The following is a 460093-nucleotide window of genomic DNA, read 5'->3' as shown; positions in this document are numbered from 1 at the left end:
TTCAGAGGCTGTGCGCAAACCTGATCGATCACAGCCGCAAACGCGCCCATCTCCGGCAAATATGCGGTAAACCCATCGCCCTTGAGCGCTGTGGTGCGAATCCCCAGGGCGGCGCAGATCGCATCCTTGATCCGGATGTCATCGCGGTCGGCCTGACGCGAACGCTGGATCAGCTCCAGCAGTGCCTGATCGACCAACTCCCCGCCGACAATCAGCAGCGGCCCCTGTTGCCATGACTCTGGCGGGCAATCCTTGGCGGCAGGGTTGAGTGCGATGTGCGGATTGATTTCTGCCGGATAAATCCTGCACACCAACGGCCGGCGTTCGTAAATCCGGCACAGGTTGTCTTCGTCAAGATTCCGGCAGCGACCGACGTTGTAGGCGGCGAAGGTGATTGCCACGTGGGCCTCGGTGGTACCGCTGCGCACTACCGCGGAACGCCGTTCGGCGTGTTCACGCTGCTGCGCCGGCAGGCCCAGGCCGTTGCCGAGAAAGGCCTCCACCAGCACGATCACCTGACCGCCATCCGCCGCCCACATGCGGGCTTCGGCGAGGGTCAGGGGCACATGGTGGTCGGTGCAGCATTTGCCGCAACCGACGCAGGAAAACGTCGTATTCATTGCACGATCAATCTTCAATCAGAGTGTGAAACGGCGACGTAAAGTCGCCAGGCTGAGGCTGATCGAAGCAAGTTGTGCGCCAGCCCTCAAGGCTTCGCGGTCGGACGGATCGAGTCCCACTCGGTGACGAAGGCGGTTTTCGACGTTTTGCTGTACAGGCACAGCTCGGTGCCTTGCTGGCCTTTCATGTGTTTTTGCGGGTATTGGCCTTGCAGCAGCACGGCGGTGTAGCCGACGCGGTCATCGAATTGCGCGGGGGTGCCGACCGGTTTGGCGTCTTTCAGGCCACTGGCCTTGGTGCAACTGGCGAGCACGGTTTTGTCGTACGCGGCCCAGGCGTCGGGACTGGAGGCGTGAGCCTGGGAGGCGAGGGCGGTGAGGCAGAGCAGGCTTAGGGTGAGGGCTTTCATGGTTGGGCATCCTTGGGTTTGGCCAAGGTTTGAGTGTGCCTGAGGGTGAGAAGTTGCCTGGGCCGGCCTCTTCGCGAGCAAGCCCGCTCCCACAATTTGGAATGCGCTCCCCCTGTGGGAGCGGGCTTGCTCGCGAAGACGGTCGATCAGTCCGGTACAAGTTCCCGGCGAACCACATACATCCCGGCACTCTCATACAAACGCTGCGCCCGCAGGTTGTCTTCCAGCACCTTCAGATCGACAAATCCTTCGCGCTTTTGCTGAAACACCTTGAATGCATTCAGCAGCAATGCCCGACCCAATCCTCGGCCCTGAGCGCGTGGGTGCACCACCAGATTCTTGATGTACGAGCTGGTCCAGCACTGCGCCACGCCGATCACGCCTTCGGCATCGCTGGCAATGAAACACAGCGCCGGGTCGTATTCGGGATCGCTCTCGAAGCGCAGCTGCCATTCCTCCAGTGCCGGCACACGACCGCCGCCCTCACGGTAGCCGAGTTGCATCAGCTGATGCACCGCCGCCGCGAGTTCCGGGCGATAAGTGCTCAGTTCAATGCCTTCCGGCCAGTAGATCGTCGGCACGTCTTGGCGAAGGTCGCGCCGCATCAAAAAGCAGTACGTCTGGCCCAAGACTCAGTGACCGTTGGCGGCGACGTGTTTGGCCGCTTCGATCAGCCGCTGCGTCAGTTCCGGCGAGGAGAACTTGGTCAGCACCGCGTTGGCCCCGGCCAGGCGCGCTTTCTCGCTGTTCATCGCGCTGTCGAGCGAGGTGTGCAGCAGCACGTAGAGGTGGGCGAAGTCCGGCGTCTCGCGCAGGGTGCGGGTGAAGGCGTAGCCGTCCATCTCGGACATTTCGATGTCGGAGACGATCAGGTTGATCTGTTGCGCGGTGCCTTGCAGATCCAGCAGGCAGTCGATGGCTTCCTTGGCACTGCGCGCAGTGTGGCATTGCAGGCCGAGGTTGCGCAGGGTGTGCACCGATTGCTGCAACGCCACCTGACTGTCGTCGACCACCAGAATCCGTGCGTTGCCCAGGACTTCGGCGTCTTCCATGCTCAGGTCGGTCGGGGCCATCTCGATCTGCGCCGGGGCGATGCTGTGGATGACTTTCTCGATGTCGAGCACTTGTACCAGTGTGCCGTCGACCGACGTCACGCCGGTGATATAGGCGCGCGAGCCGCCGGAGCCGAATGGCGGTGGCTTGATGTCGGTGGTCAGGCAATGGACGATTTTGCTCACCGCCTGAACGTGCAGGCCCTGCTTGGAGCGGCTGACGTCGGTGACGATCAGGCAGCCGCCGTTCGGGTCTTCCAGCGGTCGCTCGCCGATCGCGCGGCTGAGGTCGATCACCGACAGCGAAGCGCCGCGCAGGGTGGCGATGCCTTTGACGTGCGGATGCGACTCCGGCATTTTGGTCAGCGGCGGGCAGGGGATGATTTCACTGACTTTCAGCAGGTTGATCGCCATCAGCTTGCCGCTGCGCAAGGTAAACAGCAGAAGCGAAAGTGAATCTGCGCGGGCTTTGTTGGAAGACATAAAAACCTTCTGTGGAAAAAGGTGATGGGCGAGGGTGCAAATCGCCAGAAACTATTGATGCCGGGTTATCGGCGTTAACGGGGTGGGCTTTAGGTCGGTTATCGGCTGGCGGCAGATCCAAAGCCCCTCACCCCAGCCCTCTCCCGAAGGGAGAGGGGGCCGAACGAGGTGTCTGGCGCTGTACATCGACCTGAATGACCGAGTCGATTATGGATTCAGTACAGATCTCTCACGTCGGCGGAATTCTTGAATATCCCCCAATCAGTCCCCTCTCCCTCCGGGAGAGGGCTAGGGTGAGGGTGTGCTTTTAGCTCTTCATCCCCAACCGCTTGGCCATCCGCCCAAGATTCGCCCTATCCAGCCCCAACTCCCGCGCCGCACTCGCCCAATTATTCTGATTGCGTTCCAGCGCCGCACTGATCAAGCGGCGCTGATACTCCTCCGTGGCGCTGCGCAAGTCGCCATTGATCAACGGTGCCACGGCTAAAATATTGGCAGTAGGCGCGGGCGAGTTATCCACAACCTCACGCGGCAGATCCAGATCCACCGCGCTCAAACTGAGAATCTTCGGCCTTACCTTGCAATTGCCCAGCGCCTTCAGTGCGCTGCGCCCGATCAAGTGTTCCAGCTCGCGCACGTTGCCCGGCCAAGTGTAGGCGAGCAACGCGTCCTGGGCGTCGCTGCTCAGGCGCAGGCTGTTGAGGCCCATGCGCGAGCGGTTCTGTTCCAGAAAGAAGCCGCTGAGCAGCAACACATCGCGGCCGCGATCGCGCAGCGCCGGGACCCGCAGCGGGTACACGCTCAGGCGGTGATAGAAGTCGGCGCGGTAGCGGCCGCTGCGCACTTCTTCAGCCAGATCGCGGTTGGTCGCGGCGATCAGGCGCACATCGACCTGGTGTTCCTTGTCCGAGCCAAGCCGCTGCAACTGGCCGCTTTGCAGCACGCGCAGCAATTTGGCCTGCACGGTCAGCGACAGTTCGCCGACTTCATCGAGAAACAGCGTGCCGCCATTGGCCAGTTCGAACTTGCCGCGGCGGTCGCTGGTGGCGCCGGTAAAGGCACCGCGCACATGGCCGAACAGTTCGCTTTCGACCAGGGTGTCGGGCAGGGCGGCGCAGTTGAGGCTGATGATCGGTTTGTCGGCGCGCGGGGAGGCGGCGTGAATCGCTTGCGCCACCAGTTCCTTGCCGACCCCGGTTTCGCCGGTGATCAGCACGGTCAGGTCGCTGCCGCCGACCAGATTGATCTCCTCCACCAGGCGTTTGTGCGCCTTGCTCTGGCCGATCATTTCGCGCGGCTGCTGGCCGCTGGCCTGGCGGTAGACCTCGGCGCGCTGGTGCTCGTCCTCGGCACGCAGCGCCAGGCGTTCGATGCGTTCGGCGGCGTTGACCGTGGCCGAAGCGAGGCTGGCGAAGGCTTGCAAAGCGTCGAGTTCGATCGGCTCGAAACGCTCCGGGTCGAGCGCATCAAGGGTAATCAGGCCCCAGAGTTTTTCCTCGACGAACAGCGGGCAACCGAGACAGTCATGGACTTCGAGGTGATCGCCCAGACCATCGACCAGGCCATCGTACGGATCGGGCAAGTCGCTGTCGGCGGCGAACCGGGTCGGCCCGGCACCGTCCAGCAGGATCTCGAAACGTGGGTGTTCGCTGACCTTGAAGCGTCGGCCGAGGGTGTCGGTGCTCAATCCATCCACCGCCAATGGCACCAGCCATTCGCCGTCGAGGCGCAGCAACGCGGCGGCGTCGCACGGCAGCAGGGCGCGCAGGGCTTCGAGCAGGCGCCGGTAGCGCTCGCCTTCGGGCAGTTCGCGGGACAAGTCGGAGACCAGCGGCAGTAGAGCGGTGAGCAAGGATTTGGCGGTCATGGTCTTGTAGTCAAAGAGACTCTATGTAGTCGCTATGACTATAAGGCGCTTTGAGTCTAAATGACTACTCAAAAAATAAGCCATTGATTTATAACGATAAATAATCTGGCACGAAAACTGATAAGCCTAAGGTAATTCTCAAAAAGCTCAGGAGTCACTCTTATGCTTAGCGTCCAGGATCGTGCCATCGTCAAATCCACCGTGCCTCTGCTGGAAAGTGGCGGTGAAGCGCTGATCACCCACTTCTACCGCATGATGCTCGCCGAATACCCTGAGGTACGTCCACTGTTCAACCAGGCGCACCAGGCCAGTGGCGACCAGCCGCGTGCTCTGGCCAACGGCGTGTTGATGTATGCGCGGCACATCGATCAGCTCGACCAGTTGGGCGATCTGGTGGCGAAGATCATCAACAAGCACGTCGCCCTGCAAATCCTCCCGGAGCACTACCCGATTGTTGGCACCTGCCTGCTGCGCGCCATCTCCGAAGTGCTCGGCGACGAGATCGCCACGCCTGAGGTCATGAGCGCATGGGGCGCGGCGTACGGGCAACTGGCCGAGATTCTGATCGGCGCGGAGACGGCGATCTACGACCAGAAAGAACAAGCGGTCGGCGGCTGGCGCGGGGCGCGGGAGTTCATCGTGGTGGACAAGGTCGAGGAGAGCGCGGAGATCATCTCGTTCTACTTCGAACCGGCGGACAAAGGTCCGATCCTTGCTGCGCAGCCGGGCCAGTACATCGGCATGAAGTTGATCCTCGATGGCGAGGAAATCCGCCGCAACTACTCGCTGTCGGCGCTGGCGAACAAGGGCCAGTACCGCATCAGCGTGAAACGCGAGCCGGGTGGTCGTGCGTCCAACTACTTGCACGATCAACTGCACGTCGGCGCAAGCATTGCGCTGTTCCCGCCATCGGGCGAGTTCACCCTGACGGCCAGTGACAAGCCGTTGGTGCTGATCAGTGGCGGTGTCGGCATCACTCCGACTTTGGCGATGCTTGAAGCAGCGCTGCAAACCGAACGCCCGGTGCATTTTATCCACTGCGCGCGCAATGGCAGCGTGCATGCGTTCCGCGACTGGGTCGACGGTCTGGCGGCGCGTCATCCACAGCTCAAACGCTTCTATTGCTACGCCGAAGATGACGGCGTAAGTCCGGCAGCGGACAAGCTCGGGATGCTGAGCGCCGAGCAGTTGAGTGAATGGTTGCCGCAGCAGCGCGATGTCGATGCTTACTTTCTTGGGCCGAAAGGCTTCATGGGGGCGATCAAACGGCATTTGAAAGCCTTGGGTGTACCGGAGCAGCAGAGCCGTTATGAGTTCTTCGGGCCGGCGGCGGCTCTGGAATGATCTGAAACGCGGTTGCCTTCATTCGCGAGCAGGCTCGCTCCCTCAGGATTTGTGTTCGACGCAGATCCAATGTGGGAGCGAGCCTGCTCGCGAAGGCCGTTACGCGTTCTCTATTATCAAATTCTGTTTAAAGGTTAATCATTCCTTAACCGCCTTATCGTTTATTCCCCCGCTACTGCGCGGCGTAATGTCCCGCGTGTAGACTTGCGGGCAACCATCAGCCGTTCAACGGCTGAACCATGGATTTGAAAGGGAAACGCGATGAGCGAGGAAACGATTCGACTGGGACGTGAGCGGCGCTTTCTGGTGCTGTTGGGGGTCATCTGTCTGGCGCTGATCGGTGGCGCTCTTTATATGCAGATTGTGCTGGGCGAGGCGCCATGCCCGCTGTGCATCCTGCAGCGCTATGCCTTGCTGCTGATTGCGCTGTTCGCCTTTATCGGCGCGGCCATGCGCACCCGACGCAGCATCACGGTGTTCGAAGTGCTGGTAGTGATCTGCGCGATCGCCGGGGCCGGTGTCGCCGGGCATCATGTGTACACCCAGTTCTATCCGGCGGTGAGCTGCGGCATCGATGTATTGCAGCCGATTGTCGACGACCTGCCGTTGGCGAAGATCTTCCCGCTGGGCTTCCAGGTCGACGGTTTCTGCTCGACGCCGTACCCGCCGATCCTCGGCCTGTCGCTGGCGCAATGGGCGCTGGTGGCGTTCGTGCTGGTGGTGATCCTGGTGCCGCTGCTGACCTCGCGCAACCGAAAAGCACTGCGCTGAGTCAACTCTTCGGCTGATTGGCCGATACAGAAAACGCCTCGATTTGCGGATCAGCCGATCGAGGCGTTTTGCATTTCAGAGTGTTTGTGAAATCACCGTGACGAACGGCAACAGAGAGTGCGGCAGGTGTGCGACATGTTGTCACACGCGCCATGTCGCAGGGCGTTTCGGCAACCCGGATTGGCGTAATGTTACAAAAAAGGATTGGTCTGTTTCGGCATTTTTCTGGTTTTGCACGGATGTGCCAGATCAGGCAGTTTTAACAAGCTCTGGCAGATGGCCAGAGGCCTTTGAATATCGGGCTTTGCGCCGATTCGCTGCCGGGAAAAAGCCTTCGGAGCTGTCTGAACTGAGGTGTATAGGCCTACATTTTTTGGTGTTTTTGTTGAGAATTGATTTCGATAACATGCGGAACTTTTGCAAAAACGGTGATGGATTGTTGCTCTGAGCGATAAAAATTATTTCGGGATAAGACATGGTGTATAGGGCGCTACCTATCTACAATCGCCCGCATTGAATTCCCGGCACTGCTCGGCCTTTATAAGGAACCGAGCAGGAAGTCGGGTGTCGAGCAGGCCGAAAGGCTTTTGAGACACCCAGGTGTCGGTGCCTTCCAACTTTCCGCACCAAATGGAATTGGTCTGTAACAAGGCCTTTGACCACGAATTCGAATAAGAACTGACCGCTGTCCCAAGGTTTTGTCGAGCGTCTGACGCGCGACGGGCGGCCCTTATTCAATCCAAAGAAAATGCCAACCCTTGGCAGGGTGAAGTGTTGGCGATCAAAACCCAACTGCATTGCGCAAGCTGCTTTAGAGGTCGTGAGATGAGTAAAAACAGGTACCCCAGATTACTAGGCCTAGTGCCGCTGCTCGGCACGTTGTTGCTGGGAGGCTGCAACATGACCCTGCTCAATCCAACGGGCCAGGTCGGCCTGGAACAGCGCAACCTGATCATCACCGCCACGCTGCTGATGCTGTTGGTCGTTGTGCCGGTTATCGTCATGACCTTCCTGTTTGCCTGGAAGTATCGCGCTTCCAACAAGGACGCCGTCTACACCCCGAAATGGTCGCACTCGACCAAAATCGAGGTGGCCGTCTGGACCATCCCGGTTCTGATCATCATCGCCCTGGGTTACATCACCTACATTTCGACCCACAAACTGGACCCGTACCGTCCGATTGAATCCGACGTCAAGCCGGTGACCATCGAAGTCGTTGCGCTGGACTGGAAGTGGCTGTTCATCTACCCGGAACAAGGCATTGCCACGGTCAACAAGATCGTGTTCCCGGCGCACACGCCAATCAACTTCAAGATCACCTCCGACGCCGTGATGAACTCGTTCTTCATCCCGGGTCTGGGCGGCCAGATCTACGCGATGGCGGGCATGCAGACCAAGCTGCACCTGATCGCTGACCGCAACGCTGAAATGGACGGTATCTCCGCCAACTACAGCGGTGCTGGTTTCACCGGTATGAAATTCAAAGCGATCGCAACTTCTCAGGAAGATTTCGACGCCTGGGTAAGTGAAGTCAAAAAGGCACCTAAACAGCTTGAACAAGCTGAATACGCAGCCCTTGCCAAGCCAAGCCAGAACAATCCAGTCGAGCTCTACTCCTCGGTCACGCCGAACCTGTTTCAGATCATCGTCGACAAGTACGAAGGCATGAAACCGGGCAAGCCGCTGAAGCACGAGAAGAAAGAGAAAGAAGTGGCGGCAACGGATATGGACTCGAATTCGCATTCAGCTGCCGGGGCAGAGGAGTAAACGATGTTTGGTAAATTAAGTTGGGAAGCGATCCCTTTCCACGAGCCGATCGTGATGGTCACCATCTCGATGATCGCGCTCGGTGGTCTGGCGTTGTTCGCTGCAATCACCTACTTCAAGAAGTGGACCTACTTGTGGACCGAGTGGCTGACGTCGGTCGACCACAAGAAAATCGGTGTGATGTACATCATCGTTGCCATGGTCATGCTGCTGCGTGGCTTTGCCGACGCCATCATGATGCGTACCCAGTTGGCCATGGCCACCGAGGGTTCGCCTGGCTACCTGCCACCTGAACACTATGACCAGATCTTCACCGCTCACGGTGTGATCATGATCATCTTCATGGCGATGCCATTCTTCACCGGCCTGATGAACCTTGCTGTGCCGCTGCAGATCGGCGCGCGTGACGTTGCCTTCCCGTTCCTGAACTCCCTGAGCTTCTGGCTGCTGGTGTCCGGCGTTGTGCTGATCAACCTGTCCCTGGGCGTCGGCGAATTCGCCAAGACCGGCTGGGTTGCCTATCCGCCGCTGTCGGGTCTGCAGTACAGCCCTGGCGTGGGTATGGACTACTACATCTGGGCGCTACAGCTATCCGGGTTAGGTACGACGCTGACGGGGGTCAACTTCCTCGCGACCGTGCTGAAAATGCGTACCCCTGGCATGAAACTGATGGACATGCCGATCTTCACCTGGACCTGCACCTGGGCTAACGTCCTGATCGTGGCTTCGTTCCCGATCCTGACCGCTACCCTGGCACTGCTGACCCTCGACCGTTACATGGATTTCCACATTTTCACCAATGAACTTGGTGGCAATCCAATGATGTACGTCAACCTGTTCTGGGCCTGGGGCCACCCTGAGGTTTACATCCTGATCCTGCCGGCATTCGGCATCTTCTCGGAAGTGATCTCGGCGTTCACCGGCAAGAAACTGTTCGGCCACCACTCGATGATCTACGCTTCGGGCGCGATCTCGGTACTGGGCTTCATGGTTTGGCTGCACCACTTCTTCACCATGGGTTCGGGTGCCAGCGTCAACGCCTTCTTCGGTCTGGCGACGATGCTGATTTCCATCCCGACGGGTGTGAAACTGTTCAACTGGCTGTTCACCATCTACCAGGGCCGTCTGCGCTTCACCAGCCAGGTGATGTGGACTCTGGGCTTCATGGTGACCTTCGCCATCGGCGGCATGACCGGCGTACTGCTGGCCATCCCGGGTGCTGACTTCGTTCTGCACAACAGCCTCTTCGTGATCGCGCACTTCCACAACGTGATCATCGGCGGCGCAGTCTTCGGCTACATCGCAGGTTTCGGCTTCTACTTCCCGAAAGCGTTCGGCTTCAAGCTGCACGAAGGCTGGGGTAAAGCAGCATTCTGGTTCTGGATCTCGGGCTTCTTCGTCGCGTTCATGCCGCTCTATGCACTGGGCTTCATGGGCATGACCCGTCGTCTGAACGCCACCACCAACCCTGAGTGGGTACCGTACCTGTACGTTGCCATGTTCGGTGCGGTGATGATCGCTGTCGGTATCGCCTGCCAACTGATCCAGCTGTACGTCAGTGTGCGTGACCGCAACAAGCCAGAGAACATGTGCGAACACGGTGACCCGTGGAATGCCCACACTCTGGAATGGTCGACCTCGTCGCCACCTCCGTTCTACAACTTCGCTGTGCTGCCTAAGGCTGACTGCATCGACCCGTTCACCGAAGCCAAGGAAAACGGTACTGCGTACCAGGCTCCGGCCAAGTACGAGCCGATCCACATGCCGAACAATACCGCCACTGGCGTGGTGATGGGCGCACTGCTGACCGTCTTCGGTTTCGCGATGATCTGGCACATCTGGTGGTTGGCGATCGCCAGCCTGGCCGGCACTGTCATCTACTTCGTGATCCACGCCGCACGTGACGACCAGGGCTACATGGTTCCGGTTGAAACGATCGAGCGCATCGAAGCCGAGCAGCACAAGCGTCTGGTCGCGGCAGGGAAAATCCCGGCCAATGCCACCCGTGTAACCTCGTTGGAACAGGCTTAAACCATGTCGAACTTAGTGACCAATGTTGGACACGCCCATGGTGACCATGGGCACGATGACCATCACCACGACTCGGGCGAGATGACCGTATACGGTTTCTGGCTCTACCTGATGACCGACTGCATTCTGTTTGCGTCGATCTTCGCGGTGTACGCAGTACTGGTAAACAACGTCGCCGGTGGCCCGTCGGGCCACGACATCTTCGAACTGCCATACGTGCTGGGCGAAACCGCTCTGCTGTTGTTCAGTTCGATCACCTACGGCTTCGCCATGCTGGCGTTGTACAAAGGTAAAAAGCAGCAGGTTCTGGGCTGGTTGTTCATGACCTTCCTGCTCGGCGCAGGCTTCATCGCCATGGAGATCAACGAGTTCCACCTGCTGATCTCCGAGGGCTTCGGTCCTAGCCGTTCGGGCTTCCTGTCGGCGTTCTTCACCCTGGTCGGTACCCACGGTCTGCACGTATCCGCGGGTCTGATCTGGATGGGCATCATGATGTACCAGGTCAACAAGCACGGCCTGACGGCGACCAACAAGACCCGTCTGAGCTGCCTGAGCCTGTTCTGGCACTTCCTGGACGTGGTGTGGATCTGCGTATTCACCGTTGTTTACCTGATGGGGACTCTGTAATGGCTAATGCACACTCCCATGACAGCCATGATGCTGGCCACGGCAGCGTAAAGTCGTACGCCATCGGCTTCATCCTGTCGGTGATCCTGACTGCCATCCCGTTCGGCCTGGTGATGTTCCCGACCTTGCCGAAGTCGACCACGCTGGCAATCGTCCTGCTGTTCGCGGTAATCCAGGTGATCGTTCACCTGTATTACTTCCTGCACCTGGACCGTTCGATTGCACAACGTAACAACGTGATCGCGTTTGTCTTTACGGCCATCGTGATCCTGCTGCTGGTTGGCCTGTCGCTGTGGATCATGTTCAGCATCCACACGTACATGATGGCGAAGTGAGGTAGACCCGATGTCGCTCAAGCACTTTATCCAAATCACCAAACCGGGGATCATTTTCGGTAACGTGCTTTCTGTGGCAGGCGGGTTCTTCCTGGCCTCGAAAGGGCATGTAGATCTGGCGGTGTTCCTGGCCGCCATGATCGGCACATCCCTGGTTGTGGCCTCCGGTTGCGTGTTCAACAACTGCATCGACCGCGACATCGACCTGAAGATGGAACGCACCAAGAACCGGGTGCTGGTGCAGGGCTTGATCTCCCTGAAACTGGCCCTGGTCTACGCGACCATCCTGGGTGTTCTCGGCGTTGCCTTGTTGTACAAGGTGGCCAACCCGTTGGCCGCCCTGTTCGCGGTAATCGGCTTCATCATCTACGTCGGCTTCTACAGCCTGTACCTCAAGCGCAAGTCGGTTCACGGCACGCTGGTGGGCAGTCTGTCGGGCGCCATGCCGCCAGTGATCGGTTACGTTGCCGTAACCAACAGCTTCGACATGGCCGCACTGACCCTGCTGGTGATGTTCAGCCTGTGGCAGATGCCGCATTCCTACGCCATCGCGATTTTCCGTTTCAACGACTACCTGGCCGCATCGATTCCGGTGCTGCCCGTCAAGCGCGGAATCGAAGTGGCCAAGAAGCACATCCTGCTCTACATTCTGGCGTTCCTCGTGGCGACCTTGATGCTGACCTTCAGCGGTTACGCCGGCATGAGCTACCTCGCCGTCGCCGCGGCCATGGGCATGTACTGGTTGTACATGGCCTGGACCGGCTACAAGGCGGTGGATGACACGGTCTGGGCACGCAAGCTGTTCGTGTTCTCGATCTTCACCATCACCGCCCTGAGCGTCATGATGTCCCTGGACTTCAAGGTGCCGGCCGAGCTGCTGCTGACGTACGCGCCGTAAGGCTGGATGGCTTCAAGAAAAACCCCGCACATTGAGAGATGTGCGGGGTTTTTTGTTGGTTTAGGTAACTATCAAAGAATACTTCCAGCACTCAATAATTTCTGCCAGTTGGGAAGGAGCCTTCTCCAAAGAGGGATATCTCCTACCGCCAGAAGATTTTTCTTTCGTTACGATCACTCGACAACTTGGTTTTATCGAGGCGCTGATGGATGGCAAAACGCGTTCTATTTGACGAATTGATGCAAGGAATTCAGGAGATGGCTGCTGCGCGCAGAAAGGCAGGCGCTGCTATTGTGGCGGCAGGTTGCTATCAGTCAGTAAAAGACCTAGATTTGGATCCAACTATGCCGATGATCTACATCGAGTCAAATCCGCGATTTTCATCGGTCTTAACCTGCGATTTTTCATGCATCGATCAAAAGGCTGGGCGAAATGACTGAGAGGATGACCTGCGACGAACGCTTCATTGCCCTGGCACACGAGCTGAACTACGACATCTATGGCGAGAACACCGCCGGCGGCAATTACGCGCCGCTGATCCGCCATCGCGATGAGTTGTACATCAGCGGCATGGTGCCGCGGGTCAATGGCAGGATTCTGTATCCCGGTCGCGTGGGGTTGGAGTTGACACTCAAGGACGCCCAGGCTGCCGCGAGCATCAGTGCCATGCGTTGCCTGGCGCTGATCGTCGATGCGGTCGGTTCGCTGGACAAGATCCGGGCGTTATTGCGGGTCACGGTGTACGTGAAGTCCACTCCGGACTTCGTTGACCTGAGCGAAGTGGCCAACGGTGCATCGGACGTTTTCAGCCATGTGCTCGGTGATGCCGGGCGACATACGCGCACTACGGTCGGTGTCTACCAGTTGCCGAAGAACGCTGCGGTTGAAGTCGACATGATCGCAGCGGTGCAGCCGGAAGTCTGACCGTCACGCCGCCCAACAAAAAGCCCCGCCTGAATCTCAGAGCGGGGCTTTTTTGTCGGCGACGGGTTTACTGTGCAGCGATGCTGTAGCCATCGAACGCGGTCTGCTGTTGCAGGGCGGTGATGATGTTCTTGCGGTTGATCGCGTGTTCGGTGCCGGCGTTGTCGACGAAGGTCTCGCCCTCCAACTCGGCTTCTTCGCCTTCACCGACGAAGGTGAAACCGAGGAACTCCAGCGCTTCACGGTCAACGTTCATACGCGAGCGCGGCGTGCGCAGCGGCAGGGTCACGCTGCTGCCGTCCTTGCTGATGGTGAAGATTTCGACTTCTTTCTTGGCGCGGGCGGCTTTGCTCTTGCTGCCGCTCGGGTTGCTGATCGCCTGATGGGTCTGGTTCAGCACTTTGAGCGCGAGGCCGTAGACGATTTCCTGGAATGCCGGATCGTCCTTGAAGCAGGACAGGATGCGGCCGATCGAGAACTTGCTGCTCAGGTCTTCGAGGGCGGCGATGTCGGCGGCCTCGGCGTCCTTGAGGCGCTTGAGTTCGCCCATCAGCTCGTAGGCCTTGTCGTCATCGAAGCTGTCGTGCGCCTGACGGATCGCGGCGCGCAGCTCGCGGATCTGGTCGCTTTCGCGGGTCGACTGGAAAGCATCCAGCACCATCTCGCTGATGATCTTGGCTTGTGGAAGGTGTTGTGAAAGATTGATGGAGTTTTCGTATTCCGCTTTGGACGATTCGGTGACTACGGATTCAGCGGTGTTGAAATCGGACATTGAAATTTCACTACTTTTTTAACTTGAGTTGAGACGAGAAAGCACGGGGTCTTTTTCAGGCCGGTTAATTTAGGGGAGCGGGGCGGCGTTGTCACGGAACAACAGTCCGGTGGTGCGGATTATTTGTCCGGCGTGTTCAGGTTCATCGAGCGCACCATCCACTGTTCCGCGGTTTGCCGGTCGGTCGGCAGCGTGAAGCGGAAAGTTGCGCCACGCCCAGCGACATCGACCAACTGAATGTCTCGCCCTTGCAGTTGCAGGATGCGGTGGACGATGCGCAGCCCCAGTCCTCCGTCGCGTCGCGCACCACCAATATTGAACGGACGCAGGAACAGACCTTCGCGCAACTCGGGGGCGATGCCGGGGCCGGTGTCGCTAACCGTGACTTCGACCAATACGCCCTGAGGTTTCAGATCCAGCTCGATTTCGCCGCCCGGCGGCGTATGGCGCAAGGCGTTGTCCACCAGGTTGGTGAGCACTCGTTCGATCAAGCCAAGGTCGGCGCAGACCGTCGGCAGGTTTGGCCCGAAGCTGGCCTTGAGTTCGACGTGGCGGGCTTCGGCGGCCAGTTCGAATTTCTGGAAGATGTCCTGCAGCAGATCGATCAGGGAGAAGCGTTCCAGCACCGGTTGCACAAAGCCGTGTTCCAGACGCACCAGCTCCAGCAGCGATTGCGCCAACCCGCCGACCTTGCGGCTTTGATCAAGGGCGATGCCCAGATAGCGGCGCCGCTCCTCGGCAGAGAGCGTGGCGTCCTTGAGTGACAGGGTTTCCAGATAGCCGTGCAGCGAGGCCAGCGGTGTGCGCAGGTCGTGGGAGATATTCGCCACCAGTTCACGGCGCTCCTGATCCTGGCGGGTCAACGAGCGCCACTGTTCCCCTAGGCGGTTTTGCATTTGCCGGAAGGCAGCGTCGAGCACAGCGATTTCATCCGGGTCAGCGGTTTTATCCACAGCGGCTGGCATGACGGGCGCAGATTGCGGCGTACCGTCGATGTCGAAGCGGCTGACAGTTTCAGTCAACCGGCGCAATGGCCGGGTAATCAGGTTGAATGCCGTGAGGCCGGCAATCAGGCACAACAGCGCCACCAGCCCGATTGATAGCAACGCGGTATTGAGCGCAGCACTGGTCGCGCCGCGTTCGGCGAAACGATCATGTTCTTCACTGAGCAACACCACGTACAGATAGCCCGCAGGCTTGCCATTGACCTTCAGTGGCGCGGCACTGAACACCTTGCGGCCGTCGACGCTGCGCGGGTCATCGCCGAGGATCGGCAGCGGTTGATCGTCGAGCAGGCGCTTGATCGGTACGAGGTCGACTTTTTCCCGTCGCATCCGACCCTCGGGTGCGGCATTGCCGACGATCCGCCCATCCGTGTCGAGCAGGTACACCTCGACACTCGGGTTGACCAGCATCAACTGGCTGAACAGTTCGCGCACGGCGCCGGGCATCAAGCCATTGCTGTCCATCAGCACCGTGTCATGGGCGATGTGCTGGGCCAGGTCCCGCGACAGGCCTTGCACCACTTCCAGCTCGTGCATCTTGCTGGAGCGCACCTGCAGCCATGCCGAGGTGCCGCAGCACACCAGCAGCAACACGGCGAATACGACGGACAGGCGCTGCGACAGGGTCAGTTTCATGGTTGTTCCGTGCCGAATTTATAGCCACGGCCCCACACGGTGAGGATGCGTGTCGGTTGCGCCGGATCGCTTTCGATTTTCGCCCGCAAGCGATTGATGTGCGTATTGACCGTGTGCTCGTAGCCTTCGTGGCTGTAACCCCACACCGCATTGAGCAGGTCCATGCGCGAGAACACCTTGCCCGGTTGGCGGGCGAAGAAATACAGCAAGTCGAACTCGCGCGGGGTGAGGTCCAGGCGCGCGCCATAGAGGGCGACATCGCGGGTGATCGGGTCGATGCTCAGACCATCGAGATTGAGGCTGCCGGCGTCCATTTTCAGGTTGCGCGCCATGGCGTCGACCCGGCGCAGCAAGGCTTTGACCCGGGCCACCAGTTCCAGCATTGAAAACGGTTTGGCGAGGTAGTCGTCGGCACCCAGTTCCAGACCGAGGATGCGGTGCAATTCGCTGGAGCGTGCGCTGGTGATGATGATCGGCGTATAGCGTGCCATCGCCCGGGCGCGGCGGCAGATTTCCAGGCCGTCGACCCCCGGCAACATCAGGTCGAGGATCAGCGCATCCCATTGCCCCTGTTGCAACAGGCGCATGCCTTCGTCGCCGTCGGCGCAGTGCACGACGTCGTAATGTTCATCGCGCAAATGCAGGCAAATCAAATCGGCGATGTGTTGGTCATCCTCGACCACGAGGATGCGTCTGGTCGGTTCCATCAAGCTCAATCCTTCGGCGCAGTGAGCGCATTGTGCGGGTTTTCCTCGGGGCGAGTTATCACGAATTCGTTAACTTCCCGTGAGGATTTGGCGATCAACTCAAGCCTAGGCTGTGTTCCATGACAGGCACCTGGAATTTTTGGAGACGGCCATGTTTTCACGGCGACAGATTCTCGTAGCGAGCGGCGGGCTGGGGGTTGCAGCCCTGGTGGCGGGTGTATTGCCAAAATTTTCCTCGGGCAGCGCACTGATCGAGCAAGCCCGTGCCGATGAGGTTTTCGAGGTGAGCCACAGCGACAGTGAATGGCACTCGCTGCTCTCGGATGAGCAGTACGCCATCCTGCGCGAAGAAGGCACCGAGCGGGCCTACACCAGCCCCCTCAACAACGAACATCGCAACGGCACATTCGACTGCGCGGGCTGTGACCAGGCGCTGTTTTCATCGGCGACCAAGTTCGACAGCCGCACCGGCTGGCCGAGTTTCTGGGCACCGCTGGAGCACGCGGTGGCCACGCGTCAGGACCGCTCCTTCGGCATGTCGCGCAATGAAGTGCACTGTCGGCGCTGCGGCGGACACTTGGGGCATGTCTTCGATGACGGCCCGAAACCCACCGGCCTGCGCTATTGCATGAACGGCCTGGCGATGACGTTCAAACCCGTGGCGGCATGAGCCATGGCCCTTTTTCGATCTTCACTTTCTACAGGACGACACCATGTGGCTCTTGGTTCTCGCTTATCTGGGCGGTGTGCTGACGATCGTCAGTCCGTGCATCCTGCCTGTTCTGCCTTTTGTCTTCGCTCGCACCGGGCAGCCGTTTATCAAGAGTGGCTTGCCGCTATTGGCCGGGATGGCGCTGACCTTCGCCCTCGTCGCCACGCTGGCGGCGGTGGGCGGCGGTTGGGTGGTGCAAGTCAATCAGTACGGGCGCTGGCTCGCGTTGCTGTTCGTAGCACTGTTCGGGCTGACGCTGCTGCTGCCGCGTCTCGCCGAGCGCCTGACGCGACCGCTGGTCTCGGCCGGCAGTCGGCTGTCCGAAGCCGCGGGCCAGGACAATCGTCCGCGTCCCGGCGCCTCGTTTCTGATCGGCGTTGCCACGGGGTTGCTCTGGGCGCCGTGCGCCGGGCCTATTCTCGGCTTGATTCTGACCGGCGCCGCGCTGCAAGGGGCAAGCATCGCCACCACGCTGTTGTTGCTCGCCTACGCGGCGGGCGCCGCGACTTCACTGGCGGCGGCGCTGCTGCTGGGCGGTAAGGTCTTTGCGTTGATGAAGCGCTCGATCGGTACGGGGGAGTGGATCCGTCGTGGGTTGGGAGCGGCGATGCTGGCGGGTGTCGCGGCGATTGCGCTGGGCCTCGATACCGGGCTGTTGGCGCGGTTGTCGACCGCATCCACGGGCGGAATCGAACAAGCGCTGGTGGGCAAACTCTCCGGCAAATCACCTGCGGGCAGCGGCACGATGATGGCGCAGATTCCCGTTGTGGATGACGCGGCGAACGGCAGCATGAAAGCCACAGGCGCGATGATGAAAATCGCTGACAACGCGCCCGGAACATTGCCTGTCGAAGGCCAGTTGCCACCGCTCACTGGCGCCGTGCAATGGCTCAATTCGCCACCGCTGGACGCACAGGCACTGAAGGGCAAAGTGGTGCTGGTGGATTTCTGGACCTACTCCTGCATCAACTGCCTGCGCACCCTGCCATACGTCAAAGCCTGGGCCGAGAAGTATCGCGATCAGGGGCTGGTGGTAATCGGTGTGCATGCGCCGGAGTTCGCCTTCGAGCGCGATGTCGGCAACGTCACCAAAGCCATGAAGGAGCTGGGTATCAACTACCCGGTGGCGATCGATAACGACTACAAGATCTGGCGCGCCTTCAACAACGAATACTGGCCGGCGCATTATTTTGCCGATGCTCAGGGACGGATTCGATACCACCATTTTGGCGAAGGCGACTACGCCGAATCGGAGCGGGTCATCCAGCAGTTGCTGCGTGAGGCCGGGGCGAAAACCGTGGCTGATGGCCTGATCAACGCTGACGCCCAAGGCGTGCAGATGGCCCCGGACATGAATCAGGTGCTGTCGCCGGAAACCTACGTCGGCTACCAGCGTGCGGAACATTTCGTACCGCAAACCAGCCTGGTGCCTGACAAGGTCGCGACCTATAACCCACCGGCCGACCTGACTTTGAATGACTGGAGCCTTGGCGGCCAGTGGGCTGTCGGCGCCGAGCGCGCCACCGCCAGTGCGCCGGCCAGTCGCATCGTTTATCGCTTCCACGCCCGCGACCTGCATCTGGTCCTGGGGCCGAACGCCGATGGCAAACCGGTGCGCTTCAAAGTGTCGATTGACGGTCAGGCGCCGGGCGATGCCCACGGTGTGGATGTCGCCGCGGATGGCAGCGGTCGCGTGACCGAACAGCGCTTGTACCAATTGGTGCGGCAAACCGACGAGGTGAAGGATCGCACCTTCACCATCGAATTTCTTGACCCGGGCGTATCGGCTTACGCCTTCACCTTCGGCTGATCGGGAGTGCGCAACATGAAAGCTCAAAACAACTGGCGACGGGTGTTGCTCGGCGTCGCCATGGCCGGCGTGATCGGCCAATGCTCGGCGTTCTCTTTCGGCGCCGAAGACGCGGTGGTCATACCGCCACCAGCCCTCGACGAAACCAATCAGGCGCACAGTGAAACCGCGGTGTTCGCCGGTGGTTGTTTCTGGGGCGTGCAAGGGGTTTTCCAGCACGTCAAAGGTGTGCAGAAAGCCGTCTCCGGTTATGCCGGCGGCGCAGCGAACACGGCGCAATACGAGCGGGTCAGCGAAGGCGACACCGGTCACGCCGAGTCCGTGCAAGTTACCTTCGACCCGACGCAAGTCAGCTACGGCAGCCTGCTGCAGATCTACTTCTCGGTGGCCCACAACCCGACCGAACTCAACCGCCAAGGCCCCGACAGCGGCACGCAATATCGCTCGGCGCTATTCCCGGTCAATGCCGATCAACAACGGGTGGCCCAGGCCTACATCGCCCAACTCGACGCGGCGCATGCCTACAGCAAACCGATCGTCACGAAATTGGAAACCTACAACGGCTTCTACCCGGCGGAGGACTATCACCAGGATTTCCTGACCGAACACCCGAGCTATCCGTACATCGTGATCAACGACATGCCGAAGGTGGCGCAGTTGAAGCAGTTGTTTGCGCAGCGTTATCAGGATAAGCCGGTGTTGGTGAAAAGCGGAAGTTGATTCAGGTGTGTTTCTTGAGCCTTGGTCGTTCCATCGCAATCGTCGATGTTTCAAAACCCAGGTTGGCAAAAAACGCCTCAGCCCCGTCACGCCCGGCGCGCAGGACCCAAGTGATCTCGGGGTTGTCACCCATGACATGCTCGACCAGTGCGCGCCCGACGCCGGCGCGCCGATGCTGAACATCAACCACCACCATCGACAGATAGCCGTTGGACAAACCATCGGTGAGGCCTCGGGCGAAACCGATGATCTGCTCGCCGCTCAGCGCGACCGCAGTGCATTGCGAGTTTTCGATGAGTTGGGCGAAGTAGTCGTTGGAACCCGTTCGGTGTCCCCAGCCATGTTGCCCTAGAAACAGGCGAACTGGCTCCACTTCGGCAGGCAACAGATCGCGTACGGTGAGGTTGGTTTTCATCGAATGGCAGCATCCTTGTCGGCAATCACCGGAGCATAGTCAATCGCAGCCCAAATCAGGATCTGCCCCAGGTTTTCATCGCGAATTCGACGAAGCGCCGCAGCTTCGGCAAACGATAACGATCCGGCGCGTACAGCAGGTGCAATGGGCGGCTCGGTGGCTGGTAATCCGGGATCACCGTCACCAGTTTGCCGTCGCGCAGATCCTGTTCCACCAGCGCATCCGGCAGCATCACAATGCCCATGCCGGTGCGCGCCGCCTGATGCAGGCCGGCAGAGGTGTTCATCAGCATCGGGCCGCTGACGTCGACCAGAATCTCGCCGTCCGGGCCGCTGAGGCGCCAGCGTTTTTCCACCGATTGCCAGTCATCGCCGGCAGGGTAGGCGAACGACAGGCAGTCGTGTTGCTGCAGGTCTTCCGGGGTGATCGGCATGCCGCGTCGCGCGACGTACGCCGGGGAGGCGCATACGGTCAGGGTGTAGTCGATCAGCGGCCGGGCGATCAGGTTCGACTGCTCGAAATGCCCCAGCCGAAACGCTACGTCGAGGCCACTTTCCAGCAGGTCCGGACGGCGGTTGGTCAGCACCACATCCATTTTCAATTGCGGGTATTGCAGGGAAAACTCGCTGAGCGCCGGGGCCAGACGTTCGACGCCAAAAGTCAGTGGCGCGGTGATACGCAGCAAGCCGCGCGGCTCGTCGAGGGCCTGTTCGGCGAGGCGTTCGGAGTCGGCCACCAGGCCCAATACATCCAGACAACGCTGGTAGTAAACGCTACCGAATTCGGTCAGTCGCTGACGGCGGGTGGTGCGCTGCAGCAACTGCACGCCGAGCCTTTGCTCCAGTGCGCGCAGGTGATTTCCGACCATGGTCGTGGACATTTCGCACTGCAACGCGGCCGCCGTCATGCTCCCGGCTTCCACGACCTTCACGTACACGCTCATTGCCTGCAACAGGTCCATTATCAAGTCCTGCTTTTAAATGATTGAAGTTTTGCCGAGTTTATCCAGTTCTGGTGGCTAACCATACTGCAAACACACCGACCTTCACTGGAGTTTGAAGTCATGACCGCCGCCCTGATGAACACCTACCAACCGCTGGCCCTGAGCTTTATCAGAGGCCTGGGCACGCGCCTGTGGGATCAGGCCGGTCGAGAATATCTGGATGCTGTCGCCGGAGTCGCGGTGACCAATGTCGGGCACTCGCACCCACGGATTGTCGCTGCTATCAGCGAGCAGGCCGGACTGTTGCTGCACACCTCCAACCTGTACAGCATCGACTGGCAGCAACAGCTGGCGCAGAAACTCACGCAGTTGTCAGGAATGGAGCGGGCGTTTTTCAACAACTCCGGCGCCGAAGCCAACGAGACTGCACTGAAGCTGGCGCGTTTGTACGGCTGGAGCAAAGGCATCGAACAGCCACTGGTGGTGGTCATGGCCAATGCTTTTCATGGGCGCACGTTGGGCACCTTGTCGGCCAGCGATGGGCCGGCGGTGCGTCTGGGTTTCAATGATTTGCCGGGGGATTTCGTCAAAGTGCCCTTTGGTGATCTTGCCGCGCTGGATCAAGTGCAGCAAAAGCACGGCGAGCGCATCGTGGCGATCCTGGTCGAGCCGATCCAGGGCGAAAGCGGTGTGCAACTGGCGCCGCCCGGCTACCTCAAAGCCCTGCGCGAACTGTGCAATCGTCACGCCTGGCTGCTGATGCTCGACGAAATCCAGACCGGCATCGGTCGCACCGGCCAATGGTTTGCGTTCCAGCATGAAGGCATCGTGCCGGACGTCATGACCCTGGCCAAAGGCCTTGGCAACGGCGTGCCGATCGGCGCCTGCCTGGCGCGGGGCAGGGCGGCGGATCTGTTCACCCCCGGCAGCCATGGCAGCACGTTCGGCGGTAATCCGCTGGCCTGCCGGGTCGGCTGCACGGTGCTGGATATCATCGAAGAACAAGGCTTGCTGGAAAATGTTCGGGTACAGGGGGAGCGCTTGCTGGCTCGTCTACGTGCCGAACTGGCAGACAACCCCAACGTGCTGGCGATTCGTGGGCAGGGCTTGATGATCGGCATCGAACTGAAACAGCCGATCCGCGATCTGACGCTGATTGCTGCGCGGGATCATGGATTGCTGATCAACGTTACACGCGGCAAGACGATACGGCTGCTGCCGCCACTGACGATTGATGAGCGGGAGGTGGAGATGATTGTCAGAGGTGTGGGGCTGGCGGTCTCAACTGACTGAGAGGCACGAAATTGAACGAAGAGGCGTCCGTATTTGCACGAATTCCATTGTGCATTTCTGCGATAGATCTCAGCAGCCTTCTAGCATTGGCCGGGGAGCTTAAAAGGTAAGTCGTTGTATCGATTTCTAAAGGGTCTGGCTTTCTTTTTCGCATGGCTCTGCTTCCTGTGTAAGGGAAGCAGAGTATGAATCAGCGATTCCAGAGATGTTTCCTTAAAAACTGTAGTCCCCTTCCGACTACTTTGACGTCTTAAATCCGCTGTATTTGTCAGGAAGTTCGGCGCCTGTTAGCAGACAGTCGAAAACAAGCTCCGGATCTACCTGGCACCAATATACAAACCTCAACTCTTCCAAATTGACCAGTGTCGACTGGGCATTGACCAGAAAACGAGGCTCCTGCCATTGCTGGGCAATTACAGCAAGGGCCTGAGGCCCGCGTACGATCCATGTCGCACATCCACCAGCAATGCTTGGCAGATAACCATTGTGGAGTAGTAGGCGCAGGGCAGCCTCCAGGGTTTCAATCTCTTGCAGGTTGATCCAGCGCGCATGGGGAGCCTCGCAATCATCGCCGGCATGTACGCTGTCGCGGGTGATAAGTAATCGCGAAGGTATCGTCATTGCAATCTCACTGTGGGCAATGGAGGCCATATCAATCAGGATAATCCCCCAACTCCGGCGCCAGCATCCGCGTCTTCATCGCCCCGTTCGAATTGTGCTGAATGATCTCGCTCGGCTGCCCCTGCGCATTGAAAAACACCTGCCCGATCCCCGCTGAATTCCACAGCCGCTCACCCGCTTCGGCATGTTCCGGGATATAGGGCACGATGCGCATGCGTCGGCGTTTGGTAAACCAGTTCAACGGCGAGCGCGGCGAGTAGAGCCAGCGGTTGAGGCGGTCGAACCATTCCAGAAGGGTTTTCGGGAACTCGTTCTTGATCCCGCTGCTGGTGATCTGCCAGATCCGTGGCCCGGCCTTGCGATGTCGGATAAGCACTTCGTAGACGAAGGAATAATGCACGTCGCCGGACAGCACCACGTAGTTTCCGGGGGTGCGGGTGTGTCGGAAAATGTTCAGGATCACCTGCGCCGCACCGCGATGAGCCATCCAGTTTTCCGCGTCGACCAGCAGCGGATAGCCGCACCAGCTGAAAACCTTCTGCACGGTTTCGATCAGCTTCACGCCGAAGATCGGGGCGGGGGAGACAATGATTGCTGACGGATGATCGAGCAGCTCCTGTTGCAGTTCGCTCAGCGCTTCCCAGTCCAGTAAACCGGAGGGTTGCTTGAGTGCCATCTCGCTGCGCCAGCGCCGGGTGCGGGTGTCGAGCACCACCAGTGCCGGACTGGTCGGCAGCACGAAATGCCAGTGCTGAAAGCGCAGCAAATCATCGATCAGCGCGTCCTGCACCGGGCTGTCGAGATATTGATCGTCACCACTGGCGCTCAGGCGGCGAGTGTTCTCCAGCACATCCTTGAACGCGTCCGGATTATTGCCCCAGCCTTGGCACAACATGTACGCGATCAAGGCGTTGCCGATGATGCGTTTGGAGAACGGGTGGCCGTAGGCGGTTTCCTCCCACTGCGCGGAAAGATTCCAGTCATCGGTGATGTCGTGGTCGTCGAAAATCATCAGGCTCGGCAGGTGCGCCAAGGCTCGGGCGACGTTGTTCAGGCCGGCCTTAAATCCATCGATGCGAGTCTGTTCGAGGGTGTAGCGCTTGAGCCGTTCCGGGGTCATTACCGGCGCTTGCGGGGTGATCAGGGTCCAGGCAACCGGCGACCACACCAGCAAGTACATAGCCACCACTTCGGCGAACGTCACCAAGTGATTGTCGGCGCTACTGCTGGTGAAAATCGGCTTACGCGCGCCGCCGAAAAATCGCTCGCGCAAGGTCTCGTTGCTCTCCAGCGCCGGTAACAAATCCGCGCGGTGGTAGTAACTGGCCGGGTGCTTGTAAAGCTTGGCGCTGTCGCTGACCACCGCGCCTTCGAGGTGTTCGTCGAACAGGCCGAGGCGTTCGATCAAGGCGTGAATTGCCCGCAGCATCGGCCCGGCCACATCGTCGGCGTAGATCTGGTCGCCGCTCATCATCAGCAGGGCTGGACGTTGTTGCGGATCGGTTTCGGCAGCCAACAGTTGATCGATGCACAGCAAACCGTCTGCCGCCGGGTGATGGGGCTTGCGGCAGGAACCGTGCAGCAACTGATCGATCCGCGAGCGCACGACAAGGTTCGGGCAGTGGGCATTGCCGTACAGCAGATGCGGCGCCCATGCGGCGATGGGCGTCTGGCCGTCGATCAGCAGGTCGTAGTCGATACGCGTGTCGCAGGGCAGTGTGCTGTCGAGCACAACGTCGATCAAATGGACGAACGCGTGACGGCCTACGGGGATGACTGTGCATTTCCCGGCATTGAGAGGAATGTCTCCTACACCCTGTAGGCGTAAGGTCAGCGACAGTTGACTCGTACCGACCAGCCACAGCACCACTCGCGTTGGTTCCAGCCGGCGCAGCAGCGGGCCGGCCAAAACGGGAGGCAGCGGATTCAGGTCAGCAGGTATCGGGGACATTCGGGGGCAAAGCTCAAGGCGCACAGGCTGGCGATGATAGCGCAGCCGGCGCCTTGAACCCTTAAACGAGGCTTAAGAACCGACCTTCTGCAACTTCAGATTCAGCAGTCGCCATTCGGCGGACGCGGGTTGCTCCTGCACCGAGCAGTCGAAGCTATAAGTGACGTCATCGCCGTTCATGTTGCGCGCGGTGACCTTGTTGCTGAGGGTGTAGACCTGATCCTTGAAGCGCTTGGTGACAATGGCAGAGCTGTCGGCGAAGCGCGCCGACGCCGGGAAGCGCAGCGTGCTGGTGACCAGCGTGCCGCACATGACATACGCGAGCATCGATTCATCGCTGTCGGCATTTTGCCCAAGCTTGTCGCGCAGCGCGGTGAGCGCTTTACGGCCCTGCGCGTCGCTCTGATCCAGGACGGTTTTTTCCGATATCGATTTCGGTGCCCGGCTGGCGTAATTCGGCAGCAGTGCGGAATCCGGCGGAGAAGGTTGGTTATCCGGCTCGATCGCGGCAAAGCCCGGCGCGTTTTCCAGCACCGCGGACGTCGAATCCGACTCGGCTTCGGGCAACAGACTGGTGGTCACATCGCTCTGTGTGATCACGTCTTCGATTGGCGCTTTTGCGGATTTATGCGCCGACGGGAATATCGACAGCAAGATCGACAGCACCACCATGCCGACGATAAAACCGCCCGCCGCGCCAACGATGTTGCCGTAAAACAGATTCCAGCTGCCGCGGTTTTTCACCACCCAGCGCCACATGAAACCCCAGGCGGCGACAAATGCCAGAAAACTCAGAAACTCCATTCGATCCTTTCCTTAAACCTTCAATAGCCTGCAAAACAGCACTCACTGGCGGTGAGTGCTGAAGATGGACGGCAAGATATCAAAATAGAGGTCTGACGCCACGAAGACATTTACATGCCGAGATTGGGCGGATTGATCTGGGCAAAAAACATGATCGCCGTTATGCCGGCCACTACGCCGCAAAGGCCGGCCAGTAGCTGACGCGCGACAGGGTGTTCGACTTGCGAGCGGCGGGCCACCAGCATCCATACACCGCTCAGCGCCGCAGCGGTTGCGAGCATTTCCAGAATCGATCCCATGACCCCCGGGACCGGTGGCCGGCTAGAGCCGAACAGACCGATACAAAGCTGCGAAACCACCAGCCCAACAATCATGCCGCTGGCAGCGCCCAACACATTGGCGAGTAGCAGGTTCCAAGCCCCACGCTGCCTGACGACCCAGACCCACATGCCTATACAGGCGATAAAGAAAAACACAACATCCATCGTATCCACCCTTCGCAACCAGTCGCGGTACAAACGCTCGGCACCTTGCCGACAGTGGACGGCACGATAGCAAAATAGTAGCGTCGCGCCACTTTCTCGATTCCTGTAATGGACTACGCATGTCAAAAGTCGCTTCTGTTCTGCGCACGCTCTGTGCAATCACGCTCACCAGCGCCATTACTCCGGCAATCGCCGCCTGGAAAGAGCCTCCGGAGAGCAGTTGGCAGTATTACCTCGCCAACTGCCAGCGAATGCAGGAAAAAATGGCCGACGTCCAGAGCGGTCGCGTACCTGGCGCCTTTGAGGTGGCAGGTGATCTGGAAGGCAGCCTGCGGATCATCAATGAGCGCCGCTTGAACCTGACGCCCCAATACCTCGGCTCCCGCGAATTCGCTCAATGCGAAAACGTCGCCGCCCAGGCCGAGGCAACGATTGCCCAAGGCAAAGCCGAATTCGCCGCCAGAATGAATCAGGCCGCCCAGCAAGGCCGCATCGCCCACCAGAACTCCCCCGAATACCAACGCGCGCGTTCACTCGGCTACAGCGACGTCGGCGACATCTCCTTCCTGAAACTGCACGAAGACATGGACGGCGAAGCCCGCCTGAAAACCATGCTGATCACCGTCGACGAAGTCTGCGGCCAATACTTCCGCGCCACGCAATATGTGAAGCCGTATGTGATTTATACCGTTCGCCCATCGGATGGCGGTTGTGGCGAGGAAAAACGCGTGGCGATCGTCGGTGGCCGGTCGGTGGAGAAGGGCGATTACATCGATGAGCGGGGCGAGTTTCAGTATGTGGGCTGGAAGAAGATTGTGGGGGCGGATGGGTTTCCCACGGATATTCGGGTGCTCAAGGCTCGGCGCTGAAAGGCTGTAGGGGCGGCGCGATGGATCAAAGAATGTCTTTCAGATAACCCTTGAGCGCGAGGAGCGGCTGATCAAGCTGCTCCAGCGACTGCGCCTGACTGAAATCGGCTGACAGCTTGTGCAGCTCCCGCCCCAGCGGTTTCTCGACCCCGCCCAACGCATCCATCGCCAAGCCCAGGCACTCGTTCATCTTGAACTGGATGGTTTGGATATCCCCGCGGCGCACCAGCAATTCGAACACGTCTTTCTGGTAGTCGCCCATGACCATGTCATCCCGCAGAATCGGGCTCAGGCCTTCCTCCTCGTAAGCGAGCTTAAGGGAGAACAGGGCGACGGTTTCCAGTGACGTTTCCATGGTTGGCCTTGGATGTCCTTGAGCATGAGTCTTGAAATTCGGTACGACCAACGAAAGCCGCAACTGGCGGCAGACCGCCTGTAGACGGGGGGGATTATACTGAGTGGACGCATCAGATGCAGTCCCGAGGCAATACAGGTTGCACGTACCGCGCTGGAATATTCAATGACCTAAGCAACAGAGCGAGTTTCTCAGGATGGCCAGTGAGAATGAGGTGCCACAAAAACTCGACGTTAATTCAGACATATGAGCGGAGCGACGATCATGGAATACGACGAAAAGTTGATTGATGAGGCTGTGCTTGGCCTTTTGGCCGCGTTCAGTTCCGACGACGGCAATGCATGGAAAGGGTTCGATTTTGAAGTCATGAACCGATTGCATGAGCAGGGCTTCATCAGTGATCCGGTAAACAGGAACAAATCGATCTGGTTGACGGAGGAGGGCCAGGAACGAGGTCGTCAGATAGCTGAGCGTTTGTTTGGGGGAGGGTCTCAAGCCGAGCGTACGCCTGATCCAGATATCTGAGTTCCTGTCTCGGTTCGTCGTTTGAACTGCGTCGCGCCAGTGGAACGCATCTGGAGGAGTTTTCTCGTTGGAGCATTTTCTGAATGAACCACAACTGACAGAAGTGAGAGCTGCACTCTCTGAGCCATTCAATGATTTTCCCGTCGAATATGACTACGTGGCGGATAAGGTAAGAGGCGTCGCCCCTGAAATACTTTACGAAATTCTTTATTCAGAGGTTGCGCCGGTGTGCTTCACCAATCTCGTTGCAGCTGTGCCTCCGGTGTGGACTGGGTTCGATCCCGACAAACTCAGACAGTCGATAGAAGAAAGGCTGGCAGCTAGAGAGCGCAGCTGGTTTCTTAGGCAGTTCGATAAAGTGCTGATTCGTTGGCTGAAATACAACTACGCCTACATCTGGAAGGAAGTCGCCAGTAGGCTTTGAACCCAAGCGTTCAATGGACTAGGCGACCATGGCAAGGACTCAGTTGTGGCACAACCTGCAGCACGTTTAACCGATGCGGCCAGTCGCCCATCGTTTAGCCCACACTTTTCGTACCACGGTTACGCAAAAATGATTGCCCAACTTTTCAGCAGACGAAAAAAAAGGCCTTGCTAAGCAAGACCTTTCTTAATTTTGGTGCCCCGAGGGAGACTCGAACTCCCACTCCTTTCGAAAACGGATTTTGAATCCGCCGCGTCTACCAATTCCGCCATCAGGGCTCAATGGCGGCGAAGTATAGAGAGGTGATTACCGTTGGTCAATCACGTTTCATGGTCAATTTTTGATAATTCCGCTAGACTTTCCGGCCCTGCTAGACGAACCCCATCATGCGCGTTGCTGACTTTACCTTCGAGCTTCCTGATTCGCTGATCGCTCGCCACCCTTTGGCCGAGCGTCGCGGTAGTCGCCTGCTGACCCTTGATGGGCCGAGCGGCGCCCTTGCACACCGTCAATTCACTGATTTGCTTGAGCATTTGCGCCCGGGCGATTTGATGGTATTCAACAATACCCGGGTGATTCCGGCGCGGTTGTTCGGGCAGAAAGCCTCGGGCGGCAAGCTGGAAATCCTCATCGAACGCGTGCTCGATACGCACCGCGTGCTGGCCCATGTGCGTTCCAGCAAGTCGCCGAAGCCGGGTTCGAAGATCCTCATCGACGGCGGTGGCGAAGCCACGATGCTCGCGCGCCACGATGCGCTGTTCGAGCTGGGCTTTGCTGAAGAAGTGTTGCCGCTGCTCGATCGCGTCGGGCACATGCCGTTGCCTCCTTATATAGACCGCCCGGACGAAGGCTCGGATCGCGAGCGCTATCAGACCGTGTACGCCCAGCGTCTCGGTGCGGTGGCGGCGCCGACGGCGGGGTTGCATTTCGATCAGCCGCTGATGGAGGCGATTGCCGCCAAGGGCGTCGAGACCGCGTTCGTCACGCTGCACGTCGGTGCGGGGACGTTCCAGCCGGTGCGCGTCGACAAGATCGAAGATCACCACATGCACAGCGAGTGGCTGGAAGTCGGCCAGGATGTGGTCGACGCCGTTGCGGCGTGCCGCGCGCGTGGTGGACGGGTGATTGCCGTGGGCACCACTAGTGTGCGTTCGCTGGAAAGTGCCGCGCGCGATGGCGTGCTCAAGCCGTTCAGTGGCGACACCGACATCTTTATCTACCCGGGCCGGCCGTTCCATGTGGTCGACGCCCTGGTCACCAACTTCCATTTGCCCGAATCCACGCTGTTGATGCTGGTTTCGGCGTTCGCCGGTTATCCCGAAACCATGGCCGCTTATAAAGCCGCCGTCGACAACGGCTACCGCTTTTTCAGCTACGGTGATGCGATGTTCATCACCCGTAATCCCGCCCCGACTGCCCCTAAACAAACAGGCCCAGAGGAAACAGAATGAGTCGCGAATGTCGCATGTCCTTTGAACTGCTTGCCACCGATGGCAAGGCTCGTCGTGGTCGTCTGACCTTCCCGCGTGGCACCGTCGAGACCCCGGCCTTCATGCCGGTGGGCACCTACGGCACGGTCAAGGGCATGTTGCCGCGTGACATCGTCGCCACTGGCGCGGAAATCATTCTGGGCAACACCTTCCACCTGTGGCTGCGCCCGGGCACCGAGGTGATCAAGGAACACGGCGACCTGCACGATTTCATGCAGTGGAAAGGCCCGATCCTCACCGACTCCGGTGGTTTCCAGGTTTTCAGCCTGGGTGCGATGCGCAAGATCAAGGAGGAGGGCGTGACCTTCGCCTCTCCGGTCGATGGCTCGAAAGTTTTCATGGGCCCGGAAGAATCGATGCAGGTGCAGCGCGATCTCGGTTCCGACATCGTGATGATCTTCGACGAATGCACGCCGTACCCGGCTGACGAAGATGTCGCTCGCGTTTCGATGGAGCTGTCGCTGCGTTGGGCCCAGCGCTCGAAAAACGCGCATGGCGACAACACCGCAGCGCTGTTCGGCATCGTTCAGGGCGGCATGCACCAGGATCTGCGCATGCGCTCGCTGGAAGGCCTGGACAAGATCGGCTTCGATGGCCTGGCCATTGGCGGTCTGTCGGTGGGCGAGCCGAAGCACGAGATGATCAAGGTGCTGGATTATCTGCCGGGCATGATGCCGGCTGACAAACCTCGTTACCTTATGGGCGTTGGCAAACCGGAAGATCTGGTTGAGGGTGTGCGCCGCGGTGTGGACATGTTCGATTGCGTGATGCCAACCCGTAATGCCCGCAATGGGCATCTGTTCATTGATACAGGCGTGCTGAAGATCCGTAACGCGTTCCATCGCCATGATGATTCGCCGCTGGATCCGACCTGCGATTGCTATACCTGCCAGAACTTCTCCCGCGCTTATCTGCATCACCTGGACAAGTGCGGCGAAATGCTCGGCAGCATGCTCAATACCATCCATAACTTGCGCCATTATCAGGTGCTGATGGCTGGTTTGCGCGAGGCTATTCAACAGGGTACATTGGCCGCCTTTGTCGATGCCTTCTACGCCAAACGCGGGCTCCCCGTTCCGCCTTTGGACTGAGTTTTCTGACCCCAAGATTCAACATTTGCAACTGGAGTGCTAAATGAGCTTTTTTATCTCTAACGCCATGGCTGACGCAGCTGCACCGGCTGCTGCAGGCCCAATGGGCGGCGGCTTCGAGTGGATTTTCCTGGTCGGCTTCCTGGTCATCTTCTACCTGATGATCTGGCGTCCACAGGCCAAGCGCGCCAAGGAGCAGAAGAACCTGCTGAGCAGCCTTGCGAAGGGTGACGAAGTGGTTACCACCGGCGGCATCGCCGGCAAGATCACCAAAGTGGCCGATGACTTCGTGGTTCTGGAAGTTTCCGACACCGTGGAAATGAAGTTCCAGAAGGGCGCCATCGCCGCCACGCTGCCAAAAGGCACGCTGAAAGCGATCTAAGGTTCCAACTTCTACTCAATCGACGGGGCGCGCAAGGCGCCCCGCGTTCATAACGGGCGGCGTGATGCTGAACAAATATCCTCTGTGGAAATACATTCTGATCCTGGCGGTGCTGGCGGTCGGTCTGATTTATTCCGCTCCCAATCTATACCCTGATGACCCGGCCATTCAGATCAGCGGCGCCAGCACGGCACTGCAGGTCAATCAGGCCGATCTGGATCGCGTCAGCACCGCGCTGCGTGAGTCCGGGATCAACGTCAAGGCAGCTTCGCTGGCCGCCAACGGCAAGGGCGGTCTGATCCGTCTGACCAAGGCTGAAGACCAGTTGCCGGCCAAGGACGTTGTGCGCAAGGCATTGGGTGATGACTACGTCGTCGCACTGAACCTGGCACAGACAACCCCGCAATGGCTGCGCAACCTCGGCGCGCACCCGATGAAGCTGGGTCTGGACTTGTCCGGTGGTGTGCACTTCCTGCTGGAAGTGGACATGGACAAAGCCCTCGACGCCCGCCTGAAAGTCTACGAAGGTGACGTCAAGAGCCTGCTGCGCAAAGAGAAGCTGCGCTATCGCAGCCTGCCGCAACTGGGCGGCGCCATTCAGTTGGGCTTCAGCGATGCTGACTCCCGCGAACAGGCCCGTGCGCTGATCCGCAAGAACTTCAACGATTTCGACATTGTTCCGGCCGACCTCAACGGTCAACCGGTGCTGCGTCTGGCGATGACCCCGGCCAAGCTGGCGGAAATCCGTGAATACTCCATCAAGCAGAACTTGACCACGGTACGTAACCGCGTCAACGAGCTGGGTGTTGCCGAACCGATCGTTCAACGTCAGGGCGCCAACCGCATCGTGGTTGAGCTGCCGGGCGTGCAGGACACTGCCGAAGCCAAGCGTATTCTCGGCAAGACCGCCAACCTTGAGTTCCGTCTGGCTGCAGAGCCGGGTGCTTCGAAAGCCACTTCCGAAACTTTCGAGTTCCGTGAAGGCAAGCGTCCTCCTGCGCAGATCGAGCGTGGCCTGATCATCACCGGTGACCAGGTGACCGATGCCAAGGCCGGTTTCGGCGAGCACGGCACACCTGAAGTGAACATCCGTCTGGATGGCCACGGTGGCGAGCTGATGAGCCGCGCGACCCGTTCGAACGTAGGTCGCAGCATGGCGGTGATCTTCATCGAACAGCGTCCGGTGACCACCTACGTCAAGCAGGTTGTAGACGGCGTCGAGAAAGACGTGCCGGTTCAGACCTTCAAGGAAGAGAAGAAGATCATCAGCCTGGCGACCATTCAGTCGCCGCTGGGCGCGCAGTTCCGCATCACCGGCCTGAACGGCCAGGGTGAATCGTCCGAGCTGGCGCTGCTGCTGCGTGCCGGTGGTCTGGCCGCGCCGATGTACTTCGCTGAAGAGCGCACAATCGGTCCGAGCCTGGGTGCTGACAACATCACCAAAGGTATCGATGCATCGCTGTGGGGCATGCTGTTCGTCTCGCTGTTCATCATCGCCATCTACCGCTTCTTCGGTTTGATCGCCACGGTCGCGCTGGCAGTGAACATGGTGCTGCTGCTGGCGCTGATGTCGCTGCTGGGTGCAACGCTGACCCTGCCGGGTATCGCCGGTATCGTCTTGACCATGGGGATGGCGGTCGACGCCAACGTGCTGATCTTCTCGCGGATCCGTGAAGAGATCGCCGCCGGCATGACCGTGCAGCGTGCAATCAACGAAGGCTTCGGCCGGGCATTCACCGCGATTCTCGACGCCAACCTGACCACTCTGCTGGTCGGCGGCATCCTCTTCGCCATGGGCACCGGCCCGGTGAAGGGCTTCGCAGTGACCATGTCCCTCGGGATCTTTACCTCGATGTTCACGGCCATCATGGTGACCCGCGCAATGGTCAACCTGATCTTCGGCGGACGTGACTTCAAGAAGTTGTGGATTTAAGGGGCTGCCATGTTACGTACAATCAACTTCATGGGCGTTCGCAACTTCGCGTTCGGCGTCACAGTGTTTCTCACGTTGCTGGCTATTTTCAGCGTCGTCCACAAGGGCATGAACTGGGGCCTGGACTTCACCGGCGGTACGCTCATCGAGCTGACCTACGAGCGTCCGGCCGACGTCACCAAAGTGCGTGAAGAGCTGGTGACTTCCGGTTATCACGAAGCCATCGTGCAGAGCTTTGGTGCAACCACCGACTTGCTCGTACGTATGCCAGGCGAAGACCCGCAGTTGGGTCATCAGGTCGCCGAGGCCTTGCAGAAAGTCGGCGGCGACAACCCGGCGACGGTCAAGCGTGTCGAGTTCGTCGGCCCGCAGGTCGGTGAAGAGCTGCGCGACCAGGGCGGCCTCGGCATGCTGCTGGCGCTCGGCGGCATCCTGATCTACCTGGCTTTCCGCTTTCAGTGGAAATTCGCGGTCGGCGCGATCGTTTCGCTGATTCACGACGTGATCGTGACTGTCGGTATCCTGTCGTTCTTCCAGATCACCTTCGACCTGACGGTACTGGCGGCGGTACTGGCGATCATCGGTTACTCGCTGAACGACACCATCGTCGTGTTCGACCGGGTTCGTGAGAACTTCCGTGTGCTGCGCAAGGCTTCGCTGATCGAGAACATCAACATCTCGACCACTCAGACCCTGCTGCGGACCATGGCGACGTCGATCTCCACCTTGCTGGCGATCGCTGCGCTGCTGTTCTTCGGTGGCGACAACCTGTTCGGCTTCTCCATTGCCCTGTTCATCGGTGTTCTGGCGGGTACCTACTCGTCGATCTACATCGCGAACGTGGTACTGATCTGGCTGAACCTGAGCACCGAGGATCTGATTCCTCCGGCCAACACCGAGAAGGAAGTCGACGACCGTCCATAACGGCCATCGCTTCTCCGGCTGTCAGCCCAGAAAAGGCGCGAGTTGAACTCGCGCCTTTTTTTATGCTCCAAGGCTGGGAGAAGCGCGGGACGCGTCCCGTATGTGATGGTCAGGAGGTTCATGTGAACAAGTCGTTGCTGGTTGGTGCGGTATTGGGTGCTGTCGGTGTGACTGCCGGGGGTGCTGTTGCCACCTACAGCCTGGTTAAAAGCGGCCCTGAGTATGCGCAAGTGCTGGCCGTAGAACCGGTCAAGACACAGATCAAGACTCCACGTGAAGTGTGCAAGGATGTGGCGGTAACCCGGCAGAAACCGGTTCAGGATCAGCACCAGATCGTGGGTACGGTGCTCGGTGCGGTCGGTGGTGGCCTGTTGGGTAACATGGTCGGCGGCGGTAACGGTAAGAAGCTTGCCACCGTTGCTGGTGCGGTCGGTGGCGGTTATGCCGGTAACAAGGTGCAGGAAGGCATGCAGAACCGCGACACCTACACGACCACCCAGACTCGCTGTAACACAGTGAATGACATCAGTGACAAGGTAGTCGGTTACGACGTGCGTTATTCGCTGGATGGCAAGGAAGGCAAAGTGCGGATGGATCGCGATCCGGGCAACCAGATTCCGGTCGACAAGGAAGGCAAGCTGATTCTGTCGCAGAATCAGCCAGGTCAATAACGGTCTGATCGTTTTGAAAAGAAGCACCCTTCGGGGTGCTTTTTTGTGCGCGCGATTCAAGCCCCATCACAAATTCCCTGTAGGAGTGGTGGTATTTCTCCAAGCATAAAAAAAGCACCCCGAAGGGTGCTTTTTGCGTTTCGCAGGAAGCTTAGCGCTTCAGCGAAGCCGGCAGGTGCGGCTGGATCGCCGTCAGGACTGCCTTGAAGCATTTGGTGTTGCCGGCAACGATGTGGCCTTTCTCAAGGAAATCGTGACCGCCGGTGAAGTCGCTCACCAGGCCGCCAGCTTCTTGAATCAGCAGGGCGCCTGCAGCCATGTCCCACTCGGACAGGCCCGACTCCCAGAACGCGTCGAAACGACCGGCAGCCACGTAGGCCAGGTCCAGGCTGGCGGAGCCGGCGCGGCGGATGCCGGCAGTCTGGCCAACCAGGGCGCGGAACATGCCCAGGTAGTTGTCGAGGTTGTCCATCTGGTCGTCACGGAACGGGAAGCCAGTGCCCAGCAGAGCGCCGTCGAGGCTGGTGCGACCGCTGACGCGCAGACGACGACCGTTCAGTTGAGCGCCGCGACCACGGCTGGCGGTGAATTCTTCCTGGCGAACCGGGTCCAGAACCACTGCGTGCTCCAGGCGACCACGGTATTTGCAGGCAATGCTGACAGCGAAGTGAGGAATGCCACGCAGGAAGTTGGTGGTGCCATCCAGCGGATCGATGATCCACAGGTACTCTTCGCCTTCGATGCCGTTACCGACGTGCATGCCGGTTTCTTCACCCTGGATCGAGTGATTCGGGTAAGCCTTGCGCATAGCATCGATGATTTTCTGTTCGGCGGCGCGATCGACCTCGGATACATAATCCTTGGCGTCTTTTTCGTCGACCTTGATGGTATCCAGGCGCTCGATGGAGCGGAAGATCAGTTCACTGGCGCTGCGGGCGGCGCGCAGCGCGATATTCAGCATGGGCTGCATGGATGTGTCACCTAAGGTTGTTAAAGAAAGCCGCGCATTCTATCAGAACTTTTCTTCAGGTGAAGGTCGCTGTTCGCTTTCATAGCTTAACGGTAGGCTGTTCTGTAAGATTTGCACCCCTTTCCTGTGTCCGAGAGCGCCTCCCTTGCTGCAGAACATTCGTGTCGTCCTGGTCAATACCAGCCACCCCGGCAACATCGGCGGGGCCGCGCGCGCCATGAAAAACATGGGTCTGTCGCGGCTGGTGCTGGTCGAACCGCGGTTGTTTCCGCACCACGAAGCCGATGCTCGAGCTTCCGGTGCCGGGGATATCCTTGAAAATGCTCAAGTCGTCGCCACTCTGGAAGACGCTCTGGTCGGCTGCAATCTGGTGCTCGGCACCAGCGCCCGTGACCGTCGCATTCCCTGGCCGTTGCTCGATCCGCGCGAATGCGGGAGCAAAGTGGTCGAAGAGGCGGGGCAGGGCGCGGAAATCGCGTTGGTATTCGGTCGTGAAGACTCCGGCCTGACCAACGAGGAGTTGCAGCGATGTCACTTTCACGTGCACATCCCCTCCGATCCTGGGTTCAGCTCGCTGAACCTCGGGGCGGCGGTGCAGGTGTTGAGCTATGAAGTGCGCATGGCCTGGCTGGCTGCTCAAGGCCAGCCGACCAAGATCGAGAAAGAAGAAGTGGCCTCGGTAAAAAGTGCCGAGCTCGCGACCATGGATGAGCTGGAGCGCTTTTATGAGCATCTGGAGCAGACGCTGGTCGCCATCGAATTTCTCGATCCGGAAAAACCGCGGCACTTGATGGCGCGCCTGCGCCGGTTGTACGGACGCAGCTCGGTCAGCCGGGCGGAAATGAATATTTTGCGTGGCATCCTCACGGAAACCCAAAAAGCGGCCCGTGGTGAGCTTCTTAAGCGGAAGGACTGAATGATGTTTGAGCGTTTGCGTGAAGATATCCAGAGCGTATTCCATCGAGACCCGGCGGCGCGTAACGCTTTTGAAGTCCTGACCTGCTACCCCGGCATGCATGCGATCTGGATTCACCGGTTGGCCGGCATGCTGTGGCGCAACGAGCTGAAATGGCTGGCGCGACTGGTGTCGAACTTCGGTCGCTGGCTGACCGGGATCGAGATTCATCCGGGGGCCAAGGTCGGTCGGCGTTTCTTTATCGATCACGGCATGGGCATCGTTATTGGTGAAACCGCCGAGATCGGCGATGACGTGACCATTTATCAGGGCGTAACCCTCGGTGGTACCAGCTGGAACAAAGGCAAGCGCCACCCGACGCTGGGTGATGGCGTGGTGGTTGGTGCTGGCGCCAAAGTGCTCGGCCCGTTCACGGTAGGTGCTGGCGCCAAAGTCGGCTCCAACGCAGTGGTCACCAAGGAAGTGCCGCCGGGCGCCACGGTGGTGGGGATTCCGGGGCGGATCATCGTCAAAACCGATGAAGAGCAGGACGCCAAGCGCAAGGCGATGGCAGAGAAGATCGGCTTCGATGCTTATGGTGTCAGCGAAGACATGCCCGATCCGGTGGCCCGTGCCATCGGTCAGTTGCTCGATCACCTGCAAGCGGTGGATGGGCGGCTGGAAGGGATGTGCGGCGCGCTGAAGGATCTGGGCAGTAATTACTGTGCGAAAGATCTGCCTGAACTGCGCGAAGAAGACTTTGCCTGTGTGAAGGGCAAAGACGAATCCAAAGCCGGCTGAACCGCAGCGCTGCGTTTCGCGAGCATGCTCGCTCCCACATTGGAATGCATCCCCCTGTGGGAGCGGGCTTGCTCGCGAAGAACGATAACGCGGTACCGCTGGCTGTACGCCGCCAGCCTTTGCTATGATGCGCGCGCTCTTTTGCGGGTAAACCCGACTAAAGCACTAGGTCTTATAGTTGACTTAAATGCTCGGGAATTGCATACTCTCGCCCATTCCGAACTCCGTGGTAATTGTCCATGCGACTGACTACAAAAGGCCGATACGCCGTGACCGCCATGCTTGACCTGGCGTTGCACGCGCAGCACGGGCCGGTGTCCCTGGCCGATATCTCCGAGCGCCAAGGCATCTCCCTGTCCTATCTCGAACAGCTTTTTGCCAAGCTGCGCCGCAGTAACCTGGTTTCCAGTGTCCGCGGCCCAGGCGGTGGTTATCAGCTTTCGCGCGACATGCAGGGCATCCAGGTGGCTCAGGTGATCGATGCGGTCAACGAATCGGTCGACGCTACAAAGTGCCAGGGCCAGGGCGATTGCCATTCCGGCGACACCTGCCTGACTCATCACCTGTGGTGCGACCTGAGCCTGCAGATTCACGAATTTCTAAGTGGTATCAGCTTGGCTGATCTTGTGACTCGCCGTGAGGTGCAAGAAGTAGCCCAGCGTCAGGACCAGCGTCGTTGCAACAGCAAGGCGCCACGCCTGGACAAGATTGAAGCGTCCGCCGTCGAATGACAGCCGAAGAGCTAGCGGAACGCCAGCCCTGATTTAGGAGATAGTCCATGAAATTGCCGATTTACCTTGATTACTCTGCGACCACCCCGGTCGATCCGCGCGTTGCGCAAAAGATGAGTGAATGCCTGCTGGTCGACGGAAACTTCGGTAACCCGGCGTCCCGTTCCCACGTGTTCGGCTGGAAAGCTGAAGAGTCCGTCGAAAATGCCCGTCGTCAGGTGGCCGATCTGGTCAACGCCGACCCGCGCGAAATCGTCTGGACGTCCGGCGCCACCGAATCCGACAACCTGGCAATCAAGGGTGCGGCGCATTTCTATGGCTCCAAAGGCAAGCACCTGATCACCAGCAAGATCGAACACAAGGCTGTTCTCGACACCATGCGCCAACTGGAGCGTGAAGGTTTCGAAGTGACCTACCTCGAGCCGACCGAAGACGGTCTGATCACCCCGGCGATGATCGAAGCGGCACTGCGCGAAGACACCATTCTGGTGTCGGTGATGCACGTGAACAACGAAATCGGCACCATCAACGACATCGCTGCCATCGGCGAACTGACCCGCTCCAAGGGCGTTCTGCTGCATGTTGACGCGGCTCAGTCCACCGGCAAGGTCGAGATCGATCTGCAGAAGCTGAAAGTCGACATGATGTCGTTCTCCGCCCACAAAACCTACGGCCCTAAAGGCATCGGCGCCCTGTACGTCAGCCGCAAGCCGCGTGTGCGCATTGAAGCGACCATGCACGGCGGCGGTCACGAACGTGGCATGCGTTCCGGCACTCTGGCGACCCACCAGATCGTCGGCATGGGCGAAGCCTTCCGCGTAGCCAAGGAAGACATGGCTGCCGAAAACGTACGCATCAAGGCCCTGAGCGATCGTTTCTTCAAGCAGGTCGAGCACCTGGAAGAGCTGTACGTCAACGGCAGCCTGACCGCCCGCGTTCCGCACAACCTGAACCTGAGCTTCAACTACGTTGAAGGCGAGTCGCTGATCATGGCGCTCAAGGATCTGGCGGTATCGTCCGGTTCGGCCTGCACCTCGGCGTCCCTGGAGCCTTCGTACGTACTGCGCGCCTTGGGCCGCAACGACGAACTGGCACACAGCTCGATCCGTTTCACCTTCGGCCGTTTCACCACCGAAGAAGAAATCGACTACGCCGCGCAGAAAGTCTGCGAGGCCGTTACCAAGCTGCGCGCTCTGTCGCCGCTGTGGGACATGTACAAAGACGGTGTCGACATTTCGAAAATCGAGTGGGCGGCACACTGATTTCAAGTCGCCGCGAACCGGCCCTGCGACCCCAGGTTGCGGGGCTTAAAGAGCGACTCTCTGATGAGTGAGGATTAAGCATCATGGCTTACAGCGAAAAGGTCATCGACCACTACGAAAACCCGCGCAACGTCGGCAAGATGAACGCGGAAGACCCGGATGTCGGCACCGGCATGGTCGGCGCTCCGGCGTGCGGCGACGTGATGCGTCTGCAGATCAAGGTCAACGATCAGGGCGTTATCGAAGACGCCAAGTTCAAGACTTACGGCTGCGGTTCGGCAATCGCTTCCAGCTCCCTGGCCACCGAGTGGATGAAGGGCAAGACGCTGGACGAGGCCGAGACCATCAAGAACACTCAGCTGGCCGAAGAACTGGCCCTGCCGCCAGTGAAAATCCACTGCTCGGTACTCGCTGAAGACGCTATCAAAGCGGCTGTTCGCGACTACAAGCAGAAGAAAGGCTTGATCTAAGCATTGCGCGACGAGTAAGGAGTCAACGATGGCTATCAGCATGACAGAAGCGGCTGCTCGACACGTGCGACGCTCCCTCGACGGGCGCGGCAAAGGTGAAGGGATTCGTCTGGGTGTTCGCACCACAGGCTGTTCCGGCCTTGCCTACGTGCTGGAGTTTGTCGACGAGGTGGTTGCCGAGGATCAGGTGTTCGAAAGTCACGGCGAGAAAGTGATCATCGACCCGAAAAGCCTGGCCTACCTGGACGGCACCGAGCTCGATTTCGTCAAGGAAGGGTTGAACGAAGGCTTCAAGTTCAACAACCCCAACGTACGCGGTGAATGTGGCTGCGGCGAAAGCTTCAACATCTGAGGCTTGTCGTGGGTATTCCTTGTCATTTCGCTTTATTCGAGCTGCAACCGAGCTTTCGCCTGGATCTCGAGCAGTTGGCCACGCGCTACCGTGAGTTGGCGCGCGGTGTTCATCCTGACCGCTTTGCCGACGCCTCCGAGCTCGAACAGCGGTCGGCGCTCGAGCAGTCTGCGCGGCTCAACGACGCGTACCAGACGCTCAAGAGTCCTGCCCAGCGTGCACGCTACCTGCTGACCATCAGCGGGCATGAAGTGCCGATGGAAGTCACGGTCCATGATCCCGAGTTTCTTTTGCAGCAGATGCAGTGGCGCGAAGAGCTCGAAGACCTCCAGGACAGCGCCGACCTCGACGGTGTCGCGGTATTCAAGCGTCGCCTGAAAGTGGCTCAGGAACAGTTGAACGAAAGCTTCGCAGCCTGTTGGGATGATGCAGCGCAACGCGAACAGGCCGAACGCCTGATGCGGCGCATGCAGTTCCTCGACAAGCTCACCTACGAAGTGCGCCAGTTAGAAGAGCGCCTCGACGATTAACCCAGTGCCGCTCCGGTCGCACGCCTGATATACAGATAAGTCCTGATCACGATGGCCCTACTGCAGATCGCCGAACCCGGCCAAAGTCCTCAACCGCACCAGCGTCGTCTGGCTGTGGGGATCGACTTGGGCACTACCAATTCGCTGGTCGCTGCGTTGCGCAGTGGTCTTTCCGAACCACTGGCCGACGCTGACGGGCAGGTCATCCTGCCGTCCGCCGTGCGTTATCACGCCGACCGCGTCGAGGTTGGCGAGTCGGCCAAACTGGCCGCGTCCTCCGATCCCTTGAACACTGTGCTGTCGGTCAAGCGCTTGATGGGTCGTGGCCTGTCCGACGTCAAGCAATTGGGCGAGCAACTGCCATACCGCTTCGTCGGTGGCGAATCGCACATGCCGTTCATCGACACCGTGCAAGGCCCGAAAAGCCCGGTCGAAGTCTCCGCCGATATCCTCAAGGTCCTGCGTCAGCGTGCTGAAGCGACCCTGGGTGGCGAGCTGGTCGGTGCGGTGATCACCGTTCCGGCGTATTTCGACGATGCTCAGCGTCAGGCCACCAAAGATGCGGCGAAACTCGCCGGTCTGAACGTGCTGCGCCTGCTCAACGAGCCGACGGCGGCTGCCGTGGCTTACGGTCTGGATCAGCATGCCGAAGGTCTGGTGGCGATTTATGACCTGGGCGGCGGTACGTTCGATATTTCGATTCTTCGTCTGACTGGCGGTGTTTTTGAAGTGCTGGCCACCGGCGGCGACAGCGCCCTGGGCGGTGACGACTTCGATCACGCGATTGCCGGCTGGATCATCGAGAGCGCCGGCCTGTCCGCCGATCTCGATCCGGGTGCGCAACGCAATCTGCTGCAAACTGCCTGCGCGGCGAAAGAAGCCCTGACCGATGCGGCCAGCGTTGAAGTCGCCTACGGTGACTGGAAGGCGCAGTTGACCCGCGAAGCCTTCGATGCGCTGATCGAGCCAATGGTTGCGCGCAGCCTGAAAGCCTGCCGCCGCGCCGTGCGTGATTCCGGTGTCGAGCTGGAAGACGTGCATGCCGTGGTCATGGTCGGTGGTTCGACCCGAGTTCCACGTGTACGCGAGGCCGTTGCCGAAGCCTTCGGTCGTCAGCCATTGACGGAAATCGACCCGGATCAAGTGGTGGCCATCGGGGCTGCGATCCAGGCGGATACGCTGGCTGGCAACAAGCGCGATGGCGGCGAACTGCTGCTGCTCGACGTGATTCCACTGTCCCTTGGGCTGGAAACCATGGGCGGGCTGATGGAGAAGGTGATTCCGCGCAACACCACCATCCCGGTCGCTCGTGCTCAAGACTTCACCACTTATAAAGACGGCCAGTCGGCCATGGCGATCCATGTGCTGCAGGGTGAGCGCGAGCTGATCAGCGACTGCCGCTCCTTGGCGCGCTTCGAACTGCGCGGCATTCCGGCGATGGTGGCCGGTGCGGCGAAGATTCGCGTGACCTTCCAGGTCGATGCCGACGGTCTGCTCAGTGTTTCGGCGCGTGAACTGGGTTCGGGTGTTGAGGCGAGCATTCAGGTCAAGCCGTCCTACGGCCTGACCGACGGCGAAATCGCCAAGATGCTCAAGGATTCGTTCCAGCACGCCAATGACGACAAGGTCGCCCGCGTCCTGCGCGAGCAGCAAGTCGATGCCCAGCGCCTGATCGAAGCGGTACAGGGTGCTCTGGATGCCGATGGCGAGCGTTTGCTCGACGCCGAAGAGCGCATGGTCATCGAGCTGCAGATGCAGGAACTGGCCGAACTGATGAAAGGCACCGATGGTTACGCCATCGAGCAGCAGACCAAGCGTCTGTCGCAAGTGACCGATGCTTTTGCTGCCCGCCGCATGGATCTGACGGTGAAAGCCGCTCTGTCGGGGCGCAATCTGAATGAAATCGAGGATATCTGATGCCGCAGGTCATTTTTCTGCCCCACGAGAAGTTCTGCCCTGAAGGCATGGTGGTCGAGGCCGAACCCGGCACTTCGATTCTCGATCTGGCTCACGAACACCACATCGAGATGGAAAGTGCCTGCGGCGGTGTCTGCGCCTGCACCACTTGCCATTGCATCATCCGCGAGGGTTTCGACTCGCTGGAAGAGGCGGACGAGCTGGAAGAAGACTTCCTCGATCGTGCCTGGGGCCTGGAAGCGCAATCGCGCCTGGCCTGTCAGGCTATCGTCGGCGAAGAAGACATCACCGTCGAGATTCCGAAATATTCGCTTAACCATGCGGCCGAAGCGCCGCACTGACTGGTAAGACTGTCATGAGCTACGGTTGGAATGATGTTCAACGTATTGCAGAAGAGCTGGCCGAGACCCATGAGGGGCTCGATCCGTACTCTGTAGGTTTCGTCCGTCTGCAGCATATGATCGAGGAACTGCCTGACTTCGATAAGACTTCTGGCCGCGTTGGCGAGAAGGTCTTGGAAAGGGTTCAGGAGCTTTGGGCTGCAGAATTGGACTGATCGTCTCGCAGGTTAGGCAATACCCAAGAACCCGCGTATAATTCGCGGGTTTAATTTTTCGCAAATTACTGTTTCTGGAGTTACACCATGGCTGTTCAACGTACTTTCTCCATCATCAAGCCTGACGCAGTTGCTAAAGGCGCTGCCGGCGAAATCGTTACCCGTTTCGAAAAGGCTGGTCTGAAAGTTGTTGCTTCGAAAATGAAGCAGCTGTCCAAAGCCGAAGCTGAAGGCTTCTACGCTGAGCACAAAGAGCGTGGTTTCTTCGGTGACCTGGTTGCTTTCATGATCTCCGGTCCAGTGGTTGTTCAGGTTCTGGAAGGCGAAAACGCTATCGCCCGCAACCGTGAGCTGATGGGCGCTACCAACCCTAAAGAAGCTGCTGCCGGCACCATCCGTGCTGACTTCGCTGAGTCGATCGACGCCAACGCCGTTCACGGTTCGGACTCCGAAGCCGCTGCTGCTCGCGAAATCTCGTACTTCTTCGCAGCTACTGAAGTAACCACTCGCTAAGCATTGGCTTAAGAGTGAAGGTGAATCCATGACTACATCGACTGTTAAAACCAACCTGCTGGGGCTGACCCAGCCGGAAATGGAAAAATTCTTCGACTCAATCGGGGAGAAGCGTTTCCGTGCCGGTCAGGTAATGAAATGGATTCACCACTTTGGCGTCGATGATTTCGACGCCATGACGAACGTCAGCAAGGCCTTGCGCGACAAGCTCAAGGCTATTGCTGAAGTCCGTGGTCCCGAAGTGGTCAGCGAGGACATTTCCAGCGACGGCACCCGCAAGTGGGTGGTGCGCGTGGCATCCGGCAGCTGTGTCGAGACCGTCTACATTCCCCAGGGCAAACGCGGCACTCTGTGCGTTTCGTCCCAGGCAGGCTGTGCCCTGGACTGCAGTTTTTGCTCCACCGGCAAGCAAGGCTTCAACAGCAACCTCACCGCCGCCGAAGTCATCGGTCAGGTGTGGATTGCCAACAAATCCTTCGGCAGTGTTCCCGCCACCATCGACCGCGCCATCACCAACGTGGTGATGATGGGCATGGGCGAACCGCTGCTGAACTTCGACAACGTCGTGGCCGCCATGCATCTGATGATGGATGACCTGGGCTACGGGATCTCCAAGCGCCGCGTGACCTTGTCCACTTCGGGCGTGGTGCCGATGATCGATGAACTGGCCAAGCACATCGACGTCTCCCTGGCGTTGTCCCTGCATGCACCGAATGACGCATTACGTAACCAATTGGTGCCGATCAACAAGAAATATCCGCTTAAGATGCTGCTCGAGTCGTGCCAGCGCTACATGTCCGCCCTTGGCGAGAAGCGTGTGCTGACCATCGAGTACACCTTGCTCAAGGACGTCAACGACAAGCTTGAGCACGCCGTGGAAATGATCGAGCTGCTGAAAGACATTCCGTGCAAGATCAACCTGATTCCGTTTAACCCGTTCCCGCATTCCGGTTACGAGCGGCCGAGCAACAACGCCATTCGTCGGTTCCAGGATCAGTTGCATCAGGCCGGCTTTAACGTCACTGTCCGCACCACCCGTGGTGAAGACATCGACGCCGCATGTGGTCAATTGGTAGGGCAGGTGCTGGATCGCACCCGTCGCAGCGAACGTTACATCGCCGTGCGCGAGTTGAGCGCCGACAGCGATCTGGCACAGAACGCCGCGAACACTAACTAAGAGAGGATCTCTATGTCCCTGCGCTTTGCGCTGCTGTTGCTGATGGCCAGCCTGTGTGCTGGTTGTGTCCTGTCGGGTGACTACAACCCGATGAAGACCAGCAAGGGCCGCGACGAAGCGCGGGCTGCCTACGTGCAGCTGGGATTGGGATACTTGCAGCAAGGGATGACCGAGCGGGCCAAGGTGCCGCTGAAGAAGGCGCTGGAACTGGACGATTCCGATCCTGATGCCAACGCCGCCCTCGGGCTGGTGTTCCAGGCCGAAATGGAGCCGAAACTGGCCGACGAACATTTCCGCAAAGCCCTGTCCTCGCGTCCCACCGATGCACGAATCCTCAATAACTACGGCAGTTTTCTCTACGAAGAACAGCGTTACAAGGAAGCCTACGAGCGTTTTGAGCAGGCAGCCGCCGATACCCTGTATCCTGAGCGTTCGCGGGTCTTCGAGAACCTCGGCATGACCGCTTCGAAGCTCGGGCAGCGGGATCTGGCGCAGCAGCAACTGGAAAAAGCCCTGCGGCTGAACCGTCAACAACCGCGTGCTTTGCTGGAAATGGCTGAGTTGTCCTTCGAAGACAGGCATTATGTGCCCGCGCGTGACTATTACGACCGTTTCAGCCTGCTAACCGAGCAAAATGCACGTAGTCTATTGCTCGGCGTTCGGCTGGCAAAAGTGTTTGAAGATCGCGACAAGGCCGCCAGTTATGGCCTGCAATTAAAACGACTCTATCCCGGTACGCCGGAATATCAGCAATACCTGTCGGAGCAATGATGAAAGCGGCGCATCCCGAAGTTGTAGCAGCGACTCGCGTTAATCCCGGTGAGACTTTGCGCCAGGCCCGCGAAAGCAATGGCTGGTCGCTGGCCGAAGTGGCCCTCAAGCTCAACCTCACCGTGACTTCCCTGAGCAATCTTGAAGCTGGCGCTTTCGACAAGCTGCCGGGGCATACCTTCGCTCGCGGTTACATTCGCGCTTACGCCAAGTTGCTCGGCATGGATCAGACCGTTCTGGTCCAGCAATTCGACCAGTCCACCGGTACCGACTCCCAAGGCAGCAATGTGCATGCGTTGGGGCGTATCGAAGAGCCGGTGCGGGTTTCCCATACCATTTTGCGTATCGTCAGCCTGTTGTTGCTGATCGCGGTCATCGGCGGCGGTTTCGTCTGGTGGCAGGATCAGACCTCGCTGCGCACCAAAGACTTGACCAGCCTGGTTCCGGAGCACGTCGAAGTCGAAGGCGCCGACGGCACCACGCAGATTCACCCGATCGATGAGCCGGAAGACCAGGCCGTTGCTGAAGGTCAGGCCGAGGGCGCAACCGCTCTCGCACTGCCGCAATCGGAAACCACCGCTGAAGCGACGGGTGCCGAGCCTGCCGCTCCGGCAACTGCTCCAGCCGCCCCGGCTGCGACCACGCCAGCCGCACCGGTTCATACACCGGCTCCGGTGGTGGCCACCCCGGCGACTCCAGCACCTAACGTTCCGGCCACACCAGCACCGACCGTCACCGCTCCAGTGACCGCGGCCACAGCTGCGCCAAGCGTAGAAGCGGCTGCCCCAGCTGCCGGCGACGGCCAGGTGCAACTGCAGTTCACCGCCGATTGCTGGGCACAGGTCACCGACGGTCGCGGCAAGGTGCTGTTCAGCGGTCTGAAACATAAAGGCGACAGCGTTTCGGTTTCCGGCAAGCCGCCACTGGCGGTGCGTCTGGGTGTGGCTCGCGCCGCACAGGTCAGCTACAACGGCCAACCGGTCGATATCGCTCCGTTCACCAGTGGCGAGACTGCTCGCCTGAAGTTGGGTCAATAAGTCATGCACGGCGAATCTCCAATCAAACGTCGCGTTTCGCGCAAGATCTGGGTCGGTAACGTGCCTGTTGGCGGCGATGCGCCTATCGCTGTGCAGAGCATGACCAACAGCGACACCAATGATGTGGCTGCCACCGTCGCGCAGATCAATCGTCTGGAAGCCGCCGGCGTCGACATCGTCCGCGTTTCGGTACCGGACATGGACGCCGCCGAGGCGTTCGGCAAGATCAAACAACTGGTCAAGGTGCCGCTGGTTGCCGACATCCACTTCGACTACAAGATCGCCTTGCGCGTGGCCGAACTGGGTGTGGACTGCCTGCGCATCAACCCGGGCAACATCGGTCGTGAAGACCGTGTGCGTGCCGTGGTCGATGCCGCCCGTGATCGCGGGATTCCGATCCGTATCGGCGTCAACGCCGGTTCCCTGGAAAAAGACCTGCAGAAGAAATACGGCGAGCCGACCCCGGCTGCGCTGGTCGAGTCCGCGCTGCGGCACGTCGAGCACCTCGAACGCCTGAATTTCCAGGACTTCAAGGTCAGCGTGAAAGCTTCCGACGTGTTCATGGCCGTTGAAGCCTACCGTCTGCTGGCGAAGGAAATCGTCCAGCCGCTGCATCTGGGCATCACCGAAGCCGGTGGTTTGCGTTCGGGCACAGTGAAATCCGCCGTGGGCCTAGGTATGCTGCTCGCCGAGGGGATTGGCGATACTATCCGCATCTCGCTGGCGGCCGATCCGGTCGAGGAAGTGAAGGTCGGGTACGACATTCTCAAGTCTTTGCATCTGCGTTCCCGTGGCATCAACTTCATCGCCTGCCCGAGCTGCTCGCGGCAGAACTTCGATGTGGTCAAGACCATGAATGAGCTGGAAGGGCGCCTTGAAGACCTGCTGGTGCCGCTGGATGTCGCGGTGATCGGTTGCGTGGTCAACGGCCCCGGCGAAGCCAAGGAAGCCCATATCGGCTTGACCGGCGGCACGCCAAACCTGATTTACATCGACGGCAAGCCGTCGCAGAAACTGACGAATGACAATCTGGTGGACGAGCTGGAAAAGCTGATCCGCCAGAAAGCGGCCGAAAAGGTCGAAGCTGACGCAGCGGTCATCGCGCGCGGCTGAGCCTGACTGAAAGCCGAACGAATTTAAGGATTTATAGTGAGCAAGTCTCTGCAAGCCATTCGTGGCATGAACGACATCCTGCCCGAACAGACCCCGCTGTGGCGTTATTTCGAGGGTACTGTCGCGCGTCTGCTGGATAACTACGGTTACAAGCAGATCCGCATGCCGATCGTCGAATTCACCGAGCTGTTCAAGCGCTCGATCGGTGAAGTGACCGACATCGTCGAAAAAGAGATGTACACCTTCGAAGATCGCAACGGCGACTCCCTGACCCTGCGTCCGGAAGGCACCGCGGCGTGCGTGCGTGCAGTGCTCGAGCACGGCATCACCGGCGGTGGCCAGGTGCAGAAACTCTGGTACATCGGCCCGATGTTTCGCCACGAGCGTCCGCAGAAAGGTCGTTATCGCCAGTTCCACCAGATCGGTCTGGAGGTGTTCAACCTCGACGGTCCGGACATCGACGCCGAACTGATCATCATGACCTGGCGCCTGTGGGGTGAGCTGGGTATCCGTGATGCGGTCAAGCTCGAACTCAACAGCCTGGGCACCAGCGAGTCCCGTGGTCGCTATCGTGAAGCGCTGGTCGAGTACCTCTCGGCGCACCACGACAAGCTCGACGAAGACAGCCAGCGTCGCCTGAAAACCAACCCGCTGCGCGTGCTCGACACCAAAAATGCCGACACTCAAGCCGTACTGGTCGATGCGCCGAAGATGGCCGACTACCTGGACGACGAATCCCGTGCGCACTTCGAAGGTCTGAAGGCGCGTCTGGACGCGGTTGGCATCCCGTACGTGCTCAACCCGAAACTGGTGCGCGGCCTCGATTACTACAGCAAAACCGTATTCGAATGGGTCACCGACAAGCTCGGCGCCCAGGGCACTGTCTGCGCGGGCGGTCGTTACGACGGTCTGGTCGAGCAGATGGGCGGCAAGCCGACCGCAGGCGTCGGTTTCGCCATGGGCATCGAGCGTCTGGTGTTGATGCTCGAAACCCTGGAGCAGATCCCGGAAGAAATCTCCCGTCAGGTCGACGTCTACCTCTGCGCCTTTGGTGAGCAGGCCGAACTGGCCGGTCTGGCCCTGGCCGAGCGTGTACGTGACCAGCTTCCAAACCTGCGTCTGCAAGTCAATGCCGGCGCCGGCAGCTTCAAAAGCCAGTTCAAGAAAGCCGACAAGAGCGGTGCACTGTATGCACTGATCCTCGGTGACGACGAAATGGCCCAGCAAGTGGTAGGTTTCAAACCCCTGCGTGGCCAGGGCGAACAACAAAGCATTGCCTGGGATGCGCTCGCCGCTCACCTGGCCACCTGCGTCGTGCAGGGTTGAAGCTGTCTAAACAGCCGATTTAGCGATTAAGGAGTATTGGGGTGTCGAGTACCGAAGACGAACAGTTGGCGGATTTGAAGGACTGGTGGACACGCAACGGCAAACCTCTGGTCACCGGTGGCCTGTTGGCGCTGGTCATCGTGTTCGGCTGGCAGGCTTATCACAAGTATCAGAGCAACCAGTCGCAAGGCGCCTCGGTGCTCTATCAGCAATTGCTGGAAACCACGCTGACCCCGGATGGCAAGCCTGACGCTGCCCGCGTTGCGGATCTGGCCGGCAAGCTCAACAGCGAATTCGGCGGCACCGCGTACGCGCAGTACGGCAGCCTGTTCGTGGCGAAAGTAGCGGTCGACAGCGGCAAGCTGGACGACGCCGCGACCGAACTCAAAGCCATCGTTGCCAAACCGGCCAACCCGGCGCTGGGCGAAATCGCCCGTCAGCGTCTGGCGCAGGTGCTGGGTGCGCAGAACAAGGCCGATGAAGCCCTGAAGCTGCTCGACGGTGATGCTGACAAGGCGTTCCTGGCCACTCGCGAAGAACTCAAGGGCGACTTGCTGGTTCAGTTGGGTCGTACTGACGAAGCGAACACCGCGTATCAAAAAGCCAAGGCGGCACTGTCGGATGAAGCGGCAGTCGGTGGCCTTCAAATCAAGCTCGACGACCTGGCCAAAGGGGATGCGTGACGTGATCCGTTGGAAGCATGCAGCATTGCTGGCTCTGGCCATTCTGGCCGCGGGTTGCAGCAGCAACAGCAAAAAAGAACTGCCACCGGCCGAACTGACCTCCTTCAAAGAAGAAGTCGTTCTGCAGAAGCAGTGGAGTCGTTCGATCGGTGACGGTCAGGGCGAAACCTACAACATGTTGGTACCGGCGATCGACGGTGACACCATCTACGCGGCCGACGTGAACGGCATCGTGATGGCCATGGATCGCAACAACGGCGACGTGAAGTGGAAAAAAGAGCTTGAACTGCCTGTTTCCGGCGCCGTGGGCGTGGGTTACGGTCTGGTCACGATCGGTACCCTCAAGGGTGAAATCGTTGCGCTCGACGCCATCAATGGCGAAGAGAAGTGGCGCGCCCGGGTTTCCAGCGAAGTCCTCGCGCCGCCGGCCAACAACGGTGACGTCGTGGTGGTACAGACTCAGGACGATCGTCTGATCGGCCTGGATGCCGCCACCGGCAACCGTCGCTGGATTTACGACAGCACCCCAGCGGTACTGACCCTGCGCGGCACCAGCGCACCGGTCGTGACCAACCGCCTCGCGGTGGCTGGCCTGTCGACCGGTAAAGTGGTCGCCCTGGACATTTCCAACGGTGTGCCGGTCTGGGAACAACGGGTCGCGATTCCAACCGGTCGTTCGGAACTGGAGCGCGTGGTCGACATCGACGGCGGCCTGCTGCTGTCCGGCGAAACGCTGTACGTTGCCAGCTACCAGGGTCGCGTTGCAGCACTTGATCTGCAGAGCGGTCGCCAACTCTGGCAGCGCGATGCATCGAGCTATGCCGGTGTCGCTCAAGGTTTCGGCAACGTCTACGTGAGTCTGTCTTCGGGCACCGTTGAAGGCGTTGACGAGCGTTCGACCACTGCACTGTGGAGCAACGACTCGCTGGCTCGCCGTCAGTTGTCGGCGCCGGAAGTATTCTCCAGCTACGTAGCCGTCGGTGACCTGGAAGGTTACCTGCACCTGTTGAGCCAGGTGGACGGTCGTTTTGTGGGTCGTGAGCGTATCGACAGTGACGGCCTGCGTGCCCGTCCGCTGGTGGTGGGCAACACGATCTATGTGTATGGCAACAGCGGCAAACTGGAAGCCCTGACCATCAAGTAACAACTATGCTTGGGGTTAACGCCCCAGGCAGCTTCATTTGTGGGAGCGGGCTTGCTCGCGAAGGGCGTCAACGAAGACGCGTACAGCCTGATTAAACGCGGTGCTGCTACGGTCTTTCGCGAGCAAGCCCGCTCCCACAGTGTTGCCCCGAGCACCAGCCGCTGCCTCGCAGCGGCTTTTGTATTTTCTGAAATAACGAAGTGGAGAGCCGCATGGTTCCCGTAATCGCCCTGGTGGGCCGACCGAACGTCGGCAAATCCACCTTGTTCAACCGCCTGACCAGGACTCGTGACGCCATCGTCGGCGACTTGTCCGGTCTGACCCGTGATCGCCAGTACGGTGAGGCCAAGTGGCAAGGGCGTTCCTACATTCTGATCGACACCGGCGGTATCTCCGGTGACGAACACGGTATGGACGAAAAAATGGCCGAGCAGTCGCTGCTGGCCATTGAAGAAGCGGATGTTGTGCTGTTCCTGGTAGATGCCAAGGCCGGTTTCACCGCCGCCGACCAGATGATCGCCGAACACTTGCGCAAGCGTAACAAGCGTTCCCACGTGGTCGCCAACAAGGTCGACAACATCGACCCGGAAATGGCCCGCGCCGAATTCGCCCCGTTGGGCATGGGCCACGCGATCCCGATCGCCGGTGCTCACGGTCGTGGTATCACTCAACTGCTGGAAGCGGCACTGAGCGATTTCCCGCGTGACGAAGACGAGCCGCAGGAAGGCGAAGAGGAAGAGATCGTCGCCGAAGGCGAGGAAGCCAAGCGCATTCCTGGCCCGAGCGAAAAAGACGGGATCAAGATCGCCATCATCGGCCGTCCGAACGTCGGCAAGTCGACCCTGGTCAACCGCATGCTCGGTGAAGACCGGGTGATCGTTTATGACCAGCCCGGCACCACCCGCGACAGTATCTACATCCCGTTCGAGCGTAACGACGAGAAGTACACGCTGATCGACACCGCCGGTGTGCGCAAGCGCGGCAAGATCCACGAAGAAGTCGAAAAATTCTCCGTGGTCAAAACCCTGCAGGCGATCAAAGACGCCAACGTGGTGATCTTCGTTATGGACGCCCGCGAAGGTGTGGTCGATCACGACCTCAACCTGCTGGGCTTTGCCCTCGAAGCCGGCCGTGCGCTGGTGATCGCGATCAACAAATGGGACGGCATGACCCCGAGCGAGCGCGACTATGTGAAGGTCGAGCTGCAACGTCGTCTGTTCTTCGTCGACTTCGCCGATATCCACTTCATCTCGGCGCTGCACGGCACGGGCGTGGGCAACCTCTACGCCTCGGTGCAGAACTCGTTCAAGTCGGCGGTGACCCGCTGGCCGACCAGCCGCCTGACGCAGATTCTCGAAGACGCGGTCAGCGAGCACCAGCCGCCGATGGTCAACAGCCGCCGGATCAAGCTGCGTTACGCTCACCTGGGTGGCGCGAACCCGCCGATCATCGTGATTCACGGTAACCAGATCGAGAAAGTGCCGAAGTCGTATGTGCGCTATCTGGAGAACACTTACCGCCGTGTGCTGAAGCTGGTCGGTACGCCGATCCGCATCGAGTTCAAGGGCGGCGAGAACCCGTACGAAGGCAACAAGAACACGCTGACCGACCGCCAGGTCAACAAGAAGCGTCGCTTGATGTCGCACAACAAGAAAGCCAGCAAGAAGCGCCGCGACAAGAAGTGATCAAGGTTGATTGTTCCCACAATTGCGTGGGAATGCTCAACCGCTTCTGTAGGAGCTGGCGAAGCCTGCGATCTTTTGACTTTGCTTTGAAGGCAGGATCAAAAGATCGCAGCCTGCGGCAGCTCCTGCAGGGTTCGGCGATAAAGAAGGGTGCCCGGTTGGGCGCCCTTTTTTTATGGGCGCCGGATGGGCTATTCTCGGGCTCTCCCGCGCCGCCGTCAGAGCCGGGTGTAGAGCAGGGAACCCCTCGATGATCACCAGTAAGCTGCCGAATGTCGGCATCACTATTTTCACGCAGATGTCTCAGCTCGCGGCGCAGACCGGAGCGATCAACCTGTCCCAGGGTTTTCCTGATTTCGACGGCCCACAATCCCTGCGTGACGCGGTCGGTCGGCATATCGCCAGCGGCCATAACCAGTATTCACCGATGACCGGTCTGCCGGCGCTGCGCGAGCAGATCGCGGCGAAGATCGCGCGCAGCTATGGCGTGAAAGTCGATGCCGATAGCGAAGTGACCGTGACACCAGGTGCGACCCAGGCGATCTTCTGTGCGATTCAGGCGGTTATCCACAGCGGCGACGAAGTCATCGTGTTCGACCCGTGCTACGACAGCTATGAGCCGGCGACGCAGTTGGCGGGCGGCCGTTGCGTGCATGTGCAACTGAACCCGAACGATTTCTCCATCGATTTCGACCAGCTCGCCGCGGCACTCAGCCCGCGCACGAAAATGATCGTCATCAACACCCCGCACAACCCGAGCGGTGCACTGATCAGCCGTGCCGAACTGGATCAACTGGCGGAGTTGATCCGGGGTCGGGACATCTACCTCATCAGCGACGAAGTCTATGAGCACCTGGTGTTCGACGGCGTGCCGCATGTCAGCGTTCTGGCCCACGAAGAGCTGTATCAGCGCGCCTTCGTGGTCAGCTCATTCGGCAAGACCTATCACGTCACCGGCTGGAAAACCGGCTACGTGGTGGCGCCACCGGCGCTGACCGCCGAGCTGCGCAAGGTGCACCAGTACGTCAGTTTCTGCGGGGTCACGCCGCTGCAGTACGCCCTGGCCGATTACATGGCCGAACACCCGGAGCACGTTGAAGAGCTGCCGGGTTTCTATCAGGCCAAGCGCGACCTGTTCTGCGATTTGCTGGCGCCGTCGCGCTTTACCTTCACCCGCGTCACCGGCACGTATTTCCAGTTGGTCGACTACTCGCAGATTCGCCCTGACCTGAATGACGTCGACATGGCGATCTGGATGACCCGCGAACATGGCGTGGCGAGCATTCCGGTGTCGGTGTTCTACCAGAATCCACCCGAAGGCCAGCGCCTGGTGCGCCTGTGCTTCGCCAAACGCGAGGAGACGCTGCGCGAGGCAGCGGCAAAACTATGCGTGATCTGAGTGCATTGCCCGATCTTCACCTGGCGCTGATCCAGACCAGCCTGGCCTGGCACGACCGTCAGGCCAACCTCGAGCACTTCGACGTGCTGCTGGAGCAGGCCCGCGGCGCCGACCTGATCATCCTGCCGGAGATGTTCACCACCGGCTTCTCCATGGAATCGGAAACCCTCGCCGAAGCCGAGCATGGCCCGACCAGCAAATGGATGAAGGCGCAGGCCGCGAAGCTCAATGCGGTGATCACCGGCAGCGTGATCATTCAGGCGGCGGACGGTAGCCATCGCAACCGCCTGCTGTGGGCGCGCCCGGACGGCGAAGTCTGGCATTACGACAAGCGCCACCTGTTTCGCATGGCTGGCGAACACCATCACTACACGCCAGGCGAGCGCCAGGTGCAGTTCGAACTCAAGGGTTGGCGCATCCGGCCGCTGATTTGCTACGACCTTCGGTTCCCGGTGTGGAGTCGCGACGCGCACGACACCGATCTGCTGCTGTACACCGCCAACTGGCCGGGCGCACGGCGTTTGCACTGGAACCGCTTGTTGCCGGCGCGGGCGATTGAAAACCTGTGCTATGTGGCGGCAGTGAATCGCATTGGCACCGACGGCAAGGGCTTCGCCTATACCGGCGACAGTCAGGTGCTGGATTTTCAGGGTGAAACGTTGCTGGCGGCGGGGGAGGCGGACGGCGTGTTCAAGGTTGTACTGGAAGCCGCGCCACTGGCGGCGTATCGCGAGCGCTTTCCGGCCAATCTGGACGCGGATACCTTCGAACTCACTTGATATTCGCGACCGCTTTCGCGAGCAAGCCCGCTCCCACAGGTAGAACGCAATACCCTGTGGGAGCGGGCTTGCTCGCGAAGAGGCCCGATCAGACAACACAAAACCAGCAGGCATAAAAAAGGCCCCGGAGTTCACACTCCGGGGCCTTTTGGCATGTCAGCGAAGGCTTAAGCCGCTTTCGCTTCCGGCTGGCTCAGGGAGCGGTTCAGCGCACTGAACAGCGCCTTGAAGCTGGCGGTGGTGATGTTTTCATCGATACCCACGCCGTGCACTGCACGTTCGCCATTCACACGCAGCTCGATGTAAGCCGCTGCCTTGGCGTTGGTGCCCGCGCCGATCGCGTGTTCGTTGTAGTCCATGATTTCCACCGGAATCGGCAGACCGGCCACCAGGGCTTCCAGCGCGCCGTTGCCCTTGCCGCGCCAGTGCAGGTTGGTTTCGCCCTGACCCTGGCTCGCCACTTCCACTTCGACGGCACTGTTGCCGTTTTCTTCCTGCAGACGATGGCTGACCAGCGCGTACGGGGTATTGGCTTGCAGGTATTCGCTGATTAACAGCGAGTGAATCTGCTTGGCAGTCATTTCCAGGCCGAGGCGATCGGTCTCACGCTGCACGACCTGGCTGAACTCGATCTGCATGCGACGCGGCAGGCTGATGCCGTATTCCTGCTCCAGCAAGTAGGCGATACCGCCCTTGCCCGACTGGCTGTTCACACGAATCACCGCCTCGTAGCTGCGGCCGATGTCGGCCGGGTCGATCGGCAGGTACGGCACTTCCCACAGGGTGTCCGGTTTCTGCTGGGCGAAGCCCTTGCGGATCGCGTCCTGGTGCGAGCCGGAGAATGCGGTGTGTACCAGATCGCCGACGTACGGGTGGCGCGGGTGCACCTGGATCTGGTTGCACTCTTCGACGACTTTGCGCACGCCGTCGATGTCGGAGAAGTCCAGTTCAGGGTCGACGCCCTGGGTGTACATGTTCAGGGCCACAGTGACGAGGTCAACGTTACCGGTACGCTCGCCGTTGCCGAACAGGCAGCCTTCGACGCGATCCGCGCCAGCCATCAGGCCCAGCTCGGTGGCGGCGACGCCGGTGCCACGGTCGTTGTGGGTGTGCAGGCTGATGATCACGCTGTCACGACGATTGATGTTGCGGCCGAACCACTCGATCTGGTCGGCGTAGACGTTCGGCGTCGCGCATTCAACGGTGGCCGGCAGGTTGAGGATCATCTTGTGCTCAGGCGTCGGGTTCCAGACCTCGATCACTGCGTCACAGACTTCCTTGGCGAATTCCAGCTCGGTGGCGCTGAAAGTTTCCGGGGAGTATTCGAAGGTCCACTCGGTGTCCGGCTGCATCGCCGCGTACTTGACGAACAGCTTGGCGGCGTTGACCGCGATGGCCTTGATGCCGTCCTTGTCCTGGTTGAAGACAATGCGACGGAAGGAAGGCGAGGTGGCGTTGTACAGGTGAACGATGGCTTTCTTCGCCCCGCGCAGGGATTCGAAAGTGCGCTCGATCAAGTCTTCACGGCCCTGGGTCAGCACCTGAATGGTGGTGTCGTCCGGGATGTGGCCTTCTTCGATCAGGGTACGCACGAAGTCGAAGTCGGTTTGCGAAGCGGCCGGGAACGAGGCTTCGATTTCTTTCACGCCGACTTGCACGAGGGTTTTCCAGAAGCGCAGCTTCTTCACCGCGTCCATCGGCTCGATCAGCGACTGGTTACCGTCACGCAGGTCGGAGCTGCACCAGATCGGCGCGGCGTCGATGGTTTTCGACGGCCAGGTGCGATCCGGCAGATTGATGACGGGGAACGCGCGGTATTTCGAAGACGGGTCTTTGAGCATGCTCATCGGGAAAATCCTTATTGTCTGGGCCGAAAAGAGGCGGCCTGCCGGTGGAACGAATGTTCGGAAACAGCTTGGGACGAGGCGCAGCGATTCAGCCCGGCAGTCGTGCGCTGACGAGGCACAGACTGCGGTGCTGGCGAAGCTGAATAAGGGTGTGAGAGGTTTTCATGTCCTCAACCCTAACCGCGAGGGGAGAGGATGGCAAGCAGTCGAAAAAAATTGAGAGGAATACTCGAAAAGCGGGGATTAGCGCGATTTTATTGTGCTTCAGGCGAATGATCGTGTTGATGTTTGCGCGGGGTTTGATTGGGGCGCAATTGAAACTGGTGGGGTTTCAGCAGGATTTACGGTAGTTGATGGGCCGCCTTCGCGAGCAAGCCCGCTCCCACAGTGTCCGTGTCGTACACGAATATTATGTACACCCGAGAAACCTGTGGGAGCGGGCTTGCCCGCGAAGAGGCCAGTGGCCTCAACACAAAGTCAGGGCTGGAATGCACCAATGAAAATCGCCGGATCCACCCGCGCATCGTTCAGGCTGATGTTCCAGTGCATGTGCGGCCCGGTGGCCCGGCCGGTCGAACCGACCTTGCCCACCACCGCGCCACGGGCCAGTTGATCACCGACCTTAACGTCGATTTTCGACATGTGGCAGAACATGCTGATAAAGCCCTGGCCGTGATCGACAAACACTGTGTTGCCGTTGAAGAAGTAATTGCCGGTGAGAATCACCTTGCCCGCCGCCGGGGTCTTGATCGGCGTACCGGCCGGCACCGCAAAGTCGAGGCCGGCGTGTGGGTTGCGTTCTTCGCCATTGAAGAAGCGGCGCACACCGAACTTGCTCGACAGCGGCCCCTTGACCGGTTTGTCCAGCAGCAGGTTGCTCGGGGTGTTCGGGCTGAAGCTGCGATAAGCCTTGATCTGCTCGGCCAGTTCGCCCTCGATGCGCTTGAGGTTGGCCGGGTTCGGATTGACCTGCTGAGTGTTCTTCAGGGTGATGTGCTGTTCCGGGTATTTCTTGTTGCCGACGGTGAACGGCAGATTACGTCCGCCGCTGCTGATCTGCTGACTGCCGGGTTTGACCGTCAGCGGCACACCGACAATCGCCAGCCAGTTGTTCTGTTCTTTCACCACCAGCACCGGTTTGCCCTGATAGGTGGCTTTAGGCGCCTGAGTGGCGCTGCCCAGATCAACCACGGCCACGCCGCCCGGCACCGGTTTGTTCAGCAGACGGGTGATGTAGCTGTCGGCGTGGGCATTGAAGGTGGTCAGGCACAGCAACAATAACGGAGCGAAAAAACGCGGCATGGATCAGTCCAGTAAAGAGAGGGTGACAGGCGTCAGGTGGTTGTCCTCGACGCGCACTTGCAGTTCGCCTTCGCCGAGTTTGGCCTTCAGGCGCTGCCCGTTGTGGGTCTGCGCGGCGTTACGGATGGCCTGACCGCGTTCATCCAGCAGAATGCTGTAACCGCGGCCAAGCGTCGCCAGCGGACTGACCACATGCAGCGTCTGCATCTGGCTGTGCAGTTGCAGGCGACGGCTTTTCAGGCCTTCGCGCATGGCACGCGGCAGACGTTCGGCGAGGCTGTCGAGGCGCTGGCGCAGCATCGCCAGTTGGCGTCCCGGGTGTTGCCCGGCGAGGCGGGTTTCCAGACGGATCAGGCGTTCGCGGCGGGTATTGAGCTGGCGTTCGAACGCCCGGCGCAGGCGCATGTCCAGGTCATCCAGGCGTTGCGCTTGCTGACGCAGGCGTTCGCCGGGGTGACGCAGACGGCGGGCCATGCCTTCGAGGCGCAGGCGATCGCGCATCAAACGGTCGCGCATGCGCATCACTAGACGTCGGTGCAGGCTTTCGACCTGACGGATCAGGTGACTCGAATCCGGGGCCAGCAATTCGGCGGCAGCGGAGGGCGTTGGTGCGCGCACGTCAGCCACGAAGTCACTGATCGACACATCGGTTTCATGCCCGACCGCGCTGACGATCGGCGTCACGCAGGCATCGACCGCGCGGGCCACGGCTTCTTCGTTGAAGCACCAGAGGTCTTCCAGCGAACCACCGCCACGGGCGAGGATCAGCGCGTCGAAACCACGGGCGTCGGCCAGTTTCAGCGCGCGGACGATTTGCGCAGTGGCTTCGCGCCCCTGCACAGCGGTCGGAATCAGCGTCAGTTGCACCTGCGGCGCCCGGCGGCGGAACACGCTGATGATGTCGCGAATCACCGCGCCGGTTGGCGAACTGATGATGCCGATGCGTTGCGGATGCGCCGGCAGCGGCACTTTGCGTTCGGCACTGAACAGGCCTTCGGCGCTGAGTTTTTCTTTCAGCGCATCGAAGGCCAGGCGCAGCGCGCCGTCACCGGCCGGCTCCACGGTGTCGAGAATCAGCTGATAGTCGCCGCGCCCTTCGAACAGTGAGACCTTGCCGCGCACTTTCACGGCCAAGCCGTCCTTCAGCGCCTGACGCACCCGTGCCGCATTATTGCGAAACAGCGCGCAACGCACCTGCGCACCGCTGTCCTTGAGGGTGAAATACACGTGGCCGGACGCCGGACGGGCGAGGTTGGAGATTTCGCCTTCGACCCAGATGTTGCTGAACACGTCTTCGAGCAACACCCGCGCGCGGCCGTTGAGCTGGCTGACGGTCAGGACTTCACGGTCCAGGCCAAGTCTTGCAAAGGGATCTTTAATCATGGGGCGCAGTTTAAAGGCATTGTCGCCGTCATTGCACGATCCCTGTAGGAGCTGTCGAGTGAAACGAGGCTGCGATCTTTTGATCTGGTTTTTTTGAGATCAAGATCAAAAGATCGCAGCCTTCGGCAGCTCCTACAGGGGGTGGGTGAAGGTCTGGATGAAGTGTTGCACCAGTGGCGTGGGGTTTTGCCGGTAGGCGAGGGCGACGGTGCTTTGGCAATCGGCATCACTCAGCGGTAGAAATCGTACGCCGCTGGGCGCGATGTCCTGCATCGACTCGGGCAGCAGGGCAATTCCGAAACCAGCCTGGATCAGCTGCAACTGTGTGGTCTTGCGCGACATCACCCGCGCGGCTTTGGGGAAAAAGCCCTGACGCATGCACAGGTCAGCGCACAAATAACTGAGTCCGCCGCGCTGCGGATGCGGGATCGAGATGAACGCTTCGTCCTTCAGTTGCGCCAGTTCGACAGCGGATGAATCGGCCAGCGGATGATCGCTCGGCACCGCCAGCAGCAGGCGCTCGGTGAACAGATGCACAACCTGAATGCCCTCACGCTGACGCAACACCGGCAGGCGCAACAGACCAATGTCGAGACGTCCTTCGGCGAGTTCCTCAAGCTGCGCCTCGGAGGACAGTTTGCCGATGTCCAGCGACACGCCGTGCTGCTGATCGAGATAAGTGCTGATCCGACGTAATAAGTGCCCGCTGATCGACACGGTGCTGGAATGACTCAGACGCACAGTACCCGATTGCCCGCTACCGACTTCGGTCGCCATCGCGCTGGCTTTGCTCAGTTCATTGAGCAGGTTTCTGGCTCGCGGCAAAAACGCCTCACCTGCCGCCGTGAGCCGGGGCTGGCGTGCAGTGCGTTCGAACAACGGGGTTTGCAGGCGCGCTTCCATGTCCTTGATCTGCCGGCTCAGCGCCGACTGCGCGATGAACAAGCGTTCAGCCGCGGCGCTGAAGCTGCCGCATTCGGCGATTTCCACGAAATAGCGCAGTTGACGGGTTGAAAGCACCAGGTATGCCTTTTTGAGATGGGTGGGCGACTTTGATCATATTAGTCGCAAGGCTTGGCGCTGGCTAAAGTCATCACAGGCTTATAAAGGAAGCGGACCGATGAGCGTGGCGGGGTTGTTGAGCGAGTGGACGTGGGGCGCGGGCGGCTGGGCGGTGATCGGGCTGGGCATCGCACTGGCCTATATCGTCTTCGGGATTGCCGGGTTCGGTACCGCACTGGTCGCGGGGCCGATTCTGATTCTGTTCATGCCGTTGTCGAAAATCGTGCCGCTGCTGGTGCTGCTGGATTTCGTCGCGGCGTTCGGCAATCTGCTGCCTTCGCGCCGGGACGTGGCGAAACCCGAGTTGTTGCGGCTGTTGCCGTGCATGGCGGTGGGATGCACGTTGGGGGTGATTTTCCTGCTTAACCTCAAATCCGATCTGTTGCTGCTGTTGATGGGGCTGTTCATCAGTGCTTACGCGATTTACAGCCTGTGGGTCAAAGCCCGGCCGACGCAGCTGTCCGCCGCATGGGCGCTGCCGATGGGCACGGTGGGCGGGCTGTTTGGCGCGCTGTTTGGCAGTGGCGGCTTCTTATATGCGATCTATCTCAACAGCCGTTTGCCGAAAGATGCGGCGCGGGCCACGCAAAGTGCGCTGATCAGTTGCAGCACGGTGGTGCGTTTGAGCCTGTTCGCCATCGCCGGGGTGTATGCCGAGCTACCCTTGTTGATGCTGGCGCTGTGTCTGTTGCCGGCCATGGCGCTGGGGTTGTGGATCGGGCGGCGGTTGACCATGCGTCTGTCGCGCGAGGCGTTCGTGCGGCTGGTGACCTGGCTGGTGCTGGCCAGCGGGATTGCGTTGATCGGGCGCTACATTATTAGTGTGGCGTGAGCACTTGACCGGATTTCGTCAGGGATTAAGCTGCCGGCCTTCAGGGCCCCTTCGCGAGCAAGCCCGCTCCCACAGGGAATTGTATTTCAATGTGGGAGCGGGCTTGCTCGCGAAGGCGTCAGAAGCCATACCGCAGGACTTTCCATGAATTCGCAAAGCATCATCGTCCCGAAAATCTCCACCCTGCCGGTCCACGAACCCCGGGCCCGGGCGATCGTGCGCTGGCTGGTGCGCAAGAACATCATCGAAGAACAGCTGACTACCTGCGGCCGCACCGGCAACCGCATGGCCCATGCGATTGCCGACGGCGCGCGTGCGGTGGTACTGCATCCCGAGGCACTGCCTTTCGGTGAACCGATCAATGGCCTGGAGATCATCGTCAAGCGCTGCATCTACACCCCGGCCAAGGGTTTTCTCGAAGAAGCCGGGTGCGCCGAATGCCGCCGCGAAGTCGGCGAAGCGCTGTTCGAGAGTCTGGAAGACTGGATGCCCGGGCGCACCGATAACTTCACCTGCCCGGAATGCGGGCATGAAGACGATATCAACGGCTTTCTGTTCTTGCAGGAATGTGCGTTTTCCAACCTGGGTTTCATCTTCAACAACTGGCTGGAAGCCGGTTTCAAGCAGAGCTTTATCGATGAGTTCGCCGATTGGCTGGATCAACCTGTCTCTTGGGTCAAGGTGGAGCTGTAGCGGCCGCGGTTCCCGTACATCAGTAACATCGATAATAGACAGAGTTTTACGTTGAACAGCAGGGGGTGTGTGACTATAATGGCGCGCTTCCATTTTCCCGCTCGGGAGCCCCCGCGATGCTGCGTATCAGCCAAGAAGCTCTGACATTCGACGACATTCTCCTAGTGCCCGGTTATTCCGAGGTGCTTCCTAACGAAGTCAGTCTCAAGACCCGCCTTACCCGTGGCATCGAGCTGAATATTCCTCTGGTTTCTGCCGCCATGGACACCGTCACTGAAGCCCGTCTGGCAATCGCCATGGCTCAGGAAGGTGGTATCGGTATCATCCACAAGAACATGACCATCGAGCAGCAAGCTGCCGAAGTGCGTAAGGTCAAGAAGTTCGAAGCCGGCGTCGTCAAGGATCCGATCACCATCGAGGCTGATGCCACGGTACGTGATCTGTTCGAACTGACCCGCATGCACAACATCTCCGGCGTTCCGGTGCTGCACGATGGCGACCTGGTCGGCATCGTCACTTCCCGTGACGTACGCTTCGAAACTCGTCTGGAAGCCACCGTACGTGAAGTGATGACGCCTAAAGAGCGTCTGGTCACCGTCCGTGAAGGCGCCAACAAGAACGAAGTCCGCGAGCTGCTGCACAAGCACCGTCTGGAAAAAGTTCTGATCGTCGATGACAAGTTTGCCCTCAAAGGCATGATGACCGTCAAAGACATCGAAAAAGCCAAAGCCTACCCGCTGGCCAGCAAGGACGATCAAGGTCGTCTGCGCGTTGGCGCAGCTGTCGGCACCGGTAAAGACACCGGTGACCGCGTTGCTGCGCTGGTCAACGCCGGTGTGGACGTGGTGGTGGTCGACACCGCACACGGTCACTCCAAAGGCGTGATCGACCGCGTTCGCTGGGTCAAAGAGAATTTCCCTGAAGTGCAGGTGATCGGCGGCAACATCGCCACCGGCGCTGCCGCCAAGGCTCTGGCCGAAGCTGGCGCCGACGCAGTCAAGGTCGGTATCGGCCCTGGCTCGATCTGCACCACCCGTATCGTCGCTGGTGTCGGCGTGCCGCAAATCAGTGCCATCGCCAACGTCGCCGCTGCCCTTGAAGGCACTGGTGTGCCGTTGATCGCCGACGGCGGCATCCGGTTCTCCGGTGACCTGTCCAAGGCCATCGTGGCCGGTGCATCCTGCGTGATGATGGGCTCGATGTTCGCCGGTACTGAAGAAGCGCCGGGCGAGATCGAACTGTTCCAGGGCCGTTCGTACAAGGCGTATCGCGGCATGGGTTCGCTGGGCGCCATGTCCCAGGCTCAAGGTTCCTCCGACCGTTACTTCCAGGACTCCTCGGCAGGCGCCGAGAAACTGGTTCCGGAAGGGATCGAAGGCCGTGTGCCGTACAAAGGCACCCTGACCGCGATCATCCACCAGTTGATGGGCGGTCTGCGTTCCTCGATGGGTTACACCGGCAGCGCCGACATCGAAGAAATGCGTACCAAGCCTGAGTTCGTGCGGATCACCGGTGCCGGTATGGCCGAATCCCACGTTCACGACGTGCAGATCACCAAGGAAGCGCCAAACTACCGCGTAGGTTGATGCTTCAAGCAAATCGTTAAGCAACCGGGGCTGTTTTATTCAGCCCCGAGTTGTTTCTGAATCACGACTGTTTCTGAATTACTTAGACGAGACTGAATCATGGCCCTCGACATTCACGCTCACCGCATCCTGATCCTCGACTTCGGTTCGCAATACACCCAACTGATTGCCCGCCGCGTGCGCGAGATCGGTGTGTACTGCGAGCTGCACCCGTTCGACATGGACGAAGAGGCGATCCGCGAATTCGCGCCTAAAGGCGTCATTCTCGCCGGCGGCCCCGAGTCCGTACACGAAGCCAACAGCCCGCGCTGCCCGCAAGCGGTGTTTGACCTGGGCGTGCCGGTTTTCGGTATCTGCTACGGCATGCAGACCATGGCCGAGCAACTGGGCGGCAAGGTTGAAGGTTCCGAGCTGCGTGAGTTCGGTTACGCCCGCGTTGACGTGGTCGGCAAGAGCCGCCTGCTCGACGGCATCGAAGACCACATCGACGCCGACGGCCTGTTCGGTCTCGACGTGTGGATGAGCCACGGTGACAAGGTCACCAAGATGCCGGAAGACTTCCACATCCTCGCCAGCACCCCAAGCTGCCCGATCGCCGGCATGTTCAACGACGAACGCGCTTACTACGGCGTGCAGTTCCACCCGGAAGTGACCCACACCAAGCAGGGCGGTCGCATCCTGTCGCGCTTCGTGCTGGACATCTGCGGCTGTGAAGCCCTGTGGACCCCGTCGAAGATCGCTGAAGACGCCATCGCCAACATCCGCGCACAAGTCGGCACCGACAACGTGCTGCTGGGTCTGTCCGGCGGCGTTGACTCATCGGTGGTTGCGGCGCTGCTGCACAAGGCTATCGGCGACCAGCTGACCTGCGTCTTCGTCGACAACGGTCTGCTGCGTCTGCACGAAGGCGAGCAAGTGATGGCCATGTTCGCCGAGAACATGGGCGTCAAGGTGATCCGCGCCAATGCTGAAGAGCAGTTCCTCAACAACCTGGCCGGCGAAGCCGACCCGGAGAAGAAGCGCAAGATCATCGGCCGTACCTTCATTGACGTGTTCGATGCCGAATCCTGCAAGCTGGACAACATCAAGTACCTGGCGCAGGGCACCATCTACCCGGACGTGATCGAGTCGGCTGGCGCGAAAAGCGGCAAGGCCCACGTGATCAAGTCGCACCACAACGTGGGCGGCCTGCCGGAAGAGATGAACCTGAAACTGGTCGAGCCACTGCGCGAACTGTTCAAGGACGAAGTCCGTCGTCTGGGTCTGGAACTGGGCCTGCCGTACGACATGGTCTACCGTCACCCGTTCCCGGGTCCGGGTCTGGGCGTCCGCATCCTCGGCGAAGTGAAGAAGGAATACGCCGACCTGCTGCGTCGTGCCGACCACATCTTCATCGAAGAACTGCGCAAAGCCGACTGGTACCACAAGGTCAGCCAGGCCTTCGTGGTGTTCCAGCCGGTGAAATCGGTTGGCGTGGTCGGCGATGGCCGTCGTTACGCCTGGGTCGTGGCCCTGCGTGCCGTAGAAACCATCGACTTCATGACCGCACGTTGGGCTCACCTGCCTTACGAACTGCTGGAAACCGTTTCCGGCCGCATCATCAATGAAATCGAAGGCATCTCCCGCGTCACTTACGACGTGTCGAGCAAGCCGCCGGCGACGATTGAGTGGGAATAATGCCCTCGGCCTCAGGGCGGATCGGTTGAAACAAAAAACGCCTGGTGCTTATACATCAGGCGTTTTTTTTGGGGTTCTATTAGTGCTTCGGAGCAAACGGCTACTCAGTGAGACTTGCTGGCATTTTTGGTGGGAGCACTGGAGCAAGGGGCGTAGTTCTCAATCGATCGCTAAGGCTGGCGTACGTATCAGAGAAACTGTGATCGAATCAAATCTGTATCGAACGGTGTTATCCCTTGCTCAGGCGCAAACACTGCATTTGCTTGCTCCGGCGAAGCAACTCGTTCCCCTCGTGCTCGTACATGCAAGTCGAACAGCGTTGCCAAATCCGGCCGTGGCGTATGAACCAAGGCCCGCAGCATCAACGATACCCCACTGAGATTGTTCCCGACGTTGTTCCACCGCGGCGATGAAGTGAGTCCCAGATCGGCCCAAATCGTGCGTCGTTCCTGTAAATCCATCACGAAGGGCAGACAGATAATTGTGTCGGATGCGATATCGACACGGTCGAACACGGTTCGCGGCTCGAATATTTCACCCGATGCCGTATCGGTGCGGGCCATCCAGCCAGCGAAACATTCTGGAAGATCGCAGTACGGTTGTGTGGTGTATGAGTTGATGGACGTGACGACGTAGCGAATACCTCTGTCGACGAGGGCATCTACATCGAGGTCGATGAACTCCGAAGCGCCGTCGGGCGCGTCGGTGATGTCGCCGCTGTGGCAACCGCCGAAATCCTTCAGGTTGTAGTACGCGACCGTTTGCTTGAATACGAAGTCGGCGTCGAAAAAAGCGGCGGACAAGTCAATATCCGTGCGCCCGGTGCCATTCTTCCACCACAAGAACAGGCGAATGAAGCGTGCATCAGGCATAGGCAACCGACTGCCTCGCACCAGCGTACGTAGCGATTTCGACGATGCACGCTGCGCCAGCGGCACCTTGTATTCGCGTAATGCGGGATCGATGAAACAGCGACCGAGTGGCGGCAGCGATGCAAAACGCGATACAAGCGCGTTTTCGCAGATTCGGGCTGCGCGAGCCAACACTTCGGCGGTGAGAGGCTCGCGGCGATCCTTGATGCCATAGACCTTGGCGAATGCGCCTTTTGGGGTGAAGGCGCGCAGGGACAGGGGGCGTGGAGCGCGTACCTGGGCGAGCAACTGCAGCAGGACAGGTGAGGACACTTGTGTTGCAACAGCCTCGAATGCGTCGAGAACCGACTCGGGGTTCGTCGCGCGCCGCAGGCTCACGTCCAGCCGTCGTGCGAATTCACCGGGACGGCTCTGTAGTAAGGGCGTGAGCGTGGCGATGTCGCGCTGGGCCAGCAGTGTTTCGACACGTGAACCAAAGGTGGCTGGCGCTTCGTCGCGGCGCGCTGCCGTGATCGCGTCGAGTGCTCGTGGGTACTTATCGGCGTAGTCGCCCGGATGCAGCACTTCAGCCAGACGCTTCCAGCGCTCGGCGTGGCGCATCACATCTTCTGTAGCATTGGGTATTGAGTCGAGCAGGCGTAATAACAGACGGCGCATCGAGCGCTTCATCGCTTTGAAACGTGTCGTAGCTGTCGCAAGTGACACGTCACCTCCACTCAGGGCAACCGCGAGTCGCAGCACATCCGTCGCCGTTTCGACGTTGCGCTCCAGGAATGCGCCCACCCGTGCGTCACCGGCTACATGCAGGATAAGTGCGCCGCCAACCTGTGCACGTATCTCCCGGAAAGGGATGGCCTCGGGCAGCAGACGGAACACATCACTTTTGTACTCCCTGACGAACCAGACAACATCAGCCGTTTCCTCTTCGGAAAGTGAAGTGCGTGATGAAACCAGCGGCTCGAGCAGTGACTCGAACTCATGGACGCTTCCCGGTTCAATAACCCAGTGTATGAAGTTGCCTTCAAGCAGTGGAGGTCGAGATTCTTCAGTCGGTGGTAGGCGCCTAAGCGTGAGGTAATGTATGACCGCGTTAAGATACAACTCCGCCTCTGTGGCCCTCAGAACCTGTTCTGGAAAGTCAGGATAGAACGGCCGGTGATGCACATGCGCGCCACTCCTCCGCCGAAGGATTTCAACAATGCCATGCAACCAGTGCTTGAGCTCTGTCGGTGACAACATGCCGATCTGCTCTATCAGCGTTTCTGATAGTACACACCGGAACGCCGCGACCTCCCGGATAGCCGACGCGACCTGAGCGCGGGTTGCACCGCCAGTACCCATCGGTACGTGAACTTTGCTACGGCGACGCAGGAATAGCTCCTGATTCATGCTTGATTTTCTCCTTGGGTCGTCGTCGTGAGCGAGCCGCAGCATCATGCCTGCAACTGATATGAAAACGCCTGCTAGAAGCAGGCGCGGTGTGGAGAGCGGAACCCCTAGTTCATAGGGGGTTAGAAGGAAGGTGTTCCATAGCCACGGAGGCATTCTACGTAAGGTTTTCGATTTTTGTCAGGTCGTTGCTTCTCTCAACGGTAACAAGCTGATTCACGATATTAATGGGGGAGGAACGACAAGTCGCTTGTCTATCATCCAGGCGGATATTGGCGTTATTGACCAACTGTGGCTTCAAGGGCGGCGACTTTCCAAGCCGGCATTGACCAGCACCCACTAGCAACAAACACCTTGAAGCCCGCGTAATTGCGGGCTTTCTGGTTTTTGGCTTTGGCGTTTTTGGCAATCACGGCCATCCGGCAATAGCACACTTGCCCTATAGCTAAGTCGATCTTCGCTCCCTAAGCTGGAAGCGTCTTCTATTGACTGAAGTACAGCCACTGTCTTGACGGATAACAAAGTCATGCGTGTTGATCAACAACATCGCGTCGAGCTCCGTTGCTCGTCATCTCCATAATTCCTGAAATACATGCAGGTAAGCGTATGTCGCCAACACATGGAAAAGCGTTTAGAAACGGAATTGCGCTGTGTCTGATGACGGGACTTTTAATCGGCTGCGCAAACTCAAACGATTTAATGGGATCGTTGAATCCCAATGGTGTAGGTGCGAAGAAATATGACGAAGCTTATCTAAAGACCACCATCATTCGTGGCAAGACCACCAAGAGCCAGATATCCCAGTTATTTGGCCCTCCCATGCAGGAGGCGGCAGACTCGGACACTATAACTAACTGGACTTATGTGAAGAGCGAGGAAGGGGTCGAGAAGTATATGAATCTCGCCCACAGATTCGTATCGCCCGAGACAGGTGGCCAAATTGCACAGGTTTCGTCCCATGTCTCCAATGCGCAGGGAACATTGAATGAGGTGGGCAGCGTGACCAGTGGCAAAACCACGCGCCAAGGCATTGTTTTGACCATCTATTTTGAAAACGATGTTGTCCAGAACTACAGCGTTGCACGTTGATTGATTCTGCACGGTTCAACGACTGGTAACTGCGACGAGTCGAGCCAACCGAATTGATCCCGCGCAAGCCTTAGAGGCTTGATCGCTACAACCGAAAAGCCGTGTGAAATCCGTTTCACACGGCTTTTTGCGTTTTTGCGCTACAGCGGTTTTGACCAGCCGCCCAGTTGCATGCCCATGTCATCCAGTGCCTGCAGCAGCGCTTTCATGCTCGGGTAGCGTTTACCGCTCACCGAAGGCCAGCCGGGGCGTTCGATGTAGAAACGCTTGCCGTCGGTCTCGATGATGGTCCGCACCAGCTGTTGCGTGCGGCTGCGATGCACGATGAAGGTCATGTTGGGTTGCTGTTTCAGGGAGTACATGCCGTAGCGCGGCAGCAGGGTTTCGAATTCCGTCATGGTGTGAGCGGTCCAGGGCGTTTCCATCTGCAGGCGCAGGTCGCCCCTGACCAGTGCCGAGCGATCATGCTCGGTACCGCCCAACGGCAGGATTTTCCCCGGGTCGACTTCGATGCCCCGCGCAGCCCCTTCGGGGACATCCTCGACGCGAATGCCGATCGCCTCTTCCAGTTCGCTGACGCCGGCCACGCCTTCGAAACTGTTGGAGTGGGAATTGCCCATCAGCGCCACCCATTTGTGTGCGCCCCGTGCAGCCTGGTCGGCGCGGATCACCAGGCGGGCAAAGTAATTCATCATTTTCTGCCGCGCTGCCTCATCGCCGGACGGAATGTCCATGCCGTTGAGGCGATAACTAGCCATGCAGTCGATAGCTTGCACGTGGATCCCCTGTTTTCTGGCCTCCCTGACCAGCTCCAGAAACGTGTAGCGCTGCAGCGGATCGGTCATGTTGCCGACGTCGAGCGCCTTGAGATACGCCTCGAGTTTTTTCGGCAGGTTGCCGGTCTGGAAGAACTCGTCCAGTGCGGCTTGATGGAAGTCCGTCAGCAAATGCTCCATGTACAGGCTCTTCACCTGTTTGCTCGCCAGCAACGCCATGTTCTCGATCAGCCATTGCTTGCTGCCTACGGCGGTGTGGCTTTCACCGATCACCAGGCCCCGGGCATGTTCGAGGATTTTCTCGATGATCTCCTCGGCGGTCGCGTCGGCTGCCAGGGTGGGGACGGGAGGGCGTTCGGGCAGGCGCAAGGTGCTGAAAAAATCCCGGGCGTCGCGGTACAGGCGTTTACGGATGCCCTTGAAGTCGCGGTAGGCATCGAACTCGTTCAGGCTGTCGTAGAAATCACGCAATGCTTCGTCATTCAGGCCGTCCGCGCCTTCCTCCAACTCCGTTTTAAGCGGCGCCGGCATGTCGTACTGCGAGGCGGGCAGGGCGAGCACCGGTCTACGGCTGCTCGATCCGGCCGTCACCGCAGGCTTGCCACCGCCACTGAGGCCGGCGCGGGGTATGGTTTCCCATTCGCCCTGAGGGTTCAGGCGTACCGGGATCGAGCGAGTAAAGCCGTGGGGATGCTCGGGATCAATCACAGCCCAGTGTCCGCTGCCGTTGATGTCGGTTTCGTAGCGTACGTAATAGGCCGTGTCGTCAATCGAGATCGCGGTCGAAGGATTCGAATCGAGCAGATAAATGCCCTGGAATTTTCCTGGCTCGTTCACCGGAGTAATCCCGTCCAGCAACTCATTGGCCTGCCAGTTCGACGGGATGACTGGTCGCGGAGTGTCTTCAAGCAGCGTTGTGGCGCTCGCCTGAGGCCAACCCATCGGCTTCAGGCCTTTTTCGATCAGCGCCTGTTTCAACTCGTCCAGTGTGTCCACGGTCAGCGATTCAGGGGGCGGGGCCAGCGGTGTATCGAGGTTGAGCCTGCCGGCGGGGGTGATTCTGATCGCGCTGTCAGCCATGTGGCGTTCGGCATTGCGGTAGACCACCAGCAGGCTGCTGCGGTAGCGCTGAAACGTGAACATTCCCGGTTCTGGCAACAGTGCGCGCAGATTTTGCGGCGTGCGGTATGCCCACGGCGTTTCCATTTGCACCCGCCAGTCGCCCTTGATCAGATTTTGAATGCTGTCGGGATCGCTCAGGCCTCCGGCAATTTCCTCGACCGGGGAGTCGGGGTAATCGGCATATTCCACCGCCAGCCCAGGGTCGCTACCGATGGCTTCGGCTTGTCCCGGCGTTACATCGTCGATGCGTACACTCAAGGCCTCGGTCTGCTCGCTGATGCCTTGATAGCCGCGAAAGGCGCTCATGTTTTCCTGATTGACCAATGCCACCCATTTGCCCGGGCCATTGAGTTCCTGATGAAAGCGAATGACTTCGCCGGCAAAGAAGCTGCGCGCCATCTGGTTGTTGGGGAAGGGCTGCAGCGAATCTTTGTTGATGTTGTAAGTGGTCGACAGGTCGATCGCCTGAAGTCGGATGCGCTGGGCGTTGGCGGCCTTCACCAGCGCCATCAGGTTGAATTTGCCGTCCGGGTCGTTGCCGGCCCGGAAGTCGATTCTGTTCAGGTAGTCTCGCAGTTCCTCGGACATTTCCCCGGTGCGGGCGAACGCATCCAGATCCAGTTGATTGACGTTGGCCAGCAACTCTTGCAGGTACAGGGTCTTCACACCGCTGCGGGCGAGATGCGGCATGTGTTCGATCAGCAGTTTCTTGCTGCCGATGCTGCCACGGCTTTCACCGATCACCAGCCCGGGTTTCTCCGCCAGCGCGACGTCGAACAATTCGCTCGGGGAGGCGACGGGCTCCGGCGGCAGTACATGCAGGCGTGGAGCCGGCGGGTGCAGTTCATACCAAGCGTTGGCATCGCTGATCAGCGTCGCACGTGCTTGTTCCTGCGCCAGGTCGAACTCGCTTAACGAGATCACCTCATGCGCATGCGGCATGAGTGCATTGCCTGCTTCGGTTTCGGGCCTGATCACGCTGTGCATGTCGATGCCGCCCAGGGTCCAGGCGCGGCGGAACTGGGCTTGCAGATCCGGACCGCCGAGCGCCCAGGCGCGCATGTCGGGATCATCGAGTCCGGGAACATGGATGCCCGGCGTTTGCGCCCATGGTTCGACGGCGGGACCGCTCGCTTCACTGCCACCGGCGATCATGGGGATATCGAGACCGCCGCGAAGCCCCAACCTGGGCGCCACCTCCCAGGCACCGTCAGCGTTCAGCCGGACGGGGATCGAGCCGGAAAAGGCGTCGGGCCGGGCGGGATCAATGATTGCCCAGTTGCCACGTCCATTCAGGTTTTCTTCAAAACGCACGTAGTAGGCGCTGTCACCAAGGCTGATTGCGGACGAGGGATTGGATGCCAGTCGATGGATACCACGGAATTTGCCCGGCTCGCTGATCAGCGTGTCCTCGCCCAAGACCCGGTTGATCTTGAACGATTGCGGGATGTCCGTGGCAGGTGTCTGCGCTACGGGAAGATCAGTCGGGATCGGGGGCGCCTGCACCGCCGGTGGTGCAGGTTCAGATTGATTGCTCTCGATCAGGTCGGCCATTTCCGCCGCTTCGGCGGCATCCACCTCGGGGCCGACTTCGACCAGCGATCCCGGACCCTTGAGGACCAGCAGGTTGAACAGCATGTCGATGCCGCTGAGGACTGCACCGAGGATTCCGGCCTTGCGCTCGGTGGCGGTTTTGCCATTGACCGCCTGATCAATATTCAAGCCCATGTTGGCAATGCTGGCGCCAATCACCGGCAATGCGATTGGCCAGCCGACCACGGCCATCGGCCCGAACACCTTGACCCCGGCGCTGAGGTAGCCGATCCACAGCTTCTTGCGCTGGTCGCCATTGGAGGTCAGGGACAGGCTGGCCTCGGCAAACATCGCCGCGCGGGTCGAGTCGCTCAGCCAGGTGAAGGCGTCGCCGCTGACCGCGAGGTTGTCCTGATTGATCAGCGAGTGGTCGTAGCGGCCCCACGTTGCTACCAGGCGATTCATCAGCTCGCCAAGGTTGGCGTTGATCTGCTGCCGGTCGGCCAGCGAGAAATGCGCAAGGAATGTTTCGCGGGCAGCGCGTTTGTTCATCCGCTGCAGGATCCAGAAGTGCAGGTCGGTGGCAGTTTCCAGTACCTGAAAAGCGTCGCTGTCACCGGGCAGATAGAGGATCTGCCGACCCTGGGACGCGACGAATCGCAGAACATTGATCGCGGCATAACCGGCCAGATCCAGCCTGCGCACGCTGTTCGGACAACGCTGTTGTGCCTGCAGCATGGCCAGGTTCACCGGCCAGGTCAGCGGGCCGATCACCGCTCGCGTGACGAACAGAAAATCCGCGTCGCTCAGCTGACGTTGGTCCCGCGCCTGCAGGGCTTTGATCAGGAAATTGCACTTGGCCAGGGTACGAAAGTCGCTGCCGCTGGTGTTCCAGAAAGCGTTCAGTTGTTCGTCGTACAGCGCGCTGAAGTCGATGCTCCAGAAGTCCTTGAGCACGTCGTTGCCGTGCAGGCGCACTTCATTGCGCTCATCGAAGGTGCGGGCCTCGGGGCCGGCAGTGTAGAAGCCGCCATAGACGTCGAGCAGGTCGGCGTTGTCCTGATCAGCGACGCGGAAGCGGTGAATCACCAATTGGGTCAGGGTCATGCTTGAAGTGGGCGTGGCGTGCACATGCTCCCAGCCGGTGAAGGCTTTCGAACTGCTTTGCGAGGCGTCGAAGCGGTGGAAATACACTTGATCCGGGTCGAGGCCGTGAACCTGGTATTTGCTCAGCAAGTCGTTGGCGACCTGTCGAGCGGCATCCTGCAGGCTCGGGCAGGTCTGGATGACGGTGGCGGCAATCGCCTTGAGCGCGGCCTTGTCGGCGGCGTTGGGCATCGGGCTTGGCATGTGGTTGAACTCTCTATCCATGAGAAACGGGTGGCACAGGATGGCCCGGCTGTTTGAGGCATGTGCACTACATAGTTATGTCACTTGAGCGCTCGAAATCGTGTACGCGCGAGGCGCAACTGCGTCCATCCGCCGCGCTGCCCTTACTGTTTCGCAATTGCAGGTGTATCGTATTTGCCTTTTGCGGGCCCGGCGCCCGAAGCAGATACGTGAGGTAGTTGAGTTCATGTCCTTTACCCGTCGCCAAATCCTCGGTGGCCTGGCCGGTCTTGTTGTCGTTGGTGTCGGAGCAGGAGGCGCGTCGCGCTACTGGCTGGGCAAGATGGCCGATGCTGACGCGGGCCACGACTACGAGCTGATTGCGGCGCCACTGGACGTTGAATTGGTGCCAGGGCACAAGACCGAGGCGTGGGCGTTCGGCCCGTCGGCGCCGGGCACTGAACTGCGCGTGCGTCAGGGCGAGTGGCTGCGGGTGCGTTTCATCAACCACCTGCCGGTGGCGACCACCATTCACTGGCACGGCATTCGTCTGCCGCTGGAGATGGACGGTGTGCCGTACGTCTCGCAACTGCCGGTGCTGCCCGGTGAATACTTCGATTACAAATTCCGCGTGCCGGACGCCGGCAGCTACTGGTATCACCCGCACGTCAGCAGCAGCGAAGAGCTGGGACGCGGGCTGGTCGGGCCGTTGATTGTCGAAGAGCGCGAGCCGACCGGTTTCAAGTACGAAAAGACCCTGAGTCTGAAGAATTGGCACATCGACGATGAGGGTCATTTCGTCGAGTTCAGTGTTCCGCGCGAAGCGGCGCGTGGCGGTACGGCGGGGCGGCTGTCGACCATCAACGGCGTGCCCTCGCCGGTGATCGAATTGCCGGCCGGGCAGATCACCCGGGTGCGTTTGCTCAACCTCGATAACACGCTGACCTATCGCATCAACATCCCCGGCGTCGAAGCGCAGATTTATGCGCTGGACGGAAACCCGGTCGAGCCGCGGCCGCTGGGCAAGGAATACTGGCTCGGCCCGGGCATGCGTATTTGTCTGGCGATCAAGGCGCCGCCGGCCGGTGAAGAGTTGTCGCTGCGCAATGGCCCGGTGCGTCTGGGGACTTTGCGTTCGGTGGCCAATAACGATGCGCCGACCGAGTGGCCGAAAGCCTTGCCCGCCAACCCGGTGGCCGAGCCGGATCTGGCGAATGCCGAGAAACTCAACTTCAATTTCGAATGGGTCGGTTCGGTGTCGGTGAATGTCGACAACGGCAAACCGCCGAGCCTGTGGCAGATCAACGGCAAGGCCTGGGACATCACTGACAAGACCTGCGCCGATCGGCCGATTGCCAGCCTGAAGCTGGGCCAGAGCTACATCTTCGAACTGAAGAACATGACTCAGTATCAGCACCCGATCCACCTGCACGGCATGAGCTTCAAGGTGATTGCGTCGAACCGGCACAAGATCACCCCGTACTTCACCGACACCTACCTGCTGGGCAAGAACGAGCGTGCGCAAGTGGCGCTGGTGGCGGATAACCCGGGGGTGTGGATGTTTCACTGCCACGTGATCGACCACATGGAAACCGGCCTGATGGCCGCCATCGAGGTGAAGTGATGCGCCAGATTCGCCCCGCCACGATCATCGACCGCAGCCGTGACCGCGATTTCATGCGAGAAGCACTGGCCCTCGCCGCGCAAGGCGCAGCCCTGGGCGAAGTGCCGGTGGGCGCGGTGCTGGTGCAGGACGGCGAAATCATCGGGCGTGGCTACAACTGTCCGATTACCACCAGCGACCCCAGTGCCCACGCGGAAATGGTCGCGATCCGCGCCGCTGCGCAAGCCGTCAGCAACTATCGCCTGCCCGGCAGCACGCTGTACGTGACGCTGGAACCGTGCAGCATGTGCGCCGGGCTGATCGTGCATTCGCGCATTGCGCGGGTGGTGTATGGCGCATTGGAGCCGAAGGCCGGGATTGTGCAGAGTCAGGGGCAGTTTTTTACCCAGGGCTTTTTGAATCACCGGGTGTTGTATGAGGGTGGGGTACTGGCCGAAGAATGTGGTGCAGTGCTGACCGAATTCTTCCGCGCCCGGCGCGCAAAGCCATCTGAATAAACACCACCCCCAACTGTAGGAGTGAGCCTGCTCGCGATAGCGGTCTGACATGCAACATTGCTTTGACTGTCAGACCGCTATCGCGAGCAGGCTCACTCCTACAAGGTTATGCGGTGTTTGAGAGGGTTACTTACGGGCGACAATCACCGCCCGCATCGGCGCCGGCAGCCCTTCGATGGTCTTGCTGTGATCTTCCGGATCAAGGAAGTCACTCAGCGACTGATACTTCATCCATTCGGTGCCTCGTTGTTCATCGACCGTCGTCATGCTGACGTCGACACAACGAATATCGGTGAAGCCTGCTCGGCGCAGCCACAATTCCAGCGCCGGCACCGATGGCAGGAACCACACGTTGCGCATCTGCGCGTAACGGTCTTCCGGCACCAGCACCTGATGCTTGTCGCCTTCGACCACCAGGGTTTCCAGCACCAGTTCGCCGCCCTTGACCAGGCAATCCTTGAGCGCCAGCAAATGCTCGATCGGTGAACGACGGTGGTAGAACACGCCCATCGAGAACACCGTATCGAAGCCTTCCAGGTTCGGCGGCAGGTCTTCGAACGGGAACGGCAAGTGCCACGCGTTCGGCTCGGAGAGATAGCGCTGCACGGCCTGGAACTGGCAGAAGAATAGCCAGTTCGGATCGACGCCGATCACGCTGTCGGCACCGGCGCCGAGCATGCGCCACATGTAGTAACCGTTGCCGCAACCGACATCGAGGATGCGTTTGCCCTTCAGATCCAGATGCGGAGCGACCCGCGACCACTTCCAGTCCGAGCGCCATTCGGTGTCGACGTGCACGCCGAACAGGTCGAACGGCCCCTTGCGCCACGGCGACAGGCCCATCAGTGCGGTGCGCATTTGTGCACGGGTTTCATCGTCGCAATCGGTGTCGAGTTTCAGGCCGTTGAGCAGATCGACTTCGCTCGGCTGGATCTTCGGCAACGCGTCCAGCGCACTCTGCCAGCGCTCCAGATCGCCGTGGCCTTTCTCCATTTTCTTGTCGAGTTGCCCTTGCAGGGTGTTGGCCCAGTCGGCCAGCGGCGTGCCGGCCAGACGGCGGGCGAGGGGGGACAGATCAATCATGGCAAGGCAATCAACGAGGCAAAGTTAAGACACTGGAACCACGGCACGACTTTCGAGAACCCGGCGGCCAGCAGGCGTTCGCGGTGTTCTTCGAGGCTGTCGGGCTTCATGACGTTTTCGATGGCGCTGCGCTTCTGGGCAATTTCCAGTTCGCTGTAGCCGTTGGCGCGTTTGAACGCGACGTGCAGATCGGTGAGCAGCGCGTGCTCTTGCGCATCGTTGAAGCGCAGCTTCTCCGACAGAATCAGCGCGCCGCCGGGCAGCAGCGATTGGCGGATACGCGAGAGCAACGCGGTGCGCTGTTCCGGGGCGATGAATTGCAGGGTGAAGTTCAGCGCCACCACCGAGGCCGGTTTGAATTCGAGCGCGAGAATGTCGCCTTCGATCACTTCGACCGGCAGCAGCTCCTGGAACATCGAATCCTGACCGTTGAGGTATTCGCGGCAGCGTTCGACCATCGCCGCCGAGTTATCCACCGCGATCACCCGGCAACCGTCGGTGCGCACGTGACGGCGCAGGGCCTGAGTCACCGCGCCGAGCGATGAGCCGAGATCGTAAAGGACACTGTTTGGCTGGGCGAACTGCGCAGCCAGCACGCCGAGGTTTTCGACGATGGTCGGGTAACCCGGCACCGAGCGCTTGATCATGTCCGGGAACACCCGCACCACGTCCTCGTTGAAGGCGAAGTCAGGCACCTGGGCCATCGGCTGGGCGAAAATGCGATCGGGTTCTTTGCTCACGGCGGTTCCGGCGGTGTCGGTGGAAAAGGCCGGCATTTTAGCCAAAGTGGCGTCGGGATGCTTGGGTTGTCTGATAAACCGCCGCACGCACGCCTGAAACACATACCTGTGGCGAGGGAGCTTGCTCCCGCTGGGTTGCGAAGCGACCCCAATTCCGGGGCACGCGATACTGCAGGTATACCTCGTACTCAGGTTTTACGACTGCTGCGCAGCCGAGCGGGAGCAAGCTCCCTCGCCACAACGGTTTCATCGTTTGGCGGGGGAAAACGCCGAAGCGGCAATCCCCCACTGGCCCAGCCAGTAGCTGAGGATGATCACGTATGGGGCCGCATGAAATGGCGATACGAAGCGATCAATGCCGATCACGCTGTCGGAGAACACGAACGCCACCGCGCCCGCCGCCGCCAGCAGCGCCGAACGCTTGGGCACGTCGGTGCCGAGGCGGGCGAGGGCGCGCCAGAGCATGGCGCTGATCGCGGTGCCGTAGACGACCACCGGCACCAGCAATGGCCCAAGACCGCTGGAAATCAGCAGCCCCAGCAGCACCGCGCCCACGCCGAGCGCGAGCACCAGCGGCAAGAGTGCCAGACGTTTGCAATCGCTGAGGTAAGCCTTGAGATAGGCCAGGTGCGCAACCAGAAACGCACCCAGGCCAAACACGAACAAATCCCCCGGCCACGCCAGCAACACGTCACCGAGCAAAGAGAAAATCAGCCCCAGACTGATCCAGCGCCGATAGTCGCTGGGTGGCGCATCGTGCAGCCAGCCGAGCAGCGCCAGCACCGGCAGCGGTTTGACCAACAGGCACAATAGCGCCGCATGGGTGCTTACGCCGTAGAGAAAGGTCACCGCGCCCATCAGCGCCAGAATCAGCCAGCCCACGGTCAGTTCACCGAGATGGCGCAGTCGAAGGTTTCCACTGGTGTTACTTCGGGCTCCCAAGGTTGCTGCGAGGTCAGGCGCAGGCGGCCGGTGCCAGTGGCAAAGGCTTGGAAACGCCAGGTGGAAAAACCGCCCGCGCCGACCATGCCGGAATCTTTCGGGCTGCTGTAAACCTCGGGGCTGAGGGCATGGAGCACACCGCCCGCCGAATCCTGAATCGCCCAGCGGTAACCCGTGGTCGGATTGCTTGGCAGCATCACGATCAGGTTTTGTCCGTTGGTCAGCCGCACGGGGCATTCGCTCTGTTTTTCCACGGTCACGTTGTGTTTCGGCTGCGTGGCGCAGGCGGCCAGCAGGGAAAGGGCGAGGGGGACGAACAGGCGAGTGGGGGACATAGGCTCAGTGGCTCCGGTGTTGGCGACGAACGGCGAGCATAACTGAAGATGAGACAAAGTGTGACCGTCAGGCAGGTCCAGTGCTGTCAGCACTGACGCCATCGCGAGCAGGCTCACTCCTACAGTGGCAGTCGGTGTTCACAATATTTGTGTTCACTACAAAACCCTGTAGGAGTGAGCCTGCTCGCGAAAGCGGTGTATCAGACACTACATGATGATCAGAACAGCACCTTCGCCACATCCGCAAAGCGCTTGGCAAAGTGCACGGTAATCCCCTCTTTCAGATAGTCCGGCAGTTCTTCGAAGTTACCGCGGTTCGGTTCGGGCAGGATCAGCTCGAAAATCTTCTGCCGCCGCGCCGCGATGACTTTCTCGCGCACCCCGCCAATCGGCAGCACATGCCCGGTCAGGGTCAGTTCGCCGGTCATCGCCACGCCTTTTTTCGGCGCCTGGTTGCGTGCGAGCGAAAGCAGGGCACTGGCCATGGTCACGCCGGCGCTTGGGCCGTCTTTCGGTGTCGCGCCTTCCGGCACATGCAGGTGGACGAAGGCTTCGTCGAAGAACTTCGGATCGCCGCCGAACGATTTGAGGTGCGAGCTGACGTAGCTGTAGGCGATCTCCGCCGACTCTTTCATCACATCACCCAGTTGCCCGGTGAGTTTGAACCCACGATTGAGCGTGTGAATCCGCGTCGCTTCGATCGGCAGGGTCGCGCCGCCCATGCTGGTCCAGGCCAGGCCAGTGATCACGCCTGTGCCGGACAGCACCTGTTCGTTGCGGAACACCGGATGGCCCAGCGAGGCTTCGAGATCTTTCGGGCCGAGCTTGATCACCGCTTTCGGGTCGTCGATCAGCTTCATCACCGCTTTGCGCACCAGTTTGCCCATCTGTTTTTCCAGTTGGCGCACCCCGGCTTCACGGGCGTAACCGTCGATCAAGGCTTTGAGCGCGCTGTCGCTGATGCTCAGGCTGGCCTTGGACACGCCGGCCTTTTCCAGCAGCTTCGGCCACAGGTGGCGCTTGGCGATGGCGACTTTTTCTTCGGTGATGTAGCCCGACAGGCGAATCACTTCCATCCGGTCCAGCAACGGGCCGGGAATCGAATCCAGGGTGTTGGCGGTGCACACGAACAGGACTTTCGACAGATCCATGCGCAAGTCGAGGTAATGGTCGAGGAATTCGACGTTCTGCTCCGGATCGAGTGTTTCCAGCAGCGCCGAGGCCGGGTCGCCCTGGTAGCTCTGGCCCATCTTGTCGATCTCGTCGAGCATGATCACCGGGTTCATCACTTCGACGTCTTTCAACGCCTGCACCAGTTTGCCCGGCTGCGCGCCGATGTAGGTGCGGCGGTGGCCCTTGATCTCGGCTTCGTCACGCATGCCGCCGAGGCTGAAGCGGTAGAACGGTCGGCCGAGGGATTCGGCGATGGATTTGCCGACGCTGGTTTTACCCACGCCCGGCGGGCCGACCAGCAGCACGATCGAGCCGCTGATCTCGCCTTTGTAGGCACCGACGGCGAGGAATTCGAGGATGCGATCCTTGATGTCATCGAGGCCGGCGTGGTGTTTGTCGAGCACCTTGCGCGCGTGCTTGAGGTCGAGTTTGTCCTCGCCGTACACGCCCCACGGCACCGAAGTCGCCCAGTCGAGGTAGTTGCGGGTGACCGCGTACTCCGGTGATCCGGTTTCGAGGATCGACAGCTTGTTCATTTCCTCTTCGAGGCGTTTCTGTACCTGCGCCGGCAGGACTTTGCCTTCCAGGCGTTGCTCGAATTGTTCAAGGTCGGCGCTGCGGTCGTCCTTGGTCAGGCCGAGTTCCTGCTGGATGACCTTGAGTTGTTCCTTGAGGAAGAACTCGCGCTGATGCTCGCCAATCTTGCGATTGACCTCGGCGGAGATCTCTTTCTGCAGGCGCGCGACTTCAACTTCCTTGCGCAGCATCGGCAGGACTTTTTCCATGCGCTTGAGCATCGGCACGCAGTCGAGCACTTCTTGCAGCTCGGAACCGGTGGCGGAGGTCAGGGCGGCGGCGAAGTCGGTCAGCGGCGACGGATCGTTGGGGCTGAAGCGGTTGAGGTAGTTCTTCAGCTCTTCGCTGTACAACGGGTTCAGCGGCAGCAGTTCCTTGATCGCGTTGATCAGCGCCATGCCGTAGGCCTTGACCTCATCGGTCGGCTCGGTCGGCTGGTGCGGGTATTCGACTTCCACCAGGTACGGTGGACGATGGTGCTTGAGCCAGGTCTTGATGCGTACGCGGCTCAGGCCCTGGGCGACGAACTGCAGTTTGCCGTTTTCACGGCTGGCGTGGTGCACCTTCACCAACGTGCCGTATTGCGGCAGGGCTTTGGTGTTGAAGTGGCGCGGGTCTTCCTGGGGTGTGTCCATGAAGAACAGGGCCAGGGAGTGGTGTTCGGATTTGCTCACCAGATCGAGCGTTTCGGCCCAGGGTTCTTCGTTGACGATGACTGGCAGCACTTGGGCCGGGAAGAACGGGCGATTGTGGATCGGGATGACGTAGACCTTGTCCGGCAGGTTCTGGCCGGGCAGGGCGAGGCCTTTGCCGGTGGAGTGGTGTTCGATGTGGTCAGCTTCGGTGTAGTCGTCGGGGTTGTCCGGGAATTCTTGCTGGTCGCTCATTGGGGCACCTGCGCAATGGGGTATGGGTCTTAGATGGGGCAGGCTTTGGGTGGTTTCAATGGGGGTGGGTGTTTCTGCTTGTGTGTTCAGGGTTTTGACAGGGGGCTCGCTTTGGACTTGGCGGCCTTTGGGCCGACCAGGTTCTTGGTTTTTTTTGTACATATCCGTTTTTTTGGTAACGGCTACTTAGGGTTTCGCCCTTACGGCGACTCACTTTTTTACAAGCGCCTAAAAAAGTAAGCAAAAAACGCTTGCTCCTGCGTTCGGCCCGCTCGCTGGGGCTCGGGGTTCCTTCGTTCCGGGATTGATCCGTGGGGCAGCGCCTCCGGTTTGCTTCGCTGCACCTCCTCTCGCTGTGTTTGGCTGCGCCAAACGGTCGCTGCGCTCCCACCCCCCGGATCAATCCCTCCACTCAGCCTTCCGACGTCGCCCGTGGATCAAGATCAAAAGCGGTACTCGAGCTTGCGCTCATTGTGTTGAGTGGGGCGGCTGCGCCGCATGGGGCATACACAAATCAAAACTGTGGGAGCTGGCTTGCCAGCGATGGCGGCCTGACAGCCGACCAATCTCTAACTGACCACACCCATTCCAACTGTAGGAGTGAGCCTGCTCGCGATGGCGGCCTGACAGCCGACCGATCTCCAACTGACCACACCCATTCCAACTGTAGGAGTGAGCCTGCTCGCGATGGCGGCCTGCGAGCCGACCAGTCTCCACCTGACTCACCCAATTCTACTGTGGGAGCGGGCTTGCTCGCGAAAGCGGTGTGTCAGTCACCGCAAGTGTTGGGTGTGCTGACGCTTTCGCGAGCAAGCCCGCTCCCACTATGGCTCAGCTGTGTGCTGCAGATTGGGTGATTTCCACATTATCCAGCACCCGATTCACCGCCAGTTCAGCCAGCATGATGATCTGCTGGATCGCCAGTATCGTCTGTCGCTGCGGGCTGTCTACATAGGCCGCAATGTCGCTGGTCATGATGCTCGCCGAGGCCAGTGATTCGCAGGCGTGGGCCAGCAGGCTTTCGTTGTCCATGTCCGGGGCGACCTGGAACATGCTGCTGGGTTTGTGGAATCTCACAGCGGCGGCGGAGGGTTTCAGGTAGTGATCCAGCGCACGTTCGGCGGCGTCGTGGAGTTTTCTGGAATCGAGGGATTCGTAGGGGGAGGTTTCGGGGGGATTCGGTGTGGGTTTGATCATGATGAATTCTCAGTTGGTGAAGTGGAGCTACCTTCGATTGCCGCGACGCAATCTGAGGTGGCAGCTGTACGCGGGTTCGCGGACCGATAACTGAGAAATCGGCATACCTCCCTAGAAAGGTATCCCGCGCACAGCCGCCATGAAACAACTAACAGACACCGGCAGGTGCTGTCAGGTTGGCGATTATGCATCAGTTATCAGGCCGCGACGCCCGTTCGCTGAATTTCCAGCGATCTTCAAAGCCTATCCAGCCGACTTCCGAAGCACAACCGACGCGACTTGTCAGAAAACTCCCGCATGTGACGCGCTTCTGTAGGACGGACACCGTCCATTGTGGGAGCGGGCTTGCTCGCGAAGGCGGTGTGTCAGTCGGCAAATTAATTGGCTGACACACCGCTTTCGCGAGCAAGCCCGCTCCCACAGGTTTTTCAGTGAGTTCAGAAAAGCTGTGTGCAACAAAAAAGGCGATGCCCCTCACGGAACATCGCCTTTCTATTACCGCCGCTAAAACTTATTCCGGCAGTTTGTACGCAATCACGTAGTCACCCATCTTGGTGCCCAGCGAACCGTGACCACCCACCACCAGCAGGACGTATTGCTTGCCGTCCTTGCCGGTGTAGGTCATCGGGGTCGCTTGGCCGCCGGCAGGCAGACGCGATTTCCACAGCTCTTTACCAGTGTTCACGTCGTAGGCGCGCAGGTACTGGTCGAGGGTGCCGCTGAGGAAGCCGACGCCGCCCGCAGTCACCATCGAGCCGCCCATGCTTGGCACGCCAAGGGTGAAGCCGATCGGGATTGGCGAGCTGTCGCGGCTGGTGCCGTTCTTGCGTTTCCACACGACTTTGCCGGTGGTCAGGTCGATACCGGCGACGTAGCCCCAGGCCGGGGCCTGGCACGGTACGCCGAAGGGCGACATGAACGGGTGCATGGTCACCGCGTATGGCGCGCCAGTGTTTGGCTGGATACCGGCGGTTTCGCTTTCGCGTTTGCTGTCGGCGGCCACTTCGGCGCGCGGGATCATCTTCGAGACGAAGGCCATGTAGTTCGGGCTGGTGAACAGCATCTGGCGAACCGGGTCGACCGAGACGCCGCCCCAGTTGAACACGCCGACGTTACCCGGGTAGATCAGGCTGCCCTGTTCCGACGGAGGCGTGTATTGGCCTTCGTAGCGCAGTTCCTTGAACTGGATGCGGCACAGCATCTGGTCGAACGGGCTCGCGCCCCACATGGCTTTTTCGGTCAGTTCCGGGGCCAGCAGGTTGAGGTCCGAACGGGCCTGGGTCGGTGCGGTGTGGTCGCCTTTCACGGCGCCTTGCGGAACCGGGATTTCGCGGATCGGGATGATTGGCGTGCCGTCACGACGGTCGAGGACGTACAGGCTGCCCTGCTTGGTCGGGGCGATCAGCGCCGGTTTCACGCCGTCGGCGGTTTTCATGTCGAGCAGGGTTGGCTGGCTGCCAACGTCCATGTCCCACAGGTCGTGGTGGGTGAACTGGTAGTTCCAGCGCACTTTACCGGTGGCCAGGTCCAGCGCGACGATGCCGGCGCTGAATTTCTCGGCGCCTGGGGTGCGGTCGGCGCCCCACTGGTCCGGAGTCTGGTTGCCCAGTGGCAGATAAACCATGCCGAGTTTTTCATCGACGCTGGCCAGCGACCACATGTTCGCCGAGTTGCGGCTGTAGATTTCGCCCGGCGCCAAAGGCTCGGTGGCGTCTGGCTTGTCGCTGTCCCAGTTCCACACGAGGTGGCCGTCGTGCACGTCGAAGGCGCGGATCACGCCCGATGGCTCGTTGGTCGATTCGTTGTCGGTGACGTGACCGCCCATGATCACCAGATCACGGGTAATCGCCGCTGGCGAGGTGGAGTAGTAGCCACCGGCGGTGAACGGGCCGATGCCCTGGGTCAGGTCGACCACGCCGTTTTTGCCGAAGCCTTCGCAGATCTTGCCGGTGTCGGCGTTCAGTGCGATCAGGCGTGCATCGGCGGTTGGCAGGTACAGACGACGCGGGCAGGCCTGGGCAACGGCTTTGCCGGCTTCGGAGATAACGGCCGAAGCGGCGTTATCAGCTTTCGCGTAGGCGGCTTCGTCGTAGTACGACACGCCACGGCAGGTCATGTGGGCGAAGCCCTTGAAGCCCACCGGGCTCTTGATCTGCGGGTCGAAGCGCCAGATTTCCTTGCCGGTGTCCGGGTCCAGTGCCAGCACTTTGCTGTGCGCGGTGCAGGCATAGATCATGCCGTTGACTTTGAGCGGGGTGTTTTCGTTGGTCAGCTCGACCGGGTCATCAGACGTCGGCAGGTCGCCGGTCTGGATGCGCCAGGCCTCTTTCAGCTTGCCGACGTTGGCCGGGGTGATCTGCTTCAGCGGCGAGTAGCGGTCACCGAACTCGGTGCGGCCATAAGCCTGCCATTCGCCATCCGGCATGGCTGGCGCGGTGCTGGTCATGTCTGCGGTGTCGCGGCCCAGTTCGCCAAAGGTTTCCCCGGGGTGGGTGAACAGGCTGGCCAGGGCAGTGACGCCGGCCAGCACCACAGCCACGCTCAGACCACCCGTGCCCATCGGCGCCGGGCCGGCAAGCAGCAGCGGACGACGGAACCACGGCAGCAACATCACGATGCCGAGGACAAACCACAGTGCCAGACGCGGCACCAGTTGCCACCAGTCCAGACCGACTTCCCACAAGGCCCAGACCGTGCTGGCGAACAACACGATGGCGTACAGGCCCAGCGCTGCGCGACGACGCAGCAACAACAGAATGCCGCTCAGCGCAATGCCGATACCGGCCAGCAGGTAGTACAGCGAGCCGCCGAGCATGCTCAGCTTGACTCCCCCGGCCAGCATGGCCAGGCCCATCAGTAGAAGCAGAATGCCGAGCAGGCTCGGTAACAGACGGCCCCGACTCGAAGCACTTTCAGTGCTCATAGTGTGATTCTCCGTGACGTTTATTTAGTCCCGCGCTTTAGTCACTTTAGATGACGATTGGGCGCAGGTATGGTTCAGATAAAAACTTGTCTAGCTAACGAATTTCATAAATCCCCTGTGGGGGCGGGCTTGCTCGCGAAAGCGGTGTGTCAGAAGGCTGATGCATCGACTGACACGCCGCCTTCGCGGGCAAGCCCGCTCCCAACTTGGGATTTGCGTAAATCTTTAGAACGAAGACTGGATCTTGATCCCCGCGATCAGTGCGTCATCGACCTCGTTCACGCCGCCCGGATGGCGGATGTATTGCAGGTTCGGGCGCACGGTCAGCCAGTTGGCGAGGTGCACGCCGTAATACAGTTCGGCGCTGTATTCGGTGTCCTGCGGCGGCAGGAAGGACGGGTCGTCATAGTCGTAGACGGCGTGCGCCTGATTGCTCGCTTCGGCGTTCTTGCGGAAGGCCGGGTTGACGTGGACGCGGGCCAGGGCGAAACCGATGTCGTCCTTCGCGCGGGCATCGAACGGGCCTTTGTAGACCACGCCGGCCTGCACGTAGTTGTCGATCGCGTTGGTTTTCTTGTCGTGCATCGTCGCGTTGGCGAACACGCTCAAGCCGCGCGAGTGATCGCTGGCGATGCTGGTGATTTGCTGCTGGGCGCCGAACCACACGCCGTGCTTGCTCGACGCGCTGCGGTAGGCTTCGCCGCTCAGTGCGGCGGGCTGGCCGTTCTGGTCTTTATAGACGTCAGAGGCCTTGGCGCTGCTGTAGTAGTAACCGGCACGGTATTCGCCCGGCAGGTCGTTGAGCTTCGGCGTCCACACCAGTTCCACCGGCAACACGGCGCCCTGGGTGCCGCTGCCGCTGAGTTTGAAGCCGTTGCCGCGGTCAAGGTTCGACGGGTTCTGCTCGTAGGCGCCGACCTGCGCGTACAGCTCCGGGGTCAGGTGATATTTGACCCGCAGTGCCCACTGGCTGACCGGCCAGTTGTACCAGATGCCGCCGACCCAGTTGCCGACCTGCGAGCCGCAGAACGCCAGGTTCTGGAAGTCGCACGGGAAGCTGTTGAAGTCTTCGCCTTCGCCGAAGCGGCCGACCTTGATGTCGAGCTTCTGGTCGAAGAATTTCTGCTGATACCACATCTGCGTCAGGCGCGTGGTCTGGCCACGGCCCCAGACTTCCTGGGCCGAGGTGAAGCCGCCAACGCGTGGATCATTGATCCGGTCATTGCTGATGTTGTTGCCGCTGCGCTTGGTGATGGTCAGCTGAAATTCGGCATCGTCCCAGCCGAGGATTTTTTGCAGGTCCAGGTGCGTGCCCAGACCGAACTGATCGCTGTAGCGCGCGGTGCGTTCGTGGTCGTAGCCGCCGTGCAGGTTGCTGCCCATTTCGCCGGTGTAATCGAGTTTGAAGTCGTAGCCTTTTTCCGCCAGCTCGGTACGCGTGCCGTTCCAGTCACCGAGCATCCACGGTGAGTCACTGTCGAAGGCGGGAGCCGCCTGGGCGTACGTGGCGAAGCCGAGCGCGGTGCAGCCGCCGAGCAGGCGCAGGGTTGAGATAGCGCTGTCTCGGGAGAAGGAAAAATCAGGCATGGGTCAGTCTTTTTTTGGTGTTTTACGGGGGTAAACCGAGCGCTTCAATTTGACGCAGGCAGTGAAGCGATTCAGCTGAAGGGCGGCAGGATAATGATCTGTAACAAAAAGACAAAGGGCTTTTGCAGACATGCAGCGTTTCGGATTCGGTAACAGTGCGGCAAACGGGCGCATTGTGACGATGGCCGCAGGCTGCGATCTTCTCGGGTTGGCCTACATTTGATGCAAGGCCTTCCACCTGACCGGCCCCTCGGCTAAGGTGCGCGGCTTGTGCATTTTCACTCCGTCCAAAGGCCTGGCATGAACGACCACACTCCCGATCCGCTGCATGGCGTAACCCTTGAACAGATCCTCAATGCGCTGGTGGCGCATTACGAGTGGTCGGGGTTGGCCGAGCGCATCGATATCCGCTGCTTCAAGAGCGACCCGAGCATCAAGTCGAGCCTGACGTTCCTGCGCAAAACCCCGTGGGCGCGGGAGAAGGTCGAGCGCCTGTACGTGAAACTGATGCGCACCAAGCGTCCGCTCTGAGATGAACGCCGTTTCGCGGCGACGCCTGATCACGCTCCTCGCCAGCCTCGGCTGGAGCGGATTGAGCATTCAGCTGTACCTGATTTTCCTTGCGCGACTGAGTGTCGATGCCAGCCTGCTGGGCGGGCTGGTGAGCTTCTTCAGTTACTTCACGGTCTTGACCAACACGCTGGTGGCGACGGTGCTGACCTGCGCGATCACCCGGCGTGAATCCGCTGCGCAACGCTGGTTTCTGCAGCCATGGGTCAGCAGCGGGGTGGCGGTGAGCATTGCCGTGGTGGGGCTGGCCTACAGCATTTTGCTGCGGCATTTATGGCACCCCGAAGGCTGGCAGTTTATTGCCGATGAATTGCTGCACGACGTGATGCCGTTGCTGTTTCTTGGCTATTGGTGGTTTTGCGTACCGAAGGGTTCGTTGCGCCTGAAGCACCTGGCGCTGTGGCTGATCTATCCGCTGCTGTACTTCGTTTACGCGCTGCTGCGCGGGCATCTGCTCGGCGCGTATGCGTATCCGTTCATCGATGTGGCGCTGCTGGGTTATGCACAGGTGTTCATCAATGCCGGAGGGATATTGGTGGGGTTTGTGCTGATTGGGTTGTTGGTGATCGGGATCGACCGCTGGCGTGGGGCTGAAAAATAAGGTGTAAACCTGTGGCGAGGGAGCTTGCTCCCGCTGGGGTGCGAAGCAACCCTGAACTCGGACTACAAGTTGCGTCAGGCAAATCGCGTTCACAGGTTTTGCGACTGCTTCGCAGCCGAGCGGGAGCAAGCTCCCTCGCCACAAAGGTGTTCATCTTCCCAATGGAGTGAACATCACTCTTCTTCGGGAGTACCCTCGGCGCGCCAGTAGCCGACGGCTTTGACGAACTGTTCATTGAGCCCATGCTCATCCAGCAGCACCCGACGGATCTGCCGCGAGACCTTGGTCTCGGTCGCCACCCACGCATACAGATCGCCCTTGGGCACCTGCAGCTCTTTGACCGTGGTCAGCAGGTTGTCCTTGCCGCCCTCGCGCAACACCCAGATCACATTGACCTGCGCCGCACTCTCCAGCACTTGTTGCTCGGCACCGTTCTCCACTTCGATCACCACCAGCGCCTTGCGATTGGCCGCCAGACCTTCGAGACGGCGGGCGATGGCGGGCAGGGCGGTTTCGTCGCCGATCAGCAGGTAGCTGTCGAAGATGTCCGGCACGATCATCGAACCGCGTGGCCCGCCGATGTGCAGGAATTGCCCGGGTCTGGCCTGTTCAGCCCAGGTCGAGGCAGGGCCGTCGCCGTGCAGGACGAAGTCGATGTCCAGCTCGAGTTTTTCCAGATCGTAGCGGCGCGGGGTGTAGTCGCGCATCTCGGGCAGCGGGCCGTTGTCCTTGCCGGCGCCGAGCACCATGGTTTCCAGCGCAGCGGTTTGTTCGGCGTTCTGCGGGAACAGCAGTTTGACGTGATCGTCGGTGCCCAGGCTGATGAACCCGGCCAGTTCCGGCCCGCCAAGGGTGATGCGGCGCATGCGCGGGGTCAGGTCGACCACGCGCAGCACTTGCAGTTTGCGGCGTTTGATTTCGTGCATCACACGGTGAATGGTTTGCGTATCGACTGCAGTCATTCGGCTTTCTCCGGGGCAAATTGAACGGCAGGGCCGTCGACGATGGCTTTGGCGGTGTCGTTGAGCAGCGCGGCAACCCGTTGGATTTCTTCCGCGCTCCAGCGTCCGTGGTGCAGCTGCAAGGCGTGGCGCAGGTTGTGCACCGCCTCGTGGATTTCCGGCGGCCGGTCATGGCCGCGCAGTGAACGCTTGCTGACGTCGATGCGCATGCGCACGCCATCCAGCGCTACCGCTTGCTCGCTTAAAGACAAACGACCGGCGTCGGTCACGCTGTAGCGTTTTTTGCCGGCCTCGGCGTCGCCGCTGATCAGGTCGCTTTCTTCGAGGAACGTCAGGGTCGGGTAGATCACGCCGGGGCTGGGGCTGTAAGCGCCGTCGAACATGCCTTCGATCTGGCGGATCAGGTCATAGCCATGGCAGGGCTGCTCGGCGATCAGCGCCAGCAGCAGCAATTTCAGATCACCGGGGGCGAAGACCCGTGGGCCGCGCCCGCCGCGTTCACGGCCGGGGCGTTTTTCGAAGCCGTCACGGCCGTCGCCGTGTTCGCGGTGATGGTGGGGGGAATGATGGTCTCTCATTTTTGCCTTCTCTCTCGTCGTGTTTAGATACAACTTAAGATATATCTTTACGCCGGCGCAAGAGGTCCTGACCAACGGTGCAGATCAGATTCATCGAATCCGCAGGCGCAAAAACCGGAAAACGATCAAAAAAAACCGGTATTAAATCCCGCGGCAAAGGCGCAGTTTAGTGCTAACTCTCTAATGTCCTGTTTCGCCCTTTAATCTCGGGAAAGTGTGGTATCGGTCTTACGGAAGTTGCCGCAAAGTTCTGGCGCGTAGAGTCACATGGGTGGCGCGTTGTAGCCTGTCTCTTACAGTTGAACAGGAACTTCCCTGATTTTCGCGGTTTTTTCTCTCTCATCTAATGGCGCTCAGGCTACAAGGTCGCAGGACATTGCCTGCTTACTTTAAATATAAATTGGTTGACCATGCCTCGGCGTTGAAAGTTAACGGTGAGTCACTAACTGCTCGTGACTGTTGTGCTCATCTTGATCTTTCGATGAATCAACTAATTTATATAAGACAGGTATTCAATGATGCTCAAGAAACTCGCCTTTGCCGCCCCTCTGACCGTATTGGCCATGAGCGCCTCGATGGCGTTTGCCGCCACCGAAGCCAAGCACTCGATCAGCATCGTGGCGCACGTGCCGCCTGATGACTTCTACGCGGTGCCGGTGGATGCCGACCTGGTCAACAAGGATCAGGACATGAGCTACAACCCGTCCACCGATTCGATGCGCGAGGTCAACGGTCACTTCGACGTGCTGCACACCGCCGGCAAGGTTCACGCCCGTCTGGAAGGCGTGCCGAAGCTGATTGCCGGCAACAAAACCGTCGATCTGAAGGTCGAACTCAACGGCAAGACGCTGACCACCCTCTCTCAGGAAGTGGTCGGTGACACCGAGTCCAATACGCGCTATCGCGCACCCTTCAAGATCAGCGCTACCGGTGCCAAACCCGCCCCTGGCGACTACACCGGCGTGGTCATGCTGGTCGTGGAACCTTCGGTCTGAGGCATAACGGCAATACCTGACGTTACTTGTTCAAGTGGCGTAACCGGTCGGCAACTTGCAACTTTGAAGTTGTCCGGCCGGACTTTTACTTTCCGGTAATCAGAGTATTCGTTCATGTTTCCGATGACGCCCATCGCGGCTGCGCTTGCGTTGCTGACTTGCAGCGGCGTACTCGCGGCGCCCGCATCCGTTGATAATACGCCGCGAAGTTTGTTGGCCCAGGCCAAAGGGTTGCCGGCAGACTTTGAAGAGCACTTCTTTGATGTTCCATTGGCTGTTCGCGTAGAACTTGATCAGCAACCTCTTGGCGAGGCAATGATCGTCTTGTCGCGTGACGACCGCATTACCCTGCTCGACTTCACCGACACCAGTGACAGTCGCATCAGCGCCGCCGAGCGTGAAACCTGGGCGAGCATCCTCAAACCCGGGATCGCCCTGGGAAGTTGCAGCGGCCAATGCCCGGAGCAACTGCTGGCGGTGCACTACAACCTCGAAAGCTCGCTGCTGTCGATCGTCACGGAAAACGCCGAGCGTGATTTGCAGGCGCAACGTTTCCATGAGCAGCCGGAGGGCGGCAGCAGCGGTCTGATGCTGCGCAATCAGCTCAACCTCAACGGTGGCCAGGATCAGGATATGGGTGGCCGTTTCGGTCTGGAAGCCAGTGCCAGCCTCGGCAACTGGAGCCAGTCCTTCAACATGCAGCTGGCGCGCCTCGGCGGGCCGGACACCCAGACCTATCACGCGGTACACGAGCTCTACACCCAGCGCGAACTGCAGGGCAGTTTTTTCCGACTGGGCTATTTCACCCCCAATTCCGAAGGCCTGACCCGCCAGCCACGGTCGTTCGGCACCAGCCCCGACACGGCGGTGGGCGTGATGTACGGCAGCTCCGACAGCCTCGCTGTCGACAGCCCGCGCCCCAGCGTGTACCCGATTTTCGTCACGGCCAATCGTCAGGCGTCGGTGGAGATCTATCGCGATGGCCTGCTGATCAACACCCAGTCAGTCACTGCCGGCCTGCAGACCCTCGACACCCGGCCATTGCCCGGCGGCATCTACGAGGTCGAAGTGCGTCTGATCGAAGACGGCCAGACCACCTCGACCACCCAGGAACTGGTGTACAAACCGGTGAACTGGCGCAACCTCGACGAGCGCTGGCGCTACAACCTGTTCGCCGGGCAGGAAAGCAAATTGCTCAGCAACTGGGACGAACAGGACAGCGGTGAATTCACCGCCGGCGCCGCGCTCAACTACCTGCTGCACCCGCGAGTGATCCTCGGGTTGTCGGCACGTCAGGTGCGCGACACCTTGCAGTACGGCACCTCGATCGACTGGAGCCTGGCCGACAGCGTCAGTTTTTTCGCCAACCTCTATCAGACCGAGGATCACGGCACCGGCGCCGATGTGCAGGGCCTGTACAACTACGGCGCCGGCAGCCTGGTGATCAGCCACAACCGCAGTTGGCTCGACACCCGCAACAGTTACGACACGCTGCCCGACGGCACCCGCGTGCGTCAGCGCAATGTGTTCATCGGCGAAACCAGCAATTCGTCGCTGGCGATCAACCATCGCCTCAGCCGTAAGAATTCCTTGAGCGCACGGGTTTCGCACAGCGAAGGCAACGTCGAAGGCGTGGGCATGGACCTTGGCTGGAGCCAACGCACCGAGCTGTTCGGCAGTGATGCCAACTGGCGGTTGTCGCTGTTCGATCGGCCGGGCAGCTACAGCAGTGGCGATGCACGCAATCGCGGGGTCGACCTGAGCATCAGCATGGCGCTGGGCGGTCCCGGCCAGCAGGTCTCGGGCAGCATCGGCAGCCGCACGGCACGCGACGGCGGGCGCGACAACAATGCCTCGCTCGGCTATCGCAAGGACTGGCAGGACCACGTGCTGCAAAGCGTTTCGCTCACGGCGCTGAGCGATACCTACGGCGTCGGTCTGGCCAGCCTGGCCAACTTCCGAACCGACTGGATCAATGGCGACGGCTTCCTGCAGCGCTCGTCCTATAACGGCAACTTCACCGGTGGCGTGAACCTCGACAGCAGCGTGATCGTCGGCGCTCAGCGGCTGGTGCTGACCAGTCAGCATCAGGGCCGCGGCGCCGGGATGATCGTCGATGTCGAGTCGGATATCACCGACGTCGCCCTGCGCGCCGACGACCTCAGTGGCGGCAGCGCGGCGCTGCGCCCGGGGCGCAATTTCATCCCGCTCACGGCGTATCGCAACAGCTCGGTGAGCTTCGATTTCGAAGGCAATCACGTCCCGGCGGCCAGCATCGAGCCGGCCCGTACCCGCTATCACCTGAACAAGGGCGGCGTGGAGTACCGCAAGGTCCGCGTGATGCAAACCGTCACCGTGCTCGGGCGCTTGCTCGATCCGCAGGGCCGGCCGCTCAAGGGCCACCACGTGATCAATCACGCCAGCCGTGGGGTCAGCGAAGTCGACGGGTTTTTCTCGATGGAAATGCACGCCGGCGCACCGACGCTCGAAGTGCGCTACGCCGATCAATTGCTTTGCCGGTTCCGGCTCGATATCGACAGCCACCGCCGTGAAAACAACGTGCTGATGATCGGTGATTTGCGCTGTTCGCCGGACACGTTGCCGAGGCCGGTTTCAGCGCAGAGCAATCAGGATGAAAAACTCACCACACAAGATCTCGAGGACTGGATCAGTGATGCATATGACAGGAGCCTGGAGCTCGGTAAAACGTGTCTTAGTCATGTCGGGGGTGTTGATGATGACGTTGTCTTCATCCGCCGAAGCGGTTACTCAAGAAATCCGCGCAGTGTTCAAGCCCAACCCCGCTAACCCTCAATTCAACCGGTTCGAGAACAGAACCCCGGTCACTGGCTTTTGTCTTGATAACCCGCCGCAATGCCGGGCGGAGAGTCTGTTCAGTCTGCGTTTGCCCATTCAGTCCCATGCGAATGCGACCATTCAGGGCGGCCACAGCCTCGAGAGACAGGGCGCGATGTTCAACATTCCGTCGCAATGGCAAACCATCACCGTCACTCACCCGACAGCCCCGCCTCAGGTGGTCAGGTTTCGTGTCGCGGGAATGGGCGTCGCATACAAGCTGCCACTGCCTGCGCCAGAACTCACCAACGGCTTGGGGCACAGTTTTCTTTTTGAAAACGGAACCTGGAGCTTCGCCGGCCCGCCCTGTACTGGCTTGATGGGAGCGGGCAACAACATCGGCTTCAACAGTTTCTGGCGGCATCCGATCGACGCAGGCACCTGCTCGAAGAAAGCGATGTTCAATATTCCCCAACCCTTCAAATATGAAACCTTCGATATCACCTACGAGCTGGTAACGCCCGATCCGTTGGCGATGGTTGAGGGGCAATACACCGGACAGCACGTGTTTCGGATCGGACCCAATCAGGACTTTGACCTGGGGGATGTCATGGTTCCGACTGACGACATCATCGTTCTGGACTTTCGCCTCGACGTTGAACATGAGCTCAAGGTCGATATCCCGCCTGGCGGTGAAAAAGTCCGCCTGGTGCCCGCCGGTGGCTGGCAGGGCTGGCTGCAGGCCGGGCGGCGGCCGGTGAGCCTGTTCCGTGACCAGACGTTCACTATCTCGGCCTCGTCGCGGTTCAAGATGCAAATGATGTGCGGGCCCGGATTGAATGGTGAGTGCGCCATCGAGGATGCCGAGACCAATCGCCGGGCCGAGATGTTCGTCAGTGTCAGTCTGCCCAATGGCCTCACCGACCTGTCCGGCCAACCGGTAAAACGCTTGCGCCTGAAATCGGGGGAGGAGAACGCGCTGTATTTCAAACCCGGGTTCTATGTGGATCGGGCTCCCGGCGTCCTGCATTTCGAAGTGCCGCCCCATTCGATGGCCAACATGCTGCGCCCCGGCGAGAGCGGCAGCTACAGGGGCACGGTGATTGTGATCTGGGATTCGGATATCTGATGGGCCGCCTATCGAAGCGCCACGTCGGCAGTGTGTTCAATGACCAAGGAATCAAAGTGATGAAACGTTTGTTGTTATCAATCGGTTTGAGCGGGTTGTCCTTCGCTCTGCAGGCCGCTCCACAGATCAATGTCGGGACGGTGTACGACTATCTCGAGGGTGACAAGAGCACCTACCTCAAGCGCGTATTCAACAGCGGTGACAGCACCGCGTTCGTCAAGGTCAACATCCTCGAAATCATCTACGACGCCGACGGCAAATCGCGGGAGATCGAAGTCAGGAATCAGGCGGACATGAGCAGCCGTGACGGCCTGATGGCCAGCCCGGCGCGGTTGATCGTCCCGGCCAATGGCATGCAGGGCACGCGCCTGGTGTTGCTGGGCGAGCGCGACCGGGAGCGCTATTTCCGCGTGCGCTTCATCCCCGTGGTCCCGGAAAAAGAAGACGAGTTCGCGGTGTCCGCCGAGGAGCGCGAACAGTACAAAAACACCTTGTCAGCCGGGGTCAACGTCATGACCGGTTTCGGTACGGTGTTCTTCGTACGCCCGAAAGACAGCCGTTTCGACAGCGTGATCGAAGACACCCCGACCACCTATCGCGTGCGCAATAACGGCAACACCGTGGTCGTGGTCGACGAGTTTCGCAACTGCGCACTGACGGATGAAACCGCCTGCGAACCGACCACCAAGCACCACGTGCGCGCGGGCAACAGTTTCGAGTTCGAGAAAAAGCCCGGGCGCGAATACCGCTTCATTCTGGTGGAAGGCGCCAGCAAGAAAACCTTGCGCGTTGCCGGCCGCTAATCACGGGATGACCTGAGATGATCAAACAATCGTTCATGGCCGTGAGCGCGGGCCTGCTGACGCTGTTCAGCAGCACGTTGTTCGCGGCGCGCGAAGAGCACCGCTTCGAGGTGTCGGTGGACATCCCGACGCTGGGTTTTTACGTCATACCGGCCGAGACGGACTGGATTCATCGGGCGCAGATTCTGCCGTGGAATGTCAGCAGCAAAAGCCTCGGTGGATTGCGCAAACACTTCGACGTGCGGCACGACACCAGTGCCATCGAGGCCCGGCTGGACAGCCAGGCGTACCTGTCCAATGGCCGCGCCGAACAGAACATTTATCTGCGCGTCAGCTTCGCCGATACCGAACTCAGTCACGAGTCGCCGCGCCAGGTGGTCTCGGCGGAGCAGGCCCGGGCCGGCGGGCGCTATGTGCTGGAGATCCAGCCGATCGTGCCCGCCGGTGGCTACAAACCGGGGAGTTATTACGGCAACGTACAGCTGATTTTCAATGCCGCTGCGCCCTGAATCCACGGGCCTGTCCGCTCTCCAGTGGGCAGGCCGTGGAAGTTTACGCCGGCATCAAAGCCCGGCGCGTCGCAGTGCCTCACGGGTCAGACGGCGTGCCAGTTCTTTTTCGTCATCGGCCAGATCAACCAGCAAACGATCGAACACCGCGTCGCTGATCGGCGCTTCGTCGAACACCACCGTCGGGGGGACGGGGAGGTCCTGCATCAGGTCCAGGAGCTGTTCGCGCAAGGCCTTACGTTGCTCGGTCTGGGTCGACTCGCTCCACTGCCGCTGCACTTCGCGCAGCGATTCGAGCTTGTCATAGTTGGCCTGGAAGCGACGCTTGTTGCTTTCCAGACGTGTCGGATACTTTTCTTCCAGGTACTGCGTCCAGAAGTCGAGTTCGAGCATCGCGTTCACCAGACCGTCGCCTTCGCCCAGCGCCAGCACGGTGCCATAGGCCTGATCGATCATCGCGTCACTGACGCCGGACACCTGTCGATACAGCATGCCTTCGGACTGCCACGGCAAGCCGAGGCGTTTCGCCAGGCCGGTCTGATAGGCCAGATAGATTTCCACATCGTCCGGGTTGCCGCCGCGGCTGGCGACGTCGGCCCGGGCGATCTCGTTGACATGCTCAAGACGTGCCGCGCCCTTGGCCAGCGTCACCAGTTTCAGCTCCAGCTCCTTCGGGTCGACCGAATAGGCATGGGCCTCGTAGGCGAGCACGTTGATGCCCATGTGATTGAACAACTGCGCACCGGCATCGGCGCAGTCCACCGGTGCGACCACCATGGTGAACAGTTTTTCCCGCAGGCGGCTGTCGACGTGTACCGCGTCGAGCATGCGCCAGACGCGCTGCATCAGTTGCGCGCGCGCGGCGCCATCGGCCCGGTAGTCGGCGAAGTCACGCACGCTGAGCAGCGTCGCCATGAATGGCTGTGCGGCGGGCTCCTCCACCAGTTCCGCCCATGGGGTTTCGCGGTCGACGCCCCAGCCGGGGACATCGCTCCAATAGTCGGCGCCATAGTTGGAGACGATCGCCGTGTTCTGCCCCGGGGCCGGGGACAGCAACGGCTCCTCAGGCAAAGTCATTGCCCGGCGATGGGCCTGATAGCGCAGGCGGTTGATGTCGGACAGGGCCACCACGTCCAGACGCGTGCGGGCCACCAGCCACTGCGCATCGGAGCCCGTCGGAGCTTCGGGGATCTGCGTCAGCGGGTTGCCGCGCAAATCGAGCAGCAACGCCCGGGGGCGCGGCCTGGCCAGAATGCCTTCGGGCCAGGTCGTCAGCCCGGTGTTTTTCAGCACGACCACCTTCAGACGCGGCATGCGTGAGAGATCGGGTGACAGGCCCAACGGGTTGTCGTCCATTTTCAGCACTTCGAGGTAGCTCAGGCTGCGCAACCGTTCGACCGCGACCGGATCGAGCACGATGTGGTTGTTGCTCAGACGCAGCCGTTCGAGACGCCGCAGTGTGGTGCCGATGCGCTCCGGCAAACGGGTCAGCTCGCAGTATTTGGCGCTGAGTTCGACCAGGTTCGGAAAGTCCTTGAGCAAGCCGTCGGGGTTGGTGGAAAACCGCGTGTTGTCGAGTTTCAGCACCGTGACCTTATCGAGGAATTTTTTCAGCCCCGGACGCTTCGCCCACCAGACTTCCAGATCCACGGAGAGCAGTTCCCGGGACAGATCGAGGGCAAAGGACGAGGGATCGGCACGATTGCCCAGGTCCGGGTTCTTGCGTTCGAAGCAGTCCAGCAGACTGTCGTAGATATGCAGCCCGCCACCGTCGCGAAAGCCCTGGCTGCCCGGTCCCCAGCTGTCCGGTTGCTGATAGCGCCAGCGATGGACGATGGCCCGCAGCTCATCGAGATCGTTTTCATGGGTTGCGATGGCCTTGAGCGGCTCGCCCTGTGCGGTGAGCGCGTCGGCAAACGCATTGACCTCGCCCGGGCTGAAGTGCGGATGCAGGTCCTGAATGCGTTCCTGCAGAGTCGCCGCGTTCCTGCTCAGGGCCGGGCCGCGCAGCAGAAACAGCGTGGCGTGTTCAGCGACCGGGCGGATCGGCGGGGTGGCCAGCAGCGTGCGGCGTTCCTCGGGAGGCAGGGTCTTGTCGATGACCCATTGCCGGAACTGCTCGACGTCGTGGGTGCGCATGCCCAGGGCATTGCCACCCTCATGGTCGATGGCCTGCGCCATCGCTTCATACAGACCGCTCGGGGCGTGGATCGGCTGGTCGGCGCCATCGCGCACCTGATAACGATCAGCAGCGATCCGCACCAGTACGCGCACCCGTTCGACGGACGCGGCACCGGCCTCGCACCGCAACGGGCCATCGAAGCTGCCCTCGCGGATTTCCACGCGCAATGCGCCGAAGGTATCGCTGTAGTGCCGCAGTGCACCGAGGATCAGCCGTTCGCTGTCGATGTTGCTCAGGGCTTCGCTCTGCAAGCCCTGAGCGGCACGGACCGATTGCAACTCGAATTGCACCTCGCGCGCCAGCGTGCGCAGGCGCAATGGCAGGCGCCGCTGGGCCACGATCGCCTGCGACTCCATCGGCGTGGCCTGGGCCACCACGCGTTCGGCGAGGGTCGAGGTCAACTGCGGGCAGTCCACCAGCAACTGACGGGCTGCCGGCGAAAGCGCAGTGGCTGAAGCCTGCGGCGGTGTGGCAGCGAGGCGATCGAGGGTGTCGCTGAGCAGGGGCGGCGGCTCAGTGTTGTCCACGTGCATACGCCGCAGCAGATTATCGTCGGTGCCAGTGAGCAGGCGCATGTGCTCCAGTTGGGCGCTGCTGAAACCCTCGGTGCGATGGCCGATGCGGCGCATCAGCAGGGTTCCCTCCCACTGGCGCGGGTTCTCCGTTTCACAGACCCAGGCGCCGTCGCTGTTGTGTGTCAGGCTCGGTGCATAAGCTTCGGGCCGTTGCGGATGACGGATGCGATGCGCGCCGGTGACCGGGTCCTTCGCCACTTCGAACAGTTGCCCATCCAACTTCAGTAACTGTTTGTCCCCCACTGCATGCAGGCCCTGCGCATCCGCTTGGCTGTGCGCGGGCAGTGTCTGCTCCGGCAAGTGATAGGGCGTCAGGTCCGGGCTCCACAGGCGCGTGCGGCCATCCGCCGATTGCACCGGTTTCATCTCCTGGACAAACGCCGACAACTTGACCCGGAAGGTCTGACCAATGGCCGTGCCCGCGGCAAAGGCGCCGAACTGGACGATGTTTTCCAGCACGCCAATCGCCTGTTCACCGGCCTCGGCCTTACGTCCTTCGGCCAGATCCACCAGGCATTCGAATGTGCTGTCGAGCAGTTGGTACATCGTGTAGCCGAGCATCAACTGGCCGAGGAACGGCATAAACGGCGTCACCACCAGCAACGCGACGTTGAGGATGTCCGAGAGCATTTTTTCCAGGTTGTCCCACCAGGCCCAACGGGCCATGCGGTCTGCATACGCCGTGGAAATCGCGATCTCGGCAGCATCATTGAGGATCTTGTTGAGCTTCTGGCGATAGAGATACCCCCACAGATCACCGTTGAAGCGGGTCTCGCGGTCGTCGCGGATGTTGCTCAGGCGAAACCGCAGATTGGGGTTGTCCACCGGCGTTTCGCGCCAGGTTGGCATATTGGCTTCGGCCTGTACCGGCTGCCATCTGACCTGCGCCAGACGGTCATTGAGCTGCGCGAAAAAATGCCCGCGCTGCTGCTGACCGACAAACTGGCTGAAGAATTTCTGGTAGCTCTCAGAGGATGTGCTGTCGCGCAATTGCCGGGTCAGTTCGGTCATCAGCGCGAGTGACGAGGGGTATTGCTTGAGCGGGTGTTCCGGGTCGTGGGGGACATAGGCGATGAGTGGCACCGGCGCGCGGGCACCGAGTAGATCCGGGGCGATCAGGACGATGCCGGTCAGCGTGGTGTCCATCATCGTCAGGTTGTAGTAACTGACGGTCCGGCCTTTCCATCGCAAATTACGGCGGTCGTCGAGCATGCCTTGCACGACGTCATAGGCGTCCGCGTCGATGTGTTTTTTCGCCAGAGCCATGCGTGCGGCGAGGTGCAGTGCGCTCTTCTGGCTGAGCCCGACCTTGTGCCGCAGAACCTGGCGTGCGACGCCATCGCCGGGCAACAGGAAAGCGTTCAGGTGTTGCTGGTAGCGCGCGCCGAGGTCGAGTTCACGGCACAGCGTTTTGAACTGTTCGATGCGCATTTTGTGCTTGAGCGGTTTGACCGTGAAGTGGCCATTGGCATCCGGGCGGCTGATGAATTCCGAGTCCTCGCTGAACACCTCGCCGCTGGGAAAGTTATGCAGCGCGGCATCCAGCAGCGAGACCGTGCGGCTGTTGGTGGCGCCGGCGAAATCATGCACCCACCAGGAGGTGTTCACCGGGGCGTAGAGGCGCAGCCAGGTCTGTTCGACATCGTCCTCGACACCGAAGCGCGCCGTCAGTGCCTGTTGCAGCAGCGGTTTGGCAAAGGCGTAGACGTCTTGCAGATTGTTCAGGGCCTGGTCGACTTTGTTCTGAGCCTTCCAGGCCCTCTGCAGTGCCTGTTGCAAGTGCTGATGATCGGCGGGCGCGATGTCGCGATGCCAAGGCTCGATGCCCGGTTTGAGGGTTTTAAGCTGGTTGACGCGCGCGACACTGGTCTCGCGCAGCCACGCCGGCAGGGCCTTGGCGATCACCTCATGGTGAACGCCGGGAGCGGCGGGCGTGCGGGGCAATTCGGACTGAGGTCCTTGCAGGGGCTGGATGGGCATGGCGCTGATCGTCCTTGATCGAAATGGAACGATCAGACTAGGCAACGACCGCTGTCGAAAAAAGCGCAAATACCCGCTCTGAATGGCGTAGGTCTGGCGCGGACACTTCGAAAAATGAACGCTGAAAAATACACTGTTACCGCACCGGCTCTGTGCCGATATGCCTTAGCGCGCCGCAGTGACCTGCGGTGCCTGGCACATCGTGTGCGTGCCCGGTTGCAGGTACGGCGAGAGGATCGGCGCCATGCCCTTGAGCACCTGTACCGGAAGCGCCGAGGTGAACTTGAAGTTCTCCGCCGAGCGACCGGGGACGAACGCAGTCAGCGTGCCGAAATGGTTGTTGCCGATGTAGAACACGAAGGTCGCGGTGCGGTTGATCGACTTCGAACTGAGAATCCGCCCGCCAGAGCCGATGGCTTCGATGCGGTTGTCGCCGGTGCCGGTCTTGCCACCCATGACCAGTGGCGTGCCGTCGGCGGTTTTGAAACTGCCGGACACCCGTTTCGCCGTGCCCGAGTCCACCACTTGCGACAACGCCTCGCGCATCGCCGTGGCGACCTCCGATGGCATCACCCGTTTGCCCACGTGTGGGTCGTTGGTCAGGCGCGTTTCATACGGTGTGCCGGCGGCAAAGTGCAGGCTGTCGATGCGCAGGCTCGGCATGCGTACGCCGTCGTTGAGGATGGTGCCGATCAGCTCGGCCAGCGCGGCAGGGCGGTCGCCAGAGCTGCCGATGGCGGTGGCCAGCGACGGCACCAGATGGTCGAACGGATAGCCGACTTTCTGCCAGCGCTGGTGAATCTCCAGGAACGCTTCGATCTCGAGCATGGTGCGAATGCGACTGTCGCGGGCGCCCTTGTGCTTGCTCTTGAACAACCAGCTGTAGACTTCCTGACGCTCGAACTGACTGGCCTTGACGATCTCGCTGAAGGTGGCGTCCGGGTGGTTCAGCAGGTAGCCCATCAGCCACAGATCGAGCGGGTGAACCTTGGCGATGAAGCCCTGATCCGGCAGGTCATAGCTGCCCGGGCCATAGGCGTCATACAGTCGGATGAGGCGGTCATCGGTGAGTTTTTCGGTGAGCTTGGCGCCCTTGAGGTGCGAACGCACGAAGCTGTTGAAATCTTCCTGACTGGCGTTGGGCAGCAGATAGCGGTGCACGGCGGCCATGCGGATCGGCGTCGGGCGCATACTGTCGAGGAAGGTATCGAGGCGCGCCGGGGTGTCCTTGTTCTTGTACTTCTTCCAGAACTTGAGCAGGAACGAAGTGCCTTCGCGGTCGGCGAAACTGGCCAGGTATTCCTGACGGCGCGGATCGCGGTCATCCTTGAGCAACTCCGCACTGCTGTTGGGGCCGGAGTAGGTGACATAGCGCACCACGTCACGCATCAGGCGAATGAACGGCAGGTTGATCGACTCGCGCAGGGCATCGCGCAAGCTCGGCATACGGCCGTTGTCTTCGTTGCGGAAGTTGTGGAACACATGCAGGCCGCCACCGGTGAAGAACGCCTCGCCGGGGCTGGCCGAATATTTGCGGTCGAGCGCGGCGCCGAGCATTTTCGACAGGTCGTGGTCCTTGTTCTGGATCAGGTAGTCGATCACCCACTGGCTGAGGCGGTCCTGATCCGGCACCTCGACTTTCTTCAGCTCCGGCACCGTCATGGCGCCGTACTTGTCGTGCAGCTCGGAGATGATCTGCAGGTACGTGGTGAGCACGCGCATCTTCGCCGTCGAGCCGAGCTCCAGTTTGCTGCCTTCGTTGATGTCGAACGGCTGGTCGGTGCTGTCGGTCTGCACGCGCACTCGCGAGCCGTCCGGGGTCAGTTCGAACAGGGTGAAGCTGTAGCGCACCTGGGTGGTACTGGTGGGGGTGAGCAGGCGTTCGCCGATCAAACCGATCTGCCCGGCAAACGCGGGTTCGGCGAGTTTTTTCAGGTACTCGGTGGCTTGGGTCTGCAGATCGCCCTGCAAAGTGCTGGTGGCCGACAGGTCGAGGCGATCGAGGTCGTACAGTGGGCGATTGAGCATCGTTGCCAGACGGCTGCGAGCGACGCTGATGCCCTTGTTGGTTTCGATCGGCTGAATGGTCGGCTGGGTCTGCCAGTCGCGGTAAGTGACCTTGCTCGCCAGCGCGGCATCGGCCAGCGCGCTGTCGATCACGCCGTTCTGTTTGAGCAGGCGCAAGTGGCTGTCGGTGAGGTCGGCGAGTTCTTCACGGCCCTTGGTCAGGTAATGCGAAGGGCGGCGCTGGGCGATCATCAGCGAGAGCATTTCGCGCAGGGCCAGACCTTTGTCGGCCATGGTTTTCGGATCGGTGGCCGGGCTGTTCAATTGTTCATTGGCCTTGTTGAAATCGCTGCCGTACCAGACCCGCAAACCTTCGGCCATGCCGTGTACCTCGCCATGCCCCGGCACGGCGGAGAGCGGCACGCTGTTGAGGTAGTCGCGGATGATGTTCTGCCGTGCGCCGAGGGTTTCGGGGCCGGGTTGATAGGCGCGCACGCTGGCGGAGATCATCTGGCGGATCTTCTCGGCGCCAGACACCGTCAGGCCATCGGGCGAGTGCCGGTACTTTTCCAGCTGTGTCGCCAGGGTACTGCCACCCGCCGATTGCCCCGGCAGGTGCAGCAACTTCGCTACCTGAGACCACGCGGCCATGCCGAAACGCGGCCAGTCCACTGCCGGGTTGGCCAGCGGTTGTTTGGGGTCGAGCAGAAAGCGGTTTTCGATGAACAGCAAACTGCTGACCACCACCGGCGGAATCGCCGCAAAACTCGAGTACAGCTGCTGCGGGTACTTGTACTGATACAACGGCGCAGCGCGGCAATCGGTGATCGACAGCCCGGCCTGGATCTTTTCCGAATAGGGCACGAACAGGCCCTTGTCGGTGTAGCTGAGCAGCGCCGGAGAAAACCGTGTCTGCTCGGTGATCACATAGTCGCGCTTGAGCAGGCGCGGCAGGAATTCATCGAGGGAGCTGTAGCCCAGACGCAGATCGAACGGCCCGTTGCCCGGATAGCGGATCGCTTCGCTGGGGCCGGGTTCGAGCTGATATTTGAGCGAGGCGGCGTATTGGCTCAGCTCCCTGGACTGAAAGCGCGAGGTGCGCATTTCCTTGTTCGCGGCCAGACCCACCACAACCGCGATAATCAGCAGCAATAACCAGAACGCCTTCCAGCCATGCCGGTTGCGGCGTTTTTTTGGGGGGATAGGCGCTTCATCCACACGTTCAGTCGGAACCACGGCTTTACTCGAATCGGTTTGCCACAAAGCGCCCATAGTCGATTGATCCATTCACGCAGATTGATCGGACTTGACTGAAGCTTAGACGGTGGTTGGTGATGGGGAAAAAAAAGTGCGGGGTTTGAGTGGGGTGGTTTCTGAAGAAAACTGTACCTGTGGCGAGGGAGCTTTAGAGCCAGCAGGCGTCCCAGAGCGGGTAGTCGCCTATCCGCTCCACCAATCCGGCCCGCAGGGGATTGGCGATGATGTAACGGGCAAAGGGTTTCAAGTCTTCTCCATCACGGATGGCTCGGTCGTGATAGCCGGTTTGCCAAAACGCGCCTTTTCGGTTCAGGGCGCGATTGATCGACAATGTGCTGCGGGATTTCACTGCCTGCATCAGGCCTTCCATATGCATTTCCTCCAGTTGGACCAGCCAGTGGAAGTGATCAGGCATCACCACCCAGGCAATCGAGTCCACCCATCGTTGGTCATGAGCTCGCCTGAGTTCCGCTACCAGTAAACGACCCACCTGCCAATCGCTGAATATCCTGCGGCGCTGATACACCACGGCGGTAATCAGATAAGCACGTCCGTATTCCGAACAGCGCCCACGGCGAAGCCGATGTGAATGTAGGTGTTTACGCATTCCGTGCGTCCTTTGCGAATTCAATCCTGATTCACGCTAGTCGCCTCGTTCAAGGCTTGGGTCTGCGATGGCTGTACGAAGTTTCCGAAAACATCCAGATGTTGCGCCTTCTGTGGCGAGGGAGCTTGCTCCCGCTGGGTTGCGTAGCAGCCCCCAATCCCTGTAATCGCGATCTTTCTGAAAAACCGCGTACGCAGGTTTTACGACTGCTTCGCAGCCGAGCGGGAGCAAGCTCCCTCGCCACAGGGGGCTAGACCGTCAAGTTCATCGAAACAGCCTGAATAGAGCCATCCCCCTGTGCAATACCACCAAAGCAGGTACATGACGATGCACCAACGCTGTGCAATACTCGCCGGCCTTTTTGGTGGCGACTATTCCTACGTGAAGCAGTTAATGCCTCTCCGTAAACCGGCTTTGCGCCGAGAGTTCCCGCTGAATGTTGTTGCTTATAGAGTGAAAAGCCCTGTCACAAGCTTTTTATACTGCACGCCCCGCTGATCTTGCAGGTCGGGACCTGCGAGACGTGTCTGCCCACGAGGTGGATGCGGTTTCGGGAAGATGAGGCCTATCGGCCGACGCTTCGCCACTCGGTGGTCATATCCAATAACAAGACGAGGTTGTATCCCTATGCCAGTCGGCAATCACCTGCCCCATGGCGAGACCGCTCACGGCGGCCCGCTCAAACGCGAACTCGGTGAACGGCATATCCGCCTGATGGCGCTCGGCGCCTGTATCGGCGTCGGCCTGTTCCTGGGTTCGGCCAAGGCCATTGAAATGGCCGGTCCGGCGATCATGCTGTCGTACATTCTCGGCGGCCTGGCGATCCTGGTGATCATGCGCGCCCTCGGCGAAATGGCCGTGCACAACCCGGTGGCCGGTTCGTTCAGCCGCTACGCCCAGGACTACCTCGGCCCGCTGGCGGGCTTTCTCACCGGCTGGAACTACTGGTTCCTGTGGCTGGTGACCTGCGTCGCGGAAATCACCGCCGTCGCCGTGTACATGGGCATCTGGTTCCCCGATGTACCGCGCTGGATCTGGGCCCTCGCGGCGCTGGTCAGCATGGGTTCGATCAACCTGATCGCGGTAAAAGCCTTCGGTGAATTCGAGTTCTGGTTCGCCCTGATCAAGATCGTCACCATCATCGCCATGGTGATTGGCGGTATCGGCGTGATCGCCTTCGGTTTCGGCAACGAGGGCGTGGCGCTGGGGATTTCCAATCTGTGGGCCCACGGCGGCTTCATGCCCAACGGCGTGACCGGTGTGCTGATGTCCCTGCAAATGGTCATGTTCGCCTACCTCGGTGTCGAGATGATCGGCCTCACCGCCGGTGAAGCGAAGAACCCGCAGAAAACCATTCCCGATGCGATCGGCTCGGTGTTCTGGCGCATTCTGCTGTTCTACGTCGGCGCACTGTTCGTGATCCTGTCGATCTACCCGTGGAACGAAATCGGCACCCAGGGCAGCCCGTTCGTGATGACCTTCGAACGTCTGGGGATCAAGACCGCCGCCGGCATCATCAACTTCGTGGTGATCACCGCGGCACTGTCGTCGTGCAACGGCGGCATCTTCAGCACCGGGCGCATGCTCTACAGTCTGGCGCAGAACGGCCAGGCCCCGGCCGGTTTCGCCAAGACCTCCAACGGCGTGCCACGTCGGGCGTTGCTGCTGTCGATTTTCGCGCTGCTGATCGGCGTGCTGCTCAACTACCTGGTGCCGGAGAAAGTCTTCGTCTGGGTGACCTCGATTGCGACCTTCGGCGCGATCTGGACCTGGGTGATGATCCTGCTGGCCCAACTGAAATTCCGCAAAGGCCTGAGTGCCAGCGAACGGGCCGGCCTGAAATACAAGATGTGGCTGTACCCGGTCAGCTCGTACTTTGCGCTGGCGTTCCTGGTGCTGGTGGTCGGTCTGATGGCGTACTTCCCGGACACTCGCGTGGCGCTGTATGTGGGGCCGGCGTTCCTGGTGCTGCTGACGGTGTTGTTCTACGTGTTCAAGTTGCAGCCGACCGGTGAAGCGCAAGGCGCGGTGCGTTCGGCCAGTTGATGTAGCGCGATAGCAAAAGCAAAAGATCGCAGCCTGCGGCAGCTCCTACACGGGATATGTATTCACCCTGTAGGAGCTGCCGCAGGCTGAGATCTTTTGCCGTTTTACCGCCGGTCTGAAAGAGCGATACAAACCCCGCATCCAAGGCTCAAACCTGTATCACTTTGCAATTCCGCGCGGCAGTGAACCGAGGCGCAGACATGAGGGCGAGCGCATTTCTCGAACGAGAGCTCAGTCACCGGCAAGCCCTGCTGTTCTTCCTGCTCGCCACCGCGTTGTACGTCCTGCCACTGATCCTCGCCGACTTCTCCTATATCGACGACAACTGGCGCACGCTGGCCGCCGGCAATGCCTGGGCCGGGCAGGGGCGGTTGTTTGCCGACTGGTTTTATCAGGCGCTGACATTCACGGGTTCCGCGCCGAACATCTATCCGTTACCCCTGTTGCTCGCCACCCTTGCCATGTCGCTGGCGCTGACCCGCCTGACCTTTCACTACTTCGCCGAACCGACGCTGGCCTGTTGTCTGGTGCCGTTACCGCTCTGGTACAACCCGTTCCTGTTGCAGAACCTGTCTTATCAATACGACGGCCCGATCATGGCCCTGAGCATGGTTGCGGTGATCTACGCCATCACGTTCGAAGGTTCATCGCGGGTGCAGCGCTGGCTGGTGCCGGCGGCGTTGCTAGCGCTGGCGATCGGTCTTTATCAGATCAGCTTCAATGTGTTTCTCGGTCTGTGTTGCGTGGAACTGCTCAGGGCCGTCCACCAGCAGACCCGCTGGCCGGACACCTTGCGCATGCTGGGCTGGAAACTCGCACAAGCGGTTTTGGGCATCCTGATCTACAGCGTCACCGCTTACCCGTTCATGGATACATTACGAAAAACGGATCTGCTGAACGGAGGCGCCCAACCGCTGCTGCAGATTGGCGTCAACTTCGCGCGGGTCCTGGAGAAAGTCGCGCTGTTGTTTCACGGCGGCTACCTGTGGGTTTTCGCTGCGCTGGTGTTGTGTGCGCTCGCCGGCTGCGTGCGGCTGGTTCAGCGTCGTCAGCCTCGTTGGCAAAGCTTGCTGCCGGGCTTGCTGACGCTGCCCGTTCTGGCCTTGCTGGTGCCGGGGATCACCCTGCTGTTCCGGGATTTCAATGAAGGCGCGCGGACCCTGATGGGGTTCGGCGTGTTGCTGTCGGGATTGTTCTATCTGGCGCACGTTGCGCTGGCATCCGGGCACCGTCGCTTGCCGTTGCTGCTGATCATCCCGCTGCTGGCGACACTCTCGCTGTCCTTCGCGTACGGCCGGGTGCTGAGCCTGCAGAAAACCTTCTCCAACAGTGCGCTGTACAGCCTGAGCCACGACATCGCCGAACATCGCGAGCTGCGTGAAGCCAAGCGCATCTACCTCTCGGTGAGCTACTCCGATCGCTGGCTGGCCAGTGCGGCCGGTTCATTCAAACGGCTACCGGTGCTGCCCTATCTGCTCAACGTCGATTACTTCGTGCTTGCGGAAAATCTGCCGGCAGCGGGCATCACCAACGTGGTCGCCGAACGCGAACGGCGCAACGCCACCCGCGTCGGCTACCAGGGTTTTCCAGCGCTGGTGGACAGCCTGTATTACCGGATTTACCTGATCGGTGATTACGGCTTCATCGTCATGAAGGAACCGCCCCACGGCAGATTGTTGCTGTGGTGAATGAGCGACCGTTCATCTGATTATGGCCACTACCTGTAATTTCTGACAGTAGACCGTTCAAGCGCCTTGCCCTAGCTTCGAAAGTCCCCCGGACGAAGCCATGGCAAGGAACCGTAATGAAAGGATTTCCTGCGCTGACAGTGATTGGAATTGCCGATGCCCTGATCCACTGGCAGATTTTTTTCGTCCTGTGCAGCGCCGCCGGGCTGACCCAGGCAGCCAGCAACTTCGCTGCGTTCTGCGTGGCGGCGGCGTTCTCGTTTTACGTGAACATGCTCTACACCTTCGACAGCAAAACCCCGGTATTCGGCTACTTGCTGTTTATGGGGCTGATGGGGGGCGCAAGCTTTGGTATCGGCAGGATTGCCGATACGCGTGGCTGGGGTGGTCTGCTGACGGTAACGGTGTTTACCGCGTTGAACCTGATGTTGGGTTACGGCTTTTTCCGCTTTGTGCTGTTTCGTGGACAACGGACATGAAATCCTTGGTGGCCGTACCTTTTTTAAAAGATGCGAATGTTTCAGTACGGGTCGATCTGCTGGCTCTGGCGGCAGTTCTGATTATTGCGCTGTGCGTGCGGTTCTACTCCATTACAGTCCCCGCGATCTGGAATGACGAGGCCTACAGTCTGCTGCTGGCTCGAGAAACGCCGGCGCGCATCTGGGCGTTGACCGCTCTGGATGTGCATCCGCCGCTTTATTATGTGCTGCTGCATTATTGGGTGGCAGTGTGGGGAGAGTCTCCTTTGGCGGCTCGTGCATTCAGTGTGTTGGCCGATATCGGCACGTTGCTGCTTTGCATCAAGCTGATGAGTCTGATCTCGACACGCAGGGCCACCTGGATTGCTGCGGTACTGCTGGCGCTACTACCGATTTCAGTGCGTTACAGTCAAGAAGTACGGATGTACACATTGCTTGGATTCTGGCTGATGGCTGCAACCGTGGCATTGCTATGTTGGGCAAGACAGCCTGAGCAAAAACGCTTTGCGTTGATCTACGTTTTGCTGATGACTGCCGCGTTTTATACCCACTACTTCGCAGGATTGTGTGTGCTGGTGCATTGGCTGTTCTGGTGGCAGAGCCGGGCCACTCGCGACGGCGCGGCGATTTCAGCGCATTCATGGTTAGTTGCCAATATTGCGATCGTGTTTCTGTATTTGCCCTGGATTCCCCATTTCATCCAGCAGCTGGGTGGCACGGGCAGCTTCGACTGGATAAAACCTGTGACGTTGCAGGGAGCCTTGACGATTGTCTGGCAGTTCACCGTTCTCGGGGAGGCTGCTTCAATACCTCTGACGTGGCAACTGTTGCCGTGTGGGCTGATGTTGGTGTTTGCCGGAACAATCATCATCAGCAACCCCGGCAAACGTCACTTCAGTGTTTTGCTGGTCAGTTACTTCTTTGTTCCGCTGCTCGCACTGTATCTGGTTGCCTTGGCGCTTCCTTTTTTTGTACCCCGATACCTGGTGTTCTGCGCGCCGGCCCTCGCGCTGATTTCTGCGGCGGCGCTGGATATCTGGGGACGGCGTCGAATCATTCTGGCGAGCGCTACGTTGCTGTTATTGGTCATTATGCAAGTTCACGGTCTGACGATGGTGTACCGACAAACCGATGGATTAAACGGGACAGGCGCACGCAAGGACACAAGCTTCAGCTCATTGGTGACTCAGTTGAATCGGCTGGCGCATCCAGGAGACAAGATCGTGATCGCCAGTGCTTTCTGGTATCCGAGCTTCGCTTATTACAACACCACAGGTATTGATCCAAAGTTCGAGATCCGCACATCAATTGATGGATTCTTGCAGCTCACCCGTCAAGGCGTGTTTGGCCTGCTCAATGATCCAGTATTGAATGCCTATATCGATGGTGTGACGGTGCTTGATTGTGCAGGCCGAACAATCTGGTGGATTACCGATACGGTTTTGCCGAATGAACCACCGCGCTTTGCAAAAGGGAGGAGACCTTTGCAATCGTTGCAGGAGGGGAACGTTTCGTTGTATTCGTTTGCCTGCGACCGGAGTGCCGACCTCAACTGAAGCCAGCACTCCAGTTGCGCTTATGCAGCCACCACCTCGCTCGGCTCAAAACTGTCCGCCCGCGCCATCTGCCACATCCGCGAATAGAACTCGCCATTCACCTCGCCGGTGAGCAATTCCCCCGGTTTCAGAAACACATGCAACTGCGAAAACAGTTTGATCTCGGTCGCGGACATGCGTCGCACCAGGTGTTTGGCCGACAGTTGCGACGGATGCTCGAGGCCGGCGGCAGCGAGCATTTCTGCCAGCGCCTTGAGCGTGTTGCGGTGGAAGTTGTAGACGCGCTGGGCCTTGTCCGGGACGACCAGGGCGCGTTGGCGCAGAGCATCCTGGGTGGCGACGCCGGTCGGGCATTTGTTGGTGTGGCAGCTTTGCGACTGGATGCAGCCGATGGCGAACATGAAACCGCGCGCCGAGTTGGCCCAGTCGGCGCCGATGGCCAGGACGCTGGCGATGTCGAAGGCGCTGACGATCTTGCCGCTGGCGCCGAGTTTGATCTTGTCGCGCAGGTTCAGGCCGACCAGGGTGTTGTGCACGAACAGCAGGCCTTCGCGCATCGGCACGCCGATGTGGTCGGTGAATTCGACCGGTGCGGCACCGGTCCCGCCTTCCTTGCCGTCGACCACGATGAAGTCCGGAAGAATGCCGGTTTCCAGCATGGCCTTGGCGATGCCCATGAACTCCCACGGATGGCCGAGACAGAACTTGAAGCCCACCGGTTTGCCGCCGGACAGTTCACGCAATTGCTGGATGAAATGCATCATTTCGATCGGCGTGGAAAACGCGCTGTGGCGTGACGGCGAGATGCAGTCTTCGCCCATCTGGATACCACGGGTGTCGGCGATTTCCTGGGTGACCTTGTGTTTGGGCAGAATCCCGCCGTGGCCGGGTTTGGCGCCTTGGCTCATCTTGATTTCGATCATCCGCACCTGCGGATTCTGCGCCTGGGTGGCAAAGCGCTCCGGGTCGAATCGGCCATCGCTGGTGCGGCAGCCGAAGTAGCCGCTGCCCAGTTCCCAAGTCAGGTCGCCGCCGTGTTCGCGGTGATACGGGCTGATGCTGCCTTCGCCGGTGTCGTGGGCGAAGTTGCCGAGTTTGGCGCCCTGGTTCAACGCGCGGATGGCGTTGGCGCTGAGCGAGCCGAAGCTCATCGCCGAGATGTTGAACACCGACGCCGAGTAGGGCTGGGTGCACTGCGGGCCGCCGACGGTGACGCGGAAACTGTTGGGGTCGCTCAACGGTGCCGGGCGCATCGAGTGGCCAATGAATTCGAAGCCTGATTGATAGACGTCGATCAGCGTGCCGAAGGGTTTGTCGGCGCTTTCATTTTTCGCCCGCGAATACACCAGCGAGCGCTGGGCGCGGGAGAAGGGCAGGGCGTCGCTGTCGGATTCCAGCAGGTACTGACGAATTTCCGGGCGGATGCCTTCGACCAGATAGCGGATGTTGCCCAGGATCGGGTAGTTGCGGCGCACCGCGTGCGGGCTCTGCAGCAGGTCGAACACACCGAGCAGGCTCAACACACCGGTGACGGCGGTGATCGGCCACAGCCAGTCGTGTTCGAGAAAGGGCAGGCTGGCGAGGGTGAAAATCACGCAGACGGCAAAGAAGGCGTAGCGGCTCAGGAGTGACAGGCTCATACGGTTTCCTTGGTTCGGACTCAATGGTTACCCATGGCGCGCAGACTGGCTTGCTCTTGTGGCGAGGGAGCTTGCTCCCGCCGGGTTGCGCAGCAGCCCCAAACCTGGCCATCACGGTCTGTCTGATGCATCGCGTGACCAGGCTTTGCGACTGCTGCGCAGTCGAGCGGGAGCAAGCTCCCTCGCCACAGGGGATTCCAAGCTTCAGAGATCTCCTGCGTGCCAAGGCTTTTCAGGCGTTCTGCGCCTGGAGAAAAATCGAAAACAGCTCCGACTGGGATTTGATCCCCAGCTTGCTGTACATATGTTTCTTATGGACTTTCACGGTTTCTACGGAGATTTCCAGCTTACGGGCGATTTCTTTACTGGAGCAACCGCTGAGCATCAAACGCCCGACATCCAGTTCCCGGGCGGTCAGGTGTGCGCCCTTGAGTCGTTGCACCGATGCTTCCAGTTGCACCCGCCAGTCGACCTGCGCCGGCGCGGCAGCGAGGGCCACGGTTTCATTGATTTCGTACGGCAGGCGCTGGCGCAAAAGGCCCAGTACCCAAGGCTGGATCAAAGACAGCAAAGCAATCTGTTCGCCAGTGAAACGTTTTTCACTGCCCAGCGACAGGCACAACGTGCGTTCGCCTTCGAGCTGGCAATTGAACTGGATTTCGTCGGCGACCACATTCAGACGAAAGTATCGCTGGTAATACTCGGTCAGCTCGAAATGCTCTGGCGCCACCTCCGACAAGCGGTACATGCCAGTGCGCGACTGCTCGCGGCAGGCAATGTAGAACGGGTCGAGCCGGTACAACCCGCGCAGATAGTCCTGAAACAACGGGTCGGGACTGCCGTCCTCGCCGGGGCATTCAGCGAAGACCTGTGGATGCTGATCGGCGCTGAACAGCAGCACCACCCAGCTATCGAACGCCACGTACTGGTCGAGCAGACGCACCAGTTGCGCCCAGAAATTCGGCTTGTCCAGCGCCTCGATCAGTTGCCCGACGGCGCGGTGCCAGGTGATGTCATCAAGTGAAACGGTCATGGATCTACCCCTGTCGGGTTACCCCGGCCGCGTAATTCCCCGGCCGGTCGCAGCTGCGCATACTGGCCCACAGACAGCCACCGGGCAATCTTTCGGCGCCCGCTGCCCACAACAAGGAATCTTCATGAAAGTCGAACTCGCCCAACTGGCGGGCCGTGACACTGGCACCGCGTACAACCTCGAACGCGCCCTCGCGGCGATTGCGGCGTGCGCGGCCGATACGCAATTGATCGTGTTCCCGGAAACTCACCTGATGGGCTTCCCGACGGCCGAGACCGTGGCGCAGATCGCCGAGCCGGTGGACGGCCCGACCGTCAGCGCCGTGCTGGCCGCCGCCCGTGAGCGCAACATCGCCGTGGTGATCGGCCTGGCCGAGAATGACAACGGGCGCTTCTACAACACCACGCTGCTGATCACCCCGGAAGGCATTGCCCTGAAATACCGCAAGACCCATTTGTGGGCCTCGGATCGCGGCGTGTTCGAGGCGGGCGACCGCTATTCCACCTGCGAGTGGAACGGCGTGCGCGTCGGACTGCTGATCTGCTACGACATCGAATTCCCCGAATCCGCCCGTGCACTGGCACAGCTGGGCGCCGATTTGCTGATCGTGACCAACGGCAACATGGACCCGTACGGCCCGACCCATCGCACCGCGATCATGGCCCGCGCTCAGGAGAACCAGGCGTTTGCGCTGATGGTCAACCGCGTCGAGGCCGGGGACGACGGCTTGATGTTTGCCGGTGGTAGTGCGCTGGTCGATCCGCTGGGGACGCTGCTGTTCGAGGCCGGTCGTGAAGAAGGGCAGTTCAGCGTCGAGCTGGATTTCAGTCAATTGGAGGTTGCGCGCAAGGATTATCGCTATCTGCAGGATCAGCGGCTGAAGCTGCCGGGGGAGGTGCTGGAGCACGCTTCGGGACTGCGCGAGTTGCTGATTCCTTTGCGCTGATCCGGATTCCGTGTCGAGCGAGCTGACGCCTTCGCGAGCAAGCCCGCTCCCACAGAGACTGCGTTCCCCTGTGGAAATACACTCTCACAATGATCGCGCACGTCCTGTGGGAGCGGGCTTGCTCGCGAAGGCGGTCTCATGGACAACACACCTGCCTGATCCCCCAAAAAATCAGTGCAACCGCGCCAGCTCCCACAGAGGCTTTGCGTCCGGCGCCGGGCATGTGATGCTTGCGGCTTTTGCGCTAGGGGCCTGCTCTTCATGTCGACGTTTCTCAACGAAAAAATCATTCGCATCGCTGCCGCCCTGTTGCTCAATCCCGAGGGTCAGACCCTGCTGGTGCGCAAGCGCGGCACCAAGGCATTCATGCAGCCGGGCGGGAAGATCGAAGCGCATGAGTTGCCGGTGCACGCGCTGGCCCGCGAGCTGGAAGAAGAGCTGGGGCTGGCGATTGATCCGGCGCAGGCGACATTTCTCGGGCAGTTCTCGGCGCCTGCTGCCAACGAGCCGGGGTTTGTTGTTCACGCGGAGATTTTTCAGCTGACGATCGATGCCGACGTGACGCCCGCTGCCGAAATCGAGGAAATGATCTGGGTCGATCCGGCCACTGATCCTGCTGTCGTTCTGGCGCCATTGACACGGGATCTGATCCTGCCGTTTTATCGCCACTCGCTCACCGCGATTGCCTGATCATTCACGCACAGGACGCCTACCATGATCCCGCTTCCAGACCTGCTGATCTTCGCTGCCGCCGCGCTGTTGATGGTTCTGACGCCGGGGCCGAACATGATTTACCTGATCTCGCGTTCGATCTGTCAGGGGCGCAAGGCCGGGGTCACTTCGTTGCTTGGCGTGGTGGCGGGGTTTTTCGTGCACCTGTTCGCGGCTGCCGCCGGTTTGACGGCGGTGTTTCTCGCGGTGCCGATGGCCTATGAAGTGCTGAAATGGGCCGGCGCGTTGTACCTGTTGTGGCTGGCCTGGCAAGCGGTGAAACCCGGTGCGCGCTCGCCGTTCGAAGCGCAGCCATTGCCGCCGGACTCGTCGCGCAAACTGATCACCATGGGCTTTCTCACTAGCGCGCTGAACCCGAAAATCGCGGTGTTCTATCTTTCAGTGTTTCCGCAGTTCATCAGCCCTGAACACGGCTCGGTGTTCACTCAAAGCATCCTCCTCGGCCTGACCCAGATCAGCGTCAGTTTCTGCGTCAATTTGCTGATCGCGCTGTTCGCGGCGGGTATCGCCTCGTGGTTTGTGCGCAACCCGACATGGCTGGCGCTGCAGCGTTATTTCATGGGTTTTGTACTCGCCGGTCTGGCGGTGCGCCTGATGCTTGAACAACGCAGGACGGCGTGAGCATGTGGATCGAACGGCTGGACGCCAGTCATGCCCTGGCTTACCGCGAGCTGATGCTTGAGGCCTACGACCGCCACCCGCAGGCGTTCACCTCCAGCGTGCGCGAGCGTGCGGCGATGCCGTTGAGCTGGTGGGAAGGGCGTCTGACCAGCAAGCTCGATGTGGTGCTCGGTGCGTTCGAAGCGGGCACATTGGCCGGCATCGTCGGCCTGGCTTTCGAACCCAGGGAAAAGGCCCGGCACAAATCCACTTTGTTCGGCATGTACGTGTCAGCTGACTTTCGCCAGCACGGTCTGGGGCAAAAACTGGTCGAGGCCGCCATCGCCGAAGCACACACCCATCCGGAACTGAAACTGATTCAGCTGACCGTCACCGCCGGCAACGACGCCGCGTTCAAGCTGTACCAGCGCTGCGGCTTCATCCAGTTCGGACTGGAGCCGCTGGCGGTGCGCGTGGGTGAAGACTACTTCGACAAGATCCACATGTGGCGCCAGCTCTGACACCACACTGTCCCCCTGTGGCAGCGGGCTTGCTCGCGAATGCGGTGGGTCAGCGCAGCACCCGTCAACTGACAGATTGCTTTCGCGAGCAAGCCCGCTCCCACAGGGGGATGTGTGTTTCAGGCAGGGGGATCAATGTTGTCGAGCATGCGCTTCACCGACCGTCACCACCTCTTGAAATCACACGATTCCCTGTGGGAGCAGGCTTGCTCGCGAATGCGGTGGGTCAGTGCAGCACCCGTCAACTGACAGATTGCCTTCGCGAGCAAGCCCGCTCCCACAGTGGGATGCGTGTTTCAGGCAGGGGGATCAATGTTGTCGAGCATGCGCTTCACCGACCGTCACCACCTCTTGAAATCACACGATTCCCTGTGGGAGCGGGCTTGCTCGCGAATGCGGTGGGTCAGTGCAGCACCCGTCAACTGACAGATTGCTTTCGCGAGCAAGCCCGCTCCCACAAGGGGATGTGTGTTTCAGGCAAGGGGATCAATGTTGTCGAGCATGCGCTTCACCGCCCATCACCACCTCTTGAAATCACACTGTTCCCCTGTGGGAGCGGGCTTGCTCGCGAATGCGGTGGGTCAGTGCAGAACCCGTCAACTGACAGATTGCTTTCGCGAGCAAGCCCGCTCCCACAGTGGGATGTGTGTCAGCGCACCGCGCTGACGCCATCCAGTGTCGAGAACGAAGTGTCCTTGGCGGTCAGCAGGAAATCGCGCATGTACGGTGCATCGAGCATGTCCGCACGAATCGCCGCGTACAGCGTGGCAAACAGGCCTTTTTCGCCCAGGCGCTTGGCCTTCACGTAGCCGCGTGAGCTGTATTCGTGCAGCGCCCAGTGCGGCATGCCGCAGACGCCACGGCCGCTGGCGACCAGTTGCATCATCATCACCGACAGTTCCGAGGTGCGCACTTGCGCTGGTTCGATGTCGGCCGGTTCGAGGAAGCGGGTGAAGATGTCCAGCCGATCGCGTTCCACCGGGTAGGTGATCAGGGTTTCGCTCAGCAGGTCTTCGGGAACGATGTACGGTTTGCTTGCCAGCGGATGCTGGTTGGCGACCGCGAGCATCGCTTCGTAGGTGAACAACGGCACGTAGGTGATGCCGATGATGTCCAGCGGATCGGAGGTCACCACCAGGTCCAGATCACCCCGGGCCAGCGCCGGCAGCGGGGCGAAGGCGAAGCCCGAGGCGAGGTCGAGTTCGACTTCCGGCCAGGCGTCGCGGAACTGGTCGATGGTCGGCATCAGCCACTGAAAACAGCTGTGGCATTCGATCGCCATGTGCAGGCGCCCGGCGGTGCCACCGGCCAGTCGGCTGATGTCGCGTTCGGCGGCACGCAGCAGCGGCAGGGTCGCGTCAGCCAGTTGCAGCAGACGCAGGCCGGCACTGGTGAAGCGCACCGGTTTGGTCTTGCGTACGAACAGCGGCATGCCCATGCGCTCCTCCAGCTCCTTGAACTGGTGCGAAAGCGCCGACTGCGTCAGGTGCAGGCGGTCGGCGGCATCCACCAGACTGTCGGCCTCGCGCAGGGCATGCAGGGTTTTCAGATGACGGATTTCAAGCACCGCAGGCTCCATGAACAAAATTTGTGATTGAGGCGAATGCGGTGAGTTTGTCTCATGTTGGCGGGGCTGTCGACTGCTTGAAGTACAGCGGAGCACACCCGTGCCCCGCTGTTTTTTGCTTTAGAGGTGAGCGAAGTGCTGGTTGCCCAGCGGTTTACCGATATCCCCACGCCAGATCGCCTCGACCTGTGCGCCGCCAGCACCCTGGGCCTGTTGCCATTGCAGGCCGAGATTGCGTTGTTCAGGCAATTTCAGATGAGCTTTGGCGAAATCCCCGAACGGCGCCCTGTCCGAGGTGTAGTGAAAGTGCGCATACCATAGCGTGCGCGGCGGATGGCTGGTCAGGTCGCGGACTTCGTACTCCTGGAGGAAATCCTTGCTCCTGTCGGCGCGCCTGCCCAGGGCCCGCAGTTCACCTTCCTTGCGGATATCCACCACTTGCTGTTGCAGCAGATAGTCCAGATAGCCTTCAGTGGGGGTCTTGCTGCGCAGTGACTGGTCGATGCGCAACCTGCGCCCGGCCCGTTGCAACGCCTGCGCGGTGGCGTGCAATTGCGCGACCAGTGGGTCGGTCGGCGACAGCCGCTCGATCGCCTGCGCCCGAGAGCTCAGTTCCGTCGCTTCGCTGACGAGCATGTGTTCCAGGTCCACCGGCAACATGTCCTGACGGGCGTAGCCATTCACCTTGTCCTGGTAGGCGGTGACAGCGGCGAGCCGCTGCCGGGCTTCGGCCAGCAAGGGTCTGACATCGCTAGGCAGGGACGGCGTGGTCGCGGTGTGGCGCGTCTGCAAGTGATACTTGCCGCTCGGGCGCCGCAGCCAGGTTTCATGGAAGCCGTCGCCGGCCACGATGAAGCGTACCTGGCGGGTACTTTCATCAAGGGCCTCGGTGCCGATCAGCAACTGGTTGTCCTCGGTTTCGAACAGTTGCCTGGCCCCAGGCTCTCGGCGTCTGATCGGCGGCGGCTGTTTGAGCGCATGCCGCGCGTGCTCTTCGACCTTGCTCAGACTGTCGAGAAACGGTGCGATCTGCTCCAGCTCCAGATGCTGCGGATAGCCCAGTGTCCAGGCCTTCAACTGACGGCGGAAACCGGCATAAATTTCCAGGGAATCCTCGATGATCCGGTTGCGCTGGGCCACGCTGGCATTGGTCTCGGGCAGATGATGCTGGGTCAGCAGTGCGCGTCCGACTTTTATCCGGGCGTCCTTCATCTGTGTGTGAAAGTACATCCAGTACAGATCGTCGACCGCTTCGTAGCGGGTGATGATCTCCAGCAGGTGGGCGGTTCTGAGGTAGTGGTGATTGCGATCGCCGAAATTGCGGTTGAGGGCCGTGATGTCGGCGGCCATCTTCGCCCTCTGGGTATTGTTGGTGATGCGCCTGTTCCACAGGTTGGCCTGTTCGATGATCGCGTGCAGTTGATCGAACTCCTCGAGAAAAGCCTTGCGCACCCATTTGCGTCGGGCCAGCAGCTGCACGTGCGCTGCCGTCTGGTTGTAAGGCGTGGCGTCGGATTCGGCGACCAGCGCATCGACCCGGTTCAGGTATTCGAGCAAGCGATCGCGGGCCACGGTCGCGCGTTGTACTGCGCGGTCCACCACCACCAGGGCACTGCGGCTCTTCAATTCCTTGAGCTGTTGGACTTTGTTGCCGCGGCTCAGGTGCAGCAGTTCGTCCGAGCTCTGGAACAGCTCGATGGCTTTGTCGATGTCATTGACGCAGGCCGTGTCGACCTCTGCCAGCAGCGGCTTGCGCTGGACAAAGTCGAGTCTCTGGTAGTTTTCCAGCAACTGATTGGTGGTGCGTGTCTGGTTCTGCAGGCGGCGGGCGTAGGCGTCGATGGTGTTGTTCAGGGTCAATTGCCGGCGCAATTGGCGATTGGTCCACCACTCTGGCAGCCAGCGGCGGATGGCCTCGGGCCAGAGCGGTTGGAGGCCATCGGCCAGATGCCCGAGCACCGCGCCACCGCCTGCGCCGCCACCGTCCATCACTGTGCCGTATACCGCGTAGTGGGTGTTCCACTGGCCGAATTCGTCGAGGGCGATCGGCTGTTTGTAGCCGCGCATCCACGTCCCGTACAAACGCCAGCCGCGTGGCTGTTCGCTGAGCTGGACGCGATAGACGCGGCCCAGCCGCAGGATGAAATCGCCCTCGGCATGGCGGTAGACATTGCGGTAAACGCCTTCGGTCGCCGGGCTCAGGCCGGCCAGGGAAATGTCGTGTTCGTATTCGTAGCCCTTGAAACGGTCGAGCGAATGTCGGGACCATTGCCAGGACGTGCGCAGTGCGGCGGACCTGCCCAGTGTCGCCTGTTGCCGCTGCCGGGTTGCCAGGCGTGCGGCGGCGGGCGCGCTGACTGTGCCCGGCAGCACGTCCATAGCGGCGTCGATCAATGACAACAGAACCGCTTCCACTTCTGCCAGACCGTGGCCGAGTTCACCGCGCAAGAACGCCGCCACGGCGAGGTTGGCGCTTTGCCAGGCGTCATACAGCGCCACCGCTGTGCCCACGAACGGCAGCATGCCGATGGCCATTTTCAGATAGTTGAACAGGGCGCCGGACTTCAGTGCGCAATGTTCCAGATACAACGCATCGTTGGAGCGCGAACTGTCGCGATGAGCTTCCAGCAAGCGGCCCATGTGTACGTTCAGCAGATGACTGGCCAGCGAAGTGGTCGCCGGCCAGGCCATGCCGACGCCGATCAGGGCATCGAAGTTGCGCAGTTGTGCTTGATTGATCCGGCTGACATGGCTGGCGAAATCGCCGCTCAGGGCACGCCCGGCGAGGTAGTTGACCATGTTGCGGTCAACGCAGCGCCGGAACAGATCCAGACGCGCCTGCTCGAGTGTTGCGTACTGCCGCAGGAAGATCGCGTCGCTGCTGTCGGGCAGGTACAGCAGGGTCAGGCCACTGACCTGCTCGACGATGAAGGTGACCCCGGCGAGTGTGCTCGGTCCCTGATGCGCGGTGTCGGTGCCGCCGACCGTCAGGTGCACCGGCAGCAACGCGATGCGCTTGCCGTCGACGGCATAGGCTTGAGCCGTTGTCGCGTCGATGGCGATTTTCAGCACGGCATGGCCGGCGCTGTCGATGTGCTGCTGCAGCAAGGCGAACTCACCCTGCAGTTCGAGCATCAGGCGCCACGGTTCGCTCAGGCATTCGCGGCGCCAGGCCTGGGTGAACGCGGATTCTGTCGGCGTGCCGAAAAACGCCTGGCGAATCAGGATTTCGTAGCGTCCGGCCAGATCCAGTTGCGTCACCAGCTGGCGCAGATAGACCGGGTTGATGCCCGCCTCGACACGCTGCCGATCACCTTCGTCCTCGGCACTGACCTTGACTTGCATGAACGACAGTCGCCACCACATGTCCTGGTCGATGTTGTTCTGGGCCAGTTGTTCCAGGCTGAGATCACTGCGCCCGGCGCTGGCGGTGAGGACACTGCGTTGCGGAGTGCCGGGCGCGGCGCCCGCGATCAGGGTCTTTTGCCAGGAGGTGGAGTCGGGCAGATCAAGGCTCACACGCACGCTTTTTACCAGTGCAAAGTCGTGGCGCAAGCGCGCGTCGATGCGTTTATCGGCGAAGGTCTGACGCGGTGGCAGTTCTCGTTCGAGCAGCGCATGAGCGTGTCGCATTGCTGCGAGATAGCGATTGATCAGCGCCTTGAGCCGTGTACGCCTGTCGTCGTCGAGTGTGTTGAACCACGCGGGCAGGTTGCCGGCCAGCGCAGCGCTCTGGTCTTGCTCCTGACGCTCGGCAAACGCCCGTGCGCGGGCTTGCGCCAGCGCTACGGTCAAGCGTGACAGATGCTGTTCACTCAGCTGTTCCATCGCGGCTTTGCGCGCCTCGGCATGCGTGGGCAGCGGGTGATCGCGGATGATGGTCGCGGCCTGTTGTTCGCACTGATAGAGCTGCTGATCCAGGGACCAGGTCAGGGCATCGCCGGACAGTGGCGTCAGGTGCAGGGCCAGTTCGCGGTCGTACGGCGAGCGCTTGAACAGGTTTTGCTCCAGCGCCTGACGCGAGGTGAAGCGTTGCAGTCCACCGCACTGCCCGGGCCAGTAAAGCAGCAGACTGTCTGTGGAGTCCGGCGCCAGCGCCGAAGGCGCCGCGATGATCAGTACGCCGGGCAGGTCTTCGACCCGGGTGAGGCCCTGGTCTGTCGCCGACAACGACACGCGCGCGATCACCCCTTCGGATGCCGGCAGGTTGTGCCCCGGGGCGTCCAGCAGTGTGATGAGCCGCCGATGCTCCTGCGCCGTCAGTTGTTCCAGTGCCCGTTGCCATTCGACTTCGGCGCGCAGCCCCGCGATCCGGGCCTGCAACAGGGCGGTGTAATGGACGTTCGAGTGGCGGCGCAGTTCGAGCATTGTCAGCGGATCCCGGCTGTCGAGCAGCGCCGACGCCGCATCGTGGCTGGCTTGCCGGGCCTGGCCAAAGGCATCGAAAGCACCGGCCAGTTGCTGACGCTGCGGGGCGTGCAGATCGGATTCGCCAAACAGACGATCGAGCGCCAGGTGTTCAACAGCCAGTGCCTGCCGCCGCAGGTCCAGAGGAATGTCGGCGACCAGCAAGCCGAAGGGTGCAACCTCGTCGGCATTCTGCCCGGAGCTATCGGGCAGGGCTGGCGCGGCGGGGAAAAGCTTGCCCACCTCGATCCAGCTACCGACGCTGCTTGCTAGGCCGGCCATCAGCGGCTCAAGCCCGCGGGTGAACGGTTCGTGGCCGAATTCGATGAAGTCCAGCGAAGTGCCGAGCACCGGATGCGGGTACTGCTCAATCAGCCAGTGCTCAAGCCCGGCCTGATCTTCGAAGCGGAGCAGCGGTTGTGCCTGGGCAGGTATATAAAGCAGATACACCGCGTCCTCGAGACGGATCATCAGGGCACCGTGCAGGCGCACACGGTTGCCACCGACACGGTTGAGCACCGGTTGCGCGACCCGCAGATCCGCCGCGATTTTGTTCGATGGCGTCAGCAACTGCGCCAGCCGGGGTTGTTGTGAACGGCTGAGCCGGCCTTCGGCAATCGCCAGCTCACAGGCCGCTTCGAAATGCCGGCGGTACAGGCTCGCGGCATGATCGCGCCGTGACAGCGCAGTACCGCGCGCACGAGCGCTCCACCAGCCGCTGTCGGGCAACCCGATACGCTGCGCCATGAGGTCGAGCCATTGCTGGTGACAGGCGTTCAAGCGCGTCGTCGCCAGAAGACAGAGGTTTTGGTCAGGGGTTGGCCGCAGTGGCGGATCAAGGCCGAAGTCGACCGTTACAGGGGAAAGGGCATCGAACATGCGCCGGGGCTCCAAAAGGCATGACCACCGGGTGATTCCGCTGGTCATGCCCATTAGAGGCGAGCCGTGACAGGGCCTTGCGGTACATATTTATCGCTGGCGCGGGCATTCGTTTCAGAGGGTGTCCCGGTCAGGCGTTCAGCCACGCCCTCATGCGGTCAAGGTGAACAGGTCTGACCGACGTCCTGCTGCGTACAACTGACGGAAATGACAGGCGCGACGATCGTCAGGACTCGTGGCGCATGACCACTCGGCAAACTTCATCAAACTGTCACGCAACTGTGGCAGCGCGCTTGAACAAACTTCATCAGACTCGCGCTCTACTGGGGTTCTGCGTTTCGGTGTTTCTTCATGCGTTTATTTCTTTTGTTGGCCGCGCTGTTGTTCGGCCTGCCGTCGATGGCGGCTTCGCGTTGCGACGTCAATGTACCGACCCAACGGGTCGATCTGGCACAGGTGAGCCTGGCGTACCAGAGCATCGGACGTGCCTCGGATCCGGCGCTGTTGCTGGTCATGGGCCTGGGTGGTCAGTTGATCCACTGGCCCGACGAAGTGGTGGTTGCGCTGTGTCAGCAGGGTTTTCGGGTGATCCGCTATGACAATCGCGATGTCGGTCTGTCGACCTGGCGTCAAGCGCCCGCCGAGGCCAACCTGACCTTTGAAGTGCTGCGCTACAAGCTCGGATTGCCGGTGTCGGCGCCTTACTCGCTGACCGACATGGCCGACGATGCGCTGGGCTTGATGGACGCGCTGCACGTCGACCAGTTTCACGTACTGGGCGCGAGCATGGGCGGGATGATCGCCCAGCACCTGGCGGCGATGGCGCCGCAGCGGGTGGAGAGTCTGACGCTGATCATGACCAGTTCCGGCGCCGAAGGATTGCCGGCGCCGAGTGCGGCGCTGGTGCAACTGCTGGCCCGACGCGGCGCGCCGAATCGCGAGGTGGCGCTTGAGCAGCAGGCCGATCTGCTGGCGGCGCTCGGCAGCCCCTCAGTCACTGATGATCGGCAGGCGTTGCTGCATCAGGCGGCGATTGCTTACGACCGGGCGTTCAATCCTGAAGGTGTGAAGCGCCAGATCATGGCGATCCTTGCCGAGCCGAGCCGGGTGACGTTGCTCAATCAATTGCGGGTGCCGACCCTGGTGGTACACGGCACGGCCGATCCGTTGTTGCCGGTGATGCACGGCGTGCATCTGGCGGCGCACATTCGTGGCAGTCAGTTGAAGCTGATTCCGGGGTTGGCCCATCGTTTTCAAGAGGCGTTCAAGGCGCCATTGCTGGCGGCGGTGTTGCCGTATCTGCAACAGCACCGTGAGGACACGTCGCACTGGGCGCAGATCGAGCCGGTGGCAAGCGGCAACCTGCTGTAGGCGAGGTTTTGGCGGTGTTGATTAGGGCCTCTTCGCGAGCAAGCCCGCTCCCACAAGGGCAACCGTATTCCAAATGTGGGGTCGGGCTTGCTCGCGAAGGGGCCCGCTCCCACAAGGGCAACCGTATTCCGAATGTGGGGCCGGGCTTGCTCGAAGGGGCCCGCTCCTACAAGGGCAACCGTATTCCGAATGTGGGAGCGGGCTTGCTCGCGAAGGGGCCATCACTGTCATCGCAAGAGCAGGCAGGTGTATCGTGCAAACTTTCCCGCACGATTTCCGTCCGCGAGGTGTGTGATGAGTTCCGCTTTGAAAATCGATTTTGTCAGCGACGTTTCCTGCCCGTGGTGCGTCGTCGGTCTGTATGGCCTGCTTCAGGCGCTGGAAATCCTGCGCGATGAAGTGCAGGCCGAGATTCATTTCCAGCCGTTCGAACTGAACCCGAAGATGGGCCCGGACGGGCAGAACATCACCGAGCACATCGGCGAGAAATACGGCTCGACCCCGGAACAGTCACAGAAGAACCGCGAGGCGATTCGTGCCCGTGGCGCCGAGGTCGGATTTGCCTTTCGCACCGATGGCAACAGCCGCATCTACAACACCTTCGATGCTCATCGTCTGCTGCATTGGGCGGGTCTTGAGGGTTTGCAGTTGAAGTTGAAAGAGGCGCTGTTCAAGGCGTATTTCACTGACGGCGGTAATCCGTCCGATCACGCGCAACTGGCGCAGATTGCCGAAAGCGTGGGCCTGGATCGGCAGCGTGCGCAGGCGATTCTGGCCTCCGCCGAGTTTGCCGATGAGGTGCGTGCAGAAGAGCAGTTGTGGCTGCAACGCGGCGTGAGTTCGGTGCCGACCGTGGTGTTCAACGGTCAGTACGCGGTGACGGGCGGGCAACCGGTGGACACGTTTGTCGGGGCGATTCGGCAGATCATGAGTGAAACCAAAGGCGGCACGGTCAATTGAGCCAGCGCTCTTAACGCACGATCTTGTCGACGTGGATCCCGAGTTTCTTCAGGCGATACCAGAAGCTGCGTTCGGAGATGCCGATCAACTGCGCGGCGGCGGCCTGCACGCCGTTGCTCTGTTGCAGGGCCGCAAGAATGTAGGCCTTCTCGACTTCGGCGAGTGCTGCGTCCAGATCCGCCGGGACACCGTTGATTTCGCTTAGCGGGCCGCTGCTGTCCGAGGCTTGCGCGGCGAACAGGTAGGCCGGCAGATCCTGTTCCTCGATGATGTTGGCGGAGGCGACGATGGTCGCGCGCTCCACGCAGTTCTGCAGCTCGCGGATGTTGCCCGGCCATGAATAGCGGGTCATCGCCTGCAAGGCTTGCGCGCTGAAACCGCTGATGCGTTTGCCGGCCGCGGCGCCCAGGGTGTGGGCAAAATGCCGGGCCAGCGGGGCGATGTCCTCGACCCGATCGCGCAGCGCTGGCAGCGGGATCGGAAACACGTTGAGGCGGTAGTAGAGATCTTCGCGAAACTCCTTGTTGGCCACCGCTTGCAACAGGTCTTTGTTGGTGGCGGCGATCACCCGCACATCGACCTTGCGTTCCTTGGTATCGCCCACCGGCTCGATCACCCGCTCCTGCAGGGCGCGGAGGATCTTGGCCTGCAGTGCCAGCGGCATTTCACCAATTTCATCAAGAAACAATGTGCCTTTGTCGGCCTGCTGAAAGCGCCCGATGCGATCGGCCACGGCGCCGGTGAACGCGCCTTTGCGGTGGCCGAACATTTCGCTTTCCAGCAGCCCTTCAGGGATGGCCGCGCAGTTCACCGCCACAAACGGCTTGTCGGCGCGGTTGCCATGCTTGTGGATGGCCCGGGCGACCATCTCCTTGCCGGTGCCGCTTTCGCCGCTGAGCAGCACCGTCGCGGCGCTTTCGCGTACCGAGTCCACCGCTTGCAGCACGTTGCGAAAACTCGGGCTGTCACCGATCAGGCTGTCGATCTGCTGATGCTCGTCGAGCTCGGCGCGCATGCGCTGGTTGTCTTTGAGGATGTCGCGAAATTGCAGGGCCTTGCTGACGGTGATGTCCAGTTCGTCGATGTCGAAGGGTTTGGCGATGTAATCAAATGCGCCATTGCGCATTGATTCCACCGCATTTTTCACCGTGCTGTAGGCGGTCATGACGATGACCGGCAACTGTGGATAACGGTTCTTCACCTCTGCCAGCAAATGCGGACCGTCCATGCCGGGCATGCGCCAGTCGCTGATCAGCAGATCGATGTCTTCGCTTTCCAGCACCTTGAGTGCGTGCAGGCCATTGCCGGCGGTGAACACGCTGATGCCGTTCTGCCCGAGGGCCGAGGCCAGCAGATCGCAGAGTTTCGGTTCGTCGTCCACCACCAGAATGTTATGCGTCATCGTCGCTCTCGTCGAAGTCCTCGCCATTGGCCGGAATGTACAGGCTGAAGGTCGCGCCGGCATCTTTTTCGCTGACACATTCTACGCGCCCGTTATGGTTTTCCATGACCGAAAACACTTTGGCCAGGCCCAGTCCGGTGCCCGAGGCCTTGGTGGTGACGAACGGGGTGAAGATGCGCTCCAGCATGTCGGCTTCGATCCCCTGACCGGTGTCCGCCACGCTGACGATGGTGTATTTGGCGTCGCTGGCGATGCTCAGGGTCAGTCGGCCGCCATCAGGCATCGCGTCGATGGCGTTGACGATCAGGTTCAGGCCGGCCTGTTTGAGTTGCTTGGCATCGGCGTAGATCGTCGCCCCCGGCGCCTGATCGTCGATGTGCAGATCAATGTTGTGGCTGGCCAGCTCCGGCTCGCAAAAACCGGCCAGTTCGTCGACCAGGGCGCGGGCTGACTGGGTGGCGCGGATCGGCGCGCTGGGTTTGGCGAAGTCGAGAAACTCGGTGATCAGATCATTGATCCGGCTGACTTCCTTGACCACGTATTCCAGATGTCGCCTGTCGGTTTCCGGCAGGTCGGCACGGCGGTGCAGCAGTTGCGTGGCGGTTTTGATGATGCCCAGCGGATTGCGGATTTCATGGGCCAGACCCATGGCGACTTCGCCTAGCGCGTGCAGGCGATCACGGCGGCGCAGTTGCGACTCCAGATGCTGCAACTCCTCCAGACGTTCGCTCATGTGGTTGAACGTGCTGCTCAGTTCTGCCAGTTCGTCGCCGCCATTCACGCTCAGGCGCTGATGATAGTCGCCGGCAATCACCGCTTGTACGCCTCTGGCCAGACCGCGCAACGGCTTGGTCAGACGCTGCGAGACCAGCCAGCCAACCGCCAGCGACGCCGCCGAACTGAGCAGGAAAATCAGGATGAACAGGTTGCTCTGATTGACCAGGCCGACCAGGCTGGTGTGGCGCAGCAGTCCGCTGAAAATCACCCCTTGCAACTGGCCGTTTTCGTTGAAGATCGGCCGGTAGATGCCGCTGTAGCGGTTGGTGAATTGCTCGAACGGCCGCTTGCTTTCGCGCAGGTTCTGTTCAATGCCTTTCGGCACTTGCAAGGGGTGATCCTCAAAGCGCTGGGTCGAGAAGATCTCCGAGAAGTCATCGCCCTTGGCCAGGTAAAGGCGCAGATCAAGCGAATGCACGTCGGCAACACTGGTGAGGAAGCTGTCGTCCAGATAAGTGCCGATGATCAATTTGTATTCGATGCCGCTCTGTTCGGTCTCGAACGTCGAAATCACCGTGCCGGTGGCCACACCGCCCACCTGCAGGGTTTGCAGTACCGCTTTCGGGGCGGTGCTGATCTGGCTGACGATGTCGTCGGCGGCGGTGCTGTACACCACTTTGTGATCGCTGTTGCGTACCAGCGCCACGACGTCGATGCCCATGGAGTCGGCGACGTCGGCGGTCAGCTTGTTGTGCTTGGCCGATTGACGATCGGTGGGAGGGCGCGTGTAACGCAGAAACAGCTGAGCGGCGCGGGCGTTGTCGCGCAGGATTTCGCTGATTTCGTCCTCGACGATCTTCGACGATTCCTGCAGCCAGATGCGCACGTTGCTGTCGAAGATCTGCGACAGCGTGGTGGCCGCCAGTTCCGCAGCAATCATGGTCGGAATCACGCTGACCAGCCAGAAGGCCAACACCAGTTTGCGTTGCAGGCTCCAGCCGGAAAGGGCGAAAGGTCGGGGCGTGGCGCGTCGGTCATTGATCATTGGATTTCGCTTATTGCAGCTGCCAGGGCCGGATCGGAGCGATCCGGGCGGACGAATATTTTCACCAGACGCAACATTTGGTCGAACAGTGGATTGCGATGGCGGAAGAACACGGTGTTACCGACAAACGAGCAACCCAGGCGCAGCTTACTGGCATAGCCGGCCTGCCCGCACACATAGATCGCCAGTTTGTGCTCAATACAGTAGTCGACATTTTCCAGCCAGCTACGGGTGTAAAGATTGTACTGCCGCGTGCGGGCCAGATCGTGGGCAAAAAACTTGTCGACCAACCGCTGCTCGTCGAGCAATACCAGATTGAACGCCACCAGTTCGTCGCCGACCCAATAGAGCACGCACGCCGATCGATTATCGAGGTGATTGAGGACTTCGCGAAAGTACGCCGCAGGCAGGCACTCGAAGGCCAGATCGCTGCGGGCGAGGGTGGCTTCGTAGAGTTCCATCATGCGCGGCAGCAAGTCGTGCACCGAGCGTCGCCATTCCGTACGCGGCCCCTGGTTGCGCAAGATTCGGCGCAGATCCTTGCGCGTGGATTTCCCCAGGCTACCCAGATAAGCGTCCACCGAGGCGAAGCTGATCGGCAGTTCGGCACCGGGCAACCCGGGCATGCTTTGCAGGCCGGCCTGCTGACAGACCTCCAGCCACTGTGGATCGCGATGCGAGGCATCCTTCACCGCGAACAGGCCGATCCCGGCGTGTTCGGCATCCTGTCTTGCCAGCTCCAGCAACTGACGGAGCAGTGACGGGCGGTGCGTCGCCGCAATGTGCGAAGCCGTGCCGACATGGCATTGCTCCGCCACCGGCGAGCCGAGGGCGTACAGACGGATATCGAACAGTCGGGGCAGATGTCGGCGCAGCCACTGACTGACACGTTTGCCCGCGCCCTGCAGCGTGGTATCGAGTGAGTAGGCCGTGATGAACGCCACGGTGGCCGCGATCAGACGGCCGTCCTCGTGCAGCGTCAGGTAGCGCCAGTGAAAGCCGTCAATGCCGGCGCGTTCAACGGCGCGGTAGTAATCCCAGTCCTCCAGCTCATCGACGAAGCAGTCATTCCAGGCGCAGCGGTCGATCGCTTCGATCGTTGAGAAGGCTTGAGCGGTGATCACGTCGTTTCCTTATGTCGGCGAGTCGTGGTGTTCGGCCTGTGTCGCAGGATGTCTGCCGGCAACTGCTCAAGCCAGTTGCCGGTACTCCAGCGGCGCAACGGGGCTGCTGATCTGCTGCATGAAGCGTCGCTGTATGAAGTCGATGCTCAACTCCACGACACGGCGGTACTGCAGGTCGACCGTGATCATGTGATAGCAGTCGTCGAGCAACACTTTGGTCACCGGTCCGCCAAGCTTGCGTTCGACGTAATCGGCATTCCAGCGGCTGGTGATGTCGTCCTCGATGGAGTGCAGCACCAGCGCCGGCGTGGTGATCGACGGCATGCGTTTTTTCACCACGGCGTTGAGCCGGTGCAGTTCGCGCACCGTGACGCCTTCCATGGTCAGCAACCCGGCCTGACTGCTCTGACCTTCTTTCATCTGGCGTTCGACGATGGCCCGCAGGCGCTCGTTCTTGATGCCGTAAGGCGGCTTTTCTTCGAAACTGCACAGGTGCACGCCGAACGGGATTTTCATCAGCAACGGGGTGAGGAACGCCAGTTTGTTGATGCTCCAGCCGTCGTAGCGCAGGGTGGTCGAATACAGCAGCAAACCCTCGATCTGTCCCGGGTGTTCGGCGGCCAGGTACATCGACAGCACGGCGCCCATGGACAAACCACCGACATACACCTTGTGGTGTTTGCGGCGTACACCGACGAAGGTGTTGCGTGCGCTTTCGTACCAGTCGCGCCAGCCGGTGGCTTGCAGGTCGGCATTGCCGCCGCAGTGCCCGGCCAGGGTCGGCACATAGACCGTGTGCCCGGCTTTCGCCAGGCCCACGGCCACCCGACGCAACTCCGTCGGGGTGCCGGTGAGGCCGTGGATCAACAGCACCGCGACCTCCCCGTCGCCGAGAACGAAACCGGCGTTGCCTTCGCCCATATCGATCTCTGCGTCGATCATCGTTTCATCGCCCGATGCAGCAGGCGGTCGAGCAGGGCCAGGCCCAGGTCGATTTCCGGATAGCTGATTTCCAGCGACGGTGCCAGGGTGATGACGTTCTTGTAGTAGCCGCCCACGTCGAGGATCAGACCGAGGCGACGACCGTCGATTTCGATGTCGCCCTTCATGCCTTCTTCGACCATGTAATCCAGAGTGGCCTTGTCCGGGGTGAAGCCGTCCTCGGTGCAGATCTCGCAACGCAGCGCCAGGCCCAGACCGTCGACATCGCCAATGATCGGGTAGCGTTTTTTCAGATCCTGCAGGCCTTCGAGGAAGTATTTGCCCTTGGCCATGACCATCGCGCCGTAATCGACTTCGCTGGTCATCTTGAACATTTCCAGACCCACGGCAGTGCCCAGCGGGTTGGAGGCGAAGGTGGAGTGGGTCGAGCCTGGCGGGAAGACTTTCGGGTTGATCAGCTCTTCGCGGGCCCAGATGCCGCCCAGCGGGTTGAGGCCGTTGGTCAGCGCCTTGCCGAAGACGATCACGTCGGGTTTGACGTCAAAGTGTTCGATCGACCACAGCTTGCCGGTGCGATAGAAACCCATCTGGATTTCGTCGACCACCATCAGGATGCCGTGTTGATCCAGGACGTGCTTGAGTTCGCTGTAGAAGTTCATCGGCGGGATCACGTAGCCACCGGTGCCCTGGATCGGCTCGACGTAGAACGCGGCGTATTCGCTCTGCCCGACTTTCGGGTCCCAGACGCCGTTGTATTCGGTCTCGAACAACCGCGCGAATTGCTGCACGCAGTGGCTGCCGTACTCTTCCTTGGTCATGCCTTTCGGACCGCGGAAGTGATACGGGAACGGGATGAACTGCGCACGCTCACCGAAGTGGCCGTAGCGGCGACGATAGCGGTAGCTGGAGGTGATCGACGACGCGCCGAGGGTGCGCCCGTGGTAACCGCCCTCGAAGGCGAACATCAGGCTCTTGCCGTTGGTGGCGTTGCGCACGACTTTCAGCGAGTCCTCGATCGACTGCGAACCGCCGACGTTGAAGTGCACCCGACCGTCGAGGCCGAACTTGTTCTTGGCATCGACCGCGATCATTTCCGAGAGCTCGATCTTGCCTTTGTGCAGGTATTGACTGGCAATCTGCGGCAGGGTGTCGATCTGTTGCTTGAGCGCATTGTTCAGCCGCGGGTTGGCGTAACCGAAGTTGACCGCCGAGTACCACATTTGCAGGTCGAGGTAGGCCTGATCTTCGGTGTCCCAGACGTAAGAGCCTTCGCAGCGGCTGAAGATGCGCGGCGGTTCGATGTAGTGAACGGTGTCGCCGTAGGAGCAGTATTTGGCTTCTTTTTCCAGAAGGACTTTGTCTTCGGCTGTCGCAATGCGGATATCAGACATGGTGCAGGGTTTCCTGTGCTTCAGAAGTGGATTCGGTGCTGAAATTGACGGCGTTGGCGGCCGGGGCCAGAGGCAGGCGGGCCAGCAGTTGCGGCAGTTCGGCGAAGCTGTCGAAGCGCGCGTAGGCGATGCCGTTGCGCTCGCAATGCTCGGCCAGGCGGTCCTTGGCGAAGACGAAATCGGCGGTGGACGCCACGCACATGTCGGACTGGCCGTCACCGATCACCAGCACGCGTTTGCTGCTGGGGGTGGATTTGCATTTGCAGTTGCCGGAGGCCGCGCGGCAGGCGTCACTGGCGTAAGGGAAATCGATGCGCCACTTGTCGTGGTCGATCTGGCGCAGGCGGTTGGCGAGGATCGGCAGCAGCGTCACGTAGTTGCGCGCCAGAATCCGCGCGATGCCTTGTTCGATGCCGTCGCTGACCACTTCCAGCGAAGCGCCTAGGCCAATCACGTGGTCGACGAAGTCGGGGAAGTCAGGGTCGATGTCGATGCTGTCGAAGAATTCGAGCAGTTGCGCAGGCGTGGCCTTGATCAGCGCCAGCTGACGGCTGAGGCATTCACGGGAACCGATCTTGCCCTCCAGCCATTCGTTTTCGATGGCTTCCCAGCTCGGGTCGGCGAAGCGTTCAAGGATGCTGTCGATTACGTCGGTACGGGTGATCGTCCCGTCGAAATCACACACGATATGCCAGTCAATCATCTGCAGTACCTGTTGGGTCGAGGCAGTTGTCAGGGTGCGCGGTCTGCGCCTGGCAAGGGTGGGAGCAGGGACTGTGCCAAATCGGCAAAACCCCGTAATGGCGGGGCCTATGCACGGTTTTCGTGAAGTGGAGCTACAATTTTTGTAGCTTGCTACAAACAACATGAGTGCTTGCGCCGAGGGCTCTATCCGGGGATTGATGCGCGCAAGTTCAGAAAAGGAATGGCCTCATGCAGAGGAATACACTGGCGTTAATGACCGCACTGGCCTGCTTTTCCGGGGCTGCGCTGGCGGATGGCATCACCGGCGAAGCCGGCCTGGGACTGAGTTACCAACCTCATGATCCCACCGGCAGCCGTTACGAAGCCCGGCCGATACCGTATCTCGATCTGGACTGGGGCGATGTCAGCCTCGGCACCGACGACGGCCTGACCTGGAGCGCCTTGAAAAGCAACGGCTTCAGCGCCGGGCCGTACATCAATTACCTCTCCGGGCGCACCGCCAACGGCGAGTTGCGCGGCTTGCGTGATGTGCCCGACATGGCCGAGGCTGGCGGCTTCGTGCAATACGCCCCGGCCGATTTCTGGCGCGTGTTCGCCTTCGTCGGCCAGGCCGTCGGCGGTGGCAGCGGGCAGGGCGGCGTGTTTGGAAAGGTGGGCGGTGAAATCGGTTATCCACTGGGCGGCGGGGTGATCGGCAGCAGCAACCTGACCGCACATTTTGCCGATGCGCAGGGCACGCAGACCTTCTTCGGTGTCAGCGACAGCGAGGCGCAGGCCTCGGGTATCCGCGCGTACAACGCCGGCGGCGGTTTGCAGAACGTGGCGCTGACCCAAAGCTTCGAGTTTCCCCTGGCGCAGCATTGGTCGCTGGTCACCAGCGCGAGCTGGATACACCTGACCCGCTCGGCGGCGGACAGCAGCATCGTCAAAGCGGTGGGTGATACCAATCAGGGCGAAGTGCAGGCGGCCATCGCCTACAAGTTCGACTGATTTCAGCCACGGGCGAATTGGTCTGCGGTTTGCAGACAGCCATGTCGAATCCATTCCTTCAGGATGTTCTTCATGGCTCGCCCTGCTTATCGTCTGCTGGCTCATTCGTTGTGGGATCTGATCCCCATCGCTCTGGGCCTGGCCCATTTCGCTTTCGTCCTGTGGCTGGTTGCGGCCTTTCACGATCTGTCCTGGTGGGCCTTTGTGCCGCTGGCGCTGGGCTATGCGATCAGCCTGTCGTGGAGCATCAACAGCATTTCCCACAACCAGATTCACAACGCCTACTTCACCCCGGCGTGGCTGAACCGGGCATTCGATCTGCTGTTGTCGGTGACCATCGGTTTTTCGCAAACCCTCTATCGCGATATCCACAACCGCCATCACCGGGGCAATTCGGACCTGCCGGGGCCTGACGGCAAGACCATTGATCCGCTGTCGATCTATCTGCGCGGCAAGAACGGTCAGCCGGAGAATCCCTGGGCCTACACCTTCCTGAGTTTTTTCCGCGACGACCCCAAGCCGATCTACAACGAAATGCGCCGCAAACGCCCGAAGGATGCGCGTTGGGTCCAGGTCGAGATCTATGTGACGGTGGCGTTTTATCTGCTGCTGGCGGTGTATGACTGGCAGGCGGTGCTGGTGTTGTTGCCGTTCTGGTATCTGGGCCAGGCGCTGTCATCGCTCAACGGTTACTACGAGCATTTTGGCGGCAACCCGGACTTGCCGATTGCCTGGGGCGTGAGTGCCTACAGCCCGCTGTACAACCTGTTGTGGATGAACAACGGCTATCACGCCGAGCACCACTACCGGCCGAAAATGCACTGGACTCAGGTCAAGGCCTATCACCGGCAGATCGCCCGGCAACAGCAGGAGGCGGGGGTGAAGGATATTCCGCTGGCGCACGGTTTGGGCTTCCTGCTGAACCACCAAAAGCCTGACGCCTGACTGCTTTGTGCAGGAGCTGCCGAAGGCTGCGATCTTTTGATCTTGAAAAGCAAAGATCGTCCGATCGCGGCCCGAGCCTGCGGCAGCTCCTACCGGGGGATTTCAGTGCTCTTCGCCCTCGGCGAGCAAGGCTATCCCGCCCATGATCACCGCCACGCCGAGCCAGTGCAGCAGACTGATCTGCTCGCCCAGCCCCAGCCACGACCCCAGCAGCACGCCGACAAATACCAGCGAACTCAGGGGAAACGCCAGCGACAGACTGCTGCGTCGCAGAATCAGCATCCAGACAAAAAACGCGCCGATGTAGCAGGCAACCGCGACCCACACCCCGGGCGTCATGACGATGCCTTGCAGCCATTGCAGGCTGAAGTCCATCTGGCCCAACTGATCGCCACCGACCTTGCTCGCGATCTGCCCGCCACTTTCCAGAATGATCAACAGCGCCCAGAGCACGATGGTGCCCACGCGCCCGTGTAGCCAATGCATTGCGTCGTTCCTTTGCAGTTCCAGGTGAGCGTCAGACATGGCCGGCACACACGAGCATCACGCCCGCCGTAATCACCAGCGTGCCTAGCCAGCGCCGCCGACTGACGGTTTCACCGAGCACCAGTTTGCCCGCCAGCACCACGCCGCAATAGGCCAGCGCGGCTGCCGGAAACAACAGGCTCAGCGGCGCCCGCGACAGGGCGCCGAGCCAGACGAAAAACTCGATCGCGTAAGCGCCGATCCCGGCCCACAGCAGCGGCGCGTTGAACACCTGGCCCCAGAACATCTGAAGCCGAAAACCACCCTCAAGCTCAGGTAATCGATCAAGGCCCAGTTTGAAACACAGCTGGCCGATCACATCCAGAACAATGGACAGGGCCACCAGCACGATCACGGTGAAAGTCATGGAAACAGTTCCTCGAACAGGTCGATCAAGGCTTGATTGGTGGTGGAGTTGCGCAGGATATCGGCCTCGCTCCAGCGCTCGGCCGGCGGCTGATCGGTCTTCGCCTCCCAGCGTTTGAATACGTTGCTGAAGGCCGGACGGGCGTATTCGCCGCAGATGTCGATGCCGATGATCCGCTTGCTCGCCGCCAGCGTGCGCAGGGCCTGGAGCATATGGCTCAGGCGCATGCCGCCCTGATCCCAGTTGGTGGCGGCGTCTTCGCTGGCGAGCACGTCCTTGTCGATGGTGATCCACACCGCATCGGTCGGCAGGCTGGCGATCATTTTGTCGAGGAACAGGGTCCAGTCCACTTGCGACAGGTTGTGCCAGTGCAGCATGTTTTCCTGTTGCTCATGCCCGGCGCCGTCACCGATCCGCCCCCAGACTTTGGAAGGCGCGTGCTGCCACGGAAACAGCTGCAGAACCCCGCGTTTTAAGGCCGCGAGGTTGCCGCCCTTCAGTTGCGGGTTTTGCAGATCATCGCTGCACGGGCCGAGGGTCACGATGCGGCGAATGTTCGGCAGTTTCAGCGCCTGATTGACCCAGGAACCGCAATGCCGACGCGGCGCAAACCGCACCCAGTCGGGGTGATTGTCGAAGTGGATCAGGCTGACGGGGCTTGGCAGATCGGTAAGAAACGCCGGGGTCAGGTGGTGATAGTCACCGGAGCCGACGAAGAAGATTTCCGGCGCCGGGCCGGTGTGCCGCGGCCGCTGCTGCAAGCGTTCGGCGAAGCGTCGCCAGGTGCGTTCGCTGGACCACAGCCGGAGTTTCGGGCCGAGGTCGAGCAGGTCCAGGCGTCTGGCGCGGCCACTGTCGAGCAGTCGCGCAATCGGCGCCTGAGCGGTCAGGCTGTGGTCGAGATCTAAAATATTCAAGGTCGCTATTTACCCTTGGCAGACCCTGCCAGACACCGGCCTCATCGAGCATGAGCACCAGCCGGGCAGGGCTTTTGCGGGTAAATGCAAGGGGCGGGCCAGCCATTGCCTCAGGCGTGCAGGCGCACCCACACCGAGACCAGCACGGTGGCGGCGATCAACCATGCGACCACGGCCACGGCGAGCGACGCCTCCAGGCGCATGCGGTCAACCATCACGTACAACGTCGCCAGATAGATGAAGTACGGAATGATCGACCACATGCCGAACACGATGGTCGCCTTCAGGTCATCGATCGAACGGCTGTTGCCGACGATGTAGTGGGCGATCAGCGCGAAGGTCGGAAACAGCGGCACCAGTCCGGCGATGTAATAGTTTCGGGTCTTCGACAGCGCGGCGAGAATCACCACCACTGCCGCGCCAAGTGCCGCTTTGAGTATCAGATCCATCAGTGGCTCAACCCGTACTTTTTCACTTTATCGAACAGCGTGGTCTTGGCCATGCCCAGCTCGAGACTGGCCTGGGTCAGGTTACCGCCGCTGCGTTGCAAGGCATCGTTGAGCAGGTTGCGCTCGAAGGCTTCGACTGCTTCGGCGAACGCCAGACCTTGACCGCCGCTGCTGGCGCCGGACTTCTTGAACGCCGGCAGGCCGAGGGCAAAGCGCTCGGCGACGTTGCGCAGTTCGCGCACGTTGCCTGGCCAGTCGTGGCTCATCAGGTTCGACAGGGTCTGGTTGTCCAGCTCCGGCAAGGCGCGGTCAAAACGCAGCGCCGACTGCTGGGTGAAGTGTTCGAACAGTTGCAGGATGTCTTCACGGCGTTCGCGCAGCGGCGGCAGTTCCAGCGTCACCACGTTGAGGCGGTAGTACAAGTCGCTGCGAAACTCGCCGGCCTTGCTCGCTTCGTCGAGGTCGGATTTGGTCGCGGCAATCACCCGGCAATCCACCGCCACGCTCTGGTTCGAACCGAGGCGTTCGAGGGTGCGTTCCTGCAACACGCGCAGCAATTTGATCTGCAACGGCAGGGGCATGCTTTCCACTTCATCGAGGAACAGCGTGCCGCCGTCGGCGTGTTCGATCTTGCCGATGCGCCGTTTGCCGGCACCGGTAAAGGCGTTGGCCTCGTGGCCGAAGATCTCGCTTTCGAAGAGGTTTTCCGGCAGGCCGCCGCAGTTCAGCGCGACGAACTGCTTGGCATGCCGACGACTGAAGTCGTGCAGGCAACGGGCGACCAGTTCCTTGCCGGTGCCGGTCTCGCCTTCGATCAATACGTTGGCCGAAGTGTCGGCGACGTTGGCGATCAGCTCGCGCAGGTTCTGCATGGCTGGCGAACGCCCGATGATCCGGCCTTCGAGGGAGTCGCGTTCGGCCAGTTGCCGACGCAGCGAGGAGACTTCGCGGGCGAGGCTGCGTTGCTCCAGTGCGCGGCGGGCGACATCCACCAGACGTTCCGGCGAGAACGGTTTCTCCATGAAATCGTAGGCGCCTTTCTGCATCGCGCCGACCGCCATGGAGATATCGCCATGACCAGTGATGAGCACCACCGGCAGACTGCGGTCGCGTGCCTTGAGGCGGGTCAGCAGTTCCAGGCCATCGATGCCGGGCAGGCGAATGTCGCTGATGACGATCCCGGCAAAGTTGTCGCCGACCCGCTCCAGCGCTTCTTCGGCACTGCCGACGCCGATGCAGGGAATGTCTTCCAGGGTCAGCGCCTGCTGGCAACCGAGCAGCACATGGGGGTCGTCTTCGACGATCAGCACACTAAGGTCGTGGTTCATATTGGCTCGGCAGGAGTAGGGCTTACCAACGGTAAACTGAGGACGAAGGTGGTGCCACCGCTGGCCGGGTGTTCGACACCCAGATGCCCGCCGGTGGCGGCAGCGAGGCTGGCGGAAAGGGTCAGGCCGAGGCCCAGCCCCTGTTCGCCGGGTTTGGTGGTGAAGAACGGCTCGAACAGATGCTTGCGCGCTTCGGCGTCGACCCCGTGGCCGTTGTCGCGCACCCGCAGGCGATATTTGCCGTTGAACTCTTCGCCTTCCAGCCACAGCTGCGGCGCGGGTTGTGCCTGCATGGCGTCGAGGGCGTTGCCGATCAGGTTGACCAGAATCTGTTCGAGGCGGGTCTGGTCGATCTGCACCTGCACGTCGCTGAACTGGCGGTGCAGTTGCAGCGTCATGCCCTCGACCCGCGCGCCGAGCAGTTGCAGGGCGGCGTCCACGGCTTTGCCGAGACTGGCCTGGCCTTCGTTGTCGCCGCGCCGGGCGAACGAGCGCAGGCTGGCGGTGATCCGGCCCATGCGGTCGATCAGGTCGTTGATGGTCTTGAGGTTGGTGCTGGCGACGTCGAGCTGGCCGCGTTCCAGAAAGCGAATGGTGTTGCCGGAGAGGGTGCGCATCGCCGCCAGCGGCTGGTTCAGTTCGTGGGCGATGCTGGTCGACATCTGGCCGATGGCCGCGAGTTTGCCGGCCTGCACCAGTTCGTCCTGGGCGCGGCGCAGGGTTTCCTCGGCCTGGCGCCGTTCGCGGATCTGGCTCTTCAGCCGTTCGTTGCTGGCGCGCAGATCGCCGGTGCGTTCGGTAATCCGACGCTCCAGTTGATTGTTGGCTTCCTGCAAGGCTTCGCGAGCGGCGAGGCGGGTGGCGATGACCTTGCGCCGTTCGTTCCAGGCGATCAGCAGGAACGCTACCAGGGCGAAGGCCACGGCCACCAGAATGCCTTGGTTGATCGCTTCACGGCGCAAGTCCTGCAACGGCGTGAGCAGGGTGAAATTCCACGGTGTGTCGCTCAGCGGCCGGGTCTGCGCCAGATAGCTGATGCTGTCGTCATCGGTGCTCAGTTCGCTGTTGGCCGGGAAGGTTAGTTTCTCTACACCTTCGGCGAGGGTTTCGCGGGCCAGCGGTTGCAGTTCGTTGAGCGGGAACCAGTAGTACTGCAGGCTGCGAGCGAGTTTTTCTTTGGTTTCATCACTCAGCGGTACTACGGACTTGAGGCGTCGCGCCGGATCACTGGAAAGAATGATGATGCCGTTCTCGTCGCTGACGAAGGCTTCCAGGCGGGCGCGCTGCCAGCGTTCTTCCAGCGCTTCGAGGCGCACCTTGACCACGGCGACGCCGATGATCTTGCCGTGTTCTTCCAGGCCATGGGCGAGGTAGTAACCGGGCTCGCCGCTGGTGCTGCCGATCCCGTAGAAACGTCCGGGTTCGCCGCGCACGGCTTTCTGGAAATAGGCGCGAAAGGACAGGTCTTCACCGAGGTAACTGTCGACGTCGCGCCAGTTGCTGGTGGCCATCACGCGGCCGGTGGTGTCCATGACGTAGATGGCCCGACTGCGGCTGCGCCGGTTCAGGCCTTCAAGGTAAGCATTGACCGTCTGCCGGTGTTCCGGGGTCGGGTCGGCCAGCAGTTGCGGGACACTGGTTTCCAGTTCCAGCAGGCTGGGCAGGTAGGTGTATTTGCTGATCTCGCTTTCGACGGTACGCGCGTGCAGTTCGAGCTGACGCTGGCCGTTTTCGCTGAGGCTGCGGATGCCGAAATGTTCACTGGTCCAGAAGCCGATGTAACCCAGTCCGATCATCAGGATGATGATCAGCGGCGGCAGGAACAGATGGCGAATCAGACGGGGCTTCACGGCAAGTGATGGCGGCGCTGCGCGATAGAGATTGGGGTCGCATTTCATCACAGTTGCCTTGGGTCAACCAGCGCTGCCGCGGACGACGCACTGGTTTGGTCGAGCCTGGAACCTGTGGCGAGGGAGCTTGCTCCCGCTCGGCTGCGTAGCAGTCGTAAATCCATTCAATGCGGTGTTTCAGACAGATCGCATTGGCAGGTTTTGGGGCCGCTGCGCGACCCAGCGGGAGCAAGCTCCCTCGCCACAAGGGCAAATCGGTATTGCTTTTAGTGCTGCAGGATCTTCTCGAGGAAATGCTGCGCGCGTTCGGAGCGGGCGCTGATGTCGCCGAAGAACTCCTCTTTCGGGCAGTCTTCGATGATCTTGCCGGCGTCCATGAAGATCACGCGGTCAGCCACTTTGCGCGCGAAGCCCATCTCGTGGGTCACGCACATCATGGTCATGCCTTCCTGGGCCAGTTGCACCATCACGTCGAGCACTTCGTTGACCATTTCCGGGTCGAGCGCCGAGGTCGGTTCGTCGAACAGCATGACGATCGGGTCCATCGCCAGCGCGCGGGCAATCGCCACACGCTGTTGCTGGCCGCCGGACAGTTGCCCCGGGTGCTTGTGGGCATGCGCCGACAGACCGACGCGATCAAGCAGTTGCAGACCTTTCTTGGTCGCCTCTTCCTTGCTGCGGCCCAGCACCTTGATCTGCGCGATGGTCAGGTTCTCGGTGATGGTCAGGTGCGGGAACAGCTCGAAGTGCTGGAACACCATACCGACGCGCGAACGCAGTTTCGGCAGGTTGGTCTTGGAGTCGGCAATCGAGGTGCCGTCGACAACGATGTCGCCTTTCTGGAACGGCTCCAGCGCGTTGACGCACTTGATCAGGGTCGACTTGCCCGAGCCCGACGGGCCGCAGACCACGATCACTTCGCCTTTCTTGACCTCGGTGCTGCAATCAGTCAGCACCTGGAAGTCGCCATACCACTTGTTGATGTTCTTGATGGAGATCATACGGCAAACCTTTTTTGCAGACGCTTGACCAGCAGCGAGGCGGAAAAGCTGATGATGAAGTAGACGACACCGGCAAAGATCAGGAACTCGTTGGAACGACCGATGATATCGCCGCTGGAGCGGGCGGAGTTGAGGAAGTCCACCAGGCCCACGGTGTAGACCAGCGAGGTGTCCTGGAACAGGATGATCGACTGTTGCAGCAGCAACGGGGTCATCTTGCGGAACGCCTGGGGCAGGATGATCAGACGCATGGTCTGGCCATAGGTCATGCCCATCGCCTGGGCCGCGGCCATCTGGCCTTTGGGGATCGACTGCACGCCGGCCCGGACGATCTCACAGAAGTACGCGGCTTCGAACATCATGAAGGCCACGACGCAGGAGGTGAACGCGCCGATCGGGGTGTCTTCGCCGGTGATCCAGCGCAGCACGAACGGCACCGCCAGGTAGAACCAGGTGATCACCAGCAGCAGCGGGATCGAGCGGAAGTAGTTCACGTAGGCGCCGGCGACGCGCGACAGCAGTTTGCTGGACGACAGGCGCATCAGCGCGAGGATGGTCCCCAGCACGATGCCGCCGACCACGCCCATGACCATCAACTGCAAGGTCATGACCATGCCGTTCCACAGGCCCGGGATCGCGGGGATGATGCCGCTGAAATCGAAGTCCATTATTTACCCCCCACGGAGATCAGGCCGGGCACTGCGACTCTCTTCTCGACCAGGCGCATCAGCAACATCAGGCTCATGTTCAGGGTGAAGTAGATCAGCGTGGCCAGGGTGAAGGCTTCAAACAGGTTGGCCGAGAATTCGGCGGTCTGCTTGGTTTGCGCCAGCAGTTCCATCAGGCCGATCAAGGACGCCACGGAGGAGTTCTTGAAGACGTTGAGGAATTCCGAGGTCAGCGGCGGAATGATGATGCGGTAGGCCTGGGGCAGCAGCACGTTCCAGTAGATCTGCGGCAGCTTGAAACCCATGGCGCGGGCGGCGGATTCCTGGCCGCGTGGCAGCGCCTGGATGCCGGTGCGCACTTGCTCGCAGACCCGGGCGGCGGTGAACAGGCCCAGGCACACGACGACGCTCAGGTAGGCCGAGGTGGTCGGGTTCAGATCCTGTTTGTACCAGTCCTGCAGGTTCTGCGGCAGCAGGTCGGGTACCAGGAAGTACCAGATGAACAGCTGAACCAGCAGCGGCACGTTGCGAAACAGTTCGACGTAGCAGGTCGCGATACCCGATACGAGGCGGCTCGGTACGGTGCGCAAGACCCCAAGAACGGAGCCCAGCAGCAAGGCGATAATCCATGCCACGACGGCGATGGCGATGGTCCAGCCCAGTCCGGAGATGAACCAGTCGAGATAAGTCTCGCTGCCCACGCCGGTGGACTTGAAGAACACGCCCCAGTCCCAGTTGTAATTCATTAGGGTCTCCCCTCGAAATCGATCGATGTACAAGCACCCGCTTGGGGAAGATCCTTTCCCGTCCGACGTTGAACGCCGGGCACACGCGATCGGCTCGAAAACCGCCAGGTCGAGTGTTCCACTGTAAAGCCAGCAGGTAGTAACAGACGTCTGAGGGAGGTTGCTCCCTCAGACGACAGGTTAGTCAGGAATCAGATTTTTACGTCAGGCGCAGGCTTATCGCTTGGATTGGCGATCAGCTCTTTCACCTTGTCGCTCATCGGGAAGTTCAGGTTCAGGCCTTTCGGTGGGATCGGGCTCTCGAACCACTTGCTGTAGATCTTGTTGATCTCGCCGGACTTGTACAGGGCGACGATGGCGTCATCGACAGCCTTCTTGAAGGCCGGGTCGTCCTTGCGAACCATGCACGCGTAGGCTTCGAAGGACTGTGGAGTACCGGTGATGACCCAGTCAGTCGGCTTCTTGGCTTTGGCTTCTTCACCGGCCAGCAGCGCGTCGTCCATCATGAAGGCAACGGCGCGGCCGCTTTCCAGCATGTTGAAGGATTCGCCGTGGTCTTTGGCGGAGATGATGTTCATGCCCATCTGCTTGTCGGCGTTCATCGCTTTGATGATGCGCTCGGACGTGGTGCCGGCGGTGGTCACGACGTTTTTGCCTTTCAGGTCGGCAAAGTCAGCGTAGGACGGCTTGCCATCCTTGTCTTTCTTGACCAGCAGACGGGTGCCGATTTCGAAGATGTTGACGGTGAAGTCGACTTGCTGGGCGCGTTCGGCGTTGTTGGTGGTGGAGCCGCACTCGATATCCGCGGTGCCGTTCTGGATCAGCGGGATACGGGTTTGCGAGGTCACCAGGTTGTACTTGACCTGCAGGTCTGGCTTGTTCAGGTCTTTTTTCAGGGCTTCAACGATGGCCACTTGAATGTCGTGGGAGTAGCCCACGGGTTTGCCGGAAGCATCCGCGATGTAGGAAAACGGGATGGAGCTGTCGCGGTGAGCGAGCGTGATGGTGCCGGAATCGTTGATTTTCTTCAGGGTGCCGGTGAGTTCGGCGGCGAAAACTGGTGTGCTGATCAGAGCGGCAGCAATGGCTGCACCCAGGATATGGGGAACGATGCGCATCAAATTTTCCTCGAATTGTTTTTTTTATGGAGCCAGTTCGTCGGCCCTTTTGTGCTTCGAATGCCTGACGGCTCCTGAAGTGTTGGCACGGCAGGCATTCGTCGAGAGAGTGTAGAGCATGAGTCGTGCCAGAGCAGTCTATGACAGCTAATTGGTTGATTTTTAAGGTGATTAAAGTTTTGTGTCGGTGTTTTTGGCTGAAACTGATCCGGTTATCCGAATCGACCGGGAGGTCGCGTTCGGAAAACCGAATGCTTTGTTGCCAGTTGTTTTCGGCAACACGCCCTTTGTGGCGAGGGAGCTTGCTCCCGTTGGACTGCGCAGCAGGCCGGCTTTTAGAGCGGGGCCGCTAGGCGACCCAGCGGGAGCAAGCTCCCTCGCCACAGGTACAGCGTCCGGCGCGGATAAATAAAAAAGCCCCCGAACCGTCAGATTCAGGGGCTTCGTTTTAAGCGATGTTCAAATCACGCCGCTTCAATCTTGCGGTTCTGCTCGACCTTGCCCAGGTACGCCGCCAGTTTCTCTTGCTCGGCCGGGGTGGTGAACAGGCCCAGCTTGCTGCGGCGCCACAGGATGTCGTGCGCGGTGGTGGCCCATTCTTCGCTGCACAGGTAATCGACCTCGCGGGTGTAGAGACCGCCGCCGAGGTGTTCGCCCATGTCATTCAGCGACTCGACGCCTTCGAGCATGCGCCAGGTGCGGCTGCCGTAGGTGGTGGCCCAGCGGCGGGCGATCTCGGTCGGGACGAAGTCGAACTTGTCGCGGATCTGCGCGCTCAACGCTTGCGGGGTAGTCATGTCTTCGCCGCCGGGCAGGGTCGCGGTCGCGGTCCAGCTCGGGCGCATCTGGGTGAAGTACGGCATCAGCTGGGCCATCGCCGACTCGGCGAGTTTGCGGTAGGTGGTCAGCTTGCCGCCAAACACCGACAACAGCGGGGCTTCCTCGCCGCCGCCAGACAGCGCCAGGGTGTAATCGCGGGTCACGGCGGACGGGTTGTCGGATTCGTCGTTGCAAAGCGGACGCACGCCCGAGTAGCTGTGCTGAATGTCGTCGCGGCTGATCTGCTTCTTGAAGTGAGCGTTGACCACTTTCAGCAGGTAATCGGTTTCGCCGTCGGTGATTGCCACTTTCGCCGGATCGCCGGTGTATTCGCGGTCGGTGGTGCCGATCAGGGTGAAGTGGTTCAGGTACGGAATGGTGAAGACGATGCGCTGATCTTCGTTTTGCAGGATGTGCGCGTGATCGCCTTCGTACAGTTTCGGCACGATGATGTGGCTGCCCTGAATCAGGCGGATGCCGTACGGCGATTCCATTTTCAGGTCGTCACGAATGAACTTGGCGACCCACGGGCCGGCGGCGTTCACCAAGGCTTTGGCAGTGATCGAAAACAGGCTGCCGTCGGCGCGTTCCAGATTCAGGTGCCACAGGCCCTTGGCGCGGCGGGCGCTGACGCAACGGGTCTGGGTGTGTACGTGGGCACCTTTTTCCCGGGCGGCCATGGCGTTCAGAACGACGAGGCGGGCGTCATCGACCCAGCAATCGGAATATTCGAAACCCTTGGTGATTTCGCTTTTCAGCGCGCTGTCGGCGCCGAATTTCAGGCTTTTCGAACCCGGGAGCTTTTCGCGCTTGCCGAGGTTGTCATAGAGGAAGAGACCGGCGCGAATCATCCACGCCGGACGCAGGTGCGGACGGTGCGGCAGCACGAAGCGCATCGGCTTGACGATGTGCGGCGCCTTGGCCAGCAGCACTTCGCGCTCGGCCAGCGCTTCACGCACCAGACGGAATTCGTAATGTTCGAGGTAGCGCAGGCCACCGTGGATCAGCTTGCTGCTGGCCGACGAGGTGTGGCTGGCCAGGTCATCCTTTTCGCAAAGGAACACCGAGAGACCGCGACCGGCGGCATCCGCTGCGATCCCCACGCCATTGATCCCGCCGCCAATAACGGCAACATCGTAGATCTCGGCGATAGGGGGCGTACGCAAGGTAGAGGTGGACATCGGCTGGCCTCGGGCTCTTTTGATTTTCTGTCTTGGAAATCGAACATAAATGTTCATTTGCGAAAATGGTAGCCCATAAAGACGCGCACAGCCAGTCGCGTTCGATTGAAAAAACTCATCGAAGGGCGGTTAAAAGAAAATTTTCGAACATTTAGACTTGCTGAAGCACTGTTGTGGCGAGGGAGCTTGCTCCCGCTCGGCGGCGCAGCCGTCGTAAATCCGGTGCGCAAGGCGTGGCTGGATGAATTGGGCTGGATGGTTTTGGGGCCGCTTCGCAGCCCAGCGGGAGCAAGCTCCCTCGCCACAGGGGAGCTGCGCCAAGTAGGGTTTAAACGACTTCCAGACGAATCTTGTGCTGGCTCAGCAGTTGCGCCAGTGCCGGTACTGGTTGCTGATCGGTCACCAGGCAGTCGATCAGGCTGATCGGACCCAATCGAATCATCGCATTGCGCCCGAACTTGCTGGAGTCCGCCGCCAGAATCACCTGCCGCGCATTGGCGATGATCGCCTGCGATACGCGCACTTCCTGATAGTCGAAGTCGAGCAGGCTGCCGTCTTCGTCGATACCGCTGATGCCCACCAGCGCGAAATCAACCTTGAACTGGTTGATGAAATCCACACTCGCCTGACCCACCACACCGCCGTCACGGCGCACGTTGCCGCCGGTCAGCAGCACATCGAAATCATCCTTGGCACTGAGCATCGAGGCGACGTGCAGGTTGTTGGTGATGATCTTCAGATGGTTGTGATTGAGCAGGGCGCGGGCAATCGATTCGGTGGTGGTGCCGATGTTGATGAACAGCGAGGCGTGATCGGGGATCTGCGCGGCGATGGCTTCGCCGATGCGTTGTTTTTCATCGCGCATCTGGTCGGCGCGCATCGCATAGGCGGTGTTTTCGACGCTGGAATCATAGGCCGCGCCGCCATGGTAGCGACGCAACAGATTGGCTTCCGCGAGCTGATTGATATCGCGGCGGATGGTTTGCGGGGTAACAACGAACAGCGTAGCCATTTCCTCGATGCTCACATAGCCGCGTTCGCGGACCAGCTCGAGGATTTGCTGCTGACGGGGAGGCAGATTCATGGGGCTTCCTTTGGGCTGCCGTGCAAAATTTGCCCATGATGCCGCAGGAATCTCCTCCCGACCAGTTAGTTGCCTATCAGTCTCTGAAGGTTGGCTTATTCAGCGTCTTCACGCGCCCAGTCACGGGTGCGGCTGACGGCTTTTTTCCAGCCTTTGTACAGTTTCTCTTTCTCGACTTCATCCAGGCTCGGCTCGAACTCACGCTCGATGACAGCCTTGCCGCGCAGTTCGTCCAGGCTGCCCCAGAAACCGCACGCCAGACCGGCCAGATACGCTGCGCCCAGCGCGGTGGTTTCGCGCATTTGCGGGCGCTCGACCTGGGTGCCGAGGATGTCGGCCTGGAACTGCATGAGGAAGTTGTTCGCGACCGCACCGCCGTCCACACGCAGGGCCTTGAGGCGTTCGCCGGAGTCCTGTTGCATGGCGTCGAGCACGTCACGGGTCTGGTAGGCGATCGATTCCAGCGCTGCGCGGATGATGTGATCCACGCGCACGCCGCGCGTCAGGCCGAACAGTGCGCCACGGGCATACGGGTCCCAGTACGGAGCGCCCAGACCGGTGAAGGCCGGTACCAGGTACACGCCGTTGCTGTCCTTCACTTTATTGGCGAAGTATTCGGTGTCGTGAGCGTCGTTGACGATCTTCAGTTCATCGCGCAGCCACTGCACGGTCGAGCCACCGTTGAACACCGCGCCTTCCAGGGCGTAAGCCACTTCGCCACGCGGGCCGCAAGCGATGGTGGTGAGCATGCCGTGCTGCGATTTCACCGCTTTGTCGCCGGTGTTCATCAGCAGGAAGCAGCCGGTGCCGTAGGTGTTTTTTGCCTGGCCCGGCTCGACGCACATCTGGCCGAACAGTGCGGCTTGCTGGTCACCCGCGATACCGCCGATGGCGATGCCGCTCTTGGTGCGACCGTAGATTTCCGAAGAAGCCTTCACTTCCGGGAGCATCTCGCGCGGGATGTCGAGGATTTCCAGCATCTTCGAATCCCACTCCAGCGAATGGATGTTGAAGAGCATGGTGCGCGAGGCGTTGGTGTAGTCGGTGACGTGCACCTTGCCACCAGTGAATTTCCAGATCAGCCAGCTATCGATGGTGCCGAACAGCAATTCGCCGTTGCGCGCACGCTCGCGGCTGCCTTCGACGTTGTCGAGGATCCACTTCAGCTTGGTGCCGGAGAAGTACGGGTCGGTGACCAGGCCGGTGTTGTCGCGAATGTATTCTTCGTGGCCATCGCGCTTGAGCTGCTGGCAGATCTCGGTGCTGCGGCGGCACTGCCAGACGATCGCGTTGTACACCGGACGGCCAGTGGTCTTGTCCCAGACTACGGTGGTTTCACGCTGGTTGGTGATACCGATGGCGGCCACCTGATCGTGATGCAGACCGGCCTGGGCCAGCGCTTCAACCATCACTGCGCTCTGGGTGGCGAAGATTTCCATCGGGTCGTGTTCAACCCATCCGGCTTGCGGGTAATGCTGGGCGAATTCGCGTTGGGCGGTGCAGACCACGTTCGCATCGCGGTCGAAAATGATCGCGCGGGAGCTGGTTGTACCCTGATCAAGGGCAATGATGTAGTTCTTATTCTGAATGTCGGTCATGTCGATTGCCTTGGACGAAATAAGGGAGAGTGGGCCGGGGCGCGGGCTCTAAAAGGGCAGGAACCCGCGCCGACTGTTTCAAGAAGTTCTTGGTTTGCCGTCAATGGCCGGTTCTGCATCCTTTGTAGCAGGTGTGGCGCCGGTCAGGTGACGGGCGATGAGCCCGCGATACCCGGCAGCGCCGAGGCAGGCACCGACAATCGGTGCAAAAATCGGAATCAGGAAGTACGGAATATCGCGGCCGCCAGTGAAGGAAATTTCACCCCAGCCGGCGAAGAAAGTCATCAGTTTCGGACCGAAGTCACGGGCCGGGTTCATCGCGAAACCAGTCAGTGGGCCCATCGAACTGCCGATCACAGCGATCAGCAAACCGATCAGCAGCGGTGCCATCGGGCCTTTCGGCAGACCGTTATTGTCATCGGTCAGGGCCATGATCACGCCCATCAGGATCGCGGTGATGATCATCTCGACCAGGAATGCCTGGGCAGTCGACAACACAGGATTGGGGAAGGTGGAGAACACCGACGCCAACTCAAGGCTGGCAGCCGAACCACGAACCATTTGGTGAGTTTGTTCGTAATCGAAGAACAGGTTGCTGTACAGCGTGTAAACCAGCAGCGCGCCGCAGAACGCGCCGGCAATCTGCGACAGGATGTAAAACGGCAGTTTGCGCTTTTCGAAGTCAGCAAAAATGCTCAGGGCGATACTCACGGCGGGGTTCAGGTGCGCGCCGGAAACTCCGGCGGTCAAGTAGATCGCCATGCTCACACCGACGCCCCAGATGATGCTGATTTCCCACAGGCCGAAGCTGGCGCCCGCGACTTTGAGCGCAGCGACACAGCCGGTGCCGAAAAAGATCAGAAGTGCAGTCCCCAGAAACTCGGCCAGGCATTGGCCGGAAAGCGATGGTTGCTGAATAGCAGTTGTCATTGAAAACCTCGATTTTTGTTGTTGTCTGGCGCATTTGCCGTCAGGGCAAGGCGCGATTTTCGCCGAGGCAGGATCCCCATCCTGTTCCCGGTTTACTGCTGGGTGCTGCGGTGATGATAATTCTTACATTATTCAGATTCGAAAAAATATAGACAAGAAACAAACCTGTCAAAGGTCGAAAGTGAACCATCGGTCACAATTAAACTATCAACCTGTTGAATGATCCTGCGGGTGACTGCGGCGATAGCCCGGTGATTCGCCTGTAAAGCCCGAAAAACGGGGCTTGCGCTAGAGCCTTTTGCGAGGTGATGGCCTAGAATCCGGCGCAGGATTTTCTGTTGATGCCGAGCCTGGAGCTGCCATGACCCCTGCGTTGGACTTGTTGAAAAAAGTTCGTGCCGAACATCGCGTGCACAGTTACGAACATGATCCCAAGGCTGCGTCCTATGGGCTGGAGGCCGCAGAGAAGCTGGCGCTCGAGCCGGCTCAGGTGTTCAAGACGCTGCTCGCCGCCAGTGAAAAAGGTGAATTGTTGGTGGCGGTGGTGCCGGTCGTCGGAAGCCTTGACCTCAAGGGCCTGGCGCATGCTGCAGGGGTGAAAAAAGTCGAAATGGCTGATCCCGCCGCCGCACAGCGTTCCACCGGTTACCTGTTGGGCGGCATCAGTCCGCTGGGGCAGAAAAAACGCCTGCGCACCTTCATTGATAACTCGGCTCAGGGCTTTGCGACTATTTATGTCAGCGCCGGCCGACGCGGCCTCGAAGTCGAACTGGCGCCGGCGGTGCTGGCTGAGCACACACAGGCCAAATTTGCCGATATCGGCCGTGCGTAACCCTCATCGCTGTATGCAGAAAATTGGCCGGTTCTGTCACTGGCGCTGATCCGGCCCGCGTTGCATGCTCTGCCCACGGACTTAGGGAGAAGGTTATGCAGCTTGAGTTTTATCAAGTCGACGCGTTCAGCGATCGGCCGTTCAGTGGCAATCCGGCGATGGTTTATCGGCTCGATGCATGGCTTGCGGATGAGCTGATGCAGAAGATCGCCGCCGAGCACAATCTGGCGGAAACCGCGTTTGTGGTGCGCGAAGGCGCGGCGTGGCATATCCGCTGGTTCACCCCGACCACCGAGGTGCCATTGTGCGGGCATGCGACGCTGGCCAGCGCCTATGTGTTGTTCGAGATCTACAAGGAAACCACCGAGCGGCTGGACTTCATCTGCAAGTCCGGGCCGTTGAGTGTCAGTCGTGAGGGCGATCGCCTGTGGCTGGACTTCCCTTCAATTGTGCCGTCAGAGATTGGCGTGACGCTGGATGTCGAGCGTGCGCTGGGCGTCGAGGCGGTGGATGTGCTCGGTTCCAACGAGTTGTTCGTGGTGCTTGAGTCGGAGCAGGCGGTGCTCGACTGCAAGCCGGACATGGTCGCGCTGGCGAAACTGCCGTGGCTCGGTGCGATCGTGACGGCGCGCGGCAATCAGCACGATTTCGTCTCGCGTTATTTCGCTCCGGCGATTGGTATCAACGAAGATCCGGTCACTGGTTCGACGCATTGCAGCTTGATTCCGTACTGGTCGAAACGTCTGGGCAAATCCAGTTTGACCGCGTGCCAGCGCTCGGCGCGGGGCGGGGAGTTGTTCTGTCGGCTGGAAGGTGAACGGGTGAAAATTGGCGGGAATGCGACGCTGGTGGCCAGCGGTACGCTGATTTTGGGCTGACCCAAAACCAATTGTGGGAGCGGGCTTGCTCGCGAATGCGGTTTGTCAGTCAACGATGATGGTGGCTGATATACCGCATTCGCGAGCAAGCCCGCTCCCACAGTTTTGATCCATAACGGGTCAGAGGGCGGTGCTGTAGCGGCGGACGCCGTTTTCCACTGCCGGGATTTGCGCGGCGGTGCTGCCCGATGCCTGGAACAACACCAGATGTTCAGCTGCTACGCGAATCCCCACATCCGCACCGACCTGATGATCCGCATGGCTCGGAAAAATCGACTCCAGTTGCGCACCGGTCGGCAGTTGCAGGCGATACAGGGTCGAGGCGCCAAGGAACGTCTTGCCGACGATCCGCGCTTTCAACCCACTGTCCGGCGCATAAACAATGTCATCCGGACGCAGCAACACATCCACCGCACCGCCCACCGGCCAGGTGTAGGCCCGGTTGCCGCGCAGTTCGCCGAGTTCGGTCTGCACCGATTCCGGGCTGCCGAGCTGGCCGCGAATGAAATAACCCTGACCGATGAAGCTGGCGACAAACGGCGTCGCTGGCTCGTGGTAGAGGTTGTAGGGCGTGTCCCACTGCTCCAGCCGACCTTCCTTGAACACGCCAACGTGATCGCTGACGGCGAAGGCTTCTTCCTGGTCGTGGGTCACCAGAATCGCACTGGTGCCACGGGCCTTGAGGATGTCGCGCACTTCGTGGCTGAGCTTGCGCCGCAGTTCGCCATCGAGGTTGGAGAATGGCTCGTCGAGCAGCAGCAATTGCGGCTCCGGCGCCAGTGCCCGGGCGAGGGCGACACGCTGTTGCTGGCCGCCCGATAACTCGTGGGGGAAGCGCTTGCCGAGGTTCTTCAGGTTGACCAGTTCCAGCAGCTCTTCGGTTACGCGCTCCTTGTTCGGGTGCTTGCGGATACCGAAGGCGATGTTGTCCGCGACGCTCAGGTGCGGGAACAGCGCGTAATCCTGAAACACCATGCCGATCCGGCGTTTTTCTGGTGCCAGAGTGAAACCGGCGCTGGAGATGGTTTCACCTCCCAGGGTGATTTCACCTTCGTGCACCGGTTCAAAACCGGCAATCGCGCGCAGGGTGGTGGTCTTGCCGCAGCCGGACGAGCCGAGCAGGCAACCGATGTCACCGGCGTTGAGGTGCAGATTGAGGTTCTGCACCACGCGTTGATCTTGATAGCCGCAAGCGAGGTTGCGCAGGTTCAGCAGTAATTCATGGCTCATGCGTGGTGATATGCCGGTTCGACGAGGAACTCGAGCAGGGCCTTCTGTGCGTGGAGACGGTTTTCTGCCTGATCCCAGGCGACGGAGCGCGGGTCATCAAGCAGGTCGAGGCTGATTTCTTCACCGCGGTGCGCTGGCAGGCAGTGCATGAACAGCACATCTTCGGCCGCCAGATCGAGCAGGGCGCGGGTCACCTGGAACGGTGCGAACAGCTTCAGGCGCTTGGCAGTTTCCTCTTCCTGACCCATCGAAGTCCAGACGTCGGTGCTCACCAGGTGTGCACCGCGCACGGCGTCCTGCGGATCGCGGACGATGGTCACACGATCGCCGGCGCGGGCGACGAACTCAGGATTTGGCTCGTAGCCTTCCGGGCAGGCGATGCGCAACTGGAAGTCGAACTGGATCGCCGCTTCTATATAGCTGTTGCACATGTTGTTGCCGTCGCCGATCCAGGCCACGGTCTTGCCCTGGATCGAGCCACGGTGCTCAAGGAAGGTCTGCATGTCGGCCAGCAACTGGCACGGGTGCAGGTCATCGGACAGGCCGTTGATCACCGGCACGCGCGAGTTGGCAGCGAATTCGGTCAGGGTGCTGTGGGCAAAGGTACGGATCATCACCGCATCGAGCATGCTCGACATGACGATGGCGCAGTCGCCGATCGGCTCGCCACGGCCCAACTGGGTGTCGCGCGGCGACAGGAAGATTGCCTGGCCACCGAGCTGGATCATGCCGGCCTCGAAGGAGATCCGGGTACGGGTCGAGGACTTCTCGAAGATCATCCCCAGGACGCGGTTTTTCAGAGGCTCGAACAGTACGCCGCGGTTACGCAGGTCCTTGAGCTCAACGCCTCGACGGATCACGCTGACCAGCTCTTCGGGCGTGCAATCCATCAGGGAGAGAAAGTGCCTTGCGCTCATCATTGACTACCTTTTTGCTACAAACCGCAGATGCTCAAAGCCTTGTTTAACGGAACAACGGGCGAGACCTGCGGCGTAAGCCGCACGGGGCGACGAAATAGGGGAAGGCGCGATATTGACACTAAATGTCGCGTTACGCCAATAGGCTACGGTTTTTGCGGAATTTGCAGCGGCGACAGAGTGTTGCAGTTGCGCAGTAGAAGCCGGGTTGAGGCGTGTAACGGACTCATTTGTACACTGGCGCCGCGGGGCTTGGCAATCCGGTGTGGCGGGGATGGGGCAGGTCGGGTCGGTTTGCGACTGCCCGGCCACGGCTTCGCTTGGTCGGATGGCCGGTTGAAACATTTGCTAATGCAAAGTGCTGGGTTATAACTACCTTTCGAGCGACGCAGGAAGCCTCCGCATGGAATCGAAAGAACAATTGTTAATGGAATTGCTGGGCCACACGGCTCGCTCACTGACCCATCTCACCGCCTCGGTGACGTCAATGTCCTTCGAACTGCTGCGCAGCGAAGATGATGTGGTCAAGGCTGCCAGTCGCCAGATGATCGATCGCATGGCGACTATCAGTGCAGGGCTCGACGAGCACTGGCGACTGATCGGCGAACTCACCGGCGTGCACGTCGCCCACGAGCAGATCGAAACCATTCAGGAAATCCAGTTGCAGGCGCCGCCGCAGTTGCCGTCCAACTGAGCCTGACGAGCTATCGGCTCGCCTGATAGCCGTCGATTCACAAGACGAACGTCGCTGGCGTCGCTCCCGCACACGGGCCATAGTTTTGTTCCCGCAGGCACGCCCGTTGCCTGCCCAGAACAAGACAGAGACTGGCCATGACCAAGACTCTCCATCACCGTGCCTGCCACCTGTGCGAAGCCATTTGCGGACTGACCATCGAGACCACCGAAACCGATGGCAACGTCGCGATCACCTCGATCAAGGGCGATGCCCTCGACACCTTCAGTCGCGGGCACATCTGTCCCAAGGCTGTGGCCCTGCAAGACATCCAGAACGATCCGGATCGCCTGCGTCAGCCGATGCGCCGGGTCGGCAGCGAATGGCTGCCGATCGAGTGGGACGAGGCCTTTGCGCTGGTGGCCGAGCGTCTGGCGGCAATTCAGGAGCGTCACGGCCAGAACGCGGTGGCGGTCTATCAGGGCAATCCGAGCGTGCACAACTACGGGCTGATGACCCACAGCAACTACTTTCTCGGCCTGCTGAAAACGCGCAATCGCTTCTCCGCGACCTCGGTCGACCAGTTGCCGCATCACCTGAGCAGTTACCTGATGTACGGCCACGGCTTGCTGCTGCCGATCCCGGACATCGATCACACCGATTTCATGCTGATCCTCGGCGGTAATCCGCTGGCATCCAACGGCAGCATCATGACCGTGCCGGATGTCGAGAAACGCCTGAAGGCGATTCAGGCGCGCGGTGGCAAAGTGGTGGTGGTCGATCCCCGGCGCAGCGAAACGGCGGCCATCGCCGATCAGCACTTGTTCGTGCGTCCCGGTGGCGACGCGGCGTTGCTGTTCGGGGTGCTCAATACCTTGTTCGAAGAAGGCCTGACCCGCGACAGTCACTTGCCCGTCGATGGCCTCGATGAAGTGCGTGCAGCCATCGCAACGTTCACTGCCGAAGCCATGAGCCCGCTGTGTGCGGTGCCGGCCGAGCAGATCCGCCAACTGGCGCGGGATTTCGCCGCGGCGCCGAGCGCGGTGTGCTACGGGCGCATGGGTGTTTCGACTCAGGCGTTCGGCACTTTGTGCCACTGGGTGGTGCAGTTGATCAATCTGGTCACCGGCAACCTCGACCGGGTCGGCGGCGCGCTGTGCACCGAGCCGGCGGTGGATCTGGTGGCGTCGACCTCGGGTGGGCATTTCAACAAGTGGCAGAGCCGGGTGTCCGGGCGGCCTGAGTACGGCGGCGAGTTGCCGGTGTCGGCGCTGGCCGAAGAGATGCTCACCGAAGGCGAAGGGCAGATTCGCGCACTGATCACCGTGGCCGGCAATCCGGTGTTGTCAACGCCGAACGGCCGGCAACTGGAGCAGGCGCTCGATGGTCTGGAGTTCATGCTCAGCATCGACCTGTACATCAACGAAACCACGCGTTATGCCGACCTGATCCTGCCGTCGACTTCGGCGCTGGAGAACGATCACTACGACACCACGTTCAACCTGTTCGCGGTGCGCAACGTCACTCGCTTCAATCGGGCGATTCTCGCCAAGCCCGAGGGCGCGTTACACGACTGGGAGATCTTCGTTGGCCTGGCCAAGGCGTTTGCCGAGAAGACCGGCAAGGAGCTGAAACCGACGATGCCGCCGGCGAAGATGATCGATATGGGGCTGCGCATGGGGCTGTATGGCGATGCTTCGGCGCACAAACTGTCGCTGGCGACGCTGTTCGATCATCCGCACGGCGTCGATCTGGGCGCGCTCAAACCTAATCTGGCGGCCCGCCTGAAAACCCCGAATCAACGGGTGCAGGCTGCGCCACCGGAGATCCTCGCGGATCTCGCACGCTTTGCCACCTTGCAGGCGCCGGCGGCGGATGAGCTGCTGATGATCGGCCGGCGCCATGTGCGCAGCAACAATTCATGGATGCACAATTACCATCGTCTGGTGAAGGGTAAGCCGCGTCATCAACTGCTGATGCACCCTGATGATCTGGCCAGTCGCGGGCTCGACGACGGGCAGTTGGTGCGCGTCAGTTCGCGGGTCGGGCAGATCGAAGTGGAAGTGCTCGGCAGCCTGGACATGATGAAAGGCGTGGTCAGCCTGCCGCATGGCTGGGGTCACGCGCGTCCGGGGGTGCAGATGGCGATTGCCAGCGGTCAGCCGGGGTCGAGCGCCAACGACCTGACCGATGAATGCCAGCTCGACGAGCTGTCGGGCAACGCGGCGCTCAACGGCGTGCCGGTGACGGTGGTGGCGGCTTGAGCATGTCTGTCGGGGAGACCGAGCAGGGCGCTCGGGATTCCGTTACAATGCGCCACCGTGCCGACCCATGAGTCGGAAAGTTCAGCCGAGGTGCTCCATGGATATCATCGAAACGATTAAAGAGCAGATTGCCAACAACACCATTCTGCTTTACATGAAAGGCTCGCCGAATGCCCCGCAGTGTGGCTTCTCCGCGAAAGCTGCGCAGGCCGTGATGGGCTGTGGCGAGAAGTTCGCCTACGTCGACATCCTGCAGAACCCGGAAATCCGCGCCAACCTGCCAAAGTACGCCAACTGGCCGACTTTCCCGCAACTGTGGGTTGGCGGTGAACTGGTCGGCGGCAGCGACATCATGGCTGAAATGTTCGCCAACGGTGAGCTGCAGACTCTGGTCAAGGAAGCATCGGCCAAGGCTGCTGCGGCCAAGTCCGAAGCCTGATCCGGCTTTGTGGGAGCGGGCTTGCTCGCGAATGCGGTGTATCAGAAAAATAGTAACTGACTGATACACCGCATTCGCGAGCAAGCCCGCTCCCGCAGGGATCTGCATCTGATCCGGGATTTGCCAATAAAAAGCCCCGCACCTCGAAAGAGGGCGGGGCTTTTTGGTGTCGCGAGTTCAGCGGGTGCTAACTTACTCTTCGCCCATCTGCGATTGCAGATAGTTCTCAAGACCGACTTTATCGATCAGGCCCAGTTGGGTTTCCAGCCAGTCGATATGTTCTTCTTCGGACTCGAGAATGTCTTCGAGCAGTTCACGGCTGCCGAAGTCGCCAACCGATTCGCAATGGGCGATGGCGGCTTTCAGATCGGCGTGGCCGGTCTTCTCGATGCGCAGGTCGCACTCGAGCATTTCCTGGGTGTGCTCGCCGATGTGCAGCTTGCCCAGATCCTGCACGTTCGGCAGGCCTTCAAGGAACAGGATGCGCTTGATCAGCTTGTCCGCGTGTTTCATCTCATCGATGGATTCGTGGTACTCGTGCTTGCCCAGCTTGTTCAGGCCCCAATCTTCATACATGCGCGCATGCAGGAAGTACTGATTGATCGCGACCAGCTCATTGGCAAGGATCTTGTTGAGATGCTGGATGACTGTAATGTCGCCTTTCATGATGGGAGTCCTGCCCTGTAATAGCTGTATATAAGGCGGAGTTTGAGCTTGGTACTTATAAGTGTCAAACCTAAGTTATTGAATAATAAATGAAATTAAATCTGAATAAGAATGTTTGTGTTCCGCGTCTAGCGCCTAACCAGTTGATTTACGGGCATAAAAAAACCGGACATAAGTCCGGTTCTTCGAAATTGGGGTAATTACGCCGCTGTAAATTCTACCGGATACGGGATCGCGGCCTGGGCGGTTTGCAGTTTGGTCAGGGTTTCGCGGACCACTTCCTTGGCCAGGCAGGCACATTTGCCGCATTGGCTGGCGACGCCGGTGGCCTGGCGGACTTCTTTATAGCTGCAGCAACCTTCATAGATCGCTTCGCGGATCTGTCCGTCGGTGACGCCAGTGCAGAGACAAACATACATAAGTGAGAACCGTCGCTGGTTGTGACTCAATTGCGATGGATCTTAATGTTAACGAGAATGATTGTCAAAGTGCTTTCTGAACGCTTTATGAACGAATCAGCGATGACTGACGAACGGTGCTTAATGGCGATTTGCGTGGCCCCGAAAATGCGGCACGGTTATCCGCTTTGGGCAAAAAACCGTTAAGGACAGGCGAAAAACGCAGTGTATGATGGTCGGCCCTTGCGAAGAGGGTTCGTGTCACAGGGCTGTCGCCTGAGGGTGGCAGGCTGGCCCGGACCCTGAACTTCAAGTTATTCACCAGGAGATATCCATGAGCGTACTCGTAGGCAAACAAGCCCCTGATTTCACCGTACCGGCCGTACTCGGCAATGGCGAGATCGTTGACAGCTTCACCCTGTCCTCGGCCATCAAAGGCAAATACGGCCTGGTGTTCTTCTACCCACTGGACTTCACCTTCGTCTGCCCGTCCGAGCTGATCGCTCTGGACAACCGCATGGCTGACTTCAAGGCACGCAACGTAGAAGTGATCGCTGTGTCGATCGACTCGCACTTCACCCACAACGCCTGGCGCAACACCCCGGTCAACAATGGCGGCATCGGCCAGGTGAAATACACCATGGCTGCCGACATGAAGCACGACATCGCCAAGGCCTACGACGTTGAGTCCGAAGGCGGCGTGGCTTTCCGTGGCGCGTTCCTGATCGACGACAAGGGCGTTGTCCGCTCGCAGATCATCAACGACCTGCCGCTGGGCCGTAACATGGAAGAGCTGATCCGTCTGGTCGACGCTCTGCAATTCCACGAAGAGCACGGCGAAGTCTGCCCTGCCAACTGGAAAAAAGGCGACAAAGGCATGAACGCTTCGCCAGAAGGCGTTGCGGCTTACCTGACCGAGAACGCTGCTGCCCTGTAAGGCACAACGTCGAGGTACAAAAAAACCGGCCCACGTGGCCGGTTTTTTCATGCACGGGATTTGTCCGACGACGATCAGTCGTCGAAGTCTTCCCAGCCGCCCATCTGTTTCCAGCGGTTGACGATGCCGCAGAACAGCTCGGCGGTCTTCTCGGTGTCGTAACGCGCCGAATGCGCTTCACGGCCGTCGAAGTCGATGTCGGCTGCCTGGCAGGCCTTGGCCAGTACGGTTTGACCGTAAGCCAGACCGGCCAGCGTCGCGGTATCGAAGCTGGAGAACGGGTGAAACGGGTTGCGCTTCATGTCCAGACGCGCAACCGCAGCATTCAGGAAGCCAAGGTCGAAGCTGCTGTTATGGCCGACCAGAATCGCGCGCTTGCAGCCATTGGCCTTCAGGGCCTTGCGCACGCCACGGAAGATGTCGGTCAGCGCGGTTTCTTCGCTGACTGCCATGCGCAGCGGATGATCGAGCTTGATCCCGGTGAATTCCAGGGCCGCCGCTTCGATGTTGGCGCCTTCGAACGGCTCAACGCGGAAGAAGTAGGTGTGATCCGGGTAGACGAAACCCTTTTCATCCATGGCGATGGTGGTCGCGGCAATCTCCAGCAGAGCGTCGGTGGCCGAATTGAAGCCACCGGTCTCTACGTCGACGACAACCGGCAGGTAACCGCGAAAACGTGCTGCCATTGGGTGACGGGAACCGCCGCCGCCACCTTGACCGTCCAGTTCGTCGTCGAAATGGTCTTCACTCACGCGTGTTCCTCCAGCAGGCGCCAGCGCAGTTTTTCACCGGCGCGCAGCGGGATAACGGTCAGCTCGCCAAATGGCAGGCTGGTCGGGGCGGTCCATTCTTCGCGAACCAGGGTGATGCGATCGGTGTTGGCCGGCAGACCGTAGAAGCGTGGGCCGTTGAGGCTGGCGAACGCTTCAAGCTTGTCCAGCGCGTTGCGCTGTTCGAAGGCTTCGGCATACAGCTCGATGGCGGCGTACGCGGTGTAGCAGCCGGCGCAGCCACAGGCGGCTTCCTTGGCGTGCTGGGCGTGCGGCGCCGAGTCGGTACCGAGGAAGAACTTCGCGCTGCCGCTGGTGGCGGCATCGAGCAGGGCTTCCTGGTGGGTATTACGCTTGAGGATCGGCAGGCAATAGAAGTGCGGCCGAATCCCGCCCACCAACATGTGGTTGCGGTTGTACAGCAGGTGATGCGCGGTGATGGTCGCGCCGACGTTGGCCGAAGCCTCGTTGACGAACTGCACGGCGTCGCCGGTGGTGATGTGTTCGAACACCACTTTGAGCGTCGGGAAACGCTCGACGACACGGCGCATGTGCTCATCGATGAAAATCTTTTCGCGGTCGAAGACGTCGACATCGCCACGGGTGACTTCGCCGTGGATCAGCAGCGGCATGCCGACTTCGGCCATGGCTTCCAGCGCCGGGAAGATCTTGTCGATGCTGGTCACCCCGGAATCGGAGTTGGTAGTGGCGCCGGCCGGGTACAATTTGGCGGCGTGCACGAAACCGCTGGCCTTGGCCTGACGAATTTCTTCGGGCTGGGTGCGGTCGGTGAGGTACAGCACCATCAGCGGTTCGAAACGACTGCCGGCCGGGCGGGCAGCGAGAATCCGCTGGCGATAGCCATCGGCTTCAGCGGCGTTGCGCACCGGTGGTACCAGGTTGGGCATGATGATGGCGCGGCCAAAGGTGCGCGCTACATCGGCAACGGTATTGGTCAACACGGCACCATCGCGAAGATGAATGTGCCAGTCGTCGGGACGCAGCAGGGTCAGGCGGTCGGACATGAGGGGATTCCAGGCGGGTCAAACTGAGGGGAATGCTACCGGAAAAGACTCTTGCAGGCACTCGCTATCAAGTTTTGCCGGAACCTTCCGATATCCCGTAGGTATGCCGTAAACATAGTGTGAATCGGTCTTTGTGTTACAGAAGCCAATGGAGCCTCCCGTGCGCCAGCGATATTTAGCCTTGCTCAGTGTGTTTGCCAGCCTCCCCGCGATGGCGCTCACCTACCAGACTCGTCTGGAGAACATTGAGTGGACGGTCGAGGGCGACAAGTTCGAGTGCCGCCTGACCCAGCCGATCACCGATTTCGGCTCGGGCCAGTTCGTGCGCAAGGCCGGCGAACAGGCGATATTCCGCCTCAATGCCTATAACGCCATGCTCGGCGGCGGTTCAGCGACGTTGCTTGCGGCGGCCGCGCCATGGCAACCGGGGCGCAACGACATCTACCTGGGCAGCGTCAGGATCGGCACTGGCAACGTGCTGTTCAACAGTTCGCAATCCCAGGCCGGCGGGCTGATCAGCGGTTTGCTGGACGGTCGCAGCCCGGTGGTGCGACGTGCGTCCGGCGATGGCCGGGTTTCGGAAGTGCGCCTGCTGCCGGTCAAGTTCAGCAAGGCCTTCAACGATTACCAGACGTGTGTGGCGAAATTGCTGCCGCAGAATTTCGACCAGATCAAACAATCGCAGATCGGTTTCCCGGGGGAAGGTACCGACCTCGACGCCGCCGCTCGGGCCAAGCTGCAAGTGATGCTCGAGTACATGAAGGCCGATCCGTCGGTCAATCACATCGAACTCGACGGCCACTCGGACAACAGCGGCAACCGTCTTACCAACCGAGAGCTGTCGCGCCGTCGCGCGCTGGCGGTGGTCGATTTCTTCAAGGCCAACGGCATCGCCGAATCGCAGATCACCGTGCGTTTCCATGGCGAGCAATACCCGCTGGTGCCGAACAACAATGCGGCCAACCGGGCGAAGAATCGCCGGGTCAGCGTGAAGCTGGCACGGGTGGCACCGACCACCGCACCAGCGCCACAAGCCAGCGCGCCTGCCAACGCCGCGGCGACTTCCTGACCCGCCGGTCATCGTCGCGCTCTCGACAGATTCTGTCGCTTTGTCGTCTTAAGCTGTCGCGCCTCTGTAAATTATCGTATTTGAGCGGTAGACTCCTCGGCTTTCCGTAGAACCCCGTGGAGTGATGGCATGGCGGACGTAAACAAGGTCGTTCTGGCGTATTCCGGCGGCCTGGACACTTCGGTGATCCTCAAGTGGCTGCAGGATACTTATAACTGTGAAGTGGTGACCTTCACCGCTGACCTGGGTCAGGGCGAAGAGGTCGAGCCGGCTCGCGCCAAGGCTCAGGCCATGGGCGTCAAAGAAATCTACATCGACGACCTGCGCGAAGAATTCGTGCGTGACTTCGTGTTCCCGATGTTCCGCGCCAACACCGTTTACGAAGGCGAGTACCTGCTGGGTACCTCCATCGCACGTCCGCTGATCGCCAAACGTCTGATCGAAATCGCCAACGAAACCGGCGCCGACGCCATTTCCCATGGCGCTACCGGCAAGGGCAATGACCAGGTGCGTTTCGAACTGGGTGCCTACGCGCTCAAGCCAGGCGTGAAAGTCATTGCTCCATGGCGTGAGTGGGACCTGCTGTCCCGCGAGAAGCTGATGGACTACGCCGAGAAGCACGCGATCCCGATCGAGCGTCACGGCAAGAAGAAATCTCCGTACTCGATGGACGCCAACCTGCTGCACATCTCCTATGAAGGCGGCGTGCTGGAAGACACCTGGACCGAGCACGAAGAAGACATGTGGCGCTGGACCGTCTCCCCGGAGAACGCTCCTGACACCCCGCAATACCTGGAACTGACCTACCGCAACGGCGACATCGTTGCCCTGGACGGCGTCGAAATGACTCCGGCCACCGTATTGGCAACGCTGAACAAGATCGGTGGTCAACACGGTATCGGTCGTTTGGACATCGTTGAAAACCGTTACGTGGGCATGAAGTCCCGTGGCTGCTACGAAACCCCGGGCGGCACCATCATGCTGCGCGCTCACCGCGCCATCGAATCGATCACCCTGGACCGCGAAGTCGCTCACCTCAAAGACGAGCTGATGCCGAAATACGCCAGCCTGATCTACACCGGCTACTGGTGGAGCCCGGAGCGTCTGATGCTGCAACAGATGATCGACGCTTCCCAGGTCAACGTGAACGGCGTGGTTCGCCTGAAGCTGTACAAAGGCAACGTGATCGTGACCGGTCGCAAGTCCGACGATTCGCTGTTCGACGCCAATATCGCGACCTTCGAAGAAGACGGCGGCGCTTACAACCAGGCCGACGCGGCGGGCTTCATCAAGCTCAACGCGCTGCGCATGCGCATTGCTGCCAACAAGGGCCGCAAGCTGTTCTAAGCATCGCGGGCCTGTAAAGAAGTGGCGGCTTGTCCCAGTGACAAAGCCGCCATTTTTTTGTGGTTGTCTGATGTTAACCCGCAACATATGTTGTTACGGTCAATTCCAGCATTTTCTTGAATGTCCACTTCAGGCATCTACTCTGCGTCTCATTCCCCCCTCAGCACCGTAGTACTTTGCGTGCTCACGTTATAAGCAACGAAAAGTTTGGCGCCTCCGTTTTTTTTCGCTTGTTTGACAAGGCTGAGGGTAATTTGCTTGAGCAGAGCGTCAGACGCTGAGTCGGTCAAAAATACCACTGCCTTGGCCGATTGCTTGCCAAGCTGAGGAAAGTGTTCGGCCAGCGCATTGAACGCCTGTGTGCTGTTCAGCGGACGTACATCGATGGCGCGCAACGTGCCCATGGATTTGGGCAGTTGGATGGTGTGCTCAATCCACGCTCGCTCCGGGCAGGATACGTCAATGCCGCGTTCAGGTATCGTCCACTCCTGACCGCCTGGTGCTCCGCGTGCCGGGGACGAACAGGGGATATTCTCCGTCTGCTTCAACTCATCAAAGACTTTTAGAAAACTGTCGTCCTTGTCGAAGTCCGAGGGCGCATACAATGAACGGTAGTTGAAGTTCAGCGTTAAAAAAAACAGCAACAGCAAGTAAAACGGGAAGCTGATCAGGAACCAGATATAGACTTCTCTTTCATCGTTATCAAGAAAAGGCAGGGAGATGGCCGCCGACGATTCGGAAATAAATGCAAATATTGCAATTACCGTCATGGGGTTGGTGATTTTTTTTCTGATTTTTATCATGGTGTTTGCTCATTAAGTGTGTTTTTCCAATGTGTTTATTGAATGGTTTCATGTGGGTGAAGTTTTGCGTCTGATGCTCTTTTTTATATTAAATAAAATTCGTTGGGTAGAAGTATCTTGTTTCAGACGTTGATTGTTTAAAGTGTGTAGTGGCGTTCTTGCTGTTGTTTTTGCAATTGATCTTCAGCCTGAGGCTGTCCGGCCTCAGCAGTGCGCTGTCATGCAACAACAGCAATTTTTGCAGTCTCTTCTTGCGCGAGAGGCTCTGGATCAGTGAGCCGGCTTGGGTTGCAGTGCGTAGTATTTTCACGTCCAAGGCGTGGTCAGAGAAACGGCCGGGGCTTGCCAATATCACCAGCGGCGGTTTTTTGTAGGAATAGTCTTTTTTTGATGTAGGGAATGTCTTTGGCTGTGAGTGTGACGGAACTCTCTTGTGCCATGTCGGAAGTGACTAGGCTATTGTGCGGGTTCTAAAAATTCGAACAGCGAAACTGGACTTGCCCATGAATAAAGTGCTGATCGTGGATGATCACCCCGTCATTCGTCTTGCTGTGCGTATGCTGATGGAACGTCATGGCTACGAAGTTATTGCCGAAACAGATAATGGTGTGGATGCATTACAACTTGCGCGTGAACAAATGCCGGATATCGTTATTCTGGATATTGGAATACCGAAGCTCGATGGTCTGGAAGTTATTGCCCGTCTGAACTCGACACCGATGCCATTGAAAGTTCTAGTGTTGACCTCTCAGGCACCCGGGCATTTTTCGATGCGCTGCATGCAGTCGGGGGCGGCGGGGTATGTCTGTAAACAGCAGGATCTGACAGAGTTGCTCAGTGCGATCAAGGCCGTACTGTCCGGATACAGCTATTTTCCAAACCAGGCCCTGCATACCGTGCGAACCAGCCTCGGTAATGCCAGTGAGGCCGATATGGTAGACCGCCTTTCCGGGCGGGAAATGATGGTGTTGCAGCAATTGGCGCGGGGCAAGACCAACAAGGAAATCGCCGACGGCATGTTTCTCAGCAACAAGACGGTCAGTACTTACAAGACCCGTTTGTTATTGAAGCTCAATGCTCGGTCGCTGGTGGACCTGATTGAGCTGGCGCAACGCAACGGGCTGGTCTGATGGTCCTGCCTGCTGACGGATCATGGGCCGCTCGGTGTCGGACTCCCGGAAAGTAAAAAGCCTCCGGTTCGGGAGGCTTTCAAGTATCAGAGATCAAAATCGTAATCGGCCAATTGCTTTTGCAGTCGGCGCTCCTCAAGCAGGTTATCGATGGTGCGACGTTTGCTCAGATTGGTCTTGGCGACCTCGACGACAGGTTCGGCGTCGTCGGTTTCCACAACTGTGAAATCGTCATCTACGTCCAGTTGTTCTTTGGTGTCAGTCATAAGGTGAACTCCAGGCTAAGACTGCCTTTGGCGCTCCTTATATCGATATTCCTGCTGCGGGTAAAAAAGATTTTTTCAATCGACGAATCAATTATTCCAATAGCCAGTCAATCGTCCGAGGTTTTGTGTTTGTACTCGCACAAATCTTCGATCCGGCAGCTGCCACAGCGTGGCTTGCGCGCCAGACACACATACCGACCATGCAGAATCAGCCAGTGGTGAGAGTCGAGCAGGTAATCTTTCGGCACAAACTTCATCAACTTCTTTTCTACCTCGACCACATTTTTGCCCGGGGCAATGCCGGTGCGGTTGCTCACGCGAAAAATGTGCGTGTCGACCGCCATGGTCAACTGACGAAAAGCGGTATTGAGCACTACGTTGGCCGTTTTGCGGCCAACGCCGGGCAGCGCTTCCAGTTCTTCGCGCGTCTGCGGGACTTCGCCATTGTGCAGTTCGACCAGCATGCGGCAGGTCTCGATCACGTTTTTCGCTTTGCTGTTATAGAGGCCGATGGTCTTGATGTATTCGGACAGCCCTTCGACGCCCAGCGCGTGGATCGCCGCAGGGGTATTGGCCACCGGAAACAGTTTGGCCGTGGCCTTGTTGACGCCAACGTCGGTAGATTGCGCCGAGAGGATTACCGCGATCAACAACTCGAACGGCGAGGAATAGGCCAGCTCGGTCTTCGGCTCGGGGTTGTCTTCATGAAGTCTGCGGAAGATTTCCAGACGTTTTGCGGCATTCATGGATGATGTGTTTCCTTGGAGAGAGCGTTCGAGCGGGTCCAGGCCTGGCGGGCAGCGATCAGTAGTCCGAGCAGGATGAAGGCGCCGGGAACCAGGGTGAGCAGGTGCAGCCCGTCGCTGAACAGAACCAGTCCTTGCCAGTGCTCGGACTGAACGCGGCCGATGTGCCCCTGACCGAACAGTTCACGCAGTACGGCCAGCGCCAGTAGCAGCGCGCTCGACAGGCCAAAAAACTTCAGGCGCTGGGCAAGCGCCTGACGAAAGAATCCATTGTATTCCAGCACCACGCATTGCAAGGCGATCAACCCGCCATAGATCCCGAGTGACTGTTGCCACTGCAACGCCCAGCGCTGCGCGAGGATATTGGTACAACTGGTCAGAGTGGCGGCCAGCAGCAGACTGGCCAGCAATAGGCTGTTGCCAGATAACCGCAAGCGCAGTGGGGCGATGCACACGCTGTAAATCCCCACAACGGCACTCGACATCAACAGCATGCCCAGCGCGCCAGCCAGTGTCGCGCTGGTGCCAAGCAGCAGCATCAGCGTCAAAGTGTTCGTCAGATTCGTCGGCCGGTTCATGATTCGGTCCCCAGCAAGATTGCCCGGTGCTCGTCAAAGTAGCGCAGAGCGTCATGGATGGCATTGAGAGTGGCGCGGGATGTGATGGTGGCGCCCGCCAGTTGATCGAACTGTCCCTGATCCTTTTTCAGTGCCCAGCCAGCGTCGTCAGGTGCGTTGCGCGACTTGCCGGTAAACGTCGCCAGCCACTGGTTCGGCCAGTCGCCGATGAGTCCGCCGAGCGCCGGTGTTTCGTTTTGCCGCAGGGTTTTTACTCCCAGCAGTCTGCCGTTGGCATCGATGGCGATCAGCAGTTCGATAACTCCGGCGTAGCCCTCGGTCTGGGTGCGCAACAACACTGCCACTGGCTGACCGGATTTGCTTGCGCGGTAACCTGCCAGCAGCGTGCTGTGGCTCAACGTTGTATCAGTCAGCGCCAGCGGCTGCTCCAGCGGCTGATTGTCGTAGGCATCGGCCGCGAGCACATCCAGCAATTTGCGGCTGTCGAGCAGGCGTTGCTCGCTGGCAATCTGCGGCGCACTGGCGCGCTGCACGACATAGGTCAAACCGAGACCGGCGCCGGCCAGCAGCACAAGCGTCACGACCGTAGCCGCGCGGTTCATGATTGCACCTGCGTCTGGCGGGCAGCGGCAAAACGCTCCAGGGCCGGTACACCGAGATTCATCAGCAACACGGCAAACGCGACACCGTCCGGGTAGCCGCCCCAGGTGCGGATCAGGTAGGTCAGCAAGCCGACACCCACGCCGAACAGCAGCCGGGCCAGCGGACTTTTGGCGCCGGACACCGGTTCGGTAATGATGAAAAACGCACCGAGCATGGTCGCGCCGCTCAGCAGATGAAACAGCGGTGAGCCGTGGGAATCGGAACCCGAGCCGTTCCAGCAGAGCAGGCTGACGACAAACAGGCTGGCCAGCATGCCGACCGGCGCTTGCCAGGCAATCACCCGGCGCTGCAACAGCCACAGCCCGCCAGCGAGAAACGCCAGATTGATCCACTCCGCACCGCGTCCACCGAAGCGGCCGAACGCCGGCTTGGCCGCGAACAGCTCATCCAGGGTCAGGCTTTTGTTGATGCGCAGACTGTCCAGCGCGGTGGCCTGCACCCAGGCGTCCGGCGCCTGGCCCAGATTCAAGACTTGCGCAAAAGCGGCCTGCAGATTCATGGCATGCGCCGGCCAGTGGGTCATCGGTTGCGGGAACAGCAGCATTGTCAGGGCGAAACCGAGCATGGCCGGGTTGAACGGATTCTTGCCGATGCCACCGTATAAATGCTTGCCGAACAGCAGGCCCGAAGCTACGGCCGTAACGGTCAGCCACCACGGGCAATAAGGTGGCAGGGCGGCGGCCAGCAATGTTGCGCTGACCAGTGCGCTGCCATCGCTGAGCGTCGGTTGCAAAGGTTGTCGGCGCAGGCGGGTGACACCGGCCTCGACCAGCAGTGCGCTGCTCGCCGCCAGGGTCAGATTGATCAACACCCCCCAGCCGTAAAACCAGAACAGTGCCAGCAGCCCCGGCAGCGTGGCCAGCAGCACCCGCTTCATCGCCTGTTGCAGGCGATCATCCGGTGCCTCACGGGGCGACATGATCTTGCACCTGACGCTCGGCGGCCTGCAGGCGGGCGCGGGCCTTGTCGAGGGCTTCGCTCGGCGTGTCGGCGCGGCGTTCGAGTTTGTTCAGGTCGGCGCGGGCGTAGGCCAGTTCAGTTTTCAACTGGCGAAGCTGGCTGTCGATCGGGCGCTTTTCTACGCGCACCAGATCAGGCGCAGGCTGTTCACTTGCCGCTTCGGCAGCGTGAAGGGCCTGCTCGGCGTCATGCAGTGCCTGTTCCAGCGTGGCGATCTGCTCCGCTGGCGCTTCGGCGGTCTGCGCCTTTTTCAATTCGGCGCGACGCATGGCCAACTGGATTTTCGCCCGCTTCAGATCCGCGTCCTTCGCCGGAGCCGGGGCCGCAGCGGCTGGAGCAGCGGTGGCGCTGCTTTCGAGTTTCGCCAGCGCCTGTTCGGCGGCTTCGAACTGCTGTTGCAACACGATCAGTTGCGATTGCTGTTCGAAGGTCGGTGGATGGCCGAAGGCTTTCAGCGATTTGTGCAATTGCGCGCGGCTCATGGCGACGTCGATCTTGGCTTTTTTCAGCGCCGCGTCGGCGGTCGCGGCTTTCTGCGCGCGCACCCGCTCCAGAGCGGCTTGCACCGGGTCGAGGGTGGCCACCGCCGGTTGCGCTGCGCGCCGTGCCCGGGCTTCGCGCTCAGCCTGTTTCTGCTGTTCTTCGCGCTGCAGGCGGGCGTTGCGGCGTTCAAAACGCTGGCGCGCATGATCGCGTTTGGCCGTGCGCGCGCGCTGTTCTTCAACGCTGGTCGCCAGGCCACCGACCACCGGCAAGGTGCCGAGCGGCAGCGGATGCATCTCGATGCAATCCACCGGGCACGGCGCCACGCACAGGTCGCAACCGGTGCATTCGTCGATCAGCACGGTGTGCATCAGTTTCGCCGCGCCGACGATGGCGTCGATCGGGCAGGCCTGAATGCACTTGGTGCAGCCGATGCACTCGGCTTCGCGGATGTAGGCCACTTGCGGCGGTGCCGTGCCACGGCTGATGTCCAGTTCCAGCACCGGCACCTTCAACAGTTCAGCCAGGGCGGTAATGGTTTCGTCGCCCCCCGGCGGGCACTTGTTGATCGGTTCGCCATCGACGATGCCTTGCGCATAGGGTTTGCACCCGGGGTGGCCGCATTTGCCGCACTGGGTCTGCGGCAGGAGGGCATCGATGAGTTGAATCAGACTCATGTTTTGATCAGTCCACTGAATCCGAGAAAAATCACTGCAATCAGTCCGGCGCCGATCAGGTCGATCGGCAAGCCGCGAAAGGGCAGGGGAATGTCGTTGTCCGCGGTGCGTTCACGCAAGTCGCTGAACAGGCTCAGCACCAGCCAGAAACCCAGCCCGGCACCCAGGCTCAGCGCCGTTGCCTGCAGCAGGCCGCGATCATTTTGCGCATTGATCAAGGCCAGCCCCAGCACGCCGGCATTGCCCAGCAACAGCGGCCATAGCCCGGCGAACGGCCAGTCAGGCAGCCCGCGAGCCAGCAGCTTCAGCAACGGCGCGATCAGCAGCACGCTGAGCGGCAAGAACCCAAACAGCTGCAGTGCCTGCAGTTGCAGCGGCACCAGCAGCCAGTGCCAGATCAGGTAACCGATGATGCCAACGCTCAGCATCAGGCACGCCGTCGCCAACCCCAGTGCATGTACCTGGCGCCGACTGCCGGCCAGCAGCGGATCGACGCCCAGCGGCCAGTGCAACACGAAGTTGTTGAGCAGGGCGGCACTGATCAGCGTAAGCGCAAGTTCGGTCATGGTTCTGCCGGCAGAAACGGGCGGGTGTCACTCAAGGTTAGGCATTATCCGGCACCCGCGAAGGGTGGGCCAGATATGAAAAATCCCACAGGCCTGCAGAACATGCCTGTGGGATCGTTTTACCGCTGGGTCTTACTTGATGCGTTGACCCGGCTTGGCACCGCTGTCCGGGCTCAGCAGGTAGATTTCTTCACCGCCAGGGCCGGCTGCCATCACCATGCCTTCGGAGATGCCGAACTTCATTTTCCGTGGCTTGAGGTTGGCGATCATCATGGTCAGGCGACCGTCGAGTTTCGACGGATCCGGGTAAGCGCTCTTGATCCCGGAGAACACGTTGCGTTGCTCGTCACCGATGTCCAGAGTCAGGCGCAGCAGCTTGTCCGCACCCTCCACATGCTCGGCCTTGACGATCAGCGCGACGCGCAGGTCGACGGCGGCGAAGGTGTCGAAGTCGATTTCCGGCGACAGCGGATCCTTGGCCAGTTCGCCATTGCCCGCAGGCGCGGCGGCGCCGGTATCGGTCTGGCTGGCGGTCAGGTCTTCTTTCGAGGCGTCGGTCATGGCTTGCACTTTTACCGGGTCGATGCGGGTCATCAACGGTTTGAATTCGTTCAACTGGTGGTTGGCCAGCAGCGTGGTGTGGTCGTTCCAGGTGAGTGGGGCGACGTTGAGGAATGCCTCGGCGTCGGCGGCCAACAGCGGCAGCACCGGTTTGAGGAAGATCACCAGTTGGCGGAACAGGTTGATGCCGGTGGCGCAGATCGCCTGGACTTCATCCTGCTTGCCTTCCTGCTTGTTCAACGACCAAGGCGCCTTGTCGGCGATCCAGGCGTTGGCGCGGTCGGCCAGGGCCATGGTTTCACGCATGGCGCGGGCGAAATCGCGGGCTTCATAGGCGTCGGCAATGCTTGGCGCGGCAGCGAGGAACGCTTCGGTCAGCTCTGGCGCAGCGTTGTTGTCGACCAGCAGGCCGCCGTTGCCCTTCTGGATGAAACCGGCGCAGCGGCTGGCGATGTTGACCACTTTGCCGACCAGGTCGGAGTTGACCTTCTGCACGAAGTCTTCGAGGTTCAGGTCGAGGTCATCGACGCCACGGCCCAGCTTGGCCGCGTAGTAGTAGCGCAGGTATTCCGGCGACAGGTGATCCAGGTAAGTACGGGCCTTGATGAAGGTGCCGCGGGACTTGGACATCTTCTGGCCGTTGACGGTCAGGTAGCCGTGCACGTTGATCCCGGTCGGCTTGCGGAAACCGGCGCCTTCGAGCATGGCGGGCCAGAACAGCGCGTGGAAGTTGACGATGTCCTTGCCGATGAAGTGGTACAGCTCGGCGGTGGAGTCCTTGCCCCAGAACGCGTCGAAGTCCAGCTCCGGCGTGCGGTTGCAGAGGTTCTTGAAACTGGCCATGTAGCCGATCGGCGCGTCCAGCCACACGTAGAAATACTTGCCCGGCTCGTCGGGGATCTCGAAACCGAAGTACGGCGCATCGCGGGAGATGTCCCACTGCTGCAGGCCGGCGTCCAGCCACTCGGCGATCTTGTTGGCCACGGCGTCCTGCAGGGTGCCGCTGCGAGTCCAGGTCTGCAGCATCTGCTGGAAGTCCGGGAGCTTGAAGAAGAAGTGCTGGGAATCCTTGAGTACCGGCGTGGCACCGGAGATCGCCGACTTCGGATCCTTCAGATCGGTCGGGGCGTAGGTCGCACCGCATTTTTCGCAGTTGTCGCCGTACTGGTCTTCAGTGCCGCATTTCGGGCAGGTGCCCTTGATGAAGCGGTCGGCCAGGAACATTTTCTTTTCCGGGTCGAAATACTGGGTGATCGAGCGTTGGGCGATGTGCCCGGCGTCACGCAGCTTCAGGTAGATCTGGCTCGACAGCTCACGGTTTTCTTCGGCGTGAGTGGAGTGGAAGTTGTCGAAGTCGACCAGGAACTCGGCAAAGTCGGCGCTGTGTTCAGCCTGCACGTTGGCGATCAGTTGTTCCGGGGTGATGCCTTCCTTTTCCGCGCGCAGCATGATCGCCGAACCGTGGGCGTCGTCGGCGCAGACATAGATGCATTGATTGCCGCGATGCTTCTGGAAGCGCACCCACATATCGGTCTGGATGTATTCCAGCATGTGGCCAAGGTGAATCGAACCGTTGGCGTAGGGCAGGGCGCTGGTGACGAGGATCTTGCGTGGTTCGGACATGTGGGGCTTCGCTACTTGATGAAACGGAGGTCGGCCACTATAAAGCGCTGGCGCATATTTTTCACCCTGTGCACCTGTTTCCGGATGACTTGAACACAATAATTGTGGCGAGGAAGCTTGCTCCCGCTGGGTGGCGCAGCCGCCCCATCCCGGCAATGTCAGATAGACCGGATAAGCCTGATTGCGCCTGCTGCGCAGTCGAGCGGGAGCAAGCTCCCTCGCCACAAAGTCGAGTCGAAGCATAAATCGCCTGACCACAAATCAATCTGCGGGGTACGATACCCGCCATCTTTTCCCAGTCTTGTTATCGGAGTTGCCCATGAGTGCCGTCACTCGCGCAGCGGTGGAAGCCGTCCTCAGCCAATACACCGACCCTTACCTGAATCAGGACCCGGTCAGCGCCGGTTGCGTGAAGCACATCGAGATCGATGGCGACCGCGTCAAGGTTCAGCTGGAAATCGGCTACGCCGCCGGTCTGTTCAAGAGCGGCTGGGCGCAGTTGTTGCAGCTGGCCATCGAAAACCTCGATGGCGTGACGATCGCCAAGGTCGAGGTCAACAGCGTGATCGCCGCGCACAAGGCTCAGGCGCAGATCCCGGGCCTGGCCAACGTCAAGAACGTGGTCGCCGTGGCTTCGGGCAAGGGTGGTGTGGGCAAGTCGACCACCGCGGCCAACCTCGCGCTGGCGCTGGCCCGCGAAGGCGCCAAAGTGGGGATTCTCGACGCTGATATCTATGGCCCGAGCCAAGGGATCATGTTCGGCATCCCCGAGCGCACCCGCCCCGAGGTCAAGGATCAGAAGTGGTTTGTGCCGCTCAAGGCCCACGGTGTCGAAGTCATGTCGATGGCGTTCCTGACCGACGACAACACGCCGATGGTCTGGCGCGGGCCGATGGTCTCCGGCGCACTGCTGCAACTGGTTACGCAAACCGCGTGGGGCGACCTGGATTATCTGGTCATCGACATGCCGCCAGGCACCGGTGACATCCAACTGACCCTGGCGCAGAAAGTCCCGGTGGCCGGCGCCGTGATCGTCACCACCCCGCAGGATCTGGCGTTGCTCGACGCGCGCAAAGGCGTGGAAATGTTCCGCAAGGTCAACATTCCGGTGCTGGGCGTGGTGGAAAACATGGCGGTGCACATCTGCTCGAACTGCGGACATGCAGAGCACCTGTTCGGTGAGGGCGGTGGCGAGAAGCTGGCGACCCAATATGGCGTCGAACTGCTGGCCTCGCTGCCGCTGTCGATGCTGATCCGCGAACAGTCCGATGGCGGCAAGCCAACGGTGATCGCCGAGCCGGACAGCCAGATTGCCATGGTCTACCAGGAACTGGCTCGCCACGTCGGCGCGCGCATTGTGTTGCAGGAAGCGGCGACGCCGGCGATGCCTAATATCAGCATCAGCGACGATTGATCACCGGTAACGCTGAAAACCTGTAGGAGTGAGCCTGCTCGCGATAGCGGATTAACATTCAACGAACATGTTGAATGAATGACCGCAATCGCGAGCAGGCTCACTCCTACAGTTGGTTTTGTGGTGGGGACTTAGATCCGCAACCCGCCATCCATCTCCAGAATCCGCCCGGTGTAGTAGTCGTTCTCGAAGATGTACGCCGCCGAATGGGCGATCTCTTCCGGCTTGCCCATGCGCTTGAGCGGAATACCCGAGGTCATTTTCTCCAGCGCTTCCGGCTTCATGCCCAGGGTCATCTCGGTTTCGATGAAGCCCGGTGCAATGCCCGCCACACGAATACCGTAACGCGCCAGTTCCTTGGCCCAGGTCACGGTGGCGGCGGCCACGCCAGCTTTGGCGGCGGAATAGTTGGTCTGGCCGACGTTACCGGCGCGGGAGATCGACGAAATGTTGATGATCGCGCCGCTATTTTTAAGCTCGACCATTTTCGCTGCGACTTCCCGGGTACAGAGGAACACGCCGGTCAGGTTGACGTCGATGACCGCCTGCCACTGGGCCAGGCTCATCTTGGTCATTTCGCCGTCCTTGACCTTGAGCAGCAGGCCGTCACGCAGGATCCCGGCGTTGTTGATCAGGCCATGGATCGCGCCGAAATCTTCGGCGACCTGGGCGACCATGTGCTCAACCTGTTCTTCATTGGCCACGTTGCACAGATAGCTGCGCGCCTCGACGCCCTTGGCCTTGCAGGCTGCCACCGCGTCGTCGAGTTTTTCCTGATTGAGATCCACCAGTGCCAGCTTCGCGCCTTTGCCGGCGAAATACTCGGCCATGGAACGGCCCAAACCCTGGCAACCGCCGGTGATAATGATTACTTTGTCGTTGAGTTGCATTCGCATGCCCCGATAGCCGGTCTGAGTGGTTTTTGTTATTGGCGACGCTCGATCCGTACCGATTATGGCCAGATTGCACATGAGCATTGCCCGATGGCGTGACCGGGACTTATCCCCAGGCGCCTGTCCGTTTTTTCGACGGATTCTATATAAGGAGTCATAAATTGAGCGTTGAAGCGGCCAAGAATGCCCGAGAATTGCTTCTCAAGGAATACCGTGGCGTATTGTCGACCCACTCCAAATCGATGCCCGGTTTCCCGTTTGGCTCAGTGGTGCCGTATTGCCTGGACGAGCAGGGCCGCCCGCTGATCCTGATCAGCCGCATTGCCCAGCACACCCACAACCTGCAGAAGGACCCGAAATGTTCGCTGCTGGTGGGTGAGCGCGATGCCGACGACGTGCAGGCCGTTGGTCGCCTGACCTATCTGGCCGAAGCGCAGAAGCTCGAAGACCCGACTGCCATCGAAGCCGCCGCCGAGCGTTACTACCGTTATTTCCCCGACTCGCAGAACTACCACAAGGCCCACGACTTTGATTTCTGGGTGCTCAACCCGGTGCGTCACCGCTACATCGGCGGTTTCGGCGCGATTCACTGGGTCGATCAACTGACCCTGGCCAACCCGTTCGCCGGCAAGGCTGAAATCAGCATGGTCGAGCACATGAACAGCGATCACGCCAAAGCCATCGCCCACTATGTTGAACTCAGCGGGCTGCCGAAAACCGAACCGGCGCAACTGGCCGGGATCGACAGCGAAGGCATGCACCTGCGCATCGGTCAGGCGCTGTACTGGCTGCCGTTTCAAGCGCCTTGTCATACGCCGATACAAGTGCGCGAAGCCTTGGTTTCTCTGGCTCACGCCGAGGTCTGGCCAAAAAATGCGGTGGCCGACGCTTGAATTCACGAAAGGGCGACGTCATCTAAGGCTTACTGCAAGGCATTTCTTGCGTTGAGGAATCTTTGATGCGCCCTTTTTTGTTGCTCTTTCTGCTGTTTCCGGTGCTGGAGCTGTTCGTATTCGTCAAAGTGGCAGGGGCTATCGGGTTTTTCCCGGCCCTGCTGCTGATCATTCTCGGCTCGATGTTCGGTGTGTTCGTACTGCGCGTCGCCGGTCTGGCAACTGCGCTGCGTGCCCGTGAAAGCCTGAATCGTGGTGAGTTGCCCGCGCAAACCATGCTTGAAGGCCTGATGCTGGCACTGGCCGGTGGCCTGTTGATCCTGCCGGGCTTCGTCAGTGACGTGGTCGGTCTGGTGATGCTGCTGCCGTTCACCCGTCGCCTGCTGGCGAACAAGATGCGCCAGCGCGCCGAAGAACAGGCCATGCGTCAGCGTGCCTTCGCCGACGACCTGCAACCCCGAGGCGGTCCTGCACCGCGTCAGCCTCTGGGCCGCGAGGGTGATGTGATCGAAGGCGAGTTCGAACATCGCGACAGCAAGTAACCCCTGCATCGACACGGCACCTTCGGGTGCCGTTTCTTTATGCGCGGCATTCAAGGGGCAAATCGATGAAAAATTTTTGCCCCCCCACCCTTGTAATAAGCATATGCGCCCTTATGTATCGGTCACCGAAAGGTTTCCGGCATTTGAGTCGGACAGACTTCCGCGGTTCGCTCGACGAATCGCAACCGGCGCAGGCCGGATTTGTTAAACCCGCCGGGACTACACCGGCCGATGAAAACCACAATTAGGAGAGATCGACAATGAAGCTTCGTCCTCTGCATGACCGCGTCGTCATCCGTCGCAGCGAAGAAGAAAAGAAAACCGCTGGCGGTATCGTCCTGCCAGGTTCGGCTGCTGAAAAAGCCAACCACGGTGTGATCGTCGCTGCAGGCCCAGGCAAGACTCTGGAAAACGGTGAAGTGCGTGCGCTGGCCGTTAAAGTCGGCGACAAGGTTGTGTTCGGTCCTTACTCCGGCAGCAACACTGTGAAAGTCGACGGCGAAGACCTGCTGGTAATGGCTGAGAACGAGATTCTCGCTGTACTGGAAGGCTGATTTCCCCGCTCATTTTCCCGTTACTACAAAGTATTTAAGGAATATCGATCATGGCTGCTAAAGAAGTTAAGTTCGGCGATGCCGCCCGCTCCAAGATGCTCAAAGGCGTCAACGTTCTGGCTGACGCGGTAAAAGCGACCCTGGGCCCGAAAGGCCGTAACGTGATCCTCGAGAAGAGCTTCGGCGCTCCGACCATCACCAAGGACGGCGTTTCCGTCGCCAAAGAAATCGAACTCGAAGATCGCTTCGAAAACATGGGCGCGCAGCTGGTCAAAGACGTTGCCTCCCGTGCCAACGATGACGCTGGTGACGGTACTACCACTGCGACCGTTCTGGCTCAGTCGATCGTCAACGAAGGCCTGAAAGCCGTCGCTGCCGGCATGAACCCAATGGACCTGAAGCGCGGTATCGACAAAGCGACCATCGCCATCGTCAAAGAGCTGAAAGCCCTGTCCAAGCCATGCGCTGACACCAAGGCTATCGCTCAGGTAGGCACCATCTCCGCCAACTCCGACAACTCCATCGGCGACATCATTGCCGAAGCCATGGAAAAAGTCGGTAAAGAAGGCGTGATCACCGTTGAAGAAGGCTCGGGCCTGGAAAACGAACTGTCGGTTGTAGAAGGCATGCAGTTCGACCGTGGCTACCTGTCCCCGTACTTCGTCAACAAGCCAGACACCATGGTTGCCGAGCTCGACGGCCCGCTGATCCTGCTGGTCGACAAGAAGATCTCGAACATCCGCGAAATGCTGCCAGTGCTGGAAGCCGTTGCCAAAGCCGGCCGTCCACTGCTGATCGTTGCCGAAGACGTTGAAGGCGAAGCCCTGGCGACTCTGGTAGTGAACAACATGCGTGGCATCGTCAAGGTTGCAGCCGTCAAGGCTCCAGGCTTCGGCGACCGTCGCAAGGCCATGCTGCAGGACATCGCCGTTCTGACCGGCGGTACCGTGATCTCCGAAGAGATCGGCCTGAGCCTGGAAAGCACCACCCTGGAGCACCTGGGTAACGCCAAGCGCGTGACCCTGTCCAAGGAAAACACCATCATCGTTGACGGTGCTGGCGTACAAGGCGACATCGAAGCCCGTATCACTCAGATCCGCGCCCAGGTTGCTGAAACTTCCTCGGACTACGACCGTGAAAAACTGCAAGAGCGTCTGGCCAAGCTGTCCGGCGGCGTTGCAGTGATCAAGGTTGGCGCTGGTTCCGAAGTTGAAATGAAAGAGAAGAAGGCCCGCGTTGAAGACGCCCTGCACGCGACCCGTGCAGCCGTTGAAGAAGGCGTGGTACCTGGCGGTGGCGTTGCGCTGATCCGTGCTCTGGAAGCCCTGACCGAACTGACCGGCGACAACGCTGACCAGAACGTTGGTATCGCTGTACTGCGTCGCGCTGTTGAAGCGCCGCTGCGCCAGATCGCTGCCAACTCCGGTGACGAGCCAAGCGTAGTCGTCAACGAAGTGAAGAACGGCAAAGGTAACTTCGGTTACAACGCTGCGACTGGCGAATACGGCGACATGATCGAAATGGGCATCCTGGACCCAACCAAGGTAACCCGTTCCGCTCTGCAAGCAGCCTCTTCGATTGGCGGTCTGATCCTGACCACCGAAGCTGCTGTCGCTAACGCTCCAGAGAAAGCGGCTCCTGCTGGCGGCGGTATGCCAGACATGGGCGGTATGGGTGGCATGGGCGGCATGATGTAAGCCAGCCTTACCCCTGCAACGAAAAACCCCGCCTGCGATGAGCAGGCGGGGTTTTTTATTGCCCGGATTCCAGGCTTCACACCATCCCCTGTGGGAGCGAGCCTGCTCGCGAAAGCCATCCAGCGTTCACTACAGCTGTGACGCATACACAGCATTCGCGAGCAGGCTCGCTCCCACATTGGGATCTGTGTTCCTGCGATAACCGGTCGTGCAAAAAAAAACGCCCCGGTGCATCAGCCCGGGGCGTTTCTATTGACGGTTACTGTTCGCTGACCTGAACAGTGCTGTCCTTCGCAGGCTTCCAGCTCAACAACTGCTGTTTGAAGCCATAACTGGCCGCCTGGTAATACGCAATTGCCCGGCTGACCAGCGGATCGTCGCTGGTAACTCGCGATTCACGGCTCTCGGTCAACGCATCATCATGCCGGCGCAGGCCCTGGCGCGGACTGAGGATCGCCAGATCCTTGCCATCGAACAGACCCAGATGCTGATAGTTGCCGACCACCACGCGCGGTGGCAGCGGGTTGTCCTGCAGCAGGTTGCGGCCAAAGAACGTCGAGGTGTAATCCATGTTCAGCAGGCCCAGCAGCGTCGGGGCCAGATCGATCTGGCTGGCCAGTTGTGCGCTCTCGCGAGCTTCGATCATTTTCGGCGCATAGATGAACAGCGGGATCTGATAGTTGCTGATCGGCAGGTCTTCTTTACCGGCGCTGCCCGCGGTGTGGTCGGCGACGAAAATGAAGATGGTGTTGTCGAACCACGGCTTCTGCCGCGCCTGCTCGAGGAATTGGCCGATGGCATAGTCGGTGTACTTCACCGCGCCATCGCGGCCGTTACCGGACTTGATGTCGATCCGGTTGTCCGGGTAGGTGTAAGGACGATGGTTGGACGTGGTCATCAGTTGCAGCAAAAACGGCTGTTGCTTGGCGTAGTCGGCGTCCGCCAGTTTCAATGTCTGACGATACAGATCCTCGTCGGCCATGCCCCAGGCATTCTTGAAGTGAATCTCGGCTTCATCGACGCTGCTCTGGTCGACGACGCGATAGCCGTTGCCGCTGAAGAACGCGTTCATGTTGTCGAAGTAGCCGCGTCCGCCATAGACGAACACGCTGTCGTAACCCACCGCGCTCAGTTGCTGGCCAAGGCTGGCGAAACCGCTTTCGCGGCCGATGCGCTTGACGATCGAGCGGCCCGGCGTCGGCGGGATGGCCAGGGTGATCGCTTCCAGACCACGGTCGGTGCGGGTACCGGTGGCGTAGAAGTTATTGAAGTACAGGCTCTGCTTGCGCAAGGCGTCGAGGTTGGGCGTCAGGTTGCGACCGTCGCCATTGCTGCCCAGGTACTTGGCGCTCAGGCTTTCGATGGTCACCAGCACAATGTTCGGCTTGCGCGGGGTGCCCGGGTTGTCGATCACCCGGCGGATGTCCTGCGGGTCCTTGCCGATGAAGCGCGCGTCGCTTTCACTCAGCTCGGCGCGGATCTGGCTGGCGACTTTTTCCGCCTGCAGGCTCTTGTAGAACTGGGTGTAGTCCAGTTCATTGTTACGGAACGCGGCGAAGAACTGATACGGGCCGTTGCTGGCCAGTTCGTTCTGATAGGCGTTGCCGCCCTGGGCACGCGGGGCGTCCTGGCTGAGCAGTTGCAGGCTCAGGCCCGCGACGATCAACAGGCCCAATGCGCTGAGCAGACGCCCGCGCAGCGCTGGCAACGGGGCATTCATGGCGGCATTGAACGGCTTGCGCAGGGCAAAACTGATCACCACGGCCAGCACCGCGAGGAGGCTCAGCAGTTTGCCGATCGGGTATGACTCGAGGACGTTGTTCAACACTTCGTCGGAATACACCAGGTAATCGACGGCGATGAAGTTGAAACGCACGCCGAACTCGTCCCAGAACAGCCATTCGGCCACCGCCACGAACAGCATGGCGAACAGGCTGATGGTCAGCAGGGCGCGCAGGAACCCGCGATGCCCACGACGACGCCACAGGCCCGGCGGGCAGAGCAGCAGGTACAAGCCCATCGGCAGGGCGGCGTAGGCGAGAAACCCCAGGTCATAAAGCGCGCCTATGCCGAATGCGGAAAGGGCAAAACCGCCAGCCTCATCCAGGTGAGTCAGCAGCAGTACCGCTCGAGTCAGGAGAAAAATGACCAGCCAGGCGCCGGTGATCAACAGCAGAAAGCGCATGGGCGCCGTCTTGAAAGGGTCCATTGTCTAGTTTTCCTTATATCAATGGCGCGGGAGTTTCACGGCGCTACTGTAATCAGGTTGTGAACCGATAGTGAAAACTTTGTTAAGTAATTAATTTGGCTTGAAAAACCGATATCCATAAGGACCGGCCCTAGCCCTGAGCCGGCGTTGGCCTTAAGCTGCCGGGCCGAGACGGCCGTTACTGTGTGCGGAGGAGCTGCCCATGCGAATTTTATTGGTTGAAGACAACCGCGATATCCTGGCCAACCTGGCCGATTACCTGGGGCTCAAAGGCTATACCGTCGATTGCGCCCAGGACGGCTTGTCGGGCCTGCACCTGGCGGCCACCGAGCATTACGATCTGATCGTGCTCGACATCATGTTGCCCGGGATCGACGGCTATACCCTGTGCAAGCGCCTGCGTGAAGATGCCCGACGCGACACGCCGGTGATCATGCTCACCGCCCGCGATCAACTGGACGACCGCCTGCAGGGCTTCAAGTCCGGGGCCGACGATTATCTGGTCAAACCGTTTGCGCTGTCGGAACTGGCGGCACGCATCGAAGCGGTGATGCGTCGCACCCAGGGCGGCGGACGCCGTGCGCTGCAGGTCGGGGACCTGAGCTACGACCTCGACACGCTGGAAGTCACCCGCGATGGCAAGCTGCTCAAGCTCAACCCGGTCGGCCTGAAACTGCTGGCGGTATTGATGCAGAAGAGTCCGCACGTCCTGCGCCGGGAAATTCTTGAGGAAGCGCTGTGGGGCGATGACTGCCCGGACAGCGACAGCCTGCGCAGCCACGTCCACCAATTGCGTCAGGTGATCGACAAGCCATTCGCCAAACCGTTGCTGCAAACCGTGCACGGCGTGGGTTACCGCTTGGCCGAGGGGCGTGATGGAGTTTAAGCAAAGCCTTTCCCAGCGGATCATCATCGCCTTTGCGCTGATGAGTGCGCTGGTGGCCGGGGCCTTCGCCATGGGCATTGTGGCGACGGTGCACCTGGTGGAGGAGAAACTGATTTCGGCAGGGCTGGGCGGCGACCTGCAACGTCTGCTGCTGATGGACAACGTCTCGGACTGGAGCCATCGCCCCGAGCCCGATCAGTTGTTCTATTTCAGCGGCGGACCGGGTGATTTCGAACTGCCCAAGGATCTGCGCCACCTCGATGCGGGCTTCCACGAAGTGTTCCGCGAGCAGCTGTCGTATCACGCGATGGTCGAGATCGTCGACGGTCGTCGTTATGTCCTGCTGCAGGATCAGAGCGATTTCGAAGAGCGTGAACGCGTGCTGTTTGCCGTGGTGCTGGTGGGCTTTGTGCTCAGTCTGGCGCTGGCGGTGTTTCTCGGCTGGGTGTTGGCGCGCAAGGTCATGGCGCCGGTCGTGCGCCTGGCACGGCAAGTGCGCCACCGCGATCAACTGCTCGGTCTGGCGCCGCCGCTGGCACCGGACTATGCGGCTGACGAAGTCGGCGAGCTGGCCGTGGCGTTCGATGCCACGCTCGGGCGTCTGCGTCAGGCGCTGACGCGCGAGCGGCTGTTTACCAGCGACGTCAGTCACGAACTGCGCACCCCGTTGATGGTGCTGGCCAGTTCCTGCGAACTGCTGCTGGAAAACCCGGGACTGGATCAGCGCGGCCGCGCCCAGGTCGAGCGTATCGCCCGCGCCAGCGAAGAAATGCGCGAGCTGGTGCAGACCTTCCTGATGCTCGCCCGTGCCCAGCGCGAAGACGCCGGTTCCGCGCCGCAGCAGAATCTCAGCCAGGTGGCCGACGGCTTGTTGGGGATCTGGCGCGAACCGATCGAGTCGAAAGGGCTGCAGCTGATATTTGAACCGGGCAATCCGCCGGACACCCGTTTCAACGCGACCCTGCTCAGCGCCGTCATGGGTAACTTGCTGCGCAATGCCTGTCATTACACCGAGCACGGATTCATCCGCCTGACGCTCAACGACAACGGCTTCGTCGTCGAAGACTCGGGCGTCGGCATTCCCGAGGAAAAACGTGAAGCCATGTTCCAGCCATTCGTGCGCGGCAATGAGAAGCGTGGCGAAGGCCTGGGCCTGGGCTTGTCGCTGGTGCAGCGGATCTGTGAAAACCAGGGCTGGGAGGTGACGCTGAGCACCATGCAGCCCAATGGCTGTCGTTTCGAAGTCACGCTGGGACAGCGTTGACGGTCGCTGATGGCCCCGCGCTATTGCTTTCCCCGTGTAAAACCCTGTAATAGATTGCCGGTTTACCTGACGTAATTTTCACAAAGGGACGACCTGACGCTGACACGCCACTACCTATGGTAGGGGCATCAGTCATTCAGGAGTCCCGATGATGAGCAGTCCGATCAAGCTCGATTTTTCCGAAAAGTATGATGACCAGCATGCTCAAAAATATTTGCGCAAGCACCAGGACGGTCTCGGTCGTCGGTTGTCTCACTGGCGGGACGAGCAGTTGGCCCGCAAGGCGCTGACACTGGCCGGCGAACCGGGGTTGGTGCTTGATCTGCCCTGCGGTGCAGGACGCTTCTGGCCGTTGCTGGCGGAAAAACCCAATCGAGTGATCATTGGCGCGGACAATTCCGAGTCTATGATCAAGACTGCGATGCAGGCGCAACCGGCTGATGTGGTCAAACGGGTACAACCTTTGCACACGTCAGCGTTCGACATTGCCTTGCCTGATAACGCCGTCGACAGCATTTTCTGCATGCGTTTGTTGCATCACATCGGTGAAGCCGAACATCGGCGGACGATTTTGCGCGAATTCGAGCGCGTCACCCGTGACAGCGTGATCATTTCGTTGTGGGTGGACGGCAATTTCAAGTCCTGGAAACGCAAACGCGCCGAACAGCGGCGTGGGCAGGAAGGTTACCAGAATCGATTTGTGTTACCGGCTGTGACAGTGGAAAAGGAATTCGAAGCCGCAGGTTTTCGCATTCAGGAACAACTGGACTTTATTCCGCTCTATGCCATGTGGCGGGTTTACGTATTACGCAAGAGGTAACAGGATGGCGGTGCAAATAGCAGCAGAAACGGAAGTCGCTCCCCAGGATCGCTTCGACTACTACTGGAACCAGCGCGGTGAATGGGTGGAAGAACCCAATGTGCGCCGTGGCGGGGAAAGTGGTGTGCAACGAGTCGTGGGCCGTGACGGCCAGTTGTTATATGCCAAGCGCCAGACCGGACATATCTATCGCAGTTGGCTGCATCCTTTCGGCCGCCCGACAGTCTTGCGAGAGCTGGATGCCCTGACCGGCGTCAGCCGCCTCGGTGTACGCGTCCCGCAAATCGTGTTCTGCGGCGCGCAGCCCGATCCGCAACACAAGTGGCGTGCGCTGCTGGTGACCAAGTCGCTGGACGGTTTTGACGAACTCCAGAAATGGGAAGCCGGCGGCGGCCGTGCCCATTATGGGGAAGCCGTTTATGAGCGCGTCCTCAAAGACCTGGCCGAAAACCTTGCGCGCATGCACAAGGGGCGTTGGCAGCACAGCTGCATCTACATCAAACACGTTTTTGTACGAGTGACCGGTGAGCGCGATTCGGCTCAGGTCGAGGTGGCATTGATCGATCTGGAGAAATGCCGTCAGCGTCTGACCGCTTATCGCGCCGCCTCCCATGACATGAAGCAATTGCGTCGCCATTCGTCGTTCAGCGATACGGACTGGAAAAAACTCGTCTACTTTTATGAGACGGCGTTTGGCAGCGCTATCAAAGGTTTATAGCGATGAAACTCGAAATTGCACGAGGTTTGTTTCTGGTTGGGGCCTTGGCAGTTGCGTCATTGGCGGTGGCTGCCTGGGAGCAGCCCCGCATGCAGGTGATAAGTGCCACTACGAGTGATGCTCACTGCGCAGTACCACGGGTGGCGAAAGCCTCCGTGGCGACAAAACCTGACCATGATCTGTTGTTGTTCATGTTCGGACTTTCGCAAGGGATGAGGCCACAGAGTTGAACCGATTGAAGCCCAAATGAAAGGCCTCGCCGATGCGAGGCCTTTTTTATTGCGCGTGTTCCAGGGATCACACCATTTCCCTGTGGGATCGGCGATGGATGGCAGGTTTGTGGCTGGCCGCGATCAAGGGTGGGAGTGGGCTTGCTCACGAAGGGGCCGGCACATTCAGCATTGCTGTTGACTGACCTGACGCTTTCGCGAGCAAGCCCGCTCCCACAAGGGTAAATCGCTGTTATTTCGGATCGGGTTTCGCCAATAGGGTGTAGATGCATGGCAGCACAAACAGCGTAAACAGGGTGCCGATCGACATCCCTGTGGCAATCACCATCCCGATATCGAACCGGCTCACTGCGCCCGCACCGGTCGCCAGAATCAATGGCACCATGCCGAACACCATCGCCGCCGTGGTCATCAATACCGGGCGCAAACGAATCGCCGCGGCTTCCTCGACCGCTTCGCGCGCAGTCAGGCCTTTGTCCTTGCGCAACTGGTTGGCGAACTCAACGATCAGGATTCCGTGTTTGCTGATCAACCCGATCAGCGTCACCAGCCCGACCTGGGTGTAGATGTTCATGCTCGACCAGCCAAGGAACAGCGGAATCAGCGCACCGCAGATCGACAGCGGCACCGTCACCAGAATCACCAACGGATCACGGAAGCTCTCGAACTGCGCCGCCAGCACCAGGAAAATGATCGCCAGCGCCAGGGCGAAAGTTACCCACAGGGCGCTGCCTTCCTGCACGTACTGGCGTGAAGCGCCGCCATAGTCGAAGGAAAAACCGGCCGGTGCTTCTTCCCGTGCGATCTGCAGCACGGTGTCAATGGCCTCGCCCATGCTGACCAGCGGGAATCCGGAGATTTTCGCGGCGTTGAGTTGCTGGAACTGGTTGAGCTGGCGCGGTCGCGCCCGGTCGCTGACCTTGATCAGGGTCGACAGCGGCAGCAGCTCGCCCTGGGTATTCTTCACGTAGTAATTGTTCAGCCAGCCGGGGTTTTCACGGTACGGTCGCTCGACCTGGGCAATCACCTTGTAACTGCGGCCTTCGATGGTGAAACGGTTGATTTCCGCCTCGCCCAGCAGCGTCGCCAGGGTTCCGCCCAGATCCTGCATCGACACGCCCATCTGCGCGGCTTTGGCACGGTCGATATCGACCACCACTTCCGGTTTGTCGAACGCCAGATCGAGGTCGACGAAGGCGAATTTGCCCGACTCCATCGCGCGTTTCTTGATCCGGTCAGCCACTTGCAGCAGTACCTCGTAGTCATTGGCGGTATTGACCACGAATACGAACGGCAAGCCTTCACCGGTGCCGGGCAGGGACGGCAGGTTGAAGCCGAAAATCTGCAGGCCGGGGATACTCGCCAGTTTGCCTTGCACCTCGGGCAGGATCTGCATCTGGGTGCGGCTGCGCTCGTTCCAGGGCTTGAGCAGGAAGCCGCCGATGCCCGCTTGTACGCCGTTGTAGCCGTTGATCTGGAACGAGGAGTAGTACTCCGGAAACTCCTTGAAGATCTTGATGAACTCGTCGGTGTAAGTGCTCAGGTAATCGAGGTTGGTCGGCTGCGGGGCGTTGGCCATCATGAAAATGATGCCCTGATCCTCATCCGGCGCCAGTTCCGACTTGGTGAACTTGAGAAACACCGGGATCAGGCACAGCACGATCACGGCGAATACCAACACCACCGGCCGCGTATTCAGTGTGCCGTGGAGCATGCTTTGGTAGCGGCGCTTGAGTCTGTCGAAGATGCGGTCGAGACGGTGTGCCAGGCCACTGGGGTTTTCTTCGTGGCGCAACAGCAGGGCGCACATCATCGGCGACAGGGTCAGGGCAACGACCCCGGAAATCACCACGGCGCCGGCCAGGGTCAGGGCGAACTCCTTGAACAGCGCCCCGGTCAGTCCGGTGAGGAAGCCGATCGGTGCATACACCGCCGCCAGGGTGATGGTCATCGACACCACCGGCATGGCGATTTCCCGTGCGCCTTCCAGTGCAGCCTCCAGCGGCGTCTTGCCTTCCTCGATATGCCGGTGGATGTTCTCCACCACGACAATCGCGTCATCCACCACCAGACCGATCGCCAGCACCATCGCCAGCAGGGTCAGGAGGTTGATCGAGTAACCCATCATCTGCATGAAGAACATCACGCCGATCATCGACAGCGGGATGGTCACCACCGGGATCACCACCGAGCGCAACGCGCCGAGGAACAGGAACACCACCACGATCACGATCAGCACCGCTTCGAACAGGGTTTTCACCACTTCGTCGATCGAGGCCTGAATGAACTGGGTGGCGTCGTAGGCAATCTCGCTCTTGAGGTTGGGCGGCAACTGCGCTTCCAGCTCCGGCATCAGCTTGCGTACTTCCTTGATCACGTCCAGCGGGTTGGCCCCGGGCGTGGCCTTAATGCCGATGTACACCGAGGGCGTGCCGCCGAACGAACTGATCGAATCGTAGTTTTCCGCGCCCATCTCAACCCGCGCCACATCGCTGAGCAGCACGCGGCTGTCGCCATTGACCTTGAGTGGAATCGCCGCGAAGGCCTCGGCGGATTTCAGTTCGGTGTTGGCGTTGATGCTGGTGACCACGTACTCGCCCTTCACCTCGCCGGCGGCGGAGAGGAAGTTGTACTGGTGCACCGCGTTGGTCACGTCGCTGGCGCTGAGGCCGAAACCGGCGAGCTTCACCGGGTCGAGCCACAGGCGCATGGCGAAGACCTGATTGCCGAGAATCTCCGCTTCGGCCATGCCCGGCAGGGTCGCCAGTTTGGGCTGGATCACCCGCGACAGGTAGTCGGTGATCTGCGGGTTACTCAGTTCCTTGCTGAAGAAGCTGATGTACATCAGCGCCGAGGCGTCGGCCGATTCCTTGCTCAGCACCGGGTCTTCGGCGTCCTGTGGCAGCTTGTTCTTTACCTCGTTGGCCTTGGCCAGCAGTTCGGTGAACAAACGGTCGGTGTTGGAACCGATGCGCGCGTAGATCGAGATCACCGAGAAGTTCTGGCGACTGACCGAGGTCATGTAGTCGATGCCCTCGGCGCTGGCGAGGCTCTGCTGCATCGGTTGGGTGATGTAGCCCTGAATGGTCTCGGCGTTGGCCCCGGGGTAGGCGGTGGTCACCGTGATCAGGGCGTTTTCCATTTGCGGGTATTGGCGCAGCGGCAGCTTGCTCCAGGCCTGGAAACCCAGCAGCACAATCAGCAGGCTGACCACGGTGGCGAGCACCGGGCGGCGGATGAACGGATCGGTAAAAGCCATGGGGATTCCTTGATCAGTCGACGCGAGGCGGACTGTTCTGCTCGCCGAGGGTCTTGTCGTCGCTGATGGCAATGTGTGCGCCGTTGTCCAGTTTGATCTGGCCGGCGGTCACCACTTGTTCGCCGCTCTGCACGCCCTTGTTGATCATCACCAGGCCATCGCGGCGTTCACCGGTCTCGATGAAACGGCGCTCGGCGATCAGTACCGGCTGGCCCTTGTCGTCTTTGACCACGCTGCCGTCCTCGGCTTTCTGTTGCCCGACCACGTACAGCGAGTTGCCGTAGAGGGTGTAGGTGATCGCGCTTTCCGGCACGACGATGTGTTTCTGCGGGTCGGGCAGCAACACGTTGAGGCTGGCGAACATGCCCGGCAGCAACTTGCCGTCGGGGTTGGCCAGGGTCGCTCGCACCAGAATATTGCGCGTGCTGCTCTCGACGATCGGGTTGATCGCGCTGATGGCGCCGGGGAAGTTCTGCCCGGGATAGGCCGCGACGCCGATCTGCACCGGTTGACCGATGGCCAGTTTCGGCACCGATTGCTCCGGTACATAGAAGTCGGCGTAGAGGCTGCTCAGGTCCTGCAGGGTGGCGATTTTGGTGCCGCTGGCGAGGTAGTCGCCGACATCGACCTGACGGATGCCGATGGTGCCGCTGAATGGCGCGAGGATGCGTTTTTTCGCCAGCGAGGCGTTGAGCTGATTGACCGTGGCCTTGTTCTTTTGCAACACGGCGGAGAGCCGGTCGTATTCGCCCTTGGAGATCGCGCGACTGTCGACCAGTTGGCTGCCGCGGCCGAAATCCAGTTGCGCCAGACCGAGGTCGGCCTTGGCGGTTTCCAGCAGGGCGGTTTCGACCGCGCTGTCGAGTTGCAGCAACGGTTGCCCGGCCTTGACCTTCTGCCCGGATTCGAACTTGATCTCGGTGACCGTGCCGGCGACTTCCAGGCTCAGCTCGACGCCTTGCAGCGCCTTGAGCGTGCCGACGGTCGGCAGACGCATCTGCCACGGCTGTTCGGTGGCGCGGCCCACGGCAACGCTGATCGGCGGTTTCGGTTTGGCAAAGCCCTGGATCATGGTGTAGATCGAAAAGGCTTTGTACCCGCCCAATACCAGGACGACCAGCAAGACAACACCCAACATGATCAGCATGCGGCGACGCAGCATATTTCCAGTTCCTTGGATAAATCAGGTGAGACAGGCGGGAACATTACTCCGAGTGAGGTGGGTATTCCAACTGGCAGTTTTACAGGGGAGGGCGAACAAAAAAACTGTGGCGAGGGAGCTTGCTCCCGCTGGGGCGCGAAGCGGCCCCGCTGTTTTATCAAAAGCAGGGACTGCTACGCAGTCCAGCGGGAGCAAGCTCCCTCGCCACAGTTACCGCGTTGATTCAGGCCATCAAGTGCAGATGGTTATCCCAGAGCCCTGCCGGCAATTCCAGCGGCTTGGCCTGCAGTTGATCCTGGCGGCAATCGTAGTAACGGCAACGGCCCTGACCCGAGGTCACGACGAAACCGTCCTTCACCGCACCGACGCCGGCACAATCGGGCAGCGGCGCGTCGAGACGCACTTCGCCGCTGTCCAGGTCCCAGATAAAGAAGCGATTGCCACGCGGTGCAGTCAATGCCACCAGACGCAGTTCGCTGTGTACCGCAACGCTGGCGGTGTAGTGACCCATCGACTGCAACTGATGCTCCGGCACCGGGAACGCTACGAAGGGCTGGCCCGGACGCTTGATCGCCAACAGCTCGGAACGCTCATGCGAGGCGCCCATGAACTGCTGGCCGGCGACGATGGTGCCGTCGCTGGCGATGCCCAGGTGACGCACGCTGTTCATTTGCTGGGAAAGGGTTTCCTTGCTCAGCAGGGTGCCGTCGCGCTGCATCAGTACCAGGCTCGGTTCCATGGCATTGAGGTTCATGTCGACGCGGCTTTCGGCCTCGGTCCGAATCCCGCCGTTGGCCACCACCAGGGTTTCGCCATCGGGCATCCACGACACTTGATGCGGGCCGAGGCCATGGGTGGAAATCTCGCCGCTGTGCACCAGTCGCTCGCCTTCGAATTTGTACACCCCGAGCAGACCACGCCCCGGATCAGTGGTGTCGTTCTCGGTGGCGTACAGGTATTCGCCGTCCTTGTGCACCACGGCGTGACCGTAGAAATGCCGGTTCGGCTGCGAGGTCACGGTTTGCAGCAACGTCCCGTCGCGCAGATCGATCAGGTAGCTCTCGGTGCCGGGGCGGCGGGCGACGAACAGCGCGATCGGCAGCGTCGGGTGGTTGATGATGTCGTGGCAGCGCTGGCCGACTTCGGTGGCGAACACCCGAGTACCGTCCAGCCGATAACCGACGGCGTAATGCTTGCCGTCGGTGTCATCGCGCGCCGAGAGCAACAGCGGGCTCTGATCCTTGCGCTTGAACAGCGTCCAGCCGCCCAGTGTCACTGCTCCCAGCAGCAAACTACCTAAAGTCAGAGCCTGGCGTCGCAGCATGGCACTTGCCCTCATCAGTCACCGTCGTTGGCGTTGAAGCCCAGTTGGATGCCCAGCGCCTTGGCCAGTTCGCCTTCGTGCAGGCGATGGACGACGTTGAGGCTGTCGTAGAGATCGTTGAGTTGCTGACGACCGGCGTCGTCCTGCAGCATTTCGGTCAGCGAGCGCTGGGTGCTGTCAAACAGTTTCAGCGACGCGGCGTAGGCGGCGTCGATCTTGTCCGCCAACGGCTTCTGCTCGGCCGGCAACAGACCGCGCAGGCCTTTGTTGTCGACGCCTTCCCAGACGGTTTTGGCCGCGGCCAGACTGGCCTCCAGCGCGGTCAGCGACGACTGGCTGCGCCACGCATCAGCCTGGAACGGCTGCGGCACGCCCTTGCTCTGACGGCCCATCGGCGTACCGAGTTTTTTCTTCAGGGTGTCGAGTGCGGTGACCTGCACACGCAGCAGATCGGCGATCGCTTCGTGAGAGTCGGCGTAGCGCTGGTTAGGGAATTTGCTCATCTGCGCGAGCATGCCGTCGGTGTTGTTCCAGCTCTGCAGAATCTCTTCGGCCAGTTGCTTCTGACGCTCGCCGATGGCGATCAGCAGCGGGCAGTATTTGGCCTTCTGATCAGCGTTGGCGACGTCTGGCTTTTCGTCGAACAGGATGTATTCGTAAGCCGACAGACCTTGCACCACGACGCTGGATTTGGCCAGGGCGGCGGCGTCGATTTGCGGCTGGGCGACGACCAGTTGCTCGACCTGACGGCCGACGAGGTTCTTCTTGTCCGGCCAGAACTGTACCTGCCACGAACGGTTGCCCTCGGCCAATGGGCCGATCAGCAGCGGTTGCAGCTCGGCCCAGGCTTTCTGCGCGTGCAGGAAGTCGGCGCGGGCGGTTTCCAGGGTTTCCTTGCCCTGGCAGTAGGCGAGGGCGCTGACCGCCAGTTGCTTGTCGGCTTCGACCCAACGGGTGTAGGTCGGCAGGATCACCGATTTGGCGATGGCCGCCGACGTGACCGCTTGCGGATCCTGCGGCGAGCAGGCGCCGAGGGCGAGTGCGGCAAGGCTGGTGAACAACAACTTGGGACGGAACATGTCGGGCTCCCGATTCTTTTAAGTGTTTAAAGTGAGTTCAAGAACGCCAGCAGCGCGGCACGCTGCTCGGCGTTGAAAGACAAAACCTGTTGCTGCGCCTTCTGTGCTTCGCCGCCATGCCAGAGCACGGCTTCGAGCAGATTGCGGGCGCGGCCGTCATGCAAGAACTGGGTGTGGCCACTGACCGCCTGCGTCAGGCCGATGCCCCACAACGGCGGGGTGCGCCAGTCGCGGCCGGAGGCCTGGAATTCAGTGCGGTTGTCGGCCAGACCGTCGCCCATGTCGTGCAGCAGCAGATCGCTGTACGGGCGAATCACTTGATTGGCCAGTTCAGGTTCGGCCGCGTTGGCGGCGGTGGTGTATTTCGGCGTGTGGCAGGACTGGCAACCGGCCTGGAAAAACAGGTTCTTGCCGGCCAGCACTTGTTCGTCGCTGACGCCACGACGTGCCGGCACTGCGAGGTTGCGCGTGTAGAACAGCACCAGACGGAGGATGTTGTCACTGACTTCCGGCTCGCCGTCCGGACCATTGCCGTTGGGTGCCTGTTTGCACGCGGTTTGCGCGTCGGTGCAGTCATCGAAGGGCCTCAGGCTGGTCGTGAGGCCCATGTCTCCGGAGAACGCGTGGACATTCTGCTGATTGAGATTCGGTTGCCCGGCTTTCCAGCCGAAGCGACCCATGACGGTCTTTTGCTGCGCGTCATCCCAGACCCGATTCGCCCGACCATTAATGCCGTTGTTCTCTTTGGCTTGCGCGGCGGCGTTGGCGAGGATCGCTTCTTCAGGGATCGCCTCGAGCAGGCCGAGGCCGATCATCGGCGGCGCGACCCGGGCCGAGAAACGCGTGTCCGGGTGCATCGGGCCGTAGCCCAACTGACTGAATTGCAGAACCGGTTTGCGCAGCTCCACTTCGGTGCCGTCCTTGAAACGGATCGGCACCGGGGTGTACTCGATACGCACCTTGCCTTCGGGCGTGACCCCGGGCACGGCCATGTCCTGGAACTGGCCGCCGTAGACCGGCTCCGGCACCACGCCGACTTGCTCGATGACTTTGGCATAGGCCGGCGAATCGGGAATCGACAGACGCACCAGCATCGATACCGCGTTCGCCGCATCGGGGGCTGGCGGGTGTCCACGACCATCCTTGATGTGGCAGTTCTGGCAGGCGTTGGTGTTGAACAACGGGCCGAGGCCATCGCGGGCGGTGGTGGTCGACGGGGCGATTACCCACGGGCTGCGGAAGAAGCTGTTGCCGACGCTGAAGTCGACCCGGCGCGACGGCGGCAGGTTGGCCGAGGGCAGGGAGAAAGCGTTCTGATCGGTCTTGCGCACGGTCGCCGCCCCACCCGAACGCGCTTCACCGGGCTCAGCCTTGGTAAAACGCGGGGCGTCATCGCAGGCACTCAGGCCCAGGGCCAGAAACAGTGCGGACAAGCGAAGAAGCAGCGAGGGCATCAGACATCCTGCGGACGGGCGAAAACAAAGGCGCAAAGTCTAACAGGGCGAGTGAGTTTGAATAAGAGGAATTATCGTTTGCTTGATTTGCGGCAGTGATTTGGAAAAACGCAGTCCCCCTTGTGGGAGCGGGCTTGCTCGCGAAAGCGGTGGGTCAGACACAGATGAATTGACTGATACACCGCTTTCGCGAGCAAGCCCGCTCCCACAGGGTTTTGTGTATGGCAGGCATGAAAAAGGCGACCCGGAGGTCGCCTTTTTCAGTCGAGCGCGCGTGATCAGAACTCGTGATCAGCGTTGTCCGGGTTCAGGTCGCTGATGCCCAGCTTGCCGGCAGCGGCTTCGATCGAACCGGTCTGCTTGACCAGCGCAGCGATGGCATCACGCACAATCTGATTGCCAGCGGTGTTGCCGGCAGCGATCAACTGGTCGTAGTGCTCACCCTTGTTGGCGTGATCGACCATGACCTGGATCTTGGCTTCGGTAGCGGCCAGATCGGCTTTCAGCGCGTTGTCGGCAGCCGGGTCGGCCTTGGCCACCAGCGACGACAGGCTGGCACCGGTCATTTTGGTGCCGTCGGTGCGGGTGTATTCGCCCAGGTACACGTTACGAATGCCTTTGGCATCGTAGAAGTGCGAGTTGTGGGTGTTGTCGCTGAAGCAATCCTGTTCGTCTTCCGGGGAGTTGGCTTCCAGGGATACCTTCATGCGCTCGCCCGCCAGTTCACCCAGCGACAGACTGCCCATGCCGAACAGCATTTTGCGCAGGCCGGTTTCGGCAGGCTCGGCTTCCAGGGTGGCGCGGTAGTTGTCAGCCACGTTCGGCTTCCAGTTACCGACCATTTCTTCCAGATCGCTGACCAGCAGTTGGGTCACCGCTTTGAGGTACGCACGACGACGATCGTTGTGACCGCCGGTGGCGCCCGCGCCTTCCAGGTAGTCGGAAGCAGGACGGTTGCCGGCGCCCGGGCCGGTGCCGTTCAGATCCTGGCCCCAGAGCAGGAATTCGATCGCGTGGTAGCCGGTGGCGACGTTGGCTTCGGAACCGCCCAGCTCGTTCAGGCTGGCGAGTTTTTCCGGGGTGATGTCTTTGACATCGACCTTGTCTTCGCCGACCTGGATTTCAGTGTTGGCGATGATATTGGCGTTGGCACCCGGGTTACCCAGTGCGTGCTCGTAGGATTTGTCGACGTAGTCGATCAGGCCTTCGTCCAGAGGCCAGGCGTTCACCTGACCTTCCCAGTCGTCGATGATGGTGTTGCCGAAGCGGAATACTTCGCTCTGCAGGTACGGAACGCGTGCGGCGATCCACGCTTCACGGGCGGCTTTCAGCGTCTCGGCATTCGGCTTGGCGAGGAAGGCGTCTACGGCGGTCTGCAGGGTTTTCGCGGTGGATTCGGCATCGCTGTAGACGGCGAAGACCATGTCGGCGTAGTGCGCGACCACAGCCTTGGCGGCGGCTTCGTCGACTTTCCCGGCTGCGGCAGGAGCAGCGGCAGCGGTGCTGGCGGCTGGAGTCGGCGTGGCCGCAGCGGCAGCCTTGTCTTTGCCTTCGCCGCAACCGGCGAGGGAAATAGCGATGGCCAGCAGACTGGCGGTAGCCAGAGGCATACGAATCATGGCGAACATCCTGCTTCGGTAATTGAATGGACAGGGCGCGGGGGTGCGCAAAGCTGCGACATAATGCAAATCTTTCGCATTATGTGTAAAGGGCTGTGGCTGGAAATATTTCTTGTTTACGCCGGTGTGATGGCGCAGATCAAAAGATCGCAGCCTCGTTTCACTCGACAGCTCCTACAGGGGAATGCGATCCCTGTAGGAGCTGCCGCAGGCTGCGATCTTTTGACTTTATAAAATAGCCGCGTTGCTGCGCTGGGCTTGCTTGAGGTAGGCAGTCAGTTCCCGGGCAGGCAGCGGTTTGCTGTAGTGGTAACCCTGACCTTCGTGACAGCCTTCGGAGATGATGTAGGACTCTTGCTCGGCGGTTTCCACGCCTTCGGCAATCACCTGCATGCCCAGGCTTTTGCCCAGTTGGATGATCGCGCGAACGATGGTCGCATCGTCGTCGTCATCCAGCAGATCCTGAACGAAGCTCTTGTCGATCTTGATCTTGTCCAGCGGCAGGCTTTTCAGATAACTCAGCGATGAGTAGCCGGTGCCGAAGTCGTCGATGGCGATCAGCGCCCCGGAACGACGCAGGCTCAGCAGATGCTGAGCGGCAGTGCTGATGTCTTCCATCAGGCCGGTTTCGGTGACTTCCAGCTCCAGGCTGCGCGGCGGCAGGCGGTAGATCTGCAGCAGGTTGTTGACCACTCGCGGCAACTCGGCGTGGTGCAGTTGCACGGTGGACAGGTTGACCGCCATGCGCAGATCGACGAAGCCCTGATCGTGCCATTCGCGCAATTGTTTGCAGGCCTGATCCAGCACCCATTCGCCGATGGCGATGATCGTGCCGTTCTGCTCGGCCAGCGGGATGAACAGGTCCGGCGGCACCAGACCGTGCTCCGGGTGCTGCCAGCGAATCAGCGCTTCAACCCCGACCACGCGGTGATCGCGGTAGCTGATCTGCGGTTGATAGACGAGGTAGAACTGATCGCGAATCAGCGCGTCACGCAGGTCTTTTTCCAGTTCGCGGCGCCGACGCATCTCGCTGTCGACACTGGCGATGTAGAACTGATAACGGTTGCGCGAACGGGTCTTGGCCAGCGTCATGGTCTGCTCGGCCTTCTGCAACAGCTTCTCGGTGCTGTCGCCGTCCTCGGGGAACAGGGTGATGCCGATGGTTGCGCGCAGGCGGATTTCCTGATGGTCGAGGGCAAACGCCGCTTCCAGATCATCGAGGATGCTTTGCGCCAGCTCTGCCGCTTCGTAAGGTTGTTCGATATCGGCCTGCACCAGCGCAAACTGGTCGCCACCCAGACGGGCGAGGGCACCCAGGCGACCGCTATGGCCGCGCAGGCGGTCGGCCAGCGCCAGCAGCAACTGGTCGCCGGTCTGGTAGCTGAACTGCTCGTTGATCCCTTTGAAATCGTCCAGGCCCACGCACAACACCGCGACCCGGCGTTGCAGCTTGCCGGCGTCGACGAGAATCTTGTCCAGTTGCTGCTGCAATTGCTGGCGGTTCGGCAGACCGGTGAGGAAGTCGTACTGGGCCATGCGCAGCAGGCTGTTTTCCGCTTCGTGGCGCAGGTGCGTGTTGCGTTCGATGGATTCAAGCAACTGGTTGGCGGTGTTGATCCAGATGCCGAGTTCGTTCTTCTCGTTGCCCTTGATCTGCGGAATCTTGTGCTCGCTGGGGCGATCGGGATTGATTTCGGTCAGGTGCTCGATGATCCGCGACAGCGGCTTGGTCAGCAGCCAGTGATAGACCAGATACAGCACCAGGCCCATGGCCAGGGCGCGCAACACGCCGGAAATGAAAATGATCACCGAACTGACGATGAAACTCTCACCATAGGTGGCGGTGTCGAGGGTGATGCTCAGGTCGCCGTAATATTCGCTGTACGGGCCGCGGCCGACCAGTTGGGTGGTGAAGGTGCGTTCCTGACCGAGGATCAGATCGGTCAGCCAACGGCTGTTGGAGTGCTGCAACTCGCGGGATTTTTGCGCCAGCATGGCTTCGTTGGGATGGCCGATGGAGGCCTGGCGCACGGCGTCGTCCTGGAACAGGCCTTCGATCACCTGCATGCCCATTTCCCGGTCCAGGCTGTACACGGCCTGAGTGGAGGGATCACGGAACATGTCGAGGATGCGCTGCGCATCGCCGGCCACCGCCTGGCGGGTTTTATAGGCATCGAAAACGATCTGGGCGCAGCTCAAGACTACGCCGACGATCAATGCCGAAAGGAGCACGACCCGGAGCAACTTCACCGACAAGCTGTTCTTGAGTTCCAGCTTCAAAGGGTTATTCCTTGTTCCGTGCGGGTAGCGTCAAGTTGCCATGAGTATTGGCAATCCCGTGTTGGCAGTCAAAGGGACAATCAAGCCCCGGAACATTTGCCCGTGGCCTTGGCCGAAATGCTGCTGTCTGGAGTCTCAGCTCTATTTGTACTGTGTCGGTAGTTTCGGCCCTCAACTTGAGCGGTACGGAACAAATTTTCACTGATTTGATGGTAGCCCGCTACGGCGCGGCGGCAAGAGGTCGAAGGCTGCTTTCGTTGTGGGAAAACGGCCTGAGTGGGATTCGATGCGGTGCGGCTTTTTTCGGGCATAAAAAAACCCGGCCATAGCCGGGTTTTTTATCTGGCGCGCAGCTTAAGCGGTGAAGGTTTTGCCTTCGAACTGCTCAGCAACGAACTTCCAGTTGACCAGGTTCCAGAACGCTTCAACGTACTTCGGACGCAGGTTGCGGTAGTCGATGTAGTAAGCGTGTTCCCAGACGTCGCAGGTCAGCAGCGGGGTGTCGCCGCTGGTCAGCGGGTTGCCGGCGCCGATGGTGCTGGCCAGAGCCAGGGAACCGTCAGCCTTCTTCACCAGCCAGCCCCAGCCGGAACCGAAGGTGCCGATCGAGGTTTTGCTGAACTCTTCCTTGAACTTGTCGAACGAACCGAAAGCCGCGTTGATGGCTTCAGCCAGTGCGCCGGTTGGTTGACCGCCGGCGTTTGGCGCCAGGCAGTTCCAGTAGAAAGTGTGGTTCCAGACCTGAGCGGCGTTGTTGAAGATGCCGCCCGAGGAAGTCTTGACGATCTCTTCCAGGGTCTTGCCTTCGAACTCGGTGCCTGGCACCAGGTTGTTCAGGTTCACGACATAGGTGTTGTGGTGCTTGTCGTGGTGAAATTCCAGGGTTTCCTTGGAAATGTGCGGCTGCAGGGCATCGTGTGCGTAAGGCAGCGGCGGCAATTCGAAAGCCATGATGATTCTCCTAATCAGGTCTGTTGCGGTGAGCGCAAGGCCGATCACGGGCGGCCAGAAATGCACCGACGAGTTTTTACTCTTTGCGGCGCAGGGTTCGGATCATAGCACCGGGGTCAAGGCTTAACCACGCAACAACTGTGTGGGATAGAGGTTCCAGAGCTGTTTGGAATAAATCACTGCGCCAATATCAATTGCCCTGCGACTGTAAACATCATCAACGCCACCACCAGATCGAGAATCCGCCAGGTACTCGGCCTTGCCAGCCATGGTGCCAGCCATGCGGCACCGAGGGCGAGGGTGAAAAACCACAGCAGCGACGCACTCGCCGCGCCCACGACATAAGCCCCCGGCACCGACTGCTGCGCACCGAGCGAGCCGATCAGCAACACCGTGTCCAGATAAACGTGCGGATTGAGCAACGTCACTGCCAGCGCGCTGAGCATCACCGCGCGCAACGAGCGTACGGTGTGGTTTTCGCCCTGATCCAGACTCTGTTTCGAGAACGCCCGGCGCAGCGCCTGGCTGCCGTACCAGATCAGAAAGACGGCGCCGCCCCAGCGCGCCACTGCGAGCAATGTCGGGTTCTGCGCCAACACCGTGGCCAGGCCGAAAACCCCGGCCGCCACCAGCAGCGCATCGCACGCCACACACAACGCCGCCACCGGCAGGTGATGTTCGCGCCGCAGACTTTGAGCCAATACAAAAGCGTTCTGCGTGCCGATCGCCATGATCAACCCGAACGCCACCAGCAGGCCGTTCACATAGCTTTGCCACATAACGATTACTCCGCGTTGGCTGCGAGATCGCGCAGCACTTGCATGGCGCGTTCGGCGTCGGCCTGTCCGACAAACAAGTGGTCGTGGTAGTAACCGGCGATCACGTTGCAACTGATCCCGGCCTTGCCCAGTGCGCTGGCGAACGCAGCGGTGAGGCCGACCGCTTCCAGTGCCGAATGCACGTTGAGGGTGATCCACGCTGCGACATAATCGAAACTGAACCCGGCGTGTTCCGCCTGAGAGCGTTCGAGGATCACAGTCAGGCCTTCCTGTTCACGAAAGCTGCCGACAATCTCCAGACCGTTGGGCAACTGAGCGTCACGCAGGGTGCAGAACACGTATTCGCCGGCATTGAGCTGCGGGCTCATGCTGCGCAGCAACGTCGTGAGTGAGGTTTCGCCAGCCATTGCAGTGTTCCTTGATAAAGAGTGCTTGCTGGCTATTCTCCGGTCGAAAGCTGTATAAGAAAAACCAATAGTGCTGATCGCTCATTAGGAAAACTGATGTTCGACTATAAATTGCTTTCCGCGCTGGCCGCTGTGGTCGAGCAGGCCGGATTCGAACGCGCCGCGCAGGTGCTGGGCTTGTCGCAATCGGCGATTTCCCAGCGGATCAAACTGCTGGAAGCGCGGGTCGGCCAACCGGTGCTGGTACGCGGCACGCCGCCATCGCCGACCGAGATTGGCCGGCGGCTGCTCAACCATGTCCAGCAGGTGCGCCTGCTCGAGCGTGACTTGCAGACCCTGGTGCCGGCGCTCGACGAAGAAGGCCTGCCGGAGCGTTTGCGCATCGCCCTCAACGCCGACAGCCTCGCCACCTGGTGGGCCGAAGCCGTGGGCGATTTCTGCGCCGAGCAGCATTTATTGCTGGATCTGGTGGTGGAAGATCAGACCGTCGGCCTCAAGCGCATGCGTGCCGGAGAAGTCGCGGCGTGTGTCTGTGCCAGCGAACGCCCGGTGGCCGGTGCGCGCAGTGTGTTGCTCGGGGCGATGCGCTATCGGGCGCTGGCCAGTCCGGCGTTCATCGAACGGCATTTTCCCGATGGCGTGCGTGCCGAACAGTTGCCGCGTACCCCGGCGCTGGTGTTCGGGCCGGACGATTTCCTCCAGCATCGCTACCTTGCATCGCTCGGTGTCGACGGTGGTTTCGAGCACCACTTGTGCCCGTCATCCGAAGGTTTTGTGCGTCTGACCGAAGCCGGGTTCGGTTGGGGACTGGTGCCGGAACTGCAAGTGCGCGAGCAGTTGCAACGCGGGACTTTGCGCGAACTGTTGCCAGATAAACCGATCGATGTGCCGTTGTACTGGCATCATTGGCGCAATGGCGGTCAGTTGCTGGGCTTGCTGACCGAACAATTGCTACGTTCTTCACCACGATGGCTGGTGCCCTTGGGCTGACGGTCAGCGTCAAGACAGACGTATCAGGTAAACGAAAGACATCGGAGCGTTACATGAAAATTCTGGTCACCGGCGCAAGCGGCTTCATTGGCGGACGCTTTGCGCGTTTCGCCCTGGAGCAGGGCCTGGACGTGCGGGTCAACGGTCGCCGGGCCGAGAGCGTCGAGCATCTGGTGCGCCGTGGCGCCGAGTTTGTCCCGGGCGATCTCACCGATGCGGATCTGGTGCGCGAACTCTGCGCCGACGTCGAAGCCGTGGTGCACTGTGCCGGTGCCGTCGGCTTGTGGGGGCGTTATCAGGACTTTCATCAGGGCAACGTGCAGGTTACCGAAAACGTCGTCGAAGCCTGCCTCAAGCAGCGCGTGCGGCGGCTGGTGCATCTGTCGTCGCCGTCGATCTACTTCGATGGCCGCGATCACCTCGGCCTGACCGAAGAGCAAGTGCCCAAGCGCTTCAAGCATCACTACGCGGCGACCAAATACCTGGCCGAGCAAAAGGTCTTCGGCGCCCAGGAGTTCGGCCTCGAAACCATCGCCCTGCGCCCGCGTTTCGTCACCGGTGCCGGCGATATGAGCATCTTCCCGCGCCTGCTGAACATGCAGCGCAAGGGGCGTCTGGCGATCATCGGCGATGGCCTGAACAAGGTCGACTTCACCAGCGTGCAGAACCTCAACGAAGCGCTGCTCAGCAGTCTGCTGGCGGCCGGTTCCGCGTTGGGTAAGGCCTACAACATCAGCAATGGCGCGCCGGTGCCGTTGTGGGATGTGGTCAATTATGTGATGCGCAAAATGGAAGTGCCGCAGGTCACCAAATACCGCTCGTACGGTCTGGCCTACAGTGTCGCGGCGCTCAACGAAGGCGTGTGCAAACTCTGGCCGGGACGCCCGGAGCCGACCCTGTCGCGGCTGGGCATGCAGGTCATGAAGAAAAATTTCACCCTCGACATCAGTCGCGCCCGGCATTATCTGGACTACGATCCGAAAGTCAGCCTGTGGTCGGCCCTCGACGAGTTCTGTGGCTGGTGGAAAGCTCAGGATATCCGTTGATACAAGTCGCCCGGCCGGCAATGAACCGCACTGCCGCTTGAGGGTCAATCCCTGCGGCTGCGGCGGTTATACTTCGCAGCATTCAGCCATCACCGCGTTCCACAAAGGTTGCCTCAATGTCCATGCGTAACGATGCCAACGACGATTTCGACGATGTACCGAGCCTGCGGGCCGACACCTTTGACGACGATGACATTCCGCCGACCGCCCGCACTTCCGTGCATTCGCGCACGCCGCCGGTAGTCAAGGTCAAGGCCGCGAGCACCGGGCCGTTGTGGGCGCTGGTTGGCGCGCTGTTCTTTGCTTTCATCGGTCTGGCCTGGTGGAGCTTCCAGCAGATTTCGCTGATGGAGCAGCAACTGGTGGCCACCCAGGAAAGCTTTGCGCGCATCAGCGAGGAAGCGGCGGGGCGCCTGCAGGATATTTCCGGCAAGGTCGTCGCCAGCCAGAGCAACGTCAACAGCGACAGCGAAGCCTTGAAGCAGCAGATCAAACAGCTGGAAACCCAGTTGCTGGATCAAAGTAAACAGCAGCAAGGCGTGGTCGGTCAGACCAGCGATCTGGACAAGCGTCTGGCGCAGATGACCGCGCAGACCACCGAACAACAGAACGCCAATACCCAGTTGCAGGCTCAGGTCAAAGCCCTGAGTGCGGAACTGGCAACCCTGAAAAGCGCCCCGGTCGACACCGGCAAGTTCGATGCGCAGCTCAAGAGCCTGAGTGCCGACATTGCCGCGCTGAAGAAGCAAGGCAACCCGAGCGCGGCGATCGAGCGTCTGGAGCAGGAAATCATCGTCCTCAAGAGTGAACAGGACAACCGCCCGGCCGCTGCGCAGGGTGGCGGCAATACCGCCGAGTTCGACGCATTCCGCGGCCAGATGACCCGCAACATCAACACCCTGCAGGCGCAGATCCAGAACCTGCAGCAGCAGATCAATGCCCGGCCATAGGGCCGGAGTCAGGAACCTTTGTGGCGAGGGAGCTTGCTCCCGCTGGAGTGCGAAGCGCTCCCCTGCTTTCGTTCAGGTAGAGCGCATTTGCAGGTTTTGCGACTGCTTCGCAGCCGAGCGGGAGCAAGCTCCCTCGCCACAGGGGATACCGCAACTTCTGGATTCATCTTCGACCGCCTTCCTACCCCAAGCCGTCTACGCTCTTGAAACACCAACAAGAACGAGGGATGCGTTATGGGTTTTTTGCATAAAGTGGCGTGGCTCGGTGTGATGCTTTTGGTGGGGGTAGCGCAGGTCAACGCTGCCACCGCGCAAAAGGATGACAGCAAGGCCGCCATTGCGCTGCTGGAAAAGGCCCTGGCCTATTACCACGACAATGGCGACAAGGCCTTCGCCGCGTTCAGCCGTCAGGGCGAGTTCGTCGACAAGGATCGCTACGTGTTCGTGGTCGATACCAAAGGCGTGATGCTCGCCAGTGGTGGCCCATCCTCAGCCTTGATCGGCCGTGACGTCAGCGAGGTGCTTGCGCCGGATTTGCAGAAAGCCTTCAAGGACGCCTTGCTGGTGCCGGAAGGCAACGGCATTCAACAGGCCGAATACCGCTGGCAGAACTGGGCGGACGGCAAGGTCGAGCGCAAACATGTGTATTACCAGCGCATCGGTCAGCGCATTCTGGCGGTCGGTTATTACCTGCCGCGTGCTTCAGCCGAGCAGGCCAAGGCACTCCTCGACAAGGCTGCAACCGATCTGGGGAAAAACGAGAAGGGCACCCTGACGGCCATCAACTCGCTCAAGGGCGGTTATCTGCAGGATGACTTGTATGTGTTCGTCGTTGATTTGAACACTCAACGCTACGTTGCCCACGGCACTAACCTGCGCCTGATCAATACCGATTTCAGCAAGATCAACGACCCGGAAGGCAAACCGGTGGGCGAGCCGATTCTGGCGCTGATCGCCAAGCAGGATGACGGCGAATACGAATACCGCTGGAAAAACCCGGTGACCGGCAAGGTCGAGGACAAGCATGCCTACCTGAAGAAGGTCGGGCATTTTCTGGTGGCGGTGGGTTACTACAGCCCCTGAAAATACCTTTGCCCCCCTGTGGGAGCGAGCCTGCTCGCGAAGGCATAGTGTCAGCTGACATCACAGTTGAATGACACACCGCTTTCGCGAGCAGGCTCGCTCCCACAGGTTTCATGGCATCTGTGCCTATTTGGCGCCGTGCTCCCGCCCGCGCAGCAACTTGTTCGGCATCGCAATTGCCGCCGCCAGACCCAGCAGCGATACCGCCGTACTCACCCACAGCAAATGCCGGAACGTCACCGAAAGCTCGGCGCGCAGGGCGTTCTGTGCATCACCCGGGGCGGCGTTCAAACCGTCGAGCAGCACATTACCCGAATGCCCCTCGCTGATCAGCGCGTTGCTCGCCAGATGGGCAAAACTCGAGTCCTGCAAAAAGGCCAGCAACAGCGCCGACATCAACGCCACACCCACCGCGCCGCCCAGCGAGCGGAACAGGTTGGTGGTGCTGGTGGCGACGCCGATGTCGCGCTGATCCACCGAGTTCTGCGTGCCGACCAGTGAGGTCGGGAACTGCATGCCGCCGGCAATCCCGCTGAGCAGCATGAACAGGCTGCTGACCAGCGTCGCGTCCGGTGGGCTGAACGCCATGCCGAGAATCGAGATCGGCATCAGCAGCGCGCCAGTCAGAATCTGTGGTTTGTAACGACCGGTGACCGAGGTGCGGCGTCCGGCGAAATAAGCGCCAATCGGCAGCCCCATCGCCAGCGGCAGCAAGTGCAACGCCGCCGCATCGGCCCCGGCGCCGGTGACGCTCTGGAAGCGCAGCGGCATCAGCACGATCAGCGAGATCGCCTGGAAACTGGTGAAGAAAATCGTGCACCAGCACAGCAACGCATTGCGGTTGGTGAACAGGTGCATCGGCAGCAGCGGCTCCCGCGCCCGGCGTTCATGCCAGACGAACACCGCCAGTACCAGCACTGCACAGGCAAACAAGCCGAGCACTTCGCTGCTGCGCCACGAATGGCCCTGACCGACCTGAGTGATGCCCAGCAGCAGGGCGGTCAAACCGATGATCATCAGCAGCGTGCCGAGGTAGTCGATGATCGGCTTGCGTTGCGGAATCGGCAGCCCGCGCAGGTTGCGATTGGCAACCCACCAGGCGCCAAGCCCCAGCGGCAGGTTGATCAGGAACACCCAGCGCCACGACAGGTATTCGGTCATGTAGCCGCCGAGCACCGGCCCGGCGACGCTGGCGACCGCGTACATGCTGCTGAAGTAACCCTGATAACGCCCGCGTTCGCGGGGCGGGACGATGTCGCCGATGATCGCCTGACTCACCGAAATCATCCCGCCGGCGCCGATGCCCTGAAGAATCCGCGCCAGTACCAGTTGTTCCATGCTTTGCGCCATGCCGCAGAACAGCGAGGCGAGGGTGAACAGGCCCATGCCGAACAGCATCAGTTTGCGCCGCCCGTACAGGTCGCCGAGCTTGCCGTAGATCGGCACAGCCACAGTCATCGCCACCATGTACCCGGAAATTACCCAGGCCAGCAGGCTGACATCCTTGAATTGTGCGGAGATGGCGGGCATCGAGACGGCGACGATGGTCTGATCCAGCGCGCCGAGAAAGATCGCCAGCATCAGCGCGACCAGCACGCTGCGAATGGCCGGTTTGGGTGTTTCAGGCTGGTGAAGATTGGTCACGGGCGAAACCTGCGGGCAGTGAGAGTCCCGCGGATCGTCAGGCGAGCGGGAATGCTCGCCAGTGTAAGTCGGTAGGAAGCTATTCGATAGCCTCATAAGGAAGTCCGACGTAATTTTCTGCAATGGTTTTTCGACCCGCCTCTGAACTGACAAAGTAGTCCAGTTCCGAGGCGCTGATGCGCTGACTGAAATCATCGTGTTCGTCGAAGCGATGCAGCATCGAGGTCATCCACCAGGAAAACCGTTCGGCTTTCCATACCCGGCGCAGGCAGATTTCCGAGTATTTCTCCAACAAGTCCGTGCGTCCTTCGCGGTAAACCTTCAGCAGGATATTGAACAAAGTGCTGACGTCACTGGCCGCCAGATTCAGGCCCTTGGCGCCAGTGGGCGGGACGATATGCGCGGCATCGCCAAGCAGAAACATCCGCCCGTACTGCATCGGCTCGACGACAAAACTGCGCAGCGGGGCGATGCTTTTTTCAATCGACGGGCCGGTCACCAGTTTTTCGGCAAGCGCCGTGGGCAAGCGGCTTTTGAGTTCATCCCAAAAGCGCTGATCGGACCAGGCGGCGACATTTTCCTCGGCCGGCACTTGCAGGTAGTAACGGGTGCGGGTGGCCGAGCGCATGCTGCACAGGGCGAAGCCGCGTTCGTGACGGGCGTACACCAGCTCATCGTGCACCGGCGGCGTGTCGGCGAGAATCCCCAGCCAGCCGAACGGATAGACCCGCTCGAAAACCTTCAGGCAGTCTTCGGGAATCGACTGCCGGGCCACGCCGTGAAAACCATCGCAACCGGCGATGTAATCGCAGTCGACGCGCCAGGTTTCACCGTCCTTTTCGAAAGTGACAAAGGCCTCGTCGCTTTTCATGCCGTGAGGAACGACATCGCTCACTTCATAAAACGACAGCGCCCCGGCCTCCCGACGAGCGGCCATCAGGTCGCGAGTGACTTCGGTCTGGCCGTAAACCATCACGGTTTTTCCGCCGGTCAAACCCTGCAGATCGATGTGTGCCAGACGTCCATCCAATGCCAGATCGAAGCCGGTGTGCACCAACCCTTCGGCATCCATGCGCGCACCCACGCCGGCCTGACGCAACAGCTCTACCATGCCTTGTTCAAGCACCCCGGCGCGAATTCGTCCGAGCACATAATCGGGTGTCTGGCGTTCGACAATCAGGGTGTCGATTCCAGCGTTGTGCAACAACTGACCGAGGAGCAATCCGGACGGACCGGCGCCGATGATGGCGACTTGGGTTTTCAGCGTTTTCATTGTTTTTATGACTCGCAAGCTTCACGCGACGGGAGCCGGTGAATGATTTTTATGGATCGAGTGCTTGCATTTTTCCCTTGCGGGTCTGTCAATTGAAGGTGAAAACTGAGCCGATACCTGTACATTCTGCCAATCGGTGCGATTATCGCCCGCAACCTCGAGGCCTGGATTGAAGTGATGAACAAGCCTGACCTGCCTTCGATTCCGGTGTTCAAGCTCTACGGTGAAAGCCTGGACTGGCCGACCCCTGACTTGCTGCACTGTGAAACCATTTCCAAACGCAGCCGCGAACATCAATGGGAAATCAAACCCCACCGCCACGCCGATTTGTGCCAGTTGCTCTTCGTCTTCAAAGGTCAGGCAGAGCTTGAAATCGAAGGTCAACGCACGCAGCTCAACGAACCCGCCATTCAAGTCCTGCCACCGTTGTCGGTGCATGGCTTCCGCTTTTCCGAGGACGTCGAAGGATTCGTCGTCACCCTCGCCAATCCGTTGATCAATCACTTGCAGGCGCAACTGGGCAATTCGGTGCACGCACTGGCCCAGGCCGAGCACTATCCGGCGGGCAAGGATGCGGAGTACCTGAACAGTCTGTTTTCAGCGTTGCAGGCCGAGTACAACGGCCATCAGCCAGCGCGGGAAATGCTCATGCATTCGCTGGTGAGCGTGATCATGGTCTGGGTCAGCCGACAGGCGATCGTGCGCCATAACGCCAGCCAGCGACCGCAACGCCAGCGCGAATACCTCAACGGGTTTATTCAATTGGTGGAGGAGACTTACCGCCAGCATGTGAAGGTCGAAGACCTCGCCCATCGCCTGGGGATATCGGTGTCGCACCTCAACGGCACCTGCCGGGAACTGGCAGGGCAGCCGGCGCTGCAGATCATGCACGAACGCCAGTTGCTGGAAGCCAAACGTTTGCTGACCTACACCAGCATGACCATTTACGAGATGTCGGAGTTGTTGGGGTTTTCCGATCCGACCAACTTCACGCGCCTGTTCCGGCGCCGGGTGGGGATATCACCAAAGGCCTTCCGCGACCGGCTGAAGGCCGAGCAGTGATCTTGTAGACGCTGCGGTCTCCTGTGGGAGGGGGCTTGCTCCCGAAAGCGGTCTATCAGTTTGCATCAATGCTGAATGACACACCGCATTCGGGAGCAAGCCCCCTCCCACAGGATCGCACTGCAACTCAGGTCAATCAGCGCAACGCATTAAGCGTCGCGTTATGCGGAATGCAGCGCTCGAAATTGCAACTCGCGAACTCGCGGGGCAGTTGTCGCAGTTGCTCGACCCGCCAGGCCGCGGTGCCGTACAGCGCCAGCGTGGCGGCGCAGGTGATGAAAATCGCGAAGTACCTTCTTGTTCTGATGTTCATGGCGTTGACCTCTGAACGCATACCCTGCGGTATTACTTTCAGCATAGGTCAGCGGTACAGAGTTGCCAGCCACGGCTCCCGCGTAGGTGACATACCTTCAGCACACGGATGACACCTGTGGGAGCGGGCTTGCTCGCGAAGGCGGTGTGTCAGTCTGGATTGCCCTCGACTGACACGACGCATTCGCGAGCAAGCCCGCTCCCACAGGAATACCGGATTTACAGGCCAATATCCCATTTTGGATTTTCCGGGAATCGTTCGACGAGAAAATCCAGCATGCTGCGCAGCGCCGCCGGCATGTGTTTGCGTGACGCATACACCGCGTAGATGTTCATCTGCCGTGGCTCGGCATCGGGCAGCAAACGCACCAGTTCACCGGCATGCACGTGAACCCCGGCCTGATAGGTCGGCAGCATCGCCACCCCCGCGCCGGCCAGCGTCGCGCGCAACAGGGTGCTGGCCTCATTGGCGCTGATGTTGCCCTGTACCGGCACCGACACCGGTTCGCCGTCCTCCTCGAAATGCCACAGGCTTTTGCCGAAATACGAGTGCGTGAGGCAATTGTGTCGGCTCAGGTCCTCGACCCGCTGCGGCGGCGGATTGTCGCGCAAATAAGCCGGTGCGGCGCAGACCACCGAGCGGCACACGGTCAGGCGTCGGGCGATCAGGTTCGGGTCCAGGTCATTGCTGGTGCGGATCGCCAGGTCGATGCGCTCATCCACCAGATTCACCGTGCGGTCGAGCATCTGCAGATCGATGCTGACCCCGGGGTAACGCTTGACGTACGCCGCCATCGCATCGGCCAGTTGCGCCTGGCCGAACGAGGTGCTGACGCTGATACGCAGCAATCCTCGCGGTGCATCGTGCGGTTCACTGACTGCTGCCTGCATATCCGTCGAAAGTTCGAGCATCTGCCGACAGCGCGGCAGGATTTCACTGCCGGCGGCGGTCAGGCTCAACTTGCGCGTGGTGCGGTGCATCAGACGCGCGCCGACCCAGTCTTCCAGCTCCGCCAGATAACGCGACACCACCGGCCGTGACAGGTCCAGATGATCGGCGGCCGCCGACTGACTGCCCAGATCCACCACCGTGACAAACACCCGCATTGCTTGAAGACGATCCATGATTTGCCCGCTTTCAGAAACAAACTATGTCCAAGCATCGCATTTTTTGTACCGAGTCAGGCAACTAAGCTCTGTCCCATCGCCAACCACGGCATTCGGACCACGGAGCAACAGATGATCGGCTTCACTACCCTCAAGCGCGTTTTGCTGGCCACCGCCACCCTCGGTTTCGCGGCCCACGCCGCTGCCGCCAACCTGACCCTGGATGTCTACAACCCGGGCACCAACGCGATTTTTCCGGTGACTTCGGTGCTGGTCAGCGGCGAGAAAGACGCGATCCTGGTCGACGCGCAATTCGGCAAGGCCCAGGCCGAGCAGGTGGTGGAAAAGATTCGCGCCAGCGGCAAGCACTTGACCACCATCTACATCAGCCACGGTGACCCGGATTACTACTTCGGCCTCTACACCCTGACTCAGGCTTTCCCCGACGCCACCGTGCTGGCCTCGCAGCCGACCGTCGATCACATCAAAGAGACCGTCGACGGCAAACTCGCCTTCTGGGGCCCGAAAATGGGCGCTGATGTGCCGGCCAAAACCATCGTGCCGGGCGTGCTCAAGGGCGACAGCCTGATGCTCGAAGGGCAGAAGTTGCAGGTGGTGGGACTTGAAGGCAAACAACCGGATCGCAGCTTCGTGTGGATTCCGTCGCTCAAGGCTGTGGTCGGTGGCGTCGTGGTCGCCGAGAACATTCATGTGTGGATGGCCGACACCCAGACCGCGCAATCCCACGCCGACTGGCTGCAAACCCTGCACTCGATCGAAACCCTGAAGCCGAAAACCGTGGTGCCGGGTCACTATCTGGGCGAGAGCAGCCGCTCGCTGTCCAGCGTGAAATTCACCGCCGACTACATTAAGGCTTTCGACGAAGAAACCGCCAAGGCCAAGGATTCCGCCGCACTGATCAAGGCCATGCAAAAACGCTACCCGAAACTCGGCGAAGAAAGCTCGCTGGAGCTGAGCGCCAAAGTCGCCAAGGGCGAGATGAAGTGGTAACCCGATTGATCTGAAACAGAGGTCGAGAGGACTTTTGTGGCGAGGGAGCTTGCTCCCGCCCGCCTGCGCAGCAGGCGTAAAACCTGCCAATGCGTTGTATCTGAAACGGGCGGGGAGTGCTTCGCCCTCCAGCGGGAGCAAGCTCCCTCACCACAGGGAATACCGCTTCAAGATTAGATTTATGCCGTCGTTGAAACTCTCAAGCCAACTGGAGAATGTCATGAGCAAGATCGCAATCATTGGTGCCACCGGCCGTGCCGGTAGCCAACTGCTGGAAGAAGCCCTGCGTCGCGGCCATAGCGTCACCGCCATCGCCCGCGATACCTCGAAGATCGGTAACCGTGCCGGTGTGGTCAGCAAGAATGTCGATGTGCTGGATTCGGCGGCGCTGCAAGCCGCCGTCGCCGGTCACGACGTGGTGATCAGCGCCGCGCATTTCGCCACCGTACCGGCCAGTGCCGTGGTCGGCCCGGTGAAGCAGGCGGGCGTGAAGCGTCTGCTGGTGGTCGGGGGGGCCGGTTCGCTGTTGCTGCCGGACGACACCCGAGTGATCGACAGCGCGGGTTTCCCCGCCGAATACAAAACCGAGGCCAGTGCGGGCGCAGCGTTTCTCGATGCCTTGCGTCAGGAGCAGGATCTGGACTGGACCTTCCTCTCGCCATCGGCAGAGTTTGTCGAAGGTGAGCGCACCGGCACCTTCCGCGTCGGCAAGGATCACTTGCTGGTGAGTGCCGAAGGTCGTAGCTGGATCACCTTCGCCGATTACGCGATCGCGCTGATCGACGAAGTGGAAACGCCGAAGCATTCGCGTCAGCGGTTTACGGTCGGCTACTAAGCAACGACGCGGAACAAATGTGGGAGCGGGCTTGCTCGCGAAGGCGGTGTGTCAGCGACATTTGAAGTGACTGACACTCCGCCTTCGCGAGCAAGCCCGCTCCCACAGGGGTATTAGTTTGTTTCAGCGGGTATGCGCCTGTTCCACCAGCCAGATCATCAACTCCTCCAACTGCGGCGATGCTTCCCCACCCTGCGGCATCACCACGTAGTACCCCAACCCCGTCTTCACCTTCAACTCAAACGGCATCACCAGCCGCCCGGCGCGCAGGTCATCGCCGATCAGCGACCAGTCGCCAATCGCCACACCCGTCCCGTGGGAGGCCATCGACATCGCCTGATCCAGCGTCTCGAAATGCTGCCCCGTGTCGACATTGCTCAATTGCAACCCGGCGGCTGTCAGCCATACGGTCCAGTCCTGGATATCGTGGGTGGGATGCAGCAGCAGATGCTGTTGCAGATCGGCCGGTTCGCTCAGCGCCGGTGGGCCCTTCAATAGCGCTGGCGAACAGACTGGCGTCAGTTGTTCATCGAACAGATGCAGGGCGGTCGACGAATTGTCCGGTGGCGTGCCGTAGATCACCGCGGCATCGAATGGCTCACGCTGAAAGTCCACGCCGTGGGCCAGTGTGGTGGTCAGTTTGACCGGCACATCCGGGCGTTCCTTTTGCCACTGCAGCAGGCGCGGCACCAGCCAGCGCATCACGCAGCTCGGCGCCTTGAGTTGCAGGGTTTGCCGCTTGAGACCGATCTGCTCGGTCGCTTCGCTGATCAGGCCAAAGATCTTCTCCACCCGTGGCAGCCACTCACGTCCTTCAGCGGTCAGCTCAAGGCCTCGGGCCAGGCGAATGAACAACTCATAACCGAGATGATCCTCCAGCCCGGCGATCTGCCGGCTCACCGCGCCCTGGGTGATGTGCAACTGCTCGGCCGCCCGGGTGAAGTTGCAGCACTGCGCGGTGATCAGAAACGTGTGCAGGGCGGGCAGGGGAGGCAGTCGTTTCATGGGGATCCGAGGTATGACGTGAGGACATGGCTAGTATGACTTTTAATCGATTGTTGCCGCTACTCGCCGCCCGTTCAATGAGCCCATTCCACCCGGATCGATGTGGGAGCGAGCTTGCTCGCGAATACGGTTTTCTATTCAGCATCAATGTGGCTGATACACCGCTTTCGCGAGCAAGCTCGCTCCCACACTGGCACGGCGTATTGAACAACAAGAAGGGCAATCGGCATGGCGACGTGTGGCGAAGTACTGGTCAAGTTACTCGAAGGTTACGGGGTCGAGCAGGTGTTCGGCATTCCCGGGGTGCACACCGTTGAGCTGTATCGCGGGCTGGCCCGTTCGCGCATCAACCACGTCACTCCACGGCATGAACAGGGTGCCGGTTTCATGGCCGACGGCTACGCGCGCACCAGCGGCAAACCGGGTGTGTGCTTCATCATCACCGGCCCGGGCATGACCAACATCACCACCGCGATGGGCCAGGCCTACGCCGACTCGATCCCGATGCTGGTGATCTCCAGCGTGCAGACCCGCAGCCAGTTGGGCGGCGGTCGTGGCAAGCTTCACGAGTTGCCGAACCAGAGCGCGCTGGTCGGCGGTGTCGCTGCGTTCTCTCACACCCTGATGTCGGCGGCGGAATTGCCCGGCGTGCTGGCCCGTGCTTTCGCACTGTTTCAGGCCGGGCGTCCGCGTCCGGTGCACATCGAGATTCCGCTGGACGTGCTGGTCGAAGAGGCCGATGAATTGCTCGGCAGTGTTCCGGTGAACATCGATCGTGCCGGTGCAGCACCGAGTGCCGTCAGCCGCATGACTGAACTGCTGGCCAACGCCAGGCGTCCGCTGATTCTCGCTGGCGGCGGTGCCATCGACGCCGCACCCGAGCTGACCCGACTGGCCGAGCGCCTCGATGCCCCCGTAGCACTGACCATCAACGCCAAAGGCATGTTGCCGTCGAACCACCCGCTGCTGATCGGCTCGACGCAAACGCTGGTCGCGACCCGTGCACTGGTGGCCGATGCCGACGTGGTGCTGGCGATCGGCACCGAGCTGGCGGAGACCGATTACGACGTCACCTTCGCCGGTGGTTTCGAGATCCCCGGCAAGTTGCTGCGCATCGACATCGACGCCGATCAGACCGTGCGCAACTATCCGCCGCACGTGGCGTTGGTCGCCGATTCGCGCAACGCCGCGCAAGCGCTGCTCAGTGCGCTGGCACAGCAAAAACTCGCCGAACGCAGCAGCGATTGGGGTCAGGTTCGCGCCGCACAACTGCGCACTGAACTGGCCGCAAGCTGGGATGCGCCGACCCTGGCCCAGACCCTCTTTCTCGACACTGTGCTTGATGAACTGCCGGATGCGGTGTTCGTCGGCGATTCCACGCAACCGGTGTACACCGGCAACCTCACGTTCAACCCGGATCACCCGCGCCGCTGGTTCAATTCGTCGACCGGTTACGGCACCCTCGGTTACGCCTTGCCGGCGGCGATCGGCGCATGGCTCGGCGGCCGCATCAAGGGCGGCGCGCGCCCGCCAGTGGTGTGCCTGATCGGCGATGGCGGCTTGCAGTTCACCCTGCCGGAACTGGCCAGTGCGGTTGAAGCGCGCACGCCGGTGATCGTCCTGTTGTGGAATAACCAGGGCTACGAAGAGATCAAGAAGTACATGGTCAACCGTGCCATCGAGCCAGTTGGCGTCGATATCTACACCCCGGATTTCATCGGCGTCGCCAAGGCCCTGGGCTGCGCCGCCGAAGCGATCAGCTCGGTTGAACAGCTGCGTGGTGCGCTGCGTGCCGCCACTGATCGTCAGGGCCCGACCCTGATTGAAATCGACCAGACTCAATGGATGCAGGCGGTGGCCAAATGATCAATTTCCCAACCACACTCGATGGCCTGTACATCAACGGCCAATGGTCCGCCGGTCGCGAGCATCTGCGGGTGATCAACCCGGCCACCGAAGCGCTGCTGACCACGGTCAATGGCGGCGATGAACGCGCGGTTGATCTGGCCGTCAGCGCAGCCACTGAAGCGTTCAAGAGCTGGTCGAAAACCAGCGGTGCCGAGCGCGGCGCGATCCTGCGCAACATCGCTAATGGCGTGCGCAACGGTCGCGATCACCTGATGCAGCTGCAGTCGAGCAATAACGGCAAACCGCAGTTCGAAGCGTCCATCGACGTCGATGATGTGATCGCCACGTTCGAGTATTACGCCGAACTCGCCGAAGGTCTCGATGCGCACCAGGACAACAACGTGGCGCTGCCCAGCGACGACTTCAGTGCGCGTCTGCGGCGTGAGCCGTGTGGTGTGGTCGGGCTGATCGTGCCGTGGAATTTCCCGATGGTCACCACCGCGTGGAAACTCGCGCCGGCGCTGGCCGCCGGTTGCTGCGTAGTGCTGAAACCGTCGGAAGTCACGCCGCTGCCGGAGCTGGAACTGGCGGCGATCATCGCCGAATCCGGTCTGCCCCAAGGCGTGTTCAACCTGGTGTGCGGCACCGGTCTGGCGGTCGGTGCGCCGCTGTCGGCGGATCCGCGCATCGCCAAGATCTCCTTCACCGGCAGCAACGCGGTCGGCGTGCAAGTGATGCAACGCGCCGCCGAAACCGTGAAGGGCGTGAGCCTGGAACTGGGGGGCAAATCTTCGCTGCTGGTGCTGGCCGATGCCGATCTGGAACTGGCGGTGGAGCTGGCCTGTGGCGGCGGATTCTTCAACGCCGGGCAGATGTGCTCGGCCACCAGTCGGGTGTTGGTCGCCGATGAGCTGGCCGACGAATTCCTAATCCGTTTGCAGGCCCGCGCGGAAAAAGTCCGCGTGGCCGATCCGTTCGATCCTGAAGTGGAGATGGGCGCGCTGGTCAACCAAGCGCAGTACCAGCGCGTGCTCGGCCACATCGATCGCGGCTTGAGCGCCGGGGCGAAATTGATCTGCGGCGGCAATCGTCCGGCGGATCTGCCACGCGGGTATTTCCTGCAGCCGACGGTGTTCACCGAAGTGCCCCTCGACAGTGCGTTGTGGTGTGAAGAGATCTTTGGCCCGGTGCTCTGCGTGCGCAGTTTCAGCTGCGAAGCCGAGGCGATTGCCTTGGCCAACGACAGCCAGTTCGGGCTGGTCGCCAGTGTGGTGACTCGCGATGCGGCTGCGGCAGATCGGGTGGCGAACGCGTTGCAGGCCGGGCTGGTGTGGATCAATGCGCCGCAGGTGATCTTCCCGCAGACGGCGTGGGGCGGCTACAAGCAGAGCAGCATCGGCCGTGAATTGGGGCCGTGGGGCCTGGCCGCTTTTCAGGAAATCAAGCACGTGATCCGGGCGCTCTGAACGGCGTGTCGGGTCTTGGCGATCTGATCCGGATTTTTTGCTGAGCATTCCGGCCTCTTCGCGAGCAAGCTCGCTCCCACATTGGATGTGTGATCAACACTAGTCCACTGTGGGAGCGGGCTTGCTCGCGAAAGCGTCAGCCGCAGCAGAGCAGATTCCGGATCAGACCGACTGCCGCAACCGCGCCAGATCCCGCAACGGCGGCGCGCCAAACAAGCGGCTGTACTCGCGGCTGAACTGCGACGGACTTTCATACCCCACCCGATACCCCGCCGCCGACGCTTCCAGCCCTTCGGCCAGCATCAGGCGTCGCGCCTCTTGCAGGCGCAGTTGCTTCTGGTACTGCAACGGACTCATCGCCGTCATTGCCTTGAAACGGTGATGCAGGGTCGAGACGCTGAGGTTCACTTCCTTCGCCAGATCATCGATGCGCAGCGGCTGCTCGAAGTTGCCGTTGAGCCATTTGATCGCCTGGCTGATGCGGTGGCTCTGGCTATTGGCAATCGCGATTTCATACAAGCGATGACCCTGCGGACTGCGCAGCAGGCGATAGAGAATTTCCCGGCGAATCAGTGGCGCGAGCATGGCGATGTCTTTCGGCGCGTCGAGCAGGCGCGCCAGCCGCAGCACCGCGTCGAGCATCGCGCTGTCGATCTGCTCGACATACAGACCGCGTCCCGTGGGCCGGGTCGGCACACCCATCGGGCCGGCGTCGGCGATCAGTGCGGTGATTTCCGCCGGGTCGATGTCCAGGCGCACAGCGAGGATCGGCTCCTCCGGCGAGACATTCACCACCCGTCCGCTGAGCGGCATCGAGACCGAGACCACCAGGTAATTCAGCGGATCGTAATTGAAGTACTCATCCGCCAGCCGCACCTCTTTACGACCCTGAGCCATGATGCACAGCGCCGGTTGCGCGAGTACCGGGGCGAAGTCGTGGGATTGGGTGTGGCGCGACATGAACAGCGAGCCGATGGCGGTCGCGTAACTGCCATCGTCGGTGGTGTTGCGACGGATGATCGCCGCGAGTTCTGCGCGCTGTTTTTCCATGTCGGCATCGGGCGGGGCTTGGAAACGATCGAATGACGTCATGCACGGCATCCTCGGCAAGGGATCTGGAATGGGGCAGAGCATAAGTTTGTGCAAGCGCGAGCGGTAGACACATCCTGTCAAATGCTTGCCTGATTCTGCATGGGCTGGTTTTGCGCGTCGGCCATCAGCCCGCGACCGCCACCTTACCCCTTGCGGCGAATACCCCTGTAGGAGCTGCCGCAGGCTGCGATCTTTTGATTTTAAAAGCGAAAGTCAAAAGATCGCAGCCTGCGGCAGCTCCTACACAAAACGCGTATGACAGGGGTGTGACAGGGTTTTAGTGGTGGTTGCCGGACATTTGTGCAGTCTCGCAGGATTGTGCAACGCAGCGGCAGGAATCGACTAACGGCACCCTGCGACCGGCCCTTAATCTTGGATCCTGTCGCAGCCCGTCCCCCGGCTGCCACGCGACTCCCTGGGAGGGTTGAACATGTCCAAGCAGATTCCCGTCAGTCATATGGCCTTCGTTCGAGCGCGCGCCGGACGCTCCGCTGAACTGGGTGTGCGCCTCAGTGCCTTGATCGAACCGTCGCGCGCCGCCCCCGGTTGCCTGAGCTTTGCCCTGCAGCATTCGCAATGCGATCCGGAGCTGTGGCTGGTCTCCGGTTTCTGGAGCCATCAACAGGCGATGACCGCGTATTTCAACAGCCCGTCGATGCAGATCTTTGCCGAGTTGGTCCAGGACCTGGTGGTCAACAGCCTGGATTTCCACACCTTCAAAGAGGTGTCGGCGGCGCAGGCGCTCGGACAATGTCCGGCACCGATACACAAACTCGCCGGTTGAGGGTTTAATGTCCGGCTTATTCGTCTGAGCCAGGATGTGTGCCATGGCACGTAAAGAGTTTGAACACTTCGAAGCAGTCTCCGCAGTCGTCCCCGTCGAGTTGGGCGGCAACAAGGGTTATCACGCGGCAATCGCGGTCAAGGCCCTGGTCGATGGCGGTGCACCACGCTTCCACAAACTGCTGGGTGATCAGGTGTTTCCCGGCGCCATCGCTGCCGATGACGCGGCGACCCAGGAGCTGGACCGCCTCAAGGGTGTCACCGATGACGCCGAGCTGATCTGGTAACTGCGCTTACTTGCCCGCACCCGGGCGCCACATCTTGAACAGGGCTTCAGGCCCCAACTGGAAATAGTCCGCCGGCCCGCCGCCGCGCAGAATCGGTTCTGCCGCGGCGGTGTCGTAGATCCCGTCCTTCAACAGCCATTTGGCGATATGCACGGCGACCACTTCGCCGAGAATCAGCCAGCTCGGCACGGTTTCGCCATCGGCACGCTGCAACTGAATGATCTGTGTGACCTTGCATTCGAAGGACACCGGGCTTTCGGCTACCCGTGGCACCGCAATCACCTTCGACGCCACCGGCGTCAGCCCGGCCAATTCAAACTCGTTGACCTCAGGCGCGACCATCGCGCAGCTCTGGTTCATCTGCTCGGCCAGCGGCCGGGTGGCGAGGTTCCAGGCGAATTCACCGGTCTGCTCGATGTTGTTCAGGCTGTCTTTGCGCCCGACGCTGGAAAAACCAATGATCGGCGGAATGTAGTTGAAGGCGTTGAAGAAGCTGTAGGGCGCCAGATTCAGCTGGCCGTGGGCATCCTGCGAAGAAATCCAGCCGATGGGGCGCGGGCCGACGATGGCGTTGAACGGATCGTGGGGCAGGCCGTGGCCATTGGCGGGTTCGTAGTAGTGGATGTCATCGGACATGGTGAATGAATTCCTGAGGCTGCGTTTCGGATGCGGCCATAGTGCAAGGACGCTCCGCGTATTTCCAGTCAAACGCTGATCCCCCTGTAGGAGCTGCCGAAGGCTGCGATCTTTGATTTTGTTTTTTAAGATCAAGATCAAAAGATCGCAGCCTTCGGCAGCTCCTACAGGGGATTTGGGTGATTTGAGAATATGTGATGTTTCAGAAATGACTAAGCCCGGCCGAAGCCGGGCTGTGGAAGAACTGCTCATACTTAGCTGATGGCTGCAGCAGTACCGGTCTTGTCGAAACCATCGGCGGCCACGGTTTTGCCGATGTTGGTTTTATCAAAACCATCTGCGGCGTAAGTGCCCGAGTGGCTGGTTTCGATGACTGCGGAACCGCCGGTAATAAAGTCGGAGGATTTGGTTTTGTCCGAGCCATCGGCAGCGAAGGTGTTGGCGGCCAGTACGGACAGGGTCAGGGCGAGGATCAGTTTGGTTTTCATGTTCTTTACTCCAGATTCGTTGGCGGATGTGTCTTGCATGGGTTTAATGCTACGCCAACTAAGTTGATTGAAAAGCGCAAATTAATGCTAAAAACAATCGATTAACTTGATATTAAGGGCGGCGCGTTGAAATCGCTTTCGTCGTCGGAGCGAGCGTCGCGCAGGTCATCGATCAGGTGATTGCAGAATGAGGGGGCAGCATTAATCAGCGATTAATCGTTGTTAACCGAAGGTGAGGGATTTTTCATACTTGCGATTGGCAAGCGGGTGCTGCCGAGTTGTCCTGATTGATCTGGAACCAGGGTGCGCCCCTCGCGAGCAAGCCCGCTCCCACAGAGGAGTGCATTCCAGTGTGGGAGCGGGCTTGCTCGCGAAGGGGCCCCTACAGCCACCGTTGCAGTGGCTGTGAAACCCCGATCAGTCAGTCACGATCCGCGAGTGTTTCTGCGTGTCTTTCATGGTGATGTACACCAGCAGCGACACCGCGATACAAGCGGTCACGTACCAGTAGTAACCGGTCTCCATGCCGATGCTCTTGAACCACAGCGCGATGTATTCAGCGGTACCGCCGAAGATCGACACGGTCAGTGCATACGGCAGGCCGACGCCCAGCGCGCGGATTTCGGTCGGGAACAGTTCGGCTTTCACCACGGCGTTGATCGAGGTATAGCCGCTGACGATGATCAGTGCCGCCATGATCAGGAAGAACGCGCCCCACCAGGTCTGGATGGTGTGCAGGGTCATCAGGATCGGCACGGTGAAGATCGTCCCCAGCACGCCGAAGGCGATCAGGATCGGACGACGACCGATCTTGTCCGACAGGCCACCAATGATCGGTTGCAGGCACATGAACAGGAACAGCGTGGCGGCGGAAATGGTGGTCGAGTCGGAGATGCTCATGCCGACGGTGTTCACCAGGTATTTCTGCATGTAGGTGGTGTAGGTGTAGAACGCCAGCGTACCGCCCATGGTCAGGCCGACCACGGTCAGCAGTTCTTTCGGGTGACGCATCAAGGTGCGCATCGCGCTTTCCTTGGACTTCTCTTTCTTGGTGAACGACTCGGTTTCTTCCATGCCGCGACGCAGGTACAGCGCAACGATCGCGCACAGTGCGCCGATGGCGAACGGAATACGCCAGCCCCACGCGTACAGCTGTTCGGTGGTCAGCATGTTCTGCAGCACGATCAGCACGCCCAGCGCGATGAGCTGGCCGGAGATCAGGGTCACGTACTGGAAGCTGGAGAAGAAACCGCGACGTTCCTTGGTCGCCATCTCCGACAGGTAGGTGGCCGAGGTGCCGTATTCGCCGCCGACCGACAGGCCTTGCAGCAGTCGGGCGAAGACCAGCAGGATCGGCGCGCCGATGCCGATGGTTTCGTAGTTCGGGCTGAGGGCGATCAGCAAGGAGCCGAAGCACATCAGGTAGACCGAAGCCATCAAGGCTTTCTTGCGACCGACCTTGTCGGCGTACAGGCCCATCAGCCAGCCACCGATCGGACGCATCAGGAAGCCCACGGCGAAAATCGCGGCGGTGTTCATCAGTTGCGCGGTGGTGGAACCGGCGGGGAAGAAGGTCTTGGCGAAGTACAGCGAGAAGGCGGCGTAGACGTACCAGTCGTACCACTCGACCATGTTGCCGACCGAGCCGCTGAAGATCGATTTGATCCGGCTGGCGGTGGTTCTTTGTTTGACGGGCGCGGCAGCCGACCCAAGGGGCAGGGCGTTGGAGTTATCCATTGAAGGATCCTTCGTTTAATTGTTTTTGTGGAGCGCGTAGAAACGCAGCCTGCCGGGGCTATAGCAGGAGCTGTGCCAACGGGGAGAGGGGCGGTTTAGAGGGGGTGGCGGGATTTAATGAGCGGAAATCCGCTTATGTCTGGATTGTGGTGAGCGGAAAATTGCTCATTCAGGCGGATGGATAAATGTTGCCTTTGCGGGCCTCTTCGCGGGCAAGCCCGCTCCCACAGTGGTCGGTGGTGTTCACACATTCTGTGTTCAGCACAAAACCCTGTGGGAGCGGGCTTGCCCGCGAAGAGGCCCGATCAAACACTGCAAAATTCAGCTGCCCGGAACAAACATCTCCCGGCTCAACCCATGCCGCTGCAGCTTTTCATTGAAGGTCCGGCGCGGCAGTTGCAACTCTTCCAGCACCGCTTTCACATCGCCCTTGTGCCGGGTCAGCGCCGCGCGCAGGCATTGCGCTTCAAACGCTTCCTGCTGCGCGGCGAGAGACTGGCCCGGATCGATGCCCTGCACCGGTTCATCGAGGCCCAGTACCTGCCGCTCGGCAACATTCGCCAGTTCCCGCACGTTGCCTGGCCAGTCGTGGCTGAGCAGGTGACTCAATTGCGCCCCGCTCAACGGCGGGAAAGTGCGGCCCAGACGCTGGGCGGCGCTGAAGGCGAACGATTCGAACAGCAACGGAATGTCTTCGCGCCGATCGCGCAGCGGCGGCAGACGCAGTTCGGCGACGTTCAGGCGATACGCCAGGTCTTCGCGAAAACGTCCGGCGCGGGCCTCATCCAGCAGATCAGGCTTGGTCGCGGCGACGATCCGCAGGTCCACGCGAATGCTCTGGTTCGACCCCAGCCGCTCCAGCTTCTGCTCCTGCAACACCCGCAGCAGTTTCACTTGCTGGGCCAGCGGCATGCTTTCGATCTCATCGAGAAACAGCGTGCCGCCGTCGGCGTATTCCAGCTTGCCGATGCGCTTGCCGGAGGCCCCGGTGAACGCGCCGCTTTCATGGCCGAACAGCTCGGCTTCGAACAACTGCTCGGGGATCGCCGCGCAGTTCAGCGCCACGAAGGGCTTGTCGGCGCGCGGGCCGAAATCATGCAGGCAACGCGCGATCAGTTCCTTGCCGCTGCCGGTTTCGCCACGGATCAATACGTTGACCGGCAACGCTGCCAGATCCAGCACTTGCCGGCGCAAGGTCTGCATGCCACGGGACACGCCGAGCAGCGTTGCATCGAGTCTGGCGCGGTGGTCGGCCTGCTCGTGCAGGGCACGGTTTTCCAGGACCAGCCGACGCTTGTCGAGTGCCCGGCGCAGGCTGCCGAGCAGAGTTTCCGGGCTGAACGGCTTTTCGAGGAAGTCGTAGGCGCCGTCACGCATGGCTTCGACCGCCATCGGCACATCGCCGTGACCGGTCAGCAGAATCACCGGCAGATCGGCATCACGTTTCTGCACTTCGGCCAGCAACTGCAGACCACTGAGCCCGGGCATGCGCACGTCGCTGAGGATCACCCCGGGAAAGTGCGCCGGTAGCGCGGCGAGGCAATCTTCGGCGCGGCTGAACAGCTGCACCGCGAACCCCGACAGGCTCAGCCATTGCTCGACGGCGCTGCGAATGCTGCTCTCGTCATCGACCACCATCACTGAGTTGAGCATCAGATGTGTGCCTCCAGATCGATCGGCAGGGTCAAGGTGAAGATGGCGCCGGACTCGCCATTTTCGGCACTCAGGCGGCCGCCGGATTCATGCACGATGGCAAAGGATACCGCCAGCCCCAGGCCCAGGCCGTCACCCACCGGTTTGGTGGTGAAGAACGGGTCGAACACCTGGTTCAAGTGCTGTTCGGCAATCCCGCCGCCATTGTCGATCACGCTCAGGCGCCACAGTTGCTCGTCGGCCTCCAGGCGGATTTCCAGACGCTTGCACGGTTTGCCCTGCATCACATCGAGGGCATTGCGCAGCAGGTTGATCAGCACCTGCTCGAGGCGGATCGCGTCACCCCGCACCCAGGCCGGACGCGTCAGGTGCAGCACCAGACTGACCTGTTCGTCGCGCAGGCGGGCGTCGAGCAGTTGCAGCGATTGATCAACCACGGTCGCCAGATCCAGCCGTTCGCGCAGGCCGCTGGGGCTCTTGCGGGCGAAGGTTTTCAGGTGGCCGGTGAGCGACGCCATGCGCGTGAGCATGTCGTCCACCGGTTTGAGCGCCTTGTACGCATCATCGACGCGGCCGTGCTCGAGCAGCAAGCGTAGCGTCGCCAGTTGCATGCGTTGCGCGGTCAGCGGTTGATTGATTTCGTGGGCGAGAGCGGCGGACATCTGCCCCAGCGCGGCAAGCTTGGCCGATTGCACCAGCCCATCCTGTGCGGTGCGCAGATCGCGGGTGCGTTCTTCGACCAGCTGTTCGAGTTCTTCGCGATTGCGCTGACGGACTTTCGACAGGCGCCAGCGCTGGTTGAGGAACAGCAGCAGAAACACCAGCGCCAGCCACACACCCGCAGCGGCCAGCCCGGCATTGCGCAAATCTTCGAAGGCCACTTGCGGGCGTCGCAGCAAGTGCAGGGTCCAGCCTTCGGTGGTCAGCGGCAGCGATTCCCACAGGTAGTCCGCCGTTCCGTCCGGGCCTTCGACCCGCCGCAGGTCGCTGTTGTCGTCGAAGTGGCGCAGGGACAGATGCGTCAACGGCAGCAGCGATTGTTTGTCGTACTGCCGGGTGCGCTTGATCTCAGCCATGTCGCGGCTGTCCAGCGGCCGCAGCGAGCGATAGCGCCAGCCGGGCTGGTTGGCGATGAAGATGATCCCGCGCGCATCGCTGACCAGCAGCGTGTCGCTGCCCTGGCTCCACTCGCGCTCCAGTTCCGGGAACTCCAGCTTGACCACCATCGCGCCGAGGAACTCATTGTTGTCGCCCAGCACCGCGCTGGACAGGAAGTACCCGGGGATGCCGCTGGTCACGCCCACCGCGTAAAACCGCCCGCTGCCCTGAGTGCGGGTCTGGCTGAAGTACGGGCGAAAACCGTAGTTGTGGCCGACGTAGCTGCTGGGCAGGCGCCAGTTGCTGGCGGCCACCGCGAGGCCGGTGTGATCGAGCAGTTCGAGGGTCGATGACTGCGCCGCGCCGTTGATCTTCTCCAGTTTCAGATTCAGCGCGTCCTGTTGCTCGGCACTCACCGGCCCGCCGAGCGCCCCACGCAATTGCGGGTCCAGCGCGAGCACGGCGGGCAGGGCGCGATAGCGGTCAATCAGGGTGTGCAGCGCATTGGCGTAGAGCGTTAACTGCTGGCTGGCGCGGGCGGCGTCCTCTTCCAGCGCCTGACGTTCGGCGTGGCGGATGGCAAGGGTCGCGGCAATGGCCGCACCGGCAATGATCAGCAGGGTGTACAACGACAGACGCAGGATACGGGAAGTCGGCAGCATGCTGGGCTAATGGATAAGGGGACGGGCGGGCACGATAGCATGGGGCTGCGGATCCTTCTCGCTTCACACGTCAGTGGATCAGACCGTGCTGAATTGATGCGATTTTGAACGCAGCATCGTTCGCGTGTAATCCAGTTCGTTGATCACGGCCGCCGTGGCTTGCCACAGACTTTGCGGTGTGTCGCCTGCGTTTGTGCCAATCAGTCCGACAGTGTTTATGGCGCTGACGCCAGTGGCCTCAAAGGCGTTTTCGATGGCGAGCATGTTGGCGGATAAATAGTCGATCAGCCCGCTCACGTGGGCGATGCCCCTGGCAACCTTTTCAGCCGTGAGGTCATGGCTGGCACCGATGATTTCGTTGGCTATTTCAATGGCCCCCAACGCTGCACTCGCCGTGGCGCTGATTTCGGAGGCGGCTTCCGGCACCATTTTCTTGGCCCCGGCGCCGATCAGGGTGGAAGCGACTTCCTTGGAACCCTTGAGCACGCCCTTCTGCGTATCGGGGATCATTTTTGCGTATTTTTGCTGCATGTAATCGATCGGGGCCATGGTTTTGTATTCGGCTTTCTCGACAATCTTCGCCCTGGAGATGCGGCTGGCCTTGAATTTGATCGAGGCGCCGACGCCCGTGCGCTCTGCGGCGTAATCCCATAGTCCACTGATGACTTTTTTCGCGCCAATGCCCATCGCGACCCCCACCACATTCCCCGCGCCCGGAGCGATTGCACCCAGCGCCTGACTGCCAATGCCGACCAGAATGCCGCCGCCGTAGGCGACAAGGTGTCCTGCTACATACACACCGGTACGGCGCGCGACGGAACCGGCAAATTGCCCGGTCGAGCGCTGATTGAGCACTTGTTGCTGGGCATCCCGAGCACGGCGCGATGACAGGGCAAGAATGTTCTGGTGGCGAATGACCAGGCGTGACAGGTTCTCCATGCCCCGGGTGCGCTGCCTTCTCTCGGCGCTCTGCGCTTTCCTCTGATCGCGCTGATCGGGGGTTTCGATGGCCAGGAAGTCATCCAGCCCCTGGCCATCGGTGTCGATGTAACCGACCGGGTTGTTGGCGACAAAGGCATAGAGATTCAGCCCGTCGATATCTCCCGCCGGATCGGCACTGATCCAGCGTTGCAACCAGGGTGCATAGTAGCGGGCGCCATAGTAGTAGAGGCCACTACCGTCCATTTCCCGGCCCGAATAGCGCAGGGTTTTATAGCTCGCTTCCAGCGCCGAACGGGCAGCCCACCAGGCTGTGCCGCCAAACGCGTAATAGTGCTCCAGGCTGATGACGCCCGCATGGCGATCCAGTTCCAGCGCGCAGGAGCCGAGGTGGTCGTCGAGGCTGTAACGCATCTGATCGTCCTCGATGGCTGCCGGTCGACCGCTGAGCCAGTGCAGGCAACGCGCCCCCGGCAGGGAGATGACATGCAGCTGCTGACCATCGCTGCGGGTGTGGATTTCCAGGCCCGGCAGGTAACGTACCTCGCGGCGATGGGTGATCGACGGCGTGTGGCTCAGCGCGCATTTGTAGACGCGCTCACCCTGGCTGTAGCGGTAGATTTCTTCGTCGTCGGGCAAGCCATTGGCGTGTTGCAGCAGGGTGGCACGGGCCAGTTGATCGTAACTGTTCCACTCCAGAGGCAGGGCGCCGGGCTGCAGTTTCAACTGGTTGCCATGGTGGTCGAAGTGATCGCTGAACACCGGGTCGGGGTCAGCGGTTTTCCAGCGCAGCCCCCGATTGCTGTTCGGGTCGATCTTCATCTCTTGGCAGAAGTTGTGGCCTTCGCGCACGTGGACAAGCTCGACGAGGTTGTTGCCCGCATCGTAATGATAATGCTCGGTGTAGTTGAAGCGCCGTCCGGGGTCGATGGGCTCGATCAGTTGCGGCAAGCCTGGCGTCTGTTGCGGGATCTGGCCTTCGAAGCCGCGACTTTCGATCAGCCGATACAACGAGTCGTAGACGAAGTGGCGATTGCCATCGACGCGCTGATTGGCGAAATACACCGTGCCCAGAGTGTGGTCTTCGATGCGTAAGATATTGCCGACCGGGTCGTAGGTGTAATGCAGATCCTGCAGCGGTTTTTCCTGATCTTTGCCTGCCAGCAGGTGCAGCAGGCGGCCGTCGACGGGATCGTAGACGCGGCGGCTGCGAACGCCATTGCCGGCCAGTTGTTCGAGTGGTTGACCGGAAGCGTTGTACGTGGCTGCGTCGAGCACCGATCGCGCGGCGTTCGCTCCGGCAATCCATAGCGATGCCTGATGCAACTGTCCGGCGACGTCGTAGCGTGAGCATTGTCGATGACCGCCGGCATCGGTGAGCTGCAAGACGTTGCCGTGCGCGTCGAACGCCATTCGGGTGATGAACGCGCTGGGCTCGCCGGCCAGGGTGCAGGTTTCGCTGAGTGCCTGGCCGCCCAGACTGTAGCTGTCGATGAGCACCGTGGCGCCGGGGTCCGAGCGCTCGCTCAGTTCACCCCGCAAGTTATGTTCGGGGGCCGCGTGGTGGTCGGCATAGGTGTAGCGCTCGACATCGGCTTGCGCATTTTCGGCAACGGCAATCAACCGCAGCATCGGGTCGTAATCGTAACGCCACCGGTTGCCGCGTTGATCGTGGCGTTGCCGCAGCTCATTCGCCAGACCGGGCAGGCTGATGCGCCAGCCGGCATCCACGCTGTCGACTTTCAGCGCCATACCACTCAAGCCGTACACGGTGCTCAGACCAGCGCTGGCGGCTGTGTCGAACAGGCGTGGGTCCCACTGTTCGATCAGCCGTCCGGCCGCGTCATGCCGTTGCCGACTGATGAGGGTTTGCTGCGGCTGGCTGTCATCCGCCCGCAGATAATCGACCTGACGCACCGTCAGGCCACGTCCATCAGTGACTGTCAGCTGTGGGGTGCGCCAGTGAATGTTGCGGTTCATGATCAAGGGTCGCCCGCTGGTGTCAGGGTCATGGCCGACTCCCGGAACCGGCACGGTAGCGTTCACGGATGGCGGGGACTTTTTCCCGATACATGCTCAGGAACTCGCGGGCGATTGCGATACTTTCTCGGGCGCGGCCTGTCTGGCGTGTGAGGTCTGCCTGACGTACGGTTCTGGCTTTTGTCGTACCGACACGGTTGAGGGCCAGATCGAACAGGTAGTCACGCGTGTGGTGGCGCTCATCGTAAAATTCGCTGATACCCAGTTCGGCGAAGGCTGCGTTGTTCGCAGCCGACAGTTGCGAAACCAGCGTATCGAGCTCATCCAGGGTGTCTTGGATTTTCCCCAGTTTCATCGATGACAGACCTTCCTCCGCTTCCTGGGCCTGCTGGGCGATGCTGCCCATGGCCATGGCTTCGCCAACCCCGGGCACGTAGGCGCCGGCAATTTTGCTGATGCTGTCTACCGCCAGTTGCTGCAGGCCTTCGCGGCTGCGTACGTCATATTTGTCACGGGGCGGAAGCAATGGCGCAGGCTGCCCGACAGCCTGAACGGCATCCCGGTTGAAGGTGGAGGTTTGCGGGACAATCGGGGTATTCAACGCCATTTTGTCTACCAGCGTATCGAACGTCGCGACGCCTTTGTCGGCCACCTGGTTGCCCAGCGTCAGCCCGATCAGATCACCGGATAGCTGCGGCAGTGCTTCGGCGGCAAACGTGGCGGCGTTGAACGAAGTGAACCAGCCAGTGGCGGCGCTGCCGATTTGATAGAGCGTGTTTTTTGCCAGCGTCCGGCGCCATTGCCCGGGGTGTTGCAGGTCGATGAGTTGACCCTGTAGCGTCTGCATCCCGCTGTCGATGGCGGACAGTTGCTTCGCGTTCCCGCTGATCAGGCGCTTGAGTTGCTGGGGCGAGCGGTTGTAGCCGCCGTCATCGAAATAGCCGATCGGGTTGTTGCCGACGAACGCGTACAGATTCAGGCCGTCAATGTCGCCCCCCGGATCAGCGCTGATCCAACGCTGCAGCCACGGCACGTAATAGCGTGCGCCGTAGTGGTACAGGCCGCTGACATCCATTTCCTTGCCCGAATAACGCAAGGTCTTGTACTCGACCTCCACGGCCGAGCTCGCGCTCATCCACGCGGTGGCGCCAAACGGGTAATAACCTTCGTGACTGATCAGGCGTGCCTGCCGGTCCAGTTCCATCACGCATGAACCCAAGTGATCGTCGAGGGTGTAGCGCAACTGGTCGTCGGCAATGCCGGGCGGTTTGCCGCTCAGCCAATGCAGGCAACTGACGTGGCCCGAGCCCGTGGCGAGGTCGATCACGTGCAGCTCCTCGCCGTTGTCCTTGCTGCGGATTTCCAGCCCGGGCAGATAACACACCTCGTGAAAGTGCTGACTGGAACCGGCGTAGGTTTCATGGCGTTTGTAGACGCGCACGCCCTGGCTGTAGTGATAAAACTCGGCGTCATCAAGAGCGTTTTCGCGTTTGATCAGGGTCACTGCCGCCAGTTGATCGCGGGCATTCCACTGCAGCGCCTGTCCCGGTTGCAGAGTCGTGAGGTTGCCATGGCGATCGAACAACCGGTCGAAATCCGGTTCGGGATCACCTTCGTTCCAGCGCACGCCACGGTTGCTGGCCGCGTCGATACGCATTTGCCGGGTGTAGCAGGCGCCGTCACGCACGTGGCACAGTTCCGTCAGGTTGCCGCCCTGATCGTAGCGGTAGGTCTGCAGGTAATTGCGCCGATCATTGGGATCGCTCGGCTGTGGCCGGCCGGGAAGGTCGCTGGGGGCGGCGTCGTCGTAGCCGCTGGCGCTGATCAGTCGATACAGCGAGTCGTAGCTGAATGCACGTTCGCCGTCGACCCGCTGATTGGCGAAATGACTGGGGCTGAAAACGTGATCGAGGATGCGTGTCGGGTTGCCGACCGGATCGTACTCATAGGTGAAGTCTTGCAGCGGTGATTCCGCACCTTTCTGCGCCCATTGCCGCAGCAGGCGGTCGGTGCCGGGTTCATAACACCAATAGCTGTCGACGCCGTTGCCGGCCTGCTGCGCGATGATTTGTCCGGCGGCATTGAAGCGGGCGTCGAGCAACACCGCTTGCCAGTCGCTGTGCCCGGCCAGCAGCAGTTGCAGATGGCGGAGTTGGCCGGCAAGGTCGTAGCGCGATTGCTGGCGGTGGCCGCCGGCGTCGGTCTGTTCCAGCACCGCGCCCAGCGGACTTAAACGGCGTTGCGTGACAAACACCCGGGCGTCAGCAAAGCGGCGGCTTTCGCGCAGCGCCTCACCGGCCAGGCTGTAGCTGTCCAGGCTCAGGCTGCCGGATGCATCGAGTTGCTCCAGCAACCGACCGCGCTGGTTGTGATCGGCCGAGGCGCGGGCGTCGGCATAGGTGAAGGTCTCGCTGTGCGGTTCGGCGCTGTTGCTGATCTCGACGTTGCGCAGTTGCTCGTCGTAGCGGTAGCGCCAGTGCACGCCGCGCGCATCCCAGCGCTGCAAGGCTTGTCCGGCCAGCCCGGGCAGGCTCAGGCGCCATCCGCCATCGACGCTGCTGATCTTCAATGGCTGGCCGCTGAGGTCGTACAGGCTGGCGACACCGGGTTCACTCAGGCGCGGGTCGAACCGCGCCATCAAGCGGCCGGCGGCGTCGTACTGCTGGCGTGTGAACTGGGCCTCGGCGCGCTCATCGGCATGGGCGCGCAGGTAGGCAATCTGGCGTACGGGCAAGCTGCGACCGTCGATCGCGATCAGCGACGGTGTGCGTCGATGCAGATTGGCGTTCATCACTGCAACGTCTGTGCTGATGTCGGCGGTTGCAGCAGGACAGACTCGTCAGTGTCGTTGAAGTCCTCTTTGGCCAGGTACCACGGATGGTAATGCTCGCGGGAAACATAGCCCTTGGCGTTGATCAGCTTGATCGCACGGCCGAGCGGGTCATAGAACAGCTGGTCGAAGTAGCCGTGCTGACGCAGGGATTGATCATTGACATAGCCATGGCTGTCGGCAAAAAACGGCCGGAACTGCCGCACCGCCAGCCCTTTGTTGTTGTACTCGACCCGTGCGCTGACCCGCCAGCGCGAATCGGTGTGTTCCTCGCGCAGCTGTCCGCGATCGACGATCAGCGACCCATCTTCGGCCACTGCATAGGCGATTCCGGGCTCTACCCGTTGCAGGGTTTGCAGCGGCCGGCCAAAGCCGTCCACGTAGTTGATGATGATCTGCACCAATGCCGGCACCGGATCATCGGGGTAGCGGTCGGCGTTGAATACCGCGCTGTGCACCGGTTGGCGTGCAACCCTGGTCATGAGTTTGCGCAGCGCCAGTTCTGCCGGCGTCGGCGCCTTCAGTTGCGCCAGCCGGCGACGCGCGCTGGCGCGAATGTGCAGGCTCGGCAACACATCGCCGCTGGCCTGCCACTGCGCCAGCAGATCCGGCGTGGCGTTGACCACGGACGGCAGCCGTCCCATCCAGCTGAACAAATCCTTGCGCAAGGTACTCGCGGCTTGTTGTACCGCCGCCGCCGGGTCGGCGATGGCTGAATCTGGCGTCAGGTCCAGGGGGCGAACGTATTCGCTGAGCGGGCGGAAGCCGGCGGCGACCGCGTTTTCGGTGCCGTGGAAACTGCTGGCCAACGGTTGGCCGGAAGGCTCGTAGAGCGCTTCCTGAATATTCTCGTTGGCGTCGATGATGCGCACTGGCGCCAGGGCGTGGTAGTCGTATTCGCAGCGGGTGACGCAGCCATCGGGCAGTTCGACGCTTTTGATCAGCAGGTGGTATTCGTCGTACTGCGCCTTGGTCCAGCCGTGGCTCAGGGTTTCGCGGTATTCAAAGACCCGGAAGAAATCGTCGGCGCTGGCGTACTTCGCGTAGTTGTAGCTCGCGGACCAGAGGTCCTGTGAGGCCTTGGTTGCAGCCGGTTTTTCGAACAAACGCGGCATTTCGGTGTAACCGATGTTCTGCAACTCGACCCGGATATCGAACGGCGGCGGCAGACTGGCGTAAGCGTCGAGGGCCGTCTGGTCAAGCTGTGCCAGATCCATCGGCCCGGCCAGCGCTTCGAAGTCGGCTGCACCGTCGGGCAGCAGGCTGCCGCCCTCGGTCTTGAGATAGCGTTGCACGGTTTGCCCGGTCAGCACCCTGAGCGCGTTCCATTGCGGCGAGTCTTGATGCGCCTTGAGTAATTCCCATGACACCTCCTGCGGGGTGAGGCCCTCGGGGTGCTTGCCTTTGGGCAGTATCAGCGCATTGCTGCGTTGCTCAAAGGGCAGGCCCAGACGCCACTCTTGCAACTTCTCGTGCAGATCGATCGCACGCGCGCGCGTTTCGTTGAGATAAAAAAACTGCTGCGCCGGGTCATGCGCGTCCCGCCACCACTGTTGTTCATCGAGGTCGTCGAAGGGCGGGGCATCGGCGGCGGTGCGACGTCGCGCGTAGCTGATGGTCAGGCTGTGCGTGGCGTGGCCGAACTGGCTGCTATTGAGCAACACTTCATGACGGCACAACGGGTCATCAATGTAACCGTCGTACTGATAGCTGATGGTTTCCAGCGGCAGGGGCAGCAGCACGCTGGCCGGTTCGTGTCGGCCCGCGGGCTGCACGTCACGCACCAGATAACGGCGCTCCTCAGCCGCGAGCAGCCGTGTGCTGGCCGGGTCGTCGCTGGCGGCCCAGGTTTCGCTGCGGGCCACGGCGCCGGCCAGCGCCCGAGCGATTCTATAGCGTGTCGCTTCGTCCGCCGGTGTCACCGGTTCATCGCATTCATCGTTGGGGTGATAGCGGCTGAAGACCGTTGGCTGCAACGCGTGCGCCTCGGCATCGGCATCGAAGTAGCCGTGTCTTGGCCGGTCCATGGCTTGCCCGGTGAGGAACCAGGTCAAGACCCGCACCGGTGCCGTGAAGCCGACGTCGTCATCGCCGCTGGCGCTTTCGCTGTCCGTCTGTTGCAGATGGCCGAAGCCACTGAATTCGCGCTCGATGCTGTCGTAGAACCCTTCGCGATAGAGGCACGCCTGCGTCAGGCAATTGCCGGTGATTTCATCCAGCTGCTGTTGCCGGCTGACCACTTGCACCGCGAACGGCAAATGGCAGACCGGTGTCTCGGCGGGATGTTCGATCAGCCACTGCTGTTTTTCGTCCAGCCATTCCTGAGCGGAGCTGCGATACACCACCTGCGTGGCGCAGCCCATATTGTTGTTGGTTGCCGTCATCAGATAGGGCTTGGCTGCGATGAAATCGTAACGCCAGTGCTGCGGGGTCATGTGTCGCACGGTCAGGATCAGGCTGGCACAACCCAGGCCTCGCAGATCGGCAAAACTGACATGGCACAGGCGGTCGTAGCTCACGCCCTCCGGCCACGGTACGAAGACGGGTGTCTGTTCCAGACCATTGCCGCCGCGATTGAGGTAGATCTCGAAGCCGGAGGTTTTCAGGTAAAACAGGGCCGGTGCACCGGAGCCGTCGATGTCGGCGATCCTGATTTGCTCGACGTTGAACTCGGCATACTGGAAGGGCAGTGCACTGATCACCTGACCTGTGCCGAATTTGCCATGTCCCAGATTGGGCCAGCATTTGATTTCGTTGTGGCGGATCCGGCACAGCTCGCTCATGTCGCTGCCGAGCATGTTGCCCAGAAACACCAGCTCGGTGGGTGAGTTGCTGAACAGCGGCAAACTGTCCTCATGGTCTTCACGAGGCACTTCTTCGGCGCTGGAAAAACCGTTTTCCCGGCGGTTGGCATACAGGCGCACGGCGCGTGGGCCGATCATCGCCAATGAGTTGAGGCCATCGCCCACCAGGTCGCCCAGTTGCGAAAGGGTGTTGAAAAACTCCAGTGGCATCCCGGTAAACGGCAGGAACGGCGCCCAACTGCGGTCGGCGTTCAACGTGCGATAACCGCTGATGCCCGGTTGGGCGACGATCCAGTCCAGCCGCCCGTCGCCGGTCAGATCGAGCAATACCTGCCGGGCGGCGCTGTTGCGATTCGCCACCGGGATCTGCTCCAGCGCCGACCAGGCGCCATAGGTAATGGCGTCCGGCCCTGATGGGGCGCGCAACGGTTCGCGGTAATACCAGCACTGATCGTAGCGGCAGAGGAACCCCGGCACGCCTTCACCGTACAGATCCACGCACTGGTAAAACTGTCCATCCTCAATGCCCGGCATGTTTTCTTCGGCGAACAGCCGTGCGGCGGTTTTGTTGATCGCGAAGGGCGAGTAATCGAACTCCACCGGCGGGGTCGTTTCCACTGCGCCGCTGGCATCGAAGGCTTGATAGTGAGCGGCGGTGATCCGGTTGTAAGTCCAGGGGCCGGCGTCCGGTGGATACTCCAGCAACAGCCGTCGCACCAGCAGCGGATAGTCTCCGGCGGGCCGCGAGAAGTGGTGGAACATCAGGATTTGCCGGCACAGACGCCGCGTGCCCAGCTCGAAACCCTGGCCATAGCTGGAAAAGGGATCCTGGCGTTTCCCCCACGGTTGCAGGCTGTCGCCACCGTACACGGGGGCCTGCGTCAGATCACGGGTGCGCTCGCCGTAGTCAAACAGCAGATGAAAGTGCCAATCCAGCTCGGCCGGATCTTCCACGGTCCAGCTGTACAAGTGCTGGCTGGCGCTGACGTTGCCGTAGAACACCGCGCGCAGGTAGCGCTGGGCTCGGTAGTCGTGAGTCGGGTCGGGGTCCTGATCATCGGCCAGGTAGTCGAAGCAGATGTGCTCGCCGCGCGGGTTCATCCTTTCACACAGCAGCCAATGGCTGACCCGCAGCGCATCGTCCGGATCGGCCCGGCGCGAGGCGCTGGTCTTGCCGTATACCTGCAATGAGCCGTCAGCCCCGTGGATCAGCCAGAAGGGGGGCTCGGCTGCCGTTTCCGTTACCCGTTGCCAGCGCTCGCGGAGGGCAAAGTCACCCTCGACCCTCGGCCAGTAACGGACCACGTTGTGATAGCCGACCTCAATCCCGTTATAGGATTTTTCCAGGCGCGACTTCGGTGTGCCATCGTCGTTGAGTTCAGGCAACCACTCTTCACCGTCGTCACCGATGATTTCATCGAGATCGGTATACCGCGGTACGCCTTTTTGGGTACGACGGCTGATCTGACCAATCCCCAGGCTCCAGCCGACGCCGAACGGCCCGTTGCCGGCCTGGCTGTTGTAAGTCAGGGAGAGTTGCGGGTCCCAGCCACGTCCGACGGACAGGGGCAGCGGCAGTTCAAATGAAGCGGCGCCGGTCGCGCCGACCGCGCCCCAGCTTTTGCCGATCGTGGTGATCGATGCGCTGCTGGCGATGGACGGGGTGATGATGCTCAGCTCTTGATCGGCCATGGTCGGATCCATTGCACACGCGAGGCGCGTGGGTGGATAGACGCTAACAGCAAGCGGGGATGTCGTAACCTGTCAGATCTGACAGGTGCCAAATAGCCATTAATGTGCAGGGCGGCCGCACGGGCATGCGCGCACAAAAAAAGGCCGGCCCGTCATACGACGGGCCGGCCTTTTTCACGGCTGCGAAGCGCTTACTGCACTTCTACCGCCAGGCTTTCGGCGATCTTCTGTTGCCAGATCGCCGGGCCGGTGATGTGCACCGACTCACCGTTGCTGTCCACCGCGACGGTGACCGGCATGTCCTTGACCTCGAACTCGTAGATCGCTTCCATACCCAGCTCGGCGAAGGCCAGCACCTTGGACTTCTTGATCGCCTGGGCCACCAGGTAAGCGGCGCCGCCCACGGCCATCAGGTACACGGCCTTGTTGTCCTTGATCGCTTCGATCGCGGTCGGGCCACGCTCGGACTTGCCGATCATGCCCAGCAGACCGGTCTGCTCGAGGATCTGCCGGGTGAACTTGTCCATCCGCGTCGCGGTAGTCGGACCTGCCGGGCCAACCACTTCGTCACCGACCGGATCAACCGGGCCGACGTAGTAGATGAAGCGACCTTTCAGATCCACCGGCAGGGTTTCACCCTTGTTCAGCATCTCGACCATGCGCTTGTGCGCCGCGTCGCGACCGGTGAGCATCTTGCCGTTGAGCAGGACGGTTTCGCCCGGCTTCCAGCTCTGCACTTCTTCCGGGGTCAGGGTGTCGAGGTTGACGCGACGGGCCGACGGGCCGGCTTCCCAGACGATTTCCGGGTAGGCGTCCAGCGATGGCGCTTCCAGCGAGGCCGGGCCGGTGCCGTCGAGCACGAAGTGCGCGTGACGGGTGGCGGCGCAGTTCGGGATCATGCACACCGGCAGGGAGGCGGCGTGGGTCGGGTAGTCCATGATCTTCACGTCGAGCACGGTGGTCAGGCCACCGAGGCCCTGGGCGCCGATGCCCAACTGGTTGACCTTCTCGAACAGCTCCAGACGGATCTCTTCGATGCGGTTCTGCGGGCCACGGGCTTTCAGTTCGTGAATGTCGATGGACTCCATCAACACTTCCTTGGCCATGACCGCGGCTTTCTCGGCGGTGCCGCCGATACCGATGCCCAGCATGCCCGGTGGGCACCAGCCGGCGCCCATGGTCGGAACGGTTTTCAGCACCCAGTCAACGATCGAGTCGGACGGGTTGAGCATGGCCATTTTCGACTTGTTCTCGGAACCGCCGCCCTTGGCCGCCACGTCCACTTCCACGGTGTTGCCCGGGACGATGGAGTAGTGGATGACCGCCGGGGTGTTGTCCTTGGTGTTTTTGCGAGCGCCCGCCGGGTCGGCGAGGATCGAGGCACGCAGGACGTTTTCCGGCAGGTTGTAGGCGCGGCGCACGCCTTCGTTGATCATGTCGTCCAGGCTCATGGTCGCGCCATCCCAACGTACGTCCATGCCCACACGCACGAACACGGTGACGATGCCGGTGTCCTGGCAGATCGGCCGGTGGCCGGTGGCGCACATGCGCGAGTTGATCAGGATCTGCGCGATCGAATCACGGGCCGCTGGCGATTCTTCGCGCAGGTAGGCTTCGTGCATCGCCTGGATGAAGTCCACGGGGTGGTAGTAGGAAATGAATTGCAGGGCGTCGGCAACGCTCTGAATCAGGTCATCTTGCTTGATCACGGTCATGAGTCGCGCTCCTCTAAAAGACGGGAACATTCAATAAGGTGCTTGCAGCTTGGGTGCATCGGTCGGTTGCAAGCACCTTTCAAGGCACGCCGGGGCTGCTGGCGCGACGCTAAAAAGGCGCGGCAGTATACCGCGCCTCTTCGGGGCATACACGCGTCGGTAGTCATTCGTTGGTCGCATGGTTGGGCGAATATCGAACATCGGGTTTGCACTTCAATACCCACCCCCTCACCCCAGCCCTCTCCCCCAAGGGGGAGAGGGGGGAAGGGAGCCGATTTGTGGCGAATTCAAAACCTGAGTTCGGCATGATGTATCAGGTCGGCGTATCTCAAATAAACAATGCGGTCAGTTCCCTCTCCCTCGGGGAGAGGGCTAGGGTGAGGGGCTTTTGAGGCCACACTTTTGACGTCAATTTTCGAGCCCGAAAATCGGTGGTCATTTATCGACCGCCCCTCTAAAGTGGCATCCGGTCTGTAGAGTAGGACACTCGGTCAGCCTCCTATCGCACGGTGAGTCAACGATTGACCCATAACGCCATTCAACGCCTTTTGCTCAAGCGCTTTGCCCTTGCGGCCGCCACTTACGGATTGGCTTTGCTGCTGCTGTGGCTGGCGTTTTTTACCGGGCATTACCCGCAATCGTTGAACAGCGTGGCCATCGGCAGCGCGTTGGTGGTCATCTGCCAGGCCACGCTGTTTGCGCTGTTCTGGTCCGGGCGCAACCTGCGTTTTTCCGACCCGAGCATGACCGAAGCGCAAGTGTTGCTCGGGCTCGGCTGGCAGACCTGGCTGATCGCTCATCTGGATGAAGCACGCGGCGCGTTTCTGGTGTTTTACGTGCTGATCCTGCTGTTCGGTCTGTTCCATTTATCCCGGCGCGCGTTCATTCGCTGTGCGCTGCTGGTGTTCTTCAGTTTTTGTGCAATCACCCTTTGGGATGGCTATCACTTCCGTCTGCCGGATCCGGCGCTGGCGGCGTTGCAGGTGTGCATTCTGGCGATGGTGCTGGCGTGGCTGGTGATTTACGCACGCTTCGTTCAGGTTTCACGGCAACGCATGCGCCAGCGCCGGTTTGCCTTGCAGGCGCATCAGGACACCCTGCGCGGGATGATGCGCCAGCTCGAAGACCTGGTGGCCACCGACGAGCTGACCGGGCTGTTCAATCGCCGGCATTTTCTGCGCCTGGCGTCACGTGAACTGGATGAGATGGAACCGGGCGTGGTGCATGGTCTGGCGCTGATCGACCTCGATCACTTCAAGCGCATCAACGATCTGCATGGCCATGCTGCCGGCGACCAGGTATTGCAGGCGTTCGCCGGCGTGGCGGGTGCCTGTCTGCGTGACGGCGACGTGCTGGCGCGTTACGGTGGTGAAGAATTCGTGGTGTTGCTGCCCGACTGCGATGCCGAACGCCTGACGGCCTGTTGTGAACGCCTGCGCATTGCTTTTACCGACGTTGAACTGGTGGGCCTGAACGTGCGCAACCTCAGCCTGTCGGCGGGTATGACTCTGCTGGAACTGGGCGATGATCTGGACGACGCCTTGCAGCGCGCCGATCAGGCGCTGTACCGGGCCAAGCGCGACGGGCGCAATCGCTGTGCGGCGGCGTGGGAGAACGTGGATGCCTGAACTTCGGGTCGGTGACCGGCAATGGTCGGTGGCGGCGGGCAGCAATCTGCTCGACGCCCTTAACCAGAACGGCGTCGCGGTGCCTTACAGCTGCCGCGCCGGCAGTTGCCACGCCTGCCTGGTGCAGTGCGTGAACGGCTTGCCCGCCGACAGCCGCCCGGATGCCCTGAGCGCCGAACAGCGTCAGGAGGGCTGGCGGCTGGCCTGTCAGTGTCAGGTCACAGAAGACCTGCAGGTGCACACCTTCGACCCGATCAGCGACGGGCGCCCGGCGGTGGTCGAGGCGCTGGACTGGCTCAGCGACAACGTTCTGCGTTTGCGCCTGACCCCGCAACGTCCGCTGCGCTATGCCGCCGGGCAGCATCTGGTGCTGTGGATCAACCACATCGCCAGGCCCTATTCGCTGGCAAGTCTGCCGCAGGAAGAGCGCTTTCTCGAATTTCACCTCGACTGTCGCCAGCCCGGCGAATTCAGCGATGCGGCGCGGCGCCTGCAGATCGGCGATCCGATCCGCCTCGGCGAATTGCGCGGCGGCGCGCTGCATTACGACCCGGACTGGCACACCCGACCGCTGTGGTTGCTGGCGGCCGGCACCGGGCTGGGGCCATTGTTCGGCGTGCTGCGCGAAGCCTTGCGTCAGGATCACCAAGGCGCCATCCGTGTCATTCACCTGGCCCATGACGAGCGCGAGCACTATCTGGCCAAACCACTGGCGGCGCTTGCCGCACAGCGCGAAAACCTTAGCGTCGAGCTGTGGACGGCGGCCGACTCAGCCGCCGCTTTGGCGCAACTGCGCCTTGTTTCCCGGCAGACCCTGGCCTTAGTCTGCGGCTCAAGCGCCAGTGTCGACGCCTTTGCCAAACGTCTGTACCTGGCCGGACTGCCGCGCAATCAACTGCTGGCGGATGTGTTTTTGTCCCGCGGTTGAGCGCTGACTTTCATAGGTTCGAAGATTTCTGGGGCAAGGCCTCACCACAGAAGTTTTGCCTCACCACAAAAGAACTCTGTCAGCCTTTTTAATGTTGAGTAACGCTGATGACCGAAGCCATCCTGCTGGAACGCGAACGCGGTTTGCTCACCCTGCGCCTCAACCGCCCGGACAAGAAAAACGCCCTGACCCGCGCGATGTACAGTCGCCTCGCCGAGGCCTTGAGGCAGGCCGACAGCGATCCTGAAATCAACGCCGTGCTGATCACCGGCAGCGCCGAGTGCTTCACCGCCGGCAACGACATCGCCGACTTCATCCAGCAACCGCCGAGCGACCTCGACAGCCCGGTGTTCCACTTCATGCTCAACCTTCTCGAATGCCGCAAACCGGTGATCGCCGCGGTGGCTGGGGCAGCGGTGGGCATTGGCACCACGTTGTTGCTGCATTGCGATCTGGTTTATGTCAGCCGCGATGCACGGCTGCGTATGCCGTTCGTCAATCTGGGGCTGTGCCCGGAATTCGGCTCCAGCCTGATCCTGCCGCGGTTGCTCGGGCATGCCAAAGCGGCAGAGCTGTTGCTGCTCGGCGAGGGTTTCAGCGGTGAACAGGCGGCGCAGTGGGGCATTGCCACCGAGGCATTGGGCAGCGGCGAAGCGGCATTGAGCAAGGCGCGGGAAATGGCCTTGCGCTTCGATGAGCTGCCCGCAGAGGCGGTGCGCATCAGCAAGCAATTGCTCAAAGCGCCGGAGCGCGAGTTGATCCGTAAAGTGATCGAAGAGGAGGGCGTGTTGTTCACCCAACGCTTGCGCTCGCCGGAGGCATTGGCGGCGTTGACCGGGTTTATCAAACGCCATTGAGTCTTCGGGTGGCTGTACCGTCCTCATCGCGAGCAGGCTCACTCCTAAAGGGGAACGCATTTCAAATGTAGGAGTGAGCCTGCTCGCGATAGCATTGGATCAGCCAACACATCTTCAGGATCAGAATGCAAAAAGCCCCGGCATTCACATGCCGGGCTTTGATGAGTCAAGACATTAATCCGCGTGCAATAGGACGTCTGCCCAAATCATCATCATCGGGGAATGACGACATTATGATTTTTTCATGAGAAATAACTGTACTGTCGTAGGCAGGAACTATTGTTTCTCTGTATTCAAACCAGCCCCCATTGCCATATTCTTTATCGTGAGCGCCGTTGGCTAAAAAGCGAGTAACCGCATAATGGTTCAGGGTGCCTTTTTTTGTAATTCCTGTAACCAGAAACTTTCCGCTAGAAAGAAAGTCCGCTTTGGAGAAGTAAGTGTCTTTTGAGTTGATCCGGAAAAAAACGGGTTCTCCGCCGTTGAATTGAATATTGGTGTGGCCATTTTCTTCGAGGCTGATTAATAAACCCTCATGGCTGGTCGAGCCTCTTTCAACTTTCGCACCCAGACAGAGGATGCGATTGTTGGTTTGATTTGTCGTGCTTGAAGAGTGAAGTAGCTGGTTGTATTACTGGATTTTATTAACTTGAATCCGTCCGTTTGAAAGTCAGTGATCAGTTGCCCCTCTTTATCGTGTTTTACCAGAATAATGGCTTCAGGGATGCCCCCGTACTCGTGCCTGACGATGCCGGCACTAATGTAGTCGCCTGTGCTGGTGATCGTGAGGCTTCTAAGCACAGTAAAATCAAACTTGTCATGAGCGACTTTGATAAAGCCGGTTTTATTAAATGTCGTGTCGAGGTTTCCATCTTGGGTAACTCGGATTATAAAGCTGCAGCTTTTAAAGAAAGAGCCAGACTCATGGAGTAACAAAAGACGTCCATCGGCAAGCATTATTGAATTGGAAGTGGAAGGTGTAGTTGTATTCGATTGGGTATGTTTGAGTAGTCTCGAGTCGGCGATTACGTTTTTCATTGTAAGCGTCTTTGTTTGATGAATCCTCACTGACGTCAGGGGTATAGAAAATGAACGCTCCATTTTCGCCAAATGTCTCATCAATGGTGCCGTTCAAATTAAAACGGATGATGGTTTTGTCGTATCTCGGACCTTCGTTGTAGTAACCCATTTCTCCGCTCACCAGGATTTTTCCTTCTGAGAAAGCAATTTGCTCAGCGAGAAGGTCGGCTCGATGAGTGCCAATAGTTTGGCTATAGAAAAACCCGTTGTTGCCGAAGCTCTCGTCGATAGCGCCACGCTGATCAAGACGGGTGACCGTGTAGAACGCGCCATGGTCGCCGTACGCCTCGCCAGCGACGTAAATCATGTCATCAGGCCCAACCGCGACCACGGTTGAATGGTATTTCGGATAGTCAGGAAGCGGTGAAGTCAGATACTTGAATCCGTCTTCACCAAATTCAGGATCAAGCTTGCCGGACATGAGTGAGGAACTCGACTGTTGGGAAGTCATGGCCATTTCCTTGAGATGAGGAGCAACAATGTTTACCGGAATTACTCAGGGCATCGCCCTTCAGTCAGGCAAGTACCGCAAGATCACTGGATTTCCAGGATTCTCGTTGTTGGGGACTAAGGGAATGGCACTCACGAGGATTTTTCCATCAACGGGTTGCAAGGCAATTCTCGCGATATACCTTCCTTTTCCATCGGTTGGTAGAGTTTGTTTGACGTAACCCTCTCCATTAGCAAAGTCGGCATCCAGTGTCCCGTTGCCGTTAAAGCGGGCTACGACAAGCTGGTGAGTCATGGGCATGAAAGTGCCTGTCGACCCCACGACGACAGACCGGCCGTCCTCTTGAAATGCGCCGGCCTCCCACTGTGTTTCCTTGGCCAGGGCCGTCAGCAACGGTCGACCCTGATGGAATTGAATGTTCGGTTCACCATTGGGCTCGGAGCTGATCAGCAACGCTTTAATATCTGGAAATGCGCCCGCTTTACCAACGCCGAGAATCCGTCCATTGTTCTGTCGGACAAGTTGTTCGAAAGTTGAATCCCGCACATCGAACACCACAAAACCGTTTTGCAACTTGCCAAACGAATTATCGGGCTCGCCATTCTTGTGCAAACAGGCAAGCATGGCATGGTGAGTTGATGCAGCGAGCGTCAAGCCTCCAACCACATATTTCTCTTGCTTATCGTCAACCAGCAAGCTCTGCAACAGACTCGTTGGATTATGAGGGTTTTTGATATGGATAAAGCCTGTAGGGGAGAATGTTTTGTCCGGAGCTCCCTCTGGCGTCAGGCGTATGATCCATCCATAGTAATGAATAGTGAGAATCTTGCCGTCACGCAAGATCACCATACCCGTCTGGTCAGCGGCAGAGCTTTCCAGAACTTCAATTGGTTGCGAGGAAAGCGAACCGAGTTCCAGACAGACTTGGCCATCTTCGCCAAACGTTTTATCCAGTGATCCATTTTCTTCCAATCGGTAAAAATAAGAAAAATTGGTAGAAATAGACGATGTAGATGTGGCGTGAACGATAATCCTGCCATCTTGCAAAGCAAACGAGGAAAGGCCGGCAAACTCGGGAAGCGGGTGTTGGAATAAACCGTTCTCGCCATAATCAAGATCAGGATCGCCATTTAGATCCAGACGGCCCAGGGTGAAGTAGCTGGAATTTCCTTTGGAGGAATGCCCGCCGAAATAGATCCAGGAATCCTTTGCCAGCAGTTGTTTGATATGGATAGTTCCGTAGTCCGGATTTCCGTTGACTATCGTCACAATCCCGTTGTCGCCGAAATCGGTATCGAGCATCCCGCCGTAAGTTTTTTGACTAGTCATTTTTTCGACCTCGTGCAATTGCAGAAAAAGCAGGGCGTCAGCTCATCGCACGATAGAAAAGCGTAAAAACTCTGAAGATTAATGATCGGACGAGGTTCGATTAAAAGCTTCCAGCGTCACCGGCACAACTGTCAGGTCTGACAGTTGCAGGTCCGCCCAGCAGGTGTTAGCGAGTAATAAAAAAGCCCCGACATTCACATGCCGGGGCTTTGTTTTTTCAGCGAATCACTCAGACCTGTGGGTCGCCCACGTGCAGGATTTTCATGCCGTTGGTGCCGCCGGTGGTGTGGTAGCTGTCGCCCTTGGTCAGGATGACCCAGTCGCCTTTTTCCACAACGCCGCGCTTGACCAGCTCGTCGATTGCCTTCTGGCTGACTTCGTTCGGGGCCAGCGAGGCCGGGTCGAATGGCACGGTGTACACGCCACGGAACATCGCTGCGCGAGCCTGGGCTTCGCGGTGCGGGGTGAACGCGTAGATCGGCACCGAAGAGCGGATACGCGACATGATCAGCGGGGTGTAGCCGCTTTCAGTCAACGCGATGATCGCTTTCACGCCCGGGAAGTGGTTGGCGGTGTACATGGTCGCCAGGGCGATGCTTTCGTCGCAGCGCTCGAATTCCTTGCCGATACGGTGGCTGGAAGTCTTGCTGGTCGGGTGCTTTTCAGCGCCGACGCAGATACGCGCCATCGCCTGAACGGCTTCCAGCGGGTACAGACCGGCAGCGGATTCGGCCGAGAGCATCACGGCGTCGGTGTAGTCGAGCACGGCGTTGGCCACGTCGGACACTTCGGCGCGGGTCGGCATCGGGTTCTGGATCATCGACTCCATCATCTGGGTCGCGACGATCACCGCTTTGTTGTGGCGGCGTGCGTGCAGAATGATCTTCTTCTGAATGCCCACCAGCTCGGCGTCGCCGATTTCCACACCGAGGTCACCACGGGCAACCATCACTGCGTCGGAAGCCTTGATCAGACCGTCGAGGGTTTCGTCATCGGCCACGGCTTCGGCGCGTTCGATCTTCGCCACCAGCCAGGCAGTGCCGCCGGCTTCGTCGCGCAGTTGACGGGCGTAGTTCATGTCGGCCGCGTCACGCGGGAAGGACACCGCGAGGTAGTCGACTTCCATTTCGGCGGCGAGCTTGATGTCGGCCTTGTCTTTTTCAGTCAGGGCCGGCGCGGTCAGGCCGCCGCCGCGACGATTGATGCCTTTGTGGTCGGACAGCGGGCCGCCGATGGTCACGACGCAGTGCAGTTCGGTAGCGGTGGCGGTTTCGACGCGCATCACTACGCGGCCGTCGTCGAGCAGCAACTCGTCGCCCACGCCGCAGTCTTTCACCAGATCCGGGTAGTCGATGCCGACCACTTGCTGGTTGCCTTCGGTCAGCGGATGGCTGGTGGAGAAGGTGAACTTGTCACCGATCTTCAGCTCGATGCGCTTGTTGGCGAATTTGGCGATACGGATTTTCGGGCCTTGCAGGTCACCCAGCAGGGCGACGAAGCGGCCGTGCTTGGCGGCGAGGTCACGCACCAGCTTCGCGCGAGCCTTGTGCTCGTCGGGGGTGCCGTGGGAGAAGTTCAGACGGGCGACGTCCAGACCAGCCAGAATCAGCTGTTCGAGAACTTCCGGCGAGTTACTGGCCGGGCCAAGGGTAGCGACGATTTTGGTACGACGGACGGACATGCAAAGACTCCTGAGTTCAAGCGCCAGCGAAGGCTACTATGCTCCGAGGGTGTAGTCATTGTTCGAATGCACTACTTATCGTTTTCTTTATTGAACGTGGCAACTTTGGGACAAACGCGCCTGAAGATTTCCGACCAGGGGTCGATACAGAACTCAAGACAGGAGAACTCCCATGCGATTGTTGCCCATTGCCGCCCTTGCCCTCAGCGCCCTTGCCGCCACGGGATGTACCCGTTGGGCGATGAACCACCATCTGAACAACGCCTACAGCGCCTATGACCGGGGCAATTGCGAGCAGGTGATGCTCGAACTGTCCAAGGTCGAACGCGACAGCCGGGCGCGTCCTTATGTGTGGCCGGAAGTGTCGATGATGCGCGGCCAATGCCTGGAACGGCAAAAAATGTACATCGACGCGGCGCAGACCTACCAGTTCATCATCGCCTCGTACCCTACCAGCGAATACGCCTTCCGCGCCCGTGCGCGCCTGGAAACCCTGCAGAGCCTGGGCCATTATCCGACCCGCAGTTCGGCAGCGGTGGTACCGGCACAGCGTTTCTAATGGTGGTTGTCATACAAAATCTGGCCTGTTGTACAAGCTGAGCTATAGTCCAGTGATCCGGTTCAGAGCCTGACTTTGAGCCGGGGCAACACCTGCGACTGGTCGTTGTTGAGGCGATGGCGTATTGGCGACCATCCCACCGGAAGCGGGGAGAGCGCGGCTGCCATACAGGCGCGTTCCGAAGCAAAGGTGCGGCTCTGTGATGGAGCCTTGCATGGCGAACTGCGCATGTTTACCGACCGCCGAATCGAACGGCATCAGTTGCCGTACTTCCTCAGAGTGTTCAACAGCGTCACCGACAAACCCATCGGCTTTCTGGGCAACGTGTCTGAAGACGGGCTGATGCTCATCAGCCAGTTGCCGATGATGATCGGTGCCGAATTCCATCTGCGTCTGAAAATCCCCGCCAGCGATGGTTGCCAACAGGTGATCGACCTCAACGCGTGCTGCCTGTGGTGCCACGAAGACGCGACCCCCCTGCATTACGACGCCGGTTTCAGCCTGCAGCGCCCGCCCCCGGAATATGCGCAGCTGGTGCGGGCATTGAAGCAGTACTTCAGTTTTCAGCCTCTGCCGGCGTCTGCCTGACGTCTGCGGCGCTCTGTCTATTGCCTTCGCGGGCAAGCCCGCTCCCACAGTGTCCGGTGTTGATCACAGGATGTGTACACACCGCCCATCCCTGTGGGAGCGGGCTTGCCCGCGAAGGCGTCAGCACAGACAACATCTGTCTATAGGCTAACCCAGAGCAATCGCCCGCTCACTGTCCAGCGTCTTTTCCGCCAGCAACAACCCCATCTCGCTCAACTGATAAATCGCCATTGCCAGATGACGTGGTTTGTCTTCCAGGCTGTCCGCCAGATCCAGCAGCAGAATGCTCACCGACGAAAAGGTTTCGTAGGTCTGGATGGCGATGGCTTCCGGATTGAGGTCGGGGGCAACGCGGAACATCTGCATGCCGCGATCCACGGAATTGCGCGAGGGCGGTTCAGGTTTGAGGTAGTGATCGAGGGCACGCTCGGCGGCTTCGTGGAGCTTTCGTGAATCGGGGGATTCGTAGGGCGAGGTATCGGCAGGATTTGTTTCGGGTGGATTTGGAGTTGGTTTGAACATGATTTCGTACTCGTCGTTAAGGCCATGACCTTGCTCGCGACTAAACGAGAGGGTGGCGGCTGTAAGCAGGTTAGTCGACCGGGAGTACGTAAACCGGCGCGCCCGAGGGCGCCCTGCGAACAGCCACCATCGAGTGCGGGGATAGGGAATACCCGACTTGATGACGCTTATACGCAACGTACTGAATCCCCGGACGACTAAACCCGACCACTGATTGGCAGCGGCACGGACCACGTTACGGGGCATCAGCAAAGCGCACAAGCCGGCGGATTCTGGCGGATCTGTAGGCAAAGGCGCAAGGCGTTGTAGTTTGCTGCGCGTGTCGAAGTAGGGCGTGGCAAACGTTAGCTGTTTTGGTGAGCAACCAACGTTTTTTTAGACGTATTTGATCTTTTCAACTGTCAGTTCTGACAGTGGTGACGCGCAATCAGCGCACGTATGTTGATCCCACAACGTGAGCGACTGATTGCCCGGAGCACTGCTGACATGAACGACACGCTTGACGACGAAAAAGGCAGTACCTGGCTGGATGCCGAAAAAGTTCAGATCAGTGCTGCTCAGGTCACGAAAATGGAAGACGGATCGCTCCGGGAGCAGGGCGACGGTGAGCAGTTTTCCGAAGTGTTCTGGGCGCAAGCGGTCGAAACGACGCTTTACCAGACCCACCCGCGGGTGCCGATACTGCAAACTCAGATGGTTTGCCAGTACAAGTTCGAGAACAACCGGATCTATGTGAGGACCTTGCGTTACAGGATGACCACGCGATATGGCCCCGCAGATAGGGCAAACATAGATCTTGGCCTGCAGGCCGGCACATGGGTGCGCTTGAATTCCCCTGACGAAATGCTTCAAGACGAGAAATGGCATAACTATGTTGTGTATATCGACTCCCCGCTCGGGCCTCCTGATTTTGGCGTGACGCTGGCAATCCGGGTCAACTATGACGGGAAGAATAATGACGTAGGCCCGACTGAAGGCTGGGGGCATGATATTTACCCGGCGCAGAAACCGATCATCGAGGTACCCGCCAATAACGCAGAAGTGACGATGCCGTTCTCTGTGGCCGGAAAAAACGGCTTCTTTGGCGGCAGAATTCGTCTGAAGTACCTGTACGACAATACTGAAACCATATTCCGCGAGCTGAACGTGGAGCAGGATGGAACCTGGGGGGGCACCACCAGCCTGCCGGACAATATCCTGTCTTTCCACGCCGAGCAGGTCATTCGCGGAGAGTCTTCGGGGAACTCCAATGCCGTCACCATCCGGGTGGCCCCACCGTACGTGGCTCCCCGCATCGAGTCCCCGGCAAACGGCGCAGTGCTCAACCTGGCCAACGGCTTACTGATCAAAGGGCGCGGTACTCGGGGCAAAGTCATCGATGTGATGACACCCGGGGGCGCCGTTTTACACGCCACGGCAGTCGTCCAAGCTGATGGTTCATGGGAAGGCCGATTCAACGAGGCCAACTATCCTGTCGGCGGACGCGTCGAAATGACCGCTGGCCACCGTGACATGAATGACTGGACCGCCGTGCAATCCTTCACGTTGCTGCTGCGGCCGACAATCACGACGCCGGCCGAAGGTGCGGTGACCGATCCGAGAGGCCCGATAGCAGGGGGCAGGGCTGTTTCAGGCGCGATGGTCGAAGTCGTCAAGGATGCCGAGCATTCATTCAGGATTGGCCAGGGCACGGCAGGTGCCAATGGGGTCTGGAACGTCACAACGTTCATTCAGGACATGCCGCCCGGAGCGTTCACCATTGTCGCGCGGCAAACGGTGTCCGGCGTTGCCTCCGAGTTCAGTTTGCCCCATTCATTCAAAGTCCGCCCTCCAGCACTGACGGCTGTCAGCGTCACCTACCCATCCCTCACCACCGTCGAGTTCTCAGGTACCGGTTTCACCGGCGCCACGGTCGAGATCACGATCGTGAGCGGCCCGCAAGGTGCAACAGCGCCACCTGACGTGGTCGTGAGCGCAGGCACCTGGAAAACCACTTCACAGAACTGGCCCATCGGTACCTACGAGCTGACGGCTGTGCAAAAAGTCTGGGACAACGTTGGAGGCTATATCCTGTCGCAGGCGTATCGGTTCACCGCTTCCTCGAAGCTGCTGCCGCCCACTGACATTACCCATACCGTGAACGAATACAGACCGACCTTCTACGGAAAGGGCATAGCGGGGGCATCGGTCCTGGTGAAGGATAAAGCTGACGGCACGGCGCTGGCTCCGGCAGCGTTGGTCACCGCTCAGGGCTGGTCGACCACGGCCAATGCGCCCTGGACACCAGGTTCGACGCGCACGGTGCTGTTTGTGCAGACACTGGGTAACGCCGAGTCGGAGCCAGTGGAATACACGGTCAAGATCGATCGTTACCCGGCACCGTTCGACCTGGGCTTCAGCGTTGTCGACTACATCCCGATCCTCACCGGCAAGGGCATCAACGGGGCGACGGTGGTGGTGACGGACAAGGTGACCGGTGCGCAAGTGGCGCCGCCGGCAACGGTAACATCGCAGAACTGGACGACGCGGCCTGCAAGCCCCTGGGAGCCGAACACGACCAAGGTCGTGCTCGTGGTTCAGAAGAACGGCAGCCTGGAATCCGATCCGGTGGAGATGACCATCAGCGTGCCGTTAGTGGCGCCGCAGATCAGCGTCATCGAGGACGACGGGCTGTCGCCGAAAATCTCCGGCAGATGCTGGCCCGGCGCAGTACTGAGGCTGACCTACAGCGATGACACCACCGTGCATGACCCCGATGGCGCCAGTGGCAACTGGACCTTCAAACGCCCGGCCGGGTTTGCGCCGGACAAGGAGCATACCGTCACGGTGATCCAGACCGTCGCCGGCAATGCTTCGCCGGCGGCCTCGCAAACCTTCCGGGTCAGTCCGGAAAAACTGCTCATCACCGAACCTGCGGAAAACACCGAGGCCGGTCGCACCCTGCTCGTGCGTGGCGAACAGGGGTTCAATGGCGCCACCTTGCAATTGCGTGATGCCCAGTTCGGTTGGGCATTGGGCGCGCCGAAACAACTGACCAGTCAGGGTGCATGGTTCGTTGAACTGAGCGGGCTGGAATTTCGCACCTATCAGATCGATGCCACGCAAACCATCGGCGACCGGCCTTCAGCGCGCAGCGATGTGCGCACTTTCGACGTGGTGCTGCTGCCGCCCGTCATCGAGGTGCCGGCACCGGGTCAGGCCCTGCCGCGCACCGCCATGCTCTCGGGAACCGGCGATCCCTATGGCCAGGTGTCGGTCTGGCGTGAAGGGGTGCCGGAACCGCTGCTCGATAAAATACCGGTCAGTGCCGAGGGCCAATGGCAGGCCGAGGTGGTGCTGCCGGTCGGCACCTACACCCTCAAGGCCAGGCAATTCCTTGATAACAGGGAGTCGAAGGACAGCCCTTCGCTCACCTACCGCGTGGTGCCGGCCGCACCGTTTATCGAAAGCCCGGGTCGGGACACGTCTGTCGGTCGCAGCGTGGTGGTGTCCGGGTTCGGCGATCCGGAGGACACGGTGACGGTGTCGCTGACGAACAGCAAAGGCTCGGTACTGGGCAGCGCCCCGGTGCTCGAGGATCGCACCTGGACGCTGACGCTTGCGCTGAGTCAGGCGGCTGGACGCTACAACCTGCAAGCGGTCTCTTCGCGCGACGGCTACGAGTCGGACGCTTCCGCTGCGCACCCGGTATTGCTTGGCACTTATCTGCCCGGGATTGATGAGCCGGCGGCAGGCGCCTGGGTTGCAGGACAGTTCGAATTGGCCGGCACCGGCCGCGCGGGAGTGGGGCAGGTGGTCAGTTGGTACGACCCCGAACAGATTCTCAGCGCCAACATCGCCGTCACCGCGCAAGGCTGGCGCAGCCAGGGTGGACAAGGCCTGCGCGCCGGTGGCCACTGGTGCCGCTTCCAGCAGACCGTCACCGACGGCGCGGATGGCTCGACCCTGTCCGACTGGGTCGAGAGCGGACGTTTTGACAAGATCGCAACCCCACCGGGAGCCGGCCATGAATGAGCCTGTGATTCGCCCTGTCGAACAATTGCTGTCGCAGGTGTTCGATGCCGAACAACGCAAGACCTACGCCGATCTTTCCACTTACCTTGAGAGCGGCGGTTCGATTTTTCCGCTGGTGGAGCGCGGCGTGCGCGGGCTGGTCCGGGACTATCAGCTGCAGCCCGAGGACGCCCAGGCGTTTCTGCGCAGAGCCAACGCCCTGGCGGTGTTCGTGCGGCGCCAGTTCATTGAACACACGTTGCGCGGTTCGGCCACCCAGCTCACGCGTCCTGACAGCGGGCTGTTGTCGATGGTGAACGGGCCGAGTTTCGAGCAACTGTTCAGCCCCGGATTCGGCGATTTGTGCCCGCCGCAGGCACTGGAATCGATCGCATCGCCGGTGGCCTATCTGATCGAGTTGCTGCGCTGGATCCGGGACTGGATCTTTGCCGAGGGTAAAGCGGGCAAGCTGGATTTGCATGATCGTCGCCAGGACCTGAAGCGTCTGCAGGTCGACTTCAGTGCGGTGCATCAGTCGATCTCGGCGCTGGACATCATCGTGCCGGTGCTGGAAACGTTCATCGAGGCAAACAAGGACAAGGACACGGATCTCGAAGACGCACTGATCGCCGCCCGCTACCCCAACGGCCTGCCTTATTACCAGCATTGGGTCACGCTGGATTTCGCCGCCCGTCAGCAGGGGATGTCGGTGGGCAACTTTGCGCACATGGTGGATCTGGCCTATCCGTATTTTCTTCAGCCCGAGGCCTGGGACAACGATGCTGGACGGGCCCTGAGCCATGCCTCGCGGCTGGGGCCGTACCAGCGTGAGTTACTGACGGAAGCCCCCACCCAGAACGTGGAGAAGGATAGAGAGGCGTATTACCTGCACAATTTTGGCGCGGGGGATTTGGAATGGCAGAACCTCAATCAAGTACCGTTTTTCGGTGAACGCACCCGCCTGAACGCGCAAGAGCTCGAGGCCTTGCTGTCGATTCGCGAGTTCGCCCCGACACGCTCGGCCCATGTCACCTACGCCGCAAGCGCGCCACTGGCGGGTGACGAGAGCCAGCTGAGCGGTTCGGTGTATCTCAATGCTGCCGAATCTCCAGCGCTGAGCATCAACTACAACGACGCAACGTTTGCGCATCGTCTGACCGAGGACCCGGTCCGCATCAATCGCTACGAACGCATGAACCGCAAACTGCGTCTGGATCAATGGCTGGGCTTGCCGCCCGAACAGGTCGATGCCCTGCTGGTGGCGGCGATCAACGCAGAAAAACGCGGTAAGCCGCCACAATTCTCCTGGTGGATTTCCACCCACACGGTGCATGCCGTGGGCCTGTTCCAGTCACTGCGCGAGCGTTATGACTGCCCGGCCGAGGACTTTGCGGCGTTTATCGATGACCTGTCGCTCTATGGCCGTGGCCCGGTGCTCTCGCTGTTCGACCGTACTTTCAACAGTCAGGGCAGCTACCGTCAGCCGTTGTTGCTGGACAAGGGATTGTTTAGCGTGCTGCCGGGGCAAGGCGTGACCGACCTGACCGTCAGCCAGTTGTGCAGTGGCTTGAACATCGACCTGCAGACCTACGCTTATCTGGCGGTGGTCATTGCCCGGGCACATGGGCTGGGTGACCAGCTCACACGTACCCCGGAGGTGATTTCGAGTTTCTACCGTCTGGTGAAATTGCCACGGCTGCTCGGTATTACGCCGGTCGAAGGGGGGCTGATGCTGACCCTGCTGGGCGGTGAGAACTGGCTCAATGGGCTGGCAGGCAAACCGCGCATCATCGAGCGCAGTGACAACGATAGTGTTCCGGACGCGCTCAACCTGATTTATGCGTTGCACTCTTGCGTGTCCTGGTGCCGGGAGCGCGACCTGCCGGTGCAATGGGTATTGCAACAGGTATCGCCGCTTCAGGCATTGGCGGTTGCCTCCGAGGCGGAGCGGAGCCTGTTCGAGCAGCTGCGCAATCTGCTGCCTTCGGCACTGTTCAGCAATGCCGGGTTGCAGGCGGCGGGGGTGCCCTTGCAGCCAGGCCTGGACTGGCTGCATTTTCTCGGTGACCTGGTCGACGCTTCCGGACTGATCGTCAATTCGTTGTTGCCCGAAGCGGACTACCTGAATTTTGCCCGGGAAAAACTCGATCAGGCCATCAAGGACGGGCTCGGTGAGGTCGACGCCGACACGCTTGCGAGTATTGGCGAGCGCATGCTGAACGTGTTGTTGCAGGCGCGGGAAGCACAAGTCTCGGTCGCCCGGGAATGCCTGACGGTGTACACCGGACTTGATGCCGAGCGGGCACTGCGGGTGCTGAGCTGGGCGCAGTCCTCGGTGTATCAGTTGTTGTCGCAGGTGCTCGAACGCGCCGAGCGCGAAGCACTGGAGGCACGTGCCTCGGAGCAGCCGGATCCGTTGCTGAGCCTGTTGGCCGATCTGCGACGGCGCAGTGCGGTGGTGAGCAAGCTGGACCTGAGCGCGCGCCTGCTCGAAGACTTTCTGCAATACGGGCACAAGGCCTGGATCGATCAGGACGACCGTCACCTGCTGTCGATGCGCACTCTGTATTACCTGAGCGTGCTGACCCGGGCGTTCGAGCTGAGCCAGCAGCCGGCGGACAAACTCCTCGACTATCTGCGCCAGGTTCATGCCTTGCCCGGCTCCATCAGCGTAGATGCGCTGCGACTGGCCCAGCAGGCGGCCGTGCAGCGCCTCGCGGCGTTCTTTGACTGGAGCGTGCAGGAAGTGCGTGAGTGCGTCAGCCGCGTGGGGGCGGACGACGCGATCCTGAAGAACCTCAGCCAACTCGACTTGCTGATGCGTATTCGCGTCCTGGCCGAACACAGCGGCATGGACGCCCTGACGATTTTCCTGCTGGGAACCCTGCCGGAAACGGTCGACAAGAGTGCTTATGCAATTGCCGCCGAGCGCGCCTTGCTGAGCATTTCGGAGACGCGCACCCCGCTGGTGTCTTTCGCTGACGAAGTGCCTGAACCCCTCGTCAGCATGACCTGCACCGTCGACAAGACCGAGGTGGTGGCCAACAAGCCGGCAGACAAAATCGTCCTGACCGTGACGCTCAAGGACGCTGCCGACGAGGCGTTGAAAGGGGTCTACGTGTATTGGCAGACCACTTTGGGCACGGTTGCGACTTCCGCTACCGATGCCGACGGCGTGCTGAAGGTCGATTACGTGCCGGGCAAGGTCATGGGGCGAGAGGTGCCGTTGTTCTGGCTGGATCTGATCGACGCCCAACAGGCGCCGCCGCTGCAGGTTCTCGACGATAGCGCGACCCTGGATTTCCCGCCTTCGATGATGGCTCAGGTGCCCGTGGACCCGGTGCCGGCAGGGCTGGAGGTCGAGCTGTATGCGAGCCTGCGCGACAACTACCAAAACCCCGGCCGCCATCGCCCGGTGCGCTGGAACGGCGAGAGCCAGGATCCTTCAGCGGTTCTGGTGTTCCGGCCAGTGCAGAGTCAGACCGATGCGCAGGGCGTTACGCGGGTCTTTGTCTCCAGCCCGACCGGCGGAAAATTCACGATTACAGCCCTGAGCGATGCCAGCAACAGGATGGTCGAGTTCGACGCCATCACGTTCCTCGCGCCAACCACCCGATGAAGCCGTTCGTTGAGGGCGCGTGGATGCCCGTCCTCAGGAGAAACCGACCATGACTCAGCGCAACCTGGCTGAACTGCTGGAAAAACGTCGTACCGCGTTGGTGGAGTACTGCATCGGTCACGTCGCCAAGAGCAAATACGCCTTCGTGAAAACGCCGCAAGACCTGTTCGAGTTGTTGCGCCTGGACCCACTCGACAACTATCCGGTGCAAAGCTCATGGGTGGCCGAGGCGACCAGTTGCGCCCAGCAATTCATCCATGCCGCCTACCGCAAGCTCGAGCCAGGCTACGCCGAGGTCGACTTCGAAAAGGAGCATCTGAAACTCTGGGAGCTGTACAGCAATTTCCCCGACTGGGCGGCGTTGTCGATGATTGCGGTGTACCCGGAAAACTACATCAATCCGTTTGTCCGGCAACGCAAGAGCGGGCTGTTCAAAACCCTCGAGAATGACCTGAACCAGACGCGCCTCAACGGCGACTCGGTGCAACGTGCCCTGCAGAATTATCTCAAGACGTTCGAGCAAACCTGCAACCTCGACGTGATCAGTGCGTGTCTGGACACCGACTCGGCCACGCGCGCGACCTACTATTTTATTGGCCGTCAGCGGGTGCAGCCGTTCCAGTATTTCTGGCGCAAGGCTGACATCGAACTGACGTCCAGTGGCACTGCGATCAATCCGGCCGCCTGGGGTGAATGGCAACCAGTGGATATTCCGGTGGCCGGCAAGGTGCTGGATCTGCGGCCGGTGTTCTGGGGCGGGCGGTTGTGCGTGGTGTGGGCGCAGTGGCGTGAGCGGGAAGAAGCGCAGGACGTGCCGTACAAGCTGGATATCAATCTGGCGTTCATGAATCAGAGCGGCGAATGGTCGGCGCCTCTGAGTCTGAAAAGCACCATTGAGGCCAATGACCTCGGCGAGGACACACGACTGATTGCGACCACGCTGGCGGATGCGCAGCACCCCAAGGGGCGTCTGGGGGTGTTGTTGATCAACGGCACCGGGGTGCTCAAGGCCCATGCGACACGCGATGTGCTGTTTCGCCCGCTGCCCGAGGACGACGGCAGCTGGCTCGATCACCTGGCGGAACACCGTTTCACCGATCAGTTGATCGTCCAGCATCCGCTGACCTCGAAGAGTCAGCCGACGGTGACGGTACAGAGTCAGGACGACAAAGCACTGACGGCTTACTACGCCTTGCAGGTGGTGTTCAACGAGGTGGGAAACCAGGATTTTCTGTGGATCAGGGGCCTGTGCCGAGAGAAGACGCGAGCCGCTGGCAGCGACGTAGAGTTCAAGCTGACGTTCCACAATGGCGCGAGTGGGGATCCCGAAGAGATTACAGTCAAAAAGTCCACCTCTGGCGGCTGGGCCACTGACTGGATGACGCTAAAGCGTTCGACCGGAGGCTTTGTCTCGTCATTCGCTTTCACCCTGAGTAACGCTGACGAAGGCACCAAGAAATTCACCGTGGACTTCACCAACCTGCGCCGTTTCACCGCGCCGACACTGGTAAAAAATTCGCTGGATGCGGCGCAGTTCATCGCCTTCAGACAAGAAGGCATGCTGCAACTCGCGCGTCTGAATTCGCTGTTCGGCCCGGCACTGGTCGAGCGCAGCCAGATATCCGTGGATGCCGTGCTCGAGTGGGACAGCCAGTTTCTCGTGGAGCCGCCACCGGCCGACGGTACGATCAGCGAGCCCAACGGGGCATTCGACGGCGCCAACGGTCTGTTCTTCTGGGAGCTGTTCTTCCATCTGCCGCATCTGGTGGCGACGCGCTTGCGGGCCGAGGATCGTTTTCTCGAAGCACAGAACTGGCTGCATCACCTGTTCGATCCCCAGGCAAGGGCCAACACGAGCGAGCCGCAGAGACCCGACTACTGGCGCTGCCGCCCGTTGGTCGCGGCGGGGAATGCCGGCTGCGAGGCCGTGAGGTTGACCGATCCGGATGCCATCGCCTACGCCAGCCCGCGGCACTATCAGATTCTGGTGTTCAGCGAGTACGTGAAAAACCTCGTCGCCTGGGGTGACTGGTATTACCGTCAACTCACCCGTGATGCGCTGGTGGCAGCCAAGCTGTGTTACGTGCAGGCCGAATTCCTCATGGGCAAGGCACCGTCTGCAACGGTCGTCACCCGTTGGGAGACGCAAAGCGTGGAAGCGTTGCTGGCAAAGAGCGCAACGCGTCCGGCACTGGAAAAGTTCGAGCAGGAGCTGGTGTTTTCTCTGGCCGATGTGCCACCGGCCGCCGACGCCCCGCCGCTGATGGGGCTGCTGGCGAACGAACCGTTCAAGTGTCCAATCAACGAGCAGTTGCTGGAGCTGTTCGACTTGCCAGTCCAGCGCCTGAACAACTTGCGTAACAACCTGACCCTGGACGGCAAACCGCTGGATGTGCCGCTGTTCAGTCCGCCGACCGATCCCGATCAATTGCTCCGTGACCTGGCCAGCGGCGGCGGTGCCCCACGCCCGATGGGCGGCCGTCTGGTGGTCGGCGCGTTTCGCTGGCGCGTCACCTATGAAGCGGCGTTGCGCGCGGTGCAGACCTTGCAGGAATACGGCAATCAGGTCTTGCGCCTGATCGAACAACGCGACCGCGCCGAACTGGAAGAGATTCAGCAGGAATATCTGGGCGAACTGGAGGCGTACGCCCGCACGGTTCAGGAGCAGTCGCTCGAGCAGCAGCAGGCCCAGGTGACGGCGCTGAGCCAGAGTCGCAGCATGGCGCAGGAGCGCGCCGACCGGTTCCAGGCCTGGTTCGATGAGCACATTACCGACACCGAATATGAGGTCATGGAAAAACTGCAATCGGCCAAATGGCTGAATTTCGGCACGATGGCGATCAATAGTGGTGGTGCGGCGCTGGCCGTCGGGCCGTGCATATTCGGCGTCGCCTCCGGCGGCATGCGCTTCGACGCGATCGCCAATGCGCTGGTCTTCGGCCTGCAGATCAACGCCACGGCCATGCAGATAGACGCCGAAAAACAGGCACTGATCGAGAGCTATCGCCTGCGACGCCGGGAATGGGAACTGCAGCGCGATCAGGCACGAGCGGAAGTGCGAGCCATCGATGAACAGCTCAACGCGCAGACGTTCGCGCTGGGCGCCGCCAGGGCCAGTCTCGAACAGACCCTGCGCCGCAACAGCCAAGCCCAGTCTCTGTACAACTTCCTGAAAAAACGCGCCAGCAACGCCGAGCTGTTCGGCTGGCTGCTGGGCCAGCTCAAGGCGTTGCACTATCAGGCCTACGATGCGGTGGTCAGCCTGTGCCTGAGTGCTCGCGCGGCGCTGAGCGCCGAAACCGGTGAATATGAGGTCGGCGATCCGTTGCCGCGGGTCTGGCAGGACAATCGCCATGGGCTGACGGCCGGCGAGCATCTGCGCGAGTACCTGTTGCGCATGGATCGCCAGTACCTGCAAAGCCATGAGCGGCGTCTGGAACGGGTCAAGACGGTGTCGCTGCGTCGCCTGTTCGATGATGCCAGCGATCCGCAGGCCGGGTTTGCTGACTGGGCTCAGGCGCTGGCCGACTTGATCGACAAGGGCACGCTGGAGTTCCAGCTGACGCAGTTGCTGTTCGACCGCGACCATCCGGGGGAATACTGCCGGCTGCTCAATCTGCTCGAAGTCGATATGGCGGTGCTGGTCGGGCCGTATGAGGATATCCAGGCCACCTTGTTGCAGATCGGCAGCATGACCGCGACCAAGGCTTCGGCAGCGTCGGTGGCGTATCTGCATCAGCCCACGGGCAAGGTCGCTCCGGCCGATGTGCAGTTCAATCTGCGCAGCGGCCAGCAGATCGGCCTGTCGGTGGGCCTGGCCGACAACGGCATGACAGCGATCAGACCGGACGAAGGTCTGCTCAACCCCTTCGAGAACACCGGAGCGGTGTCGCGCTGGCAGTTGAACTTTCCGTGGCCGAAAAACCAGCCGCAGGCGTCGATGCTCAACTCGGTCACTGACATCATCGTGCGCGTGCGTTATACGGCGAAAGCCGGCGAGCCGACTTTCACCCTGGCGGTCAAGGATCTGGTCACCCGGACCATGGCTTCGCGTCAGCCACGTAACGGCAAAGGAGCAGGCAATCATGGTTGATCGGGACATCGAGGCCAATCAAAGCCTGATACTCAACGGTGACTTCAACGAAGGTTTCAGTAGCTGGACAAAGGGCGGCAACACGGCGGAGGTGGTGATCGCGGGGGAGCTTTACGACGGCACGATGATCAAGTTCCTTGCCGCCGCCAATCGGGGCACGGCTGCGCAGGAGGTCACCTTGCCTGTCGAGCAAGGCTCCGGCGCCCGTTATGTGTTGAGTTTCCTGTGTGAAACGCGCCACGCCAATCCGGGCACGCTGAGCATCACTACGCTGGAGGGCACGCCACTGGCTGAAATTCCCCTGCCGCCGGGCAACCCGGAGCGACTGGCTCGTATCGACAGCGGACAGCCTCTGGACTTCGTGCCAGTCAGTTACAACATTCCGCTCGATCTGCCGCTGCCGCGCCAGCAGAAGATTCGCGTCACCGTGATCTCGCCGGTGAACGAAAACCCTGAGGAGTATTACCGCAAGGTCTGCATCACCCGCATTCATCTGGGGATACACCTGGCACCGTTGGTGCCGCACAGATTTGTGCTGGATCGTGAGCACCTGTCAGCGAACGCGCCGCTGTATCTGTGTCTGGGCGCCGACGGCAGCTTCCAGCATCAGCTCGAATGCGTGACCGCGCCCGACAGCCCGTGGCAGTACACCCCGGTCGCCCTGACCAGCGACGACAATCCGCAAGGCGCCGTGCGCGCAACACCGGACTGGGGCGTCGCGCAGCCACTCGAATCGTTTTGGACGCTGTATTGCCCGCTGCTCGAAGGTCAGGAGCCCTTTGTGTTCACGGCCAGTCTGGTCAACCAGTACAGCGCCGAACCGTACCCGATCGAGGTTTCGCTGGGGCATCACCGCCTGGTGTTCAGCGATGTGCTGGAGGCCGCGTATTACCCGGTGCTGGAACTCGCGCAATCGGTGCGCCTCGGGGTTCGGGTGGCCTCGTTTTACACCGGCCAGTATCTGGCCGGGCGCACCGTGACCTGGACGAGCGAAGGGCAGGGGATTGTCGGGACGGCATCCACCGATGCCGAGGGCTGGGCGTACCTCGATTATCGGCCCAAAGCCGCAGGCACGTTCGCCATCGAGGCGTCGGTGGCCAGTCCCTACTATGCCGCCGGGGTTGAAACCACGAACCTGGAGGTCCAGGTCCTGGCGACCGATCCATGGGCAGACCTGCTGGCAGTGGTCGAGGACAATGCCTTGCCCTGGGCGCAGAAGACCGGTTATCCCAACCGGGGTTCGACGTATCCATTGAGGGTGCGGGTGCCGCCGGTTTTGCGCGCGACGACGCTGGCGCTGCATTGGCAAGGCACTTCTGCCGGACAGTTGGGCGTGCAGGTGCAGCCGCAGCTGGAGCAACCGGTGGCGGTCGGCGCAACGGACTTGAACTGGGTCCTGACCTGCGACGATCAGCTCGATGGTCGCTTCGAGTTGCAACTGCGCTGTTCGAAACTGCTGTTGCCCTCGGACTGGAAGCCGATGTCGCTGGCGCGCAATGTGGTGCGCATCGGCGCCGTGCAGGAGGCGAATAAATTTCCGGTGGTGGATGAGGACGAAAGCGTCCTGCTGCGGGTGCAGGTGGTGCATGTGCTCACCAGCGGCGATGGTGATCCGGTCAACCATGCGCTGGTGGACTGGGACACGCCCGAGGGCACGATCTCGACGGTGAGTGGCAGTGGCGGCTGGGCCAGCGTGCTCTATCAGCCGAGCCGTGCCGGTGAGCACGTGGTGACCGCCCGTGTGCGTGCGCATGCCGAGGCTGTCGTGACGCAGCGAGCGTTCGCAGTGAGGGCACTGGCGAGCAATCCGTGGAAGCGCGAGGTGCGGATTCTGTTCGACGACGTCGAGGTGGATCTGGTCGAGTTGGGGCTGCTGTGCTGGAAGGGCACAGCGCATACCTTGAAACTTGTGCCGAACCCCGGCAGTCCGCTCATCAATTATTCCATCACCCTGGACTGGCGGGGCGAGGATCCGCACATCGGGCTGTCGGTCAGCGACCTCGGCGTTCCCAGAATACTTGGCGAAGGCCTTGAGTGGACGTTCAGTTCACAGCAGGGCAGCAGTCTCAGCAGCCTGTTCGCGTTGCAGTTGTCGGTGAATTACATTTCGGTACCACGGGAATTGTTCGGACGCCTGATTGCCACTGATCTGGCACAAGAACTGTCGGTGATGCTCGATCAGGTACCCGGCACGCCGGGCGAGTCGATGTTCTATCCGTGTCTTGGCGCGCGGCACACTCTCAGGTTCCTGCCCAATCCGTTGAGTCCGTTGGTGGGACTTGAGGCCTTTCTGGAGTGGCAGGGCACGCCACCCGCAGACCTGAACGCCGTTGTCGAGCCGGCGCTTGAGCTGGCGCAGACCCTCGCCGATGGCGGCACCGGGTGGACGCTGGATTTCGCCGCCAGTGCCGCTGCGGGGCAATTTTCACTGCTGCTGCGCCTGCCTGGATTGGCCCGGGCAACGCCAGTGAATGCAATGCAGCTGGATCACAATAAAGTGAGGATTGAAGGCTGGCGCGAAACCCCGGTCGATCCGGTGATCAATCAGGATGCCGCCTGGCAATGGGTGCAAGTGGTGTCAGCGTTTACCGGCGAGCCAGTGACAGGCGTCGCGGTGCGCTGGCACGCCGCCAATGCAGATCAGGTCGTCGATACCGATGCGTTCGGCTGGTCGGGTTTTGCCCTGGCACCCACCTCCGCAGGTCAGCACCAGGTCGTGGCACAGCTGCTCAGCCGTTTCGATAATTACCAGGAGCAGCGCGAACTCAGGGTCACGGCGCTGGCAAGTGATCCCTGGCAAGGTGTCAGCGTGCGCTTCGATGGCCATCTCGAGCAGACCTGGGGCGCGCGCACCTACTTCCCGCGGCGTTCGGGCAATCACGTGCTCGAGTTGTTGATCAAGGAGGACAGTCCGCTGTTGCAGCAGGAGCTGACGCTGGGGCTGACCGGCACCGGGCCTGCGCAACTGGGGCTGACATTCGAGCCCGCACTGGGTGTCCCCCGTCAGCCATCGGCACTTGGTTTTCGCTACACGCTGCGATGCGCCGACCTCATGGATGGAGGGTTCGCCCTGCGCCTGAGCGCCGCGCGTCTGGCCAGCCTGTCACCGGCCAATGCGATGTCGCTGGGCACCGGCGAGCAAGTGCTCAAACTGCTCGCCGGCAGCACCGTTCAGCAAGTGCTGGAGTGGGGGCAGACACTCGTCGAAGAGGTCCGGGTCGTCTCATCCATCACCGGTCAAGGCATCGCCGGCGTCGTGGTGACGTGGCGCAATACAGAGCTGGGAACGTTGACCAGTCTGACTGACTTTTACGGCATGGCGAGGGTGCAGTTCAAACCGCAGATTCCAGGTGCCTCCATGCTGACGGCAACGGTGGGGGATGCGTTGCATTCAGAGTCGATTGCCTTGGCGTATACGCTCGAGGAACCGCGGAAAATCAGTGAGCTCATCATGCTGGAATCTGCGGTTTATCCCGGTGCGCAAGTGCTCGCCCAAGCGACGATTGTCTCGGCGATTGGAGGGCAGCCGCTCAGCGGCGTTGAGGTCATGTGGACGTTTGCGGAGGTTGCCCTTCCTTCGACAGTCACCGATGCCGCAGGCCGGGCGATCGTACGGTTCAATCTTGATACCTCCGGCATCCGGGCCTTGGCCGCGACAGTGCGGGGCGGCGAGGGCGGGTGGGACTACGCGCTGCTGGCGCTGGCTGTTGAAAACGGCCCGATCATCCAAAGGTTTTCGGCTGATCGCACAGTGGTCTATCCCCGGCAACAGTTTTCAGCGCAGGTCACGGTGGTCAGATCTGACGATGGGCGCGGTTGGGGCGGGCTCGGCGTCGTTTGGGATTTTGCCGGTGGCCGGAAGTCTTCCGTCACAGGGCCTGATGGCGGATCCACCGCCAGTAACTTCCTGGCGAATGAGCCAGGCGTCTTCCCGCTGACAAGTTCCGTTGTCGATTACCCCTACTCGAGATCAATCGATATCGAGGTGGTCGGGCCGGATTCGGCGCGCATCAGCGACATGAAAAAATTAAGCGCGGGCGTTTTCCAGGTGCTCATTACCGATGGACGCCAAGTGCCATTGGCACGCAAAACAGTGTTCTGGCGTCTGGACAACTCGCAACTCGAGTCGACGATCACGGGCGAGGATGGCAGAACCTCCATCGACATTCAGTTCCAGACGGGCACCAGGGTGTACGCGGGCATTGAAATAGGGATGAGCAGTCAACTGTACGAATTCGCGCTGGATTTCTGAGGACTCATCGTTTGATCAGATAACGCCGGCACGCTTCCAGCTCAGATAGCGGTTCACCAGCCCCGTGCTCAACTCGCCGGGGCGCACATCCAGTACCTGCACGCCGTGAGCGGCCAGGCGCTCATGCAGTTCGGCCCGGGCATTGAGGTAGTCCACGGTGCCGCAGTAGGCGAGGGCTTCGGGCAGCGTCTGAACCGGGGAATTGCGCACGCGGTCGAGGGTTTCCTCGCGCAGACTGACCACCAGCACTTGATGCTGCTGGCCCAGACGTTTGACGCTGGCGAGCAGATCTTCGTCGTCCTCGTCACGCAGGTTGGTCAGCAGAATGATCAGCGCCCGGCGCTTCTGGCGGGCCAAGAGATGATTGGTCGCCGTTGAATAGTCAGCAGGACGCTGACTGCTGTCGAGATCGTAGACGGCATTGAGCAGGACCTTGAGCTGACTGGACCCCTTGATCGGCGCCAGATAACGCGGTTGATCGACGGCGAACGTGCACAACCCCACCGCATCGCCCTGGCGCAGTGCCACGTGGCTGAGCAGCAGGCAAGCGTTGAGCGCATGGTCGAAATGCGCCAGCTCGTCATCCTGGCTGCGCATGCGTCGGCCGCAGTCGAGCAGGAACATGATCTGCTGGTCGCGCTCGTCTTCGTACTCGCGCGCAATCGGCGTGCGCTGGCGGGCGGTGGCTTTCCAGTCGATCTGGCGCAGGCTGTCGCCTTCGCGGAATTCACGCAGCTGATGAAACTCCTGGCCCTGGCCACGACGCTGGCGTTGACGTACGCCGAGCTGGCTCAGCCAGTTGTCCACCGCCAGCAATTGCCCGCCGTAGAGCTTTGCAAAGTCCGGGTAGACGCGGATATCACTGCTCACTTCCAGCAGGCGTTGGCCTGTCCACAAGCCGAAGGGGCTGGGCAGATTGATTTCGCAATGCCCGAAGTTGAAGTGACCGCGCTTGAGCGGACGCAAGCGGTAGCCGACCTCGCTGAATTGTCCGGGTTGCAGCTCGACCGGGAGCGGCAGGTTTTCGAAACTCAGACCCTGGGGCACGTGGTCGAACATCTTCACGGCGACCGGCGCAGTGAAATCGTGACTGACCTGCAGCCGTACTTCACTCCAGCGACCCAGTGCCAGATTGCCGGGCATCTGGCGTTTGATCCGCGGCGAGGGCAAGCGCCTGAGGCGTAACGCATCGATGATCGCCAGCACCAGCAGAGCCAGGAGCAAGCCCCAGTTGATCGCCGAAAGGCTGGCGGGGGTCGGGATGTCGAGCGCCTGCACGGTGCCCAGCAGCGTGCCGCCGGCCAGCAGAACAGCGAGCCAGATCAGCAGCAGGCGTGACGGTTTCACAGGCGTGGCGCCGGCACTTGGTCGAGCAGTTGCTGCAGCACCTGATCGACCGGCAGACCTTCGATGTCCAGTTCCGGCGCCACCCGCACGCGATGGCGCAGCACTGCGAGCGCGCAGCCCTTGATGTCATCGGGAATCACGAACTCGCCGCCGCGCAGCAACGCCCGGGCGCGGGCGCAACGCACCAGCGCAATCGAGGCACGCGGCCCGGCACCGAGGGTCAGGCCTGGCCAGGAGCGGGTGCTGCGCGCCAGGCGCACCGCGTAATCCAGCACTTGATCGTCGATCGGCAAGTCGCTGGCGATGCGTTGCAGGGCCTGCACGTCCTTGGCCTGCAACACGGTGCGCAGCGGCTGCACGTCGAGCATGTCGGCGCGGGTCGAGCGGCTGACCTGGCGCACCATGTTCAGCTCTTGCTCGGCCTCCGGGTAATCCATACGCACCTTGAGCATGAAGCGGTCGAGCTCGGCTTCCGGCAATGGATAAGTGCCTTCCTGCTCGATCGGGTTCTGGGTGGCGAGCACCATGAACGGCTGGGCGATCGGCAGCGCCCGGCCTTCGAGGGTGACCTGGCGCTCCTGCATCGCTTCGAGCAACGCCGCCTGGGTTTTTGCCGGGGCGCGGTTGATCTCGTCGGCCAGCAGCAAGTTGGTGAACAGCGGCCCCTTGCGCAGCTTGAACTGCTCGGTGTGCAGGTCGTACACCGCGTGGCCGGTGACGTCGCTGGGCATCAGGTCCGGGGTGAACTGGATGCGCGCGAACTCGCCGCCGAAACAACGCGCCAGCGCCCGCACCAGCAAGGTCTTGCCCAGTCCCGGAACGCCTTCGAGCAGCACGTGGCCGCCGGCGATCAGCGCGGTCAGCACATCGTCGATCACGCCGTTCTGGCCGATCAGGGCCTTCTGCAATTCGCCGCGCACCGCTTGCGCCAACTGGCTGGCACGCTGGCGTTGCTGGGCGGCGTGGCTGGCGCTGCCGGGCTCGATCTGTTCACTCATAGCGTGTTCCTCAAGGTTTGCAGGTGGGCCACCTGGCGACTGAAATCAGCGCTGCTCATGCGCTGTTTCGATACCGGGCTCAGGGCCTGGCTGATGGCGCGGGTCGGTTGACGGGTCAGGCGCGACAGCACCAGCCATTGCTCGGCCACGTTCAATTGGTCGAAACCGGGATACCGGCGGCGGGCGCGGCGCAGCACGTCCTGTTGCAGGGCTTGCAACAGCGTGTGCTGACCGTTGTGGCGCAGGATGAAATCGGCACTGGCGCGCAGGTGTTCCTGCAACTGGCGACGGCCACGCTGAGCGCGTGCCTGCAAAGGCCCGTGGCGCACACCGAGGTGCCACAGGGCCAGACCGATCAGCGCCAGCAGGGCGACGATGGCTTGCGGGAAGTAACGCCAGAGCAAGCTCGGCAGCCCCTCGTGTAGCGTGTTGAAAATCAGCGTGACGTCGGTGTCGGCGCTCAGGTACCAGAGCAGCCAGGCGTTGTCGTGTTTGCTGATGGCCGGGGTCTTCCACAGCTCGGCATCGGTGACCACGGTGACCGAGCCGAGGCCGTACGCCAGTTGCATCATGTGCGTGGCCTTGGCGCTGTTGGCCCAGGCCTGGGCGAGATTCTTCGGGTCTTCCAGATGGAACGCGGTGTCGAAACCGGCGTAGGCCGGCGCGTCCTCGTTTTCCAGATAAAGTTTGGTCAGGTTCGGGTACGGATCATCGGCCAGCTCCGCCGGCGGCTCCTTGAGATCCTTGCTCAGGGACTGGTGCAACTGCACCCGGTCCAGCAACAGGTCAGCGCTTTGTCTGGCCTGCTGATCCCACAGGGCTTCGGCGACGAACACCAGCCGCCCACCGGCGCGGGCCCAGTTCAACACCTGATCGACCTGCCGCGGGGTCATGCGCGAACGCTCGCCGAACAACAGCAGGGTGTGCCGACGCGGATCGATGTCGGGCAGCACCGCCAGCGTTTCGGCGTGGCCGACGTTGAGGCCGCGCTCGCGCAAAAACATTTCTGCCGCCAGATAAGGATTGGCCTGCGCCTGGGGCGAGGGGCCGTGATCGATCACTTCCTGATAGGGCCGCGCCTTGAGGTACAGATAAACGCTCAACGCCGCGAGCAGGGCGACCATCAGCCCGCCGAGCAGCCACGCGTTGCGCCGGTTCAAGCGCGCGCTCCCTGCTCGAACAAGGCGCGCCAGCCGTCACACAGTTCCTGTTGCAGATGTGCCGCCGGTACGCGGTGCCCGTAGGCCATGTTCTGCCAGTGCTGTGTCAGGCTGCGACTGAACGCCAGCAGTTCAGGGTGCTGCAATTGCTCGACCCGCAGCAGCACCTGATGCTCGGTGTCGGCGGGTTTCAAGGTCAGGGCAAAATCGTGCAGCAGACGGCTGAGCAAGCCGCGATAGAGCAGGCCCAGCGCCGCGCGGGGCTGGGTCTGCCAGAGTTGTTCGGCGCTGGCGGCGATGTCGTCGGGCAAGGATTGCGGGGTCAGGTCCAGGCCAAATGCTTGTTGCGGCGCAGGTGGCCTGACGCGGGCGGGCAACTTCGCCCGGCGACTGACGAAGGTGCGCAGAAACTCGCGATAGCGCCAGATCAGCCAGCCGACGGCCGTGAGCAACGCGCCCCACAGCAGCACTTCGATCAACACCGCCAAGGCATTGAAGCGCTGACTGTCCAGCCAGCCGAGCAGGGTTTTCAGCCATTGCGGAGGCTCGCCGGGTTTGCCCTCGGCCGGGGTGGCCGGGTCGTCGCCAAAGCGGTAGCGGGTCACGCTTTCCTTGTTCTTGAACGGCGGTTGTTCGAGCAGCGCCTTGATGCTGTCGTGCGCAGCCTGACTGGTCAGCGGTTGGTGCAGCAGGCGGGGTGCCTCCGGTGCGCTGGCCGGGGCATCCGCCCACACCGGTGGCACCGCCGGCAGCCACAGACAGACCGCCAGCAGCAGACCCAGAGCGCTGCTGTTCAAGCGCTGGCGCAAACGACGGAATACCAACTCGATGTCCCACGCTTCCAGTGCGGTGCGTCGGTTCAGATACAGGCTGAAGCCGCAGGCGACATAAATCGGTTCCCAGACCACCAGCACCAGCGCGTAGAAGGCGTTGGTCAGGTGTTCCAGCCAACGCCAATGATGATCGGCGTCGAGGATCAGCGATTGCCAGTCCCAGTCGGTTTCAATCTGCTGCGGCAGCAGCATGTAGAACAGCACCATCAGGCCGATCCACAGCGCGGTCTCCAGATGCATGCCGATGATCGTCAGCCATTGCGCAGCGCCGGCATTGCGTTGCAGCAACACCTGCAAGCGTTGCTGGCGAGCGGTGCCGTCGAGGCCTTCGAGTTGCACCACCGGCAGCAGAAAGCTTCGACTCAGGCTCAGGCGGCGCCAGGTCAGGCTGGCCAGCAGTTGTGGTTTGAGCAGTCGCGGAAATTCGCGCAGGGCCTGTTTCAGAGTGGGCGTTTCGCCGAACAGGGCCTTGGACAGGATGTACAGCGGCAGGCGTTCGTAGGCCGGTTTCAGCCACCAGAAAATCAGTATCGCCAGCGACGGCGAATCCCACAGCAGCAGACTGAGCACGACGAACAGCGGCAGGGTGACGATGGCCCAACTGGTCATCAGCAGCCGACGATGCTGCTGGCTCATGAGCACGCCCAGGTCCATGGCTTCCCAGGTGCTGCGCGGGCGGATCGCTACAGTGGCATCACTCAGGCGCATGGCGGGTCGTTCCGGCGAACAGCAGATAGGCCGCCACGGCGATCCACAACGCGGCACCGACCGCATATTTGATCGGCGGTGTAACCCCGGTCCGCGACGACCAGTACGCTTCGATGAACGCCGCGATCAGCAGGAACAGCATGACCCCGCACACCAGCAGCACGCTTGTGCGCGCGGCGGTTTTCAGTGCTTCACCGCGCGTCAGGCGTCCGGGCGCGATCAACGCCCAGCCGAGTTTCAGGCCGGCGGCACCCGCCAGTGCAATGGCGCTCAGCTCGAAAGCACCGTGGCCGATCACGAACGACCAGAACGTCTGCCCGAAACCGATTTCAGTCAGATGCCCGGCCACCGCACCGATGATCAAGCCGTTATAGAGGAGGAAAAACGCGCTGCCCACGCCCAGCAGCAAACCGCTGGCGAAGGTCTGAAAGGCGATGCCGATGTTGTGCATCACGTAGTAGCCGAACATCACCCAGTCTTCACTGGCCGCGCGTTCGGCCGAACGCCCGAGGTGCCCGGCCACCGGGTCGTACATGCTCTGCATCTCGCGCACCTGTTCGGCGGGGATCAGGTTGTAGACCCGTTCGGGAAAGGCATACACCAGCAAGGCAAAACCGATCAGGCTGCCGAAAAACACCAGGCCGGCGGCCAGCACAAAGGGCCATTCGGCGCGCACCAGCCGGGGGAAGTCAGCGAGGATGAAACCCAGCAGGTTGGCGCCGAAGCGGCTGCGGTGCCGATAGAGCTGCTGATGGCCGCGCAACACCAGTTGTTGCAGCGAGTCGGTCAGAAAACTGCTGTAGCCACGCTCCTGTGCCAGCGCCAGATGCTGGCACAGGCGTCGATAAGCCTTGGGGAAAGTGGCCACTTGCGAGGTGTCCTTGCCATGTTCGAGGCGTTCGAGCGCCAGCGTGAAGCGCTCCCATTCGGCCTTGTGGCGAGTTTCGAAAAGACTCTGCTTCATGTCGGCCCCAACAAGCCGCGGGCGATACCGTTGAGTTCGCTGACCGCTTTGGGCGCCGAAATGTGCAGCGGCTGGGCGAGCAGCGCGGCCAGCTCGTTGACCCGCGCTGGCGACAGTTCGCCCTGGCGTTCGGCGAAGGCGAGCAGGGCGCGTTGTTCGCTGAGGGTGAGCGGGACGGGCGAGCGGCGCGGCTGGGCGTCGGGCAGTTGCGGGCGTGCGAGTGGGCGTTCGCTGTAGACCACCAGGGTGCCGGCGGCGATGTCGCCCAGGCGTTTGAAGGTCGGGTGCTGCAGGCAACTGATCGCCCCGAGGAAATAACCGAACGGCAGCAGGTCGACGAAACGCAACAGGTTGCGCAGCAGCGAGGCCGACCAGCCGATCGGTGTGCCGTCATCGTGGATCACCCGCAGGCCCATCCATTGCTTGCCCGGCGAACGGCCCTGACGCAGCACTTCGAACAGCACCATGTACCACCAACTGACGGCAAACAGCAGCAGCGAACCCAGGCCCATGCCGAGCTGACCGAGAAATGCCAGCAACAGGAACAGCACGCCGAGGATGGCTCCGCGAATGCCCAGGTCGATGCCGAAGGCGAGGCTGCGCACCATCAGGCCGGCCGGGCGCAACGGCAGGTCGATGCCCTCCGGGGTTTCCACTTGATAGCGGGTATCGAGTGGCGGGTTCAGCGGTGCTTTCCGTGGCGCTGCTGTGTTCTCGAGCATGGGCTACCTGATGGGGCCGGATCGGGAGGCGAGGTCTGTCCGATGCTAGCAGCCTCTTGGGGGAAAACGACATCACTATGTATTGCACATCGTGTGGCGCGCGCGAGTTGAATGACACAGCGCTGGCCGCGATGCGGGTTCAACGCCTAGACTTTGCCGATCTTCAGTTCAGGAACCGCCCGTGACTTCAATCTTCTGGTACGACTACGAAACCACCGGCATCAATCCGCGCAACGACCGTCCGCTGCAGGTCGCCGGGATTCGCACCGACCACGACCTCAATGAAATCGACGAACCGGTCAACCTCTACTGCCAGCCCAGCGAAGACATCCTGCCGCACCCGGCGGCCTGCGCGATCACCGGCATTACCCCGGGGCAACTCGCCGAGCACGGTCTGAGCGAAGCCGATTTCATGACCCGTGTGCATGCACAACTGGCGACGCCCGGCACTTGCGGCGCGGGTTACAACACCTTGCGTTTCGACGACGAGATGACCCGCTACAGCCTGTACCGCAACTTCTTCGACCCGTATGCCCGCGAGTGGCAGGGCGGCAACAGTCGCTGGGACCTGATCGATGTGGTGCGTGCCGCGTATGCGTTGCGCCCGGACGGCCTGGTCTGGCCGACCGATGACGAAGGCAAGGTCACCCTCAAACTCGAACGTCTGACGGCCGCCAACCATATCGACCATGGGCATGCGCACGAAGCGCTGTCGGACGTGCGCGCCACCATCGCGCTGGCGCGGTTGATCCGCGAGAAACAGCCGAAGTTGTATGACTGGCTGTTTCAATTGCGCAGCAAGCAGAAGGTCATGGATCAGATTCGTCTGTTGCAGCCGCTGGTGCATATCTCCGGACGCTTTTCGGCGGCGCGGCACTATGTCGGTGTAGTGCTGCCATTGGCCTGGCATCCGCGCAATCGCAATGCGCTGATCGTCTGTGACCTGCACCTTGATCCGCAAGGCTTGCTGGATCTGGACGCCGAAACCCTGCGCCAGCGCCTGTACACCCGCCGTGACGACCTCGCCGAAGGTGAACTGCCGGTGCCACTGAAACTGATTCACATCAATCGCTGCCCGGTGGTGGCGCCGTTGTCGGTATTGCGCGCCGACGATCAGCAGCGCCTGGGCCTGGACATGGCGCTGTATCAGGCACGTGCGCTGCGGCTAAGTGACGCACAACAAGTTTGGAAAGATAAAGTCGCGGCGATTTACGCCAGCGAAGACTTCACGCCGAGCGAAGATCCGGAACAGCAGTTGTACGATGGATTTATCGGTGATCGTGACCGGCGTCTATGTGAGCAAGTGAGGACGGCGGATCCGGCACAATTAGCGCAAGAACACTGGCCGTTCGATGATGAACGTCTGCCGGAATTACTCTTTCGATATCGCGCACGCAACTTTCCCGATACGTTGAATTCCGAGGAGCAAGAACGCTGGAGAATATTCTGTCAGCAGCGTTTGTCCGAGCCGCAAATGGGCGCGCCTAATACCCTGCAATCTTTTGCCGAGGCCGCGCAGCAATGGGCGCTTAGTGCTACGCCGATACAGAATCAAGTGCTCAATGAGTGGCAGAATTATGTCGAGGCATTGCGCAAACGTTTGAATCTTTGAAATCGAACATAGTGTGCCCATGAAATGCCGGGCATAAAAAAACGCCAGCGTATGCTGGCGTTTTTCATGGGCCGCAGAATCAGTCTGCGGCAGGCGTTGCGGCTTAGCCCAGCAGGGTAGCCCAGCCTTCAACCACGTCACCGCCCCACTTGGCTTTCCACTCTTTCAGAGTCTTGTGGTTGCCACCTTTGGTTTCGATGACTTCGCCGTTGTGCGGGTTTTTGTATTGTTTAACTTTGCGCGCGCGCTTGGTGCCGGTAGTTTTTACTGCGGCGCCACGGGTACCTTTGGTTTTCGATTCCGGATCCAGCAGGGCGATGATGTCGCGCAGGGACTTGGAGTATTCGCCCATCAGGGTGCGCAGTTTGCCTTCGAATTCCAGCTCGGCTTGCAGTTTGTCGTCTTGCGACAGGTTCTTCAAACGGGCTTGCAGCTCTTTGATTGCTTCTTCGGTGGCGCGATATTCGTTGATCAAGGACATGGTAACTACCTTATGCGGATGTGTTGAATGGCAGGGGACAGTGCCGCAATAATAGTCAGGCTGTTTCATCAAGTAAACATTTAACCGGATTTTTTATTTGAATTAGTTACGTGAAATAACCGGTAAATTGAATGGTCATTTAAATAATGTGATGCATTCATCACGATTATTCACAATTATCTGCTCGAACAGCGTCACGGCAGTGCCATCACATTGGCGCGCCGGACGATCGGACTCCTTGAGTCGCGCCGTCTCGGGGGAATCGGTCATCAATACTGCAGTTTCCGCGCACAGTCGCTAGAATGGCCGCCTTTGCGAAGTTCTGGAGTTTTTCCCCCATGCGCACCTTTCGGTTGGTGATTTCCTGCCCTGACCGCGTTGGCATCGTTGCCAAAGTCAGTAACTTTCTGGCATCCCACAACGGTTGGATCACCGAAGCGAGCCACCACTCGGATAATCAGAACGGCTGGTTCTTCATGCGTCACGAGATCCGTGCCGATTCGCTGCCGTTCGGTATTGAAGTACTGCGCGAGAAGTTTGCGCCGATCGCCGAAGAGTTCTCGATGGACTGGCGCATTACCGATACCGAACAGAAGAAACGCGTAGTGCTGATGGCCAGCCGCGAATCCCACTGTCTGGCAGACTTGCTGCACCGCTGGCACAGCGACGAGCTCGATTGCGAAATCTCCTGCGTGATTTCCAACCACAATGACCTGCGCAGCATGGTCGAGTGGCATGGCATTCCTTATTACCATGTCCCGGTCAATCCGCAGGACAAGGAGCCGGCCTTCGCCGAAGTCTCGCGTCTGGTCAAGCAGCACGACGCCGAAGTGGTGGTGCTGGCGCGCTACATGCAGATCCTGCCGCCGGCCCTGTGCCGCGAATACGCACACAAGGTGATCAACATTCACCACAGCTTCCTGCCGTCGTTCGTCGGTGCCAAGCCGTACCATCAGGCGTCGCTGCGCGGCGTGAAGCTGATCGGCGCGACCTGCCACTACGTGACCGAAGAGCTGGATGCCGGCCCGATCATCGAGCAGGACGTGGTACGCGTCAGCCACAGCGACAGCATCGAAGACATGGTGCGTTTCGGCCGTGACGTCGAGAAGATGGTGTTGGCCCGTGGTCTGCGCTATCACCTCGAAGACCGCGTGCTGGTGCACGGCAACAAGACCGTGGTGTTCTGATCGGTCTGAAAGTCTGCGGTTGAAAAATCAAGGGTCTGGGCGTTCAATCGTCCAGGCCCTTTTTCATTTCATCCCTGAGGAACTGCCCATGAGCGATCCACTGGACAAAGCCACTTCCAAAGCGCCGGCCACCGTGGGTGAGGGGTGTCTGAGCAGATATGATCCCGAAGACATGACGCCGGAGGACGGGACAGAGTTTCCCGGGGCTGCCGAGTTATGGGAGCAAATGAAGGAACAGCTGGACGAACCTAAGAAGCCTGTCTGACTTTCATCAATTTCTTGAGCAACGGTCGTCCCAGCATCAGCACAAACACCGGGCCACCCACCAGCAGATAGAAATAGAACGTCACTGCCCGCCAGATCAGGATTGCCGCCGCCGCTGTGGATTTGCCGACCATGGGCGCCAGCAGTGCCGCCGAGGTCAATTCCGCCGCGCCTGCGCCCCCCGGCAACAGCGTGAACTGGCCCGCGCCCAGCGACAGCATCTGCACCAGAAAGCTCCAGGCCCACTGCAAGTCCGCACCCAGCCCGCGCAGCGCCAGATACAGCACGCTGTAACGCAGCAGCCAATGCACGCACGTCAACGCAAACACTTTGCTCAAGGTCTGCCACGGCAATTTCAGGGTATCGGTGAACGCTGCAAGAAAGTGCAAGAGCTTGCGCGCCCAGCGTCGGCGGGTGCTGTGCTCGACGTTCATGCGGGCCAACAGGCGCCCGCTCAGGCGAATCAGTGCGCGATGATAGCGCGCCAACAGTGCACAACCGATCAGGCCGCCGAATAACGACACGGCACTGACCATCAGCAGCCATTCCATACGGTCGCTCAGGTGCTGGAACAGCGCGTAGATCAGAATTGCGCTCAAGGCGCAGAGAAAGAACAGCAGATCGCTCAACTGATCCATCGCAAACACCGCGCTGCCCCGCGCCGGGCGCACCCCGCAACGGGCCAGCAGGGCCATGATGGTCAGCGGACCGCCGCTGCCACCGGGGGTGGCGCAATAGGCAAACTCGGCGGCCATCACCACCCCGAGACTCTTCAGCGGTGAGACGCGATCTCGTTGATCGCCCAGTAACAGCCGCAAGCGCAGGGTGTTGATACCCCAGCAGAGCAGGATCATGCCGAACAGCACCAGCAGCCATGGCAGCGGAAAGCTTTGCAGGCGCGACCAGATTTCATTGCCACCGAGCAACAGCGGAATCAGCAGCGCCGCGAGCAGGCCGATCAACAACAGAATGCCGCGGCTCATGCGGCGCGCCCGAGTTGCCCGCGCTGTTGCGCCAGCCAGTCAATCTTGGTCATCGGCATGCGTCCTTCGGCGAGCAGGCGTTTGAGGGTTTGCAGCCAGTAGTTTCGCGAGTAACGGTAGCGCATATCCACCGGGTGCAGGCCGAGGCGAATCACCGGGGCCTGACGCCAGCGCTGCTCGCGTTGGTCGCTGAGGACTTTCGACAGGCCACGGCGCCAGGCACTGCGGGCGCTCCACACCAGACCGGGAGCATCGATCGAGGTGAAATCCGGCAGGCAAAAAAGATGCTGCGGATCGCTGGTGTAGTGCAACGGCAACTCGCGCAAGGCCTGGCGCGTACCCTCGCTCATCAGCCAGGCCGGGGCGACGAAACCGTGCAACGGCCAGTCGTAGCGCTGGAACAACTCGATACCGGCACGCAGTCGCGCAAGCGCGGCTTCGCGGGACAGGTGATAGAACTCGCCTTCGTGGGTGTAGATCCGGCGCATGAACCAGTCGCGGGGCGTGGTCGGTGCCGGCTCGCGGTCGTCATGGTAAAAACCGTGCAAGGCCAGTTCATCGCCACGGGCCACCCGCTCGCCGAGCCTGCGACAGAACGCCGGATGCGCTTCAAGAGCATCGCGCCCATGGAAATTCGGTACCACCAGCCAGGTCATCGGCACGCCGCCCAGCGCATCGACGGCTTCGACGAATGGCTGATAATCCGCCCACGTCGACGGTGCTACGTCGTGCAGCACCAGCAACACGGCGCGGCGGTTCAGGGGATCAGCCATTGGCCACCCGAGGCCAGGAATGGCCGAGAACCGCGTGATAATGACCGAGCAGGCTGTCGACCACGCTGTCCCAGGAATAATGCCGTTCGACGTGTTGCCGCGCCTGCTGGCCGAGTTTCACGCAGCCGCGACTGAACAGTTCGCGCACGGCATTGGCCATGGCTTGTGGATTGTTCGGTGCACACAGCAAGCCGCAGTCCTCGTTGACGATTTCCTCGAACGCCCCGGCCGCCACTGCGACTACCGGAATCCCGCAGGCCATGGCTTCGAGGATCACCAGACCGAAGGTTTCCTGATCGCCGGCATGCAGCAGGGCGTCGGCGCTGGCCATTAATCGCGCCACGGTGGCGGCCGGGCAGAACCCGTCGATCACGCTGACATTGTCCGGGACCACGGCGGGCATCGATGAGCCGACCAGCAACAGGTGATAGCGCGGGCCGAGGCGTCGCATGCATTTGAGCAGCACCGGCAGGTTCTTCTCTTTGGAGCCGCGCCCGGCAAAGATCAGCAGACGGCTGTCTTCGGCAATCCCCAGTTCGGCGCGCAAACCGTTGTCGCGGGCGTCGGGGTGAAAGGTTTGCAGGTCCACCCCCAGTGGCTGCACGAAGACATTGCGCACCCCCAGCCCGGTGAGTTTGTCGGCCATGGCCTGGCTCGGCGCCAGCACCCGGTCGAAATTGCCGTAGAGTTTGGTGACATACGCCTCGACATTCGGCGTGACCCAATGGCCCATGCGGTTGCTGACCAACAGCGGCAGATCCGAGTGATAAAAGCCGATCACCGGCACATCCAGTTGGCGTCGTGCATCCAGCGCTGCCCAGGCAGTCAGGTACGGGTCGCCGACTTCGATCAGATCGGGCTGCAAATCCTGCAGGACATTGCGCCACGGCGCCAGACGCAGCGGGAAGCGATAGCCTTTGCCAAACGGCAGCGCAGGCGCGGGCACCGTGTAGACGCCATCGTGTTCACTAAAGTGCGCGCCGGGGATCAGCAGGCTGTGGCGAATGCCCGGTTTGACGCCCAGCCGACGATGCTTGGCGTCCAGATAGGTGCGTACGCCGCCGCTGGCCGGGGCGTAGAACATGGTGATGTCGGCGATGTGCACAATGACGAACCCTCCGCTGTGTTGCTCTCCCTTGGTTGACCTTTATCCAGAATAGATGTTCGGTCGGGATTGCGCGGGGGGAGTGTCAGTGAGGGGTTGTGGTGTTTGACAGGACGCCTTCGCGAGCAAGCCCGCTCCTACAGGGATTTGCGAACGACACAGATCCAATGTGGGAGCGGGCTTGCTCGCGAAGAGGTCAGTGGCAGCGCCTTAAATTCTGAAGCTACCGACCAACTGCTTCAGCCGCGAAGCCTGCTGTTCCAGATCCGAGCACGCGCGCAACGTCGCCTGCAGGTTCTCGACGCCTTCCTGGTTCAGCGTGTTGATCTCGGTGATGTCGACGTTGATCGACTCGACCACTGCGGTCTGCTCCTCGGTCGCGGTCGCTACCGACTGGTTCATCCCGTCGATCTCGCCGATGCGCTGGGTCACGCTGTTGAGGCGTTCGCCGGCGAGGTTGGCGATTTCCACGCTGTCCTGGCTGTGGCGCTGACTGTCGCTCATGGTGCTCACCGATTCACGGGCGCCGACCTGCAGCTCCTCGATCATGGTCTGCACCTGCTGCGCCGATTCCTGGGTGCGGTGCGCCAGGTTGCGCACTTCGTCGGCGACCACGGCAAAGCCGCGTCCGGCCTCACCGGCACGCGCCGCTTCGATCGCGGCGTTGAGCGCCAGCAGGTTGGTCTGCTGGGAGATGCTGGTGATCACTTCCAGAATCTGCCCGATGTTCACGGTTTTGCTGTTCAGCGATTCGATGTTGCTGCTGGAGGCGCTGAGCATGCTCGACAGTTGATTCATCGCCTTGATGCTGCGATCCACCACTTGCTGGCCGTCTTCGGCGAGGCCGCGAGCGTCACTGGCCTGGTTCGAAGCTTGCGCGGCGTTGCGGGCGATTTCCTGGGCGGCGGCGCCCAGTTGATTGATCGCGGCGGCGACGCTGCTGGTGCGCGAGGCTTGCTGATCGGAGTTGTACATCGACGAGTTGGACGCCGCGACCACGCGCAACGCGACCTCGTTGACCTGGCCGGTGGCCGACGACACTTCGCGGATCGAGCCGTGAATACGCTCGACGAAACGGTTGAATGCGGTACCCAGCACACCGAATTCATCGTTATTGACGATGGTCAGGCGCTTGGTCAGGTCGCCTTCACCGTCAGCGATGTCTTCCATGGCGCGGGTCATGACGTGCAGTGGCTGAATCAGCAGGCGAATCAGCATGCCCAGCAGCGCGATGATGATGACCACCGCAATCACCGTGGCAATCACCGCCGAGGTGCGGAACTCACTGAGCATCGAGAAGGCTTTGTCCTTATCCACCGACAAACCGATGTACCAGTTGACCGACGGCAGGCCTTTGATCGGGGTGAAGCTGACGATACGAGTCTTGCCATCGACCGTGATTTCACTGAAGTCGCTGCTGATGCGCGGGGTGTCCTGCGGATAGGCTTCTTTCAGCGACTTCATCACCAGTGCCTTGTCCGGGTGCACCAGGATCTTGCCGTCGGCGCTGACCAGGAACGCGTAGCCCATGCCGGAGAAGTCCCGGGCGGTGAGGGTGTCGACCAGGGTTTGCAGGCTCAGGTCACCGCCGACCACGCCAACGCTCTGGCCGGCCTTTTTCGAGGCGGTGGCGATGGAGATGATCAACTGCCCGGTGGCGGCGTCGATGTACGGTTCGGTCAGGGTCGACGCGCTGCTGCTCTCCGCCCCTTTGTACCAAGGGCGCACCCGTGGATCGAAGCCGTCCGGCATCTTCACGTCCGGGCGGATGGTGAAGTGACCCGTGGCATCGCCCAGGTAAGTGGCCATGAACGTCGAGGTCAGGGATTTCTGTTCCAGCAGGCTGGCGACGTTGGCGGGTTCCGGATTGATGGCGATGTTCTGGGCGGCGTTCTCGACCAGCAGAATGCGTCCGTTGAGCCAGGTCTGGATGTTATCGGCAGTGACTTCGCCCATCTCGTTGAGATAGTTGTTCAGGTCAGCGCGGATCGCGTTGCGTTGCAGCCAGTCGTTGTACAGCGTGAACGAGGCGAAAGCGGCGATGACGATGAGGGCGGCGGCAAGCAAAATTTTATGGCTGAAGCGCAGATTTTTGTTCATGGCTTGGGGTTCCGCTAAGGTCTTAATGTCCTGGGCGTGCTTTTATAAAGGCGCGCAATATGGGCAAGGGTGAAACAAACTGATATTTCCGACTCTCCTTAGGGAAATGTCCGACCGACTTTTCAGTCAGGTTCTCGCCTTTATCTATCGGCCATACCGGATTAAAGATTAACCATAGGTGACAAAATGCCTGACACATCGCAACTCGTTATCGGCGCCGATCTGGCGGGGCAACCGATTGCTCAGGCCATGCGCCTGGCGAACCGCCACGGGCTGATCGCCGGTGCGACGGGGACCGGCAAGACCGTGACTTTGCAGCGTCTTGCCGAAGCGTTCAGTGATGCCGGCGTCGCGGTGTTCGCCGCGGACATCAAGGGCGACCTGTGTGGCCTGGGCGCTGCCGGCAATCCGCAGGGCAAGGTCGCCGAGCGCATCGCCGGAATGCCCTGGCTCGACTACAAGCCGCAGGCCTATCCGGTGACGCTGTGGGACATTCACGGCGAATCCGGTCATCCGTTGCGCACCACGTTGAGTGAAATGGGCCCGTTGCTGATCGGCAGCCTGCTGGAGCTGACCGACAGCCAGCAGGCCGCGCTGTACGCGGCCTTTAAAGTAGCGGACCGCGAAGGCCTGTTGCTGCTGGACCTGAAAGACCTCAAGGCGCTGCTCAATCACCTCAAGGATAATCCGCAACTGCTGGGCGAAGACGCCGCGCTGATGACCACCGGTTCCAGTCAGGCGCTGTTGCGTCGGCTGGCGACTCTGGAGCAGCAGGGCGCTGAAGCCTTGTTCGGCGAACCGGCGCTGCAACTGGAAGACATTCTGCAACCGGCCGCCGATGGCCGTGGACGCATTCATTTGCTCGATGCCAGCCGCCTGGTCCACGAAGCGCCGAAGGTCTACGCGACGTTCCTGCTGTGGCTACTGGCCGAGTTGTTCGAGCAGCTGCCAGAGCGTGGCGATGCCGACAAACCACTGCTGGCGCTGTTCTTCGATGAGGCGCACCTGTTGTTCGGCGATACGCCCAAGGCGTTGCAGGACCGGCTTGAGCAAGTAGTGCGATTGATCCGCTCCAAGGGCGTCGGGGTGTATTTCGTTACTCAGTCGCCGAGTGATTTGCCGGACAGCGTGCTGGCGCAACTCGGTCTGCGGATCCAGCACGGCTTGCGCGCGTTCACCGCCAAGGAACAGAAATCCCTGCGTGCGGTGGCGGATGGTTTTCGGCCAAATCCGGCGTTCGACACCTTGTCGGTGCTGACGGAGCTCGGCATCGGCGAAGCGTTGGTCGGTACGCTTGCCGAGAAGGGCACACCGGAAATGGTCCAGCGGGTGTTGGTGGCACCGCCGCAATCGCGGATCGGGCCGTTGAGCGAAACCGAGCGCACGATGCTGATCGCCGGCTCGCCGTTCAAGGGCCGTTATGACAAGCCGATCGATCGTGAGTCGGCGTACGAAATCCTGATGGGCCGCAAGGATCTGGCGCCGCCGGCAGAAACACCGGCCGGCAGGCCGGCAGCCGAGGAACCGAGCCTGGCCGATCGTGCCGGGGAGTTTCTGGGGACGGCGGCGGGGCAGGCGTTGAAGTCAGCCATGCGCCAGGCGGCCAATAATCTGGGTAAACAACTGGTGCGCGGCTTGATGGGCTCGTTGCTCGGTGGCAGCAAACGGCGCTGATCGAAACTGTGGGAGCGGGCTTGCTCGCGAAAGCGGTCTGCCAGTTAACAATAATGTTGACTGAAAAGACGCCTTCGCGAGCAAGCCCGCTCCCACATTGGATAAGTGGCAGTTTTCTGGATTGAGATCAGGATTTGTCTTTGGCGTGTGCCGCCAGGCGCTCAAGTGCCGCACGCAGGCCTGGATCGCTGATCCCGTCCGCTGTTGACTTAATGGTCTGCGCGGCATCCGTCGACAGATCCATCGAGTGTCCGCTTGCCCGGCGCTGGACCAGCGGCGGTTGCACGCGGAACTGGATGCGCGTCAGGTTGGCGAATTCTTCGAACAGCTGCAGTTGGCGTTGCAGGCGTTTTTGCTGGTAGCGCAGGCGCGTCGCCCAGTGCCCGTCAGTCACCACCAGCGTCAATTGGCCTTCGCGCCACTTGGCCACGTGGCAATGTTCGCGGGCGGCAGGTTGCAGCTGGCTTTCGAGCAGGCGCTGCAGATGCCCCAGGCGTTGGGCGTGGCCGAGCAGAGCCTTGAGGGGTTTGGCTTCGCGAAGCAGAGCGGCGGGTGCCCTGGCTGTAAGGGGGCGAAATGCCATGTTCGAACACCTGAAGTAACAGAAGCGCCATGGTAGCAGAAAGCAACGGAACCACTCGCCCATTGCTTTTGTCCCTGCTTTACCCATTAAATCAACGACTAACTTCGTCCCTTGATGGGTTGAAGTTGAGCAAAACGCCCTTATTTTAAGTGAGCCCCGTCAAAGCGCAGTGCCAGCATCGTGGAATATCGCCACTTTCCTCACCACCGTTTCCGGGTAGAATGCTCGTTCGCATGCGGCCATGAGGGCTGCACGGGCGACTCACGGGGCCGCCCTCCATCCCTTTAGTGTGGAAGATCCTGCCGATATGTTTGCGCCTTTGTTAAAGAAACTTTTTGGAAGCAAGAACGAGCGTGAAGTCAAACGCATGCTCAAGACGGTGCAGCTCGTCAATGCCTTCGAAGAGCAAATGGTGGCCCTTTCGGACGATCAATTGCGCGCCAAGACCAATGAGTTCAAGGCCCGTATCGCCAAAGGGGAATCCCTCGACAAGCTGTTGCCTGAAGCCTTCGCGGTCGCCCGTGAAGCGGGCAAGCGCGTCATGGGCATGCGCCACTTCGACGTCCAGTTGATCGGCGGCATGACCTTGCATGAAGGCATGATTGCCGAAATGCGTACCGGTGAGGGTAAAACCCTCGTGGCAACCCTGGGCGTTTACCTCAACGCGCTGTCCGGCAAGGGCGTGCACGTTGTGACCGTGAACGACTACCTGGCCCGCCGTGACGCCAACTGGATGCGTCCGCTCTACGAATTCCTCGGCCTGACCGTCGGCGTCGTGACGCCGTTCCAGCCGCCGGAAGAAAAGCGCGCCGCCTACGCTGCCGACATCACCTACGGTACCAACAACGAATTCGGGTTCGACTACCTGCGCGACAACATGGCGTTCAGCATGGAAGAGAAATTCCAGCGCGAACTCAATTTTGCCGTGATCGACGAAGTCGACTCCATCCTCATCGACGAAGCCCGTACCCCGCTGATCATTTCCGGTCAGGCCGAGGACAGTTCCAAGCTGTACATGGAGATCAACAAACTGATCCCGCAGCTGGAACTGCACGTCGAAGAAGTCGAAGGCCAGGTCACCAAGGCCGGTCACTACACCATCGACGAGAAGACCCGTCAGGTCGAACTCAACGAAGCCGGTCACCAGTTCATCGAAGAAATGCTCACCGGCGTCGGCCTGCTGGCCGAAGGCGAGAGCCTGTACTCGGCGCATAACCTGGGTCTGCTGACCCACGTCTACTCGGGTCTGCGTGCGCACAAGCTGTTCCATCGCAACGTCGAATACATCGTGCAGGACGGCCAGGTCGTGCTGGTCGACGAACACACCGGTCGTACCATGCCGGGTCGTCGTCTGTCCGAAGGCCTGCACCAGGCCATCGAAGCCAAGGAAGGTCTGAACATTCAGGCCGAGAGCCAGACCCTGGCCTCGACCACGTTCCAGAACTACTTCCGTCTGTACACCAAGCTGTCCGGCATGACCGGTACCGCCGACACCGAAGCGTTCGAATTCCACCAGATCTATGGCCTGCAGGTCATGGTCATTCCGCCGAACAAGCCGTTGGCGCGTAAAGACTACAACGACCTGGTGTTCCTGACCGCCGAAGAGAAATACGCGGCGATCATCAACGACATCAAGGAAGGCATGGCCCAGGGCCGTCCGATCCTGGTGGGTACCGCGACCATCGAAACTTCCGAGCACGTGTCCAACCTGCTCAACAAGGAAGGCATCGAGCACAAGGTACTGAACGCCAAGTTCCACGAAAAAGAAGCCGAGATCATCGCGCAAGCCGGTCGTCCGGGCGCCCTGACCATCGCCACCAACATGGCCGGTCGTGGTACCGACATCCTGCTGGGCGGTAACTGGGAAGTGGAAGTCGCGGCGCTGGAAAACCCGAGCCCCGAGCAGATCGCCCAGATCAAGGCCGACTGGCAGAAGCGCCACCAGCAAGTGCTGGAATCCGGCGGTCTGCAGGTCATCGCCTCCGAGCGTCATGAATCCCGTCGTATCGACAACCAGCTGCGTGGCCGTGCCGGTCGTCAGGGCGACGCCGGTTCCAGCCGCTTCTACCTGTCGCTGGAAGACAGCCTGATGCGCATCTTCGCCTCTGACCGGGTGAAGAACTTCATGAAAGCCCTGGGCATGCAGCCGGGCGAAGCGATCGAGCACCGCATGGTGACCAACGCGATCGAGAAGGCGCAGCGCAAGGTTGAAGGTCGCAACTTCGACATTCGCAAGCAACTGCTCGAGTTCGACGACGTCAACAACGAGCAGCGTAAAGTGATCTATCACATGCGCAACACGTTGCTGGCCGCCGACAACATCGGTGAAACCATCGCCGACTTCCGTCAGGACGTGCTCAACGCCACCGTCAGCGCACACATTCCGCCGCAATCGCTGCCAGAGCAGTGGGACGTGGCCGGTCTGGAAGCTTCGCTGGCAAGCGACTTCGGGGTGAAGCTGCCGATCCAGCAATGGCTCGACGAAGATGATCACCTGTACGAAGAGACGCTGCGCGAGAAGCTGATGGTCGAGCTGATGGCCGCGTACAACGAGAAAGAAGATCAGGCCGGTGCCGAAGCACTGCGCTCGTTCGAGAAGCAGATCGTCCTGCGCGTCCTCGACGACCTGTGGAAAGACCACCTGTCGACCATGGATCACCTGCGTCACGGCATCCACCTGCGTGGCTATGCCCAGAAGAACCCGAAGCAGGAATACAAGCGCGAGTCGTTCACGCTGTTCTCCGAGCTGCTGGATTCGATCAAGCGCGACTCGATCCGTGTGCTGTCGCACGTTCAGGTTCGCCGCGAAGATCCGGAAGCCGAAGAGCAACGCCTGCGTCAGGAAGCCGAAGCACTGGCCGCCCGCATGCAGTTCGAACACGCCGAGGCCCCTGGTCTGGATCAACCGGAAGTGTTGGGTGAAGAGGTCGATGTGGCCCTCGCCACCGCTCCGGTTCGCAACGAGCAGAAGCTGGGCCGCAACGAACTGTGCTACTGCGGTTCGGGCAAGAAATTCAAGCATTGCCACGGGCAGATCCAGTAAACCCCGTTTCAATCGCTGAAATACCCGCGCCGCGACCGGCTTCTGCCGTCGCGGCGTTTTGCCATTTAATCCGCCGCCTTCTTGTTGAAAACAGCAGGAAGCGGTGCTGACATCATTGAGTAAGGAGCGCATTCATGGCTGTTGGTCTTGGTCCTTTGCCAACGTTGCACCCGGTTGCCGGTTTTGAACTCGGTATTGCCTCGGCCGGCATCAAGCGCCCTGGGCGCAAGGATGTGGTAGTGATGCGCTGCGCCGAAGGTTCGACCGTGGCCGGTGTGTTCACGTTGAACGCCTTTTGCGCCGCGCCGGTGATCCTGGCGAAAAAACGTGTGCAGAACGACGTGCGTTACCTGCTGACCAACACCGGTAACGCCAACGCCGGTACCGGTGAGCCGGGCCTGGCGGCTGCCGAGCGCACCACCGCCAGACTCGCCGAGCTGACCGGTGTCGATGCCAGCCAGATCCTGCCGTACTCCACCGGCGTGATCGGCGAGCCACTGCCGGTCGAGAAGATCGAAGGCGCACTGCAGGCCGCACTGGATGACCTGTCGGAAAACAACTGGGCAGCGGCCGCCACCGGCATCATGACCACCGACACCCTGCCCAAGGGTGCCAGCCGCCAGTTCCAGCATGACGGCGTGACCATCACCGTCACCGGTATCAGCAAAGGCGCAGGCATGATCCGCCCGAACATGGCGACCATGCTCGGCTACATCGCCACCGACGCCAAAGTCTCCCGCGATGTGCTGCACAACCTGATGCTCGACGGTGCGAACAAGTCATTCAACCGCATCACCATCGATGGCGATACTTCGACCAACGACTGCTGCATGCTGATCGCCACCGGCAAGGCTGCGTTGCCGGAAATCACCCGCGCCGAAGGCGAGCTGTTCAACAAGCTGAAACAGGCAGTGTTCGAAGTGTGCATGGACGTGGCCCAGGCCATCGTGCGTGACGGCGAAGGCGCGACCAAGTTCGTCACCGTTGAAGTCAACGGCGGCGGCAATCATCAGGAATGCCTCGACGTCGGTTACACCGTGGCCCACTCGCCGCTGATCAAGACCGCGCTGTTCGCCTCCGACCCGAACTGGGGCCGTATTCTCGCCGCTGTCGGCCGTGCCGGTGTGCCGAACCTCGACGTGAGCAAGATCGACGTGTTCCTCGGCGATGTGTGTATTGCCAGCCGTGGCGCGCGCGCAGCGACCTACACTGAGGCGCAAGGCTCGGCGGTGATGCAGCAGGAAGAGATCACCATCCGCATCGAGCTGGGGCGCGGCGATTGCAGCGAAACCATCTGGACCACCGACCTGTCGCATGAATATGTGAAGATCAACGCCGAGTACCGCACCTGATCCAAGACCGGGTCGCTTCTTTCGCGAGCAGGCTCGCTCCTACAGGGATTTGTGACAACACGATCCAATGTGGGAGCGAGCCTGCTCGCGATGGCGTTGTGTCTGGCAATATCAATGTTGAATGTGCCGGCTTCTTCGCGAGCAAGCCCGCTCCCACAGGGTTTTCAGGTGTACACAACCTTTGTGAACGACCGAAACTACTGTGGGAGCGGGCTTGCCCGCGAACGCGTCGGTCCAGTCATTACAAGTCTTGAAGCTTTCCACTGACGAAAAGGCGCCACACCATGTCCCTGCACCTGATCATCGGCGACAAACTGCTGTCCTCCTGGTCCCTGCGCGCCGCCCTGGCGCTGGAACTGACCGGCGCTCCTTACACCGAAGAACTGATCAAACTCGGCAAGCCCGACACCCGCGAGCGGCTGCTCAAGCATTCGCCGACCGCCAAGGTGCCGCTGCTGCAAACTTCTCGCGGCACCATCGCCGACTCTCTGGCGATCGCCGAATACCTGGCCGAGCAGTTTCCGTCCGAGCAGCTCTGGCCGAGCGATGTTTATGCCCGTGCCCAGGCGCGGTCCGCCTGCGCGCAGATGCACAGCGGCTTTTTCGCCATGCGCAATCATATGCCGTTCAACCTGAACCACGACGCCCCGCTTGATCCGGTGCCGCCGGAAGTGAAGGTCGATATCGAACGCATGCTCGCGCTGTGGGCCGAATGCCGCGCTGCGGCCACTGAGCCTGGGCCGTATCTGTTTGGCCGAGTGAGTCTGGCTGACGCGTTCTTCGCACCGATTGCCGTGCGTCTGCGTACCTACCAGGTGCAGTTGCCGGCGGTTGATCAAGCCTATGTTGAAACCGTCTACCAATGGCCCGCCTTCAAGGCGTGGCAGAAGGCTGGACTGGAGGAGTTGAATCCGTGAAACGCGTACACGTCGCGGCTGCCGTCATTCGTGACGACAGCGGCAAAATCCTCATCGCCCGCCGTGCCGACACCCAGCATCAGGGCGGCCTGTGGGAATTTCCCGGCGGCAAGGTCGAGGCTGACGAATCCGTCGAAAGCGCCCTGGCTCGCGAGCTGCAGGAAGAGCTGGGCATTGTTGTCGGCGCGGCTCGTCCACTGATCAAGGTTCGCCACGATTACCCGGACAAACAGGTGTTGCTGGATGTCTGGGAAGTCTCCCGGTTTACCGGTGAGCCGCACGGTGCCGAGGGCCAGCCACTGGCCTGGGTAACCGCCAAGGATCTGCTGAACTATGAGTTTCCGGCGGCCAATCAGCCGATCGTTGCCGCAGCGCGCCTGCCCGCTGAATACCTGATCACCCCGGAAGATCTGGAAGCTCCGGCCTTGCTGCGCGGGATCCAGAAGGCGATTGCCGGCGGGATCAAGCTGATCCAGTTGCGCGCGCCGAACGGCTATGACCCCAAATACCGCGATCTGGCGGTGGATGCCGTCGGCCTCTGCGCCGGCAAGGCGCAGTTGATGATCAAGGGGCCGTTCGAATGGCTCGGCGATTTCCCGTCCGCCGGTTGGCACATCACCGCCGCGCAATTGCGCAAATACGCCGCAGCGGGCCGGCCGTTACCGGCGGAGCGCTGGTTGGCGGCGTCCTGCCATAACGCGGAAGAGCTGGCGCTGGCCGAGCAGATGGGCGTGGATTTCGTCACGCTGTCGCCGGTTCAGCCGACCTTGACCCACCCGGATGCGCAGCCGTTGGGCTGGGAGCAGGCTTCGACGTTGATCGAGGGCTTTGGCAAGCCGGTGTTCTTGCTTGGTGGCGTTGGCCCTGCGGAGCGTGAGAAGGCTTGGAGTGTTGGGGCTCAGGGTGTGGCGGGGATTCGGGCGTTCTGGCCTGATTCTGTTTAACGGCTACCGGCCTCATCGCGAGCAGGCCCGCTCCCACAGTTGACCGCGTTCCAAATGGACGAACCCAATCAACTGTGGGAGCGAGCCTGCTCGCGAAGGCGTCCTGACAGGCGCTAGATTTCTGAAGGTTTGGCCGCCGGTTGCCAAAGAATCTCCGCCACCCCCTGCCGCCGCGCAATCAACCGCGCTGCCACAAACAACAGATCCGACAACCGATTGATATACGCCAGACCAACCCCGGCCAACGGCTCGATCGCGTTCAAATGCTGACAACGGCGCTCGGCACTGCGCGCCAGACTGCGGCACACATGGGCCTGGGCAATCAGCAGCGAACCGCCGGGCAGAATGAAATTCTCCAGCGGCCCCAATTCCTCGTTCCACACATCAATTGCCGCTTCCAGGCGCTCGATTTCCGCCGCGTTCAACGCCTGATACTGCGGCATTGCCAGCTCACCCCCCAAGTCGAACAAGCGGTGCTGGCAAGGCGCGAGCACGTCGATCAGCTCATTCAATCCCGGAAACGCCTCGCGCTCGGCGATCAGCCCGGCCAGCAGCACGCCGACCTGACTGTTGAGCGTATCGACCTCGCCAATCGCTTCGATGCGCGGGTGATCCTTGGGCACGCGGCGGCCATCGCCGAGGCCGGTTTCGCCGGTATCGCCAGTGCGGGTGTAGATCTTCGACAAGCGAAAGCCCATGGGTTACCTCTGTAGTTGATTGGTTTCGGCGGCAATGGCTGCCGGTTGTGCCAGCGGCAGGCGCAGGGTGAAACAGGTGCCCTGACCGGGCGCCGATTGCACTTCCATCTGGCCTTTGTGGTTGTTGGTGATGATGAAGTACGACACCGACAGCCCAAGGCCTGTGCCCTGGCCGATTTCCTTGGTGGTGAAGAACGGCTCGAAGGTGCGCTTGCGCACGCTCTCGCTCATGCCGATGCCGTTGTCCTCGACCTGAATCTCGGCCCATGGCGGGTTCAGTTTGGTGCGCAAAATGATCCGCCCCGGCTCACTGTCGTCTTCGCGCTGGTGAATGGCTTGCGCGGCGTTTTTCAGCAGATTGAGCAACACTTGTTCCAGTTCGTTGGCGGTGCCCGGCACCGGGCCGAGCGCCGGGTCGAACTGGCGGATGATCGCTTGGCCCTTGAAGTCGAAACCGATCGCCAGATCGAAGTCGTTGCCGGCAATTTCCACCGCTTGATCGATCAGCGCCGGTAGATCGCACGGGGCCATTTGCCGGGTGCTGCGGCGGCTGAAGCTGAGCATGTGCGTGACAATTTTTGCCGCGCGGGCGCCGGCCTGCTGGATGCCGTCTAGCAATTTCGGTACTTCGCGGCTTTGCAGGTAACGGTTGACCGTGTCCAGTTCGATGCCGAGCTGTTCGGCGGTTTCGAGGTTCTTCGGCAGATCCGCCGACAGCCGCCGGCGAATGTTCTGCACGTTGTGCAGGATCGCGCCGAGCGGGTTGTTGATCTCATGGGCCATGCCGGCGGCGAGGCCACCGACCGAGAGCATTTTTTCCGACTGCACCATCATTTCTTCCAGCGACAGGCGCTGGGTGATGTCGTCGATACGGATCACCACACCGCGCCCGGCACCGCCCATCAGCGGGTAAAAGGTCAGGGCGTAGTGCTTGGGTTCGTCATCCTTGAACCAGGTCACCCGCTCGATCTTCGCCACGGTGTGTTCTTCGACCGTTTGCTTCAGTTGTGGCAGAAACGGCTTGAGCGGTTCGAAGGCGAGGAAGATCGGTTGGTTCAGCGCCTCATCCAGGCGCGTCCCGGAGAGGGCGCTGGCCTCCTGGTTCCACTGGGTCACGTAGAGCTGTTCGTCGAGAGCGATCAGCGCCGAGGGCATGGAGTCGATGATGCTGTTGAGGTAGTTCTGGAAACCGGTGAGCTTCTTCTCGATCTTGCTGCGCACCTGGACTTCCAGTTCCAGCTTGCGGTTGGTGTGGCGGGTTTCCTCGGCCAGCCCCTGAGCCTGATCGTAAGCTGCCTGCGAGTCGTCGCGGGCGCGCTTGAGCTGCTGCTCGCGGGCTTCGATGCGCGAGAGCATGGTGTTGAACGCTTCGGCGAGGCTGCCGATCTCGTCGTGGTTACCGCGCGAGGCGCGCAGGGCGTAGTTCTCTTCGCGAGTGACTTGCCGCGACAATTCTTCCAGCTCATGGATCGGGCGAGTGATCAGGCGTTTGATCTGCCGCGCAATCACCAGCCACAGCAGCACGCTGAAAATCAGGATGCCGAGACTGGCGGTCAGGGTACCGGTGTAGAACGCCATCGGCAGTTCACTGCTGGCGACCAGCAGCAGATGCCCAGGCGCGGTGCCGGGGCGCGGCAGGGTGATCAATTGGTTGCTGCGAAACTCGGTGAGTTGCCAGGCTTCGATGTGTCGAAAGCGCTCCGGCAGATTGAGTTTTTCGCCACGCTGCACCTGGGCGATCCGGTCACCCTTGCCGTCGTACAAAGCCGCTGCGCGCAGCGGCGAATAACTGTCGAGTTCCTTGAGCAGGCGTTCGGCGCTTTGCGGCGACTCGAGGGCTTGCGACACCAGGCTCGGGTTGGACACCAGTCGGCCTATGGTCTGCAGGGCCTGTGGCGCCATGCTTTCCTGGGAGATGTAATAGGCGGCGCTGATAAAGGTCAGGTTGGCGACCAGCAGGACGGTGGTCAGTAACACCAGCAGGGCGGCCAGCAGTTTCTGGCCGACCGGCAGGTTTTCAAGGCGCTGGCGCAATGGCATCAGGTTTATCACGGCAAAGGAACAAGTGGGCAGCGTAGCCGCTGCTCAGTCGCTGGGCAATCCAAGGCTGTGCAGATGGCTGACCAGACGCTGCTGCAATTGATTGAGGTGCGGCAGGTTCAACTGGTGACGGGTGGCGACTTTGCAGGCGTGGCCCAGCAGGTAATTGATTTCGGTGCGGCGCTGGTTGGCCACGTCCTGATACATCGACGAGTAATTGGCTGCGGTGGCGTGAATCACCCGCTCGACTTCCTGTTGCAGATTGACCGCCGCGGCTGGTTGACCGCAGTGCTCGAGCAACTCGGCCAGCTCGTTGCACAGCGTGGCGACTTCGCATTGATGCTGCTCCAGCCCGCCGTTACGGCAATCGTGGAGCACGGTCAGCGGATTGATCGCGCAATTGAGCGCCAGTTTGCGCCACAGCCGGGTGAGGATGTCGGTGCTCCACTCGTGGGGGATTTTCGCCGCCTCAAGATCGTCCAGCCAGATTGGCGCTACCGGATGGCTGGCATCGCCCAGCCAGGTGAAACCGTGGCCGGCAAACACCACGCGCCAGTCGCCGTCGCGGAACGCGCCTTCGGTGCTGGAGGCGCTGAGGCAGCGTGCCTGCGGTACCTGCGCTGCAACGGCGTCCTGACTGCCGAGGCCGTTCTGCAACAGGATCAGCTCGGCATCTGCGCTCAGGCGCGGGGCGAGGCGGGCGACCGCGCTTTCGGCGTCATAGGCCTTGCAGGCGACCAGCAGGCGGCGGATCGGCTCCGGGTCGTCCGCCGTTTGCGCGGGGACGGCATAGGTCGTGGCTGCGCCGTGTTCGACCAGCGTCAGACCGCCGGCCGCCTGATAGCTGCGCAGGCGCTCGGCATCCCGCACGATCAGCCGCACCGGCAGCCCGGCCCGGGCCAGACGCGTGGCCCACAGGGTGCCGAGACTGCCGGCGCCGAGAACGTGCCAAGGGGTGGACATCAGTTTTTCACTCGGTAAGGTACTGGCATGCAAGGCTCGCCGTATCGGTGGGAAAAGACCCGTTATAATGAGCCGGATTTTAACCGCAAGCCAAGCGCGCTCCATCCTGATCGAGCGCGCCTTTTTATTGGAGAGACTACATGCCGTCGTTCGACGTGGTATCCGAACTGGACAAACACGAGCTGACCAACGCGGTCGAGAACGCCGTGAAGGAACTCGATCGTCGCTATGACCTGAAAGGCAAAGGCAGCTTCGAGTTCAAGGAAAAGGACCTGACCGTCAACCTGACCGCTGAAGCCGGGTTCCAGCTGGAAGCGATGATCGAGATCCTGAAGCTGGCCCTGACCAAGCGCAAGATCGATGTGCAGTGCCTTGAAGTAAAAGACGCTTACGCCTCGGGCAAGCTGATGAAGCAGGACGCGATCCTCAAGGAAGGCATCGACAAGGAGCTGGCGAAGAAGATCGTCGCTCACATCAAGGACGCCAAGCTCAAGGTACAGGCCGCCATTCAGGGCGAGCAGGTGCGTGTGACCGGCAAGAAGCGCGATGACCTGCAGGAAGCCATTGCGGCCCTGCGCGCCAAGGAATTCGGCATGCCATTGCAGTTCAACAACTTCCGCGACTAAGTCCGGTCAGATGGCTGTGGGAGCGGGCTTGCTCGCGAAAGCGGTGTGTCAGGCAACTCATTGTTGAATGACACAGCGCTTTCGCGAGCAAGCCCGCTCCCACTTTTAATTTGTGTACAGCCCCGGGTAGCCGGACATCAGGAGATGGAAGATGGATTTGAATGCAGAGGTAGACAACCTGGTCAAGGCGTCCCAGGCGTGGATTCCGATGATCATGGAATACGGCAGTCGCGTGCTGCTGGCAGTGATTACCCTGGCCATCGGCTGGTGGCTGATCAACAAAGTCACGCAAAAGCTCGGCGGTCTGCTGGCCCTGCGCAATGCCGATCTGGCACTGCAAGGCTTCATCAGCAGCCTGGCGAACATCATTCTCAAGGTGCTGCTGATCGTCAGCGTGGCCTCGATGATCGGTGTCGAAACCACCTCGTTCGTCGCCGCGATTGGTGCTGCGGGTCTGGCGATCGGCCTGGCATTGCAGGGCAGTCTGGCGAACTTCGCCGGCGGCGTGTTGATTCTGCTGTTCCGTCCGTTCCGTATCGGTGACTGGATCGAAGCGCAAGGCGTGGCGGGTACGGTCGACAGCATCCAGATTTTCCACACCGTGCTGCGTACCGGTGACAACAAGACCATCATCGTCCCGAACGGCAATCTGTCGAACGGCATCATCACCAACACCAACCGTCAGCCAACCCGCAAAGTGGTGTTCGACGTGGGCGTGGATTACGAAGCGGATCTGCAAAAGGCGCGTCAGGTGCTGCTGGATCTGGCCAAGGACGATCGCATTCTGCAGGACCCTGCGCCGCAGGCGGTCATTTCGACTCTGGGTGACAGTTCCATCACTGTTTCTCTGCGTGTGTGGGTTAAAACTGCAGACTACTGGGATGTGATGTTCATGTTTAATGAACAGTCGCGTGATCGTTTGAAGACGGCAGGGATTGATATTCCGTTTCCACAGCGGGTGATTCGTGTGGTTCAGGAATCCGCAGTGTAATGATAGGTTGCTAATTAAATGCCTGACTTGTTGGTCAGGCATTTATTACAAGTGACAGGCAATAAAAAAGGCCCATCCGAAGATGGGCCTTTTTTTATGCTTCCAAACTAACCACTGACGATTACAAGATGTTTAGTGGGTATTCGGTGATCAGGCGGAACTCTTTAACGTCGCCTTCGCCCTGGTCTGCGTTGGCAGTGTGCCAGGCTTGACGGATGCGGAACGACAGATCTTTCGCCGGGCCAGACTGAACAACGTACTTGGCTTCGAAGTTGGTTTCGTGGTGTTTGCCATCTTCACCGTACAGCGGTGCGCCAGTGCTGGTGCGGTATTGGCTGTTTGCAGCCAGACCGGTACCGTCGATATCCCAACCTTTGACGTAACGAACCATGAAGCTCAGGCCTGGAACGCCGTACTCGGCCATTTTCAGGTCGTAACGGGCTTGCAGGGATTTCTCGCCTGGACCGTTGAAGTCAGAGTACTGGATGGAGTTGGCGAGGAAGATCGAGTCGCCGCCACGGTTGTTCTTGCCCACGCCAACGTAGTCGAACGGGGTATCGCCGTTAACCTTCTGGAAGGCCAGGGTGAAGGTGTGTGCCTTCAGGAACGACAGCGCGGTTGCCAGGGAGAAGGCAGTGTTGCTGATGTCACCTGCCAGCTTGTCACCGGTATCGGTGGTGCGGTAGATGTTGAAGTCAGTGTTCAGCGAAGTGTCGCCACCGAATGGGGTGGTGAGGTTCACGTTCGCGTAGTACTGGTTCCAGACGTCTTGCAGCTTGGCACCGTAGAGCGACGCGCTCAGGTTTTCGGTGATACCGTATTTGCCACCGAAATAGTCGATCGACTTGGCTTCTACGCCAGCGTAGTTCGCGTACAGGCCGCCGTCACGGGCGTTCTTGTCCTGGCTGGTCGCCGAGTAGAAGTGACCGGCTTCGAGGTCAAGGTCTTTGACTTCGCTGCTCTGCAGCTGGAAGCCGCTGGCAGTTTGCGGAATGAGGCGGGAACCACCGACAGCGAACACTGGAGCAGTGCTTGGCTGCTGGTCGCCGATTTTCAACTCGGTTTTGGAGATGCGGAACTTGATGGCAGCACCGGCTTTGCCTTGGCTGTCATCCACATCGTGAGAGTAACCGTTAGCCTTGACTACGTCACTACGGCTCATGTTGCCGGAACCGGAAGTACCGTCACCGCCATCCAGTTTGACCGCCAGGTAACCGAATGCATCGATACCAACGCCGACAGTACCTTGGGTGTAACCGGAGTTAAAATTGCCCAGGAAGCCTTGAGTCCAGTCTTTCTGGTCGTGGCCGCCGTTCTTGTTGTCGCGGTTGAAGTAGTAGTTCTTCAACGTTTCGGTGAGTTTTGCATCTTCAACGAAACCTTTGGCTTCTGCCTGGTCACTAACAAACGGGGCGGCCGTAGCCAATTGAGTGCTGGCTGCTGCTGCAACAGCCAGTGCGATTGTGCTCCACTTCATCACGCGCATCGTGATTTGCTCCTTTGGTTTTAGAAGAGTACTGCCGTCCCACCTGTTTTATTATCTGGGCGGCTCTTTCTTTTTGTGTCGGCGCAAACTTATATCACGCCGACAATGTTGGCGATACTTGCTCATACAACCTTTCATGATCTTTACGACGACGTCGCAAACAGCTGGGTTGATGTCGCAAATTCACGTTACCCATGCAGCCGGGCTGACAACTTTATCGCTGTTTCTGGGCCTTTCTGCATCGGTAAAAAAGAGTCCCTGGCAAAACACTTGAATCTCCATTGGGGCAACCCTGCCACCGTATTGGTTGGTCTCCAGCTGCCACTTCCGGTGGCGCGCTTATAGACCATGTGTGTACTGATGCAACAAGCGTGCACAAAGTGCAGGGTTGCCACGTTTATTTTTCTGAACACCTGCCTGTAGCCGTAAAAACCGCATAAAAACGGGGGTTCAAGCCCTTTTGTATCAGGGGCTTGACGCATACCTTTGCATCGTGTTGTCACGTTCGCATGGCGGCGTGACAACCAAAAACGTTACCGGTTCACCCCGTCAGTGAGTATTTGGCGGATGCCCGACGCACTCAGCGTAGACGCACTGTGCGGTTTTGGTGCAAAAAATTTACAGGCTGTACCGGATTCATACAGCTTGCGGTGAGTCTGTCACCGGATGGCCAAGGCTGTTTCAGCTAGTTGCTCGCGTTCGAGGCCGGTTCAGGCTCCGGGATGGTGCACAATCTTTGTAGGTGTCTCTTGTCAGGGCTGTGGTGGCCTGGTCGAGTGCACTCATCGTGAAGCCCGGCGCATTCGCAGGTATGCTGCCTGCCTGTCGCTTGGTGCGTTGCCTGTCTGGGTGGCCGCTAAGCTGAATATGTAGATCAGCCGGGAGTGCACGCAGTGTTTGCTTTAGATTCACGACTTCAACAGGACACCCTGACCATCGGCGACTTCCCGCTCTGCCGACTGCTGCTGTCCAACGACGCCAATTACCCGTGGTTCATCCTGGTGCCTCGTCGCGACGATATCAGTGAGTTGTTTCAGTTGGATGTCGCCGACCAGCAGCAGTTGTGGCAGGAAACCACGGCGCTGGCCGAGTTGCTCAAGGACCTGTTCGATGCCGACAAGCTGAACGTCGCTACCCTGGGCAACGTTGTCAGCCAGCTGCATATGCATGTGATCGTGCGTAAGCGTGACGATGCGGCATGGCCAGCGCCGGTCTGGGGCAAACACCCGGCCAAACCCTATGGCGCCGAGGAGGTTGCGGCCATCCGTGAACGGCTGCGCCTGGTGCTGACTGAGCACTTCACGTTTCTGGAGGATTGAGCGATGAGCCTTGAAGAGCGCGTTACCGATCTGGAAAGCCGCCTGGCCTTTCAGGATGACACCATTCAGGCGTTGAACGACGAACTGGTGGCGCAGCAGCGCGTGATCGAGCGCCTGCAACTGCAAATGGCTGCGGTACTCAAGCGTCAGGAAGAAATGGTTGGGCAGTTCGATGCTTTCGAGGAAGAGGCACCACCGCCACACTACTGATGTCGGCGCTTTTGTAACGGCGTAAAAAAACCGCGATCAGCCAGGCTGCTCGCGGTTTTTTCTTGCCTTGGATCAGCGACGCGGCAGGGCGGCGATCACATCCTCGGCTTGCAGGCCTTTATCCCGGTTCATCACCGAGAACTCAACGCGCTGGCCTTCGACCAGTACGCGGTGGCCTTCGCCACGGATTGCACGAAAGTGCACGAAAATATCATCGCCGGAATCCCGGGAGATAAAGCCGAAACCCTTGGACGTGTTGAACCACTTGACGGTACCGGTATCGCGGTTGCTCATGTCATAGCTGACAGGTGCGGCAGCCGGTGAAGATTTGTAGAAGCTCACGGCCAGGTGCACAACCACGGCAACCAGGGCGATCACCAGGCTGAACAGCACGGCCGGTTGACCGGCGATGACAGGCATCGGTGCGATCAGGGTCAGGGTTTGCAGGACGACAGTCAGCACGAGAAGAGCGCTGACCAGATTTTGCAGATGCTGGCGCGGGCCTTTGTTCCAGTAAGGGATCACTGGAGCGATGACCAGGTTCAGCAGGCCGAAAAAGGCCAGGTAAAGTGCATCGGGTTGTTGCAGGTAAGGAACGGCTTCGGATTTCAGGCTAGGTATGAACGACAGCAGCAAGGCCGCTGCGCCCATTAGCAGGTGGACGATTTTCAACATTTTGATTGGCTCACGTTATGACGGCTCACAAGGAAGAGCTGAAGGCGCACGGTTCGCTTCGGAACAATAAAGAGGCGTTGGACACGTGCCCGGCATCAGCCTATGCACGACACCCCTGAAAAATGGGGCGTAGCGACACACTGCCTATTTAACAGCAAAGCCTGCAGCTACTCAAATTACCCCGGCCAGCGGCACCGGCCCGGTCGATTTGTCGCACGGCGAGCGAAGATTGCCGGCTGCGAGGTGGCGCCTGCCTTGCTAGAGTGGGTCTGCACCTGTTGGATGAATTCAATCGCCTTAGGGGGTAAACATGGCAATCGATATCGGTATCAGTGAAGAAGACCGCAAGTCCATCGTCGAGGGGCTGTCGCGGCTGCTGTCGGACACCTACGTGCTGTATCTGAAAACCCATAACTTCCACTGGAACGTCACCGGTCCCATGTTCAGGACCCTGCATCTGATGTTCGAAGAGCAATACAACGAGCTGGCGCTGGCCGTGGACCTGATCGCCGAGCGCATTCGGGCCCTGGGTTTTCCGGCACCGGGCGCCTACGCGACTTACGCGCGTCTTTCCTCTATCAAGGAAGAAGTCGGCGTGCCAAGCGCCGAGGACATGATCAAGCAATTGGTCGAGGGTCAGGAAGCGGTGACGCGCACCGCTCGCGGCATCTTCCCGCTTCTGGACAAAGTCAGTGACGAGCCGACGGCCGACCTGCTGACCCAGCGTATGCAGGTGCATGAGAAGACCGCGTGGATGCTGCGTGCGTTGCTCGAGACCTGATAGTCCGGTGCGCGGATGTCCCGGGGTGGTAGATGTCCGCGCGCTGTTTCAAATCTTACCGAACATGTCGGCTTATCCTACGCAGCTGGGCAACTAGTCGTCTGGCGCTGACTTTGCGTCTGCGTTTTTATGAAGACACAGGATGTTGTCTTTATAAAAAGCAGCGATGGCAAAGGAGTGTCAGCGATATGGTAGGTGGAGACAGGCGAAGCGAACATGTCGGTTCGCAGCAGGAAATGAAGGTCGACCCGTTTGTCAGCGATTTCGACTTCGAGCTGATCCGGCCGCTGGCAAGGTCAGTGCGCTTGAACGGGTTTGCCACGTGCTTGAGGCTCGAGCAGGTTTACTGGAACATTCTCGGTGAGATGGCCGGGCACAATGGCTGTTCGGTCAGTACGTTGCTGTCCCACGTTGACCGTCAGGTGCACCTGCGCCACGGCGGGGTGAAAAACTTCAGCGGTCTGGTGCGGGTGGTGTGTGTGATGAATGGTCTGCGGGATACCCCGACGGCCGTCATGCCCTGAACGGCCAATACTTGAAATGACGTGGCGGGCTCTGCAGTCTTACGGCTGCACAGCCCGCATTTAATGGATATAATCCCGCTCTTTCGCCGCAAAGCCCTGCGCGCGGTGGCAATCTGATCGCCGAGACACCTCCATGCCGATGTACGATTATCAATGTGCTTCCTGTGGTCATCAGTTGGAAGCCATTCAAAAGATCAGCGAGGCACCGCTGGTCGACTGCCCTGCCTGTCAGGCGCCAGAGCTCAAGAAACAGCTGTCCATGCCGGGTTTTCGCCTCAGCGGCAGCGGTTGGTACGAAACCGATTTCAAGACCGGAGCCAAGAAGAATCTGGCCGGTGGCGACAAATCTGACTAGGGTTCAGGCCCAGGTCGAACGACACGCGTGAGATTTCGCAGTGCTTGAGTGCGACGGGATCTCCACCGAATTTCGAATTACGAGAAGCGAAACCACTACCATGATGCGCAGCCATTATTGCGGCCAACTGAACGAAAGCCTGGAAGGCCAGGAAATTACCCTTTGCGGATGGGTTCACCGTCGTCGCGACCACGGCGGGGTGATTTTCCTCGATATCCGTGATCGTGATGGTCTGGCTCAGGTGGTGTTCGATCCGGATCGCGCCGAGAGCTTCGCCGCCGCCGATCGCGTGCGCAGCGAATACGTTGTGAAGATCACCGGCAAGGTGCGTCTGCGTCCGGCCGGTGCGACCAACGCCAACATGGCGTCGGGCATGATCGAAGTGCTGGGCTACGAGCTGGAAGTGCTGAACGAGTCGGAAACCCCGCCGTTCCCGCTCAACGAATACTCCGACGTCGGCGAAGAAACCCGCCTGCGCTACCGCTTCCTGGATCTGCGTCGTCCGGAAATGGCCGAGAAGCTGCGTCTGCGTTCGCGCATGACCACCAGCATCCGTCGCTTCCTCGACGAGAACGGCTTCCTCGACGTCGAAACACCGATCCTGACCCGTGCTACCCCGGAAGGCGCCCGCGACTACCTGGTGCCGAGCCGTACTCACGCCGGTTCGTTCTTCGCGTTGCCGCAATCGCCTCAGCTGTTCAAGCAACTGCTGATGGTTGCCGGTTTCGACCGTTACTACCAGATCGCCAAGTGCTTCCGCGACGAAGACCTGCGTGCCGACCGTCAGCCTGAGTTCACTCAGATCGACATCGAGACCAGCTTCCTCGACGAAAAAGACATCATGGGCCTGACCGAAGGCATGATCCGCAACCTGTTCAAGGAAGTGCTGGATCTGGAATTCGGCGAATTCCCGCACATGACCTTCGAAGAAGCCATGCGTCGTTACGGTTCCGACAAGCCGGACCTGCGTAACCCGCTGGAACTGGTCGACGTCGCCGATCAACTCAAAGAAGTCGTATTCAAGGTCTTCAGCGGCCCGGCCAACGATCCGAAATGCCGTATCGCTGCACTGCGCGTTCCAGGCGGGGCGAGCATGCCGCGCAAGCAGATCGACGACTACACCAAGTTCGTCGGCATCTACGGTGCCAAGGGCCTGGCGTACATCAAGGTCAACGAGCGCGCTGCCGGTGTTGAAGGTCTGCAATCGCCGATCGTGAAAAACATCCCTGAAGCCAACCTGAACGTGATCCTCGATCGCGTCGGCGCGGTTGACGGCGACATCGTGTTCTTCGGCGCCGACAAGGCCAAGATCGTCAGCGAAGCCCTGGGCGCGCTGCGTATCAAGCTCGGCCACGACCTCGACCTGCTGACCTGCAAGTGGGCGCCAATGTGGGTCGTCGACTTCCCGATGTTCGAAGAAAACGACGACGGCAGCTTCTCTGCGCTGCACCACCCGTTCACCGCACCGAAGTGCTCCCCTGAAGAGCTGGAAGCCAACCCGGCCGGCGCTCTGTCCCGCGCCTACGACATGGTGCTCAACGGTACCGAGCTGGGTGGCGGTTCGATCCGTATCCACCGCAAGGAAATGCAACAAGCGGTGTTCCGCCTGTTGGGTATCAATGAGGCGGAACAGGAAGAGAAGTTCGGCTTCCTGCTCGACGCGCTGAAGTACGGTGCACCGCCGCACGGTGGTCTGGCCTTCGGTCTGGACCGTCTGGTGATGCTGATGACCGGCGCCCAGTCGATCCGTGAAGTGATCGCCTTCCCGAAAACCCAGAGTGCTGCGGACGTCATGACGCAAGCGCCGGGTGTGGTGGATGCCAAGGCACTGCGCGAGCTGCACATTCGTTTGCGCGAAACGCCAAAGGCTGAGTAAGACGGGCCTGAAGGCGCATCTTCGGATGCGCCTTTTTTCTATCTGTAGAGAGCAGGTCGAGATTTTTTGTTTGCTGGCCGCTGCATGAGCAGGGCGGGCAACGTTTCAAGAGAATTCGGAGCGAGTTATGGCAGGTCATTCCAAGTGGGCGAACATCAAGCACCGCAAAGAACGTCAGGATGCCAAGAGAGGCAAGATCTTCACCAAGTGGATCCGTGAGCTGACCGTTGCGGCCCGTCAGGGCGGCGGCGATCCGGGTTCCAACCCGCGTCTGCGCCTGGCCCTGGACAAGGCTCTCGGCGCGAACATGAGCCGCGACATCATCGACCGTGCCGTTGCGCGTGGCGCCGGTGCGACCGAAGCGGACAACGTTGAAGAATTGACCTATGAAGGTTACGGCCCGGGCGGCGTGGCGGTGATGGTCGAGTGCATGACCGACAACCGCAACCGTACCGCAGCTGCCGTGCGCCATGCGTTCAGCAAATGTGGCGGCAACCTCGGTACCGACGGTTCGGTTGCGTATCTGTTCGAACGCAAAGGCCAGATCAGCTTCGCCCCGGGCGTCGATGAAGACGCGCTGACCGAAGCGGCGCTGGAAGCCGATGCCGACGACGTGGTCAGCCATGAAGACGGCTCGATCGACGTGTTCACCTCGTTCACCAGCTTCTATGCCGTGCGTAACGCGCTGGAAGCGGCCGGGTTCAAGGGTGACGACGCAGAAATCGTCATGCAGCCGACCACCAGCGCCGAACTGGATCTGGAAGGCGCGGAGAAGGTGCTCAAGCTGATCGACATGCTCGAGGATCTGGATGACGTGCAGAACGTCTACTCCAACGCGGACATTCCGGAAGATGTGGCCGCTCAGCTCGGTTAAGAGCGACTAGGCTTCAATGTGGGAGCGGGCTTGCTCGCGAATGCGGCGAATCAGCAAGCATCAATGCTGAATGACACGCCGCATTCGCGAGCAAGCCCGCTCCCACATTGGTTATTCGCTGTTTTGATTTTCGTGTTTCTACCGAATCCGCAGGCGTTATGACTTTAATTCTGGGTATCGACCCCGGCTCGCGCATCACCGGTTACGGGGTTGTTCGCGATACCGGCCGCGGCGGCTGCATCTACGTGGCGTCGGGCTGCATCCGTACCGGCGCCGGCGAGCTGCATGAGCGGCTGCAAATCGTTTATCGCGGCGTGCGTGAAATCATTCAGACCTATGGCCCGGTGACCATGGGCATCGAAAAAGTGTTCATGGCGAAAAACGCCGATTCGGCTCTCAAGCTCGGCCAGGCTCGCGGTGCGGCAATCGTTGCCGGTGCCGAGGAAAGCCTGGAGATTGCCGAGTACACCGCAACCCAGGTCAAGCAAGCCGTGGTCGGCACCGGCGCCGCCAATAAGGAACAGGTGCAGATGATGGTCATGCACATGCTCAAGCTGACCAGCAAACCGCAGATCGATGCCTCGGATGCCCTGGCCATCGCGATTTGTCACGCGCACACCCGTTCCAGCCTGCTGCCGCATGGCCTGGGAACCGCACGCAGTCGTGGCGGGCGCCTGCGTCTCTGATAGCATCAGCAATCATTTTTGCGGAATGCGGATTTCGCGCCTGGGTCGTCGGCCCGATTCCCGCCTTCCATCTGTCGCCAGCCCACGGCTGGCCAACGCTCAAGGATCTGAAACGTGATTGGACGCTTGCGCGGCACCTTGGCTGAGAAACAGCCGCCGCACCTGATTCTGGATGTAAACGGCCTCGGGTATGAGCTGGAAGTGCCCATGACCACCCTTTATCGTCTGCCGTCGGTCGGTGAACCGCTGACGCTGCATACCCATTTGGTCGTACGCGAAGACGCGCAGTTACTCTATGGTTTCGCCGGCAAGCGTGAGCGAGACTTTTTTCGCGAGTTGATCCGTCTCAATGGTGTCGGACCGAAACTGGCCCTGGCCTTGATGTCGAGCCTGGAAGTCGATGAACTGATCCGCTGCGTGCAATCCCAGGACACTTCGGCGCTGACCAAGGTGCCGGGGGTTGGCAAGAAAACCGCCGAGCGTCTGCTGGTCGAATTGAAGGATCGCTTCAAGGCCTGGGAAACCTCACCGGCCATGTTCGCCCTGGTGCCGAATCAGCCGGACGGCCCGGCGCCGGTCAATACCGCTGAAAACGATGCGGTCAGCGCGCTGATTTCTCTGGGCTACAAACCGCAGGAAGCGAGCAAGGCGATTACCGCCATCAAGGACAAGAATTTGAGCAGTGAAGACCTGATCCGCCGCGCCCTGAAGGGAATGATTTAAGTGATTGAAGCTGATCGTCTGATCGCCGCCGCGCACAGCCCGCGTGAGCGCGAAGAAGTCCAGGACCGGGCCATTCGCCCGGTCAGTCTGGCCGACTATATTGGCCAGCCGACTGTCCGCGAGCAGATGGAGCTGTTCATCCAGGCGGCGCGTGGTCGCAGTGAATCGCTGGATCACACGTTGATCTTCGGCCCGCCGGGTCTAGGTAAAACCACCCTGGCCAACATCATCGCCCAGGAAATGGGTGTGTCGATCAAGAGCACGTCCGGCCCGGTACTTGAGCGTCCGGGCGACCTGGCGGCACTGCTGACCAATCTTGAGCCGCACGACGTGTTGTTCATCGACGAAATCCATCGTCTGTCACCCATCGTTGAAGAAGTGCTGTACCCGGCGATGGAAGATTTCCAGCTCGACATCATGATCGGCGAAGGACCGGCGGCGCGCTCGATCAAGCTGGATCTGCCACCGTTCACTCTGGTGGGCGCCACTACTCGTGCCGGCATGCTGACCAACCCGTTGCGTGACCGCTTCGGTATCGTCCAGCGTCTGGAGTTCTACAGCACGGCGGATCTGGCGACGATTGTCAGTCGGTCTGCGGCTATTCTCGGTCTGCCACTGGATCCGGAGGGTTCTTTCGAAATTGCTCGTCGTGCCCGTGGTACGCCGCGAATCGCCAACCGCCTGCTGCGTCGGGTGCGCGATTTTGCCGAAGTGCGCGCCAAGGGCCATATCACCAAGTCGGTGGCCGATCTGGCCTTGAACCTGCTGGACGTCGATGAACACGGTTTCGACCATCAGGACCGGCGCCTGCTGCTGACCATGATCGAGAAGTTCGATGGCGGTCCGGTAGGCATCGACAGCCTGGCGGCGGCGATCAGTGAAGAGCGTCATACCATTGAAGACGTGCTGGAGCCGTACCTGATTCAGCAGGGCTACATCATGCGTACGCCACGGGGCAGGGTGGTGACACGGCATGCGTATCTGCATTTCGGTTTAAACATTCCGTCACGAATGGGCGAAATGCCCGTGGCAGACGAGTTTCTCGATGCCTTGGACGATTGATACACATTTATTGGCGATTTATTCAGCGTTTGTACTGTCACAGGACGGTACTTTTGCGGTAAAGCCTTAAACACTGAAAAAACAGTTGCCTGGCCGGATTGGCAACCCGAGGAGTAAGCACTAGAGTATGCGCGCGCAAAACGGGCTTGAGCCGTTCGCACATCGTTGTCGCGTTTATTACGAGGACACCGATGCCGGCGGCATCGTGTATTACGTTAATTACCTCAAGTTTATGGAACGGGCTCGAACCGAGCGGCTCCGGACGCTGGGCTTTGCCCAGTCGGAACTGGCAGGGGAGGACCTGTTGTTTGTCGTGCATTCCAGCGAAGCGCGCTACCACGCGCCGGCGCGACTGGACGACGAACTGCTGGTAAGCGCTGATGTAATCGAATTGAACCGTGCCAGCCTGCGCTTTAAACAGCAGGTCAGGCGGGCCACGGATAATGCGCTGCTCTGTGAAGGGCAGTTTCTGGTGGCCTGTGTGCGCACCGACAGTTTGAAACCCCGGGCCATGCCCGAATCCTTGCGTGCGGCCTTTGCCGACGCGGGCGGCACGGGTACACACTCAAAGCAGGAGATAAAGCGTGGAAGCTAACGTCGTCGACCATTCCTCCATGTGGAGCCTGGTCAGCAATGCCAGCATCGTGGTGCAGTTGGTAATGTTGACCCTGGTGGCCGCATCGGTGACCTCATGGATCATGATCTTTCAGCGCAGCAATCTGTTGCGCGCCGGTCGACGCGCCCTGGAGAGCTTCGAAGAGCGCTTCTGGTCGGGTATCGATCTGTCCAAGCTGTACCGTCAGGCCGGCAGCAACCCGGATCCGGATTCGGGCGTGGAGCAGATCTTCCGTGCCGGTTTCAAGGAGTTCTCCCGTCTGCGTCAGCAGCCAGGCGTCGATCCGGAAGCAGTGATGGAAGGTGTAGCGCGTGCCATGCGCGTCGCCATCTCCCGTGAAGAAGAGAAACTGGAGCAGAGCCTGCCGTTCCTCGCCACTGTCGGTTCGGTCAGCCCGTACATCGGTCTGTTCGGTACCGTGTGGGGCATCATGAACTCCTTCCGTGGTCTGGCTCAGGCCCAACAAGCGACCCTGGCCACCGTGGCGCCGGGTATCGCCGAAGCCCTGATCGCCACCGCGATCGGCCTGTTCGCCGCGATCCCGGCCGTTATCGCTTACAACCGTTTCTCTGCCCGCAGCGAAACCTTGCTGAGCCGCTACTACACCTTCGCCGATGAGTTCCAGGCGATCCTGCACCGCAAAGTGCACACCAGCGAAGAATAAGCAGGTATTTCCCGATGGCTTTAATCGCTCGAGCCCGAAACAAGCGCAAGCCGGTCGCCGAGATGAACGTGGTGCCATACATCGACGTGATGCTGGTGCTGCTGGTTATCTTCATGGTGACCGCGCCGATGCTCAATCAGGGCGTGAAAGTGGATCTGCCCAAGGTTTCCAGCGAAGCCTTGCCGCAGGACAACAACACTCAGGTGCTGACCATTTCGATCAAGGCTGACAAGACCTACTACTGGAACCTTGGCAGCGAAGTCGACACTGAAAAGCAGCAGGACAGGGCAATGACGCTGCCGCAGATGACTGACGCGGTGACCAAGATCATTCGTGCCGGCACCGAAGGTGGCAAGCGTACCCAGGTCTTTATCCGTGGCGACAAGTCGGTTGACTACGGCTCCGTCATGGGGGCCATGGGCGGGTTGCAGAAAGCCGGGGTCGGTAATGTTGGTTTGATTACCGAGGCCCCCTGATGCAGCAACAGCGAGAGCCGTCCGCCTCGGAAAGCTACTTCTGGCCTAGTGTTCTGGCGATTGTCCTGCACGTGCTGGTGTTCGGCATGCTGTTCGTCAGTTTCGCCTTCACACCGGAGTTGCCGCCGGCCAAGCCGATTGTTCAGGCGACCCTGTACCAGCTGAAATCGAAAAGTCAGGCAACCACCCAGACCAATCAGAAGATTGCGGGTGAGGCGAAGAAATCCGCCGCGCGCCAGACCGAAGTCGAGCAGATGGAGCAGAAAAAGGTCGAGCAGGAAGCGGTGAAGGCTGCGGAACAAAAGAAAGAAGAAGCGGCTCAAAAGGCCGAGGAAGCCAAGAAGGCCGATCAGGCGAAGAAAGCGGACGAGGCGAAAAAGGCTGATGAAGCCAAGAAAGCCGACGATGCGAAGAAAGCCGAGGCCAAGAAGGCAGAAGAGAAACAATTGGCTGATATAGCCAAGAAGAAAGCCGAAGAAGAGGCTAAAGAAGAGGCCAAGAAAGAGGCCGCTGAAGAAGCCAAGAAGAAGATCGTCGAAGACGCGAAGAAGAAAGCCGCCGAAGACGCCAAGAAAAAAGCTGAAGCTGAAGAGGCGAAGAAGAAAGTCGCCGACGAAGCGAAGAAGAAAGCTGCTGCCGATGCTGCGAAGAAGAAAGCGCAGGAAGCGGCACGTAAATCCGCCGAAGAGAAAAAGGCTCAGGCCCTCGCAGATTTGCTTTCCGACACGCCGCAGCGTCAGCAGGCCTTGGCCGATGAACAGGGTGACGAAGTTGCGGGCAGTTTCGATGACCTGATTCGTGCTCGCGCAGCGGAAGGTTGGGCACGTCCTCCTTCGGCACGCAAAGGCATGACGGTCGTGCTGCAAATCGGCATGTTGCCGGACGGTACGGTGACTTCGGTCAGCGTGGCCAAGTCCAGTGGCGACGGTCCGTTCGATGCTTCGGCAGTCGCGGCGGTCAAGAATATTGGACGTTTGACGGAAATGCAGGGAATGAAGCCGAGCGATTTCGCTCCGTATCGTTCATTCAAGATGACATTCACACCTGAGGATCTAGCCTTGTGAGAAACCTTCTTCGAGGAATGCTGGTCGTGATCTGCTGCATGGCAGGGGTCGCGATGGCGGATGAAAAGAACATTCTGGTCACCAGCGGCAGCGATCGGGCGACTCCGATCGCCGTCGTACCGTTCGGTATGCAGGGCGGTGCCGTGCTGCCGGACGACATGGCAGAAATCATTGGTAACGATTTGCGGAACTCGGGCTACTACTCGCCGATTCCAAAGCAAAACATGATCAGCCAGCCAAGCCAGCCGAGCGAAATCATCTTCCGTGACTGGAAGGCGGTGGGTGCTCAGTACATGATGGTCGGCAGCATTGCTCCAGCGGGCGGTCGTCTGCAGGTGCAGTGGGCACTGTTCAACGTGGCCACCGAGCAGAAAGTGGCTGACGGCAGTGTGTCCGGTACCACCGAGCAACTGCGTGACATGGCGCACTTCATCTCGGACCAGTCGTTCGAAAAACTTACCGGTATCAAAGGTGCGTTTTCGACTCGTCTGCTGTACGTGACAGCCGAGCGTTTCTCCGAGAAGAACACTCGCTACACCCTGCAGCGTTCGGACTACGACGGTGCCCGTGCGGTAACTCTGTTGCAATCGCGCGAGCCGATCCTGTCGCCGCGTTTCGCACCGGATGGCAAGCGCATCGCCTATGTGTCGTTCGAGCAGAAGCGTCCACGGATCTTCATGCAGAACATCGACACCGGTCGCCGTGAGCAGATCACCAACTTCGAAGGCCTGAATGGCGCGCCAGCCTGGTCGCCGGATGGCACTCGTCTGGCGTTCGTTCTGTCCAAGGACGGTAACCCGGATATCTACGTGATGAACCTTGGTTCGCGCCAGATCACTCGCGTCACCGCTGGTCCTGGTATCAACACCGAACCGTTTTGGGGCAAGGATGGCTCGACCATCTACTTCACCTCCGACCGTGGCGGCAAGCCGCAAATCTACAAAACCAGCGTCGGTGGCGGTGGTGCGGAACGTGTGACCTTTATCGGTAACTACAACGCCGCACCTAAATTGTCGGCTGATGAAAAGACCCTGGTCATGATTCACCGTCAGGACGGCTTCACCAATTTCCGGGTTGCGGCTCAGGATTTGCAGCGCGGTAGCGTAAAAATCCTCACAGACACCAACCTTGATGAGTCAGCTACTGTTGCGCCCAACGGCACCATGGTAATCTACGCCACCGCCCAGCAGGGCCGGGGAGTCTTGATGCTCGTGTCTATCAATGGACGCGTGAGGCTCCCGCTTCCTACCGCACAAGGCGAAGTCAGAGAACCTTCCTGGTCCCCTTTCCTGAACTGACGCGGCGCTACACGTTTTACTTAACACATTGGGGTTCATTAGGAGTTTCACGATGGAAATGCTGAAGTTTGGTAAGTTTGCTGCGCTGGCTCTGGCCATGGCTGTAGCTGTAGGTTGCTCTTCCAAAGGCGGCGACAACGCCGGTGAAGGCGCTGTTGATCCAAACGCTGGTTACGGCGCAAACACTGGTGCTGTTGACGGCTCCCTGAGCGAAGAAGCTGCTCTGCGCGCAATCACCACCTTCTACTTCGAATACGACAGCTCGGACCTGAAGCCAGAAGCCATGCGCGCTCTGGACGTTCACGCCAGAGACCTGAAAGCAAACGGCGCTCGCGTTGTTCTGGAAGGCAACACCGACGAACGTGGTACTCGTGAGTACAACATGGCACTGGGCGAGCGTCGTGCGAAAGCCGTTCAGCGCTACCTGGTACTGCAAGGTGTTTCCCCAGCTCAACTGGAACTGGTTTCCTACGGTAAAGAGCGTCCAGTTGCTACTGGCCACGACGAGCAGTCTTGGGCTCAAAACCGTCGCGTCGAACTGCGTAAGTAATTCGATATGCGAACGTGCCGTCGTGCTGTAACTATTCTGGCTCTCAGCCTCGCGCCGCTTGCGGCGTGGGCTGTTCCTGTGGTCGATGACAACTCCGGTTATAACAATAGCGGGAGCAGTTATCCGCCTGCGGGTTACGGTACGAACGGCGCCTATGCCGGGGGAGCGGCTTCGGCCCCTGCCTCGGCACAGGGCATGCTGTTCAACCAACTGCAACAGATGCAGGATCAGATATCGCGCCAGCAAGGCGTGATCGAAGAACTGCAGAATCAGGTTGCGCGCATGAAGCAGGAATCCCTGGAGCGATACCAGGATCTTGATCGGCGCATAGGATCCGGTGCTGCACCTGCCGCGACTCCTGAGAATTCTTCTGCCGGTGGCGATGCAAGTGCTGCTGCCGGTGCTGCCGCTGGCGCCGGGGCTGCTGCCGCCCAGGCACCTGCTGCGAGTAGTGAACCGGGTGATCCGGCCAAGGAAAAGCTGTATTACGATGCCGCTTTCGACCTGATCAAAGCCAAGGATTTCGACAAGGCCAGCCAGGCTTTCTCGGCATTCCTGCGCAAATACCCGAACAGCCAGTACGCGGGCAACGCCCAATACTGGTTGGGTGAAGTGAACCTGGCCAAGGGCGATCTGCAAGGTGCAGGTCAGGCTTTTGCCAAGGTGTCGCAGCTCTATCCCAAGCACGCCAAAGTGCCGGATTCGCTGTACAAGCTGGCTGACGTAGAGCGCCGCCTCGGTCATACCGACAAGGTCAAAGGCATTCTGCAGCAGGTGGTTTCCCAATACCCGGGTACCTCTGCGGCTCAGTTGGCCCAACGCGATCTGCAACGCATGTAAGTGTGTTTGACCCGTTTGGAAGAAACCCGCGCTTGTCGCGGGTTTTTTCGTTAGAATTCACGCCCTTTTTCTGAAACACGCTTCTGGTGATCTACGCGTTGGCGGGGTTGCTTGAAGTGCCTGACGGAGGCGGACAGCCTGTTTAGCTGTTACGCCCGTGGCGACTATGCAAGACACATTGAGAATTACCGAAGTTTTCTACTCGTTGCAGGGGGAAACACGGACTGCCGGGCTGCCCACGGTTTTTGTGCGCCTGACCGGTTGCCCGTTGCGTTGCCAATACTGCGACAGTGCCTATGCGTTCAGCGGCGGTACGATCCGCACCCTCGACGACATCCTCGAGCAAGTGGCCGGATATCGTCCGCGCTATGTCTGTGTGACCGGCGGTGAGCCGCTCGCACAGCCGAACGCCATCCCTTTGCTTAAACAGTTGTGCGATGCCGGTTACGAAGTGTCACTGGAAACCAGTGGTGCGCTCGACATCTCGGCGGTAGATTCGCGCGTCAGTCGCGTAGTCGACTTGAAGACGCCGGACTCTAAAGAGGCGCATCGCAACCGCTACGAAAACATCGAACTGTTGACGCCCAACGATCAGGTGAAGTTTGTCATCTGTTCGCGGGACGACTATGACTGGGCGGTCTCGAAGCTGATCCAGTACGGTCTTGATCGCCGTGCGGGTGAAGTGCTGTTTTCCCCAAGTCATCATGACCTCAATGCCAGGGATCTGGCGGACTGGGTGGTGGCAGACAACCTGCCGGTGCGGCTGCAATTGCAGCTGCATAAATATCTATGGAATGACGAGCCGGGGCGCTGATATGACTGAACAACTGAACACTAATGAAAAACGTGCGGTAATCCTGCTGTCGGGTGGTCTGGATTCGGCGACGGTCGTGGCGATGGCCCGGGCTGAAGGTTACGCCTGCTATACCATGAGCTTCGATTACGGCCAGCGCTCTCACGCTGAATTGCACGCCGCCGCACGTGTTGCCCGCGATCTGGGTGTGGTCGAGCACAAAGTGATCGGCCTGAACCTGAACGGCATGGGCGGCTCGGCACTGACCGACACCAGCATCGACATTCCGGAAGAGCTGGGCGAGGGCATCCCGGTGACCTACGTGCCGGCGCGCAACACCGTGTTCCTGTCGCTGGCGCTGGGCTGGGCTGAAGTGCTCGGTGCGCGTGACATCTTTATCGGCGTCAACGCGGTGGACTATTCCGGTTACCCGGATTGCCGTCCCGAGTTCATCGAGTCGTTCGAGCGCATGGCCAACCTGGCGACCAAGGCCGGCGTGGAAGGCAACGGCTTCCGCATTCAGGCGCCGCTGCAGAACCTGAGCAAGGCGCAGATCGTTCAGGCTGGCGTGAAGCTCGGTGTGGATTATGGCCTGACCGTTTCCTGCTATCAGGCGGACGATGAAGGCCGTGCGTGCGGCAAATGCGACAGCTGCCGCCTGCGTGCAGAAGGCTTCGCAGCGGCCGGTGTAAGCGATCCAACACCTTATTTTTGATTTTTTTCAAAAAGGTGTTGAATAGTCCTTAAAAATCAGTATTATACGCGCCACCACACAGCGGGTCGTTAGCTCAGTTGGTAGAGCAGTTGGCTTTTAACCAATTGGTCGTAGGTTCGAATCCCACACGACCCACCATATTTGGCGGTTTAGAAAATCCGGAAGGCCCACGAAAGTGAGGATTTCCGGGTTTTTTTTTGCCTGCGATTCGGGCACCGCTCCTTTCATCATCGCCTGCGCTGACACAGGTCAGAATCATCTTTTGTATCAACGGGATATTCTGTAGCCTTGCGCAGCTTCAACGCTGTCCGTGCCTGATAAAAACTCACTCTCCCGGCGGTACCCTCAAGCGGTCCGGAGCCGGGTGTATACTCGACTTTCGCGCGAAAGCGCCTGCAGGTCTTGCGAACATGACGCAGATTTCCGAACGCCTTCTGGTTCAAGCCCACCTCGATGCCAAACAGCCCAAACCGCTGACTGCCGAGGAAGAGGCCTACTACCGTTCCGCCATCGCCGCTGAGCTCAAGGCTCAGGACGCGGTGCTGGTTGCCCACTTCTATTGCGATCCGGTGATTCAGGCTCTGGCCGAAGAAACCGGTGGCTGTGTGTCCGACTCCCTGGAGATGGCCCGCTTCGGCAATGCCCATCCGGCCAAGACCGTGGTGGTCGCCGGCGTGAAGTTCATGGGCGAGACTGCAAAGATCCTCAACCCGGAAAAACGCGTGCTGATGCCGACCCTGGACGCGACCTGCTCGCTGGACCTGGGGTGCCCGGTGGACGAGTTCTCGGCGTTCTGCGATCAGCATCCGGAGCGCACGGTGGTGGTGTACGCCAACACCTCGGCCGCCGTCAAAGCCCGGGCTGACTGGGTAGTGACGTCGAGCTGTGCGCTGGAGATCGTCGAAAGCCTGATGGACAACGGCGAGACCATCATCTGGGGCCCGGACAAGCACCTGGGCACTTACATTCAGCGCAAGACCGGCGCCGACATGCTGCTGTGGGACGGTGCCTGCATCGTCCACGAGGAATTCAAGTCCAAGCAACTCGAAGACATGAAAGCGCTGTACCCGGACGCCGCGATTCTGGTGCACCCCGAGTCGCCGACCTCGGTGATCGAACTGGCCGACGCCGTCGGTTCCACCAGTCAGTTGATCGCTGCCGCGCAAAGCCTGCCGAACAAGACCCTGATCGTCGCCACCGACCGTGGCATCTTCTACAAGATGCAGCAGTTGTGCCCGGACAAGGTCTTTATCGAGGCGCCAACCGCCGGTAACGGCGCAGCGTGCCGCAGTTGCGCACATTGCCCGTGGATGGCCATGAACACCCTTGAGCGCACGCTCAAGAGCCTGAAGGAAGGGACGAACGAGATCTTTGTCGATCCGGCGTTGATTCCGCAGGCGATCCGCCCGTTGAAGCGCATGCTGGATTTCACTCAGGCGGCGCGGATGAAGCTGGCGGGTAACGCTTAAGCTCGTTGAGGCAACACGCAAAACCTGTGGGAGCGGGCTTGCTCGCGAAGGCGGTGTATCAGTCGATGCAAAAGGTGACTGATACACCGCCTTCGCGAGCAAGCCCGCTCCCACATTGGTATCTGGCGTCTGGAATTTATTTGCTCTTCTTCGGAATCCGCACCACGCGGGTATCGGAATAGATGTCGTGCCAGGTGCGCTTCTGCTTGTCGTACAGCGACCAGAAGAATCCAAGCCCTGCGCACAGCCACGAAGCGATCGACACCATAAACCGCAGCAGCGCCTGCCACAGGCTGATCGCGCTGCCATCGGCGTTCTGCACACGTATGCCCCACACCTGCATGCCCAGTGTCTGTCCGCCGTGAGTCCAGAACTTGGCGAAGAACGCAAACAGTACCAACAGCAGCACCGTGGAATACAGCGGATCGCCATCCATTTTCCCGGCGTCGGTCAGTACGCGCAGGCGTTCTTCACCGATGATCGCTGCCTGGATCAACTTGTAAACGAAGCCGGTAACGATCAGCAGGGCGGTGCACAGCAGGAAGTCATAGAACATGGCTGCCAAGCGGCGGCCGAGGCCAACAGCAGGAAAGTCGCCCTGGGGAGTGAGCAGGTTTTTCGACATGGCAGCCTCTGGACGCAAAATGAAGCGCCATTTTACGGATTCGCGCGCACAAAAAAGCCCCTGATATCAATATCAGGGGCTTTTTCGTTACAGAAGATTAGCCTTCTGCTTGTACTTCATCAGCCTGCATGCCTTTCTGGCCTTGCACAGCAACGAAGGTCACTTTCTGGCCTTCTTTCAGGCTCTTGAAGCCGTTGCCCTGAATGGCGCGGAAATGCACGAACAGATCCGGACCGCTTTCTGGAGTGATAAAACCAAAACCTTTCTCGTCGTTAAACCACTTGACGGTACCGCTCTGACGTGTCGACATTTCTTATATCCTTTGACGCATAAATTGATGACAGTCTCTTTCTCATGAAAGAGTACTGGGGCTGGTTGCAGGAGAGTAAGAAGACGTCGAGCGGGATGTAGCTAACTTTGTAGGCTACTGCCCAGGTCACGATTCCAAGCTGACCCATGCAAACACAGTGAACAAACTCTACGCCAACTACGGGAGAAAAAACAAGCCCCGCGAAGGCCCCGGTTTTCCTGCCCCTGCAGGCAGTTAATCAATCCACTAGTGCAGGCTTAGACGATTAGCTTGTTCAATTGTTTTCGAACGTTATAAGCAAAGTTCATATTCGAATCGGATGTTAGAAAATGCACTTTTTTGTGGCGATTGCGTTACACATTAGTGCACGCGTAACGCAATCGCGTTACTTATAGAAACAGTCAATCAACCACGATAGTAGCGTTGTGGAACAAATGGCATTTTGCTTACAAGCATTTGCACCTTTTTCCCACGAACGATGGCCCAGACTGGTGTGTCGAGAGCGACATAAGCGCTGTCGAGGTAACCCATCGCCAATGGGCCACCCAAGGTCGGGCCGAAGCCGCCGCTGCACACGCTGCCGATGATTTCGCCGGCTTCGTTGACGATTTCTGCGCCTTCACGCACCGGGGTACGCTCTTGTGGCAGCAGACCGATACGTTTGCGTGCAACACCGTTCTGCTGTTGGGCAAATACCTGCTCCGCACCCGGGAAACCACCGGCGCGCGCGCCATCGGCACGGCGTGGCTTGGAGATCGCCCACAACAGGCTGGCTTCGATCGGGGTGGTGTCGGTATTCATGTCGTGGCCGTACAGGCACAGGCCGGCTTCCAGGCGCAGCGAGTCGCGGGCGCCGAGGCCGATGGCCTGGACTTCCGGTTCGGCCAGCAGGGCGCGGGCGAGTTTTTCCGCGTCGGCGGCGGGCACCGAGATTTCGAAACCGTCTTCACCGGTGTAACCCGAGCGGCTGACGAAGCAATCCACGCCCAGCAATTGCACGCGGTTGAACTGCATGAAAGTCATCTTCGCCACCTCTGGCGCAAGACGCGCCAGCACGGTGACCGCCGCCGGGCCTTGCAACGCCAGCAGCGCGCGCGCTTCGAACAGCTCCGTAATGGTGCACTGACCGCCGATGTGTTGTTGCAGATGCGCCAGATCCTGATCCTTGCACGCGGCGTTGACCACCAGGAACAGTTCGTCGTTGCCCAGATTGGCGACCATCAAATCATCGAGAATGCCGCCGCTCTCGTTGGTGAACATCGCATAGCGCTGCATGCCCACTGGCAGGTCGATGATGTCCACCGGTACCAGGGTTTCCAGGGCCTTGGCGGCATTGGCGCCGGTCAGGCGGATCTGGCCCATGTGCGAGACATCGAACAGCCCGGCCTGTTCACGGGTGTGTTGGTGTTCCTTCATCACGCCCAGCGGATATTGCACCGGCATGTCGTAGCCGGCGAACGGCACCATGCGGGCGCCGAGTTCGAGGTGCAGAGCGTGCAGCGGGGTTTTCGACAGTTGTTCGGTGGACATGCGTGGCTCCTTGAAAGTTTGAGTTTGGGGGCATGGGGCTAGATTTAGATCAAGATCAAAAGCCCCTCACCCCAGCCCTCTCCCGGAGGGAGAGGGGGCTAAGTGCGGTCCTCTACCACAGGGAGAGGACATAAATCAGCATTCGATGATGTTGACTGCCAGACCGCCGCGGGCGGTCTCTTTGTATTTGCTTTTCATGTCGGCGCCGGTCTGGCGCATGGTGCGGATGACTTTGTCGAGCGAGACGAAGTGTTGTCCGTCGCCGCGCATGGCCATGCGCACCGCGTTGATCGCTTTCACCGAGCCCATGGCGTTGCGCTCGATGCACGGCACCTGCACCAGCCCGCCAATCGGGTCGCAGGTCAGGCCGAGGTTGTGTTCCATGCCGATTTCCGCGGCGTTTTCGACTTGCTGCACGCTGCCGCCGAGCACTTCGCACAACGCGCCGGCCGCCATCGAGCAGGCCACGCCGACTTCGCCCTGACAGCCGACTTCGGCGCCGGAGATCGAGGCGTTTTCCTTGTACAGAATGCCGATGGCGGCGGCGGTCAGCAGAAAGCGCACCACGCCGTCATCGTTCGCCCCCGGGATAAACCGCATGTAGTAATGCAGCACCGCGGGGATGATCCCCGCCGCACCGTTGGTGGGTGCGGTGACTACGCGGCCACCGTTGGCGTTTTCTTCGTTGACGGCGAGGGCGTACAGGTTGACCCAGTCGAGCACGGACAGCGGATCGCGCAGCGCCGATTCCGGGTTCTTGCACAGTTGCCGGTGCAATGCCGCCGCCCGGCGTTTGACCTTCAGCCCGCCCGGCAGAATGCCTTCGTTGCGACAGCCAGCGGCAACGCAGTCCTGCATCACTTGCCAGATTTTCAGCAGACCGGCGCGTGTCTCGGCTTCCGGGCGCCAGGCGCTTTCGTTGGTCAACATCACTTGGCTGATCGACAGACCATAGGTGGCGCAGTGACCGAGCAAATCCTTGGCACTTTTGAACGGGAAGGTCAGCGGGGTGGCGTCTTCAACGATGCGGTCGGCCCCGGCCGCGTCTTCATCGACCACAAAACCACCGCCCACCGAATAGTACTCGCGGCTGCGGATCTGAATACCTGCCGCATCGAAGGCGCGAAAGATCATGCCGTTGGGGTGATAGGCCAACGGCTTGCGGATCATCGCCAGGTGTTCTTTCTCGTTGAACGTGATGCTGTGTTCGCCGAGCAGATTCAGCCGGCCATTGCCGCGAATTTCCTGCAGGCGCGCGGCGACGGTTTCGGTATCGACGGTGTCCGGGTGTTCACCTTCAAGGCCGAGCAGCACGGCTTTGTCGCTACCGTGACCCTTGCCGGTGGCGCCAAGCGAGCCGTACAGCTCGACTTTGACGGAGGTCGTTGCCGACAGCAGGTCGTCGCGGCGCAGGCCTTCGGCGAAGCGCGCAGCGGCTCGCATCGGGCCGACGGTGTGGGAGCTGGAAGGGCCGATGCCAATCTTGAACAGGTCGAACACGCTTAACGACATGAGTGGTTCTCCGGTTTCTTGTTATAGGAATTGGCGCAAGCTCGAGGCTGGACACAAATCCCCTGTGGGAGCGGGCTTGCTCGCGAATGCGGTGTGTCAGGCAACATTGATGGCGATTGATACACCGCATTCGCGAGCAAGCCCGCTCCCACATTGGGATCTATGGTTTTGCTGAAATCGGGGCAGGTAAATCTGCCCCGCATCCCTTTAAGCGTAGCTTTCGATCGACGGGCAGGCGCAGACCAGGTTGCGGTCGCCGAACACGTTGTCGACGCGACCGACCGGCGGCCAGTATTTACCTTCGACCAACGACGCCACCGGATACACCGCTTGCTCGCGGCTGTACGGATGGGTCCACTCGCCGACCAGCTCCGCCGCGGTGTGCGGAGCGTTTTTCAGCGGGTTGTCGTCCTTGTCCAGCGTGCCGTTTTCCACCGCACGGATTTCTTCGCGGATGCGGATCATGGCGTCGCAGAAGCGGTCCAGTTCTTCCTTGGATTCGCTTTCGGTCGGCTCGATCATCAGCGTGCCGGCCACCGGGAACGACATGGTCGGCGCATGAAAACCGAAGTCGATCAGGCGCTTGGCAACGTCATCGACGCTGATGCCGCTGCTGTCTTTCAGTGGACGCAGGTCGAGGATGCATTCGTGCGCCACCAGCCCGTTGCTGCCGGTGTACAGCACTGGATAGTGCTCTTCGAGGCGACGGGAAATGTAGTTGGCATTGAGGATCGCCAGTTGCGAAGCACGCTTCAGACCGGCGCCGCCCATCATGCGAATGTACATCCAGGTGATCGGCAGAATGCTCGCGCTGCCGAACGGCGCTGCACAGACCGCGCCTTCCTTGCGTGCCATCTGGCCGTGACCCGGGAGGAACGGGGTCAGGTGCGACTTGACGCCAATCGGGCCTACGCCCGGGCCGCCACCGCCGTGCGGGATGCAGAAAGTCTTGTGCAGGTTCAGGTGCGAGACATCGCCGCCGAACTTGCCCGGCGCGCAGAGGCCGACCATCGCGTTCATGTTGGCGCCGTCGATGTACACCTGACCGCCGTTGTCGTGAATGATCCCGCAGATTTCGCGGATACCTTCTTCGAACACGCCGTGGGTCGACGGGTAGGTGATCATCAGCGCCGCGAGGTGTTCGCGGTGCTCGATGGCCTTGGCGCGCAGGTCTTCGATGTCGACGTTGCCACGCGCATCGCACGCGGTCACCACCACGCGCATGCCGGCCATATTGGCGGTGGCCGGGTTGGTGCCGTGGGCCGACGACGGAATCAGGCAGATGTCGCGGCGCTCGTCGCCACGGCTCTGGTGGTAAGCGCGAATCGCCAGCAGGCCAGCGTATTCACCCTGCGAACCGGCGTTCGGTTGCAGCGAGATCGCGTCGTAACCGGTGGCGGCGCAGAGCATCGCTTCCAGTTCGTCGGTCAGTTGCTGATAACCGGCGCTCTGTGCGGCTGGGGCGAACGGGTGCAGGGCGCCGAATTCGGCCCAGGTCACCGGGATCATTTCGCTGGCGGCGTTGAGTTTCATGGTGCACGAGCCCAGCGGGATCATGGTGCGATCCAGTGCCAGGTCCTTGTCCGCCAGTTTGCGCAGGTAGCGCATCAGCTCGGTTTCCGAGTGATAACGGTTGAACACCGGGTGGCTGAGGATCGGCGACTGACGCACCAGCGCCGCCGGGATGGTGCTTTGCACCGAAGCGGCCAGCGCAGCGAAGTCCGGCAGGGCCTTGCCGTCGGCGAACAAGCCCCACAGGGTTTCGATGTCAGCCTGAGTGGTGGTTTCGTCCACCGACAGGCCCAGACGCTCGGCATCGATGACCCGCAGGTTGACCTGCGCGGCGTGTGCCTTGTCGTGCAGGGCGGCGGTGTGTGCACCGGTGGCGAGGGTCAGGGTGTCGAAGAAGCTTGTCTGCTCGACTTTCGCGCCCAGTGCGCTCAGGCCCTTGGCCAGAATCGCGGTCAGGTGATGCACGCGGTTGGCGATCTGCGTCAGGCCTTTCGGGCCGTGGTACACGGCGTACATGCTGGCGATGTTGGCCAGCAGCACCTGCGCGGTGCAGATGTTCGAGGTGGCCTTCTCGCGGCGGATGTGTTGCTCGCGGGTCTGCATCGCCAGACGCAGCGCCGGTTTGCCGAAACGGTCAACCGAAACACCGACCAGACGGCCCGGCATGTCACGCTTGAACGCATCCTTGGTGGAGAAATAAGCCGCGTGCGGGCCACCGAAGCCCAGCGGCACGCCGAAGCGTTGCGCGGAACCGATGGCGACGTCGGCGCCGAACTCGCCCGGAGCGGTCAGCAAAGTCAGAGCCAGCAGGTCGGCAGCCACGGCCACCAGCGCGTTGGCGGCGTGGAAACGCTCGGTCAGTTCGCGGTAGTCGAACAGGTCACCGTTGCTCGCCGGGTATTGCAGCAGCGCGCCGAAGAACGGCGTGACGTCGCTCAGTTCACGCTCATCGCCGACCACCACGTCGATGCCCAGCGGCTCGGCACGGGTGCGCAGCACGTCGAGGGTTTGCGGGTGGCTGTGGATCGAGGCGAAGAATTGATGGCTGCCCTTGTTCTTGCTCAGGCGTTTGCAGAAGGTCATGGCTTCGGCAGCGGCCGTGGCTTCGTCGAGCAAGGAGGCGTTGGCGATCGGCAGGCCGGTGAGGTCGCTGATCAGGGTCTGGAAGTTCAGCAGCGCTTCGAGACGGCCCTGGGAAATTTCCGGCTGGTACGGGGTGTAAGCGGTGTACCAGGCCGGGTTCTCCAACAGGTTGCGCAGGATCGGCGACGGCGTGTGGCAGTTGTAGTAGCCCTGGCCGATGTAGGTCTTGAACAGTTGGTTTTTGCCGGCGATGGATTTGATCATCGCCAGTGCATCGGCCTCGCTCAGGCCGTCGTCCATGCCGAGCACGCTGGTGCCCTTGATGCTTTCCGGGATGACGCTGGCGCTCAGCGCTTCGAGCGAGTCGAAGCCGAGGCTGTTGAGCATGGCTTGCTCGTCACCGGCGCGCGGGCCGATGTGACGGGCGATGAATTCGTTGGCAGTGCCGAGGTTTACTTGGGTCATGTCGTTACTCCTCAGGCTTCGGCTTGGGCTTTGATCAGACGGTCGTAGGCGTCCTGATCCAGCAGTTTCGCCACCGCCGAGGCGTCGCTTGGCTGGAAGCGGAAGAACCAGCCTTCGCCCAGCGGATCTTCGTTGACCAGTTCCGGGCTGCCGTCCAGTGTCGGGTTCACTTCCACAACTTCACCGTCGAGGGGCATGTACACGCCGCTGGCGGCTTTCACCGATTCCACGGTGGCGGCTTCGGCGCCTTTTTCGTAAGCCTGCAGCTCAGGCAGTTGCACGAACACCACGTCGCCCAGGGCGTTCTGCGCGAAAGCGGTGATGCCGACAGTAACGCTGCCGTCAGCTTCGGTGCGCAGCCATTCGTGATCTTCAGTAAAACGCAACTCGCTCATGGAAACTCCTAAGGGGGCCAGACTCGTCTGGTGGACGCGGTGGAAGGCTCGGGCAGGAAAGCCCTGATTTTATGAGCGGTTACTTAGCAAGAACGCGGCCATATTGGATTTATCTATATAAATCAATTGGTTGTCTGATTTTAGAGAAGGCAGGAATCGAATGGCTGTAGCGAAATCGCTACAGCTTGGGGCGGGGAGAAAAGCTGAAGCGGATCAAAGCCTTGCGCAGCGGCGATTGGAAGAGGGTGTAGTGATATCGTTCCGCTGTAGCGCTTTCAGTACAGATGGAGGTCGTTTTTAACGCAGGAAATATAAATCCTGAACTGGAAACCCGCACTGTAGGAGCTGCCGAAGGCTGCGATCTTTTGATTCTGTTTTTCAAGATCAAGATCAAAAGATCGCAGCCTGCGGCAGCTCCTACAGGGGATTTGTGGTGGTTCAGGGTTTGTTGGGAATGCCGTATTTGCGCAGTCGATGGGCAATCGCCGTGTGCGAGGTTTGCAGGCGGCTGGCCAGTTGGCGGGTCGAGGGGTAGCTGACGTAGAGCTTTTCCAGCAGCGATTTTTCGAAGGATTCGACGGCTTGTTCAAGGCTGTCGACGTCACTGTCGGTCTGCCGCGCCACCGAGGTGCCAGCGATGTCGAGGTCGCCGATGTCCACCAGACTGCTTTCGCAGATGGCAGCCGCGCGGAAGATCACGTTCTGCAACTGCCGCACGTTGCCCGGCCAGCGGTTGCCGAGCAGCGCCGGATAGGTGCCGGGGGCGAGGCGGCAGACCGGGCGCTGAATCTGCGCACAGGCCTGCTGCATGAAATAGCGCGCCAGTAGCAGGATGTCCTGACCGCGTTCGCGCAGCGGCGGCACTTCGACGTTGAGCACGTTGAGGCGGTAGAACAGGTCTTCGCGGAACAGGCCTTCGCTGACCATTTTTTCCAGGTCGCGGTGGGTCGCGCTGAGGATCCGCACGTTGACCTTCACCTCGCGATCGCCGCCCACTCGACGGAAGCTACCGTCGTTCAAAAAGCGCAGCAGCTTGGCCTGCAAGTACGGCGACATCTCGCCGATCTCGTCGAGAAACACCGTGCCCTGGTTGGCCAGTTCCATCAGCCCCGGTTTGCCGCCACGTTGCGCGCCGGTAAAGGCACCGGGGGCGTAGCCGAACAGTTCGCTCTCGGCGAGGTTTTCCGGCAGCGCCGCGCAGTTCAGGGCGAGGAACGGCGCACTGTGTCGTGCACTGATGGCGTGGCAGGCGCGGGCCACCAGTTCTTTACCGGTGCCGGTTTCGCCTTGAATCAACAGCGGCGCATCAAGCGCTGCGACTCTTTGCGCGCGGGCCTTGAGGGTGCGGATCGCCGGGGATTCGCCGAGCAGTGCATCGAAGCCTTCGGCATGGTCATGGTGCAACGCCGAGAGCTGTTCGCCGATGCGGTTCGGCTGATACAGGGTCAGCAGCGCGCCGGCGTCGGTGATCGGTGTGGCGTCGAGCAGCAGGGTCTGGCCGTTGACGGTGATCTCGCGCAGCGGCAGGCGGAAGCCTTGTTCGAGCAGGGTTTCCAGCAGACCGGGATCGTTGAACAGTTCCGAGACACTTTCCCCCGCCGGTTCACGCCCGTACAGCGCGATCAGTGCCGGGTTGGCCAGCAGCACCTTGCCGGCGCTATCGAGGGCAAGTACCGGATCGGTCATCGCCGCGAGCAGCGCATCGAGCTGCAGGTGCCGACGCTGGCCGGGGAGGATGTCGACCACCGTCACCGCTTCTACACCGCGCACGCGAAACAACGCATCTTTCAATTCTTCGAGCACTTGCGGGCTCAAGGTCGGGGCGTCGATGTAGACGTTGGGCGGGATCATCTCCACCGCATCCAGATTGAGATTGCGTCCACCGAGGATAGCCAGGACTTCCTGGGTGATGCCGACGCGGTCGATGAAGCTGACGTGGATACGCATGGGGCGGTTCAGTGTTCTGCAGTGCGGAGGGTGGCAAGTATGCCTTGGGGCGGGGCAATGGTGAAATCTGCAACGATTGGCAGCGCTACACCGATACCTTGTGGGAGCGGGCTTGCTCGCGAAGGCGCCAGGTCAGACTGCATAAATGGTGACTGACCCGGCGCCTTCGCGAGCAAGCCCGCTCCCACAGGGGAAATGTGCTGTGTTCGGGTTATTCGAGGTGTTCCGGTTTGACCGGATCCCCGGACTTCATATTCAGCTGCGCCCGTACATCTTCAAACATCAGATCGTAATGCTTGTGCTGCGAGCCGATGCTGCTGTGGGTCTTGGGAATGCCGTATTTCTCGACAATCCTGGTCACGTCCCTGGCGAAGTTGTAGGCCTGGTCCTTGGGCAGAAAGAAGGTTTCCTTCATGTCCTTGCCCTGGATGTTGCCGTGCAGGGTGAACTGCATCCCTTTGCCTTCTTTGGGATCGGTGAACACTTGGTAGTCGAGGCACAGGTCGTAACTGACATCGTCCTTGTTCAACGCGTGCCGCTCGATGTGCAAATGACCCGGTTCGAATATGGCCATGGGTTTCTCCTTTCAAGGCATGGGAGAAGGGCAGACCCTGGGCCTGCCCTCGGAGTTTCTAGTTATCGATAGCTGATGCCCGGCTTCGCCGTGCTGACGCGCGTACCGGCGGTGCCCTGGACGATCGCTTCGATGTCCGCGAGCGAACCGATCACCGCGACCTTGCCAGTATGGCGCGCGAATTCGCAGGCTGCCTGCACCTTCGGCCCCATGGAGCCGGCGGCGAAACCCAGGCGTTCCAGTTCGTCCGGGTGCGCTTCGGCGATGGCTTTCTGTGTCGGCTTGCCGTAGTCGATGAACGCCGCGTTGACGTCGGTGGCGATGACCAGCAAGTCGGCTTCCAGTTGCTCGGCGAGCAGCGACGAGCACAGGTCCTTGTCGATCACCGCCTCGATGCCCTTGAGGTTGCGATGCTCGTCGTACATGGTCGGAATCCCGCCGCCACCCGCACAAATCACGATGCTGCCCTTGTCCAGCAGCCACTTGATCGGACGGATCTCGAAGATGCGTTTCGGCCGTGGACTGGCCACCACGCGGCGGAACTTGTCGCCGTCCGGAGCGATGGCCCAACCTTTTTCAGCAGCGAGTTTTTCTGCTTCGGCCTTGTCGTAGACCGGGCCGATCGGTTTGGTCGGATTCTGGAAGGCCGGGTCCTTGGCGTCGACTTCAACCTGGGTCAGCAGGGTGGCGAACGGCACTTCGAAGTCCAGCAGGTTGCCCAGTTCCTGTTCGATGATGTAGCCGATCATGCCTTCGGTTTCGGCACCGAGCACGTCCAGCGGGTAGGGGGTGACGGAGGTGTAGGCCGCCGCCTGCAGCGACAGCAGGCCGACTTGCGGGCCATTGCCGTGGGCGATGACCAGTTGGTTGCCGGGATGGATCTTGGCGATTTGCTCGGTGGCGATGCGGATGTTGGCGCGCTGGTTGTCAGCGGTCATCGGCTCGCCACGACGGAGCAGGGCGTTACCGCCCAGAGCTACGACGATACGCATGGTGCATGTCCTTCTAATCAGAGGAGAGGCAAACGACTCGGTCGTAATGCCAGAACCGCGGGCCTTTGTGGGAGGGGGCTTGCTCCCGAAGGCGGCGGGTCAATCGACATCAGTGTTGAATGACACACCGCTTTCGCGAGCAAGCCCGCTCCCACATTTGGATTCGGTTCCTTCAGTGGGAGCTATTTCAGTTACAGATCAGCCAGGGTCGAGACCAGAATCGCTTTGATCGTGTGCATGCGGTTTTCCGCTTGCTCGAAGGCGATGCAGGCTGGCGACTCGAACACGTCGTCGGTCACTTCGATGCCGTTGGCCAGGTGCGGGTACTGCTCGGCGATCTGTTTGCCGACCTTGGTATCGCTGTTGTGGAACGCCGGCAGGCAGTGCATGAACTTGGTGCGTGGGTTGCCGGTGGCTTTCATCAGCTCTTTGTTGACCTGGTACGGCAGCAGTTGCTGGATACGCTCGGCCCATGCCTCGACCGGTTCGCCCATCGACACCCAGACGTCGGTGTGGATGAAATCGACGCCTTTGACTGCGGCTTTCGGGTCTTCGGTCAGGGTGATGCGTGCGCCGGATTCTTCCGCGTATTTCTTGCAGCGATCGACCAGATCGTCATGCGGCCACAGGGCTTTCGGCGCGCAGATGCGCACGTCCATGCCGAGCTTGGCGCCGACCAGCAGCAGCGAGTTGCCCATGTTGTTGCGCGCGTCGCCGAGGTAGGCGTAGCTGATTTCGTGGATCGGCTTGTCGGCGTGCTCACGCATGGTCAGCACGTCGGCGATCATTTGCGTTGGGTGATATTCATCGGTCAGGCCGTTGAACACCGGCACCCCGGCGAACTTCGCCAGCTCTTCGACGATTTCCTGTTTGAAGCCACGGTATTCGATGGCGTCGTACATGCGACCCAGCACGCGGGCCGTGTCTTTCATGCTTTCCTTGTGGCCGATCTGCGAGGAATTCGGGTCGATGTAGGTGACGTTGGCGCCCTGGTCGTAGGCCGCCACTTCGAATGCGCAACGGGTGCGGGTCGAGGTTTTTTCGAAGATCAGGGCGATGTTATTGCCCTTCAGGTGTTGCTGCTCGGTGCCGGTGTATTTCGCGCGTTTCAGATCGCGGGACAGGTCGAGCAAGTAACGCAGCTCACGTGGGGTGTGGTGTTCCAGGCTGAGCAGGTTACGGTTGTGGATGTTAAAAGCCATGATGGATCTCCTTCGGTGTCGGTTATCCGCCTGGCCGCGCTTTGTAAGTCGCGGCCAGGGCTCAGAGGTTTAGTAATCGATTGGGTCGCGGATGATCGGGCAGGTCATGCAGTGGCCGCCGCCACGGCCACGGCCGAGCTCGCCGGCGCTGATGGTGATGACCTCGACGCCGGCCTTGCGCAGCAGGGTGTTGGTGTAGGTGTTGCGGTCGTAGCCGATGACCACGCCCGGTTCCACGGCCACCACGTTGTTGCCGTCGTCCCATTGCTCGCGTTCGGCGGCGAAGCTGTTGCCGCCTGTTTCCACCACGCGCAGTTTCGGCAGGTTGAGGGCTTTGGCCACGGTGTCGAGGAAGTTGGTTTCTTCGCGGCGAATGTCGATGCCGCCCTGTTTGCTTTCGTCAGGCCGCAGGGTGAACGCGACGATCTGGTTGACCACTTCCGGGAAGATCGTCACCAGGTCGCGGTCGCAGAAGCTGAACACGGTGTCCAGGTGCATCGCTGCACGGGACTTCGGCAGGCCGGCGACGATCACTTTTTCCACGGCTTTGTTCTTGAACAGGTTCAACGCCAGTTGGCCGATGGCCTGACGCGATGAGCGTTCGCCCATGCCGATCAACACCACGCCGTTGCCGATCGGCATCACGTCGCCGCCCTCAAGGGTCGAGCTGCCGTGATCCTTGTCCGGGTCGCCGTACCAGATCTCGAAATCGGCGTTGGTGAACTGCGGGTGGAATTTGTAGATGGCAGTGGCCAGCAGGGTTTCCTGGCGACGCGCCGGCCAGTACATCGGGTTCAGCGTCACGCCACCGTAGATCCAGCAGGTGGTGTCGCGGGTGAACTGGGTGTTCGGCAGCGGCGGCAGGATGAAGCTGGAGTGGCCGAGGAAGTCGCGGAACATCTGGATGGTCTTGCCACCGAAGCTGTCCGGCAGATCCTCGGCGGACACGCCACCGATCAGGAATTCGGCAATGTGTCGTGGCTCAAGGCTTTTCAGCCAGGACTTCACTTCGCTGATCAGGCCCAGGCCTACCGAGTCGGCGGTGACCTTGCGCTCGAGGATCCAGTCCAGCGCTTCGGGGTTGGCGACGATGTCGGTCAGCAGGTTGTGCATTTCCAGCACGTCGATCCCGCGTTCACGCATCTTGGTCACGAAGTCGAAGTGGTCGCGCTTGGCCTGGGCCACCCACAGCACGTCGTCGAACAGCAGTTCATCGCAGTTGTTCGGGGTCAGGCGCTGGTGGGCCAGACCTGGGGAGCAAACCATGACTTTGCGCAGTTTGCCGGCTTCGGAATGGACGCCGTACTTAACTTTTTCCGTGGTCATTTCAGATCCTCCAGATAACCAATCAATCAGGTGTTACAGAGTCAGGAAGCCGTCGTAGAGGCCGTAGGCTGCCACCAGGGCACCAATGACCACCGCGGCGAAAATCAGCTTCTCGACGTTGGTGAAAACAGCTTGTTTGAGTTCGAGCTTGGCCTTGGCGAACAGAATTGCGCCGGGTGCGTAGAGCAGGGCCGAGAGCAGCAGATACTTGACCCCGCCGGCATACAGCAGCCACACCGCGTAGATCAGCGCGATGCCGCCGATGATCAGATCCTTGCGCCGCTCGGCTGCGAAGCCTTCGTAGGTTTCGCCGCGCACCGCCAGCAGCAGGGCATAGGCCGCCGACCACAGGTACGGCACCAGAATCATTGAGGTGGCGAGGTAGATCAGCGACAGGTAAGTGCTGGCCGAGAACAAGGTGATGATCAGGAACAGCTGGACCATCGCGTTGGTCAGCCACAGGGCGTTGACCGGTACGTGGTTGGCGTTCTCGCGGCGCAAAAACTCCGGCATGGTGTGGTCTTTGGCGGCGGCGAACATGATCTCCGCACACAGCAGCACCCACGACAGCAGCGCGCCCAGCAGCGAGATGATCAGACCGACGCTGATCAGCACCGCGCCCCAGTGACCGACCACGTGCTCAAGCACGGCGGCCATCGACGGGTTCTGCAATTTGGCCAGTTCCGGCTGGGTCATGATGCCCAGCGACAGCACGTTGACCAGCACCAGGAACAGCAGCACGGTGATGAAACCGATGACGGTGGCCTTGCCGACGTCCGAGCGTTTTTCCGCCCGCGCCGAGAAGATGCTTGCGCCTTCGATGCCGATGAACACCCACACGGTGACCAGCATCATGTTGCGCACCTGGTTCATCACGCTGCCCAGATCCGGGTTTTTCACACCCCAGATGTCGGCGGTGAAGATATCCAGTTTGAAGGCGAAGATCGCGATCAGGACGAACAGCAGCAGCGGCACGACCTTGGCGACCGTGGTCACCAGGTTGATGAACGCCGCTTCCTTGATCCCGCGCAGCACCAGAAAATGCACGGCCCATAGCAGCACCGAGGCGCCAATGACGGCGGCAACCGTGTTGCCTTCGCCGAAAATTGGAAAGAAATACCCGAGGGTGCTGAACAGCAGAACGAAGTAACCGACGTTGCCCAGCCAGGCACTGATCCAGTAACCCCAGGCGGACGAGAAACCCATGTAGTCGCCGAAACCGGCCTTGGCATAGGCGTAGACACCGCCGTCCAGGTCTGGCTTGCGATTGGCGAGGGTTTGAAAGACGAAAGCGAGGGTGAGCATGCCGACAGCGGTGATGGCCCAACCAATCAGTACCGCGCCGACGTCGGCGCTGGCGGCCATGTTTTGTGGCAAGGAGAATATCCCGCCACCGATCATTGAACCGACTACCAAGGCAACCAGTGCACCTAGTCGTAGTTTTCCGGGAGCTTCAGACATTGCATGACTCCATTGCAGGAGAGAAGAGTTCACAGCGTAGATCTGTTGTCTGTTCAATCAGCTGACATAGATCAGTGCATGGCCACATTCCATTGTTAATGAATGACTTATGAAACAACTGGAGGCATAACGCTATCGCCTGGAAAGCCCGTCCTAGAGGCTTTTGCCTGATGTGGTTGGGAATTGCTCTTATTACTTTCGAATTAACACGCTAGTTCTTTTTCAGCTTTTGGCAAATTTTCGCCATCTGTTTTCAGTACAGAATTGATTTATTAGGATTCGCGCACAAAACTGTCTTAGCGTGCTAGGCGTTAGCGTCAGTCGCTATATATAAATGGGTATTTCTCGGTATTACCTGATAAACGTCGTGTGGTATTAGGCGTTTAGTTAATAGTTGTTACAAATGAATTAAGGGAGACAAGAATGTCGCAACCGACGCAAAAGCTGCGACTGGGTGCGTTGATCGCCCTGGTGGTGGGTTCGATGATTGGTGGCGGGATTTTTTCCTTGCCGCAGAACATGGCCGCCCGCGCCGATGCCGGAGCGATCCTGATCGGCTGGGGCATCACCGCTATCGGCATGCTGACCCTGGCGTTCGTGTTCCAGACCCTGGCCAACCGCAAGCCCGAGCTGGATTCCGGGGTCTATGCCTACGCCAAGGCCGGGTTTGGCGATTACATGGGGTTTTCGTCGGCGTGGGGTTACTGGATCAGCGCCTGGCTGGGCAACGTCGGCTATTTCGTGTTGCTGTTCAGCACGCTCGGTTACTTCTTTCCGGTATTCGGCCAAGGCAATACGCCGGTTGCCATCGGCTGTGCGTCGGTGCTGTTGTGGGCCGTGCATTTTCTGGTGATGCGCGGGATCAAGGAGGCGGCGTTCATCAATCAGGTGACCACGGTCGCCAAGATCGTGCCGCTGATCATGTTCATCGTCATCGCGGCGGTAGCGTTCAAGGCCGATATCTTTACCCGCGACATCTGGGGCCGCAGCAACCCGAGCTTTGGCGGGGTGATGGATCAGGTGCGCAACATGATGCTGGTGACGGTGTTCGTGTTCATCGGCATCGAGGGCGCCAGTGTCTATTCGGCGCGGGCGGAGAAACGCACCGATGTCGGGCGCGCCACGGTGATCGGTTTCCTCGGGGTGCTGGCGCTGCTGGTATTGGTCAACGTGCTGTCGCTGGGGATCATGAGCCAGCCCGAATTGGCCAGGTTGCAAAACCCGTCGCTGGCGGCGGTGCTGGAACACATCGTCGGGCCGTGGGGCGCGCTGCTGATCAGCCTCGGTCTGGCGGTGTCGCTGCTCGGCGCATTGCTGTCATGGGCGCTGCTCTGCGCCGAAATCCTCTTCGCCACGGCCCGGGACAAGACCATGCCGGCGTTCCTGAAAAAGGAAAACGCCAACCATGTGCCGGTCAATGCGTTGTGGCTGACCAACGTGATGATTCAGCTATTCCTGCTGATCACACTGTTTTCCGCCGGCACCTACACCAGTCTGATCTACCTCGCTTCGTCGATGATTCTGGTGCCGTACCTGTGGTCGGCGGCGTATGCGGTGTTGCTCAGCGGGCGCGGCGAAACCTATGAACATGCCTCGGCCGAACGCACCAAGGACTTGCTGATTGGCGGCATCGCCCTGTGCTACGCGGTGTGGCTGTTGTATGCCGGCGGGGTGAAATACCTGCTGCTGTCGGCGCTGCTGTATGCACCGGGGGTGGTGCTGTTTGCCAAGGCCAAGCATGAGCAGGGCGAGCCGCTGTTCACTCATGTCGAGAAGGGCATTTTTACTTGTGTGGTGATTGGCGCGGGGCTGGCGGCCTATGGCTTGTACAGCGGACTGTTAGCGTTGTGAGGTTGAGGCTTGCGTATCAGCCGCCGTATGACTGGGAGGCTATGCTCGGTTTTCTTGCAACGCGGGCGGTGGTCGGGATGGAGACCGTGGTTGATGGTGTGTATTCGCGCAGCATCGGCTTGAACGGTGTGCATGGCACGGTTTCGGTTTGGCCTGGCACGGGCGATGCGCTGGAGGTCGAACTGGATTTTCCTGATCCGGCGCTGCTGCCGCAGATTGTTGCAAGGTTGCGCCGGCTGTTTGATCTGGACGCAGATCTGGCAGTGATGCAAGGGCATCTGGCGAAAGATCCATTGCTGGCACGATTGATCGCCGAGCGCCCGGGGCTGCGGGTACCGGGGGCGTGGGACGGTCTGGAGCTGGCGTTTCGCGCGGTGCTCGGCCAACAGATTACCGTGGTGGCAGCGATTCGCTTGGCGGGCAAGCTTGTGGCGCAATATGGTGCGCCGCTACGCTCGGCGCTGCCGGGTTTGAGTCATGTTTTCCCTCAGGCGAGTGTGTTGGCGACGGCAGATCTGGCGGCGCTGGGCATGCCGAAAAGTCGCGGGCGAACGTTGTCGGGCGTGGCGCAGGCGCTGCTCGATGATCCGCTGTTGTTCGCGCCGGGACGCGAGGGCGGGGTGGCACGGCTGTTGGCGTTGCACGGGATTGGCGAGTGGACGGCGCAGTACATCGCACTGCGGCAGTTGCGCGATATGGATGGCTTTCCTCATGGCGATGTCGGGTTGCTGCGGGCGCTGGAAGTGCTGGAAGGTGTGCGGCCGACAGCGCGGGAATTGGCTGATCGCGCTGAAGTCTGGCGACCCTGTCGGGGGTATGCGGCGCAGGTGTTGTGGACGTCTTTGAGTCGGGCGGATTGAGCCTGAATCAGTGTTGTCGGTGCAGCCGTCTTCGCGAGCAAGCCCGCTCCCACAGGGGAACGCATTTCACCTGTGGGAGCGGGCTTGCTCGCGAAAGGGCGCGAATGGTCATCACCATTGCGGGCGATGTGAACCCAATTCGGTGGCCGGCAAGGCCCACTGCAACGGGGTCCCGCTGATCTTCAGCGGTGCCAGCAAGCGGTGCGCTGGCCCCCACGGTGTCTGTTCCAGCGACAGGCTTTGATCCTGCTCATCTTCGGCGCGTAACGGATCGCTCGACCCCGGCCCCTGTTCGATCAACAGCTTTGCCGTACGCGCCAGTGACAAACGCGCCGAGCCACCCTGACCGGTCCTTAAACGTTCGGTCAAAAGTCGGATCGCACTCGCCGCCATCAAATACCCGGTGCCGTGATCCAGCGCCTGCACCGGCAACGGCGTCGGTTTGTCAGCCTGTTTCCAGCGCTGCCCGGCTTCGGCGATGCCGCTGCTCATCTGCACCAGGCTGTCGAAGCCGCGTCGGTTGTGCCACGGGCCGCTCCAGCCATAGGCGTTGAGGCTGACGTCGATTAGCCCCGGCGCCAGTTGTCGGCGGCGTTCGGCGCCGAAGCCGAGATGTTCCAGGGCATCGGCGCGGTAGCCGTGCAGGAGGATGTCGGCGTCTTTCAACAGGTTTTCGAACAATGTACGATCGGCCGGTTGCTGCAGATCCAGTCGCGCACAACGTTTGCCCAGGGTCATGTCGGGGATGACGCCCGGCTCGTTCCAGCCCGGCGGATCGATGCGCAGCACATTGGCGCCGAGGCCGGCGAGAAAACGGCTCGCGGTGGGGCCAGCGAGCACGCGGGTCAGGTCCAGCACCTTGAGCCCGGCCAATGGTTGCGCGACTGAGCCTGCCCATGGGCGCGCGATCTGTTGGTGATCGGCACTGAAGTGCACCAGCGGCTCGGCATTTACTGCCAGCCCCTGCGGGTGTTGCTGCCACTGCGCCCAACTGCGCATTTCGGCGGCGCAGCCCTTGGCGTCGACTATCGCCTGCTCCAGATCGGCGCCGCTCCATTGCGCGACTTTCGCCGCCATCGCTGCACGATCGGCGCAGGCCCCGAGCACGCTTTCGGCTGCGGCGCGGTGATGCGGGGCGTTGGTGTGCAGGCGGATCCAGCCGTCGCGGGTCGCGTAGTCGCCGGCGATCGGGTCCCACAGCGGCGGTAACTCCCAGCCCATGGGGCGGATGGAAGAAGCGAACCAGAACGAGGCCAGACGCCGGTCTACTTCCACGGCGGGCAAGTGCCCGGTCTGTTGCCGGAGCAGTTCGCTGACGGCCTGACCGGCAGCGGCGATGCTCGCGCAGGCCAGATCGGTGACGGCGAACGCCGAGGGCAGGGCGCCGCTGTTGGTGAACGGAATCGGCGTTTTGGGCAAGCCGAGTGCGGCTTGAATGGACGTGAGTAAATCAGTCATCGAAGGCCCTCCGGGAGAGAGGGGGATGATAGTGCAAAAAAATGTCGGGGCAGATGAAAACGCCAGCGGGTGAATACTTACCCTGTGGGAGCGAGCTTGCTCGCGAAGAGGTCATCACATTCAGCATCATCATTGAATGGTAGACCGCATTCGCGAGCAAGCTCGCTCCCACAGGGCTCAACGGTGTGGCGTTAAACGCGGAACTGATCCATCAGCTTCATCTGTTGACTGGCCAGCGCATTCAACTGACTGCTGATCGCCGCCGACTCAGTCGCCTGCTCGGTCAGGGTTTCAGTCACGGTACGAATCGCCGAGACGTTGCGGTTGACCTCTTCGGCCACGGCGCTCTGCTGTTCGGCGGCGCTGGCGATCTGCAGGTTCATGTCGCTGATCACGGTGACCGCATCGCTGATCTTGCCCAGCGCGTCCACCGCCTGACGGATCTGCCCGGCGTTGTTGTGCGCCTGAGTCTGGCTCGAATGCATGGTCGCGACCACGCCACGGGTGCCGGTCTGGATGCGTTCGATGACGATGCGGATTTCTTCCACCGAATCCTGAGTGCGCTTGGCGAGGTTGCGCACTTCATCGGCCACCACCGCGAAACCACGACCGCTTTCCCCGGCGCGGGCGGCTTCGATGGCGGCGTTGAGCGCCAGCAGGTTGGTCTGTTCGGCGATGCTGCGGATGACCTCCAGCACCGAACCGATCTGCTCGCTGTTGACCGCCAGTGCTTCGACTTCGGTCACCGCTTTGCTGACTTCATCGGCCAGTTGATTGATGTCGCGGGTGCTGCGCTCGATGATCGACATGCCGTCCTTGGCCGACTGATCGGCACCCTTGGCGGCGTTGGCCGCGTTCGACGCGCTGTTGGCGACGTCATGCGCGGTGGCGCTCATTTCGTTGGACGCGGTGGCGACCTGATCGATTTCGCGGAACTGCACCTGCATGCCTTCGCTGGTCTGGCGGGCGATTTCCGAGGACTGATCAGCAGTGCCACGCGCTTCGGTGATGCTCTGTTTGATCTGGGCGATGGTCGGTTGCAGCTTGTCGAGGAAGCGGTTGAACCAGTTCACCAATTCGCCCAGTTCATCTTTCTTGCTGTAGTTCAGGCGCTGGGTCAGGTCGCCTTCACCGCTGGCAATGTTCTTCAGCATTTCAGCAACGCTGTTGATCGGCCGGGTCACGCCCGACGCGGTGAGCCAGATCAGCAGCAGGCCAATCAGACCGGCGACTACCGCCACCAGCAACGCGGTGATCACCCCGGTTTTCTGCGCATCGTCGAGCACCGCTTGCAGCTTGACCGAATCGGCCAGCAGCACCTGTTTCGGCAGGTCGATGACCACGCCCCAGGCCCGCGAGTTACCAATCGGATCGACCGGGTACACGGCGCGAATCAGGTCGCCCTGTTCGAGAATTTTCGGCGTGCCGCTGCTGACCAGTTGCAGGACATCCTTGCCTTCGGCACCGAGCGTTTCGCTGATTTGTTTGCCGACTTTCTTCGCATCGGAACTGTCCGCACCGAGCACGCCGCTGCCGGAGACGATCAGCATGTGCCCGGCGCCGTTGAACAGGTCGCGCTGCGAGTCGAGCGCCGCCGCTTGCAGGGCATCGAGGGCGATGTCGACGCCGACCACGCCGATGGCCTTGCCGTCGACGATCAACGGCACGGAAATGGTGGTCATCAACATTTCCTTGGTCCCGACGGTGTCGGCGTACGGGTCGAGCAGGCAGGTACGCTTGTTGTCGCGAGGGCAGGTGTACCAGCTGTTGTACGGCGTGCCGCTGACGCTGAGGGTGGTCTTGGTCATGTCTTCTTCGACCATGATCGTGTTCAGCGCCGAGCCGGCGGCGCGGCTCCAGTAGGTCGCAAAACGCCCGGCTTCGTTGGACTGGCGCGCCGCATCGTTGACGAATTCGCTGTCCTTGCCATCGAGGCCGTTGGGTTCGAAAGCGAGCCAGATGCCGAGCACCTTGTCGTTGCGCTCGAACGCGGTTTTCAGGCTCTGATTCAACTCTTCACGCAGGGCCCCGGCCTCCAGCGAACGCTTGGCGGCCATCACGCGCATGTCCTTGATCTGGTCGGCCAGGGCGGTGATCACCGTCAGGCTTTCGCCAAAGGTCTTCTGTACTCGCACCGCCTGCTCGGCCGCCTTGGCCTGCAACAGGTTCTGCACACTCGCGGTGAGCATCTTGCTGCTGGAGTCGCTGACCACTTCATCGTTCTGGTTGGTCTGGTAAATGTTTATGCCGACGATCAGCGCAACCACACCGAGCAGGCACAGACCGGAGAGCAGGACGATTTTCAGGCGAATGGAAAGAGAGTCGAACATGGGGCGATCTCGTGAATGAATGAGCAGGTGGCCACGGGATGAACTACCCGGTTCGCCAAATCCATTCAGCGCCATGCATTGCTCATCGGCGCGCAGCGAGGGCGCATGAGGCGCCTGCCGACGAACGGTCAGCGCTAAACGTTTGCGCAGGGGATTGTGCTGAAAAGGCGATTAATTACAGGGAAGTTTCAGCCTGATGAACGCCGGAGTGCTTGTGTTGTGATGAGGCTGTTGTGGCGAGGGAGCTTGCTCCCGCTGGAGTGCGCAGCGCTCCCCAGCATGCTTACCGACTCACCGCATGCGGAGGTGTTGCGACGGCTTCGCCGCCGAGCGGGAGCAAGCTCCCTCGCCACAGGGGGGTCTGTGAGTCAGGAGGAGGGGAGGGCTTCCGGGCGTGACCAGATCCACAGATTGCCCAGACTCATCCCGGCAATCGCCAGATACACCGGCCAGCCATGATCAAGCATCACCAGCATCAGCGTCGCGCACAGCAGCATGCTGACGGTGGCGCTGACCTTGGCCTTGCGCGCGATGATCTTGCCGTTGCGCCAGTTGCTCAGGATCGGCCCGAACAGCCGATGGTTTTCCAGCCAGGCACTCAGGCGCGGCGAGCTGCGAGTCGCGGCCCAGGCGGCGAGCAGGATGAACTCGGTGGTCGGCAGGCCAGGCACGACGATGGCGATCAGGCCAATGCCGAGGCTGACATAGGCCAGCAGGCCGAACAGCAGACGGGCGAGTTTTGAGGAGGCGGGTTGCGGCATGGGCTCGGGATTGCTGTGAGGCGAAACGGGGGATTCTACAGGCTAGCGCTGTTCCCATGTGGGAGCGGGCTTGCTCGCGAATGCGGTGTGTCAGTGACATATCAGGTGACTGACACAGCGCATTCGCGAGCAAGCCCGCTCCCACAAGGGGGATTTGCGGTGTGTCAGGCCGGTTCGGCTTCGGTCGCGTAAGCCTGTTCCAGCAGCACGGTGAAGCGGTTGAACGCGTCGATCGCGCCTTGCTCGACTTCGGCTTCTTCCTCGGCAGTGAACTGCAGCGAGTCGAGGGTGCGCACGAAGCTTTTCCAGCCTTCGGCACGGCCGCCTTCCGGCTCGCCCAGATGACGGGCGCCGAAGGTTTCGCTGAGGTCCAGCGCCACCGCGCATTTGATCAGGAACGCGGCGCCGAGCTTCGAACCTTCGGAGACGAAGATCCAGCCGAGGGCGCGGGCCTTGCTCGGGTTTTTCAGCGCACCGGCCACCGGTGCCGGGATGTCGGTGTCCAGATCCGCCAGGTCAGCCTTGGCCGCTTCGGCGCGGCATCGGGCCGGCAGATCCGGGACGATGGCAGCCAGTTCGGCGTCGTTGTACAGGTCTACCAGCTCCGACTGGAACAGGTATTGCGCGACCACGAAACGCGCGAAGTTGGCACGGGTTTCGAACGGCGCGTGGGCCTTGACCAGGGCGTCGAGCTTGCTGTGCGGCTCGTGGGTGATCTGGTTCAGGCGTTGTGAACGCAGGGCTTTTTCCGATGTGGTCATGGGGTGTCCTTGATAAAAGAGGCGCTTGATAACGAGACGAACGGGCAGGTGCCAAACCGTAAAAAAAGCCCTGCGATGCGCTGAACAATGCGCGTCGCAGGGCCGTCCGGATCAGATGTCCCAGACCAGATTGATCGCGAAGTTGCGGCCCGGTTGGGTCAGACGATCAAGGTTGGCCGGTTGCGTTACAGAGGCTTCGCCGACGCTGTCGTAACCGCGCACGTCATCCCACAGCCAGTACTTCTTGTCGGTCAGGTTGTAGATGCCGCCGCTGACGGTGACGTCGTCGGTGACTTTGTAGTAGCCGGCCAGATCGAGAATGCCGAAGCCCGGGGTCTTGAACTGGCTGCTGACGCCATCCGGCGACTTGAAGTTGCTGTCGTCGACGCGATCCTTTTTCTTCACCACGGTCCAGCTCAGCAGGCCACCGTAGTTGTCCTGGTCGTAACCCAGGCCGAACACGCCGGTCAGCGGATTGACGCTGTTGAGCGGTTCGCCGTTGTCGTTGTTGCGACCGTAGGCGTAAGCGATCGAGCCCTGGGTGTAGAGGCCTTGCGGCGCACCGAACGCATCGAGGTTCAGACGACCTTTGACTTCGGCGCCCTTGATGGTCGCGTGCTTGATGTTGCTCGACTGGAAGGTCAGCTCGTCGTAGCCGGGGGTGACGGCGTCTTCGTTGATGAAATCGCGGTACTTGTTATAGAACACCGCCACGTCGAACGAGCCTTGCTCGAAGTTGCCGCGCAGACCGGTTTCATAGCTTTTGCTTTTTTCCGGTTCCAGGTTCGGGTTCGGCGCCACGTTGTAGCCGGTGGTGCTGTTTTCGAAGCGCCCGTACAGCGCTTTCGCGGTCGGCGTGCGGAACCCTTCGGCGTATTGGCCGTACCAGGTGTAGTTATCGGTCAGGGCATAGGTCAGGCCGAACTTGGGCGAGACTTTGTGCCAGGTCTTGTTCTCGTCGCTGACCGTGCCGTTGCCGTCGGCGGCCACGGTGTTGAGGAACTCCTGGGTGACGTGCGGCTTGAGCTGGGTGTAGTCGTAGCGCAGGCCCGGCAGGAAGGTCCACTTGTTCCAGCTGATCTGATCCTGGGCGAACAGGCTGTAGGTGTTGATGGTCGGGTCCGGGAAGTCGCTGGATTTTTTCAGCACATCCGCCGCGCTGGTGGCGCCGATGGCGGTGCAGCCACGGCCAACCGCCAGGCACTTGCCGTCGCCGCTGCGCGAACCGGTGACTTTCTGCTGTTTGATCGTGGTGCCGTAGGTCAGCACGTGATCGGTGTCACCGATGGCGAAGGCCTTGTCCAGCTGCGCATCGAATACCCACTGTTTTTCCTCGTAGATCGTGTCGCGGGTGCGCAGCACTTTACGGGTCATCGGGTAGTAGAACTCTTCGGTGCTCTGGTCAGTCTTGGCGATCTGGTGGTTGAGGCTCCACTTCACGTTATCGGCCAGCAGGCTGTCGAGGGCGAAGCTGTGCTCCAGACCGAAACGCTCGCGGGTGATGGTGTCGTTGCCGGTGCGCCACTGGTACATGCCGCCGGGCAGCATGCTGTTGGGAATGGTCGGCGCGCCATTGAAGTACGGGCCGCCGTAGGCGCTTTTCTGATCGGTGTCGCGATCGTCCTTGTACTTCTCGTAGGTCAGGCCCAGGCGCGAACCTTCGTTGTAGTTCCAGCCGATCTTCGCCAGGACGTTGGTGGCTTTGACGTCTTCCGGGTTGGCGGCGGTGCGCTCAAGGCCAGTGCCATTGTTGCTGCCGTAGGAGTCGGTTTCGTGACCGTCGCGCTGGCTGAAGTGCAGCAAGCCGTCGAACTGCTCGGCACGGCCGGCAACGGTGGCGGATTTCAGCCAGCTCTCATCGGCGGAGCTGTAACCGGTTTTGAGGCGAGCGCCGACGTCTTTGCCGGGCTTGATGATGTCGTCCGGGTCGAGGGTGTAGTAGCTGACGGCGCCGCCGATGGCGTTGCTACCGTACAGCACCGAGGCCGGGCCACGGAGGATTTCCACGCGTTTGACGATTTCCGGGTCGACGTAATTGCGCTGGGTCTTGGCGTACGGGCCATTGAAGAAACCGTCCGGCACTTCGACGCCGTCAACCTGCGTCAGAATGCGGTCGCCGTCGATGCCACGGATGTTGTAGCCGCTGATACCGCCACGCTGGCCGGCGCCGCCGACCGACACGCCCGGCTCGTAGCGCACCAGATCCTTGATGGTGTTGACGTTGTTGCGATCCAGATCCTGGCGGGTCTGCACGGTGACGGTGGCCGGCACGCTGCTGACCGACTGTTCCTGGCGGGTGGCGCTGATGGTCACCTGATCCAGATTGAGCGCGCCGCTGTTGTTGCGCTTTTCCAGCACCACGTTGTTGTTGCTCAGCTTGCGGAAGCTCAGGTTGGTCCCCACCAACAGGCGCTCCAGGGCTTTTTCCGGCGGCAGCGAACCGCGCACACCCGGCGACGACACGCCCTGACCCAATTCTGCCGGCAAGCCGACCTGCCAACCGGTGACAGTGGTGAAGGCATTGAGCGCCGACACCAGCGGTTGCTGGCCGATCGAGAACGAATAATCACCCATGTTGCGCGCCGGTTGTTCGGTGGCAGCCATCAGCGGTGCAGTGCCGGCCATAAGGATGGCGGCCGTCAGCAACGACAATACGCGGGAAGGGGAAGCAGTCTGGCGGGTAAGGCGAGAGGACATCGATAGCGCTCCGTGTCGCACGAATCTTTATAGGTGCTGATCCGTCTCCGAAGATGCGAATCAATTGCATTGGCTATAACGAGACGAACGGGCTTTCGCTATCGAGTAAAAATAATTCTCATTTAGTTCAGAATCACCAGCGCCGGGAATTCCTGCAGGCGCGCCGAGGTGATGTGGGCGAGGGAGCGCACCACGTCCAGCGGCTGGTCGAGGCGGTAGTTGCCGGTGACGTTGACGTCGGCCAACTGTTCGTTGGTGTTGATGATCCAGCCCGGGTAGTAGCGGCGCAGTTCGGCCAGCACCTGATTCAACGGGCAGTTCTCGAACACCAGACGGCCCTGGACCCAGGCCAGGTCGGTCGCGGCATCGAGCTTGCCCGGGCGATCGAAACCGTTGGGGCCGATGCGGATGCTTTCGCCTGCGCTCAAACGCACTCGCGCATCGTTGTGCGTGGCGCGCAGATCGACATCGCCGCGTTGCACATTGACCTGCGCCACGCCGTCCAGATAGCGCACGGCGAACGCGGTGTCGCGCACGCTGGCCTGCACCGGGCCGGCATCGATTTCCAGCGGCTGAGCCCGGTTGGCAGCCACCTCGAAAAACGCTTCGCCCTGATACAGCCTTGCTACTCGCTGGCGCTCATTGATGGTGCTGGAGAATGCCGAGTTGGTGTTGAGCAGCACCTTGGAACCGTCCTCCAGTTGCAGGCGCTGACGCTCGCCGACCACGGTCAGATGATCGGCCTGAAGGCGCATCGGCAGGTTGCTGAAACTGAACAGACCGAGCACCAGCACCGCAGCAGTCGCCAACGGTTTCCAGTGCGGACGCAGACGTTTGAGCAACGTGACTTTCGCAGGCTTCGCCGCGAGACTCTGCGCACACTGCACCACTTGCGGCCCGTCCCAGATCGCCTGAGCCTTGGCGAACGCCTCGGCATTCAACGGATCGGCCGCCAGCCATGCGTGAAATTGCCGGGTCTGCTCTTCGTCCGCACTGCCGAGCACGATGAGCCAGTCCAGAGCCTGGTCCATTGCACGGGCGGCGTCCTGCGCCGTTGCGGGCGAAGGCGGGCGGTGGGTGTCCGTCACGGTGTGTCCTCGGCAGTGTCTGTGCACGGCTGTTTTTTTAGTGAAGCGTAAAAGTCGGGCAAGGGTAACAAAGCCCGATGATCAGTGCAGTCGATCCTTTGGATGACAGCAAACGCCTTTAGCCTCAGTCGCCATTCAAACGCTCGGCGACACCGATGCAGATCGACATGATCAGCTTGAGTTCCTTCTGCACGGTGCTGAGGGACACATTCAGCTCGTCGGCGATTTCCTGGTAGCTGTGCCCGTGCAGGCGGCTGAGGATGAAAATCTGCTGCTGACGCGGGCTGAGTTGACTGAGGCTCACGTTCAGGCGCTCCAGCAATTGTTCGGCGTGGGCGGCGTCTTCGGCGCTGCTGGCGGGGGCGGCGACGCTGTGCACCACGTCCTGCGGCACGTCATCGACCATGGTCCGCGAATGGATCTTGCGCGCGCGCAGATGATCCAGCGCCAGATTGCGCGCGGTCTGGAACACGAAGGGTTCAAGGTGATCGATGGCGCGCTCGCTCAGCGCCCGCGTCACGCGCAGGTAGGTTTCCTGCAACAGGTCTTCGGCGGTGCTGTGGTTGTTGACCATGCGCTCGATCGTGCGCAGCAGGGACGTGCGCTGAGAGAGAAAGACATGATTGAAGCGCGATTGACTCACGGGGGAACCTGATCCATTTCGAGCGAATGATAATGCTTATCATCCAGTCGAGTGGTCAAGTGTTGATTTCAGACTGAAATCAAAAACCTGTGGGAGCGGGCTTGCTCGCGAATGCGGTGGGTCAGTCGATACATCAATTGCCTGACACGACGCCTTCGCGAGCAAGCCCGCTCCCACATGGGGGAAGGGGATTATTCCGCGTTGCAGAGCGCCAGGCAGTTATCCAGCATGCGGTTGGAGAAGCCCCACTCGTTGTCGTACCACGCCAGCACCTTCAGCAGTTTGCCGCTGACTTTGGTGTGGTTGGCGTCGAAGATCGACGACAACGGGTTGTGGTTGAAGTCGCTGGAAACCAGCGGCAACGTGTTGTAACCGAGAATTTTCGAGTGCTGGCTGGCAGCCTTCATCAGTGCGTTGACTTCCTCGGCCGTGGCATCCTTCTTCAACTGCACCGTCAGGTCCACCAGCGACACATTGATCACCGGCACCCGCACGGCCATGCCGGTCAGTTTGCCCGCCAGTTCCGGCAGCACCAGGCCTACCGCTTCGGCGGCGCCGGTCTTGCTCGGGATCATGTTCTGCGTGGCCGAACGCGCGCGGTACGGGTCGGTGTGGTAGACGTCGGTCAGATTCTGGTCGTTGGTGTAGGCATGAATGGTGGTCATCAGACCGCTTTCAATGCCCAGTTCGCGGTGCAGCACCTGCGCCACCGGCGCCAGGCAGTTGGTGGTGCACGAAGCGTTGGAGATGATCTGGTGCGACTGGCGCAGAATGTCGTGGTTGACGCCGTAAACGACGGTGGCGTCGGCGCCCTTGGCCGGGGCCGAGATGATGACTTTGCGGGCGCCGGCAGTAAGATGCGCAGCCGCTTTGGCGCGGTCGGTGAACAGACCGGTGCATTCGAACACTACGTCGATTTTTTCCGCCGCCCATGGCAGGTCGGCCGGGTTGCGAATCGCGCTGACCGAAATACGGTCGCCATTGACCGTCAGGCTCTCATTGTCATGGGCCACTTCGGCGTCGAATGTGCCGTGAACGGTGTCGTATTTGAGCAGATGGGCATTGATCGAGCTGTCGCCCAGATCATTGATGGCGACGATCTGCAAATCCTGTCGATAGCCTTGGGTATACAGTGCGCGCAGGACATTACGGCCGATGCGGCCAAAACCATTGATTGCGATTCGAAGAGTCATTGAACAGCGCCGCCGTCGTTTTGTTGTTGGAATTACAAGATTATTCGCATAAAAATAGAAAACAAGCCTTTTTAGTGGCAATATTTTGTTTTATCTACAACGAGTGACCTGAATCAACTGGTCCGAATGGTCAAAAAAACCGTCTGTCATTCCAACAACAACGGCGTTTGATCAGCATAGACAATCAGGTCGCCACATCCGTTAGCCTGGAGTTCTACACATGCATCCCCGCGTTCTTGAGGTCACCGAACGGCTTATCGCCCGCAGCCGCGCCACGCGCCAGGCTTACCTTGCACTGATTCGCGGTGCCGCGACTGACGGCCCGATGCGCGGCAAGCTGCAATGCGCCAACTTCGCCCACGGCGTGGCCGGGTGTGGCAGCGAAGACAAGCACAGCTTGCGGATGATGAACTCGGCGAACATCGCCATCGTTTCTTCGTATAACGACATGCTCTCGGCGCACCAGCCGTACGAAGTCTTTCCCCAGCAGATCAAAAACGCCTTGCGCGAAATCGGTTCGGTCGGCCAGTTCGCCGGCGGTACGCCAGCGATGTGCGATGGCGTCACCCAGGGCGAGCCGGGCATGGAGCTGAGCCTGCCGAGCCGCGAAGTGATCGCCATGTCCACGGCGGTGGCGCTGTCGCACAACATGTTCGACGGCGCGCTGATGCTCGGCATCTGCGACAAGATTGTGCCGGGCCTGATGATGGGCTCCCTGCGTTTCGGCCATCTGCCGACGATTTTCGTTCCGGGCGGGCCGATGGTCTCGGGAATTTCCAACAAGGAAAAAGCCGACGTGCGGCAGAAGTACGCCGAAGGCAAGGCGACCCGCGAAGAGCTGCTGGAATCGGAGATGAAGTCCTACCACAGCCCGGGCACCTGCACCTTCTACGGCACCGCCAACACCAACCAGTTGCTGATGGAAGTCATGGGCCTGCACTTGCCGGGCGCGTCGTTCGTCAACCCGAACACCCCGCTGCGTGATGCCCTGACCCGCGAAGCCGCGCATCAGGTCACGCGTCTGACCAAACAGAACGGCAACTTCATGCCGATCGGCGAAATCGTCGACGAGAAGGCGCTGGTCAACTCGATCGTCGCGCTGCACGCCACCGGCGGCTCGACCAACCACACCCTGCACATGCCGGCCATCGCCATGGCCGCTGGCATCCAGCTGACCTGGCAGGACATGGCCGACCTCTCCGAAGTCGTGCCGACCCTGAGCCACGTCTACCCGAACGGCAAAGCCGACATCAACCACTTCCAGGCCGCTGGCGGTATGTCGTTCCTGATCCGTGAGCTGCTTGAAGCAGGCCTGCTGCACGAAGACGTCAACACCGTGCTTGGCCACGGTCTGAGCCGCTACACCAAAGAGCCGTTCCTCGATAACGGTGAGCTGGTGTGGCGCGAAGGCCCGATCGAAAGCCTCGACGAAAACATCCTGCGCCCGGTCGCCCGTGCATTCTCGCCGGAGGGCGGTCTGCGGGTGATGGAAGGCAACCTTGGTCGCGGGGTGATGAAAGTCTCCGCCGTGGCGCTGGAAAACCAGATCGTCGAAGCCCCGGCCATGGTGTTTCAGGATCAGCAGGACTTGGCCGATGCGTTCAAGGCCGGTTTGCTGGAGAAAGATTTTGTCGCGGTCATGCGCTTCCAGGGCCCGCGCTCCAACGGCATGCCGGAACTGCACAAGATGACGCCGTTCCTCGGCGTGCTGCAGGATCGCGGCTTCAAAGTCGCGCTGGTCACCGACGGACGCATGTCCGGCGCGTCGGGGAAAATCCCGGCGGCGATTCACGTCAGCCCCGAAGCTTATGTCGGTGGTGCTTTGGCGCGGGTGCAAGAGGGCGATATCATCCGCGTCGATGGCGTCAAAGGCACTTTGGAACTCAAGGTCGACGCCGCCGAATTTGCAGCGCGTGAACCTGCCAAAGGCCTGTTGGGCAACAACATCGGCAGCGGTCGCGAACTGTTTGGCTTCATGCGTTTGGCCTTCAGCTCGGCGGAGCAGGGCGCCAGCGCCTTCACTTCTGCCCTGGAGACGCTTAATTGAAACTGGCTTTGGTCGGTGATATCGGAGGCACCAACGCGCGGTTCGCGTTGTGGAAAAACCAGCAACTGGAATCGGTTCAGGTGCTGGCGACAGCCGACCACGCCAGCCCGGAAGAGGCGATCAGCCTCTACCTGAGCGGCCTCGGTCTGGCGCCGGGTTCGATCGGTTCGGTGTGCCTGTCGGTGGCTGGGCCGGTGAGTGGTGATGAATTCAAGTTCACCAACAACCACTGGCGCCTGAGCCGCACGGCGTTCTGCAAGACCTTGCAGGTCGAGCAACTGCTGCTGATCAACGACTTCTCGGCGATGGCGCTGGGCATGACCCGTTTGCAGCCCGGCGAATTCCGCGTGGTCTGCGAAGGCACGCCGGAGCCGTTGCGCCCGGCGGTGGTGATCGGTCCAGGCACTGGCCTGGGCGTTGGCACCTTGCTCGATCTGGGCGAAGGGCGGTTTGCCGCGTTGCCGGGGGAGGGCGGTCATGTTGACCTGCCGCTGAGCAGCCCGCGTGAAACCCAGCTGTGGCAGCACATCCACAACGAGATCGGCCATGTCAGCGCTGAGACCGCACTGAGCGGCGGCGGTTTGCCGCGAGTCTACCGTGCGATCTGCGCAGTGGACGGACATGAACCAAAGCTTGATACGCCGGAAGCAATCACCGCAGCCGGTCTGGCCGGTGACCCGATTGCGCTGGAAGTGCTGGAGCAGTTCTGCTGCTGGCTCGGTCGTGTGGCCGGCAACAACGTGCTGACCACCGGTGGTCGTGGCGGCGTGTACATCGTAGGCGGGGTGATTCCGCGCTTTGCCGATTTCTTCGTCAACAGCGGTTTCGCCCGCAGCTTTGCCGACAAGGGCTGCATGAGCGATTACTTCAAGGGCATCCCGGTGTGGCTGGTGACAGCGCCGTATTCCGGGCTGGTGGGTGCCGGTGTGGCACTGGAGCAAGCAATCCCCGCCTGAAACACGATCCAATTGTGGGAGCGGGCTTGCTCGCGAAAGCGGGGTGTCAGTCACCATAGATGTCTCTGATACACCGCTTTCGCGAGCAAGCCCGCTCCCACAGTGGTTCTATGGTGTTTGCAAGTTCGATGCTTAAGGCATAATCCGCCCCAATTCCAACAACAAGGATGCCTTCGAAGTGAGCTCAGTCAACAAGTCGATATTGTTGGTCGATGACGACCAGGAAATACGCGAGTTGCTGGAAACCTACCTGACCCGCGCCGGGTTCCAGGTGCGGGCCACAGCCGATGGCGCCAGTTTTCGCCAGGCACTCAACGAGGCGCCCAGCGATCTGGTGATCCTCGATGTGATGCTGCCCGACGAAGACGGTTTCAGCCTGTGCCGCTGGGTGCGCCAGCATCCGCGTCAGGCGCAGGTGCCGATCATCATGCTGACCGCCAGTTCCGACGAAGCCGACCGCGTGATCGGGCTGGAGCTCGGCGCTGATGACTACCTCGGCAAACCCTTCAGTCCCCGCGAGCTGCAAGCCCGAATCAAGGCGCTGTTGCGACGTGCCCAGTTCGGTCAGGAGCGCAGCGGCAGCGACGTGCTGGCGTTCGACGAGTGGCGGCTGGACATGGTCAGCCATCGACTGTTCCACACCGACGGCGAAGAAGTGATTCTCTCCGGTGCCGACTTCGCGCTGCTGAAGCTGTTTCTCGACCATCCGCAGGAAATCCTCGACCGCGACACCATCGGCAACGCCACCCGTGGCCGCGACCTGATGCCGCTCGACCGGATTGTCGACATGGCCGTCAGCCGCTTGCGCCAACGTCTGCGCGACACGGAAAAACCGCCACGACTGATCCGCACCGTGCGCGGCAGCGGCTACCAACTGGCAGCCAATGTGGTTGCCGGCAATGGTCACTGAGTCGCTGCGCAGGCTCGCCAGCAAGGTCCCGGTGCCGCGTTCGCTGCTCGGGCGGATGCTGCTGTTGACCCTGTTGGCGGTGCTGTTCGCGCAGACGTTGTCGAGCGTGATCTGGGTCTCGCAACTGCGCGCCACCCAGCTCGAAGGCCTGGTCACCAGCGCCCGCAGCCTCGCTCATTCGATGACCGCCAGCGTCAGTTATTTTCGCTCGTTGCCGGTGGCGTATCGGCCGCTGGTACTCGACCAGTTGCGCAGCATGGGCGGCACCCGTTTTGTGGTGACGCTCAACGACAAGCCGCTGGGTATGGACGTGCTGCCGATCACCCCGCGCAAGGCGGCGGTGATCGAGGCCGTGGACGAAGTGCTGCGTCAGTCGCTGGGCCATGACACTGATATCTCGGTGACCTTCGTCAGCCCCGAGGATCTGCGGATCTTCAATGCCGGGCTGAAACTCGATGAGCTGCCGCGCTCGTGGGCGCATTACGCGTTGACCCTGGAACCGGTGAATCCGCCGGTGCTGGTGACGCAGATTCAGATGGCGCCGGGCGAATGGCTGTACATCGCATCGTTGTTGCCCGAACCCTACACCAGCCTCGAAGAGCAAGGCCTGCCGGCGCAGCAGGTGTGGTTCATCGTCCTTACCAGCGGCTTTTTGCTGCTGTTCATCGGCTTGCTGGTGCACTGGCAGAGCCGGCCGCTCAAGCGTCTGGCCCGGGCGGCGCGGGATCTGTCGCTGGGCGCCGATGTCGAGCCGGTGGCCGAGGGCGGCGGCAGTGAAGTGGTGGAAGTGGGCCGTGCGTTCAACACCATGCGCGAGCGCATCAGCCGTTACCTGACCGAACGCAGCCAGTTGTTCAGCGCGATTTCCCATGACCTGCGCACGCCAATCACTCGTCTGCGCCTGCGCGTCGAACTGCTCGAAGACGAGACGCTGCAAGCCAAGTTCGGTCGCGATCTGGATGAACTGGAGCTGCTGGTCAAAGGCGCGCTGCAATGTGTGAAAGACACCGACATCCACGAGAACATCGAGCCGGTGGATCTCAATCATGTGCTCGATTGTCTGGTGGAGCCGTATCTGGCGCCCAACGGCAATGGCCGCGTGACCCAGCAAGGCAAGGCGCTGGCGGCGTATCCGGGCAAGCCTCTGGCGTTGAAGCGCTGCATCGGCAACCTGATCGACAATGCGCTGAAGTACGGGCAGAACGCGCATCTGCACATCGATGACGATGAGCGCGCGTTTGTCCTGCACGTCGACGATGAAGGCCCGGGCGTGCCGGAGCAGCGCTTGGAGCAGGTGTTCGAGCCGCACTTTCGCCTGGCCGGGCAGCAGCAGGGTTATGGGCTGGGCCTGGGCATTGCGCGCAACATCGCTCACAGCCATGGCGGTGAAGTGACGTTGCAGAATCTGCGTGAGGGTGGGTTGCGGGTGACGTTGCAGTTGCCGCGCAGTGTTGACTGATACCACCCCTGTGGCGAGGGAGCTTGCTCCCGCTGGACTGCGCAGCAGGCCGTCTTTTGGGTGCCGCTTCGCGCCACAGCGGGAGCAAGCTCCCTCGCCACAGGTTTCACTTCTGATCTATGTCACAGGCTGGTGACAAAACCCGCCCCCTTCGTTACAAGCCCACCGCGGCCCGTTGTTTAGACTCCCCGCAGTCATAACAACAAAAAAGGCCACCTATGGATTTCCACCCAGGCTTCAGCAGTTGGCTGAACGCCCCGGCTCACCAGCAATGGCTCGCCGACGAAGGCCTGCGTCTGCTGGCATTCGCCAAGGCTTCCAGACTGCCCGAAGGTTTCGGCAACCTCGACGAGCGCGGCCGTTTGCCGGCGAACGCGCAGGCCGAAACCATGAACACCGCGCGCATGACCCACAGTTTCGCCATGGCCCATATTCAGGGGCTGCCGGGGTTTGCCGAACTGGTCGATCACGGCATCGCGGCGTTGCGCGGGCCGCTGCGGGATGCGCTGCACGGTGGCTGGTTTGCGGTCGCCGAACATCGCGACGGCAACACCGGCAAGAACGCCTATCTGCATGCTTTCGTTGCGCTCGCGGCCAGTTCTGCGGTGGTTGCGCAACGTCCCGGCGCCCAGGCGCTGCTGGATGATGCGATCGACATCATCGACACCTATTTCTGGAGCGAAGAAGAGGGCGCGATGCGCGAATTCTTCAATCGCGACTGGCGCGAAGAAGAAGCCTATCGCGGCGCCAACAGCAACATGCACGCCACTGAAGCATTCCTCGCGCTGGCCGATGTCACCGAAGACCCGCGCTGGCTGGTGCGTGCGCAACGCATCGTCGAGCGAGTGATTCACGGTCACGCCGCCGCCAATGGCTACATGGTCATCGAACACTTCGATCGCGACTGGCAACCGCTGCGCGAGTACAACCACGACAATCCCGCCGATGGCTTCCGCCCTTACGGCACCACGCCGGGCCACGGTTTCGAGTGGGCGCGGCTGTTGCTGCACCTCGAAGCGGCGCGGGTCCAGGCCGGGATGCTCACGCCGGGCTGGCTGGCGACCGATGCGCAAAAACTCTTCGAACAGAACTGCCGAAACGGCTGGGACGTCGATGGCGCCCCGGGGATCGTCTACACCCTCGACTGGGACAACAAAGCCGTTGTGCGTCACCGTTTGCACTGGACCCATGCCGAGGCCAGCGCCGCCGCCAGTGCCTTGCTCAAACGCACTGGCGATCAGCAATACGAAATCTGGTACCGCCAGTTCTGGGAATTCTGCGAGATGTATTTCATCGATCGCTGCGACGGCAGCTGGCATCACGAACTCGATCCGCAGAACCGCCCGAGTGCCGATATCTGGGCCGGCAAGCCGGATCTGTATCACGCCTGGCAAGCAGTGCTGATTCCTCGTCTACCCTTGTCACCGAGTATGGCAACGGCTCTGGCGCAATTATCTCGGTCCGTTCCTGTGTAACCATGTGGTGACATTTGCGCGTCCCTTCGTTACCTGCGGGGGGAAACGCCCTGTTTAAACTCCTGTGCAGCGCAAGCACCAGACTTGCATGCATAACAACAAGAAAGGTACATCTCAGATGAATGCGATTTCTCGCCTCGCTACTGTCATTTCTGTCGCCTCCCTGTTCCCGCTCGCAATTCTGCCCCTCAGTGTGTCCGCTGCCGAATCCAAAGGTTCGGTCGAAGTCGTGCACTGGTGGACGTCTGGTGGCGAAAAAGCCGCTGTCGATGTGCTCAAGGCCCAAGTCGAAAAAGACGGCTTTACCTGGAAAGACGGCGCTGTCGCCGGCGGTGGCGGTGCCACGGCCATGACCGTACTGAAAAGCCGTGCGGTTGCCGGCAACCCGCCGGGCGTCGCCCAGATCAAAGGCCCGGACATTCAGGAGTGGGCCTCCACCGGTCTGCTCGACACCGACGTCCTGAAAGACGTGGCCAAAGAAGAGAAGTGGGACAGCCTGCTCGACAAGAAAGTCTCCGATACCGTGAAGTACGACGGTGATTACGTGGCCGTACCGGTGAACATTCACCGCGTGAACTGGCTGTGGATCAACCCGGAAGTCTTCAAGAAAGCCGGCATCACCAAAAACCCGACCACCCTCGAAGAATTCTACGCCGCTGGCGACAAGCTCAAGGCTGCGGGCTTCATCCCGCTCGCCCACGGCGGTCAGCCTTGGCAGGACAGCACCGTGTTCGAAGCCGTGGTGCTCTCGGTCATGGGCGTTGATGGTTACAAGAAAGCCCTGGTCGATCTGGACAACAAAGCGCTGACCGGTCCGGAAATGGTCAAGGCGCTGACCGAGCTGAAGAAAGTCGCGACCTACATGGACCAGGACGGCAAAGGCCAGGACTGGAACCTGGAAGCGGCCAAAGTCATCAACGGCAAGGCCGGCATGCAGATCATGGGTGACTGGGCCAAGTCCGAATGGACCGCCGCCAAGAAAGTCGCCGGCAAGGATTACGAGTGCGTAGCCTTCCCGGGCACCGACAAGGCGTTCACCTACAACATCGACTCCCTGGCGGTGTTCAAGCAGAAAGACAAAGGCACTGCGGCTGGTCAGCAGGACATCGCCAAAGTGGTGCTGGGTGAAAACTTCCAGAAAGTCTTCAGCATCAACAAAGGCTCGATCCCGGTGCGTAACGACATGTTGAACAACATGGACAAGCTCGGTTTCGACTCCTGCGCGCAGACCGCTGCCAAGGACTTCCTGGCAGACGCCAAGACGGGCGGCCTGCAGCCGAGCATGGCGCACAACATGGCGACCACGCTGGCGGTGCAGGGCGCGTTCTTTGATGTGGTGACCAACTACATCAACGACCCGAAAGCCGATCCGGCCGATGCGGCCAAGAAGCTGGGCGCGGCGGTTCAGTCGGCCAAATAAGCATCAGCACCGCAGCCCCTGTGGGAGCGAGCTTGCTCGCGAAAGCGGAGTGTCAGGCAATCGCAATATCAACTGACAGGACGCCTTCGCGAGCAAGCTCGCTCCCACAAGGGGAAAGCGTGTGAATTTTCTACCCTCGTACTGGATTTCCCCATGAGTTCTGTTGCTGTGTTCAGCAAAGCCTCGCCGTTCGATGCACTGCAGCGCTGGCTACCGAAACTGGTGCTGGCGCCGAGCATGTTCATCGTGCTGGTGGGCTTCTATGGCTACATCCTGTGGACGTTCGTGCTGTCGTTCACCACCTCGACGTTTCTGCCTAACTACAAGTGGGCCGGGCTGGCGCAATACGCCCGGCTGTTCGACAACGATCGCTGGTGGGTCGCGAGCAAGAACCTCGCGGTGTTCGGTGGCATGTTCATTGGCATCACCCTGGTGATCGGCGTGCTGTTGGCGGTGTTCCTCGACCAGCGCATCCGTCGCGAAGGCTTTATCCGCACCATTTACCTGTACCCGATGGCGCTCTCGATGATCGTCACCGGTACCGCGTGGAAATGGCTGCTCAACCCGGGCATGGGCCTGGACAAATTGTTGCGTGACTGGGGCTGGGAAGGCTTCCGTCTGGATTGGCTGATCGACCCGGATCGTGTGGTGTACTGCCTGGTGATCGCTGCTGTGTGGCAAGCCTCGGGCTTCATCATGGCAATGTTCCTCGCCGGCCTGCGTGGCGTTGATCAGTCGATCATCCGTGCCGCACAGATCGATGGCGCGAGCATGCCGACCATCTACTGGAAAGTGGTGCTGCCAAGCCTGCGTCCGGTGTTCTTCAGTGCGGTAATGATTCTGGCGCACATCGCGATCAAGAGCTTCGACCTGGTCGCGGCGATGACGGCGGGTGGCCCGGGTTATTCCTCCGACCTGCCGGCGATGTTCATGTATTCCTTCACCTTCAGTCGCGGCCAGATGGGCATGGGCTCGGCCAGTGCGATTCTGATGCTCGGTGCGATTCTCGCGATCATCGTGCCTTACCTGTACTCCGAGCTGAGGACCAAGCGTCATGACTAGTCTTGCTGCCAAACCCGCCTTCAGCCTGAGTCGCGTCGCGATCTACGCGGTGCTGATCCTCGCGGTCCTGCTGTACCTGATTCCGCTGGTGGTGATGCTGCTGACCAGCTTCAAGACCCCGGAAGACATCAGCACCGGCAACCTGCTGAGCTGGCCGACCGTGGTCAGCGGCATCGGCTGGGTCAAGGCCTGGGCCACGGTTGACGGTTACTTCTGGAACTCGATCAAGATCACCGTGCCGGCCGTGGTCATCTCCACCGCCATCGGCGCGCTGAACGGTTACGTGTTGTCGATGTGGCGCTTCCGTGGTTCGCAGCTGTTCTTCGGTCTGCTGCTGTTCGGCTGCTTCCTGCCGTTCCAGACCGTGCTGCTGCCAGCGTCGTTCACCCTCGGCAAGATGGGCCTGGCCAGCACCACGACGGGGCTGGTGTTCGTCCACATAGTCTATGGTCTGGCGTTTACTACGCTGTTCTTCCGTAACTACTACGTGAGTATTCCCGATGCGCTAGTGAAGGCTGCGCGTCTGGATGGCGCGGGTTTCTTCACGATTTTCCGGCGGATCATTCTGCCGATGTCGACCCCGATCATCATGGTCTGCCTGATCTGGCAGTTCACCCAGATTTGGAACGACTTCCTGTTCGGTGTGGTGTTCTCCAGCGGTGATTCGCAACCGATCACGGTGGCGCTGAACAACCTGGTCAACACCAGCACCGGGGCCAAGGAATACAACGTGGATATGGCAGCGGCGATGATCGCCGGCCTGCCGACCCTGCTGGTCTATGTGGTCGCAGGCAAGTATTTCGTGCGCGGGCTGACGGCCGGCGCAGTCAAGGGGTAATCATGGCAACGCTCGAACTTCGCAACGTCAACAAGACCTACGGTGCCGGCCTGCCGGACACCCTGAAGAACATCGAACTGTCGATCAAGGACGGTGAGTTCCTGATCCTGGTCGGCCCGTCGGGCTGCGGCAAGTCGACCCTGATGAACTGCATCGCCGGCCTCGAGACCATCACGGGTGGCGCGATCATGATCGGCGATCAGGACGTCAGCGGCATGAGCCCGAAGGATCGTGACATCGCCATGGTGTTCCAGTCCTACGCGCTGTACCCGACCATGAGCGTGCGCGAGAACATCGAGTTCGGTCTGAAAATTCGCAAGATGAGCCAGTCGGCGATCGACGAAGAAGTCGCGCGCGTGGCCAAGCTGCTGCAGATCGAACACCTGCTCAACCGCAAGCCGGGTCAGCTCTCCGGTGGTCAGCAACAGCGTGTGGCGATGGGCCGGGCACTGGCGCGTCGGCCGAAGATCTATCTGTTCGACGAACCGCTGTCCAACCTCGACGCCAAGCTGCGCGTCGAGATGCGCACCGAAATGAAACTGATGCACCAGCGCCTGAAAACCACCACGGTCTACGTGACCCACGACCAGATCGAAGCGATGACCCTGGGTGACAAAGTGGCGGTGATGAAGGACGGGATCATCCAGCAGTTCGGCACGCCGAAAGAGATCTACAACGACCCGGCCAACCTGTTCGTGGCGAGCTTCATCGGTTCACCGCCGATGAACTTCATTCCGCTGCGCCTGCAACGCAAGGACGGTCGTCTGCTGGCGCTGCTCGACAGCGGCCAGGCCCGTTGCGAGTTGCCGATGAGCATGCAGGACGCCGGTCTTGAGGATCGCGAAGTGATCCTCGGCCTGCGCCCGGAACAGATCGTTCTGGCAAACGGCGAGGGCAATGGCCTGCCGAGCATCAAGGCCGAAGTGCAGGTCACCGAACCGACCGGTCCGGACACCCTGGTGTTCGTCAACCTGAATGAAACCAAGGTCTGCTGCCGCCTGGCACCCGACGTGGCACCGCAGGTGGGCGAGACTCTGACACTGCAATTCGATCCGTCGAAAGTGTTGTTGTTCGATGCCAAGACTGGCGAGCGTCTGGGCGTTGCGGGTCAGGCGCAGACCGAAGCGCGGTCGGCGAACGTGGCGCAATTCAAGGGTCGCTGAAGATCAAAAATGTGGGAGCGGGCTTGCTCGCGAAAACGGAGTGTCAGGCAGCACATATGGCGACTGAGATGACGCCTTCGCGAGCAAGCCCGCTCCCACAGGGGAAAAGTGGTGTTCGGCCTGTCGTTCGCCGCACTTTTTATGTAAACCACGTTGGAAAAAAACAGTTAATAACAATAAAGACGAGGATGTAGGGATGAAAAAGAAACACGTCAATGCCCGGTTGATCTGCCAAGTGTCAGCTGCGGCGGCATTGGTGCTGGCCGGCAATGCAATGGCTGACGATGCATTCAGCTCCGATTCGAAATGGATGACCGGCGACTGGGGTGGCGAGCGTACCAAGCTGATCGAGCAGGGTATCGACATCAAGATGGACTATGTCGGTGAAGTTGGCGGCAACCTGCACGGCGGCTACAACGACGACAAGACTGCACGTTACAGCGATCAGTTTGGTCTCGGCGCGGCGCTGGATCTGCAGAAACTGCTCGGCTGGGATAACACCCAGGCGAAGATCCAGCTGACCAATCGTAATGGCGAAAACATCTCCAACGACCGTGTTGGCGATCCGCGTGCCGGCACCTTGTCGTCCTCGCAGGAAGTCTACGGTCGTGGCCACATGGTGCGTCTGACCCAGTTGTGGATTCAGCACCAGTTCTTTGACAACAAGCTCGACGTCAAGGCCGGTTACTTCGGCGAAGGCGAAGACTTCAACACCTTCCCGTGCGACTTCCAGAACCTGGCGTTCTGCGGTTCGCAGGTCGGTAACTGGGCGACCAACATCTGGTACAACTGGCCAGTCAGCCAGGCCGCGATCCGCGTCAAGTACAACATCAACGACGAGCTCTACGCGCAGATCGGTGCGTACAACCAGAACCCGTCGCAACTGGAACACGGCAACGGCTTCAAGCTCAGCGGCAGCGGTACTGCCGGTACCGTATTGCCCGTCGAGCTGGTCTGGTCGCCGAAGGTCAACAGCCTGCCGGGCGAATACCGTATCGGTTACTACAAGAGCACGGCTGACGCCAACGACGTACTCAAAGACGCCAACGGCAATGACGCGGCAACCACCGGTGACGCTTACCGTGTACACAGCAGCAAACACGGCTACTGGTTCGTCGCGCAACAGCAACTCACCAGCCATAACGGTGATGCCTCGCGCGGTCTGAACATTGCGGCCAACGCCACGTTCCACGACAAGGACACCAACTTCATCGACAACTACCAGTCGGTGATGTTTGTCTACAAAGGCCCGTTCGACGCGCGTCCGAAGGATGACGTCGGCATCGGCGCGGCGCGTATCCACGTCAACGATGACGTGAAGAAAAACGCCGAACTGCTGAACGCTTCCAACGGTGTTTCGGACTACGACAATCCGGTGTTCTCGCCGATTCGTGATACCGAATACAACTACGAGATCAACTACGGCTTCCACGTCACCAACTGGCTGACGGTGCGTCCTAACCTGCAGTACATCACTCACCCGGGTGGTGTTGATGCAGTGGACAACGCTTTGGTCGCTGGCCTGAAAATTCAGTCGGTGTTCTAACGCGTCTGCGATAAGCTCCTCTCTATGTGCGCATATTTGCGGACAGCCAAGGCTGTCCGCTTTTTTTTGCGACACTCGTATACAAGGTTTGTGTCGTACCCATTTGTGGCGAGGGAGCTTGCTCCCGCTCGGCTGCGCAGCAGTCGTAAATCCTGATGATGAGGTTTAAATGACACACCGCAGTGAAAGGTTTCGGGGCCGCTTCGCAGCCCAGCGGGAGCAAGCTCCCTCGCCACAAGAGCAATGTGGATTGTTGAGTACACCCATGATTTTCAGGACCGTGGCCAATGCATGAGCATCCGCTGCAACGCTTCTTCAAATCCCTGCGCGAACGACCGGTGTTTGCCTGGGAGCGCTATCAGATGCGCGATGTGCTGGTGATCGACCATCCGCTGTGTCAGGCGGTGTTCAGTCGCCAGGGCGCGCAGTTGCTGCACTTTCAGCCACGCGGGCAGAAACCGTGGTTGTGGTGCGCGGCGAAGTGGCCGCACGTTGGCGCCATTCGTGGCGGCGTGCCGGTGTGCTGGCCGTGGTATGGCCGCCATCCGAGCGAAAACGCCTGGCCATCCCATGGCTGGGCACGACTGCTCGACTGGAAGCTGCTCGACAGCAGCAGCGCCGAAGATGGCGTGCGCCTGCACTGGCAATTGCAGTTGTGCGACTGGCAGGTCGACCTGCACGCGCACCTCGGTGAACGCATGGAATTACGCCTGAGCACCGAGCATCAGGACGACATGCCGTGCCAGTTGAGCCAGGCTTTGCACGCTTACTGGCGTATTGGCGATGTCGGTGAGATAGCGCTGTCTGGCCTCGAAGGCGCGCAAGGTTACGACCAGTTGAGCCGCCAGTCCTGCCAGCAGGAAGGCGAGTTGCGCGTCGATGGTGGTTGTCAGCGGGTGTTCCAGCACGACGGCGAATTGCAGCTCAAGGATCACGCTTGGCAGCGCGAGTTGTGCATCGATACCGGTGACAGCGGAGACACCGTGGTCTGGCATCCCGGCTCGCGACCGCTGTTGGGCGTGAGTTGGGATGAAGTGACGGAGTTTGTCTGTGTCGAAGCGGCGGCGGGGGGCACCGACAGCCTGCATCTGGCGCCGGGGGAGAAGGCGCATTTGAGTTTGCAGGCGTGGGCTGCGGCCTAGATTTGTGGTGAGTCGGCTGACGCCTTCGCGAGCAAGCCCGCTCCCACAGTAGATGGCATTCCAATTGAAGGAACCCGATCACCTGTGGGAGCGGGCTTGCTCGCGAAGAGGCCGGATCAATCAGCCTAAATTCTGGATCAGTTGAACTCGTCACCCACCGGATACCGGCTCGCATTCAAGCTCTCTTTGATCTTGCGCAGATGCGGCTGGAAATCCACCCCACGGCGCAAGGTCATGCCGGTCGCCAGCACATCCAGCACGGTCAACTGAATGATCCGCGAGGTCATCGGCATATAGATGTCGGTGTCTTCCGGCAGCGGAATGTTCAGGCTCAGGGTGCTGGCCTTGGCCAGCGGCGAATTCTCGGCGGTCAGGCCCAGCACCGAAGCGCCGTTCTCCCGGGCGATGCGCGCCACTTCCACCAGCTCGCGGGTGCGGCCGGTATAGGAAATGATCACGAACAGCTCACCGGTGTGCGCCACCGAAGCAATCATCCGCTGCATCAGCACATCCGCATGGGCGGTGACGGCGAGGTTGAAACGGAAGAACTTGTGCTGCGCATCCAGCGCCACCGGCGCCGAAGCGCCGAGGCCGAAGAAGTGAATCTGTCGGGCCTGAATCAACAGGTCGACGGCGCGGCTGATCAGGTTCGGATCGAGCGCCTGACAAGCACTGTCCAGCGAAGCGATGGCGCTGCCGAAAATCTTCTGCGTGTAGGCCTCGGGATTGTCATCGGCCTCCACCGCGCGGCTGACATATGCCGCGCCACTGGCCAGGCTTTGCGCCAGTTGCAGCTTGAGTTCAGGGTAGCCGCTGACACCGAACGAACGGCAGAAGCGGTTGACCGTCGGCTCGCTCACCGATGCGGCCTGGGCGAGGGCGGCGATGCTGAAGCGGGTGGCCTGCTGCGGGTTGAGCAGGATCACCTCGGCGACTTTGCGTTCGGCCTTGTTCAGCTCTTCAAGGCGACTCTGGATCTGTTCCAGTAAATTTCGCACGCGGTCCATATGGAATTCCTAATTCACCTGCGCAAAGGTGCGCCGGGCTATGCAAATTGGGCCTTTGATATGGCCCGTAACGGTGGCCTATCCTACTGATGGCTCCGACCGACCACCACTCGGAATCTGTATTTTGCGAAAATGTTGTGGTTATTACTACATTTTCCCTTGAGTGATGCCTTGAAAAAAGGTATTTGTAGCTTAACTTGATAAAAGAACAAACATCATGCCTTCGATTACGGTTGAACCGTGCACCTTTGCCTTGTTCGGCGCTCTGGGCGATCTGGCCCTGCGCAAGCTGTTTCCTGCCCTCTATCACCTCGATGGCGCCGACCTGTTGCACGAAGACACGCGCATCATCGCGCTGGCCCGTGAACCCGGCTCTGAGCAGCAGCACATGGCGTTCATCGCCGCCGAATTGCGCCGTTACGTCGGCAAAGAGCTGGACGAGGCCGTGGCCGAGCGCTTTCTGGCGCGCCTGAGCTACCTGCACGTCGACTTCCTCAAGGCTGAAGACTATGTGGCGCTGGCCGAAGCCGCCGGCACCACGCAACGCATGATTGCCTACTTCGCCACACCAGCAGCGGTGTACGGCGCGATCTGCGAGAACCTGGCGAAAGTCGGTCTGGCAGAAAACACCCGTGTGGTGCTGGAAAAGCCGATCGGCTCCGATCTGGAATCCTCGCGCAAAGTGAACGACGCCGTGGCGCAGTTCTTCCCGGAGAACCGCACCTACCGCATCGACCACTACCTGGGCAAAGAGACCGTCCAGAACCTGATCGCCCTGCGTTTCGCCAACAGCCTGTTCGAAACCCAGTGGAACCAGAATTACATCTCCCACGTGGAAATCACCGTGGCCGAGAAGGTCGGCATCGAAGGCCGTTGGGGCTATTTCGACAAGGCCGGCCAACTGCGCGACATGATCCAGAATCACCTGTTGCAGCTGCTGTGCCTGATCGCCATGGACCCGCCGGCCGACCTGTCAGCCGACAGCATCCGTGACGAAAAGGTCAAAGTGCTCAAGGCGCTGGCACCGATCAGCCCGGAAGGCCTGACCACTCAGGTAGTGCGCGGCCAGTACATCGCCGGCCACAGCGAAGGCAAATCCGTTCCGGGTTACCTCGAAGAACCGAATTCCAACACCCAGAGCGACACCGAAACCTTCGTCGCCCTGCGTGCCGACATCCGCAACTGGCGCTGGGCCGGCGTGCCGTTCTACCTGCGTACCGGCAAGCGCATGCCGCAGAAGCTGTCGCAGATTGTCATCCACTTCAAGGAACCGTCGCACTACATCTTTGCGCCGGAACAACGTCTGCAGATCAGCAACAAACTGATCATCCGTCTGCAACCGGACGAAGGCATTTCCTTGCGTGTGATGACCAAGGAGCAGGGCCTGGACAAGGGCATGCAACTGCGCAGCGGGCCGCTGCAACTGAATTTCTCCGACACCTGGCGCAGCGCACGGATCCCCGATGCCTACGAGCGGTTGTTGCTGGAAGTGATGAACGGCAATCAGAACCTGTTTGTCCGTAAAGATGAAATCGAAGCCGCGTGGAAGTGGTGTGACCAGTTGATCGCCGGCTGGAAAAAATCCGGTGACGCGCCCAAGCCGTATGCGGCCGGGTCGTGGGGGCCGATGAGCTCGATTGCACTGATCACGCGGGACGGGAGGTCGTGGTATGGCGATATCTGATGTGAAACTGCCTGCGGGCGTGCACGCTCACCCATTCAAGAGCCCGGTGCTGTTGGCTGAAGGTCTGGCGCTGAATGTCGCCAAGCAGCTGAGCGATGCCATCGCTGCACGCGGCAACGCGGTGCTGGTGGTCTCTGGCGGTCGCAGTCCGGTGGCGTTTTTCCAGCACCTGGCCAAGCAGGAGCTGGACTGGTCGAAGGTCGTCGTGACCCTTGCCGACGAGCGCTGGGTGCCGGTGGAGCATGCCGACAGCAATGCCGGCCTGCTCAAGCAGTATCTGCTCAAAGGGCCGGCGGCCAAGGCAACGTTCTTAAGCCTTTATAGCGCGGCGGCCAACGTCGAGCAGGCTGCGGAGCACGCCGATCGGCTGCTGGCCGAGTTGCCGCCGATCGACGTGCTGGTGCTGGGCATGGGTGATGACGGTCACACCGCGTCGCTGTTCCCCGACAGCCCGAACCTGACCGAAGCCTTGCAGATCGACGGCACTCGTCGCTGCTGGCCGATGCTGGCGCCGAGCGTGCCGCGTCAACGCCTGACCATGAGCCGCGCGCTGCTGGCTTCGGCAAAGCACAAGATTCTGTCGATTTCCGGTCAGTCGAAACTGACCACCCTGAATGCCGCGCTGGCATCCGACGACGTCGCGGCCATGCCGGTACGCGCGTTTCTGCAACCTACGTTAGAGATTTACTGGTGCCCATGAGCCAAGGATCAGCCGCTATGAAAAATCCATCCCCGACCGTTTCCATGGCGGACAAAGTTGCCCTGATCGACAGCCTCTGCGCCAAGGCGCGGATCCTGCCAGTGATCACCATCGCCCGTGAACAGGACGTGCTGCCATTGGCCGACGCGCTGGCCGCCGGTGGCCTGACCGCGCTGGAAGTGACCCTGCGTTCGCAGTTCGGGCTCAAGGCGATCCAGATCCTGCGTGAACAGCGTCCGGAGCTGGTGACCGGTGCCGGCACCGTACTGGATCGCAACATGCTCGCGGCGGCAGAAGCGGCGGGTTCGCAGTTCATCGTCACCCCGGGCATCACCCGTGACCTGCTCGAAGCCAGCGTCGACAGCCCGATTCCGCTGTTGCCCGGCATCAGCAACGCCTCCGGCATCATGGAAGGCTATGGCCTGGGTTATCGCCGCTTCAAGCTGTTCCCGGCGGAAGTCAGCGGCGGCGTGGCAGCCATCAAGGCCCTCGGCGGCCCGTTCGGCGAAGTGAAATTCTGCCCGACCGGTGGCGTCGGCCCGGCCAACATCAAGAGTTACATGGCGCTGAAAAACGTCATGTGCGTGGGCGGCAGCTGGATGCTCGATCCCGAGTGGATCAAGAACGGCGATTGGGCGCGCATTCAGGAATGCACCGCCGAGGCCCTGGCGCTGCTGGACTAAACGTTTTACCTGACACTTCGTTGTGTGTTCTACGGCTTTACGGTGCGCTTGGTCGGTGCACCGTTTTTTTTTGCCCCGAGAAATGGCGCGATACATAGTTACCGCACTGCGGCGCTCGTGCACCGTTAATCTGCGTTCTCTTATGGAAGAGAGAACGCGTCATGGAACGAGATACTTCAACCGCACCGTCATCATCGATCTATCAGTTGGCCCCCGAACAGATCGCCGGGCCGTATTTCCGCAATCCAAAACTGCTGCGTCGCAACATCAGCGAAGGCGCCGAAGGGCTGCCCTTGCTGTTGCGCCTGAGCATCGTCGACGCGATGACCGGCGAGCCGGTGAGCGGGGCGCTGGTGGACATCTGGCACTGCAATGCACGGGGCGCCTATTCGGGTTGGAGCCGGATCAATCCGGATCTGGAGGTCGATTCCGATGCCGTCGGTTCAGTGCCGCGTACCGACAATGACACCTACCTGCGCGGCAGCCAGTTCTGCGATCAACAGGGACGGGCACGATTCACCACGATCTATCCGGGGTTCTATGCCGGGCGAGCGCTGCACATTCATGTGGCAGTGCGCATTGTCGCCGGCACTGAATTTCTGGCGGAGCGCAACGTGGCCTGGGTCGGCCAGCTGTATTTCCCCGAAGTGGTATCACGCTCGGTGCTCAATGCCCGGGACTATCGCGGGCGTGCCTCGGCACCCTTGAACAACGCCGATGACAGCTACTACAGCAACATGGGCGGCGAAGATTCGACGCTGACCGTGTGGCCGATCGGCCGAGACTCTCACGAGGACGGTTTCTTCGGCCACCTGACCATCGGCATCGACACCTTTGCCGCCTCGTCGCAGATCAAACCCGAGGACTTCGACAAGTACACCGTGTGAGCGATCAGCGCAGTTCGTTGAGCGCGCGGGTCAGCAACTGCATGTCATCGGCGGTGGTGGTCAGTCCCGGGGTGATGCGGATGCTCGGCCCGCTCGCTGCGCCGTTGCGCACCACAGTGAACAGGTTGTACTCGTTGAGCAGGCGCTCGACCATTGCCTGTTGATCGGCGTGGCGAGTGAAACGCATCGAGGTGATCCCGCAATACAGGCGCGGATCGTCCGGGGTCATGACCTCGATCCCTGGCAAGTGCCGCACCGCGCTGACCCACAGGTTGCGCAGGTAATTGAGCCGTGCGCCTTTGGCTGCGGCGCCCCCGAGTGAACGGTGCTCCTCGAATACCAGCGGCAGGGTCATCAGTGCCGGAATGTTCGGCGTGCTGTACGGTGTGCGCGCGCGGATATCGCTGGCGGGGAAGTGCATTTCGCCCATGTCCGGGTCGATGTCGGCCAGCCGCTGTGGCGCGATGTACAGAAAGCCCAGGGTCAGCGGTGCGCCGATCCACTTGTGCAGGTTGAAGCCGGCGAAGGCGATGCCCATTGCTTCGAGATTGAAGTCGATCTGGCCGAGGGCGTGAGCGCCGTCGAGGATGATGTCCACGCCGTGTTGTTTCGCCAGCGCGGCGATGGCCTGCACCGGCATCACCAGCCCGGTGCGGTGGGTGACGTGGGTCAGGGCCATCAGTTTGAGTTTCGGATAGCGGATGAAGGTTTCGCGGTAGCTGTCCAGCAGACTGTCGAAACTGGCCGGATGCGCATGGTTGATCTCGATCACATCGACGCCGCGATGCCGCGCCAGCCAGCGCATGGCGCCTTTGACGGTGTCGTATTCCAGGTCGCTGATCAGCACCTGATCGCCGGGTATCAGGCGATTGTAATTACGGATCAGCGACTGCAGCGCATCGCTGGCGTTGCGGGTGAAGGCCACGCTCTGCGCGCGCACGCCGATCAACTCGGCCAGTTGCGCACGGATGTCGAGGCTGTCGTACTGTTCAAAACGTTGGCGCACATACACCGAGTTGCTGGTGTTGATCATTTCGATGTTGCGCTGGTAGTCCTCGATCACCGTGCGCGACATGCGTCCGAAGTAACCGTTCTCCAGGTTCAGCGGGCCGGTCTGCGCTTCGTAGCGATCGGCGAAGGTTTGCCAGAAAGCTTCGTCACGGGCGCGGCGGGTGTTGTCAGGCATGGTCGAGGCTCTGGGGGAGGAGGGCGCTTCAGTGGCGCGGGGCAGGTTTGCCGTGTTTGGCGCGTAGCGGTTCGAGCAGGTCCGACAGGCCGTTATGGTCGATTTCCTGCATCAGCGCCAGCAGTCCGCCGAGTTCGCCGTGAGGAAAGCCTTCGCGGGCAAACCAGTTCAGATAAGGCTCTGGCAGGTCGGCAATGATCCGGCCCTTGTACTTGCCGAAGGGCATTTCACGGGTGATCAGTAGTTCAAGCTTTTCAGGATTCATCAGTGGCAATCATCTGGGGTCGAAACAGTCTGGAAAATACAGGCATTCTGCATGCAGGCCAAATGACAGTTCATGCAAATAACCGTGATACAGATAGTTCAACTATCTTTAAGTTGTTGATTTTTAAGTGATATTTATTTTTGAAAAAGCTGGCACGCACACTGCAATAACTCTTGCATCTTCAACCAACCGCAAGGAATTGAAAAATGACTGACATGAATAAAGAAGCCATCTCTGTACTGAACGACCTGATCGAAACCTGCAAAGACGGTCAGGAAGGGTTCAAGACTTGCGCTGAAGACATCAAGCATCCAGAACTGAAAACCCTGTTCGTGACCCGTTCTGCCGATTGCGCGACTGCCGCCGCTGAACTGCAGGCTGAAGTACGTAAACTGGGCGGTGATCCGGAAACTTCCACCAGCGTCAGCGGTGACCTGCACCGTCGCTGGGTCGACGTCAAAGCCATGTTCACGGGCAAAGATGAAGAAGCGGTGCTCAACGAAGCCGAGCGCGGTGAAGACCATGCGCTGAAGGCTTATCGTGAAGCCATCGAGAAAATCAACAAGCACAGCCTCGTGGGTATTCGTGACCTGGTCGAGCGTCAGTACCACGGCGTACAACGCAATCACGACCAAGTGAAAGCCCTGCGTAACCAGGCTCGCGCTCGTTCGTAAGCCACGCTGGGAAAACTGTGGGAGCGGGCTTGCTCGCGAAAGCGCTGTGTCATGCAACGATGATGTTGCTGACATAACTGCTTCGCGAGCAAGCCCGCTCCCACTTTTGTTTTTTGTGTACCTGATGATCAGCCGATGCTGATCGCCGGCAGAGTCGGCAGGGTCACGGTCTGTTGTTTACGCGGCGCCAGAATTTCGGCCTCGCCATCCACTACCAGTTCATCACGCTGGTTGAACACGCGAGTGGCGATGCGTACGCGAAACTTCGGCAGCTTCTCGAGGATTTCCAGGCGCACGGTCAGGGTGTCGCCAATTTTCACTGGCTTCTGAAAGCTCATCTGCTGACCGATGTAGATGGTGCCCGGCCCAGGCAGTTCGCACGCCACAGCAGCGCTGATCAGCGCACCGCTGAACATGCCGTGGGCGATACGCTCCTTGAACATGCTGGCCGCGGCGAACTCGGCATCCAGGTGCACCGGGTTGTGGTCGCCCGACATCGCGGCGAACAGCTGAATGTCGCGCTCTTCGACGGTCTTGCTATAGCTGGCGGTCTGGCCGACTTCGAGGGCTTCGTAAGGGATGTTGGTAACCTGGGTCATCGGTCTTGATTCCTGTGACGGATTAAAGTGAATCCACAAAAAATTATTCGCTGCGTTGAGGGCGACGATGGCTCAAGGCCTGTTTGATCCAGGCCAGCACATCGGCAATCACTTCGTCGCGATTGGTTTCATTGAACAATTCGTGCCGCGCCTGCGGGTAGATCTGCAGTTGCAGGTTCTGGCTGCCGGCCGAGCGCAACGCCTCGGCCAGATCTGTCAGACGCTTGCCTTCGCTCACCGGATCACATTCACCGCCGATTACCAGCAGCGGCAGGCCCGGGTCGATCTGGGCGAGATTGGACGCTTTGCTGATCTGCTGCAAGCCACCGAGCAAGTCGATCCATAACTGATTGGTGCAGCGAAAGCCGCACAGCGGATCGGCGACGTACTTGTCGACCTCGACCGGGTCGCGGCTCAGCCAGTCGAACGGCGTGCGCGCCGGTTTGAATTTTTTGTTGAACGAGCCGAATGACAACCACTCGATCAGCGCACTGCGGCCCTTGTCGCCCTGGCGCAGTTTCTCGAAACGGGCGATCTGCCGCGCCGCACCGTACAACGCCACTGGCTGGAAATTCGAACCGCTGAGAATCGCCCCGTGCAGGCTGGCGCTGTGATGCAGCAGGTAACCCTGAGCGATGTAGCTGCCCATGCTGTGTCCGAGCAGAATGATCGGCACGTCGGGATGCTGCTGGCCGATATGCTGATTGAGGCTGGCCAGGTCGCCAATCACCTTGCACCAGCCGTCGTCATCGGCGAAATGCCCGAGCGTCCCGTGTTCGGCGGTTTTGCCATGGCCACGCAGGTCCGGGGCGTATACCCCGTAGCCTTGCTCGCAGAACGCATTCGCCAGTCGCTCGTAGCGAGCACTGTGTTCGGCCATGCCGTGGGCCAGCAGGATCACCGCTTTCAATGGCGCGGATGGCAGCCACTGGTTGACGTACAGGCGGCTGCGGTCACTCGCGTCCAGCCAGAAGGCGTGGTGGATCATGGCAATTCCTTTTATCGAGCGGCAACGGCCCGCAGTCGTAGCATTGTATAGCGCGTCCGATCAGCTCACGCCACGGCAGGAAGATTCATACGATCAATGTCGCCATCGCCCATATTTGCCTCACTGGCCATAGCTGCTAGTGTCCGTGAAGCTCCGCTTTTTGCTTTCTGCCCTTTAGGGGGCGGCGCGAAACCACAGAAAAGCGGCTCCCGGAACGATTCAGGTAAAGAGGACAAGAACAATGCAACCTGATTTCTGGAATGACAAACGCCCCGCCGGCGTACCACTGGACATCGACATGGGCGAGTTCAAGTCGGTGATCGAGGTGTTTGAGCGTTCCTGCAAGAAGTTCGCGGACCGTCCGGCCTTCAGCAACATGGGCGTGACCCTGACCTACGCGGAACTCGAGCGCCAAAGCGCGGCATTCGCCGGTTACCTGCAAGCCCACACCGATCTGGTGCCGGGGGATCGCATCGCGGTGCAGATGCCCAATGTGCTGCAGTATCCGATTGCCGTGTTTGGCGCCTTGCGCGCCGGGCTGATCGTAGTCAATACCAACCCGCTGTACACCGCGCGCGAGATGCGCCACCAGTTCAAGGACTCCGGTGCCCGGGCGCTGGTGTACCTGAACATGTTCGGGCAGAAGGTCCAGGAAGTGCTGCCCGACACCGAGATTCAATACCTGATCGAAGCGAAGATGGGCGACATGATGCCCACCGCCAAGGGCTGGCTGATCAACACCGCGGTCAGCAAAGTGAAGAAAATGGTCCCGGACTATTCGCTGCCGCAGGCGATCTCGTTCAAGAGTGCGCTGCGCCTGGGCCGTGGTCTGGGGATCAAGCCGCTGAAAGTCGGTCTCGACGACATCGCCGTGTTGCAATACACCGGCGGCACCACCGGCCTGGCCAAGGGCGCGATGCTGACCCACGGCAACCTCGTGGCGAACATGCAGCAGGTGCGCGCGTGTCTTGCGCAATTGGGGCCTGACGGTCAGCCGCTGCTGCGCGAAGGTCAGGAGGTGATGGTGGCGCCACTGCCGCTGTACCACATCTATGCCTTCACCGCGAATTGCATGTGCATGATGGTATCCGGCAACCACAACGTGCTGATCACCAATCCGCGAGACATCACAGGCTTCATCAAGGAGCTGAAGAACTGGCGCTTCTCGGCGTTGCTCGGCCTGAATACGTTGTTCGTCGCGCTGATGGATCACCCGGACTTCAAGACCCTGGACTTCTCCAGCCTCAAGCTGACCAACTCCGGCGGTACTGCGCTGGTCAAGGCCACCGCCGAGCGCTGGGAGCAGATCACCGGTTGCCGCATCACCGAAGGTTACGGCCTGACCGAAACCTCGCCGGTGGCCTGCACCAACCCGTATGGCGACAAGTCGCGCCTGGGCACGGTCGGTCTGCCGGTGCCGGGTACGCTGCTGAAAGTCATCGATGACGAGGGTGTCGAACAGCCGATGGGCGAGCGCGGCGAGCTGTGCATCAAAGGCCCGCAGATCATGAAAGGCTACTGGCACAAACCCGAAGCCACCGCCGAAGTGCTGGATGCCGAGGGCTGGTTCAAATCCGGTGACATCGCGGTGATCGACCCGGACGGTTTCGTGCGCATCGTCGACCGCAAGAAGGACATGATCATCGTCTCCGGTTTCAACGTGTACCCCAACGAGATCGAAGATGTGGTCATGGCCCACCCGAAAGTCGCCAACTGCGCGGTGATCGGCGTGCCGGACGAGCGTTCGGGCGAGGCGGTGAAACTGTTTGTGGTGGCGCGGGAAACCGGGATCAGCCTCGAGGAACTGAAGGCGTACTGCAAAGAGAATTTCACCGCTTACAAAGTGCCGAAACACATCGTACTGCGTGAGTCGTTGCCGATGACGCCGGTCGGGAAGATTCTGCGGCGGGAGTTGCGCGATATCGCCTGATCGGTGAATGGCCGCGCGTTGCGCGGATCGCGGGCAAGCCACGCTCCCACAGGGATCTCCATCAACCTTGTGGGAGCGGGCTTGCCCGCGATGCTTTTTGGGCGGTGAAGTCCCGGAAAACCGGGGCTTTCAGGCTGGTATAGGATTTTTGCTCTAAAATGACTGTTAGAAAGTCTTGAGTCATTAAAGTGACCATGAAGGCCGCTTTTGGCTCTAGTCGGCCCTCGGCAAAGCTGCTACTCTCGGCGCGCTTTGTGACTTCTCGGCCTGTATGAAAGCCAGATTCACCAATACAAAACACACACCAATAATAATCGCATCAAATGCGGTGAAGAATTCGCGTTGCTGAGGAGTGGGCTTCCATGATCGAAGACTTTTGGAAGGATAAATACCCGGCTGGAATTGCTGCCGACATCAATCCAGACGAGTACCCGAATATTCAGGCAGTGTTGAAGCAATCCTGCCAACGCTTCGCCAACAAACCGGCTTTCAGCAACCTGGGCAAGACAATCACCTACGGTGAACTGTACGAATTGTCCGGTGCATTTGCCGCGTATCTGCAACAGCATACCGACTTGCAGCCCGGTGATCGAATCGCCGTGCAACTGCCCAACGTTCTGCAGTACCCGGTCGCCGTCTTCGGTGCGATCCGCGCCGGGCTGATCGTGGTCAACACCAACCCGCTGTACACCGCGCGGGAAATGGAACACCAATTCAATGACTCCGGCGCCAAAGCCCTGGTGTGCCTGGCCAACATGGCGCACCTGGCGGAAGCCGTGGTGCCGAAAACCGGCGTCAAACACGTCATCGTCACCGAAGTCGCCGACCTGCTGCCGCCGGTCAAGCGCCTGCTGATCAACAGCGTGATCAAGTACGTGAAGAAAATGGTGCCGGCCTATCACCTGCCCAAAGCCGTCAAGTTCAACGACGTGCTGAGCAAGGGCCAGGGCCAGCCGGTGGCCGAAGCCAATCCGCACAGCGGTGATGTCGCGGTGCTGCAATATACCGGCGGCACCACCGGCGTGGCCAAGGGCGCGATGCTCACCCATCGCAACCTCGTCGCCAACATGCTGCAGTGCAAGGCGCTGATGGGCTCCAACCTCAATGAAGGCTGCGAGATCCTGATCACCCCGCTGCCGCTGTACCACATCTATGCGTTCACCTTCCATTGCATGGCGATGATGCTGATCGGCAACCACAACATCCTGATCAGCAACCCGCGCGACCTGCCGGCGATGGTCAAGGAACTGTCGAAGTGGAAGTTCAGCGGTTTTGTCGGTCTGAACACGCTGTTCGTCGCGCTGTGCAACAACGAAGGTTTCCGCAAGCTGGATTTCTCCAACCTGAAAGTCACCCTGTCCGGCGGCATGGCCCTGCAACTGGCCGCGGCCGAGCGCTGGAAAGCGGTGACCGGTTGCTCGATCTGCGAAGGTTACGGCATGACCGAAACCAGCCCGGTGGCCACGGTCAACCCGATCCAGAACATTCAGATCGGCACCATCGGCATTCCGGTGCCGTCGACCCTGTGCAAAGTCATCGACGATGCCGGTGTCGAGCAGCCAATGGGCGAAATCGGCGAGCTGTGCGTCAAGGGCCCGCAAGTGATGAAGGGCTACTGGCAGCGTCAGGAAGCCACCGACGAGATCCTCGACAGCGAAGGCTGGTTGAAGACCGGTGACATCGCGCTGATCCAGCCCGATGGCTACATGCGCATTGTCGATCGCAAGAAAGACATGATCCTGGTCTCCGGTTTCAACGTTTACCCGAACGAGCTGGAAGACGTGCTGGCGACCCTGCCGGGCGTGTTGCAGTGCGCGGCTATCGGCGTGCCGGACGAGAAGTCGGGCGAGGCGATCAAGATCTTCATCGTGGCCAAACCGGGTGTGACCCTGACCAAGGAAACTGTGATGGAGCACATGCGCGCCAACGTCACCGGTTACAAGGTGCCGCGTTCGGTGGAATTCCGCGATGCGCTGCCGACCACCAACGTCGGCAAGATCCTGCGCCGCGAGTTGCGTGACGAAGAGCTGAAGAAGATCAAGGCCAAGTCCGCCGCCTAAAGCAAAAAGCCCCGCCGATGCGGGGCTTTTTATTGGAATAGGTGGTGGATTTGCAGTGACTGTGATGCCGCCTTCGCGAGCAAGCCCGCTCCCACATTCAACCGCGTTCCTCCAGTTGGAATACAGTCAAATGTGGGAGCGGGCTTGCTCGCGAAGCTTTTCGGTTACTGCCGGAACGGCGCGAAATTCACGTTGGTTCCCGCCGGACGCATGTCCTGCAGATACGAATCCTTGTCCGCACTCAATTCCAGGCTCAACGCGGCCTTGCGCTTGCCTTCGTTGCGAATCACCAAACCTTCGAGCTTTTCCCGTAGGAACACCGTCGGCACTTTCAGGTGCAGCAGTTCGTCGGTGGCCGGGGTATGCATCAGCAGGTGAATCCACTCGTACTGACCGACGGCGAGGCGCGTCACCGGCAGGTCGAACCACCAGATGTTGCGGTTGCGGTTCAATTCGGCGAAGTGGCAGTTGTTGGTGCCGAGCACAGCGCCGCCCAGTTCCTGGTTGCGACGGGCAATGGCCTGCTTTTTATCGAGTTTCATAACATTCCTGCGGGATCTGATCGTTGGCGCACGGCGCCCATAGGTGCGCATTCTCGGGGCTTGCGGGGTAAACATAAAGCCCAACCTGCATGGCACGACGAAATGAAGGGCAAAAATAAATGAAACTCGTGGCAAACCCGGCCAGTCAATCATTACGTACTGACTTTTCCCCTTCAATGCACCAAGGAGAAACACCATGAGTAGCACAGGCGATAAAGTAAAAGGCATGGCCAACGAAGCAGTCGGCAACGTCAAGCAAGGCGTCGGTAAAGCCACCGACAACACCAAGCTGCAAGCCGAAGGCAAGGTTCAAGAGAAAAAAGGCGAAGCCCAGCAAGCAGTCGGCAAAGCCAAAGACGCCATCAAAAAAGGTGTCGACAAGGCGTAATCCAGTCTTGAACGCAACACATGAGCGGCCATCCAGGGATGGCCGTTCTTGTGTCAAAAGCTTGCGCGAGCCACCAAGGGTCGCCAAGTGAGCTACCTTGATGTAAAAAACCGCCCCTGAGTCGCCACGACTTCAACCTGTAATGCGGCGAAAGGAGACGCGAATGATTTTTCCGGACATGAAAGGTCTGCCACTGCACCGGGTGATGGTGCGCACGGTGACTGAATTCATCGATGACGAGATGTCGACCTACGCCTCGGCACTGGCCTACCAGATGCTGTTCTCGCTGTTCCCGTTCATTCTGTTCCTGATTGCCCTGATCGGTTTCCTGCACCTGCCGGACTTCTTCACCTGGCTGCGTCTGCAATCGGAACTGGTGCTGCCACCGCAGGCGCTGGAACAGGTCAACCCGGTCATCGATCAGTTGCAGCAGTCCAAGGGCGGCTTGCTCTCGATCGGTATCGTCATCGCCCTGTACACGGCATCTGCCGGCGTGCGGCTGATGATGAGCGCGATGAACGCCGCTTACGACGTGGTCGAGGGCCGGCCGATCTGGAAGCGTTTTCCGCTGTCGGTGTTCTACACCGTCGGCATTGCCGGCATGTTGCTGGTGGCGGCCGCACTGATGGTGCTCGGGCCGCAAGTGATGGGCTGGATTGCCGCGCAGGTGGGCCTTGAAGATTTCATTGTCACCGTGTGGACGATTGCCCGCTGGCCAGTGATCGTGATTCTGATGATGGTTGCCGTGGCCCTGATCTACTACGTGATGCCCGACGTCAAACAGGAATTCCGCTTCATCACCCCAGGCTCGGTGCTAGCGGTGGTGGTGTGGATCGTGGCCTCGTTGGGGTTCGCGTTCTACGTCAAAACCTTCGCCAACTACAACGCGATGTATGGCAGCATCGGCGCGATCATCGTGCTGTTGCTGTATTTCTATATTTCCGCCGCTGTGCTGCTGCTTGGGGCGGAGATGAACGCGGTGATCGAACACATGTCCAGCGAGGGCAAGAACGAGGGCGAGAAAGTCCCCGGCGAACTCGATGAACATCCCAAACAACACGTTTCAGGGCTTGGGCGCGACCAGTCGCTGAAACCGAATACCGACGAAGTCTGATCATGATCCGTGAAATCCTGAAAATGGGCGATGAACGCCTGCTGCGCATCGCTCCGCCGGTGCCCCCGGAAATGTTCGACAGCCCCGAGCTGTGGCAACTGATCGATGACATGTTCCAGACCATGGAAAGTGTCGGAGGCGTCGGCCTGGCCGCGCCGCAGATCGGCGTCGACCTGCAACTGGTGATCTTCGGTTTCGAGCACAGCGAACGCTACCCGGACGCCGAAGCAGTGCCGCAGACAATTCTGATCAATCCGCTGATCACACCATTGAGTCCGCTGACGGAAGAGGGCTTCGAAGGCTGCCTGTCGGTGCCCGGCCTGCGTGGCGCGGTGGATCGTTATCAGCAGATTCGCTACGAAGGGTTCGATCCCAAGGGCGAACCGATCGTGCGCGTGGCGTCAGGCTTTCATGCGCGGGTGGTGCAGCACGAGTGCGATCACCTGATCGGTCGGTTGTATCCGTCGCGGATTACCGATTTCAGCAAGTTCGGGTTTACCGAAGTGATGTTCCCGGATCTGGATCCCGCAGCCGACGACTAATCCTGAGAACACCTCTATCCCAATGTGGGAGCGGGCTTGCTCGCGAAGGCGTCGTATCAGTCAATTGATGCAGCGACTGACACGACGCCTTCGCGAGCAAGCCCGCTCCCACAATTGATTTTTATGGTTCCAGCCCCATCGCAATCATCGGCTTGCTCCGCGCATACCGGCTCAACCGTTCGACCAGTGCGTAGGGCAGGGCGGGATCGAAGCTGAAACCGCGCCGCTCGTAAAACCCGCGCAAGTCCGGATGACAGAACAGCCACACCGGCTGCTGCAAATCCTTCACCGCCGCCGCGATCAACTGCCCGGCAATCCCTTGCTCGCGGCAACCCGGATCAACAAACAACCCGGTCAACCAGTGTCCGCCCGCCACCGGCCGCAAGCACAATGCGGCAACGATGTCCTCGCGACGGGCCACCCACAACTGCGCATCGCGCACCGCCTTCATCGACGATTGGTGGCTGCGGTAAAACTTGTTCATCAACGGCCACAAAGGCTCGTCGAGCAGGACGTAGCGGGTATCGGGCATGGGATCGGACTGGCGGCGGGCAAAGCGCCGATTATAAAAGAACGCGCGCCGCGCGATAGGTGTATACCTGAGCCTACATCCCTGTGAGTGGAGTACGCATCATGTCCAAAGGTATGGATTCAAAGAAAGCCGCGAAGAAGAAACCGGTGAAGACGGCGATTGAAAAGCGTGCAGAGAAGAAAGCCAAGAAGGTCGATATTTTCGGTCATTGATCCCGTCCTTCGGGAGCTCGTCCGCCGGGCTCCCGTTTCAACGCAAAAATAATCTGCAAGATTGCTCGGCTTCGTTGCACAGAAGGGGAAGATTCCCGTTCCGAGCCACGCCATGCCGAATTACTTCGACGCCGACCATCGCCAGCAGATCGAAACCCTGCGCCAGCGCTTCACCGCCCGCACCGAGTGGCCAACGTGGCTACTGTTGATCGGCGTGTATGGCGGCTGGTTCACCATCATCCTCAATAGCGCCTGGCTGGGTCGCGGCTTGAGCACCTTGTTGCTGATTCCGTTGCTGGTGCTGTGGCTGTCGGTTCAGCATGAATTGCTGCATGGGCATCCGACCCGCTCGGTGCGGTTCAACAAAGTCCTCGGTTATGCGCCGTTTGCGGTGTGGTATCCGTACACGCTCTACCGCGACAGCCACCTGCTGCATCACCGCGATGAAGACCTGACCGTGCCCGGTATTGATCCGGAAAGTCGCTACCTCACGGCAGCACGCTGGCAGGGCAGTTCGCTGTTCGAACGCAGCCTGCACTGGCTGAATAAAACCGTAATCGGCCGGTTCATCATTGGTGCTCCGCTGGGATTGATCGCGCTGGCCGCCGAAGAACTGCAACGGCTGAAAAACCGCGAGCGTCAGGCCTGGCTCATGTGGCTGACCCACGGAGCCATGACTGTACTGATGCTGTGGTTCATCGCCCGCTACAGCGTGCTGCCGGTCTGGCATTACCTGCTGCTGATCAGCGTACCGGCACTGTCGATCGCGATGATCCGCTCCTACTATGAACACCGTCCGCATGCACAACCGGAACAGCGCACGGTGCTCAACGAGGCCGGCTGGCCGTGGCGCTGGCTGTTTCTGAATCTGAATTTTCATCTGGTGCACCACGACCTGCCGGGACTGGCGTGGTACGACTTGCCCCAGGCCTACCGCATGCGCCGCGAGCAATGGGTGGCGCGCAGTGGCGGGTTTCTGGTGCAGGGTTATGGGCAGTTGTGGCGGCAGCACGGGTTGAGGCCGATCGACAGTCCGCAGCATCCCTTCCACTAATCTCAAGAACACCACAAAACCCCTGTGGGAGCGGGCTTGCTCGCGAATGCGGTAGAACAGTGGCATGTCTGGTGTCTGACACACCGCTTTCGCGAGCAAGTCGAATCGTCGCACCGCCGCTCCCACAGGGGTAAGTATTTGCAGGGAAATAACGTGTATGACCCAACACCATCTCGAACTGCTGATGTACACCGCCGCCGAACCCATCCGCGCGGCCAATGAACGCTGGATCACCCGCATCCTCGAACACCTCGGCCACTCCCGCTTGAACGCCGCCAGACTGTCGCTCCCCGAACTCTGGTTATCCCCGGATCTGCTGCTGACCCAAACCTGCGGCTATCCCCTGATGACTTTGCTGCGCGATCAGGTACGCATCGTCGGTCGCCCGCGCTACGAATTGCCCGACGCCACTGCCGGCAATCATTGCAGCCTGATTCTCAGCCGTGCTGACGATTCGCGCGAAACCCTGGCGGATTTTTGTGGCAGTCGCGGGGTGATCAACAGTGACGACTCCAACAGCGGCATGAACCTGTTGCGCCATTGTCTGGCGCCGCTGCACCGCGACGGGCAGTTCTTCGGCGCGGTCGGCATCAGTGGCGCGCACCGCGAGAGTCTGCGTTGGGTGCGTGAGGGGCGCGCTGATCTGGCGGCGATCGACAGCGTGACCTATGCGTACTTCGCTCGGCATGCGCCTGAAGAAGTCACTGGATTGCGAGTTGTGGCACGCACTGCGCTCAGCCCGACCTTGCCTTTTATCACCGCCGCGATTGCCACGGATGAGCAGATCGAACAGTTGCGCCGGGTGATGAATCGGGCGTTGCGTGAGCTGCCGGATGTTGCACAGACGTTGGGATTGCCTGAGGTGCTGGCGGCCAGCGAAAGTGATTATCGGGTTGTGCTCGACTATCTGCGTGAGGCTGAAGAATTGGGCTATGGCCGCTTGCGCTAAAGATCGCAGCCTTCGGCAGCTCCTACAGGTTGAACGCTTTCCAATTGTAGGAGCTGCCGAAGGCTGCGATCTGTTTGCTCTTATATATCCAAAAAGAATATAAAAATGAAATATAAATATTATTAATGCATAAGGCGCCTTGCTAGGATCGCGCCACCGGATCACCGGACATTCAGCGACCCTTACCCAGGAGCCCTTATGTCCGGCGCCGACACCGCTCATCGCAATCATCTCGACGCTCTGTTCCGCGCCCACTACCGCTGGCTGTGCACTCACCTGCGCCGACAGCTGCACGACGCCGCAGGCGCGGAAGACATCGCTGCCGAAACCTTCGCGCAATTGCTTCAGGCGCCCAGTATCACGGCGATTCGTGAACCCCGCGCCATGCTCACCACGATTGCTCAGCGCTTGCTTTATCAGCGCTGGCGCCGGGCGGATCTGGAGCGCCGGCATGCGCAGCAGATCGACGTCGAGGTCGCGCTCTCGCCTGAAGAAATCGCCCAACTGAGCCAGACCCTCAAGCGCCTCGATCACAGCCTGCAACGCCTGCCGGGCAAAGTCCGCTCGACCTTTCTGCTGGCGCGGATCGATGGCCTGACCTACCCGCAAATCGCCGCCGAACTGGGCATCTCGCAACGTTCGGTCAGCGTTTACATGACCCGCTCCCAGGCCCTGTGCGACCGCCACAGCGCCAACCAAATCCTGACAGACAAGAGGTCCGCATGAGATCGATCAAAACCCTGCTCGGCCGTTCGTTACTGGCGCTGAGCCTGAGCGTCGGCGCTGTTTCGGCGGCGGAAAAAACCGCACCGATCCACTTCGGTGACATCACTTGGGAGAGCGGCAGTTTCATCACCGAAGTGCTGCGCCTGATCGTCGAAAAAGGCTACGGCTACCCGACCGATACGCTGCCGGGCAGCACCGTCAGCCTGGAAGCGGCGCTGGCGAAAAACGACATTCAGGTGATCGGCGAGGAATGGGCCGGGCGCAGTCCGGCGTGGGTCAAGGCGGCCAATGCAGGCAAGGTCTTCGGTCTGGGCGATACGGTCAAAGGCGCGACCGAGGGCTGGTGGGTGCCGGAATACGTGATCAAGGGCGATCCCGAACGCGGAATCAAACCGTTGGCCCCGGAGCTGAAATCGGTGGCCGATCTGCCGCGCTACAAGGACGTGTTCCGCGACCCGGAAGACCCGCGCTGTGGACGCTTCCTCAACAGCCCGACCGGCTGGACTTCGGAGATCGTCAACAGCCAGAAGCTCAAGGCCTATGCGCTGACCGACAGCTACGTCAACTTCCGCACCGGCTCCGGCGCGGCGCTGGATGCCGAGGTGGCGTCGTCGATCAAACGCGGCAAACCGGTGCTGTTCTACTACTGGTCGCCGACACCGCTGCTCGGTCGATTCAAACTGGTGAAGCTCGAAGAGCCGCCGTTCGATGCCGAAGCCTGGAAGACCCTGGCCGATGCCAACAACCCGAATCCAAAGGGCACCCGCTCGATGCCCGCAAGCCTGGCGATTGGCGTGTCGGCACCGTTCAAGGCGCAGTATCCGGAACTGGTGTCGTTCTTCGAGAAAGTCGATTTGCCGATCGATCTGCTGAACCAGACCCTGGCCGGCATGAGCGAAAAGCGCCAGCCACCGCGACAGGTCGCCGAAGCGTTTTTGCGCGATCAGCCGCAGGTGTGGAAGGCGTGGGTGCCGGGGGAGGTGGCGAGCAAGGTGACGGCGGGGCTTTGAGTTTCTGCCGGTTGATCTGCGTTGTTTGAACGGACGCCTTCGCGAGCAAGCTCGCTCCCACACTGGGTCTGTGGCTTGCCCGAATCCAGTGTGGGAGCGAGCTTGCTCGCGAATGATCTAAAGACCTACACCGCTTCCGCCGCCAGCGCCGCCACCACGGTCGGCCGCCGCTCAATCCGCGCCTGAAACCGCGCCAGCGCCGGCCACTGCGCTAGCTCGATCCCGAACAACCCGGCCCAGCGCAACACCACAAACAACAACGCATCCGCGACGCTAAAACCGCTCGGCAGCAGATACTCCTGCCGCTCCAGCACCGCGACCAATACGGCAAAACGCTTGAACAACTTCTCCTTGATCGGTTCGGCCGGCAGACGCTCATCAAACAGCGCGCCGAAGCCGCCGTGGATCTCGCTCGAAATGAAATTCAACCACTCCTGCAAACGCAGCCGTTCAAAACTGCCGGGCGCCGGAGCCAGCCCTGATTGCGGTTGCAGATCCGCCAGATACTGCAGGATCACCGCCCCCTCGGTCAGTACCGCGCCGTTGTCCAGTTGCAGTGCCGCGACGTAACCCTTGGGGTTGATCGCAAGAAAGTCTTCGCCGCTGGCCGTGCGCTTGCTGCGGTTTTCGACGCGGATCAGCACGAAGGGCAGGTTCAGTTCGCGCAACACAATGTGCGGCGCCAGCGAACAGGCTTGCGGGGCGTAATACAGCTTCATCGGCAGTTCTCTGGTAGGGATTTGGCGCCAGTGTCATAGTGCGCCGCACCCTCGGTAAAATTAATCTTTCAGAAACCTGCCATAAGGACAGCTACTGGCATGATGAACCTGATGCATTGGCGGCTGGTGGTCGCCGTCGCCGATCACGGCAACATCACCCGCGCGGCCGAGCGGGTCGGCATGACCCAGTCCGGCGCCAGCCAGGCTTTGGCGCTGATGGAGGAAACCCTCGGCGTGCAGCTGTTCAGCCGCGAAAGCCGCCAGACCTTGCCCACCGCCATTGGCTTGCCGGTGATCGAACAGGCGCGGCTGATGCTCGGTGCACTGGAGACCATTCGCCAGACTGTCGACAGCGTTCGCCCGATGCTGCGCGGGACGATCCGCCTGGCGAGTTTCCCCATGGTGCTGGCGAGTTTTCTGCCGCCGCTGCTGCGCCAGTTCAATCGGCTGTACCCGGGAATCGAAGTGGTGGCGCTGGAGGTCAGCGACGATGAGGTCGAAACCCTGCTCGCGGCCGGTCTGGTGGATGTCGGCGTGGTGCTCAACCCGGCGCCCGAGCGCAATGCCGGGCCATTGGGTCGGGATGAATGGGTAGCGGTGGTGCCGGCAGGGCATCCGCTGGCACTGCGAGGAACCGAGCAGGGCGTCAGCCTGCAAGAACTGACGGCGCTGCCCTTTGTGCTGGCCACTGGTGGCTGCTCGACCAACGCCCGCAGCCTCGCCGCCGAAGCCGGGTTGCAGCTGCAGGACGTGCGGGTCGAGGTGCGCGAATGGAGCAGCGCCTTCAAGTTGGTGCGGGAAAACCTCGGCGTGACCCTGGTGCCGGAAATGACCTTGCCGGCCGAGCGCCAGGGCTTGCGCGTGATTGCCTTGCAGCCACGTATCGAACGGGTCTTTTCGCTGGTGCTGCCTGCGGGGCAGACGCCGCCAGCGGCGGTGCAGGCGTTGCTGGATCTGGTGGCGGAGACGGCAGTCGTGACAGCTCGCTGAACCGTTTCTTGTGCAAAAAGTGCCAGATACTGGCCGACTAGTGGCCTTGCGCACGGCATGGCGCTGGCTATGCTAGCTGTAACTAACTATGTCGACCGTCATCGGTTAGCCGTGATTTCAACGCTGCCAGAGTGCGCAACCCAAGGCACCGGACACTGAACCAACAAGGAGCAAGTTGTACATGGAAGTTTTCTGCACGTTAGGGCTGGCCCGCTGCTGGGCTATCAAGAGAAGGATGTCTTGATTAGAGCGTCGCGTCATGGACACTCCGATTGAACATCATTTATCACCTGACAACTTCCTCCCGTGGAGGAATGCGTGTGCCTGTTCTGTGGAACGTAGTGGTGGATTCTGAAAGACCTGACTTTCATCAAATCAAAAGACCGCGCGGAAGGTGATACAACCATGTTCAACCTACATCACAAGGCTGACCTGCAGGAAATCGAGCGTTTCAGCTGCGCCTTGACCGAAGCCAACGCCAAGCTCGAAGCGATCAGCCGTTCGATGGCGATGATCGAATTTACCCCCGAAGGCATTGTTCTGGATGCCAACGAAAACTTCTGCAAGACCATGGGTTACAGCGCCGAGGAAGTGCGCGGCAAACATCATCGGATCTTTTGTGAAGAAGCGTTTTACCGCAGTGAGGAATACGCAAAGTTGTGGCGCGATCTGGCCCGGGGTGAACCGATCAGCGGCACGTTCCTGCGCTTGAACAAGAGCGGCAGGGAAATCTGGCTCGAAGCCAGTTACATGCCTGTGTACGGCCCGGACAAACAAGTCAAAAGTGTCATCAAGGTCGCGGCGGACATCACCGCCCGGGTCAACAAAGAGCACGAAGAAGAAAGCATGCTGGCGGCGATCAGCCGTTCGATGGCGGTGATCGAGTTCACCCCGGAAGGCAATGTGATTACCGCCAATGACAACTTTCTGAAAACCATGCAGTACTCGCTCAACGAAATCGTTGGTCATCACCACAGTATGTTCTGCCACCGTGCCGAATCCGAGTCGGCGCAATACAAGGCATTCTGGGCATCGCTCAATCGCGGCGAATATCACTCGCACCGTTTCGAGCGCAAGAACAAGTCCGGGCAGATGGTTTATCTCGAAGCCTCGTACAACCCGCTGTTCGACACCAAGGGCCGTTTGTACAAAGTGGTGAAGTTCGCCAGCGACATCACCCAGCAGATGACTACCTTGCAGAACGCCGCGGAATCGGCCCACAGCACTTCGGTACAAAACGACGCCTGCGCGCAAAAAGGCTCACAGGTGGTGCAGCAAACCGTGCAAATCATTCAGGACATTTCCCGCGACCTCAACGAAGCGGCGCTGAGCATCGATGCGGTGAGCAAACAGTCGGACATCATCGGCAGCATCGTCCAGACCATTCGCGGGATCGCCGATCAGACCAATCTGCTGGCGCTCAACGCCGCGATTGAAGCGGCCCGGGCCGGTGAGCACGGGCGCGGGTTTGCGGTGGTGGCGGATGAGGTGCGCAGCCTTGCGGCGCGGACCAGTCAGGCGACCCTGGAGATTGTTGAAGTGGTGCGCAAAAACCATGACCTGTCGCTGAGTGCGGTGTCGAGCATGCAGTCGAGCCTGAGCCGCACCGGGCTGGGTGTGGAACTGGCGAATGAGGCGGGGGAGGTGATTCTGGAGATTCAGCAGGGATCACGGCATGTGGTGGATGCGATCAGCCAGTTCAACGATACGTTGCAACTGAACTGACACCCATCAACAACTGTAGGAGTGAGCCTGCTCGCGATTGCGGTACATCAGTCACTGGATAAGTAACTGATGTATCGCAATCGCGAGCAGGCTCACTCCTACATTGGTTTCTAAGCAACTTTCAGATCACAGCGAAGCGAGAAACTTGTTCGCCAGTTTGTCGCTGTCCTTGACGTCATTGCTGTTTTCTTTGTCCGACTGCGCCAGTTTCATCTTGTCCTGCAGGCGCTCGGCGATCTCCTTGCCGATGGCCTGCTGCTTCTCCGGCGGCATGGCTTTGATGTCGTCTTCGGTGAGGCCCATGCTCTGAAGGACACTGTCGCGCAGACGCTGTTCCGGCGACTTGCTCATGTAGTCCTTGAACGCGTCGGTGGCCGAGGTCCCGGTGGTGGTGCCGGCCGCCGTGGCGTCGGTGGTTTGCAGGCCGACGCGGGTCTTGGCGAAGGCTTCGTCGACGTTATCGCTGATACGCGTGGCGGCGGCCACTTGCTGAGAAGCGATCTGCGTGGCTGAATCCTGGACCGTTGAAGTCGCATCGGTGGCTTGCGACTGGGTCTGATTCTGCAGCGATTGCAGCATGGCGCCGTGCAGGCCGCTTTGCAGACCGGCAGCTGCGGTCGTGGTCGCGTCTTCCGCCAGCCGCTTGGGCAGGTGGATGAGTTGCTGCTGTTTGGCACTGACCAACATCATGATGGAGACCTTTGGATAATTGCTGACGGTCGTATCCGAGCAATTACCGTGCCTTTGCAGCAAATTCCGCTATTTCAAGGAGTTGCTGTTCCGGCATGCGCAACAAAGCGGTCATCCCTTGCCGTCAGGCGGCAGAGGATGACCGTGCGGCCGTCAGCGATGGGCAATGTTTTCCAGCGCCAGATTGCGCGTGCGCGGGCCGAACCAGCCGATGGTCAGCATCACGATCAGCATGCTGCTGACGATGAACGCGAGTACCCCGGGCGTGCCGAAGTGGTCGAGGAACAGCCCGATCAACAGGCTGCTGAACACCGTCGACAAGCGACTGAACGAATAACAGAAGCCCACCGCCCGGGCGCGGATGTTGGTCGGGAACAGTTCGCTCTGGTACGAGTGATAACTGAAGCTCAGCCACGCATTGCAAAAGGTGATCATCACCCCGCAGAAGATCAGGCCGAAGGCGCTGGTCTGCAACGCGAACAGAGTGCCGAAGGTCATCGCGCCGAGGGCCGAGCCGACGATCTGCCATTTGTTCTCGAAACGGTTGGCAAACTTCACGAACAGCAACGGCCCGAGCGGGTAGGCGAGGGTGATGATGAACGCGTACATCAGGCTGTGGGTGACGCTGACGCCCTGGCCGGAAAGCAGCGCCGGCAACCAATTGCCGAAACCGAAGAAGCCGATCGCCTGGAACACGTGAAACACGATCAGCATCAGTGCCCGACGGCGATACGGTGGTTGCCAGATATCGGCGAAACGACCCTTGCCTTCGACATCCACCGGGACGGCTTCGGGGGCATCCAGCGGTTGGCGGTGATCCTTCTCGCAGCGTGTTTCGATGTTGTCGAGAATTCTGTTCGCTTCATCGAACCGCCCATGCTGCGCCAGCCAGCGCGGCGACTCCGGCAGACGCTTGCGCAGCCACCAGATGAACAGCGCAAACACCGCACTCGCCAACACCACCCAACGCCAGCCGGACACACCGAACGGCGCCTGCGGCACCAGCCACCAGGACATGAGTGCCACCGCCGGCACCGAGAGAAACTGCACGAAAAACGCGAAGGCAAACGCCGAACTGCGCATGCGTTTGGGCACCAGCTCCGAGAGGTAGGCGTCGATGGTCACCAGCTCGATCCCGAGGCCGATGCCCACCAGAAAACGCATGCAGATAATGCCCAGCGCCGAGCTTTGAACGCCCATCAGCACCGTGGCCACCGTGTACCAGACCAGCGCAAAAGTGAAGATTGCGCGGCGGCCGAAGCGGTCAGCCAACGGACTGAGCAGGCTCGCGCCGAGGAACAGGCCGAGGAAGGTCGCGGAAGCGAAGGCCGCCTGATCGGAGAAACCGAACACGCCCTGATTGCCGGTGGCAAAGATCCCGTCGCGGATCAGCCCTGGGCTGATGTAGGCGGTCTGGAACAGGTCGTAGAGTTCGAAGAAGCCGCCGATCGACAACAGCGCCACCAGACGCCAGATCGTGGCGACGGCAGGGAGGCGGTCGATGCGGGCGGAAATCTCAGCGGCGCGTATCGGGTCGATGCCGTCGCGTTGCGCGGCGGCGGGGGCATGAGCAGTCATCGGCTGATCCATTTTTTATTGATGGAAAAGCTTAGCCTGCTACCGGAGTGGATGGGTTGTGAATATCGGCGGTTTTCCCGGGAATACCGCCGATTTTTTGCAATAACTGCTTACGAATTAACGATTTATGCCGCAGCGGCCGAATCGGGCAGCGCTGAGGCCGGCAAGCCGAAGAGGCGATCGAACAGCCAGTTGAAGGCAAACGTGTAGCACGGGATGAAGATGATCAGTGCCAGATCCAGCAGGAACGCCTGCACCAGACTGATGTTCATCCACCAGGCGATCAGCGGAATCAGGAACACGATCAGCGTCAGTTGAAAACCCACGGCGTGGGCGATGCGCCGTTTGACCGTGCGGGTGCGCGACTTCTGGCGGCTTTCCCAGTGCTCGAACAGCGAGGTGTAGATGAAATTCCAGGTCACCGCGATGGTGGTGATGATCACCGCCAGCGGGCCTGTGCTGCCGGGCGAAGTGCCGGACAACAGCGCCAGACCGAGGGCCGAGAAGGTCATGCCGATCACTTCGTAGAGCGACACGTAGACCAGTTTGCGTTTGACGCCTTGCATGGGGATTTGCCTCTTTCTTGCAACGTTTTTGCCAGCGGGGCTGGCGAAGACGGCGAAAGATAGCTTCAATAGACGTGACAGAAAAAGTCAGTAGCTTTCAGTTTTGGTGATAGGTAGGTGAAGTGAATTTCAACAGCGACAGCATCGAACTGTTTCTGGCGGTGATCGAGCGTGGCTCGTTCTCCGCTGCTGCCCGCGCTTTGGGCCGTGTGCCTTCGGCAGTCAGCATGGGCATCGGCAATCTGGAGGCGGAGCTTGGCTATCCCTTGTTCGACCGCAGCCATCGCGAACCCCAACCGACCGCGATGGCGCTGTCACTGGTGCCGCATGCGCGGCTGATCGCCGAGCAGCTCAAGCAACTGCAGGTGCACGCGGTGGAGTTGTCGCTGGGGCTGGAGAGCAAGTTGTCGATTGGCGTGGTGGCGGATATCGACCGGCGCCGTTTGCTCGCCGCGATCAAGGTGATTGCCGAGCGCCATCCGCTGCTCGATATCGAAGTGCTGACCGCACCGCAGGACGACGTGCTGGCGCTGCTGCACAGTGGTCGCGTCAGCGTCTGTCTGGCGTTTGCCGGGTTGAGCATGAACGTACTGGAGCGTTTTCAGTTTGTCGGCAGCGAACGGATGATCGCCACGCTGGCGTCGGACAGTCCGTTGTTGCAGGGGCAGGATCTGTTTCTCGAAGACCTGGTGCACGTGCGGCAGATCGTCGTCGCCAGCCGCGACTTGCCGATCAGCGAGACCCGACCGCTGGTGGCCGAATCGCACTGGCGCACCGACACCCTGGAGGCGGCGCTGGAGATGGTCGAGGCAGGGCTGGGCTGGGGCAATTTTCCGTTGTCGGTGGTGCAGCCGTGGCTGGACAGCGGGCGCTTGAAGCGGCTGAATTTCCGCAATATCGAGAATGGCCTGGTGCTGCCGGTGCACGCGGTGTGGCTCAAGAGCCAGCCGCTGCAGAAGGGCGCGTTGGCCCTCGTCGAATTGCTCGGCCACTGAGCCCAACACAAACCCCCTGTAGGAGTGAGCCTGCTCGCGATAGCGTTGTGTCAGGCGATGCATGTGTTGAATGACACACCGCTATCGCGAGCAGGCTCACTCCTACAGGGGGTGTGTTTCAACTCAGCATTTGGGAAGGATCAGGTACTCTCGCGAATCTTCAGTTCGAAGCCCATATCCTCAACCGGTCGCGCCACGCTGTTGCCGGCCATCAACGTCAACATCTGCTCCGCCGCACGCCGGCCGATTGCCTCGCGCGGGGTGTTGATGCTGCTCAGGCGCGGCACCATGTGCTCGGACATCGGCAAGTCGTTGAAGCCGAGGATCGCCACCTGCTCGGGGATCCTGATCCCGTTGCGCAACGCTTCCAGCAGCGCACCCTGCGCGAGATCGTCGTTACCAAAGAAGATCGCATCAACGTCCGGATGCGCCGCCAGCAGTTGCAGGAACAGCTCGCCGCCCAGGCCAACAGACGAGGAACGTGGGGTCAGCACTTCCAGATCCGGGTCGTAGCGACCGGCCTTTTGCAGGGCTTTGCGGAAACCTTCGCCGCGCAACAAAGTGCGCTGATCGAGTTGTGCGCCGATGTAGGCCAGACGCTTGCGCCCACGAGAGAGCAAATGTTCGGCAGCGGTTTCGCCGGCATTGAGCTGGGAGAAACCCACGCAATTCACCCCGGCGGCGCTGTCCAGTTCCATCATGTACACGCAGGGAATGTTGCTGGCCTCGATCATCCGCCGCGAACTTTCAGTGCGGTCGAAGCCGGTCAGCAGCAAACCGCGCGGCTGATAGGCCATGTAGTTGCGCAACAGGTTTTCTTCTTCATCGCGCGAGTAGTGGAAGTTGCCGATCAGCACTTCGAAGCCCTTGGGCGTGAGTACCCGATGAATGGCTTCCAGCGTATCGATGAACAACAGGTTGGACAGCGACGGCACCAGCACCACTACCGAATGGCTCTGCGCCGAGGCCAATGCGCGGGCGGCAGGGTTGACCACGTAGTTGAGTTCGAGCGCGGCTTTCTGCACTTTTTCCACCAGTTCGGTGGCCACGGTGCTGACTCCGCGCAGGGCACGGGAGGCGGTAATCGGGCTCACGCCGGCGAGGCGGGCAACTTCATTAAGGGTGGGACGGCCGGTGGTGCGAGTGTTTTTATCGTTTTTAGGGGTGGTCATCGGGCGGCTTGCCAAACAAAAATCAAGGCACTAAGGTAGCGCTGTCCTGATGCAGCTGCAAATGCGTAAGCGAGGTCCTGCCTGATCTCGCTTTTTGGCGTTGGGGCGCAAACCTGCTGCAACCCAAAAAAACGACAAGAAGGCGTCGGCAACTTCTGCCTGTGCACTAGAGTCATAGCTAGCAAAGGTAGCGCTGTCTGCGCGCTGAGGTGTTATATGAGTCATCCCATCACCGCCCTGGTCATCATGGGCGTTGCCGGTTGCGGCAAGACGTGCGTCAGCGAGGCCCTGTGCCAATTGAGCGGCGCCACTGCCATTGAAGGCGATACTTTTCATCCGGCCGCCAACATCGAAAAGATGAGCGCGGGGATCCCCCTGAACGACGACGACCGTGCCGGCTGGCTCGACAGCCTGTGCGATGAACTGCGCCGTGTCGACGCCCTTGGCGAGCGTCCGGTGCTGACCTGTTCGGCCCTCAAACACAGTTATCGCGAAGTGCTGCGCAGTGCCTTGCCAGGCCTGGGCTTCGTGTTCCTGGAGCTGACCCCGGAAGTGGCCGCCGACCGTGTATCGCATCGCCCGGGCCACTTCATGCCGGCGACGCTGATCGAAAGCCAGTTCGCCACCCTCGAATCGCCGGTCGGCGAGCCGCTGACCCTGGCGCTGAATGCTTCGATCCACAGTGTTGAAGAGCTTGCCGCGCAAGCCCACGTCTGGTGGCAGGCCCATGGTCTGAAACAGGCGGTATGAGTGTGTTCATGCAGATAGCGCAGTCCTCACGATTTCTGTTCAACCCGCTTTAATAACAACAACAAGCCAGGAGACACCCCCAATGTTTGGCATGTCCCACGACACGTTTCTGCTGCTTGATGCAGTGGTCACGGTAATCGGGCTGATTGTCCTGATTACCAAGTTCAAGATTCACCCCTTCATCTCCCTGACCATTGCCGCTGCCTTTCTCGGGCTGACGTCCGGCATGCCGATCGGCACCATCATCAAGGCGTTCCAGGACGGCTTCGGTGGCGTGCTCGGTTTCGTCGGGATCATCCTTGCGCTGGGCACCATGCTCGGCAAAATGATGGCCGAATCCGGTGGTGCCGATCAGATCGCCCAGACCCTGATCCGCGCCTTCGGCAAGGAAAGGGTCCAGTGGGCGATGATGTTCGCCGCGTTCCTGGTGGGTATTCCGCTGTTCTTCGAAATCGGCTTCGTGTTGCTGATTCCGTTGGTGTTCATCGTCGCCCGGCGTACCGGTGTGTCGATCATCAAGATCGGTATCCCGCTGCTCGCTGGCCTGTCTGCGGTACACGGTCTGGTGCCCCCGCACCCGGGCCCGCTGCTTGCGATCGGGGTATTTGGCGCCGACATCGGCAAGACCATTCTCTACGGTCTGATCGTCGCACTGCCGACTGCAATCATTGCCGGTCCGATCTTCGGTACGTTCATTGCCAAGCACATTCCCGGCACGCCGAATCAGGACCTGGTCGATCAACTGGCCCGTGAGAACGACGAATCGGCCAAGCTGCCAAGCTTCAGCATCACCCTGATCACCGTGCTGCTGCCGGTGTTCCTGATGCTGCTGAAAACCTTCGCTGACGTGGCGCTGCCGGACGGTCACTTCTTCCGCACCTGGATGGACATGATCGGTCACCCGATCTCCGCACTGCTGCTGGCGTTGCTGCTGTCGCTGTACACCTTTGGCCACAAGCAGGGCATCGGTTCGCAGCAGATCCTCAAGTGGCTGGACGCGAGCCTGGCGCCGACCGCCGCGATCATCCTGATCATCGGTGCCGGTGGCGGCTTCAAGCAGATGCTGGTGACCAGCGGCGTGGGCGACGTGATCGGCCACATGGCGGTCAGCGCGCAGATCTCGCCGATCCTGCTGGCGTGGCTGGTGGCGGCGGTGATTCGTATCGCCACCGGTTCGGCCACCGTGGCGACCATCACTGGCGCGGGCATCGTGGTGCCGGTGGTGGGGATGATCCCGGGCGTCAACCGTGAACTGCTGGTGCTGGCCACCGGCGCCGGCTCGCTGATCCTGTCCCATGTGAACGACGCCGGTTTCTGGCTGGTGAAGCAGTACTTCAACATGACCGTGGCCGAAACCTTCAAGACCTGGACCGCGATGGAAACCATCCTGTCGGTGGTTGCGTTGGGCTTTATCCTGCTGTTGTCGCTGTTCGTCTAAGCAGCTTCTTGCAGACGCAAAAAAACCGCAGCGATGCGGTTTTTTTGTGGGTGACGGTATCAGGCTCAATACATTACCCCTGTGGGAGCGGGCTTGCCCGCGAAGGCGTCGTGTCAGTCGACATCAATGTTGTCTGAACCACCGCATTCGCGGGCAAGCCCGCTCCAACAGTGTGACGTGTTGTCAGACGGCTTTCGGTGCTAATCCATCCGCCCGGAACATCCCGCGAATTCCGCGCACCGCCTGACGAATCCGGTCCTGGTTTTCGATCAGCGCGAAGCGCACGTGATCATCACCATACTCACCAAAACCCACCCCCGGCGAGACGCAGACCTTGGCCTCGGCCAGCAGCTTCTTGGCGAACTCCAGCGAACCCAGATGCGCATAAGCTTCGGGAATCTTCGCCCAGACGTACATCGAAGCCTTCGGGTTCTCGACCATCCAGCCCAGCTCATGCAGGCCTTTGACCAGCACGTTGCGACGCTGGCGATACTGCTCGGCGATGTCGCGCACGCATTGCTGATCGCCTTCCAGCGCAGCAATCGCCGCCACCTGCAGCGGGGTGAAGGTGCCGTAGTCGTGGTAGCTCTTGATCCGCGCCAGCGCGTTGACCAGTTCCGGGTTGCCGACCATGAAGCCGATGCGCCAGCCGGCCATATTGTAGCTCTTGGACAGGGTGAAAAACTCCACCGCGATGTCCTTGGCGCCGGGCACCTGCATGATCGACGGGGCTTTCCAGCCGTCATAGACGATGTCGGCGTAAGCCAGGTCGTGCACCACCAGTACGTCGTACTGCTTGGCGAGGGCGATCACCCGTTCGAAGAAATCCAGCTCCACGCACTGCGCGGTGGGGTTGGACGGGAAACCGAGGATCATCATCTTCGGTTTCGGGATCGAGCCACGGATGGCCCGTTCCAGCTCAGCGAAAAAGTCTACGCCGGGCACCAGCGGCACCGAACGCACCTGAGCGCCGGCAATCACTGCGCCGTAGATGTGAATCGGGTAGCTCGGGTTCGGCACCAGTACCGTGTCGCCCTGATCCAGGGTCGCCAGCATCAGGTGCGCCAGGCCTTCCTTGGAACCGATGGTGACAATGGCTTCGCTTTCCGGGTCGATATCGACCGCGTAGCGTTCCTTGTACCAGTTGGAAATCGCCCGACGCAGGCGCGGAATGCCCTTGGACGTGGAGTAACCGTGGGTGTCTTCGCGTTGGGCAACCTGCACCAGTTTTTCGACGATGTGCGGCGGTGTGGCCCCGTCGGGGTTGCCCATGCTCAAGTCGATGATGTCTTCACCACGACGCCGCGCGGCCATCTTCAGCTCGGCGGTGATGTTGAAAACGTAAGGGGGGAGTCGATCAATGCGCGCAAAGCGGCGCGGCGAACCTTGTTCAGCCATTGTTGCCTCGGATAACGTAAGCGCCCGGAACCGTCCGAGCGACGCTGGTCACTGCGGTGACCTGTGGCGGAAGATAAGGGCAGCGATGGCGGACTGTCCAGCGTGCACGACAATAATTTTTCCAAGGAAATGCTTAATGGAATTCACCAGCGGCTTCTTGCTGAGCCTCTCGCTGTGCCTGGATATCGGCGTGGCCAACATCGCAATGATCACGTTGGCGATGCAGCGCGGTTACTTTCAGGGCTTCGCGCTGGGCCTCGGCACCTGCGTCGGCGACCTGATCTACGCGGTGCTGGCGCTGGCCGGGATGACCGTGCTGTTGCAGTACGAGACCGTGCGCTGGGTGCTGTGGATCGGCGGGTCGGCGCTGCTGATCTACTTTGCGGCGAAGATGATCTATTCGGCGATTCACCACGAGGCGCAGTTGGCAGCGACGGCGGAAGTGGGGCAGAACTCGCATCGCAAGGAGTTCTTTCGCGGGATCTTCCTCGCCATGTCCTCGCCCAGCGCGATTCTGTGGTTCGCCGCGGTTGGCGGCACCCTGATCGCCCGCTCCGGTGGCGGCGGCCCGCTGAGCTCGGCGTTGTTCCTCGGCGGTTTCCTCTGCGCCGGGCTGCTGTGGTCGGCCGGTCTGTGCTTCGCCGCGAGCCACGGCGGCAAGCTGCTGGGTGACAAACTGTTGCGCTATTCCTACATGGCATCGGCGGCGATCTTCTGCTATTTCGCGGTTTACGTGATCGTATCCGGTTATAACGAGTTCGTTGGCTCCGGGGCCGCCGACCAGTTGCACGCCCTGTAACATTGCGAATCGGGTTTGGCTTCTATACTCAGCAGCCGAACCCCTTCTTTTGTTCCAGGAGTCGAGTCATGGATGAGCAAAAACGCGTCGAAGTGGCTGAACCTCGCTTCGAACATGGACACTTCCTGCTGATCGCAGGATTTCGTGGTCGATTTACCCAGGACACCGCCAAGGACATCCCCGCGCTGTGGGAAAAGTTCTTGCCGCACCTGGGAAAGATACAGGGACAAAAAAACGAAGTGACCTACGGCGTCTGCAGCAATTTCGACGGCAAGGGTGGCTTTGATTACATCGCCGGGGTGGAAATCAGCAAGCTTGATGACCTCGACCAGAAGATCTACCAGTGGGTTGAAGTGCTGCCCCGGCAGTACGCGGTGTTCGAGCACAAGGGCCCGCTCGATCAGTTGCCGCAGACCCTGCAATACATCTACAAGACCTGGCTGCCGACCTCCCACTACGTGGAACTGAATGCCCCGGAGCTGGAACGCTACAGCGCCGATTTCAATCCGCGACTGCACACCGGCAAACTGGAAATCTGCGTGCCGGTCGATACCAAGGCCTGAGCCATAAAACATGAGGCGGATCACTGATCCGCCTCATGTTTTCAACCGCGTTTACCCTTGCCCACCCGTCGCGCCCGCAACAGGTCAATGCCCAGGGTGATAAAGCCGAAGGTACTGATGCCCAACACCATCAACAGGCCGATTTCAACGCTGCTCATAAGCGGTTCCCCTCAAGGGTGATCTGAGACACACCGCAGAAATAGCCCGCCGCCCGCACGAAGAAAAGCGCTTATACGCAGGCTTTACGCCGCCCGTGCGGATCGATATGAACACCTTATTCCTTTATGCTTTGCGCACTTTTCTCCGCTGATTTTCGAGCTGCCATGAACACCGTCATCCGCAACGTCACCGCCGCCGACCTGGATCGCTGCTACGCCATCGAAACCGTTGCCTACGAAGGCGATGAAGCCGCCACCCGCGAAAAGATCGCCACGCGCATTGCCACTTGGCCAGAGGGTTTCATCGTCGCCGAAGTGGACGGCGTGGTCGCCGGTTTCATCAACTCGGGCGCGGCGTTTGAGGTGCAGATGTCGGACGAGGCGTTCAAGGAACTGATCGGCCATGATCCGAAGGGCCCGAACGTGGTGATCATGTCGGTGGTGGTGCACCCGGACTATCAGGGGCAGGGCCTGGCCAAGCGGCTGATGACCGAGTTCATCGAGCGCATGCGCGGGATGGACAAAGCGACGATTCACCTGATGTGCAAAGAGAAGCACATTCCGCTGTATGCCGGGTTTGGCTTTGCCTATATCAAGCCGTCGGAGTCAGACCATGGCGGGATGGCGTGGCACGAGATGATCCTGACCCTATAAGCCAACACCATTCAAAACTGTAGGAGCTGCCGAAGGCTGCGATCTTTTGATCTTGCTGTTAAGAAGATCAAGATCAAAAGATCGCAGCCTGCGGCAGCTCCTACAAGGGGATCACGTACTTTTTTCGGTCGTGGGCAGGCCGTAACATCGTCGTGCATCCCTTGATGATTTTAGAAAAACAGCCCCATGCGCCGCTCGTACCCGATCCGGCCCTTGTACGCTTCGCCGCTGTCGACGAAACCGTATCTGGCGTACAGCGCAATCGCCGCGTCGTTATCGGCGTCCACCGACAGTTCCAGCCCCTTGATCTCTGGCCATGCTTCACGCGCCACGTCGGGCAGCGCTTGCAGGCAGGCCTTGCCGTAACCCTTGCCTTGCGCGCGGTGATCGACCTGCAAGGCGTGCAGGGTGGCGCTGTGTTCATTGGCCCAGGCCGGCAGCACGGGCGGGCGCTTGAGCAGCAGGAACGCCACCGGCACCTGATCGGCCAGCAGCGCGAAACCTTTTACGCCAGGACCGGGTTTGGACAGCAGCGTGTGCAACGCGCCGTGAATGTCGCCGGAGAATTTGATCTGCTCGGGATGGATTTCAATCGCCTCGACTTGCTGGCGCTGCAAGGCGTTCAGGCTGTCGTACGGCACGAGTTGGGCTGACACGGGAATTTCCTTTTTCCTACAAAAGATGAGCCTCGGATTCTAGCGATTTTGTCTTCGGCGGAAATTTTTTGTTTCGTCTGTCGATAGGCTCGATGGCCGAACGACTAAGAGTGTCTTCACAACAAAAACCACGGAGAACACCATGAGCGCACAGACTGAAATCCAGACCCTGATCAACACCTACCGCGACGCGGTAATGACCAAGAACGTCGACAAGGTGATGACGTTGTACACCGACGACATCGTCTCCTTCGACGCGATCAAGGCCCTGCAATTCAAGGGCAAAGCGGCCTACCGTGCACATTGGGAAGCCTGCATGGAAATGTGTTCCGGCCCGCACGTTTTCGAGTTTCACGAGATCGCCATCGAAACGACTGACAACCTCGCCTTCGCCCACTGGGTAACGCATTGCGGCGGCACCAACGACAAGGGCGAAACCCAGAGCTGCTGGATGCGCGCCACCGCGTGCTATCGGCAGGTCGGCGGGACGTGGAAAATCGCTCACGAGCACTGGTCGGCACCGTTCGATCCGATGAGCGGCGCCACGCTGTTCGATGTGCAGCCCTGATCTTCAGCCATAGTTGATCCGTTCGATTCAGGAGAAAACCATGAAGTATCTATGCTTGGTCTACAGCGATGAGCGCCTGTTGCACACGCTGCCCGACAGTCCGGAAGACGCCGAATGCTGGGCCTACGCCGAGTCGATTCAGGGCAGCGGGCGGATGGTCGCGGCCGAAGCGCTGGAGTCGGTGCAGACCGCGACCACGGTGCGTATGCGCAACGGCAAGCTGTCGATCACCGATGGCCCGTTCGCTGAAACCAAGGAGCAACTGGCCGGGTTTTACCTGATCGACGCCAAGGATCTGAACGAAGCGATTCAGGTCGCCGGGCATATTCCGGCGGCCCGGGTCGGCAGCGTCGAAGTGCGCCCGGTCCGGCAGTTGAATGTCTGACGTCCGGGTGCGGGTCGAGCAGGTCTATCGCGAAGACTCGCGGCGGATTCTGGCTACGCTGATTCGTCTGCTCGGCGATTTCGACCTCGCCGAAGAAGCCTTGCACGAGGCGTTCTTCGTCGCGGTCGAGCGCTGGCAGCGCGACGGCGTGCCGGACAATCCGCGTACCTGGCTGGTGTCCACCGGGCGCTTCAAGGCCATCGATGTATTGCGCCGCCGCGCCCGCTTCAAGGCCTCGCAGCCGCTGTTGCTGGCGCAGCTCGAAGAACTGGAGCAGGCCGACTGGAGTGGCGAAGACGTGGAAGACGACCGCCTGCGGCTGATCTTCACCTGCTGTCACCCGGCGCTGGCGGCGGATGCGCAAGTGCCACTGACCCTGCGTGAAGTCTGCGACCTGACCACCGAGGAAATCGCCCGCGCGTTTCTCTCGGCACCGGCGGCGATTGCCCAGCGCATCGTGCGGGCCAAGGCCAAGATTCGCGACGCCAGAATCCCTTATCAAGTCCCCAGCCTGAGCGAATTGCCCGAGCGCCTCGACAGCGTGCTACGGGTGATTTATCTGGTGTTCAACGAAGGCTATTCGGCGTCGATGGGGGCGGAGGTGACGCGTGAAGAGCTGACCCGCGAGGCGATCCGGCTCGGGCGGTTGCTGATGGAGCTGCTGCCGGAACCGGAGGTCATGGGCTTGCTCGCGCTGATGCTGTTGCACGAATCACGTCGGCCGGCGCGCACTTCGCCCAGTGGTGAACTGGTGCTGCTGGATGACCAGGATCGTTCGCACTGGGATGCCGGGTTGATCGCCGAAGGCTGCGCGCTGGTGGAGCGGGCGCTGACCACCCGACGCTTCGGGCCGTATTGTCTGCAAGCGGCAATAGCGGCGGTGCACGCCGAAGCGCCGTCAGCGGCGGAAACGGATTGGCAGCAGATAGTGGGGCTGTATGACGTGTTGTTGCGGGCGTCGCCGTCGCCGGTGATCGAGTTGAATCGCGCGGTGGCGGTGGCCAAGCGCGATGGGGCGTTGGCGGGGCTGACGCTGATCGAGGGGATACTGGATCGCGGCGAGTTGCAGGATTACCACCTGGCGCATTCGGCGCTGGCGGAGTTTTGTCGGCAGTTGGGTCGGGTGGAGCAGGCGCGGGCGGCTTATTTGCGTGTCCTGGAGCTGACCCGGCAGGAGCCGGAGCGGCGGTTTATCGAGGGGCGGCTGGCGCAATTGGATTGATCTGAAATCTTCGGTGGCAGTGCCGACCCCTTCGCGGGCAAGCCCGCTCCCACAGTGTCCGTGGTGTACACAAAATCTATAACCACCGCAGATCCCTGTGGGAGCGGGCTTGCTCGCGAAGGGGCCCGTCAAGGCAGCATCAAACCATCAGGCCTGCTGCCGGGTCGCAGCCAGCACGATCTCGCGAATGCACACGCCCTGCGGCTGCTCATACGCATAGGCAATCGCCGTCGCCACATCCTCGGCGCTCAATACCGTGCCGCCCATCTCCTGCTTCCACGCCTGATAGCCGGTCTTGATCGCCTCATCGGTGGTGTGGCTGAGCAATTCGGTCTCCACCGCACCCGGTGCAATGGTGGTTACGCGCACGTTGTGCGGCGCCAGTTCTTCGCGCAGGTTTTCCGACAAACCATGCACCGCGAACTTGGTGCCGACATACGCGACATGATTCGGGAAAGTCTTGCGCCCGGCCACCGAGCTGACATTGATGATCGTGCCGTGCTTGCGTTCGACCATCCCGGCGACGACGGCATGCACGCCGTTGAGCAGACCCTTCACATTGACGTCGAGCATCTGCTCCCACTGCGCCGGATCCTGCTCGCTCATCGCCCCCAGCAGCATCACGCCGGCGTTGTTGATCAGCGCGTCGGCCGGGCCGAATTCTGCTTCTGCTTCGGCGACTGCCGCGAGCAGGGCGGTGCGATCAGTGATGTCGACCTGACGGCTGAGGCTGTTCGGCAGCTCCAGTGCCTCCAGGCGTTCGATCCGGCGCGCCAGCAGCAACAACGGATGCCCGGCAGCGTTGAAACGGCGAGCGGCGGCTGCGCCAATGCCCGAACTGGCGCCGGTGATGATGATCAAGGGCTTGCTCATACGTGAACTCCTGAAATAAGAAAATCAAATGACTGAATGCTGGGCGCAGTATATTTAGCGCGTTCTCGGCTGAAAAATGCCTTATTCCTCTGTCTGTCATCGGAATCACCTATGGATATCCGTCACCTCAAAGCCTTCCTCGCGGTGTTCGAAGAACGCAATATCACGGCAGCGGCACAACGCTTGTTCATCAGTCAGCCGACCCTGTCGGTGACCATCAGGCAGCTTGAAGAAGAACTCGGCGCGACGCTGTTCGTGCGTCAACCGCGTGGGGTCGAGGTCAGCGCCGAGGCGCGGTTGCTGTACCCGCAGGCGCGGCGCATGGTCGCTGAGGCCGAAGCCTTGAGCCGGATGTTTCGCGGCGGCGAGAATCGCGTGCCGCTGATGCTCGGCATCGAAGGCGACATCGCCGCCAGCCACATCGAAGCCTTCGTGCGCATGGCCCATCAGGCCTTGCCGAATCTGCTGCTGACGCTGGAGGAGGGTTGTCACGGTGACGGGCGGCTGGCGGTGGAGGAGATGTGCTGCGAGGACGAACTGTTCCTGCCGCTGTGGGAAGAACCCTATGTGATGGCGCTGCCGCTGGAGCATCCGATGGCGGTGGCGCAGGCCGGATGGGCGCCGATTGAAGACTGGATCACCTGCCCGCAGCATCCGTCGCATCAGCGCTTGATGGCGTTGTACGGGCGCTCGCCGGAGGCGGTGGCGGGGCATGCGGGCTCGTTGCAGCAGGCGCTGCACATGGTCGCGGCGGGTGTCGGCGTGGCGATGTTGCCGCAGTCGCTCGTCAGCGGGCATGCGCGGGTGGTGGTACGTGCGCTGCACTTGCCGGCGCCGACTCGCCGGGTCGGCTTGTGCTACGCGGCGCAGGCGCTGGAGTTGCCGGCGATGCGTGGGTTGCAGGGGTATTTTCAGGAGAACCGGCCGGTGGACATTGCAGCGGCCTGACCGATCGCTTTCGCGAGCAGGCTCGCTCTCACATTGGATCTGTGGTGTTCACAAAATCCTTGTGGGAGCTAGCCTGCTCGCGAAGGGGCGCACCACCTATTCCAGCATCTTGCTCAGCAACCAACTTCCCGCCGGCCCCGGCGGATACAGCCGCGACCACAATGCATCGACATACACCGGCCGCGGCCAGCCACGCACCGTCAACTCCACCAGCGTGTCGTTGCCGAAGCGCGCCACCAGCCAGCGTGGCAGCGCCGCCCAGCCGAAGCCCATTTCCGCCATTTCCATGAGCATCAGGTAACTCGGCGCCGACCATACCCGGCCCTTCGCCCGGCTGTCATAGGGATTGACGATGGTCGCCAGGCGCAACTCGCGATGCTGCTCCAGCACTTGCTGGTCGACACATTCGATGCCGGTCAACACATGATCACGTTTGACGAACAGCGCCAGGTCCGTGCGCTCGGCGACGGTCGAGGTCACCAGATCCGGCGGATAGGTGTCCTGCATTTCGGCAAACGCCAGATGCGCGCGGCCACGCTGGACCAACTCGATCAGGTCGTCACACTCGGCGATCAGGCATTCCAGTTCCAGATCGGGATAACGCTGTTCGAAGCCGACCAGCGCCGCCTCGAAACGCGCCGATTGATAGGTGTCGGAAATCGCCACGGTCAGCTTCGGCTCGACGCCTTCGGCCAGTTGGCGGGCGGTCATTTGCAGACGACTGGTGGCCGCCAGAATCGCCTCGGCCCGTTGCAGCATCACATGACCGGCCGGGGTCAGGGTCGGTTTGCGGCTGCTGCGGTCGAACAGCACCAGATCCAGATCGATCTCCAGGCTCGCCACTGCCGCACTGATGGTCGACTGACTGCGCCCCAGTTTGCGCGCCGCCGCCGAAAACGAACCTTGAGTGGCCGCTTGGACAAACGCCAGCAGCACTTCTTGCGAAGCCATGAACTATCGCCTTGATCGATGGTTATTGGTTGTGAAGTATCGGTGTGAGGGCCGATCATGGCAACTCTCTTCACTCAAGGAGTCAGGCCATGACGGCTAACAAATCCATTGTTGAACGTATCTTTCAGGCCATCGGTTTCGAGTTTCTGGCGATCCTGATCTGTACGCCGTTGCTGGCGTGGATCATGGACAAGCCGCTGTTGGACATGGGCGCCGTAACCGTGCTGATCGCTCTGCTGGCGCTGGCGTGGAACGTGCTGTTCAACGGTTTTTTCGACCGCATGCTCAAGCGCCTGAACGTCGCGCACAACGCCTGGACGCGGGTGGTCCACGCGCTGTTGTTTGAAGGCGGGTTGATCGTGATGGGCGTGCCGCTGATTGCCTGGTGGCTGTCGGTCAGCCTGTGGCAGGCGTTCTTGCTGGACATCGGCGTGCTGCTGTTTTTCCTGCCGTACACCTATGTGTATCACTGGGGGTATGACGTGGTGCGCGAGCGGTTATTGATGGCCCGTGCTGCTTAAGTCTGGAACACAACCTGTGGCGAGGGAGCTTGCTCCCGCTCGGCTGCGCAGCAGTCGTAAACCCGATAAACGCGGTCTGTCTGTCAGACCGCATTGGCCGGTTTTGGGGGGCGCTTCGCACCCCAGCGGGAGCAAGCTCCCTCGCCACAATGTTTAGGTTTAGAGGAACATCCCGCCCGATGCCTCGACCCGCTGTCCGTTGATCCACTGCGCTCCCGGCGCCAGCAACATCGACAACGCACCACCAATGTCATCTGGCTGCCCGGCGCGACCCAGTGCGGTGTTGCTCGCGACCATCGCGTTCAACGCCGCGTTGTCGCGCACCGCGCCGCCACCAAAATCGGTCTCGATCGCGCCCGGCGCGAGAATGTTCACGCCGATCTGCCGCGCGCCCAGCTCCTTGGCCTGATAGCGGGTCAGCACTTCCATCGCGCCTTTCATCGCCGCGTAGGCGGCATAACCCGGCAGGCTGAAGCGGGTCAGGCCGCTGGAGATGTTGATGATCCGGCCGCCGTCATTGATCAGCGGCAGCAGTTGCTGAGTCAGGAAGAACGGCCCTTTGAGCTGGATGTTCATCAGCAGGTCGAATTGTTCCGGGGTGGTCTCGGCGAACAGCGCGTGGACACCGATCCCGGCATTGTTGATCAGGAAGTCGAAGCGCGGACGCTCCAGTTGCTGCAGCGCTTGCGCAACCCGCGAGGCGAAATCGGCAAAGGTTTCGCTGCGGCCGACATCCAGTTGCAGCATCACGGCTTTGGCGCCGCGTTGTTCCAGTTCTGCGACCAGTGCCTGGGCTTCATCGGCGCGGCTATTGTAGGTGCCGATGATGTCCACGCCCTGCGCGGCGAGGTGCAGCGCGGCATTCTTGCCCAGGCCCCGGCTGGCGCCGGTGATCAATGCGATTTTGCGGCTCATGTGAAATCCTCGATTGCGGTGAGTGGTGATGAGCAAAGTTTATTTATCCGCCATTGGGTGATAAACAGACTGAAACCGGAATCACTGATCGACTCCGCCGAACAATCAACGGGTGTCCTGATGAACAAACTGGAACTGCTGCACACCTTCGTCCGGGTCAGCGAACTGTCGAGTTTCACCCTCGCCGGGGAGAGTCTCGGGCTGCCGCGCTCGACCGTGTCGGAGCATGTGCAGGCGCTGGAAACCCTGCTTGGCACGCGCTTGCTGCAACGCACCACGCGCAAGGTGCAGGCGACTCAGGACGGCCTGGTGCTGTACGAACGCAGCAAGGATCTGCTGTCGCACATGGACGAGATCGAAGGTCTGTTTCGTCAGGATCCGGCGTCGCTGAGCGGGCGGATTCGTGTCGATATGCCGAACATCCTCGCGCGTCGCTTGATCATGCCGCTGCTGCCCGAGTTCATGGCGCGCCACCCGAATCTGGAATTGGAGATCAGCAGCACCGACCGCCGCGTCGATCTGCTCAGCGAGGGCTTCGATTGCGTGGTGCGCATTGGCGCGCAGCCGGATCAATCGGTGGTGGCGCGGCATCTGGGCGACTTTCCGATGATCAACTGCGCCAGCCCCGCTTACCTCGAACGCCATGGCGTACCGCAGACCCTGGAGGATCTGGCGCAGCATCGGCTGGTGCATTACGTCGGCGTGCTGGGTTCGCGTTCCGAAGGTTTTGTGTATGAACAGGACGGACAGGTGCGGCGCCTACCGATGGCTGGCAGTGTCACGGTCAACAGCACCGATGCCTATGAGTCGGCGTGCCTCGGCGGTTTCGGCCTGATCCAGGTGCCGCGCACCGGCATGCAGCCGCATCTGGACAATGGTGAACTGCTGACTGTGCTGCCACAGTTCACGGCGCCGGCGATGGGCATTTCTATCCTGTATGCGCGGCAACGGCACTTGCCGCTGCGGGTGCGGGTGTTCATGGATTGGTTGGGGGAGGTGATTCGTTCCGCGCTCTAGCCAACAACACAAATCCAAATGTAGGAGCTGCCGAAGGCTGCGATCTTTTGATTTTGCTTTTTAAAAACAAGATCAAAAGATCGCAGCGTGCCGCAGCTCCTACAGGGGATTTGTGGGGTCAGAAAATCTGGGTGAACAGCCAGTACAGGCTGCCCGACAGCAGAATCGCCGCCGGCAAGGTCAGCACCCACGCCATCAGCAGGTTGCGGATGGTCTTCATCTGCAGCCCGCCGCCATTGGCAACCATGGTCCCGGCCACACCCGATGACAACACGTGAGTGGTCGACACCGGCAAACCGAACATGTCCGCCGCGCCGATGGTCAGCATCGCCACGGTTTCCGCCGAGGCGCCTTGGGCGTAGGTCAGGTGAGTCTTGCCGATCTTCTCGCCGACCGTCACCACAATGCGTTTCCAGCCGACCATGGTGCCGAGGCCCAGGGCGATGGCCACGGCGATCTTCACCCACAACGGAATGAAGCGAGTGGCGTTGTCGATCTGCTGCTTGAACAGCTGCAGTTTGTCAGTGGTGTCGGCGTCGAAGTTGCCGACCTTGTTCTTGTCCATCAGGCGAATGCTTTCGCTGGCCAGGTACATGTCATTACGCACGTTGCCCATGGCTTCGGCCGGGACTTTCGACAGCGAGCCATAGCCTTTCACCTCTTCGCCAATGTGCCCGGTGAGGGCGGCGAGGGCGGGGATCAGTTGCGGGGTGGCTTGCTTGCTGCGCACGTAATCGGACAGCACCGGGCGCGGATCGACCGGGGCTGGCAGCGGGGTATTTTTCACCAGCGCTTGCTGGGTGACTTCGGCGACGGCAGCGAACTGCAACGCCTGATCGGCCGGCATGGTGCGGTTCAAGGCGTAGGCCATTGGCAAGGTGCCGACCAGAATCAGCATGATCAGGCCCATGCCTTTCTGCCCGTCGTTGGAGCCGTGGGCGAAGGACACGCCGGTGCAGGTGGCGATCAGGAGACCGCGAATCCACCACGGTGGCGGGTTGTTGCCTTCCGGTGCCTTGTACAGCGCGCGATTCTTGATGAAGGCGCGCATGGCCAGCAGCAACAGCGCCGCGCAGCCGAAGCCCACCAGTGGCGACAACATCAGCGCATAACCAATCTTGGTCGCCTGCGCCCAGTCCACGCCACTGGTGCCGTCGCGTCCGTGCATCAAGGCATTGGCGACGCCGACGCCGATGATCGAGCCGATCAGTGTGTGGGAAGAGGAGGCCGGCAGGCCCAGCCACCAGGTGCCGAGGTTCCACAGGATCGCCGCGATCAACAGGGCGAAGATCATCGCGAAACCGGCGGACGAACCGACCTGCAGAATCAGCTCCACCGGCAGCAGGGCGATGATGCCGAACGCCACCGCGCCGCTGGACAGCAGCACCCCGAGGAAATTGAAGAACCCCGACCAGACCACCGCCACGTTCGGCGGCAGCGAGTGGGTGTAAATCACTGTCGCGACCGCGTTGGCGGTGTCGTGGAAACCGTTGACGAACTCAAAGCCCAGCGCAATCAGCAGCGCCACGCCGAGCAGCAGAAACGGGGTCCAGGTGGTGACGGTGGTGCCCAGCTCATGCATGTCGTGCATCAGGCTGTAAGCGGTGAACAGCATCCCCATCGCGAGCACCGCGAAAAAGATCACGTAGGTGAACGGGCCGGTTTTCTTGTCGAGGGCTGGCCTGCCACTGGGGGCAGAGGCCTGGCGGGCGGTCAGGGAGGGAGTAGCCATGAGCGGACAATCCTGAGCGAGGGAAGGAATGTCGGTCATGATCGTTGCTAAATATTACAGAGAGACTGCGGCAGGTCAGTGTTTGCTTTATTAGCCCTACCGCTGATCTAAAGAAGAATGAAGGTCCAGTGTGGGAGGGGGCTTTGGATGAAATATTCGGGCTGGTCGCTATCCAGGGTGGGAGTGGGCTTGCTCACGAAGAGGCCGGCAGATCCGACATCAATTTGGCTGACCTGACGCCTTCGGGAGCAAGCCCCCTCCCACAGAGATCTGTGGTGAACACATGAATCAGGGGGTCAATAATCCCCACGTTTGCGAAACGCCCAACGCCCGGCAATCGCGGTAAACGTCACCACCAGCGCCACCAGAATCCAGAACCCCTCCGGATCACCTGCCAGCGGCACGCCCCCCACGTTCATGCCGAAGAAACCGGCGATGATGTTGATCGGCAGCGCCAGCACCGTGACCACGGTCAGGGTGAACAGGGTGCGGTTGCTCTGTTCGTTGAGGTTGGCGGCGATTTCTTCCTGGAGCAATTTGATCCGCTCGCCGAGGGCGGTGAGGTCGTTGATGATCAGCGCGAACTCCTCGGTGGATTTGCGCAGCTCCTTGACGTCTTCCTTCTGCAGCCACGGCGGCGGACGGTTGAGCAGGCGCAGCAGCGAACCCGGCTCCAGCGCCAACAGGCGTTGCAGGCGTACCAGCACCCGGCGGTTGGCGCCGAGTTCGGCGCGGTTGGTCGACAGGCGTGAGGAGAGCAATTCGTCCTCGACCTGATCGACGCTCATGCTGGTCTTGCGCACGATCTGCGTCAGCACTTCGCCCTGATCGCGCAGCAAGTGCACCAGCAGTTCCGACGGCGAGCGAAAGCATTCGCCGGCCTTCACCGACGAACGCAATTTGTCCACCGAGTGCAGCGGTTGCAGGCGTGCGCTGACGATCAGTTTGCTGCGCACGCAAACCCACAGCGTCGACACGTCCGAGGAAACCATGCTGCTGAGGTTGAACACCACGTCGTTGACCACTGCCAATAACGCCGAGTCGACGTGTTCAATGCGTGTCGAACGCGAACCTTCGTGCAGCGCCTCGAAAAACTCTTCGGGCAATTGCAGATGACTTTTCATCCAGCGTTCGCACGCGGCGTGCGCCAGGTTCAGGTGCAGCCAGAGGAATTCATCACTGTCGCTGTCGTCTTGCAGACAACGCAGAGCGGTCGCCGAATCGACTTCGCGGCCACGTTCACCGGGACGAAAACGAAAGCCGTAAAGCAAACCGAACAAATCAGGATCGCGATGACTGATATCGAGGCTGTGATTCATGGAGGCTCGCTGCGAGGAGGGGGTGTCGGTCGCGGAATGGCAGGTTCACTGAGCCGCATCATCGCAATCACACATGACGCTTGTGTGACTGCAAAATGACAGTGATCGTGATCATTACCGGCAATCCTGTGGGAGGGGGCTTGCTCCCGAATGCGGATGATCATTGAGTGATGATGTGGATGACATGCCGCTTTCGCGAGCAAGCCCGCTCCCACCCTGTGCCATGGTCGATCACAGTCTCTTAATTCACCTACCAATGGTCGGATTTTCTTCAAGAAGCGCTCTGGTACGCCGATCACGCTTGGGTTACGTTGCGCGCGCTTGGCCATGAGCCAAGGCTCGCCGACACGGATGTCCGGCAAAATTCCACGCCTTACCGGGCGTGCCTCATCCCTGTCCTGAGTATCTCGCGATGCTGCAAAAATCCCTGAGAGCACAAATTCTCGCCCTGCTGAGCGGCAGCCTGCTGGCGATGCTGTTGATCGCACTGGCCTGCTTTCACTTCCTGTCCAACGGCGTGCAGAACTACAGCCAGTTGATCGCCGGCCCGTTGCACACCTCGCAACTGATCGACGAGGCCAACCTGCAATTCAAGGTGCAGGTGCAGGAATGGAAAAACGTCTTGCTGCGTGGCAAGCAACCGGCAGACCTGGCCAAGTACTGGAGCCAGTTCGAAGATCGTCAGCGCGATGTGCAGAACATTCTCGGTGAACTGGCCGGCCAGAAAGGCCTTGAGCCGGCGCTGAAAACCCGCATCGAACGTCTGCGTGAAGAGCACCGCCAACTCGGCAGCGCCTACCAGAAAGGTCGCGATGCCTACGTCGCTGCCGGTGGCGATCCAACGGCCGGCGACAGCGCCGTCAAAGGCGTGGACCGCGCCACCAGCGATCAGATGAGCGAACTGGTCGCCGAGCTGCGCAAGCAGGGTGATGTGTTGTCGGCCAGCATCAGCGAAAGCGCCGACCGTACTGTGTTGCTGGGGATTCTGGTGATGCTCGGCTCCGGTCTGCTGATCGGTTTGCTGAGCCTGTGGCTGGTCAACCGCAACCTGATCGACCCGATCCGCAAGCTGATCGATTACGTCACCCAATTGAGCCGTGGGCGCCTCGCCGAACGCGTCGCCAACGACCGTCAGGACGAGTTGGGCAACCTTGCTGCCGCGGCGAATACCCTGCGTGATTTTCTCGCCGAAACCTTCACCCAACTGCAACGCAGCGCCAGTGATCTGGACAGCGCCAGCGGCGAGCTGAACGCCATCGCTACAACCATGGCCGGCGGTACCAACGAGCAGTTCAATCGCACCGATCAGGTGGCCACGGCAATGAACGAAATGTCCGCCACCGCCCAGGAAGTCGCCCGGCATGCCGCCGATGCGGCGCGGGCTGCCGACGATGCCGACCAGTCCGCCCAGCAGGGTGAAAAGGTCATGCAGAGCACCATCCACAGCATCACCCGGATGCGTGGCGAAATCGCCAACACCGCAGAGGTGATCCGTCGTCTGGAAGCCGACAGCGGGCGCATCGGCAAGGTGCTGGAAGTGATCCGCGGCATCGCCGAGCAGACCAACCTGCTGGCGCTCAACGCGGCGATTGAAGCGGCACGGGCCGGCGAGGCCGGGCGTGGTTTTGCGGTGGTCGCCGACGAGGTGCGCAACCTGGCGCAGCGTACGGCGGAGTCGATCATCGAGATCAACCAGATCATTCAGAACGTGCAGACCGGTGCCGTGGACGCGGCGCAAGCGATCGAAAGCGGTCAGACGCGCAGCGACGAAAGTGTCGAGCAAGTGACCCAGGCCGGCGCCATGCTGGAGCGCATCACCCACGCCGTGGAAGCGATCCGCGACATGAACCGCCAGATCGCCACTGCTGCCGAAGAGCAAACCTCGGTGGCCGAAGACATCTCGCGCAACCTGACCGAGATCACCTCGATCGCCAGCACCAACCTCAACAGCGTGCAGCGCACCGAAAGCGCCAGCCAGAACCTGCATGGCCTGTCCGGGCAACTCAATGAAGTCACCGCGCGCCTGAGCGCCTGACGTCAGCCGACGTGTACCGGTTCGGTTACCGAGTCGGTACACAGTCGATCTCAAATCCGTGCGACTGCCGCCGATGGCCGGTTATCTATAACCGGCATTGGAGCCATCCCATGGTCAGCATCACCTCTGTTTCAATCAATCAGACCGTCACCACCGCCACCAGCAAAACCAAGATCAGCGACGCCAGTGACGACACCTCAACCAGTGGAACCAGCAGCGCGGGCGTCAGCGCCGATACCAGCAAAGTGGCGGCTGGCGGTGGCGCGGCTCCGGCGGGCGACAGCAGTTCCGACAGCAGCGGTGAGTCGGATTCGGTGAAAGAACTGCGCAAGCAGATCGCCGAGCTGCAAAAGCAATTGCAGGAACAGCAGCAGGCGCTGCAAGCGGCTCAGGCCAAGCAGGAAGACGCTGATGCCAAGGCTGCCGACGTGGCCTCCGCCGAGTCGCAAATCTCCAGCACCTCGGCGTCGTTGCAGACCGCGACGGCGGCGTTGTTGCAGGCGTTGCAGGATTCCGGGTCGAGCAGCTCGGGTTCGCTGGTCAGCACTTCGGCCTGATTCCCAAAGGCACTGAAAATCCAATGTGGGAGCGGGCTTGCTCGCGAATGCGGTGTATCAGTCACTGAAAATATTGACTGACACGACGCCTTCGCGAGCAAGCCCACTCCCACAGGGATCTGTGGTGTGTTTCAGATTGTCGGCAGGCTGAAGGTGAACAGCGTGCCGCTTTGGGCGGTGGACGCGACATGCAAGCGCCCGCCGTGGGACTGCGCGATCTGGCTGGCGATGTACAGACCCAGCCCGAGGCCGGCCTGGGGCGCGCTGCCGGCAGGGCGCGAGTAGGGGTGGAACAGGTGCGGCAGGACCGCATCGGGAATATGCCCCTGATTTTTCACCGCCAGCATCAACGCACCTTGCTCGACCTGAGCGATGACTTCGATATCCCCGGTCGGGTCGCCATGGGCCACGGCATTGGCCAGCAGATTCGACAGCAGCTGGGCAATCCGTCCACGGTCGCAGCGCACACCCTGCAAGTCGCCAATGGACGCACTGATCGTACGTCCGGGATGCACGTTGCGGATCTCCGTCACCACCTGCTGCACCGCTTCGGTCAGGTCCGTGCAGGGCTGGATATCCACCGGAATGCCTTTGCCCAAGCGCCCGCGAGCAAAGTCGAGTACGTCATCCACCAGCCGTGTCGCCCGTTGCGCACTGCCGAGGATATTACGCACCCGCACCTCGATGGCCGGATCCGGGTGCTTGCGCAGGAGCATTTCGGCGCCGGCGCTGATGGCGAACAACGGGTTGCGCAAGTCATGGCCGAGCACGGCGATGAACTGTTCTCGCAGCTCGGCGGTTTCGCGCTCCTGCAACAGCGCTGTTTCGGTGCGTTGCGCGTTTTCTTCTGCTTCGATCTGCAACGCGAGCATCCGCGCGAAAGACTCCATGGTGCTCTGGATAGTGCTGGACCTGAGCTGCGCCGGGATCGGATCGAGGGCGCAGATGGTGCCGAAGAACCGTCCGTCAGTGCGGAACACCGGCACCGAAATATAGCTCTCGAATTTGTACAGGCGCGGGGTGTGGTGATCACGGTAGAGTGGGTCTTCGCTGGCCTTGTCGATCACCACCGAGACATGTGACTGGCGGATCTCGTGGCACAGGGTGGTGACCACATCCAGTTCGCCGCCGACTTGCAGGCCGAATTCCAGTTGATCGAGCACCGCACACGTGGTCCACGAGTCCTCGGTGACCCGCGCCACGGCGGCAAAACGCATCCCGGTCAGTTCGCGGATCACCTGAAGGATGGCCGGCACCGCGCTAATGCGTCCGATGGTGGCGATGTCTGTTGCTTTGCTCTGCCCCATGCCATCGTTCCCGGCTGCATTGGTTGATTGATTGGGGGCCATACTAGCGGTCTGATGGCGGTTTTGGCATCCCTTCAGGCTGCATCCGCGTGATTTGCCGGCAAACGGACGCAAAAAAGCCGCACGATCGGTGATCGTGCGGCTTTCGGGTGACGGTGTATCAGGTGTCTAGCTTGTTGCTCAGCACCTTGCCGGTGGTGGCGTCGAAGTCGACGTCAAACTCTTTGCCATCGGCGGTTTTCAGCTCGACTTCGTACTCGTAACCGTTGAAGTGGTTATCCAGGTCGGTGTCGGTGATGGTCGCACCCGGGTGCAGTTTCAGCGCTTCGGCGTTCATCGACTCCAGCGACTTGATCTTGCCGTCCTTCACCAGTTGCGGGATCTGGTCGACGCGCACATCAGCCTGGGCCAGGCCAGCGGTCAGGGTCAGAGCGGCGGCGGTGAACAGGGCAGTCAAAGTTTTCATCGTTTCGTTCCTTGGGTATCGAATGGGGTTGATCTGTTTCAGTGGGGCCAGACTAACCAGCGCAACTTAATTCACCCTTAATTGGCCTTGTTCGATTGCGTCGTTTGTTCAATTGCCGTTCGCCGCGCGCTCGCATGCTGTGCCTTCGATCAACGGAGGTGCACATGAAACGCAGGGTTGCCGGGTTGTACGCGCCAGTGTTCTGGGTCGGATTCATCGGGTTCGGAGTTTGGGTGTCGGAGGTGTCGACGTTGTGCTTGTTGCCGCTGTTTGTCAGCGCGCTGCTCGTTTCGTTTGTTGCCGAATGGTCGCTGCCCTATGAGCCGGGCTGGAACCATCCGGCCGGGGACCGGCGCCGCGACATCCTGCACGCATTAGTCAACGAAGCACTGAATGCACTGGGCCTGCTGGCATTGCCGGGCCTGGTAACGCTTTTTGCGATCGACGGCGCATGGCCGCGGGAGTGGCCGTTATGGCTGCAGCTGGCGCTGGCGATATTCATTGCCGACGCCGGGATCAGCCTGATGCATTACGCCAGCCACCGCGTGGCGTGGCTATGGCGGCTGCACGCGGTGCATCACAGTGTCGAGCGACTGTATGGTTTCAACGGTTTGATGAAACATCCGCTGCATCAACTGCTGGAAGCGACGTCGGGGCTGCTACCGTTGCTGGTGCTGGGCATTCCCTCGCAGGTCGCGGCGTTACTGGCGTTTGCCATTGCCATTCAACTGCTCTTGCAGCACTCGAATGTCGATATCCGCATGGGGCCACTGCGCTGGATTTTCGCCTGGGCGCCGCTGCACCGCTTTCATCACATGAAGTACGGGCGGGCCGGGGACGTCAATTTCGGGCTGTTTTTTACGCTGTGGGACTGGCTGTTGGGCACCGGTTTCTACACCCCGGACTATCAGATCCGCCAAGGCGATCTGGGAATTGGCAGCCGCCCGGATTTTCCCCGTGACTACGCCGCGCAATTGCTTGATCCGTTCGCGACGGTCACGTTGAGTCGCGAGCCAGTGGTGCCGCCAGCGTTGCGCCGTTGAGTCAGTCCAGCAGTTGCAAATCGATACGCCGCAACGCCTGACACGCGGTGACGCCGAAGAGTTTTTTCACGCTGCGCGAGAAGTGCGCCGAATCGGCAAACCCCGCCGAATGTGCCGCATCGGTCACTGGGCTGCCCAGCAGAATCGCCGCCATCGCCAGGCGCAAGCGGCGCCACAGCACCAGTCGGCGCACCGGCAGACCGACCTGACTGACGAACAGCCGCTGCAACTGACTCAGCGACACATGTGCAGCGTCAGCCACGGCGCGCGCCGCGACTTTGTCGATCAGCGAAGCATCGATGGCAGCCAGTGCGCGTTCGATGCGTGGATCGCTCAGCGAGCGGCGCGGACATTGGCGTATCGCGCGATCAAGTGCGGGCAGCGACAGTTCGGCGGCAGACAGTCGATCGACAAGCGTCTGCGCATCAAACAGCAGCGGTTCGGCGTAAACGGTAAACAGCGGATCCGGCGCGTCGACAATCGCGTGGCGCACATTGGAAGCAATCAGCAGCGGGGAGGCGGTGACAGGCGCGCCGTCCAACAGCACGGTGGCCGGACGCTCGGGAGCGAGGATGATCTGGTGGGCGTAGTGGGAATGGGGCGCGGTGCGCCCCGACACTCCGTGGATCAGGCCATAGTCGTTCCCCAGCCAGAGGCGGCCTGTCCACTCGGTGTGCGTGTTCACTCAGAACCCGTTGTTCTTCAACACCTGATCAACACTGGCCGCCGCCGGGCGCTTGTAGAACTTCAACAGTTCGCTGGCGCGGTTGGTGAAGATGCCGTCGACACCTGCCGCCATGACTTTCTCGAAGTCCACCGGCTCATCGACGGTGTAGACGTGCACCAGCATGCCCTGATCGTGGGTGTATTTGTTCATCCACGGTTGCACCAGATCCGAATAGCTCTGGTCGCCGCCCTTGGTCAGCTTGGCCGAAGGGCCGGTGCCGATGGCGCCCTGCGACTTGGCGAAATCCACCCATTGTTTGAATTCGGCTTCGGACTTCGGCTCTTGCTTGCCGTAGAACACGTTCTTGTCCTTCTCGCCGGACTCGGCAAAGGTCACTTTCGACTTCGGCTCGATGCTGCCTTCGCCAACCCACAGCAGGAGGATTTTCGGCACTTGCGGCATTTCCTTTTGCAGCAGTTCGAGGCTGTTTTTCTCGAAGGTCTGCAGGATCACCTTGCCTTTGCCCTGGCCGACGCCGAGTTCGCTCTTGGCCAGTTTCGAACCGGCCGGGCTCAGCCAGCCGCGATCCTGCAGCTTCTCTTTGAGGTCATGCTCGATGCCGGGAAACAGCTGCGGCTCCTTGGTCTCGATGTACAGGCCCGGCTTGTGCTGCGGGTTGGCCTGGGCGATGTCGATGATTTCGTCGAGGGTCAGGATCTTCAGGCCGGCGTAGGTCGGACGCGCGCGATCCGGGTAGGCCTTGTTGTACCAGCTGCCGGCGTCGAGGGTTTTCAGTTCGGCCATGGTGAAGGCATTGGCCGGGCTGTCTTTGCGCTCAGGGAACTTGCTGGCGACATCCGTGGTGCGTTGCAGGTTGTTGTCGTGCAGCGCGAACAGCACGCCGTCCTTGCTGCGTTGCAGGTCCATTTCCAGGTAATCGGCGCCGAGGTCGCGGGCCAGTTTGTAGGACGCGGCGGTGGACTCCGGTGCATCGAAGGATGCGCCACGGTGGGCGATCACGGCTGGATGCGGGATGCCATGGGCGGCGGCCAGCGCGTCGATGTTGGTCTGGGCGGCGGCGTGGGCCTGGCCGAAACCGAGCATCAGGCTCAGCATGAGAGCGCTTTTGGTGAAAGTGGCGGGCATGTTCGAGTTCCTTTCGCAGGGCATTTTCAAAGACGTACCTTTTAACAACTGAATCGATTGCGTGCTATCGCCAGACCGACATAAACGTATTAAAAGCGATTTTTCCTGCACTTTTGTGGCGCGGTTTGCAGTACGCTTGCCCGTGGCAGACGCCCCGGCAGAGGGCGGGCCGAGTCTGTTGCCCTGCGTGTAAACCATCGATGATTTTTCGTGAGGTTTACCATGCGCATCACTTCTCAACTCATCTGTCAGGCTGCCGATGACCTCAAGGGCTTTGTCGGCCTCAACCGCAAGACCGGCCAGTACATCGTGCGTTTCAGCGAGGATTCGTTCGGCATGGACGTGGCTGATGACGGCATCATTCCCACCAGCGAATTTGTCTGGGCGCGGGTTTCGGATACGACCATGACCCTGAAGCGCGAGCTGATCCAGTTGTTGCTGGATCAGAACATTGATGACCGGATCAACATCACCGAGCCGTTGCGGGTGTACATGAGCAAGGTTGAGGTGCCGGAGATTGTGGCGGTGCGCAGTCTGGTGAAAGGCTGAAGTTTTGTAGTGGCTGTTGCGGCCTCTTCGCGAGCAAGCCCGCTCCCACATTGGATCTGTGGCGTTCACAAATTCCTGTGGGAGCAGGCTTGCCAGCGATGGGGCCAGTGAGAACACAACCAAATTCAAAGCTCAAACGCTGTACCTGTGGGAGCGGGCTTGCTCGCGAAGAGGCCAGTCAGCACGCCGCCATCGTCACTGCCCAAACCGATACTCCCGCTCCACCCGACACACCCGCGTCTGAAATTTCGAATACCACTGCGCCCGCCCACGCGCCTGAATCACCCGGTGCTCGGGATGCTCGCGCCAGGCCAGAATCGCCGCCTCGCTCTGCCAGTAGGAAATGGTGATCCCGACCCCGTCTTCCCCGCGAATCGAATCAATGCCGAGAAACCCCGGTTGCTCGCTGACCAGTTCCATCATGCGCTCGGAGGCCGCGGCGTAACCGTTGTCACCCTCGGTGCGGGTCGAGGTGAAAATCACGGCGAAACAGGTTTCGTCCGGTTTCATGGGCGCAGCTCCACGCACGCTTCGACGAACGCCCGCACCAGTGGCGGGATCTGGCCCTTGAGCGCGGCGCGTTCCGGCTGGAACAGCGTGGCGACAAAAAACACATGGTCTTTCAATTCGATCGCCCGCAAGGCGCCCGCCGAATCGTGCCCCACGGCGTGTAGCTGATGAGTCAGCAATTCTCGTTCGAACTGCGGATTCACACCGTAGCGACAGCGATAGCCTTCATGAATCTCCGACGCTTCGTACGCCGTGGCAATCAACGAGCCGGCGACCAGATGAATGCTGTCCACTGCCTCCACCAATGAGCAGGTAAGCGGCGTGAGCACCGCTCGCTGCGAGTCCGGCGACGTTTCACCATGCTCGGCATCGGCCCAGCCCAGCACGTTGCGGGAAAATTCCAGCACCGCATGCTGAAAACCGCCGCAGGTGCCGAGGAAAGGGCGCTGTTGTTCGCGGGCATAACGGATGGCCCTGAGTGCGCCAGCTTCACTCTTGTAGGGACTGGCCGGGACGCACCAGAAACCGTCGAAGTTTTGCAGCGGAGCATCGGCGTGGATCTGCTCGGTGGGCAGCCATTCGAATTGCACATCGCAGCCGCTCTGCTCGGCGATCAGGCCGAGGGCAACGGGGATTGCCTGGTGGGCGGTGACTTGGGGGTCGTGATCGCCGATCAGGGCGATGGAAATGGCGTCCATGGGATTTCCTTGATTTGAGTGAGTGATGAATCTCTGTGTGCAGTTGTCGATCACCGGGGCTCACTATAGATTGGCGTTCACGCACTCAATATTGGCGTTTCCCCAAGTGATCAATGCAGCGACGCACTATCGGCTCGACTACCCGGATCTGGCGCTGATCCTCGCTTTGGTGCGTGGCGGCTCTCTGGCCCGGGCGTCGCAGTTGCTCAGGGTCGATGTGTCGACGGTGTTTCGCGCGGTGCGTCGTCTGGAGTCAGCGCTGGGTCAGCAATTGTTCGAAAAGAGCCGCGCCGGTTACCTGCCAACCACCCTCGCGCAGACTTTGGCCGAGCAGGCCGAACGCGCCGAGCAGGCACTGGAAGCGGCGCGGATCGGCGTGGAGCAGGGCGGCGAAGTGGTCAGCGGCACGGTGCGCCTGACCTGTACCGATTCGGTGCTGCAAGGTCTGCTGCTACCGGCGTTGGCGCAGTTCATGCCGAACTATCCGGCGCTGACCATCGAGCTGAGCACCACCAACGATTTCGCCAACCTCAGCCGCCGCGATGCCGACATCGCCCTGCGCCTGACGCGTACGCCGCCGGAGCACCTGGTCGGACGGCAATTGGCGAAGGTTTCCTACCGGGTCTGCGCCAGTGCGCGTTACCTGCAAAACGTCGATGCGACGGATCTGGCGGCGCTGACCTGGATTGCTCCGGACGAGTTTTTGCCCGATCACCCGACCGTCGTCTGGCGGCGCCAACAGTTGCCCGGCGTGATCCCGAGTTATCGCTGCAACAGCATGCTTTCGGTCACTGAACTGGTGCGTGCCGGGCTGGGCGTGGCGGCGTTGCCGGATTTTCTGATGACCGAGGGTTTACAGGCCTTGAGCGAACCGCTGCACGGTTATGACACCGCGCTGTGGTTGCTCACCCGCCCGGACTGCCGGGCGTTGCGCTCGGTGGTCACGCTGTTCGATGAACTCGGGCGGGCGCTGCGACTGGCGTGATCAGGGCTGGCGAGTCTGGCAAATGTGTTCGTGCAACTCGCGGGTCAAACCCTCAATGCGTTCGGTCAGGCTTTTGGTCATTTTGGTGAGCTGGGTGTTCTGCTCCAACAACTCGAGCAGTTGCGTAGTGGTCTTCGCCGCCTGCGCCTGACGTTCGGTGTTGGCCTCCGCCAGCGCTTCGCGGTGCTGTGCATCGGCATCCGCTTGCGCCTTGTCGCGCGCGGCCTGACGGGTTTGTGCCAGCAGAATCAACGGTGCGGCATAAGCCGATTGCAGGCTGAACGCGAGGTTCAGAAGAATGAACGGGTAAACGTCGAAGGTGGTGACGCCCGTCACGTTGAGTACAACCCATAACAGCACGATCAGGGTTTGCGCGCCCAGAAACGTCGGCGTGCCGAAAAATCGCGCGAACGCCTCGGCGCGCAGGGCGAACTTGTCGTTGCCGAAAGTGGTGTTCAAGTGGGCGTGAGTGCGGTGGAAACGCAGGTGATCGACTGGGGCAGCAGCGGGCGTGTCAGGTTTTTCTGTGGTCATGATGGGCTCGGCAGGATTTGGGACTGAAGATCACTATAGCCCTGCATCAAGGCTGACGGCCCCTTCGCGAGCAAGCCCGCTCCCACCCTGAAACGCATTTCCCTGTGGGAGCGGGCTTGCTCGCGAAGGCCGCGACTCGGTCTAAAGCCTCATCACCGCGATCAATCGGGCGCCCGCTCATCGGCAAACATGCTCCCACCCTGGAACGCATTTCCCTGTGGGAGCGGGCTTGCTCGCGAAGGCCGCGACTCGGTCTAAAGCCTCAGCACCGCGATCAATCGGGCGCCCGCTCATCGGCAAACATGCTCCCACCCTGGAATGCATTTCCCTGTGGGAGCGGGCTTGCTCGCGAAGGCCGCGACTCGGTCTAAAGCCTCAGCACCGCAATCACCCCGGCGCCCGCTCATTGGCAAACATGCTCACCGCCTGCACCGCTTCACTGGCGCCATCGCGAATCTGCAGAATCACGCTGCCGGCCTGATCCGCCAGTTCAACGCCTTGTGCTGCCCGCCCTCGGGTGCCTTCCATGCTTTTGATCGCCTGGCGGGTTTCGCTCTGGATCAAACCGATCATGTTGGAAATCTCCGCCGTCGAGCCGCTGGTGCGCGCCGCCAGTTGCCGCACCTCATCCGCCACCACCGCAAAGCCGCGGCCCTGATCCCCGGCGCGCGCCGCTTCAATGGCGGCATTGAGCGCCAGCAGGTTGGTCTGGTCGGCAATCGCGCGGATCGTGTTGACGATCGCCGTGATCTGCTCCGAGCGTTCGCCGAGTTGCGCGATCAAGGTCGACGACTGCGCGATGTCGTCAGCGATCTCCCGCATTTCACTGGCCGCTTGCTGGATCACCTGGGTGCCTTGCTCGGCGACTTTCCGGGTTTCCACGGAGATGTGATAAGCCGCGCTGGCGCTGCGGGCATCCTGCTCATGTTGCTCGACGCGGGTGGTGACGTCCGTGGCGAATTTCACCACTTTGCACAGGCGCCCGGAGGCGTCGTACACCGGGTTGTAGTTGGCCTCGAGCCACACAGTCTGCCCGCGCTTGTCGACGCGCTCGAACTGACCCTGAAACAACTCACCCTGGTTCAGCCGCCGCCAGAAATCCTCGTAAGCGCTGCTGTTGACCAGCTCCGGTCGGCAGAACAAGCGGTGATGTTTACCCTTGAGTTCGGCGAGTGTGTAACCCATGCGCGTCAGAAAATTCTGGTTCGCTGTGAGAATACTGCCGTCGAGGTTGAATTCGATCACCGCCATCGCCCGGTCGATTGCCTGAAGCTTGGCGTTGGCCTCGCTTTCCTGCTGCACCTTGGTCGTTACGTTCATGGCGAACTTGACCACTTTGACCACGCGCCCCGACGCATCCTTGATTGGGTTGTAGTTGGCTTCGAGCCAGATCGGCTGCCCCTTGCTGTCCACGCGCTCGAAGGTGCCGGACTGGAACTGGCCGTTTTTCAGGCGCGACCACAATTCGGTGTATTGCGCGCTACGGCCAAACTCCGGGGTGCAGAACAAGCGATGAGGCTGGCCGATCACCTGTTCGGCGCGGTAACCCATGGTTTTGAGAAAGTTGTCATTGGCCTTCAACACCACGCCATCGAGGTCGAACTCGATCACCGCCATGGAGCGGTTGATGGCTTCGAGCAGGCCATTCTGTTCGGTGATGGTGTGTTGAAGGTCGTTGAGAGCGGACTGATGGCGATTGAAGAACATGTGAGCAGTACCTGGAAGTAGGGAAAGACGAGGTTTGTGTCCCTGTTTCCGCGCTGGCAGAGCAAATGCCGGATGAACATTTGCCATTAACTGCAAAGTGCCAGCATCCAGGCTGACGCGCCAATCTTATACAAACTAATTAGTCTTGTACAAGAAAGTGCGCGCCAACATGTGTAGAGCTTTTTCAAAGGCTGAATTGGCTGGCGTCGTTTGAGCTCGGTCGACCCAGCGCCACGCTGATCGTGTTGCGCCCCGTGTGTTTGGCGGTGTACAGCGCCTTGTCGGCGTCATCCAGCCAGGCAATCGCATCGGTGTAGGAAGGCTGAAACCGCGCCAGGCCGATACTCAGGCTGACCCGCAATTCCGGCACATCGGGATGACGGTACTGGTGCAAGGCCTGGCGCAATTGTTCCATCCGCGCCTCGGCCTTGAGCAGTGGTTGGTCGGGCAGGATCACGCAGAACTCGTCGCCGCCATACCGGCCCGCCGGTTCACCTTCGGCCAGCAGTTTGAGTTCACGGGCCAGATGGCGCAGCACGGCGTCACCAATGATGTGCCCGTAGTTATCGTTGATGGTCTTGAAGTGATCGATGTCGATCAGCGCCAGAATGTCCGGGACGTGCTGCTGCTGGCAGCGCTCGAATTTGCTGTGCAGCAGATCTTTCCAGGCGCCGTGATTGAGCAGCCCGGTGAGGCTGTCGGTGCGGCTCAGGGCGCTCAACGCTCGTTTGTGCTGGGCGAGTTTGATCGCCAGTTGATAAGACACCATGCCCAGTGCCAGCGGATAAAGGGTGAGCATCGGCAGGCAGGCCCAGACCTGGATCTGCGTCATGGTCAGGCTGAACTTGAAACCGAAAATTGCCCAGCCCAGCAGCAACCCGGCGAACTGGGCGAGTGCACCGAATACGAACAGACGTCGGCCCCCGGCGGCGACATTGTTCATGGTCATCATCGACAGGATGGTCACGGTGGTCAGCGGGTTGAACTGAAAACACGCGGTCCAGAAGCCGCCGCACAACGAGTCGTACAACAGATTGCGACGTTCGGCGTGGTAGGGAAAGTTCGAGCGGGTCGAAACCTGAAAGGCCAGATGCGGCCAGATAAAACCGTTGAACACCAGCAGCGCCCATAGCCAGGCCGGCATGTGCAGCGGATACAGTGCTGCCGCGACGCTGAAAAAGCCGACGCCCAGACCGATGGCCCTGGGCAGGTAGATGCGTCTGGCGAATGACAAGCCTTTGCCGCGTTGGTTTTCCATGATGTCCTGCGCCAGATTCATCCTGAAATACTTTGCAGTGTCTTTTTCAGGCTGACCGTTCGTCGGTCAAATGTCGGACATTGTCATTTATTCCAGCGGGAATAATCAGTGTCCTTCCGAGCCATTTAATCGCTGTGTCCGCAGGAGAGGGGCGGTCTAGAGATGGTATCGCGCCAGAAACATCTCCATTGCCGACTCGGCCACGGCTTGTTGTGTTGCCGCATCCAGCGGCGCCTGGCCCATGGAAATCTGTGGCCAGAAACCAAACGACTTCAACAGCCCCTGCACCTGCTGCGCGGCGAATTCCGGATCAACGGCTTTGAGCCGACCATCCGCCTGAGCGGCGCGAATCCACACCGTCAAGCCTTCTTCCCGCTCGCCCATGCGCGCCACCATATCCTGCGCGCGCTCCGGAGAATGGATGGTGGCGGCAATCGCCACCCGCGCCAGACCGAGAAAATTGTCATCGGCCATCATCTGCAGTTTAGCCAACAACATCTGCTGCAGTTGCTCGCGCAGCGGCTGATCCGGGCGATAGGTCACGGCCTGTTCGGCAGTGATGCGTGCCCAGAGCTGGTTGAGAATTTCGGCGAACAGTTCTTCTTTGCTCGGGAAATGGTTGTAAACCGTGCGCTTCGACACCCCGGCGGTGGCCGCGATCTTGTCCATGCTGGTGATCTCGAACCCGTTGGCACGGAATTCGGCAATCGCCGCCTGAATGATGGCTTCGCGTTTGCGGTCGGTGAGGCGCTTTGGAGCTGTCATAAGTACGCTTCGGCAGAGAAGGGGGGGGAATTACACTTGGCAGTTTACTTGTCATCCGGTTTGATGCAACCTAGAAACTACACCGCCCAGTGTAATGTTGCGTTAATCCGCGCAACCTAAAAACCAAACAGTTCGGCTGATGCGTGCGTGCCTTGGCCATTTATCGTCCCACCGTGAAAAACCGTGAATTGCGCGGTTTTTCTGGAGTCTCTCAGTCATGGCCAACCCAGAATTCCCTGCGGATCAAACTTCCACGCCTGAAGCCTCTCGCCAGGATCAAGGACTGTTCCGTAACCATGCGCCGGTGCAACGCGAAGGCCTGCGCAAAATGCTGCGGATCATGTGGAACATGATCTTTCACAAGCCACGCAATACCCGTCCCGCTGCTACGATCCCGGTGCATGCGCTGACGCGTGAAGACTTGCTGGCAGCCCCCAACCACAGCGTCTATCGCCTCGGACACTCGACCTTGCTGCTGAAGCTGCGCGACAAATTCTGGATCACCGATCCGGTCTTCGCCGAGCGTGCCTCGCCAGTGCAATGGGCCGGCCCGAAACGCTTTCACCAGCCGCCGATCAGCATCGACCAGTTGCCGCCGATCGAAGCGGTGATCCTGTCGCACAACCACTACGACCACCTCGATTACCAGGCGGTACTGAAACTGGCGGCTAAAACCAATTACTTCCTGACCCCGCTGGGCGTCGGCGATACCCTGATCAAGTGGGGCATCGACGTCGGCAAAGTCCGTCAATACGACTGGTGGCAGGGCACTGAAATTGCCGGTATCCGCTTCGTCGCCACCCCGTCGCAGCATTTCTCCGGCCGTGGCCTGTTCGACGGCAACAGCACCCTCTGGGCCTCGTGGGTGATGATCGACGGCGACACGCGGATCTTCTTCAGCGGCGACAGCGGCTACTTCGACGGCTTCAAACGCATCGGCGAACAGTACGGCCCGTTCGACCTGACCCTGATGGAAACCGGCGCCTACAACGTCGAATGGCCGCACGTGCACATGCAACCCGAAGAAACCCTGCAAGCCCACATCGACCTCAAGGGCCGTTGGCTGTTTCCGATCCACAACGGCACCTTCGACCTGGCGATGCACGCCTGGCACGAACCGTTTGATCGCATCCTGTCACTGGCCTGGGAACGCAGTGTTGCGATCACCACGCCGCAAATGGGCGAGGCGTTCAACTTGATGCAGCCGCAGCGCGGGAGTGCTTGGTGGTTGGCGGTTGAAGGGGAGAGTGAGGGCGTGGTTCAGAACGCCTGATGAGTTAAAACTGGTTCGCCTCTATAGAGGCGAACCTTATTTTTCGAGATTGTTTTCCGACATCAAGTCCCCATAGCTCACCAACGTGGAAACGTTTATGTCGCGGAATTTCCCCCGGAGAATCTCTTCCAGACTTTCCGGATTCAAACCAAGTCTTTGAGCTACGTCGGCTTTGCTCATGGGAGCTGTTTCGATGAGTGCAGCTAATCGTGTGACATGCCGGGCCTTATTTTGCATGTCACCCGCATCCACGCCTTCCAGATCCTTATAAACGCAACCTTTGCTTTCTTCGATTTCACTCAATTTCCACGTCCTTATTCAGCCATCGCATAATCCCCACGCCCCACTGCTTCCGATGGCGCGCCCATACTCGCACTGCGACCCGGCGCAAACCCCGGAAAGAACACCAGCCCCTGCGCCTCAAACCGGTAAGCCAGCGCCAGCCGCGCCGCATCCGCGACGTCCTGCTGCGCTTCAAACCGCTGAATATCGTCCACCGCAACCTGCGCCTCGCGCGACAGCTGTTCCACGCTCCAGCCCAGCATCGCTCGGGCCTGGACGCAGTGCGTCGGGGTGAACTGGAAAAGGGCAATGCGTTCGAGGATGTGGTTCATCGCAAGAGAGGCCATGGTGTGCTCCGGGCTCAAGAGTGCTGATTGAAAATGTACTGTGTTTTTGTACAGTTGTTTTCGGCCGGGATCAAACGCATTTTTTGATTTGCCCTAGTTCGCCGCCTCCAACCAGACGGACGGTGCCTGTCCGAGGATGCGCCGGAACATCGTCGAGAACGCCGCCGGGCTCTCATAACCGAAATCCAGGGCGATCCGCGTCACCGCTTCACCGGCCGCCAGACGGGCCAGTGCCAGCACCACGCAGGCCTGTTGCCGCCATTGGCTGAAGCTCAACCCGGTCTGCTGCCGAAACAGTCTGTTGAAGGTGCGCAAGCTTATGTGCAACTGCTCGGCCCAGTGTTGCGGCGACTGATGGGCGTTCGGCTGAAGCAGAAAGGTCTGACACAAAGCGAGGAGCTTTCCGTCAGTCGGCAGCGGAATATGCAAGGGCAGGGGCGCACTGCGCGCCAGTTCATGCAGCAGCAGGTCGATCAATACGCCGTCGCGTCCTTCGAGGTCATAAGTCAGCGGCACTTCCACGGCTTCCATCAACAAGTGCCGCATCAACGGTGAAACGCTGATCACCTGACAACGCTGGCCCAAATCCACCGCCCCCGGCTCGATGTACAAACTGCGCGTACTCACACCGAGCATCAGCACTTCATGCGCTACTCCCGGCGGAATCCACACCGCCCGTTGCGGCGGCACTACCCAGTTGCCGTCATGAGTACGAACCTGCATCACCCCGGTCGCGCCGTACAGCAATTGCGCCCGCCGGTGCGTATGAAATGGCAACAGATGGCCGTGGGAATAATCCGTACCGATCGCCACCACCGGGCGCGGAGTGTCATCCAACTGACTGATCGAAATATTGCGCATCGAGGGCGTCCCGGTGATTGGCGTAAACGCAAACATTATTGGCTGAGTTGCTGAAGCAGGCCAAGCCGCGTCGCTCTATTGTCGACCGCTCCCCACCACCGGAAGACGCGCCATGTTCTACCTCCTGCTGACTCTCTTCGGCTGCCTGACCGGCGTCACCGCCGTGCTCTTCGGCTTCGGCGGCGGCTTCGTCGTCGTGCCGTTGCTCTATCGCATGCTCAGCGCCAGCCACGGCACCGACGACCCCATCGGCCAATCGGCCATGCACATCGCCGTCGCCACTTCGACCTGCGTGATGATCGTCAACGCCCTGATCGCCACCGACAAACACCGCCGCGCCGGCAACCTGATCCGCCAATACCTGTGGCCGCTCGGCGGCTTCATCGCCCTCGGCGCGATCATCGGCGCGATAGCCGCGGTGTGGGCCAGCGGCGAAATCATTCGCTACGCCTTCATCGCCTACCTCGGCGTGACCATCATCGACTGCCTGCTCAGACGCGGCTTCCTCACCCGCAGCGAAGGCGTCATCCCACGCCGACTCCGCAGTACAGAAACATCCGGCGGCGGTGTAGGCATCGGCGCCATCGCCACGTTCCTCGGTGTAGGAGGAAGCGTCATGACCGTGCCGCTATTACGCCGCTGCGGACTGAGCATGTCCCAGGCCACATCCATGGCGAACCCGTTGAGCGTGCCGGTGGCAGTGGCCGGGACGCTGACGTACATGGCACTGGCCGGTTTCAGCGAAACGGATCTGGGCGCATGGTTTGTCGGGTATGTGGATTTGCTGGCGTTTGCGGTGCTGACGCTGGGGTCATTGGTCGGGATTCGCTTGGCCACGCCGTGGATCGGGCGGATACCGGATCGGGTGCATGCTTGGGTGTATATCGGTCTGTTAATCGTCGTGATGTTGGGCATGCTGCTCAAGTAGAGCCTCGATTCCTGCGCGCATCCTCTGCATACTTCGCAGCCTCATTCATTCAGGGATCGATCCATGCTCAAGGGACTGCTGCGCCTGGCGCCATACGCTGCGGCGCTGTTCACACTGATTTCCACCACCACCCATGCCGAAGATGGCCGGCGCGTGTTCACCGGTACGCTGGGCAAGATGTCGGTTGTGGTGGAGCTCAACACCACGCGGCAGGACGAAGTCACCGGCCGCTACTTCTACGAGAAGTATCACCGCGACCTGGAACTCAGCGGCTCGCTGCAGGACAGCACGTTGAACCTTGTTGAAGGCAACAACCGCTATGGCGACGACAAACCGCTGCCAACCCTGAAGTTGAAATCCACCGCCAATGGCTGGCAGGGCGAATGGCAAAACCCCAAGGGCAAGAAGCTGCCGGTGCAACTGACCGAAGCCAAACTTCCTGCGCCGAGCGCAACTACGCTGCCCTTTATTGCCACTTTGCCGAAGAGCGATCCCTACGAGTATTTGCGCTTACAGGGACTCAAACTCAAACCGGAGAAGAAAGAAAACTTCATGGGCTACGACCTGCAATGGTGGACGGAGCCTGAGTCGAAGATATCGTTGTTCAGTGTCGAGTCTGGCTATACGAAAGAAGAACAGCAGCGGATTAATAACCACTTGCTCGGACGGCTCTGGACTGAAGTCATCGACTATCACCGCTGCATGATGGATGGCGGGGAATACGCCGAGTTCGATCAAGGAGCTGCCCCGGAGTTTCTCTCACCCGACGTGGTCAGCCTGGACATCTCCACTGGTTACAGCTGCGGCGGCGCCCACCCGGATTTCGGCAGTTCGCCAATCAACCTCGACGTCCACACCGGCGAATTGTTGAAACTCAAAGATGTACTGTGGATTGGTGAACCGAATAACGCGGCCACCGAATACGATCAGATGAAAGTCATGGCGCCTTGGCTGGTCAAACAGTTCACCACGCTCTATCCCGAAGAGATGAAGAAGCCCGCCGAAGATGACGGCAGTTGCGATTACTCCGATGAAAGTGTCTGGGGTTATTCCAACTGGCACTTCACACCGAAGGGGATTTACCTGGGCGCTTACTTCGCCCGTTACCAACGTAACTGCGACAACCCCGATTGGTCAGTGCTGCCGTACTCGCTGGTCAACCAGCATCGTGGCGCAGCCAAACTGCAATTGCCCAAAGGCTAACCGTCACGCCAACCCCGGCGCTTCCCGCACAATGAAGTGATCCAGGTTCTCGATGTTGGCACTGAACACCCCGAACGTCTGTTCGGGGTTCTTCTTGCTCGGCACCTGCTTCAACTCCGGCGTCACCCCATAGAAGAAACAGAACAACTCCTTGTCGCTGTCGATCGCGTGCTTGATCTCTTCCAGAAACGCCTTGCGCTTGCGGTAGTTGTCGATCAACTTCTTGCTCAAGTACACGTTCACCGAATACGGCTTCTTCTTCGCCTCATCCGCCTGCTTGAACCAGACCTTCTGCTCGAAATCGATGCGAAAACTCTGGGTGTAATCCTTGATCTCCTTGATCTTGCCCCAGTAAATCAGCCCCTTGTTGTCCGTCAGATACTCGATCTTCTTGAAGAACGAGCCATAAGGCGCCGTGTGCTCGCCGATCTTCAACGGCATGCGCTTGAGCAACTCCTTGTCGGCGAAGTTCGACACAAAACACTCCACCGGATGCGCAAACACACTGGTCTTGTCCGGCGCCGTCTCACGCCCCGGCGACTCCTTGGAACTCACCTGTGCCACCCGCACCGGATCATCGCGCAACACATCCGCCGCACCCGCAGGCGCAGCAGGCTTGCGCACATACTCACGCCGCGTCAGCAACAACTCCGACGGAAAATGCTCCTCCCGCCCGTCATCCGTTTCGCCATCCGCCGCCTCAACGCCAGATGCCGACGCCTTCAAACTCACATACGGACAACCCGCCACATGCTGCGTCGTGGGCAGATTCTTGAAGTGCGGCGTGCGCACGTAATTCACGTTCTTGGCATTGAAGGTGCCCAACTCGTTGGAAGCATCGAACGTCGAACGACAGGCATCGTTGGGGCACTGGAAATGCTCCTTGGCCGAATCGAACGCCACCGTCTCATCGAAATTGAGATCGCGAACGTCATAGATCGACAACTTGTCGTCGAGACTGAGGCAGTAGGCGAGATCGAATTTCATGGCAGGGCTCGGATCCTTGAGTGGGGGAGGGGTATTAATAGCGGGAGGCGCGTGGTGGTGCACCTACTAATTCTTTTTTTGGTGCAGTGATGCGGTCATTTTCTAGGCTCCGTCAAAGCAATTTAAGAGCAAGAGGTGGAACACATGTCTCACCGAAAGGCTGAAAACTTGGCTTGAGTCAGTTGTGAGAGCCTTCCGTAAGTCGTGTAGGACTTTTCTCTAGATTTGGTAATCTCTAGCCTCTGATAAGAGGATGAGTTGATGCCAGCCGTAATTGCCGAGAATGATTTGTCAAAATGGGCCGATCAAACTGGGGTTCTCTACCACTTCCCGAAGCGGTACAAGGAAATCCTTGTCCAGGGAACAGAAGTTCTCTACTACAAGGGGAAACTGAAAAATAAGGCTTTTGCAGCATTACGTTTGAGTTCTGCACCTCATTATTTTGGTTTGGCTCGGATAGGAAGGGTGTATGCAGACAAGAACAGTAAGCGAGGAGACCTGTTTGCCTCCATTGAGGATTTTCGTCAGTTTGAGTCGGCAATCCCAATAAAGCTCGAGGGGGAGTACCTTGAGCAAATTCCCTCAAATCTAAAGAACAATTACTGGCGTAACGGTGTTCGGTCCATTGATCAAACTGTGTTCGACCGGATCTCATCCAATGCTGTGCTGACGCCATCGCAGGCAGATGACTTCAGCCAGGTTGACGGTACAGAGGATTTTGAAACGGTAATCGTTGGTACTGAAGGTAAAAAATCCACTTATTACGGTGTGAGATACGAGCGTTGTCCCAAGCTTAGACGTCAGGCTATCGCTATTCATGGCCTTCTATGCAAAGCATGTGATTTTGACTTTGAGAAAGCCTATGGGGAGCACGCGAAGGGCTTTATTCATGTACATCACGTGAAGCCCATTTCCGAATTTAAAGAGGAACAGGTTGTCGATCCAGTAACTGACCTTGTTCCTCTCTGTGCAAATTGCCACGCAATTGTTCATAGAAAGCCTCAGCAATTACTGAGTGTTGAGCAATTGAAAGGGCTTCTCAACGGTCGCTGGGTTTTCGATGATTTGACCTAAGTGAATGTGCATATAACTGCAACGTATTTACGACCCGCCGCCACCAAGGATTAGCTTCGATCGTTCGTCGTCGCGGCTGATCATTTAACAGGTAAGGCATATCCCGAAGCCGAATCCATCCCTCATCCTGCCAATGCAGCAAACTCAATGACATCTCCGGCCAATCCAATAAGCTCAACATTGGCCGATTTGAATCTCCCGAATCTGCAGCATCGCGCAATGTCGGCACCACCTCATTGGTCAGCCATTCCCGCAACAACCGATTACCCGGAACGTAGTGATAGACCAACAGCGCGTACACCCCGGACTCACTGATCAGCAGATGCTGTTCTGGTTCTCGAAAGTACTCAATCCACATGAGGCGGCGCTGATCGCTATCTAGCTTGTTGACCACCCGATCATTCAGATGGAAACCCATCAAGCGGCCGACATCGCGAGCGGAGAACCAAGGCTGGTTTTCTAATAGAAGGGCATGGAGAGAAAGGTTGTGGCGAGAGAACACTATTACCGGGAGCGGATCAGACATATCTATGACCTCTACGTTAGATTTTGGGAGGGCCTGACCCCAACGTAGAGCGGACTTAAGAAATCCCAACGAGCAGAGCAGTTGTCACCGACGAATTACACGTCTGTGTCACTGACCGAGCTTTCTACGTTGGGCGTTTCTTAGGCACCTGCGATAGAGCTTAGTAGTGCTTGTAGCGGGCTTCAATGGGACGCAGCTGTAAGTGCTGTAGGAGATTAAGCGCTGTGACGTAGGCGTAAAAAACGATTACCAATCGTCCATAAAAAAGCCCCGATCAGATCGGGGCTTTTTGCTTTCTCGACTTGGCGACTCAAGCAGCAATCGTCAAATTGTGCCAAGCGAGACCATTAGTCCCAGCTCAACGCACCACCAGTTTGGTATTCGATCACACGAGTCTCAAAGAAATTCTTCTCTTTCTTCAAGTCCATAATCTCGCTCATCCAAGGGAACGGGTTAGTCGTCCCTGGGTACTCTTCCTTCAAACCAATCTGCGACAGACGACGGTTAGCGATGAACTTCAGGTAGTCCTCCATCATCGCCGCGTTCATGCCCAGTACGCCGCGAGGCATGGTGTCGCGGGCGTATTCGATCTCCAGCTGCGTACCCTGCAGGATCATCTGGGTTGCTTCTTCCTTCATTTCGGCATCCCACAGGTGTGGGTTTTCGATTTTGATCTGGTTGATCACGTCGATGCCGAAGTTCAGGTGCATGGATTCGTCGCGCAGGATGTACTGGAACTGCTCGGCGACGCCGGTCATTTTGTTGCGGCGGCCCATGGACAGGATCTGGGTGAAGCCGCAGTAGAAGAAGATGCCTTCCAGAACGCAGTAGTAGGCGATCAGGTTGCGCAGCAGTTCTTTGTCGGTGTCCGGGGTGCCGGTTTCGAACTTCGGATCGGAGATCGAACGGGTGTACTTCAGGCCCCAGGCTGCCTTTTTCGCGACCGACGGGATCTCGTGGTACATGTTGAAGATCTCGCCTTCATCCATGGCCAGCGATTCGATGCAGTACTGGTAGGCGTGGGTGTGGATTGCCTCTTCGAAGGCCTGGCGCAGGATGTACTGGCGGCATTCCGGGTTGGTGATCAGGCGGTACACGGCCAGCACCAGGTTGTTGGCAACCAGGGAGTCGGCGGTGGAGAAGAAGCCGAGGTTGCGCATCACGATGCGGCGCTCGTCGTCGGTCAGGCCTTCCGGGTTTTTCCAGAGGGCGATGTCGGCGGTCATGTTGACTTCTTGCGGCATCCAGTGGTTTGCGCAGCCGTCCAGGTACTTCTGCCAGGCCCAGTCGTACTTGAAAGGTACGAGTTGGTTGAGGTCGGCGCGGCAGTTGATCATGCGCTTTTCGTCAACGGCGACACGGGCGGAGGCGCCTTCGAGTTCGGCGAGGCCTTCGGCGACGTCGAGGGAATCCAGTGCTGCCTTGGCGCGGGCCACGGCGGCCGAGTCGTCGGCGGTCACGGCGCGGGCTTCCAGCGCTGCGGCACCGCCGGCGCTGTCGAGGCGGTCCATGTTGGCTTCAGTAGCGTGGCCGGCGTTGGCGCCTTTCACTGCTGCTACTTCACTGTCTTCTTTGTCGAATTCGTCCCAGCTCAGCATGACGTGTCGTCTCCTGCGTGAGGGCCTGTCGCCCCGTGTGAAACCTGATTGGTTGGTTTTTCACACGGTCGTACAGACCGCGTTGGATCTTAAGGAATCGTTTTTTGCAGCAGCTAAGGCAGGCAATAAAACAGAATTTTGTACGGGTTTCCGAGAGCCTCTGACGGGCGCAGATCAGCGTTGACGCTGCTGCGGGGCTTCAGAATGGCTTTTGTTCCCTGTAAGGGAATATTGCTGACCCGATTAGGGCGGCATTATAGGGAAAAAAACACGGCTGTGCTGAGGCGAATCCGCGCATGGAGCGGTCGAGGAGGCTGGTTTTTCGATGAGAGTGCGGGTTTACAGGGCTTTGCCGGGGATAGATTTTTTTTCGTAAAAATCTCGCGATTGTGGATTTGCTCAAAAAACGAACAAAAAAACCGGTTTTTCACTACATCTAGTGTTTTGCAAGCATTTTTGACGACTCCAGACACAACTGAGCCCGACCGAAGCCGGGCTGGAATCGACCCTCAAATGAGGCGCTGAGCGGTCCGATTCGGTGCAGTCTCGATCATCAATTGGTGCAGCCGTTACCCATGACGCTGTAGCGCAGGATGTGACGCTGACCCTTGGAGTCGTCGTATTCCATTTTCATCGGAACAACTTCGCAGACGTTTGGAACTTCGCTCATGGAAACTACGTTGGCGATGTCCAGGTGAGTCGAGTAAGTGTATTCCTCGATAGCCGGTTGTTGTTGTGCGACATCAGTCGGGACCTCGTCTGCCATGGCGGTTGCGCACAGACTGCTGAGGGCCAGAACCAATAAAGCTTTCATTTCAGATTTACCTTTCTGAGGTCGAGTGGGGTCACGCAACCTTTTTAGGGTTGCGTGTGGAACTTCATCATTTGCAGTTATTACTTGAGAGCTGGATTAACGGCCTTCGTGGGGGCTGTAACGTTGTTAATCGCGTTTGCCTTGTCGGCGAGGTGGATTTTAGGGAGGAGGGGTGGGGGTAAACAGGTGGGGTTTTGATAAACACTTTTCGCGGTTTTGGTAACAATCGCCGCAAAACACCAAAAATCCCCTGTAGGAGCTGCCGAAGGCTGCGATCTTTTGATCCTGTTTTTAAAGGGCAAGATCAAAAGATCGCAGCCTTCGGCAGCTCCTACAGGGGTGGGGGTCTTGAGGGCGCAGGGCTTGTTACTACCATCGTCGAATGGTTCTATGGGCCCGGCCCGGCTACAACGGGGTCATACAAAAACAACTATTTCACCGAGGTAAGAAAGATGAGTGCGGCTTCTCTGTATCCCGTTCGTCCCGAGGTTCTGGCCAATACGCTGACTGACGAGGCGACCTACAAAGCCATGTACCAGCAGTCGGTCGTCAACCCTGACGGTTTCTGGCGCGAGCAAGCCAAGCGCCTCGACTGGATCAAGCCTTTCACCACGGTGAAGCAGACTTCTTTCGACGATCACCATGTCGACATCAAATGGTTCGCCGACGGCACCCTGAACGTTTCCTACAACTGCCTCGACCGTCATCTGGCCGAGCGCGGCGACCAAGTCGCAATCATCTGGGAAGGCGATGACCCTTCCGAAAGCCGCAACATCACCTACCGCGAACTCCACGAACAAGTCTGCAAACTGGCCAACGCCCTGCGTGGTCAGGACGTGCACCGCGGCGACGTGGTGACTATCTATATGCCGATGATCCCCGAAGCCGTGGTCGCCATGCTGGCCTGCACGCGGATCGGCGCGATTCACTCGGTGGTGTTCGGCGGCTTCTCGCCGGAAGCGCTGGCGGGGCGGATCATCGATTGCAAATCGAAAGTGGTGATCACTGCTGACGAAGGCATTCGCGCCGGCAAGAAGATCTCGCTGAAAGCCAACGTCGACGATGCGCTGACCAATCCGGAAACCAGCAGCATCCAGAAAGTCATCGTGTGCAAGCGCACCGGTGGCGACATCAAGTGGAACCAGCATCGCGACATCTGGTACGAAGACCTGATGAAAGTGGCGGGCACCGTCTGCGCGCCGAAAGAGATGGGCGCTGAAGAGGCGCTGTTCATCCTTTACACCTCCGGCTCCACCGGCAAGCCGAAGGGCGTGCAGCACACCACCGGCGGTTATCTGCTGTATGCGGCAATGACCCACGAGCGCGTGTTCGACTACCGTCCGGGCGAAGTCTATTGGTGCACCGCCGACGTCGGCTGGGTCACCGGTCACAGTTACATCGTCTATGGCCCGCTGGCCAATGGCGCGACCACCCTGCTGTTCGAAGGCGTGCCGAACTACCCGGACATCACCCGGGTAGCGAAGATCGTCGACAAGCACAAGGTCAACATCCTCTACACCGCGCCGACCGCGATCCGCGCGATGATGGCTTCGGGCACCGCCGCCGTTGAAGGCGCGGATGGCAGCAGTCTGCGTCTGCTCGGTTCGGTGGGCGAGCCGATCAATCCGGAAGCCTGGGACTGGTACTACAAGAATGTCGGCAAGTCGCGTTGCCCGATCGTCGATACCTGGTGGCAGACCGAAACCGGCGGCAACATGATGAGCCCACTGCCGGGGGCGCATGCGCTGAAGCCGGGGTCGGCGGCACGTCCGTTCTTCGGCGTGGTACCGGCGCTGGTCGACAACCTCGGCAACATCATCGAGGGCGAGGCCGAGGGCAATCTGGTGATTCTCGACTCGTGGCCGGGTCAGGCGCGTACGCTGTATGGCGATCATGACCGCTTTGTCGACACCTACTTCAAGACCTTCCGGGGCATGTACTTCACCGGTGACGGTGCGCGGCGTGACGCTGATGGTTACTACTGGATCACCGGACGTGTGGACGACGTGCTCAACGTCTCCGGCCACCGCATGGGCACCGCCGAGATCGAAAGCGCCATGGTTGCGCACCCGAAAGTCGCCGAAGCGGCGGTGGTCGGTGTGCCGCACGACATCAAGGGGCAGGGCATTTATGTCTATGTCACCTTGAAGAATGGTGAAGAGCCGAGTGAGCAACTGCGTCTGGAGCTGAAGAACTGGGTGCGCAAAGAGATCGGCCCGATTGCTTCGCCGGATGTGATCCAGTGGGCACCGGGGCTGCCGAAGACCCGTTCGGGCAAGATCATGCGGCGGATTCTGCGCAAGATTGCTACGGCTGAGTACGATGGGTTGGGGGACATCTCGACCCTGGCGGATCCGGGTGTGGTGCAGCATTTGATCGATACGCACAAGACGATGAATGTGGCGTAAGCGTTAGCTCTGTAGAAGCCCTGCCCGGTGATGCCGGGCGGGGCTTTTTTGTGTCTGGGGTGGTGTGGTGGCTGTGCTGGCCTCTTCGCGAGCAAGCCCGCTCCCACAGGTTGATGTGTGTTCTGTCTGGAAGAATGCAATCCAGCTGGGGTTTTGTGGTGGCTGTGCTGGCCTCTTCGCGAGCAAGCCCGCTCCCACAGGTTGATGTGTGTTCTGTCTGGAAGAATGCAATCCAGCTGGGGTTTTGTGGTGGCTGTGCTGGCCTCTTCGCGAGCAAGCTCGCTCCCACAGGTTGATCGCGGTCCGTCTGAAAGAATGCAGGGCCACTGTGGGAGCGGGCTTGCTCGCGAAGGCGATCTGTCAGACGCCGCAGTAATCCCCTGTCAGAAACCCAACCCACCCAACCAATAATTATCGATTTCCTGCGCAAGCCCTTTCCCGCTGTTACCCGCACTCATCCGAGTAACCAAATGTGTAACCGCCCGCCCCGCCGCGGGGCGAAGGGAAACGCAATGCCCCGTTTTAGAGCCTTAAAACCCCCAGTGAAAAATAAGACACAACGCTGCGCTTGCCGGATTAGAAGGGTTTGCGAATAATAGGCCCGCAATTTGCAGCATAGATCGGTTCACTGTCTTTCGCTCTTGCATGAATTTGCAAGGCTGTCAATGCGCTCAAGCGGGTTTCTCTGTGCATCTGTAATTAGTTGTCGCATTGAAGAAATATCGGCTTCGGGCCTGTCGTTAGAATGCCGATCACTCGCTCATCGTGGCTGACGTTGAAACCCCCGAGGGTTTCAATGGGAAATTTCCCACCGATGCTGCGCCGCTTTCCCGATTCACCCATTCGCATATTGGGCTGTCGCTCACTCTGCCGTTTTTGCCCTTTACCGATGGAGTCCCAAGATGAAGAAACTTGTGCTGCTTGGCGCCCTGGCACTGTCCGTGCTGTCGCTGAATTCCTTCGCTGATGAAAAACCTCTGAAGATCGGTATCGAAGCGGCTTACCCTCCGTTCGCTTCCAAAGCGCCGGATGGCAGCATCGTCGGTTTCGACTACGACATCGGCAACGCCCTGTGCGAGCAGATGCAGGTCAAGTGTGTGTGGGTCGAGCAAGAGTTCGACGGTCTGATCCCGGCACTGAAAGTGCGCAAGATCGACGCGATCCTGTCGTCCATGTCGATCACTGAAGACCGCAAGAAATCCGTGGACTTCACCAACAAGTACTACAACACCCCGGCCCGTCTGGTCATGAAGCAAGGCACCGTTGTCAGCGACAACCTGTCTGAGCTCAAGGGCAAGAACATCGGCGTGCAACGTGGTTCGATCCACGAGCGTTTCGCTCGCGAAGTCCTGGCCCCGCTGGGTGCCGAGATCAAGCCATACGGCTCGCAGAACGAAATCTACCTCGACGTGGCCGCTGGTCGCCTCGACGGTACCGTGGCTGACGCCACCCTTTTGCAGGACGGCTTCCTGAACACTGATGCCGGCAAAGGCTTCGCCTTCGTTGGTCCGCAGTTCACCGACGTCAAATACTTCGGCGACGGCGTGGGCATCGCTGTGCGCAAGGGCGACGCGCTGAAAGACAAGATCAACGCGGCCATCGCGGCCATCCGTGAAAACGGTAAATACAAAGCCATCCAGGACAAGTACTTCGCCTTCGATATCTACGGCAAGTAACACGTCTCTGCGACAAGTCAGAAATGGCGCAAGCAACAGGATCTCTGCGGTTTGCGCCATTTTTTCATCCCAACTTTCGAGGACCTGAATCATGTTGAAAGGCTACGGGGCTGTCATCCTCGATGGCGCATGGCTGACGCTTCAGCTCGCCTTGTCGTCCATGGCCCTGGCCATCGTTCTCGGGCTGATCGGGGTCGCGTTGCGCCTGTCGCCGATTCGTTGGCTGGCGTGGCTGGGCGATCTGTATTCCACGGTGATCCGCGGGATTCCCGACCTGGTGCTGATCCTGCTGATCTTCTACGGCGGTCAGGACTTGCTCAACCGCGTCGCGCCGATGCTCGGCTATGACGACTACATCGACCTGAACCCGCTGGCCGCCGGTATCGGCACCCTCGGTTTCATCTTCGGTGCGTACCTGTCGGAGACGTTCCGTGGCGCGTTCATGGCGATCCCCAAGGGCCAGGCTGAAGCCGGCATGGCCTACGGCATGAGCAGTTTTCAGGTGTTCTTCCGGGTGATGGTGCCGCAGATGATTCGTCTGGCGATCCCTGGTTTCACCAACAACTGGCTGGTGCTGACCAAGGCCACCGCGCTGATTTCAGTGGTCGGTCTGCAAGACATGATGTTCAAGGCCAAGCAGGCGGCGGATGCCACCCGCGAGCCTTTCACCTTCTTCCTCGCAGTGGCGGCGATGTACCTGGTGATTACCAGTGTCTCGTTGCTGGCGCTGCGTCACCTTGAGAAGCGCTACTCGGTAGGCGTAAGGGCGGCTGATCTATGATCTTCGACTACAACGTCATTTGGGAGGCCATGCCGCTGTACCTCGGCGGCCTGCTGACCACCCTCAAACTGCTCGCGCTGTCGCTGTTGTTCGGTCTGTTGGCGGCACTGCCGCTGGGCCTGATGCGCGTCTCCAAGAACCCGATCGTCAACGGCTCCGCGTGGCTCTACACCTACGTGATTCGCGGCACGCCGATGCTGGTGCAGCTGTTCCTGATCTACTACGGCCTGGCGCAGTTCGAAGCAGTACGTGAAAGCTTCTTGTGGCCGTGGCTGTCCAGCGCAACGTTCTGTGCGTGCCTGGCGTTCGCGATCAACACCAGCGCCTACACCGCCGAGATCATTGCCGGCAGCCTCAAGGCCACGCCGAACGGCGAGATCGAAGCCGCCAAGGCCATGGGCATGTCGCGCTTCAAACTGTACAAGCGCATCCTGTTGCCATCGGCCCTGCGCCGGGCGCTGCCGCAGTACAGCAACGAAGTGATCATGATGCTGCAGACCACCAGCCTGGCGTCCATCGTGACCCTGATCGACATCACCGGCGCGGCCCGTACCGTCAACGCGCAGTACTACCTGCCGTTCGAGGCGTACATCACCGCCGGCGTGTTCTACCTGTGCCTGACCTTCATTCTGGTGAAGCTGTTCAAGCTGGCCGAGCGCCGCTGGTTGAGCTACCTGGCCCCGCGGAAGCACTGATATGGAACGCATCGACCACGTATTGCCGTGGAGCCACCTGGGCAGCGAGCGCAAGATCTCGGTCTTCCGCTTCGGCAGCGGCGAGCGCAAGGCTTACATCCAGGCCAGCCTGCACGCTGACGAACTGCCGGGCATGCGCACCGCCTGGGAGCTGAAAAAGCGCCTCGGCGAACTCGAAGCCCAAGGCCTGCTCAACGGTGTGATCGAACTGGTGCCGGTCGCCAACCCGCTGGGCCTCGGCCAATTGCTGCAAGGCAATCATCAGGGGCGTTTCGAGGCGGGCAGCGGCAAGAATTTCAACCGTGATTTCGTCGAGCTGAGCGCGCCGGTTGCGGCGGCGCTGGCCGACCGTCTCGGTGACGATCCACACGCCAACATTCGCCTGATCCGTCAGGCCATGGCTGATCATCTGGCGGCACTGCCCGAGGCGAGCAGCCAGTTGCAAGGCATGCAGCGCGTTTTGCTCAGCCACGCCTGCACCGCCGACGTGGTGCTCGATCTGCATTGCGACGCTGAAGCCGCGCTGCATATGTATGCGCTGCCGCAGCACTGGCCGCAGTGGCGTTCGCTGGCCGCGCACCTGAATGTGAAGGTCGGTTTGCTGGCGGAAGATTCCGGCGGCAGCTCCTTCGATGAAGCGTGCTCGTTGCCGTGGCTGCGCCTGTCGCGGCAGTTCCCGGACGCGCAGATTCCGCTGGCGTGCCTGGCGACTACCGTCGAGCTCGGCGGTCAGGCCAATACCGACCGCGCGGATGCGGTGGCCTGGGCCGAAGGCATTCTGGCGTTCCTTGCCGAGCAGGGCCTGATCACGGGCGAGTGGCCGAAGCCGGCCAACGAAGCGTGCGAAGGCATGCCGTTCGAAGGCACTGAATTACTGTTGGCACCGCACCCCGGTGTGGTGAGTTTTCTGCGTAAACCCGGCGAGTGGGTTGACGCCGGGGATGAGATTTTCGAAGTGATCGACCCTGTGTCCGATCGGGTCAGCACGGTGTGTGCTGGTACGTCCGGGGTGCTGTTTGCCATTGAACGGCTGCGCTATGCCCAACCCGGTTTCTGGCTGGCCAAGGTGGCGGGGCGCGAAGCGCTGCGTCACGGGCGCTTGCTCAACGACTGACTGACTGTTTTTGTGAGAACCGACCGCATGTACAAACTTGAAGTCCAAGACCTGCATAAACGCTATGGCAGTCACGAAGTGCTCAAGGGCGTGTCCCTGAAAGCGGCAGCCGGCGATGTGATCAGCATCATCGGCTCCAGTGGCTCCGGCAAAAGTACTTTCCTGCGCTGCATCAACCTGCTTGAGCAGCCGCACGCGGGCAAGATCCTGCTCAACAACGAAGAGCTGAAGCTGGTGGCGAACAAGGACGGCGCGCTGAAAGCCGCTGATCCGAAACAGCTGCAACGCATGCGCTCGCGCCTGTCGATGGTGTTCCAGCATTTCAACCTGTGGTCGCACATGACCGCGCTGGAAAACATCATGGAAGCGCCGGTCCACGTACTGGGCGTGTCCAAGGCTGAAGCGCGCGAGAAGGCCGAGCACTACCTGAACAAGGTTGGCGTGGCCCATCGTAAAGATGCGTTCCCGGGGCACATGTCCGGTGGCGAGCAGCAGCGTGTGGCGATCGCCCGTGCGCTGGCGATGGAGCCGGAAGTGATGCTGTTCGACGAGCCGACTTCGGCCCTCGACCCGGAGCTGGTTGGCGACGTGCTGAAAGTGATGCAAGCGCTGGCTCAGGAAGGCCGCACCATGGTCGTGGTCACGCACGAAATGGGCTTCGCCCGTGAAGTGTCGAACCAGTTGGTGTTCCTGCACAAAGGTGTGGTGGAAGAGAGCGGCAACCCGCGCGAAGTGCTGGTCAATCCGCAATCCGAGCGCTTGCAACAATTCCTGTCGGGTAGCCTCAAGTAATCGCTCCCGTTATGCACCAAATTAGGTCATGCTTCGCGACCTGAAGACTTGCTCGGCCCTCTGTGGGAGCGGGCTTGCTCGCGAAAGCGGTGTTTCAGTCGACATCATTGGTGTCTGATCTACCGCATTCGCGAGCAAGCCCGCTCCCACAATGGATCTGCGACAGTTTCGATTACGGGCTAGCATTGGCCCTTGCCTCATCACCGTTCTTCGTTTCGGATTGCCCGCCCATGACTGCCCATCGAATTGGTTTCCTGATTTGGCCCAGCACTAAAGCTCTGACGCTGGCGCTGGCGGAGGAGGCCTTGCGTGTTGCTCAGCGGGTGCACCCGGAGGTGGTTTACGAGCTGTCGTTCCTGCAGGCCGAAGCCAGCACCGAAGCCACGGCCGAAGGCGCCTGGCAACTGCCCGGCGAGGCCTGGACCGGCAAGCTGGAACACTTCCAGAAACTGTTCCTGCTCGCCGACGAGCCGCCGACCACCCTGGCCCCGGCACTCAACAGCGCGCTCAAGCAACTGGTGCGTGCCGGTTGCGTGATCGGTGGCCTGTCGGCGGGCGTGTATCCGTTGGCGCAACTCGGTCTGCTCGACGGCTACCGCGCGGCCGTGCACTGGCGCTGGCAGGACGATTTCGCCGAGCGCTTCCCGAAAGTCATCGCCACCAGTCACCTGTTCGACTGGGATCGCGATCGCCTGACCGCGTGTGGCGGCATGTCGGTTCTCGACCTGCTGCTGGCGGTGCTGGCCCGTGATCATGGGGCAGAACTGGCCGGTGCGGTCTCCGAAGAACTGGTGGTCGAGCGCATCCGCGAGGGCGGCGAGCGTCAGCGCATCCCATTGCAGAACCGCCTCGGTTCCAGCCATCCGAAGCTCACGCAAGCCGTGTTGCTGATGGAAGCCAATATCGAAGAGCCGCTGACCACCGACGAAATCGCCCAGCACGTGTGCGTGTCCCGTCGGCAGCTGGAGCGGATCTTCAAGCAATACCTCAACCGCGTGCCGAGCCAGTACTACCTGGAACTGCGCCTGAACAAGGCCCGGCAGATGTTGATGCAGACCAGCAAGTCGATCATCCAGATCGGCCTGTCCTGCGGTTTCTCCTCGGGGCCGCATTTCTCCAGTGCCTATCGCAACTTCTTCGGCGCCACGCCGCGGGAAGATCGCAACCAGCGGCGCAGCAGCAGTCCGTTCGAACTGTCGTCGGTGCCGCCGGAGCGCGGTTGAGCGTCCCGGCCAATCGCGCTGAACATCACTCGTCGGCTTCGGATTCTTCGGACGTCGACACCTCCATTTCCGCCCGGTCGATGACCGCCTCCACGCCAAAGTCGATGCGGTATTTTCTGAAGTAGGCGATCAGCCGTTGAATGCTGATTTCAGAGAGCGGGTTGTCCCGCAGGTTGATTTTGTCTGCGCGCTCCTCGGGCAGTTCAAGGATGTCGCTGGGGATATCGCTGATGGCGTTGCCATCCAGCGCGACGACATCCAGATGTTCGAGTTGCAGCAAGCCACGGGGCAGGCCGGTAATGCCGGTGTTGTCCAGCAGCAGAGTCGACAGGTCGCTCATCTGGCTGACATCCGGAACTTCTCCCAGTGGGTTGTCGCTCAGATCCAGATGATCCAGACGCTCCATTTGCGCCAGCTCCAGAGCCGTTTCGCGGGTCAGGGTGATGTGGCATTCCGAGAGCGACAGGTAGCTGAGGTCGGCCATCCGGAATATCGCCGCAGGAATCTGTTCGAGCCGGAACTGGTAGAGCGTCAGCGCCTTCAGGTTGGGAAAGGTCTGCAGAAACTCCGCAGTGCCGGAGGTGTGTCCCGGTCGGCTCCTCATGTAGAGATGCGTGAGGTGGGAAAAGTCAGCGTTGAGCGCGGGCAGATCACCGCTGATGGTCATGGACAGGTTCAGGTCGTAGAGCGGTTGGCTGTCCTGATCAAATTCATCCTGTTCGGTTTCCCGGCGCCAGCTCTGTTCGATGCGGTTCTTGAATTCGAGGCGTGCTTCCTGCTCGTTCAGTACCTCTTCGAGGGTAAAGGGTTCGCCACTGATCGGATGCAGCAAGGGGTGTTCGGTGCTCCAGTCGGCGAGGCTGTCGCTCATGTTGCGAAACTCGGACTCGCGGCGCGTCAGCTCGACTCGGCCCTCAGCCAGCGTGCCGGGCAGCAGGTAGAAGAGCTCGCTGGCCTGTTCCTGATCCATCTGGGTGTACAGCGCTTGTACGCGCTGCAGGTCGGCGGTCTCGGCCAGTACGCCGAAGTCCTGACGGGTTTGATTGAAGTGATGTTTGATCCGTTCGCGGTCTGCGGCACCGATCGGGTTACCCCCGAGGTCGAAGCCCTCCGGAATGTTGTTGGGCAGTTCGAAAAGTGCCGGGGGTAACGCTTCGATCGCGTTGTCATTGAGCAATGCGGTGCGCAGTTGCTGGCGCGACAACAGGCCGGCCGGCAGCGTCGAAATGCCGGTTTCCGAGACGTCGATGTAACTCAGCCTGGCCATTCTCTCGACGTTGGGCGCAAGGCCCAGCGGGTTATGGAACAGGTCGAGGATTTTCAGATTTGTCTGGGCTGCCAGTGTTGCTTGAGTTTCGGGCGTCAGGGTAATGCCGCACTCGCTGAGCACCAGTTCGCGCAGTTGCGGTGAACGGTTGATGGCTTGCGGCAGTTCGCCCAGAGGCATGCTGCGCAACACCAGGCGCCGCAGGCCGGAGAAGTTGTTGAGGAACCTGTGCACCCCCCGAGTGCCGGCGACACCTTCGATCGTCAGGTAATCCACGTGACTGAAATTGACCTCCACTTGCGGCAGCTCGCCGAGAATCGGATGGGACAGGCGCAGGTCGATCGTGTGCTCGGTGTCTTCCGGCAGCACCACCTGTTGCTTCCAGCAGTCGATGAGGTCGACGCGCATTTGCCGTCGGCGCTGGCGCTGGATGGCGTACTGCTCGGTGTTGAGCTGGACCCCGGTTTCCGGGTGCACTTGGGGCACCGCATCGACCCACGGATCAAGGACTGCGACCAGGCGCTGACGCTCGGTGATCAACCGGTACAGCTCGCTGCGCGGGCCATTCGGGTGGCGTTGCAGGCGGGTGACAAATTCTTCCAGCTCTTCCGGAAGCAAGTGCGGCAGCAGCCAGTGCGCGTGTGTTTGCAAGGTCGGCGTGTCGGTGGGCATGCGCCGATGGCCGGTGGCGCCTCCGCGCAAGCGCATGATCGTCGGGTCGTAGGCAGGTTTGCGGTTCGGGTTTTGTGCGAGCAGTGCCAGTAGCGTTTCCCGGGGCAACGAGTGTTGGCGAATCAGCTGTTCGAACTCGGTCATTTCGCCAGTGCCGATGTTCAGCGCCGAGCGCTCGGTGTCTGGCAAGGCTTGCAGCAGGCTGGAGGACAGTGAGCCGGAGGTGCGCAGTGGTTGGTCGGTCTCATCGAAGGGCTGATAATCACCCTGTTCAGTCAGCACCAGTGTCCTGCGAATGGTAGCGCTCTGCGGGCCAATGCTGTCGAGCAGGCGCCCGTTGCGGCTGTAATGCCTGACCTCAAGGCGCAACGAATCCGACCAGCCCGGCAGGCGTGGCAGTGTGTGCAGGATCAGGCGATCCGTGTCGAGATTGTGCGCTGTGGCTTTCAGCGTCAGGCCCTCCAGGGCTCGGCTTGCGCGCACTTGCAGGCGCGCCTCCTGAGTCAGTTCGACCAGACGCTGGGACAGCGTCGAGCGCTGTAGTTGCTGGCACTCGGCGTCACTCGCGGTTTCGACGATTGCCTGGGCCAGATGCCTGGGCAGGTCGGGTTCGGCGTCCATCAATGCCTGGGTCAGCGCGCCGGCACCCCGTTGCAGTTGGCGATAGCGATCTTCGAACAGGCGTTGGCGCTGCTGTTGCGCCAGTTCGGCAACGGTTTGGCGCAGGCGCGTGGCAGCCGCCTCTGGTGTGGGGGCCGGTGCCTGCGGTGCTTCGCCCAGCAGTGTGTTTCTTTGTGCAGGGGTCAGACGTCGCAGCCAGGTTTTCAGCAGGTCGCCATCGTCCAGCCGTGTTCCTTCAATCTGGATGAATGGCACATCGGCGACGGGACTGCGCCACAGGGTTCGCCCCTGGCGATCAATCAGTTTCAGGCCGCAGTCGGCGGGCCAGTGGCCGTGGTCAAACAGCAGTTGCAGTTGGCTGGCGGGATCGGCCTTGAGGTAGTCCTCGGCACGGTGGCTGCCGACCTGTTCGATGAACAATTGAAGGTCCTGGTCGATCTGCCAGCGTTCGAGCGTGTCGACCAGCAGCGGTGGCAACTGACCGAGCTCGACATGCATCTGGCGCAAGGCGTTTTCTTCGCAGCCGCTGATGTTCAGCAGGCGTTCTTGCAGCTCGGCGGGAAGACGCTGCATCAACGGGCTGCTGCGGCTCAGCACGGTGGCGCGGTCCCAGCCCAGTGGCTGGTCGAGTTCGGTTTGCCAGGCGCCGGCGGCGTTGTGCCGCAGGGCCGGTTTGTAGGCCTCGGGACGCGTCGGATGGTCGATGCGATGCGCGCCCGTTTCGGCGGCGCGGCTGACGGCATAGCGCTTTTGTCCCAGGGGCAGCAGGGTTTTGCCTTGGTGGTGTTGCAGGCCCAATGCGTCGATTTGCAGGTCTTTGGGCAAGGCGCCGGGCAATTCGTAGGGGCGCAGGTCGGGCTTCCAGTAGAGGGTCTTGCCATTCGCGGCCTTCACCGGAATGAAGCGGTCGATGAACTTGACGACATCGCTCGGCAGCAGCGCGCGAAACTCGCCGGCCGTGATGACGCCTCCGGCTGCAAAGGTGCCGACTTGCACAACGGATTCCACGGCGCCCATGAAGTGCCCGAGGGCTTCACGTGGCAGTCCTTCGGCCCAGTCGACGATACTTTCGAACGCCTCGTCGAGCATCTGGTAGGCGGTGTAGGCGAGCATCAGTTCACCGAGAAACGGCACGAATGGCAGGGCGACGAAAGCGACGATATTGAGCAGGGTCTGGGCGATTTCGGTGAAGGAATCCCAGAGTGCCCAGCGCGCTTTGCGATCGACCGTGGCGGTCGAAACGGCGACGACGCGGGCATCGTTGAGCATCTTGTCGAGCTTGCGTTGGTACAGATACGTGAATAGCTCAGCGCGAATCGGGGTCGCGGCTATTTGCAGGAGCGGGCGTTCAGTCGAGGTCTCGCGCCAGGTGGGGCGCGGGTCGCCGGTCTGTACCGGTTGCCAGGTGACAGGGCCGAGGAGGTTGTTCAACCGGCCGAAAAAATGACCGCGCTCGGCATGCTCGATAAAGCGGCTGAAAAAGGCCTGGTATTGCGGATCGCGCAGGCGCTGGGCCAGCTCCTCGGTGAAGGCGCCGGTGCTGGCGTACTCCTTGATCGGGTGCAGCGGGTCATCGGGAATGTACACCACCACCCGCGCTGGCGCGTTTGCTGCTTCAAGGTTCGGCGCGAACAGCGCGATGCCGGTCAGGCTGGCGTCCAGCATCGTCAGCGCATGGCATTGCCACGCCTGACGATTGAGGCGCAAATGCTGCAAGCCATCGAGCAGGCCGAGAATAAGGCGATGCACATCGGCACCGAGGTTTTTTTGCATGTAGGCCATCTGCAGGGCAGCGACCAGCGCGGCTTTTTCGCTTGCGTAGACTCTGGCTTGCAGCACCGCCGCGACCAGCGGATTGCTCAAGCCCAGGTTGTCTTGCAGATACACGCTGTAGCGCCGGCCGATATCCAGTTCGCGGCACAGGCGGGTGAAGGCGATGATCGGCATCGACTCAAGCATGCCCGGCAATAGGCGGAACCGGCCTTCGGGTGAAGGCTGGCTGATATAGGCCGAAGCGGGTTCGAAAGCGTCATCGGTGGTCTCGCTGCTTTCAAAATTGTGCAGCGCGGCGTCCAGCAGCGAGACGGTCCAGGTGCGCGCGGCGCCCGATTTGATTCGCAGCCACGGAACATGAGCTGGCAGGTACAGGCGCAGGAAAACCTGTCTGACATCCAGCAGCAGGCCAAAGCGTTTTTGCAGCTCGGCGCGCAGTAACGGTTCGGCGAAGGTTTTGGCGTCTTGCAGGCGTACAAGGCTTTGCTCGACTCGGTTGTGTGCAGTCCAGTGCGCGGCATTCAGCGTGCGCAGCTTTTCATGGTCGTTGCGCGATGCTCGCACGAGGCTGACGGGCAGTAGAGGACTGGCCTGTTTCAAAGCTTCGCGCTTGTGTGCTGCAGCCTTGCTCAACCATGTCGGAATGGCTTGGAGCAGCGGTTGATAGTGTGCGTCCTGCCGGGGAAGCAGCAGTGCGTCGGGCAGTGTCGCGAGGGTGGAGGTGGTTTCGTGAATCATGGGGTGAGGCCATTTGCCTGGGAAAGGTCCATAGCAAACACCGGCCATTGATTCGATGTGCGGTACATATATACCGCACCCCATAAAACTCTCTTGCGTAAGATCCCGAGTACGTCTGCGCAAACGGCGGCGTGCAGTTTAAACTGCGCCTTTGCGACGCTATATGTCGCATTGCCGTAAACCCGGGAAAATCCGGGGTTTGCGCTATAAGAAGTTGTCGCTTGGCGGCAAGGCCGGGCTGAAAACTGTCCTTACAATCCCCCCATCGCTCGCCAGTTTCAGGCGGGTGGCCCTCATCAGGAGACTCCGATGTCCGTTGAGCACGCTGCGGTACAACGCGCCGATTTCGACCAGGTAATGGTTCCCAACTACGCGCCTGCCGCTTTCATTCCGGTGCGTGGCGCCGGTTCCCGCGTCTGGGATCAGGCCGGCCGCGAGCTGATCGACTTTGCCGGCGGCATCGCCGTTAACGTATTGGGCCATGCGCATCCGGCGCTGGTCGGTGCCTTGACCGAGCAAGCGAACAAGCTGTGGCACGTATCCAACGTGTTCACCAACGAGCCGGCCCTGCGCCTGGCGCACAAGCTGATCGACGCCACGTTCGCCGAGCGCGTGTTCTTCTGCAACTCCGGCGCTGAAGCCAACGAGGCCGCATTCAAGCTGGCCCGTCGCGTGGCGTTCGACCGTTTCGGCAGCGAGAAGTACGAGATCATCGCCGCGCTCAACAGCTTCCACGGCCGTACCCTGTTCACCGTCAACGTCGGTGGCCAGTCGAAGTACTCCGACGGTTTCGGTCCGAAAATCACCGGCATCACCCACGTCCCTTACAACGACCTGGCCGCGCTGAAAGCGGCGGTTTCCGACAAGACCTGTGCGGTCGTGCTCGAACCGATCCAGGGCGAGGGCGGTGTACTGCCGGCCGAGCTGGCTTACCTGCAAGGTGCCCGCGAACTGTGCGACGCGAACAACGCGCTGCTGGTGTTCGACGAAGTGCAGACCGGCATGGGCCGTACCGGCCACCTGTTCGCCTATCAGCATTACGGCGTGACCCCGGACATCCTGACCAGCGCCAAGAGCCTGGGCGGTGGTTTCCCGATCGCCGCGATGCTGACCACCGAAGCGCTGGCCAAGCATCTGGTCGTCGGCACCCACGGCACCACCTACGGCGGCAACCCGCTGGCGTGCGCCGTCGCCGAGGCAGTGATCGACGTGATCAACACCCCTGAGGTGCTGAACGGCGTCAACGCCAAGCACGACAAATTCAAGACCCGTCTGCAGCAGATCGGCGAGAAGTACGGCCTGTTCACTCAGGTGCGTGGCCTCGGTCTGTTGATCGGTTGTGTGCTGAGCGAAGCCTGGAAAGGCAAGGCCAAGGACATCTTCAACGCCGCTGAAAAAGAAGGCCTGATGATTCTGCAGGCCGGCCCGGACGTGATTCGTTTCGCCCCGAGCCTGGTGGTGGAAGATGCCGATATCGACGCCGGTCTGGACCGCTTCGAACGCGCCGCAGCAACACTGACGCAAGCCTGATAGACCCTTCGACGCCCGAGGATTTGGGCGTCGAACCCAATTTTTGATACCGGGCAATATCAAATGTGGGAGCGGGCTTGCTCGCGAATGCGGTGTGTCAGTCGACATCTACGCTGACTGATACACCGCATTCGCGAGCAAGCCCGCTCCCACAATGTTCGGTGTTTTTTCTGTGATTTTTATAAGAGAAAGGAGTGACACCATGCTGGTGATGCGCCCTGCGCAAATGGCTGATCTGGGCGAGGTACAGCGTCTGGCCGCGGACAGCCCGATTGGTGTCACTTCCTTGCCGGATGACGTGGAACGCCTGAGCGACAAGATCGCCGCAAGCGAAGCCTCGTTCGCCGCCGAAGTGAGCTTCAACGGTGAAGAGAGCTACTTCTTCGTCCTCGAAGACACCGCCACCGGCAAACTGGTCGGCTGCTCGGCGATCGTTGCCTCGGCCGGTTACTCGGAGCCGTTCTACAGCTTCCGCAACGAGACCTTCGTCCACGCGTCCCGCGAGCTGAAGATCCACAACAAGATCCACGTGCTCTCGCAATGCCATGACCTGACCGGCAACAGCCTGCTGACCAGTTTCTACGTGCAACGCGAGCTGGTCGGTTCGCCGTGGTCTGAGCTCAACTCCCGTGGTCGCTTGCTGTTTGTCGCCAGCCACCCGGAGCGTTTCGCTGATTCGGTGGTGACCGAGATCGTCGGCTACAGCGACGAGAACGGCGACTCGCCGTTCTGGGATGCCATCGGTCGCAACTTCTTCGACCTCAACTACGCCGAGGCCGAGCGCCTGTGCGGCCTGAAGAGCCGCACGTTCCTCGCCGAGCTGATGCCGCATTACCCGATCTACGTGCCGCTGCTGCCGGACTCCGCTCAAGAAGCGATGGGCCAGGTGCACCCGCGTGCGCAGATCACCTTCGACATCCTGATGCGCGAAGGCTTCGAGACCGATCACTACATCGACATTTTCGACGGTGGCCCGACCCTGCATGCGCGTGTTTCGGGGATCCGTTCGATCGCTCAGAGCCGTGTAGTGCCGGTGAAGATCGGCGAGCCGGTCAAAGGCGCCGGGCGCCAGTATCTGGTGGCCAACGCGCAGTTGCAGGATTACCGCGCGGTGCTGCTGGAACTCGATTACGCGCCGGGCAAACCGGTGACCCTGGATCTGGAAGCAGCCGAAGCCTTGGGCGTCGGTGAAGGTGCCAGCGTGCGCCTGGTGGCGGTTTAACGCCTTAGCGAGTTTCACGGGTGGCGAAGGCGGCCCGTTTGAGGAGATAGCATGATTGTTCGTCCCGTACGCAGCAGCGATTTATCCGCGCTGATCGACCTGGCCCGCAGCACCGGCACCGGCCTGACCACTTTGCCGGCCAACGAAGAGCGCCTGACCCACCGGGTCGGCTGGGCCGAGAAGACCTTTCGCGGCGAAGCCGGCCGTGGCGATGCGGACTACCTGTTCGTGCTCGAAGACGACAACGGTCGCGTGGTGGGGATTTCCGCCATCGCCGGCGCGGTCGGTCTGCGTGAGCCGTGGTACAACTTCCGCGTCGGCCTGACCGTCAGCGCCTCGCAAGAGCTGAACATCTATCGCGAGATTCCGACGCTGTTCCTCGCCAACGACCTGACCGGCAACTCCGAGCTGTGCTCGCTGTTCCTGCACGCCGATTACCGCACCGGTCTGAACGGCCGCATGCTGTCCAAGGCGCGCATGCTGTTCATCGCCGAGTTCCCTGAGCTGTTCGGCAACAAGATCATCGCCGAGATGCGCGGCGTCTCCGATGAAGCCGGACGCTCGCCGTTCTGGGAGAGCCTGGGCCGGCACTTCTTCAAGATGGAATTCAGCCAGGCCGATTACCTGACCGGGGTTGGCAACAAGGCGTTCATCGCCGAACTGATGCCGAAATTCCCGCTGTACACCTGCTTCCTGTCACCGGATGCGCGCAACGTCATCGGCCAAGTGCACCCGGACACCGAGCCGGCGCTGGCGATGCTCAAGAGCGAAGGTTTCAGCTATCAGGGTTACGTCGACATCTTCGACGCCGGCCCGGCCATCGAATGCGAAACCAGCAAGATCCGCGCAGTCCGCGACAGCGAAGCGCTGGTGCTGGCGATCGGTACGCCGGGCGATGACGCCACGCCGTTCATCATCCATAACCGCAAGCGCGAAGACTGCCGCATCACAGCTGCGCCGGCCCGTCTGGCCGCTGGCACGCTGGTGGTTGATCCGCAGACCGCCAAACGTCTTCAACTCAACGCCGGCGATCAAGTGCGCGCCGTGGCGTTGTCTGCTGCTCGGGAGTCGAAATAATGAATTCGCTATACATCGCAGGTGAATGGCTGGCCGGTCAGGGTGAAGCCTTTCAGTCGCTGAACCCGGTGACCCAGCAAGTGCTGTGGTCGGGGGAGGGCGCCACCGCCGCTCAGGTCGAGTCCGCCGTGCAGGCTGCGCGTCAGGCGTTTCCGGGCTGGGCGCGGCGTTCGCTGGACGAGCGTATCAGCGTGCTCGAAGCCTTTGCTGCCGCCCTGAAAAACCACAGCGACGAACTGGCCCGCACCATTGGCGAGGAAACCGGCAAGCCTCTGTGGGAGGCTGCGACCGAAGTCACCAGCATGGTCAACAAGATCGCGATTTCGGTGCAGAGCTACCGCGAGCGTACCGGCGAGAAGAGCGGCCCGCTGGGCGACGCCACTGCTGTGTTGCGCCACAAGCCGCACGGTGTGGTTGCAGTGTTCGGCCCTTACAACTTCCCGGGCCACTTGCCGAACGGGCACATTGTGCCGGCACTGCTGGCGGGCAACAGCGTGCTGTTCAAGCCAAGCGAACTGACGCCGAAAGTCGCCGAGCTGACGGTCAAGTGCTGGATCGAAGCCGGTCTGCCGGCCGGTGTGTTGAACCTGCTGCAAGGCGCTCGCGAAACCGGTATCGCGCTGGCCGCGAACCCGGGCATCGACGGTCTGTTTTTCACTGGCTCCAGCCGCACCGGCAATCACCTGCACCAGCAGTTCGCCGGGCGTCCGGACAAGATTCTTGCTTTGGAAATGGGCGGCAACAACCCGCTGGTGGTCGATCAGGTGGCTGATCTGGACGCGGCGGTGTACACGATCATTCAGTCGGCCTTCATCTCCGCCGGTCAGCGCTGCACCTGTGCGCGTCGTCTGCTGGTGCCGCAAGGCGCGTGGGGCGACAGCCTGCTCAAGCGTCTGGTGGAAGTCAGCTCGACGATTGAAGTCGGTGCGTTCGATCAACAGCCGGCGCCGTTCATGGGCTCGGTGATTTCCCTTGGCGCGGCGAAAGCGCTGATGGATGCCCAACAACATCTGCTGGCCAATGGCGCGGTGTCGTTGCTGGAGATGACGCAGCCGCAGGCGCAGTCGGCATTGCTGACCCCGGGCATTCTTGACGTGACGGCGGTGGCCGAGCGTCCGGACGAAGAGCTGTTCGGCCCGTTGCTGCAGGTGATTCGCTACGCCGATTTTGCTGCGGCGATCGCTGAGGCCAACGATACCGCTTATGGTCTGGCGGCGGGTTTGCTGTCGGATTCCGAAGCGCGTTATCAGCAGTTCTGGCTGGAAAGCCGCGCCGGCATCGTCAACTGGAACAAACAGCTGACCGGTGCGGCGAGCAGCGCGCCGTTCGGCGGTGTCGGGGCTTCGGGCAACCATCGCGCCAGCGCCTACTACGCGGCGGATTACTGCGCGTACCCGGTGGCCTCGCTGGAAACGCCGAGCCTGGTGTTGCCTGCGGCCCTGACGCCTGGCATCAAAATGGTGTGATGCCCATTCGCGAGCAAGCTCGCTCCCACAAGGGCGATGAGATCCCTGTGGGAGCGAGCTTGCTCGCGAAGGCCGCGACGCGGTCGCACTGAACAGTTAGTTACTGAAGCCTATAACAACAGATTCTCGTGGAGCCTCGCTGATGAAATCCTATGAAGTCAATTTTGACGGTCTAGTGGGGCCGACCCATAACTACGGCGGTCTGTCCTACGGCAACGTTGCGTCCCAGAGCAACAGCCAGCAGTCCTCGAACCCGAAGGAAGCGGCGCTGCAAGGTCTGGCGAAAATGAAAGCGCTGATGGAAATGGGCTTTCAGCAGGGCGTGCTGGCGCCGCAGGAGCGTCCGGACGTGGCCGCTCTGCGCCGTCTGGGTTTCAGCGGCACCGACGCGCAAGTGATCGAGCGCGCCGCGAAGGAAGCCATGCCGTTGCTGGTTGCCAGTTGCTCGGCGTCGAGCATGTGGGTGGCCAACGCCGCCACCGTCAGCCCGAGTGCCGACACCGCTGACGGTCGCGTGCATTTCACCGCCGCCAACCTCAACTGCAAATACCATCGCAGCATCGAACACCCGACCACCAGCCGCGTGCTCGGCGCGATGTTCGCCGATCAGCAGCACTTCGCCCATCACGCCGCACTGCCAGCCGTTGCGCAGTTCGGTGACGAAGGCGCGGCCAACCACACGCGTTTCTGCCGTGAGTACGGCGAGGCCGGTGTCGAGTTTTTCGTGTTCGGTCGCAGTGCGTTCGACACCCGTTACCCGGCGCCACAGAAGTACCCTGCGCGCCAGACCCTGGAAGCCTCGCAAGCGGTGGCGCGGCTGCACGGTCTGCGTGACGAAGGCGTGGTTTACGCGCAGCAGAACCCGGCGGTGATCGACCAGGGCGTATTCCACAACGACGTGATCGCGGTGGGTAACGGCGAGGTGCTGTTCTATCACGAGGATGCGTTCCTCGACACCGAGCAGATGCTGGCCGAGTTGCAGGGCAAACTGGCCAAGGTCGGCGGCAAGTTCCAGTCGATCTGCGTGCCGCGTTCGGCGGTCACTGTGGACGATGCGGTGCGCTCCTACCTGTTCAACAGCCAGCTGCTGTCGCGTCCGGATGGCTCGATGCTGCTGATCGTGCCGGAAGAATGCCGTGGCAACGAGCGCGTGTGGAACTACCTGCAAGGGCTGACCAGCTCCGGCGGCCTGATCCGCGAAGTGAAAGTCTTCGACCTCAAGCAAAGCATGCAGAACGGCGGTGGCCCGGCGTGCCTGCGACTGCGCGTCGCGCTCAACGAAACCGAGCTGGCGGCCGTCAATCCAGGGGTTATCATGACGGCCCCGTTGTACGGTTCGTTGACCGCATGGGTTGAAAAGCACTACCGCGACCGCCTGAGCGAAACCGATCTGGCGGACCCGCAGTTGCTGCTTGAATGCCGGACGGCACTGGATGAACTGACGCAAATCCTTAAACTGGGCGCGGTTTATCCATTCCAGATCAATTGACGGCCGGCGCGTCGCCTGAACGCGGCGCGCGGCTTGTCTACCCAAGAGAGTAAAAACATGAGCGATTCCCTGCAGCTGATCCTTGAAGACACCGACGGCACGCAACTGCAAACCTCGTGCACCCGCGTCGCGGTCATGTGGCAAGGCAAAGAGCTGTGGATCCAGCAGGACGGCCGTGGCCAACTGCTGATCGGCGTGGACGTCGAGGAAGGTGACGAAGAGTACGCCAACCTGCTGCTGCGCCCATTGGCAACTAATCTGGTAAGTCTGCAACTGGAAATGGAACCGGCTGACCTCGGCGATGACGAGGAACATGTGCACGGCCCGGATTGCAACCACGACCACTAAGGAAACCGCTCTATGCTCGCCCTCGGCAAACTGCTTGAACTGACCCTCGCCGGCCGCGAACCGGCGGAGAAGACTCAACTGACTGTCGAAGGCGTGCGCATGCGCTGGTTGAGCGAGGGTGCGCTGGAAGTCCGGCCACCCGAAGCGCGCGACAATGGCCTGGACCTGCTGCTGTCGGCAGGCATCCACGGCAATGAAACAGCGCCGATCGAGTTGCTCGATCGGCTGCTGCATGACATCGCTCGCGGCGATCTGAAGCCGCGTGCACGCATTCTGTTCCTGTTCGGCAACCCGGAAGCGATTCGCAAAGGCGAGCGCTTCGTCGAGCAGGACGTCAATCGGCTGTTCAACGGCCGGCATGAACAAACCAGCGGTTCCGAAGCCATCCGCGCCTGCGAGCTGGAACGGCTGGCGGCAAGTTTCTTCAGCCTGCCGGATCGTCAGCGCCTGCACTATGACCTGCACACGGCGATTCGTGGTTCGAAGATCGAGCAGTTCGCGCTGTACCCGTGGAAAGAAGGTCGCCAGCATTCGCGCCGCGAACTGGCGCGCCTGCGCGCCGCCGGGATGGAAGCGGTATTGCTGCAGAACAAGCCGTCGATCGTTTTCAGCTCCTACACCTACGACAAGCTCGGCGCCGAGTCCTTCACCCTGGAACTGGGCAAGGCGCGGCCGTTCGGGCAGAACGAAGGGGTGGATGTTTCACGTCTGGAAACCCGTCTGAAGCAGATCATCGAAGGCAATGAGCCGGATCTGGCTGCAGAAGGTCTGGATGGTTTGCAGCTGTTCAGCGTCGCCCGGGAAATCATCAAGCACAGCGATGCGTTCCGCCTGAACCTGCCGGCGGACATCGAAAACTTTTCCGAGCTGGATGTGGGTTATGTGCTGGCCGAAGATCTGGCCAATACCCGATGGATCATCGAGGAGCAGGGCGCGCGGATCATCTTCCCCAATCCCAAGGTCAAGAACGGCTTACGTGCCGGCATCCTGATCGTGCCTGCCACCGACGAACATCTCGCCTGACCCAATTTCCGGTCTGATATATAACCCTGTGGGAGCGAGCTTGCTCGCGAATGCAATCTGGCATTCAACATTTGAGTTGGCTGTCAGTCCGCTTTCGCGAGCAAGCTCGCTCCCACAGGGGAATGAGTGAGACCAAAAGCCTCACTCATGGTCTATCAGACGGCGACCGCACGCGGCTCACTGCGACGCAGCGCACGAACCTTCTGCAGCGTATCCGCGCAAGTCCGCGCCGCTTCCTGACCCTTGTGCACGAAGTGCTCGAAGAAGAATTTCTGATGTTCTTCACCGGCATGGAAGTGATGCGGGGTCAGGGACACCGAGAACACTGGCACTTCGGTTTCCAGTTGCACCTGCATCAAGCCGCTGACCACGGACTGGGCAACGAACTCGTGACGGTAGATGCCGCCGTCCACGACCAGCGCCGCCGCGACGATGCCGGCATAACGACCGGTTTTGGCCAGCAACTTGGCGTGCAGAGGCATTTCAAAGGCGCCGCCGACTTCGAAAAAGTCGATGTCCGATTCCTGATAACCCTGGGCCAGCATTTCGGCGACGAAGCCTTTACGGCTCTGGTCGACGATTTCCTTGTGCCAGCAGGCCTGGATGAACGCAACGCGCTCGCCGTGAGGGTGTTTGGTTTTGCTGTCGATAGCGGTGGGTTGCATGTTCTGACTCCTGTTTGTGTGAAAAACAGGGCGTTATGAATCGAAAGGGATTCAAGGGTACGCACGAGCACACAAGCGCGCGGGCGGCCCTTTGGCGTCAATCCCGTTCTCTCTTCATCCGGACTATGACCGTCGGCCCCGGAATCACACCGGGTCTGCTGACCTTGCCGCCGATCACCGCCAATGCCGTGTCGTCGCCAAGCGCTCGCGGGCTATGCGCATTGCGCGCAATTACCGCCGGTGGGGAATTACACCCCGCCCTGAGAACGTTTTTGCCGCCCTTTCTCGGGCGGCGCAGCGTTTTTATCACAGATTTTCCGGCCTTGCACAGAACCTGTGGGAGCGGGCTTGCTCGCGAAGGCGGTGTGTCAGTCAGCAGATGTGTCACTGACAGACCGCTTTCGCGAGCAGGCTCGCTCCCACATGGATGGCGTGTTCGCAAGAAGTAACCTGACCTTTTCGCGCTCAGGGGTTGATTAATCGGCGCCATGACCGCAGTAATTCACCTTCGAAAAGGGATTTCCCCTGCTGACTCTGAGGCCAGGTTCATGAGCGTTATCGATCTTCGCAGCGACACCGTCACCCAACCGACTCCTGCCATGCTCGACGCGATGACTGCGGCGGCTACCGGTGACGATGTGTACGGCGAAGATCCGACGGTCAATCGTCTGGAGGCGGAACTGGCAAAACGCCTGGGCTTCGCCGCCGCGCTGTTCGTGCCAACCGGCACCATGAGCAATCTGCTGGGCCTGATGGCGCACTGCGAACGTGGCGACGAATACATCGTCGGCCAGCAGGCGCACACCTACAAGTACGAGGGCGGTGGCGCGGCGGTGCTCGGTTCGATCCAGCCGCAGCCGCTGGAAGTGCAGGCCGACGGTTCGCTGGATCTGGCTCACGTGGCGGCAGCGATCAAGCCGGACGACTTCCATTTCGCCCGTACCCGTCTGCTGGCGCTGGAAAACACCATGCAAGGCAAGGTGCTGCCGCTGGAGTATCTGGCCCGCGCGCGCCAATTCACCCAGGACCATGGGTTGCAGCTGCACCTGGACGGCGCGCGGCTGTACAACGCGGCAGTCAAGCTCGGGGTGGATGCCCGGGAAATCACCCGGCATTTCGATTCGGTGTCGGTGTGCCTGTCCAAGGGCCTCGGCGCGCCGGTCGGTTCGGTGCTGTGTGGCACTGAGCAACTGATCGGCAAGGCCCGGCGTCTGCGCAAAATGGTTGGCGGCGGCATGCGTCAGGCCGGGTTGCTCGCGGCGGCGGGACTGTATGCGCTGGATCACCACGTCGAGCGCCTGGCGGATGACCATGCCAACGCACAGTTTTTGGCCGAAGGCTTGCGCGAGGCCGGGTTCAGCGTCGAGCCGGTGCAGACCAACATGGTTTACGTGCAAATGGGCGATCAGGCTGAAGCGCTCAAGGCGTTTGCCGCCAAACGCGGGATCAAGTTGAGCGCCGCGGCGCGCTTGCGCATGGTCACGCACATGGACGTCAGTCGCTCGCAAATCGAGCAAGTGATCGCGACATTCGTCGAGTTTTCGCGCAAGTGACAGCGTTAGCCGCCCAATTGACCGTTACTATCGTATAAACACGCTGTACCCCACGCGAAGGGCCGATATAATGCGGCCCTTTGCCGTCGTTTCGTCTGTTGACGTTTCGTACAGGCCTTTGGCCGCAGCCTCCGTGGAAGAACCTAATGAAAAGCGCAGAAATCCGTGAAGCCTTCCTTCGCTTCTTCGAAGAGCAAGGCCACACCCGTGTAGCCTCCAGCTCTTTGATTCCGGGCAACGACCCAACCCTGCTGTTCACCAACGCGGGGATGAACCAGTTCAAGGATTGCTTCCTGGGCCAGGAAAAGCGCGCGTACACCCGCGCAACCAGCAGCCAGAAGTGCGTGCGTGCCGGTGGCAAGAACAGTGACCTGGAAAACGTCGGTTATACCGCTCGTCACCACACATTCTTCGAAATGCTCGGTAACTTCAGCTTCGGTGACTATTTCAAGCACGACGCGATTACCTTCGCCTGGACCTTCCTGACCGGCGTTCTGAAACTGCCGAAGGAAAAACTCTGGGTCACCGTCTACGCCTCCGACGACGAAGCGTATGACATCTGGACCAAGCAGATCGGCGTGCCGGTCGAGCGCATGATCCGCATCGGCGACAACAAAGGCGCGCCTTACGCCTCCGACAACTTCTGGACCATGGGCGATACCGGCCCGTGCGGCCCATGCACCGAGATTTTCTACGATCACGGCGACCACATCTGGGGCGGCCCACCGGGTTCGCCGGAAGAAGACGGCGACCGTTACATCGAGATCTGGAACAACGTGTTCATGCAGTTCAACCGCACCGCCGATGGCATGTTGCATCCGTTGCCAGCGCCGTCGGTCGACACCGGCATGGGCCTGGAGCGGATCAGTGCGGTGATGCAGCACGTCAATTCCAACTACGACATCGACCTGTTCAAGAACCTGCTCAAAGCCTCGGCCGAAGCCATCGGCTGCGAAAATGGCGATCAGTCGTCGCTGAAAGTGGTGTCCGACCACATCCGTTCGTGCGGTTTCCTGATCGCCGACGGCGTGCTGCCGTCCAACGAAGGTCGCGGTTACGTGCTGCGCCGGATCATTCGTCGCGCCTGCCGTCACGGCAACAAGCTGGGCGCCACCGGCAGCTTCTTCTACAAGATCGTGGCGGCGCTGGTCGCCGAGATGGGCGAAGCCTTCCCGGAACTGCAGAAGCAGCAGAGCAACATCGAGCGCGTACTGAAGGCCGAAGAAGAACAGTTCTCCAAGACCCTGGAGCACGGCCTGAAGATCCTCGAACAGGATCTGCTGGAACTCAAAGGCACCGTGGTGCCGGGCGACGTGGTGTTCAAACTCTACGACACCTACGGTTTCCCGATGGACCTGACCGCCGACATCGCTCGCGAGCGCGGCCTGACGGTCGACGAAGTCGGCTTCGAGCGTGAAATGGAAGCTCAGCGTGTGCGTGCGCGTTCGGCCAGTTCGTTCGGTCTGGACTACAACACGCTGGTCAAGGTTGATGTGGCCACCGAGTTCACCGGTTACACCGACACCAGCGGTTCGGCAAAAATCGTCGCTATCTATAAAGATGGCCAGTCGGTCGACGTCTTGAGTGAAGGCGAAGAGGCGGTGATCGTGCTGAACCAGACGCCGTTCTACGCTGAATCCGGCGGCCAGATCGGCGACTGCGGTTTCCTGCAGGCGGGCAACGCGCGTTTCGACGTCCGTGACACCACCAAGACTGGCGGCGCATTCCTGCACCACGGCGTGCTGGATTCCGGCAGCCTGACCATTGGCGCTCCGGTGGAAACTCACGTGGATGCCGAAGTGCGTCACGCGACCTCGCTGAACCACTCGGCCACCCACTTGCTGCACGCTGCATTGCGTCAGGTGTTGGGCGAGCACGTGCAACAGAAAGGTTCGTTGGTGGATAGCCAGCGTCTGCGCTTCGACTTCAGCCACTTTGAAGCGATCAAGCCGGAGCAGATCAAAGCGCTGGAAGACATCGTCAACGCCGAGATCCGCAAGAACTCTGCAGTTGAAACCGAAGAGACCGACATCGAAACCGCCAAGCAGAAAGGCGCGATGGCGCTGTTCGGCGAGAAGTACGGCGACAACGTGCGCGTGCTGAGCATGGGCGGCGATTTCTCTGTCGAGCTGTGTGGCGGTATCCACGCCAACCGTACCGGCGACATCGGCCTGCTGAAAATCATCAGCGAAGGCGGTGTGGCATCGGGCGTGCGTCGTATCGAGGCAGTCACCGGTGCTGCGGCACTGGCCTACTTGAACGCTGCTGAAGAACAACTCAAGGAAGCGGCCAACCTGGTCAAGGGCAGCCGCGACAATCTGATCGACAAGCTGTCGGCCGTGCTGGAGCGCAACCGCGCGCTGGAAAAGCAACTCGAGCAGTTGCAGGCCAAGGCTGCCAGCGCCGCGGGCGACGATCTGTCGAACTCGGCAGTCGACGTCAAGGGCGTGAAGGTTCTGGCTGCACGTCTGGATGGTCAGGACGGCAAGGCGCTGCTGGCGCTGGTCGATCAGCTGAAAAACAAACTCGGCCGCGCAGTGATCCTGCTCGGCAGTGTCCATGAGGAAAAGGTCGTACTGGTTGCAGGTGTAACCAAGGACCTGACTGGCCAACTCAAAGCCGGTGATTTGATGAAACAGGCTGCTGCGGCAGTGGGCGGGAAGGGCGGTGGTCGTCCGGACATGGCGCAGGGCGGCGGTGTCGACGCCGGCGCACTGGATGGCGCGCTGGCGCTGACCGTTCCATTCGTCGAGCAGGGTTTATAAGACGGCCCGTCGGGCCCGCAGTCTAGTGGCGGGCCCGGCGGCTGTTCGAGTGATTATTGGGCGCCCTTCATGGGCAGAGGCGGCTTTGAAATGGCTTTGATCGTACAGAAATTTGGAGGCACCTCGGTCGGTACTGTCGAGAGAATCGAGCAGGTCGCCGACAAGGTTAAGAAATTCCGCGATGCCGGCGATGACCTGGTGGTTGTGCTGTCTGCAATGAGCGGCGAAACCAACCGTCTGATCGATCTGGCCAAGCAAATCAGTGGCGACGCGCAACCGGTTCCGCGTGAACTGGACGTGATCGTTTCCACCGGTGAGCAGGTGACGATTGCCCTGTTGGCCATGGCGCTGATCAAGCGTGGTGTGCCGGCGGTGTCGTACACCGGTAATCAGGTGCGGATCCTGACGGACAGTGCGCACAATAAAGCGCGTATCTTGCAGATTGATGACCAGAAGATTCGCGGTGATCTGAAAGCAGGTCGCGTGGTGGTTGTCGCCGGTTTCCAGGGCGTCGACGAGCACGGCAACATCACCACCCTCGGCCGTGGCGGTTCCGACACCACGGGCGTGGCACTGGCGGCGGCATTGAAGGCTGACGAGTGCCAGATCTACACCGACGTCGATGGTGTCTACACCACTGACCCGCGTGTGGTGCCGGTCGCTCAGCGTCTGGACAAGATCACCTTCGAAGAGATGCTGGAAATGGCCAGCCTCGGTTCCAAGGTGCTGCAGATCCGTGCGGTGGAATTCGCCGGCAAGTACAACGTTCCGCTGCGCGTACTGCACAGCTTCAAGGAGGGTCCGGGCACCCTCATTACTATTGATGAAGAGGAAACCATGGAACAGCCGATCATTTCCGGCATCGCTTTCAACCGCGATGAAGCCAAGCTGACCATCCGTGGCGTGCCAGACACCCCGGGCGTGGCGTTCAAGATTCTCGGCCCGATCAGTGCCGCGAACATCGAAGTCGACATGATCGTGCAGAACGTCGCGCACGATAACACCACCGACTTCACCTTCACCGTGCACCGCAACGACTACCAGGCCGCACAGACCGTGCTGGAAAACACCGCTCGCGAGATCGGTGCCCGGGAAGTGGTGGGCGACACCAAGATTGCCAAGGTCTCGATCGTCGGCGTCGGCATGCGTTCTCACGCAGGCGTGGCCAGCCGCATGTTCGAATCCCTGGCCAAGGAAAGCATCAACATCCAGATGATCTCGACTTCGGAAATCAAGGTTTCCGTGGTGATCGAAGAGAAGTACCTGGAACTGGCTGTGCGCGCTCTGCACACGGCTTTCGAACTGGACGCTCCGGCCCGTCAGGGCGAGTAATCCGGTCATCTGAAGGGCGCGGTCTGACCGCGCCCTTTATTTTTGAATGGCGCGAGCCCCTGAACTGTTCTTTTGCTCGCGCTGGTCAATACTCAGGCATGTAGGGCTACGATCGCTCCGGTTGTAGGTCGGGTGCCTTTTTTTTGCAGACTGTTGTCCCTGAAATGAAATGCGTGAGGAGAAAGGTATGCTGATTCTGACTCGTCGGTGCGCAGAAAGCCTGATTATCGGTGATGGCGAAATCACCGTGACCGTGCTCGGCGTCAAAGGAAATCAAGTGCGTATCGGCGTCAACGCCCCGAAAGAGGTTGCCGTGCACCGTGAGGAAATTTACCTGCGTATAAAGAAAGAGAAGGACGAAGAACCAAGCCATTAATTTTTATCGATTTTTATGTTTGCAAACGGGGAAGAAGGTGGTTAATATACGCCCCGTGTTGCGGAGAGCTGGCCGAGTGGCCGAAGGCGCTCCCCTGCTAAGGGAGTACACCTCAAAAGGGTGTCGGGGGTTCGAATCCCCCGTTCTCCGCCATTATTTGCTTAGTACGTTGTAATCTGGCTTTTTCTGTAAGTTGTTGAATTTATTAGAAAAAGTGGTTGGAATAGAGATTAGACGGGCTATAATGCGGCGCAACAAATGCACTCGTAGCTCAGCTGGATAGAGTACTCGGCTACGAACCGAGCGGTCACAGGTTCGAATCCTGTCGAGTGCACCATTTAAGAGTTGTTTATAGCGATATAAAGAACTCGGCTTCAGCCAGTTGTGGTCTGGTTTAAAAACACAAATGCACTCGTAGCTCAGCTGGATAGAGTACTCGGCTACGAACCGAGCGGTCACAGGTTCGAATCCTGTCGAGTGCACCATTTAAGAGTCGTTTGTAGCAATACAGGCAACTCGGCTTCAACCAGTTGTGGTCTGGTCTAAAAACACAAAATGCACTCGTAGCTCAGCTGGATAGAGTACTCGGCTACGAACCGAGCGGTCACAGGTTCGAATCCTGTCGAGTGCACCATATTCAAGAAGCCCGCGTTTAACGCGGGCTTTTTGTTGTCTGCGATTTGGCTTTTCCTTTCACGCATCCCTTCTCATCAAAATCGACTTGAGCACTGCGGCCTCGTTTCAGGTCGTATCGATAGCTCGTCGTCGACGTTCGAATATTCACCTTGTCCGGTTTGCCCAGAGCGCTTTCAACATCCTGTTGGCTCATGCCGGCAATCACTCGTTGATTGATGATCGCTGCGCGGCGCTGCCTGGCATTGATCAGGTTGCCGCATTTGTCCTCCAGGCGGCCAACGATGCCTGGTTCACGTCCCCTGATTGTCATACCGGATATTTCCTCGTGGTTGTGTTCCGGCATGATCGGCACGACAGATCCGGGCGAGTAGGGCTTGACTTGCTGCAGCGAGAGCTGCTCATCGTTCGCACAACTCAGGGTGGTGAAGGTGATGCCGCCGTCGGGTGCTTCGCAGCGGTGAAGGGTGTTGGCAACCCCGGCGGGCGGCAGGCAGAGCAGGCTGGCGACTACAAAACGGAATGTTCTGGATAGCATTCGACGTCCTCCATGACGATCTACGCTCAAGGGTAGTCGCTACATTTTTCAGCGCCGGTGTGTTTTCTTTTCAAGATGAGTCGTCGCATCTGCACGGGTCAGGACAGTGCTCAGCTTTGTCGCGCAAGCGCTTGTTTCGACCGCGATTTTTTAACGTTTAAAACTGTCAGGCGGTGTATCATTGCGCCCGTCAGCCCCGCCGGGGCTTATGGAAAACCTCCATGGACTTACCCAGTAGTTACTCAGTAACCCGTTTCACCAATCATGAATTGACTGATTGATCCTTCCGGCGTGCCCCGCTGCTGGGAGTGGAGTTCGCCTATGTCCGAAATCGAAGTAAAGAAAACACAGGAAAGCCTGCAGGATCGCCTGGCTCAGGTCGTTGAGCTGCTGCAGCGGCAGAAGGTCGTCGAAGACCTGACCCATCGCCAGGAAGGCGCGCATCACGACCGGGTCGAGAACCTGGTTCACCGGCAGAATCTTGTCGAGCTGCAACGCAAACTCGATGATCTGCACTCCGCCGACGTTGCCTACATCCTTGAAGCCTTGCCGCTGGACGACCGTCTGACGCTCTGGCAACTGGTCAAGGCTGATCGCGACGGCGACATTCTTCTCGAAGTATCCGATTCGGTTCGTGAAACGCTGATCGCCGACATGGACGATCACGAGCTCCTGGCTGCGGCCAAGGACATGGACGCCGACGAACTTGCTGACCTGGCTTCCGAGCTGCCGCGAGACGTCGTCCATGAGCTGATGGAGACGCTAGACCAGCAACAACGCGAGCGCGTGCGTTCGGCGCTGTCCTATGACGAGGAGCAGGTCGGTGCGCTGATGGACTTCGAGATGGTGACCATCCGTGAGGATGTCAGTCTCGAAGTGGTTCTGCGTTACCTGCGCCGTCTCAAGGAGCTGCCGGGGCACACCGATAAACTGTTCGTGGTTGATTACGACGGCGTGCTCAAGGGTGTGCTGCCGATCAAGCGTCTGCTGGTCAACGATCCGGACAAACAGGTTTCTGAAGTCATGGCCAGCGATCCGGTGAGTTTTCACCCGGACGAAGACGCCTATGACGCTGCTCAGGCGTTCGAACGTTACGACTTGATCTCGGCCCCGGTGGTCGACAAGAACGGCAAGCTGATCGGCCGTCTGACCATTGACGAAATGGTCGACCTGATTCGTGAGGAGAGCGAAAGCGAAGTCCTCAACATGGCGGGTCTGCGGGAAGAGGAAGACATCTTCGCCTCCGTCTGGAAATCCCTGCGCAACCGCTGGGCGTGGCTGGCAATCAACCTGATCACTGCCTTTGTCGCTTCGCGGGTGATCGGCCTGTTTGAAGGCTCGATCGAGAAGCTGGTGGCGCTGGCGGCATTGATGCCGATCGTGGCGGGTATTGGCGGTAACTCCGGTAACCAGACGATCACCATGATCGTGCGCGCCATGGCGCTCGACCAGGTCAGCACGGGCAACACCTCGCGCTTGATGCGCAAGGAGCTGGCGGTGGCGTTGATCAACGGTCTGGTCTGGGGCGGGGTGATCGGTGTGGTCGCTTACTTGCTCTACGGCAGTTGGTCGCTGGGTGTGGTAATGACGGCGGCGATGACCCTCAATTTGCTGCTCGCGGCGTTGATGGGAGTGTTGATCCCGATGACGCTGGCCAAGATGGGCCGCGACCCGGCAATGGGCGCCAGTGTGATGATCACGGCCATGACCGACAGCGGTGGCTTCTTCATCTTTCTGGGGTTGGCGACGATCTTCCTGCTCTGATTCGCCGCAATGCAAAAGCCCGCCAATTGGCGGGCTTTTTTGTGCCTGTGTATTTATCTGTGACGAGGGGAATTATCCCCGATGGGTTGCGCAGCGACCCCAGTAGAGGGGCTACTTCGCAGCCCATCGAGGATAAATCCCTTCACCACAAAGTCTGCCTCGGATTGTCGTGATTAAAATCCGGGCAAAAAAAAGCCAGCACTTAAGCTGGCTTGAGATGTTCGGTGTGGCTCAGGACGCGTCTGCGGCCATTTCGGCGTCGTGAGCGATCAGCGACACCAGGGCGTTCTGTTGACGGTGCGACAGCTGACGGAAGCGTTGCAGCAGCTCACGCTCGTGCAGCGAAAGCTCCGGGCTGTCCAGGCGCATGCTCAACTCTTCGCCCAGTGCACCTTCCTGAATAAGACTCTGCTCAAGACGCGCAATGATTTCGGAGTTCATGCTGCGATGATGATTGCGAGCCACCTCGGCAATGCGTTCACGCATCCCGTCTGGCAGACGTACGACGAACTTGTCAGCCGTACGGCTGGAATAAATTGCCTGTTTCAATGGGCGCATATATTTAACCGGTTAGTTCAGGGGAGCGGTTCTCGGGATTGGCCGCAGGATGTGTGGTAGGACAAGCATCCGCGCCAAATGGTTCAACCTGAATTGTTAAGAGGCCCGCATCATGCCTCAAAATTGCCAGATCATTGGCGTCAATTCTGTGACAAATATTGAGCTGGGTAAAGGCGTAATGCCAGCACCAATTATCAGAAATGCGGACTGGTTTGAAAACTTTGCCTTGGTCCGCATCAATGACCGCTTCCGGGTGCACATCTGTTGATGTCCAAAGACGTCAGAACGTGCATGCTATGCGGCTTTCGATCCTTGTTCCTTACCTGTACAGGATAGTGGCAATTTGCCGATTTACTAGGGGCAAACACCGGCCGGAGGGCGTTTTCAGGATGGATGGCAAGCTTATTTATCTGATGGGGCCCTCCGGTTCAGGCAAGGACAGCCTGATCGAGGCCGCGCGTGAGCCTTTGCGCGAGTTGAATTGCGAAGTCATGCGTCGAGTAATTACCCGATCAGCGGAATCCGTGGGCGAGGACGCTATCGGCGTGACGCCCGAGGAGTTCGAGCGACGCCAGCAAGCCGGGGGCTTCTCGCTGGCCTGGCACGCCAATGGGCTGGCTTATGGCATCCCGGCAGAAATGGACGAATGGTTGCGTGCCGGGCGATGCGTATTGGTGAACGGCTCACGCGCCAACCTGCGTCAGGCGCTTGAGCGCTACCCGACACTGTTGCCGGTGCTGCTGACGGTCAAGGACCAGGTCTTGCGTGAACGCCTGCTCAGGCGTGGCCGGGAGACGCCTGAGCAGATCGATGCGAGGCTGGCGCGCAATGCGCTGTTCAAGGACAGAAGGGCAACTGATTTGCCCGTTCACCTGATCGACAACTCGGGCGACCTGGCGGACGCCGTTAAGCAATTGCTGAACTTGATCCGGCTTAACGCAGCACCGGATCAAATTTGATCTTGCGCCCGGCCACCAGGGCCAGCACAAACAACACTGCAAATACGCCGCAGCCAATCAGGGGAAGGGTGACTGCGGTTTCCTCGAACAGCGAAAAATGCACAACGCCACTCAATAAGGCGAGGATCAGAAACCCTGCGGCTGATTTGGACATGCTGTACTCCTGAAGATATTTCAAAAAACCAGACGTTCGGTGTCGCGCGTCGGCAGTGCTTGCTCAGGCTCATTGACCGCCTGCGCCGCGAAGTCGCTCTGATCGCTCAGCACCGCCCACTGCGGCGCTTTCTGCACCTGCAAGTAATGCGGCATACGCTGAGCCACCGGTTCAGCACTCTCGGGAACAAAATGAAAGCCAACCAAAACCGCCAGTGCGATTGCGTTTGCGAGCAGGAGAGTGCTGTTCATGGGGCGGACTCCGTTTGTTCTGTTATGAGAACAGACATAGCAGCCGTCGTGCCAACAGTCTAACCGCTGTGAAGTCCTTTAAAAACAAGCATTTGGAAGGGTTTTTCATAAGGCGCGGGTTGCAATCTGCAATGATGGCTTTTTGGAGGAGTGCAAATTGCACGGTAAATGTTCCCGCAGCATTGCAAGGCGCCTGCCTACACTTAAAAAGCCCACGGACGACATGACAAATCAAGGGCCGGCCGTTAACATGCACGCCGTCCGTCGCGCCGTGTCCGGCCGTGACAACTCAGTGTCCCAGTAGCTCAATTGGATAGAGCATCCCCCTCCTAAGGGGAAGGTTGGCAGTTCGAACCTGCCCTGGGACACCATATACATATCAATGCTTCCAGCGATTTAATCTGCCAACGTCCAAGCCTTAAGGGGGTGAAGGGTGGGTGCAAGTGGATCGCTTCAAGCATTCAAAGAGCCCCGCTCAGGTAATTGCTTGTCGGGGCTTTTTAGTAATCGCGACCTCGTATCAAGGTATTGCTCTGGGAGAAGAGCTCAGTCTTTGGTCGACGATAGCTACTGCTCACGTAGATTTTCTAGCTACCGAACTTGCGTCTCTCGGCTTGTGTTGAAGGTCCACTTCGTAGTGAACTCCAGCCGATGGCTCATTCAGACTAATGAGGATGAACCTTGAATCATGAACTATGGCTGGAACCCGATGGCTTACAGTTGTTTTGTCCCTCTGGGCCTCATGGCGATGAATCGCGCGCCCTCCTTGAGCCGGGGTCGAAACTGATTTGGGAAGTTGAGGCGGCAAGCCACTTCGAAGCGATGAGCAAGTACTATGAGTACATGGACTGGGGCGAATGGACGACGGATTTTCCCGAGCTGGATAAGACGCCTTACGGAGGGCCTGGCTGGGAGGATTACCCCGCATGACCTGTGAATCTCCTTGGCACTCCATCTTCAATTCATTCGCGCCAACGTTCTTCCGATTCCGTAAACCGCGAATTCAAAGCCCTTTCGGTTCGCGTGCGCGAGAAGCACCGCGAAACCAGAATGGTTGACGTCGATAGCCTTCAGCCATCGCACGTGTCGCCAGTCGAGATAAACCCTGTAGTGAAAAGATGACTCGGCGCGCAGGGTAATCGCTGCACAAGGAATCTTGAACCCCTCCACTTCAGAGAACCCCACTCCTTGCCGATAACTCCTTCGGCGACCTCAGACTCGCGCGAAATCGCTTGATAGCATTTGGCCTCCAGCTATCATCTGCGCGCCTGTGAAAACGCCCCCGGTTCACCTACTTCAATTGCCTGGAAATCCTCGATGCTGTCGTATCACCAAAAGAGTTTTCTGATCGTCGATGATTTCTCGGATTTCCGCAGTTCCGTACGCTCGATGCTGCGCGAGCTGGGGGTCAAGGACGTGGATACCGCCGATACCGGCGAGCAGGCGCTGAAGATGTGTGCGCAGAAGTCTTATGACTTCATCCTGCAGGATTTCCACCTCGGTGACGGCAAGAAGAACGGCCAGCAGGTGCTGGAAGACTTGATGTCGGAAAAGCTCATCAGCCATGAAGCGGTGTTTGTCATGGTGACGGCCGAGACCAGTCAGGCGATGGTGCTCAGTGCCCTGGAGCATGAGCCGGATGCCTACCTGACCAAGCCGTTCAACCGCTCCGGCCTGGCGCAGCGCCTGGAGCGTCTGGAGCAGCGCAAGACGTTGCTCAAACCGATTCTGCAAGCCCTTGATCGCGGTAAACCGGTCGAGGTGCTCAATGCCTGCATTGCGCTGTGCAAGCAGGACATCCGTTATTCGCCGCTGTGCCTGCGTTATCGCGCCGATGCGCTGCGTGACATGAATCAGAACGAAGCCCTTGAACGCCTTTACGACAGCATCATCGCTGACCGGCCGTTGCCGTGGGCGTTTGCCGGGCTGGGCAAGTTGTTGTTCAAGCGTGGGCAAGTGGCGCAGGCCAAGGGTGTTTACGAAAAAGCCCTGAAAGTGTTCCCGATGATGCCGGCGCTGTACGACGGCATGGCCGATGTGCTGGTCGCCGAGGGCGATACCAAAGGCGCGCAGCGAGTGCTGGAGGAGGCCATTCGCTTATCGCCGCTGGCGGTGCGCCGGCAGGCGTTGCTCGGCAAACTGGCGATGGCCAATGAAGACTTTGACACCGCGTCCCGGGCCTATCGCCAGGCAGTGGCGCAGGGCGCGCAGTCGCGGTTCAAGGATCCGGAAAGCAACCTCGGTCTGGCTCATGCCTTGATCAGCAAGGGCAGTGAGCGCGGTCTCGACACGCGCACGCGGCTGGAGATCAACACCACGCTCAGCGCCGTCGCCAAAGAGAACCCGTCTGACCCGGGCCTGCAGATTCGTGCGCGCTTGATGAAGGCCACCAGTCTGCTGCTCAACGATGCCGAGACCGCCGACAAGCTCACCGAACAAGCGCTGATGCGCCTCGACGGCATGGAGCAGTTCATGAGTCCTGAGGCGGCGTTGCTGGTCGCCAAGCAGTTGCAGATGCTCGGTCAGGCCGAGGCGGGCACTTCGATGCTCAAGAGCTGCGCGGAGATTTACGGCGACGATCCGGCAGTGATGAAAGACATCGCCAAGCTCACCGATGACCCGACTATTCTCAGTTCGAGCAACGCCGCCGCCGACCTCAACCGTCAGGGCGTGCGCGTGTACAAGACCGGTAATCTGGTGGAGGCCCGCGAGGTGTTCCGCAAGGCGTTGAAGATGCAACCGAAGAACATCAGTATCGCGCTGAACATGGCCCAGTCGCTGCTGCACGGCACCGACACCAGTGTGCCGTCGGCGGAGCTGGAAGAATGTCGGGCCTGCCTGAAAATGGTCGGCCTGATGCCCGACACCGACGCGCGTTATGCGCGTTATCAGAAGCTGAAAAGCAAGGCGTTTGGCGAATGAACCAAGACGAGCAGGCGCTGGATTTCTCCACGGTGATCGCCTCCACCGTTCACGATATGAAAAACTCGCTGGCGATGCTGATGCAGGCCCACAGCCAGTGGCTGGCGCGGTTGCCCGAAGGGCAGCGCGGTGGGGCGGAGCAGGGTGTGATCGATTTCGAGTTCGCCCACCTCAACGGCATGCTGGTGCAGTTGCTCGGGCTGTACAAGCTCGGCGTCAACCAGATGCCGCTGCAACCGGCGTATCACGAACTCGATGATTTCATCGAGGCGCAACTGGCATCGCACCAAGAGGTGTTCGCCAGTCGCGGGATCATCGCCACCTATGAAGTCGATCCGCTGAGTCCGTTGGGTTTCTTCGATCGCGAGTTGGTTGCCTCAGTGTTGGGCAACTGCATCAACAACGCGATTCGTTATGCCCGCGAGTCGCTGCTGATTACCGTCAGCGATGAGGCCGGGCAACTGGTGTTGAGCATCAACGATGACGGCGACGGCTACCCGACCGAGATGCTCGAGCGGCAGGCCGATTACGTGCAGGGCATCAATCACAGCAGTGGCAGCACCGGGTTGGGTCTGTATTTCGCCAACCGGATTGCCGCGTTGCATCAGCGCAATGGCGTGGTCGGGCACACCGAAATTCGCAATGGCGGAGCACTGGGTGGCGGGGTGTTCAGCCTTTATCTGCCGTGACCCGGGTTTTTGTTTGACGCTGCTTGATATTCCGAACAGCCGGAGCCTATTTTGTACGGGTCGCCGTTCGCGGCTCGCACAATAACAAGGATTGCGTCATGACAACCGATGGCCAGCGTTCACTCGCGCAGCGACTGACCGGCATTGATGAGATTGAATGTGTCACGCCGGATTTGAACGGCGTGCCGCGCGGCAAGGTGATGACCGCCGAGGGTTTCCTCGAAGGGCGGCGTTTGCAGATGGCACGGGGGGTGCTGCTGCAATGCATCATGGGCGGTTATCCGCCGGCGCGGTTTTACGGCAGCGATGACGGCGACCTGGCACTGGTGGCCGAGCCGAGCATGATTCATCCTCTGCCATGGAGCGACGAGCCACGTGCCCTGGCCATCTGCGATGCCGACGAACTGAGCGGCGAAAGCTCCAATCTGTCGACCCGCGGCCAACTCAAAAAAGTCATCGCCCGTTACGCCGCGCGCGGTCTGGCGCCGGTGGTGGCGACCGAGCTGGAATTTTTTGTCTTCGCCCCGAACACCGATCCGACTCAGCCGTTCCGTCCGCCGGTAGGCCTTGATGGACGCCGCGAGGATGGTCAGTCGGCGTTCAGCGTCAGTTCCAACAATGGTTTGCGGCCGTTCTTCAGCGAAGTCTATAAATGCATGGCGGCCCTCGGTCTGCCACGCGATACCTTCATGCATGAAATGGGCGTCAGCCAGTTCGAGATCAACTTGCTGCACGGTGATCCGCTGTTGCTGGCCGACCAGACTTTCCTGTTCAAACATCTGCTCAAGGAGGTCGCGCTCAAGCATGGTCTGAGCGTGGTGTGCATGGCCAAGCCGCTGGCACACACGCCGGGCAGTTCGATGCACATTCACCAGAGCATCGTCGAGATCGCCACTGGCAACAACGTGTTCAGCGACGAGAACGGCCAGCCGACCGCAATGTTCCGCCATTTCATCGGCGGGCAGCAGGCGGGCATGGCTGATTTCACCGCACTGTTTGCACCGAACGTGAACTCCTATCAGCGTCTGTGTCATCCGTATGCTTCACCGAACAATGCCTGCTGGTCCCACGACAATCGCGCGGCAGGACTGCGGATTCCGGCCAGTTCGCCGGTGGCCCGGCGGGTCGAAAACCGTTTGCCTGGCGCCGATGCCAATCCGTATCTGGCGATTGCCGCGAGCCTGGCCGCCGGCTTGCATGGGATCGAGCATGAGCTGGAGCCCAGCGCTGCGATTCAGGGCGAATTCGAAGTGCCGGACAATCTTTCGTTGCCGTGTACCTTGCATGCCGCGCTCGAGCGTCTGAAACGTAGCCAATTGGCCAGGGAACTGTTCGGACAGGAGTTCATCGAAGGCTACATCGCTTCGAAGACCATGGAGTTGACCAGCTTCTTTGATGAAATCACTCCCTGGGAACGGCGTGTTCTAGCAGCCCAGGCCTGACGAACTGTCGTCATCGGGCTATCGTTTGGATAGCCCGATACTTACTGCAAGGAGCCGCTCGGAACGCCGATGCGCCAAATCTGGAAATCCTTTCGAGCGCTGTATTTCGCCTCGCTGATGATGTTGATCGGTTCGGGCCTTCTATCTACATACCTGGCATTGCGCCTGGCCGCTGACCATGTCGATGGGCTGTGGGTCGGTGCGCTGATGGCGGCCAACTATTTCGGCCTGGTGCTGGGCGGCAAGATTGGGCACCGGCTGATCGCCCGGGTCGGGCACATTCGGGCGTATTCGGCGTGTGCCGGGATCGTTGGCGCGGCGGTGCTCGGACATGGTCTGGTCGACTGGCTGCCGGCATGGCTGGTGCTGCGGACCATCGTCGGTCTGGGCATGATGTGCCAATACATGGTGATCGAGAGCTGGCTCAACGAGCAGGCCGACGCCAACCAGCGCGGGCTGGTGTTCAGCGGTTATATGATCGCTTCGTATCTGGGGCTGGTGCTGGGTCAGCTGATTCTGGTCATGCACCCGGGCCTCGGCCTGGAACTGCTGATGCTGGTCGCGCTGTGTTTTGCCTTGTGTCTGGTGCCGGTGGCGCTGACTCGACGGATCCACCCGGCGCCACTGCATCCGGCACCGATGGAGCCGCGCTTCTTTATCAAGCGGGTGCCGCAGTCGTTGAGCACGGTGCTGGGGGCCGGTCTGATCATCGGCTCGTTCTACGGTCTGGCGCCGCTGTATGCGTCGCAGCAGGGGCTGTCGACCGAGCAGGTTGGTCTGTTCATGGGTAGCTGCATTTTTGCCGGGCTGCTGGTGCAGTGGCCGTTGGGCTGGTTGTCCGACCGTTATGACCGGGCGCTGCTGATCCGTTGCTTCGCCGGTTTTCTCGCGGTGGCGGCGTTGCCGTTGGCGATCCTGCCGCAGGTGCCGCTGGAGGTGCTGTTTGTGGTTGGCTTCCTCTGCTCGCTGGTGCAGTTCTGCCTGTATCCGCTGGCGGTGGCGTTCTCCAACGACCACGTCGAGGGCGATCGCCGGGTGTCGCTGACGGCGATGTTGCTGGTGACCTACGGTGTCGGCGCGAGTATCGGCCCGCTGCTGGCGGGTGTGCTGATGAAGCTGTTCGGCAGTCAGAGTCTGTACGCGTTCTTCAGTTTCTTTGCGCTGGTGCTGGTGTGGCGCATTCGCCCGAAAGCCGTGACCAATCTGCATCAGGTCGACGACGCACCGCTGCATCACGTGGCGATGCCGGACAGCATGTCGAGTTCGCCGCTGGTGGCAGCACTCGACCCGCGAGTGGATGAGCAGGTGGTGCAGGAGCAGATGCAGACCACGGTTACGCCGGAGCCGGAGCCGGAGCCCGAGGTTCAGCCTGAAGCTGTGGCAGAAACTGATTCGGCTGATGAGGGTGATAAACCGACACCGGACATCAGTGGGGCCAGACCCTGAGTCGGGTGAGAGTAAGGCTGTTCAGAGACAGACACTGTAACTGTGGCGAGGGAGCTTGCTCCCGCTGGACTGCGCAGCAGGCACCGCTTGCCAGATAAAGGGTGGGGGTGCTTCGCGCCCCAGCGGGAGCAAGCTCCCTCGCCACAGGTGTCCGTTGCTGGCAGAAAGATTTTTGGCATAAAAAAGGGCAGTCCCGCGAGGGGCTGCCCTTTCTATTTGCCTGTACGAATCACAGATCGTCTTTATCGAACCGGCGTGCTTCACGCTGCAGTTGATAAACGAAGCGCTCGACGTTGCGCGCCGCCTGACCACTGATGTTGTGGAAACGCAGGCCGGCGAAGGTGATGTTGAGCTTTTCTTCGAAGTGCAGATAACGCAATTCGACCGAAGTCGGCTGATTGCCGAACAGCGGGGTGGCGATCATGCGGTCATAAACCTGGCCCAGTTGCAGGCGGTCGGTGATGTCGCCTTCAAAGCGCAGCTTGCAACCGGTGGCGGAAATATCCAGCAGTTTACCGTTGATCGGTGCCTTGAGCTTTTCGCCGCCGAGTTCAACGCTGACCAGATCGGTCAGCTTCAGGGCCGCGCGAAAAGCGTTGCGGCGCTGGTGGTAAACCACTTCGGTCGGCAGTTCGCCGGTGTAGAAACGGTCACCTTCGGATTCTTCAATGTTCAGCGTGCCGTTGCATTCCCAGGCGATGCGCACGCCTTCGTGGAAGCCTTCGACCTTGAACGGTTCGCCGGCCAGCAGAAAACGCTCGCCATCGCGCGGGATCATCTCGTCCAGGGCAATCGTCGCGGTTTCCCGGTCAACCTTGATCAGGTAGCTCTGGAAGCGCTGACTGCGCTCGTGAAAGGTGATGATCAGCGGATCGTGGCTTTCTTGCAGCTGGCGCAGGTTGCTGGAGATTTCCAGGGGCGTGGTCAGCACCTTTGGTGGCTGCGGAGTATCATCCGCGCTTAGGGCGTTTGGCACGTTTTCTCAATCTCCAGACAAAATTTGACTACGACTAGCCAGCATTTTGCCAGCATGTTTCGCGGGTTGATAGTGCAGGCACATCGAAT

Annotated in this window: 398 protein-coding genes, 7 tRNA genes, 5 pseudogenes and 1 riboswitch (1 of these 411 running past the window's edge); of the genes and pseudogenes, 221 read left to right on the top strand and 189 right to left on the bottom strand. The window is 60.4% G+C overall.

Features of this window, described 5'->3' with window-relative positions:
• From ACVHNU_RS19700 to norR, 5 genes are all read right to left on the bottom strand, one after another.
• Window positions 1–620, bottom strand: partial view of a YkgJ family cysteine cluster protein gene (locus ACVHNU_RS19700; protein WP_473018141.1) — the 5' portion only. Its footprint begins 130 nt before the window's first position; the window shows 620 of its 750 coding nt (coding positions 1–620); its start codon is at window positions 618–620; its stop codon lies off the left edge, out of view.
• A gap of 86 nt (window positions 621–706) precedes the next feature.
• Window positions 707–1030: a hypothetical protein gene (locus ACVHNU_RS19695; RefSeq protein WP_003227994.1), complete on the bottom strand. Its 324-nt coding sequence runs from the start codon at window positions 1028–1030 to the stop codon at window positions 707–709.
• A gap of 146 nt (window positions 1031–1176) precedes the next feature.
• The gene (locus ACVHNU_RS19690; protein WP_473018139.1) at window positions 1177–1635 is read right to left on the bottom strand and encodes a GNAT family N-acetyltransferase; all 459 of its coding nucleotides are present in this window, start codon (window positions 1633–1635) and stop codon (window positions 1177–1179) included.
• Between the two features lie 27 nt (window positions 1636–1662).
• Complete coding sequence (locus ACVHNU_RS19685; protein WP_003227992.1) at window positions 1663–2565, bottom strand: chemotaxis protein CheV; 903 nt, start codon at window positions 2563–2565, stop codon at window positions 1663–1665.
• A 307-nt stretch (window positions 2566–2872) separates the two neighbouring features.
• Window positions 2873–4432, bottom strand: coding sequence for a nitric oxide reductase transcriptional regulator NorR (norR, locus tag ACVHNU_RS19680; protein ID WP_473018138.1), 1560 nt, complete (start codon window positions 4430–4432; stop codon window positions 2873–2875).
• Window positions 4433–4594: 162 nt separating this feature from the next.
• On the opposite strand from norR, the gene hmpA reads away from it, so the two are divergent.
• From hmpA to ACVHNU_RS19635, 9 genes are all read left to right on the top strand, one after another.
• Complete coding sequence (hmpA, locus tag ACVHNU_RS19675) at window positions 4595–5776, top strand: NO-inducible flavohemoprotein (RefSeq protein WP_226501192.1); 1182 nt, start codon at window positions 4595–4597, stop codon at window positions 5774–5776.
• Window positions 5777–6037: 261 nt separating this feature from the next.
• Complete coding sequence (locus ACVHNU_RS19670) at window positions 6038–6547, top strand: disulfide bond formation protein B (protein ID WP_003227988.1); 510 nt, start codon at window positions 6038–6040, stop codon at window positions 6545–6547.
• An 825-nt stretch (window positions 6548–7372) separates the two neighbouring features.
• Entirely contained in the window at window positions 7373–8314 is a 942-nt protein-coding gene (gene cyoA, locus ACVHNU_RS19665) for a ubiquinol oxidase subunit II (RefSeq protein WP_003227985.1), read from the top strand.
• A gap of 3 nt (window positions 8315–8317) precedes the next feature.
• Window positions 8318–10345 (top strand): cytochrome o ubiquinol oxidase subunit I, encoded by a 2028-nt coding sequence (gene cyoB, locus ACVHNU_RS19660; RefSeq protein ID WP_003227984.1) that lies wholly within the window; start codon window positions 8318–8320, stop codon window positions 10343–10345.
• 3 nt (window positions 10346–10348) lie between these two features.
• Window positions 10349–10972, top strand: a complete 624-nt coding sequence (cyoC, locus tag ACVHNU_RS19655) for a cytochrome o ubiquinol oxidase subunit III (RefSeq protein ID WP_003227982.1) — start codon at window positions 10349–10351, stop codon at window positions 10970–10972.
• Complete coding sequence (cyoD, locus tag ACVHNU_RS19650; RefSeq protein WP_003227981.1) at window positions 10972–11307, top strand: cytochrome o ubiquinol oxidase subunit IV; 336 nt, start codon at window positions 10972–10974, stop codon at window positions 11305–11307. Before cyoC ends, cyoD begins: the two co-directional genes overlap by 1 nt.
• A gap of 10 nt (window positions 11308–11317) precedes the next feature.
• Complete coding sequence (gene cyoE, locus ACVHNU_RS19645) at window positions 11318–12205, top strand: heme o synthase (protein ID WP_003227980.1); 888 nt, start codon at window positions 11318–11320, stop codon at window positions 12203–12205.
• 209 nt (window positions 12206–12414) lie between these two features.
• Entirely contained in the window at window positions 12415–12645 is a 231-nt protein-coding gene (locus ACVHNU_RS19640; RefSeq protein WP_146774718.1) for a hypothetical protein, read from the top strand.
• Window positions 12638–13129, top strand: a complete 492-nt coding sequence (locus ACVHNU_RS19635) for a RidA family protein (RefSeq protein ID WP_027612161.1) — start codon at window positions 12638–12640, stop codon at window positions 13127–13129. The genes ACVHNU_RS19640 and ACVHNU_RS19635 overlap by 8 nt, the downstream gene beginning before the upstream one ends.
• Window positions 13130–13196: 67 nt before the next feature.
• On the opposite strand, the gene ACVHNU_RS19630 is transcribed toward ACVHNU_RS19635, so the two are convergent.
• From ACVHNU_RS19630 to ACVHNU_RS19620, 3 genes are all read right to left on the bottom strand, one after another.
• Window positions 13197–13901, bottom strand: coding sequence for a hypothetical protein (locus tag ACVHNU_RS19630; RefSeq protein WP_400509707.1), 705 nt, complete (start codon window positions 13899–13901; stop codon window positions 13197–13199).
• 119 nt (window positions 13902–14020) lie between these two features.
• Complete coding sequence (locus ACVHNU_RS19625; RefSeq protein ID WP_473018136.1) at window positions 14021–15541, bottom strand: sensor histidine kinase; 1521 nt, start codon at window positions 15539–15541, stop codon at window positions 14021–14023.
• Entirely contained in the window at window positions 15538–16248 is a 711-nt protein-coding gene (locus tag ACVHNU_RS19620) for a response regulator transcription factor (protein ID WP_400509709.1), read from the bottom strand. The genes ACVHNU_RS19625 and ACVHNU_RS19620 overlap by 4 nt, the downstream gene beginning before the upstream one ends.
• 151 nt (window positions 16249–16399) lie before the next feature.
• Between ACVHNU_RS19620 and msrB the strand changes: the two genes are divergently transcribed.
• Genes msrB through msrA form a run of 3 tightly spaced genes read left to right on the top strand, consistent with a single transcriptional unit; the run spans window position 16400 to window position 19490 of the window.
• Window positions 16400–16918, top strand: a complete 519-nt coding sequence (msrB, locus tag ACVHNU_RS19615; protein WP_473018135.1) for a peptide-methionine (R)-S-oxide reductase MsrB — start codon at window positions 16400–16402, stop codon at window positions 16916–16918.
• Between the two features lie 43 nt (window positions 16919–16961).
• Window positions 16962–18770, top strand: coding sequence for a cytochrome c biogenesis protein DipZ (locus ACVHNU_RS19610; protein WP_473018134.1), 1809 nt, complete (start codon window positions 16962–16964; stop codon window positions 18768–18770).
• A gap of 15 nt (window positions 18771–18785) precedes the next feature.
• Window positions 18786–19490, top strand: coding sequence for a peptide-methionine (S)-S-oxide reductase MsrA (msrA, locus tag ACVHNU_RS19605; protein WP_473018132.1), 705 nt, complete (start codon window positions 18786–18788; stop codon window positions 19488–19490).
• A 1-nt stretch (window position 19491) separates the two neighbouring features.
• On the opposite strand, the gene ACVHNU_RS19600 is transcribed toward msrA, so the two are convergent.
• Together ACVHNU_RS19600 and ACVHNU_RS19595 are read right to left on the bottom strand one after the other, a co-directional pair.
• Window positions 19492–19905: a GNAT family N-acetyltransferase gene (locus ACVHNU_RS19600; protein ID WP_473018130.1), complete on the bottom strand. Its 414-nt coding sequence runs from the start codon at window positions 19903–19905 to the stop codon at window positions 19492–19494.
• Window positions 19906–19960: 55 nt separating this feature from the next.
• Window positions 19961–20866 carry a LysR family transcriptional regulator gene (locus ACVHNU_RS19595; RefSeq protein ID WP_045122621.1) on the bottom strand — a complete coding sequence of 302 codons (906 nt, stop codon included), beginning with the start codon at window positions 20864–20866 and terminating at the stop codon, window positions 19961–19963.
• 102 nt (window positions 20867–20968) lie between these two features.
• On the opposite strand from ACVHNU_RS19595, the gene ACVHNU_RS19590 reads away from it, so the two are divergent.
• Window positions 20969–22141 carry an acetylornithine/succinylornithine family transaminase gene (locus ACVHNU_RS19590; RefSeq protein WP_473018128.1) on the top strand — a complete coding sequence of 391 codons (1173 nt, stop codon included), beginning with the start codon at window positions 20969–20971 and terminating at the stop codon, window positions 22139–22141.
• A 237-nt stretch (window positions 22142–22378) separates the two neighbouring features.
• On the opposite strand, the gene ACVHNU_RS19585 is transcribed toward ACVHNU_RS19590, so the two are convergent.
• From ACVHNU_RS19585 to ACVHNU_RS19570, 4 genes are all read right to left on the bottom strand, one after another.
• Complete coding sequence (locus ACVHNU_RS19585; RefSeq protein ID WP_045122032.1) at window positions 22379–22762, bottom strand: hypothetical protein; 384 nt, start codon at window positions 22760–22762, stop codon at window positions 22379–22381.
• A 31-nt stretch (window positions 22763–22793) separates the two neighbouring features.
• Window positions 22794–24713 carry an alkaline phosphatase D family protein gene (locus tag ACVHNU_RS19580; RefSeq protein ID WP_473018126.1) on the bottom strand — a complete coding sequence of 640 codons (1920 nt, stop codon included), beginning with the start codon at window positions 24711–24713 and terminating at the stop codon, window positions 22794–22796.
• Between the two features lie 72 nt (window positions 24714–24785).
• Entirely contained in the window at window positions 24786–25517 is a 732-nt protein-coding gene (locus ACVHNU_RS19575) for a hypothetical protein (RefSeq protein WP_473018125.1), read from the bottom strand.
• Window positions 25518–25627: 110 nt separating this feature from the next.
• Window positions 25628–26035, bottom strand: coding sequence for a hypothetical protein (locus ACVHNU_RS19570; RefSeq protein ID WP_473018124.1), 408 nt, complete (start codon window positions 26033–26035; stop codon window positions 25628–25630).
• 86 nt (window positions 26036–26121) lie between these two features.
• On the opposite strand from ACVHNU_RS19570, the gene ACVHNU_RS19565 reads away from it, so the two are divergent.
• Window positions 26122–26871: a hypothetical protein gene (locus tag ACVHNU_RS19565; protein ID WP_473018123.1), complete on the top strand. Its 750-nt coding sequence runs from the start codon at window positions 26122–26124 to the stop codon at window positions 26869–26871.
• Window positions 26872–26896: 25 nt separating this feature from the next.
• Here ACVHNU_RS19565 and ACVHNU_RS19560 read toward each other — a convergent pair whose 3' ends face one another.
• Window positions 26897–27226: a hypothetical protein gene (locus tag ACVHNU_RS19560; RefSeq protein WP_473018122.1), complete on the bottom strand. Its 330-nt coding sequence runs from the start codon at window positions 27224–27226 to the stop codon at window positions 26897–26899.
• A gap of 264 nt (window positions 27227–27490) precedes the next feature.
• Between ACVHNU_RS19560 and ACVHNU_RS19555 the strand changes: the two genes are divergently transcribed.
• Complete coding sequence (locus ACVHNU_RS19555) at window positions 27491–27751, top strand: DUF6429 family protein (protein ID WP_103520567.1); 261 nt, start codon at window positions 27491–27493, stop codon at window positions 27749–27751.
• A 67-nt stretch (window positions 27752–27818) separates the two neighbouring features.
• Window positions 27819–28175: a DUF7079 family protein gene (locus tag ACVHNU_RS19550; protein ID WP_473018121.1), complete on the top strand. Its 357-nt coding sequence runs from the start codon at window positions 27819–27821 to the stop codon at window positions 28173–28175.
• A gap of 193 nt (window positions 28176–28368) precedes the next feature.
• On the opposite strand, the gene ACVHNU_RS19545 is transcribed toward ACVHNU_RS19550, so the two are convergent.
• A tRNA-Leu gene (locus ACVHNU_RS19545) sits at window positions 28369–28453 on the bottom strand.
• A 108-nt stretch (window positions 28454–28561) separates the two neighbouring features.
• On the opposite strand from ACVHNU_RS19545, the gene queA reads away from it, so the two are divergent.
• From queA to ACVHNU_RS19515, 6 genes are all read left to right on the top strand, one after another.
• Window positions 28562–29626 (top strand): tRNA preQ1(34) S-adenosylmethionine ribosyltransferase-isomerase QueA, encoded by a 1065-nt coding sequence (gene queA, locus ACVHNU_RS19540; RefSeq protein ID WP_473018120.1) that lies wholly within the window; start codon window positions 28562–28564, stop codon window positions 29624–29626.
• A gap of 14 nt (window positions 29627–29640) precedes the next feature.
• Window positions 29641–30756 carry a tRNA guanosine(34) transglycosylase Tgt gene (tgt, locus tag ACVHNU_RS19535; RefSeq protein WP_161794909.1) on the top strand — a complete coding sequence of 372 codons (1116 nt, stop codon included), beginning with the start codon at window positions 29641–29643 and terminating at the stop codon, window positions 30754–30756.
• Between the two features lie 43 nt (window positions 30757–30799).
• Entirely contained in the window at window positions 30800–31138 is a 339-nt protein-coding gene (gene yajC / locus ACVHNU_RS19530) for a preprotein translocase subunit YajC (RefSeq protein ID WP_003227923.1), read from the top strand.
• Window positions 31139–31202: 64 nt separating this feature from the next.
• Window positions 31203–33071 (top strand): protein translocase subunit SecD, encoded by a 1869-nt coding sequence (gene secD, locus ACVHNU_RS19525; RefSeq protein WP_003227922.1) that lies wholly within the window; start codon window positions 31203–31205, stop codon window positions 33069–33071.
• 9 nt (window positions 33072–33080) lie between these two features.
• Window positions 33081–33995 (top strand): protein translocase subunit SecF, encoded by a 915-nt coding sequence (gene secF, locus ACVHNU_RS19520; protein WP_003227920.1) that lies wholly within the window; start codon window positions 33081–33083, stop codon window positions 33993–33995.
• A gap of 122 nt (window positions 33996–34117) precedes the next feature.
• Entirely contained in the window at window positions 34118–34666 is a 549-nt protein-coding gene (locus tag ACVHNU_RS19515) for a glycine zipper 2TM domain-containing protein (RefSeq protein WP_003227918.1), read from the top strand.
• A 151-nt stretch (window positions 34667–34817) separates the two neighbouring features.
• On the opposite strand, the gene suhB is transcribed toward ACVHNU_RS19515, so the two are convergent.
• Window positions 34818–35636 (bottom strand): type III secretion system regulator SuhB, encoded by an 819-nt coding sequence (gene suhB, locus ACVHNU_RS19510; RefSeq protein WP_473018118.1) that lies wholly within the window; start codon window positions 35634–35636, stop codon window positions 34818–34820.
• A gap of 145 nt (window positions 35637–35781) precedes the next feature.
• Between suhB and trmJ the strand changes: the two genes are divergently transcribed.
• From trmJ to ACVHNU_RS19405, 21 genes are all read left to right on the top strand, one after another.
• Complete coding sequence (trmJ, locus tag ACVHNU_RS19505) at window positions 35782–36552, top strand: tRNA (cytosine(32)/uridine(32)-2'-O)-methyltransferase TrmJ (RefSeq protein WP_003227915.1); 771 nt, start codon at window positions 35782–35784, stop codon at window positions 36550–36552.
• 3 nt (window positions 36553–36555) lie between these two features.
• On the top strand, window positions 36556–37332 hold the full coding sequence (cysE, locus tag ACVHNU_RS19500; RefSeq protein ID WP_024014221.1) for a serine O-acetyltransferase: 777 nt from the start codon (window positions 36556–36558) through the stop codon (window positions 37330–37332).
• Between the two features lie 239 nt (window positions 37333–37571).
• Window positions 37572–38063: a Fe-S cluster assembly transcriptional regulator IscR gene (gene iscR, locus ACVHNU_RS19495; RefSeq protein ID WP_003227911.1), complete on the top strand. Its 492-nt coding sequence runs from the start codon at window positions 37572–37574 to the stop codon at window positions 38061–38063.
• Between the two features lie 47 nt (window positions 38064–38110).
• Entirely contained in the window at window positions 38111–39325 is a 1215-nt protein-coding gene (locus ACVHNU_RS19490) for an IscS subfamily cysteine desulfurase (RefSeq protein WP_003227909.1), read from the top strand.
• A gap of 83 nt (window positions 39326–39408) precedes the next feature.
• Entirely contained in the window at window positions 39409–39795 is a 387-nt protein-coding gene (iscU, locus tag ACVHNU_RS19485) for a Fe-S cluster assembly scaffold IscU (protein ID WP_003227907.1), read from the top strand.
• Window positions 39796–39823: 28 nt separating this feature from the next.
• Window positions 39824–40147 carry an iron-sulfur cluster assembly protein IscA gene (gene iscA / locus ACVHNU_RS19480; RefSeq protein WP_003227904.1) on the top strand — a complete coding sequence of 108 codons (324 nt, stop codon included), beginning with the start codon at window positions 39824–39826 and terminating at the stop codon, window positions 40145–40147.
• A gap of 8 nt (window positions 40148–40155) precedes the next feature.
• On the top strand, window positions 40156–40677 hold the full coding sequence (hscB, locus tag ACVHNU_RS19475; RefSeq protein WP_473020087.1) for a co-chaperone HscB: 522 nt from the start codon (window positions 40156–40158) through the stop codon (window positions 40675–40677).
• A 51-nt stretch (window positions 40678–40728) separates the two neighbouring features.
• Window positions 40729–42594: a Fe-S protein assembly chaperone HscA gene (gene hscA / locus ACVHNU_RS19470; protein ID WP_473018117.1), complete on the top strand. Its 1866-nt coding sequence runs from the start codon at window positions 40729–40731 to the stop codon at window positions 42592–42594.
• A complete protein-coding gene (fdx, locus tag ACVHNU_RS19465) occupies window positions 42594–42935 on the top strand; it encodes an ISC system 2Fe-2S type ferredoxin (protein WP_003227897.1) in 342 nt (113 codons plus the stop codon). Before hscA ends, fdx begins: the two co-directional genes overlap by 1 nt.
• Window positions 42936–42949: 14 nt before the next feature.
• On the top strand, window positions 42950–43150 hold the full coding sequence (iscX, locus tag ACVHNU_RS19460; protein WP_003227895.1) for a Fe-S cluster assembly protein IscX: 201 nt from the start codon (window positions 42950–42952) through the stop codon (window positions 43148–43150).
• An 87-nt stretch (window positions 43151–43237) separates the two neighbouring features.
• The gene (ndk, locus tag ACVHNU_RS19455; RefSeq protein ID WP_003227894.1) at window positions 43238–43663 is read left to right on the top strand and encodes a nucleoside-diphosphate kinase; all 426 of its coding nucleotides are present in this window, start codon (window positions 43238–43240) and stop codon (window positions 43661–43663) included.
• Between the two features lie 28 nt (window positions 43664–43691).
• Window positions 43692–44840: a dual-specificity RNA methyltransferase RlmN gene (rlmN, locus tag ACVHNU_RS19450; protein ID WP_003227893.1), complete on the top strand. Its 1149-nt coding sequence runs from the start codon at window positions 43692–43694 to the stop codon at window positions 44838–44840.
• Between the two features lie 12 nt (window positions 44841–44852).
• Window positions 44853–45611, top strand: a complete 759-nt coding sequence (gene pilW / locus ACVHNU_RS19445; RefSeq protein ID WP_003227892.1) for a type IV pilus biogenesis/stability protein PilW — start codon at window positions 44853–44855, stop codon at window positions 45609–45611.
• Window positions 45611–46648: a RodZ domain-containing protein gene (locus ACVHNU_RS19440; RefSeq protein WP_103484065.1), complete on the top strand. Its 1038-nt coding sequence runs from the start codon at window positions 45611–45613 to the stop codon at window positions 46646–46648. The genes pilW and ACVHNU_RS19440 overlap by 1 nt, the downstream gene beginning before the upstream one ends.
• Before the next feature lie 3 nt (window positions 46649–46651).
• Window positions 46652–47761, top strand: coding sequence for a flavodoxin-dependent (E)-4-hydroxy-3-methylbut-2-enyl-diphosphate synthase (gene ispG / locus ACVHNU_RS19435; RefSeq protein ID WP_003227888.1), 1110 nt, complete (start codon window positions 46652–46654; stop codon window positions 47759–47761).
• Window positions 47762–47797: 36 nt separating this feature from the next.
• Complete coding sequence (gene hisS / locus ACVHNU_RS19430) at window positions 47798–49087, top strand: histidine--tRNA ligase (RefSeq protein WP_003227887.1); 1290 nt, start codon at window positions 47798–47800, stop codon at window positions 49085–49087.
• Between the two features lie 41 nt (window positions 49088–49128).
• Window positions 49129–49770 carry a tetratricopeptide repeat protein gene (locus ACVHNU_RS19425; RefSeq protein WP_003227886.1) on the top strand — a complete coding sequence of 214 codons (642 nt, stop codon included), beginning with the start codon at window positions 49129–49131 and terminating at the stop codon, window positions 49768–49770.
• Window positions 49763–50914 carry an outer membrane protein assembly factor BamB gene (gene bamB, locus ACVHNU_RS19420; RefSeq protein ID WP_045122617.1) on the top strand — a complete coding sequence of 384 codons (1152 nt, stop codon included), beginning with the start codon at window positions 49763–49765 and terminating at the stop codon, window positions 50912–50914. The genes ACVHNU_RS19425 and bamB overlap by 8 nt, the downstream gene beginning before the upstream one ends.
• A gap of 212 nt (window positions 50915–51126) precedes the next feature.
• On the top strand, window positions 51127–52599 hold the full coding sequence (gene der / locus ACVHNU_RS19415; RefSeq protein WP_003227884.1) for a ribosome biogenesis GTPase Der: 1473 nt from the start codon (window positions 51127–51129) through the stop codon (window positions 52597–52599).
• A 250-nt stretch (window positions 52600–52849) separates the two neighbouring features.
• Window positions 52850–53998, top strand: coding sequence for a pyridoxal phosphate-dependent aminotransferase (locus tag ACVHNU_RS19410; RefSeq protein WP_103484066.1), 1149 nt, complete (start codon window positions 52850–52852; stop codon window positions 53996–53998).
• Window positions 53986–54777, top strand: coding sequence for an amidohydrolase (locus tag ACVHNU_RS19405; RefSeq protein ID WP_103520540.1), 792 nt, complete (start codon window positions 53986–53988; stop codon window positions 54775–54777). Before ACVHNU_RS19410 ends, ACVHNU_RS19405 begins: the two co-directional genes overlap by 13 nt.
• Before the next feature lie 167 nt (window positions 54778–54944).
• Here ACVHNU_RS19405 and leuA read toward each other — a convergent pair whose 3' ends face one another.
• The 4 genes from leuA to ACVHNU_RS19385 all read right to left on the bottom strand — a co-directional run bounded on the left by leuA (window position 54945) and on the right by ACVHNU_RS19385 (window position 60329).
• Window positions 54945–56624, bottom strand: a complete 1680-nt coding sequence (leuA, locus tag ACVHNU_RS19400; protein ID WP_003227879.1) for a 2-isopropylmalate synthase — start codon at window positions 56622–56624, stop codon at window positions 54945–54947.
• 477 nt (window positions 56625–57101) lie between these two features.
• Complete coding sequence (locus ACVHNU_RS19395) at window positions 57102–57926, bottom strand: peptidoglycan DD-metalloendopeptidase family protein (protein WP_473018116.1); 825 nt, start codon at window positions 57924–57926, stop codon at window positions 57102–57104.
• A gap of 3 nt (window positions 57927–57929) precedes the next feature.
• Window positions 57930–59309: an exodeoxyribonuclease VII large subunit gene (xseA, locus tag ACVHNU_RS19390; RefSeq protein ID WP_103484068.1), complete on the bottom strand. Its 1380-nt coding sequence runs from the start codon at window positions 59307–59309 to the stop codon at window positions 57930–57932.
• Between the two features lie 132 nt (window positions 59310–59441).
• Window positions 59442–60329 carry a LysR family transcriptional regulator gene (locus ACVHNU_RS19385; RefSeq protein ID WP_473018115.1) on the bottom strand — a complete coding sequence of 296 codons (888 nt, stop codon included), beginning with the start codon at window positions 60327–60329 and terminating at the stop codon, window positions 59442–59444.
• Window positions 60330–60429: 100 nt separating this feature from the next.
• On the opposite strand from ACVHNU_RS19385, the gene ACVHNU_RS19380 reads away from it, so the two are divergent.
• The 4 genes from ACVHNU_RS19380 (at window position 60430) to guaA (ending at window position 65159) form a co-directional block, all read left to right on the top strand.
• Window positions 60430–61203 (top strand): sulfite exporter TauE/SafE family protein, encoded by a 774-nt coding sequence (locus ACVHNU_RS19380; RefSeq protein ID WP_103484070.1) that lies wholly within the window; start codon window positions 60430–60432, stop codon window positions 61201–61203.
• A gap of 144 nt (window positions 61204–61347) precedes the next feature.
• On the top strand, window positions 61348–61896 hold the full coding sequence (locus tag ACVHNU_RS19375) for a sugar ABC transporter ATPase (protein WP_262142193.1): 549 nt from the start codon (window positions 61348–61350) through the stop codon (window positions 61894–61896).
• 116 nt (window positions 61897–62012) lie between these two features.
• The gene (gene guaB, locus ACVHNU_RS19370; RefSeq protein ID WP_003227866.1) at window positions 62013–63482 is read left to right on the top strand and encodes an IMP dehydrogenase; all 1470 of its coding nucleotides are present in this window, start codon (window positions 62013–62015) and stop codon (window positions 63480–63482) included.
• A gap of 99 nt (window positions 63483–63581) precedes the next feature.
• Entirely contained in the window at window positions 63582–65159 is a 1578-nt protein-coding gene (gene guaA / locus ACVHNU_RS19365; protein ID WP_003227864.1) for a glutamine-hydrolyzing GMP synthase, read from the top strand.
• 188 nt (window positions 65160–65347) lie between these two features.
• Here the strand turns inward: guaA and ACVHNU_RS19360 are convergent, their stop codons facing one another.
• The gene (locus ACVHNU_RS19360; RefSeq protein ID WP_473018114.1) at window positions 65348–67420 is read right to left on the bottom strand and encodes a TerD family protein; all 2073 of its coding nucleotides are present in this window, start codon (window positions 67418–67420) and stop codon (window positions 65348–65350) included.
• 561 nt (window positions 67421–67981) lie between these two features.
• On the opposite strand from ACVHNU_RS19360, the gene ACVHNU_RS19355 reads away from it, so the two are divergent.
• Window positions 67982–68509: a hypothetical protein gene (locus ACVHNU_RS19355; protein ID WP_232324056.1), complete on the top strand. Its 528-nt coding sequence runs from the start codon at window positions 67982–67984 to the stop codon at window positions 68507–68509.
• A gap of 140 nt (window positions 68510–68649) precedes the next feature.
• Here the strand turns inward: ACVHNU_RS19355 and ACVHNU_RS19350 are convergent, their stop codons facing one another.
• Complete coding sequence (locus ACVHNU_RS19350) at window positions 68650–73290, bottom strand: dermonecrotic toxin domain-containing protein (RefSeq protein ID WP_473018112.1); 4641 nt, start codon at window positions 73288–73290, stop codon at window positions 68650–68652.
• A gap of 226 nt (window positions 73291–73516) precedes the next feature.
• Here ACVHNU_RS19350 and ACVHNU_RS19345 point away from each other — a divergent pair, with 226 nt between their 5' ends.
• Both ACVHNU_RS19345 and tadA read left to right on the top strand, forming a co-directional pair.
• On the top strand, window positions 73517–74893 hold the full coding sequence (locus tag ACVHNU_RS19345; RefSeq protein ID WP_226501212.1) for a multicopper oxidase family protein: 1377 nt from the start codon (window positions 73517–73519) through the stop codon (window positions 74891–74893).
• Window positions 74893–75390, top strand: a complete 498-nt coding sequence (tadA, locus tag ACVHNU_RS19340; protein WP_473018110.1) for a tRNA adenosine(34) deaminase TadA — start codon at window positions 74893–74895, stop codon at window positions 75388–75390. Before ACVHNU_RS19345 ends, tadA begins: the two co-directional genes overlap by 1 nt.
• 126 nt (window positions 75391–75516) lie before the next feature.
• Here tadA and cmoB read toward each other — a convergent pair whose 3' ends face one another.
• The 8 genes from cmoB to ACVHNU_RS19300 all read right to left on the bottom strand — a co-directional run bounded on the left by cmoB (window position 75517) and on the right by ACVHNU_RS19300 (window position 86833).
• Window positions 75517–76473, bottom strand: coding sequence for a tRNA 5-methoxyuridine(34)/uridine 5-oxyacetic acid(34) synthase CmoB (gene cmoB / locus ACVHNU_RS19335; protein ID WP_473018108.1), 957 nt, complete (start codon window positions 76471–76473; stop codon window positions 75517–75519).
• The gene (gene cmoA, locus ACVHNU_RS19330) at window positions 76470–77249 is read right to left on the bottom strand and encodes a carboxy-S-adenosyl-L-methionine synthase CmoA (RefSeq protein WP_338802873.1); all 780 of its coding nucleotides are present in this window, start codon (window positions 77247–77249) and stop codon (window positions 76470–76472) included. Before cmoA ends, cmoB begins: the two co-directional genes overlap by 4 nt.
• A 210-nt stretch (window positions 77250–77459) precedes the next feature.
• Complete coding sequence (locus ACVHNU_RS19325; RefSeq protein WP_338799926.1) at window positions 77460–78095, bottom strand: lysoplasmalogenase; 636 nt, start codon at window positions 78093–78095, stop codon at window positions 77460–77462.
• A gap of 2 nt (window positions 78096–78097) precedes the next feature.
• Window positions 78098–78490 (bottom strand): protease inhibitor I42 family protein, encoded by a 393-nt coding sequence (locus tag ACVHNU_RS19320; protein WP_003227841.1) that lies wholly within the window; start codon window positions 78488–78490, stop codon window positions 78098–78100.
• Window positions 78491–78708: 218 nt separating this feature from the next.
• Window positions 78709–81126: an endopeptidase La gene (gene lon / locus ACVHNU_RS19315; RefSeq protein ID WP_003227839.1), complete on the bottom strand. Its 2418-nt coding sequence runs from the start codon at window positions 81124–81126 to the stop codon at window positions 78709–78711.
• 831 nt (window positions 81127–81957) lie between these two features.
• A complete protein-coding gene (locus ACVHNU_RS19310) occupies window positions 81958–82323 on the bottom strand; it encodes a DUF6124 family protein (RefSeq protein ID WP_201136672.1) in 366 nt (121 codons plus the stop codon).
• 511 nt (window positions 82324–82834) lie between these two features.
• Window positions 82835–85246 carry a glucose/quinate/shikimate family membrane-bound PQQ-dependent dehydrogenase gene (locus tag ACVHNU_RS19305; protein ID WP_003227834.1) on the bottom strand — a complete coding sequence of 804 codons (2412 nt, stop codon included), beginning with the start codon at window positions 85244–85246 and terminating at the stop codon, window positions 82835–82837.
• Window positions 85247–85471: 225 nt separating this feature from the next.
• Window positions 85472–86833 carry a carbohydrate porin gene (locus ACVHNU_RS19300; protein ID WP_473018104.1) on the bottom strand — a complete coding sequence of 454 codons (1362 nt, stop codon included), beginning with the start codon at window positions 86831–86833 and terminating at the stop codon, window positions 85472–85474.
• A gap of 300 nt (window positions 86834–87133) precedes the next feature.
• Here ACVHNU_RS19300 and ACVHNU_RS19295 point away from each other — a divergent pair, with 300 nt between their 5' ends.
• Both ACVHNU_RS19295 and ACVHNU_RS19290 read left to right on the top strand, forming a co-directional pair.
• Window positions 87134–87364: a VF530 family protein gene (locus tag ACVHNU_RS19295; RefSeq protein WP_003227831.1), complete on the top strand. Its 231-nt coding sequence runs from the start codon at window positions 87134–87136 to the stop codon at window positions 87362–87364.
• A 1-nt stretch (window position 87365) separates the two neighbouring features.
• Window positions 87366–88004: a Pr6Pr family membrane protein gene (locus tag ACVHNU_RS19290; protein WP_473018103.1), complete on the top strand. Its 639-nt coding sequence runs from the start codon at window positions 87366–87368 to the stop codon at window positions 88002–88004.
• A 173-nt stretch (window positions 88005–88177) separates the two neighbouring features.
• On the opposite strand, the gene ACVHNU_RS19285 is transcribed toward ACVHNU_RS19290, so the two are convergent.
• A complete protein-coding gene (locus ACVHNU_RS19285; protein ID WP_473018102.1) occupies window positions 88178–88966 on the bottom strand; it encodes a siderophore-interacting protein in 789 nt (262 codons plus the stop codon).
• On the bottom strand, window positions 88963–89544 hold the full coding sequence (locus tag ACVHNU_RS19280; RefSeq protein WP_003227826.1) for a PadR family transcriptional regulator: 582 nt from the start codon (window positions 89542–89544) through the stop codon (window positions 88963–88965). Before ACVHNU_RS19280 ends, ACVHNU_RS19285 begins: the two co-directional genes overlap by 4 nt.
• Window positions 89545–90062: 518 nt before the next feature.
• Here ACVHNU_RS19280 and ACVHNU_RS19275 point away from each other — a divergent pair.
• From ACVHNU_RS19275 to ACVHNU_RS19255, 5 genes are all read left to right on the top strand, one after another.
• Entirely contained in the window at window positions 90063–90539 is a 477-nt protein-coding gene (locus tag ACVHNU_RS19275) for a CS1 type fimbrial major subunit (RefSeq protein WP_177434765.1), read from the top strand.
• Window positions 90540–90653: 114 nt separating this feature from the next.
• Window positions 90654–93347 (top strand): CS1-pili formation C-terminal domain-containing protein, encoded by a 2694-nt coding sequence (locus ACVHNU_RS19270; protein WP_473018101.1) that lies wholly within the window; start codon window positions 90654–90656, stop codon window positions 93345–93347.
• On the top strand, window positions 93274–94464 hold the full coding sequence (locus ACVHNU_RS19265) for a hypothetical protein (RefSeq protein ID WP_473018100.1): 1191 nt from the start codon (window positions 93274–93276) through the stop codon (window positions 94462–94464). The genes ACVHNU_RS19270 and ACVHNU_RS19265 overlap by 74 nt, the downstream gene beginning before the upstream one ends.
• 59 nt (window positions 94465–94523) lie before the next feature.
• Window positions 94524–95267: a molecular chaperone gene (locus ACVHNU_RS19260; protein WP_473018098.1), complete on the top strand. Its 744-nt coding sequence runs from the start codon at window positions 94524–94526 to the stop codon at window positions 95265–95267.
• A gap of 17 nt (window positions 95268–95284) precedes the next feature.
• On the top strand, window positions 95285–95776 hold the full coding sequence (locus ACVHNU_RS19255) for a CS1 type fimbrial major subunit (RefSeq protein ID WP_003227816.1): 492 nt from the start codon (window positions 95285–95287) through the stop codon (window positions 95774–95776).
• A gap of 54 nt (window positions 95777–95830) precedes the next feature.
• Here the strand turns inward: ACVHNU_RS19255 and ACVHNU_RS19250 are convergent, their stop codons facing one another.
• The 3 genes from ACVHNU_RS19250 to ACVHNU_RS19240 all read right to left on the bottom strand — a co-directional run bounded on the left by ACVHNU_RS19250 (window position 95831) and on the right by ACVHNU_RS19240 (window position 104384).
• A complete protein-coding gene (locus ACVHNU_RS19250) occupies window positions 95831–100513 on the bottom strand; it encodes an NEL-type E3 ubiquitin ligase domain-containing protein (protein ID WP_473018097.1) in 4683 nt (1560 codons plus the stop codon).
• A 165-nt stretch (window positions 100514–100678) separates the two neighbouring features.
• Window positions 100679–103792, bottom strand: coding sequence for a transglycosylase domain-containing protein (locus tag ACVHNU_RS19245; RefSeq protein ID WP_262142221.1), 3114 nt, complete (start codon window positions 103790–103792; stop codon window positions 100679–100681).
• A 133-nt stretch (window positions 103793–103925) separates the two neighbouring features.
• Window positions 103926–104384, bottom strand: coding sequence for an REP-associated tyrosine transposase (locus tag ACVHNU_RS19240; RefSeq protein ID WP_473018096.1), 459 nt, complete (start codon window positions 104382–104384; stop codon window positions 103926–103928).
• A 627-nt stretch (window positions 104385–105011) separates the two neighbouring features.
• Between ACVHNU_RS19240 and ACVHNU_RS19235 the strand changes: the two genes are divergently transcribed.
• The 4 genes from ACVHNU_RS19235 (at window position 105012) to ACVHNU_RS19220 (ending at window position 110153) form a co-directional block, all read left to right on the top strand.
• Window positions 105012–106430 carry an amino acid permease gene (locus tag ACVHNU_RS19235; protein ID WP_473018095.1) on the top strand — a complete coding sequence of 473 codons (1419 nt, stop codon included), beginning with the start codon at window positions 105012–105014 and terminating at the stop codon, window positions 106428–106430.
• Window positions 106431–106630: 200 nt separating this feature from the next.
• Entirely contained in the window at window positions 106631–108118 is a 1488-nt protein-coding gene (locus tag ACVHNU_RS19230) for a glucosyltransferase domain-containing protein (protein ID WP_473018094.1), read from the top strand.
• Between the two features lie 116 nt (window positions 108119–108234).
• Window positions 108235–108597, top strand: a complete 363-nt coding sequence (locus tag ACVHNU_RS19225) for a GtrA family protein (RefSeq protein WP_473018092.1) — start codon at window positions 108235–108237, stop codon at window positions 108595–108597.
• On the top strand, window positions 108594–110153 hold the full coding sequence (locus tag ACVHNU_RS19220) for a glycosyltransferase family 39 protein (protein WP_473018091.1): 1560 nt from the start codon (window positions 108594–108596) through the stop codon (window positions 110151–110153). The genes ACVHNU_RS19225 and ACVHNU_RS19220 overlap by 4 nt, the downstream gene beginning before the upstream one ends.
• 20 nt (window positions 110154–110173) lie before the next feature.
• Here ACVHNU_RS19220 and ACVHNU_RS19215 read toward each other — a convergent pair whose 3' ends face one another.
• Together ACVHNU_RS19215 and ACVHNU_RS19210 are read right to left on the bottom strand one after the other, a co-directional pair.
• Window positions 110174–111793 carry an FMN-binding glutamate synthase family protein gene (locus ACVHNU_RS19215; RefSeq protein ID WP_103484894.1) on the bottom strand — a complete coding sequence of 540 codons (1620 nt, stop codon included), beginning with the start codon at window positions 111791–111793 and terminating at the stop codon, window positions 110174–110176.
• 232 nt (window positions 111794–112025) lie between these two features.
• Window positions 112026–112826, bottom strand: a complete 801-nt coding sequence (locus tag ACVHNU_RS19210) for a helix-turn-helix transcriptional regulator (RefSeq protein ID WP_473018090.1) — start codon at window positions 112824–112826, stop codon at window positions 112026–112028.
• A 124-nt stretch (window positions 112827–112950) separates the two neighbouring features.
• On the opposite strand from ACVHNU_RS19210, the gene ACVHNU_RS19205 reads away from it, so the two are divergent.
• From ACVHNU_RS19205 to ACVHNU_RS19190, 4 genes are all read left to right on the top strand, one after another.
• Window positions 112951–113772 (top strand): carbon-nitrogen hydrolase family protein, encoded by an 822-nt coding sequence (locus tag ACVHNU_RS19205; RefSeq protein WP_473018089.1) that lies wholly within the window; start codon window positions 112951–112953, stop codon window positions 113770–113772.
• Window positions 113773–114033: 261 nt separating this feature from the next.
• The gene (locus tag ACVHNU_RS19200; RefSeq protein ID WP_473018088.1) at window positions 114034–114462 is read left to right on the top strand and encodes an NUDIX hydrolase; all 429 of its coding nucleotides are present in this window, start codon (window positions 114034–114036) and stop codon (window positions 114460–114462) included.
• 24 nt (window positions 114463–114486) lie between these two features.
• Window positions 114487–115125, top strand: coding sequence for a LysE family translocator (locus ACVHNU_RS19195; RefSeq protein WP_473018086.1), 639 nt, complete (start codon window positions 114487–114489; stop codon window positions 115123–115125).
• A 2-nt stretch (window positions 115126–115127) separates the two neighbouring features.
• Window positions 115128–115625 (top strand): GNAT family N-acetyltransferase, encoded by a 498-nt coding sequence (locus ACVHNU_RS19190; protein WP_473018085.1) that lies wholly within the window; start codon window positions 115128–115130, stop codon window positions 115623–115625.
• Between the two features lie 649 nt (window positions 115626–116274).
• Here ACVHNU_RS19190 and metR read toward each other — a convergent pair.
• Together metR and ACVHNU_RS19180 are read right to left on the bottom strand one after the other, a co-directional pair.
• On the bottom strand, window positions 116275–117192 hold the full coding sequence (gene metR / locus ACVHNU_RS19185) for a transcriptional regulator MetR (protein ID WP_045122615.1): 918 nt from the start codon (window positions 117190–117192) through the stop codon (window positions 116275–116277).
• 120 nt (window positions 117193–117312) lie between these two features.
• Window positions 117313–122478 (bottom strand): dermonecrotic toxin domain-containing protein, encoded by a 5166-nt coding sequence (locus tag ACVHNU_RS19180; protein WP_473018084.1) that lies wholly within the window; start codon window positions 122476–122478, stop codon window positions 117313–117315.
• A gap of 351 nt (window positions 122479–122829) precedes the next feature.
• Between ACVHNU_RS19180 and ACVHNU_RS19175 the strand changes: the two genes are divergently transcribed.
• Window positions 122830–123849, top strand: a complete 1020-nt coding sequence (locus ACVHNU_RS19175; RefSeq protein WP_003227790.1) for an alpha/beta fold hydrolase — start codon at window positions 122830–122832, stop codon at window positions 123847–123849.
• A gap of 294 nt (window positions 123850–124143) precedes the next feature.
• Window positions 124144–124809, top strand: coding sequence for a DsbA family oxidoreductase (locus ACVHNU_RS19170; protein WP_400497225.1), 666 nt, complete (start codon window positions 124144–124146; stop codon window positions 124807–124809).
• A gap of 10 nt (window positions 124810–124819) precedes the next feature.
• Here ACVHNU_RS19170 and ACVHNU_RS19165 read toward each other — a convergent pair whose 3' ends face one another.
• The 6 genes from ACVHNU_RS19165 to ACVHNU_RS19140 all read right to left on the bottom strand — a co-directional run bounded on the left by ACVHNU_RS19165 (window position 124820) and on the right by ACVHNU_RS19140 (window position 132133).
• Window positions 124820–126211, bottom strand: a complete 1392-nt coding sequence (locus ACVHNU_RS19165; RefSeq protein WP_262142235.1) for a sigma-54-dependent transcriptional regulator — start codon at window positions 126209–126211, stop codon at window positions 124820–124822.
• Complete coding sequence (locus ACVHNU_RS19160; protein ID WP_003227784.1) at window positions 126201–127973, bottom strand: sensor histidine kinase; 1773 nt, start codon at window positions 127971–127973, stop codon at window positions 126201–126203. Before ACVHNU_RS19160 ends, ACVHNU_RS19165 begins: the two co-directional genes overlap by 11 nt.
• Entirely contained in the window at window positions 127970–129097 is a 1128-nt protein-coding gene (locus ACVHNU_RS19155; protein WP_473018083.1) for a GNAT family N-acetyltransferase, read from the bottom strand. Before ACVHNU_RS19155 ends, ACVHNU_RS19160 begins: the two co-directional genes overlap by 4 nt.
• Before the next feature lie 66 nt (window positions 129098–129163).
• Window positions 129164–130039, bottom strand: a complete 876-nt coding sequence (locus ACVHNU_RS19150) for an alpha/beta hydrolase (protein ID WP_003227781.1) — start codon at window positions 130037–130039, stop codon at window positions 129164–129166.
• Window positions 130036–131430, bottom strand: coding sequence for an aspartate aminotransferase family protein (locus tag ACVHNU_RS19145; protein WP_003227779.1), 1395 nt, complete (start codon window positions 131428–131430; stop codon window positions 130036–130038). Before ACVHNU_RS19145 ends, ACVHNU_RS19150 begins: the two co-directional genes overlap by 4 nt.
• Complete coding sequence (locus tag ACVHNU_RS19140) at window positions 131423–132133, bottom strand: HAD-IB family phosphatase (protein ID WP_003227777.1); 711 nt, start codon at window positions 132131–132133, stop codon at window positions 131423–131425. Before ACVHNU_RS19140 ends, ACVHNU_RS19145 begins: the two co-directional genes overlap by 8 nt.
• A gap of 230 nt (window positions 132134–132363) precedes the next feature.
• Between ACVHNU_RS19140 and ACVHNU_RS19135 the strand changes: the two genes are divergently transcribed.
• On the top strand, window positions 132364–133125 hold the full coding sequence (locus ACVHNU_RS19135) for a MipA/OmpV family protein (protein ID WP_473018080.1): 762 nt from the start codon (window positions 132364–132366) through the stop codon (window positions 133123–133125).
• Window positions 133126–133197: 72 nt separating this feature from the next.
• Window positions 133198–134070 (top strand): fatty acid desaturase family protein, encoded by an 873-nt coding sequence (locus ACVHNU_RS19130; protein WP_135296473.1) that lies wholly within the window; start codon window positions 133198–133200, stop codon window positions 134068–134070.
• 102 nt (window positions 134071–134172) lie between these two features.
• Here the strand turns inward: ACVHNU_RS19130 and ACVHNU_RS19125 are convergent, their stop codons facing one another.
• The 14 genes from ACVHNU_RS19125 to ACVHNU_RS19060 all read right to left on the bottom strand — a co-directional run bounded on the left by ACVHNU_RS19125 (window position 134173) and on the right by ACVHNU_RS19060 (window position 148651).
• A complete protein-coding gene (locus ACVHNU_RS19125; RefSeq protein WP_473018079.1) occupies window positions 134173–134556 on the bottom strand; it encodes a DMT family transporter in 384 nt (127 codons plus the stop codon).
• 31 nt (window positions 134557–134587) lie between these two features.
• The gene (locus ACVHNU_RS19120) at window positions 134588–134962 is read right to left on the bottom strand and encodes a DMT family transporter (RefSeq protein ID WP_473018078.1); all 375 of its coding nucleotides are present in this window, start codon (window positions 134960–134962) and stop codon (window positions 134588–134590) included.
• A complete protein-coding gene (locus ACVHNU_RS19115; protein ID WP_473018076.1) occupies window positions 134959–135879 on the bottom strand; it encodes an arginase family protein in 921 nt (306 codons plus the stop codon). Before ACVHNU_RS19115 ends, ACVHNU_RS19120 begins: the two co-directional genes overlap by 4 nt.
• A 110-nt stretch (window positions 135880–135989) precedes the next feature.
• Entirely contained in the window at window positions 135990–136319 is a 330-nt protein-coding gene (locus tag ACVHNU_RS19110) for a GlpM family protein (protein ID WP_177434768.1), read from the bottom strand.
• 8 nt (window positions 136320–136327) lie between these two features.
• Window positions 136328–137656: a two-component response regulator AauR gene (gene aauR, locus ACVHNU_RS19105; protein ID WP_003227762.1), complete on the bottom strand. Its 1329-nt coding sequence runs from the start codon at window positions 137654–137656 to the stop codon at window positions 136328–136330.
• On the bottom strand, window positions 137653–139554 hold the full coding sequence (gene aauS / locus ACVHNU_RS19100; RefSeq protein ID WP_473018075.1) for a two-component sensor histidine kinase AauS: 1902 nt from the start codon (window positions 139552–139554) through the stop codon (window positions 137653–137655). The genes aauR and aauS overlap by 4 nt, the downstream gene beginning before the upstream one ends.
• Before the next feature lie 218 nt (window positions 139555–139772).
• Window positions 139773–140507: an amino acid ABC transporter ATP-binding protein gene (locus ACVHNU_RS19095; protein ID WP_003227758.1), complete on the bottom strand. Its 735-nt coding sequence runs from the start codon at window positions 140505–140507 to the stop codon at window positions 139773–139775.
• Window positions 140504–141175 carry an amino acid ABC transporter permease gene (locus ACVHNU_RS19090; protein WP_003227756.1) on the bottom strand — a complete coding sequence of 224 codons (672 nt, stop codon included), beginning with the start codon at window positions 141173–141175 and terminating at the stop codon, window positions 140504–140506. Before ACVHNU_RS19090 ends, ACVHNU_RS19095 begins: the two co-directional genes overlap by 4 nt.
• Entirely contained in the window at window positions 141175–141921 is a 747-nt protein-coding gene (locus ACVHNU_RS19085) for an amino acid ABC transporter permease (RefSeq protein WP_473018073.1), read from the bottom strand. The genes ACVHNU_RS19090 and ACVHNU_RS19085 overlap by 1 nt, the downstream gene beginning before the upstream one ends.
• Before the next feature lie 191 nt (window positions 141922–142112).
• Entirely contained in the window at window positions 142113–143039 is a 927-nt protein-coding gene (locus ACVHNU_RS19080) for a glutamate/aspartate ABC transporter substrate-binding protein (RefSeq protein WP_103485802.1), read from the bottom strand.
• A gap of 464 nt (window positions 143040–143503) precedes the next feature.
• Window positions 143504–145039: a glycerol-3-phosphate dehydrogenase gene (gene glpD, locus ACVHNU_RS19075; protein ID WP_103485800.1), complete on the bottom strand. Its 1536-nt coding sequence runs from the start codon at window positions 145037–145039 to the stop codon at window positions 143504–143506.
• Window positions 145040–145367: 328 nt separating this feature from the next.
• The gene (locus ACVHNU_RS19070) at window positions 145368–146123 is read right to left on the bottom strand and encodes a DeoR/GlpR family transcriptional regulator (RefSeq protein WP_007916700.1); all 756 of its coding nucleotides are present in this window, start codon (window positions 146121–146123) and stop codon (window positions 145368–145370) included.
• A gap of 95 nt (window positions 146124–146218) precedes the next feature.
• Window positions 146219–147721 carry a glycerol kinase GlpK gene (glpK, locus tag ACVHNU_RS19065; RefSeq protein ID WP_003227744.1) on the bottom strand — a complete coding sequence of 501 codons (1503 nt, stop codon included), beginning with the start codon at window positions 147719–147721 and terminating at the stop codon, window positions 146219–146221.
• 78 nt (window positions 147722–147799) lie between these two features.
• The gene (locus ACVHNU_RS19060; protein WP_003227742.1) at window positions 147800–148651 is read right to left on the bottom strand and encodes an MIP/aquaporin family protein; all 852 of its coding nucleotides are present in this window, start codon (window positions 148649–148651) and stop codon (window positions 147800–147802) included.
• 361 nt (window positions 148652–149012) lie between these two features.
• Between ACVHNU_RS19060 and ybaK the strand changes: the two genes are divergently transcribed.
• Both ybaK and ACVHNU_RS19050 read left to right on the top strand, forming a co-directional pair.
• Window positions 149013–149483 carry a Cys-tRNA(Pro) deacylase gene (gene ybaK, locus ACVHNU_RS19055; RefSeq protein WP_003227741.1) on the top strand — a complete coding sequence of 157 codons (471 nt, stop codon included), beginning with the start codon at window positions 149013–149015 and terminating at the stop codon, window positions 149481–149483.
• 95 nt (window positions 149484–149578) lie between these two features.
• Window positions 149579–150361, top strand: coding sequence for a PhzF family phenazine biosynthesis protein (locus tag ACVHNU_RS19050; protein ID WP_400507483.1), 783 nt, complete (start codon window positions 149579–149581; stop codon window positions 150359–150361).
• Window positions 150362–150481: 120 nt separating this feature from the next.
• Here ACVHNU_RS19050 and ACVHNU_RS19045 read toward each other — a convergent pair whose 3' ends face one another.
• Both ACVHNU_RS19045 and argF read right to left on the bottom strand, forming a co-directional pair.
• The gene (locus tag ACVHNU_RS19045; RefSeq protein WP_473018072.1) at window positions 150482–151591 is read right to left on the bottom strand and encodes an ABC transporter ATP-binding protein; all 1110 of its coding nucleotides are present in this window, start codon (window positions 151589–151591) and stop codon (window positions 150482–150484) included.
• A complete protein-coding gene (argF, locus tag ACVHNU_RS19040) occupies window positions 151588–152508 on the bottom strand; it encodes an ornithine carbamoyltransferase (protein ID WP_045122614.1) in 921 nt (306 codons plus the stop codon). The genes ACVHNU_RS19045 and argF overlap by 4 nt, the downstream gene beginning before the upstream one ends.
• A 403-nt stretch (window positions 152509–152911) precedes the next feature.
• Here argF and ACVHNU_RS19035 point away from each other — a divergent pair, with 403 nt between their 5' ends.
• From ACVHNU_RS19035 to grxD, 3 genes are all read left to right on the top strand, one after another.
• On the top strand, window positions 152912–153202 hold the full coding sequence (locus ACVHNU_RS19035) for a hypothetical protein (RefSeq protein ID WP_003227733.1): 291 nt from the start codon (window positions 152912–152914) through the stop codon (window positions 153200–153202).
• Between the two features lie 137 nt (window positions 153203–153339).
• On the top strand, window positions 153340–155445 hold the full coding sequence (locus tag ACVHNU_RS19030) for a molybdopterin oxidoreductase family protein (RefSeq protein WP_473018071.1): 2106 nt from the start codon (window positions 153340–153342) through the stop codon (window positions 155443–155445).
• A 97-nt stretch (window positions 155446–155542) separates the two neighbouring features.
• Window positions 155543–155884 (top strand): Grx4 family monothiol glutaredoxin, encoded by a 342-nt coding sequence (gene grxD, locus ACVHNU_RS19025; protein WP_003227729.1) that lies wholly within the window; start codon window positions 155543–155545, stop codon window positions 155882–155884.
• 192 nt (window positions 155885–156076) lie between these two features.
• Here the strand turns inward: grxD and bfr are convergent, their stop codons facing one another.
• A complete protein-coding gene (gene bfr / locus ACVHNU_RS19020) occupies window positions 156077–156550 on the bottom strand; it encodes a bacterioferritin (RefSeq protein WP_003227727.1) in 474 nt (157 codons plus the stop codon).
• Window positions 156551–156750: 200 nt separating this feature from the next.
• Entirely contained in the window at window positions 156751–156969 is a 219-nt protein-coding gene (locus tag ACVHNU_RS19015; protein WP_003227725.1) for a bacterioferritin-associated ferredoxin, read from the bottom strand.
• 313 nt (window positions 156970–157282) lie between these two features.
• Between ACVHNU_RS19015 and ACVHNU_RS19010 the strand changes: the two genes are divergently transcribed.
• Window positions 157283–157885 (top strand): peroxiredoxin, encoded by a 603-nt coding sequence (locus ACVHNU_RS19010; protein WP_003227723.1) that lies wholly within the window; start codon window positions 157283–157285, stop codon window positions 157883–157885.
• A 74-nt stretch (window positions 157886–157959) separates the two neighbouring features.
• On the opposite strand, the gene rnt is transcribed toward ACVHNU_RS19010, so the two are convergent.
• Together rnt and pyrC are read right to left on the bottom strand one after the other, a co-directional pair.
• Window positions 157960–158637 (bottom strand): ribonuclease T, encoded by a 678-nt coding sequence (gene rnt / locus ACVHNU_RS19005; protein WP_003227721.1) that lies wholly within the window; start codon window positions 158635–158637, stop codon window positions 157960–157962.
• The gene (gene pyrC, locus ACVHNU_RS19000) at window positions 158634–159680 is read right to left on the bottom strand and encodes a dihydroorotase (RefSeq protein ID WP_103484888.1); all 1047 of its coding nucleotides are present in this window, start codon (window positions 159678–159680) and stop codon (window positions 158634–158636) included. The genes rnt and pyrC overlap by 4 nt, the downstream gene beginning before the upstream one ends.
• A 160-nt stretch (window positions 159681–159840) precedes the next feature.
• On the opposite strand from pyrC, the gene ACVHNU_RS18995 reads away from it, so the two are divergent.
• Both ACVHNU_RS18995 and ACVHNU_RS18990 read left to right on the top strand, forming a co-directional pair.
• Complete coding sequence (locus ACVHNU_RS18995) at window positions 159841–160749, top strand: flagellar protein MotY (RefSeq protein WP_103520382.1); 909 nt, start codon at window positions 159841–159843, stop codon at window positions 160747–160749.
• Window positions 160750–160878: 129 nt separating this feature from the next.
• Window positions 160879–162096 (top strand): argininosuccinate synthase, encoded by a 1218-nt coding sequence (locus ACVHNU_RS18990; RefSeq protein ID WP_201136701.1) that lies wholly within the window; start codon window positions 160879–160881, stop codon window positions 162094–162096.
• A gap of 149 nt (window positions 162097–162245) precedes the next feature.
• On the opposite strand, the gene ACVHNU_RS18985 is transcribed toward ACVHNU_RS18990, so the two are convergent.
• Entirely contained in the window at window positions 162246–162899 is a 654-nt protein-coding gene (locus tag ACVHNU_RS18985) for a hypothetical protein (RefSeq protein WP_473018069.1), read from the bottom strand.
• Between the two features lie 503 nt (window positions 162900–163402).
• Between ACVHNU_RS18985 and ACVHNU_RS18980 the strand changes: the two genes are divergently transcribed.
• A complete protein-coding gene (locus ACVHNU_RS18980) occupies window positions 163403–164029 on the top strand; it encodes a response regulator transcription factor (protein WP_003227711.1) in 627 nt (208 codons plus the stop codon).
• Window positions 164030–164115: 86 nt separating this feature from the next.
• Here ACVHNU_RS18980 and ACVHNU_RS18975 read toward each other — a convergent pair whose 3' ends face one another.
• The 8 genes from ACVHNU_RS18975 to metG all read right to left on the bottom strand — a co-directional run bounded on the left by ACVHNU_RS18975 (window position 164116) and on the right by metG (window position 171152).
• Window positions 164116–164295, bottom strand: coding sequence for a PA3496 family putative envelope integrity protein (locus ACVHNU_RS18975; protein WP_003227708.1), 180 nt, complete (start codon window positions 164293–164295; stop codon window positions 164116–164118).
• 107 nt (window positions 164296–164402) lie between these two features.
• Window positions 164403–165041, bottom strand: coding sequence for an endonuclease III (gene nth / locus ACVHNU_RS18970; RefSeq protein WP_003227707.1), 639 nt, complete (start codon window positions 165039–165041; stop codon window positions 164403–164405).
• Window positions 165038–165619 (bottom strand): Rnf-Nqr domain containing protein, encoded by a 582-nt coding sequence (locus ACVHNU_RS18965; RefSeq protein ID WP_473018067.1) that lies wholly within the window; start codon window positions 165617–165619, stop codon window positions 165038–165040. Before ACVHNU_RS18965 ends, nth begins: the two co-directional genes overlap by 4 nt.
• Entirely contained in the window at window positions 165616–166221 is a 606-nt protein-coding gene (locus ACVHNU_RS18960) for an RnfABCDGE type electron transport complex subunit G (protein WP_473018066.1), read from the bottom strand. Before ACVHNU_RS18960 ends, ACVHNU_RS18965 begins: the two co-directional genes overlap by 4 nt.
• Window positions 166218–167201 carry an RnfABCDGE type electron transport complex subunit D gene (locus tag ACVHNU_RS18955; protein WP_473018065.1) on the bottom strand — a complete coding sequence of 328 codons (984 nt, stop codon included), beginning with the start codon at window positions 167199–167201 and terminating at the stop codon, window positions 166218–166220. The genes ACVHNU_RS18960 and ACVHNU_RS18955 overlap by 4 nt, the downstream gene beginning before the upstream one ends.
• On the bottom strand, window positions 167188–168402 hold the full coding sequence (gene rsxB / locus ACVHNU_RS18950) for an electron transport complex subunit RsxB (protein ID WP_473018064.1): 1215 nt from the start codon (window positions 168400–168402) through the stop codon (window positions 167188–167190). Before rsxB ends, ACVHNU_RS18955 begins: the two co-directional genes overlap by 14 nt.
• On the bottom strand, window positions 168399–168968 hold the full coding sequence (locus ACVHNU_RS18945; protein WP_473018063.1) for an Rnf-Nqr domain containing protein: 570 nt from the start codon (window positions 168966–168968) through the stop codon (window positions 168399–168401). Before ACVHNU_RS18945 ends, rsxB begins: the two co-directional genes overlap by 4 nt.
• 132 nt (window positions 168969–169100) lie before the next feature.
• Entirely contained in the window at window positions 169101–171152 is a 2052-nt protein-coding gene (metG, locus tag ACVHNU_RS18940; protein ID WP_003227696.1) for a methionine--tRNA ligase, read from the bottom strand.
• Window positions 171153–171471: 319 nt separating this feature from the next.
• Between metG and apbC the strand changes: the two genes are divergently transcribed.
• Complete coding sequence (gene apbC / locus ACVHNU_RS18935) at window positions 171472–172566, top strand: iron-sulfur cluster carrier protein ApbC (protein ID WP_473018060.1); 1095 nt, start codon at window positions 171472–171474, stop codon at window positions 172564–172566.
• Window positions 172567–172697: 131 nt separating this feature from the next.
• Here the strand turns inward: apbC and ACVHNU_RS18930 are convergent, their stop codons facing one another.
• A complete protein-coding gene (locus ACVHNU_RS18930; RefSeq protein ID WP_016773416.1) occupies window positions 172698–173456 on the bottom strand; it encodes an SDR family oxidoreductase in 759 nt (252 codons plus the stop codon).
• Between the two features lie 164 nt (window positions 173457–173620).
• Here ACVHNU_RS18930 and ACVHNU_RS18925 point away from each other — a divergent pair, with 164 nt between their 5' ends.
• The 4 genes from ACVHNU_RS18925 (at window position 173621) to groL (ending at window position 177145) form a co-directional block, all read left to right on the top strand.
• A complete protein-coding gene (locus tag ACVHNU_RS18925) occupies window positions 173621–174352 on the top strand; it encodes a HugZ family pyridoxamine 5'-phosphate oxidase (RefSeq protein ID WP_473018059.1) in 732 nt (243 codons plus the stop codon).
• A 65-nt stretch (window positions 174353–174417) separates the two neighbouring features.
• Window positions 174418–174894 (top strand): FxsA family protein, encoded by a 477-nt coding sequence (locus ACVHNU_RS18920; protein ID WP_003227687.1) that lies wholly within the window; start codon window positions 174418–174420, stop codon window positions 174892–174894.
• Between the two features lie 260 nt (window positions 174895–175154).
• The gene (locus ACVHNU_RS18915) at window positions 175155–175448 is read left to right on the top strand and encodes a co-chaperone GroES (protein WP_003227685.1); all 294 of its coding nucleotides are present in this window, start codon (window positions 175155–175157) and stop codon (window positions 175446–175448) included.
• Between the two features lie 50 nt (window positions 175449–175498).
• A complete protein-coding gene (gene groL / locus ACVHNU_RS18910) occupies window positions 175499–177145 on the top strand; it encodes a chaperonin GroEL (RefSeq protein WP_003227683.1) in 1647 nt (548 codons plus the stop codon).
• 259 nt (window positions 177146–177404) lie between these two features.
• Here groL and ACVHNU_RS18905 read toward each other — a convergent pair whose 3' ends face one another.
• Window positions 177405–179354, bottom strand: a complete 1950-nt coding sequence (locus ACVHNU_RS18905; protein ID WP_473018056.1) for an LTA synthase family protein — start codon at window positions 179352–179354, stop codon at window positions 177405–177407.
• A 202-nt stretch (window positions 179355–179556) separates the two neighbouring features.
• On the opposite strand from ACVHNU_RS18905, the gene colR reads away from it, so the two are divergent.
• The 5 genes from colR (at window position 179557) to ACVHNU_RS18880 (ending at window position 183272) form a co-directional block, all read left to right on the top strand.
• Window positions 179557–180240 (top strand): two-component system response regulator ColR, encoded by a 684-nt coding sequence (gene colR / locus ACVHNU_RS18900; protein WP_003227680.1) that lies wholly within the window; start codon window positions 179557–179559, stop codon window positions 180238–180240.
• Entirely contained in the window at window positions 180230–181504 is a 1275-nt protein-coding gene (locus ACVHNU_RS18895) for a sensor histidine kinase (protein WP_103484877.1), read from the top strand. Before colR ends, ACVHNU_RS18895 begins: the two co-directional genes overlap by 11 nt.
• 151 nt (window positions 181505–181655) lie before the next feature.
• Complete coding sequence (locus ACVHNU_RS18890; RefSeq protein ID WP_045122613.1) at window positions 181656–182324, top strand: class I SAM-dependent methyltransferase; 669 nt, start codon at window positions 181656–181658, stop codon at window positions 182322–182324.
• A 4-nt stretch (window positions 182325–182328) separates the two neighbouring features.
• On the top strand, window positions 182329–183042 hold the full coding sequence (locus tag ACVHNU_RS18885; RefSeq protein WP_003227675.1) for a lipopolysaccharide kinase InaA family protein: 714 nt from the start codon (window positions 182329–182331) through the stop codon (window positions 183040–183042).
• Window positions 183043–183044: 2 nt separating this feature from the next.
• Complete coding sequence (locus ACVHNU_RS18880; RefSeq protein ID WP_045122612.1) at window positions 183045–183272, top strand: hypothetical protein; 228 nt, start codon at window positions 183045–183047, stop codon at window positions 183270–183272.
• A gap of 232 nt (window positions 183273–183504) precedes the next feature.
• On the opposite strand, the gene ACVHNU_RS18875 is transcribed toward ACVHNU_RS18880, so the two are convergent.
• The 10 genes from ACVHNU_RS18875 to ACVHNU_RS18830 form a co-directional block, all read right to left on the bottom strand.
• Entirely contained in the window at window positions 183505–186531 is a 3027-nt protein-coding gene (locus ACVHNU_RS18875; RefSeq protein WP_473018055.1) for a multidrug efflux RND transporter permease subunit, read from the bottom strand.
• A 13-nt stretch (window positions 186532–186544) separates the two neighbouring features.
• Window positions 186545–187693: an efflux RND transporter periplasmic adaptor subunit gene (locus ACVHNU_RS18870; protein ID WP_103484874.1), complete on the bottom strand. Its 1149-nt coding sequence runs from the start codon at window positions 187691–187693 to the stop codon at window positions 186545–186547.
• A gap of 223 nt (window positions 187694–187916) precedes the next feature.
• Window positions 187917–189017: a DUF1513 domain-containing protein gene (locus ACVHNU_RS18865; RefSeq protein ID WP_003227668.1), complete on the bottom strand. Its 1101-nt coding sequence runs from the start codon at window positions 189015–189017 to the stop codon at window positions 187917–187919.
• 14 nt (window positions 189018–189031) lie between these two features.
• The gene (locus ACVHNU_RS18860; protein ID WP_103484872.1) at window positions 189032–190096 is read right to left on the bottom strand and encodes an imelysin family protein; all 1065 of its coding nucleotides are present in this window, start codon (window positions 190094–190096) and stop codon (window positions 189032–189034) included.
• Window positions 190097–190122: 26 nt separating this feature from the next.
• Entirely contained in the window at window positions 190123–191550 is a 1428-nt protein-coding gene (locus ACVHNU_RS18855) for a di-heme oxidoreductase family protein (RefSeq protein WP_473018054.1), read from the bottom strand.
• A 278-nt stretch (window positions 191551–191828) separates the two neighbouring features.
• Window positions 191829–193169, bottom strand: a complete 1341-nt coding sequence (locus ACVHNU_RS18850) for an imelysin family protein (RefSeq protein WP_103519881.1) — start codon at window positions 193167–193169, stop codon at window positions 191829–191831.
• A 228-nt stretch (window positions 193170–193397) separates the two neighbouring features.
• Window positions 193398–195449, bottom strand: a complete 2052-nt coding sequence (locus ACVHNU_RS18845; protein WP_003227662.1) for a putative bifunctional diguanylate cyclase/phosphodiesterase — start codon at window positions 195447–195449, stop codon at window positions 193398–193400.
• Window positions 195450–195803: 354 nt separating this feature from the next.
• Window positions 195804–196400 carry a superoxide dismutase gene (locus tag ACVHNU_RS18840; protein ID WP_003227660.1) on the bottom strand — a complete coding sequence of 199 codons (597 nt, stop codon included), beginning with the start codon at window positions 196398–196400 and terminating at the stop codon, window positions 195804–195806.
• A gap of 176 nt (window positions 196401–196576) precedes the next feature.
• A complete protein-coding gene (locus tag ACVHNU_RS18835) occupies window positions 196577–197179 on the bottom strand; it encodes a LysE/ArgO family amino acid transporter (RefSeq protein WP_103486325.1) in 603 nt (200 codons plus the stop codon).
• A gap of 5 nt (window positions 197180–197184) precedes the next feature.
• Window positions 197185–197586 (bottom strand): ACT domain-containing protein, encoded by a 402-nt coding sequence (locus tag ACVHNU_RS18830; RefSeq protein WP_226499492.1) that lies wholly within the window; start codon window positions 197584–197586, stop codon window positions 197185–197187.
• Between the two features lie 96 nt (window positions 197587–197682).
• Here ACVHNU_RS18830 and ACVHNU_RS18825 point away from each other — a divergent pair, with 96 nt between their 5' ends.
• The 4 genes from ACVHNU_RS18825 (at window position 197683) to ACVHNU_RS18810 (ending at window position 201655) form a co-directional block, all read left to right on the top strand.
• A complete protein-coding gene (locus ACVHNU_RS18825) occupies window positions 197683–198576 on the top strand; it encodes a LysR family transcriptional regulator ArgP (protein WP_103486324.1) in 894 nt (297 codons plus the stop codon).
• Window positions 198577–198629: 53 nt separating this feature from the next.
• Complete coding sequence (locus ACVHNU_RS18820; protein WP_047296149.1) at window positions 198630–199622, top strand: NAD-dependent epimerase/dehydratase family protein; 993 nt, start codon at window positions 198630–198632, stop codon at window positions 199620–199622.
• 116 nt (window positions 199623–199738) lie between these two features.
• The gene (locus ACVHNU_RS18815; RefSeq protein WP_003227652.1) at window positions 199739–200572 is read left to right on the top strand and encodes a hypothetical protein; all 834 of its coding nucleotides are present in this window, start codon (window positions 199739–199741) and stop codon (window positions 200570–200572) included.
• A gap of 234 nt (window positions 200573–200806) precedes the next feature.
• Entirely contained in the window at window positions 200807–201655 is an 849-nt protein-coding gene (locus tag ACVHNU_RS18810; RefSeq protein ID WP_473018053.1) for a cache domain-containing protein, read from the top strand.
• Window positions 201656–201781: 126 nt separating this feature from the next.
• Here the strand turns inward: ACVHNU_RS18810 and ACVHNU_RS18805 are convergent, their stop codons facing one another.
• On the bottom strand, window positions 201782–203299 hold the full coding sequence (locus ACVHNU_RS18805) for an MDR family MFS transporter (protein WP_226499496.1): 1518 nt from the start codon (window positions 203297–203299) through the stop codon (window positions 201782–201784).
• A gap of 79 nt (window positions 203300–203378) precedes the next feature.
• Complete coding sequence (pobA, locus tag ACVHNU_RS18800) at window positions 203379–204572, bottom strand: 4-hydroxybenzoate 3-monooxygenase (protein ID WP_473018052.1); 1194 nt, start codon at window positions 204570–204572, stop codon at window positions 203379–203381.
• 177 nt (window positions 204573–204749) lie between these two features.
• On the opposite strand from pobA, the gene ACVHNU_RS18795 reads away from it, so the two are divergent.
• Window positions 204750–205634 (top strand): helix-turn-helix domain-containing protein, encoded by an 885-nt coding sequence (locus ACVHNU_RS18795; RefSeq protein WP_103486318.1) that lies wholly within the window; start codon window positions 204750–204752, stop codon window positions 205632–205634.
• Between the two features lie 136 nt (window positions 205635–205770).
• Here ACVHNU_RS18795 and ACVHNU_RS18790 read toward each other — a convergent pair whose 3' ends face one another.
• Window positions 205771–205947 (bottom strand): hypothetical protein, encoded by a 177-nt coding sequence (locus ACVHNU_RS18790; RefSeq protein ID WP_003227641.1) that lies wholly within the window; start codon window positions 205945–205947, stop codon window positions 205771–205773.
• Between the two features lie 218 nt (window positions 205948–206165).
• Window positions 206166–207071 (bottom strand): LysR family transcriptional regulator, encoded by a 906-nt coding sequence (locus ACVHNU_RS18785; protein ID WP_207199012.1) that lies wholly within the window; start codon window positions 207069–207071, stop codon window positions 206166–206168.
• A gap of 114 nt (window positions 207072–207185) precedes the next feature.
• On the opposite strand from ACVHNU_RS18785, the gene ACVHNU_RS18780 reads away from it, so the two are divergent.
• Window positions 207186–208064, top strand: coding sequence for an MBL fold metallo-hydrolase (locus tag ACVHNU_RS18780; protein WP_473018051.1), 879 nt, complete (start codon window positions 207186–207188; stop codon window positions 208062–208064).
• A 220-nt stretch (window positions 208065–208284) separates the two neighbouring features.
• Window positions 208285–208899, top strand: a complete 615-nt coding sequence (locus ACVHNU_RS18775) for an NAD(P)-dependent oxidoreductase (protein ID WP_003227638.1) — start codon at window positions 208285–208287, stop codon at window positions 208897–208899.
• A gap of 123 nt (window positions 208900–209022) precedes the next feature.
• Here the strand turns inward: ACVHNU_RS18775 and ACVHNU_RS18770 are convergent, their stop codons facing one another.
• The gene (locus ACVHNU_RS18770; protein ID WP_103486315.1) at window positions 209023–209904 is read right to left on the bottom strand and encodes a LysR substrate-binding domain-containing protein; all 882 of its coding nucleotides are present in this window, start codon (window positions 209902–209904) and stop codon (window positions 209023–209025) included.
• Window positions 209905–210132: 228 nt separating this feature from the next.
• Between ACVHNU_RS18770 and ACVHNU_RS18765 the strand changes: the two genes are divergently transcribed.
• Window positions 210133–211770 carry a 5-guanidino-2-oxopentanoate decarboxylase gene (locus ACVHNU_RS18765; RefSeq protein ID WP_103486314.1) on the top strand — a complete coding sequence of 546 codons (1638 nt, stop codon included), beginning with the start codon at window positions 210133–210135 and terminating at the stop codon, window positions 211768–211770.
• Entirely contained in the window at window positions 211770–213218 is a 1449-nt protein-coding gene (locus tag ACVHNU_RS18760) for an aldehyde dehydrogenase family protein (RefSeq protein WP_473020086.1), read from the top strand. The genes ACVHNU_RS18765 and ACVHNU_RS18760 overlap by 1 nt, the downstream gene beginning before the upstream one ends.
• Window positions 213219–213380: 162 nt before the next feature.
• On the opposite strand, the gene ACVHNU_RS18755 is transcribed toward ACVHNU_RS18760, so the two are convergent.
• Window positions 213381–214310 carry an AraC family transcriptional regulator gene (locus ACVHNU_RS18755; protein ID WP_003227633.1) on the bottom strand — a complete coding sequence of 310 codons (930 nt, stop codon included), beginning with the start codon at window positions 214308–214310 and terminating at the stop codon, window positions 213381–213383.
• Window positions 214311–214740: 430 nt separating this feature from the next.
• Between ACVHNU_RS18755 and ACVHNU_RS18750 the strand changes: the two genes are divergently transcribed.
• Both ACVHNU_RS18750 and ACVHNU_RS18745 read left to right on the top strand, forming a co-directional pair.
• Window positions 214741–215094, top strand: a complete 354-nt coding sequence (locus ACVHNU_RS18750; RefSeq protein WP_003227631.1) for an antibiotic biosynthesis monooxygenase family protein — start codon at window positions 214741–214743, stop codon at window positions 215092–215094.
• A 43-nt stretch (window positions 215095–215137) separates the two neighbouring features.
• Entirely contained in the window at window positions 215138–215380 is a 243-nt protein-coding gene (locus ACVHNU_RS18745) for a hypothetical protein (protein ID WP_103486312.1), read from the top strand.
• A gap of 6 nt (window positions 215381–215386) precedes the next feature.
• Here the strand turns inward: ACVHNU_RS18745 and ACVHNU_RS18740 are convergent, their stop codons facing one another.
• From ACVHNU_RS18740 to ACVHNU_RS18700, 9 genes are all read right to left on the bottom strand, one after another.
• Window positions 215387–216016 carry a flavin reductase family protein gene (locus ACVHNU_RS18740; protein WP_003227627.1) on the bottom strand — a complete coding sequence of 210 codons (630 nt, stop codon included), beginning with the start codon at window positions 216014–216016 and terminating at the stop codon, window positions 215387–215389.
• 254 nt (window positions 216017–216270) lie between these two features.
• Window positions 216271–216504, bottom strand: coding sequence for a hypothetical protein (locus ACVHNU_RS18735; protein WP_003227625.1), 234 nt, complete (start codon window positions 216502–216504; stop codon window positions 216271–216273).
• Between the two features lie 417 nt (window positions 216505–216921).
• On the bottom strand, window positions 216922–218241 hold the full coding sequence (locus tag ACVHNU_RS18730; protein ID WP_201136723.1) for an MFS transporter: 1320 nt from the start codon (window positions 218239–218241) through the stop codon (window positions 216922–216924).
• Window positions 218242–218562: 321 nt separating this feature from the next.
• Entirely contained in the window at window positions 218563–219894 is a 1332-nt protein-coding gene (locus tag ACVHNU_RS18725; protein ID WP_139054299.1) for a sigma-54-dependent transcriptional regulator, read from the bottom strand.
• Entirely contained in the window at window positions 219894–221654 is a 1761-nt protein-coding gene (locus ACVHNU_RS18720) for an ATP-binding protein (RefSeq protein WP_473018048.1), read from the bottom strand. The genes ACVHNU_RS18725 and ACVHNU_RS18720 overlap by 1 nt, the downstream gene beginning before the upstream one ends.
• Before the next feature lie 78 nt (window positions 221655–221732).
• Complete coding sequence (locus ACVHNU_RS18715; protein WP_473018047.1) at window positions 221733–224573, bottom strand: RHS repeat-associated core domain-containing protein; 2841 nt, start codon at window positions 224571–224573, stop codon at window positions 221733–221735.
• Between the two features lie 28 nt (window positions 224574–224601).
• The gene (locus ACVHNU_RS18710) at window positions 224602–227364 is read right to left on the bottom strand and encodes an RHS repeat-associated core domain-containing protein (RefSeq protein WP_473018046.1); all 2763 of its coding nucleotides are present in this window, start codon (window positions 227362–227364) and stop codon (window positions 224602–224604) included.
• Window positions 227364–231899 (bottom strand): SpvB/TcaC N-terminal domain-containing protein, encoded by a 4536-nt coding sequence (locus ACVHNU_RS18705; RefSeq protein ID WP_473018045.1) that lies wholly within the window; start codon window positions 231897–231899, stop codon window positions 227364–227366. Before ACVHNU_RS18705 ends, ACVHNU_RS18710 begins: the two co-directional genes overlap by 1 nt.
• 191 nt (window positions 231900–232090) lie before the next feature.
• Entirely contained in the window at window positions 232091–233614 is a 1524-nt protein-coding gene (locus ACVHNU_RS18700) for a fumarate hydratase (protein WP_003227616.1), read from the bottom strand.
• Window positions 233615–234135: 521 nt separating this feature from the next.
• Between ACVHNU_RS18700 and ACVHNU_RS18695 the strand changes: the two genes are divergently transcribed.
• The 4 genes from ACVHNU_RS18695 (at window position 234136) to ACVHNU_RS18680 (ending at window position 237960) form a co-directional block, all read left to right on the top strand.
• Window positions 234136–235242, top strand: a complete 1107-nt coding sequence (locus ACVHNU_RS18695; RefSeq protein ID WP_003227615.1) for a GGDEF domain-containing protein — start codon at window positions 234136–234138, stop codon at window positions 235240–235242.
• Window positions 235235–236170, top strand: coding sequence for an iron-sulfur-binding ferredoxin reductase (locus tag ACVHNU_RS18690; RefSeq protein WP_400497828.1), 936 nt, complete (start codon window positions 235235–235237; stop codon window positions 236168–236170). Before ACVHNU_RS18695 ends, ACVHNU_RS18690 begins: the two co-directional genes overlap by 8 nt.
• 107 nt (window positions 236171–236277) lie before the next feature.
• The gene (locus tag ACVHNU_RS18685; protein ID WP_003227611.1) at window positions 236278–237027 is read left to right on the top strand and encodes an enoyl-CoA hydratase-related protein; all 750 of its coding nucleotides are present in this window, start codon (window positions 236278–236280) and stop codon (window positions 237025–237027) included.
• 663 nt (window positions 237028–237690) lie between these two features.
• Complete coding sequence (locus ACVHNU_RS18680; protein ID WP_473018044.1) at window positions 237691–237960, top strand: hypothetical protein; 270 nt, start codon at window positions 237691–237693, stop codon at window positions 237958–237960.
• Here ACVHNU_RS18680 and ACVHNU_RS18675 read toward each other — a convergent pair.
• From ACVHNU_RS18675 to pyk, 3 genes are all read right to left on the bottom strand, one after another.
• Window positions 237950–238558 carry a delta-60 repeat domain-containing protein gene (locus tag ACVHNU_RS18675; protein ID WP_473018043.1) on the bottom strand — a complete coding sequence of 203 codons (609 nt, stop codon included), beginning with the start codon at window positions 238556–238558 and terminating at the stop codon, window positions 237950–237952. The genes ACVHNU_RS18680 and ACVHNU_RS18675 overlap by 11 nt on opposite strands.
• Window positions 238559–238618: 60 nt before the next feature.
• Complete coding sequence (locus ACVHNU_RS18670) at window positions 238619–239887, bottom strand: NHL repeat-containing protein (protein WP_473018042.1); 1269 nt, start codon at window positions 239885–239887, stop codon at window positions 238619–238621.
• Window positions 239888–240116: 229 nt separating this feature from the next.
• Entirely contained in the window at window positions 240117–241568 is a 1452-nt protein-coding gene (gene pyk / locus ACVHNU_RS18665) for a pyruvate kinase (protein ID WP_003227610.1), read from the bottom strand.
• A 172-nt stretch (window positions 241569–241740) separates the two neighbouring features.
• On the opposite strand from pyk, the gene ACVHNU_RS18660 reads away from it, so the two are divergent.
• A complete protein-coding gene (locus ACVHNU_RS18660; RefSeq protein ID WP_003227608.1) occupies window positions 241741–242127 on the top strand; it encodes a tetratricopeptide repeat protein in 387 nt (128 codons plus the stop codon).
• Window positions 242128–242355: 228 nt separating this feature from the next.
• Window positions 242356–242715 carry a PilZ domain-containing protein gene (locus ACVHNU_RS18655; RefSeq protein WP_045122830.1) on the top strand — a complete coding sequence of 120 codons (360 nt, stop codon included), beginning with the start codon at window positions 242356–242358 and terminating at the stop codon, window positions 242713–242715.
• Window positions 242716–242862: 147 nt separating this feature from the next.
• Here ACVHNU_RS18655 and ACVHNU_RS18650 read toward each other — a convergent pair whose 3' ends face one another.
• Window positions 242863–243237, bottom strand: coding sequence for a DUF6124 family protein (locus ACVHNU_RS18650; RefSeq protein WP_473018038.1), 375 nt, complete (start codon window positions 243235–243237; stop codon window positions 242863–242865).
• 486 nt (window positions 243238–243723) lie between these two features.
• On the opposite strand from ACVHNU_RS18650, the gene ACVHNU_RS18645 reads away from it, so the two are divergent.
• From ACVHNU_RS18645 to ACVHNU_RS18630, 4 genes are read left to right on the top strand one after another with little or no spacing between them, the layout of a single operon-like run.
• A complete protein-coding gene (locus ACVHNU_RS18645) occupies window positions 243724–247251 on the top strand; it encodes an Ig-like domain-containing protein (protein ID WP_473018037.1) in 3528 nt (1175 codons plus the stop codon).
• Window positions 247244–250849 carry a Tc toxin subunit A gene (locus ACVHNU_RS18640; RefSeq protein ID WP_473018036.1) on the top strand — a complete coding sequence of 1202 codons (3606 nt, stop codon included), beginning with the start codon at window positions 247244–247246 and terminating at the stop codon, window positions 250847–250849. Before ACVHNU_RS18645 ends, ACVHNU_RS18640 begins: the two co-directional genes overlap by 8 nt.
• A 49-nt stretch (window positions 250850–250898) precedes the next feature.
• A complete protein-coding gene (locus ACVHNU_RS18635) occupies window positions 250899–254942 on the top strand; it encodes a Tc toxin subunit A-related protein (RefSeq protein ID WP_473018035.1) in 4044 nt (1347 codons plus the stop codon).
• A complete protein-coding gene (locus tag ACVHNU_RS18630) occupies window positions 254935–259194 on the top strand; it encodes a carbohydrate binding domain-containing protein (protein ID WP_473018034.1) in 4260 nt (1419 codons plus the stop codon). Before ACVHNU_RS18635 ends, ACVHNU_RS18630 begins: the two co-directional genes overlap by 8 nt.
• A gap of 15 nt (window positions 259195–259209) precedes the next feature.
• Here the strand turns inward: ACVHNU_RS18630 and ACVHNU_RS18625 are convergent, their stop codons facing one another.
• The 6 genes from ACVHNU_RS18625 to ACVHNU_RS18600 are packed head-to-tail and all read right to left on the bottom strand — an operon-like array spanning window position 259210 to window position 265926.
• Window positions 259210–260541: a DUF58 domain-containing protein gene (locus ACVHNU_RS18625; RefSeq protein WP_473018033.1), complete on the bottom strand. Its 1332-nt coding sequence runs from the start codon at window positions 260539–260541 to the stop codon at window positions 259210–259212.
• Window positions 260538–261539: an AAA family ATPase gene (locus tag ACVHNU_RS18620; protein WP_473018032.1), complete on the bottom strand. Its 1002-nt coding sequence runs from the start codon at window positions 261537–261539 to the stop codon at window positions 260538–260540. The genes ACVHNU_RS18625 and ACVHNU_RS18620 overlap by 4 nt, the downstream gene beginning before the upstream one ends.
• Window positions 261536–262699 carry a DUF4350 domain-containing protein gene (locus ACVHNU_RS18615; protein WP_473018031.1) on the bottom strand — a complete coding sequence of 388 codons (1164 nt, stop codon included), beginning with the start codon at window positions 262697–262699 and terminating at the stop codon, window positions 261536–261538. Before ACVHNU_RS18615 ends, ACVHNU_RS18620 begins: the two co-directional genes overlap by 4 nt.
• Window positions 262696–264240: a DUF4129 domain-containing protein gene (locus ACVHNU_RS18610; RefSeq protein ID WP_473018030.1), complete on the bottom strand. Its 1545-nt coding sequence runs from the start codon at window positions 264238–264240 to the stop codon at window positions 262696–262698. Before ACVHNU_RS18610 ends, ACVHNU_RS18615 begins: the two co-directional genes overlap by 4 nt.
• Window positions 264227–265204 carry a stage II sporulation protein M gene (locus ACVHNU_RS18605; protein WP_473018028.1) on the bottom strand — a complete coding sequence of 326 codons (978 nt, stop codon included), beginning with the start codon at window positions 265202–265204 and terminating at the stop codon, window positions 264227–264229. The genes ACVHNU_RS18610 and ACVHNU_RS18605 overlap by 14 nt, the downstream gene beginning before the upstream one ends.
• Window positions 265201–265926 carry an RDD family protein gene (locus ACVHNU_RS18600; protein WP_003227585.1) on the bottom strand — a complete coding sequence of 242 codons (726 nt, stop codon included), beginning with the start codon at window positions 265924–265926 and terminating at the stop codon, window positions 265201–265203. Before ACVHNU_RS18600 ends, ACVHNU_RS18605 begins: the two co-directional genes overlap by 4 nt.
• 181 nt (window positions 265927–266107) lie before the next feature.
• Between ACVHNU_RS18600 and sbcB the strand changes: the two genes are divergently transcribed.
• Window positions 266108–267538, top strand: coding sequence for an exodeoxyribonuclease I (gene sbcB / locus ACVHNU_RS18595; RefSeq protein WP_473018027.1), 1431 nt, complete (start codon window positions 266108–266110; stop codon window positions 267536–267538).
• A gap of 103 nt (window positions 267539–267641) precedes the next feature.
• On the opposite strand, the gene mvaT is transcribed toward sbcB, so the two are convergent.
• A complete protein-coding gene (mvaT, locus tag ACVHNU_RS18590) occupies window positions 267642–268019 on the bottom strand; it encodes a histone-like nucleoid-structuring protein MvaT (protein ID WP_003227581.1) in 378 nt (125 codons plus the stop codon).
• Between the two features lie 338 nt (window positions 268020–268357).
• Between mvaT and purU the strand changes: the two genes are divergently transcribed.
• Window positions 268358–269206: a formyltetrahydrofolate deformylase gene (gene purU / locus ACVHNU_RS18585; protein WP_003227580.1), complete on the top strand. Its 849-nt coding sequence runs from the start codon at window positions 268358–268360 to the stop codon at window positions 269204–269206.
• An 88-nt stretch (window positions 269207–269294) separates the two neighbouring features.
• A complete protein-coding gene (locus tag ACVHNU_RS18580) occupies window positions 269295–269471 on the top strand; it encodes a hypothetical protein (RefSeq protein WP_177434683.1) in 177 nt (58 codons plus the stop codon).
• Here ACVHNU_RS18580 and ACVHNU_RS18575 read toward each other — a convergent pair.
• The 5 genes and pseudogenes from ACVHNU_RS18575 to ACVHNU_RS18555 form a co-directional block, all read right to left on the bottom strand.
• Complete coding sequence (locus ACVHNU_RS18575) at window positions 269455–270453, bottom strand: lysylphosphatidylglycerol synthase transmembrane domain-containing protein (protein WP_103486328.1); 999 nt, start codon at window positions 270451–270453, stop codon at window positions 269455–269457. The two genes, ACVHNU_RS18580 and ACVHNU_RS18575, sit on opposite strands and share 17 nt — an antisense overlap.
• On the bottom strand, window positions 270450–271226 hold the full coding sequence (locus tag ACVHNU_RS18570) for a DUF2334 domain-containing protein (RefSeq protein WP_473018026.1): 777 nt from the start codon (window positions 271224–271226) through the stop codon (window positions 270450–270452). Before ACVHNU_RS18570 ends, ACVHNU_RS18575 begins: the two co-directional genes overlap by 4 nt.
• Window positions 271219–272310: a glycosyltransferase family 4 protein gene (locus ACVHNU_RS18565; protein ID WP_473020085.1), complete on the bottom strand. Its 1092-nt coding sequence runs from the start codon at window positions 272308–272310 to the stop codon at window positions 271219–271221. Before ACVHNU_RS18565 ends, ACVHNU_RS18570 begins: the two co-directional genes overlap by 8 nt.
• A gap of 231 nt (window positions 272311–272541) precedes the next feature.
• Window positions 272542–273306 (bottom strand): methyl-accepting chemotaxis protein, encoded by a 765-nt coding sequence (locus ACVHNU_RS18560; RefSeq protein WP_371043227.1) that lies wholly within the window; start codon window positions 273304–273306, stop codon window positions 272542–272544.
• Between the two features lie 93 nt (window positions 273307–273399).
• Window positions 273400–274431, bottom strand: a pseudogene (locus ACVHNU_RS18555) (HAMP domain-containing protein); the annotation flags it as partial.
• Window positions 274432–274617: 186 nt separating this feature from the next.
• Here ACVHNU_RS18555 and ACVHNU_RS18550 point away from each other — a divergent pair.
• A complete protein-coding gene (locus tag ACVHNU_RS18550) occupies window positions 274618–276105 on the top strand; it encodes a helicase HerA-like domain-containing protein (RefSeq protein WP_473018025.1) in 1488 nt (495 codons plus the stop codon).
• A gap of 127 nt (window positions 276106–276232) precedes the next feature.
• On the opposite strand, the gene ACVHNU_RS18545 is transcribed toward ACVHNU_RS18550, so the two are convergent.
• Window positions 276233–276688, bottom strand: coding sequence for a DUF721 domain-containing protein (locus tag ACVHNU_RS18545; RefSeq protein WP_473018024.1), 456 nt, complete (start codon window positions 276686–276688; stop codon window positions 276233–276235).
• A gap of 307 nt (window positions 276689–276995) precedes the next feature.
• Here ACVHNU_RS18545 and secA point away from each other — a divergent pair, with 307 nt between their 5' ends.
• The 4 genes from secA (at window position 276996) to ACVHNU_RS18525 (ending at window position 282944) form a co-directional block, all read left to right on the top strand.
• Window positions 276996–279731 carry a preprotein translocase subunit SecA gene (gene secA / locus ACVHNU_RS18540; RefSeq protein ID WP_103485168.1) on the top strand — a complete coding sequence of 912 codons (2736 nt, stop codon included), beginning with the start codon at window positions 276996–276998 and terminating at the stop codon, window positions 279729–279731.
• Between the two features lie 134 nt (window positions 279732–279865).
• Window positions 279866–281083, top strand: a complete 1218-nt coding sequence (argJ, locus tag ACVHNU_RS18535; RefSeq protein WP_103485167.1) for a bifunctional glutamate N-acetyltransferase/amino-acid acetyltransferase ArgJ — start codon at window positions 279866–279868, stop codon at window positions 281081–281083.
• A gap of 284 nt (window positions 281084–281367) precedes the next feature.
• On the top strand, window positions 281368–282000 hold the full coding sequence (locus tag ACVHNU_RS18530) for a glutathione S-transferase family protein (protein WP_226499526.1): 633 nt from the start codon (window positions 281368–281370) through the stop codon (window positions 281998–282000).
• The gene (locus tag ACVHNU_RS18525) at window positions 281997–282944 is read left to right on the top strand and encodes a Nudix family hydrolase (RefSeq protein WP_201136742.1); all 948 of its coding nucleotides are present in this window, start codon (window positions 281997–281999) and stop codon (window positions 282942–282944) included. Before ACVHNU_RS18530 ends, ACVHNU_RS18525 begins: the two co-directional genes overlap by 4 nt.
• 113 nt (window positions 282945–283057) lie before the next feature.
• Here ACVHNU_RS18525 and ACVHNU_RS18520 read toward each other — a convergent pair whose 3' ends face one another.
• The 3 genes from ACVHNU_RS18520 to ACVHNU_RS18510 are packed head-to-tail and all read right to left on the bottom strand — an operon-like array spanning window position 283058 to window position 286645.
• Complete coding sequence (locus ACVHNU_RS18520) at window positions 283058–283642, bottom strand: cob(I)yrinic acid a,c-diamide adenosyltransferase (protein ID WP_473018023.1); 585 nt, start codon at window positions 283640–283642, stop codon at window positions 283058–283060.
• 3 nt (window positions 283643–283645) lie between these two features.
• A complete protein-coding gene (locus ACVHNU_RS18515) occupies window positions 283646–285682 on the bottom strand; it encodes a sensor histidine kinase (protein ID WP_473018021.1) in 2037 nt (678 codons plus the stop codon).
• A gap of 45 nt (window positions 285683–285727) precedes the next feature.
• Window positions 285728–286645 carry a putative 2-dehydropantoate 2-reductase gene (locus ACVHNU_RS18510; RefSeq protein WP_473018020.1) on the bottom strand — a complete coding sequence of 306 codons (918 nt, stop codon included), beginning with the start codon at window positions 286643–286645 and terminating at the stop codon, window positions 285728–285730.
• A 140-nt stretch (window positions 286646–286785) separates the two neighbouring features.
• Here ACVHNU_RS18510 and ACVHNU_RS18505 point away from each other — a divergent pair, with 140 nt between their 5' ends.
• Both ACVHNU_RS18505 and ACVHNU_RS18500 read left to right on the top strand, forming a co-directional pair.
• The gene (locus ACVHNU_RS18505) at window positions 286786–287271 is read left to right on the top strand and encodes a YajQ family cyclic di-GMP-binding protein (RefSeq protein WP_003227548.1); all 486 of its coding nucleotides are present in this window, start codon (window positions 286786–286788) and stop codon (window positions 287269–287271) included.
• A 151-nt stretch (window positions 287272–287422) separates the two neighbouring features.
• Entirely contained in the window at window positions 287423–288262 is an 840-nt protein-coding gene (locus ACVHNU_RS18500) for a mechanosensitive ion channel family protein (protein WP_003227546.1), read from the top strand.
• A gap of 121 nt (window positions 288263–288383) precedes the next feature.
• Here ACVHNU_RS18500 and ACVHNU_RS18495 read toward each other — a convergent pair whose 3' ends face one another.
• Window positions 288384–289748 carry an OprD family porin gene (locus tag ACVHNU_RS18495; protein ID WP_003227544.1) on the bottom strand — a complete coding sequence of 455 codons (1365 nt, stop codon included), beginning with the start codon at window positions 289746–289748 and terminating at the stop codon, window positions 288384–288386.
• Between the two features lie 893 nt (window positions 289749–290641).
• On the opposite strand from ACVHNU_RS18495, the gene ACVHNU_RS18490 reads away from it, so the two are divergent.
• Complete coding sequence (locus ACVHNU_RS18490; RefSeq protein ID WP_262142188.1) at window positions 290642–291067, top strand: HIT domain-containing protein; 426 nt, start codon at window positions 290642–290644, stop codon at window positions 291065–291067.
• A gap of 3 nt (window positions 291068–291070) precedes the next feature.
• The gene (locus ACVHNU_RS18485; protein ID WP_003227541.1) at window positions 291071–291277 is read left to right on the top strand and encodes a SlyX family protein; all 207 of its coding nucleotides are present in this window, start codon (window positions 291071–291073) and stop codon (window positions 291275–291277) included.
• Window positions 291278–291349: 72 nt separating this feature from the next.
• On the opposite strand, the gene ACVHNU_RS18480 is transcribed toward ACVHNU_RS18485, so the two are convergent.
• Window positions 291350–291952: a cold-shock protein gene (locus ACVHNU_RS18480; RefSeq protein WP_003227539.1), complete on the bottom strand. Its 603-nt coding sequence runs from the start codon at window positions 291950–291952 to the stop codon at window positions 291350–291352.
• 310 nt (window positions 291953–292262) lie between these two features.
• Here ACVHNU_RS18480 and ACVHNU_RS18475 point away from each other — a divergent pair, with 310 nt between their 5' ends.
• From ACVHNU_RS18475 to nadA, 19 genes are all read left to right on the top strand, one after another.
• Window positions 292263–292733, top strand: a complete 471-nt coding sequence (locus tag ACVHNU_RS18475) for a Dps family protein (protein WP_003227537.1) — start codon at window positions 292263–292265, stop codon at window positions 292731–292733.
• A 188-nt stretch (window positions 292734–292921) separates the two neighbouring features.
• On the top strand, window positions 292922–293257 hold the full coding sequence (locus tag ACVHNU_RS18470) for a ribbon-helix-helix domain-containing protein (protein WP_103485161.1): 336 nt from the start codon (window positions 292922–292924) through the stop codon (window positions 293255–293257).
• A gap of 133 nt (window positions 293258–293390) precedes the next feature.
• On the top strand, window positions 293391–293612 hold the full coding sequence (locus ACVHNU_RS18465; RefSeq protein WP_003227532.1) for an FmdB family zinc ribbon protein: 222 nt from the start codon (window positions 293391–293393) through the stop codon (window positions 293610–293612).
• Between the two features lie 100 nt (window positions 293613–293712).
• A complete protein-coding gene (gene aspS, locus ACVHNU_RS18460; protein ID WP_473018018.1) occupies window positions 293713–295488 on the top strand; it encodes an aspartate--tRNA ligase in 1776 nt (591 codons plus the stop codon).
• Between the two features lie 127 nt (window positions 295489–295615).
• A complete protein-coding gene (locus ACVHNU_RS18455; RefSeq protein ID WP_003227527.1) occupies window positions 295616–296362 on the top strand; it encodes a YebC/PmpR family DNA-binding transcriptional regulator in 747 nt (248 codons plus the stop codon).
• A gap of 158 nt (window positions 296363–296520) precedes the next feature.
• A complete protein-coding gene (gene ruvC / locus ACVHNU_RS18450) occupies window positions 296521–297048 on the top strand; it encodes a crossover junction endodeoxyribonuclease RuvC (RefSeq protein WP_003227525.1) in 528 nt (175 codons plus the stop codon).
• A 114-nt stretch (window positions 297049–297162) separates the two neighbouring features.
• On the top strand, window positions 297163–297771 hold the full coding sequence (gene ruvA, locus ACVHNU_RS18445; protein ID WP_003227522.1) for a Holliday junction branch migration protein RuvA: 609 nt from the start codon (window positions 297163–297165) through the stop codon (window positions 297769–297771).
• The gene (gene ruvB, locus ACVHNU_RS18440) at window positions 297772–298833 is read left to right on the top strand and encodes a Holliday junction branch migration DNA helicase RuvB (protein WP_003227521.1); all 1062 of its coding nucleotides are present in this window, start codon (window positions 297772–297774) and stop codon (window positions 298831–298833) included.
• A 127-nt stretch (window positions 298834–298960) separates the two neighbouring features.
• Entirely contained in the window at window positions 298961–299428 is a 468-nt protein-coding gene (gene ybgC / locus ACVHNU_RS18435) for a tol-pal system-associated acyl-CoA thioesterase (protein WP_003227519.1), read from the top strand.
• Window positions 299418–300113: a protein TolQ gene (gene tolQ / locus ACVHNU_RS18430; RefSeq protein WP_003227517.1), complete on the top strand. Its 696-nt coding sequence runs from the start codon at window positions 299418–299420 to the stop codon at window positions 300111–300113. The genes ybgC and tolQ overlap by 11 nt, the downstream gene beginning before the upstream one ends.
• A 23-nt stretch (window positions 300114–300136) precedes the next feature.
• Window positions 300137–300589, top strand: coding sequence for a protein TolR (tolR, locus tag ACVHNU_RS18425; protein WP_177434691.1), 453 nt, complete (start codon window positions 300137–300139; stop codon window positions 300587–300589).
• Window positions 300589–301653: a cell envelope integrity protein TolA gene (tolA, locus tag ACVHNU_RS18420; RefSeq protein WP_003227513.1), complete on the top strand. Its 1065-nt coding sequence runs from the start codon at window positions 300589–300591 to the stop codon at window positions 301651–301653. The genes tolR and tolA overlap by 1 nt, the downstream gene beginning before the upstream one ends.
• A gap of 17 nt (window positions 301654–301670) precedes the next feature.
• Complete coding sequence (gene tolB, locus ACVHNU_RS18415) at window positions 301671–302951, top strand: Tol-Pal system beta propeller repeat protein TolB (protein ID WP_473020084.1); 1281 nt, start codon at window positions 301671–301673, stop codon at window positions 302949–302951.
• Window positions 302952–303003: 52 nt separating this feature from the next.
• Entirely contained in the window at window positions 303004–303501 is a 498-nt protein-coding gene (gene pal, locus ACVHNU_RS18410; RefSeq protein ID WP_473018017.1) for a peptidoglycan-associated lipoprotein Pal, read from the top strand.
• Between the two features lie 6 nt (window positions 303502–303507).
• The gene (gene ybgF / locus ACVHNU_RS18405; protein WP_003227506.1) at window positions 303508–304341 is read left to right on the top strand and encodes a tol-pal system protein YbgF; all 834 of its coding nucleotides are present in this window, start codon (window positions 303508–303510) and stop codon (window positions 304339–304341) included.
• Between the two features lie 166 nt (window positions 304342–304507).
• Window positions 304508–305155 (top strand): 7-carboxy-7-deazaguanine synthase QueE, encoded by a 648-nt coding sequence (gene queE, locus ACVHNU_RS18400; RefSeq protein ID WP_003227504.1) that lies wholly within the window; start codon window positions 304508–304510, stop codon window positions 305153–305155.
• A 1-nt stretch (window position 305156) separates the two neighbouring features.
• A complete protein-coding gene (queC, locus tag ACVHNU_RS18395; RefSeq protein WP_103522278.1) occupies window positions 305157–305849 on the top strand; it encodes a 7-cyano-7-deazaguanine synthase QueC in 693 nt (230 codons plus the stop codon).
• Window positions 305850–305911: 62 nt separating this feature from the next.
• Window positions 305912–305987, top strand: a tRNA-Lys gene (locus ACVHNU_RS18390).
• Window positions 305988–306259: 272 nt separating this feature from the next.
• The gene (gene nadA, locus ACVHNU_RS18385) at window positions 306260–307318 is read left to right on the top strand and encodes a quinolinate synthase NadA (RefSeq protein ID WP_003227499.1); all 1059 of its coding nucleotides are present in this window, start codon (window positions 306260–306262) and stop codon (window positions 307316–307318) included.
• Between the two features lie 136 nt (window positions 307319–307454).
• Here the strand turns inward: nadA and ACVHNU_RS18380 are convergent, their stop codons facing one another.
• The 12 genes from ACVHNU_RS18380 to arcD (ACVHNU_RS18325) all read right to left on the bottom strand — a co-directional run bounded on the left by ACVHNU_RS18380 (window position 307455) and on the right by arcD (ACVHNU_RS18325) (window position 322252).
• The gene (locus tag ACVHNU_RS18380) at window positions 307455–307943 is read right to left on the bottom strand and encodes an RDD family protein (RefSeq protein ID WP_098965267.1); all 489 of its coding nucleotides are present in this window, start codon (window positions 307941–307943) and stop codon (window positions 307455–307457) included.
• A 97-nt stretch (window positions 307944–308040) separates the two neighbouring features.
• Window positions 308041–308253, bottom strand: coding sequence for a cold-shock protein (locus ACVHNU_RS18375; RefSeq protein WP_003237709.1), 213 nt, complete (start codon window positions 308251–308253; stop codon window positions 308041–308043).
• Between the two features lie 405 nt (window positions 308254–308658).
• Window positions 308659–309783, bottom strand: a complete 1125-nt coding sequence (gene gcvT / locus ACVHNU_RS18370; protein ID WP_473018015.1) for a glycine cleavage system aminomethyltransferase GcvT — start codon at window positions 309781–309783, stop codon at window positions 308659–308661.
• A gap of 135 nt (window positions 309784–309918) precedes the next feature.
• Window positions 309919–311295: an L-serine ammonia-lyase gene (locus ACVHNU_RS18365; protein ID WP_003227491.1), complete on the bottom strand. Its 1377-nt coding sequence runs from the start codon at window positions 311293–311295 to the stop codon at window positions 309919–309921.
• A 207-nt stretch (window positions 311296–311502) separates the two neighbouring features.
• Complete coding sequence (gene gcvP / locus ACVHNU_RS18360) at window positions 311503–314355, bottom strand: aminomethyl-transferring glycine dehydrogenase (RefSeq protein ID WP_473018014.1); 2853 nt, start codon at window positions 314353–314355, stop codon at window positions 311503–311505.
• 11 nt (window positions 314356–314366) lie between these two features.
• The gene (gene gcvH, locus ACVHNU_RS18355; protein WP_473018013.1) at window positions 314367–314750 is read right to left on the bottom strand and encodes a glycine cleavage system protein GcvH; all 384 of its coding nucleotides are present in this window, start codon (window positions 314748–314750) and stop codon (window positions 314367–314369) included.
• Between the two features lie 438 nt (window positions 314751–315188).
• Window positions 315189–316697 (bottom strand): sigma-54-dependent transcriptional regulator, encoded by a 1509-nt coding sequence (locus ACVHNU_RS18350; protein ID WP_045122605.1) that lies wholly within the window; start codon window positions 316695–316697, stop codon window positions 315189–315191.
• A 211-nt stretch (window positions 316698–316908) separates the two neighbouring features.
• Window positions 316909–317271, bottom strand: a complete 363-nt coding sequence (locus ACVHNU_RS18345; RefSeq protein ID WP_473018012.1) for a DUF5064 family protein — start codon at window positions 317269–317271, stop codon at window positions 316909–316911.
• 62 nt (window positions 317272–317333) lie between these two features.
• On the bottom strand, window positions 317334–318263 hold the full coding sequence (arcC, locus tag ACVHNU_RS18340; RefSeq protein ID WP_003227483.1) for a carbamate kinase: 930 nt from the start codon (window positions 318261–318263) through the stop codon (window positions 317334–317336).
• Between the two features lie 191 nt (window positions 318264–318454).
• Window positions 318455–319465: an ornithine carbamoyltransferase gene (locus tag ACVHNU_RS18335; protein WP_003227481.1), complete on the bottom strand. Its 1011-nt coding sequence runs from the start codon at window positions 319463–319465 to the stop codon at window positions 318455–318457.
• 69 nt (window positions 319466–319534) lie between these two features.
• Complete coding sequence (gene arcA, locus ACVHNU_RS18330) at window positions 319535–320791, bottom strand: arginine deiminase (RefSeq protein WP_473018011.1); 1257 nt, start codon at window positions 320789–320791, stop codon at window positions 319535–319537.
• Between the two features lie 33 nt (window positions 320792–320824).
• Window positions 320825–322252: an arginine-ornithine antiporter gene (gene arcD, locus ACVHNU_RS18325; RefSeq protein WP_103486276.1), complete on the bottom strand. Its 1428-nt coding sequence runs from the start codon at window positions 322250–322252 to the stop codon at window positions 320825–320827.
• A 423-nt stretch (window positions 322253–322675) separates the two neighbouring features.
• Here arcD (ACVHNU_RS18325) and arcD (ACVHNU_RS18320) point away from each other — a divergent pair, with 423 nt between their 5' ends.
• Together arcD (ACVHNU_RS18320) and ACVHNU_RS18315 are read left to right on the top strand one after the other, a co-directional pair.
• Window positions 322676–324103 (top strand): arginine-ornithine antiporter, encoded by a 1428-nt coding sequence (arcD, locus tag ACVHNU_RS18320; protein ID WP_103486275.1) that lies wholly within the window; start codon window positions 322676–322678, stop codon window positions 324101–324103.
• A complete protein-coding gene (locus ACVHNU_RS18315) occupies window positions 324100–324963 on the top strand; it encodes a DNA-3-methyladenine glycosylase family protein (RefSeq protein ID WP_473018010.1) in 864 nt (287 codons plus the stop codon). The genes arcD (ACVHNU_RS18320) and ACVHNU_RS18315 overlap by 4 nt, the downstream gene beginning before the upstream one ends.
• 111 nt (window positions 324964–325074) lie before the next feature.
• Here ACVHNU_RS18315 and ACVHNU_RS18310 read toward each other — a convergent pair whose 3' ends face one another.
• From ACVHNU_RS18310 to gap, 9 genes and pseudogenes are all read right to left on the bottom strand, one after another.
• Window positions 325075–326421 (bottom strand): CoA transferase, encoded by a 1347-nt coding sequence (locus tag ACVHNU_RS18310; protein ID WP_473018009.1) that lies wholly within the window; start codon window positions 326419–326421, stop codon window positions 325075–325077.
• Between the two features lie 191 nt (window positions 326422–326612).
• On the bottom strand, window positions 326613–327368 hold the full coding sequence (locus ACVHNU_RS18305) for a methyl-accepting chemotaxis protein (RefSeq protein ID WP_400507418.1): 756 nt from the start codon (window positions 327366–327368) through the stop codon (window positions 326613–326615).
• A gap of 102 nt (window positions 327369–327470) precedes the next feature.
• Window positions 327471–328478 (bottom strand): annotated as a pseudogene (locus ACVHNU_RS18300) (methyl-accepting chemotaxis protein); the annotation flags it as partial.
• Window positions 328479–329119: 641 nt separating this feature from the next.
• Entirely contained in the window at window positions 329120–329512 is a 393-nt protein-coding gene (locus ACVHNU_RS18295; protein WP_226499541.1) for a YbaN family protein, read from the bottom strand.
• Window positions 329513–329676: 164 nt separating this feature from the next.
• Window positions 329677–330273 carry a biliverdin-producing heme oxygenase gene (locus ACVHNU_RS18290; RefSeq protein ID WP_473018008.1) on the bottom strand — a complete coding sequence of 199 codons (597 nt, stop codon included), beginning with the start codon at window positions 330271–330273 and terminating at the stop codon, window positions 329677–329679.
• Between the two features lie 111 nt (window positions 330274–330384).
• Window positions 330385–332970 (bottom strand): TonB-dependent receptor, encoded by a 2586-nt coding sequence (locus tag ACVHNU_RS18285; RefSeq protein ID WP_473018006.1) that lies wholly within the window; start codon window positions 332968–332970, stop codon window positions 330385–330387.
• 122 nt (window positions 332971–333092) lie between these two features.
• Complete coding sequence (locus tag ACVHNU_RS18280; RefSeq protein WP_103486268.1) at window positions 333093–334058, bottom strand: FecR family protein; 966 nt, start codon at window positions 334056–334058, stop codon at window positions 333093–333095.
• A 124-nt stretch (window positions 334059–334182) separates the two neighbouring features.
• On the bottom strand, window positions 334183–334701 hold the full coding sequence (locus ACVHNU_RS18275) for an RNA polymerase sigma factor (protein WP_027612557.1): 519 nt from the start codon (window positions 334699–334701) through the stop codon (window positions 334183–334185).
• 191 nt (window positions 334702–334892) lie between these two features.
• Complete coding sequence (gene gap / locus ACVHNU_RS18270; protein WP_473018004.1) at window positions 334893–335894, bottom strand: type I glyceraldehyde-3-phosphate dehydrogenase; 1002 nt, start codon at window positions 335892–335894, stop codon at window positions 334893–334895.
• Between the two features lie 220 nt (window positions 335895–336114).
• On the opposite strand from gap, the gene edd reads away from it, so the two are divergent.
• The 11 genes from edd to ACVHNU_RS18215 all read left to right on the top strand — a co-directional run bounded on the left by edd (window position 336115) and on the right by ACVHNU_RS18215 (window position 349912).
• Window positions 336115–337941 (top strand): phosphogluconate dehydratase, encoded by a 1827-nt coding sequence (gene edd / locus ACVHNU_RS18265; RefSeq protein WP_003227464.1) that lies wholly within the window; start codon window positions 336115–336117, stop codon window positions 337939–337941.
• Complete coding sequence (locus ACVHNU_RS18260) at window positions 337938–338897, top strand: glucokinase (protein ID WP_226499544.1); 960 nt, start codon at window positions 337938–337940, stop codon at window positions 338895–338897. The genes edd and ACVHNU_RS18260 overlap by 4 nt, the downstream gene beginning before the upstream one ends.
• Before the next feature lie 178 nt (window positions 338898–339075).
• A complete protein-coding gene (locus ACVHNU_RS18255) occupies window positions 339076–339807 on the top strand; it encodes a response regulator (protein WP_003227460.1) in 732 nt (243 codons plus the stop codon).
• Window positions 339797–341266: an ATP-binding protein gene (locus ACVHNU_RS18250; protein ID WP_400498440.1), complete on the top strand. Its 1470-nt coding sequence runs from the start codon at window positions 339797–339799 to the stop codon at window positions 341264–341266. Before ACVHNU_RS18255 ends, ACVHNU_RS18250 begins: the two co-directional genes overlap by 11 nt.
• A 218-nt stretch (window positions 341267–341484) precedes the next feature.
• Complete coding sequence (locus tag ACVHNU_RS18245) at window positions 341485–342741, top strand: D-mannose isomerase (protein WP_473018003.1); 1257 nt, start codon at window positions 341485–341487, stop codon at window positions 342739–342741.
• A gap of 118 nt (window positions 342742–342859) precedes the next feature.
• A complete protein-coding gene (locus ACVHNU_RS18240) occupies window positions 342860–344161 on the top strand; it encodes an ABC transporter substrate-binding protein (protein WP_262142138.1) in 1302 nt (433 codons plus the stop codon).
• A 153-nt stretch (window positions 344162–344314) separates the two neighbouring features.
• Window positions 344315–345223 (top strand): carbohydrate ABC transporter permease, encoded by a 909-nt coding sequence (locus ACVHNU_RS18235; RefSeq protein ID WP_003227452.1) that lies wholly within the window; start codon window positions 344315–344317, stop codon window positions 345221–345223.
• Window positions 345216–346061 carry a carbohydrate ABC transporter permease gene (locus tag ACVHNU_RS18230; RefSeq protein WP_003227450.1) on the top strand — a complete coding sequence of 282 codons (846 nt, stop codon included), beginning with the start codon at window positions 345216–345218 and terminating at the stop codon, window positions 346059–346061. The genes ACVHNU_RS18235 and ACVHNU_RS18230 overlap by 8 nt, the downstream gene beginning before the upstream one ends.
• Window positions 346062–346063: 2 nt before the next feature.
• Entirely contained in the window at window positions 346064–347224 is a 1161-nt protein-coding gene (locus ACVHNU_RS18225; RefSeq protein ID WP_027612564.1) for an ABC transporter ATP-binding protein, read from the top strand.
• Window positions 347225–347420: 196 nt separating this feature from the next.
• A complete protein-coding gene (locus ACVHNU_RS18220) occupies window positions 347421–348770 on the top strand; it encodes a carbohydrate porin (protein WP_103486264.1) in 1350 nt (449 codons plus the stop codon).
• Between the two features lie 287 nt (window positions 348771–349057).
• The gene (locus ACVHNU_RS18215) at window positions 349058–349912 is read left to right on the top strand and encodes a D-hexose-6-phosphate mutarotase (protein WP_007969321.1); all 855 of its coding nucleotides are present in this window, start codon (window positions 349058–349060) and stop codon (window positions 349910–349912) included.
• 137 nt (window positions 349913–350049) lie between these two features.
• Here the strand turns inward: ACVHNU_RS18215 and ACVHNU_RS18210 are convergent, their stop codons facing one another.
• Window positions 350050–350910 (bottom strand): MurR/RpiR family transcriptional regulator, encoded by an 861-nt coding sequence (locus ACVHNU_RS18210; protein ID WP_169842436.1) that lies wholly within the window; start codon window positions 350908–350910, stop codon window positions 350050–350052.
• Between the two features lie 226 nt (window positions 350911–351136).
• On the opposite strand from ACVHNU_RS18210, the gene zwf reads away from it, so the two are divergent.
• The 4 genes from zwf (at window position 351137) to ACVHNU_RS18190 (ending at window position 354873) form a co-directional block, all read left to right on the top strand.
• Entirely contained in the window at window positions 351137–352603 is a 1467-nt protein-coding gene (gene zwf / locus ACVHNU_RS18205) for a glucose-6-phosphate dehydrogenase (protein WP_003227440.1), read from the top strand.
• On the top strand, window positions 352590–353303 hold the full coding sequence (gene pgl / locus ACVHNU_RS18200) for a 6-phosphogluconolactonase (protein WP_003227435.1): 714 nt from the start codon (window positions 352590–352592) through the stop codon (window positions 353301–353303). Before zwf ends, pgl begins: the two co-directional genes overlap by 14 nt.
• A gap of 17 nt (window positions 353304–353320) precedes the next feature.
• Window positions 353321–353986, top strand: a complete 666-nt coding sequence (locus tag ACVHNU_RS18195; protein ID WP_003227433.1) for a bifunctional 4-hydroxy-2-oxoglutarate aldolase/2-dehydro-3-deoxy-phosphogluconate aldolase — start codon at window positions 353321–353323, stop codon at window positions 353984–353986.
• A gap of 161 nt (window positions 353987–354147) precedes the next feature.
• On the top strand, window positions 354148–354873 hold the full coding sequence (locus ACVHNU_RS18190) for an intradiol ring-cleavage dioxygenase (RefSeq protein WP_473018001.1): 726 nt from the start codon (window positions 354148–354150) through the stop codon (window positions 354871–354873).
• Between the two features lie 4 nt (window positions 354874–354877).
• On the opposite strand, the gene ACVHNU_RS18185 is transcribed toward ACVHNU_RS18190, so the two are convergent.
• Together ACVHNU_RS18185 and ACVHNU_RS18180 are read right to left on the bottom strand one after the other, a co-directional pair.
• Window positions 354878–356059 carry an aminotransferase class V-fold PLP-dependent enzyme gene (locus ACVHNU_RS18185; protein WP_003227427.1) on the bottom strand — a complete coding sequence of 394 codons (1182 nt, stop codon included), beginning with the start codon at window positions 356057–356059 and terminating at the stop codon, window positions 354878–354880.
• 28 nt (window positions 356060–356087) lie between these two features.
• Entirely contained in the window at window positions 356088–356324 is a 237-nt protein-coding gene (locus ACVHNU_RS18180) for a DUF3820 family protein (RefSeq protein ID WP_473018000.1), read from the bottom strand.
• A 206-nt stretch (window positions 356325–356530) separates the two neighbouring features.
• Here ACVHNU_RS18180 and ACVHNU_RS18175 point away from each other — a divergent pair, with 206 nt between their 5' ends.
• Window positions 356531–356998 carry a ferritin-like domain-containing protein gene (locus ACVHNU_RS18175; protein WP_103522061.1) on the top strand — a complete coding sequence of 156 codons (468 nt, stop codon included), beginning with the start codon at window positions 356531–356533 and terminating at the stop codon, window positions 356996–356998.
• Window positions 356999–357126: 128 nt separating this feature from the next.
• Here ACVHNU_RS18175 and ACVHNU_RS18170 read toward each other — a convergent pair whose 3' ends face one another.
• Both ACVHNU_RS18170 and ACVHNU_RS18165 read right to left on the bottom strand, forming a co-directional pair.
• The gene (locus ACVHNU_RS18170) at window positions 357127–357597 is read right to left on the bottom strand and encodes a MaoC family dehydratase (RefSeq protein ID WP_003227420.1); all 471 of its coding nucleotides are present in this window, start codon (window positions 357595–357597) and stop codon (window positions 357127–357129) included.
• Between the two features lie 43 nt (window positions 357598–357640).
• On the bottom strand, window positions 357641–358585 hold the full coding sequence (locus tag ACVHNU_RS18165) for a lysophospholipase (RefSeq protein ID WP_473017999.1): 945 nt from the start codon (window positions 358583–358585) through the stop codon (window positions 357641–357643).
• 241 nt (window positions 358586–358826) lie between these two features.
• Here ACVHNU_RS18165 and fadD2 point away from each other — a divergent pair, with 241 nt between their 5' ends.
• Together fadD2 and fadD1 are read left to right on the top strand one after the other, a co-directional pair.
• Window positions 358827–360515: a long-chain-fatty-acid--CoA ligase FadD2 gene (fadD2, locus tag ACVHNU_RS18160; RefSeq protein ID WP_473017998.1), complete on the top strand. Its 1689-nt coding sequence runs from the start codon at window positions 358827–358829 to the stop codon at window positions 360513–360515.
• Between the two features lie 362 nt (window positions 360516–360877).
• Window positions 360878–362575: a long-chain-fatty-acid--CoA ligase FadD1 gene (gene fadD1 / locus ACVHNU_RS18155; RefSeq protein WP_226499555.1), complete on the top strand. Its 1698-nt coding sequence runs from the start codon at window positions 360878–360880 to the stop codon at window positions 362573–362575.
• A gap of 164 nt (window positions 362576–362739) precedes the next feature.
• On the opposite strand, the gene ACVHNU_RS18150 is transcribed toward fadD1, so the two are convergent.
• Complete coding sequence (locus tag ACVHNU_RS18150) at window positions 362740–363117, bottom strand: hypothetical protein (protein WP_007969330.1); 378 nt, start codon at window positions 363115–363117, stop codon at window positions 362740–362742.
• 196 nt (window positions 363118–363313) lie between these two features.
• Between ACVHNU_RS18150 and ACVHNU_RS18145 the strand changes: the two genes are divergently transcribed.
• The 3 genes from ACVHNU_RS18145 (at window position 363314) to def (ending at window position 365161) form a co-directional block, all read left to right on the top strand.
• Window positions 363314–363505 carry a CsbD family protein gene (locus ACVHNU_RS18145; protein ID WP_003227408.1) on the top strand — a complete coding sequence of 64 codons (192 nt, stop codon included), beginning with the start codon at window positions 363314–363316 and terminating at the stop codon, window positions 363503–363505.
• Between the two features lie 163 nt (window positions 363506–363668).
• Complete coding sequence (locus ACVHNU_RS18140; RefSeq protein WP_003227406.1) at window positions 363669–364619, top strand: YihY/virulence factor BrkB family protein; 951 nt, start codon at window positions 363669–363671, stop codon at window positions 364617–364619.
• 2 nt (window positions 364620–364621) lie between these two features.
• Window positions 364622–365161 carry a peptide deformylase gene (gene def, locus ACVHNU_RS18135; RefSeq protein WP_103522058.1) on the top strand — a complete coding sequence of 180 codons (540 nt, stop codon included), beginning with the start codon at window positions 364622–364624 and terminating at the stop codon, window positions 365159–365161.
• A 121-nt stretch (window positions 365162–365282) separates the two neighbouring features.
• Here the strand turns inward: def and ACVHNU_RS18130 are convergent, their stop codons facing one another.
• Window positions 365283–365693, bottom strand: a complete 411-nt coding sequence (locus ACVHNU_RS18130) for a GNAT family N-acetyltransferase (protein WP_473017997.1) — start codon at window positions 365691–365693, stop codon at window positions 365283–365285.
• A gap of 324 nt (window positions 365694–366017) precedes the next feature.
• Here ACVHNU_RS18130 and ACVHNU_RS18125 point away from each other — a divergent pair, with 324 nt between their 5' ends.
• The 4 genes from ACVHNU_RS18125 (at window position 366018) to ACVHNU_RS18110 (ending at window position 369644) form a co-directional block, all read left to right on the top strand.
• Window positions 366018–366959: a fatty acid desaturase gene (locus tag ACVHNU_RS18125; RefSeq protein ID WP_473017996.1), complete on the top strand. Its 942-nt coding sequence runs from the start codon at window positions 366018–366020 to the stop codon at window positions 366957–366959.
• A 157-nt stretch (window positions 366960–367116) separates the two neighbouring features.
• Entirely contained in the window at window positions 367117–367908 is a 792-nt protein-coding gene (locus ACVHNU_RS18120) for a phosphate/phosphite/phosphonate ABC transporter substrate-binding protein (RefSeq protein WP_473017995.1), read from the top strand.
• 198 nt (window positions 367909–368106) lie between these two features.
• Window positions 368107–368634, top strand: coding sequence for a sigma-70 family RNA polymerase sigma factor (locus tag ACVHNU_RS18115; protein WP_473017994.1), 528 nt, complete (start codon window positions 368107–368109; stop codon window positions 368632–368634).
• Window positions 368631–369644: an ABC transporter substrate-binding protein gene (locus ACVHNU_RS18110; protein ID WP_473017993.1), complete on the top strand. Its 1014-nt coding sequence runs from the start codon at window positions 368631–368633 to the stop codon at window positions 369642–369644. The genes ACVHNU_RS18115 and ACVHNU_RS18110 overlap by 4 nt, the downstream gene beginning before the upstream one ends.
• Window positions 369645–369769: 125 nt before the next feature.
• Here the strand turns inward: ACVHNU_RS18110 and gstA are convergent, their stop codons facing one another.
• Complete coding sequence (gene gstA, locus ACVHNU_RS18105) at window positions 369770–370363, bottom strand: glutathione transferase GstA (RefSeq protein WP_473017992.1); 594 nt, start codon at window positions 370361–370363, stop codon at window positions 369770–369772.
• Window positions 370364–370462: 99 nt separating this feature from the next.
• Between gstA and ACVHNU_RS18100 the strand changes: the two genes are divergently transcribed.
• The 3 genes and pseudogenes from ACVHNU_RS18100 (at window position 370463) to ACVHNU_RS18090 (ending at window position 373078) form a co-directional block, all read left to right on the top strand.
• Entirely contained in the window at window positions 370463–371353 is an 891-nt protein-coding gene (locus ACVHNU_RS18100) for a LysR family transcriptional regulator (RefSeq protein WP_473017991.1), read from the top strand.
• A 405-nt stretch (window positions 371354–371758) separates the two neighbouring features.
• Window positions 371759–372535, top strand: a pseudogene (locus tag ACVHNU_RS18095) (PAS domain-containing protein); the annotation flags it as partial.
• Window positions 372536–372538: 3 nt separating this feature from the next.
• On the top strand, window positions 372539–373078 hold the full coding sequence (locus ACVHNU_RS18090; RefSeq protein ID WP_400497918.1) for a methyl-accepting chemotaxis protein: 540 nt from the start codon (window positions 372539–372541) through the stop codon (window positions 373076–373078).
• Between the two features lie 126 nt (window positions 373079–373204).
• Here ACVHNU_RS18090 and ACVHNU_RS18085 read toward each other — a convergent pair whose 3' ends face one another.
• From ACVHNU_RS18085 to ACVHNU_RS18075, 3 genes are all read right to left on the bottom strand, one after another.
• A complete protein-coding gene (locus ACVHNU_RS18085) occupies window positions 373205–373765 on the bottom strand; it encodes a hypothetical protein (RefSeq protein WP_473020083.1) in 561 nt (186 codons plus the stop codon).
• 156 nt (window positions 373766–373921) lie between these two features.
• The gene (locus ACVHNU_RS18080; RefSeq protein WP_103486039.1) at window positions 373922–375346 is read right to left on the bottom strand and encodes an MFS transporter; all 1425 of its coding nucleotides are present in this window, start codon (window positions 375344–375346) and stop codon (window positions 373922–373924) included.
• A 125-nt stretch (window positions 375347–375471) separates the two neighbouring features.
• Window positions 375472–375912, bottom strand: coding sequence for a PACE efflux transporter (locus ACVHNU_RS18075; protein WP_003227382.1), 441 nt, complete (start codon window positions 375910–375912; stop codon window positions 375472–375474).
• 122 nt (window positions 375913–376034) lie between these two features.
• Between ACVHNU_RS18075 and ACVHNU_RS18070 the strand changes: the two genes are divergently transcribed.
• A complete protein-coding gene (locus ACVHNU_RS18070; RefSeq protein WP_473017989.1) occupies window positions 376035–376907 on the top strand; it encodes a LysR family transcriptional regulator in 873 nt (290 codons plus the stop codon).
• Between the two features lie 140 nt (window positions 376908–377047).
• On the opposite strand, the gene gntR is transcribed toward ACVHNU_RS18070, so the two are convergent.
• The gene (gene gntR / locus ACVHNU_RS18065; protein ID WP_045122601.1) at window positions 377048–378079 is read right to left on the bottom strand and encodes an HTH-type transcriptional regulator GntR; all 1032 of its coding nucleotides are present in this window, start codon (window positions 378077–378079) and stop codon (window positions 377048–377050) included.
• Between the two features lie 216 nt (window positions 378080–378295).
• Here gntR and ACVHNU_RS18060 point away from each other — a divergent pair, with 216 nt between their 5' ends.
• The gene (locus tag ACVHNU_RS18060; RefSeq protein WP_003227379.1) at window positions 378296–378829 is read left to right on the top strand and encodes a gluconokinase; all 534 of its coding nucleotides are present in this window, start codon (window positions 378296–378298) and stop codon (window positions 378827–378829) included.
• A gap of 82 nt (window positions 378830–378911) precedes the next feature.
• On the top strand, window positions 378912–380267 hold the full coding sequence (locus tag ACVHNU_RS18055; RefSeq protein ID WP_201136783.1) for a GntP family permease: 1356 nt from the start codon (window positions 378912–378914) through the stop codon (window positions 380265–380267).
• A gap of 183 nt (window positions 380268–380450) precedes the next feature.
• Here the strand turns inward: ACVHNU_RS18055 and alaC are convergent, their stop codons facing one another.
• Window positions 380451–381665 carry an alanine transaminase gene (gene alaC, locus ACVHNU_RS18050; protein ID WP_003227374.1) on the bottom strand — a complete coding sequence of 405 codons (1215 nt, stop codon included), beginning with the start codon at window positions 381663–381665 and terminating at the stop codon, window positions 380451–380453.
• 136 nt (window positions 381666–381801) lie between these two features.
• Here alaC and ACVHNU_RS18045 point away from each other — a divergent pair, with 136 nt between their 5' ends.
• The 3 genes from ACVHNU_RS18045 to ACVHNU_RS18035 all read left to right on the top strand — a co-directional run bounded on the left by ACVHNU_RS18045 (window position 381802) and on the right by ACVHNU_RS18035 (window position 383839).
• Window positions 381802–382464 carry a LysE family translocator gene (locus ACVHNU_RS18045; RefSeq protein WP_201136784.1) on the top strand — a complete coding sequence of 221 codons (663 nt, stop codon included), beginning with the start codon at window positions 381802–381804 and terminating at the stop codon, window positions 382462–382464.
• Window positions 382465–382532: 68 nt separating this feature from the next.
• Entirely contained in the window at window positions 382533–383027 is a 495-nt protein-coding gene (locus ACVHNU_RS18040) for a GyrI-like domain-containing protein (protein ID WP_003227370.1), read from the top strand.
• Between the two features lie 323 nt (window positions 383028–383350).
• Window positions 383351–383839: a GNAT family N-acetyltransferase gene (locus ACVHNU_RS18035; protein WP_400497907.1), complete on the top strand. Its 489-nt coding sequence runs from the start codon at window positions 383351–383353 to the stop codon at window positions 383837–383839.
• 170 nt (window positions 383840–384009) lie between these two features.
• Here the strand turns inward: ACVHNU_RS18035 and ACVHNU_RS18030 are convergent, their stop codons facing one another.
• Complete coding sequence (locus tag ACVHNU_RS18030) at window positions 384010–384495, bottom strand: GNAT family N-acetyltransferase (protein ID WP_473017988.1); 486 nt, start codon at window positions 384493–384495, stop codon at window positions 384010–384012.
• A 142-nt stretch (window positions 384496–384637) separates the two neighbouring features.
• Here ACVHNU_RS18030 and ACVHNU_RS18025 point away from each other — a divergent pair, with 142 nt between their 5' ends.
• The 3 genes from ACVHNU_RS18025 to ACVHNU_RS18015 are packed head-to-tail and all read left to right on the top strand — an operon-like array spanning window position 384638 to window position 386670.
• The gene (locus ACVHNU_RS18025) at window positions 384638–385063 is read left to right on the top strand and encodes a YybH family protein (RefSeq protein WP_473017987.1); all 426 of its coding nucleotides are present in this window, start codon (window positions 384638–384640) and stop codon (window positions 385061–385063) included.
• A 40-nt stretch (window positions 385064–385103) separates the two neighbouring features.
• Complete coding sequence (locus ACVHNU_RS18020; RefSeq protein WP_127651315.1) at window positions 385104–385448, top strand: YciI family protein; 345 nt, start codon at window positions 385104–385106, stop codon at window positions 385446–385448.
• Window positions 385441–386670, top strand: coding sequence for an RNA polymerase sigma factor (locus tag ACVHNU_RS18015; protein WP_473017986.1), 1230 nt, complete (start codon window positions 385441–385443; stop codon window positions 386668–386670). The genes ACVHNU_RS18020 and ACVHNU_RS18015 overlap by 8 nt, the downstream gene beginning before the upstream one ends.
• A gap of 147 nt (window positions 386671–386817) precedes the next feature.
• On the opposite strand, the gene ACVHNU_RS18010 is transcribed toward ACVHNU_RS18015, so the two are convergent.
• Window positions 386818–387543, bottom strand: coding sequence for an SDR family oxidoreductase (locus tag ACVHNU_RS18010; RefSeq protein ID WP_473017985.1), 726 nt, complete (start codon window positions 387541–387543; stop codon window positions 386818–386820).
• A gap of 111 nt (window positions 387544–387654) precedes the next feature.
• Here ACVHNU_RS18010 and ACVHNU_RS18005 point away from each other — a divergent pair, with 111 nt between their 5' ends.
• Window positions 387655–388491, top strand: a complete 837-nt coding sequence (locus tag ACVHNU_RS18005; RefSeq protein ID WP_473017984.1) for a LysR family transcriptional regulator — start codon at window positions 387655–387657, stop codon at window positions 388489–388491.
• A gap of 96 nt (window positions 388492–388587) precedes the next feature.
• Here ACVHNU_RS18005 and ACVHNU_RS18000 read toward each other — a convergent pair whose 3' ends face one another.
• Window positions 388588–389442, bottom strand: a complete 855-nt coding sequence (locus ACVHNU_RS18000; protein ID WP_262142116.1) for a LysR family transcriptional regulator — start codon at window positions 389440–389442, stop codon at window positions 388588–388590.
• Between the two features lie 89 nt (window positions 389443–389531).
• On the opposite strand from ACVHNU_RS18000, the gene ACVHNU_RS17995 reads away from it, so the two are divergent.
• Window positions 389532–389963 (top strand): multidrug/biocide efflux PACE transporter, encoded by a 432-nt coding sequence (locus ACVHNU_RS17995; RefSeq protein ID WP_201136792.1) that lies wholly within the window; start codon window positions 389532–389534, stop codon window positions 389961–389963.
• 159 nt (window positions 389964–390122) lie between these two features.
• Here ACVHNU_RS17995 and ACVHNU_RS17990 read toward each other — a convergent pair whose 3' ends face one another.
• Window positions 390123–390878: an SDR family NAD(P)-dependent oxidoreductase gene (locus tag ACVHNU_RS17990; protein WP_201136793.1), complete on the bottom strand. Its 756-nt coding sequence runs from the start codon at window positions 390876–390878 to the stop codon at window positions 390123–390125.
• 120 nt (window positions 390879–390998) lie between these two features.
• Between ACVHNU_RS17990 and ACVHNU_RS17985 the strand changes: the two genes are divergently transcribed.
• On the top strand, window positions 390999–391895 hold the full coding sequence (locus tag ACVHNU_RS17985) for a LysR family transcriptional regulator (protein ID WP_473017983.1): 897 nt from the start codon (window positions 390999–391001) through the stop codon (window positions 391893–391895).
• A 118-nt stretch (window positions 391896–392013) separates the two neighbouring features.
• Here the strand turns inward: ACVHNU_RS17985 and ACVHNU_RS17980 are convergent, their stop codons facing one another.
• The gene (locus ACVHNU_RS17980; RefSeq protein WP_473017982.1) at window positions 392014–393627 is read right to left on the bottom strand and encodes an inorganic phosphate transporter; all 1614 of its coding nucleotides are present in this window, start codon (window positions 393625–393627) and stop codon (window positions 392014–392016) included.
• Window positions 393628–393923: 296 nt separating this feature from the next.
• Window positions 393924–394946, bottom strand: a complete 1023-nt coding sequence (locus ACVHNU_RS17975) for a transporter (RefSeq protein WP_103486050.1) — start codon at window positions 394944–394946, stop codon at window positions 393924–393926.
• Window positions 394947–395358: 412 nt separating this feature from the next.
• On the opposite strand from ACVHNU_RS17975, the gene ACVHNU_RS17970 reads away from it, so the two are divergent.
• Together ACVHNU_RS17970 and ACVHNU_RS17965 are read left to right on the top strand one after the other, a co-directional pair.
• Window positions 395359–396981, top strand: coding sequence for a methyl-accepting chemotaxis protein (locus ACVHNU_RS17970; RefSeq protein ID WP_473017981.1), 1623 nt, complete (start codon window positions 395359–395361; stop codon window positions 396979–396981).
• Window positions 396982–397091: 110 nt separating this feature from the next.
• Window positions 397092–397538: a hypothetical protein gene (locus tag ACVHNU_RS17965; protein ID WP_473017980.1), complete on the top strand. Its 447-nt coding sequence runs from the start codon at window positions 397092–397094 to the stop codon at window positions 397536–397538.
• A 131-nt stretch (window positions 397539–397669) separates the two neighbouring features.
• Here the strand turns inward: ACVHNU_RS17965 and ACVHNU_RS17960 are convergent, their stop codons facing one another.
• Both ACVHNU_RS17960 and ACVHNU_RS17955 read right to left on the bottom strand, forming a co-directional pair.
• Window positions 397670–398845: a GAF domain-containing sensor histidine kinase gene (locus ACVHNU_RS17960; RefSeq protein WP_473017979.1), complete on the bottom strand. Its 1176-nt coding sequence runs from the start codon at window positions 398843–398845 to the stop codon at window positions 397670–397672.
• Between the two features lie 160 nt (window positions 398846–399005).
• The gene (locus ACVHNU_RS17955; protein WP_003227338.1) at window positions 399006–399311 is read right to left on the bottom strand and encodes a PepSY domain-containing protein; all 306 of its coding nucleotides are present in this window, start codon (window positions 399309–399311) and stop codon (window positions 399006–399008) included.
• A 164-nt stretch (window positions 399312–399475) separates the two neighbouring features.
• Here ACVHNU_RS17955 and ACVHNU_RS17950 point away from each other — a divergent pair, with 164 nt between their 5' ends.
• Window positions 399476–400354, top strand: a complete 879-nt coding sequence (locus tag ACVHNU_RS17950) for a sterol desaturase family protein (RefSeq protein ID WP_473017978.1) — start codon at window positions 399476–399478, stop codon at window positions 400352–400354.
• Window position 400355: 1 nt separating this feature from the next.
• On the opposite strand, the gene ACVHNU_RS17945 is transcribed toward ACVHNU_RS17950, so the two are convergent.
• Window positions 400356–401039 carry a helix-turn-helix transcriptional regulator gene (locus tag ACVHNU_RS17945; protein WP_473017977.1) on the bottom strand — a complete coding sequence of 228 codons (684 nt, stop codon included), beginning with the start codon at window positions 401037–401039 and terminating at the stop codon, window positions 400356–400358.
• Complete coding sequence (locus ACVHNU_RS17940; protein ID WP_201136798.1) at window positions 401040–402167, bottom strand: glycerophosphodiester phosphodiesterase; 1128 nt, start codon at window positions 402165–402167, stop codon at window positions 401040–401042.
• Window positions 402168–402389: 222 nt separating this feature from the next.
• On the opposite strand from ACVHNU_RS17940, the gene ACVHNU_RS17935 reads away from it, so the two are divergent.
• Window positions 402390–402716: a DUF2025 family protein gene (locus ACVHNU_RS17935; protein ID WP_003227331.1), complete on the top strand. Its 327-nt coding sequence runs from the start codon at window positions 402390–402392 to the stop codon at window positions 402714–402716.
• A gap of 195 nt (window positions 402717–402911) precedes the next feature.
• On the opposite strand, the gene ACVHNU_RS17930 is transcribed toward ACVHNU_RS17935, so the two are convergent.
• A complete protein-coding gene (locus ACVHNU_RS17930; RefSeq protein WP_262142108.1) occupies window positions 402912–403226 on the bottom strand; it encodes an antibiotic biosynthesis monooxygenase family protein in 315 nt (104 codons plus the stop codon).
• Window positions 403223–403924 carry a CTP synthase C-terminal region-related (seleno)protein gene (locus ACVHNU_RS17925; protein WP_473017976.1) on the bottom strand — a complete coding sequence of 234 codons (702 nt, stop codon included), beginning with the start codon at window positions 403922–403924 and terminating at the stop codon, window positions 403223–403225. The genes ACVHNU_RS17930 and ACVHNU_RS17925 overlap by 4 nt, the downstream gene beginning before the upstream one ends.
• A 43-nt stretch (window positions 403925–403967) precedes the next feature.
• Here ACVHNU_RS17925 and ACVHNU_RS17920 point away from each other — a divergent pair, with 43 nt between their 5' ends.
• Window positions 403968–404909 (top strand): LysR family transcriptional regulator, encoded by a 942-nt coding sequence (locus ACVHNU_RS17920; protein WP_473020082.1) that lies wholly within the window; start codon window positions 403968–403970, stop codon window positions 404907–404909.
• Here the strand turns inward: ACVHNU_RS17920 and ACVHNU_RS17915 are convergent, their stop codons facing one another.
• From ACVHNU_RS17915 to ACVHNU_RS17895, 5 genes and pseudogenes are all read right to left on the bottom strand, one after another.
• Window positions 404910–405443: a DUF1003 domain-containing protein gene (locus ACVHNU_RS17915; protein WP_473017975.1), complete on the bottom strand. Its 534-nt coding sequence runs from the start codon at window positions 405441–405443 to the stop codon at window positions 404910–404912.
• 387 nt (window positions 405444–405830) lie between these two features.
• Window positions 405831–406268: pseudogene (locus ACVHNU_RS17910) on the bottom strand (methyl-accepting chemotaxis protein); the annotation flags it as partial.
• A 108-nt stretch (window positions 406269–406376) separates the two neighbouring features.
• Window positions 406377–407060, bottom strand: a pseudogene (locus ACVHNU_RS17905) (PAS domain-containing protein); the annotation flags it as partial.
• A gap of 274 nt (window positions 407061–407334) precedes the next feature.
• Window positions 407335–408408 (bottom strand): diguanylate cyclase, encoded by a 1074-nt coding sequence (locus ACVHNU_RS17900; protein WP_473020081.1) that lies wholly within the window; start codon window positions 408406–408408, stop codon window positions 407335–407337.
• A gap of 156 nt (window positions 408409–408564) precedes the next feature.
• Window positions 408565–409173 (bottom strand): TetR/AcrR family transcriptional regulator, encoded by a 609-nt coding sequence (locus tag ACVHNU_RS17895; RefSeq protein ID WP_103520091.1) that lies wholly within the window; start codon window positions 409171–409173, stop codon window positions 408565–408567.
• Window positions 409174–409390: 217 nt separating this feature from the next.
• Between ACVHNU_RS17895 and ACVHNU_RS17890 the strand changes: the two genes are divergently transcribed.
• Window positions 409391–410446, top strand: coding sequence for an MBL fold metallo-hydrolase (locus ACVHNU_RS17890; protein ID WP_473017974.1), 1056 nt, complete (start codon window positions 409391–409393; stop codon window positions 410444–410446).
• A gap of 36 nt (window positions 410447–410482) precedes the next feature.
• Here ACVHNU_RS17890 and ACVHNU_RS17885 read toward each other — a convergent pair whose 3' ends face one another.
• From ACVHNU_RS17885 to ACVHNU_RS17875, 3 genes are all read right to left on the bottom strand, one after another.
• Window positions 410483–410749: an XRE family transcriptional regulator gene (locus ACVHNU_RS17885; RefSeq protein ID WP_247868474.1), complete on the bottom strand. Its 267-nt coding sequence runs from the start codon at window positions 410747–410749 to the stop codon at window positions 410483–410485.
• Window positions 410750–410760: 11 nt separating this feature from the next.
• The gene (locus ACVHNU_RS17880; protein WP_123588732.1) at window positions 410761–411075 is read right to left on the bottom strand and encodes an XRE family transcriptional regulator; all 315 of its coding nucleotides are present in this window, start codon (window positions 411073–411075) and stop codon (window positions 410761–410763) included.
• A 93-nt stretch (window positions 411076–411168) separates the two neighbouring features.
• Window positions 411169–411936, bottom strand: a complete 768-nt coding sequence (locus ACVHNU_RS17875; RefSeq protein ID WP_103485866.1) for an AraC family transcriptional regulator — start codon at window positions 411934–411936, stop codon at window positions 411169–411171.
• Window positions 411937–412048: 112 nt separating this feature from the next.
• Between ACVHNU_RS17875 and ACVHNU_RS17870 the strand changes: the two genes are divergently transcribed.
• A complete protein-coding gene (locus ACVHNU_RS17870) occupies window positions 412049–412864 on the top strand; it encodes a sulfite exporter TauE/SafE family protein (RefSeq protein WP_473017972.1) in 816 nt (271 codons plus the stop codon).
• Between the two features lie 63 nt (window positions 412865–412927).
• Window positions 412928–414067: a hypothetical protein gene (locus tag ACVHNU_RS17865; protein WP_473017971.1), complete on the top strand. Its 1140-nt coding sequence runs from the start codon at window positions 412928–412930 to the stop codon at window positions 414065–414067.
• A gap of 3 nt (window positions 414068–414070) precedes the next feature.
• On the opposite strand, the gene ACVHNU_RS17860 is transcribed toward ACVHNU_RS17865, so the two are convergent.
• On the bottom strand, window positions 414071–415054 hold the full coding sequence (locus ACVHNU_RS17860) for a hypothetical protein (protein WP_473017970.1): 984 nt from the start codon (window positions 415052–415054) through the stop codon (window positions 414071–414073).
• Between the two features lie 261 nt (window positions 415055–415315).
• On the opposite strand from ACVHNU_RS17860, the gene ACVHNU_RS17855 reads away from it, so the two are divergent.
• A complete protein-coding gene (locus tag ACVHNU_RS17855; RefSeq protein WP_473017969.1) occupies window positions 415316–416128 on the top strand; it encodes an HNH endonuclease in 813 nt (270 codons plus the stop codon).
• Here the strand turns inward: ACVHNU_RS17855 and ACVHNU_RS17850 are convergent.
• The 3 genes from ACVHNU_RS17850 to ACVHNU_RS17840 form a co-directional block, all read right to left on the bottom strand.
• Window positions 416094–416654, bottom strand: coding sequence for a BRO-N domain-containing protein (locus tag ACVHNU_RS17850; RefSeq protein ID WP_473017968.1), 561 nt, complete (start codon window positions 416652–416654; stop codon window positions 416094–416096). The two genes, ACVHNU_RS17855 and ACVHNU_RS17850, sit on opposite strands and share 35 nt — an antisense overlap.
• Window positions 416655–417001: 347 nt before the next feature.
• Entirely contained in the window at window positions 417002–418252 is a 1251-nt protein-coding gene (locus ACVHNU_RS17845) for a ribonucleotide-diphosphate reductase subunit beta (protein ID WP_027612630.1), read from the bottom strand.
• A 553-nt stretch (window positions 418253–418805) separates the two neighbouring features.
• Window positions 418806–419066 (bottom strand): DUF2790 domain-containing protein, encoded by a 261-nt coding sequence (locus tag ACVHNU_RS17840; protein WP_003227290.1) that lies wholly within the window; start codon window positions 419064–419066, stop codon window positions 418806–418808.
• 452 nt (window positions 419067–419518) lie between these two features.
• Between ACVHNU_RS17840 and acs the strand changes: the two genes are divergently transcribed.
• The 7 genes from acs (at window position 419519) to argR (ending at window position 427755) form a co-directional block, all read left to right on the top strand.
• The gene (gene acs, locus ACVHNU_RS17835) at window positions 419519–421474 is read left to right on the top strand and encodes an acetate--CoA ligase (RefSeq protein WP_473017967.1); all 1956 of its coding nucleotides are present in this window, start codon (window positions 419519–419521) and stop codon (window positions 421472–421474) included.
• A 902-nt stretch (window positions 421475–422376) separates the two neighbouring features.
• Window positions 422377–423150 (top strand): ABC transporter substrate-binding protein, encoded by a 774-nt coding sequence (locus ACVHNU_RS17830; RefSeq protein ID WP_473017966.1) that lies wholly within the window; start codon window positions 422377–422379, stop codon window positions 423148–423150.
• A gap of 91 nt (window positions 423151–423241) precedes the next feature.
• Complete coding sequence (locus tag ACVHNU_RS17825; RefSeq protein WP_003227287.1) at window positions 423242–423931, top strand: ABC transporter permease; 690 nt, start codon at window positions 423242–423244, stop codon at window positions 423929–423931.
• Window positions 423928–424626, top strand: a complete 699-nt coding sequence (locus ACVHNU_RS17820) for an ABC transporter permease (protein ID WP_226499590.1) — start codon at window positions 423928–423930, stop codon at window positions 424624–424626. Before ACVHNU_RS17825 ends, ACVHNU_RS17820 begins: the two co-directional genes overlap by 4 nt.
• A gap of 1 nt (window position 424627) precedes the next feature.
• Window positions 424628–425740, top strand: coding sequence for a M14 family metallopeptidase (locus tag ACVHNU_RS17815; protein ID WP_473017965.1), 1113 nt, complete (start codon window positions 424628–424630; stop codon window positions 425738–425740).
• 27 nt (window positions 425741–425767) lie between these two features.
• A complete protein-coding gene (locus ACVHNU_RS17810; protein WP_003227281.1) occupies window positions 425768–426532 on the top strand; it encodes an ABC transporter ATP-binding protein in 765 nt (254 codons plus the stop codon).
• A gap of 230 nt (window positions 426533–426762) precedes the next feature.
• Window positions 426763–427755 (top strand): transcriptional regulator ArgR, encoded by a 993-nt coding sequence (argR, locus tag ACVHNU_RS17805; RefSeq protein ID WP_473017963.1) that lies wholly within the window; start codon window positions 426763–426765, stop codon window positions 427753–427755.
• A 25-nt stretch (window positions 427756–427780) separates the two neighbouring features.
• Here the strand turns inward: argR and ACVHNU_RS17800 are convergent, their stop codons facing one another.
• The gene (locus ACVHNU_RS17800) at window positions 427781–432826 is read right to left on the bottom strand and encodes a dermonecrotic toxin domain-containing protein (protein ID WP_473017961.1); all 5046 of its coding nucleotides are present in this window, start codon (window positions 432824–432826) and stop codon (window positions 427781–427783) included.
• A 309-nt stretch (window positions 432827–433135) separates the two neighbouring features.
• Here ACVHNU_RS17800 and ACVHNU_RS17795 point away from each other — a divergent pair, with 309 nt between their 5' ends.
• The 7 genes from ACVHNU_RS17795 (at window position 433136) to astE (ending at window position 440981) form a co-directional block, all read left to right on the top strand.
• Window positions 433136–434356: an aspartate aminotransferase family protein gene (locus ACVHNU_RS17795; RefSeq protein ID WP_103522294.1), complete on the top strand. Its 1221-nt coding sequence runs from the start codon at window positions 433136–433138 to the stop codon at window positions 434354–434356.
• Window positions 434357–434558: 202 nt separating this feature from the next.
• Complete coding sequence (aruF, locus tag ACVHNU_RS17790) at window positions 434559–435578, top strand: arginine/ornithine succinyltransferase subunit alpha (RefSeq protein ID WP_007951057.1); 1020 nt, start codon at window positions 434559–434561, stop codon at window positions 435576–435578.
• 51 nt (window positions 435579–435629) lie between these two features.
• On the top strand, window positions 435630–436655 hold the full coding sequence (gene astA / locus ACVHNU_RS17785) for an arginine N-succinyltransferase (protein WP_003227276.1): 1026 nt from the start codon (window positions 435630–435632) through the stop codon (window positions 436653–436655).
• Window positions 436652–438121 (top strand): succinylglutamate-semialdehyde dehydrogenase, encoded by a 1470-nt coding sequence (gene astD, locus ACVHNU_RS17780; RefSeq protein WP_473020080.1) that lies wholly within the window; start codon window positions 436652–436654, stop codon window positions 438119–438121. Before astA ends, astD begins: the two co-directional genes overlap by 4 nt.
• Window positions 438122–438263: 142 nt before the next feature.
• The gene (gene astB, locus ACVHNU_RS17775) at window positions 438264–439610 is read left to right on the top strand and encodes an N-succinylarginine dihydrolase (protein WP_003227272.1); all 1347 of its coding nucleotides are present in this window, start codon (window positions 438264–438266) and stop codon (window positions 439608–439610) included.
• A gap of 57 nt (window positions 439611–439667) precedes the next feature.
• Window positions 439668–439958: a hypothetical protein gene (locus ACVHNU_RS17770; protein ID WP_003227270.1), complete on the top strand. Its 291-nt coding sequence runs from the start codon at window positions 439668–439670 to the stop codon at window positions 439956–439958.
• Between the two features lie 12 nt (window positions 439959–439970).
• Window positions 439971–440981 (top strand): succinylglutamate desuccinylase, encoded by a 1011-nt coding sequence (astE, locus tag ACVHNU_RS17765; protein ID WP_473017960.1) that lies wholly within the window; start codon window positions 439971–439973, stop codon window positions 440979–440981.
• A gap of 155 nt (window positions 440982–441136) precedes the next feature.
• Here astE and ACVHNU_RS17760 read toward each other — a convergent pair whose 3' ends face one another.
• A complete protein-coding gene (locus ACVHNU_RS17760; protein ID WP_047599675.1) occupies window positions 441137–441646 on the bottom strand; it encodes a 6,7-dimethyl-8-ribityllumazine synthase in 510 nt (169 codons plus the stop codon).
• Window positions 441647–441747: 101 nt separating this feature from the next.
• Window positions 441748–441918: riboswitch (FMN riboswitch) on the bottom strand.
• A gap of 276 nt (window positions 441919–442194) precedes the next feature.
• On the opposite strand from ACVHNU_RS17760, the gene ltaE reads away from it, so the two are divergent.
• The 8 genes from ltaE (at window position 442195) to ACVHNU_RS17720 (ending at window position 448306) form a co-directional block, all read left to right on the top strand.
• Entirely contained in the window at window positions 442195–443199 is a 1005-nt protein-coding gene (ltaE, locus tag ACVHNU_RS17755) for a low-specificity L-threonine aldolase (RefSeq protein WP_473017959.1), read from the top strand.
• A 146-nt stretch (window positions 443200–443345) separates the two neighbouring features.
• A complete protein-coding gene (gene alaS / locus ACVHNU_RS17750; protein ID WP_473017958.1) occupies window positions 443346–445964 on the top strand; it encodes an alanine--tRNA ligase in 2619 nt (872 codons plus the stop codon).
• Window positions 445965–446054: 90 nt separating this feature from the next.
• On the top strand, window positions 446055–447296 hold the full coding sequence (locus ACVHNU_RS17745; RefSeq protein ID WP_003227260.1) for an aspartate kinase: 1242 nt from the start codon (window positions 446055–446057) through the stop codon (window positions 447294–447296).
• Window positions 447297–447483: 187 nt separating this feature from the next.
• Window positions 447484–447672, top strand: coding sequence for a carbon storage regulator CsrA (csrA, locus tag ACVHNU_RS17740; RefSeq protein WP_002554426.1), 189 nt, complete (start codon window positions 447484–447486; stop codon window positions 447670–447672).
• Window positions 447673–447734: 62 nt separating this feature from the next.
• A tRNA-Ser gene (locus ACVHNU_RS17735) sits at window positions 447735–447825 on the top strand.
• A gap of 107 nt (window positions 447826–447932) precedes the next feature.
• A tRNA-Arg gene (locus ACVHNU_RS17730) sits at window positions 447933–448009 on the top strand.
• A gap of 71 nt (window positions 448010–448080) precedes the next feature.
• A tRNA-Arg gene (locus tag ACVHNU_RS17725) sits at window positions 448081–448157 on the top strand.
• Window positions 448158–448229: 72 nt separating this feature from the next.
• Window positions 448230–448306, top strand: a tRNA-Arg gene (locus ACVHNU_RS17720).
• Between the two features lie 18 nt (window positions 448307–448324).
• Here ACVHNU_RS17720 and ACVHNU_RS17715 read toward each other — a convergent pair.
• A complete protein-coding gene (locus ACVHNU_RS17715; protein WP_003227258.1) occupies window positions 448325–448843 on the bottom strand; it encodes a hypothetical protein in 519 nt (172 codons plus the stop codon).
• Window positions 448844–449164: 321 nt separating this feature from the next.
• On the opposite strand from ACVHNU_RS17715, the gene mgtE reads away from it, so the two are divergent.
• Window positions 449165–450607 carry a magnesium transporter gene (mgtE, locus tag ACVHNU_RS17710; RefSeq protein WP_003227256.1) on the top strand — a complete coding sequence of 481 codons (1443 nt, stop codon included), beginning with the start codon at window positions 449165–449167 and terminating at the stop codon, window positions 450605–450607.
• 231 nt (window positions 450608–450838) lie between these two features.
• On the opposite strand, the gene ACVHNU_RS17705 is transcribed toward mgtE, so the two are convergent.
• Complete coding sequence (locus tag ACVHNU_RS17705) at window positions 450839–451165, bottom strand: Arc family DNA-binding protein (protein WP_003178899.1); 327 nt, start codon at window positions 451163–451165, stop codon at window positions 450839–450841.
• 389 nt (window positions 451166–451554) lie between these two features.
• On the opposite strand from ACVHNU_RS17705, the gene phnN reads away from it, so the two are divergent.
• The gene (phnN, locus tag ACVHNU_RS17700) at window positions 451555–452124 is read left to right on the top strand and encodes a phosphonate metabolism protein/1,5-bisphosphokinase (PRPP-forming) PhnN (protein WP_473017957.1); all 570 of its coding nucleotides are present in this window, start codon (window positions 451555–451557) and stop codon (window positions 452122–452124) included.
• On the opposite strand, the gene ACVHNU_RS17695 is transcribed toward phnN, so the two are convergent.
• Window positions 452099–452278: a PA3371 family protein gene (locus tag ACVHNU_RS17695; protein ID WP_003227249.1), complete on the bottom strand. Its 180-nt coding sequence runs from the start codon at window positions 452276–452278 to the stop codon at window positions 452099–452101. The genes phnN and ACVHNU_RS17695 overlap by 26 nt on opposite strands.
• A gap of 20 nt (window positions 452279–452298) precedes the next feature.
• Window positions 452299–452529 carry a hypothetical protein gene (locus ACVHNU_RS17690; RefSeq protein WP_003227247.1) on the bottom strand — a complete coding sequence of 77 codons (231 nt, stop codon included), beginning with the start codon at window positions 452527–452529 and terminating at the stop codon, window positions 452299–452301.
• 294 nt (window positions 452530–452823) lie between these two features.
• On the opposite strand from ACVHNU_RS17690, the gene ACVHNU_RS17685 reads away from it, so the two are divergent.
• The 6 genes from ACVHNU_RS17685 to ACVHNU_RS17660 all read left to right on the top strand — a co-directional run bounded on the left by ACVHNU_RS17685 (window position 452824) and on the right by ACVHNU_RS17660 (window position 459028).
• A tRNA-Arg gene (locus tag ACVHNU_RS17685) sits at window positions 452824–452900 on the top strand.
• A 310-nt stretch (window positions 452901–453210) separates the two neighbouring features.
• Window positions 453211–453459 (top strand): hypothetical protein, encoded by a 249-nt coding sequence (locus ACVHNU_RS17680; protein WP_003227245.1) that lies wholly within the window; start codon window positions 453211–453213, stop codon window positions 453457–453459.
• Between the two features lie 387 nt (window positions 453460–453846).
• On the top strand, window positions 453847–455451 hold the full coding sequence (locus ACVHNU_RS17675) for a tetratricopeptide repeat-containing response regulator (protein WP_003227240.1): 1605 nt from the start codon (window positions 453847–453849) through the stop codon (window positions 455449–455451).
• Window positions 455448–456140 carry a sensor histidine kinase gene (locus ACVHNU_RS17670; RefSeq protein ID WP_103486420.1) on the top strand — a complete coding sequence of 231 codons (693 nt, stop codon included), beginning with the start codon at window positions 455448–455450 and terminating at the stop codon, window positions 456138–456140. The genes ACVHNU_RS17675 and ACVHNU_RS17670 overlap by 4 nt, the downstream gene beginning before the upstream one ends.
• Before the next feature lie 200 nt (window positions 456141–456340).
• On the top strand, window positions 456341–457582 hold the full coding sequence (locus tag ACVHNU_RS17665) for a glutamine synthetase family protein (protein WP_193774894.1): 1242 nt from the start codon (window positions 456341–456343) through the stop codon (window positions 457580–457582).
• A 69-nt stretch (window positions 457583–457651) separates the two neighbouring features.
• Window positions 457652–459028, top strand: a complete 1377-nt coding sequence (locus ACVHNU_RS17660; protein ID WP_262142843.1) for an MFS transporter — start codon at window positions 457652–457654, stop codon at window positions 459026–459028.
• 229 nt (window positions 459029–459257) lie between these two features.
• On the opposite strand, the gene ACVHNU_RS17655 is transcribed toward ACVHNU_RS17660, so the two are convergent.
• Complete coding sequence (locus tag ACVHNU_RS17655; RefSeq protein ID WP_003227230.1) at window positions 459258–460004, bottom strand: flagellar brake protein; 747 nt, start codon at window positions 460002–460004, stop codon at window positions 459258–459260.
• Window positions 460005–460093: the final 89 nt, after the last annotated feature.

It is taken from the genome of Pseudomonas sp. Ors-4-3C (assembly GCF_055755035.1).
This window is presented reverse-complemented; position numbering and strand designations above follow the sequence as displayed.

Bases quoted from the DNA above. Each gene is read 5' to 3' on its own strand.
- ACVHNU_RS19695 (WP_003227994.1), bottom strand. From the start codon at position 1,030: ATGAAAGCCCTCACCCTAAGCCTGCTCTGCCTCACCGCCCTCGCCTCC.
- ACVHNU_RS19690 (WP_473018139.1), bottom strand. From the start codon at position 1,635: ATGCGGCGCGACCTTCGCCAAGACGTGCCGACGATCTACTGGCCGGAA.
- ACVHNU_RS19685 (WP_003227992.1), bottom strand. From the start codon at position 2,565: ATGTCTTCCAACAAAGCCCGCGCAGATTCACTTTCGCTTCTGCTGTTT.
- norR (WP_473018138.1), bottom strand. From the start codon at position 4,432: ATGACCGCCAAATCCTTGCTCACCGCTCTACTGCCGCTGGTCTCCGAC.
- hmpA (WP_226501192.1), top strand. From the start codon at position 4,595: ATGCTTAGCGTCCAGGATCGTGCCATCGTCAAATCCACCGTGCCTCTG.
- ACVHNU_RS19670 (WP_003227988.1), top strand. From the start codon at position 6,038: ATGAGCGAGGAAACGATTCGACTGGGACGTGAGCGGCGCTTTCTGGTG.
- cyoA (WP_003227985.1), top strand. From the start codon at position 7,373: ATGAGTAAAAACAGGTACCCCAGATTACTAGGCCTAGTGCCGCTGCTC.
- cyoB (WP_003227984.1), top strand. From the start codon at position 8,318: ATGTTTGGTAAATTAAGTTGGGAAGCGATCCCTTTCCACGAGCCGATC.
- cyoC (WP_003227982.1), top strand. From the start codon at position 10,349: ATGTCGAACTTAGTGACCAATGTTGGACACGCCCATGGTGACCATGGG.
- cyoD (WP_003227981.1), top strand. From the start codon at position 10,972: ATGGCTAATGCACACTCCCATGACAGCCATGATGCTGGCCACGGCAGC.
- cyoE (WP_003227980.1), top strand. From the start codon at position 11,318: ATGTCGCTCAAGCACTTTATCCAAATCACCAAACCGGGGATCATTTTC.
- ACVHNU_RS19640 (WP_146774718.1), top strand. From the start codon at position 12,415: ATGGCAAAACGCGTTCTATTTGACGAATTGATGCAAGGAATTCAGGAG.
- ACVHNU_RS19635 (WP_027612161.1), top strand. From the start codon at position 12,638: ATGACTGAGAGGATGACCTGCGACGAACGCTTCATTGCCCTGGCACAC.
- ACVHNU_RS19630 (WP_400509707.1), bottom strand. From the start codon at position 13,901: ATGTCCGATTTCAACACCGCTGAATCCGTAGTCACCGAATCGTCCAAA.
- ACVHNU_RS19625 (WP_473018136.1), bottom strand. From the start codon at position 15,541: ATGAAACTGACCCTGTCGCAGCGCCTGTCCGTCGTATTCGCCGTGTTG.
- ACVHNU_RS19620 (WP_400509709.1), bottom strand. From the start codon at position 16,248: ATGGAACCGACCAGACGCATCCTCGTGGTCGAGGATGACCAACACATC.
- msrB (WP_473018135.1), top strand. From the start codon at position 16,400: ATGTTTTCACGGCGACAGATTCTCGTAGCGAGCGGCGGGCTGGGGGTT.
- ACVHNU_RS19610 (WP_473018134.1), top strand. From the start codon at position 16,962: ATGTGGCTCTTGGTTCTCGCTTATCTGGGCGGTGTGCTGACGATCGTC.
- msrA (WP_473018132.1), top strand. From the start codon at position 18,786: ATGAAAGCTCAAAACAACTGGCGACGGGTGTTGCTCGGCGTCGCCATG.
- ACVHNU_RS19600 (WP_473018130.1), bottom strand. From the start codon at position 19,905: ATGAAAACCAACCTCACCGTACGCGATCTGTTGCCTGCCGAAGTGGAG.
- ACVHNU_RS19595 (WP_045122621.1), bottom strand. From the start codon at position 20,866: ATGGACCTGTTGCAGGCAATGAGCGTGTACGTGAAGGTCGTGGAAGCC.
- ACVHNU_RS19590 (WP_473018128.1), top strand. From the start codon at position 20,969: ATGACCGCCGCCCTGATGAACACCTACCAACCGCTGGCCCTGAGCTTT.
- ACVHNU_RS19585 (WP_045122032.1), bottom strand. From the start codon at position 22,762: ATGACGATACCTTCGCGATTACTTATCACCCGCGACAGCGTACATGCC.
- ACVHNU_RS19580 (WP_473018126.1), bottom strand. From the start codon at position 24,713: ATGTCCCCGATACCTGCTGACCTGAATCCGCTGCCTCCCGTTTTGGCC.
- ACVHNU_RS19575 (WP_473018125.1), bottom strand. From the start codon at position 25,517: ATGGAGTTTCTGAGTTTTCTGGCATTTGTCGCCGCCTGGGGTTTCATG.
- ACVHNU_RS19565 (WP_473018123.1), top strand. From the start codon at position 26,122: ATGTCAAAAGTCGCTTCTGTTCTGCGCACGCTCTGTGCAATCACGCTC.
- ACVHNU_RS19560 (WP_473018122.1), bottom strand. From the start codon at position 27,226: ATGGAAACGTCACTGGAAACCGTCGCCCTGTTCTCCCTTAAGCTCGCT.
- ACVHNU_RS19555 (WP_103520567.1), top strand. From the start codon at position 27,491: ATGGAATACGACGAAAAGTTGATTGATGAGGCTGTGCTTGGCCTTTTG.
- queA (WP_473018120.1), top strand. From the start codon at position 28,562: ATGCGCGTTGCTGACTTTACCTTCGAGCTTCCTGATTCGCTGATCGCT.
- tgt (WP_161794909.1), top strand. From the start codon at position 29,641: ATGTCCTTTGAACTGCTTGCCACCGATGGCAAGGCTCGTCGTGGTCGT.
- yajC (WP_003227923.1), top strand. From the start codon at position 30,800: ATGAGCTTTTTTATCTCTAACGCCATGGCTGACGCAGCTGCACCGGCT.
- secD (WP_003227922.1), top strand. From the start codon at position 31,203: ATGCTGAACAAATATCCTCTGTGGAAATACATTCTGATCCTGGCGGTG.
- secF (WP_003227920.1), top strand. From the start codon at position 33,081: ATGTTACGTACAATCAACTTCATGGGCGTTCGCAACTTCGCGTTCGGC.
- suhB (WP_473018118.1), bottom strand. From the start codon at position 35,636: ATGCAGCCCATGCTGAATATCGCGCTGCGCGCCGCCCGCAGCGCCAGT.
- cysE (WP_024014221.1), top strand. From the start codon at position 36,556: ATGTTTGAGCGTTTGCGTGAAGATATCCAGAGCGTATTCCATCGAGAC.
- iscR (WP_003227911.1), top strand. From the start codon at position 37,572: ATGCGACTGACTACAAAAGGCCGATACGCCGTGACCGCCATGCTTGAC.
- ACVHNU_RS19490 (WP_003227909.1), top strand. From the start codon at position 38,111: ATGAAATTGCCGATTTACCTTGATTACTCTGCGACCACCCCGGTCGAT.
- iscU (WP_003227907.1), top strand. From the start codon at position 39,409: ATGGCTTACAGCGAAAAGGTCATCGACCACTACGAAAACCCGCGCAAC.
- iscA (WP_003227904.1), top strand. From the start codon at position 39,824: ATGGCTATCAGCATGACAGAAGCGGCTGCTCGACACGTGCGACGCTCC.
- hscA (WP_473018117.1), top strand. From the start codon at position 40,729: ATGGCCCTACTGCAGATCGCCGAACCCGGCCAAAGTCCTCAACCGCAC.
- fdx (WP_003227897.1), top strand. From the start codon at position 42,594: ATGCCGCAGGTCATTTTTCTGCCCCACGAGAAGTTCTGCCCTGAAGGC.
- iscX (WP_003227895.1), top strand. From the start codon at position 42,950: ATGAGCTACGGTTGGAATGATGTTCAACGTATTGCAGAAGAGCTGGCC.
- ndk (WP_003227894.1), top strand. From the start codon at position 43,238: ATGGCTGTTCAACGTACTTTCTCCATCATCAAGCCTGACGCAGTTGCT.
- rlmN (WP_003227893.1), top strand. From the start codon at position 43,692: ATGACTACATCGACTGTTAAAACCAACCTGCTGGGGCTGACCCAGCCG.
- pilW (WP_003227892.1), top strand. From the start codon at position 44,853: ATGTCCCTGCGCTTTGCGCTGCTGTTGCTGATGGCCAGCCTGTGTGCT.
- ACVHNU_RS19440 (WP_103484065.1), top strand. From the start codon at position 45,611: ATGAAAGCGGCGCATCCCGAAGTTGTAGCAGCGACTCGCGTTAATCCC.
- ispG (WP_003227888.1), top strand. From the start codon at position 46,652: ATGCACGGCGAATCTCCAATCAAACGTCGCGTTTCGCGCAAGATCTGG.
- bamB (WP_045122617.1), top strand. From the start codon at position 49,763: ATGCGTGACGTGATCCGTTGGAAGCATGCAGCATTGCTGGCTCTGGCC.
- der (WP_003227884.1), top strand. From the start codon at position 51,127: ATGGTTCCCGTAATCGCCCTGGTGGGCCGACCGAACGTCGGCAAATCC.
- ACVHNU_RS19410 (WP_103484066.1), top strand. From the start codon at position 52,850: ATGATCACCAGTAAGCTGCCGAATGTCGGCATCACTATTTTCACGCAG.
- ACVHNU_RS19405 (WP_103520540.1), top strand. From the start codon at position 53,986: ATGCGTGATCTGAGTGCATTGCCCGATCTTCACCTGGCGCTGATCCAG.
- leuA (WP_003227879.1), bottom strand. From the start codon at position 56,624: ATGAGCATGCTCAAAGACCCGTCTTCGAAATACCGCGCGTTCCCCGTC.
- ACVHNU_RS19395 (WP_473018116.1), bottom strand. From the start codon at position 57,926: ATGCCGCGTTTTTTCGCTCCGTTATTGTTGCTGTGCCTGACCACCTTC.
- xseA (WP_103484068.1), bottom strand. From the start codon at position 59,309: ATGATTAAAGATCCCTTTGCAAGACTTGGCCTGGACCGTGAAGTCCTG.
- ACVHNU_RS19380 (WP_103484070.1), top strand. From the start codon at position 60,430: ATGAGCGTGGCGGGGTTGTTGAGCGAGTGGACGTGGGGCGCGGGCGGC.
- ACVHNU_RS19375 (WP_262142193.1), top strand. From the start codon at position 61,348: ATGAATTCGCAAAGCATCATCGTCCCGAAAATCTCCACCCTGCCGGTC.
- guaB (WP_003227866.1), top strand. From the start codon at position 62,013: ATGCTGCGTATCAGCCAAGAAGCTCTGACATTCGACGACATTCTCCTA.
- guaA (WP_003227864.1), top strand. From the start codon at position 63,582: ATGGCCCTCGACATTCACGCTCACCGCATCCTGATCCTCGACTTCGGT.
- ACVHNU_RS19360 (WP_473018114.1), bottom strand. From the start codon at position 67,420: ATGAATCAGGAGCTATTCCTGCGTCGCCGTAGCAAAGTTCACGTACCG.
- ACVHNU_RS19350 (WP_473018112.1), bottom strand. From the start codon at position 73,290: ATGCCAAGCCCGATGCCCAACGCCGCCGACAAGGCCGCGCTCAAGGCG.
- ACVHNU_RS19345 (WP_226501212.1), top strand. From the start codon at position 73,517: ATGTCCTTTACCCGTCGCCAAATCCTCGGTGGCCTGGCCGGTCTTGTT.
- tadA (WP_473018110.1), top strand. From the start codon at position 74,893: ATGCGCCAGATTCGCCCCGCCACGATCATCGACCGCAGCCGTGACCGC.
- cmoB (WP_473018108.1), bottom strand. From the start codon at position 76,473: ATGATTGATCTGTCCCCCCTCGCCCGCCGTCTGGCCGGCACGCCGCTG.
- cmoA (WP_338802873.1), bottom strand. From the start codon at position 77,249: ATGCCGGCCTTTTCCACCGACACCGCCGGAACCGCCGTGAGCAAAGAA.
- ACVHNU_RS19320 (WP_003227841.1), bottom strand. From the start codon at position 78,490: ATGTCCCCCACTCGCCTGTTCGTCCCCCTCGCCCTTTCCCTGCTGGCC.
- lon (WP_003227839.1), bottom strand. From the start codon at position 81,126: ATGAGCGACCAGCAAGAATTCCCGGACAACCCCGACGACTACACCGAA.
- ACVHNU_RS19310 (WP_201136672.1), bottom strand. From the start codon at position 82,323: ATGATCAAACCCACACCGAATCCCCCCGAAACCTCCCCCTACGAATCC.
- ACVHNU_RS19305 (WP_003227834.1), bottom strand. From the start codon at position 85,246: ATGAGCACTGAAAGTGCTTCGAGTCGGGGCCGTCTGTTACCGAGCCTG.
- ACVHNU_RS19300 (WP_473018104.1), bottom strand. From the start codon at position 86,833: ATGCCTGATTTTTCCTTCTCCCGAGACAGCGCTATCTCAACCCTGCGC.
- ACVHNU_RS19295 (WP_003227831.1), top strand. From the start codon at position 87,134: ATGAACGACCACACTCCCGATCCGCTGCATGGCGTAACCCTTGAACAG.
- ACVHNU_RS19290 (WP_473018103.1), top strand. From the start codon at position 87,366: ATGAACGCCGTTTCGCGGCGACGCCTGATCACGCTCCTCGCCAGCCTC.
- ACVHNU_RS19285 (WP_473018102.1), bottom strand. From the start codon at position 88,966: ATGACTGCAGTCGATACGCAAACCATTCACCGTGTGATGCACGAAATC.
- ACVHNU_RS19280 (WP_003227826.1), bottom strand. From the start codon at position 89,544: ATGAGAGACCATCATTCCCCCCACCATCACCGCGAACACGGCGACGGC.
- ACVHNU_RS19275 (WP_177434765.1), top strand. From the start codon at position 90,063: ATGCTCAAGAAACTCGCCTTTGCCGCCCCTCTGACCGTATTGGCCATG.
- ACVHNU_RS19270 (WP_473018101.1), top strand. From the start codon at position 90,654: ATGTTTCCGATGACGCCCATCGCGGCTGCGCTTGCGTTGCTGACTTGC.
- ACVHNU_RS19265 (WP_473018100.1), top strand. From the start codon at position 93,274: ATGATGACGTTGTCTTCATCCGCCGAAGCGGTTACTCAAGAAATCCGC.
- ACVHNU_RS19260 (WP_473018098.1), top strand. From the start codon at position 94,524: ATGAAACGTTTGTTGTTATCAATCGGTTTGAGCGGGTTGTCCTTCGCT.
- ACVHNU_RS19255 (WP_003227816.1), top strand. From the start codon at position 95,285: ATGATCAAACAATCGTTCATGGCCGTGAGCGCGGGCCTGCTGACGCTG.
- ACVHNU_RS19250 (WP_473018097.1), bottom strand. From the start codon at position 100,513: ATGCCCATCCAGCCCCTGCAAGGACCTCAGTCCGAATTGCCCCGCACG.
- ACVHNU_RS19245 (WP_262142221.1), bottom strand. From the start codon at position 103,792: ATGGGCGCTTTGTGGCAAACCGATTCGAGTAAAGCCGTGGTTCCGACT.
- ACVHNU_RS19240 (WP_473018096.1), bottom strand. From the start codon at position 104,384: ATGCGTAAACACCTACATTCACATCGGCTTCGCCGTGGGCGCTGTTCG.
- ACVHNU_RS19235 (WP_473018095.1), top strand. From the start codon at position 105,012: ATGCCAGTCGGCAATCACCTGCCCCATGGCGAGACCGCTCACGGCGGC.
- ACVHNU_RS19230 (WP_473018094.1), top strand. From the start codon at position 106,631: ATGAGGGCGAGCGCATTTCTCGAACGAGAGCTCAGTCACCGGCAAGCC.
- ACVHNU_RS19225 (WP_473018092.1), top strand. From the start codon at position 108,235: ATGAAAGGATTTCCTGCGCTGACAGTGATTGGAATTGCCGATGCCCTG.
- ACVHNU_RS19220 (WP_473018091.1), top strand. From the start codon at position 108,594: ATGAAATCCTTGGTGGCCGTACCTTTTTTAAAAGATGCGAATGTTTCA.
- ACVHNU_RS19215 (WP_103484894.1), bottom strand. From the start codon at position 111,793: ATGAGCCTGTCACTCCTGAGCCGCTACGCCTTCTTTGCCGTCTGCGTG.
- ACVHNU_RS19210 (WP_473018090.1), bottom strand. From the start codon at position 112,826: ATGACCGTTTCACTTGATGACATCACCTGGCACCGCGCCGTCGGGCAA.
- ACVHNU_RS19205 (WP_473018089.1), top strand. From the start codon at position 112,951: ATGAAAGTCGAACTCGCCCAACTGGCGGGCCGTGACACTGGCACCGCG.
- ACVHNU_RS19200 (WP_473018088.1), top strand. From the start codon at position 114,034: ATGTCGACGTTTCTCAACGAAAAAATCATTCGCATCGCTGCCGCCCTG.
- ACVHNU_RS19195 (WP_473018086.1), top strand. From the start codon at position 114,487: ATGATCCCGCTTCCAGACCTGCTGATCTTCGCTGCCGCCGCGCTGTTG.
- ACVHNU_RS19190 (WP_473018085.1), top strand. From the start codon at position 115,128: ATGTGGATCGAACGGCTGGACGCCAGTCATGCCCTGGCTTACCGCGAG.
- ACVHNU_RS19180 (WP_473018084.1), bottom strand. From the start codon at position 122,478: ATGTTCGATGCCCTTTCCCCTGTAACGGTCGACTTCGGCCTTGATCCG.
- ACVHNU_RS19175 (WP_003227790.1), top strand. From the start codon at position 122,830: ATGCGTTTATTTCTTTTGTTGGCCGCGCTGTTGTTCGGCCTGCCGTCG.
- ACVHNU_RS19170 (WP_400497225.1), top strand. From the start codon at position 124,144: ATGAGTTCCGCTTTGAAAATCGATTTTGTCAGCGACGTTTCCTGCCCG.
- ACVHNU_RS19165 (WP_262142235.1), bottom strand. From the start codon at position 126,211: ATGACGCATAACATTCTGGTGGTGGACGACGAACCGAAACTCTGCGAT.
- ACVHNU_RS19160 (WP_003227784.1), bottom strand. From the start codon at position 127,973: ATGATCAATGACCGACGCGCCACGCCCCGACCTTTCGCCCTTTCCGGC.
- ACVHNU_RS19150 (WP_003227781.1), bottom strand. From the start codon at position 130,039: ATGATCGACGCAGAGATCGATATGGGCGAAGGCAACGCCGGTTTCGTT.
- ACVHNU_RS19145 (WP_003227779.1), bottom strand. From the start codon at position 131,430: ATGTCTGATATCCGCATTGCGACAGCCGAAGACAAAGTCCTTCTGGAA.
- ACVHNU_RS19140 (WP_003227777.1), bottom strand. From the start codon at position 132,133: ATGATTGACTGGCATATCGTGTGTGATTTCGACGGGACGATCACCCGT.
- ACVHNU_RS19135 (WP_473018080.1), top strand. From the start codon at position 132,364: ATGCAGAGGAATACACTGGCGTTAATGACCGCACTGGCCTGCTTTTCC.
- ACVHNU_RS19130 (WP_135296473.1), top strand. From the start codon at position 133,198: ATGGCTCGCCCTGCTTATCGTCTGCTGGCTCATTCGTTGTGGGATCTG.
- ACVHNU_RS19125 (WP_473018079.1), bottom strand. From the start codon at position 134,556: ATGCATTGGCTACACGGGCGCGTGGGCACCATCGTGCTCTGGGCGCTG.
- ACVHNU_RS19120 (WP_473018078.1), bottom strand. From the start codon at position 134,962: ATGACTTTCACCGTGATCGTGCTGGTGGCCCTGTCCATTGTTCTGGAT.
- aauR (WP_003227762.1), bottom strand. From the start codon at position 137,656: ATGAACCACGACCTTAGTGTGCTGATCGTCGAAGACGACCCCCATGTG.
- aauS (WP_473018075.1), bottom strand. From the start codon at position 139,554: ATGAAATGCGACCCCAATCTCTATCGCGCAGCGCCGCCATCACTTGCC.
- ACVHNU_RS19095 (WP_003227758.1), bottom strand. From the start codon at position 140,507: ATGATCTCCATCAAGAACATCAACAAGTGGTATGGCGACTTCCAGGTG.
- ACVHNU_RS19090 (WP_003227756.1), bottom strand. From the start codon at position 141,175: ATGGACTTCGATTTCAGCGGCATCATCCCCGCGATCCCGGGCCTGTGG.
- ACVHNU_RS19085 (WP_473018073.1), bottom strand. From the start codon at position 141,921: ATGAATTACAACTGGGACTGGGGCGTGTTCTTCAAGTCCACCGGCGTG.
- ACVHNU_RS19080 (WP_103485802.1), bottom strand. From the start codon at position 143,039: ATGCGCATCGTTCCCCATATCCTGGGTGCAGCCATTGCTGCCGCTCTG.
- glpD (WP_103485800.1), bottom strand. From the start codon at position 145,039: ATGTCCACCTCTACCTTGCGTACGCCCCCTATCGCCGAGATCTACGAT.
- ACVHNU_RS19070 (WP_007916700.1), bottom strand. From the start codon at position 146,123: ATGAATCTGCCTCCCCGTCAGCAGCAAATCCTCGAGCTGGTCCGCGAA.
- glpK (WP_003227744.1), bottom strand. From the start codon at position 147,721: ATGACCGACATTCAGAATAAGAACTACATCATTGCCCTTGATCAGGGT.
- ACVHNU_RS19060 (WP_003227742.1), bottom strand. From the start codon at position 148,651: ATGACAACTGCTATTCAGCAACCATCGCTTTCCGGCCAATGCCTGGCC.
- ybaK (WP_003227741.1), top strand. From the start codon at position 149,013: ATGACCCCTGCGTTGGACTTGTTGAAAAAAGTTCGTGCCGAACATCGC.
- ACVHNU_RS19050 (WP_400507483.1), top strand. From the start codon at position 149,579: ATGCAGCTTGAGTTTTATCAAGTCGACGCGTTCAGCGATCGGCCGTTC.
- ACVHNU_RS19045 (WP_473018072.1), bottom strand. From the start codon at position 151,591: ATGAGCCATGAATTACTGCTGAACCTGCGCAACCTCGCTTGCGGCTAT.
- argF (WP_045122614.1), bottom strand. From the start codon at position 152,508: ATGAGCGCAAGGCACTTTCTCTCCCTGATGGATTGCACGCCCGAAGAG.
- ACVHNU_RS19035 (WP_003227733.1), top strand. From the start codon at position 152,912: ATGGAATCGAAAGAACAATTGTTAATGGAATTGCTGGGCCACACGGCT.
- ACVHNU_RS19030 (WP_473018071.1), top strand. From the start codon at position 153,340: ATGACCAAGACTCTCCATCACCGTGCCTGCCACCTGTGCGAAGCCATT.
- grxD (WP_003227729.1), top strand. From the start codon at position 155,543: ATGGATATCATCGAAACGATTAAAGAGCAGATTGCCAACAACACCATT.
- bfr (WP_003227727.1), bottom strand. From the start codon at position 156,550: ATGAAAGGCGACATTACAGTCATCCAGCATCTCAACAAGATCCTTGCC.
- ACVHNU_RS19015 (WP_003227725.1), bottom strand. From the start codon at position 156,969: ATGTATGTTTGTCTCTGCACTGGCGTCACCGACGGACAGATCCGCGAA.
- ACVHNU_RS19010 (WP_003227723.1), top strand. From the start codon at position 157,283: ATGAGCGTACTCGTAGGCAAACAAGCCCCTGATTTCACCGTACCGGCC.
- pyrC (WP_103484888.1), bottom strand. From the start codon at position 159,680: ATGTCCGACCGCCTGACCCTGCTGCGTCCCGACGACTGGCACATTCAT.
- ACVHNU_RS18990 (WP_201136701.1), top strand. From the start codon at position 160,879: ATGGCGGACGTAAACAAGGTCGTTCTGGCGTATTCCGGCGGCCTGGAC.
- ACVHNU_RS18985 (WP_473018069.1), bottom strand. From the start codon at position 162,899: ATGATAAAAATCAGAAAAAAAATCACCAACCCCATGACGGTAATTGCA.
- ACVHNU_RS18980 (WP_003227711.1), top strand. From the start codon at position 163,403: ATGAATAAAGTGCTGATCGTGGATGATCACCCCGTCATTCGTCTTGCT.
- ACVHNU_RS18975 (WP_003227708.1), bottom strand. From the start codon at position 164,295: ATGACTGACACCAAAGAACAACTGGACGTAGATGACGATTTCACAGTT.
- nth (WP_003227707.1), bottom strand. From the start codon at position 165,041: ATGAATGCCGCAAAACGTCTGGAAATCTTCCGCAGACTTCATGAAGAC.
- ACVHNU_RS18965 (WP_473018067.1), bottom strand. From the start codon at position 165,619: ATGAACCGGCCGACGAATCTGACGAACACTTTGACGCTGATGCTGCTG.
- ACVHNU_RS18960 (WP_473018066.1), bottom strand. From the start codon at position 166,221: ATGAACCGCGCGGCTACGGTCGTGACGCTTGTGCTGCTGGCCGGCGCC.
- ACVHNU_RS18955 (WP_473018065.1), bottom strand. From the start codon at position 167,201: ATGTCGCCCCGTGAGGCACCGGATGATCGCCTGCAACAGGCGATGAAG.
- rsxB (WP_473018064.1), bottom strand. From the start codon at position 168,402: ATGAGTCTGATTCAACTCATCGATGCCCTCCTGCCGCAGACCCAGTGC.
- ACVHNU_RS18945 (WP_473018063.1), bottom strand. From the start codon at position 168,968: ATGACCGAACTTGCGCTTACGCTGATCAGTGCCGCCCTGCTCAACAAC.
- metG (WP_003227696.1), bottom strand. From the start codon at position 171,152: ATGTCCGAACCACGCAAGATCCTCGTCACCAGCGCCCTGCCCTACGCC.
- apbC (WP_473018060.1), top strand. From the start codon at position 171,472: ATGAGTGCCGTCACTCGCGCAGCGGTGGAAGCCGTCCTCAGCCAATAC.
- ACVHNU_RS18930 (WP_016773416.1), bottom strand. From the start codon at position 173,456: ATGCAACTCAACGACAAAGTAATCATTATCACCGGCGGTTGCCAGGGT.
- ACVHNU_RS18920 (WP_003227687.1), top strand. From the start codon at position 174,418: ATGCGCCCTTTTTTGTTGCTCTTTCTGCTGTTTCCGGTGCTGGAGCTG.
- ACVHNU_RS18915 (WP_003227685.1), top strand. From the start codon at position 175,155: ATGAAGCTTCGTCCTCTGCATGACCGCGTCGTCATCCGTCGCAGCGAA.
- groL (WP_003227683.1), top strand. From the start codon at position 175,499: ATGGCTGCTAAAGAAGTTAAGTTCGGCGATGCCGCCCGCTCCAAGATG.
- ACVHNU_RS18905 (WP_473018056.1), bottom strand. From the start codon at position 179,354: ATGGACCCTTTCAAGACGGCGCCCATGCGCTTTCTGCTGTTGATCACC.
- colR (WP_003227680.1), top strand. From the start codon at position 179,557: ATGCGAATTTTATTGGTTGAAGACAACCGCGATATCCTGGCCAACCTG.
- ACVHNU_RS18895 (WP_103484877.1), top strand. From the start codon at position 180,230: ATGGAGTTTAAGCAAAGCCTTTCCCAGCGGATCATCATCGCCTTTGCG.
- ACVHNU_RS18890 (WP_045122613.1), top strand. From the start codon at position 181,656: ATGAGCAGTCCGATCAAGCTCGATTTTTCCGAAAAGTATGATGACCAG.
- ACVHNU_RS18885 (WP_003227675.1), top strand. From the start codon at position 182,329: ATGGCGGTGCAAATAGCAGCAGAAACGGAAGTCGCTCCCCAGGATCGC.
- ACVHNU_RS18880 (WP_045122612.1), top strand. From the start codon at position 183,045: ATGAAACTCGAAATTGCACGAGGTTTGTTTCTGGTTGGGGCCTTGGCA.
- ACVHNU_RS18875 (WP_473018055.1), bottom strand. From the start codon at position 186,531: ATGGCTTTTACCGATCCGTTCATCCGCCGCCCGGTGCTCGCCACCGTG.
- ACVHNU_RS18870 (WP_103484874.1), bottom strand. From the start codon at position 187,693: ATGCTGCGTCGCCGCATGCTGATCATGTTGGGTGTTGTCTTGCTGGTC.
- ACVHNU_RS18865 (WP_003227668.1), bottom strand. From the start codon at position 189,017: ATGCTGCGACGCCAGGCTCTGACTTTAGGTAGTTTGCTGCTGGGAGCA.
- ACVHNU_RS18860 (WP_103484872.1), bottom strand. From the start codon at position 190,096: ATGTTCCGTCCCAAGTTGTTGTTCACCAGCCTTGCCGCACTCGCCCTC.
- ACVHNU_RS18855 (WP_473018054.1), bottom strand. From the start codon at position 191,550: ATGCCCTCGCTGCTTCTTCGCTTGTCCGCACTGTTTCTGGCCCTGGGC.
- ACVHNU_RS18850 (WP_103519881.1), bottom strand. From the start codon at position 193,169: ATGATTCGTATGCCTCTGGCTACCGCCAGTCTGCTGGCCATCGCTATT.
- ACVHNU_RS18840 (WP_003227660.1), bottom strand. From the start codon at position 196,400: ATGGCTTTCGAATTGCCGCCGCTGCCTTACGCACACGATGCCCTGCAG.
- ACVHNU_RS18835 (WP_103486325.1), bottom strand. From the start codon at position 197,179: ATGTGGCAAAGCTATGTGAACGGCCTGCTGGTGGCGTTCGGGTTGATC.
- ACVHNU_RS18830 (WP_226499492.1), bottom strand. From the start codon at position 197,586: ATGGCTGGCGAAACCTCACTCACGACGTTGCTGCGCAGCATGAGCCCG.
- ACVHNU_RS18825 (WP_103486324.1), top strand. From the start codon at position 197,683: ATGTTCGACTATAAATTGCTTTCCGCGCTGGCCGCTGTGGTCGAGCAG.
- ACVHNU_RS18820 (WP_047296149.1), top strand. From the start codon at position 198,630: ATGAAAATTCTGGTCACCGGCGCAAGCGGCTTCATTGGCGGACGCTTT.
- ACVHNU_RS18815 (WP_003227652.1), top strand. From the start codon at position 199,739: ATGTCCATGCGTAACGATGCCAACGACGATTTCGACGATGTACCGAGC.
- ACVHNU_RS18810 (WP_473018053.1), top strand. From the start codon at position 200,807: ATGGGTTTTTTGCATAAAGTGGCGTGGCTCGGTGTGATGCTTTTGGTG.
- pobA (WP_473018052.1), bottom strand. From the start codon at position 204,572: ATGAAAACGCTGAAAACCCAAGTCGCCATCATCGGCGCCGGTCCGTCC.
- ACVHNU_RS18795 (WP_103486318.1), top strand. From the start codon at position 204,750: ATGAACAAGCCTGACCTGCCTTCGATTCCGGTGTTCAAGCTCTACGGT.
- ACVHNU_RS18790 (WP_003227641.1), bottom strand. From the start codon at position 205,947: ATGAACATCAGAACAAGAAGGTACTTCGCGATTTTCATCACCTGCGCC.
- ACVHNU_RS18785 (WP_207199012.1), bottom strand. From the start codon at position 207,071: ATGGATCGTCTTCAAGCAATGCGGGTGTTTGTCACGGTGGTGGATCTG.
- ACVHNU_RS18780 (WP_473018051.1), top strand. From the start codon at position 207,186: ATGATCGGCTTCACTACCCTCAAGCGCGTTTTGCTGGCCACCGCCACC.
- ACVHNU_RS18775 (WP_003227638.1), top strand. From the start codon at position 208,285: ATGAGCAAGATCGCAATCATTGGTGCCACCGGCCGTGCCGGTAGCCAA.
- ACVHNU_RS18770 (WP_103486315.1), bottom strand. From the start codon at position 209,904: ATGAAACGACTGCCTCCCCTGCCCGCCCTGCACACGTTTCTGATCACC.
- ACVHNU_RS18765 (WP_103486314.1), top strand. From the start codon at position 210,133: ATGGCGACGTGTGGCGAAGTACTGGTCAAGTTACTCGAAGGTTACGGG.
- ACVHNU_RS18755 (WP_003227633.1), bottom strand. From the start codon at position 214,310: ATGACGTCATTCGATCGTTTCCAAGCCCCGCCCGATGCCGACATGGAA.
- ACVHNU_RS18750 (WP_003227631.1), top strand. From the start codon at position 214,741: ATGTCCAAGCAGATTCCCGTCAGTCATATGGCCTTCGTTCGAGCGCGC.
- ACVHNU_RS18745 (WP_103486312.1), top strand. From the start codon at position 215,138: ATGGCACGTAAAGAGTTTGAACACTTCGAAGCAGTCTCCGCAGTCGTC.
- ACVHNU_RS18740 (WP_003227627.1), bottom strand. From the start codon at position 216,016: ATGTCCGATGACATCCACTACTACGAACCCGCCAATGGCCACGGCCTG.
- ACVHNU_RS18735 (WP_003227625.1), bottom strand. From the start codon at position 216,504: ATGAAAACCAAACTGATCCTCGCCCTGACCCTGTCCGTACTGGCCGCC.
- ACVHNU_RS18730 (WP_201136723.1), bottom strand. From the start codon at position 218,241: ATGGATAACTCCAACGCCCTGCCCCTTGGGTCGGCTGCCGCGCCCGTC.
- ACVHNU_RS18725 (WP_139054299.1), bottom strand. From the start codon at position 219,894: ATGCTCAACTCAGTGATGGTGGTCGATGACGAGAGCAGCATTCGCAGC.
- ACVHNU_RS18720 (WP_473018048.1), bottom strand. From the start codon at position 221,654: ATGCTGCCGACTTCCCGTATCCTGCGTCTGTCGTTGTACACCCTGCTG.
- ACVHNU_RS18715 (WP_473018047.1), bottom strand. From the start codon at position 224,573: ATGAACCGCAACATTCACTGGCGCACCCCACAGCTGACAGTCACTGAT.
- ACVHNU_RS18710 (WP_473018046.1), bottom strand. From the start codon at position 227,364: ATGAACGCCAATCTGCATCGACGCACACCGTCGCTGATCGCGATCGAC.
- ACVHNU_RS18705 (WP_473018045.1), bottom strand. From the start codon at position 231,899: ATGGCCGATCAAGAGCTGAGCATCATCACCCCGTCCATCGCCAGCAGC.
- ACVHNU_RS18700 (WP_003227616.1), bottom strand. From the start codon at position 233,614: ATGACCGTGATCAAGCAAGATGACCTGATTCAGAGCGTTGCCGACGCC.
- ACVHNU_RS18690 (WP_400497828.1), top strand. From the start codon at position 235,235: ATGCCTGAACTTCGGGTCGGTGACCGGCAATGGTCGGTGGCGGCGGGC.
- ACVHNU_RS18685 (WP_003227611.1), top strand. From the start codon at position 236,278: ATGACCGAAGCCATCCTGCTGGAACGCGAACGCGGTTTGCTCACCCTG.
- ACVHNU_RS18675 (WP_473018043.1), bottom strand. From the start codon at position 238,558: ATGACTTCCCAACAGTCGAGTTCCTCACTCATGTCCGGCAAGCTTGAT.
- ACVHNU_RS18670 (WP_473018042.1), bottom strand. From the start codon at position 239,887: ATGACTAGTCAAAAAACTTACGGCGGGATGCTCGATACCGATTTCGGC.
- pyk (WP_003227610.1), bottom strand. From the start codon at position 241,568: ATGTCCGTCCGTCGTACCAAAATCGTCGCTACCCTTGGCCCGGCCAGT.
- ACVHNU_RS18660 (WP_003227608.1), top strand. From the start codon at position 241,741: ATGCGATTGTTGCCCATTGCCGCCCTTGCCCTCAGCGCCCTTGCCGCC.
- ACVHNU_RS18655 (WP_045122830.1), top strand. From the start codon at position 242,356: ATGTTTACCGACCGCCGAATCGAACGGCATCAGTTGCCGTACTTCCTC.
- ACVHNU_RS18650 (WP_473018038.1), bottom strand. From the start codon at position 243,237: ATGTTCAAACCAACTCCAAATCCACCCGAAACAAATCCTGCCGATACC.
- ACVHNU_RS18645 (WP_473018037.1), top strand. From the start codon at position 243,724: ATGAACGACACGCTTGACGACGAAAAAGGCAGTACCTGGCTGGATGCC.
- ACVHNU_RS18640 (WP_473018036.1), top strand. From the start codon at position 247,244: ATGAATGAGCCTGTGATTCGCCCTGTCGAACAATTGCTGTCGCAGGTG.
- ACVHNU_RS18635 (WP_473018035.1), top strand. From the start codon at position 250,899: ATGACTCAGCGCAACCTGGCTGAACTGCTGGAAAAACGTCGTACCGCG.
- ACVHNU_RS18630 (WP_473018034.1), top strand. From the start codon at position 254,935: ATGGTTGATCGGGACATCGAGGCCAATCAAAGCCTGATACTCAACGGT.
- ACVHNU_RS18620 (WP_473018032.1), bottom strand. From the start codon at position 261,539: ATGAGTGAACAGATCGAGCCCGGCAGCGCCAGCCACGCCGCCCAGCAA.
- ACVHNU_RS18610 (WP_473018030.1), bottom strand. From the start codon at position 264,240: ATGCGCCTGAGTGATGCCACTGTAGCGATCCGCCCGCGCAGCACCTGG.
- ACVHNU_RS18605 (WP_473018028.1), bottom strand. From the start codon at position 265,204: ATGAAGCAGAGTCTTTTCGAAACTCGCCACAAGGCCGAATGGGAGCGC.
- ACVHNU_RS18600 (WP_003227585.1), bottom strand. From the start codon at position 265,926: ATGCTCGAGAACACAGCAGCGCCACGGAAAGCACCGCTGAACCCGCCA.
- mvaT (WP_003227581.1), bottom strand. From the start codon at position 268,019: ATGTCCTTGATCAACGAATATCGCGCCACCGAAGAAGCAATCAAAGAG.
- purU (WP_003227580.1), top strand. From the start codon at position 268,358: ATGCGCACCTTTCGGTTGGTGATTTCCTGCCCTGACCGCGTTGGCATC.
- ACVHNU_RS18580 (WP_177434683.1), top strand. From the start codon at position 269,295: ATGAGCGATCCACTGGACAAAGCCACTTCCAAAGCGCCGGCCACCGTG.
- ACVHNU_RS18575 (WP_103486328.1), bottom strand. From the start codon at position 270,453: ATGAGCCGCGGCATTCTGTTGTTGATCGGCCTGCTCGCGGCGCTGCTG.
- ACVHNU_RS18570 (WP_473018026.1), bottom strand. From the start codon at position 271,226: ATGGCTGATCCCCTGAACCGCCGCGCCGTGTTGCTGGTGCTGCACGAC.
- ACVHNU_RS18565 (WP_473020085.1), bottom strand. From the start codon at position 272,310: ATGTTCTACGCCCCGGCCAGCGGCGGCGTACGCACCTATCTGGACGCC.
- ACVHNU_RS18560 (WP_371043227.1), bottom strand. From the start codon at position 273,306: ATGTACAACTCCGATCAGCAAGCCTCGCGCACCAGCAGCGTCGCCGCC.
- ACVHNU_RS18550 (WP_473018025.1), top strand. From the start codon at position 274,618: ATGCCTGACACATCGCAACTCGTTATCGGCGCCGATCTGGCGGGGCAA.
- ACVHNU_RS18545 (WP_473018024.1), bottom strand. From the start codon at position 276,688: ATGGCATTTCGCCCCCTTACAGCCAGGGCACCCGCCGCTCTGCTTCGC.
- secA (WP_103485168.1), top strand. From the start codon at position 276,996: ATGTTTGCGCCTTTGTTAAAGAAACTTTTTGGAAGCAAGAACGAGCGT.
- argJ (WP_103485167.1), top strand. From the start codon at position 279,866: ATGGCTGTTGGTCTTGGTCCTTTGCCAACGTTGCACCCGGTTGCCGGT.
- ACVHNU_RS18530 (WP_226499526.1), top strand. From the start codon at position 281,368: ATGTCCCTGCACCTGATCATCGGCGACAAACTGCTGTCCTCCTGGTCC.
- ACVHNU_RS18520 (WP_473018023.1), bottom strand. From the start codon at position 283,642: ATGGGCTTTCGCTTGTCGAAGATCTACACCCGCACTGGCGATACCGGC.
- ACVHNU_RS18515 (WP_473018021.1), bottom strand. From the start codon at position 285,682: ATGCCATTGCGCCAGCGCCTTGAAAACCTGCCGGTCGGCCAGAAACTG.
- ACVHNU_RS18510 (WP_473018020.1), bottom strand. From the start codon at position 286,645: ATGTCCACCCCTTGGCACGTTCTCGGCGCCGGCAGTCTCGGCACCCTG.
- ACVHNU_RS18505 (WP_003227548.1), top strand. From the start codon at position 286,786: ATGCCGTCGTTCGACGTGGTATCCGAACTGGACAAACACGAGCTGACC.
- ACVHNU_RS18500 (WP_003227546.1), top strand. From the start codon at position 287,423: ATGGATTTGAATGCAGAGGTAGACAACCTGGTCAAGGCGTCCCAGGCG.
- ACVHNU_RS18495 (WP_003227544.1), bottom strand. From the start codon at position 289,748: ATGCGCGTGATGAAGTGGAGCACAATCGCACTGGCTGTTGCAGCAGCA.
- ACVHNU_RS18485 (WP_003227541.1), top strand. From the start codon at position 291,071: ATGAGCCTTGAAGAGCGCGTTACCGATCTGGAAAGCCGCCTGGCCTTT.
- ACVHNU_RS18480 (WP_003227539.1), bottom strand. From the start codon at position 291,952: ATGTTGAAAATCGTCCACCTGCTAATGGGCGCAGCGGCCTTGCTGCTG.
- ACVHNU_RS18475 (WP_003227537.1), top strand. From the start codon at position 292,263: ATGGCAATCGATATCGGTATCAGTGAAGAAGACCGCAAGTCCATCGTC.
- ACVHNU_RS18470 (WP_103485161.1), top strand. From the start codon at position 292,922: ATGGTAGGTGGAGACAGGCGAAGCGAACATGTCGGTTCGCAGCAGGAA.
- ACVHNU_RS18465 (WP_003227532.1), top strand. From the start codon at position 293,391: ATGCCGATGTACGATTATCAATGTGCTTCCTGTGGTCATCAGTTGGAA.
- aspS (WP_473018018.1), top strand. From the start codon at position 293,713: ATGATGCGCAGCCATTATTGCGGCCAACTGAACGAAAGCCTGGAAGGC.
- ACVHNU_RS18455 (WP_003227527.1), top strand. From the start codon at position 295,616: ATGGCAGGTCATTCCAAGTGGGCGAACATCAAGCACCGCAAAGAACGT.
- ruvC (WP_003227525.1), top strand. From the start codon at position 296,521: ATGACTTTAATTCTGGGTATCGACCCCGGCTCGCGCATCACCGGTTAC.
- ybgC (WP_003227519.1), top strand. From the start codon at position 298,961: ATGCGCGCGCAAAACGGGCTTGAGCCGTTCGCACATCGTTGTCGCGTT.
- tolA (WP_003227513.1), top strand. From the start codon at position 300,589: ATGCAGCAACAGCGAGAGCCGTCCGCCTCGGAAAGCTACTTCTGGCCT.
- tolB (WP_473020084.1), top strand. From the start codon at position 301,671: ATGCTGGTCGTGATCTGCTGCATGGCAGGGGTCGCGATGGCGGATGAA.
- pal (WP_473018017.1), top strand. From the start codon at position 303,004: ATGGAAATGCTGAAGTTTGGTAAGTTTGCTGCGCTGGCTCTGGCCATG.
- ybgF (WP_003227506.1), top strand. From the start codon at position 303,508: ATGCGAACGTGCCGTCGTGCTGTAACTATTCTGGCTCTCAGCCTCGCG.
- queE (WP_003227504.1), top strand. From the start codon at position 304,508: ATGCAAGACACATTGAGAATTACCGAAGTTTTCTACTCGTTGCAGGGG.
- queC (WP_103522278.1), top strand. From the start codon at position 305,157: ATGACTGAACAACTGAACACTAATGAAAAACGTGCGGTAATCCTGCTG.
- nadA (WP_003227499.1), top strand. From the start codon at position 306,260: ATGACGCAGATTTCCGAACGCCTTCTGGTTCAAGCCCACCTCGATGCC.
- ACVHNU_RS18380 (WP_098965267.1), bottom strand. From the start codon at position 307,943: ATGTCGAAAAACCTGCTCACTCCCCAGGGCGACTTTCCTGCTGTTGGC.
- ACVHNU_RS18375 (WP_003237709.1), bottom strand. From the start codon at position 308,253: ATGTCGACACGTCAGAGCGGTACCGTCAAGTGGTTTAACGACGAGAAA.
- gcvT (WP_473018015.1), bottom strand. From the start codon at position 309,783: ATGTCCACCGAACAACTGTCGAAAACCCCGCTGCACGCTCTGCACCTC.
- ACVHNU_RS18365 (WP_003227491.1), bottom strand. From the start codon at position 311,295: ATGTCGTTAAGCGTGTTCGACCTGTTCAAGATTGGCATCGGCCCTTCC.
- gcvP (WP_473018014.1), bottom strand. From the start codon at position 314,355: ATGACCCAAGTAAACCTCGGCACTGCCAACGAATTCATCGCCCGTCAC.
- gcvH (WP_473018013.1), bottom strand. From the start codon at position 314,750: ATGAGCGAGTTGCGTTTTACTGAAGATCACGAATGGCTGCGCACCGAA.
- ACVHNU_RS18350 (WP_045122605.1), bottom strand. From the start codon at position 316,697: ATGCGTATCCACGTCAGCTTCATCGACCGCGTCGGCATCACCCAGGAA.
- ACVHNU_RS18345 (WP_473018012.1), bottom strand. From the start codon at position 317,271: ATGGCCATATTCGAACCGGGTCATTTGCACATCGAGCGGCACGCGTTG.
- arcC (WP_003227483.1), bottom strand. From the start codon at position 318,263: ATGCGTATCGTCGTAGCTCTGGGCGGTAACGCCCTGCTCCGTCGTGGC.
- ACVHNU_RS18335 (WP_003227481.1), bottom strand. From the start codon at position 319,465: ATGGCTTTTAACATCCACAACCGTAACCTGCTCAGCCTGGAACACCAC.
- arcA (WP_473018011.1), bottom strand. From the start codon at position 320,791: ATGACCACGGAAAAAGTTAAGTACGGCGTCCATTCCGAAGCCGGCAAA.
- arcD (WP_103486276.1), bottom strand. From the start codon at position 322,252: ATGTCTGAAGCTCCCGGAAAACTACGACTAGGTGCACTGGTTGCCTTG.
- arcD (WP_103486275.1), top strand. From the start codon at position 322,676: ATGTCGCAACCGACGCAAAAGCTGCGACTGGGTGCGTTGATCGCCCTG.
- ACVHNU_RS18310 (WP_473018009.1), bottom strand. From the start codon at position 326,421: ATGACTGATTTACTCACGTCCATTCAAGCCGCACTCGGCTTGCCCAAA.
- ACVHNU_RS18305 (WP_400507418.1), bottom strand. From the start codon at position 327,368: ATGCAGGTGCAGTTCCGCGAAATCGATCAGGTCGCCACCGCGTCCAAC.
- ACVHNU_RS18295 (WP_226499541.1), bottom strand. From the start codon at position 329,512: ATGCCGCAACCCGCCTCCTCAAAACTCGCCCGTCTGCTGTTCGGCCTG.
- ACVHNU_RS18290 (WP_473018008.1), bottom strand. From the start codon at position 330,273: ATGACCACATCGGAAAAAGCCCTGCGTTCACAACGCCTGAACCAGATC.
- ACVHNU_RS18285 (WP_473018006.1), bottom strand. From the start codon at position 332,970: ATGTCCTCTCGCCTTACCCGCCAGACTGCTTCCCCTTCCCGCGTATTG.
- gap (WP_473018004.1), bottom strand. From the start codon at position 335,894: ATGACTCTTCGAATCGCAATCAATGGTTTTGGCCGCATCGGCCGTAAT.
- edd (WP_003227464.1), top strand. From the start codon at position 336,115: ATGCATCCCCGCGTTCTTGAGGTCACCGAACGGCTTATCGCCCGCAGC.
- ACVHNU_RS18250 (WP_400498440.1), top strand. From the start codon at position 339,797: ATGGTCACTGAGTCGCTGCGCAGGCTCGCCAGCAAGGTCCCGGTGCCG.
- ACVHNU_RS18245 (WP_473018003.1), top strand. From the start codon at position 341,485: ATGGATTTCCACCCAGGCTTCAGCAGTTGGCTGAACGCCCCGGCTCAC.
- ACVHNU_RS18240 (WP_262142138.1), top strand. From the start codon at position 342,860: ATGAATGCGATTTCTCGCCTCGCTACTGTCATTTCTGTCGCCTCCCTG.
- ACVHNU_RS18235 (WP_003227452.1), top strand. From the start codon at position 344,315: ATGAGTTCTGTTGCTGTGTTCAGCAAAGCCTCGCCGTTCGATGCACTG.
- ACVHNU_RS18230 (WP_003227450.1), top strand. From the start codon at position 345,216: ATGACTAGTCTTGCTGCCAAACCCGCCTTCAGCCTGAGTCGCGTCGCG.
- ACVHNU_RS18225 (WP_027612564.1), top strand. From the start codon at position 346,064: ATGGCAACGCTCGAACTTCGCAACGTCAACAAGACCTACGGTGCCGGC.
- ACVHNU_RS18220 (WP_103486264.1), top strand. From the start codon at position 347,421: ATGAAAAAGAAACACGTCAATGCCCGGTTGATCTGCCAAGTGTCAGCT.
- ACVHNU_RS18215 (WP_007969321.1), top strand. From the start codon at position 349,058: ATGCATGAGCATCCGCTGCAACGCTTCTTCAAATCCCTGCGCGAACGA.
- zwf (WP_003227440.1), top strand. From the start codon at position 351,137: ATGCCTTCGATTACGGTTGAACCGTGCACCTTTGCCTTGTTCGGCGCT.
- pgl (WP_003227435.1), top strand. From the start codon at position 352,590: ATGGCGATATCTGATGTGAAACTGCCTGCGGGCGTGCACGCTCACCCA.
- ACVHNU_RS18195 (WP_003227433.1), top strand. From the start codon at position 353,321: ATGAAAAATCCATCCCCGACCGTTTCCATGGCGGACAAAGTTGCCCTG.
- ACVHNU_RS18190 (WP_473018001.1), top strand. From the start codon at position 354,148: ATGGAACGAGATACTTCAACCGCACCGTCATCATCGATCTATCAGTTG.
- ACVHNU_RS18185 (WP_003227427.1), bottom strand. From the start codon at position 356,059: ATGCCTGACAACACCCGCCGCGCCCGTGACGAAGCTTTCTGGCAAACC.
- ACVHNU_RS18180 (WP_473018000.1), bottom strand. From the start codon at position 356,324: ATGAATCCTGAAAAGCTTGAACTACTGATCACCCGTGAAATGCCCTTC.
- ACVHNU_RS18175 (WP_103522061.1), top strand. From the start codon at position 356,531: ATGACTGACATGAATAAAGAAGCCATCTCTGTACTGAACGACCTGATC.
- ACVHNU_RS18170 (WP_003227420.1), bottom strand. From the start codon at position 357,597: ATGACCCAGGTTACCAACATCCCTTACGAAGCCCTCGAAGTCGGCCAG.
- ACVHNU_RS18165 (WP_473017999.1), bottom strand. From the start codon at position 358,585: ATGATCCACCACGCCTTCTGGCTGGACGCGAGTGACCGCAGCCGCCTG.
- fadD2 (WP_473017998.1), top strand. From the start codon at position 358,827: ATGCAACCTGATTTCTGGAATGACAAACGCCCCGCCGGCGTACCACTG.
- fadD1 (WP_226499555.1), top strand. From the start codon at position 360,878: ATGATCGAAGACTTTTGGAAGGATAAATACCCGGCTGGAATTGCTGCC.
- ACVHNU_RS18150 (WP_007969330.1), bottom strand. From the start codon at position 363,117: ATGAAACTCGATAAAAAGCAGGCCATTGCCCGTCGCAACCAGGAACTG.
- ACVHNU_RS18145 (WP_003227408.1), top strand. From the start codon at position 363,314: ATGAGTAGCACAGGCGATAAAGTAAAAGGCATGGCCAACGAAGCAGTC.
- ACVHNU_RS18140 (WP_003227406.1), top strand. From the start codon at position 363,669: ATGATTTTTCCGGACATGAAAGGTCTGCCACTGCACCGGGTGATGGTG.
- def (WP_103522058.1), top strand. From the start codon at position 364,622: ATGATCCGTGAAATCCTGAAAATGGGCGATGAACGCCTGCTGCGCATC.
- ACVHNU_RS18130 (WP_473017997.1), bottom strand. From the start codon at position 365,693: ATGCCCGATACCCGCTACGTCCTGCTCGACGAGCCTTTGTGGCCGTTG.
- ACVHNU_RS18125 (WP_473017996.1), top strand. From the start codon at position 366,018: ATGCCGAATTACTTCGACGCCGACCATCGCCAGCAGATCGAAACCCTG.
- ACVHNU_RS18120 (WP_473017995.1), top strand. From the start codon at position 367,117: ATGACCCAACACCATCTCGAACTGCTGATGTACACCGCCGCCGAACCC.
- ACVHNU_RS18115 (WP_473017994.1), top strand. From the start codon at position 368,107: ATGTCCGGCGCCGACACCGCTCATCGCAATCATCTCGACGCTCTGTTC.
- ACVHNU_RS18110 (WP_473017993.1), top strand. From the start codon at position 368,631: ATGAGATCGATCAAAACCCTGCTCGGCCGTTCGTTACTGGCGCTGAGC.
- gstA (WP_473017992.1), bottom strand. From the start codon at position 370,363: ATGAAGCTGTATTACGCCCCGCAAGCCTGTTCGCTGGCGCCGCACATT.
- ACVHNU_RS18100 (WP_473017991.1), top strand. From the start codon at position 370,463: ATGATGAACCTGATGCATTGGCGGCTGGTGGTCGCCGTCGCCGATCAC.
- ACVHNU_RS18090 (WP_400497918.1), top strand. From the start codon at position 372,539: ATGACTACCTTGCAGAACGCCGCGGAATCGGCCCACAGCACTTCGGTA.
- ACVHNU_RS18085 (WP_473020083.1), bottom strand. From the start codon at position 373,765: ATGTTGGTCAGTGCCAAACAGCAGCAACTCATCCACCTGCCCAAGCGG.
- ACVHNU_RS18080 (WP_103486039.1), bottom strand. From the start codon at position 375,346: ATGACTGCTCATGCCCCCGCCGCCGCGCAACGCGACGGCATCGACCCG.
- ACVHNU_RS18075 (WP_003227382.1), bottom strand. From the start codon at position 375,912: ATGCAAGGCGTCAAACGCAAACTGGTCTACGTGTCGCTCTACGAAGTG.
- gntR (WP_045122601.1), bottom strand. From the start codon at position 378,079: ATGACCACCCCTAAAAACGATAAAAACACTCGCACCACCGGCCGTCCC.
- ACVHNU_RS18060 (WP_003227379.1), top strand. From the start codon at position 378,296: ATGAGTCATCCCATCACCGCCCTGGTCATCATGGGCGTTGCCGGTTGC.
- ACVHNU_RS18055 (WP_201136783.1), top strand. From the start codon at position 378,912: ATGTTTGGCATGTCCCACGACACGTTTCTGCTGCTTGATGCAGTGGTC.
- alaC (WP_003227374.1), bottom strand. From the start codon at position 381,665: ATGGCTGAACAAGGTTCGCCGCGCCGCTTTGCGCGCATTGATCGACTC.
- ACVHNU_RS18045 (WP_201136784.1), top strand. From the start codon at position 381,802: ATGGAATTCACCAGCGGCTTCTTGCTGAGCCTCTCGCTGTGCCTGGAT.
- ACVHNU_RS18040 (WP_003227370.1), top strand. From the start codon at position 382,533: ATGGATGAGCAAAAACGCGTCGAAGTGGCTGAACCTCGCTTCGAACAT.
- ACVHNU_RS18035 (WP_400497907.1), top strand. From the start codon at position 383,351: ATGAACACCGTCATCCGCAACGTCACCGCCGCCGACCTGGATCGCTGC.
- ACVHNU_RS18025 (WP_473017987.1), top strand. From the start codon at position 384,638: ATGAGCGCACAGACTGAAATCCAGACCCTGATCAACACCTACCGCGAC.
- ACVHNU_RS18020 (WP_127651315.1), top strand. From the start codon at position 385,104: ATGAAGTATCTATGCTTGGTCTACAGCGATGAGCGCCTGTTGCACACG.
- ACVHNU_RS18015 (WP_473017986.1), top strand. From the start codon at position 385,441: ATGTCTGACGTCCGGGTGCGGGTCGAGCAGGTCTATCGCGAAGACTCG.
- ACVHNU_RS18010 (WP_473017985.1), bottom strand. From the start codon at position 387,543: ATGAGCAAGCCCTTGATCATCATCACCGGCGCCAGTTCGGGCATTGGC.
- ACVHNU_RS18005 (WP_473017984.1), top strand. From the start codon at position 387,655: ATGGATATCCGTCACCTCAAAGCCTTCCTCGCGGTGTTCGAAGAACGC.
- ACVHNU_RS18000 (WP_262142116.1), bottom strand. From the start codon at position 389,442: ATGGCTTCGCAAGAAGTGCTGCTGGCGTTTGTCCAAGCGGCCACTCAA.
- ACVHNU_RS17995 (WP_201136792.1), top strand. From the start codon at position 389,532: ATGACGGCTAACAAATCCATTGTTGAACGTATCTTTCAGGCCATCGGT.
- ACVHNU_RS17990 (WP_201136793.1), bottom strand. From the start codon at position 390,878: ATGAGCCGCAAAATCGCATTGATCACCGGCGCCAGCCGGGGCCTGGGC.
- ACVHNU_RS17985 (WP_473017983.1), top strand. From the start codon at position 390,999: ATGAACAAACTGGAACTGCTGCACACCTTCGTCCGGGTCAGCGAACTG.
- ACVHNU_RS17980 (WP_473017982.1), bottom strand. From the start codon at position 393,627: ATGGCTACTCCCTCCCTGACCGCCCGCCAGGCCTCTGCCCCCAGTGGC.
- ACVHNU_RS17975 (WP_103486050.1), bottom strand. From the start codon at position 394,946: ATGAATCACAGCCTCGATATCAGTCATCGCGATCCTGATTTGTTCGGT.
- ACVHNU_RS17970 (WP_473017981.1), top strand. From the start codon at position 395,359: ATGCTGCAAAAATCCCTGAGAGCACAAATTCTCGCCCTGCTGAGCGGC.
- ACVHNU_RS17965 (WP_473017980.1), top strand. From the start codon at position 397,092: ATGGTCAGCATCACCTCTGTTTCAATCAATCAGACCGTCACCACCGCC.
- ACVHNU_RS17960 (WP_473017979.1), bottom strand. From the start codon at position 398,845: ATGGGGCAGAGCAAAGCAACAGACATCGCCACCATCGGACGCATTAGC.
- ACVHNU_RS17955 (WP_003227338.1), bottom strand. From the start codon at position 399,311: ATGAAAACTTTGACTGCCCTGTTCACCGCCGCCGCTCTGACCCTGACC.
- ACVHNU_RS17950 (WP_473017978.1), top strand. From the start codon at position 399,476: ATGAAACGCAGGGTTGCCGGGTTGTACGCGCCAGTGTTCTGGGTCGGA.
- ACVHNU_RS17940 (WP_201136798.1), bottom strand. From the start codon at position 402,167: ATGCCCGCCACTTTCACCAAAAGCGCTCTCATGCTGAGCCTGATGCTC.
- ACVHNU_RS17935 (WP_003227331.1), top strand. From the start codon at position 402,390: ATGCGCATCACTTCTCAACTCATCTGTCAGGCTGCCGATGACCTCAAG.
- ACVHNU_RS17930 (WP_262142108.1), bottom strand. From the start codon at position 403,226: ATGAAACCGGACGAAACCTGTTTCGCCGTGATTTTCACCTCGACCCGC.
- ACVHNU_RS17925 (WP_473017976.1), bottom strand. From the start codon at position 403,924: ATGGACGCCATTTCCATCGCCCTGATCGGCGATCACGACCCCCAAGTC.
- ACVHNU_RS17915 (WP_473017975.1), bottom strand. From the start codon at position 405,443: ATGACCACAGAAAAACCTGACACGCCCGCTGCTGCCCCAGTCGATCAC.
- ACVHNU_RS17900 (WP_473020081.1), bottom strand. From the start codon at position 408,408: ATGGAAAACCAACGCGGCAAAGGCTTGTCATTCGCCAGACGCATCTAC.
- ACVHNU_RS17895 (WP_103520091.1), bottom strand. From the start codon at position 409,173: ATGACAGCTCCAAAGCGCCTCACCGACCGCAAACGCGAAGCCATCATT.
- ACVHNU_RS17890 (WP_473017974.1), top strand. From the start codon at position 409,391: ATGGCCAACCCAGAATTCCCTGCGGATCAAACTTCCACGCCTGAAGCC.
- ACVHNU_RS17880 (WP_123588732.1), bottom strand. From the start codon at position 411,075: ATGGCCTCTCTTGCGATGAACCACATCCTCGAACGCATTGCCCTTTTC.
- ACVHNU_RS17875 (WP_103485866.1), bottom strand. From the start codon at position 411,936: ATGCGCAATATTTCGATCAGTCAGTTGGATGACACTCCGCGCCCGGTG.
- ACVHNU_RS17870 (WP_473017972.1), top strand. From the start codon at position 412,049: ATGTTCTACCTCCTGCTGACTCTCTTCGGCTGCCTGACCGGCGTCACC.
- ACVHNU_RS17865 (WP_473017971.1), top strand. From the start codon at position 412,928: ATGCTCAAGGGACTGCTGCGCCTGGCGCCATACGCTGCGGCGCTGTTC.
- ACVHNU_RS17860 (WP_473017970.1), bottom strand. From the start codon at position 415,054: ATGAAATTCGATCTCGCCTACTGCCTCAGTCTCGACGACAAGTTGTCG.
- ACVHNU_RS17855 (WP_473017969.1), top strand. From the start codon at position 415,316: ATGCCAGCCGTAATTGCCGAGAATGATTTGTCAAAATGGGCCGATCAA.
- ACVHNU_RS17850 (WP_473017968.1), bottom strand. From the start codon at position 416,654: ATGTCTGATCCGCTCCCGGTAATAGTGTTCTCTCGCCACAACCTTTCT.
- ACVHNU_RS17845 (WP_027612630.1), bottom strand. From the start codon at position 418,252: ATGCTGAGCTGGGACGAATTCGACAAAGAAGACAGTGAAGTAGCAGCA.
- ACVHNU_RS17840 (WP_003227290.1), bottom strand. From the start codon at position 419,066: ATGAAAGCTTTATTGGTTCTGGCCCTCAGCAGTCTGTGCGCAACCGCC.
- acs (WP_473017967.1), top strand. From the start codon at position 419,519: ATGAGTGCGGCTTCTCTGTATCCCGTTCGTCCCGAGGTTCTGGCCAAT.
- ACVHNU_RS17830 (WP_473017966.1), top strand. From the start codon at position 422,377: ATGAAGAAACTTGTGCTGCTTGGCGCCCTGGCACTGTCCGTGCTGTCG.
- ACVHNU_RS17825 (WP_003227287.1), top strand. From the start codon at position 423,242: ATGTTGAAAGGCTACGGGGCTGTCATCCTCGATGGCGCATGGCTGACG.
- ACVHNU_RS17820 (WP_226499590.1), top strand. From the start codon at position 423,928: ATGATCTTCGACTACAACGTCATTTGGGAGGCCATGCCGCTGTACCTC.
- ACVHNU_RS17815 (WP_473017965.1), top strand. From the start codon at position 424,628: ATGGAACGCATCGACCACGTATTGCCGTGGAGCCACCTGGGCAGCGAG.
- ACVHNU_RS17810 (WP_003227281.1), top strand. From the start codon at position 425,768: ATGTACAAACTTGAAGTCCAAGACCTGCATAAACGCTATGGCAGTCAC.
- argR (WP_473017963.1), top strand. From the start codon at position 426,763: ATGACTGCCCATCGAATTGGTTTCCTGATTTGGCCCAGCACTAAAGCT.
- ACVHNU_RS17800 (WP_473017961.1), bottom strand. From the start codon at position 432,826: ATGATTCACGAAACCACCTCCACCCTCGCGACACTGCCCGACGCACTG.
- ACVHNU_RS17795 (WP_103522294.1), top strand. From the start codon at position 433,136: ATGTCCGTTGAGCACGCTGCGGTACAACGCGCCGATTTCGACCAGGTA.
- aruF (WP_007951057.1), top strand. From the start codon at position 434,559: ATGCTGGTGATGCGCCCTGCGCAAATGGCTGATCTGGGCGAGGTACAG.
- astA (WP_003227276.1), top strand. From the start codon at position 435,630: ATGATTGTTCGTCCCGTACGCAGCAGCGATTTATCCGCGCTGATCGAC.
- astB (WP_003227272.1), top strand. From the start codon at position 438,264: ATGAAATCCTATGAAGTCAATTTTGACGGTCTAGTGGGGCCGACCCAT.
- ACVHNU_RS17770 (WP_003227270.1), top strand. From the start codon at position 439,668: ATGAGCGATTCCCTGCAGCTGATCCTTGAAGACACCGACGGCACGCAA.
- astE (WP_473017960.1), top strand. From the start codon at position 439,971: ATGCTCGCCCTCGGCAAACTGCTTGAACTGACCCTCGCCGGCCGCGAA.
- ACVHNU_RS17760 (WP_047599675.1), bottom strand. From the start codon at position 441,646: ATGCAACCCACCGCTATCGACAGCAAAACCAAACACCCTCACGGCGAG.
- ltaE (WP_473017959.1), top strand. From the start codon at position 442,195: ATGAGCGTTATCGATCTTCGCAGCGACACCGTCACCCAACCGACTCCT.
- alaS (WP_473017958.1), top strand. From the start codon at position 443,346: ATGAAAAGCGCAGAAATCCGTGAAGCCTTCCTTCGCTTCTTCGAAGAG.
- ACVHNU_RS17745 (WP_003227260.1), top strand. From the start codon at position 446,055: ATGGCTTTGATCGTACAGAAATTTGGAGGCACCTCGGTCGGTACTGTC.
- csrA (WP_002554426.1), top strand. From the start codon at position 447,484: ATGCTGATTCTGACTCGTCGGTGCGCAGAAAGCCTGATTATCGGTGAT.
- ACVHNU_RS17715 (WP_003227258.1), bottom strand. From the start codon at position 448,843: ATGCTATCCAGAACATTCCGTTTTGTAGTCGCCAGCCTGCTCTGCCTG.
- mgtE (WP_003227256.1), top strand. From the start codon at position 449,165: ATGTCCGAAATCGAAGTAAAGAAAACACAGGAAAGCCTGCAGGATCGC.
- ACVHNU_RS17705 (WP_003178899.1), bottom strand. From the start codon at position 451,165: ATGCGCCCATTGAAACAGGCAATTTATTCCAGCCGTACGGCTGACAAG.
- phnN (WP_473017957.1), top strand. From the start codon at position 451,555: ATGGATGGCAAGCTTATTTATCTGATGGGGCCCTCCGGTTCAGGCAAG.
- ACVHNU_RS17695 (WP_003227249.1), bottom strand. From the start codon at position 452,278: ATGTCCAAATCAGCCGCAGGGTTTCTGATCCTCGCCTTATTGAGTGGC.
- ACVHNU_RS17690 (WP_003227247.1), bottom strand. From the start codon at position 452,529: ATGAACAGCACTCTCCTGCTCGCAAACGCAATCGCACTGGCGGTTTTG.
- ACVHNU_RS17675 (WP_003227240.1), top strand. From the start codon at position 453,847: ATGCTGTCGTATCACCAAAAGAGTTTTCTGATCGTCGATGATTTCTCG.
- ACVHNU_RS17670 (WP_103486420.1), top strand. From the start codon at position 455,448: ATGAACCAAGACGAGCAGGCGCTGGATTTCTCCACGGTGATCGCCTCC.
- ACVHNU_RS17665 (WP_193774894.1), top strand. From the start codon at position 456,341: ATGACCGCCGAGGGTTTCCTCGAAGGGCGGCGTTTGCAGATGGCACGG.
- ACVHNU_RS17660 (WP_262142843.1), top strand. From the start codon at position 457,652: ATGCGCCAAATCTGGAAATCCTTTCGAGCGCTGTATTTCGCCTCGCTG.